The 461,373-nt window shown below is 67.7% G+C and carries 421 protein-coding genes, 5 tRNA genes and 3 riboswitches (2 of these 429 running past the window's edge); of the genes, 211 read left to right on the top strand and 215 right to left on the bottom strand.

Annotated features, from left to right (window positions below):
• Window positions 1–204, bottom strand: the 5' end (the start) of a protein-coding gene (locus tag OG474_RS20955; protein WP_405064034.1) for a DUF1992 domain-containing protein. 294 nt of this gene lie to the left of the window's left edge; only the first 204 of its 498 coding nucleotides appear in the window; it begins with the start codon at window positions 202–204; the stop codon falls past the left edge of the window.
• 108 nt (window positions 205–312) lie between these two features.
• Here OG474_RS20955 and OG474_RS20950 point away from each other — a divergent pair, with 108 nt between their 5' ends.
• From OG474_RS20950 to OG474_RS20940, 3 genes are all read left to right on the top strand, one after another.
• Window positions 313–885: a hypothetical protein gene (locus OG474_RS20950; protein ID WP_405064033.1), complete on the top strand. Its 573-nt coding sequence runs from the start codon at window positions 313–315 to the stop codon at window positions 883–885.
• Window positions 886–1,105: 220 nt separating this feature from the next.
• Window positions 1,106–2,647, top strand: coding sequence for an aldehyde dehydrogenase family protein (locus tag OG474_RS20945; RefSeq protein WP_405064032.1), 1,542 nt, complete (start codon window positions 1,106–1,108; stop codon window positions 2,645–2,647).
• Window positions 2,648–2,661: 14 nt separating this feature from the next.
• A complete protein-coding gene (locus tag OG474_RS20940; RefSeq protein WP_405064031.1) occupies window positions 2,662–3,819 on the top strand; it encodes an NAD(P)/FAD-dependent oxidoreductase in 1,158 nt (385 codons plus the stop codon).
• Between the two features lie 1,144 nt (window positions 3,820–4,963).
• On the opposite strand, the gene OG474_RS20935 is transcribed toward OG474_RS20940, so the two are convergent.
• A complete protein-coding gene (locus tag OG474_RS20935; RefSeq protein ID WP_405064030.1) occupies window positions 4,964–5,617 on the bottom strand; it encodes a hypothetical protein in 654 nt (217 codons plus the stop codon).
• Window positions 5,618–5,796: 179 nt separating this feature from the next.
• On the opposite strand from OG474_RS20935, the gene OG474_RS20930 reads away from it, so the two are divergent.
• On the top strand, window positions 5,797–6,840 hold the full coding sequence (locus OG474_RS20930) for an ABC transporter substrate-binding protein (protein ID WP_405064029.1): 1,044 nt from the start codon (window positions 5,797–5,799) through the stop codon (window positions 6,838–6,840).
• Here OG474_RS20930 and OG474_RS20925 read toward each other — a convergent pair.
• Together OG474_RS20925 and OG474_RS20920 are read right to left on the bottom strand one after the other, a co-directional pair.
• Window positions 6,831–8,195 carry an aromatic amino acid lyase gene (locus tag OG474_RS20925; RefSeq protein ID WP_405064028.1) on the bottom strand — a complete coding sequence of 455 codons (1,365 nt, stop codon included), beginning with the start codon at window positions 8,193–8,195 and terminating at the stop codon, window positions 6,831–6,833. The genes OG474_RS20930 and OG474_RS20925 overlap by 10 nt on opposite strands.
• Before the next feature lies 1 nt (window position 8,196).
• On the bottom strand, window positions 8,197–9,210 hold the full coding sequence (locus OG474_RS20920; protein ID WP_405064027.1) for an ornithine cyclodeaminase family protein: 1,014 nt from the start codon (window positions 9,208–9,210) through the stop codon (window positions 8,197–8,199).
• A 72-nt stretch (window positions 9,211–9,282) separates the two neighbouring features.
• Here OG474_RS20920 and OG474_RS20915 point away from each other — a divergent pair, with 72 nt between their 5' ends.
• Window positions 9,283–9,981, top strand: a complete 699-nt coding sequence (locus OG474_RS20915) for a hypothetical protein (RefSeq protein WP_405064026.1) — start codon at window positions 9,283–9,285, stop codon at window positions 9,979–9,981.
• A 1-nt stretch (window position 9,982) separates the two neighbouring features.
• Here the strand turns inward: OG474_RS20915 and OG474_RS20910 are convergent, their stop codons facing one another.
• Genes OG474_RS20910 through OG474_RS20900 form a run of 3 tightly spaced genes read right to left on the bottom strand, consistent with a single transcriptional unit; the run spans window position 9,983 to window position 11,509 of the window.
• Window positions 9,983–10,369 (bottom strand): pilus assembly protein CpaE, encoded by a 387-nt coding sequence (locus tag OG474_RS20910; protein ID WP_405064025.1) that lies wholly within the window; start codon window positions 10,367–10,369, stop codon window positions 9,983–9,985.
• A gap of 11 nt (window positions 10,370–10,380) precedes the next feature.
• Window positions 10,381–10,752: a hypothetical protein gene (locus OG474_RS20905; protein WP_405064024.1), complete on the bottom strand. Its 372-nt coding sequence runs from the start codon at window positions 10,750–10,752 to the stop codon at window positions 10,381–10,383.
• 31 nt (window positions 10,753–10,783) lie between these two features.
• Complete coding sequence (locus OG474_RS20900; protein WP_405064023.1) at window positions 10,784–11,509, bottom strand: D-alanyl-D-alanine carboxypeptidase family protein; 726 nt, start codon at window positions 11,507–11,509, stop codon at window positions 10,784–10,786.
• A 174-nt stretch (window positions 11,510–11,683) separates the two neighbouring features.
• Here OG474_RS20900 and OG474_RS20895 point away from each other — a divergent pair, with 174 nt between their 5' ends.
• Both OG474_RS20895 and OG474_RS20890 read left to right on the top strand, forming a co-directional pair.
• Complete coding sequence (locus tag OG474_RS20895; RefSeq protein ID WP_405064022.1) at window positions 11,684–13,033, top strand: sensor histidine kinase; 1,350 nt, start codon at window positions 11,684–11,686, stop codon at window positions 13,031–13,033.
• Window positions 13,030–13,767, top strand: coding sequence for a response regulator (locus OG474_RS20890; RefSeq protein WP_405064600.1), 738 nt, complete (start codon window positions 13,030–13,032; stop codon window positions 13,765–13,767). Before OG474_RS20895 ends, OG474_RS20890 begins: the two co-directional genes overlap by 4 nt.
• Window positions 13,768–13,946: 179 nt before the next feature.
• On the opposite strand, the gene OG474_RS20885 is transcribed toward OG474_RS20890, so the two are convergent.
• A complete protein-coding gene (locus tag OG474_RS20885; RefSeq protein ID WP_405064021.1) occupies window positions 13,947–16,706 on the bottom strand; it encodes a hypothetical protein in 2,760 nt (919 codons plus the stop codon).
• 74 nt (window positions 16,707–16,780) lie between these two features.
• Entirely contained in the window at window positions 16,781–17,125 is a 345-nt protein-coding gene (locus tag OG474_RS20880; protein WP_405064020.1) for an MmcQ/YjbR family DNA-binding protein, read from the bottom strand.
• Window positions 17,126–17,189: 64 nt separating this feature from the next.
• On the opposite strand from OG474_RS20880, the gene OG474_RS20875 reads away from it, so the two are divergent.
• Genes OG474_RS20875 through OG474_RS20860 form a run of 4 tightly spaced genes read left to right on the top strand, consistent with a single transcriptional unit; the run spans window position 17,190 to window position 21,428 of the window.
• Window positions 17,190–18,221 carry an alpha/beta hydrolase gene (locus OG474_RS20875; protein ID WP_405064019.1) on the top strand — a complete coding sequence of 344 codons (1,032 nt, stop codon included), beginning with the start codon at window positions 17,190–17,192 and terminating at the stop codon, window positions 18,219–18,221.
• Between the two features lie 10 nt (window positions 18,222–18,231).
• On the top strand, window positions 18,232–19,359 hold the full coding sequence (locus tag OG474_RS20870) for an MFS transporter (protein ID WP_405064018.1): 1,128 nt from the start codon (window positions 18,232–18,234) through the stop codon (window positions 19,357–19,359).
• A gap of 47 nt (window positions 19,360–19,406) precedes the next feature.
• The gene (locus OG474_RS20865; RefSeq protein WP_405064017.1) at window positions 19,407–20,153 is read left to right on the top strand and encodes an esterase family protein; all 747 of its coding nucleotides are present in this window, start codon (window positions 19,407–19,409) and stop codon (window positions 20,151–20,153) included.
• Window positions 20,154–20,189: 36 nt separating this feature from the next.
• Window positions 20,190–21,428 (top strand): RimK family alpha-L-glutamate ligase, encoded by a 1,239-nt coding sequence (locus OG474_RS20860; RefSeq protein ID WP_405064016.1) that lies wholly within the window; start codon window positions 20,190–20,192, stop codon window positions 21,426–21,428.
• A 99-nt stretch (window positions 21,429–21,527) separates the two neighbouring features.
• Here OG474_RS20860 and OG474_RS20855 read toward each other — a convergent pair whose 3' ends face one another.
• Window positions 21,528–22,031: an ArsR family transcriptional regulator gene (locus OG474_RS20855; protein WP_405064015.1), complete on the bottom strand. Its 504-nt coding sequence runs from the start codon at window positions 22,029–22,031 to the stop codon at window positions 21,528–21,530.
• A 58-nt stretch (window positions 22,032–22,089) separates the two neighbouring features.
• On the opposite strand from OG474_RS20855, the gene OG474_RS20850 reads away from it, so the two are divergent.
• From OG474_RS20850 to OG474_RS20835, 4 genes are all read left to right on the top strand, one after another.
• Window positions 22,090–22,956 (top strand): amidohydrolase family protein, encoded by an 867-nt coding sequence (locus tag OG474_RS20850; protein WP_405064014.1) that lies wholly within the window; start codon window positions 22,090–22,092, stop codon window positions 22,954–22,956.
• 87 nt (window positions 22,957–23,043) lie between these two features.
• Window positions 23,044–24,084 carry a glycosyl hydrolase gene (locus tag OG474_RS20845; RefSeq protein ID WP_405064013.1) on the top strand — a complete coding sequence of 347 codons (1,041 nt, stop codon included), beginning with the start codon at window positions 23,044–23,046 and terminating at the stop codon, window positions 24,082–24,084.
• Between the two features lie 31 nt (window positions 24,085–24,115).
• The gene (locus OG474_RS20840) at window positions 24,116–24,832 is read left to right on the top strand and encodes a class I SAM-dependent methyltransferase (protein ID WP_405064012.1); all 717 of its coding nucleotides are present in this window, start codon (window positions 24,116–24,118) and stop codon (window positions 24,830–24,832) included.
• A gap of 913 nt (window positions 24,833–25,745) precedes the next feature.
• The gene (locus OG474_RS20835; RefSeq protein WP_405064011.1) at window positions 25,746–27,557 is read left to right on the top strand and encodes a glycoside hydrolase family 2 protein; all 1,812 of its coding nucleotides are present in this window, start codon (window positions 25,746–25,748) and stop codon (window positions 27,555–27,557) included.
• Here the strand turns inward: OG474_RS20835 and OG474_RS20830 are convergent.
• The gene (locus tag OG474_RS20830; RefSeq protein WP_405064010.1) at window positions 27,539–28,564 is read right to left on the bottom strand and encodes a YeiH family protein; all 1,026 of its coding nucleotides are present in this window, start codon (window positions 28,562–28,564) and stop codon (window positions 27,539–27,541) included. The two genes, OG474_RS20835 and OG474_RS20830, sit on opposite strands and share 19 nt — an antisense overlap.
• A gap of 173 nt (window positions 28,565–28,737) precedes the next feature.
• Here OG474_RS20830 and OG474_RS20825 point away from each other — a divergent pair, with 173 nt between their 5' ends.
• Window positions 28,738–29,508, top strand: coding sequence for a GntR family transcriptional regulator (locus OG474_RS20825; protein WP_405064009.1), 771 nt, complete (start codon window positions 28,738–28,740; stop codon window positions 29,506–29,508).
• Here the strand turns inward: OG474_RS20825 and OG474_RS20820 are convergent.
• Both OG474_RS20820 and OG474_RS20815 read right to left on the bottom strand, forming a co-directional pair.
• Window positions 29,496–33,032 (bottom strand): glycoside hydrolase domain-containing protein, encoded by a 3,537-nt coding sequence (locus OG474_RS20820; protein WP_405064008.1) that lies wholly within the window; start codon window positions 33,030–33,032, stop codon window positions 29,496–29,498. The genes OG474_RS20825 and OG474_RS20820 overlap by 13 nt on opposite strands.
• A 100-nt stretch (window positions 33,033–33,132) precedes the next feature.
• Entirely contained in the window at window positions 33,133–34,062 is a 930-nt protein-coding gene (locus tag OG474_RS20815) for a LysR family transcriptional regulator (protein ID WP_405064007.1), read from the bottom strand.
• A gap of 109 nt (window positions 34,063–34,171) precedes the next feature.
• Here OG474_RS20815 and OG474_RS20810 point away from each other — a divergent pair, with 109 nt between their 5' ends.
• From OG474_RS20810 to OG474_RS20800, 3 genes are all read left to right on the top strand, one after another.
• Window positions 34,172–34,882, top strand: a complete 711-nt coding sequence (locus OG474_RS20810) for an SDR family NAD(P)-dependent oxidoreductase (RefSeq protein WP_405064006.1) — start codon at window positions 34,172–34,174, stop codon at window positions 34,880–34,882.
• A 1-nt stretch (window position 34,883) separates the two neighbouring features.
• The gene (locus OG474_RS20805; RefSeq protein ID WP_405064005.1) at window positions 34,884–35,210 is read left to right on the top strand and encodes an SgcJ/EcaC family oxidoreductase; all 327 of its coding nucleotides are present in this window, start codon (window positions 34,884–34,886) and stop codon (window positions 35,208–35,210) included.
• A 251-nt stretch (window positions 35,211–35,461) separates the two neighbouring features.
• Complete coding sequence (locus OG474_RS20800; RefSeq protein WP_405064004.1) at window positions 35,462–35,701, top strand: hypothetical protein; 240 nt, start codon at window positions 35,462–35,464, stop codon at window positions 35,699–35,701.
• A gap of 368 nt (window positions 35,702–36,069) precedes the next feature.
• Here OG474_RS20800 and OG474_RS20795 read toward each other — a convergent pair whose 3' ends face one another.
• The 4 genes from OG474_RS20795 to OG474_RS20780 all read right to left on the bottom strand — a co-directional run bounded on the left by OG474_RS20795 (window position 36,070) and on the right by OG474_RS20780 (window position 38,232).
• Complete coding sequence (locus tag OG474_RS20795; RefSeq protein WP_405064003.1) at window positions 36,070–36,732, bottom strand: anti-sigma factor family protein; 663 nt, start codon at window positions 36,730–36,732, stop codon at window positions 36,070–36,072.
• Window positions 36,729–37,262: a sigma-70 family RNA polymerase sigma factor gene (locus tag OG474_RS20790; RefSeq protein WP_405064002.1), complete on the bottom strand. Its 534-nt coding sequence runs from the start codon at window positions 37,260–37,262 to the stop codon at window positions 36,729–36,731. Before OG474_RS20790 ends, OG474_RS20795 begins: the two co-directional genes overlap by 4 nt.
• 11 nt (window positions 37,263–37,273) lie before the next feature.
• Window positions 37,274–37,690, bottom strand: a complete 417-nt coding sequence (locus OG474_RS20785; protein ID WP_405064001.1) for a DoxX family protein — start codon at window positions 37,688–37,690, stop codon at window positions 37,274–37,276.
• 131 nt (window positions 37,691–37,821) lie between these two features.
• Window positions 37,822–38,232 (bottom strand): MarR family winged helix-turn-helix transcriptional regulator, encoded by a 411-nt coding sequence (locus OG474_RS20780; protein ID WP_405064000.1) that lies wholly within the window; start codon window positions 38,230–38,232, stop codon window positions 37,822–37,824.
• A gap of 51 nt (window positions 38,233–38,283) precedes the next feature.
• Between OG474_RS20780 and OG474_RS20775 the strand changes: the two genes are divergently transcribed.
• Together OG474_RS20775 and OG474_RS20770 are read left to right on the top strand one after the other, a co-directional pair.
• A complete protein-coding gene (locus OG474_RS20775; RefSeq protein WP_405063999.1) occupies window positions 38,284–38,880 on the top strand; it encodes a TIGR03086 family metal-binding protein in 597 nt (198 codons plus the stop codon).
• Between the two features lie 67 nt (window positions 38,881–38,947).
• A complete protein-coding gene (locus OG474_RS20770) occupies window positions 38,948–39,973 on the top strand; it encodes a methyltransferase (protein WP_405063998.1) in 1,026 nt (341 codons plus the stop codon).
• Here the strand turns inward: OG474_RS20770 and OG474_RS20765 are convergent.
• The 3 genes from OG474_RS20765 to OG474_RS20755 all read right to left on the bottom strand — a co-directional run bounded on the left by OG474_RS20765 (window position 39,970) and on the right by OG474_RS20755 (window position 42,403).
• Window positions 39,970–40,509: a phosphonate degradation HD-domain oxygenase gene (locus OG474_RS20765; RefSeq protein WP_405063997.1), complete on the bottom strand. Its 540-nt coding sequence runs from the start codon at window positions 40,507–40,509 to the stop codon at window positions 39,970–39,972. The two genes, OG474_RS20770 and OG474_RS20765, sit on opposite strands and share 4 nt — an antisense overlap.
• Window positions 40,506–41,573, bottom strand: a complete 1,068-nt coding sequence (locus tag OG474_RS20760; RefSeq protein WP_405063996.1) for a TauD/TfdA family dioxygenase — start codon at window positions 41,571–41,573, stop codon at window positions 40,506–40,508. Before OG474_RS20760 ends, OG474_RS20765 begins: the two co-directional genes overlap by 4 nt.
• A 77-nt stretch (window positions 41,574–41,650) precedes the next feature.
• Complete coding sequence (locus tag OG474_RS20755; protein WP_405063995.1) at window positions 41,651–42,403, bottom strand: GntR family transcriptional regulator; 753 nt, start codon at window positions 42,401–42,403, stop codon at window positions 41,651–41,653.
• Window positions 42,404–42,558: 155 nt separating this feature from the next.
• Here OG474_RS20755 and OG474_RS20750 point away from each other — a divergent pair, with 155 nt between their 5' ends.
• From OG474_RS20750 to OG474_RS20730, 5 genes are all read left to right on the top strand, one after another.
• Window positions 42,559–43,692 (top strand): extracellular solute-binding protein, encoded by a 1,134-nt coding sequence (locus tag OG474_RS20750; RefSeq protein WP_405063994.1) that lies wholly within the window; start codon window positions 42,559–42,561, stop codon window positions 43,690–43,692.
• The gene (locus OG474_RS20745; protein WP_405063993.1) at window positions 43,685–44,536 is read left to right on the top strand and encodes an ABC transporter permease; all 852 of its coding nucleotides are present in this window, start codon (window positions 43,685–43,687) and stop codon (window positions 44,534–44,536) included. Before OG474_RS20750 ends, OG474_RS20745 begins: the two co-directional genes overlap by 8 nt.
• On the top strand, window positions 44,533–45,309 hold the full coding sequence (locus tag OG474_RS20740; protein ID WP_405063992.1) for an ABC transporter permease subunit: 777 nt from the start codon (window positions 44,533–44,535) through the stop codon (window positions 45,307–45,309). Before OG474_RS20745 ends, OG474_RS20740 begins: the two co-directional genes overlap by 4 nt.
• On the top strand, window positions 45,306–46,358 hold the full coding sequence (locus OG474_RS20735) for an ABC transporter ATP-binding protein (RefSeq protein ID WP_405063991.1): 1,053 nt from the start codon (window positions 45,306–45,308) through the stop codon (window positions 46,356–46,358). The genes OG474_RS20740 and OG474_RS20735 overlap by 4 nt, the downstream gene beginning before the upstream one ends.
• 313 nt (window positions 46,359–46,671) lie before the next feature.
• Complete coding sequence (locus tag OG474_RS20730) at window positions 46,672–49,092, top strand: hypothetical protein (RefSeq protein ID WP_405063990.1); 2,421 nt, start codon at window positions 46,672–46,674, stop codon at window positions 49,090–49,092.
• Between the two features lie 1,378 nt (window positions 49,093–50,470).
• Here the strand turns inward: OG474_RS20730 and OG474_RS20725 are convergent.
• The 5 genes from OG474_RS20725 to OG474_RS20705 form a co-directional block, all read right to left on the bottom strand.
• On the bottom strand, window positions 50,471–51,016 hold the full coding sequence (locus tag OG474_RS20725; RefSeq protein WP_405063989.1) for a hypothetical protein: 546 nt from the start codon (window positions 51,014–51,016) through the stop codon (window positions 50,471–50,473).
• A complete protein-coding gene (locus tag OG474_RS20720; RefSeq protein WP_405063988.1) occupies window positions 51,017–51,604 on the bottom strand; it encodes a hypothetical protein in 588 nt (195 codons plus the stop codon).
• 281 nt (window positions 51,605–51,885) lie between these two features.
• Complete coding sequence (locus OG474_RS20715) at window positions 51,886–52,746, bottom strand: proline dehydrogenase family protein (protein WP_405063987.1); 861 nt, start codon at window positions 52,744–52,746, stop codon at window positions 51,886–51,888.
• A gap of 138 nt (window positions 52,747–52,884) precedes the next feature.
• Window positions 52,885–54,378 (bottom strand): sensor histidine kinase, encoded by a 1,494-nt coding sequence (locus OG474_RS20710; protein WP_405063986.1) that lies wholly within the window; start codon window positions 54,376–54,378, stop codon window positions 52,885–52,887.
• Complete coding sequence (locus tag OG474_RS20705; RefSeq protein ID WP_405063985.1) at window positions 54,371–55,048, bottom strand: response regulator transcription factor; 678 nt, start codon at window positions 55,046–55,048, stop codon at window positions 54,371–54,373. Before OG474_RS20705 ends, OG474_RS20710 begins: the two co-directional genes overlap by 8 nt.
• A 92-nt stretch (window positions 55,049–55,140) precedes the next feature.
• Between OG474_RS20705 and OG474_RS20700 the strand changes: the two genes are divergently transcribed.
• Entirely contained in the window at window positions 55,141–56,505 is a 1,365-nt protein-coding gene (locus tag OG474_RS20700; RefSeq protein WP_405063984.1) for a DUF2079 domain-containing protein, read from the top strand.
• A gap of 91 nt (window positions 56,506–56,596) precedes the next feature.
• Complete coding sequence (locus OG474_RS20695; RefSeq protein ID WP_405063983.1) at window positions 56,597–58,054, top strand: glycoside hydrolase; 1,458 nt, start codon at window positions 56,597–56,599, stop codon at window positions 58,052–58,054.
• Window positions 58,055–58,297: 243 nt separating this feature from the next.
• Here the strand turns inward: OG474_RS20695 and OG474_RS20690 are convergent, their stop codons facing one another.
• Window positions 58,298–59,251, bottom strand: coding sequence for a CPBP family intramembrane glutamic endopeptidase (locus OG474_RS20690; RefSeq protein ID WP_405063982.1), 954 nt, complete (start codon window positions 59,249–59,251; stop codon window positions 58,298–58,300).
• 117 nt (window positions 59,252–59,368) lie between these two features.
• On the opposite strand from OG474_RS20690, the gene OG474_RS20685 reads away from it, so the two are divergent.
• Entirely contained in the window at window positions 59,369–61,324 is a 1,956-nt protein-coding gene (locus OG474_RS20685; RefSeq protein WP_405063981.1) for a histidine kinase, read from the top strand.
• Window positions 61,324–61,983, top strand: a complete 660-nt coding sequence (locus OG474_RS20680; protein WP_405063980.1) for a response regulator — start codon at window positions 61,324–61,326, stop codon at window positions 61,981–61,983. Before OG474_RS20685 ends, OG474_RS20680 begins: the two co-directional genes overlap by 1 nt.
• Here OG474_RS20680 and OG474_RS20675 read toward each other — a convergent pair.
• Window positions 61,940–62,863 carry a phosphotransferase family protein gene (locus OG474_RS20675; protein WP_405063979.1) on the bottom strand — a complete coding sequence of 308 codons (924 nt, stop codon included), beginning with the start codon at window positions 62,861–62,863 and terminating at the stop codon, window positions 61,940–61,942. The two genes, OG474_RS20680 and OG474_RS20675, sit on opposite strands and share 44 nt — an antisense overlap.
• 228 nt (window positions 62,864–63,091) lie before the next feature.
• Between OG474_RS20675 and OG474_RS20670 the strand changes: the two genes are divergently transcribed.
• Window positions 63,092–63,631, top strand: coding sequence for a GNAT family N-acetyltransferase (locus OG474_RS20670; protein ID WP_405063978.1), 540 nt, complete (start codon window positions 63,092–63,094; stop codon window positions 63,629–63,631).
• Between the two features lie 191 nt (window positions 63,632–63,822).
• Here OG474_RS20670 and OG474_RS20665 read toward each other — a convergent pair whose 3' ends face one another.
• Together OG474_RS20665 and OG474_RS20660 are read right to left on the bottom strand one after the other, a co-directional pair.
• Window positions 63,823–64,746, bottom strand: a complete 924-nt coding sequence (locus OG474_RS20665; RefSeq protein ID WP_405063977.1) for a hypothetical protein — start codon at window positions 64,744–64,746, stop codon at window positions 63,823–63,825.
• 224 nt (window positions 64,747–64,970) lie between these two features.
• Window positions 64,971–65,043 (bottom strand) — tRNA-Lys (locus OG474_RS20660).
• A 156-nt stretch (window positions 65,044–65,199) separates the two neighbouring features.
• Here OG474_RS20660 and OG474_RS20655 point away from each other — a divergent pair.
• The 6 genes from OG474_RS20655 to OG474_RS20630 all read left to right on the top strand — a co-directional run bounded on the left by OG474_RS20655 (window position 65,200) and on the right by OG474_RS20630 (window position 69,664).
• Window positions 65,200–65,862 carry a hypothetical protein gene (locus OG474_RS20655; protein WP_405063976.1) on the top strand — a complete coding sequence of 221 codons (663 nt, stop codon included), beginning with the start codon at window positions 65,200–65,202 and terminating at the stop codon, window positions 65,860–65,862.
• Between the two features lie 146 nt (window positions 65,863–66,008).
• A complete protein-coding gene (locus OG474_RS20650; RefSeq protein ID WP_405063975.1) occupies window positions 66,009–66,638 on the top strand; it encodes a G5 domain-containing protein in 630 nt (209 codons plus the stop codon).
• Window positions 66,639–66,673: 35 nt separating this feature from the next.
• The gene (locus tag OG474_RS20645) at window positions 66,674–67,609 is read left to right on the top strand and encodes a DUF5937 family protein (RefSeq protein ID WP_405063974.1); all 936 of its coding nucleotides are present in this window, start codon (window positions 66,674–66,676) and stop codon (window positions 67,607–67,609) included.
• A 171-nt stretch (window positions 67,610–67,780) separates the two neighbouring features.
• A riboswitch (TPP riboswitch) is annotated at window positions 67,781–67,896 on the top strand.
• Window positions 67,886–68,116 (top strand): sulfur carrier protein ThiS, encoded by a 231-nt coding sequence (gene thiS, locus OG474_RS20640; protein WP_405063973.1) that lies wholly within the window; start codon window positions 67,886–67,888, stop codon window positions 68,114–68,116. Its footprint overlaps the riboswitch before it by 11 nt.
• Window position 68,117: 1 nt before the next feature.
• On the top strand, window positions 68,118–68,894 hold the full coding sequence (locus OG474_RS20635; protein ID WP_405063972.1) for a thiazole synthase: 777 nt from the start codon (window positions 68,118–68,120) through the stop codon (window positions 68,892–68,894).
• Between the two features lie 2 nt (window positions 68,895–68,896).
• On the top strand, window positions 68,897–69,664 hold the full coding sequence (locus OG474_RS20630; RefSeq protein WP_405063971.1) for a GNAT family N-acetyltransferase: 768 nt from the start codon (window positions 68,897–68,899) through the stop codon (window positions 69,662–69,664).
• Here the strand turns inward: OG474_RS20630 and OG474_RS20625 are convergent.
• The gene (locus tag OG474_RS20625) at window positions 69,661–71,994 is read right to left on the bottom strand and encodes a hypothetical protein (protein WP_405063970.1); all 2,334 of its coding nucleotides are present in this window, start codon (window positions 71,992–71,994) and stop codon (window positions 69,661–69,663) included. The two genes, OG474_RS20630 and OG474_RS20625, sit on opposite strands and share 4 nt — an antisense overlap.
• A gap of 57 nt (window positions 71,995–72,051) precedes the next feature.
• Between OG474_RS20625 and OG474_RS20620 the strand changes: the two genes are divergently transcribed.
• On the top strand, window positions 72,052–72,441 hold the full coding sequence (locus OG474_RS20620; RefSeq protein WP_405063969.1) for a RidA family protein: 390 nt from the start codon (window positions 72,052–72,054) through the stop codon (window positions 72,439–72,441).
• On the opposite strand, the gene OG474_RS20615 is transcribed toward OG474_RS20620, so the two are convergent.
• Both OG474_RS20615 and OG474_RS20610 read right to left on the bottom strand, forming a co-directional pair.
• The gene (locus OG474_RS20615; protein WP_405063968.1) at window positions 72,434–73,306 is read right to left on the bottom strand and encodes a serine hydrolase; all 873 of its coding nucleotides are present in this window, start codon (window positions 73,304–73,306) and stop codon (window positions 72,434–72,436) included. The two genes, OG474_RS20620 and OG474_RS20615, sit on opposite strands and share 8 nt — an antisense overlap.
• Window positions 73,303–74,166 carry a LysR family transcriptional regulator gene (locus OG474_RS20610; protein WP_405063967.1) on the bottom strand — a complete coding sequence of 288 codons (864 nt, stop codon included), beginning with the start codon at window positions 74,164–74,166 and terminating at the stop codon, window positions 73,303–73,305. The genes OG474_RS20615 and OG474_RS20610 overlap by 4 nt, the downstream gene beginning before the upstream one ends.
• Before the next feature lie 118 nt (window positions 74,167–74,284).
• Between OG474_RS20610 and OG474_RS20605 the strand changes: the two genes are divergently transcribed.
• Entirely contained in the window at window positions 74,285–75,205 is a 921-nt protein-coding gene (locus OG474_RS20605; RefSeq protein ID WP_405063966.1) for an MBL fold metallo-hydrolase, read from the top strand.
• Here the strand turns inward: OG474_RS20605 and OG474_RS20600 are convergent.
• Window positions 75,195–75,938, bottom strand: coding sequence for a GNAT family N-acetyltransferase (locus tag OG474_RS20600; protein ID WP_405063965.1), 744 nt, complete (start codon window positions 75,936–75,938; stop codon window positions 75,195–75,197). The two genes, OG474_RS20605 and OG474_RS20600, sit on opposite strands and share 11 nt — an antisense overlap.
• 52 nt (window positions 75,939–75,990) lie before the next feature.
• Window positions 75,991–77,394, bottom strand: coding sequence for a PLP-dependent aminotransferase family protein (locus OG474_RS20595; RefSeq protein WP_405063964.1), 1,404 nt, complete (start codon window positions 77,392–77,394; stop codon window positions 75,991–75,993).
• Between the two features lie 46 nt (window positions 77,395–77,440).
• On the opposite strand from OG474_RS20595, the gene OG474_RS20590 reads away from it, so the two are divergent.
• Window positions 77,441–78,715 carry an FAD-binding oxidoreductase gene (locus tag OG474_RS20590; RefSeq protein WP_405063963.1) on the top strand — a complete coding sequence of 425 codons (1,275 nt, stop codon included), beginning with the start codon at window positions 77,441–77,443 and terminating at the stop codon, window positions 78,713–78,715.
• Window positions 78,712–79,212, top strand: a complete 501-nt coding sequence (locus OG474_RS20585) for a tetratricopeptide repeat protein (RefSeq protein ID WP_405063962.1) — start codon at window positions 78,712–78,714, stop codon at window positions 79,210–79,212. Before OG474_RS20590 ends, OG474_RS20585 begins: the two co-directional genes overlap by 4 nt.
• Here OG474_RS20585 and OG474_RS20580 read toward each other — a convergent pair.
• Complete coding sequence (locus OG474_RS20580) at window positions 79,209–79,640, bottom strand: rhodanese-like domain-containing protein (RefSeq protein WP_405063961.1); 432 nt, start codon at window positions 79,638–79,640, stop codon at window positions 79,209–79,211. The two genes, OG474_RS20585 and OG474_RS20580, sit on opposite strands and share 4 nt — an antisense overlap.
• Before the next feature lie 64 nt (window positions 79,641–79,704).
• A complete protein-coding gene (gene nhaA / locus OG474_RS20575) occupies window positions 79,705–81,588 on the bottom strand; it encodes a Na+/H+ antiporter NhaA (protein WP_405063960.1) in 1,884 nt (627 codons plus the stop codon).
• A gap of 104 nt (window positions 81,589–81,692) precedes the next feature.
• On the opposite strand from nhaA (OG474_RS20575), the gene OG474_RS20570 reads away from it, so the two are divergent.
• From OG474_RS20570 to OG474_RS20555, 4 genes are read left to right on the top strand one after another with little or no spacing between them, the layout of a single operon-like run.
• Entirely contained in the window at window positions 81,693–82,394 is a 702-nt protein-coding gene (locus OG474_RS20570) for a GAF and ANTAR domain-containing protein (protein WP_405063959.1), read from the top strand.
• The gene (locus tag OG474_RS20565; protein WP_405063958.1) at window positions 82,394–82,627 is read left to right on the top strand and encodes a hypothetical protein; all 234 of its coding nucleotides are present in this window, start codon (window positions 82,394–82,396) and stop codon (window positions 82,625–82,627) included. Before OG474_RS20570 ends, OG474_RS20565 begins: the two co-directional genes overlap by 1 nt.
• A 30-nt stretch (window positions 82,628–82,657) precedes the next feature.
• Window positions 82,658–83,794: an ROK family protein gene (locus OG474_RS20560; RefSeq protein WP_405063957.1), complete on the top strand. Its 1,137-nt coding sequence runs from the start codon at window positions 82,658–82,660 to the stop codon at window positions 83,792–83,794.
• A gap of 32 nt (window positions 83,795–83,826) precedes the next feature.
• Window positions 83,827–84,486, top strand: a complete 660-nt coding sequence (locus tag OG474_RS20555; RefSeq protein ID WP_405063956.1) for a GNAT family N-acetyltransferase — start codon at window positions 83,827–83,829, stop codon at window positions 84,484–84,486.
• Here OG474_RS20555 and OG474_RS20550 read toward each other — a convergent pair.
• Entirely contained in the window at window positions 84,430–84,972 is a 543-nt protein-coding gene (locus OG474_RS20550) for a CGNR zinc finger domain-containing protein (RefSeq protein ID WP_405063955.1), read from the bottom strand. The two genes, OG474_RS20555 and OG474_RS20550, sit on opposite strands and share 57 nt — an antisense overlap.
• Before the next feature lie 212 nt (window positions 84,973–85,184).
• Between OG474_RS20550 and alr the strand changes: the two genes are divergently transcribed.
• From alr to OG474_RS20525, 5 genes are all read left to right on the top strand, one after another.
• On the top strand, window positions 85,185–86,321 hold the full coding sequence (gene alr / locus OG474_RS20545) for an alanine racemase (RefSeq protein WP_405063954.1): 1,137 nt from the start codon (window positions 85,185–85,187) through the stop codon (window positions 86,319–86,321).
• Entirely contained in the window at window positions 86,318–87,286 is a 969-nt protein-coding gene (locus tag OG474_RS20540) for a D-alanine--D-alanine ligase (protein ID WP_405063953.1), read from the top strand. The genes alr and OG474_RS20540 overlap by 4 nt, the downstream gene beginning before the upstream one ends.
• Window positions 87,283–87,909: a M15 family metallopeptidase gene (locus OG474_RS20535; protein WP_405063952.1), complete on the top strand. Its 627-nt coding sequence runs from the start codon at window positions 87,283–87,285 to the stop codon at window positions 87,907–87,909. Before OG474_RS20540 ends, OG474_RS20535 begins: the two co-directional genes overlap by 4 nt.
• A 161-nt stretch (window positions 87,910–88,070) precedes the next feature.
• The gene (locus OG474_RS20530; protein WP_405063951.1) at window positions 88,071–88,217 is read left to right on the top strand and encodes a hypothetical protein; all 147 of its coding nucleotides are present in this window, start codon (window positions 88,071–88,073) and stop codon (window positions 88,215–88,217) included.
• Window positions 88,187–89,740 (top strand): N-acetylmuramoyl-L-alanine amidase, encoded by a 1,554-nt coding sequence (locus OG474_RS20525; RefSeq protein ID WP_405063950.1) that lies wholly within the window; start codon window positions 88,187–88,189, stop codon window positions 89,738–89,740. Before OG474_RS20530 ends, OG474_RS20525 begins: the two co-directional genes overlap by 31 nt.
• A gap of 897 nt (window positions 89,741–90,637) precedes the next feature.
• Here OG474_RS20525 and fdhD read toward each other — a convergent pair.
• The 6 genes from fdhD to OG474_RS20495 are packed head-to-tail and all read right to left on the bottom strand — an operon-like array spanning window position 90,638 to window position 97,682.
• Window positions 90,638–91,477 (bottom strand): formate dehydrogenase accessory sulfurtransferase FdhD, encoded by an 840-nt coding sequence (fdhD, locus tag OG474_RS20520; RefSeq protein WP_405063949.1) that lies wholly within the window; start codon window positions 91,475–91,477, stop codon window positions 90,638–90,640.
• Window positions 91,465–92,625 (bottom strand): molybdopterin molybdotransferase MoeA, encoded by a 1,161-nt coding sequence (locus tag OG474_RS20515; RefSeq protein WP_405063948.1) that lies wholly within the window; start codon window positions 92,623–92,625, stop codon window positions 91,465–91,467. Before OG474_RS20515 ends, fdhD begins: the two co-directional genes overlap by 13 nt.
• Before the next feature lie 32 nt (window positions 92,626–92,657).
• Window positions 92,658–92,870, bottom strand: a complete 213-nt coding sequence (locus OG474_RS20510; protein WP_405063947.1) for a formate dehydrogenase subunit delta — start codon at window positions 92,868–92,870, stop codon at window positions 92,658–92,660.
• Entirely contained in the window at window positions 92,867–95,683 is a 2,817-nt protein-coding gene (fdhF, locus tag OG474_RS20505) for a formate dehydrogenase subunit alpha (protein ID WP_405063946.1), read from the bottom strand. Before fdhF ends, OG474_RS20510 begins: the two co-directional genes overlap by 4 nt.
• The gene (locus OG474_RS20500) at window positions 95,680–97,191 is read right to left on the bottom strand and encodes a formate dehydrogenase beta subunit (RefSeq protein WP_405063945.1); all 1,512 of its coding nucleotides are present in this window, start codon (window positions 97,189–97,191) and stop codon (window positions 95,680–95,682) included. Before OG474_RS20500 ends, fdhF begins: the two co-directional genes overlap by 4 nt.
• Complete coding sequence (locus OG474_RS20495; RefSeq protein WP_405063944.1) at window positions 97,188–97,682, bottom strand: NAD(P)H-dependent oxidoreductase subunit E; 495 nt, start codon at window positions 97,680–97,682, stop codon at window positions 97,188–97,190. Before OG474_RS20495 ends, OG474_RS20500 begins: the two co-directional genes overlap by 4 nt.
• A gap of 146 nt (window positions 97,683–97,828) precedes the next feature.
• Here OG474_RS20495 and OG474_RS20490 point away from each other — a divergent pair, with 146 nt between their 5' ends.
• A complete protein-coding gene (locus tag OG474_RS20490; RefSeq protein WP_405063943.1) occupies window positions 97,829–99,109 on the top strand; it encodes an FAD-dependent oxidoreductase in 1,281 nt (426 codons plus the stop codon).
• Here OG474_RS20490 and OG474_RS20485 read toward each other — a convergent pair.
• Together OG474_RS20485 and OG474_RS20480 are read right to left on the bottom strand one after the other, a co-directional pair.
• Complete coding sequence (locus OG474_RS20485; protein ID WP_405063942.1) at window positions 99,106–99,507, bottom strand: MerR family transcriptional regulator; 402 nt, start codon at window positions 99,505–99,507, stop codon at window positions 99,106–99,108. The genes OG474_RS20490 and OG474_RS20485 overlap by 4 nt on opposite strands.
• Before the next feature lie 10 nt (window positions 99,508–99,517).
• Entirely contained in the window at window positions 99,518–100,549 is a 1,032-nt protein-coding gene (locus OG474_RS20480) for an aminotransferase class V-fold PLP-dependent enzyme (protein WP_405063941.1), read from the bottom strand.
• Between the two features lie 59 nt (window positions 100,550–100,608).
• Here OG474_RS20480 and OG474_RS20475 point away from each other — a divergent pair, with 59 nt between their 5' ends.
• Window positions 100,609–101,652, top strand: a complete 1,044-nt coding sequence (locus tag OG474_RS20475) for an aldo/keto reductase (protein WP_405063940.1) — start codon at window positions 100,609–100,611, stop codon at window positions 101,650–101,652.
• A gap of 793 nt (window positions 101,653–102,445) precedes the next feature.
• On the opposite strand, the gene OG474_RS20470 is transcribed toward OG474_RS20475, so the two are convergent.
• Window positions 102,446–103,570: a peptidoglycan-binding protein gene (locus OG474_RS20470; RefSeq protein WP_405063939.1), complete on the bottom strand. Its 1,125-nt coding sequence runs from the start codon at window positions 103,568–103,570 to the stop codon at window positions 102,446–102,448.
• A gap of 114 nt (window positions 103,571–103,684) precedes the next feature.
• Here OG474_RS20470 and OG474_RS20465 point away from each other — a divergent pair, with 114 nt between their 5' ends.
• The gene (locus OG474_RS20465; RefSeq protein WP_405063938.1) at window positions 103,685–104,089 is read left to right on the top strand and encodes a VOC family protein; all 405 of its coding nucleotides are present in this window, start codon (window positions 103,685–103,687) and stop codon (window positions 104,087–104,089) included.
• Between the two features lie 25 nt (window positions 104,090–104,114).
• Window positions 104,115–104,282, top strand: a complete 168-nt coding sequence (locus tag OG474_RS20460; RefSeq protein ID WP_405063937.1) for a hypothetical protein — start codon at window positions 104,115–104,117, stop codon at window positions 104,280–104,282.
• Here the strand turns inward: OG474_RS20460 and OG474_RS20455 are convergent.
• Complete coding sequence (locus tag OG474_RS20455; RefSeq protein ID WP_405063936.1) at window positions 104,279–104,725, bottom strand: GNAT family N-acetyltransferase; 447 nt, start codon at window positions 104,723–104,725, stop codon at window positions 104,279–104,281. The genes OG474_RS20460 and OG474_RS20455 overlap by 4 nt on opposite strands.
• A 15-nt stretch (window positions 104,726–104,740) precedes the next feature.
• Complete coding sequence (locus tag OG474_RS20450; protein WP_405063935.1) at window positions 104,741–105,454, bottom strand: siderophore-interacting protein; 714 nt, start codon at window positions 105,452–105,454, stop codon at window positions 104,741–104,743.
• A gap of 127 nt (window positions 105,455–105,581) precedes the next feature.
• On the opposite strand from OG474_RS20450, the gene OG474_RS20445 reads away from it, so the two are divergent.
• Window positions 105,582–107,624 (top strand): penicillin acylase family protein, encoded by a 2,043-nt coding sequence (locus OG474_RS20445; RefSeq protein WP_405063934.1) that lies wholly within the window; start codon window positions 105,582–105,584, stop codon window positions 107,622–107,624.
• Here the strand turns inward: OG474_RS20445 and OG474_RS20440 are convergent.
• From OG474_RS20440 to OG474_RS20420, 5 genes are all read right to left on the bottom strand, one after another.
• Window positions 107,569–108,252 carry a DUF4328 domain-containing protein gene (locus tag OG474_RS20440; protein WP_405063933.1) on the bottom strand — a complete coding sequence of 228 codons (684 nt, stop codon included), beginning with the start codon at window positions 108,250–108,252 and terminating at the stop codon, window positions 107,569–107,571. The genes OG474_RS20445 and OG474_RS20440 overlap by 56 nt on opposite strands.
• A gap of 84 nt (window positions 108,253–108,336) precedes the next feature.
• Window positions 108,337–108,846, bottom strand: a complete 510-nt coding sequence (locus OG474_RS20435; RefSeq protein ID WP_405063932.1) for a hypothetical protein — start codon at window positions 108,844–108,846, stop codon at window positions 108,337–108,339.
• Entirely contained in the window at window positions 108,843–123,584 is a 14,742-nt protein-coding gene (locus tag OG474_RS20430) for a hypothetical protein (protein WP_405063931.1), read from the bottom strand. Before OG474_RS20430 ends, OG474_RS20435 begins: the two co-directional genes overlap by 4 nt.
• A gap of 7 nt (window positions 123,585–123,591) precedes the next feature.
• Complete coding sequence (locus OG474_RS20425; protein WP_405063930.1) at window positions 123,592–123,930, bottom strand: hypothetical protein; 339 nt, start codon at window positions 123,928–123,930, stop codon at window positions 123,592–123,594.
• Entirely contained in the window at window positions 123,927–124,316 is a 390-nt protein-coding gene (locus tag OG474_RS20420; RefSeq protein WP_405063929.1) for a YbaB/EbfC family nucleoid-associated protein, read from the bottom strand. Before OG474_RS20420 ends, OG474_RS20425 begins: the two co-directional genes overlap by 4 nt.
• Before the next feature lie 120 nt (window positions 124,317–124,436).
• On the opposite strand from OG474_RS20420, the gene mycP reads away from it, so the two are divergent.
• Window positions 124,437–125,756: a type VII secretion-associated serine protease mycosin gene (gene mycP, locus OG474_RS20415; RefSeq protein ID WP_405063928.1), complete on the top strand. Its 1,320-nt coding sequence runs from the start codon at window positions 124,437–124,439 to the stop codon at window positions 125,754–125,756.
• 66 nt (window positions 125,757–125,822) lie between these two features.
• On the opposite strand, the gene OG474_RS20410 is transcribed toward mycP, so the two are convergent.
• The gene (locus OG474_RS20410; protein WP_405063927.1) at window positions 125,823–126,122 is read right to left on the bottom strand and encodes a hypothetical protein; all 300 of its coding nucleotides are present in this window, start codon (window positions 126,120–126,122) and stop codon (window positions 125,823–125,825) included.
• A 42-nt stretch (window positions 126,123–126,164) separates the two neighbouring features.
• Window positions 126,165–126,470 carry a hypothetical protein gene (locus OG474_RS20405; RefSeq protein WP_405063926.1) on the bottom strand — a complete coding sequence of 102 codons (306 nt, stop codon included), beginning with the start codon at window positions 126,468–126,470 and terminating at the stop codon, window positions 126,165–126,167.
• A gap of 153 nt (window positions 126,471–126,623) precedes the next feature.
• Here OG474_RS20405 and eccCa point away from each other — a divergent pair, with 153 nt between their 5' ends.
• From eccCa to OG474_RS20390, 3 genes are read left to right on the top strand one after another with little or no spacing between them, the layout of a single operon-like run.
• On the top strand, window positions 126,624–130,583 hold the full coding sequence (eccCa, locus tag OG474_RS20400) for a type VII secretion protein EccCa (RefSeq protein ID WP_405063925.1): 3,960 nt from the start codon (window positions 126,624–126,626) through the stop codon (window positions 130,581–130,583).
• 44 nt (window positions 130,584–130,627) lie between these two features.
• Window positions 130,628–130,975, top strand: a complete 348-nt coding sequence (locus OG474_RS20395; RefSeq protein ID WP_405063924.1) for a hypothetical protein — start codon at window positions 130,628–130,630, stop codon at window positions 130,973–130,975.
• Complete coding sequence (locus tag OG474_RS20390) at window positions 130,975–132,450, top strand: hypothetical protein (RefSeq protein WP_405063923.1); 1,476 nt, start codon at window positions 130,975–130,977, stop codon at window positions 132,448–132,450. The genes OG474_RS20395 and OG474_RS20390 overlap by 1 nt, the downstream gene beginning before the upstream one ends.
• Window positions 132,451–132,517: 67 nt before the next feature.
• Here OG474_RS20390 and eccB read toward each other — a convergent pair whose 3' ends face one another.
• Window positions 132,518–133,942, bottom strand: a complete 1,425-nt coding sequence (eccB, locus tag OG474_RS20385; RefSeq protein WP_405063922.1) for a type VII secretion protein EccB — start codon at window positions 133,940–133,942, stop codon at window positions 132,518–132,520.
• A gap of 1 nt (window position 133,943) precedes the next feature.
• Window positions 133,944–135,326, bottom strand: coding sequence for a type VII secretion integral membrane protein EccD (eccD, locus tag OG474_RS20380; RefSeq protein ID WP_405063921.1), 1,383 nt, complete (start codon window positions 135,324–135,326; stop codon window positions 133,944–133,946).
• Between the two features lie 156 nt (window positions 135,327–135,482).
• Between eccD and OG474_RS20375 the strand changes: the two genes are divergently transcribed.
• Genes OG474_RS20375 through OG474_RS20360 form a run of 4 tightly spaced genes read left to right on the top strand, consistent with a single transcriptional unit; the run spans window position 135,483 to window position 140,372 of the window.
• On the top strand, window positions 135,483–136,103 hold the full coding sequence (locus tag OG474_RS20375) for a hypothetical protein (RefSeq protein WP_405063920.1): 621 nt from the start codon (window positions 135,483–135,485) through the stop codon (window positions 136,101–136,103).
• On the top strand, window positions 136,100–136,687 hold the full coding sequence (locus OG474_RS20370; protein WP_405063919.1) for a hypothetical protein: 588 nt from the start codon (window positions 136,100–136,102) through the stop codon (window positions 136,685–136,687). Before OG474_RS20375 ends, OG474_RS20370 begins: the two co-directional genes overlap by 4 nt.
• A 21-nt stretch (window positions 136,688–136,708) precedes the next feature.
• Window positions 136,709–138,031, top strand: a complete 1,323-nt coding sequence (locus tag OG474_RS20365; protein WP_405063918.1) for a protein kinase domain-containing protein — start codon at window positions 136,709–136,711, stop codon at window positions 138,029–138,031.
• A 49-nt stretch (window positions 138,032–138,080) separates the two neighbouring features.
• A complete protein-coding gene (locus OG474_RS20360) occupies window positions 138,081–140,372 on the top strand; it encodes a fibronectin type III domain-containing protein (protein WP_405063917.1) in 2,292 nt (763 codons plus the stop codon).
• Here OG474_RS20360 and OG474_RS20355 read toward each other — a convergent pair.
• The 6 genes from OG474_RS20355 to OG474_RS20330 all read right to left on the bottom strand — a co-directional run bounded on the left by OG474_RS20355 (window position 140,369) and on the right by OG474_RS20330 (window position 147,458).
• Window positions 140,369–140,782, bottom strand: a complete 414-nt coding sequence (locus tag OG474_RS20355) for an SRPBCC family protein (RefSeq protein WP_405063916.1) — start codon at window positions 140,780–140,782, stop codon at window positions 140,369–140,371. The two genes, OG474_RS20360 and OG474_RS20355, sit on opposite strands and share 4 nt — an antisense overlap.
• 522 nt (window positions 140,783–141,304) lie before the next feature.
• Entirely contained in the window at window positions 141,305–142,108 is an 804-nt protein-coding gene (locus OG474_RS20350; protein WP_405063915.1) for an SAM-dependent methyltransferase, read from the bottom strand.
• Window positions 142,109–142,190: 82 nt separating this feature from the next.
• Entirely contained in the window at window positions 142,191–143,831 is a 1,641-nt protein-coding gene (locus OG474_RS20345) for an AAA family ATPase (RefSeq protein WP_405063914.1), read from the bottom strand.
• Complete coding sequence (locus OG474_RS20340) at window positions 143,831–144,478, bottom strand: LuxR C-terminal-related transcriptional regulator (protein ID WP_405063913.1); 648 nt, start codon at window positions 144,476–144,478, stop codon at window positions 143,831–143,833. Before OG474_RS20340 ends, OG474_RS20345 begins: the two co-directional genes overlap by 1 nt.
• A gap of 113 nt (window positions 144,479–144,591) precedes the next feature.
• Window positions 144,592–145,857 (bottom strand): hypothetical protein, encoded by a 1,266-nt coding sequence (locus OG474_RS20335; protein WP_405063912.1) that lies wholly within the window; start codon window positions 145,855–145,857, stop codon window positions 144,592–144,594.
• Window positions 145,854–147,458 carry a BTAD domain-containing putative transcriptional regulator gene (locus OG474_RS20330; RefSeq protein WP_405063911.1) on the bottom strand — a complete coding sequence of 535 codons (1,605 nt, stop codon included), beginning with the start codon at window positions 147,456–147,458 and terminating at the stop codon, window positions 145,854–145,856. Before OG474_RS20330 ends, OG474_RS20335 begins: the two co-directional genes overlap by 4 nt.
• A gap of 61 nt (window positions 147,459–147,519) precedes the next feature.
• On the opposite strand from OG474_RS20330, the gene OG474_RS20325 reads away from it, so the two are divergent.
• From OG474_RS20325 to OG474_RS20300, 6 genes are all read left to right on the top strand, one after another.
• Entirely contained in the window at window positions 147,520–148,185 is a 666-nt protein-coding gene (locus OG474_RS20325; protein WP_405063910.1) for a response regulator transcription factor, read from the top strand.
• Window positions 148,182–149,456, top strand: coding sequence for a sensor histidine kinase (locus OG474_RS20320; RefSeq protein ID WP_405063909.1), 1,275 nt, complete (start codon window positions 148,182–148,184; stop codon window positions 149,454–149,456). The genes OG474_RS20325 and OG474_RS20320 overlap by 4 nt, the downstream gene beginning before the upstream one ends.
• Window positions 149,457–149,535: 79 nt before the next feature.
• Complete coding sequence (locus OG474_RS20315) at window positions 149,536–150,498, top strand: AAA family ATPase (RefSeq protein ID WP_405063908.1); 963 nt, start codon at window positions 149,536–149,538, stop codon at window positions 150,496–150,498.
• Between the two features lie 51 nt (window positions 150,499–150,549).
• The gene (locus tag OG474_RS20310; RefSeq protein WP_405063907.1) at window positions 150,550–152,574 is read left to right on the top strand and encodes a fibronectin type III domain-containing protein; all 2,025 of its coding nucleotides are present in this window, start codon (window positions 150,550–150,552) and stop codon (window positions 152,572–152,574) included.
• Window positions 152,575–152,580: 6 nt separating this feature from the next.
• Entirely contained in the window at window positions 152,581–153,717 is a 1,137-nt protein-coding gene (locus tag OG474_RS20305) for a DUF58 domain-containing protein (RefSeq protein WP_405063906.1), read from the top strand.
• On the top strand, window positions 153,714–155,834 hold the full coding sequence (locus OG474_RS20300; protein WP_405063905.1) for a DUF3488 and DUF4129 domain-containing transglutaminase family protein: 2,121 nt from the start codon (window positions 153,714–153,716) through the stop codon (window positions 155,832–155,834). Before OG474_RS20305 ends, OG474_RS20300 begins: the two co-directional genes overlap by 4 nt.
• A gap of 52 nt (window positions 155,835–155,886) precedes the next feature.
• Here the strand turns inward: OG474_RS20300 and OG474_RS20295 are convergent, their stop codons facing one another.
• The 5 genes from OG474_RS20295 to OG474_RS20275 form a co-directional block, all read right to left on the bottom strand.
• A complete protein-coding gene (locus tag OG474_RS20295; protein WP_405063904.1) occupies window positions 155,887–156,063 on the bottom strand; it encodes a hypothetical protein in 177 nt (58 codons plus the stop codon).
• A 302-nt stretch (window positions 156,064–156,365) separates the two neighbouring features.
• The gene (gene treZ / locus OG474_RS20290; protein WP_405063903.1) at window positions 156,366–158,087 is read right to left on the bottom strand and encodes a malto-oligosyltrehalose trehalohydrolase; all 1,722 of its coding nucleotides are present in this window, start codon (window positions 158,085–158,087) and stop codon (window positions 156,366–156,368) included.
• 4 nt (window positions 158,088–158,091) lie between these two features.
• Window positions 158,092–160,497 (bottom strand): malto-oligosyltrehalose synthase, encoded by a 2,406-nt coding sequence (gene treY / locus OG474_RS20285; protein ID WP_405063902.1) that lies wholly within the window; start codon window positions 160,495–160,497, stop codon window positions 158,092–158,094.
• Window positions 160,494–162,611 carry a glycogen debranching protein GlgX gene (glgX, locus tag OG474_RS20280; protein ID WP_405063901.1) on the bottom strand — a complete coding sequence of 706 codons (2,118 nt, stop codon included), beginning with the start codon at window positions 162,609–162,611 and terminating at the stop codon, window positions 160,494–160,496. The genes treY and glgX overlap by 4 nt, the downstream gene beginning before the upstream one ends.
• 80 nt (window positions 162,612–162,691) lie before the next feature.
• Window positions 162,692–163,009 carry a hypothetical protein gene (locus OG474_RS20275; RefSeq protein WP_405063900.1) on the bottom strand — a complete coding sequence of 106 codons (318 nt, stop codon included), beginning with the start codon at window positions 163,007–163,009 and terminating at the stop codon, window positions 162,692–162,694.
• Between the two features lie 92 nt (window positions 163,010–163,101).
• Between OG474_RS20275 and OG474_RS20270 the strand changes: the two genes are divergently transcribed.
• From OG474_RS20270 to OG474_RS20255, 4 genes are all read left to right on the top strand, one after another.
• Window positions 163,102–163,872 (top strand): S1 family peptidase, encoded by a 771-nt coding sequence (locus OG474_RS20270; protein ID WP_405063899.1) that lies wholly within the window; start codon window positions 163,102–163,104, stop codon window positions 163,870–163,872.
• Window positions 163,873–163,984: 112 nt separating this feature from the next.
• The gene (locus OG474_RS20265; RefSeq protein ID WP_405063898.1) at window positions 163,985–165,568 is read left to right on the top strand and encodes a flavin monoamine oxidase family protein; all 1,584 of its coding nucleotides are present in this window, start codon (window positions 163,985–163,987) and stop codon (window positions 165,566–165,568) included.
• Complete coding sequence (locus OG474_RS20260) at window positions 165,565–166,221, top strand: Rid family hydrolase (RefSeq protein WP_405063897.1); 657 nt, start codon at window positions 165,565–165,567, stop codon at window positions 166,219–166,221. The genes OG474_RS20265 and OG474_RS20260 overlap by 4 nt, the downstream gene beginning before the upstream one ends.
• 10 nt (window positions 166,222–166,231) lie before the next feature.
• Window positions 166,232–166,603: a cupin domain-containing protein gene (locus OG474_RS20255; RefSeq protein WP_405063896.1), complete on the top strand. Its 372-nt coding sequence runs from the start codon at window positions 166,232–166,234 to the stop codon at window positions 166,601–166,603.
• Between the two features lie 321 nt (window positions 166,604–166,924).
• Here the strand turns inward: OG474_RS20255 and OG474_RS20250 are convergent, their stop codons facing one another.
• The 5 genes from OG474_RS20250 to OG474_RS20230 are packed head-to-tail and all read right to left on the bottom strand — an operon-like array spanning window position 166,925 to window position 170,306.
• On the bottom strand, window positions 166,925–167,047 hold the full coding sequence (locus tag OG474_RS20250; RefSeq protein ID WP_405063895.1) for a hypothetical protein: 123 nt from the start codon (window positions 167,045–167,047) through the stop codon (window positions 166,925–166,927).
• A complete protein-coding gene (locus OG474_RS20245; RefSeq protein ID WP_405063894.1) occupies window positions 167,044–167,223 on the bottom strand; it encodes a hypothetical protein in 180 nt (59 codons plus the stop codon). The genes OG474_RS20250 and OG474_RS20245 overlap by 4 nt, the downstream gene beginning before the upstream one ends.
• Before the next feature lie 54 nt (window positions 167,224–167,277).
• Window positions 167,278–168,843: a malate synthase A gene (aceB, locus tag OG474_RS20240; RefSeq protein ID WP_405063893.1), complete on the bottom strand. Its 1,566-nt coding sequence runs from the start codon at window positions 168,841–168,843 to the stop codon at window positions 167,278–167,280.
• A 54-nt stretch (window positions 168,844–168,897) separates the two neighbouring features.
• Window positions 168,898–169,755, bottom strand: a complete 858-nt coding sequence (locus OG474_RS20235; RefSeq protein WP_405063892.1) for an LLM class F420-dependent oxidoreductase — start codon at window positions 169,753–169,755, stop codon at window positions 168,898–168,900.
• Complete coding sequence (locus OG474_RS20230; RefSeq protein WP_405063891.1) at window positions 169,752–170,306, bottom strand: TetR/AcrR family transcriptional regulator; 555 nt, start codon at window positions 170,304–170,306, stop codon at window positions 169,752–169,754. The genes OG474_RS20235 and OG474_RS20230 overlap by 4 nt, the downstream gene beginning before the upstream one ends.
• Before the next feature lie 175 nt (window positions 170,307–170,481).
• Here OG474_RS20230 and OG474_RS20225 point away from each other — a divergent pair, with 175 nt between their 5' ends.
• From OG474_RS20225 to OG474_RS20210, 4 genes are all read left to right on the top strand, one after another.
• A complete protein-coding gene (locus tag OG474_RS20225) occupies window positions 170,482–171,534 on the top strand; it encodes a glycosyltransferase (RefSeq protein WP_405063890.1) in 1,053 nt (350 codons plus the stop codon).
• Window positions 171,518–172,681 (top strand): hypothetical protein, encoded by a 1,164-nt coding sequence (locus OG474_RS20220; protein WP_405064599.1) that lies wholly within the window; start codon window positions 171,518–171,520, stop codon window positions 172,679–172,681. The genes OG474_RS20225 and OG474_RS20220 overlap by 17 nt, the downstream gene beginning before the upstream one ends.
• A 748-nt stretch (window positions 172,682–173,429) precedes the next feature.
• Window positions 173,430–174,380: an aldo/keto reductase gene (locus OG474_RS20215; protein WP_405063889.1), complete on the top strand. Its 951-nt coding sequence runs from the start codon at window positions 173,430–173,432 to the stop codon at window positions 174,378–174,380.
• 10 nt (window positions 174,381–174,390) lie between these two features.
• On the top strand, window positions 174,391–174,735 hold the full coding sequence (locus OG474_RS20210; RefSeq protein WP_405063888.1) for a YciI family protein: 345 nt from the start codon (window positions 174,391–174,393) through the stop codon (window positions 174,733–174,735).
• Here the strand turns inward: OG474_RS20210 and OG474_RS20205 are convergent.
• Window positions 174,732–175,163 (bottom strand): GNAT family N-acetyltransferase, encoded by a 432-nt coding sequence (locus tag OG474_RS20205; protein ID WP_405063887.1) that lies wholly within the window; start codon window positions 175,161–175,163, stop codon window positions 174,732–174,734. The genes OG474_RS20210 and OG474_RS20205 overlap by 4 nt on opposite strands.
• A gap of 1,694 nt (window positions 175,164–176,857) precedes the next feature.
• Here OG474_RS20205 and OG474_RS20200 point away from each other — a divergent pair.
• From OG474_RS20200 to OG474_RS20190, 3 genes are all read left to right on the top strand, one after another.
• The gene (locus tag OG474_RS20200) at window positions 176,858–177,940 is read left to right on the top strand and encodes an IS110 family transposase (RefSeq protein WP_405061708.1); all 1,083 of its coding nucleotides are present in this window, start codon (window positions 176,858–176,860) and stop codon (window positions 177,938–177,940) included.
• A 371-nt stretch (window positions 177,941–178,311) separates the two neighbouring features.
• Window positions 178,312–178,632: a transposase gene (locus OG474_RS20195; protein ID WP_405056219.1), complete on the top strand. Its 321-nt coding sequence runs from the start codon at window positions 178,312–178,314 to the stop codon at window positions 178,630–178,632.
• A complete protein-coding gene (locus OG474_RS20190; protein ID WP_405056218.1) occupies window positions 178,629–179,513 on the top strand; it encodes an IS3 family transposase in 885 nt (294 codons plus the stop codon). Before OG474_RS20195 ends, OG474_RS20190 begins: the two co-directional genes overlap by 4 nt.
• A gap of 37 nt (window positions 179,514–179,550) precedes the next feature.
• Here the strand turns inward: OG474_RS20190 and OG474_RS20185 are convergent, their stop codons facing one another.
• Window positions 179,551–180,561 (bottom strand): LacI family DNA-binding transcriptional regulator, encoded by a 1,011-nt coding sequence (locus tag OG474_RS20185; RefSeq protein ID WP_405063886.1) that lies wholly within the window; start codon window positions 180,559–180,561, stop codon window positions 179,551–179,553.
• Between the two features lie 157 nt (window positions 180,562–180,718).
• Here OG474_RS20185 and OG474_RS20180 point away from each other — a divergent pair, with 157 nt between their 5' ends.
• The 3 genes from OG474_RS20180 (at window position 180,719) to OG474_RS20170 (ending at window position 183,721) form a co-directional block, all read left to right on the top strand.
• Complete coding sequence (locus OG474_RS20180; protein WP_405063885.1) at window positions 180,719–181,810, top strand: hypothetical protein; 1,092 nt, start codon at window positions 180,719–180,721, stop codon at window positions 181,808–181,810.
• 185 nt (window positions 181,811–181,995) lie between these two features.
• Complete coding sequence (locus OG474_RS20175) at window positions 181,996–182,940, top strand: D-2-hydroxyacid dehydrogenase (protein WP_405063884.1); 945 nt, start codon at window positions 181,996–181,998, stop codon at window positions 182,938–182,940.
• Window positions 182,941–182,968: 28 nt separating this feature from the next.
• Window positions 182,969–183,721, top strand: a complete 753-nt coding sequence (locus OG474_RS20170; protein ID WP_405063883.1) for a polysaccharide lyase family 7 protein — start codon at window positions 182,969–182,971, stop codon at window positions 183,719–183,721.
• A 22-nt stretch (window positions 183,722–183,743) separates the two neighbouring features.
• On the opposite strand, the gene OG474_RS20165 is transcribed toward OG474_RS20170, so the two are convergent.
• From OG474_RS20165 to OG474_RS20115, 11 genes are all read right to left on the bottom strand, one after another.
• Window positions 183,744–184,889, bottom strand: a complete 1,146-nt coding sequence (locus OG474_RS20165) for a VWA domain-containing protein (RefSeq protein WP_405063882.1) — start codon at window positions 184,887–184,889, stop codon at window positions 183,744–183,746.
• On the bottom strand, window positions 184,889–187,066 hold the full coding sequence (locus OG474_RS20160; protein WP_405063881.1) for a DUF5682 family protein: 2,178 nt from the start codon (window positions 187,064–187,066) through the stop codon (window positions 184,889–184,891). The genes OG474_RS20165 and OG474_RS20160 overlap by 1 nt, the downstream gene beginning before the upstream one ends.
• Window positions 187,063–188,142 (bottom strand): AAA family ATPase, encoded by a 1,080-nt coding sequence (locus tag OG474_RS20155; protein WP_405063880.1) that lies wholly within the window; start codon window positions 188,140–188,142, stop codon window positions 187,063–187,065. Before OG474_RS20155 ends, OG474_RS20160 begins: the two co-directional genes overlap by 4 nt.
• The gene (locus OG474_RS20150; protein WP_405063879.1) at window positions 188,139–189,521 is read right to left on the bottom strand and encodes a DUF5691 domain-containing protein; all 1,383 of its coding nucleotides are present in this window, start codon (window positions 189,519–189,521) and stop codon (window positions 188,139–188,141) included. Before OG474_RS20150 ends, OG474_RS20155 begins: the two co-directional genes overlap by 4 nt.
• A 17-nt stretch (window positions 189,522–189,538) precedes the next feature.
• Window positions 189,539–190,837 (bottom strand): SWIM zinc finger family protein, encoded by a 1,299-nt coding sequence (locus OG474_RS20145; protein WP_405063878.1) that lies wholly within the window; start codon window positions 190,835–190,837, stop codon window positions 189,539–189,541.
• A gap of 98 nt (window positions 190,838–190,935) precedes the next feature.
• Window positions 190,936–193,503 (bottom strand): MFS transporter, encoded by a 2,568-nt coding sequence (locus tag OG474_RS20140; RefSeq protein WP_405063877.1) that lies wholly within the window; start codon window positions 193,501–193,503, stop codon window positions 190,936–190,938.
• A 280-nt stretch (window positions 193,504–193,783) separates the two neighbouring features.
• Window positions 193,784–194,437, bottom strand: coding sequence for an amidohydrolase family protein (locus OG474_RS20135; protein ID WP_405063876.1), 654 nt, complete (start codon window positions 194,435–194,437; stop codon window positions 193,784–193,786).
• Window positions 194,434–195,306, bottom strand: a complete 873-nt coding sequence (locus tag OG474_RS20130; protein ID WP_405063875.1) for an SDR family oxidoreductase — start codon at window positions 195,304–195,306, stop codon at window positions 194,434–194,436. The genes OG474_RS20135 and OG474_RS20130 overlap by 4 nt, the downstream gene beginning before the upstream one ends.
• Window positions 195,303–196,040, bottom strand: a complete 738-nt coding sequence (locus OG474_RS20125; RefSeq protein WP_405063874.1) for an SDR family oxidoreductase — start codon at window positions 196,038–196,040, stop codon at window positions 195,303–195,305. The genes OG474_RS20130 and OG474_RS20125 overlap by 4 nt, the downstream gene beginning before the upstream one ends.
• Before the next feature lie 94 nt (window positions 196,041–196,134).
• A complete protein-coding gene (locus OG474_RS20120) occupies window positions 196,135–197,067 on the bottom strand; it encodes a LysR family transcriptional regulator (RefSeq protein ID WP_405063873.1) in 933 nt (310 codons plus the stop codon).
• A 12-nt stretch (window positions 197,068–197,079) separates the two neighbouring features.
• Complete coding sequence (locus OG474_RS20115) at window positions 197,080–197,262, bottom strand: hypothetical protein (protein ID WP_405063872.1); 183 nt, start codon at window positions 197,260–197,262, stop codon at window positions 197,080–197,082.
• Window positions 197,263–197,502: 240 nt separating this feature from the next.
• Here OG474_RS20115 and OG474_RS20110 point away from each other — a divergent pair, with 240 nt between their 5' ends.
• From OG474_RS20110 to OG474_RS20100, 3 genes are all read left to right on the top strand, one after another.
• Window positions 197,503–198,309 (top strand): SigB/SigF/SigG family RNA polymerase sigma factor, encoded by an 807-nt coding sequence (locus OG474_RS20110; RefSeq protein ID WP_405063871.1) that lies wholly within the window; start codon window positions 197,503–197,505, stop codon window positions 198,307–198,309.
• Window positions 198,306–198,761 (top strand): DNA polymerase ligase N-terminal domain-containing protein, encoded by a 456-nt coding sequence (locus tag OG474_RS20105; protein WP_405063870.1) that lies wholly within the window; start codon window positions 198,306–198,308, stop codon window positions 198,759–198,761. The genes OG474_RS20110 and OG474_RS20105 overlap by 4 nt, the downstream gene beginning before the upstream one ends.
• A gap of 75 nt (window positions 198,762–198,836) precedes the next feature.
• On the top strand, window positions 198,837–201,995 hold the full coding sequence (locus OG474_RS20100; RefSeq protein ID WP_405063869.1) for a glycoside hydrolase domain-containing protein: 3,159 nt from the start codon (window positions 198,837–198,839) through the stop codon (window positions 201,993–201,995).
• Here the strand turns inward: OG474_RS20100 and OG474_RS20095 are convergent.
• The 5 genes from OG474_RS20095 to OG474_RS20075 form a co-directional block, all read right to left on the bottom strand.
• Complete coding sequence (locus OG474_RS20095) at window positions 201,992–202,627, bottom strand: nitroreductase family protein (RefSeq protein WP_405063868.1); 636 nt, start codon at window positions 202,625–202,627, stop codon at window positions 201,992–201,994. The two genes, OG474_RS20100 and OG474_RS20095, sit on opposite strands and share 4 nt — an antisense overlap.
• A gap of 12 nt (window positions 202,628–202,639) precedes the next feature.
• Window positions 202,640–203,596 (bottom strand): penicillin-insensitive murein endopeptidase, encoded by a 957-nt coding sequence (locus OG474_RS20090; protein ID WP_405063867.1) that lies wholly within the window; start codon window positions 203,594–203,596, stop codon window positions 202,640–202,642.
• Between the two features lie 83 nt (window positions 203,597–203,679).
• On the bottom strand, window positions 203,680–204,297 hold the full coding sequence (locus OG474_RS20085) for an L-threonylcarbamoyladenylate synthase (protein WP_405063866.1): 618 nt from the start codon (window positions 204,295–204,297) through the stop codon (window positions 203,680–203,682).
• Between the two features lie 327 nt (window positions 204,298–204,624).
• On the bottom strand, window positions 204,625–205,197 hold the full coding sequence (locus OG474_RS20080) for a class F sortase (RefSeq protein WP_405063865.1): 573 nt from the start codon (window positions 205,195–205,197) through the stop codon (window positions 204,625–204,627).
• A 74-nt stretch (window positions 205,198–205,271) separates the two neighbouring features.
• Window positions 205,272–206,234 (bottom strand): DUF4397 domain-containing protein, encoded by a 963-nt coding sequence (locus tag OG474_RS20075; RefSeq protein ID WP_405063864.1) that lies wholly within the window; start codon window positions 206,232–206,234, stop codon window positions 205,272–205,274.
• Window positions 206,235–206,278: 44 nt separating this feature from the next.
• Here OG474_RS20075 and OG474_RS20070 point away from each other — a divergent pair, with 44 nt between their 5' ends.
• The 3 genes from OG474_RS20070 to OG474_RS20060 all read left to right on the top strand — a co-directional run bounded on the left by OG474_RS20070 (window position 206,279) and on the right by OG474_RS20060 (window position 209,401).
• Window positions 206,279–206,968 carry a hypothetical protein gene (locus OG474_RS20070; protein WP_405063863.1) on the top strand — a complete coding sequence of 230 codons (690 nt, stop codon included), beginning with the start codon at window positions 206,279–206,281 and terminating at the stop codon, window positions 206,966–206,968.
• A gap of 36 nt (window positions 206,969–207,004) precedes the next feature.
• Window positions 207,005–208,471, top strand: a complete 1,467-nt coding sequence (locus tag OG474_RS20065) for an MFS transporter (protein WP_405063862.1) — start codon at window positions 207,005–207,007, stop codon at window positions 208,469–208,471.
• A 96-nt stretch (window positions 208,472–208,567) separates the two neighbouring features.
• Entirely contained in the window at window positions 208,568–209,401 is an 834-nt protein-coding gene (locus tag OG474_RS20060) for a type II CAAX prenyl endopeptidase Rce1 family protein (RefSeq protein ID WP_405063861.1), read from the top strand.
• Here OG474_RS20060 and OG474_RS20055 read toward each other — a convergent pair.
• The 3 genes from OG474_RS20055 to OG474_RS20045 are packed head-to-tail and all read right to left on the bottom strand — an operon-like array spanning window position 209,332 to window position 211,703.
• A complete protein-coding gene (locus tag OG474_RS20055) occupies window positions 209,332–210,132 on the bottom strand; it encodes a M23 family metallopeptidase (protein ID WP_405063860.1) in 801 nt (266 codons plus the stop codon). The two genes, OG474_RS20060 and OG474_RS20055, sit on opposite strands and share 70 nt — an antisense overlap.
• 57 nt (window positions 210,133–210,189) lie before the next feature.
• Complete coding sequence (locus OG474_RS20050) at window positions 210,190–210,963, bottom strand: DNA alkylation repair protein (RefSeq protein WP_405063859.1); 774 nt, start codon at window positions 210,961–210,963, stop codon at window positions 210,190–210,192.
• Entirely contained in the window at window positions 210,960–211,703 is a 744-nt protein-coding gene (locus OG474_RS20045; protein WP_405063858.1) for an SDR family oxidoreductase, read from the bottom strand. Before OG474_RS20045 ends, OG474_RS20050 begins: the two co-directional genes overlap by 4 nt.
• A gap of 233 nt (window positions 211,704–211,936) precedes the next feature.
• Between OG474_RS20045 and OG474_RS20040 the strand changes: the two genes are divergently transcribed.
• Both OG474_RS20040 and OG474_RS20035 read left to right on the top strand, forming a co-directional pair.
• Window positions 211,937–212,320 (top strand): STAS domain-containing protein, encoded by a 384-nt coding sequence (locus OG474_RS20040; protein ID WP_405063857.1) that lies wholly within the window; start codon window positions 211,937–211,939, stop codon window positions 212,318–212,320.
• Window positions 212,321–212,438: 118 nt separating this feature from the next.
• Window positions 212,439–213,167 (top strand): polyprenol monophosphomannose synthase, encoded by a 729-nt coding sequence (locus OG474_RS20035; RefSeq protein WP_405063856.1) that lies wholly within the window; start codon window positions 212,439–212,441, stop codon window positions 213,165–213,167.
• A gap of 54 nt (window positions 213,168–213,221) precedes the next feature.
• Here the strand turns inward: OG474_RS20035 and OG474_RS20030 are convergent, their stop codons facing one another.
• Window positions 213,222–213,572 carry a metallopeptidase family protein gene (locus OG474_RS20030; protein ID WP_405063855.1) on the bottom strand — a complete coding sequence of 117 codons (351 nt, stop codon included), beginning with the start codon at window positions 213,570–213,572 and terminating at the stop codon, window positions 213,222–213,224.
• A 94-nt stretch (window positions 213,573–213,666) separates the two neighbouring features.
• On the opposite strand from OG474_RS20030, the gene OG474_RS20025 reads away from it, so the two are divergent.
• The 4 genes from OG474_RS20025 to OG474_RS20010 all read left to right on the top strand — a co-directional run bounded on the left by OG474_RS20025 (window position 213,667) and on the right by OG474_RS20010 (window position 215,355).
• Window positions 213,667–213,739, top strand: a tRNA-Glu gene (locus OG474_RS20025).
• Between the two features lie 59 nt (window positions 213,740–213,798).
• A tRNA-Asp gene (locus OG474_RS20020) sits at window positions 213,799–213,875 on the top strand.
• A 45-nt stretch (window positions 213,876–213,920) separates the two neighbouring features.
• A tRNA-Phe gene (locus OG474_RS20015) sits at window positions 213,921–213,993 on the top strand.
• Window positions 213,994–214,527: 534 nt separating this feature from the next.
• A complete protein-coding gene (locus OG474_RS20010) occupies window positions 214,528–215,355 on the top strand; it encodes a hypothetical protein (RefSeq protein WP_405063854.1) in 828 nt (275 codons plus the stop codon).
• A 337-nt stretch (window positions 215,356–215,692) separates the two neighbouring features.
• Here the strand turns inward: OG474_RS20010 and OG474_RS20005 are convergent, their stop codons facing one another.
• From OG474_RS20005 to OG474_RS19985, 5 genes are all read right to left on the bottom strand, one after another.
• Complete coding sequence (locus tag OG474_RS20005) at window positions 215,693–216,550, bottom strand: helix-turn-helix domain-containing protein (protein WP_405063853.1); 858 nt, start codon at window positions 216,548–216,550, stop codon at window positions 215,693–215,695.
• Complete coding sequence (locus OG474_RS20000) at window positions 216,531–217,049, bottom strand: DUF6879 family protein (protein ID WP_405063852.1); 519 nt, start codon at window positions 217,047–217,049, stop codon at window positions 216,531–216,533. The genes OG474_RS20005 and OG474_RS20000 overlap by 20 nt, the downstream gene beginning before the upstream one ends.
• A 13-nt stretch (window positions 217,050–217,062) precedes the next feature.
• Window positions 217,063–217,257, bottom strand: a complete 195-nt coding sequence (locus tag OG474_RS19995) for a hypothetical protein (RefSeq protein ID WP_405063851.1) — start codon at window positions 217,255–217,257, stop codon at window positions 217,063–217,065.
• 104 nt (window positions 217,258–217,361) lie between these two features.
• Window positions 217,362–217,985, bottom strand: coding sequence for a GNAT family N-acetyltransferase (locus OG474_RS19990; protein WP_405063850.1), 624 nt, complete (start codon window positions 217,983–217,985; stop codon window positions 217,362–217,364).
• Window positions 217,982–218,770, bottom strand: coding sequence for a GntR family transcriptional regulator (locus OG474_RS19985; RefSeq protein WP_405063849.1), 789 nt, complete (start codon window positions 218,768–218,770; stop codon window positions 217,982–217,984). Before OG474_RS19985 ends, OG474_RS19990 begins: the two co-directional genes overlap by 4 nt.
• Before the next feature lie 130 nt (window positions 218,771–218,900).
• Here OG474_RS19985 and OG474_RS19980 point away from each other — a divergent pair, with 130 nt between their 5' ends.
• Genes OG474_RS19980 through xerC form a run of 13 tightly spaced genes read left to right on the top strand, consistent with a single transcriptional unit; the run spans window position 218,901 to window position 226,362 of the window.
• Window positions 218,901–219,353 (top strand): plasmid replication, integration and excision activator, encoded by a 453-nt coding sequence (locus OG474_RS19980; RefSeq protein WP_405063848.1) that lies wholly within the window; start codon window positions 218,901–218,903, stop codon window positions 219,351–219,353.
• 2 nt (window positions 219,354–219,355) lie between these two features.
• Window positions 219,356–219,868 carry a hypothetical protein gene (locus tag OG474_RS19975; RefSeq protein ID WP_405063847.1) on the top strand — a complete coding sequence of 171 codons (513 nt, stop codon included), beginning with the start codon at window positions 219,356–219,358 and terminating at the stop codon, window positions 219,866–219,868.
• Window positions 219,868–220,119, top strand: a complete 252-nt coding sequence (locus OG474_RS19970; protein WP_405063846.1) for a hypothetical protein — start codon at window positions 219,868–219,870, stop codon at window positions 220,117–220,119. Before OG474_RS19975 ends, OG474_RS19970 begins: the two co-directional genes overlap by 1 nt.
• A gap of 1 nt (window position 220,120) precedes the next feature.
• The gene (locus OG474_RS19965) at window positions 220,121–220,387 is read left to right on the top strand and encodes a hypothetical protein (protein ID WP_405063845.1); all 267 of its coding nucleotides are present in this window, start codon (window positions 220,121–220,123) and stop codon (window positions 220,385–220,387) included.
• Entirely contained in the window at window positions 220,387–220,659 is a 273-nt protein-coding gene (locus OG474_RS19960; protein WP_405063844.1) for a hypothetical protein, read from the top strand. The genes OG474_RS19965 and OG474_RS19960 overlap by 1 nt, the downstream gene beginning before the upstream one ends.
• A 6-nt stretch (window positions 220,660–220,665) precedes the next feature.
• Window positions 220,666–220,941, top strand: a complete 276-nt coding sequence (locus OG474_RS19955) for a hypothetical protein (protein ID WP_405063843.1) — start codon at window positions 220,666–220,668, stop codon at window positions 220,939–220,941.
• Window positions 220,941–222,389: an FtsK/SpoIIIE domain-containing protein gene (locus OG474_RS19950; protein WP_405063842.1), complete on the top strand. Its 1,449-nt coding sequence runs from the start codon at window positions 220,941–220,943 to the stop codon at window positions 222,387–222,389. The genes OG474_RS19955 and OG474_RS19950 overlap by 1 nt, the downstream gene beginning before the upstream one ends.
• Entirely contained in the window at window positions 222,386–222,856 is a 471-nt protein-coding gene (locus OG474_RS19945) for a WhiB family transcriptional regulator (protein WP_405063841.1), read from the top strand. Before OG474_RS19950 ends, OG474_RS19945 begins: the two co-directional genes overlap by 4 nt.
• Window positions 222,853–223,110, top strand: a complete 258-nt coding sequence (locus OG474_RS19940; RefSeq protein ID WP_405063840.1) for a hypothetical protein — start codon at window positions 222,853–222,855, stop codon at window positions 223,108–223,110. Before OG474_RS19945 ends, OG474_RS19940 begins: the two co-directional genes overlap by 4 nt.
• Entirely contained in the window at window positions 223,107–223,307 is a 201-nt protein-coding gene (locus OG474_RS19935) for a hypothetical protein (RefSeq protein WP_405063839.1), read from the top strand. Before OG474_RS19940 ends, OG474_RS19935 begins: the two co-directional genes overlap by 4 nt.
• 14 nt (window positions 223,308–223,321) lie before the next feature.
• On the top strand, window positions 223,322–224,995 hold the full coding sequence (locus OG474_RS19930) for a replication initiator (protein WP_405063838.1): 1,674 nt from the start codon (window positions 223,322–223,324) through the stop codon (window positions 224,993–224,995).
• A gap of 15 nt (window positions 224,996–225,010) precedes the next feature.
• Window positions 225,011–225,220 carry an excisionase family DNA-binding protein gene (locus OG474_RS19925; RefSeq protein ID WP_405063837.1) on the top strand — a complete coding sequence of 70 codons (210 nt, stop codon included), beginning with the start codon at window positions 225,011–225,013 and terminating at the stop codon, window positions 225,218–225,220.
• Window positions 225,220–226,362 (top strand): tyrosine recombinase XerC, encoded by a 1,143-nt coding sequence (gene xerC, locus OG474_RS19920; protein ID WP_405063836.1) that lies wholly within the window; start codon window positions 225,220–225,222, stop codon window positions 226,360–226,362. Before OG474_RS19925 ends, xerC begins: the two co-directional genes overlap by 1 nt.
• 286 nt (window positions 226,363–226,648) lie before the next feature.
• On the opposite strand, the gene OG474_RS19915 is transcribed toward xerC, so the two are convergent.
• Complete coding sequence (locus tag OG474_RS19915; protein ID WP_405063835.1) at window positions 226,649–227,827, bottom strand: multiprotein-bridging factor 1 family protein; 1,179 nt, start codon at window positions 227,825–227,827, stop codon at window positions 226,649–226,651.
• 81 nt (window positions 227,828–227,908) lie between these two features.
• Between OG474_RS19915 and OG474_RS19910 the strand changes: the two genes are divergently transcribed.
• Window positions 227,909–228,070, top strand: a complete 162-nt coding sequence (locus OG474_RS19910; RefSeq protein WP_405063834.1) for a hypothetical protein — start codon at window positions 227,909–227,911, stop codon at window positions 228,068–228,070.
• 25 nt (window positions 228,071–228,095) lie between these two features.
• Here OG474_RS19910 and OG474_RS19905 read toward each other — a convergent pair whose 3' ends face one another.
• The 3 genes from OG474_RS19905 to OG474_RS19895 are packed head-to-tail and all read right to left on the bottom strand — an operon-like array spanning window position 228,096 to window position 230,135.
• The gene (locus OG474_RS19905; RefSeq protein ID WP_405063833.1) at window positions 228,096–228,443 is read right to left on the bottom strand and encodes a DoxX family protein; all 348 of its coding nucleotides are present in this window, start codon (window positions 228,441–228,443) and stop codon (window positions 228,096–228,098) included.
• A 29-nt stretch (window positions 228,444–228,472) separates the two neighbouring features.
• Window positions 228,473–229,210 carry an SDR family NAD(P)-dependent oxidoreductase gene (locus tag OG474_RS19900; RefSeq protein WP_405063832.1) on the bottom strand — a complete coding sequence of 246 codons (738 nt, stop codon included), beginning with the start codon at window positions 229,208–229,210 and terminating at the stop codon, window positions 228,473–228,475.
• A 1-nt stretch (window position 229,211) separates the two neighbouring features.
• A complete protein-coding gene (locus OG474_RS19895; RefSeq protein ID WP_405063831.1) occupies window positions 229,212–230,135 on the bottom strand; it encodes a TIGR03619 family F420-dependent LLM class oxidoreductase in 924 nt (307 codons plus the stop codon).
• A gap of 64 nt (window positions 230,136–230,199) precedes the next feature.
• Here OG474_RS19895 and OG474_RS19890 point away from each other — a divergent pair, with 64 nt between their 5' ends.
• Window positions 230,200–230,577, top strand: a complete 378-nt coding sequence (locus OG474_RS19890) for a winged helix-turn-helix transcriptional regulator (protein WP_405063830.1) — start codon at window positions 230,200–230,202, stop codon at window positions 230,575–230,577.
• 47 nt (window positions 230,578–230,624) lie between these two features.
• Here the strand turns inward: OG474_RS19890 and OG474_RS19885 are convergent, their stop codons facing one another.
• Complete coding sequence (locus tag OG474_RS19885; protein WP_405063829.1) at window positions 230,625–230,858, bottom strand: HAD family hydrolase; 234 nt, start codon at window positions 230,856–230,858, stop codon at window positions 230,625–230,627.
• Window positions 230,859–231,705: 847 nt separating this feature from the next.
• On the opposite strand from OG474_RS19885, the gene OG474_RS19880 reads away from it, so the two are divergent.
• From OG474_RS19880 to OG474_RS19855, 6 genes are all read left to right on the top strand, one after another.
• Entirely contained in the window at window positions 231,706–232,548 is an 843-nt protein-coding gene (locus OG474_RS19880) for an MBL fold metallo-hydrolase (protein WP_405063828.1), read from the top strand.
• Complete coding sequence (locus OG474_RS19875; RefSeq protein WP_405063827.1) at window positions 232,523–233,152, top strand: nucleotidyltransferase domain-containing protein; 630 nt, start codon at window positions 232,523–232,525, stop codon at window positions 233,150–233,152. The genes OG474_RS19880 and OG474_RS19875 overlap by 26 nt, the downstream gene beginning before the upstream one ends.
• A gap of 97 nt (window positions 233,153–233,249) precedes the next feature.
• Window positions 233,250–233,831: a dihydrofolate reductase family protein gene (locus OG474_RS19870; protein ID WP_405063826.1), complete on the top strand. Its 582-nt coding sequence runs from the start codon at window positions 233,250–233,252 to the stop codon at window positions 233,829–233,831.
• Between the two features lie 23 nt (window positions 233,832–233,854).
• Window positions 233,855–234,685 (top strand): phosphotransferase family protein, encoded by an 831-nt coding sequence (locus OG474_RS19865; protein WP_405063825.1) that lies wholly within the window; start codon window positions 233,855–233,857, stop codon window positions 234,683–234,685.
• A gap of 35 nt (window positions 234,686–234,720) precedes the next feature.
• Window positions 234,721–235,530 (top strand): LLM class flavin-dependent oxidoreductase, encoded by an 810-nt coding sequence (locus tag OG474_RS19860; RefSeq protein ID WP_405063824.1) that lies wholly within the window; start codon window positions 234,721–234,723, stop codon window positions 235,528–235,530.
• 132 nt (window positions 235,531–235,662) lie between these two features.
• Window positions 235,663–236,016 (top strand): hypothetical protein, encoded by a 354-nt coding sequence (locus OG474_RS19855; RefSeq protein ID WP_405063823.1) that lies wholly within the window; start codon window positions 235,663–235,665, stop codon window positions 236,014–236,016.
• A gap of 28 nt (window positions 236,017–236,044) precedes the next feature.
• Here OG474_RS19855 and OG474_RS19850 read toward each other — a convergent pair whose 3' ends face one another.
• A complete protein-coding gene (locus tag OG474_RS19850) occupies window positions 236,045–236,710 on the bottom strand; it encodes a Type 1 glutamine amidotransferase-like domain-containing protein (RefSeq protein ID WP_405063822.1) in 666 nt (221 codons plus the stop codon).
• 76 nt (window positions 236,711–236,786) lie between these two features.
• A complete protein-coding gene (locus OG474_RS19845) occupies window positions 236,787–237,146 on the bottom strand; it encodes a hypothetical protein (RefSeq protein ID WP_405063821.1) in 360 nt (119 codons plus the stop codon).
• 171 nt (window positions 237,147–237,317) lie between these two features.
• On the opposite strand from OG474_RS19845, the gene OG474_RS19840 reads away from it, so the two are divergent.
• Both OG474_RS19840 and OG474_RS19835 read left to right on the top strand, forming a co-directional pair.
• The gene (locus OG474_RS19840; protein WP_405063820.1) at window positions 237,318–238,061 is read left to right on the top strand and encodes an oxidoreductase; all 744 of its coding nucleotides are present in this window, start codon (window positions 237,318–237,320) and stop codon (window positions 238,059–238,061) included.
• A gap of 11 nt (window positions 238,062–238,072) precedes the next feature.
• Window positions 238,073–238,804: an SDR family NAD(P)-dependent oxidoreductase gene (locus tag OG474_RS19835; RefSeq protein ID WP_405063819.1), complete on the top strand. Its 732-nt coding sequence runs from the start codon at window positions 238,073–238,075 to the stop codon at window positions 238,802–238,804.
• On the opposite strand, the gene OG474_RS19830 is transcribed toward OG474_RS19835, so the two are convergent.
• Together OG474_RS19830 and OG474_RS19825 are read right to left on the bottom strand one after the other, a co-directional pair.
• A complete protein-coding gene (locus OG474_RS19830; protein ID WP_405063818.1) occupies window positions 238,733–239,671 on the bottom strand; it encodes a LysR family transcriptional regulator in 939 nt (312 codons plus the stop codon). The two genes, OG474_RS19835 and OG474_RS19830, sit on opposite strands and share 72 nt — an antisense overlap.
• 332 nt (window positions 239,672–240,003) lie before the next feature.
• Window positions 240,004–241,038, bottom strand: coding sequence for an amidohydrolase family protein (locus OG474_RS19825; protein ID WP_405063817.1), 1,035 nt, complete (start codon window positions 241,036–241,038; stop codon window positions 240,004–240,006).
• Window positions 241,039–241,533: 495 nt separating this feature from the next.
• Here OG474_RS19825 and OG474_RS19820 point away from each other — a divergent pair, with 495 nt between their 5' ends.
• Complete coding sequence (locus tag OG474_RS19820; protein ID WP_405063816.1) at window positions 241,534–242,019, top strand: SAM-dependent methyltransferase; 486 nt, start codon at window positions 241,534–241,536, stop codon at window positions 242,017–242,019.
• On the opposite strand, the gene OG474_RS19815 is transcribed toward OG474_RS19820, so the two are convergent.
• Window positions 241,988–242,470: a hypothetical protein gene (locus tag OG474_RS19815; protein WP_405063815.1), complete on the bottom strand. Its 483-nt coding sequence runs from the start codon at window positions 242,468–242,470 to the stop codon at window positions 241,988–241,990. The genes OG474_RS19820 and OG474_RS19815 overlap by 32 nt on opposite strands.
• Before the next feature lie 135 nt (window positions 242,471–242,605).
• Between OG474_RS19815 and OG474_RS19810 the strand changes: the two genes are divergently transcribed.
• Window positions 242,606–243,076 carry an NUDIX hydrolase gene (locus tag OG474_RS19810; protein WP_405063814.1) on the top strand — a complete coding sequence of 157 codons (471 nt, stop codon included), beginning with the start codon at window positions 242,606–242,608 and terminating at the stop codon, window positions 243,074–243,076.
• Here OG474_RS19810 and OG474_RS19805 read toward each other — a convergent pair.
• Both OG474_RS19805 and OG474_RS19800 read right to left on the bottom strand, forming a co-directional pair.
• A complete protein-coding gene (locus OG474_RS19805) occupies window positions 243,027–243,662 on the bottom strand; it encodes a tyrosine-protein phosphatase (RefSeq protein ID WP_405063813.1) in 636 nt (211 codons plus the stop codon). The two genes, OG474_RS19810 and OG474_RS19805, sit on opposite strands and share 50 nt — an antisense overlap.
• A gap of 60 nt (window positions 243,663–243,722) precedes the next feature.
• A complete protein-coding gene (locus OG474_RS19800) occupies window positions 243,723–245,147 on the bottom strand; it encodes a DHA2 family efflux MFS transporter permease subunit (protein WP_405063812.1) in 1,425 nt (474 codons plus the stop codon).
• A gap of 83 nt (window positions 245,148–245,230) precedes the next feature.
• Here OG474_RS19800 and OG474_RS19795 point away from each other — a divergent pair, with 83 nt between their 5' ends.
• From OG474_RS19795 to OG474_RS19785, 3 genes are read left to right on the top strand one after another with little or no spacing between them, the layout of a single operon-like run.
• Window positions 245,231–245,899: a TetR/AcrR family transcriptional regulator gene (locus OG474_RS19795; protein ID WP_405063811.1), complete on the top strand. Its 669-nt coding sequence runs from the start codon at window positions 245,231–245,233 to the stop codon at window positions 245,897–245,899.
• A gap of 5 nt (window positions 245,900–245,904) precedes the next feature.
• Window positions 245,905–246,498: a GNAT family N-acetyltransferase gene (locus tag OG474_RS19790; protein ID WP_405063810.1), complete on the top strand. Its 594-nt coding sequence runs from the start codon at window positions 245,905–245,907 to the stop codon at window positions 246,496–246,498.
• A gap of 55 nt (window positions 246,499–246,553) precedes the next feature.
• On the top strand, window positions 246,554–246,739 hold the full coding sequence (locus OG474_RS19785; protein ID WP_132171270.1) for a YegP family protein: 186 nt from the start codon (window positions 246,554–246,556) through the stop codon (window positions 246,737–246,739).
• Window positions 246,740–246,811: 72 nt separating this feature from the next.
• Here OG474_RS19785 and OG474_RS19780 read toward each other — a convergent pair whose 3' ends face one another.
• A complete protein-coding gene (locus OG474_RS19780; protein WP_405063809.1) occupies window positions 246,812–247,174 on the bottom strand; it encodes a YciI family protein in 363 nt (120 codons plus the stop codon).
• Between the two features lie 94 nt (window positions 247,175–247,268).
• Between OG474_RS19780 and OG474_RS19775 the strand changes: the two genes are divergently transcribed.
• Entirely contained in the window at window positions 247,269–248,231 is a 963-nt protein-coding gene (locus OG474_RS19775; protein ID WP_405063808.1) for a pyridoxal-phosphate dependent enzyme, read from the top strand.
• Window positions 248,232–248,501: 270 nt separating this feature from the next.
• A riboswitch (cyclic di-AMP (ydaO/yuaA leader) is annotated at window positions 248,502–248,692 on the top strand.
• The gene (locus tag OG474_RS19770) at window positions 248,692–249,534 is read left to right on the top strand and encodes a C40 family peptidase (RefSeq protein ID WP_405063807.1); all 843 of its coding nucleotides are present in this window, start codon (window positions 248,692–248,694) and stop codon (window positions 249,532–249,534) included. It overlaps the preceding riboswitch by 1 nt.
• Window positions 249,535–249,814: 280 nt before the next feature.
• Here OG474_RS19770 and OG474_RS19765 read toward each other — a convergent pair whose 3' ends face one another.
• Both OG474_RS19765 and OG474_RS19760 read right to left on the bottom strand, forming a co-directional pair.
• Complete coding sequence (locus OG474_RS19765; protein WP_405063806.1) at window positions 249,815–250,474, bottom strand: response regulator; 660 nt, start codon at window positions 250,472–250,474, stop codon at window positions 249,815–249,817.
• Complete coding sequence (locus OG474_RS19760) at window positions 250,471–251,664, bottom strand: sensor histidine kinase (RefSeq protein WP_405063805.1); 1,194 nt, start codon at window positions 251,662–251,664, stop codon at window positions 250,471–250,473. Before OG474_RS19760 ends, OG474_RS19765 begins: the two co-directional genes overlap by 4 nt.
• Before the next feature lie 143 nt (window positions 251,665–251,807).
• Here OG474_RS19760 and OG474_RS19755 point away from each other — a divergent pair, with 143 nt between their 5' ends.
• The 3 genes from OG474_RS19755 (at window position 251,808) to OG474_RS19745 (ending at window position 253,923) form a co-directional block, all read left to right on the top strand.
• The gene (locus tag OG474_RS19755; RefSeq protein WP_405063804.1) at window positions 251,808–252,692 is read left to right on the top strand and encodes an ABC transporter ATP-binding protein; all 885 of its coding nucleotides are present in this window, start codon (window positions 251,808–251,810) and stop codon (window positions 252,690–252,692) included.
• Between the two features lie 31 nt (window positions 252,693–252,723).
• Window positions 252,724–253,530 (top strand): ABC transporter permease, encoded by an 807-nt coding sequence (locus OG474_RS19750; RefSeq protein ID WP_405063803.1) that lies wholly within the window; start codon window positions 252,724–252,726, stop codon window positions 253,528–253,530.
• Window positions 253,531–253,734: 204 nt separating this feature from the next.
• Window positions 253,735–253,923, top strand: coding sequence for a DUF3073 domain-containing protein (locus OG474_RS19745; protein WP_391542551.1), 189 nt, complete (start codon window positions 253,735–253,737; stop codon window positions 253,921–253,923).
• A gap of 287 nt (window positions 253,924–254,210) precedes the next feature.
• On the opposite strand, the gene purM is transcribed toward OG474_RS19745, so the two are convergent.
• From purM to OG474_RS19730, 3 genes are all read right to left on the bottom strand, one after another.
• Window positions 254,211–255,284: a phosphoribosylformylglycinamidine cyclo-ligase gene (gene purM, locus OG474_RS19740; protein WP_405063802.1), complete on the bottom strand. Its 1,074-nt coding sequence runs from the start codon at window positions 255,282–255,284 to the stop codon at window positions 254,211–254,213.
• Between the two features lie 43 nt (window positions 255,285–255,327).
• Complete coding sequence (purF, locus tag OG474_RS19735; RefSeq protein WP_405063801.1) at window positions 255,328–256,890, bottom strand: amidophosphoribosyltransferase; 1,563 nt, start codon at window positions 256,888–256,890, stop codon at window positions 255,328–255,330.
• 81 nt (window positions 256,891–256,971) lie between these two features.
• Window positions 256,972–257,100 carry a hypothetical protein gene (locus tag OG474_RS19730; RefSeq protein WP_405063800.1) on the bottom strand — a complete coding sequence of 43 codons (129 nt, stop codon included), beginning with the start codon at window positions 257,098–257,100 and terminating at the stop codon, window positions 256,972–256,974.
• Between the two features lie 230 nt (window positions 257,101–257,330).
• Between OG474_RS19730 and OG474_RS19725 the strand changes: the two genes are divergently transcribed.
• Window positions 257,331–258,185, top strand: coding sequence for a LuxR C-terminal-related transcriptional regulator (locus tag OG474_RS19725; RefSeq protein ID WP_405063799.1), 855 nt, complete (start codon window positions 257,331–257,333; stop codon window positions 258,183–258,185).
• Window positions 258,186–259,169 (top strand): LuxR C-terminal-related transcriptional regulator, encoded by a 984-nt coding sequence (locus OG474_RS19720; protein ID WP_405063798.1) that lies wholly within the window; start codon window positions 258,186–258,188, stop codon window positions 259,167–259,169.
• A gap of 833 nt (window positions 259,170–260,002) precedes the next feature.
• On the opposite strand, the gene OG474_RS19715 is transcribed toward OG474_RS19720, so the two are convergent.
• The 5 genes from OG474_RS19715 to OG474_RS19695 all read right to left on the bottom strand — a co-directional run bounded on the left by OG474_RS19715 (window position 260,003) and on the right by OG474_RS19695 (window position 266,065).
• A complete protein-coding gene (locus tag OG474_RS19715) occupies window positions 260,003–261,373 on the bottom strand; it encodes an NAD(P)(+) transhydrogenase (Re/Si-specific) subunit beta (protein WP_405063797.1) in 1,371 nt (456 codons plus the stop codon).
• On the bottom strand, window positions 261,370–261,675 hold the full coding sequence (locus OG474_RS19710) for an NAD(P) transhydrogenase subunit alpha (protein WP_391542558.1): 306 nt from the start codon (window positions 261,673–261,675) through the stop codon (window positions 261,370–261,372). The genes OG474_RS19715 and OG474_RS19710 overlap by 4 nt, the downstream gene beginning before the upstream one ends.
• Window positions 261,672–262,796, bottom strand: a complete 1,125-nt coding sequence (locus OG474_RS19705; protein WP_405063796.1) for an NAD(P) transhydrogenase subunit alpha — start codon at window positions 262,794–262,796, stop codon at window positions 261,672–261,674. Before OG474_RS19705 ends, OG474_RS19710 begins: the two co-directional genes overlap by 4 nt.
• A gap of 81 nt (window positions 262,797–262,877) precedes the next feature.
• Entirely contained in the window at window positions 262,878–264,212 is a 1,335-nt protein-coding gene (locus OG474_RS19700) for a dipeptidase (protein WP_405063795.1), read from the bottom strand.
• 5 nt (window positions 264,213–264,217) lie between these two features.
• Window positions 264,218–266,065: a hypothetical protein gene (locus OG474_RS19695; protein ID WP_405063794.1), complete on the bottom strand. Its 1,848-nt coding sequence runs from the start codon at window positions 266,063–266,065 to the stop codon at window positions 264,218–264,220.
• 98 nt (window positions 266,066–266,163) lie between these two features.
• On the opposite strand from OG474_RS19695, the gene OG474_RS19690 reads away from it, so the two are divergent.
• Window positions 266,164–267,102 (top strand): hypothetical protein, encoded by a 939-nt coding sequence (locus OG474_RS19690; protein WP_405063793.1) that lies wholly within the window; start codon window positions 266,164–266,166, stop codon window positions 267,100–267,102.
• On the opposite strand, the gene OG474_RS19685 is transcribed toward OG474_RS19690, so the two are convergent.
• Window positions 267,099–268,520, bottom strand: coding sequence for a serine/threonine-protein kinase (locus OG474_RS19685; RefSeq protein WP_405063792.1), 1,422 nt, complete (start codon window positions 268,518–268,520; stop codon window positions 267,099–267,101). The two genes, OG474_RS19690 and OG474_RS19685, sit on opposite strands and share 4 nt — an antisense overlap.
• 87 nt (window positions 268,521–268,607) lie before the next feature.
• On the opposite strand from OG474_RS19685, the gene OG474_RS19680 reads away from it, so the two are divergent.
• The 9 genes from OG474_RS19680 (at window position 268,608) to OG474_RS19640 (ending at window position 277,728) form a co-directional block, all read left to right on the top strand.
• Entirely contained in the window at window positions 268,608–269,732 is a 1,125-nt protein-coding gene (locus tag OG474_RS19680; RefSeq protein WP_405063791.1) for a hypothetical protein, read from the top strand.
• A gap of 11 nt (window positions 269,733–269,743) precedes the next feature.
• A complete protein-coding gene (locus OG474_RS19675; protein ID WP_405063790.1) occupies window positions 269,744–270,904 on the top strand; it encodes a hypothetical protein in 1,161 nt (386 codons plus the stop codon).
• A gap of 24 nt (window positions 270,905–270,928) precedes the next feature.
• Window positions 270,929–271,666 (top strand): metallophosphoesterase family protein, encoded by a 738-nt coding sequence (locus tag OG474_RS19670; protein WP_405063789.1) that lies wholly within the window; start codon window positions 270,929–270,931, stop codon window positions 271,664–271,666.
• A 17-nt stretch (window positions 271,667–271,683) separates the two neighbouring features.
• A complete protein-coding gene (locus OG474_RS19665) occupies window positions 271,684–272,814 on the top strand; it encodes a histidine kinase (protein WP_405063788.1) in 1,131 nt (376 codons plus the stop codon).
• A gap of 9 nt (window positions 272,815–272,823) precedes the next feature.
• Window positions 272,824–273,567, top strand: coding sequence for a LytR/AlgR family response regulator transcription factor (locus tag OG474_RS19660; RefSeq protein WP_405063787.1), 744 nt, complete (start codon window positions 272,824–272,826; stop codon window positions 273,565–273,567).
• A gap of 39 nt (window positions 273,568–273,606) precedes the next feature.
• Entirely contained in the window at window positions 273,607–273,993 is a 387-nt protein-coding gene (locus OG474_RS19655) for a hypothetical protein (protein WP_405063786.1), read from the top strand.
• A gap of 12 nt (window positions 273,994–274,005) precedes the next feature.
• Window positions 274,006–275,544, top strand: coding sequence for a cation acetate symporter (locus OG474_RS19650; RefSeq protein WP_405063785.1), 1,539 nt, complete (start codon window positions 274,006–274,008; stop codon window positions 275,542–275,544).
• A 202-nt stretch (window positions 275,545–275,746) separates the two neighbouring features.
• Window positions 275,747–276,085, top strand: coding sequence for a DUF485 domain-containing protein (locus OG474_RS19645; protein ID WP_405063784.1), 339 nt, complete (start codon window positions 275,747–275,749; stop codon window positions 276,083–276,085).
• A 20-nt stretch (window positions 276,086–276,105) separates the two neighbouring features.
• The gene (locus OG474_RS19640; protein WP_405064598.1) at window positions 276,106–277,728 is read left to right on the top strand and encodes a cation acetate symporter; all 1,623 of its coding nucleotides are present in this window, start codon (window positions 276,106–276,108) and stop codon (window positions 277,726–277,728) included.
• Window positions 277,729–277,851: 123 nt separating this feature from the next.
• Here OG474_RS19640 and OG474_RS19635 read toward each other — a convergent pair whose 3' ends face one another.
• The 3 genes from OG474_RS19635 to OG474_RS19625 are packed head-to-tail and all read right to left on the bottom strand — an operon-like array spanning window position 277,852 to window position 280,285.
• Entirely contained in the window at window positions 277,852–279,333 is a 1,482-nt protein-coding gene (locus OG474_RS19635) for a CHAD domain-containing protein (protein WP_405063783.1), read from the bottom strand.
• 20 nt (window positions 279,334–279,353) lie between these two features.
• Window positions 279,354–279,497 carry a hypothetical protein gene (locus OG474_RS19630; protein WP_405063782.1) on the bottom strand — a complete coding sequence of 48 codons (144 nt, stop codon included), beginning with the start codon at window positions 279,495–279,497 and terminating at the stop codon, window positions 279,354–279,356.
• Window positions 279,494–280,285 (bottom strand): methyltransferase, encoded by a 792-nt coding sequence (locus OG474_RS19625; protein ID WP_405063781.1) that lies wholly within the window; start codon window positions 280,283–280,285, stop codon window positions 279,494–279,496. The genes OG474_RS19630 and OG474_RS19625 overlap by 4 nt, the downstream gene beginning before the upstream one ends.
• A 28-nt stretch (window positions 280,286–280,313) precedes the next feature.
• On the opposite strand from OG474_RS19625, the gene OG474_RS19620 reads away from it, so the two are divergent.
• Window positions 280,314–281,783: a PLP-dependent aminotransferase family protein gene (locus OG474_RS19620; RefSeq protein WP_405063780.1), complete on the top strand. Its 1,470-nt coding sequence runs from the start codon at window positions 280,314–280,316 to the stop codon at window positions 281,781–281,783.
• Window positions 281,784–283,157: 1,374 nt separating this feature from the next.
• On the opposite strand, the gene OG474_RS19615 is transcribed toward OG474_RS19620, so the two are convergent.
• The 6 genes from OG474_RS19615 to OG474_RS19590 form a co-directional block, all read right to left on the bottom strand.
• Window positions 283,158–283,952, bottom strand: coding sequence for an ABC transporter ATP-binding protein (locus OG474_RS19615; protein WP_405063779.1), 795 nt, complete (start codon window positions 283,950–283,952; stop codon window positions 283,158–283,160).
• A 1-nt stretch (window position 283,953) separates the two neighbouring features.
• Window positions 283,954–284,976 carry a FecCD family ABC transporter permease gene (locus OG474_RS19610; protein ID WP_405063778.1) on the bottom strand — a complete coding sequence of 341 codons (1,023 nt, stop codon included), beginning with the start codon at window positions 284,974–284,976 and terminating at the stop codon, window positions 283,954–283,956.
• A 24-nt stretch (window positions 284,977–285,000) separates the two neighbouring features.
• Window positions 285,001–285,993: a FecCD family ABC transporter permease gene (locus OG474_RS19605; RefSeq protein ID WP_405063777.1), complete on the bottom strand. Its 993-nt coding sequence runs from the start codon at window positions 285,991–285,993 to the stop codon at window positions 285,001–285,003.
• Between the two features lie 13 nt (window positions 285,994–286,006).
• Complete coding sequence (locus OG474_RS19600) at window positions 286,007–287,029, bottom strand: ABC transporter substrate-binding protein (protein ID WP_405063776.1); 1,023 nt, start codon at window positions 287,027–287,029, stop codon at window positions 286,007–286,009.
• A 24-nt stretch (window positions 287,030–287,053) separates the two neighbouring features.
• Window positions 287,054–287,247, bottom strand: a riboswitch (cobalamin riboswitch).
• The gene (locus OG474_RS19595) at window positions 287,238–288,209 is read right to left on the bottom strand and encodes a hypothetical protein (protein ID WP_405063775.1); all 972 of its coding nucleotides are present in this window, start codon (window positions 288,207–288,209) and stop codon (window positions 287,238–287,240) included. It overlaps the preceding riboswitch by 10 nt.
• A 13-nt stretch (window positions 288,210–288,222) precedes the next feature.
• On the bottom strand, window positions 288,223–289,524 hold the full coding sequence (locus OG474_RS19590; RefSeq protein ID WP_405063774.1) for an MFS transporter: 1,302 nt from the start codon (window positions 289,522–289,524) through the stop codon (window positions 288,223–288,225).
• A gap of 136 nt (window positions 289,525–289,660) precedes the next feature.
• Here OG474_RS19590 and OG474_RS19585 point away from each other — a divergent pair, with 136 nt between their 5' ends.
• Window positions 289,661–290,452: a hypothetical protein gene (locus OG474_RS19585; RefSeq protein ID WP_405063773.1), complete on the top strand. Its 792-nt coding sequence runs from the start codon at window positions 289,661–289,663 to the stop codon at window positions 290,450–290,452.
• A 126-nt stretch (window positions 290,453–290,578) separates the two neighbouring features.
• Here OG474_RS19585 and OG474_RS19580 read toward each other — a convergent pair whose 3' ends face one another.
• Window positions 290,579–290,920: a sterol carrier family protein gene (locus OG474_RS19580; RefSeq protein ID WP_405063772.1), complete on the bottom strand. Its 342-nt coding sequence runs from the start codon at window positions 290,918–290,920 to the stop codon at window positions 290,579–290,581.
• Window positions 290,921–291,027: 107 nt separating this feature from the next.
• On the opposite strand from OG474_RS19580, the gene OG474_RS19575 reads away from it, so the two are divergent.
• On the top strand, window positions 291,028–291,648 hold the full coding sequence (locus tag OG474_RS19575; protein WP_405063771.1) for a hypothetical protein: 621 nt from the start codon (window positions 291,028–291,030) through the stop codon (window positions 291,646–291,648).
• On the opposite strand, the gene OG474_RS19570 is transcribed toward OG474_RS19575, so the two are convergent.
• From OG474_RS19570 to OG474_RS19540, 7 genes are all read right to left on the bottom strand, one after another.
• Window positions 291,645–293,186: an alpha/beta hydrolase gene (locus OG474_RS19570; RefSeq protein ID WP_405063770.1), complete on the bottom strand. Its 1,542-nt coding sequence runs from the start codon at window positions 293,184–293,186 to the stop codon at window positions 291,645–291,647. The two genes, OG474_RS19575 and OG474_RS19570, sit on opposite strands and share 4 nt — an antisense overlap.
• Window positions 293,183–294,223: a stage 0 sporulation family protein gene (locus OG474_RS19565; RefSeq protein WP_405064597.1), complete on the bottom strand. Its 1,041-nt coding sequence runs from the start codon at window positions 294,221–294,223 to the stop codon at window positions 293,183–293,185. Before OG474_RS19565 ends, OG474_RS19570 begins: the two co-directional genes overlap by 4 nt.
• A 203-nt stretch (window positions 294,224–294,426) precedes the next feature.
• Window positions 294,427–295,536 (bottom strand): DUF4190 domain-containing protein, encoded by a 1,110-nt coding sequence (locus tag OG474_RS19560; protein ID WP_405063769.1) that lies wholly within the window; start codon window positions 295,534–295,536, stop codon window positions 294,427–294,429.
• Between the two features lie 33 nt (window positions 295,537–295,569).
• Complete coding sequence (locus OG474_RS19555; protein ID WP_405063768.1) at window positions 295,570–296,217, bottom strand: DUF4190 domain-containing protein; 648 nt, start codon at window positions 296,215–296,217, stop codon at window positions 295,570–295,572.
• Between the two features lie 145 nt (window positions 296,218–296,362).
• The gene (locus OG474_RS19550; protein WP_405063767.1) at window positions 296,363–297,532 is read right to left on the bottom strand and encodes a DNA polymerase III subunit delta'; all 1,170 of its coding nucleotides are present in this window, start codon (window positions 297,530–297,532) and stop codon (window positions 296,363–296,365) included.
• The gene (gene tmk, locus OG474_RS19545; RefSeq protein ID WP_405063766.1) at window positions 297,529–299,535 is read right to left on the bottom strand and encodes a dTMP kinase; all 2,007 of its coding nucleotides are present in this window, start codon (window positions 299,533–299,535) and stop codon (window positions 297,529–297,531) included. Before tmk ends, OG474_RS19550 begins: the two co-directional genes overlap by 4 nt.
• A gap of 10 nt (window positions 299,536–299,545) precedes the next feature.
• A complete protein-coding gene (locus OG474_RS19540) occupies window positions 299,546–300,655 on the bottom strand; it encodes a pyridoxal phosphate-dependent aminotransferase (RefSeq protein ID WP_405063765.1) in 1,110 nt (369 codons plus the stop codon).
• A gap of 64 nt (window positions 300,656–300,719) precedes the next feature.
• On the opposite strand from OG474_RS19540, the gene OG474_RS19535 reads away from it, so the two are divergent.
• Window positions 300,720–302,138, top strand: coding sequence for a PLP-dependent aminotransferase family protein (locus tag OG474_RS19535; protein ID WP_405063764.1), 1,419 nt, complete (start codon window positions 300,720–300,722; stop codon window positions 302,136–302,138).
• 2,372 nt (window positions 302,139–304,510) lie between these two features.
• On the opposite strand, the gene OG474_RS19530 is transcribed toward OG474_RS19535, so the two are convergent.
• From OG474_RS19530 to OG474_RS19505, 6 genes are all read right to left on the bottom strand, one after another.
• Window positions 304,511–307,258, bottom strand: a complete 2,748-nt coding sequence (locus OG474_RS19530; RefSeq protein ID WP_405063763.1) for a glycoside hydrolase family 2 TIM barrel-domain containing protein — start codon at window positions 307,256–307,258, stop codon at window positions 304,511–304,513.
• A gap of 67 nt (window positions 307,259–307,325) precedes the next feature.
• A complete protein-coding gene (locus OG474_RS19525; protein WP_405063762.1) occupies window positions 307,326–307,757 on the bottom strand; it encodes a Fur family transcriptional regulator in 432 nt (143 codons plus the stop codon).
• A 10-nt stretch (window positions 307,758–307,767) separates the two neighbouring features.
• Window positions 307,768–310,539 (bottom strand): type I DNA topoisomerase, encoded by a 2,772-nt coding sequence (topA, locus tag OG474_RS19520; RefSeq protein WP_405063761.1) that lies wholly within the window; start codon window positions 310,537–310,539, stop codon window positions 307,768–307,770.
• A 163-nt stretch (window positions 310,540–310,702) separates the two neighbouring features.
• A complete protein-coding gene (locus OG474_RS19515; protein ID WP_405063760.1) occupies window positions 310,703–311,752 on the bottom strand; it encodes a hypothetical protein in 1,050 nt (349 codons plus the stop codon).
• A gap of 78 nt (window positions 311,753–311,830) precedes the next feature.
• A complete protein-coding gene (locus tag OG474_RS19510; protein WP_405063759.1) occupies window positions 311,831–311,986 on the bottom strand; it encodes a hypothetical protein in 156 nt (51 codons plus the stop codon).
• 414 nt (window positions 311,987–312,400) lie between these two features.
• Complete coding sequence (locus tag OG474_RS19505; protein ID WP_405064596.1) at window positions 312,401–313,768, bottom strand: alpha/beta hydrolase family protein; 1,368 nt, start codon at window positions 313,766–313,768, stop codon at window positions 312,401–312,403.
• Between the two features lie 148 nt (window positions 313,769–313,916).
• Between OG474_RS19505 and OG474_RS19500 the strand changes: the two genes are divergently transcribed.
• Both OG474_RS19500 and OG474_RS19495 read left to right on the top strand, forming a co-directional pair.
• Window positions 313,917–317,570: an NPCBM/NEW2 domain-containing protein gene (locus OG474_RS19500; RefSeq protein ID WP_405063758.1), complete on the top strand. Its 3,654-nt coding sequence runs from the start codon at window positions 313,917–313,919 to the stop codon at window positions 317,568–317,570.
• Between the two features lie 366 nt (window positions 317,571–317,936).
• On the top strand, window positions 317,937–319,364 hold the full coding sequence (locus tag OG474_RS19495) for a methyltransferase (protein WP_405063757.1): 1,428 nt from the start codon (window positions 317,937–317,939) through the stop codon (window positions 319,362–319,364).
• Window positions 319,365–319,370: 6 nt separating this feature from the next.
• Here OG474_RS19495 and OG474_RS19490 read toward each other — a convergent pair whose 3' ends face one another.
• Together OG474_RS19490 and OG474_RS19485 are read right to left on the bottom strand one after the other, a co-directional pair.
• Window positions 319,371–320,933 carry a diguanylate cyclase gene (locus OG474_RS19490; RefSeq protein WP_405063756.1) on the bottom strand — a complete coding sequence of 521 codons (1,563 nt, stop codon included), beginning with the start codon at window positions 320,931–320,933 and terminating at the stop codon, window positions 319,371–319,373.
• Window positions 320,934–320,943: 10 nt separating this feature from the next.
• Window positions 320,944–322,518 (bottom strand): diguanylate cyclase domain-containing protein, encoded by a 1,575-nt coding sequence (locus OG474_RS19485; protein WP_405063755.1) that lies wholly within the window; start codon window positions 322,516–322,518, stop codon window positions 320,944–320,946.
• 181 nt (window positions 322,519–322,699) lie between these two features.
• On the opposite strand from OG474_RS19485, the gene OG474_RS19480 reads away from it, so the two are divergent.
• The gene (locus OG474_RS19480) at window positions 322,700–323,074 is read left to right on the top strand and encodes a hypothetical protein (protein ID WP_405063754.1); all 375 of its coding nucleotides are present in this window, start codon (window positions 322,700–322,702) and stop codon (window positions 323,072–323,074) included.
• 23 nt (window positions 323,075–323,097) lie between these two features.
• On the opposite strand, the gene OG474_RS19475 is transcribed toward OG474_RS19480, so the two are convergent.
• The 9 genes from OG474_RS19475 to OG474_RS19435 all read right to left on the bottom strand — a co-directional run bounded on the left by OG474_RS19475 (window position 323,098) and on the right by OG474_RS19435 (window position 333,315).
• Window positions 323,098–324,066: an ABC transporter substrate-binding protein gene (locus OG474_RS19475; protein ID WP_405063753.1), complete on the bottom strand. Its 969-nt coding sequence runs from the start codon at window positions 324,064–324,066 to the stop codon at window positions 323,098–323,100.
• Between the two features lie 160 nt (window positions 324,067–324,226).
• On the bottom strand, window positions 324,227–324,694 hold the full coding sequence (locus OG474_RS19470) for an NUDIX domain-containing protein (protein WP_405063752.1): 468 nt from the start codon (window positions 324,692–324,694) through the stop codon (window positions 324,227–324,229).
• On the bottom strand, window positions 324,691–325,995 hold the full coding sequence (locus OG474_RS19465) for a cytochrome P450 (protein ID WP_405064595.1): 1,305 nt from the start codon (window positions 325,993–325,995) through the stop codon (window positions 324,691–324,693). Before OG474_RS19465 ends, OG474_RS19470 begins: the two co-directional genes overlap by 4 nt.
• A 307-nt stretch (window positions 325,996–326,302) precedes the next feature.
• On the bottom strand, window positions 326,303–327,094 hold the full coding sequence (locus OG474_RS19460) for a DUF2785 domain-containing protein (protein ID WP_405063751.1): 792 nt from the start codon (window positions 327,092–327,094) through the stop codon (window positions 326,303–326,305).
• 106 nt (window positions 327,095–327,200) lie between these two features.
• Window positions 327,201–328,022 carry an ABC transporter permease subunit gene (locus OG474_RS19455; RefSeq protein ID WP_405063750.1) on the bottom strand — a complete coding sequence of 274 codons (822 nt, stop codon included), beginning with the start codon at window positions 328,020–328,022 and terminating at the stop codon, window positions 327,201–327,203.
• 1 nt (window position 328,023) lies between these two features.
• Window positions 328,024–329,001: an ABC transporter ATP-binding protein gene (locus OG474_RS19450; protein ID WP_405063749.1), complete on the bottom strand. Its 978-nt coding sequence runs from the start codon at window positions 328,999–329,001 to the stop codon at window positions 328,024–328,026.
• Between the two features lie 194 nt (window positions 329,002–329,195).
• Window positions 329,196–330,395: a DUF4142 domain-containing protein gene (locus tag OG474_RS19445; protein WP_405063748.1), complete on the bottom strand. Its 1,200-nt coding sequence runs from the start codon at window positions 330,393–330,395 to the stop codon at window positions 329,196–329,198.
• A 69-nt stretch (window positions 330,396–330,464) separates the two neighbouring features.
• Complete coding sequence (locus tag OG474_RS19440; protein ID WP_405063747.1) at window positions 330,465–332,768, bottom strand: sodium-translocating pyrophosphatase; 2,304 nt, start codon at window positions 332,766–332,768, stop codon at window positions 330,465–330,467.
• A gap of 217 nt (window positions 332,769–332,985) precedes the next feature.
• Window positions 332,986–333,315 (bottom strand): STAS domain-containing protein, encoded by a 330-nt coding sequence (locus OG474_RS19435; protein ID WP_405064594.1) that lies wholly within the window; start codon window positions 333,313–333,315, stop codon window positions 332,986–332,988.
• Window positions 333,316–333,528: 213 nt separating this feature from the next.
• Here OG474_RS19435 and OG474_RS19430 point away from each other — a divergent pair, with 213 nt between their 5' ends.
• The 9 genes from OG474_RS19430 (at window position 333,529) to OG474_RS19390 (ending at window position 345,807) form a co-directional block, all read left to right on the top strand.
• Complete coding sequence (locus OG474_RS19430; protein WP_405063746.1) at window positions 333,529–335,835, top strand: DEAD/DEAH box helicase; 2,307 nt, start codon at window positions 333,529–333,531, stop codon at window positions 335,833–335,835.
• Window positions 335,836–335,850: 15 nt separating this feature from the next.
• Complete coding sequence (locus OG474_RS19425) at window positions 335,851–336,261, top strand: hypothetical protein (RefSeq protein WP_405063745.1); 411 nt, start codon at window positions 335,851–335,853, stop codon at window positions 336,259–336,261.
• Between the two features lie 418 nt (window positions 336,262–336,679).
• Complete coding sequence (locus OG474_RS19420; RefSeq protein WP_405063744.1) at window positions 336,680–337,447, top strand: ricin-type beta-trefoil lectin domain protein; 768 nt, start codon at window positions 336,680–336,682, stop codon at window positions 337,445–337,447.
• A 600-nt stretch (window positions 337,448–338,047) separates the two neighbouring features.
• Complete coding sequence (locus OG474_RS19415; RefSeq protein ID WP_405063743.1) at window positions 338,048–339,466, top strand: extracellular solute-binding protein; 1,419 nt, start codon at window positions 338,048–338,050, stop codon at window positions 339,464–339,466.
• On the top strand, window positions 339,466–340,374 hold the full coding sequence (locus OG474_RS19410) for a carbohydrate ABC transporter permease (RefSeq protein ID WP_405063742.1): 909 nt from the start codon (window positions 339,466–339,468) through the stop codon (window positions 340,372–340,374). Before OG474_RS19415 ends, OG474_RS19410 begins: the two co-directional genes overlap by 1 nt.
• Complete coding sequence (locus OG474_RS19405) at window positions 340,371–341,192, top strand: carbohydrate ABC transporter permease (RefSeq protein ID WP_405063741.1); 822 nt, start codon at window positions 340,371–340,373, stop codon at window positions 341,190–341,192. Before OG474_RS19410 ends, OG474_RS19405 begins: the two co-directional genes overlap by 4 nt.
• A complete protein-coding gene (locus tag OG474_RS19400) occupies window positions 341,192–342,271 on the top strand; it encodes an ABC transporter ATP-binding protein (protein WP_405063740.1) in 1,080 nt (359 codons plus the stop codon). The genes OG474_RS19405 and OG474_RS19400 overlap by 1 nt, the downstream gene beginning before the upstream one ends.
• Window positions 342,271–343,515 (top strand): CehA/McbA family metallohydrolase, encoded by a 1,245-nt coding sequence (locus tag OG474_RS19395; protein ID WP_405063739.1) that lies wholly within the window; start codon window positions 342,271–342,273, stop codon window positions 343,513–343,515. Before OG474_RS19400 ends, OG474_RS19395 begins: the two co-directional genes overlap by 1 nt.
• 1,884 nt (window positions 343,516–345,399) lie before the next feature.
• Window positions 345,400–345,807, top strand: a complete 408-nt coding sequence (locus OG474_RS19390; protein ID WP_405063738.1) for a hypothetical protein — start codon at window positions 345,400–345,402, stop codon at window positions 345,805–345,807.
• A 164-nt stretch (window positions 345,808–345,971) separates the two neighbouring features.
• On the opposite strand, the gene OG474_RS19385 is transcribed toward OG474_RS19390, so the two are convergent.
• Entirely contained in the window at window positions 345,972–346,592 is a 621-nt protein-coding gene (locus tag OG474_RS19385) for a response regulator (RefSeq protein WP_405064593.1), read from the bottom strand.
• Window positions 346,593–346,919: 327 nt separating this feature from the next.
• On the opposite strand from OG474_RS19385, the gene OG474_RS19380 reads away from it, so the two are divergent.
• Complete coding sequence (locus OG474_RS19380) at window positions 346,920–347,792, top strand: SMP-30/gluconolactonase/LRE family protein (RefSeq protein WP_405063737.1); 873 nt, start codon at window positions 346,920–346,922, stop codon at window positions 347,790–347,792.
• A 14-nt stretch (window positions 347,793–347,806) separates the two neighbouring features.
• Window positions 347,807–348,706, top strand: coding sequence for a phosphotransferase family protein (locus tag OG474_RS19375; RefSeq protein ID WP_405063736.1), 900 nt, complete (start codon window positions 347,807–347,809; stop codon window positions 348,704–348,706).
• A gap of 24 nt (window positions 348,707–348,730) precedes the next feature.
• Here OG474_RS19375 and OG474_RS19370 read toward each other — a convergent pair whose 3' ends face one another.
• The 7 genes from OG474_RS19370 to ssd all read right to left on the bottom strand — a co-directional run bounded on the left by OG474_RS19370 (window position 348,731) and on the right by ssd (window position 353,648).
• Window positions 348,731–349,141 carry an Rv3654c family TadE-like protein gene (locus OG474_RS19370; protein ID WP_405063735.1) on the bottom strand — a complete coding sequence of 137 codons (411 nt, stop codon included), beginning with the start codon at window positions 349,139–349,141 and terminating at the stop codon, window positions 348,731–348,733.
• Window positions 349,138–349,509 carry a TadE family type IV pilus minor pilin gene (locus OG474_RS19365; RefSeq protein WP_405063734.1) on the bottom strand — a complete coding sequence of 124 codons (372 nt, stop codon included), beginning with the start codon at window positions 349,507–349,509 and terminating at the stop codon, window positions 349,138–349,140. Before OG474_RS19365 ends, OG474_RS19370 begins: the two co-directional genes overlap by 4 nt.
• Window positions 349,510–349,571: 62 nt before the next feature.
• A complete protein-coding gene (locus OG474_RS19360; protein ID WP_405063733.1) occupies window positions 349,572–349,805 on the bottom strand; it encodes a DUF4244 domain-containing protein in 234 nt (77 codons plus the stop codon).
• 105 nt (window positions 349,806–349,910) lie between these two features.
• Complete coding sequence (locus OG474_RS19355) at window positions 349,911–350,624, bottom strand: type II secretion system F family protein (RefSeq protein WP_405063732.1); 714 nt, start codon at window positions 350,622–350,624, stop codon at window positions 349,911–349,913.
• Entirely contained in the window at window positions 350,621–351,427 is an 807-nt protein-coding gene (locus tag OG474_RS19350; RefSeq protein ID WP_405063731.1) for a type II secretion system F family protein, read from the bottom strand. The genes OG474_RS19355 and OG474_RS19350 overlap by 4 nt, the downstream gene beginning before the upstream one ends.
• Complete coding sequence (locus OG474_RS19345) at window positions 351,424–352,584, bottom strand: TadA family conjugal transfer-associated ATPase (RefSeq protein WP_405063730.1); 1,161 nt, start codon at window positions 352,582–352,584, stop codon at window positions 351,424–351,426. Before OG474_RS19345 ends, OG474_RS19350 begins: the two co-directional genes overlap by 4 nt.
• On the bottom strand, window positions 352,581–353,648 hold the full coding sequence (gene ssd / locus OG474_RS19340) for a septum site-determining protein Ssd (protein WP_405063729.1): 1,068 nt from the start codon (window positions 353,646–353,648) through the stop codon (window positions 352,581–352,583). The genes OG474_RS19345 and ssd overlap by 4 nt, the downstream gene beginning before the upstream one ends.
• Window positions 353,649–353,854: 206 nt before the next feature.
• Here ssd and OG474_RS19335 point away from each other — a divergent pair, with 206 nt between their 5' ends.
• A complete protein-coding gene (locus tag OG474_RS19335; protein WP_405063728.1) occupies window positions 353,855–355,588 on the top strand; it encodes a glycosyl hydrolase family 18 protein in 1,734 nt (577 codons plus the stop codon).
• A gap of 28 nt (window positions 355,589–355,616) precedes the next feature.
• Window positions 355,617–357,158 (top strand): cellulose binding domain-containing protein, encoded by a 1,542-nt coding sequence (locus tag OG474_RS19330; RefSeq protein WP_405063727.1) that lies wholly within the window; start codon window positions 355,617–355,619, stop codon window positions 357,156–357,158.
• 45 nt (window positions 357,159–357,203) lie between these two features.
• Here the strand turns inward: OG474_RS19330 and OG474_RS19325 are convergent, their stop codons facing one another.
• Entirely contained in the window at window positions 357,204–358,091 is an 888-nt protein-coding gene (locus tag OG474_RS19325; RefSeq protein ID WP_405063726.1) for a LysR family transcriptional regulator, read from the bottom strand.
• Between the two features lie 71 nt (window positions 358,092–358,162).
• Between OG474_RS19325 and OG474_RS19320 the strand changes: the two genes are divergently transcribed.
• Together OG474_RS19320 and OG474_RS19315 are read left to right on the top strand one after the other, a co-directional pair.
• Window positions 358,163–359,368, top strand: coding sequence for an MFS transporter (locus tag OG474_RS19320; RefSeq protein WP_405063725.1), 1,206 nt, complete (start codon window positions 358,163–358,165; stop codon window positions 359,366–359,368).
• Entirely contained in the window at window positions 359,365–359,814 is a 450-nt protein-coding gene (locus OG474_RS19315) for an aminoacyl-tRNA deacylase (RefSeq protein WP_405063724.1), read from the top strand. The genes OG474_RS19320 and OG474_RS19315 overlap by 4 nt, the downstream gene beginning before the upstream one ends.
• 8 nt (window positions 359,815–359,822) lie before the next feature.
• Here the strand turns inward: OG474_RS19315 and OG474_RS19310 are convergent, their stop codons facing one another.
• Genes OG474_RS19310 through OG474_RS19300 form a run of 3 tightly spaced genes read right to left on the bottom strand, consistent with a single transcriptional unit; the run spans window position 359,823 to window position 362,810 of the window.
• Window positions 359,823–360,185: a DUF4345 family protein gene (locus OG474_RS19310; protein ID WP_405063723.1), complete on the bottom strand. Its 363-nt coding sequence runs from the start codon at window positions 360,183–360,185 to the stop codon at window positions 359,823–359,825.
• Window positions 360,186–360,204: 19 nt separating this feature from the next.
• Window positions 360,205–361,122: a helix-turn-helix domain-containing protein gene (locus OG474_RS19305; protein ID WP_405063722.1), complete on the bottom strand. Its 918-nt coding sequence runs from the start codon at window positions 361,120–361,122 to the stop codon at window positions 360,205–360,207.
• Window positions 361,122–362,810 carry a chitinase gene (locus tag OG474_RS19300; RefSeq protein ID WP_405063721.1) on the bottom strand — a complete coding sequence of 563 codons (1,689 nt, stop codon included), beginning with the start codon at window positions 362,808–362,810 and terminating at the stop codon, window positions 361,122–361,124. Before OG474_RS19300 ends, OG474_RS19305 begins: the two co-directional genes overlap by 1 nt.
• A 498-nt stretch (window positions 362,811–363,308) precedes the next feature.
• Between OG474_RS19300 and OG474_RS19295 the strand changes: the two genes are divergently transcribed.
• Complete coding sequence (locus OG474_RS19295) at window positions 363,309–364,133, top strand: HAD family hydrolase (protein WP_405063720.1); 825 nt, start codon at window positions 363,309–363,311, stop codon at window positions 364,131–364,133.
• A gap of 299 nt (window positions 364,134–364,432) precedes the next feature.
• On the opposite strand, the gene OG474_RS19290 is transcribed toward OG474_RS19295, so the two are convergent.
• Window positions 364,433–365,206 (bottom strand): cell filamentation protein Fic, encoded by a 774-nt coding sequence (locus OG474_RS19290; RefSeq protein WP_405063719.1) that lies wholly within the window; start codon window positions 365,204–365,206, stop codon window positions 364,433–364,435.
• A gap of 189 nt (window positions 365,207–365,395) precedes the next feature.
• Here OG474_RS19290 and OG474_RS19285 point away from each other — a divergent pair, with 189 nt between their 5' ends.
• The 4 genes from OG474_RS19285 to OG474_RS19270 all read left to right on the top strand — a co-directional run bounded on the left by OG474_RS19285 (window position 365,396) and on the right by OG474_RS19270 (window position 371,213).
• Window positions 365,396–367,432, top strand: coding sequence for a CDP-glycerol glycerophosphotransferase family protein (locus OG474_RS19285; protein ID WP_405063718.1), 2,037 nt, complete (start codon window positions 365,396–365,398; stop codon window positions 367,430–367,432).
• A gap of 81 nt (window positions 367,433–367,513) precedes the next feature.
• Window positions 367,514–369,199, top strand: coding sequence for an arginine--tRNA ligase (gene argS, locus OG474_RS19280; RefSeq protein WP_405063717.1), 1,686 nt, complete (start codon window positions 367,514–367,516; stop codon window positions 369,197–369,199).
• Window positions 369,200–369,219: 20 nt separating this feature from the next.
• The gene (locus tag OG474_RS19275; protein WP_405063716.1) at window positions 369,220–370,248 is read left to right on the top strand and encodes an alpha/beta hydrolase-fold protein; all 1,029 of its coding nucleotides are present in this window, start codon (window positions 369,220–369,222) and stop codon (window positions 370,246–370,248) included.
• The gene (locus OG474_RS19270) at window positions 370,245–371,213 is read left to right on the top strand and encodes a GNAT family N-acetyltransferase (RefSeq protein WP_405063715.1); all 969 of its coding nucleotides are present in this window, start codon (window positions 370,245–370,247) and stop codon (window positions 371,211–371,213) included. Before OG474_RS19275 ends, OG474_RS19270 begins: the two co-directional genes overlap by 4 nt.
• Here OG474_RS19270 and OG474_RS19265 read toward each other — a convergent pair.
• Entirely contained in the window at window positions 371,112–372,611 is a 1,500-nt protein-coding gene (locus tag OG474_RS19265; protein ID WP_405063714.1) for an MFS transporter, read from the bottom strand. The two genes, OG474_RS19270 and OG474_RS19265, sit on opposite strands and share 102 nt — an antisense overlap.
• Window positions 372,612–372,737: 126 nt before the next feature.
• Here OG474_RS19265 and OG474_RS19260 point away from each other — a divergent pair, with 126 nt between their 5' ends.
• On the top strand, window positions 372,738–373,319 hold the full coding sequence (locus OG474_RS19260; protein WP_405063713.1) for a TetR/AcrR family transcriptional regulator: 582 nt from the start codon (window positions 372,738–372,740) through the stop codon (window positions 373,317–373,319).
• On the opposite strand, the gene OG474_RS19255 is transcribed toward OG474_RS19260, so the two are convergent.
• Window positions 373,300–373,815 carry a dTDP-4-dehydrorhamnose 3,5-epimerase family protein gene (locus OG474_RS19255; protein WP_405063712.1) on the bottom strand — a complete coding sequence of 172 codons (516 nt, stop codon included), beginning with the start codon at window positions 373,813–373,815 and terminating at the stop codon, window positions 373,300–373,302. The genes OG474_RS19260 and OG474_RS19255 overlap by 20 nt on opposite strands.
• Entirely contained in the window at window positions 373,812–375,032 is a 1,221-nt protein-coding gene (locus tag OG474_RS19250; protein ID WP_405063711.1) for a DUF2786 domain-containing protein, read from the bottom strand. Before OG474_RS19250 ends, OG474_RS19255 begins: the two co-directional genes overlap by 4 nt.
• Window positions 375,033–375,197: 165 nt before the next feature.
• On the opposite strand from OG474_RS19250, the gene OG474_RS19245 reads away from it, so the two are divergent.
• Window positions 375,198–376,562 carry an FAD-binding oxidoreductase gene (locus tag OG474_RS19245; RefSeq protein ID WP_405063710.1) on the top strand — a complete coding sequence of 455 codons (1,365 nt, stop codon included), beginning with the start codon at window positions 375,198–375,200 and terminating at the stop codon, window positions 376,560–376,562.
• A gap of 21 nt (window positions 376,563–376,583) precedes the next feature.
• Here OG474_RS19245 and OG474_RS19240 read toward each other — a convergent pair whose 3' ends face one another.
• From OG474_RS19240 to OG474_RS19225, 4 genes are read right to left on the bottom strand one after another with little or no spacing between them, the layout of a single operon-like run.
• Window positions 376,584–377,324 (bottom strand): SDR family NAD(P)-dependent oxidoreductase, encoded by a 741-nt coding sequence (locus OG474_RS19240; RefSeq protein WP_405063709.1) that lies wholly within the window; start codon window positions 377,322–377,324, stop codon window positions 376,584–376,586.
• Complete coding sequence (locus OG474_RS19235; RefSeq protein ID WP_405063708.1) at window positions 377,317–378,558, bottom strand: AMP-binding protein; 1,242 nt, start codon at window positions 378,556–378,558, stop codon at window positions 377,317–377,319. Before OG474_RS19235 ends, OG474_RS19240 begins: the two co-directional genes overlap by 8 nt.
• Window positions 378,555–378,806 (bottom strand): acyl carrier protein, encoded by a 252-nt coding sequence (locus OG474_RS19230; protein WP_405063707.1) that lies wholly within the window; start codon window positions 378,804–378,806, stop codon window positions 378,555–378,557. The genes OG474_RS19235 and OG474_RS19230 overlap by 4 nt, the downstream gene beginning before the upstream one ends.
• A 42-nt stretch (window positions 378,807–378,848) precedes the next feature.
• Window positions 378,849–379,007 carry a hypothetical protein gene (locus OG474_RS19225; RefSeq protein WP_405063706.1) on the bottom strand — a complete coding sequence of 53 codons (159 nt, stop codon included), beginning with the start codon at window positions 379,005–379,007 and terminating at the stop codon, window positions 378,849–378,851.
• A gap of 104 nt (window positions 379,008–379,111) precedes the next feature.
• Here OG474_RS19225 and OG474_RS19220 point away from each other — a divergent pair, with 104 nt between their 5' ends.
• Window positions 379,112–381,760, top strand: coding sequence for a hypothetical protein (locus OG474_RS19220; protein WP_405063705.1), 2,649 nt, complete (start codon window positions 379,112–379,114; stop codon window positions 381,758–381,760).
• An 8-nt stretch (window positions 381,761–381,768) separates the two neighbouring features.
• Here the strand turns inward: OG474_RS19220 and OG474_RS19215 are convergent, their stop codons facing one another.
• Together OG474_RS19215 and OG474_RS19210 are read right to left on the bottom strand one after the other, a co-directional pair.
• Entirely contained in the window at window positions 381,769–383,043 is a 1,275-nt protein-coding gene (locus OG474_RS19215; protein WP_405063704.1) for an ATP-binding protein, read from the bottom strand.
• A gap of 92 nt (window positions 383,044–383,135) precedes the next feature.
• Window positions 383,136–384,701 (bottom strand): glycoside hydrolase family 10 protein, encoded by a 1,566-nt coding sequence (locus OG474_RS19210; RefSeq protein WP_405063703.1) that lies wholly within the window; start codon window positions 384,699–384,701, stop codon window positions 383,136–383,138.
• 83 nt (window positions 384,702–384,784) lie between these two features.
• Here OG474_RS19210 and OG474_RS19205 point away from each other — a divergent pair, with 83 nt between their 5' ends.
• Together OG474_RS19205 and pseI are read left to right on the top strand one after the other, a co-directional pair.
• The gene (locus OG474_RS19205; RefSeq protein ID WP_405063702.1) at window positions 384,785–385,303 is read left to right on the top strand and encodes a GNAT family N-acetyltransferase; all 519 of its coding nucleotides are present in this window, start codon (window positions 384,785–384,787) and stop codon (window positions 385,301–385,303) included.
• A complete protein-coding gene (pseI, locus tag OG474_RS19200) occupies window positions 385,300–386,352 on the top strand; it encodes a pseudaminic acid synthase (protein WP_405063701.1) in 1,053 nt (350 codons plus the stop codon). Before OG474_RS19205 ends, pseI begins: the two co-directional genes overlap by 4 nt.
• Here pseI and OG474_RS19195 read toward each other — a convergent pair.
• Together OG474_RS19195 and OG474_RS19190 are read right to left on the bottom strand one after the other, a co-directional pair.
• Window positions 386,349–387,104 (bottom strand): hypothetical protein, encoded by a 756-nt coding sequence (locus OG474_RS19195; protein WP_405063700.1) that lies wholly within the window; start codon window positions 387,102–387,104, stop codon window positions 386,349–386,351. The genes pseI and OG474_RS19195 overlap by 4 nt on opposite strands.
• Complete coding sequence (locus OG474_RS19190) at window positions 387,101–387,856, bottom strand: hypothetical protein (RefSeq protein ID WP_405063699.1); 756 nt, start codon at window positions 387,854–387,856, stop codon at window positions 387,101–387,103. The genes OG474_RS19195 and OG474_RS19190 overlap by 4 nt, the downstream gene beginning before the upstream one ends.
• 63 nt (window positions 387,857–387,919) lie before the next feature.
• Here OG474_RS19190 and OG474_RS19185 point away from each other — a divergent pair, with 63 nt between their 5' ends.
• The gene (locus OG474_RS19185) at window positions 387,920–389,413 is read left to right on the top strand and encodes a class I SAM-dependent methyltransferase (protein ID WP_405063698.1); all 1,494 of its coding nucleotides are present in this window, start codon (window positions 387,920–387,922) and stop codon (window positions 389,411–389,413) included.
• Window positions 389,414–389,585: 172 nt separating this feature from the next.
• Here OG474_RS19185 and OG474_RS19180 read toward each other — a convergent pair whose 3' ends face one another.
• Genes OG474_RS19180 through OG474_RS19165 form a run of 4 tightly spaced genes read right to left on the bottom strand, consistent with a single transcriptional unit; the run spans window position 389,586 to window position 395,246 of the window.
• Entirely contained in the window at window positions 389,586–391,337 is a 1,752-nt protein-coding gene (locus tag OG474_RS19180; protein ID WP_405063697.1) for a hypothetical protein, read from the bottom strand.
• Window positions 391,330–392,151, bottom strand: a complete 822-nt coding sequence (locus OG474_RS19175; protein ID WP_405063696.1) for a hypothetical protein — start codon at window positions 392,149–392,151, stop codon at window positions 391,330–391,332. The genes OG474_RS19180 and OG474_RS19175 overlap by 8 nt, the downstream gene beginning before the upstream one ends.
• Window positions 392,152–394,446, bottom strand: a complete 2,295-nt coding sequence (locus tag OG474_RS19170) for a glycosyltransferase family 2 protein (protein WP_405063695.1) — start codon at window positions 394,444–394,446, stop codon at window positions 392,152–392,154.
• 47 nt (window positions 394,447–394,493) lie between these two features.
• Window positions 394,494–395,246, bottom strand: coding sequence for an N-acetyltransferase (locus OG474_RS19165; RefSeq protein WP_405063694.1), 753 nt, complete (start codon window positions 395,244–395,246; stop codon window positions 394,494–394,496).
• 109 nt (window positions 395,247–395,355) lie between these two features.
• Here OG474_RS19165 and OG474_RS19160 point away from each other — a divergent pair, with 109 nt between their 5' ends.
• A complete protein-coding gene (locus OG474_RS19160) occupies window positions 395,356–397,581 on the top strand; it encodes a hypothetical protein (RefSeq protein WP_405063693.1) in 2,226 nt (741 codons plus the stop codon).
• On the opposite strand, the gene OG474_RS19155 is transcribed toward OG474_RS19160, so the two are convergent.
• The gene (locus tag OG474_RS19155; protein ID WP_405063692.1) at window positions 397,566–398,576 is read right to left on the bottom strand and encodes a PseG/SpsG family protein; all 1,011 of its coding nucleotides are present in this window, start codon (window positions 398,574–398,576) and stop codon (window positions 397,566–397,568) included. The two genes, OG474_RS19160 and OG474_RS19155, sit on opposite strands and share 16 nt — an antisense overlap.
• 99 nt (window positions 398,577–398,675) lie before the next feature.
• On the opposite strand from OG474_RS19155, the gene pseB reads away from it, so the two are divergent.
• From pseB to OG474_RS19110, 9 genes are all read left to right on the top strand, one after another.
• Entirely contained in the window at window positions 398,676–399,659 is a 984-nt protein-coding gene (gene pseB / locus OG474_RS19150; RefSeq protein ID WP_405063691.1) for a UDP-N-acetylglucosamine 4,6-dehydratase (inverting), read from the top strand.
• 10 nt (window positions 399,660–399,669) lie between these two features.
• Window positions 399,670–400,794: a DegT/DnrJ/EryC1/StrS family aminotransferase gene (locus OG474_RS19145; protein ID WP_405063690.1), complete on the top strand. Its 1,125-nt coding sequence runs from the start codon at window positions 399,670–399,672 to the stop codon at window positions 400,792–400,794.
• Between the two features lie 10 nt (window positions 400,795–400,804).
• Window positions 400,805–402,148: a hypothetical protein gene (locus OG474_RS19140; RefSeq protein WP_405063689.1), complete on the top strand. Its 1,344-nt coding sequence runs from the start codon at window positions 400,805–400,807 to the stop codon at window positions 402,146–402,148.
• On the top strand, window positions 402,148–402,963 hold the full coding sequence (locus OG474_RS19135; protein WP_405063688.1) for a hypothetical protein: 816 nt from the start codon (window positions 402,148–402,150) through the stop codon (window positions 402,961–402,963). Before OG474_RS19140 ends, OG474_RS19135 begins: the two co-directional genes overlap by 1 nt.
• Window positions 402,951–403,688, top strand: a complete 738-nt coding sequence (locus OG474_RS19130; protein WP_405063687.1) for a cytidylyltransferase domain-containing protein — start codon at window positions 402,951–402,953, stop codon at window positions 403,686–403,688. The genes OG474_RS19135 and OG474_RS19130 overlap by 13 nt, the downstream gene beginning before the upstream one ends.
• A 38-nt stretch (window positions 403,689–403,726) precedes the next feature.
• Window positions 403,727–404,542 carry a class I SAM-dependent methyltransferase gene (locus OG474_RS19125; RefSeq protein ID WP_405063686.1) on the top strand — a complete coding sequence of 272 codons (816 nt, stop codon included), beginning with the start codon at window positions 403,727–403,729 and terminating at the stop codon, window positions 404,540–404,542.
• Window positions 404,543–404,618: 76 nt separating this feature from the next.
• Window positions 404,619–404,960 (top strand): DUF485 domain-containing protein, encoded by a 342-nt coding sequence (locus tag OG474_RS19120; RefSeq protein WP_405063685.1) that lies wholly within the window; start codon window positions 404,619–404,621, stop codon window positions 404,958–404,960.
• A 14-nt stretch (window positions 404,961–404,974) separates the two neighbouring features.
• Window positions 404,975–406,633: a cation acetate symporter gene (locus OG474_RS19115; protein ID WP_405063684.1), complete on the top strand. Its 1,659-nt coding sequence runs from the start codon at window positions 404,975–404,977 to the stop codon at window positions 406,631–406,633.
• A gap of 203 nt (window positions 406,634–406,836) precedes the next feature.
• Complete coding sequence (locus tag OG474_RS19110; RefSeq protein ID WP_405063683.1) at window positions 406,837–410,427, top strand: discoidin domain-containing protein; 3,591 nt, start codon at window positions 406,837–406,839, stop codon at window positions 410,425–410,427.
• A gap of 54 nt (window positions 410,428–410,481) precedes the next feature.
• Here the strand turns inward: OG474_RS19110 and OG474_RS19105 are convergent, their stop codons facing one another.
• The 3 genes from OG474_RS19105 to OG474_RS19095 all read right to left on the bottom strand — a co-directional run bounded on the left by OG474_RS19105 (window position 410,482) and on the right by OG474_RS19095 (window position 412,793).
• On the bottom strand, window positions 410,482–411,450 hold the full coding sequence (locus OG474_RS19105) for an ArsR/SmtB family transcription factor (RefSeq protein ID WP_405063682.1): 969 nt from the start codon (window positions 411,448–411,450) through the stop codon (window positions 410,482–410,484).
• Window positions 411,451–411,863: 413 nt separating this feature from the next.
• Window positions 411,864–412,313, bottom strand: a complete 450-nt coding sequence (locus OG474_RS19100; protein WP_405063681.1) for a MarR family winged helix-turn-helix transcriptional regulator — start codon at window positions 412,311–412,313, stop codon at window positions 411,864–411,866.
• Window positions 412,314–412,349: 36 nt separating this feature from the next.
• Complete coding sequence (locus tag OG474_RS19095) at window positions 412,350–412,793, bottom strand: hypothetical protein (protein WP_405063680.1); 444 nt, start codon at window positions 412,791–412,793, stop codon at window positions 412,350–412,352.
• Between the two features lie 130 nt (window positions 412,794–412,923).
• On the opposite strand from OG474_RS19095, the gene OG474_RS19090 reads away from it, so the two are divergent.
• The gene (locus OG474_RS19090; protein ID WP_405063679.1) at window positions 412,924–413,262 is read left to right on the top strand and encodes a helix-turn-helix domain-containing protein; all 339 of its coding nucleotides are present in this window, start codon (window positions 412,924–412,926) and stop codon (window positions 413,260–413,262) included.
• Between the two features lie 93 nt (window positions 413,263–413,355).
• Here OG474_RS19090 and acs read toward each other — a convergent pair whose 3' ends face one another.
• On the bottom strand, window positions 413,356–415,290 hold the full coding sequence (gene acs / locus OG474_RS19085; RefSeq protein ID WP_405064592.1) for an acetate--CoA ligase: 1,935 nt from the start codon (window positions 415,288–415,290) through the stop codon (window positions 413,356–413,358).
• A gap of 231 nt (window positions 415,291–415,521) precedes the next feature.
• The gene (locus tag OG474_RS19080; protein WP_405063678.1) at window positions 415,522–415,866 is read right to left on the bottom strand and encodes a winged helix-turn-helix transcriptional regulator; all 345 of its coding nucleotides are present in this window, start codon (window positions 415,864–415,866) and stop codon (window positions 415,522–415,524) included.
• 51 nt (window positions 415,867–415,917) lie between these two features.
• On the opposite strand from OG474_RS19080, the gene OG474_RS19075 reads away from it, so the two are divergent.
• The 3 genes from OG474_RS19075 (at window position 415,918) to OG474_RS19065 (ending at window position 417,777) form a co-directional block, all read left to right on the top strand.
• A complete protein-coding gene (locus tag OG474_RS19075) occupies window positions 415,918–416,514 on the top strand; it encodes an NAD(P)-dependent oxidoreductase (RefSeq protein WP_405063677.1) in 597 nt (198 codons plus the stop codon).
• A 45-nt stretch (window positions 416,515–416,559) separates the two neighbouring features.
• Window positions 416,560–417,222, top strand: coding sequence for a sugar isomerase domain-containing protein (locus OG474_RS19070; RefSeq protein ID WP_405063676.1), 663 nt, complete (start codon window positions 416,560–416,562; stop codon window positions 417,220–417,222).
• 180 nt (window positions 417,223–417,402) lie between these two features.
• The gene (locus OG474_RS19065) at window positions 417,403–417,777 is read left to right on the top strand and encodes a MazG nucleotide pyrophosphohydrolase domain-containing protein (protein ID WP_405063675.1); all 375 of its coding nucleotides are present in this window, start codon (window positions 417,403–417,405) and stop codon (window positions 417,775–417,777) included.
• Here OG474_RS19065 and OG474_RS19060 read toward each other — a convergent pair.
• Window positions 417,774–418,313 carry an NUDIX domain-containing protein gene (locus OG474_RS19060; RefSeq protein ID WP_405063674.1) on the bottom strand — a complete coding sequence of 180 codons (540 nt, stop codon included), beginning with the start codon at window positions 418,311–418,313 and terminating at the stop codon, window positions 417,774–417,776. The genes OG474_RS19065 and OG474_RS19060 overlap by 4 nt on opposite strands.
• Window positions 418,314–418,637: 324 nt before the next feature.
• On the bottom strand, window positions 418,638–419,396 hold the full coding sequence (locus OG474_RS19055) for a GntR family transcriptional regulator (RefSeq protein ID WP_405063673.1): 759 nt from the start codon (window positions 419,394–419,396) through the stop codon (window positions 418,638–418,640).
• 189 nt (window positions 419,397–419,585) lie between these two features.
• Between OG474_RS19055 and OG474_RS19050 the strand changes: the two genes are divergently transcribed.
• The 4 genes from OG474_RS19050 to OG474_RS19035 all read left to right on the top strand — a co-directional run bounded on the left by OG474_RS19050 (window position 419,586) and on the right by OG474_RS19035 (window position 423,116).
• On the top strand, window positions 419,586–420,539 hold the full coding sequence (locus tag OG474_RS19050; protein WP_405063672.1) for a glutathione S-transferase family protein: 954 nt from the start codon (window positions 419,586–419,588) through the stop codon (window positions 420,537–420,539).
• A gap of 66 nt (window positions 420,540–420,605) precedes the next feature.
• Window positions 420,606–421,799 (top strand): Na+/H+ antiporter NhaA, encoded by a 1,194-nt coding sequence (nhaA, locus tag OG474_RS19045; protein WP_405063671.1) that lies wholly within the window; start codon window positions 420,606–420,608, stop codon window positions 421,797–421,799.
• Between the two features lie 31 nt (window positions 421,800–421,830).
• Window positions 421,831–422,223 carry a phage holin family protein gene (locus OG474_RS19040; protein WP_405063670.1) on the top strand — a complete coding sequence of 131 codons (393 nt, stop codon included), beginning with the start codon at window positions 421,831–421,833 and terminating at the stop codon, window positions 422,221–422,223.
• Between the two features lie 53 nt (window positions 422,224–422,276).
• A complete protein-coding gene (locus OG474_RS19035) occupies window positions 422,277–423,116 on the top strand; it encodes an alpha/beta fold hydrolase (protein ID WP_405063669.1) in 840 nt (279 codons plus the stop codon).
• Here OG474_RS19035 and OG474_RS19030 read toward each other — a convergent pair.
• The 7 genes from OG474_RS19030 to OG474_RS19000 all read right to left on the bottom strand — a co-directional run bounded on the left by OG474_RS19030 (window position 423,109) and on the right by OG474_RS19000 (window position 428,203).
• Window positions 423,109–423,759 (bottom strand): hypothetical protein, encoded by a 651-nt coding sequence (locus OG474_RS19030; RefSeq protein WP_405063668.1) that lies wholly within the window; start codon window positions 423,757–423,759, stop codon window positions 423,109–423,111. The two genes, OG474_RS19035 and OG474_RS19030, sit on opposite strands and share 8 nt — an antisense overlap.
• A gap of 1 nt (window position 423,760) precedes the next feature.
• The gene (locus OG474_RS19025) at window positions 423,761–424,252 is read right to left on the bottom strand and encodes a SigE family RNA polymerase sigma factor (protein WP_405063667.1); all 492 of its coding nucleotides are present in this window, start codon (window positions 424,250–424,252) and stop codon (window positions 423,761–423,763) included.
• Between the two features lie 50 nt (window positions 424,253–424,302).
• Entirely contained in the window at window positions 424,303–425,475 is a 1,173-nt protein-coding gene (locus OG474_RS19020) for a MarP family serine protease (protein WP_405063666.1), read from the bottom strand.
• A complete protein-coding gene (locus OG474_RS19015) occupies window positions 425,472–426,242 on the bottom strand; it encodes an NUDIX hydrolase (protein ID WP_405063665.1) in 771 nt (256 codons plus the stop codon). Before OG474_RS19015 ends, OG474_RS19020 begins: the two co-directional genes overlap by 4 nt.
• Entirely contained in the window at window positions 426,239–426,805 is a 567-nt protein-coding gene (locus tag OG474_RS19010) for a TlpA family protein disulfide reductase (protein WP_405063664.1), read from the bottom strand. Before OG474_RS19010 ends, OG474_RS19015 begins: the two co-directional genes overlap by 4 nt.
• Window positions 426,802–427,593, bottom strand: a complete 792-nt coding sequence (gene nth, locus OG474_RS19005) for an endonuclease III (protein WP_405063663.1) — start codon at window positions 427,591–427,593, stop codon at window positions 426,802–426,804. Before nth ends, OG474_RS19010 begins: the two co-directional genes overlap by 4 nt.
• A gap of 94 nt (window positions 427,594–427,687) precedes the next feature.
• Window positions 427,688–428,203 carry a PadR family transcriptional regulator gene (locus tag OG474_RS19000; RefSeq protein WP_405063662.1) on the bottom strand — a complete coding sequence of 172 codons (516 nt, stop codon included), beginning with the start codon at window positions 428,201–428,203 and terminating at the stop codon, window positions 427,688–427,690.
• Window positions 428,204–428,309: 106 nt separating this feature from the next.
• Between OG474_RS19000 and OG474_RS18995 the strand changes: the two genes are divergently transcribed.
• The 3 genes from OG474_RS18995 to OG474_RS18985 all read left to right on the top strand — a co-directional run bounded on the left by OG474_RS18995 (window position 428,310) and on the right by OG474_RS18985 (window position 431,103).
• Window positions 428,310–428,864: a hypothetical protein gene (locus tag OG474_RS18995; protein ID WP_405063661.1), complete on the top strand. Its 555-nt coding sequence runs from the start codon at window positions 428,310–428,312 to the stop codon at window positions 428,862–428,864.
• 22 nt (window positions 428,865–428,886) lie between these two features.
• Window positions 428,887–430,230, top strand: a complete 1,344-nt coding sequence (locus OG474_RS18990; protein WP_405063660.1) for a carotenoid oxygenase family protein — start codon at window positions 428,887–428,889, stop codon at window positions 430,228–430,230.
• Between the two features lie 195 nt (window positions 430,231–430,425).
• A complete protein-coding gene (locus tag OG474_RS18985; protein ID WP_355466031.1) occupies window positions 430,426–431,103 on the top strand; it encodes a Crp/Fnr family transcriptional regulator in 678 nt (225 codons plus the stop codon).
• On the opposite strand, the gene cynS is transcribed toward OG474_RS18985, so the two are convergent.
• The 6 genes from cynS to OG474_RS18955 all read right to left on the bottom strand — a co-directional run bounded on the left by cynS (window position 431,100) and on the right by OG474_RS18955 (window position 435,344).
• Window positions 431,100–431,549, bottom strand: a complete 450-nt coding sequence (gene cynS, locus OG474_RS18980) for a cyanase (RefSeq protein WP_405063659.1) — start codon at window positions 431,547–431,549, stop codon at window positions 431,100–431,102. The two genes, OG474_RS18985 and cynS, sit on opposite strands and share 4 nt — an antisense overlap.
• Window positions 431,550–431,749: 200 nt before the next feature.
• Window positions 431,750–432,682, bottom strand: a complete 933-nt coding sequence (locus tag OG474_RS18975) for a type IV toxin-antitoxin system AbiEi family antitoxin domain-containing protein (RefSeq protein WP_405063658.1) — start codon at window positions 432,680–432,682, stop codon at window positions 431,750–431,752.
• 302 nt (window positions 432,683–432,984) lie between these two features.
• Window positions 432,985–433,761, bottom strand: a complete 777-nt coding sequence (locus OG474_RS18970) for an MBL fold metallo-hydrolase (RefSeq protein WP_405063657.1) — start codon at window positions 433,759–433,761, stop codon at window positions 432,985–432,987.
• Window positions 433,758–434,588 (bottom strand): NUDIX hydrolase, encoded by an 831-nt coding sequence (locus OG474_RS18965; protein WP_405063656.1) that lies wholly within the window; start codon window positions 434,586–434,588, stop codon window positions 433,758–433,760. Before OG474_RS18965 ends, OG474_RS18970 begins: the two co-directional genes overlap by 4 nt.
• Window positions 434,589–434,727: 139 nt before the next feature.
• Window positions 434,728–435,186, bottom strand: a complete 459-nt coding sequence (locus OG474_RS18960) for a RidA family protein (protein WP_405063655.1) — start codon at window positions 435,184–435,186, stop codon at window positions 434,728–434,730.
• Window positions 435,183–435,344 carry a DUF4177 domain-containing protein gene (locus OG474_RS18955; RefSeq protein ID WP_132413438.1) on the bottom strand — a complete coding sequence of 54 codons (162 nt, stop codon included), beginning with the start codon at window positions 435,342–435,344 and terminating at the stop codon, window positions 435,183–435,185. Before OG474_RS18955 ends, OG474_RS18960 begins: the two co-directional genes overlap by 4 nt.
• Window positions 435,345–435,438: 94 nt before the next feature.
• Here OG474_RS18955 and OG474_RS18950 point away from each other — a divergent pair, with 94 nt between their 5' ends.
• The 4 genes from OG474_RS18950 to OG474_RS18935 all read left to right on the top strand — a co-directional run bounded on the left by OG474_RS18950 (window position 435,439) and on the right by OG474_RS18935 (window position 442,492).
• Window positions 435,439–436,389 carry an ArsA family ATPase gene (locus OG474_RS18950; RefSeq protein ID WP_405063654.1) on the top strand — a complete coding sequence of 317 codons (951 nt, stop codon included), beginning with the start codon at window positions 435,439–435,441 and terminating at the stop codon, window positions 436,387–436,389.
• Complete coding sequence (locus tag OG474_RS18945) at window positions 436,386–437,507, top strand: ArsA family ATPase (RefSeq protein WP_405063653.1); 1,122 nt, start codon at window positions 436,386–436,388, stop codon at window positions 437,505–437,507. The genes OG474_RS18950 and OG474_RS18945 overlap by 4 nt, the downstream gene beginning before the upstream one ends.
• A 112-nt stretch (window positions 437,508–437,619) precedes the next feature.
• Window positions 437,620–439,971 carry an endopeptidase La gene (gene lon / locus OG474_RS18940; protein WP_405063652.1) on the top strand — a complete coding sequence of 784 codons (2,352 nt, stop codon included), beginning with the start codon at window positions 437,620–437,622 and terminating at the stop codon, window positions 439,969–439,971.
• Window positions 439,972–440,104: 133 nt separating this feature from the next.
• The gene (locus tag OG474_RS18935) at window positions 440,105–442,492 is read left to right on the top strand and encodes a penicillin-binding protein (protein ID WP_405063651.1); all 2,388 of its coding nucleotides are present in this window, start codon (window positions 440,105–440,107) and stop codon (window positions 442,490–442,492) included.
• A gap of 46 nt (window positions 442,493–442,538) precedes the next feature.
• On the opposite strand, the gene OG474_RS18930 is transcribed toward OG474_RS18935, so the two are convergent.
• On the bottom strand, window positions 442,539–443,006 hold the full coding sequence (locus OG474_RS18930; protein ID WP_405063650.1) for a GatB/YqeY domain-containing protein: 468 nt from the start codon (window positions 443,004–443,006) through the stop codon (window positions 442,539–442,541).
• Between the two features lie 32 nt (window positions 443,007–443,038).
• On the opposite strand from OG474_RS18930, the gene OG474_RS18925 reads away from it, so the two are divergent.
• From OG474_RS18925 to OG474_RS18880, 10 genes are all read left to right on the top strand, one after another.
• On the top strand, window positions 443,039–444,004 hold the full coding sequence (locus OG474_RS18925; RefSeq protein ID WP_405064591.1) for a metallophosphoesterase: 966 nt from the start codon (window positions 443,039–443,041) through the stop codon (window positions 444,002–444,004).
• An 8-nt stretch (window positions 444,005–444,012) separates the two neighbouring features.
• Window positions 444,013–444,089 (top strand) — tRNA-Pro (locus OG474_RS18920).
• A gap of 89 nt (window positions 444,090–444,178) precedes the next feature.
• The gene (lipB, locus tag OG474_RS18915; protein WP_405063649.1) at window positions 444,179–444,808 is read left to right on the top strand and encodes a lipoyl(octanoyl) transferase LipB; all 630 of its coding nucleotides are present in this window, start codon (window positions 444,179–444,181) and stop codon (window positions 444,806–444,808) included.
• An 18-nt stretch (window positions 444,809–444,826) separates the two neighbouring features.
• Window positions 444,827–445,231, top strand: coding sequence for a hypothetical protein (locus OG474_RS18910; protein ID WP_405063648.1), 405 nt, complete (start codon window positions 444,827–444,829; stop codon window positions 445,229–445,231).
• A complete protein-coding gene (locus tag OG474_RS18905; RefSeq protein ID WP_405063647.1) occupies window positions 445,224–445,925 on the top strand; it encodes a carbohydrate-binding family 9-like protein in 702 nt (233 codons plus the stop codon). The genes OG474_RS18910 and OG474_RS18905 overlap by 8 nt, the downstream gene beginning before the upstream one ends.
• A 38-nt stretch (window positions 445,926–445,963) precedes the next feature.
• Complete coding sequence (locus OG474_RS18900) at window positions 445,964–446,875, top strand: hypothetical protein (protein ID WP_405063646.1); 912 nt, start codon at window positions 445,964–445,966, stop codon at window positions 446,873–446,875.
• Window positions 446,876–447,049: 174 nt separating this feature from the next.
• Window positions 447,050–447,811, top strand: a complete 762-nt coding sequence (locus OG474_RS18895; protein WP_405063645.1) for a CoA transferase subunit A — start codon at window positions 447,050–447,052, stop codon at window positions 447,809–447,811.
• A 1-nt stretch (window position 447,812) separates the two neighbouring features.
• Window positions 447,813–448,442 (top strand): CoA transferase subunit B, encoded by a 630-nt coding sequence (locus OG474_RS18890; protein WP_405063644.1) that lies wholly within the window; start codon window positions 447,813–447,815, stop codon window positions 448,440–448,442.
• An 85-nt stretch (window positions 448,443–448,527) separates the two neighbouring features.
• Complete coding sequence (locus OG474_RS18885) at window positions 448,528–448,707, top strand: hypothetical protein (RefSeq protein WP_405063643.1); 180 nt, start codon at window positions 448,528–448,530, stop codon at window positions 448,705–448,707.
• Between the two features lie 7 nt (window positions 448,708–448,714).
• Entirely contained in the window at window positions 448,715–449,608 is an 894-nt protein-coding gene (locus OG474_RS18880) for a carbohydrate kinase family protein (RefSeq protein ID WP_405063642.1), read from the top strand.
• Window positions 449,609–450,527: 919 nt separating this feature from the next.
• Here OG474_RS18880 and OG474_RS18875 read toward each other — a convergent pair.
• On the bottom strand, window positions 450,528–451,211 hold the full coding sequence (locus OG474_RS18875; protein ID WP_405063641.1) for an NUDIX hydrolase: 684 nt from the start codon (window positions 451,209–451,211) through the stop codon (window positions 450,528–450,530).
• 80 nt (window positions 451,212–451,291) lie between these two features.
• Between OG474_RS18875 and OG474_RS18870 the strand changes: the two genes are divergently transcribed.
• Both OG474_RS18870 and OG474_RS18865 read left to right on the top strand, forming a co-directional pair.
• A complete protein-coding gene (locus OG474_RS18870) occupies window positions 451,292–452,278 on the top strand; it encodes an SPFH domain-containing protein (protein ID WP_405063640.1) in 987 nt (328 codons plus the stop codon).
• 1 nt (window position 452,279) lies between these two features.
• Window positions 452,280–453,155, top strand: coding sequence for a hypothetical protein (locus OG474_RS18865; protein ID WP_405063639.1), 876 nt, complete (start codon window positions 452,280–452,282; stop codon window positions 453,153–453,155).
• Here the strand turns inward: OG474_RS18865 and OG474_RS18860 are convergent.
• Entirely contained in the window at window positions 453,144–453,530 is a 387-nt protein-coding gene (locus OG474_RS18860) for a VOC family protein (protein WP_405063638.1), read from the bottom strand. The two genes, OG474_RS18865 and OG474_RS18860, sit on opposite strands and share 12 nt — an antisense overlap.
• Before the next feature lie 175 nt (window positions 453,531–453,705).
• Between OG474_RS18860 and OG474_RS18855 the strand changes: the two genes are divergently transcribed.
• Window positions 453,706–455,658, top strand: a complete 1,953-nt coding sequence (locus OG474_RS18855; RefSeq protein ID WP_405063637.1) for a CocE/NonD family hydrolase — start codon at window positions 453,706–453,708, stop codon at window positions 455,656–455,658.
• 99 nt (window positions 455,659–455,757) lie between these two features.
• Here OG474_RS18855 and OG474_RS18850 read toward each other — a convergent pair whose 3' ends face one another.
• The 5 genes in view from OG474_RS18850 to wecB are tightly spaced (at most 25 nt apart) and all read right to left on the bottom strand, a layout consistent with a single transcriptional unit that may run on beyond the window.
• Window positions 455,758–456,921 carry a glycosyltransferase gene (locus tag OG474_RS18850; protein WP_405063636.1) on the bottom strand — a complete coding sequence of 388 codons (1,164 nt, stop codon included), beginning with the start codon at window positions 456,919–456,921 and terminating at the stop codon, window positions 455,758–455,760.
• Complete coding sequence (locus OG474_RS18845) at window positions 456,911–458,545, bottom strand: hypothetical protein (RefSeq protein ID WP_405063635.1); 1,635 nt, start codon at window positions 458,543–458,545, stop codon at window positions 456,911–456,913. Before OG474_RS18845 ends, OG474_RS18850 begins: the two co-directional genes overlap by 11 nt.
• A complete protein-coding gene (locus OG474_RS18840) occupies window positions 458,542–459,843 on the bottom strand; it encodes a nucleotide sugar dehydrogenase (RefSeq protein WP_405063634.1) in 1,302 nt (433 codons plus the stop codon). Before OG474_RS18840 ends, OG474_RS18845 begins: the two co-directional genes overlap by 4 nt.
• A gap of 25 nt (window positions 459,844–459,868) precedes the next feature.
• Entirely contained in the window at window positions 459,869–461,014 is a 1,146-nt protein-coding gene (locus OG474_RS18835; RefSeq protein ID WP_405063633.1) for an acyltransferase family protein, read from the bottom strand.
• A 10-nt stretch (window positions 461,015–461,024) separates the two neighbouring features.
• On the bottom strand, window positions 461,025–461,373 hold the 3' portion of the coding sequence (gene wecB / locus OG474_RS18830) for a non-hydrolyzing UDP-N-acetylglucosamine 2-epimerase (RefSeq protein WP_405063632.1). The gene runs 704 nt beyond the window's last position; the window shows 349 of its 1,053 coding nt (coding positions 705–1,053); its start codon lies off the right edge, out of view — the gene reads right to left on this strand; the stop codon is at window positions 461,025–461,027.

Genomic DNA, 461,373 nt, shown 5'->3' with positions numbered 1-461,373 from the left:
GGCCGGCGGCAGCAGGGCATCGGTGTCGATGTTCTCCCGGCGGATGAAGTCCTTCACCCACCAGTCGGGGTCATGCTTGTCCGCAAGCTTCAACGGCTTCCCCGCGCCGACCAGATTGTCGAACTCGCCGGCCTTCTCGGCCTCGCGCAGTTGCCAGTCGATCCACTCCTGCATCGACATACTCGGGGGCTTGCGGCTGGTCATCGTCGACACCTCCACGGTTGCTCCGGACGTCCATTCTAAGGGCTTGTGAATGCAATCACAAGAGGTGCTGGACGGCGGGCTGATACTGGCTGTGCCGATACTGGAGGGGTGACCCTGACCGACGACCAGATCGCCGCGCTGACCCCGGCGGAGCGGCGCGACCTACTGCTGCGGCTGGTGCCGCGCCCGGAGGGGTTGCCGTCGGTGCGCACGATCAACCGGATCCGCAAGTGGCGAACCGCGCTGATCCTGCTCTGCTCGCTGGCGCTCATCCCGTGGACGGTCTACCTGGCCGTCACCCTGCCCAACCACTACGTCGCGCGGAACTGGGTCGCCACCTGGGTCGGCTTCGACATCCTGCTACTCGCCACCCTCGCCCTGACCGCGATCGCCGGCTGGAAGCGCCGGGTGATGGTCTTCCCGACCGCGGTGATCTCCGGCGTACTGCTGCTCTGCGACGCCTGGTTCGACATCCTCACCAGCCAGCGCAGCGACCTCATGCAGGCGGTGCTCAGCGCCGTACTGCTGGAGATCCCGCTCGCCCTGATCCTCATCGGCGGCCCCCTCAAACTCATGCGCTACCTCGCCGTCCGCTACGGAATGGTCAACTCCCGAACCCACTTCTGGAGCCTCCCCATCCCCGTCCCCGACCTCTACCCCAACCGCAAAGTCCCCTCCTAGCCCCCGCCATCTCATGGGTTACCCCATCCGCTTGCGGGTTCTACACCCGGGCGAGTACAGAACCCACAACCTCATGGGTGGACCCACCAAACGCACCCCGCTCAGCCATCTCATGGGTTACCCCATCCGGTTGTGAGTGGACCCGGCAAATGCGGGTTGGGGTGGCGGGGCGCGGCGGGGTGGGTGAGGGTGGGGGGAACGACTAGGTGAGGGGTAGTGGATGGGCGTCGAGGTGCTGTCGGTTGTGGCGGGCGAGCGGATTGCGGAGACGGTACGGCGTACCGAGTCGACGAATCCGGCGCAGTTGAGCGATGTCGTCGGGACGGTGGGCAGCGCGGGCCCGGAGGTGTTCGTGCGGGCGGCCGAGGCGGCTCGGGCGGCGCAGGGCGCGTGGGCCGCGACACCGGCTCCCCAACGCGGTCAGGTGATCGCGAACGTCGGCCGGCTGATGACCGCCAACACGGAGCGGCTGGCCGCGCTCGTCACCCGGGAGATCGGCAAACCGATCGCCGAGGCGCGCGGCGAGGTGCAGGAGATCATCGACACCTGCGACTTCTTCATCGGCGAGGGGCGTCGCCTGTACGGGCAGACCGTTCCGTCGGAGATGCCGGACAAGCAACTGTTCACCTTCCGCCGCCCGATCGGGACGGTCGCGGTGATCACGGCCGGCAACTTCCCGGTCGCGGTCCCGTCCTGGTACATCGTCCCCGCCCTGCTCTGCGGCAACACAGTCGTCTGGAAGCCCGCGGAGTACTCGGCGGTGATGTCCGACGCGTTCTACGAGCTGTTCGCGCACGCCGGCGTACCGGCTGGGGTCTTCAACGTCGTGTACGCCGATGGCCCGGACACGTTCGCGGGGTTGGAGCAGTCGCTGCAGGCGGGCCTGATCGACAAGGTCGGGTTCACCGGGTCGAGCGCGGTCGGTACCCAGATCGGCGAGCTGTGCGGCCGGCACCTGCAGACGCCGTGCCTCGAACTCGGCGGCAAGAACCCGATGGTGATCAGCGCGAGCGCCGAGCTCGACCTAGCCGTCGAGGGCGCCTTGTTCTCCGGCTTCGGCACTGCAGGACAGCGCTGTACGTCGCTGGGCACGGTGATCGTGCATGAGTCCATTCACGATGAGTTCGTGGAGCGGTTCACCGTGGCGGTCGCGGGCGCGGCGATGGGCGATCCCACGCAGGACGTGCTGTTCGGGCCGTTGCTGGACGAGAAGTTCGCAGCCGGATTCGAGAAGACGCTGGGCTGGATCGCCCCGCACCACCAGGTGATCGGCGCAACCGGCCGGGTCGCTGCGGACAACCCGCGGGCCGGATTCGTCGGTGATCCCGCGGGCGGGCTGTTCTACCACCCGGTGGTCGTCGACGGAGTGCGCTCGGACGACGAGCTGTTCCTGAACGAGACCTTCGGTCCGATCGTCGGCATCACGACGTACTCGACCTTGCCCGAAGCGATTGCCTTGGGCAACAAGCCGGGGTACGGGTTGTCCAGCTCGATCTACACGACCGATCCGAACGAGGCGTTCCGGTTCGCGCAAGGCATCTCGGCGGGCATGGTCAGCGTGAACAACTCGACCTCGGGCGCCGAGGCGCACCTGCCGTTCGGCGGGAACGGCAAGTCCGGCAACGGTTCGCGGCAGAGCGGTATCTGGGTGCTCGACCAGTTCACCCGCTGGCAGTCGATGAACTGGGACTACTCGGGCAAGCTGCAGAAGGCCCAGATGGATACCGAGACGGTCGAAGCTGACCTGGCCTACTTAATTTGACACGGCTTGCTGCCATGAGCGGCGTACTACCGGAGGCCGCCGACGTGGTGATCGTCGGCGGCGGCGTGATGGGCACGAGTATCGCGTTCCACCTGGCCGAGGCCGGGGTCGAACGCGTGCTGCTGCTCGAGCGGAACGCACTCGGATCCGGCTCGACCTCGAAGGCGGCCGGCGGGATCCGGGCGAACTTCTCGGACGATCTGAACATCGCTCTCGGCGCGCGCAGCCTGGAGGCGTTCGGTCAGTTCGCCCAACGTCCGGGGCAGGAGATCGACCTGCACCAGGTCGGCTACCTGTTCCTACTGGAGAACGACGACCAGCTCGAACTCTTCCGCGAAAGCACGATCCGCCAACGCGCCGTCGGCCTACCGACTCGCATGGTCGGCGTCGACGAAACACTGTCGCTCGCACCGATCCTCGCCGCGGACGGCCTGGCGGGCGCTTGCTTCTCACCAGCGGACGGGCACTGTACGCCGGAGTCCGTCGTACTCGGCTATGCCACGGCCGCCCGCCGGCTGGGCGCCACGCTGCTCACCGGTTGCGACGTACTGAGCATTGATGTCATTGGCAACAACATCAGCACGGTGCGCACCAGCCTCGGCAGCGTTCGGACCAGCACGGTGATCTGCGCCGCCGGCGCCTGGTCGGCCGCACTCGCAGAGCCGCTCGGCCTCAACCTGCCCGTCACCCCGCTGCGCCGTCAGATCGTGGTGACCGAGGCGATTCCCGACCTGCCGCCGAACATGCCGATGACGATCGACTTCACCAGCACCTTCTACTTCCACGCCGAGGGACCCGGCCTCCTGATCGGCATGTCCGACCCCGACGAACTCCCCGGCTTCCACCTCGACCGCACCGACGCCTGGCTCCCCCGCCTCACCACCGCCATGGAACGCCGCGCCCCCTCGCTCCTCGACGTAGGCCTCACCACCGGCTGGGCCGGCCTCTACGAAGTCACCCCCGACCACGACGCCCTCATCGGAGAAGCCGACAACCTCTCCCGCTTCCTCTACGCCACCGGCTTCTCCGGCCACGGCTTCCTCCAAGGCCCCGCCGTAGGCGAGATCATCCGAGACCTCTACCTAGGCCAAACCCCGTTCGTAGACATCACCCCCATGAACGCCCGCCGCTTCGCCACCAACACCCCCCGAACCGAACAAAACGTCGTCTAACAGTGGACCTACTACCGCTGGGTGCTTGTTGCGGTATCGCGGCAGGTGATCGGTCGCGGTGGCTGAGGACTTCGGCTGGACAGGAACCCCTCCTCCCCGAAGGTGCTCGTCCCATCCGGCCGCTCGGATTCGGCCGGTGGCGTACGCGGTGGCTGGTCGCCGCTGCGGCCGGTATTACCTGAAGCGGTGTGGCTGGGGTGGTCTTCGGCTGGGCGGGATGGTGCGGTTGGTGACCGAGGTTCCCGTTGCCTGTGGCTGACGGGCTCTGGCTGAGCAGGCTGCTAAGGAGGCCTGTTCGCTGACCGGTCGCTGTGGTTGCTCCCGACGATCCGGAGGCCAATCAGCTGACCCGCCGCCGCGGTTGACCACTGCGGTTCGGGTCGCCTGCCAGCGTGCGGAATTTCACTGGATATCCGTTCAAATGGGCCCTTCTCTGCCCAAAATTTGAGGGGAGAACCAGCAACTTGCGGGGAGATCCCCTCATTTTCCGGGGCCGCAACCGAAGCCCAGAAGCTCAGATGACCGGCACGCGGTCACCGGCCTCGCCATCCCCCTCAACCCCAGACCACGCCCGCCTAGCGCTTCAGTAGATCGGCCGCCGCGGCGGCCAGCCACCGACCACGTGCCCGGCCTGTCCGGTGCGGCGCGAATCGGGGGCACACCGACCACCTTTGCGGGGACCTGCTGCCGCTGAGAGACAGCAGATCCCCGCAAAGGCCGGCTTCCGCTCGCCTGCGATGCGGCTGGCCGGGGTGGGCGCTGGCGACTCGCCACTGCGGCCGTTCGAACGACAGGATGGTTGGCCTGACCTGTAGTTGAGGTAGATGGCGAGGCGGTAACCGCGTGTTCGCCGTCTGAGCTTCAGGTGCCCTCGCCTCGGGCGGACGGGCTATGGCCGAGGCCAGTGCAGCGCCGTCGGCGACCGAGGTGGTGGCGTGGGTCACTGGACCTGGGGAGTTGTACTGGTCATTTTCGGGCGGTACGGCTCCCCCACCCGACAGAAAGCCACTGGCCCCACCTCAAACCGCCCGAACTGCGTCAGCAACCACCGCGACGGGTCAGGTGGCAGGCATCGTCGGCGCCGGGCGCAACCATAGCCCGTCAGCCGTAGGCGACGTGTACGTCGGAGTTGCCGGAGGTGGGGTCAGCGTTCGGCGGGGTCTTCTTCGGGGACGCACCATTCGGGGGGCCAGCCGCGGTCGGTGCAGTATTTGCGGAGGATCTCGTCCCGGGTGGGCGGGCGGGTGGTGGCGGGGCGGGTGGGCTTGATCGTCTGGGTCGTCGTTCGGGGGGTCGACGGCTTGACGGTCGGCTTCTTGGTGGTCTTGGTGGGCGTCGGCCGGCGGGTGGGCTCGGCGGTTGCTTTGATCGGCGTCGGGGTGGGCGTCGGCTTGAGGGCGGACGGCGTGACGGTCGGCAACTTCGACGGTACGACGGGGGTCCGGGAGGCGGACGGGGTTGTCGAGGCGTCGTCGCCCGCGAGGTGGGCCGCGCTGTCTCCGTCGCCACCGCCGAACAGGCCGACCGCGGACAACGCCCAGAAGAGGACGGCGAGCGCCAGAACACCCGCACCCGCCCTGGCGAACAGTGTGCGTTGCGAAGGGCCGGCGTACCGGCCGATGGGGCCGCGGACCGGCTGGCCCTTGCCGTCGACCCAGAACTGCCAGTCTTCGGGTGCCGGGGGCCACGAGGGATCGGGACGCCAGGTCTTCGGCGGGACCCAACTGCGACGTGGCGGCGACGGCCAGTCCGGTGGGACCACGAACCGCTTCAACGAGTTCCTCCAGATCGGCCGCACGCGCGAGAGGCTACTGGATACAACCAGTGGCCGGATACCCCCGCAGGGTTAGCTTTACGAAGAGAACGACACAACGGGGGCGCAGGCTACTTGCGACTCGGCCGCAACCAGCGTGTCGCGCTGGATTTTTCGTTCAACCCACACGGACGGTCACTGACAGGTCAGGTTAGGCTTCCCTTATGACCTGGTCCCGTGTCCGATCCACCGCGGCCGTCGTGCTCACCTTGCTCGGCCTCGGCGCCGGCCTCACCGCGTGCGGTCAGGACGAGACCCCGCAAACCACCGCCGGCGGCAGTTCGGCGGGCTTCCCGGTCACCATCACCCACCTGTTCGGATCCACGACGATCAAGGCGAAGCCGCAGCGGGTCGTCGCAATCGGTGGCGGTGACATGGAGGCCGCGATCTCGCTCGGCGTCGTCCCGGTCGCCGGGGCGGACTGGTTCGGCAACACCGAGACGCGCGGCTGGGTGAAGGCGGCGCTCGGCGACAAGCCGGCCCCGAAGCTGGTGAAGTCGTTCGAGCCGAAGTTCGAGGAGATCGCCGCGCTCAAGCCGGACCTGATCCTCTACGTGAACTCGATCAACGACAAGAAGGAGTTCGAGACCTTCAACGCGATCGCGCCGACGATCGCGGCCCCGGCCGGGACCAAGAACGTGTACGGCGTGAAGTGGCAGGACCAGGTCGCCGAGATCGCGAAGGCCACCGGGACCTCGACCGAGGGCAGCGAGGTGATCAAGCAGACCGAGGCGCTACTCACCGACGCCGCGAAGGCGAACCCGGAGTTCGCCGGCAAGACGATCACGGCCGGCGTCTACACGAACCAGGTGGTGAACGCCTGGCTGCCGTCCGACCCGCGGATGCACCTGCTGACCTCACTGGGCTTCACAACGAACCCGCAGGTCGACGCGATGGAGAACGGCGACTTCTACGTCGCGATCCCGGCCGAGCAGACGTCGAAGGCGCAGGCCGACGTGATCTACCTGGCCGCGCTCGACGCCGCCGGGAAGGTCGACGCCGGCCTCGAGAAGAACAAGCTGTACAACGCACTTCCGGCAGTCCAGGGCAAGCACGTCGCCTACTTCGGCGGCGCACCGGTGATCAACACCCCGTCGCCGAGCGGCGAGTTCTCCAGCGCCTTCTCGATCGGCGGCCCGCTCGGCATCAAGTTCATCCTGCCGGAGCTCGTCGCCCAACTGAAGAAGGCTGTCGCCGGTCAGGGCTGAAGCACGGTCTCCAGTAGCCGCGTCAGGTCTTCCCCGAAAGGCCGGTCTGCAACGATCGCCGGTACGACGTCCGCTACCGCCTGCAGGTTGGCAGGCAGCGGACGTTTCGCCAGCAGGAACGCCTGATACACGGCCAGCAGCTCGCAGGCGGTGACCTCGCGGGTCAGGCGAAGGGCCTCCGCGAGGTTGCCGACGGCCTCCCACGAGAAGCTCTGCACGTCCTCCTGACCGTTCGACGTCTCCGCCGTACCGATTGCCGTCGGCAACGTCAGCCGTCGCAGCTGATGCGTCGTCGCCACCGCCCGCTTGTGCACCGCGACCAACCCAGCCTGCGGCCCGGGCGTATGCGCCAACTGAGCCGGCAACCCCGTCACCCCCGCATCCAGCAGCCGATGCAATCGCGCCGCCGACACCTCGGCCGCATGCGCCAACGCCGCCACCAGGTGATCGCAGTACGCGGTCAGATCGATCCCGTGGAACCCAGCCGTCCCAACAAACTCCCCACCCAGGTACGCCGGAGAGTCCGTCACCCCGTCGAACGCCCGCCCCACGGCCGCATCCAGGTCAGCCACCGACCGCCGTACGTGTGCGATCACCTGCCCGGCAACCCGGAAGGACACCGGCGCCTGCAAACTCCGCGGCTCCGCCTCCGGCCCGGCCAGCTCGAGCAACCGAGCCAACTCCCCAGCCAGTACGGCGTCGCCCCGTCCTGCAAGCGGCTGGTACGGCGCCCGGTTAGCCCCGACGACTGCAATAGCCCCCGCAGCAACCGCGGTCAGCTGGTCAGCCAACCGCCCAGCCCGCGTAACGTGCAGAGCCGCCCGCCCGGTAGCCCCAGGAATCCCCGCCAGCAAGGCGATCCCCTCCTTCGGCCCGAGCTCGTACGGCGTCAACGCGCTCGGGCCGATTCCCACGAGCGGGCCGAAGGCATGTGCGAGCGGAATGATCTCGCCCGCCGACCCCGCACCTTCGGAAGGGATCCGCGGCAACGAACCACTGTTGATCAGGGCAACCAATTGCTGGATCAGCTCAGCCGAGACCCCGGCATCACCGTTCAGAAACGTGCGCAGGCGACCAAGCAACACCGCGCGCACCTCAGCGGGCGGAAGCCACGGAGGTCCACCGACCGCTCGCCCCAGCAACAGGTTGCGCTGGTGGATGCGCTGCTCGGCCTCGGTCAACCGGACCTTACTCATCGCACCCATGCCGGTATTGACGCCGTACACAGGATCCCCGGAAGTCAACGACCGCAGGACCTCAGCACGAATAGCTGCAAGCCGATCCAGAAGTGGTTGAGCGATCTCCACCGGCTCAGCACTCGACGGATCGACCTCGGACGCCTGGGTGATCAGCATGTCAGTGGAACCGCAGCATCGTGCCGACGTCGGCGGCTTCGGCCTTCTGCAAGATCAGATAGGCGATTGCCACATCGAGCAGCGACAACCCGCGATGCCAGAAAAGGTTGCGCTCGGCATCAGTCTCGCGCCCCGGCTTCCGCCCGGCCACGATCTGCCCCAATTCGGCGTACAGGGTCTCCGGCGACAGCCGCCCCGTATCCACGTGCTGCCGCAAGGCGCCGAACCGACCCGACTGCGCCTCGCGCCAGTCGTCCACCACGACCTTGTCCATCACATCCAGCAGATCCAGCTCGACCGCACTGACCGTCCCGTACGGCACCACAAAGGCGCCCGGCTTTACCGCAGCCGTCCGCAACAGCGGTTCCGGCTCCATCAACCGAGTCGCCTCCACGATCACATCCGCACCGTCGAACGCCTCCTCCGCGGAAGCGAACACCCGCACCGGCGTGGACAGCTCCTCCGACAGCTCAGCCGCGAACTTCTCCCGCGACTCCGGCCGCCGCGACGTCACCCGGATCTCGTCCAGGTCGAACAGATCGTCAAGCATCGTCACGTTCCACCACGCGGTCCCCCGCGCACCCGCATGCGCCAGCACCTTGCTGTCCCGCCGCGCCAGATGCCGCGCTCCGACCGTGGTCATCGCGCCGGTCCGGGCCGCGGTGATGAAGGTCGCGTCCAGCACCGCCATCGGTACGCCGGTGGTCGGATCGAAGAGCGTAGCCATCGCCAGCTCGCTCGGCAGCCCGAGCTGGTAGTTCGGCACGAAGTCGCCGACCACCTTCACGCCGCTGACCCCGCGCTCGCCCAGCCCGTCCAGGTGCCCGCGCAACACGTTGAAGTGACCGATCCCGCCGTTCGACGGCATCAGATGCACCCGCGGCTCGAAACTGGTCCGGCCGAGACCGTGCTCCCGGACCGCCGCCTCGACCGCGTCCACGATCTCGGTCCGGGTCAGTCCCAGCGAATCGATCTCGGGGCCGCCGATAAAGCGCAGCCAGATGCCCTCGGTCACAAGTCTCCTTCAGTCGGCCGTGCGTCAACACTTCGATACTAAAGTTCCCGGCCCGAACGCTAGTTTCGAAGCATGCAGAGCAAGACGGTGATCGGGCACTCGGTCACGGACAAAGTGGTGCTGTTCGGCGGTCTGCCGCTGGCCGGCCTGGTGCTCGGGTTCTTCCTACCGCGGATCGCCGACTGGGCCGCCCGGCAGAAGTGGGTCCCGTTCCAGGGACCGCTGGAGCTGGTGGCCGGCTGGGACGGCTGGTGGGTGGGAGTGATCTGCATCGTGGTCGGCCTGCTCGGCGGCGTCCTGCTGGCCGCGATGGCGCTCGACGACACCCTCAAGGTGACGATCACCAACGAGTCGGTGGAGTTCCTGAAGAACGAGAAGACCGTCGCCGTACCGCGGGGCAAGGTCGCGACCGCGTTCCTGGACGGTAAGGAGATCGTCCTGCTGGACGCGACCATGCGCGAACTGGCGCGGGAGAAGCACGACCAGCTGAAGACCGAGGCGAAACAGATCCCGCAGGCCTTCCGCACGCACGGCTATCCGTGGTCGGACAGTGGCGATCCGCACGCGGACCGGTTCCGGCGCTGGGTCGAGGACGAACCCGAGCTGCCTCCGGGGGCGAACGCCGTACTGAAGGCTCGTGCGAAGAGCTTCGGCGACGGGGACAAGGGCAAGGCCGACCTGCGCGAGCTCCGCGACGAGGTGGCCAAGCTCGGCTACACCGTGAAGGACAAGGACAAGAAGCAGTACTGGCGGCCGAACACGCCGCGGTGATTCACGCTGCGAGCAGATGCAGTACGGCGGCCGCGTACGCCTGCTCGGCGTCCTCGGCGGAATGCGTCGACCCGGTCAGCTCGACGGTGTAACCATCGGGGGCGGATTCCAGCCGGCGGAAGTGCGGACCGAGGAGCGCTCGCAACTGCTCTTCGCGAGGGAGCCAGATCACCTCGCGTTGCTCGATGCTGTCCAGGGCCCACTCGGTGGTCCCGTTGAAACCGATCACCTTGCTGCCCTGATAGTCGTGCACCTCGACGGTCATGTCGCTCACCACGAACACGTCGTCGTCCATCTCCCGGTCCGGGACCATGAACCGATCGCCGGCCGCGGGTGTCCACAGGACACCCGCCTTACGTAACCGTGCTGCCTGCTCCAGGGTGATCACACATTCCAGTGTTACCGACCGAGCGCTGTACGCAACTCCGCGGCGCGGTGGGCGATCCGGTCCCGGCACTCGGTGGTGAGCGGCAGGTCGAGCAGCGCGGTCGCCTGCAGCTGGGAAAGCCCCAGCTCCTGGCGCAACCGGCGTACGGCGGTCTCCCGGTCCCCCGCGGCCCCCAGTACCGCGGCGACCTCGTCCCGGCGCTCGAAAGCAGCCAGTACGCCGTCGTAGATCTCCAGCTGCGTGTACGCCGACCGGTCCGGCTCCGGCACGATCTTCTCCTTGGCGGTCTCACTCGAGCGGACCACCTGCCGCCACAGGGCGGGGACGGAGAGCCGGGCGCGGGTGTAGCGCGTGGGCATCGGCTGTGCGTAGGTCATCGTCATGATCGGCTCCCGAGTGTCTTGATCTGGTGGACTATTTCTTGGCCGTCGAGCTGGCTTCGCGCGGCGGGCACTTGGTCCCTGGTGAGGTCAGCGCCTCGAAGTGCCAGGGTTCGTTGTCGTAGCGGCGGCAGACGCCGAAGCGCCAGCCGTTCGTGTCCAGCCACTGCATGGCGGCGGCCGGCTTGATGTCGACGGCCTTGCCCTGCACGTGGGCCGACTTGTTCGGCGGCAGCACCCAGCGAGTCGCCTCGCGGTACGAGCCGTACTTCTTGATCGCCTCGTCCAGCAGCCGCTGCTGCTTGGCGGCACTACGCCGGCCGGAGTTGATCCGGATCGTGACGCCGTCGGCGCGGGCCGCGACGATCGCCTTCTTCAGCCGCGCGCGGAGGATCGGCGACAGGCCGTTGATGCTCTCCTCGCCGGACTCGGCCGTCGGCTTCTCCTTCGGCACCGGCTTCGGAGTCTTGGTCGGCTTCGCCTTCGGGCTCGTGGTGGCCTTCGGCTTCACCGGCTTGGAGGGCAGGGCGGTCGGGCTGTGGGTGGCCAGTTGCGTCGGCTTCGGCGGACCGGCGACGCCCGGCGCGTTCAGCCCCGAGATCACCGGCTCCTTGTCGGCCTCCGGCGACAGGAACTCGCCGAGCTGGGTGTGCCAGATCAGCAGCGAGCCGACCACGGTCACCAGCACGGCCGCACCGGTCACGGACAGCAACCTCGACCGCACGGTACGGCGCGGCCGCTGCGGTAGCTGTTCGGTCATGGGGTACAGCCTCTCGGATTGCCATGGATGCCGCATCGGTCCCAGGGACCGTCCTGTCGGGCCGTGAGTAGGCCCTGAGTATCAGTTCGGACGTCAGGACTCGTCCGAAAGTTGGAGACTTCCCGACCGCTGTGACGAAGCGTTACTCACAACCGAATGACTACGCTGGGCGACATGACCGCATGGCGACGCCTGTCGCAGCTCCAGCAGGACCTCCTGGTGGCCGCTGTCGTCGGCATCATCTGGTTCGTCGGGCTGGGCGTGATCGACGACAGCTGGCTGCGGCCGCGCAACCCGATGGTCTCCGCGGTGACCGGCGTCTTCCTGGTCGCCACCATCGCCTTCGGCCGCCGCCGCCCCCGCACGACCCTGATCGCCGTCGCGATCCTCTACCCCCTGGTGTACGCCGTGGTCGGCACCGGACTGGCCGCCCAGCTCGGGCTCACCCTCTTCGGCCAGCCCGAGATCGCCGACGCCGCACTGCAGTCCGAGATCCACCTCGTCCCGCTGCTGGTGGCCGGTTACATCGCCGCCTCGAACGGCGTCCGCCGCCTGGTCAGCGGCTTCTTCGCGATGGGCAGCCTGGCCGGACTGATGATCGGCCTGCCGACCGTGGTCGCGATCGTGCTGGGTCACTCGGACCGCGCCATCATGTACGGCAGGCGGTACGAGAACCTGCCGAGCGACCTGCAGAGCCTCTACAGCTACATCAACGTCTCACTGTTTGTTTTTGCGGAAGCCCTGATCTGCGGCATGGTCCTGCTCGGGGCCGACGCCCGCCGGCGCCGTAAGAGCGTGGCGGTGCTCGAGCAGCGCAACGCCGAGCTGGTCCGGCTGCGCGCGGTCGAGGCGGAGCGGGCCGCGGTCGCCGAGCGCACCCGGATCGCCCGTGACCTGCACGACGTCATCTCGCACCATGTGAGCGCGGTGGTGATCCGGGCCCAGGCGGCCGACCGGGTCGCCGACCAGCGACCTGAGGTACTGCGTGAGGCGATCCGCTGGATCATTGCCAGCGGCAAGGAAGCGCTGACCGCGATGCGCGAGACGGTCCGGGTCCTGAACGCCGGCCCCGGCACGCAGCCGACCGACTCCGGCGGCGGTACGGCGCCGGTCCCGGATCTGGCGGACGTGGCCCGGATGGGGGAACGCCTGAAGGCGGTCGGCATCGATGTCGCGATGTTCCTGCCACCCCGGCAGCAGCAGCTCACCACGGCCACCGACCTGACCGCCGTACGGATCATTCAGGAGGCATTGACCAACGTCATGGTGCACGCAAAGGCCACTGCGGCTCGGGTGACCTGGCAGAGTAGTGCGCAGGGCGAGCTCCTCACCATCGACGACAACGGCAGCGGTGGACCACCACCGGTGAACGTGCTGGAGACCGCCCGGCGGAGCGAGAGCGGCCGCGGGAACGGGCTGATCGGGATGCGCGAACGGGCCACAGCGGTCGGCGGCACACTCGCCGTCGCGGCGGGCCCCTTGGGTGGATGGAGAGTGCAGGCATGGCTGCCGCCGCAGAACTGACGGACCAGATCCGGATTCTCGTGGTCGACGACCAGGGCGTGATCCGGATGGGCCTGGCGATGATCCTCGATCACGAGCCCGACCTGACCACGGTCGCGCAGGCCGGTGACGGCGCCGAGGCATTGCGGATGATCGAGCAGTACGACCCCGACGTCGTACTGATGGACATCCGGATGCCGGTGATGGACGGACTGGTCGCCACCGAGCACATCACCACGGCGAACAAGGCCGCCGGCCGGTCGAAGCCCGCCGTACTGGTGCTGACGACGTTCGACGACGAGGCCTATGTGCTGAGCGCGGTGCGGGCCGGGGCATCCGGGTTCCTGCTCAAGGACACCGATCCAGATCTGCTGGTCGCCGCTGTCCGCGCAGTGCACCGCGGTGACTCGCTGGTCGATCCAGCCTCGACTCGCGTCTTGCTGGAGCGGTGCGTGGAGCTGGAGCGTCAAGTCGGCGGTACGACGGCCGCGGCGCCCGCGCAGGCCGACGCGCGCTGGGCCGGGATGCTCGGTCAGCTGAGCGAGCGTGAGCGGGAGATCCTGGTCTGGATGGCCCGCGGCCTGTCGAACCGCGACCTGGCCAGCAAGCTGTTCGTCAGTGAGACCACGGTGAAGACCCACGTCAGCAGCGTGCTGTCCAAGCTCGGCCTGTCCAGCCGCGTCCAGGCAGTGGTCGTCGCCTACGAGGCCGGAGTCGTCCGGCCCGGCGAGGCTGAAGTGCGCTGGGACTCCTAGAGGAACAGATAGGCCGCGAGGGCCGCCACAGCGAGCAGTAGTACAACGGTCAGTGTCTGGCTGATCACTGAAGCCTTACGGCGTTCAGGCAAGAAGTCCCCGGTCATACCTTCAAGGATGCTTGGCGAATCGCGTTCACCCATCGGCCGTCGGTATGGTCTTCGAGTCCTACTGAAGGACTAGCCGGTCGGGCACCACGCCGGGGAATCGGCCGGCGCCCCGCAGACGATCGTTGCCTTCGGCACCGGCTTGCCGCGCTGGAAGGTGACGATCGCGACCGGCTTGTTCACCGGCACCCGCCGGGACACACTGCCACCGAAGTCGATCCGCCCGGTCACCCCCTGGTAGCCGCGCTTGGCCCCGTCCGCGTCGGTGATCGACTGCAGTCCGGCCCAGACCGTGCCGCCGTTCACGGCGATGTTGTCGCGCCGCAGGAAGCTGGTCGCCAGCACGATGGCGTACGCCGAGTCGTAGCTCAGCGCGGCATGACCGTCCAGGCTGCGGCCCCGATCGGTCTTCTCGTACGGGAACAACTCCTCCAGCCGGCCGTAGAAATCGGCCGACTCCGAGGTTGCGTTCTCCAGCAGATCGGGCGCCAGCGAGAGCGCGAGGTACTGGAACGGGACCGACTGGTTCAGGCCGCTGACCCCGCGATCGGCGACGTACTTGGTCGTGTCGTCGCCACCGATGATGTACGGCGGCCTGGTCCGGCAGCGATCCTGGATACCACTGAGGAACGCCTGGAAGTCGACCTGGCCGCGACCGGCGAAGAACACGATCTCGCCCTGGTGGTCGCAGGCCTCGCGGCCCGCGGCGGCCGGATCCGTCCCCCCGCTCTGGGGGCCGAAGGAGGACGAGGTGCCGGAGATGCCCACGGCCGCGAACGCCTGCAGGACGTCCTTGGCCAGGTTCTGGCTGTAGGTATCGGCCGGATCGTCGGACTTGTACACGGTGACCTTGCGGGTCAGCGCGTGGCCGAACGGGTCCTTTCCGGTCGCGACCTGATTCCGGGCGTGTGCGGCGACGACGGCCGCTTCCCGCCGGTTCTGCGGGCTGATCTGCAGGTACATCCGGCTGACGTCGACCATCTGGTCGGCCGTCAGCGTGGCCGCGACGGTCGGCAGCCCGACCGCGGCCAGCTTGCGGATCATGTCCTGCGTCGACTGCCGGCTCTCGACCATGCCGACCACCGCCACGACCGACGGGTCCTTCGCGGCCAGGGCACCGAGCTGCGCCGCCACCCGATCGGCATGCCGATACCGCGGCCCTGCGTTCGCGATCAGCACCCGGAGGATCGGCTCGTAGCGCTGGGCCGGCTTCCCGAGCTGGACAGCCTGCGCGACCGCCAGCCCGGCCAACTGCTCGCGCTCCGCGGTGAAACCGCCCGGGCTCGACGATCCGTCGCTGGTCGAGGTGAGGGAGGCCAGCGTGATCACGGGCCGCTCCGGCTCCCGCTTGCTCAACTCGACGGCCTGCCGGTTCTGCTCGAGGATCTTGTCCCCCACCGGACCGAACGACTCACTCGGGTACAGCAGCGCGTTGGTCCCGTCGGTCAGCCCGACACAGTCCCCGTCCACTCGGGCCACCGAGGTATCCACGGCCTCGAAGAAGAGCCAGCGGAACCCGTCGCCACCACAGTGCCGCCGATCGTCCAGCACCCCGATCCCGGCGTACGTAGCAGCCAGTACGGCGAGCACGGTCCCGATGATCAACCACCCACCGGACCGCCGCCGCCACATCGGCCCGACTGCCCGGTGGAACCGCACCTCGCGCTCGTCCTCGGTCGGTCTGGAGACCGGCCGGTTCTTCAGGCTGAGCTTGCGTGTCGCAGCGACCTGGCTCGCCCCGATCGGGAAGACCAGCAGCCAGGCGCCGATCCAGCGTTGCAGGCTCTCCTGCAGATGCCGCGCACGCCAGGCGGCCACGCTCTCGTCGACCTTGGCTTCGCCGGGTTCGAGCGCCAGCGGCGGCACCTTGCGACCGATCGTGACGAGCAGCAGCGGGTCGAAGCGCATGGTGTCGTTGCGAACCTCCGCCACCATCCGCACCAGGAGATAGCCGCCGTTGCTCCGGCTGATCGGGCCGACCAGCAGGATCGGATGCGTGGCCCGGTGCCGGTGCACCCACTCGATCGGCCGGAATCCGGCCCGCAGATCCTCCAGGAACGCATTGACCAGCAGGCCGGCGAATCGTTCGGGGTCCTGTTCCGGTCGCTTCTCCCCGGTGACACGGCGGGCCAGCTCGAACAGGTTGTCGTCACCACGCGCGAGGTACGGCTGGTTCCGCAACCACCGGTAGGTCCCGGACAGCAGCGGCACCCGTCCGCTGTGGCGCAGCCAGAAGAGCGTGGGCAGCAGCCACAGTGTCAGAACCTGTAGCCAGCCCGGCAGTTGGAGCTGGATGCGCGCCCACAGTCCGTCGCTGTCACCGGCACCACCAACGGCGCGCCGGTACAGCGCACGTCGTACCTGCTTTGCTTCTCCGAAGGACTGCCCCATCAGCCAGCGCACCAGGTCGTAGCGGGGGAAGTCGTAGCCACCGGCGAGGTTGTCCTTCAGGCCGGTGGTCGCCCGGTCGAGCAGGTTGACCAGCTCGTCGACCTCCTCGACCGACACCGGCTGGAGCTCGGCATCCGGGCCGTCCTTGGGCGACTTGTCCTCGAGACCGACGACGAAATGCGGGACCTGCAGCTCGGGCGACTTCGCGCCCTCGGGACGCAGCCGGTCGGACAACATCCGCAGCACCCGCGGACGGGCCGGCTGTCCGGGCGGTGCCGGCCGCTCCAGCTCGAGCGGGTCCTGCACACAGGCGAAGATCGGGAGCGCCTCGTCCCGCTCGTGCCGCAGGCTGTGGTCGAACCGGTTGAGGCTGCGCCTCTGGTACACCTCAGCCAGGCACTCGGCCAGCTGGCTGAACCCCAACGGCACCTTCTCGGCCATGTTCTCCCCCAGAATTTCGCACGGTCGAGGGGACAACGTACCCATTCCACTGCGCTCCGTCACCGGGAGCGGTGTCAGAGATGTGCCAAGAACTCCGTGCGTACCTTCTTCGGGACGCACAGTGACCACGCGTCGATGACGAGCTCGCGGAGTTCGTCGTACTCGAGGGCCGCCAGCCGTACGACGATCCACTGGAAGCGCTCGTCGGACTTGCTCGGTGGGAGGAACTTGTCCGGCTCGGAGGCCAGTGCGGCGGCGCGTTCCTCGCGGGGGAAGCCGATGCCGATCGTCTCCTCGTCGGGCGCGACCGCGAGGTAGACGATGCGGCCGACGCGGAACTTGATCCGGTCCCGGACCAGTACCTCGTAGCTGCGCGGCAGGTCGGCTGTCGCTGCCCGAATGTCCGTGAGATCGACCACCTCCCCACGATAAGCCGGGATGACTGACAGGTGATGTCAGTCTTTGTGCCAGTACCGTGTGCGGATGCCCGATGTGGTGAGTGCCGTCGAAGGGGCCGAGGTGGTGTTCCGCCTCGGCGATCCGGCGCATGCCTTCCCGGGGGTGCGGCTGTGGCAGGAGCTGGGGCTCGCTGCCGACCTGCTCGAGTTCAAACCGGTGGAGTACGGCTGGGAGCTGCGGTTGGCGCGGCCGTCGGTGCACCGGATGGAGTACCTGTTCGACATCGCCGACCTGGGGATGCGGACCGACCCGACCAATCCGCGGGTGGTCGGGGGCGCCTTCGGTGAGCACTCCTGGCTGCCGCTGCCGGGTTACGTCGAGCCCGCCTGGATCGGCGTCGAGCCGGTGGCCTCCACGCTGACCCCGCTCACGGTGGACTCGCCGGTGGGGGCGATCGACGTACAGGTGTGGGCGCCGGAGGGGATCACCCCGGCGTTCGAGTTGCCGTTGCTGTTGTCGCATGACGGGCCTGAGTTCGCCATGTACGCCGGTCTGACGCACTACGCCGGCGCCATGGTCGCTTCCGCGGACCTCCCGCCGTACCGGCTCGCGCTGATCCGGCCGACCACGCGGAACCTCTGGTACGCCGCCAATCCGCAGTACGCCGAGGCTCTGACGCAGCTGGTGCTTCCGACGCTGACCACGGCGTATAAGAGCCGGCAGCCGGTGCTGATGGGTGCGAGCCTGGGCGCACTGGCCGCCCTGCACGCCGAGTGGCATCATCCGGGCACGTTCGACGGGCTGTTCCTGCAGTCCGGGTCGTTCTTCACACCGGACACCGACCCGCAGGAGTCCCGGTTCGAGTTCTACGCCCAGGTGACCGGCTTCGTCCGTGAGGTGCTGGCTGCCGGTGCCGCACCAAGCACACCGGCTGTCTCAATGACGGCGGGTGCCACTGAGGAGAACGTGCACAACAACCGAGTGATGGCCGCGCATCTGGCCGAGCTGGGGCTGGCAGTCGAGTTCGACGAGACACCGGACATGCACAACTTCACCGCCTGGCGAGACGTCCTCGATCCGGACCTGACGGAGTTGCTGAACCGCGTCTGGGCCTAGGGTCGAGCGGGTGGTTAAAACACTCGCTGGGTTCGGGGCCTTCGGTCTGTTCTGGGGTGCGTGGGGTGCCGCACTGCCTGCTGTGAAGGCCGAGGCGGGCGTCACCGATGCGCAACTGGGCGCTGCGCTCCTCATGGTCGGAGTGGGCGCGCTGTGCTCCATGCGGTTCACCGGCTACCTCATCGACCGCTTCGGTGGCGTAGTACTTCCAGTGACCGTCCTGCATTTCGCAGCGTGCGGTGTGCTGCCCGCACTGGCCGGATCGGCCGTCGCACTCGGCGGTGCGCTGTTTCTACTCGGCGCTACCTCAGGAGCCACCGATGTGGCCGTCAACGCGACCGGCTCCGCCGCCGAGGCCTCAAGCGGCAAGCCGCTGATGAACCTGGCACACGGACTGTTCTCCATCGCAGTGGTCGTCGCCAGCCTCGGTACGGCGGCGCTGCGCGCGGCCGGTGCCGGTGCGCTACCAGTACTCGGCGGAGTCGCCGTACTGATCGCCGTGCTGGTGTTTGTCGCTCTTGCTCCCGGCTCTACCCGCATCAAGCCGTTAGTGGCCGAGAAGGCGCCACGGAAGTTGGAGCCCGCGCTACTGGTCTTCGGCGGTCTCTGCGCACTCGCCTTCGTCGTCGAGAACGCGTGGCAGAGCTGGAGCGCCGTACACCTCGACACCACGCTCGGCGCTGCGCCTGCGCTCGCATCCAGCGCACCGGCCGTGTTCGCCGCCGCTGCGGCCACCGGTCGGATCAGCGGCAACGCCCTCCTCCGCCGCCTCAGGCCTGCCCAGCTTCTGGTCGCCGGTGGCATCATCGCCGCCCTCGGCAGCGCCCTGGCCGCCGTGGCCGGCAGCCCCTGGCTCGCACTGGTCGGCATAGCGATCGCTGGCCTCGGTACGTCGGTCTGCGCGCCAACCATCATCGGTATGGCCGGCGCCTGGGCCGGGCCGGAGCGCCGGGCGAGCGCGATCTCCACCGTCACCACCATCGCCTACCTGGGCTTCCTGCTAGGACCTGCGATGGTCGGTGCCGCGTCCAGCGTCTGGTCGTTGCCGACGGCACTCGGTGGGGTCGCAGTACTGGCTGTAGTCGTCGCAGCGCTCGGTCCGTTGGCAGGACGCGCTGAGACAAAGCATGCGAGGTAAAGACATGGCAAGGTGGCTGGCGGGACACTACTGCGGGGGTGAAGCGGATGGAGCGAGAGCAGGTCGAACTCGACGCGCCAGGACTTGACCGGCGCGGGACGCTGATCCGGTACGGGCACTACGGCCGTCCGGTGCTGGTGTTCCCGAGTGAGCAGGGTCGTGCCTGGGACTACGAGAACAACGGCATGGTGGACGCGGTCGCCGACCTGATCGAGGCCGGCCGGGTGAAGCTGTACTGCGTCGACTCGTTCGACGACATCAGCTGGTCCGACCGCAACATCCCGCTGGAAGAGCGAGCGCGGCGGCACGGCGGCTACGAGTCCTGGATCTTGGATCAGGTGGTCCCCGCCATCGGTGCGGACTCCCCGGGCACCTCCGACATCATCACCACCGGCTGCAGCCTGGGCGCCTTCCACGCACTGAACTTCGCCTTCAAACGCGCCGACCTGTTCCCGGTCGCGATCTGCCAGTCCGGCAACTACGACGCGGCCAGCTGGCACGCCTGGGGCGAGCGCGGCGAGGCGACGTACTTCAACAACCCGGCCGACTACCTGCCGAATCTCGAAGGTGACCACCTGGACTGGCTGCGCCGCCGGCTCTTCCTCGTGCTCACCGTCGGTCAGGGCGACTGGGAGACCCACCCGACCGGTTCGTTGCCGTCGGCCCGCGCGATCGACGCCGTACTGAATGCCAAGGGCATCCCGCACGAGCTCGACCAGTGGGGGTACGACGTCGCCCACGACTGGCCGTGGTGGCGCCAGCAGATCGCCCATCACCTGCCCCGATTCGTCTGACTCGATTCGTCTGACTCGTTCGTCTGAGGAGAAGCTGTGGCCGACAACTCTCGCCATCTGATCGGGTTGCTGCTAGGCGCCGAGGAGGACTGGCCGCAGGCCTTCGAAGCCCTGCTGCGCCGGGTCGGCCCGGTCAAGACCGCCTCCGGCACCCATGAGTTCGAGGCCGATCGGCTGACCATCGAGCCGTTCGACCTGAACGACCCGGTCAAGGTCGGCCTGGTGATCGACCGGCTCGCGTACTGGTACTACCACCCGCGCGAATGGCTGAAGAAGGCCGCGCTGATGAACGGCACCTACCTGCTCAACTCGCCGTTCACGTTCCAGTCGATGGAGAAGCACTCGGCGTACTGCGCGATGCTCCGGCTCGGACTGAAGATCCCGAAGACCGTGCTGGTGCCGTACAAGAACCCGGTCGACAACGTCCGCTGGGCCTACACGTCGGCGAAGTACAACAAGACCTTCGACCTGGACGCGATCGCCGAGGACCTCGGCTACCCGCTGTACATGAAGCCGTTCGACGGCGGCGGTTGGCGCGGCGTCTCCCGGATCAACAACAAGGTCGACCTGCACCACGCCTACGACCAGTCCGGCGAGATGCTGATGCACCTGCAGGCGACCATCGACTACGACAAGTTCGCCCGCGCGCTGTCGATCGGCGCCGAGACGATGGTGATGGACTTCCGTCCCGAAGAGCCGATGCACAACCGGTACGCCGTCTCACACGGATTCCTCTCGCAGTCCGCCGGCCACCAGGCGGTCGCGATCAGCCGGATCGTGAACGCCTTCTTCGGCTGGGAGTTCAACTCCTGCGAGATGCTGGTCCGCGGCGATTCCGTGCACCCGATCGACTACGCCAACGCGTGCCCGGACGTCGCGGTGACCTCCCTGCACTACTACTTCCCGTGGGCGATCAGCGCCCTGGTGAAGTGGTCGGTGTTCAGCCTGGCCACCGGCCGCCGCAGCTCGGTCGACCTGCAGACCGACAAGTACTTCGCGATCGCCGACGACGAGTCCCTCGACTACGACGCCAAGATCGAGGCCTACCTAGCCCTGGCCGATGCCCACTTCGACACCGTCCGCTACCACGAGTGGTGCGCCGAGCACCTCCCCGACTTCGACGCCCGCGTCCGCGACTGGTTCAGCGGATCCGAGTTCACCGACATCCTCCGCGAGACAGTCGTCGCAACCTACCCGGTCGACGAACAAGAAAAGTTCCAAGCCCACTTCCAAGGCCTGATCAACCTCTGGCTAGCCGACCAGTCCGAGTCATAACAGCAGCACGACCAGTACACCGAGATCGGTGCGGACGGATCAGCCAGCCGCCGATCGTGAGTACGACGGCGAGCAGGATTGCGACGACTTTCATGGGCGCTACCTCTCGAGGGCGACCAGGATGGCGAGCAGGGCAACCACTCTGGTCTGCGGTACGGCGAAGGTCCCGCGGCTCGGACTGTGCAACCAGCCCTCGGCGGTGAGTTGCCGTAGGTGGTGATAGACCTGCCCGCTCGTGCCGAGGCCCTCGACCTCACTGAGCGCGCTGACCGTGGCGCGACCGTGCAAGATCTCGCGCAGCAACGTGAGCCGGACCGGGTTCCCCAACGCAGCCAGCATCGAAGCGCGGGCGGCCCAGTCAGCATCCAGAACAACGTCGGTCGGGCGGCCGAACTGCCACTGGGTGGTCTGGCCGGTCGGCAGGGTGACGCTGCCGACGTACACGACCCCGCCCGGCTCGGTGACGCGCTCCTTCAACGCCCGCAGCAGGAACAGCGGGTCGTCGCCGAGCATCGGCTCCTCGGCTTGTGGGCCGGCGGCTTCCTCCAGAGCAGCGATCCGCCGCTCCAGCTCGGCCAGCCGGTTATCCACAGCCTTCTCCACATTGTGGATAATACGTACTTACGTAATTCTCGCAAAGTCTTCGTTCTAGGCTGGACTCATGCGAGACGACGACGTACCGGCGTGGTGGCGCGGGCTTGGTCTGGATGGGCTGGTTGATATCCACGTCCACTTCCTGCCCGACCAGGTGATGAACGCGGTTTGGGCGTACTTCGACCGGGCTTCGGAGCATTACGGCACCGAGTGGCCGATCACCTACCGGACGTCTGTTGAGGAGCGCCTGAAAACCCTGCAGGCATTGGGTGTTCAGGCCTTTCCGGCTCTCGTCTATCCGCACAAACCCGACATGGCTGCCTGGTTGAACACGTGGGCGCGCGACTTCGCCGCCAGCACGCCCGGCTGCGTCCCGAGCGGCACCTTCTACCCCGAGCCGACGGCATCGGCGTACGTCCGCGAAGCTCTCGATCTGGGCACGCGCGTCTTCAAGGTCCACCTGCAAGTCGGCGGCTACGACCCGCGCGACCCGGTGCTCGACGACGTCTGGGGACAACTGGCCGAAGCCGGTACGCCGGTAGTCGCGCACTGCGGTTCCGGCCCGATCCCCGGCCGCCACACCGGCCCCGGTCCGATCGGCGAGGTACTGCGTCAGCATCCCCAGCTCACCGTCGTCGTCGCCCACCTCGGCATGCCCGAATACGCCGAGCACCTGGACCTCACGTCGTACCCGAACGTCCACCTCGACACGACGATGGCCCTCACCCCGTTCACCGAGGCCCTGATGCCCTTCCCCCGCGACCTCATCCCGCGCCTCGGCGACCTCCAGGACCGGATCGTTCTGGGCAGCGACTTCCCCAACATCCCCTACTCCTACGCCACCCAGCTCCAAGCCCTCGCGGACCTAGACCTCGGCGACGCCTGGCTCCGCGCCGTCTGCTCGGTGAACGGCTCCCGCCTGCTGGGGCTCTGAGGTTTCTCGGCTGGTCGAAAGCTTTGAACACCGACCGGTCGTACGCGTTCACTGACCTGGACCGCCCCTCGGATCCAGGAGTCACTCATGCTGAGTCGCCGTACCGTCCTCAAGGCCGCCGCCTTCACCCCCGCGGCCGGCCTTCTCCGCCCAGCTGACCTCCCGCGCGAGCGCCTGCTGACCTGGCTACGTTCACTGCAGACCCGCTCGATCGATCGGCTGCTGATCGGGCAGGAGATCTCGGCCTGGAGCGCGGCGACGTACGGGGATTTCGTCGACGGCCTGGAACGGAAGACCGGTAAGCGACCCGCGATGGTGGGCGTCAGCCTGCTCGAGCCCGGCGACTACGACCGCCTGACGATCGACAAGCTCGTCGACCACAAGAACCGCGGCGGGCTCGTCACCATCAGCACGCACTGGACGCATCCGTGGGGCGACTACCCCAGCTCCGGCAAGTACTACGTCCGCGACTCCGAGGCCCGCAAGCCCGACCTGCGACAACTCCTCAGTACGGCGCCCGACTCGGCGCCGAAGCGTGCGTATTGGCGGCAGGTGGCGGACCTGGTCGCCGTACTGAACAGGTTCACCGACACCGTGGTGATCCTGCGACCGTTCCACGAGATGAACGGGCCGTGGTTCTGGTGGGGTCACGACGTCACCGTCGCGCGGACCGCCCTCGTCGACCTCTGGCGCGACCTGCACGCCTACCTGACCGCCCGCTTCGGCAACCTGCTCTGGCTCTACTCACCGGCCACCAGCTGGAACGCCGCAATCCGCCACTACTACCCCGGTACGGCGTACGTCGACCTGGCCGGCTTCGACCTGTACGACGACGAACTCCGCCCGTACCAACCAGGCCACCGCCCCGACGCCGACGACTGGACCGAGACCCGCAACCTCAACCACCCAGCCGGCCTCGCCGAATTCGGCCCCGGCGGCGACTCCTACCCCCGCGGCGCCCGCGCCCTCGTCGACCGCTCCCTCGACACCTACACCACCGCCGTCTTCGCCCACTCCTGGTACAGCTGGGCCGACAACCAAAGCCGAGCCCTGGTTGAACAACCAGACATCACCTGGGCCCTCAACCAACCCCAAATCCTGACGCTCGAAGGCGTCGATTGGGCCTAGTCTTCAACCCTCCCGCCGGTAAAATCGGGGAGTGTCAGACACCGCGCGCCTTCACACCGTCGACCAACTCCTCCAGGCCCTCGACCAAGTCGTCGAACGCAGCAGCCGCGGCGACCGATCATCGCACGCCGCCGCCGATTTCTGGACCGAGATCCTGACCCGCGAAGGTCACCCACTAGCCACGCAACTGCCCGACGAGCCCTTGCTGGACTGGCATTCCCGCGGTCTCCTGGGCTCGCTGGACGGCGCCCGCATCCTCGACATCGGCTGCGGCGGCGGCCGCAACACCCGCTGGTTCGCCAACCAGGGCGCCATTGTCCAGGGCGTAGACCTAGCCGCCGACCTCCTAGATCGCATCCGCCCGGACCTCCCACCCACAGCCACAGTCACCGCCCTCGACATCCTCCGAAACCCCCTCCCCGGCGACCGGTACGACGTCATCTACGACTCAGGCTGCTTCCACCACCTGGCCCCCCACCGCCGGCTGACCTACCTCGAACGAGTCCTCCCCGCCCTAGCCCCAACCGGCCGATTCGCCATCATCACCTTCGCCGCCGGCCAGGTAGACACCCCCACGGACCTACAAATCCTCACCACCGGCGACACCGCCGGCGGCATGTCCTTCTCCCTAGAAGACCTCACCAAAATCTTCAACCCCCTGACCCCCATCGAACTCCGCCCAGTCCGCGAAGGCATCCCCAACACCTTCGGCACCCCCTTCCTGAACGCCGCCCTCTTCAGCACGTGAGTTCATCGCCCCCGGCGCAGCTTCACGGATGATTACTGCCGGTATTTGGCAGTAGGTCTCCGTGAACCTGTGGCTGGGCGGGGTTTGCGCGTGTTTGCGGGGAGCCGCTGCCGCTGAGAGGCAGTAAATCCCCGCAAAGGTGGTCGGTGTGCCCCCGATTCGCGCCGCACCGGACAGGCCGGACACGTATGCGGTGGTTGGTCGCCGCGGCGGCCGATTTTACTGAAGCGCTAGGCGGGCGTGGTCTGGGGCTGAGGGGGATGGCGAGGTCGGTGACCACGGTTGCGGTTGCCTGAGGTTCCGGGCTATGGCTGGGCTAGGCGAGGTGACGGTAGTCGGTAAGTTTCGGTCGCTTTTGGGAACAAAGTGCCTTCCGCGAGTGAAGCCATCGTGCAATCAGCACTCGAGAACTCACACTCACACGGTGGCTTCACTCGCGGGGAGGCCCCGCCCTCGCCGATTGCCTGGCTAGCCAGTCTCGTTGGGGGTCATGCACTCAGAGTCAGAGTGCGTAACCCCCAAGCTCGGTACCTAGCCAGCGAAATCGGCAGAACGAAGCCATCAACCACCGCGACGGGCCAGCCGCCAAGCCTCCTGATCGTTGACGGAAGCACAGCCCGTCAGCCACAGGCGACGGGAACCGCGGTCACCGACCGAACCATCCCCCTCAGCCGAAGACCCCCTCAGCCACCCGTCTCAGTAAAACCGGCCGCAGCGGCGACCAACCACCGCCGACGCCACCGGCCGAATCCGAGCGCTCGGATGGGACGAGCACATTCGGGAAGGCGGGGTTCCTGGGTCGAACGGTGGATCAGCCCACCGCGACATCGCCACCGGCTCCACCCGTTGCCGACCCGATTCCAACGTTGTACTGTCTTCTGGACCCCGCCTTCTCATGCTTTCGGGAGCTTCTATGACACAGCCTCGTGCCGAGTACCCGCGTCCGCAGTTCGTGCGGTCGGAGTGGGTGAACCTCAACGGCGAGTGGCAGTTCGAGATCGATCGATCGGACAGCGGCCTGGAGCGGGGGGTGCGAGACCGGGAGCTGGAACGGCGGATCACCGTGCCATTCGCCCCGGAGAGCGAGCTGTCCGGCATCGAGGACGTCGACTTCATGGAAGCGGTCTGGTACCGGACGACCGTGACCATCCCCCACGAGTGGGCAGGCAAAGAAGCCGTCCTGCACTTCCAAGCCGTCGATCACGACGCGACGGTATGGGTGAACGGCACCGAGGTCGTCCGGCACCGCGGCGGCTTCACCCCGTTCAGCGCGAACCTGAGCAAGGTCGCCAAACCAGGCGAAGAAGCGACGATCGTCGTGCGTGCCCGCGATACCCACAAGGGTCCGCAAGCACGCGGCAAGCAGAGCCAGTTGTACTTCAACCACGCCTGCCTCTACACGCGCACCACAGGCATCTGGCAGACCGTCTGGCTTGAGGCGGTCCCCACCGTGCACCTCAGGCGCCCGCGGATCACCCCCGACGTGGCCGGCTCCAGCTTCCATCTCGCCGTACCGGTTTCGGCCAACAAGCCGGGCTACAAGATCCGCGCCACCCTCAAGGACGCGGACGGCGAGGTCACAACGGCCGAGGTACGCGCCGATCTCGACCTCGCACCCCGCCTTACCCTGCAGGTCCCCGCGGACCGCGTCCGGCTCTGGGACACCACCGACCCGCACCTGTACGACGTCGCCCTCGAACTGATCGATGCCGATGGCAACGTTGTTGACACCGCGGACAGCTACGCCGGACTGCGGTCGGTATCGATCAACGGTCAGGCGATCCTGATCAACGGCAAGCACGTGTTCCAGCGACTCGTGCTGGACCAGGGCTACTGGCCGGACGGTCTGATGACCGCGCCGACCGACCAAGCCCTGATCGCCGACATCGAGCTGAGTATCGCGGCCGGTTTCAACGGCGCCCGCCTGCACCAGAAGGTCTTCGAGGAGCGGTTCCTGTACCACGCGGACCGCCTCGGCTACCTGGTCTGGGGCGAGTTCGGCGACTGGGGTTCGGGCGTCGGCCACACCGGTGACGACAACCAGCAGCCGACGGCGTCGTACGTGGCGCAGTGGCTGGAGGCGGTCGAGCGTGACTACAGCCACCCGAGCATCATCGGCTGGTGCCCGCTGAACGAGACGCATCAGCTTCTGCATGACCGGATCACCCAGCTGGACGACGTAACCCGGGCGATGTTCCTGGCCACCAAGGCGGCCGACTCGACCCGACCGGTACTCGACTCCTCCGGCTACTCGCACCGCGTCCCGGAGACCGACGTCTGGGATTCGCACAACTACACGCAGGACCCGGCCGAGTTCGCCCAGGAATTGGCCGGCCTCAAGGACGGAACGCCGTACGGGAACCTCGGCGGTCCCGAGGGCCGGCCGATCTCCCAGCCGTACGCCGGTCAGCCGTACTTCTGCAGTGAGTTCGGCGGCATCTGGTGGAACGCAGAGAAGGCGGCCGCGGGTAAGACCGGCAACAGTGAGGACTCGTGGGGCTACGGCCAGCGGGTCGCCGACGAGGAGGACTTCTACGTCCGCTTCACCGGGCTGGTCGACGCGCTGCTCGATGACCCGCTGATGTTCGGCTACTGCTACACGCAGCTCACCGACGTCTTCCAGGAAGAGAACGGGATCTACAACTTCGATCGCAGCACCAAGCTCGACGTACCGCGGATCCAGGCGGCACAGACGCGCCTGGCCGCCTACGAGAAGAAGGACTGAAGGACCAGTGAACCGACCGCGACCAGGATCCAGAGAATCGCTCCGAGCAGGAGCGGCCTGGGTCCTGCGTCGCGCAGTTCACGCGGCCGCAGCGACAGACCGATCGCGGTCAGCGCCGCAGTGATCAAGCAGGTCCCCACGAGGCTCAAAGAAGGCAGCCAAGCATCCGGCACGGCGCCCGCCGTCCGCAGCCCGGCCGCGGCGATGAACCCGATCAGGAAGAGCGGCACCAGCTTCTTCCACGGCAACGGCCCCCGCGTGGACGCGGTCGACCCGTGATACGAAGCGCCTTGTACGTCGAGCGCCCGGGCCGCGCGGTTCTCCCGGCGCACCTTGAGCGCGACCAGGGTGAGCACGATCGGGATCAGGGTCAGTGAGCGGGTGAGCTTCACGACGATCGCCTGATCGCCGGCGCTCTGGCTGTACGCATACCCGGCCGCGACCACGGACGAGGTGTCGTTGATCGCCGTACCGGCCCAGAGCCCGAAGGCCTCCGGGCTCATCCCGAGCAGATGCCCGAGCGGCGGGAAGGTCAGCACCGCCACGATGTTGAAGGTGAAGATCGTCGCGAGGGCATAGGCCACCGAGGACCGCCGAGCCCCGATCGCCGCGGTGGCGGCCGCGATCGCCGAGCCACCACAGATCGCCGTACCGACGCCGATCAAAATCTGGGTGTCGTCCCGGACGCCGAGCAACCGGCCGAACAGCCAGGCCCCGCCCAGCGCGAGCGCCAACGTGCCCAGCATCACCGGCAACGACGACAGGCCGACGCGAGCCACCTGCTGCAGGGACAGCCCGGTCCCGAGCACGACGATCGAGAGCTGCAGCAGGTTCTTCGACGCGAAGTCGATCCCCGGCCGGAACAGCTCGGACCGCACCCGCGGGAACGCGAGCCCGGTCAGCACGCCGAACACGATCCCGAACACCGGCCCGCCGACCACCGGCACCAGCCGCCCGAGCGGAACGGCCACGGCGGCGAGAACCAGCACCACCAGAAGCCCGGGCACGGGCCCACGCCTCGGAAGCAGACGAGGACGGTGCAATCGCACAAAGGGAAGAGCCATGGCACGGCTTGGCCTAATCTCGACCTGCACCATCAGCCCGGCTCCTCTCCGCAGAAATGTGCGTACATTTAAGCTAAGAGATGACCGGACATTTGGCAAATCGGAGGCTGACCCGGATGACCGTGCTCGACCGCTCAGGCAGGGAGCCGTTGTGGAAACAACTGCAGACCGACCTGGTACGGCGCCTGCAGGCCGGCGATTTCGACGCCACCTTCCCCGGTGAGCTGGCGCTGGTCGAGGCCTACGCCGTCAGCCGTCATACCGTCCGCCAGGCCCTCGGCCAGCTGCGCGCCGACGGCCTGATCGTGGCCGAGCGCGGCCGCCAGCCCCGGGTCGCGGTCGTCCCCGAGATCCGCCAGCCGATGGGCGCCCTCTACAGCCTGTTCTCCTCCGTCGAGGCCTCCGGCCTGGCCCAGCACAGCGTGGTCCGCGCCCTCGACATCCGCGCCGACGGAGTCATCGCCGCCCGCCTGGAGCTCGAGGCATCCATCCCGCTGCTCTATCTGGAGCGCCTCCGGTACGCCGGTGACGAGCCGCTGGCGCTCGACCGAGTCTGGCTGCCCGCAACCCTGGCGGAGCCGCTCCTGGACGCCGACTTCACCCACACCAGCCTCTACAACGAGCTCTCCGAGCGCACCGGCCTCCGCCTGGACCACGGCCGCGAGGACATCCGCGCTGTCACGCCAACCTCGGCCGAGCGTGCACTGCTGCACTGCCCGGCCGAGGCCGCCGTCTTCTCGATCATCCGACAGGGCAACGCCCAGAACCGCCCGGTCGAGTGGCGCCACACTGTCGTCCGCGGTGACCGCTTCGCCCTGTCAGCCGAGTTCTCCGAGAACACCGGCTACCGGCTCACGCCCGCAACCGCCCAGGCTCACGGCTGGTAGCCCACGCTCCCGCCCCAGTCGTTCTGCCGCCATCCCTCCTGGGGTGACCACCACCAGTGGTACAGCGTGTTGTTCGCCGACTGCGCGAAGATCTGCTGCTGATCCGCGAACTGGTAGGCCACCGGATCGGAGTACGCCTGACCACCGCGGTCATCGAAGGCGACCTTGTTGGTGGCCTGCTTCCAGAACCACTTGTAGAGCGTGTTGTTGGGGCCTCTGGCAACGACATGCTGCTCGTCGCCGAAGGCGAACCCGGCCGGCGCACCGACGAATCGGCCAGGCGCACCGGTCCACTTGTTCAGCTGTAATCCGCTCCCGCTGTCCCACCACCAGTGCTGCAACTGCCCGTCCGCGGCCTGGGCGAACACATGCTGCTGGCCCTGCCAGGTGAACGTCGCCGGATCGGAGTAGGCCTCACCGCCCCAGTCGGCGAAGTGCGGCTCGGCTTCGTCGGCGATCCACCACCAGTGGTACAGGTGGTTGTCGGTGCTACGGGCAACGACATGGAGCTGGTCACGATAGGTGTACACCGACGGCCGTCCGACGATCGGGCCGGGCGCGCCGGACCACTTGTCCAGCCGTAGCGTCTGATCGGCCGGGTCCCACCACCAGTGCGACAACGCGCCGTCACCCGACCGGGCGAAGATGTGCTGCTGCCCACCCCAGACCGCACCGACCGGATCGGAGGCCGCGTCTCCGGCCCAGTTCGCGAAGGACGGCTGGGACTGGCCATCGGTCTGCCACCAGTGCAGCAACTTCCCGTCAGTACTGCGAGCGATCGCGTGCTGCTGGTCGTTCCAGGCATACCCGGACGGGCGGCCCGCGATCGGGCCCGCACCCCAGACAGCGGTCTTCGTCCCCACCCCGGAAGCCCAGTTCCAGCGCATCATCGACCCGGTGGTCGTCGGTGCGAACACCAACTCCTGGGCACCGTACTGGTACCCGGCCGACCCCGGCACTTCCTCGGTGGCAGCCGGCACCGAGCCCACGCCGTACACCTCGACATCGTCGAAGAAGACCGACGTCTTCGGCCCGGACCGCGTCTTGACGAAGGTGAAGCGCACGTACCGGGCGCGGGCCGGCGCGAAGTCGGCCTGGTACCACATCTTGTACATCCCCCGGTCCGCACCGGTCTGCGCGCGCTCGGTGAAGTTCACGCCGTCACCGCTGGTCGACACCTTGATCCGATCCGGTTGGTAACCGGGGAAGGCCTCGTACACATGGGCTCTCGCCCGGCCGACCGTCTGCACGTTGCCGAGGTCGACCGTCACGTCGTACGAATGCGCCACCGCGTCGTCCGGAACCTCGTAGCCGAAGCCACGACCGTCGCCCCAGTCGTGCGACAGCACGCCGTCAGTCGCCTCTTTGCCCGCGTCAGGGTGCCTGGGCGCCGTCCCGTCCGACCGGCCGTAGCTCTTGCCTCCGGCAAGGTTCTGCTGAAGCAGATACAGTCCGGAAACCTCCACCGAGGAAAGCCCTACGGCACCGGAGCCGGCCGGTACGACGATGCGCACGAAGCGCGCCTTTGCGTTGATCCCGGCGAATGCCGCCTTGGCACCACCACTCACTGCCCGCGCGTCCGACCAGTACGACCCGTCGTAGGAAACCTGCACCTTGTACGACGCCGGCGCCGTCGTCCACGCCAGATTCGCGCCGTTCAGCTGAACCTGCCGGCCGAGATCGACCTGCAACCACTGCTCACCCGTCCCGGCCGGTTGCCAGGCGGTCGACGCGTTCCCGTCGACAGCCTTCGCCGCGTCACCGGACAGGCTCGACGCAGTCGCCTTCTTGCCGACGGCCAGATCGGCCGCAACCACCGGCTGCCCGGCGGCCGCATCCAGAACCATCGCCCGGATCCGTTGCATATAAGAGATGTCCGCCTGAAAATTGTTGCTCTTCTCAACCAGGCTGCGGGACAGCTCGGTCGCCAGTGCGGGATTGGTCCTGCCCAGGAGGTTGAGCACCTCCCAGTCCTCGATGCCGTCGCGCAGCGACTCGTACCGGGTCGTCACCTCGAGCGTGTTGCGGGCGACATCCGGCTGCGTGATCCAGGCGTCCCCCTTCGGGTTCTGCTCGTCGATGCCACCATGCCAGTTGTTGTAGGCCCAGTGCAGGTAGCCGGTCGCGCCGCGTCCGTAGGCCAGCCACATCGTCAGGCGCTGGTTCCACTGCGCCTGGTCGATGAACCTGTTCAGGTGGTCGTAGACCGGGATGTTGCAGTTGTAGAACCACAGTTCCTTGCCCTTGGCCCGTTCCGCGTCGAACGGGTCCGGGTTACCGGTATACGTATGCAGGTTCGGGATGACGATGTCGGTGACCTTGGCCACGCCGAACGCCCCGGCGTTCACGAGCGCGTCGGCGATGGTGATGCCCGGCCACAACTGGCGGTACTTGTTGGCCACCTCGGTGTACTCCGCGACGTCCTGCTCCTCGTCGGAGATGTGCTGGAACCACATCTGCGACCAGCCCTTCGCGGCCACATGGTCACGCAGTGCCGGGATGTACTGGTTCATCCAGTTCTGGCCGGCCGCCGAATCCCAGTCGTAGTAGACCTGGAAGGCTCCGGGCGTGCTCGGCAGGGTTGCCACCTTGAACCGCGGCTTGTTGCCGATCAAGTCATTGCCTTCGAGACGTTTCACCGCACCACGTGCCTGGAAGTGCTCGACGACCTGATCGACCAGGCTCCAGTCGAACGTGTACTTCCCGGTCGCCGGGTTGATGACGCTGCCCGCGTCCTTGAGCAACTGGACGGTCTGGACCTGCATGCTGTTCCCGCGGTACCGCTTGGTGATCTCCGCCTGACGGTCGAGCAGCTCCCACCATTTGGGCGAGTACTTCTTGTACTTGTAGAAGTCCTCGATGGTGTCGGTCGCGTTCGGATCCGGCAGGATCGCCTGCATCGTGCTCTGCCACAGCACGTTGGTGAATCCACCGTCCTTGGCCGGCGGGATCGTCACTGCCCGCGCGTTCACGCGCAGCGCGACGGAGATGTCTCCCGCGGTCGTCCGCAGCGTCACCCGGCCGCTGTAGGTACCGCCGGCGGCCTCGGCCGGTACGTACACCCGGACCCAGACCGACTGCGTGGTGTTCGCCGGTACGGCGATCGTCGGATCGTTGACGAGGCGGTCGGGGAACAGGCCGGGCGCGTCCCGGATCGTGAGCCAGGCCGGCTGGACCCCGTCGAACGTCGAGTTCCGGTTCAGGTTCTGGTACCCGACGAAGTTGTACGAAAGGTTCGCAGCAGCGATCGCATCCGACGGCCCGACCAGGTCACTGAAGTCGACCCCGTTGATCGTGAACGCGGCGGGACCACGCAGCACCACCTGGCCGCCCTCGTAGTCGTTGCGCGCCGTGTCCAGCTTCAGTACGTCGGCCGCCTCCTCCGAGGGCCCGCTGTCCTTGAACACCGACGTGTACGCCGATTCCACCCAGTGCCCGGGGGGAGACACAGCTGCCGCCTTCTCCGGTGGTATCGCCACCACCCCCAGGCCGAGGATCAACCCCACACCGAGCAACGCCCGCATCCACCGCACCATGACCTCCTGCAAGTCGCCGATGCAGTGAGGGTGGGTTCCGGATCAGTCCAGTACAAGCTGTGAAACCAAAACCGAAATCGCTATCAACTCAGGGCTGATATGTCGCAGCCCCCGGCCGGAACGGATCATCCCCGGGCAGCCAGTACGGCGCGGGCCCGAACTCCACCGTGACATCCCGCGTCAACGCCTCCACCGCCGCGAGCACGGCCGGATCGGACTCGTCCCAGCGCGACACCAGCCCCCACGTCCACAGTGGCGCCGGATCGACCACCGGCCGCCGGGTGAAGCCGCTGGGCCACGGAGTGGCGTCCCGCTTCGGCGAACTCAACACCGGCCGCCGCAAGCGCCGTACATGATCGAAGAACGCCGAACCGGTGATCCCGTGGTCGTCGATGCGCTCGACCGACGCGCCGACCGAGCGGGCGAACTCGATCGCGTAGATGTTCCACGAGGACCAAGTCGCCGTATCCGCGTCGACGAGCACCACGACATCTTGAGCCCGGACGGGCGTCTCGTCGCCGAACGAGACGGCGTACAGCCGATCGACGCCAAGCAACCGACCGGTTAGTTGCTGCTCGGCCAGGTCGGTCGCCCGCACCCAGGTGATCGCCAGGTCGATGCTGCCGTCCGCGACGCGCGCCGCCTGCGTGTGCGACGGCATCACCCACGCATCCACGCGCAGCCGCGCAACCCCGGACACGCGCTTCTCGAGATCCGGCGGCCGCCAGCTCACGTAGCCCAGTCGCACCGGCTCACTCACCGCGAACCCACGCGCCGTACGGCGTAATTCGTCGGCCTGCTCCAGCAACGCCCGCGTCCGCGGCAGCAAGGTCTCGCCGAACGCGGTCAGCGTCACGGTCCGGCGATCGCGCTCGAACAGCTGGACGCCCAGATCCCGCTCGAGCGACTTGATCTGCTGGGACAGCGACGGCCCGGCGATGTGCAGCCGCGCCGCGGCGCGGCCGAAGTTCAACTCCTCGGCGACCGCCACGAAGTACCGCAACTGCCGAAGCTCCACCTTCGAAGAGTAATAGGCGCAGCCTCTCAGCTGGGAGAAGACCGGTCGTGGAAAACCTCACATGGTTCGACAACTGTCGAAGTACAACACCTCAAGAAGGCAGGAAAATATGAATACCCAGAAAGTCGCCGTCGTCACCGGGGCGTCGCAGGGCATCGGAGCCGGCCTGGTCGCGGCGTACCGCAAGCTCGGGTACGCCGTCGTCGCGAACTCGCGCTCGATCACCCGCTCGGACGACCCGCTGATCCTGGCCGTCCCCGGCGACATCGCCGAGAGCGGCGTCGGCACCCGGGTGATCGAGCAGGGCCTGGAGGCCTTCGGCCGGATCGACACCCTGGTCAACAACGCGGGCATCTTCGTCGCCAAGCCGTTCACCGAGTACACCGACGACGAGTTCGAGCGGATCGCCGGCATCAACCTGCGCGGCTTCTTCGAAACCACCCGCCGGGCGGTCACCGCGATGCTCGACCACGAGGACGGCGGGCACGTCGTCAACATCACCACCACCTTCGCCGAACACGCCCTGAGCGACGTCCCGGCCGCACTGGCCGCACTGACCAAGGGCGGGCTGAACTCGGCCACCCGCTCGCTCGCCATCGAGTACGCCGCGCGCAACGTCCGCTTCAACGCGGTCTCCCCCGGCGTGATCAAGACGCCGATGCACCCGGAGGAGACGCACGAGTTCCTCGCGGCCCTGCACCCGGTCGGCCGGCTCGGCGAGATCGACGAGATCGTCGACGCGGTGACCTACCTGGAGAGCGCGAAGTTCGTCACCGGCGAGATCCTGCACGTCGACGGCGGCCAGCAGGCCGGCCACTGACATGAAGGTTCTCGACGAATGGGCGGCCGGCATCGCCGCCCACGATCCGAAGGCGGTCGCTGCCCTCTTCACCGAGGACGCGATCTTCCAAGGCCTGCACCCGTACGGCGTCGGCCGCGATGCGGTCGCCGAGTACTACGACTCGCAACCCCTCGGCCTGACGGCGAAGTACGACGTACTGGAAACCCGCCAACTGGCCGACGGCGTCACGCTGGTCTATCTGACGGTGGACTTCAGCTTCACCGACCGTCCGACGATCACCGTCAATCTCAGTGTGGTGCTCCGGGACGGGCTGATCGCGCACTATCAAGTCTCCCGCTTGACTTAAAGAGGACTTGAGATGCTGAGGTAGGCGGCAGGTGGAACATCGAGGCTCTCGACCTGGCCGACGAGTGGCAAGAGTTCAACCCCACAAGGCCGGACCGCGCATGCACGGCCTGATGACCTGCCGGATGTCCTTGCGGGACTCGATGTTGTGCTCAGCGACGAAGAGATCGATCGCTTGAAACTTGTCTGAGAATGCTGTGAGAAGACACGCTCAAAGAGGCAGGACCGGCGAAAAGCGCTTATCCTACGGCCATGAGTGAGTTCGAACCGGGCGCCGACGTGGTGTCCCGACTCCCTTTGCCTGGTCACGTGGTCGTCCTCGCGGACGGCCAGTGGCGGCGCGGCTGGTTGATCGGCCGCGAGCACGAGGAGTCGGGATGGACCGGTCTGGTGCAGTACGAGGACGACGAGGGTCAGGAGCGGACGGAACGCCTGCCGGCGGAGCTGATCGCCCTGGCCGCGCCGCCAGCGCCGAGCGAGCAGGCCTCGTAAGAGGCCGCAGACGGCAACATTTGAAAGGATGCGAGAAAGCCCCCGGGATGCGAGTCAACCGGGGGCTTTCTGCTTGTAACGCCGGGCCGGGGCGCCTAGGCGGCGGACGAGAACCCCGTCCCAGGCCCTTCGGGCGGTTGACCTGGGACGGGATCCTCAGTGGCGTTACACACGGTGTATCGCTGGTGACGGCGGGAGTGTTACACGATTCAGGGAAATTTCTTCGGGGGTGCGACAGCACGCCGGGCAGAGGGCGGCCCCGGTGCACTCATCCCTGAACACCGGGGCCTGGGTCGTCGGCCTCGCGCGCGACCGGCGGCTCGTGGTCCTCAAGTGCCCCGGTTGTACGGCGTCATGCACAACTTCGATCAGAAATGCACGGCGAGCAGGATCCGCCCGCTCTCCGAACTGCGGATGTCCAGCGCGCGGATCTCGCTGCGCTGCAACTTCGTGGTCGCCGCCGGCTTCACCGTCGTACCCGGTGCGGCCGTCCACGTCGCGAGCAGTTGCGCCTTGCCCGAGTCGTCGGTCAGGTACAGCTCATAGCCGCGGGCGCGCTCGCTCGGGGTCGCGAGCTCGTCGTACCGGCAGCTGATCTCGATCGTCGTGCCCCAGCGCTCCGGCACCAGCCGGGCATCCGCGGACAGCTTGCTCTCCACCGTCTGCGCGAGCACCACGTAGTCGCCCTGCGGCTCGTCCTGAACCAGTGGGACCGCGAGCACCGCGCCGATCCCGATCGAAACCACCGCCACCGCAGCGACCAGACCGCCGACGCGCCAGCGCCGACGCTGCCGGTCCTCGTGCACCCTGCGGGCGAGACCAGGCAGCAGGTTGGGCGTAGTCGTGTTCACCGTGATCAATGCCTGATCGCTCGGCAACGCGGCCAGCGCGGCCGGCACCGAGGTCAGTGACGCCACTGCCGCCGAACACTCGGCGCAGGTCGCCAGATGCTCCTCGTACTCCCGCCGGTCCGTGGCCGGCAGCGCACCCACCAGATACGCCGCGTCCCACTCCCGGTACTTGTCTGTCACTGACTCGTCACCCCCTTCTCCTGCAGCGCGAGCTTCAGCGCCCGCAACCCGTAGTGCAGCCGCGACTTCACGGTGCCCGACGGGATATCCAGCTCCTCGGCGATGTCGGTGACCGTCCGGCGCCCGTAGTAGGCCCGGACGATCACCTGCCGATGCTCCTCCGACAGCAACGCCAGCGACTCGGCCACCAGCCAGGCATCCAGTACGGCGTTCGCGTGGTCCGTACTGGGTTTCTCCGGCAGGTCGCCGCTGGCCACCTCGCGGTTGACCCGGGCACTGCGCCGGTCGTCGATGACGAGATTACGCGCCACCGTGAACAACCAGGCCCGGGCACCCGCTTCGTCCTCGGTCAGGATCTGCGGCCGCCGCCACGCCCGGAGCAGGGTTTCCTGGACGACGTCCTCGGCCAGTCGGTCGTCGCCGGTCAGCCGCACCACGAACCGCCACAGCGCGGGAGCATGCACGTCGTGCAGCTCGCGCAGCATCGCGGCCCGGTCGTCGGCCATCGGGGCTCCTGCTCTGTCGGGCATGGGCTAAAGGCTCACTCGGTCGCCACGGCCGCGGTCTGCCGCTGCTGGACCGGCGCACTCCGCTCCAGCGCCCAGGCGCCATTACCGAGAACCGCGATCAGCAGGAAGGCGAAGCAGAACAGCGCCGCTTTCTCGCCACCATTCTGCACGGGCAGCAAAGCATCCACCTGGTGAACGGTGAAGTAGGCGAACGCCATCGACCCGGACGAGAGCAGCGCGGCGTACCGGGTGCCGAGCCCGATCGCGACCAGCGCACCGCCGACCATCTGGATCAGAGCGGCCCACCACGAGGGCCAGATGAACGCCTCGACCTGCTTGGAACCGAGAACACCGAAGATCGACGCGGCGCCGTGACACGCGAACAGGAATCCGACGACGATCCGGAAGACACCGATGACCTGTGACTGATAACGCTCCAGAACCTGCATGAGCCTCACTCCTCAAGGGGCGGTTTGGGGACTTGTCCTTCCGAACGGATCCCCGGCTCATCTGGTTCAACCGACGATGTCACCGAGAGGGACCTTTACGTCACAGCACGAATCGGTTGCACTGAAGCGGTCTATTGTTGTAGAGCGCGCAACGACTTCAGGAACACGTCCCGGTCGGCCGCCGGCAGCGCACCGAGCAGCTCGTTCTCGTAGGCCCGGATGCTCTTGCGGACCGTACGGCGGACGCGGCGTCCCTTGGCGGTGATCGACAGCAGGCGCACCCGGCGGTCGTCGGGATCCGGCATCCGCTCGATCAGCCCGGCCAGCTGCAGCTCGTCGAGGGTGCCGATGATCCGCGACTTGTCCGCGCCGATCGCCTCGGCCAGCGCGGCCTGGGTCCGGACCGGCGTCTCGTCAAGGGCGGTCAGCACCGAGTAGCCCCACATCGAGAGGTCCTGGGCGGCGAGGATCGGCGTCTCGGCCGCGATCAGCAGCCGCACCAGCGGATACAGCATCGCGGCGAGATCCGGGCGATCGTCCATGCCCGGAAGATAACACTGGCGCGATCATATGCGGGCGCTTACGATCTATGCATGCCTACCATTGATTTCGTCTCCCTGGACCGCCGCGCCGTCACCGCGAGCATCGAGCTGGCGACCGGCGTCACCGATGCCGATCTCGCCAAGCCGACGCCCTGCCGCGCGTGGACGCTCTACGGCCTGCTCGCCCACATGACCACCCAGCACTACGGTTTCGCCGCAGCATCCCGCGGCGACAGCAACCCGGAGGTTTGGAAGCTTCGCGATCTCGGCGACAACCCCGTCGACGCGTACGTCGAGTCCGCCGGGCACGTACTGGAGGTGTTCGCCGAGGAGGGCGTGACCGAGCGGATCTTCCCGTTGCCGGAGTTCGGCCCGGACGTCAAGGCGCCCGGACATCAGGCGATCAGCTTCCACTTCATCGACTACGTCGTCCACAGCTGGGATCTGGCCAAGGCGCTCGGCACGACTGTCGATTTCACCCAGGACGTCCTCGACCCCGCGTGGGCCGTGGCGCAGATCGTCCCGGTGGGCGAGGCCCGATTAATCCCCGGCGCCGCCTTCGGTCCGGACGTCGAGTGGTCCGGCAGCGGCCAGCTCGACCGCATCGTCGCGCTGCTCGGCCGCTCCCCGGCGTGGCCGGCGTCCTAGCCCAGCCCCCAGATTGAAGTTAGGGTTACCTAACTTGCTCGCTCCGAGCGCGATTCTGGGGAGGACCATGACCACCGCACCGCCAGGAACCCAGCTACGACAGCTCACCTTCGGATTCATGCCCGCGTACGTCGTGCGCGCGGCTGCCCAGCTCGGCATCGTGGACGCGTTCGCCGGCGTACCGCGACCGGCCAAGGAGGTCGCCGCCGAGCTCGGGCTGCCTGTCGACAGCACCCGCCGGCTGCTCCGCGCGCTGACCGCGCTCGGGTTGTTCGCCGAGCAGCAGGACGATCACTTCGAGGTGCTGCCGGAGGCCGATCTGCTGGGGCGCGAGCATCCGGCCTCGGTCCAGGCCATCGTCGCGATGTTCACCGACCCGCTGATGACGCGCGGCTGGGAGGAGTTGGCGACCGCCGTCCGGACCGGACACACGACGTTCGACGACATCTTCGGGCAGCCGTTCTTCGATCAGCTCGCCGAGGAGCCGGTGAAGTCCGCGCTGTTCAACGCGTCGATGAGCGAGGCGACCCGCGGTGTCGCGGCGACGGCGCCCTCGGCGTACGACTTCGGGCGGTTCACCTCGGTGCTCGACATCGGCGGCGGCGACGGCACCTTGCTGACCGCGATCCTGCAGGCGAACCCGAACCTGCGCGGAGCCGTCCTCGACTCGGCCGAAGGCGCCGCCCAGGCACCAGCCCGGTACGCCGAGGCCGGGCTGACCGACCGCGCCACGGTCGTGACCGGCGACTTCTTCGACGCCATCCCCGACGGCTACGACCTGCACCTGATCAAGAGCATCATCCACGACTGGTCCGACGACCGCTGCGAGCAGATCCTCCGGCTCAGCCGAGCCGCGATCCCCGCCGACGGCCGCCTGGTGATCGTCGAGCCGATCCTCCCCGACCGCGCCGAACCGGGGCTCCGGCCAGGTCTCTACCTGAGCGACCTCAACATGCTCGTCAACGTCGGCGGCCGCGAACGCACCCGCGCCGACTTCGACGCACTCCTCCAACGCTCCGGCTTCAGTCTCACCGCCATCCACGCACTCCCGCCCGAGGTCGGCTTCTGGTTGATCGAGGCCACGCCGGTCTAAAGGAGGCCTTCCAGCAGCGGACGGAAGTGATCGAAGCTGGGGGTCTGGATGGTCGGGTCCTTGGCTTCGTCGTCCCAGCGGCGGAGGGCGACAGCGTCAGTGCAGTAAGGCTCGGCTTCGAAGCGTTCGACCTGCTCCGGCGTCATCGGTCCGCCCTGCACCTGCAGGGTGTAGACCGACGCCTCCGACAACTTCGCGAAGTACTCCGGCTCGGCAGCGCACAGGTAGCGCTTGGCCGCGACATGCAGACGCACCGGCTCAGTCACCGCGGGCCCGAACCACTGGGCGAGCCACTCGGATCCGCTGTGGCTGTGGCGATTGTCGGTGCCCTGCATGAGGTCGTCGCCACTCAGCTCACCCTGGAAGTGCCCGATGTCGTGCAGCAACGCGGCAGCGACCAGAGCATCCGGCGCACCGGACTGCTGCGCGAGCAGACCGGCCTGACACATGTGCTCGGCCTGGGTGACCGCCTCGCCGAAGTAATCCTCAGCGCCCTGCCCGGCGAACAGCTCGGCAATCTGATCGATCGGGTTCACGACCGGGCCTCCAAGGTGGCCAGCGTGCTCAGCAGGCTGTCGAGATCGGCGTAACAGCCCTGGAGATGCCGCGAGCCCGACTCGGCGAACGCCGTCCGCGCGTGCAGCAGCCGCGTGTTGTCGAAGATCACGCAGTCGCCGGCCTCGAGCCGGAAGGTGAACAGCAACTCAGGCCGCAGAACGATCTCGGCGAAAGCCCGGTACGCCGTGTAGAACGCCTCGGACTGCGCAGCCGTCAATCGGAGCGCTTGCATCGACCGATTGTTGAAGCGGATCTCGCGAACCGCACCGGTGGCATCGACCTCGATCAACGGCCGGTCGGCGCGCAGGCTCGCAGTGTCGTCCGACCAGGCGAACGGCACCGGGATCGAGGTCAGGATCGCGAACGACTCCGGATCCTCGCGGCGCAGCAGATCGGCCGCCTGGAAGCCGTCGACCAGACCGGACTCACCACCGTCGACCGCATTGTCGAGACAGTGCAGCAGTTGCAGCGTCGGGACCGGATCGCGGTACGGGTTGTCGGTGTGCGGCGCGATCGCCAGGCCGGTGAAGGCGAGGTTGTTCGGCTTCGCTTCGACGCGGACGTCGAACAGCCGGCCGTAGTTCGTCTCGCGCGTGAACCCAAAGGTCTCCGCGATCCGCAACACGGTCTCCTCGACCACCGGTGTCCCGTGCAGCACGGCGAAACCGAGGTCCCGAACACCGCGCAGAACCCGGGCCCGTGTCGCCACCTCGTCGCCGTACGCCGCCCATTCCGCGACCGGCACGAGCTCAGCCACTTCAGTTGCCGACCACAACTGTTTGGCCCGCTCGGTGCGGCCGTCGCCGTGATCGGCGACGCGTTGCGCCTCGAGCCAGCTCCGGGAGAAGTCGGCCCGGTGACCATCCGGCGCGAAGGTCACCGACACGGATTCACCGGACTCAGTGACGTCGAGCAGCTCCAGCTCGGCCGGCAGATCGGTGATCCCGAACAGTTTCTGCCCGTTCCGCGGGTCGCGGCACTGTGGGCACGGACAGTTGTCCCGCAGCCAGATCGGCGGGAAGGGAGACAGGGCGGCGGACATGATCCATCCTCTCGTCAGCAACTTGGCTGTACAAGTTGTAACACGAGAAAATGAACAGCACCGCCGGTTCAGCTGAACTAACGCCCGGAATGCCAACGGGACAAGGAGTTTCGGTTCACCGAGTTCCGCACGGTGAACGCGACCTCCTGACCCAAGTAGCGGTCCTCCGACCACTCCAGGGGCGCTCCCGCCGGATCCGTCGTACGGCGGCGCTCGCGCAGCAGGGGCACCCGCGGGCGCACCGCGAGCAACCGCGCATCCTCCGCAGTCGCCGGTACGGCGTCGATGGTGTGCTCGGCATCGGCGAAGATCACGCCGAGCTCTTCCAGCCGCTCGGTGAGCGAACCTGCCGGATCCAGCCCCACCACCAACTCACCGACATGCTCGGGATACGCGGTGCGCTCGATCATCACCGGCCGGTCACCGAGCATCCGGACGCGCGTCAGGTGGTACACGTTCGCCTCATCCGTCAGCTCCAGCTGTTCGGCCTCCTCGGTGGTCGCGGCCCGATGTTCCAAGCGGGCAACGCGTCCGCCCGGCTTCTCACCGACCGACCGGGCCCAGCGCGAGAAGCTCAGCAGGTCCGCGAAGCTCTGCAGACGCGGGCCGCCCAGCACGGTCCGGCGCGCACCGCGTCGCGACGAGATCACCCCGTCCGCGGCCAGCGCCGCGAACGCTTGCCGGATCGTGCCCCGGGAGGCGTCGTACTCTGCTGCCAGCTCACTCTCCGAAGGCAGCCGCGCACCGGCCGGATACACTCCGGCTCGGATCGAGGCCTTCAGATCGGCGGCGATCGTGCGGTAGAGCGAGGCGCTGTCCGGGGCGGTCATACCGAGCAGGTTAGCGCCGGAGCGGCCGAACATGGCTGTACATCTTCTTGTACAGCCATGTTCAGCTTCGCGTCGCCGGCCCGCCCGCTTCGTTCCCGACTCTCCGGGAAGGCACACGGCGACCGGCCGGGCCGATCTCGTTCGGTGGAGGATCCATGCGTTCACGTCCGACCCTGCTCGTCGCAGGCGCACTCGCGCTTGCCCTGGGCGCCACGGCCTGCGGAGCGTCGGCCGATGCCGACGCGAAGAAGCCGTCCGCCGCGGCGAGCGCGACCTCGGCCGAGGCGGCCGGTGGGATGGACGCGCTGATCGCGGCCGCCAAGGCCGAGGGCCAGCTCAACGTCATCGCGCTGCCCCGCAACTGGGCCAACTACGGCGCCTCGATCGACAAGTTCAAGGCGAAGTACGGGCTCAAGGTCGTCGAGGCGAACCCGGAAGGCTCCAGCCAGGACGAGATCACCGCGGTCAAGCAGCTCAAGGGCCAGGACCGCGCCCCCGACGTACTGGACATCGGCGGGGCCTTCGCGATCCAGGCGGCCAAGGACGGCCTGCTCGCGCCGTACAAGGTGGCGACCTGGGCCGACATCCCGGACGGCCAGAAGGAGAGCGACGGCAAGTACGTCCAGGACTACGGCGGCCTGATCTCGATCGGGTACGACGCGGCCAAGGTGAGCCCGGCGCCGACGTCGTTCGCCGATCTGGCCAAGCCGGAGTACAAGGGCAAGGTCGCACTGAACGGTGACCCGAACAAGGCCGGCGCGGCCTTCGCCGGTGTCCAGGCCGCGTCGCTCGCGGCCGGCGGCAGCCTGGACGACATTGCCCCCGGCATCGAGTTCTTCGGCAAGCTGAAGAAGTCCGGCAACTTCCTGCCGGTCGCGGCCAGCCCGGCGACGATCCAGTCCGGCCAGACGCCGATCGTGATCGACTGGGACTACACGAACCTGTCGGCCGCGAACGAGCTCAAGGGCAAGGTCGACTGGAAGATCGCGCTGCCGTCGGACAGCAAGTACGCGACCTACTACAACCAGGCCGTCAACGCGAACGCCCCGCACCCCGCGGCCGCCCGGCTTTGGCAGGAGTGGCTGTTCTCCGACGAGGGCCAGAACCTCTTCCTGCAGGGCTCTGCCCGGCCGGTCCGGCTCGACGCGATGACCAAGGCCGGCACCATCGACAAGACCGCCGCGGCCGCGCTGCCGAAGGTCGAGGGCACCGTCGAGTTCCCGACCCAGGAGCAGGTCGACAAGGCCAAGACCACGCTGACCCAGACCTGGGCCAAGTCCGTTGGCTGATCGGCGCCGCTGGGCCGACCTGGCCGGGCTGTCGCCGTTCCTCCTGTACGTCGCTGTCTTCCTGGGCGCTCCGACCGTCGTGCTGGCGGTCGGGGCGTTCCGGGGTCCCGACGGCTGGACGCTGGAGAACCTGCATGCGGCGTTCACCGGCGTGTACGGGCAGGCCTTCGTGGTCAGCACCGAGCTCTCACTGATCAGTGCGGTCATCTCGGCAGTGGTCGGGCTCGCGGTGGCGTTCGTGATCAGCTCGGCCCCCGATGACGGTCCGCTGCGGCAGACGGTCTCGACGGCATCCGGCGTACTGGCGAACTTCGGTGGTGTGCCGCTGGCGTTCGCGTTCATCGCGGCGTTCGGTCCGGTCGGCATGGCTACGCGCTGGCTGGCCGGCAACGGGGTCGACATCAGCAGCTTCAGCCTGCATCTGTTCGACCTGAGTGGGCTGGTCGTCGTCTATCTGTACTTCCAGATTCCGCTGATGGTGCTGGTGATCCTTCCCGCGCTAGAGGGTCTGCGACCGCAGTGGGTCGAGGCCGCTCGGAGCTTGGGATCGAGCCGGTTCCAGTACTGGCGGCTCGTCGGTGGGCCGCTGCTCTTCCCGCCGTTCGCGGGTGCGCTCCTGTTGCTCTTCGCCAACAGCTTCGCGTCATACGCGACCGCCGCGGCGCTCACCAGCGGATCGATTCCGCTGGTCCCGATCCAGATCGGCCAAGTCATGTCCGGGAACGTCGCCGCAGGCCAGGAGAACGTCGGTAAGGCGCTCGGCCTCGGCGCGATCGTCCTGGTCGCCCTCGCGATGGCCGGCTACGGCTGGGCCCAGCGCAAAACCACGAGGTGGCTGCGATGACCGGGCGCAAAGTTGCCGGTGGCATCTTCCTGGCGCTGATCGGGCTGTACTTCCTGCTGCCGCTGGTCGCGGCTGTCGAGTTCAGCCTGCGCGGCACCGGGGACACGCACACGCTCGAGGTGTGGAAGACGCTGTTCCAGCAGGAGGGGTTCGTCACCAACCTGCTGACCTCGCTGAAGCTTGCCCTCGGCACCGTTGCGCTGACGCTGCTGATCATGGTGCCGACGACCACGTTGATCCATCTCCGGATGCCGCGCTTCCGCCGAACGATGGAGGCGATCTGCGTACTCCCGCTCGCGATCCCGGCCGTCGTCCTGGCCAACGGCGTCTTCGTCGCCTTCCAGGACGCGCCGCCCTGGCTGAACGGAACGCCGGTCATCCTCTGTTTCGAGTACGTCGTACTCAGCCTCCCGTTCACGTTCCGCGCGCTCGATGCGGGGTTGTCGGCGATCCCCGTGGTCGCGCTGGTCGAGGCGTCCCGGACTCTCGGTGGTGGCTGGGCGACCGCGCTGCTGCGGGTCGTCGTACCGAATCTGCGCACCGCGATCCTGAACGTGGCGATCCTGGCGGCCGCGCTCGCCCTCGGCGAGTTCACCCTCGCCAGCCTGCTCCTGCTGGACACCCTCCCGGTCTGGACGGTCTCGGCCGGACAGTCGAACGGTGCGGTCGCGACGGCCGCCTCGATGCTGATCCTGATCGTGTCCTGGGTGTTGCTCCTCGTGATGTCGGTGCTCAGCCGCCGTCGCGCCCGAACTCTGCGGAGGTCCCGATGACGGTGTTGTACAAAGAGAAGGCCGCTTCAATTAGCCTGGCCGGGATCACCCGCAGCTACGGTGCCGTCCGTGCCGTCGACGGGCTGGATCTCGAGATCGAGTCCGGCGAGCTGATCAGCCTGCTCGGACCGTCCGGCTGCGGGAAGACCACCGCCCTGCGGATCGTGGCCGGCCTGGAGCAGACCGACAGCGGCACGGTCGTTGTCGGCGGCAAGGACATCACCCGGACGCCGGCCAACAAACGCGACATGAGCATGGTGTTCCAGTCCTACAGCCTGTTCCCGCATCTCAGCGCTGCCGACAACGTCGCGTTCGGACTGCGCCTGCGCGGCGTCAAACCCGCCGTACGGCGTAGTCGCGCCGTCGAACTGCTCGAGCTCGTCTCACTGGATCATCATGCGGACCGCTACCCGTCCGAGCTGTCCGGCGGTCAGCAGCAACGAGTGGCGCTTGCCCGCGCACTGGCCGTCGAGCCCAAGGTGTTGCTGCTCGACGAGCCCCTGTCCGCCCTGGACGCGAAGGTGCGGATCCAGCTCCGCGACGAGATCCGCGCCCTCCAACGCAGGCTCGGCATCACCACCGTCTTCGTCACCCACGACCAGGAGGAGGCGCTGAGCATGTCCGACCGGATCGCAGTCATGAACGCTGGCCGCCTCGAACAATGCGGCTCCCCGGCCGAGATCTACTCGCGCCCGGCGACGCCGTTCGTGGCCGAGTTCATCGGCTCGATGAACCACGTCCCCGGCATCGCCAACGGCGCAACGGTCACCGTCACCGGCAGCCGCCTACCGCTCAGCGTCCACACCGACGGGCCAGTCACCGCCCTCATCCGCCCCGAAGCAGTCCGCCTCACCGAAGACCCCGACGGCAACACCACCATCACGACCATCAGCTTCCGCGGCCCGGTCACCCGAGTCACGGGGCGGCTCGACGACGGCACACCTATCACCGCAGACCTCCCCAGCGCCCAAGCCTCTCCCTTCACCGAAGGCAGCCGCGTCCGCCTCAGCTACGCCGAAGACCCAGTCCTCACCAAGCCCACCAACTGACATGTAGTGGCTTGCCGTCAATCGGCAGGATGCGGTGCCCGTCGCGAATGGGTTCCGCGGCGGACGCCTCGGCACAGTCAACGCACACGAGACCGAACCCGGTCGGGCGTGCACATCCAGCCCCTGCTCGATACCCACGAATCTGGTGAGCGAGACCCCGACCCGCCGCCACGACGGCGCCACCCCTACCGTCTGACGCGACTGCTTACACGGTTTCGTGATCGCTCCGGGCGCGATGTTTCCCCTTGTGGATAAGAGGTTGTGGCTGTCAGCTGATTTGCATTGACTCTCCGCGATGCATAGAATCGAACACATGTTCGACGAAGATCTGACGCTGCTTCCGACGGCCGACCTGCTGGAGTCGGCCGCCGACCACCGCGCGTTCGCCAACCGGGCGGACGCGCGAGGTCTCGAACACGCCCTGGTCTATGCCGATCGTTTCCACCCCGACGCCGGTGCCTCGCGTCCTGGCCGGCGTTCGTTCGAGGGTCGCGAACGTCCCGTGGTTCTTGGCGGTGAGGGCTGCCCGGAGATCATGGAGTTCGCGATCTCGGAGTATGCGGTCGTGCTCGGCGTCTCGCACGGGATCGGCGCCAAGATCATCGGTGACGCGCTAGCGTTGCGGCACCGGTTCCCCTTGACCTGGGCCCGGGTTCTGTCAGGTGACGCAACGCCGTGGAAGGCCTGCCGGATCGTCCGCGAGTGCGTCGACCTGTCCGAAGAAGCCGCCCGGTTCGTCGACAGCCGTGTCGCCGCACTGATCGACACCATCACTCCGTACCGCCTGGACAAGATCGTCAAGGCAGCCAAGATGCACGCCGACCCCGAAGCAGCCCACGCCGAGGCGGCCGCCAAGGTCCGCGAACGCGGCGTGTTCGTCGGCCGCTCCAACGAACACGGCACCAAGACCATCTACATCCGCACGTCGATTGGCGCGGCCGCCCGCTTCGACGCCGCCATCGACGCCCTCGGCGACGCACAGCAATCCATCGGCGATACCCGCTCCACCCAGCTCCGCCGCGCCGAAGCGGTAGGCATCATCGCCGACCCAGTCTTCGCCCAAGAACTCCTGAACCAAGCCCACCAACACCCCCACACCCCCAACCCAGACACCGCCCCAAACACCCCAGCCGAAACAGCCCCCACCACAGACGCGGACCCAAGCCCGTCAGCCGGAGCAGCATCCACCACGGATGCCGCAAACACACCAACTACAGCGGCTTCCACCCCAGGCGCCGACCCAAACACTCCAGCCCGAGCAACCTCCACCACGGATGCCGCAAACACACCAGCTGCTGCAGCCTCCACCACAGGCGCTGGCTCAAGCACGTCTGCCGGAGCAGTCTCCGGCATGGATGTCGCGAGCACGTCAGCTGCAGGAGCTTCCACCACCGGCGCCGGCCCAAGCGCTCCAGCTGCAGCGACGTCCACTACAGGGGCCGCTGCAGGCGCTGCGGCGACAGCAACCTCGGCTTCGACTGCCGGAACCTTGCCCGCTCCCACCTCAAACACTCCTGCCTCGCCCACCTCCGCAACCCCGACCTCTGCTCCGGGTGCCTACGCTCCCGAGGCACCGGCATCCGAGCCCGCCGGGCGCACTCCGACCACGAGCTCCTCGGTGCCAACTGCTCGGGATACCTCCGCTCCACAGGGCCCCGGCCCCCATGCCGTCACCTCACCCCCGAACGTCTCAACCGGCAACGTCTCACCCCCGAGCGCGTACCCCCCGTGCGCCGCCACCCCGGGTTCACTCACCCCGGCGGATGTTGACGACCCTGGTCCGGACGACGAAGCGGACCGGGACGCGCCGCACCCGAGCAGCAGCAACCTGCCCGACCCGATGGACCGTCCAGATCGCCCGCCCTACCGACTAATGGAACCGTTCGATCCTGCCTCGTGCCGCCTACCTGACGACGGCCAACCCATGGACGCCGCCGCACAACGCGCACTCGCGAGCCGGCTCGCACAAATCAAACACGATGCCTACGCCCGGCTCGCCTCCGCCGCGACCACCGACAACCCCGCGACTCCCGACGACCCCGCGACTCCCGACAACCCCGCGACTTCCGACGACCCCGCGATTCCCAAGGCTCCCGCGAGCCCAGGTGAGTCCGCGGCCCGAGGTAGTACCGCACGCTCGGGTAGCACCGCACGCCCGAGGAGTGCCGCACGTTCAAGTAGGGCTGAGGTCCGTCCAGGCAAAACCGTCATCTACGTGCACCTCACCGATAGCACCCTCGCAGCCGCCGCAGATGCCGCAGCCGCAGGTCAGGACTGTGACGGTGTTCTGCGGGTCGAAGGCAACGGTCCGCTCCTGGCCACGCAGCTCGGCGAGCTCATCGGCTACGGCCCCTACATCGTCAAGCCCGTCATCGACCTCAACGACGCCGTCTCAGTCAACTGCTACGAGGCCACCGCCCCGATCCGAGAACGCGTCAAACTCACCCACCCCGTCGAACTCTTCCCGTACGGCACCCGCGAAACCAGCGGCGCCCTCGACCTGGACCACCTCAAGCCCTACGACCCACTCGGACCGCCAGGCCAAACCAGCACCACCAACCTCATCCCGCTCAGCCGCCGCGCTCACCGACTGAAGACCCACGCACGCGGCTGGACGATCCACCGACTCAACGCCACCACCCTCGAATGGACCACACCCCACGGCTTCGTCTTCCACGTCGACCGCACCGGAACCCACCGCATCATCGAACCCGATGACCAGCCTTGCGGCTGAGCACCTCTCATCCGCGGGTCTGTAAACCGTTCGGTCTAACCCGCAACCACGGTTTCCGTGCGCTGCGATCCGGCCGGCTAGCTCGGCACGAGGCACTCACCACTGCAGCCGCTCTTACTGAAAGCAGTGGCTGGGCAGGACGGCGCGGTCGGCGACCGACGTTCCCCGTTGCCTGGGGCGGACGGTCTTGGGTTGAGGCGGATGGAGTTCCGTCGGCGACCGACGTTCCCCGTTGCCTGGGGCGGACGGTCTTGGGTTGAGGCGGATGGAGTTCCGTCGGCGACCGACGTTCCCCGTTGCCTGGGGCGGACGGTCTTGGGTTGAGGTGGATGGAGTTCCGTCGGCGACCGAGGTGGCACGTTGCCTGGGGCGGACGGTCTTGGGTTGAGGCGGGTGGAGTTCTGTCGGCGACCGAGGTCGCACGTTGCCTGCAGTTCCACGCTGTTGCTCAGCTTGGTGGAGTCCGATCGCTGGGTAGACGGTTGGTCTCGCGTCGCGGCTGGTGGCGTGAGACACCTTGCGGTTGCTGAAGACCTGTTGTCGTATCCCTCCGGCCCCCGCTCGTTGTCTCCGGCCGCCAGTGGTGGCGGGGCCGGCGGGACTGGGCCTGTTGCTCAGGTTGGTGAAAACCGATCGCTCGCTCAGGTTGGTGAAGTCCGGTCGCGGGGGAGGCGGTTGGTCTCGCGTCGCGGCTGGTGGCGTGAGACACCTTGCGGTTGCTGAAGACCTGTTGCCGTAGCCCTCCGGCCCCCGCTCGTTGTCTCCGGCCGCCAGTGGTGGCGGGGCCGGCGGGACTGGGCCTGTTGCTCAGGTTGGTGAAGTCCGATCGCTTGCTCAGCTTGGTGGAGTCCGATCGCTGGGTAGACGGTTGGTCTCGCGTCGCGGATGGTGGCGTGAGACACCTTGCGGTTGCTGGGGAACTGGTGCCATAGGTCTCCAGCCCCAGCTTCTTGTCTCCGGCCGCCAGTGGTGGCGCGGGGCCAGCGGGGCTGGGGAGTTCTACCTGTCGTTCCACATGTCGCTTTCGGGGGACACGGCTCCCCAGGCCCACCGCCCAGCCGCAGCACCTCAACCGGCTCGAACTGTGCCGGTAACCACCGCGACGGATCAGCTGGCAGGCCTCGTCATAGTCGGCCGCAACCACAGCCCGTCAGCCCAGGCAACGGGGAACCTCGGTCACCGACCGCACCATCCGGCCCAGCCACAAGCAACCCCCACCACCCTGCTCCAGTAAGACCGGCCGCAGCGGCGACCAGCCACCGCCGACCTCACCGGCCGGATCACAAACCAACCGTGACCGCAGACCACCCACTCGGGACCGCGAAACACCCTGACCAGGGCTCCCGCATGGTGTACGAGGTCGGCCAGTCAGGCCCCGTCATTCCGGAGGGATGGCTTCGTGGGTGATGGGGCTGGGGGTGCCGCGGCGGAAGGGGCGAGGGTAGTAGGTGGCCGGTTTGTCGGTGGGGAGGAGCGGCAGATCGAACGAGGTGGTGTTCGGGTCGAGGTAGGCGGCGACCTGGACCGGTTGCGCCGTACTGCGTCGCTCGAGGAGGTAGCCGTCCTCGTCGGAGCTTGTGTCGGTCCAGGTGAGCTGCACTTCGTCCTTGTGTGGCTGGGCTTTCGCGGGGTCGCCACTCGGGGCGGTGAGGGGCGTGACCCGGTAGAAGAACGTGGTACCCGGCATCAGATCGGGATGCTCGAAGGTGTGCTGATCCGGCGGCAGGAAGTCGAGGATCGTGTACGTTCCAGTCTCTTCCGTCGCGTACTCGACCATCAGGTACGCCGCGTCGGCGGGCGCGCCTGACCACTGCAGGGTCACGTCGTCCGTGACGAGGTTCGCAGTCAGCTCGAACCCCTTCTGGTGCTGGCCGCAGCCGGTCAGCACCAGAAGGACAGCCAGACCGAGGCCGGGAAGGCGCATCTATTTCCGCCAGAACTGGACACCGCTCCAGGTCGCCTGGATCGGGCCGGAGCCGCTGTCCGTTCGATACGTGCCGAACTTGTCGTAGAAGCTGCCGCCTGGGCTCGACATCGTGTGCTTGAGCGAGCCGTTGATGTAGGTGCGGTGCTGACTTCCGACCTGGTGCACGGTGTTGACGCGAACCGTCGTACCGACTGTCGCGCCGGTGGCGATCGTGTCGCCACCCACCCGGTACAGCCGGCCGCCACGCTCGACCGCGAGCATGAAGAACGGCCCGGCCGCGCTCTCGTTGAACGTCTGCTTCAGGCTGATCCGGGTGCCCGTCATCGACGTGATCCGGAACGATCCCTCGAACTGCCGGGTCCCGCTCGTGTACGTCGCGTACCGGCGCTCGGCCCGCTGATCACCACTTCCGGTGGAGCAGGTGAGCTGGAAGTTCAGTCCGCTGATCTGTCCACACCCTCGTTCCTGCTCGGTGAACGACGGCGAGTACGACGTCCATCCTCCAGGCTCCACCTGGGCATGAGCAGCCACCGGGCTGACCAGCGCCAGCAGGGCCGCGGCACACACAACGCGCAAAGTTCTCATCGCATTACCTCATCGGAGAGTCGGGGGCGGTAACTGTCCGCGTACGCGAGCTCACCGTAGGGCAACCGCTTACCCGTCAGCTAGTGCCAGGAGTGGGATTTTTTGGAACTAAGTTCCATACCAGTGAACCGCAGGTACGGCACCGAGAAGCTGGTAGGTTTCGGGCCTTTCCGGTACGACGGGAGACGGCGTGAGCGCTTGGGATGCCGTACTGCCAAGGCTAGCGGCCCGAACGGCGGGCCCTCACCTTCTCAGTCCAGCGCTGGCTCAAGACCTGAGCACTACGCGCCGCGGGACTCGGCGACGCGGCGCAGCCAGTAGCGGAACCAGGCCGGGCCGTAGGGGACGTAGACCCTGGTGGCGATGTCGCGCTCGCGAAGGTCCGCGAGCACGTCGGGGCGGATCCCGAGCAGCTGCTCGACCGGCACCTTGCCCAGGGCAAGCAGCACGGCCTCGCGGAGGCGCCCGTCGTGGGTCGCGAGTGACCAGTCGGCACCACGTTCGGCGAGCTGATGAGCCAATCGCAGATACGCGACATCCGTCGGTTCACCGTATGCATGCGCTCCGGAACGCTCGACGTACGCGCCCTTCACCAACCTGATCTGTACGCCGGCCTCGGCCAGCGCGTCGATGTCGTCGGGCGATCGTTCCAGGTTCGCCTGGACGGTCGCGCCGAGGCGGTCGCCGAGCCCACGACTCGCAACTTCGAGCACACACTCACGAATCCGGTCGGTCCGGCCGGTGTCCTCGGCCCCGATCTGCAGCCTCCGACCGGCAGGCAAGGCCAGCGCGATCCGCGCCACCCGGCCGGCCGCACCCATCGGATCCACGTCAACCGCCAGATGCGACAGATCCAGCGACAACCAAGCAGTCGTCAGCTTCGCCAGCTCCAGATACTCATCGACGACCCGATCCGCATCATCGGGATCCGTCGACAGCTCACCGAACAGGTCGATACTCGCCTCATGACCGAGCGCGAGCTGCGCCTCGACCACTTGCAACGCCTCGTCCCGAGTCCGGCCCGCGACGTACCGCGAAGCCGCCCGCCAGGCCTGCTCCTCCCCACCCGGCAGCCCCTTCACCACCTGCTCGAGTCGATCATTCGTGGCCAGCTTGAACAGCACCGCTCGATCCCAACGCATGACCCGAGTCTGCCAGCGCTCGTCGACAGTTCCAGCGCTCTTGTCCAGGAGTCTCATTTCCGCGCCCGTCCGGGCAGATTGTCCGTGCCCGCGGTTACAGCGGGTCGTCATCCGTCTCACGCCGGAGCGGATCCTCGATCACACCTGAGGCAGGACGAGCGTCAAACGTGCTCCACCGGTCGGCGTCTCCGATGCTGTCACAGTGCCGTCGTGGTGGAGCGCGATCTCGTGGGCGATCGCCAGCCCGAGGCCGGCTCCACCGGCGTCGCGGCTACGCGCCTCGTCCAGCCGGGTGAACCGCTCGAACACCCGCTCCCGATCCGGCTCCGGAATCCCGGTCCCGTCGTCATCCACCCGCAGTACGACGTTGCCGTCCTGCTGTTCGATGCTCACGGCAACCATGGTGCGCGTGTGCCGGATCGCGTTGTCGATCAAGTTGCGGACCAACCGGTCGAGCTGCGCGGCCTCCCCGGGCACCAGCACGGACTCAGCCGCATCGAACGCGAGCTCCGGCCCCTCATCCACGCGCCTCGCCAGTTGACGCCGTACCAGCTCGGCGAGGTCGACGGGCTCATGCTTCGTCATGGGCTCGGCGTCGAGCTTGGCCACCAGCAACAGGTCGTCGGCCAACTGCTGCAGGCGCCGGGTCTCTTCGATGGCGGTGTCGCTCACCCGCGGCCAGTCGGCCCGATCCGGATGCGCGTTCGCCACCTCGAGAATCGCGCGCAGACTGGCGATCGGGCTGCGCAGTTCGTGTGCCGCGTCGGCGACGAACCCGCGCTGCTGCTCGGCCGCCACCTCCAGCCGACCCAGCGTCTCATTCAACGTGGTGGCCAGCCGGGCCACCACGTCACCCGTCGGCGGCACCGGCACCCGCTCGTGCAGATTCCGCTGGCTGATCGCTGCCGCCTGCGCCCGCATCCGTTCCACGGGTCGGAGGGCGGTCCGGGTGCCGACGTACGCGCCCAGCATGATCAGCAGCACCGCCAGCGGCAGCGCCGGTTTCAGTACCCGGTCCACATCCGCGACAGCATCCTCAGCCTCGAACGGCAGCACGAACACCGTGATCGCCACGGCTCGAGGATCGGTCATATCCCTGGCCGGCTCGCCGCGCCATCTGAAGTCCTTCAGTAGCCACACCCGGCGGAAGATCTCAACGCGCTGACCGGTCATTCTCTTGATGAGAGCGCAACGGTCGGAGATGTGCGGGTCCTGACACAGCATTGACTCCTGCGCCTCGTGCTTGGCATCGGGCGAGCCGATGGTGACGTAATGCCCGCCGAGCCACTCCGACTCCTCCCCGGACAAGGGCACAGGTTGGAGCGGGCGAGTGTGCCCCTGGAACGGCCACAACTGGTTGCCCGAGTCCCAGAGTTCGCCCTTGTCGTCGACGATCTCGAACACGTCGTCGGTGGCCGGATGCTCGAGGGACATCGGGGTTCGGGAGGTGCCTTTGATCACTTCGGTCTCGCCCACGAGCATGTTCATCGTCAGCCGGGCCCGCTTCTGCAGAACCTCGTAGCGTGACGTGTAGACCTCGTGGCGGATCCAGAAGGCGAACCCACCCGCGAGCAGCGCGCTGACCAGGCCGGCCACGACGGTGACTCGGGCAGCGGTCGAGAACCTAGGCACGCGTGCTCCCCGTCAAGCGGTAGCCCATGCCGCGGATGGTCTCCAGCGTCCGGCGGCCGAACGGCTGGTCGATCTTGCGGCGCAATGCACTCACGTGAACCTCGACCACATTCACATCCCCGTCGTAGTGCGCATCCCAGACCTGGTCCAGGATCTCGCGTTTCGTCACGACCACGTCGCGCCGCCGGACCAAGCACTCCAGGATCGCGAACTCCCGCGCGGTCAGCTCGATCGTCGCCTCGCCCCGGCGACACGTCCGGGCGGCCGGGTCGATCACCAGGTCACCGACCTCCAACTCGGCCCGGACCGAGCCGCTGCGCCGCAACAACGCGCGGATCCGCGCGACCAGCACGACGTACGAGAAAGGCTTGGTCAGGTAGTCGTCCGCGCCGGTGTCCAGCCCTTCGGCCTGGTCGTACTCGCCGTCCTTGGCCGTCAGCATCATGATCGGAGTGGTGACGCCGGTACGGCGAAGGCTTTCGCAGACGCGGAATCCGTTCAGCCCGGGCAACATCACGTCGAGGATGATCGCGGCGTACTCGTTCTCCTCCGCGGCCCACAACGCGTCCGGCCCGGTGTGCACGACGTCGACGGTGAAGCCGTGGGACTCCAGTCCCCACTTCACCGCCGCCGCGAGCCGCCGCTCGTCCTCCACCACCAGTAACCGCACGGGTCAAGGTTCGCACGCTCCGCGGATCATCCTGAAGAACGCTTCAGCTTGCTTCAGGTTCTCTTGGGTACGTCGTTTGAATACTCCGGGGCATGATGCTGCTCCGAGCCGACCGATTCACCCGTTCCGCCGTACCGATCGCCGACTACCGTGCACGGGCGTGGCCTGCCGCCGTACTGGCAAGTGGGTTCGCCATCGTGAACACGTGGTTCGTACTGATGCAGCATCGGTCGTTCCGCACCGGCGCCTTCGATCTCGGCATCTTCGACCAGGCCGTTCACAGCTATGCCCACGGGCACCTACCGGTCTCGACGATCCGCGATCCGAACCTCGTTCTGCTCGGCGACCACTTCCACCCGATATTGATGCTCCTGGCACCTTTCCATCGGCTGTTTCCGACGGCCGAGACGTTGCTGGTTGCTCAGGCGTTGTTCTTCGCGGTCTCGGTCTTTCCGATCGCACGGTTGGCCAGTACGACGCTCGGCAACCGGATCGGCCTGGTCATCGGGGCCTGCTACGGCCTGTCCTGGGGATTGCTGAACGCGATCACCTTCGACTTCCACGAGGTCGCGTTTGCCGTTCCCCTGCTGGCTTTCGCGCTCACTGAATTCCTGCATGGCCATCCCGGTCGCGCGGTGGCGATCGCGGCCCCGCTGGTGCTGGTCAAGGAGGACCTCGGCCTGACGCTCGCCGTACTGGGCTTCCTGATCGCGCTGCGCCCCGAGACCCGTCGTCTCGGAGTTTGGACCGCGATCGGCGGCACCGCCGCTTCGTTGCTCAGCGTGTTCGTGATCATCCCGGCATTCAGTGCCTACGGCACCTATCGCTACCTCGGTACAAGCGGTCTGATGGCTGGCGACTTGTTCAGCTGGGACAAGCTCTGGCTGGTCGCATTGCTCTTGCTGCCAACGCTTTTCATAGCCCTCAGGTCGCCGATCGTTCTGCTGCTGTTGCCGACACTGGCCTGGCGGCTGGGTAGCACGTACGTCCTCTACTGGATCCCGACGTTCCACTACGACGCCGTACTGATGCCGATCGTCTTCTGCGCGCTCATCCACGGCCTCGCCCTCCTGCGTCCGCATCTGTTGGGACGCCGGCGGCGACTGCTCCGGCCGCTCATAGCGACCGGACTGGCAATCAGCTGTCTCAGCTTCTTCCTCCATTCCGCAGCCTCCAATGGACCGGGCCAACCCGCCGAGTTCGCCGCCGCGGCCAACCGGCTGATCGACCGGATCCCGGACAACAGCACGGTCAGCACGACCAGCACGATCGCGCCGCATCTGACCTCGAAGGCGGACGTCTACCTGCTCAAGTCCAACCTCTCGACGGAATGGACGCTCGCGCCGTACGACGATCCTGAACTCAGTTATCGACTCGCCGACCTGGTCATCCGCGACGACGCCCTGCTGCTGATGCACCATCCGGATTCGACGGTCCGGCCGCTGCACAGCCGCTGACGCCGATCCCGTTGCGGGGGTGGGCAACCACTTTTGGCGGGGCTAGGGTCGCTGGTAGCACCTACCGGACCGCCCCCTGGAGGCCATGCTCATGCGTCGTCGTACCGTGCTGGGCTCGATCGTCGCCGCGCCGCTGAGCGCCGCCGTACTGGGTCAGACCTCACCTGCCGCCGCCGCGGCCTCGACGATCGACCCGCGGGTGGACTGGGGTGCGTGGGAGGGGTGGGGTACGTCGCTGTGCTGGTGGGGGAAGGCGCACGGGAATCGCGACGACCTGGCGGACATCTTCTTCACCCGGAACAACGTCGACTATCAAGGTACGACGTTGCCCGGGCTCGGGCTGACGATCGCGCGTTACAACGCCGGCGCCTGCTCAACGAAGCCGATCAACGGGGAGTCGATGGTTCGCTCGCCGAAGATCGGTGACCCGCGGCAGGTGGACGGCTACTGGCTCGACTGGTTCAGCGCGGACCCGTCGTCGGCGAGCTGGAACTGGTACGTCGACAGCGCGCAGCGCAACCTGATGTGGAAGGCTCGCGACCGTGGGGTGAACCGGATCGAGCTCTTCTCGAACTCGCCGATGTGGTGGATGTGCCAGAACCACAACCCGTCCGGCGCGGCCAACGGCGGCGACAACCTGCAGACCTGGAACCACCAGCAGCACGCCGTCTACCTGGCGACAGTCGCCCGCTACGCGCACGACCACTGGGGTGTCGACTTCGCCTCGGTCGAACCGTTCAACGAACCCGACGGCACCTGGTGGCGGGCCGACGGTACCCAAGAGGGTTGCCACTTCGAGCCGGCCACGCAGCGCCCGGTCATCAACGCCCTCCGCGCCGAACTGAACGCCCGCGACCTCGGCTGGATGCCGATCGCCGGCTCCGACTGCAACAGCTACGACGCCGCCCTCTCCACCTGGAACAGCTTCGACAGCACCACCCGCGGCAACGTCGCCCGCATCAACGTCCACGGTTACCAAGGCAGCGGCGGCCGCCGCGACCTCCTGTACGCCGCCGCAAAGTCCGCCGGCCGCAAGATCTGGAACTCCGAGTACGGCGAAGGTGATGCCTCCGGACTGTCGCTGGCCAGCAACCTCAACCTCGACTTCCGCTGGCTGCACCCGACCGCCTGGGTCTACTGGCAAGTCGTCGACGGCGGCGGCTGGGGCCTCATCCAGGACAACGGCAACAACACCACCGGCGCCATCAACCCCAAGTACTACGTCCTCGCCCACTACACCCGTCATATCCGCCCCACCATGCGCATCCTCGACGGCGGCAACCCCAACACCATCGCCGCCTACGACCCCACCACCCGCAAACTCGTCATCGTCGCCCTCAACACCGGCCCCGCCGCCTACCTGGACTTCGACCTCTCCAAATTCACCAAACCCTCCACCGACGGCGCCCCCATCCCCCGCTGGTCCACCACCCCCGGCACCACCCACTACCAACCCGCCCAAGACACCACCATGCACGGCCCCCGCTTCTGGTCCTGGTTCCCCACCAACACCATCCAAACCTTCGAAGTCCCCGACGTAACCCTCTAAGCCGTACCAACGAACGGGTAGTAGTAGCCCCCAACAGCCCGATCTCCCCGCGCCGACGCCTGGGGATGCGAGTCGGCCGGGACCACTACCCGTCGGCCGGTACGCGATAGCCTGCGCCGGTGACTGACGACTCGCTGAGATTCGAGATCGAAGCCGATCTCGACGTACCGACCGGCGAACTCACTGTCAGCAGTCCCAGCCTCCACCCCGACGCCCCCGACCCTGGGCCATGTAGCCGCAGACCTATGAACTGCTGACCAGGTGTGTGGTGGGTTTGTAGCGTTTGGCGAGCTGGAGGATCAGGATGGCGAAGAGGATGGTCATGGTCATGTCGATCAGGGCGTAGTGCCAGGGGAGGTCGGCGGCGGTTTCTTCGGAACCGAGGCCGCCGGTGTAGGCGGCGGCGATGCCCATGGCAACCAGGTTGTTGGTTACGTGCAAGGCGATTGCGGCTTCTAGGCCGCCCGTTCGGATGGTGAGCCAGCCTAGGACGAGGCCGAAGACGGTGAGGTCGGCGAAGCCCCAGGGGGTGCCCCAGCCGTGGGCGGCGGCGAAGAGCAGGGCCTGCGGGATGATGATCAGGATGGGGCGACGGAGCAACGATCCGGCGGCTTGCAGGAACCAGCCGCGGCAGATGAACTCTTCGGCCGCTGCCTGCAGAGGGACGAGCACGACCAGCATGCCGATGCTGAGGGCGAACGTTCCCCAGCCCACCCAGGACCCCTCGGACGGTGCATCGGGATTGGTCAAGGCCTCCACGCCGGCCAGCGCACCCAGGCTGATACCGAAGACCACCGCGGCAACAGCGAAACACCGACCCAGCCACGGCAGCCGCAGTCGGCCGGTCACCGAGGTGATCGAGCTCCATTTGCGCCGCTGCACCCACCAGAGGGTCAGCGCCAGCGCGGGGAGCAGAATCGCCAGCGATGCAAGGGAGAGCGCCATCGTGACGATATCGCCGAAGACCCGCATCCCGTCCTTGTCGACCGGGAGATCCAGTGCCGCGCCGATCGCCTCGCTCGGGCCAATCAGCAGCATTATCCCGACCATGCCCAGGCCGAGCAGGACGAAGGTGCCGACGATCGGCCGCCACCAGTTGTGCCGGCCGGTCACCCGCGCGAGCTGGTCATAGCTGACAGGCTCAACGGTCTGCGGGACCTGGGCCGGGGCGGGTGCTGCCGAGTACGCGATTGTCATGTCCCCAGAATGGAGATGGGCGCTCGAATCCGCGTCGGCCATCAGCACGATCGCCGCCTCTATCGCTGGGTAGAGACGACCGGTCGCCGGGTAGAGACACCCTATGCTTTGGCTCTGATGGAACACGTCCGCAACTGGCTGCTGCCGATCGTCCTGGGCCTCGGATGGATCGCCGTGTCGTCCAACCTCTCAGCCTGGGCAGGCCAACCGCTCAGCAACGAGGAGTTCGTCGCCGGTGCCGCAGCCTCAGCGGTGGCGGCGATCGCGCTCGGCTTCCGCCGCCGCGCGCCGCTCCCGACGCTCGGCGTGGTGATCGCCGTACTGGCCGTCGGCCATCTCGCCACCCCACCGGACGCGCTGAACATCGTCCCGGCCGAAATAGTTGCCTTGTACTCCGTAGCCGTCCGCTGCGCGCCGATCGTCAGCTGGTACGCGACCGGCGTACTGGCCGTCGTCCAGACTCTGACGTCCCTGCTGGACTACGGCCCGGGCGAGGACTTCCTCGTCGAGGCCGCCACCAACCTCATCTTGTACGTCGCCATCCTGGGAACCGGGCAGAACCGCCACCGCCGACTCGCCACCCGCGACGACATGGCCCGGCAGATCACCGACGCCGAAGCCGGCCGGCAGGATGCGGCTGCGGCCGAACGCCGCCGGCTCGCCCGTGAGCTGCACGACGTCAGCGCCCACCACCTTACCTCGATCGTCGTCACCGGTACGGCGGCCGAGCGGCTGGCCGGCAGCCGCCCCGAACTCGCCACCGAGGCACTCACCTACGCCGCGAGCACCGGCCACGAAACCCTACGGTCGCTGCATCAGTTGGTAGCAATGCTGGAGACAGGCGAGCGTGACCAGTCCGAGCCGCTCAGTGCCCGGATCACCGGTCTGGCCGAGGCCTTCACGCGGCTGGGACAGCAGGTCGTGGTCGATGTCGCGCCCGACCTGTCCGGGCCGGTCGCCGAGGCGGTCTTCGGCATTGTCCGAGAGTCCCTGACCAATACGCTCCGGCATGCACCCGGCGCCGCCGTACGGGTGCTGGTCACTCGTGCTGGCGACCAGATCGACGTACTGGTGGAGAACGGTCAAGCGACCGGTACGGCGGCGTCCGGCCAAGGTGGTCAGCGTGGCGTCACTGGGATGAAGGACCGTGCCAAGGCGGCCGGTGGGACGCTCAGCGCAGGCCCTGGACCGGACGGCGGTTGGCAGGTACGCGCCAGCCTCCCGCCAGGGATCGCCAGCACCGCACCGCGCGAGGGCGTGCGGTGGCGAGACCGGTTGCTGTCGGAATCCGGCGTACTGCTCGCCGTCTCGCTAGCGGCCGTCGGCGGCACGATCGGGTTCCTCGCCGAGACCCGGCCGGCGCCCGATGCGGCGACGATCAGCCTCGCGATCCTGCTCGCCCTGGTCCCCGGCATGATCCTGCTCGGCCGCCAGGACCGACCCTGGATCACGCTCATCGGCGTAGTCGTCGCATCCTGGCTCTGGCCGCTCGCGATCGGCCTCAGCTGGCTACCCGACTCGCTCGCGCCATCGCTGGGGTTCTGCCTCCTGGCGCCCGCAGCCGCCGTCTATGCAGTCGCCGCGTACGGCGGTGATCCGGGGGTGAGCTGGACCTCGATCCTCATCGCCGGCGCCGGCTACGGCCAGGCGGCGGGCGCGCTCGTGGCCCTGGCACCAGCCGCGGACGACCCGTCCGACCCGGGCTTTCCGGCGTTCATGGGTTTGCTGGTCAGCGTCGTACTGGCGTTTCCGCTGTTGGCCTGCTGGTTTGCCGGAGCCCTGGTTCGGCGGCGGAGAATCGCCCGGCTGGACCATACGGGTGAGACCCTCGCTCAACTCGTGTATGCGACCGAGCTCGAGGTCCACACCGAACGTCAGCGGATCGCCGCCGGCCTGCACCACAGCGTCCTGACCCGTACCCATCAGATGATCGCTCTCGCCGAGGCCGGGGATCTGGAAGGCGTCACCGCCGAGGCGCGCTCGGCGTTGACCGCGATGCGCGAGCTACTCGCCACACTCGACGAGGCCGGCGCCCCCGCCCCTCGTTCGCCAGCTGAGAAGGAGCATTCCTGATGCCGGTCCGGGTCCTGATCGTCGACGACCAGACAGTCGTCCGCGCCGGCTTCGCCGCGATCGTGGACGCCGAACCCGATCTGACCGTCGTGGGCCAAGCGGGTGACGGCGCCGAGGCAGTCGCACTGGCGGCCGAGCTCGACCCTGACGTCGTACTGATGGATATCCGGATGCCCGGGCTCGACGGCCTCTCCGCAACCCGCTTGCTCACCGAGCGCGGCGAGCGGCCTCGGGTGCTCGTCCTCACCACCTTCGATCTCGACGAGTACGTCTACGAGGCGCTCCGCTCCGGCGCCTCCGGCTTCCTCCTCAAGGACGCCCAGGCCGACGACCTGCTCACCGCGATCCGGGTGGTGGCTGCTGGTGACGGCATGCTTGCCCCCGCCGTGACCGGCCGCCTGATCCAGGCCTTCGCCGCCGGCGCCCCGACCTCCAGCACTGCCGAGGCCCTCGCCACGCTGACTCCCCGCGAGCGCGAAGTGCTCACCCTGATCGCCGCCGGCCTCACCAACGCTGAGATCGCCGACCGGCTAGGCGTCACAGTCGGTACGACGAAGACTCACGTCAACGCGTTGCTCACCAAGCTCGGCGCCCGCGACCGCGTCCAGGCGACGATCATCGCGTACGACCTCGGTCTGGTCCGCCCACGAGCGCGGTGACGTAGGCGTCGAGTCGCTCAGCCACGACTCGCGTAGTCAGGTCCGTCCGCCCAGCGTCCCGCCACGGCTTTGAGACGGCGTCCAGTTCTTCCGAGAAAGACAGCGCGTCCCGAACCTGCCAATACAAATCTTTCAGCTTCCCGCCAGCCTCCTGATAGGCCTCGGCAAGCCGCAGCCCCCACTCCGGACCGTGCACCAGCGCCAGATTGGTCGCGCAGTGCGCGACATCGAGATCGGCCGGGCCCCAACACGGACCGGCCCAGTCGACGACGCCCGTGATCCGCGCGCCGTCGAACAACACGTTGCCTGGGTGAAAGTCCCGGTGCAGAAAACATCCCTCGTACGGCGGCGCCGGCTGCCGGAGCATGTCGATCGCGGTACCCCAGATCGCCGGGTCGGCGCCCTCGGGAATCACCACGGTGTCAGCGGTCGTCAGCGTCACAAACGTCGGCGGACGCTCGGCCGGTCGCAGCGCGTGGATCGCCACGAGCTGCCTCGCCAACAGTGGAACGCGCGTCTCGACTCCCTCGTCATCGAGCACCGTGCGCCCGGGCAGATACGTCATCAGGAGCGACGGGTACTCGCACTGCGCACCCGTCGGATCAACCGCAACCAGCTCAGGCGCAGTCACCCCGGTCTCCACGAGCAGGGTCAGAGCAGCCGCCTCCCGATTCAGCCAGTCCTCGGCATCCGGCTCGCTGACGACACTTCGCAGTACCAGCTCCCTGGTACTCCCATCCCTATTGCCGATAGTCAGCCGGCGCATCTCAGCCGTGATGCCCCCGTGCAACGCCACGGCCCCGACGAGCCGCTCGCCAACCTCCAACTGCCGCTCCACCCACTCCACGGTCAACGGCCGAACCCCATCACGTTCATCCACCCAGCCAGCACATCACCCGCACCCCGCCGTACGCGAATGTTTATCGGGCCCCTGGGGGTTCCCATAGTCCAGCGCTGCTCGAGGCGCCCTACTGCCGCCAGGAGGCCGTCGCACTGCTTGCCCTCAGCAACGAATCGGAGCTTCGCCGTCGCACACCCAGGCGGCTCCACCCCGCCCACCACTAGAAACCACGTGCGATCCACCCCGGTGGCTCCCTACCCTCCAACCATGGAGCTTCGCGAAGAACAGCCGACCGACAGAGCCGCCGTACGGGACCTTCACCTCGAGGCCTTCGGCGACCACGGCCCCCTGGTAGCCGACCTGACCGACGCCCTCCGCGACACCATCGACCCGCTCTCCCTGGTAGCCGTCCACGACGGCCAACTAGCCGGCCATGCCCTCTTCACCCGCAGCCTCCTGGACGCCCCCAAACGCCTAGTAGACGTCCAAGTCCTAAGCCCCCTGGCCGTCCTACCCGCCCTCCACAACCGCGGCATCGGCTCGTCCCTGGTCCGCCACGGCCTCGCGATCCTCGCCGACCGCGACGTCCCCGTCGTCTTCCTGGAAGGCGACCCCCGCTACTACTCCCGCCTAGGCTTCACCCCCGGCGCCGACCAAGCCTTCCGAAAGCCCTCCCTCCGCATCCCAGACGCCGCCTTCCAAGCCATCCGCCTCCCCGCCTACCAACCCTGGATGACCGGCACCCTCGTCTACGCACCCCCCTTCTGGCACCACGACGCAGTAGGCCTCCGAGACCCCAACGCCTAGGAGCTCTCTTGCTCCCGCGCCTCGCGCCGCCGGGCCCGAGTTGGAGCGGACCTGCGCCACTGACCAACCTGCTGCTGAGCTATCCGGGCAGCGCGTCCTGAGCGTGAACCAGCCAAGCCGACCAGACTTAGTCAGTGCTGGCGGTCCGCACGCACGCCCAACCACCTGTTGGCCGCCGAACTCGGGATGGGCTAGTTGGCTGGCCAGCGGGCGCGTAGGACGCCGTCGGGGTCGGGCAGCGCGCCTTCGAGCAGCGGGTTGTAGTCGCTCAGCATGTTCGGGATGACGAGTGCGGCGACCGCGTCGGTGGGGAAGTCCCCGGCCTCCGGGTCGTCGAGGTTGCGACTCTGAATGCGGCCGGCGGGATCCTCCCAGACATACTCGCAGTCGTCGGCCGTCGCGTTGACGGCCTCTACGTCGCGTGAGAGGTCGGGCCACACGGTCAGCATCGCCCGTGGTGCGAGTTGAAGATCTTCGATTGTTTCTGGCGTCAGGCGGTGCCATCGGAACAGGTTCCACGCCGGGCACTCCTGCAGCAGTAGGGTTCCCCGGCTAGCCATTAGGTCGGCAGCTTTCGCCCAGAACGCTGCATCGGCCGGCGGCCAGAAGTCTTCGTCCTCTTCGGCTTGCCTGTCCAGTAGGACCGGCAACAGTCCTAGATCGGTGACTGCGGCAACTGCTCGCTCGCAGGGGACGTGACTACCGACGTACATGTACTGGTCGAAGCCGAGGCTCACCTCGAACACACCGTCGACCTCGAGGTGACACGACGCGCCGTTGTCCCGCAGCATCGCGCGGACGAGCTCAACGCCGACCCCGATCGGCACAACCCGTCCGTCGTAGTAGTCGCTGAGATCCGGGGCGAACAGCCCCGCCAGCCCGTGCCCTTCGACCGGCGCCTCCAGCCCGAAATTCACAAAGCCAGTCACACCAGGCCGCCGAAGGCTGACCTCGGTGACGCCGCTCTCCTCAGCAAAGGCCAGCACCGCCGCGAGGTACGCCGCTTCCTTCGGCCCATGATCGCTCGCCTCGTCCTCAGGCCCGGCGTACAGCCCAGCCTCGTTCCAGTCGGCAGGGTCGTACTTCGTCACCTGATACACGTAGGGCAGCGCCACACCCCGAATGCTGCCAGCCGCCGAAGTGGCGTCGCCTCCCCTTTTCCGCGAGCGAGGTCGGCCTGAGCTGTCGCCAACGTGCTCCCAACGGCCGGTCCGCCGCCAAACTTCGTGTAGGGAGACCACGGTGGGCGCTCGCGCTGGAGGCGCCGAAGATGAGTCGCCGCCGGCGGCGGTGTCGTTTGGCTACTGGCCCCAGGTCAAGCTTCTGACCTGGGGTTTTGTAGGCCCCGTCGGACTCGAACCGACAACCCGCGGATTAAAAGTCCGCTGCTCTGCCAATTGAGCTAGAGGCCCCTGGTGGTGAGGGGTTGGGGAATAGTGTCGCAGGTTTGGGGGCGGGGTGGGGGTGGTGGGGTGGTTTGTGGGGTGTTCGGCGGGGGTGGTGAGGCGTACTGTCGGGGTCTGGGGAGTACTACTTCGCGCCGCGGGGGGCTGGGGCTAGGGGGCGTTATGGGGGTTGTGGAGCGGGCTGAGGTGGTGCGGGCCCATGCGGAGGTTGTGGGGGCCTGGCGGGAGATTGTCGAGCAGGCTTCGGATATGGGGCTGGCCGATCGGATCGCGATCGGGGTGACGTTGCGGGCTCGGGCCGAGGCGTTGGCCGGGTTCGAGGGGCTGGCTCGGGACGCGGGGGATCTGGCGACTGATGCGCGGGCGTTCGCGGCGGCGGTGCGGGCGCAGAATCCGTTGAGCGGGGTGATGGCGGGGGTCGGTCTCGCGGCGGGGGTGCTGGGGTTCTTCGGGTGGTGGTCGTTCCAGGCTTTGCGGACGGTGTTCGCGCCGGCGGCCGAGGTGGGGATGGCGCAGACGACCGCGGCGTTGATCGGGGTGGTGACGGTCGCGTCGGGGGCGGTGATCGTGTCGGTGGTTCGGGCCGCGCTGGAGGCTGCGCGGGCGGCGTTGGAGTCGCTGGAGAGTCTCGGTGCGCGGTCGCATCCTTCGGCGGTGTTGCTGCGGGAGGTTCGGCCGGCTGAGGAGCGGTTGTTCGCGGTGTTCCGGCAGCAGGTGCCGGAGCCACCGATCAGTGCTGGGCCGTTGATCGTGATCGGGACGGTCGGGGTGCTGGCGGGGGCCGTGTGCGCGGCGTTGGCCGGGGTCGGGGTAGCGGCCGGCTGAAAGTGCGCTGAGCTCTGGCCGAGGGGTCGATCGGAGTGCTATGCAGGTCTCTTCGCCTGGGTCGTCCAGGCGCTGACAATCCCGCCGCGGGGGGACCGACGGCGGGTTTGGGGGGAACCACTGTGGTGTGTATTCGTGCTGCGTTCATGGCTGTCGTGGTGCTCGGTTTCGGGGTCGGGTGCGGTACGGCGGAGTCCACCGAGCCGGCCGCGGTCGCCGGCAAACCAATCGCAAAGACCGTCACCACCCAACCGCCAACGGCTCAACCGGCAACCGCTCAACCCGCAACCGCTCAACCGGCGACCACGCCGACACCGGCCGTCACGACGACGGTGAAGCCGAAGCTCGTCGTACCGAAGACGACCACGAAATCGGTCGTCGAGCTCAAGGTGATCCCGTTCAAGAAGAAGACGGTCACCGACAGCGCCCTGCCGAAGGGCGAGCGCACGATCCGGACCCCGGGCGTCAACGGTTCCCGGAAGCTCACGTACGACGTCACCTATGTCGACGGGAAGCAGACGACGAAGAAGCTCGTCCGCCAGGAGGTCGCCAAGGAACCGCGAACCCAGGTGACGGCCGTCGGTACCAAGGTCGAAGCGGAGGAGACCGGCGGCGGCTGCGATCCGAACTACAGCGGCTGCGTCCCGATCGCGAGCGACGTCGACTGCTCCGGCGGCAGCGGGAACGGCCCTGAGTACGTCGATGGCCCAGTCACCGTCACCGGATCCGACATCTACCGCCTGGACGCCGACCACGACGGCATCGGCTGCGAGTAGGCACGGCATGCCGGGCCATGCGATGTAATGCGTGGGTGTTGACCTACGAGCTGACGTCCAGGGACCTGGAGGAGGTCCGGTTCGCGCTGTCGCCTGCGGCGGAGACTGTGCTGAGCCTGCGGGCGCTGCGGGACCCCGGTCGGTTTCCCCTGCAGCTTCCGTGGGTTCGTGCGGTGCAGCCGCTTCTGAGTGACCTGGACTGGACAGTCCTCGGCCAGCTCGTCAACGACACGATGGGCAGCCCGGACTTCCTCACGCCGCGGCCGACCTCGCCGCTCACCCAGTTCGCCGATGAGCTCGAGCTGATAGCCGCGGTCGATCAAGACACGTTCACCCGACAGCTCACGGCGGTGAACGGCGAGCTGGACCAAGACCTCACGCCGGCCCGGGTCGCCACGGCACTCAGCGACTACTGGCAGACGGTCATGGCGCCGTACTGGAATCGCATGCGGACGATCCTCTCCGCCGACATCACCTATCGCGGCCACATCCTCACCCAGCAAGGCACCGCCGCGATGCTCAACGAGCTAGGCCCCGCAATCTCTTACCACCAAGGGCTTCTGAAGGTCGACAAGGTCAGCGAACAAAGCCGCACCGAGAGCGTCGACGGCCGCGGCCTCGTCCTCCAGCCAACCCTCTTCGGCCCCCACGCTGTCATCCCGTACGACCCCGGCGCCGAACCGTTCCTCGGCTACCCGCCCCGCGGCCAGGCCAACCTGTGGACCGTCGTCGATCCGCCCACGCCACAGGACCTGGCCCAACTCATCGGTACGGCGCGCGCCCGCATCCTGCAGCTCCTCACGCATCCGCGCACCACCACCGACGTGGCCGCCGAGCTGCAGGTCACCCCGTCAGCGGTCAGCCAGCACCTCCAACTGCTCCGCCGTACCGGCCTGGTCGAAGCGCAACGAGCCGGCAAGCAGGTGCTCTACCGACCGACAGAGTTGGCCCAATTGCTGACAGGACACTAGTGTCCCGCAAACGATGTAGGTCGAGTGATATCGGTGTCCAGGTGCGTGCATCGTGGTGCTTGAGGCGCGTCCTCGATGCGGTGTTCATCGTGGGCGTGACTCAAGCGCCGCGAGGTGCGTGCCTGGGCGCCGATAGCGCCGAGCTACATTGTTTGCGGGACACGGAAGTCGAAACCAGACCGCGGGAGCTCGCACCGGAGTGGGCTGAGAGGGCGACAGAGCAGGCGTCGCCGACCGCTGAACCTGAATCGGGTAATTCCGACGGAGGGAGGACGCATGACGCAGTACGACGAGTCACCGGCCGAGCACGCCGTGTGGGTGAACGGTACGGCGACCACCAGCGGACCGGGGATGTCGGTCGCGGAGCTGGTCCGGGAGATGTCGGACCGGCAGACCGGGATCGCGGTCGCGGTGAACCAGAGTGTGCTGACCCGCGGCGAGTGGGCCGCCACGATCCTGACCGCGGGTGACCGGGTCGAGATCGTCGGCGCGGTCCAGGGAGGCTGAGATGGACGACCCCTTCGAGCTGGGCGGCCGCACGTACTCCTCGCGGCTCATCATGGGCACCGGCGGTTCGGCCAACCTGGAAGTGATGGAGGAGGCATTGATTGCCTCCGGCACCCAGTTGACCACGGTCGCGATGCGCCGGCTGGGCACCGGGCACGAGGGTTCGGTGCTCGATGTGCTGAAGCGGCACGGGATCGAGATCCTGCCGAACACGGCCGGCTGTCACACCGCCGCGGAGGCCGTGCTGACCGCGCGGCTGGCGCGCGAGGCGCTGGGGACCGATCTGATCAAGGTCGAGGTGGTTGCCGACGACCACCTGCTGCTGCCGGATCCGGTCGAGCTGCTCGACGCCGTCGACATCCTGGTCGCCGACGGCTTCACCGTGCTCCCCTACACGAACGACGACCCGATCCTGGCCCGCCGCCTGGAGCAGGCCGGCTGCGCGGCCGTGATGCCGCTGGCCGCACCGATCGGTTCCGCGCTCGGCATCCGCAACCCGCACAACATCTCCCTGATCGTCGAGGGCGCGAACGTCCCGGTCATCGTCGACGCCGGCCTCGGTACGGCGAGCGACGCGGCACTGGCGATGGAGCTCGGCTGCGCAGCCGTCATGCTGGCGACCCCGGTCACCCGCGCGGAGAAGCCGGCCCTGATGGCGGCCGCGATGCGCGACGCGGTCAGCGCCGGCCGGAACGCTTTGCTGGCAGGGCGAGTCCCCCGCCGCTGGCACTCCGCGCAGGCGTCCTCCCCCACAACCGGACTGCCGACTTCGGAGTAGCTATGGACTTGGCGACAGTAGCGGCGGCCAACGACGCGTGGATGGGTCCGGCGCCGGAAGGCTCGGAGATCGTGGAGACCGCGGAGTACCGGCTGGTCCGGCTCCCCGATCGCTTCCCCCATCCGCTGCAGGTGCAGTGGATCAAGTCCACGCGCCCGGCGGCCGCCGTACTGGATGACGCGGTTGCCAAAGCATCCACCTATGGCCTGCCCGAGGTGTCCGTCTACGTCAAGATCAGTTCGCCCGCGGGCCTCGACGAGGCGCTGCTGGAGCGTGGCGCCGAGTACGTCGACACTGCCGACGTACTGGCCCTAGCTCTGCCCGCTGAGGTCAAGGCACCGGAGCTCGAGGCTCGCTGGGTGACCGAGCTGGAGATCGCCCGCGATGCCAACGCGGTGGCGTCCACAGTCTTCGGTGGTTCCAGAGCCTCCGACGAGGATCTCGCGTCGCGCTTGGCCGCCTACCGCAGGCAGACCGAGGCGCAAGCCGGCGGCGTGCTGGTCGGCTATGTGGACGGCGTCCCGGCCGGAGCCGCCGGCATCGACCTGGTCGACGGTGTCGCGCGGATCTGGGGCGGCTCCGTCCTCGAGGAGTATCGGGGCCACGGCATCTATCGCGCGTTGACGGCCGTCCGGTTGGCCTACGCCGTTGAGCACGGCGCCACGATGGCGCTCACCCAGGGGCGAGTCGCCACGAGCTCCCCGATCCTCAAACGGCTCGGCTTCGTCTCCTACGGCCAGCAGCGTTCGTACCGGCTCCCGTTGAGCTAGTCGTTGTCGCGGATCGTTCCCGTCACCCGATAAGGCACCTTCAGTACGGCGCCGTCCGCCGCCGTGATCACGACCGTGAACGTCTCGGCCTTCTCACGGAGTTTGTCGTCCTTGATCGGTACGACGAACTGTCCGGTTGTCTGGCCTGGTTCGATCTGCGGGTAGAGGCCTTCCTGCGGGTTGACGAAGTCGACGCCGAGTTTCGCCGTACCGCTGCGAAGTTCGGCGGTCAGATTGACCGTGCGATCCGACGGGGCGGACAGCTTCATCGGAAAGACCACACCGCCACGCCCCTCGATCCCGACGCCCGGTCCGATGGTCACCGTTGGGGTCGGATCGTCGTCGCGCACAATCCCGTGGGCGAGCGACCGGCCGATCATCGCATCGGTCGATCCGGCGAGCACCATGATGAACTCCTCGTCCGTCCCGTCCCGCTTGTTCGGGCGCAGCGGAACCTTGATCGTGACCGAGCGACGCCCGGCGGGAATCGTCACCCGGCCGTGGAACGCGCCCACCACGTCACTGTTCAGATCCCCGGACAGCTCCGCCCAGAACGTCACCGGCCGCGGGCTGACCCGCGACATCCGCACCTGGAAGTCGGCCGTCCGCGGTCCGGAATCACCCTCGACCATGTCCACATCCGCGACCGACAGCACCGGCAGCATCCGCGGTCGCCACTGACTGAGCGCAGGAGTCGAGAACGACAGATCAGCCAGGTACGCCGTACCTCGGGCAACCCGATCGGTCCGGATCTCCACCGATCGCACGTCGCGGAGATCAACCGCAAGACCGGCCAGCGGGATCCGGACCGTCTGCATCAGCACCTTCGGCAGCAGATAAGCGATCTTGCCCGGCAGTGGCTGCAACGCCTTACTGACCGTGGATACCGGCACGCTGGCCACCCGACCGTGACCGTCGACCAACCGGACCGAAAGATCGGTCGACCGTTCAGTTGCCGCACGCAACGACAGCACGGAGTACTGCCGAACGTCGCGCCGTCCAGCCGGCAGATCGAAGCGCAGCCGTCCAGTTGTCCCGGTCCAGCTCAGCTCCGTCGCCCGCCCGGCGACAAGATTCTCCACCGGCGATTCGGCCACCCAATGCGGTGTTCGCGAGTAGCCGTCGCGCACGCAGTCCGCCGAGCAGACCCGGGTCCGAGCAGCCCCGGTCAGTACGCCGGCCGGCCCGTCCAGGCGGGCGACGTCGTACCGATGTGGCGACTGTGCCATCACGGAAACGACCGCGCGACCAGCTGAGCGAGCGGGCGTGTTGGATCCGTCGAGCAGCGGCAGCAGCGCCGTCTCCCGACCGAGCTCGAGCCGGAAGAACCCAGCCATATAAGCCCGTCCGACCGCCTCCTGCTCGACCGCGGTCAGCCGTTGCTTCGACTTCGAGCCGCAGGGTTCGGCCTTGGCGTCGGCGGTCCAGTCGTCCGTTGTCGGCGAGACCGAGCGGCCCGGCGTCCATTCGGTGTTGAAGAAGTTGTGGTTGGCACCCATCATCAGCACGGTCGACCGCGCCGCGGGATCGCCGGTCATCGAGTACCGGGTGTCGTCGTAGTAGCGCTGACCGGACAGGTCTGCCACGTCGCCGTCGCAGTACGGGAGGATCACGCTCATCGCGACCCCGGGCAGGTTCGGCCGCAGGTAGCCGCCGGGAGCGAGCAGCAGGACCGCGCGGATACCGAACGGTTCCCCGAGGTCCGCGTTCAACTGGACCGCGCGAGCGACGCCCTCACCACCGCGGGAATGACCCATCAGGCCGACGCGCCGAAGGTCGAGCTTGCCGAGGAACTTGCGGCCGAAGGGCCCGTCGGCGTGGGTGGACCAGCGTTGCCAGAGCTTGAGGTGGGCGATCACCAGCTGGGCGCGGGCCAGCGAGCCGGTCATCTGGGTGTCGAAGTCCGCGATGTTGATGGCGTTCGCGCTGATCGAGACCACCTGGTAGCCGTGACTGGCGAGTGCCTTCGCCGGAGCGTCGTATCCGGCGTAGCTCGGGATCGACTTCGTCCCCTTCGGGCACGGCCACTCCATCAGGTCACCCGGGTCGACGTCCTTGGCGTAGCAGGTCAGGTGGATGCCGTGCAGGAACAGCACCAGCGGCCGCCGCCCGGGTGCCCCGATCGGCGAATACGATCGCCCGGCCAGCTCGCTCTTGATCTTGAACGCCGGGATGTCGACCACCCGATCACCCAGGTTGTAGTCACCGACCTCGACCCGGTACTTCCCGGCCGTGCCTGGATCGACCGGCAGGAATGCCGCGGCGGATGCCGTTGCTACCAACGGTGTCGCCAGCACCACGAGCGCGATGAGCAGCCTGGAGATCTTCACGGTCGCGAGCCTAGGCTGCCAAGGGGTAACCGAAGATCACTGTTTGATGGAGGATGAATGGGTACGCTCGAATATCCGAAGCCTGAGGGTGTTGCGCCGGGCAACGGCTACAGCCATGTGGTGACCGGACCCGGCCAATGGGTCGCGATCGCCGGCCAGGTTGCCCTCGATGCGGACGGCAATCTCGTCGGCAAGGGCGATGCGGAGGCCCAGACCCGGCAGGTGTTCGCCAACCTGGAGGCCGCGTTGAAGGCTGCGGGAGCCACCTGGGCGAACGTGGTGAAGCTGAACTTCTACCTGACCGACATGGCCAACCTTCTGGCACTGCGCAAAGTCCGGGACGAGCACCTCGGTAGCGGCCCGCGGCCGGCGAGCACCGCCGTACAGGTGGTTGCGTTGTTCAGCCCTGAGGCACTGATCGAGATCGAGGCATACGCCGTTATCTGAGTTCGTTCACGGCCAGCTGCGCGGCGAGGCCGATGGTGGAATCGGCGCGCGGCTGGCGGGAGTCGACGCGGGCGGTGAGCGTGAAGACGGCGACCGCGTAGGCGTCACCGGCCGGAAGGGTGACGACACCGACCTCGTGCCGGAGGGCGCCGAAGGTTCCGGTCTTGCCTGCGACGCGAATGGCGTCGTGCGGGAAGCCGGAACCGAGGCGGTGCTGGAAGATCTGCCGGTGCATCGCCGCCTTCACGAAGTCGGTCTGAGCGGTGGAGAGCAGTTCGCCCGCCCAGAGCCGGCTGAGCAGCAACGTCATGTCGCGCGGGGTGCTGGCCGAGGCGTTGGCCGCTTCATACACCCCGTCGGGTGTGGTGCGGTTGTTGTCAGCCAGTACGGCGAGGGCCGCATCCGGATCGTCGAGTCCGGTACGGCGTTGCAGGTCGAGCAGGTTGGCCGCGGTCCCCCGCCGTACCGAGGTTCGTCGCAGGCCGAAGGATTCCAGCAGCTCGGCGAGACGCTCCAGCCCGATGACGGTGAGCAGCGCGTCGGCGGCGGCATTGTCGGAGACCGTCATCATCGACACGGCCAGATCGCGGAGCGACATCGTCACAGGGTCGGCGAGGATCGACAGGCCGGTCGGGCCGGGGGTCCGGGACGACGGCTCGAGCGTCAGCTGCGCGCGGGGATCCAGCTCGCCCTCGTCGACCAAGCGGCAGAAGCCAGCCAGCAAAGGGAGTTTGTAGACCGACGCCATCGGTACGACGGCGTCCGCGTCGAGGGAGACGGTCGACTCGGGGGAATCGAGCGCGACCGCATGCAGCCAGCCGCGTACGCCGGCGTCCTCGAAGACTGCTCGGATCCGGGCGTTCACGGCGTCACCAACGCCGTGGTCAGGTCAGCCGGGCTGGCGAACGGAGTCCGGTCGTGCGACCACACCAAGCGCAACCGGGTCGGCAGCGGATCGCCGGTCAACCGATGCCGCTCGACGCCGGGCGCGGCAAGCGATGGGTCGGCGGTCATCACGATCGCCTGCCCAGCCGCCGCCATCGCAAGCCCGGCCCGCTCATCGGTCACCACCACGGTTCCACCATCCGGCCGATGCATCGCGAGCGTGTCCAGGAACAGATCCCGAGCCGCCGGCGCCTCCGCCCGCGGCCGAACCGCCACCGGCAGACCGCGCAACATCTTCAACTCGACAACCGAGTCAGCAGCGAGACCAGCAGGCGCGAGTGCCCAGGTCGGCAGCAATTGGACCGGCCCAGCCGCTAGACCGTCCAGCACGGTTGGATGCAGTACGACGGCCAGCGTCAACCTGCCCGCTGAGACCTGGCCGACGAGTGAGCTGGTCGGCGCCGTCACGACCGTCACTCGACTTCCGGGGACTGCTGCCCCGCAGGCTGCGGCCACTGCGGCACCAGCACCCGGTGGGACCTCGGGAGCGAGACCGAGGCGAATCTCCGGACCCTCCGGATCGCGAGCGACCGCAGCCTGATGAAGCTCCTCGATCGAGGTCAGCGCTCGCCGCGCGAACGGCAGCAGCGCGGTCCCCGCGGGCGTCAGCTCGACCCCACCCGAACCGCGTTCGAACAGCTTCGCCCCGACCAGCGCCTCCAGCCGGCGCAGGCCCTGGGACAGCGGTGGCTGGGTGATCCCGACGACCCGCGCCGCGTCGCCGAAGTGCTGCTCCTCGGCGAGCGCGATAAAGATCTGCAGGTGCCGTTCAGTCAGCATGACCCTGCTGACCTGCGGTGATATCCCCAGACACTCGCTTCATGCCTGAAAGCATATTCGACACACCGCGATCCCCTCACCTTGACTGAAGCCTCCGGAACGGTGAGAGGAGAACGCAGTGAAGGTGACGCGACGAGGCATGCTCGCAGGCGCGGCGGCGGTCGGAGCAGCGGGCGTGATCGGCCGGCCCGCGAGTGCCGAAACACCTGGCAAGCCGAAGGAACGCCGTACGCCGGTGGAGTTCACCTGGTTCGGCACACACGCCTGGCAGATCCGCTGCGGTGAGCACGTCGTCCTCACCGACCCGTGGCTGACCCGCTTCCATACCGGCACCTTCACCCCGGAAGGCGCCGACCCGAAGACCAAGCTGGTCATCGACAAGACCGTCATCGACAAGCACCTCGGCAAGGCAGACGCGATCCTGGTCCATCACGGCCACTACGACCACCTGTCCGACGTCCCGTACGTCGCCGCGAAAACTCAGGCGACCGTGCTCGGCACCCAGACGCACGTCAACCTGCTGAAGGCGATGCGCACCCAGGCCGATCTGCTGTCCCCGGTCCGCGGCGGCGAGTACCTGGTGTTCGACGGCTTCACCGTCGAGGTCTACCCCTCGCTGCATTCGTGCGGCGGCAAACGCCATACCTACGCCTACCCCGGCTACCACCAGGACGCCGTACCGCCGCGTCCGCGCGTGATCGAGGACCTGGTCGAAGGCGGCACCCTCGCCTACGTCATCACGATCGGCGGCCTGCGCATCCTCAGCCTCAGTACGGCGAACTTCGACCCGCACGCGCTCCGCGACCTCCAGGTCGACGTCGTCCTGGTGGCCCCCGGCGGCGAACCGGGCGTCACCGACCGCCTCCTCGAAACCATCAAGCCGGTCCCCACCGCCTTGGCCACCCACTGGGACGACTTCGACAAACCCCTCGCCGAACCCGGCGTCCCCTGGACCGACCTGACCCCGCTCCGCACCTCCGTCGAGAAGACCGGCGCCCGGTTCGTACTCCTCGACCTGCTGCAGAAGATCAGTCTTTGATCCGGTAGTGGTAGCGGGAGACCGTGCTGAAAGCGAAGCGGTGGTAGAGGGTGCGGGCGGCGGTGTTGTCGGCGAGGACCGAAAGGAAGACCTGGCCGATGCCGCTGGTTGTTGCCTCCAGCAACAGGCCGTGGATGACAGCTTGGGCCAGGCCCTGGCGGCGGAAGGCTGGGTCGACGGCGATGCAGTAGAGGCCGGACCAGTCGTCGACGAGGGCCAGGCGGCCGATCGCGGCGATCTGGTCGCCGACCATGATGCGGGCATAGAGGGCCGAGCCGCGGTCGAGGATCTGGCGGGCGACGGCTCGTTCGGCGGAGCCGCCGCGGCCGTCGTGCTGCCACCAGAACTCCGTCCACGCATCGTCGGCGACCGAGGAAATATTCACCTCGCCCATCGGCACCGGCAGCGCGGCCAGGACGTCGGCGACGGCCGCGCACTGGACGAGCGTCGGATTCTTCACCTGATAACCGCGAGCCGCCAACTGGGCGTCGAGATCGGTCGGCTGGGCCGCCGGGCTGATCTGGAAGGACGGCGTGATGCCGTGCGCCTGGTACAGCGTTTCCACGTAGTCCAAGGCCCTACCGAGATCGTACGGCGCTCCGGCCGGGAGCACCGAGTTCGCCCGCAGGGTGACACCGGCCGCTCGTCGGACCAGCCAGCCGTCGAGCTCGGTGCTGTGCGCGGCAGGCCAGCCCCGGTTCATCAGGTGGTCGATTCCAGCTGCGGTGATCACCTCACCGAGAGTAGAACTCCTAGGATCGAATTGCAATGTATTGAATAGTTATTCACGATCGTCGAGCAGCCGCGATCGCCTCGGCCAGCAGATCGACCCCCTCGATCACCGAGCTCACGCTCAACCCGCCGTACCCGAAGACCAGCCCGGCCGGCCCCGGCGGCGTCACCCAGTACGGCGCCAACCCGTAGACGCCGAGCCCGCGGGAGAGAGCGGCCACCTGGATCGCGGACTCGGTCATCCCCTCGGGCAAGAACGCCATCACATGTAGCCCGGCCGAGATCCCGATCGGCTCCAGCTCGGGCACCCGTAGCGCGAGCCGCTCCATCAACGTGTCCCGCAGCAACCGGTACCGCGGTCGCATCCGGCGCAGGTGCCGATCGAACTCACCGTGCGCCACGAAGTCCGCGAAGGTCAGCTGATCGAGCACCGGCGACCCGCGATCGTCCATCAGCTTCGCCTGCGACATCACCTCGACCAAGCGCGGCGGCAGAATCATCCACCCCAGCCGCAGCCCCGGCGCCAAGGTCTTGCTCGCCGTCCCGATGTACGCGACCCGATCCGGAGCCAACCCCTGCACCGCACCGATCGGCTCCCGGTCATACCGGAACTCAGCGTCGTAGTCGTCCTCGATCACCAGCCCGTCCCGCCGCGCGGCCCACGCCACCAGCGCGGCCCGCGTCTCCGCCGACATCACCACCCCGGTCGGAAACTGGTGCGCCGAAGTCACCAGTACGACGTCCGCCCCCGACCGCTCGAGCGCCTCGACATCAACCCCACCGTCGAGAACCGGTACGCCGACCGCCGTCAACCCGGCCTCCGCGGCCGTCCGGCGCAGATCGTCGTCGGACGGATCCTCGACCGCGAGGCACCGATATCCCTGGGCAGCAAGGACCTTCAGCAGCAACCGCGACCCCTGCGCGAACCCGTTGCAGATCAGCATGTGCTCCGGCCGCGCCGCCGTACCGCGGACTCGGTTGAGGTAGTCCGCCAGCGCCGTCCGCAGCTCGACCGTCCCGAGCCCGTCCAAGTAGGCAAGACTCCGGTACGGCGTTTCGTTCAGCACCCGGCGCACCGACCGCAACCAGGCTGCTCGGGGAAACTGCGAGACATCCGGCCGGCTGTAGCGGAAGTCGATCCGCGCCTCGCCGTCCGGCACCAACCCCACGTCCGAAGCCGAGACCGCAGCAACCTCCGCGACCTCGGTGTACCCACCGCCCCGGCTGACCAGGTATCCCTCGGCCACCAACTGCTGGTACGCCTCGACCACCACGCCTCGGGACAACCCCAGATCCTCGGCGAACGACCGGGTCGACGGCATCACCGCACCCGCCCGCAACAGCCCCTCGCGGATCCGGGCGCGGATCCCGCTCTCCAGCTGCTGATGCAGCGGCGCACCACCTGAGCGCTGGAGCTCGATCAGTAGCTCACCGGAACTGGTCCTGATTCGGGTCACGAAACTGGACCTTATCGGAGTACCGCTGCGCTGTCAGGGTGGAGGCATGACGACCTTTCTGCACCCCGGAGATCACGGGTACGACGCGGCCCGCTCGATCTGGAACGCGATGATCGACCGCCGGCCGGACGTGATCGCGCGCTGTACGACGACCGCCGACGTGGTGGAGGCAGTCCGCCTCGCCCGCACGCAGAACCTCGAGCTCGCGGTTCGCTGCGGCGGTCACAACATCGCCGGCCTGGCCGTCCCGGACGGCGGGCTGATGATCGACCTGACCCCGATGAACACGGTCGAGATCGACCTCGAACGCCAGACCGCCTTCGTCCAGGGCGGCGCGCTGCTCGGCGAACTCGACCGTGCCGCCCAGCGCTACGGCCTGGCGACGACCGCGGGCAACGTCTCGCACACCGGAGTCGGCGGGCTCACGCTCGGCGGCGGGATGGGCTGGCTGGCCCGTCGATTCGGGCTGGCCTGCGACAACGTCACGGCGTACGAGGTGGTCACCGCGGCCGGCGACGTGGTTCGGGCGACCGCCGAGGAGAACGCCGACCTGTTCTGGGGACTGCGCGGTGGCGGCGGCAACTTCGGCGTCGTCACTTCGTTCGAGTTCCGGCTGCACGAGATCGGCACCCGCGCATTGGTTGCCGAGTTCACCTATCCGCTCGAGGCGGCGTACGACGCCTTGCGGGGTTGGCGTGAGCTCAACCGGACCGCGCCGCGGGAGGCGACCTTCACCGCCTCGATCACGCCGGACGGCGTCACCCTCGGCTACGTCTGGGTCGGCCCGCTCGGCAGCGAACTGCTGCCCCAGTTCCGGGCCCTTGGTCCCGTGCAGAAGGAGTACGTGGAAGCGATGCCCTACCTGACCCTGCAGACGCGGGACGACAGCATCCAAGGTCATCGCTTCCGCCGCTATTGGAAGGGCCACTACTTCAAGTCGCTGCCCGATGAAGCGATCAAGGCGCTCATCAACACCCCCGGCGTCTCCGGAAGCCTGCAGGCCTACGGCGGCGCGATCGCCGACACCCCCGACAGCGACGCGGCCTTCAGCCACCGGGACACCCTGTTCGAGTTCGTCACGTCCGCGCGCTGGGAGGACCCGGCCGACGACGAGGCCCGGATCAGCCAGGTCCGCCAGTACGCCGCCGCGCTCACGCCATACGCGCAAGGGGCTTATGTGAACACGCTCAACGGCGAGGCGATCCACCGCGCGTTCCCGCCGGAGAAGCTCGCCCGGCTGGCCGAGCTCAAGGCGAAATACGACCCGGCGAACCTGTTCCACCTGAATCAGAACATCACCCCGGCAATACTGGTGGGGTGACAACCGAACTGACGCCTGAGTTGGCGGCGACGATCGAGGCAGGCTTCTCCCGGCGCGACCGGGAGAACATGCAGCCCACGATCGACTTCTTCGAGGCACTGCTCGTCGAGCACCCGGACAACCCGTACGTGCTCTACGAGGTCGGCGGCTCCTACGACACCGCCGGCCAGGAGGAGAAGGCCGTCGGGTTCTACGAGCAGGCTCTGCCCGGGCTGAGCGGCGAGACCCGCCGGAAGTGCCTACTGCAGTACGGGAGCACGCTGCGCAACCTGGACCGGTTCGACGACTCGCTGGACGTGTTCAAGAAGGCGTGCGCCGAGTTCCCGGAGTCGGACTCGCTGCGGGTGTTCAAGGCTCTGACCTTGCACGCGGCCGACCGCAAGGACAAGGCGCTCGCCAGCCTGCTCCTGGTGATCGCCGACCGCCTGGAGACCCCGGAGATCAAGCGCTACGAGGCCGCCATCCGCGGCAACGCCGAGTACCTCGCCAATCTCTAGCAGGCGCAGGCGACACCGCGAGGTGCGGTGAGCGGGTCCGATAGCCGGCGGTTGATGCCGTCGGCGGTCTCGACCGGGAGGCCTTCGCGAGCCCAGTACTCGAAGCCGCCGATCATCTCCTTGACCGGATACCCCAGCTTCGCGAACTCCAGCGCCGCCCGGGTCGCGCCGTTGCACCCGGGCCCCCAGCAGTAGGTCACCACCCGAATCCCAGCCGGTACGACGGCGCTCGCACGCTCGGCGATCTCCCGGGTCGGCAGGTGGATCGCGCCCGGGACATGGCCCTGGTCCCAGCTCTCATGGCTGCGACTGTCGATCAGCACCCAACCCGTCGTACCGGCGCCGACGTCGGTCGCCACATCGGATACATCGGTCTCGTAGGCAAGGCGTCCGGCGAAGTGGGCCACGGCTGCGGTCTGTTCAGTCATGTCCTCAGCGTCAGCGATGCGGATCAGCGAGAACAGTGGCAGAAATGACCTAGTACAACAAGATTCAGCCAGGGCGATTGATCCGAGCGCGGGCCCGCGCCACCTTGATCGCGGTCTTCAGCGTCTCCACGTCGTACGCGCCGTAGTGCCGCTGTCCGTTGATGAAGAAGGTCGGTGTCCCGGACACACCACTGAGGTCGGCCGACTCCACATCCCGCGCCACCCGAGCCGCGGCGACATGCCGCTTCACCTCGTCGTGGATCCGCTGGTTGTCGAGGCCGAGCTGCTCGGCGTACGACATCAGGTCCTTGGGCTGCAGGTTCTCCTGGTTGGACAGCAGCAGGTCGTGCATCTCCCAGAACGCACCCTGCTCATGCGCGGCCTCGGCCACCTCGGCCGCGATCTGCGCCCGCGGATGCACGTCCGACAACGGCAGATGCCGCCACACGTACCGCAGGTCGTCGTCATGCAGAAGATCCCGTACGACGGGCTCCGCGATCCCGCAGTACGGGCACTCGAAGTCGCCGTACTCGACGAGCGTCACCGTGGCGGTCTCGGGACCACGGACGTGATCCAGCTCGGGGTCGATCGGGTCGACGAGGTCGACCAGCTCCTCGGCCCGGCCGAGCAGTGCGAGCGCCTTCTTCGCCGGACTCAACAGCTTCACGGCCCGGAACACCAGCCAGGTCAGCGCTGCCGACACCACCACGGCCGAGAGCAGCCCGATCTTGGCCTCGGCCAGGGCCGGGCCGTCGAACGCGATCGTTGCTATCAGCAAGGAGACGGTGAAGCCGATGCCGGCGATCGTGCCGCTGCCGACCACGGCCGCCCAGCCGACCTGCGGTCCGTACCGGCCGCCGGAGAAGCGGTCCAGCAGCCAGGAGACCACCGTGACCGCGACCGGCTTGCCGACCACGTACCCGACCACGATGCCGAGCGTGACCGGCGAGGTGAACGCCCGCCCGAGGAAGTCCGCGTCGATGGTCACTCCGGCATTGGCCAGGCCGAACAGCGGCACGATCAGGTAGCTCGTCCACGGGTGGTAGAGGAACTGCAGCCGCTCGTTCGGCGAGATCGTCGCGGTCAGGCCGACGGTCGCCGACCGGGCCAGCTCGGGTGTCGGCTGCTCCCGGAAGACCCGGAACAGCCCGCTCGCCTGCTCGAGCTCCTCCCGACCGGGCGAGTACGCCGGTGCGGTCAGGCCGATGGCCAGTCCGGCGACGACCGGGTCGACGCCACTCGTGAGCAGGGCGGCCCACGTGATCACGCCCAGAACGACGTACACCCAGGGTTTGCGGACGCGGAGCAGCGCGAGGGTGAGGACGACCCCGAAGGCCACGATCGCGATCATCAGCGGCATCAGGTCGATGTTCTCGCTGTAGATCACGGCGATCACGACCAGCGCCAGCAGATCGTCGACCACGAACACGGTCAGCAGGAAGACCCGGACCCGATCCGGAACCCCACGGCCGACCAGCGCGAGCAGACCGAGCGCGAGCGCGGTGTCGGTCGACATCGCGACGCCCCAGCCGTGCGCGGTGTCCGTGCCGAGGTTGAAGGCCAGGTAGATCAGCACCGGCGCGGCCATCCCGGAGACACCGGCAAGCACCGGCAGCACGAACCGGCTGCGGTCCCGCAGGTCGCCGAGGTCGAACTCGCGCCGCGCCTCCAGGCCGACCACCAGGAAGAACAGCGTCATCAGACCGCTGTTGATCCACTCCCGCAGATCCAGCCCGAACGCATGGTGACCGAGCTCGAAAGAGAGGTCGGTCCGCCAGAAACCGTCATACGAATCCGGGGCCAGGTTCGCCCAGAGCAGGGCCAGCACGATCGCCGCCGCGAGCACTCCGGAGCTACCGGCCTCGGTGCGCAGGAAGCTGCGCATCGGAGCCGCGAACTCCCGTCGCCAATTCGTCCGGCCGCTCAACAAGGCCGGGAAGTCCGCCATGTCGTCACCCTACTGCCGCAATCCAGGGTTGAGGCTGCATGATGTCTCCTGCGGACACCCCCTGCCCGGGTGTTCAGGCGCAGTTGAAACCATTGGGAGCCCCGTTGACCGAGCAGGAACTCACCGCTACCTCAGCGGATGCGTTCGCGCGGCTGGCCATCGAGCTGCACGACGCCCCTGGGGTCGAGGAGACGATCGATGCCGTCGTCCAGTTCGCGCTGCAGGCACTGAATTGCACGTACGCCGGAGTCGCGCTCTACACACGCGGCGGGAGCCCGGAGATCGCGGCGGTGACCGATCCGGTCGTTGCCAACGTCTACGACCTGCAGCTGCGCAGTGACGTCGGCCCGCTGGTGACCGCCCTGCGGGACCGGACCACGATCCTGATCCGCGACACCGAGACCGACGGCCGCTGGCCCGACTGGACCACCGAGGTCGCGGCACTCGGCGTCCGCAGCACCCTCGACGTACCGCTGACGACCGGTGACGCGGCCCGGCAGACCGTCGGCGTACTGGGTCTCTACAGTCCCGAGCCGGACGCGTTCAGCGAGGACGACGAGGCGATCGCGCACATCCTCGCCCGGCACGCCTCGGTCGCCGTGGCCTCGGCCCGGCACGAGGAGACGATGGCGCAGGCGGTCGACGCCCGCAAGCTCGTCGGCCAGGCGATGGGCATCCTGATGGAGCGCTTCGACGTCGACGGCGACCGCGCCTTCGCCATCCTCAAGCGCTACTCCCAGGACACCAACACCAAACTTCGCGACGTGGCCCAGCAACTGATCGACACCCGCAAACTCCCGCACTGATGACGGTCGAGCAGGTGTGGGAGGCGCGGCGGCTGCGGACGGACATCATCCGGCTGCGGATCGCTACCGGCCTCCTGCTCGTGGCCGGTGCGGTGCTGCTCTTCGCGATCTCGCACCCGATGCCCGGCCTCCTCGTGATGCTCGGCGCCGTCTTCACGCTCGCCGCAACAAGCAGCCGCAGCACCCGCCTCCGCCGCCTGCAACGCGATCTCGCCCGCGAGCAGGACGCCTAGCGGGGCGGGTGAGCGCCGTAGGCTGTCGGGATGGGGAGTTGGCAGCCGTTGATGGGGCCTTCCCGGCAGGTAGCTCTGGAAATCCTGCTGGACGGGCCGCTGTCGCGCGCCGAGCTGTCCCGGCGGGTGGGGCTCTCGCCAGGGAGTCTGACCCGGCTGACGAAGCCAATGGTCGAGTCGGGGCTGCTGGTCGAGGTCATCACCGAGATCACCGATGCTCGGGTCGGGCGGCCGTCACAGCCGCTCGATCTGGATCCGGCCGCCCATCACTTCGTCGGGATCAAACTGACCGGTGACCGGGCGATCGGCGTACTGACGACGTTGCGGGCCGAGGTCATTGCGAGTCTGGAGCGACCGCTCACCGACCACACGCCGTCCGCCGTGGTCGACCTGGTGCTGGAGCTGACCGACGACCTCGCCGAACGTTCTCCCGGCCCGATCACCGGGGTGGGCGTGACGCTGGGTGGACGGGTCGTGGACGGGAACGAGGTCCGCTGGGCGCCGTACCTGGACTGGGTCGACGTGCCGTTCGGCGACCTGCTCGCAGGCAGGACCGGTACGCCGATCGTGGTGGCGAACGATCTCAACGCGCTCACCGAGGCGACCCACTGGTTCGGGGCCGGCCGTGGGACCGACCGGTTCGTGCTGATCACCATCGGCGCCGGCGTCGGCTACGCGCTGGTCGTCCACAACCGGACGGTCGAGAGCCCGGACACCAGCATCGGCCTGATCGGGCACCACCCGCTCGTCCCGGACGGACCGCCGTGCGATCGCGGGCATCGCGGTTGTGCGATCAGCCTGCTGACGGTCGGCTCGATCACCGGCCGGGTCGGCTCCTTGCTCGGGCGGGAAGTCGATTATGAAGAGTGCCTGGACCTGGCGGCCAAGGGCGACCCGGCCGTGCAGCCGCTGATCAGCGAGGCCGGCCATGCCCTGGGCAGGCTGATCGCCGCGGCCGCGAACTTCACCATGCCCGAGCTCGTGGTCCTCGGCGGCGAAGGCGTCCGGCTCGCCGAGGTCGCCCGGACCGACCTGCTGGCCGGCCTGCACGCCGACCGGCACCCCTCCGGCGCCGAGCTGCCGATGGTGCTGCAGCCGGCCGACTTCACCGAGTGGGCCCGCGGCGGCGCGGTGATCGCGATCCAGACCTTCGTTCTTGGTAACTGACTAACTCAAGATAAGCAGTTACACTCACCTGCATGGACACCGTGAGGCGATGGATCAGCGGCTGGCGCCTGTGCCGCGGACTGCAACCACCGGTCGAGTACGACGGCGTCGTACTCGCGCAGCTCGACCTCCCCGGGCGTGAGCGCGAACTGTTCACCGACGATCCCTCACTGATCGAGCGCCTGGCCACAGTCGTGACCGAGACCACGTGGCTGACCGTCACCACCCAGTACGGCGATGCCGTGACCTCGCGGCTGAGTTCCGCCGGGCTGGAGCCGTTCGCCGAGCAGAAGGTGCTGATGTCGATCGCGCTGCGTGATCACCCGCACCCGGCGACGTCGTACCGGCTGGTCAGGCAAACCGAGGGACCACTGGATCACATGCAGCTCCTCGCCCCGGACGGCACGGTCGCTGCCCGCGGCATGATGGCGACGGTCGGCACGGACGCGGTCATGCACGACATCCACACCGATCCGGACCACCGGCGGCGCGGCCTCGGCAGCGTGGTGATGGGTGCGCTCAGCCAGCGGGCACTCGAGCGTGGCGCGGACAACGGTCTACTGATGGCCACCGCGGTCGGCGTCCACCTCTATCGCTCACTCGGCTGGCTGCCGGAGGCAACGATGGTGACGGCCTCAGGCGGTACGAGCGCGGTGCGCGGCGACCTTGGTGCGGTTCTGACAGGCCGTTGAGCAGAACCGCTGCGTGCGGTTGCGGGTCGAGTCCAGGAACAGCTCGTCACACCGCTCCGCCGTACAGCGTCGTAGTCGCTCGGCGTCGTGACTCCCGAGCAGCATCGCCACCGCGGTAGCGAACTCCGCGAGCCAACCGGTCGCTGCGGACGCTCCCGGCGCTGCGAAGTGCAGATGCCAGAGCTGCCCCGGCTCCCGGGTCAGCTGTGGAGCCGCCTGGGTTCGGCGCAGCAGGTCGTTGACCACCGCGACCGCTCTGTCGACGTCGGGCAGCAGACTCAGTGCGTCATACAACTGCCGTGCGCCCGTCTCGTACTCGTGGAGCTCGATCGGGATGGTTCGGTTCGTGGTGAGCCGCAGCACAGCGCGGACTGCCTCGTCGTCCGGCGGCGCGGCCGGGCGACCCTGCCGCGACGGAGCGCCGAAGAGGTTCGCCAACGCGATCGCGGCGGCGAGCGACGCCTTGAGGTGATCCGTGGGCTCCACGAGGCCCAGTATCCGGCAGCTGCAGGCGGTCACCCAACCTCACGGAGAGTAGCGAAGCTATGGTGAAACGTGCCCTCCGTGCAGCAATCCGGGCGGAAGGGTGAACCAATCATGGGGAGCAAGGCGTCCTACCTAGGTCGTACGTCAGATCTCCGCAACATCAGTCCCGGATCCGATGAATTTGATGGTTGCCAGCTACAACAATGAGGAACATGAACCTGGTCCACGTCCGGCAGCGGCCGGCGCCCGCGGGTATCGCCGGTCTCTCCGAGGCCGTCGTCGACCTGTCGGCGGTGCGTGACAACGTCAGCACCTTCCGGCGACTGGCCTCGCAGGACGTGATGGCCGTGGTCAAGGCCGACGCCTTCGGCCACGGCGCCGTACCGGTCGCCCGGGCCGCGCTGGAGGCCGGCGCCACCTGGCTCGGCGTCGCGCGCGCCGACGAGGCCCTGCAGCTGCGGGCCGCCGGGCTGACCGCCCCGCTCCTGACCTGGCTGTACGACGCCGCCGAGCTGATGCTGCTCGGCGACATGGACGTCGATGTCAGCGTCTCCACGGTCGCCGAGCTGCAGCAGGTCGCCTCGGTCCCGGCCGTCAAATACGTGCATCTGAAGCTCGACACCGGTCTGCACCGGGCCGGCAGCACCCCCGACCAGTGGATCGAACTGACCCGGGCCGCGGCGCACCACGAGGCGCTCGGGGCGCTCGTGGTCCGGGGAATCTGGTCGCATCTGTCGCACGGCGACGATCCTGACGCCGTCCAGAACCGGAAGCAGTTGCAGCTGTTCCGGACCGGGGTGGTGCTGGCCCGGCGCGCAGGACTGACACCGAGCACGATCCACCTGGCCAATTCGGCCGGTGCGATCACGCTCGACGCGCCGGACTGTGACGTGATCCGGATCGGCGCCGGGCTGTACGGGATCGACGAGACCGGGATCGGTCTGCGGCCCGCCATGAGGCTGATGAGCAAGGCGATCCAGGTACGGCGGATCGGCGTCGGCGAAGGCGTTTCGTACGGACATGACTTCACCGCCGACCGCGAGACCACGGTCCTGCTGGTGCCGGTCGGGTACGCCGACGGGATTCCGCGTGTCGCGGTCAAGCAGGCTAGTGTGCTGTGCCGCGGGGTCCGGATGCCGATTGTCGGCAGGATCGCGATGGACCAGTTCGTCGTCGATGCCGGTGATCTGGCGGTCGACCCGGGCGAGCCGGTGACGATCTTCGGTGACGGTTCGCAGGGCGAGCCAACCGCTCAGGACTGGGCTGAGTGGGCCGGAACCATCCCGCACGAAATCTACTGCGGCATCGGAACTCGGGTGCCGCGTCGCTACGAGGAGGCAACTCGATGAAGGTCGCGGTCGTGATGGGCGGCACCAGCCCCGAACACCACGTGTCCCTGGCCAGCGGCAAGGGGATCGCCGCGGCGGTCACCGAGCTCGGTCACACCGCGGTCCCGCTCGTCATCGACCAGCAGGGCGACTGGGCGGTCGGCCTGCACGAGGCGATCGACCTGCTGCGCTCCGTGGACGTCGTGCTGATCGGCTTGCACGGTGAGTACGGCGAGGACGGCCGCCTGCAGGGCTTCCTCGACCAGCTCAAGGTCAAGTACGTCGGCAGCGGCGTACTGGCCAGTGCCGTCGGCCTGGACAAGCACCTGACCAAGTCGGTGCTGCGCTCGCACGGCATCGCGGTCACCCCCGGCGTCCGGCTGTTCGGCGCGGAGACGACTGACACCGAGGCCGCCATCCAGAAGCTCAAGGCGGCCGACGTCGAGTTCCCGGTCTTCGTGAAGCCGGCCAACGGCGGCTCCAGCTTCGGCGTCGGCCGGGCCACCGACCTGGCCTCGCTGGCCGACGCGATCGCGGCCGCGGCCGAGCTCGACCCGCAGGTGCTGGTCGAGAAGGAGATGATCGGCCGCGAGATCGACCTCGCCGTGCTGCAGTTCCCCGACGGCCGGGTCGAGGTCGGCCCGTCGCTGGAGATCATCAGCGACCCGGCGCAGCCGTTCTTCAACGCCACCGCCAAGTACGACGCCGACAGCGCGACCCAGTTCCTGATCCCCGCGCCGGTCGACCCCGAGCTGGCCGAGCAACTGCGCCGTACGGCCCTCGAGGTCTTCGACGTCCTGGGCTGCACCGGGCTGGCCCGGGTCGACTTCTTCATCGAGGCGGACGGCAAGCCGGTCGTGAACGAGATCAACACGCTCCCCGGCTTCACCCCGGCCTCGCAGTTCCCGCGGATGTGGGCCGCGGCCGGCTACTCGTACGCCGATGTCGTCGGGGTGCTGATCGACACCGCGGTCGCCAAGCCGTGACGGTACTGCTCAGCGACGAGCGCATCACCAGCATCGAAGCGATCGAGAACGGCGAACCCCTGGTCGAGCTGGCCAGTCGTGGGATCCAGACGCCCGGCGTGGCCTACTCCCGTGAGGGCGTGGCGGACCGGCTGGTGATCGCGAACGCGTTCCTGCCGTCGGGGATCCAGCTGCACGTGGTCGAGGGGCTGCGGCCGCTCGAGTCGCAGCGCGAGATCTACGACGGCTACTGCGCCGAGCTCCGCACGCTGAACCCAGACATGGACGAGGCCGAGATCCGGGTGCTGGCGAGCCGCTTCGTCTCCCCGATCGAGGTCGCCCCGCACGTCGCGGGCGCCGCCGTCGACCTCACCCTGGTCGGCGCGAGTGGTCCACTCGATCTCGGTACGCCGATCGACGCCACGCCCGAGCAGAGTGACGGAGCGTGTTTCTTCGCCGCGACCAACATCAGCCGCGAAGCCCGCACCAACCGCGAACTCCTCGCCGACGTCCTCACCTCGGCCGGTCTGGTGAACTACCCCACCGAGTGGTGGCACTGGTCCTACGGCGACCGCTACTGGGCCTACACCGAACAACACCCCCACGCCCTCTACGGCCCCGTCCCGTGGCCCATCCCCGCCTGACCGCCGCCCCGCCTTGAGCACCCGTCAACCACTTCCCGCCCGCGGAAATGACTGAACCGTGCTCAAGGGTCGCCGAGCCATTCCATCTACATTGCATCGATTGCTGAGGGGTGAGCGGGCTGGTGCTATAGCTTCCATCGATCTTCATCGTTGGAGGAACTATGACCCCGCCCCGGTTGTCCCGTCGCAGAGTTCTGCTCAGCATCCCGGCGGTCGCCGTCGCCGCCCGGTTCGCGCTGCAGGCCGCTCCCGCCCAGGCACTCAAGAAGAAGCCTGAGTGCGTGGCCGACCTGATCGCGGCCGGCTGATGGCCAGCATCCCCTGGCTCGCCGACGTTCTGCGGGCAGCCGGCGTACAGGTCGTCGAGGAAGGTAACTGGAAGGCCCGCGGTGTCTCCGGGTCGTTCAACCCGATCGGCGTGCTCTGGCACCACACCGCCGCGCGCTCCAGCCCGACCAACCCGGCCCCGGCGCTGGGCATCTGCATCAACGGCCGCTCCGACCTGCAGGGCCCGCTGTGCCATGCGCTGGTCGACTACAACGGCGTGTTCCACGTCATCTCCGCCAACCGTGCGAACCACGCCGGCGCGGCCCGGGCCAGCGGTCCGATCCCGGCCGGTGACGGCAACACGATGCTGATCGGCTGGGAGATCGACTACGACGGCGTCAACCAGCACATGACACCGGCGCAGTACGACGCCTCGGTGAAGGCGACTGTCGCCGTACTGAAGCAGATCGGTCGCGACGCCAGCTACGTGCGCGGCCACCGGGAGACCAGTACGACGGGCAAGATCGACCCGTCGTTCATCGACCTGGACGCGTTGCGGGCGGAGATCGCCGCGCTGCTCGCCGGTGGTGGCGGCGCGGGCGGTCAGGCGTACCGGTACATGGACCAGCAGCACGTCGCGGCGGTCGGCACCGGCGGCACGCTGGTCAACCTGATGTGGTCGCCCAGCACCGACAAGCAGGTGCAGGACTGGGGATCGAGCAACCTGGCTGGGAAGCCGATCGGCTATGTACACAACGGGCAGCAGCATGTGTTTGCCCGCAGCAAGGACAACACCATGCGGCACTGGTGGCAGGCCGGGACGAGCGCTCCGGTCCCCGACACCTGGGGCACCGAGGGACGCGTACTGTCGAACCCTGCCGGGTTCGCGTACAAGAACCAGCAGCATCTGTTCTACCGCAACCCGGATGGGAACCTGGAGCACAAGTTCTGGGATCAGGGCACCGACCAGATCACCACGGGCGTCTGGGCCGGCGGACCGTTCGTCGGTAACCCGTTTGCCTTTGTACACAAGGACGAACAGCACATCTTCGGACGCGGGCCGAACGGCGAGCTGAAGCACTGGTACTGGGTCCCGGGCCAGAACCCGGCCAACGACAACTGGGGTGTCGCGTCCGGCGTCACCTCGGACGTGACCGGATTCAGCACCGGCGCCCAGGCCCACGTCTTCTTCCGGAACGCCGACGGCCAACTGCAGCACCGCTTCCTCAGCGGTACCCAGGTGCTCGGCGACATCTGGACCGGCGGCCCGTTCGTCGGCAACCCGTATGCCTTCGCACACAAGGACCAGCAGCATGTCGTTGCCCGCAAGGAGAACGGCGACCTGGTGCACTTCTACTGGTCCCCCACCATCGACCCGCCCCAGGCCGACAACTGGGGTGCCCTCGGCGTCGTCACCGACGACCCGGTAGGCCTCTCCACCTCCGACGCCCACCACGTCTTCTACCGCATCGCCAACGGCTCCCTGGAACACCGCTTCTTCATCGACGCCAACGCCCAGCAACTAACCGACAACTGGGGCGGCTCCCTGGCCCCCACCACCTAACGTCCGAAGCATCGCAGTACGTGGTCGGCGTTTCTTTCGGACGTTAGCCGCGACAACTGCGGATTTGCCCGGTCTGCGGGGATCTACTGCCGCTGAGCGACAGCAGATCCCCGCAAAGCGGTTCGTGTACCCCCGATTCGCGCCGCACCGGACAGGCCGGACACGTACACGGTGGCTGGTCACCGCGGCGGCCGATTTTACTGAAGCGCTAGGCGGGCGTGGTCTGTGGCTGAGGGGGATGGCGAGGCCGGCGACCACCGTTGCGGTTGCTTGAGCTTCCGGGCTTCGGTTGCGGTGCAGAAAAATGAGGGGATCTCCCCGCAAGTTGCTGGTTCTCCCCTCAAAATTTGAGCAGAGAAGGGCCCATTTGAACGGATATCCAGTGAAATTCCGCCCGCTGGCAGCCGACCCGAACCGTAGTGGTCAACCACGGTGGCGGGTCAGCTGACAGGCCTCCTGATCGTCGGGAGCAACCACCGCGACGGGTCAGCTGCAAAGCCTCCTGATCGTCGGCGGTAACCACAGCACATCAGCCACAGGCAACGGGGAACCGCGGTCGCCCAGCGAACCATCCGGCTCAGCCGTAGACCGCCTCAGCCACCCGTCTCAGTCAAACCGGCCGCAGCGGCGACTAGCCACCGCGTACGTCCTCGGCCGAATCCGCGCGGCGGGATGGGACGAGCACATTCAGGAAGGCGGGGTTCCTGGCCAGCCGAAGACCCCAACCACAGCGACCGATCACCTCTTGCGATCTCGCTCCCCGTACCGGTTGGGGGGACTGTGGCTGAGGTGGATGGTGCGGTCGGCGGGCTATGGCTGAGCTACCTGAAGGAGCGCGATGACCCCGCAGTACAACGTCCGAAAACACGCCGACCACGTACTGCGAACCTTCGGACGTTAGGGCCTGACAGCGCGCGTGGTGATGCGGTGGGGGTGGGTGTAGACGTTGAGGGAACCGTTGCGGATGAATCCGGCGAGGGTTAGGCCGGATTCGTCTGCTAGGTCGGCTGCTAGGGAGCTGGGGGCTGAGACGGCGCCTAGGACGGGGATACCGGCCATGACGGCTTTCTGGGCGAGCTCGAAGCTGGCTCGGCCGGAGACGATCAGGATCAGGCCGCGGGCGGGGATGCGGTTGGCCAGGAGGGCCCAGCCGATCACTTTGTCGACGGCGTTGTGTCGGCCGACGTCCTCGCGGACGACGAGCAGGTCGCCGGTGGGCGTGAAGAGGCCGGCCGCGTGGAGACCGCCGGTACGGTCGAACACCTGCTGCCGGGTGCGCAGTACGTCGGGCAGTTCCGCGAGTACGTCGTACCGGATCTGCACGTCGTCCTCGGCCGGCGAGTGTCTGGTTTTCAGGCGAACCGCGTCGAGGGAGGCCTTTCCGCAGACGCCGCAGGACGAGGTGGTGTAGAAGTTCCGTTCGACCCCGGTGACTGGCGGCGGTACGCCGGGAGCCAGTCCGAGATCGAGGACGTTGTAGGTGTTGCGCCCTTCGTCGTCTCGGGAATCGCAGTACCGGGCGTCGCGGATGTCGTCGGCGCTGCCGATCACGCCCTCGGTCTGCAGGAAGCCGTGCGCGAGCTCGACGTCGTGACCAGGGGTGCGCATCGTGACGGCGAGCGCCTTGCCGTCGACGCGGAGTTCGAGCGGTTCCTCGACCGCGAGCGAGTCGGGCCGGCTGCGTTCGCCGTCCGGCCCGATCCGAATCACCGGGCGCCGCGCGATCAGCCGCCCCACAACCGCGCTCCCGGATCCAGCGGCAACAACCGAGCCGCGATCGCCTCCGCCGGACCCGGCTCAACCACCGCCAACGCATCCGCGCCTGCCGCACCACGCAACATCGCCGACCCACCATGCCCCACCGGTACGACGCCTTGCTCGGTCACGCGCACCGGCACCAACCGCGTACTCCGCGGATGGCAATCCACCCCACCCGGAATCGACGCCACCGGCAAAGCAGGCAACGGCAACCCGCGAAGCCGGTAGATAGCCGCCATCCCCAGCGTCAGGAATGCGCTCAACGCCGCGAACGGATTACCCGGCAGCCCAATCACCAACCGCCCATCCCCCAACCGAGCCAACGCCTGCGGATGCCCCGGCCGGCAATCCACCCCATCCACAATCAACTCTGCCCCCAGCAACGCCAACACCGGCCGCAAATGATCAGCCGGCCCAGCCGCTGAAGACCCCGACACAAAGATCAGGTCAGCGCGAGCAACGTCGAGAGCTTCGAGGAGGGCTGTTCGGGTGTCGGGGAGGTGTAAGACGGGGCCTAGGTGGGCGCCGGCTTGGGTTATCAGGTGGGGGAGCATGGGGCCGATGGCGTCGCGGACTCGGCCGGGCGCGGAGGGGCCTTGGTGGACGAGTTCGTCTCCGGTGATCAGTACGGCGACTGTTGGCTGGGGGATGACGGTCAGGCGGTTGAGGCCGAGTGAGGCGGCCAGCCCGAGGACCGGACCGTCGACGACGACTCCGGCAGGCAGGACGACCTCACCGGCCCGGCACTCCTCGCCAGCTCGTCTGATGTGCCGCCCGGCCTCTCCCGGCCCGCTGACCCAATCACCATCCAGCTCGACGTCCTCGTCCCGCACCACACTCGTCGTACCAGCTGGCACTGCAGCTCCCGTGGTGATGCTGCACGCCTGCCCAACCGTCAGCTCGACCGAGGCAGCGCAGTTCACCCTGACATGCCCGATCACCCGCCACGGCCCAGCCCCGCTCACGGCGTACCCGTCCATCGCCGACCGGTCCACCGGCGGCACCGCACCCGGCGACACCAACGGACTGGCCAGCACACACCCAGCGGCCTCAGCCAGCACACGCGATACCGCAGCCTGCGGGCGACCGATCAGGTGCGCCACCCGCCGGGCTGAGTCCCACGACACGTGCTCAGGCCGTGGCAGGTCGTTCGGTTGAGTCACAGCTGTTGAGCGGCTAGGGCGGCGGCAGGATCGAGGTCGACGGCACCGGCTTGGGCATGAGCTTTCAGGGCACTCTTCATTCGCGGATCCCAGACCACCCTCATGTGGTTGGCGATAGCAGTCGCCGCATCAGCCGTCGGCCGATGCGCGAACTGCGCCGCGATCTCGTTCGCCAGTCGCACGTACGGCGGCATCGTGGCGCGGCTCATCGCGCGTCACCGACCACGGCCGGCTCCCGAGCCTCGGCAACGGACATCGGGAGCAGATCGACCTGAACCGCGGTGACCTTGTACTCCGGACAGTTCGTGGCCCAGTCGGAGTTGTCCGTGGTGATGACGTTGGCGCCGGTGATCGGATGGTGGAAGGTCGTGTAGCAAACCCCCACCGGCATCCGGTCGGAAAGCCTTGCATGCAAGGTAGTCCGGCCCACCCGACTCGACAGCGCGACGGTGTCCCCGTCCTCGATCCCACGAACCTCCGCATCGTGCGGGTGCAGCTCGAGAATGTCTTCCGGGTGCCAAGCGACATTCGCCGTACGGCGAGTCTGCGCGCCGACGTTGTACTGCGAAAGGATCCGTCCAGTCGTCAGGATCAACGGATATTTCCGCGTCGACCGCTCCGACGTCGGCACGTAGACGGTCTCCATGAACCGCCCCTTACCCCGGGTGAACTCCTCCTCATGCATGATCGGCGTACCGTCCGGGTGCTCGACATTGCACGGCCACTGGATCGAGCCGACGCTGTCCAGCCGCTCGAACGAGACACCCATGAACGTCGGCGTGGTCAGCGCGATCTCGGCCATGATCTCGGCCGCCGAGTTGTAGTGCATCGGGTAGCCCATCGCCTGGGAGATCTCACAGACGATCTCCCACTCCTGCTTACCGGTCTGCGGCGCCATCACCGGTCGGACCCGGTTGATCCGCCGTTCGGCGTTGGTGAACGTCCCGTCCTTCTCCAAGAACGATGTCCCAGGCAACAAAACGTGCGCGAACTTCGCCGTCTCGTTGACGAACAGGTCCTGCACCACCAGCAGATCCAGAGCACCGAGCGCGGCAAACACATGCTGCGTGTTCGGGTCGGACTGCGCGATGTCCTCACCCTGCACGAACAACGCCTTGAACGAGCCGTCGATCGCCGAGTCGAACATGTTGGGGATCCGCAGTCCGGGCTCGTTCAGCAACGGCGTACCCCAGAGCTTCTCGTACACCTCCCGTACGCCGTCGTCCGACACGTGCCGGTAGCCGGGCAGCTCGTGCGGGAACGAACCCATGTCGCACGAACCCTGCACGTTGTTCTGACCGCGCAGCGGATTCACGCCGACACCCCGACGACCGATGTTGCCGGTCGCCATCGCGAGGTTGGCCATCCCCATCACCATCGTCGAACCCTGGCTGTGCTCGGTGACGCCGAGACCGTAGTAGATCGCGCCGTTTCCACCGGTCGCATACAGCCGAGCCGCCGCCCGCACTTCAGAAGCCGGTACGCCGGTGATCTCGGCGACCGCCTCCGGGCTGTGTGCGGGATCCGCGATGAACGTCTCCCACGTCTCGAAGTCCTCGCACCGATCCGCCACGAACGACCGATCGACCAGCCCTTCCGTCACCACCACATGCGCGATCGCGTTGATCATCGCGACATTGGTGCCGGGGGCAAGCGAAAGATGATGGGCGGCCTCGATATGCGGCGACCGGACCAGGTCCGTCTTCCGCGGATCGATCACGATCAACCGAGCGCCCTGGCGGATCCGCTTCTTCATCCGCGAACCGAACACCGGGTGCGCGTCCGTCGGGTTCGCCCCGATCACCAGGATCACGTCGGCCTCGTCGACCGACTTGAAGTCCTGCGTACCGGCCGACTCGCCGAAGGTCTGCTTCAGCCCATACCCCGTTGGCGAGTGACAGACCCGCGCACACGTGTCCACGTTGTTGTTCCCGAACACCGCACGGACCATCTTCTGAACCGTGTACACCTCTTCGTTCGTGGTCCGCGACGAGGTGATCGCACCGATCGACCCCTGCCCGTACTGCGCCTGGATCTCCCGCAACCGCCTTGCAGTGAAGGAGATCGCCTCGTCCCACGAGACCTTCCGCCACTCCTCGGCGATCGTGTCCCGGATCATCGGCTCCAGCACCCGGTCCGGGTGACTCGCGTACCCGAACGCGAATCGTCCCTTCACACACGAGTGCCCCTCGTTGGCGCCGCCGTTCTTGTACGGCACCATCCGGACCAGCTCATCACCGCGCAGCTCGGCCTTGAACGAGCAGCCGACCCCGCAGTACGCGCAAGTGGTGATCACGGAACGCGTCGGCATGCCGAGCTCGATCACCGACTTCTCCTGCAGCGTCGCCGTCGGGCACGCCTGCACGCAAGCACCACAGGACACACAGTCGGATTCGAAGAACGATCCACCAGCGCCGGCCGCGACCTTCGAGTCGAAGCCACGACCCTCGATCGTCAACGCCAGCGTGCCCTGCACCTCGTCGCACGCCCGCACACACCGCGAACACGCAATACATTTCGACGCCTCGAAATCGAAGTACGGGTTGGAGAAATCGGTGGGCGCATCCATGTGGTTCGCGCCCGCGTCGACGCCGGATCCGTAGCGGACCTCGCGCAGACCGGTCACCCCAGCCATGTCCTGCAGTTCACAGTCACCATTGGCCGAGCAGGTGAGACAGTCCAGCGGATGGTCGGAGATGTAGAGCTCCATCACCCCACGCCGCAGCTTGCCGAGCTTCTCGTTCTGCGTCCGCACCACCATGCCCGGCGCGACCGGCGTCGTACAGGAGGCCGGCGTACCGCGCATGCCGTCGATCTCGACCACACACAACCGGCACGACCCAAACGCTTCCAGGTTGTCGGTCGCACACAGCTTCGGTACGTCGATGCCCGCTTCCTTGGCCGCCCGCATCACCGACGTACCCGGTGGCACCTGAACAGCAACCCCGTCCACCAGCAGCTCGACAGTCGCCGCTCCCGCGCGGGCCGGCGTACCGAAATCCGGTTCCTTCAAGAGACTCATGCGCCGAAATCCTTTCCGAAGTGGCGGACGGCGCTGCGCACCGGCAGCGGCGTGAGCCCACCCATCGCGCAGAGCGAGCCGTCGGTCATCAGGTCGCACAGATCGTCGAGCACGACGAGGTTCTTCTCCCGGTTGTCACCGGCAACGATCCGGTCGATCGTCTCGACGCCGCGGACCGCGCCGACCCGGCACGGCGTGCACTTCCCGCACGATTCGGCGGCGCAGAACTCGAAGGCGAACCGGGCCATCGCGGCCATGTCCACGGTCTCGTCGAACACCACGATCCCGCCGTGCCCGACCATCGCGCCGGCCGCCGCGAACGCCTCGTAGTCCATCGGCAAGTGGAACTGCTCGACCGGCAGATACGCACCCAACGGTCCACCGACCTGTACGGCGCGGATCGGGCGACCGGACGACGTACCGCCGCCGAACTCGTTCACCAGCTCGCCGAGCGTGATCCCGAACGCGGTCTCGACGATGCCGCCGCGAGCCACGTTCCCACCGAGCTGGAAGACGCTGGTACCGAGCGACCGACCGACGCCGTACGCCGCGTAGGTCGCCGCACCGTCCGCCAGAATCGTCGGGACCGTTGCCAACGACAACACGTTGTTGACCACGGTCGGCAGCCCGAAGAGTCCTTGCAGGGCTGGGATCGGCGGCTTCGCGCGAACCATTCCGCGCTTACCCTCGAGGCTCTCCAGCATCGAGGTTTCCTCACCGCAGATGTACGCACCTGCGCCCACCCGGACGTGCAGATCGAACTCGAACCCGGAGCCGAGGACATCGGCCCCCAGCCACCCCTCGGTCCGGGCGAGCTCGATCGCGGCCCTGAGCGTTGCGACCGCATCCGGGTATTCGGAGCGCAGGTAGACATAGCCTTCCGACGCCCCCACGGCGTACGCCGCGATCGTCATTCCCTCGATCAGGGTGAACGGGTCACCCTCGATCAGCATCCGGTCCGCGAAGGTGCCCGAGTCGCCCTCGTCCGCGTTGCAGCAGACGAACTTCAGGTCGGAGACAGCACCAAGGACCGTCCGCCACTTGATGCCGGTCGGGAAGCCGGCACCTCCGCGACCGCGGAGACCGGACTCGACCACGGTCTCCACGACCTCTGCCGGGGTCTGCGCCAACGCCTGACGCAGACCCCGCAGACCGCCGTGCGACGTGTAGTCGTCGACGGACAATGGATCCGTCACCCCGACCCGGGCGAACGTGAGCCGCTGCTGCCGCTTCATCCACGGCAACTCGTCGATCGGCCCGAGGCAAGGTCCGGTGCCGTCGAGCATCCCGGCGGCCACCAGTCCGTCGACGTCCTCCGGGGCGACCGGCCCGTACCCGATGCGTCCGTCCGGAGTCTCGACCTCGATCAGCGGCTCGAGCCAGAGCATCCCGCGCGACCCGTTCCGCACGACCTCGACTTCGGGTGCCAGTACGGCGATCCGCTCCGCGACCTCATCAGCCCCGACCGACCGGGCAGCCGAGTCGCGGGACACGTACACCCGCGTCATCGCGCATCTCCCAGCAACGCGTCGAGCCGCGCGGGCGTCACCCGGCCGTGCAGCCGTTCACCGACCTGGACCGCCGGGCCGAGCGCACAGTTCCCGAAGCAGAACACCTCGTCGAGCGTGACGCGTCCGTCGTACGTCGTCTCACCGAACCCGCAGCCGACGCTCCGCTTCGCATGCTCGGCCAGCGCCACCGCCCCGACCGATCGGCAGGCCTCGGCCTGGCAGATCGCCACGACAGTCCGACCAGCCGGCGTACGGCGGAAGTCCTTGTAGAACGTGACCACCCCGTGCACCTCGGCCACCGACAGATTCAGTACGTCGGCGATCACCGGCACGTCTGGTTGATCGACGTACCCCAGCTCCTCCTGGACAGCATGGAGTATCGGAATCAACGACCCTCGAAGCCCGCGCAGCTCAGTAGCTATCTCCCGCACGCGCTGAGCACGTCCAGGAGCCGGAACGGAGGAAGCGGCCACTACCTCACTCGTCATGTATACAACATCCCGTGTTGCGTGAGCGTGGTCAAAGCAATGCTGCCTATGACCTGATAGACGCCGCCTATCAACCCACGCGCCGGTGCCCCGAGGTCTGCCCGATGGCGCGGGGAATTCATCGGGTGCTGAAGGAGCCTGGGAGCATGGGTACGAGGGCTGTGGTCGCGGGCGGGAGCATGGCGGGGCTGCTGACGGCGAAGGTGCTGAGCCGGTGGTACGACGAGGTTGTCGTTCTGGACCGGGACGAGCTGCCGCTGGAGGCCGTCCATCGAAAGGGCGTTCCGCAGAGTCGGCACGCACACGGACTGCTCGCCCGCGGGCATCAGACGATCGAGCGGTTGGTGCCTGGGTTCCGCGACGAGCTGGTCCGGCGGGGCGCGGTGGCGAACGACCTGCACAACGACGTCCTCTGGTACAACGAAGGCCGCCTGCTCAAGCGTGCCCCGTCGAATCTGGCCGGTCTGCTCGCCGGTCGGCCGCTGATCGAGTCAGTACTGCGGGCGAAGGTGACCGAGGTGCCGAACATCGTCACCCGCCCCGGTACGACGGTCGACGGGCTGACCGCCGAGAACGGCCGAGTGACCGGCGTACGGATCGATGGTGAGCACCTCGACGCGGACCTCGTGGTCGACGCCACCGGCCGGAGCAACCGCGGTCCGACCTGGCTGCGTGAACTCGGGTACGACGCCGCGCCGCAGGACGAGGTCCGGGCCGGAATCGTCTACACGACGCGCGAGTACCGCCGAGTGCAGGGCGACGCGGACTTCACCGGCGTGATCTCGGGGCACTACCCGGACAATCCGGTCGGTTGCGGAGTCGGCGCGAACGACGGCGACCGCTGGCTCGTGACGCTGGTCGGGATGGAGGACAACCCACCGCCGGCCGAGCCGGGCGCCTTCGAGGACTTCGCGGCCCGGCTCGACGGGCCGGAACTGCACCGGCTGATCACTCGTGCCGAGCCGCTGACCGAGCCGGTTCGCTACCGGATCGGCCCGAGCGTACGGCGTCGCTACGAGAAGGCCGCGCGTCTTCCCGAGGGCTTCGTCGCGGCCGGCGATTCACTCGTCTGCTTCAATCCGGCGTACGGGCAAGGGATGACGATCGCGGCGCTGGCGGCCGAACATCTGGCCGAGACGCTCGAGGCCGGTTCCGACGAGGTGACTCGCCGCTACTTCACCGGAATGGCGAAGCTCGTCGACACCGCCTGGGTCATGTCCGTCTCCAACGACCTGCGCTTCGACACCACCACGGGCAAACAGCCGTTAGCGTCCCGCCTGCTCATCCGCTACCTGAGCCGACTGAACAAGGCGGCCCAGACGGACCCGGTCGTCGGCCGCCGCTTCCTGGAGGTGGCCAACCTGCTCGCGGGGCCGCCGTCCTTGCTCGCGCCGTCGACCCTCTTCCGCGTGCTTCGCGCGAGCTAATCCGGTGGGGCCACCCACTGGCAGGAGGCGGTCCCGGCGGCGACGTGCTCCTCGTAGATCGTCACCTTGTGCGTGATGACCCGCAGAGACTCCTGCAGGTCATCGATCTGCGCGGCGATGTGCTCCTGGTGACTGCGCAGCAGCTCCAGCCGAGCCTGCTCGTTGCCAGAGCCCTGCCGGACCAGCTCGGTGTACTGCCGGATGGTCTCCAGCGGCATCCCCGACGACCGGAACTTGACGCACATCGCCAGCCAGCCGATGTCGTCCTCCGAGTAGACCCGCCTGCCGTTGGACTCACGCCGTACCTGATCGGCGAGCAGCCCTTCGCGCTCGTAGAACCGCAGCGCGTGCACGCTCAGCCCGGTCCGCTCCGCTACCTGCCCAATGCTCAGCCCCATGCCTTTGAGCCTACGTCGCCTTGAGCGCAGCCAGCGCCTGGTGAACGTCGTCGCGGGTGGAGTAGATGTGGAACGACGCCCGCAACTTCCCGCCCCGAACCGCTGCCCGGATACCTGCCTCGGCGAACGCCGCCTCCGCGCCGGGCCGAGCGGTGCTGACGATCGCCGAGTTCGACGGCGGGAGGCCGAGGCCGTCGCGGAACTCGTTGGCCAGCTCGAGGTTGTGCTTGTTGATCGTCTCGACGCCGATCTGCTCGACCAGCTCGAGTGCCGGGGCGGCTCCGACGAAGCAGAACCACGAAGGCGACTGATCGAACCGGCGCGCACCTTCGGCCAGCTCCATCCGGTCGCCGTAGTAGGACGAGTGCACGTCAGCTCCGGCGTACCAGCCGGCCGCGGTTGGGCGGCAACGCTCCTGCAACCGGGGCGACAGATAGCCGAGCGTGGCGCCGCGCGGGGACATCAACCATTTGTAGGTGTGCACGACGAGCGCGTCGATACCGTCGACGGTGAGCGGCAACCAGCCCATCCCCTGGCTGGCGTCGATCACGACCAGCGCGTCAATCTCCTTGCTAGCGGCAACTACCGCGGCGAGATCCAGTACGGCGCCGGTCGCCGACTGCACCGCGCTGACCGCGACCACGTCGATCCCGGGCCGGATCGCGGCGACCAGCTCGGCACCCGGTACGGCGATCACCTCGACCCCGCGGTCCTCGTGCACCTTCCACGGGAACACGTTCGAGGTGAACTCGATGTCATCCGTGAGCACACGCGCACCGTCCGGCAACGCGGCGGCGATCGGCGCGATCGATCCGGAGACCGTGCTCCCGACGAACACGTCCTTGGCGTCGGCGCCGACCAGCCGGGCGAACGACTCCCGCGACCGGGTGGTCGACTCGTCCCACGGCTCCCAGCTGGTGGCGCCCACCTGCCAGTCGGCCAGAGCAGCCTGCAACGCCTCCCAGCCCGGCCGCGGCGGCAGGCCGTACGACGCGGTGTTCAGCCAGCCGGGCTCGGGTCTCCACAGATCTTTGTAGTCCACGCTTCCCACCTTACGGATGGCTTGACCTAGACAGCGCTCTAGCTTCTAGCCTCCGTGTCATGCGCTATCGAACCCTTGGCGGTACCGGAATCGAAGTCAGCACTCAGGCCCTGGGCACGATGATGCTCGGAGCGGTCGGCAACCCCGACCACGAGGACTGCGTCCGGATCGTCCACGCCGCCCTCGACCAGGGCATCAACTTCGTCGACACCGCGGACATGTACTCCTCGGGCGAGTCCGAGGAGATCGTCGGCAAGGCACTGAAGGGCCGCCGCGACGACGTCGTACTCGCGACCAAGGTGCACTTCCCGCTGGACGACGAGAACACCCGCAACCGGCGCGGCAACTCGCGCCGCTGGATCATCCAGGAGGTCGAGAACAGCCTGCGCCGCCTCGACACCGACTGGATCGACCTCTACCAGATCCACCGCCCCGACCACACGACCGAGATCGAGGAGACCCTCTGGGCGCTCACCGATCTGGTCAGCCAGGGCAAGATCCGCGCCTTCGGCACGTCGACGTTCCCTGCCGAGCAGATCGTCGAGGCGTACCACGTGTCCGAGCGTCGCGGGTACGGCAAGTTCCGGACCGAGCAACCGCCGTACTCGATGCTCAGCCGTGGGATCGAGCGGTCGCTGCTGCCGACCACCCGCCGGCTGAACATGGGCGTCCTGACCTGGAGCCCGCTCGCCTGGGGATTCCTGTCCGGCAAGTTCCGCAAGGATCAGCCGATCGACCTCACCACCGGCCGCGCCGGCCTGGCCCCGGACCGCTTCGACCCGTCGCTGCCGGCGAACGCCGCCAAGTACGACGCCGTCGAGCAGCTGGTCGAGGTCTCCGCGGACGCCGGCCTCTCCCTCCCCGAACTAGCCCTGGCCTTCGTCACCACCCATCCGGCGGTCACCTCGGTGATCAACGGCCCCCGCACGATGGAGCAGCTCGACGGCCTCCTCAAAGCCGCCGACCTCACCCTCGACGACGCCACCCTCGACCGCATCGACGAGATCGTCCCGCCCGGCACCGACATCTACCACTCCAACGGCGCCTGGCCCGACCCCTCCCTCACCCCGGAGGCCCGCCGCCGGCCGATCGCCGACCGCTGACCCACTCCGAAATCTCGACGGTTAACCGTCGAGATCGCTCCTTCTCCCCCTTCATGCGAGGGGGGAAGGGACAACTTGCGGGGTTATCCGTTCAAATGCACCGCCGGTTGGGGGCGGCCGTGCGGCGGGCTGGGGAGCCGTACCACCCGAAAACGACCGGTAGAACTCCCCACCGCCGCTGTCTCGCGCCACCACCGGCCGCATCCGATCGGAGCCGCCGGGGAAGGTTTGTGGGGATCTGCTGTCAACCAGTGCCTGTTGCGATTTGGTGGCGGCTCGGCGTCGCGCCGATTTGGGGAAGTTTTGGGACGGATTCGGGGGGTGAATCCTCCCCAGATCGCATTGCGGGAGGTTCGGAGTGTGAGTTCCTGGGCGTCGAGTGTGAGGAGTATGTCGTTGGAAATCGATATCCGGCGGCACGGTCCCCACACTCGAGTGCTGATTGCACGCTGGCGCCACTCGCAGGGGGCACTTCTTCGAGTTAGCGACCCCAGCCATAGCCCGGAAGCTCAAGCAACCGCAACCGTGGTCACCGGCCTCGCCATCCCCCTCAGCCACAGACCACGCCCCCCTAGCGCTTCAGTAAATCCGGCCGCCGCGGTGACCAATCACCGTGTACATGTCCGGCCTGTCCGGTGCGGCGCGAATCGGGGGCACACCGACCACCTCTGCGGGGGCCTACTGCCTCTCAGCGGCAGCAGATCCCCACAAAGCGACCGCGACCGGGCCCACCGCGAGCTAGCGTCCGAAAACACGCCGACCGTGCGCTCCGATGCTTCGGACGTTAGCGCTGCTACTTCCCCGCTTGGAGGGCGGTCCAGGTGACTGGACCGACCACTCCGTCGACAATCAGGGCTCTGGTTCGCTGGTAGTCCTCGGCGGCGGTTTCGGTGCTGGGGCCGAATTGGCCGTCGATGATGACTGTCCGAGCCAGGGCCGCGGTCAAGGACCGTTGCAGGCGTTGGACCGCCGTACCGGTGGAGCCGTTGCGGATGGTGGGTTGGTCGCCGGCGGACAGCAGGGCGGTCCAGGTCTTGGCGCCGATCAGGCCGTCGGCGGGCAGGCCTACCCGGGTCTGGAAGGCCTTGACCGCATCGGTCGTGGCGGTGTCGTAGGTTCCGCTGGGCTCACTGGTTCCGCCGAGCAGACACTGCGCAGCCCGTACGGCGCCGCCGGTGGAACCCGCTTGGAGCGCCGGGTACGCGGTGAAGTCGAGGTTGGTGGAGGCGCACGTCTGAGTGCTGTTCACGAAGGCCGTTGCGGCCGCCTCGCCCTTCGAGACAGCGTCGGTCTGGTTCTCGATCGGCACCGCGGACACCCCGGGGAACAGGATGTAGGTGACGACCGCACCGGACACTCCACCGGACGACGGGTTCGGGTTGATGCCGAGCTGCTGGGCCAGCTTGTACGACCCTTCGCCGATGATCCCGGTCGGGCCCTGATCACCGACAACGGCGTACGCGACCTTGTCCTGGTAGACGACCGCGGCGATGGTCGCACCGTTGATGCCGGCGTTCCGGAAGTTCCAGATCGAGCTCGACAGCGGTACGACGATGAACGGCAGACCGGCCGCGTTGAGTGGGCGACCGTCGGATTGGTTCCACGAGGTGTTCGGTTGGAACGACGGATCGGTGTTCTCGTTGCACTGCGTGGTGCGTTGACCGTCGCAGTCCACGTCGAAGTCGGCCGTCCAGTGCACCGCGTCACCGGACTTACAGACCGCGACCGTGCGCGATCCCCCGGAGTCCTGCGCGTACTTCCCGTTCGACAGCTGGGTCTCGCAGCCACCGGCGCGAGCTTTCAATTGGGCCGCGGTCGGACCCGCGAGCTCGTCGGCTCGCGATTCCGGGGCCGGGGCGAGCAGCGCCAGACCGGCGACTGCCAGGGCCAGGAAACCAACGACAACACGTCGGACCATCTCATCCTCCAGTGGGGCGGTACCGGTGATGAAGATTTTCACCGAAGACAATACAGACAACGGTTAGTTATTAACAGGGTGGACTTTCCCGACCGCCGACAGCAGGGTGGAGACATGGACGCGCTCTACCCCCGACTCCTGGTCAGCGACTTCGCGGCAGCGGTCGACTTCTACGAGACCGCACTGCGCGAGCTGTTCGGTGTCGAACCAGTGAAAGTGATCCACGAGGCGCAGTACGCGAACTGGGACTTCGACGGCCAGACCGGCCTCGTCCTGTTCGGTCGCGACCAGATCGCCGGGACCATCGGTACGACGGCGCTGCCGGCGCAGGCCGATGCGCAGGACAGCTCGATGCTGGTCTTGAAGGTGGACTCGGTCGACGATGCCACCGGGATCCTCGAGAAGCTCGGCGCGACCGTGTTGACCGCTCCGCAGGACCGGCCGCAGTGGGGTCCGAACCTCCGCACCGCGCATCTGCGCGCCCCGAACGGCACACTGCTCGAACTCCAGACATACTGAAATCCCCGAGCAACTGGAGAGCGCCATGAGTTTCGACAGGCCTGGTCTACCGCGTGCAGGTCGTGAGCTCGATGCGGAGGTCGAAGCCGCGCTGGCCGAAGAAGGGGTCGAGGTGACCGACCATGAGGTCGACCCGCCGGATCACCCCGGCGAGGTCTCGGAGGGCCCGCAGCCGAACCCGCCGCGCCGCTAACCGCGCTCGAAGGCAGTGATCTCGACGCCCGGAGCCACCTCGAGACGCGCCCGCACCTGATAGCCGCGGGATGCGTAGAGACTCACGGCCGGGGCGTTGAGACTGCCGGTGGAGACCCGGCTGACCGGACGCGGTTCGAGCGCATCCAGATGGTCGAGCAGAGCCCGGCCGTGGCCGCGTCGCGCGTGGGCCGGGTCGACGATCAGCCGACTGATCTCGACCACGCCGGGCTCGAGTTCATACGCAACCGCGCCGACCAGGGTTTCGCCGTCGTACCGGCCGAGCCACCGCTCCGTCGACGCCATCAGCCCGGCGAGATCCTCCTGCAACGGCGGGATCCCGTCGAACCCGATCAGCTCGGCCTCAACGGCGTACGCGGCATGCTGAATCGCCAGCACCCGCTCGGCCAGCGCGCGGTCGGTGAGGTCGAGTGGTGTGATCATTCGGCTCACGGTAGTTCAGGCTGCGCGCCAGTAGCCAAGGGCTTTTACCCGATGCCGGGGCACCTCGAGCTCCTTGACCACGTACGACGTGAGCGCGCGAGTCATCCGGGTATCGCAGGCGATCCACACGTACGCGCCGGCCGGATCGTCGATGAACTCGGGCAGCTCGCTCTTGACCGCCTCAACCAGCTCCTGGCTCGACAGATTGCGCACCTCATGCAGCCCGGGGTCGGTCCGGAACGGCAGCTCGCGATCACCCTCGTGCGTGGTCTCGAACCAGATCGTCGCGGGCAGCTTCGGCGCCACGGCGAGCAGCGAATTGATCGCCGGCAACGACGCCGGCGCACCGATCACCAGCATCCGGGCGGGCAACGGATCCGGGATCTCGAACCCGGTCCCCTGCAAGGTCGCGTCGATCGTGTCCCCGGGCTGCGCCTTCAGCGACCAGTCGCTCGCACAGCCCTCGTGCAGCGCGAACTCCATGCTGAACGTGCCGTTCTCGACATCCGGATCGACCAGCGTGTACGCGCGCTGATGCGGCTTGCCGAACTTGTCGAACCACAGCCGCACCCACATGGTCGGATGGACGCCGATCGCCGCCAGCAGCCCGCCGTCGGTGAAGTGCACCCGGCGGTACCGCTCGGTGACATCCTCGGCACCCGTCACGGTGAAGACGAAGTCCTTCCCGCGGAAGAGCTTGAGGACCGCGCCTTCCCAGCCGTGCCCCACGCCGTACCTCCTGGGAATTGTCGTTGCGGCCGGTCTCGTTCAGTCCATAGGTTGATCCGGACGAGTGAGCCAGGTTTTCTAAGTTAGATAGATAACTAAGGCTACCCTAACTGAAGCGAGGCACGGCGTGAATCCTCAGGTGACCCGCGACGCGTATGGCGTTCCCCACCTGCAGGCCGGTGATCCACTCGCTCTCGTCCACCTCCAGGGCGCGAACGCCGCGCACGACCGCGCGTGGCAGCTCGAGCTCGCCCGGCACCGGTTCAACGGAACGACCGCCGCCTTCCTCGGCCCGGACGCACTCCCGTGGGACACCTTCGCCCGGCAGGCCCGGCTCGCCGACACCGCCCGGCAGTGCTTCGACGCGCTCGACGACGACACCCGCGCCTGGGTCACGTCGTACGTCGATGGTGTGAACTCGGCCCTCCCATCGGCGGAAGCTCCCGAGTTCGCGCAGACCGGACTGACACCGGGCGAGTGGGAGCCGTGGACACCACTCGGCATCTGGCTCGCCGTACACATCCTGTTCGCGGGCTTCCCCGGCAAGTTGTGGCGCACCCATGTCGCGCAGCGGCTCGGCGAGGAATACCTGCAGCTGTTCACCTCCGAGGGCCCGAGCGCGTCCGGCAGCAACGGCTGGCTGATCCCCGGCTCGGCCACGACCACCGGCCAGGCGATCATCGCCGGCGACCCGCACCGGTACGTCGAGCACCCCGGCGTGTACCAGCAGATCCGCCTCGCCTGCCCCGAGTACGACGTACTGGGGCTGGCCGTTCCTGGCATCCCCGGGATCGCGCACTTCGGGCACGCCGGAAAGGTGGCCTGGGCGATCACCAACGCCACGGCCGACTACCAAGATGTGTACGCCGAACAGCTCCGCCGGACCGGATCCTCGGTCGAGGCGCTCGGCCCTGCAGGCTGGGAACCGGCTTCCCAGCACACCGAGGTCGTCGAGATCGCCGGCGCGGATCCCGTGACGATCGACGTCATCGAGACCGAGCGCGGCCCGATCATCGTCGACCAACCGGGGCAGACCCTCAGCCTGCGCTACCCACCGCGGGTCCTCAAGCGCCTCGGCTTCGAGGCGATGCCCAGGTTGCTTCAGGCAACCAGTGCTGCGGATATCGACGATATTCTGGAAGACTGGGTCGAGCCGGTGAACGTCGTCTTCGCCGCCGATGTCAACGGCGGGCTGCTGCACCGCGTCGCGGGCATGGTCCCGGAACGCCACGAGGCCAACGGATTGCGCGTCGTACCGGCCTGGGAAACAGCTTTCGCCTGGACGGGCTGGAAGCCGATGCCCAAGGCAACCGTCACCGGCCCCGAGGCGATGGCCAACGCGCGCGGGATCGCCACGCCACTCGGCGTCGAGTTCGCCGCACCGCACCGCGTGAACCGGATCCGCGAGCTCCTGCACGAGCGCTCCGACTGGTCGGTCGACGACATGCCGACCATCCACACCGACACCTACCTCAACTCCGCCGGCATGATCCTCGACCGGCTTCCCAGTACCGATCTTTCCTCAGAGGCTGTTGCCCTGCGCAACGATCTCCTCGACTGGGACCGTCGGATGAACGGCGACAGCACTATCGCGTCGACGTACGCCGCTGTCCGCAAGGCCGTCATCGCCCGTCTGGCCGACCGGTTCGGCATCCTCGAGAACGCCGACTGCCCACCGATCTTCGCGCCCTACCTGGACCCGCTCGCCCACGTCGCCATCGCCCTCGAGAACCTCCTCGAGTCCGCCGATCTCGACGTCACCACGATCATCCGGGCCGCCCTCGAAGACGTTGCCCATGGCAAGCCGCGCCCGCCCTGGAGCGAGACCCATCAGCTCACTCCCCTGCACCCACTCCGTACCCCGCTCTTCACACCCGACGAAGACCCGATCGACCTCGGCCTGTCCGGCGACCACCACTGCGTCTGGTCCACCTCGAGTATCCCCGGCCTGACCGACCTCTGCGTCCGCGCCTCCGCGGCCCGCTTCGCCTGGGATCTGGCCGACCGCTCCGCCAGTTCGTGGGTCGTCCCGTTAGGTGCCTCCGGCATCCAAGGTCACCCGCACCACCACGACCAGCTGCAGTTCTGGCTGCGCGGTGAGCTGATCCCCGTCATCACGCCGGCGCGTGCCACCACGGAACAGGATTCCGAGCGCTCTGCCGCCGGTTGATCATCCGAATCACCAACACCGCGAAGACCCCCGCCAGACCGCCGGTCACCGTACTGATCGTCAACAGGAGAAGCGCTCCCACCCCGAGAACGTCACCCGACCCGCCCGACACCCGGACGCTCAAGAAGTTCGCCACGAACGAGATGATCCAGAACCCCCACCAGACCGAAACCGTCGAGTCCTTGACGTTCTGGATCCAGGCGTCCCGCGCCCCGATCCGCGGATCACTCGCCGCCGCGACCTGCTGCACGAACCTCCCCGGCACCCACAACGCCGCGACCGGCACGAACCACCCGACCCCGCCCCACGCCCGCGCGTAAGAATGCTTGCCGTCACACAAGAACTCCGAGTTCTCCCGCGCCCGCAGCAACCAGACGATGAACAGCACCGCCGCCGCCAGCGACCCCAAAGCCCACATCACCACGGCCGCCAGCAGCACCACATCACCCGCCGACAACTCCGTCCCGGTCAGCACAGACTCCCCGGCCAGCGTGATCTGCCACGCCCCAACCGTCAGCCCCAACTCGGCCACCACCGTCACACAGATCGCCCAACAAGCCGCGATCCCCACCCCCCGAACATTCCGCAACCGTGGCTCCCGCATCAACAACCGCCTCGCAACCGTCATTTCGTCAACGCTCACGGCAACCCCTCTCGTCACCACAACGGTCGCAGCGGTGCGCCCACCCCGGACGCCCTCGGCATCAACCTGTCAAGGGCGATAGGTCGCGAGCACGACCTCGAGGCGGGGCCGCCGGAATCTGCCGGGCTGCTCGTCGCGGACGCTCCGACCGTCGGTGGTCCAGAACGCCCAGTCGGGTACGTCGTCCTCGCCCGCGGGCACGAACTTCAGCACCTCGTCGACCGCCGCGGCAGCCCAGCCCAGTCGCTCCGCCCTCGCGGCCGGCTCATCCTTCGGTACACGCGATGCCAGCTCGTCCGCCAGCGCCAGCCATTGCCCCGCGTCGATCAGCTCGGACGGCTCCGACCCACCGAAAGCGCCCAGCCCGGTCTCCCGTTCCGGAAGCCCGAAGTAGTACTCGCGGTCCGCGCCGCAGGACGAGCACTCGGTGTCATAGGCCAGCACCAGTTCGCCGGCGTCGTCCTGGGCAAGTCCGTGCTCCCAGGTGGTGCTCGTCGTCGCACATTCGGTACAGGGCACCCGCTCGAGCCAGAGCAGGGCCTCGTCGTGGGTTCTTGCTACCGGCAACTGACCGGTCATGGGTTCACTCCGATCTCATGGTCGTGTCCGGTCACGTAGACCTCTCCTGGGATCCAGGGCAGTCGCCGTGACCAGAGCGGGCGATCCGGCTGTTCCGGATTGAATCCCAGCACCTGGACCGGGATCAACGTCACTTCGTATCTCACCTTGAGCCGCGCGGTCACCATCGACTCGCCCTCGAAGCGGCTGCGCTCGAAGCGGACGCCACGGACGTCGGTGGTCTGGTCGGACAGTTGTTCCCCGACCGAGACAGTCGGCTTGGTGCCGATGCCCGGGAACGGGACGGTCGTCCGACCGGAGGCGGGCAGCAGCCGGCCCCTGGACGCCGTCGTACTGGTGGTGCTCTGGGTGCGGTTCACCACACCCAGCTCGCTGTTCGGAACGGCTTCGGTCAGCATCTCCGGGTCCGACGGTACGACGCGGATGACGATGTCCACCACCCGCGACGCCTGCCCCGGTGCGGGCACACCCGGAATGCGATACCCGTCCGCCGAGGCCATCTGGCTGAACTCGGCATGCAGAGCGGACGGCGACAGCAGGTTCTCCAGTTCGGCAGCTCGCATCCGCGCGCCGCCCGGACCCAGCAGTTCCGGATCCGCAAGGCCCGCCCGGATTGCTTCCAGCAACTGGGCGCCATCCTGCCACCCGATAGCCTCGACGAAGTACGTCTCGGGCATCTCGACCGGCGTCGTGTCGCCAGTCGGCCCAGCGGGCGTCACGCGCGGTTTCAGGTAGCCGCTCGGCACCAGCTGAATGAGCGAGCCGATCAGCACTGCCGTCTCCGTTCGCACAGCGCCGGGATCGGTTTCGGTGGGCTGGAAGGCCTGCCGGATGCGACCGCTCGTCGGAGCCGCCGTCGGGTTGTGCGTCACCTCGATGTGCAACCTCAGCCCACGTCGGAGTCTGGTCACACCATCGAAGGTCGCCATTCGCTCGAGTCGGGTCTGCTGCTGCCCGAAGCTGTGGCTCACCGATTCCGAACGATCGGTCTGCGCTGCGGGGTCGGCGCCGGTCGCGAGCGATCCCTCGACCCCGCCACCGAGCGACTGACCACGACCACGAGTCGCACTGCGATCGCCGTACAGATAGCGCTGGACGATGCTGATCGTCGTCTTGCTGTCTCCGAGCTGTACGCCGTGGTCGTCGAGCTCAGCGCGGATCCGGACGGTGACCCGCTCGGGAACCAGGCTGCCCGGACGCTGGACCGGGAAGCTCCGAGCGAACCCGTTAGGACCCAGCATGTCGTCGATCCGGCCCCACCACCGTTTGCCCGCCAGGTCACCGAAGAAGGCCTCCGCAATGGCGGGATCATTCGCGAACTGCACACCCAGCTTGCTCCGGAGCACGCCCTGCACGGCGTCGAGCACGGTCCCGTTCAGCTCGGTCGATTCGATCAGGGTGGATCCGAGGCTGTGCTTGTACTGCGCCGGCACCGGGATCAGCGGCAGATCCTTACCGTCGACGTCGAACTTGGCGAGGAGGTCAGCGAGCCGGGTTCGCGCTGGGAAGAGCGGATCGGTCACGGTCGCGCCGAGCTTGGCGAGCAGCCGGGCCGGTCCGTGCCGATTCCACAGCCGCGGCAGACCGGAATCCTTGGCGGGCTTGGGGCCGTTCGTCAACGCGGCCCGATAGGCACCGATCAGCGCGGTCGCAGCACGCCGGTCCAGCGTCAACGAGCCGTTGAGGTAGCGCTCCACCGCATCCGCGACCTGCTGCAGCGGCAACGCCAACTCACCCTTCGCGTAGAACGCCAGCGCATCACGCTCCGCGATCTGGAACACCAGCTTGCCCGTGTTCGTGTGGTCCGCCACCTGCCGGCCCGCGTCCGTCACGTTCAGCGAGAGGTCCGCATCGGCCGCGAAGACGTAGTGCCGGCCGACCTCGATCGTGAGCCGCTCCACGCCCCAGATGGTCTGGTCGACGGTGGACGCGGACGTCGTACTGCCGATCGATGCCGCCAGGCCGGCACCCTGGGGCGCTGCTTGGTTGTCCGGGTTGTCGTCGACAGCCGCGGATTCCGACACCGAGCTCGTCTGCGAGCTGGACCATCCGGTCACCGCGCCATAGTTGCCCATGGCAAGGTTGATGTCCCCGGACACACCGTCGGTCACCCCGATCAGAACCGCGTCACGCACGAATCCGGTAACGCCGAGTGTGTAGCGCTGCGACACCGGTCCGTGTCCCTGGACGATCACTCCGGTCCGGTACGGCGTATCCGTCCATTCCGGGTGTGCCATCAGGTTCCTGGGATTGAGGAACGCCGCCGCCAACTGCCGGGCAGCCGGGTCGCGCAGCAGCTGAGCAGGCAGCGCGGCGAGGAGATCCGGCGAGTGGAGCGCCAGCACGGTGGCCCGGTCGAGCAGCGCCTGCCGGACCCGGCCAGGCGTCGTACTCGCCTCGAACACCTCCTTGCTGTACGGGAGCAGGTCGCTGTCGAGGAGGACCCGGGCTGTCCCGGGCCCCTCATGAAGAACGGTCTCGGTGTCCTGCCCGACCTCGGTCACGACCAGCCGGTGCGTGAGCTCGAAGACGGCCAGGGGCGACGTGCTCTCCACCAGCGTGACCTGGTTGACCGTGCCGCCGCTGAGGAATCCGAGCGTCCGCCCGAACGCTGAGCGGCCCCACGAGAATCCCGCCTTCCCACCGGATCCGTCGTCGGCGGTCGGGTCGTTGACCCCCACCGGCTTCACCGAGAACGGCACCGCCTTCGACCGGCTCCCGAACCGGCCGGCGCTGTCCGAGCCGATGTTCAACGTCACCATCGCCTCGTCCGAGGTGATGCCGACCGCGCGAGCGCCATCGGCCTCCTGCACCAGGTTGATGCGCAACGTCACCGTCTCGGTCGCCATCTGGGTCCGCGGCCGGGTCAGCGTCAGTAGCAGGCCGCTCTGTACGGCAGCGTCGTACCCGGCCTCCAGGCGTTGGGTCGAGAGCTGGGCAACCAGCTCTTCGAGGTTCAGGATCTGGCCGTGCCGCTCGACCGGGTCCTTCGTCAGCCGCGCCATGTCGATCGTGCCGTCGGATCGCAACGGCGGCAGATAGCCGCGTTCGGTCAGGCCGCCGATGATCTGGGCCAGCGCCTCGTTTCCGCCGGTCACGTCCTGCACGAGCGCCGGCCCGACACCAGCGCCCGGCCGGGCCCAGGTCGGCAGCTCCAACTTGCGCCCGGGAATGAGCTCGGCGAGCTGCTCCGGAGTCCGGCTGTCCGGTCGGACATCACCGCGAACCACGGGCCGACCGTTGCTATCGACAACGACCTGTCCCTGGTCGTCGCGAACCAGCGCGGCCGCGTTGACCGGCAATCCGTGATGGAAGGCGTCGTTCAGCCGCAGCCTGACCAGGGCCTCGCTGTTTCCCGAGACCGCGCCGAATCGGCGGCCACCAAGAACCAGCACCACCTTGTGCTCCAGCACCATCCGGTATCCCTGGGTCGGCCCGGTATACCGGTGGACACCGACCTGGATCGCCGTACCGCCCACGCTTTGGGCTTCACCGCGCGAAGCGGCCTTGCCGATACTCGCTTCCCCGTTGAACTCGCTTCCGGATCCGTCGGGCGCAGGACCGAGCTCTAGCGTGCCCTTGCCATCGACATTCGTCCCGTAGCCCGCCTGCCCGGACACAGTGGTGAACCCGACCCGGACCCGCTCCTGCCAGTGCGTCGCGCTCTCGGCGCCGACGAGTTCGGTCTGTTCGTAGCGGACCGTCGTCGTGATCTCGACGTGCCCGATCGGTACGCCGTCGGCCAGCAGCGGCTGGATGATCACGCGCTCGGTCGACTCGGCCAGCCGCCCGACCAGATCGTGGGCGATCGCTTCCTGGATCTGCTGACGGACGTTGTCGGCCACCTTGCCCAGGCGTTGCAGGCGACCGCGGAAGACAGTGGTGACGGTGTCGGACAGCTCGTGCAGACCGGTGATCGAGCTGACCAGCGCATCGGGGAACCTGCCGTGCGGCTGGCGCCCTGAGGTCACAGTGTTCTTCGCGGCCGGAACCGTATAGACGTGGGAAACCCAGCCCTGGATCGCGCCGGGCCGGAGATCGGCGTCCACGGTGCGCCAGCGGACGGTCTCCGGGGTACGGACATCGATCCGCCAGCGACCCTCGCCCTTGTACAGCAGGGATTCCCCTCGGTTGTCCTCGACCGCGCCGTCCTGCGCGAACTCGGCCGCGGTGCCGGTGACCGCGAGACTCCGGCTGCCCGACGTTCCGACGCGCGCGGTGATGAATTCGCCGACTCCCGCGATCGTCGGGATCTGGGCGATGAGAAGTCTGGTCAGCTCACGCAGCGACTGGTCGATGCCGAGGCCGAACCGGCTGGTCGCTGCGGTTCCGAGGCGCCGGCCGCGCTGCGGCATGACGCCGGCCATCATCTCCGACGAGGTGACCGGCGGCCGCAGTACCTCCTGCAGTTCGCCGACGGACAGCGTGATCCGCAGCTCCGCCGTACCGAAGCGCAGCACGGCGCCCTCGGGGGTGACGAGCTGGCCGAACTCGGCACTTAGCCTGTTCTGCAGACTCTCCGCGCTGAACCGGTACTCGACACCGAGGCGAGCGAGCTCCGTGTTCACCTGCTCGGCGAGGCTGCTGATGTGCGGCAGCGCACCGGTCGGCATCATGTTCGGCAACGCGATCTGCGGCGGCGTCAGCGCAGCCATCGCCTGGTCGTACTCGGTCCGGAGTGCGGTCAACTCGGTCATCATCTGAGGCAGCTGATCGGGTGTCGCGACGAGCAGCCGCTCGTACATCGCCTGCAGCCGAGCCGCCTGGGTCTCCGCGTGCTGGTAGGCCTCGGCACGCTGCTGATGCCAACTCGCCAGATCGCTCTGCTTGACGGACTCGGCAAGCTTCTCCCGAACTCTCGCGAACCGACCTTGATCGCGGTACCGCCCAGCCGCCCGGGCCTGCCGCTCCGCCTTCCGCGCTGCCTTCTCGGCTTTGGTGGCAGAGCTCTCCTTGTCCGTGCGATGCGCATTCAGGTCTGTCACTTGATCGGCGAGCCGATTCGCTTCCTGCTGAAGATCGACGCCGGCCAACTCCGTCGGTCCGGCCCAGGGCGCCGACGGCGGCGTGTGTCCCAGACGCCCGATCGCCTTGGCCAGCCCTTCGATGTCCTTCCGAAGCAGGTCCTCCGCAGCACGATCCTCAGGCAGCCCGGTCCGATCCGCCTCCGTCTTCGCTGCACCCCACTGCCGGGCCAGGAACCGATGCTCGTTGATCTGCGCCTCGATACAGGCGTCCACCACGGCTCCGGTGATCCGGTTCAGCACTTGCCGTACCCGGCTGCCGACACCGTGGCCGTGCAGCGCATGGAGTGCGTGACTGATCTCGTGCACCCACACGCGGGCGAGCTGGTCGTTGGCCACGCCAGGCGCGATCCGCACGATGTGCGGATCGGCCGCCGTACCGGAATGCAAGTACGTCGCAGCCATCCGCCCGCGCCGCACCTTTCCGACCTCGACCCTGAAGTGCTGCGCATCGGCTTCGCCGGGTCGAGCGACCACGAGTTCGCCGACCCGCTTCGGCGCCGCCTCGAGCAGGCCGCCGAAGTCCTCCTTGTTCGTGCCGGACACCGCATCCAGTACGACGGAATCGTCGAGCACGCCTTCGCTCGCCGGACGGCCGTCCCTGACGTGGCGGGTGCCGCGCACCTCCCGGCCGTAGTGCGGTCCGCCGGGCGGCTTCGGTGCCGGGTTGAGGGCCTGCTGGATCGCGGTCCGCGTCGGAGTCAGCGTCGGCATCGGGAAGCCGTTCTGCTGTCCCTGCTCCTGCCACAGCTCGTCGACGGCACCGAGGCGCCCGTTGAGCTCCTGCTCGAGCAGCGCGATCGAGTCCGGCGTCCCGTGCTGCTGGTGGTACTCCAGCGCCTCGAGAGTGTCGAGCACCTGCTCCATCGCGACCAGCCGCTCGAACAGCTTGGGCTTGTTGTCGGGCCGGCCGGCCAACTCCCGGACCGCCTGGTTGATCGCGTACTTGATCTGATCGGCCCGAGTGGTGATCGCCGGCAGAATCACGGCGGGCGCGTCCTGGGTACGAGCCAGAAACACCTCCGCCCGGAGCGTCAGCTGTGTGACGAGGTAGCGAACCATCGCTCGCTGCTCCAGGAGCTTGCGCGGATCGGCCTCCTGCTTGGCGCGGGCAGCGGCCACCTCGTCCTTGCGATTCAGTTCGGCACGACGGAAACCGGACCTGGCGAACGGCGTACCGGCGATCGCTCCGACCGCACCCGCGATCGTGATCGCGACGCTGTTCCCGCTCAGGCCTAGCTGCCAATTGAGCAGCAGCGTGCCGCCGACCCCACCGATCGAGGCCAGGACCACCGGGATCGCGTAGATCCAGGGCGAACGCTGGCCGTACGGCCGAGCCCCGGCCGGCCCCTGCGGCGCCTGCGGGAAGCCCGCCCGATCTCCAGCCCGTACGCCGAGATCCGGGGCCAGACCGGCCATGGCTTCGAGGACGCGCACCCGCTGCTCGAGAATTTCGTGCCAGGGCCGGAGCTCGGCGACTGTCTTGGCACCCTGGGCCGCCTCACGCTCTTCGGCGTCGTAGTTCTTCTGCTTGTCGCTGGCCGCCTCTTCGAGGTTGAGGAACTTCATCTCGCCGAACGCACCCAGGACGCCGGTCGGGAGGATCGGAGCGAACGCACCGATCAGAGCCTCGATCTGACCACTGAGCGCGCGGGACAGCTCAGTCGGATCGCTCACGTCCTCGCCGGTCGCCAGGACAAGCCGGCGCGCGGCCGCGGACAGTCCGTCGACGCCTTGAACCACGGCATGCAACCAGAACGGCGGCATCTCGCGCTTCGCTTCGACGGGGCCCGGATTGGTCGACGCCGGCGCGCTCGGTTGCGGTTGTCCGGTGAGGATCTCCAACGCGCGCCCCACCCGGTCGTGGAGTTCGGTGAAGCTCCGCAGGACCTGGTTGTCCAGCGAGTTGGGATCGGTCATCCGCGCCTCGGTCGAGCGGTCGACCCGGCTCAGGCGGTAGTCCAGCTTCAAGGAGTCGACCAGCTTCTCGGTGAGCCACTTCCCCAGCGAGGAGGCGCCGATCACCACGAGCGATGCGAAGGCCGGGACACCGTGCCCTTCCAGTACGCCGATGACTGCCGCCGTACTGATCGACGAGGCGCCGTACCGGATCGTGTAGTTCCACATACTGGTGGCCCGCGGCAACTTCTTGTCCAGCCCGTTCCGGACGCCGAGTACGACGTCGTCGAGCAGCCCGCGCAGGCCCGGGTTCCGCTGGTCGCGGGCGGCCCGGTCGGCGTCGTACGCGGGTTGCCGGCCGACCTCCTTGCGCCCGTCCAGCCACCGCTCCATCACTGCGCCGACGAGCGCGTTGGTCAGCGCCGGCACGAAGATCCCGATGCCCATCAACGGGTTCCCCGTCACGATGGCGGTGGTGACAGCGATCACCGTGTTGGTCAGACCGGATCCGCGCAGCGCCTTCGCCTCGTAGGCCAGCACACTCGCCCGCTCGTCCTTCAGCGACTTGCCGGTGTCGAGCAGAGCAGCCAAGTCCCGCTCGCTCTGGTCGAGCAGAGTCCGGAGCAGTTCGGCCGAGCGTTGGTGGTCGCGCAATCCCATCTGGGTCAGCAGCTTCGTCCCGTCGATCCGCTGGAGCGCTGCCTTCAGGAACTCGATCCGGCGGAGCGTCTTCATTACCTCGCCACGGTGCCGCAGCTCGGCCCGGTCGCCGACGTCCTCGATGTTCTGGACAGCGTTCGTCCGTGGTTGCGTCGCCGGCCCGAAGACCTTAGGGCCCTCCGCAGGCGCTGTGGAGGCAAGCTCAGCCACCGTTTCGGCGATCACCCTGGCGAGCACCGGCGCGACATCACGCGGGGACATCTCATCGGACAGGACGAGGGCGAGCACAGGCCCCCTGGACTCGAACACCAGCGAGGCCTCCGCCCACAGCTCACTCGCCGTCTTGCCGACGCTGAGCGTCAGCCGGAACTCCTCCGTACCCGCGATCTTCACGCGGTAGTTGCCGCCGAAGTCCTGGATGGGGTTGGCGATCCGGGAGATAGCCTCGATCCCTGCCGCCACCCAGACGTCCCCGCGGAGCACCGCACGCTGGAGTTCGTCGGTCAGCACGAACCAACCGGGGTTGAACACCGCCTGCCCGGTGAACCATTGCGCGACCCGTCCGACAACGCCGGGACGGTTGGGCTGTGCCAGCACCGGAGCCTCGGACAGCGCGACCGGCGCCGCGATCTCGAACGGCAGCGAGGCGGCGAGCGTGTTGAGGTCGATCGCCGAATGCATCGTGACCGTGCCGTTCGGCGCAGTGAGCGCAACCGTGTAGCGGAACTTCTCGATCGTGCTGCTGGGGCTCGGAAGCTTGGTGAGTGCGAGTGTGGCGGTGTATCCCTTCGCGATCAATGCACCGAGGCGGGTTTCGAGCGTGTGGAAGGCGGCCGGGTCGAGCGTCACACCGAGCGCTGCGAGTCCCGTCGTACCGAAGAAGCTCCAGCCGACCGGGCGCTCGTTCACCAGCGGCACGCCGCCCAGTCCGGCCGCGGCGGCGATCGCGCGCATCATCGCCGGCACCGCGTCCGGGATCAGCTTGCGCAGCTCGGCGATGACGGACTCGCCTGTCGTCACCGGGCCGACGGGACGCGCCACGACGTTCTCCCCGAACGATCGCACCTGGCGCGTTCCCACGCTACCGCCGTCGATCTCCTGCCAGGCCGTCGTGTCCGACGTCTGCTGGCTCGGTCCGTGGATCCCTTGATTCTCCAGCGACTGCCGCAGCCCTTCGAGCTCCATCTCAAGTTTCTGCACGAACTGCTGGTCGGCCTTGCTCCCGGTCCGGGCAGCAACCACCCTGGCCACGCCCAGCAACCGCTGAAGGAACCGGTGCTCGTTGACCTGCGCCACCAGACACGCATCCTCGAACGGCCCGGTCTGTCCCTCCGCCCGCAGCTTCTGATTCGCCATCTCCTTCAACACATGGCTGATCTCGTGCACAACCGCCCGCGTCAGCTGGTCCGTGCGCAGACCACGCTCGATCGTCGTCTCGTTCGGACTGCCATCAGTACTCAGATCGGTGTGGGCAACGCTCTTCCCCGGGATGTCGCCGAGCCGCAGCCGGAACTGCCGCCGCCCAAGGTTCGGGGTGTCGACCACTACGACATCGCCGAACATCTGCACCGACCCGGTGATCAGACCACCGAAGTCGCTTTCCTCCGCCGCCTGTGCCGCCTGGTTCAGATCCTGCTGAGTAGCCGGAGCCTGACTCGCCGGCCGGCTGGTCCGGTCCATTCCCGGCTGACTGGGCGCGTTCACCCTCGTCGGCGGCGCGTCCGGCGGCCGCCCGAACCAGTCGGCACGTTCCCCGCCGATCCGATCGCGGAACGGCGCCGGACCTTGCGGCTCGCTCGAGTTGTACGGCGCAGGGCTCGCGGTGACCGTGAAGGTCAACTCCACATGCTGACCAGGGGTGCCGGGCCGACTGACCTCGACGGTCACCCCTTGCCCGGCCGCGATGTGGCCGATCCATTCCTGCTCCAGCCGGGCATACTCGGCCGGATCGATCGTCGTCCCCGCCGGCAACAACGCAGCAATCCCAGCCGGCCCGAACAGCCTGGATCCCGCGACCTTGCCATCCGGGCCGAGTGGGAGTCGTTCTCGAGCGGCCAGTACCTTCCCGACGGCCTGCTTGCTCAGCGGGAATCGCTTAGGGTCGACCTTGCGGAGAACGGCGACGACTTTGTCCACGATGCCGTCGGGGCCGACGGTTCGGGTGACCTCGTTCGCACCGAGGCGCGTCGTACCGGCGGTCTCCATTTCGTGCAGCGTCTGGGCTTCGAAGAAGCCGAAGAACATCTCTCCCGCGGGGTTGACGGTGATCCGGGTTCCCGCCGCGTTGACGGCGGTCCGGCCGCTCTGCCAGACGACCTTTTCCTGTCCGGTCGCGGGATCGATCACCCCGGGATCGACCACCGTGTAGGTGATCGTGACCTCATCGGGTCGCGTCCTGCCCGGGCTGGGAGTGATGATGACGTCGACCTCGTAGCCCAGCTTGGTCAACCTCGCCCACTCCTCCTCCATCCTTTCGAGCATCAGATCGTTGGATGTCAGGTTCTGTGCGAAGAGGTTGTAGAACTCGTCGTTGTGGAAGAACCGCCGCGCGAGGAAGTGACCGCCGCTGTCTCCCGGGATGCCGGCCTCCTCCGTCACGGCCTGACGGTTGCTGCTCCCCTGGCCGCCCCGCTTCCCGTCGTTGTAGTCCTCGCGGAGACGAGCCCTGGCCTCACGGACCCGGCCGTCCTCGCCAACGGCTATCCGGCCCTGGTTGCGCCCGAACCGCAAGATCTGCGATCTGTCGCGCCGCCCTTGCCCGTCAAACCCAGCAGGCTGGAACGATTCCGACGAATCGGACCAGGGCCTGCTCCGCACCTCGGCCTCATGCGCATCGATCCGCGCCTGCAGCCACTCGTCCAGCTGCGCCAGCTCCTGCTCCCGCTGCTCCGCCAGCGCGTGATCCTCGGGCAGTCCGCTCTGCTCCGCAGCCTCCCTGGCCTTCGCCGCCTGGTCCGCCACCAACCGCCGTACATCCTGCTCGGCCTCAATACACAGATCCTCCGTGTGCGCATGCTCCTGCTCACCGGCCCGAGCTCGCATCGCCTCCCGCACCGCATGCCCGATCTCATGCACCCAAGCCCGAGTCCACTGCTCACGCTTCACACCCGGATCAATCCGCGTCGTGAACGTCCCGTCCTCCGAGACCTGCGTCTGCGCCGCGTGCTTCCCCTCAACCGCCTCCACCTCAAGCGCGAACTCGTACGTGTTGCCATCGTTCGCCTGCACGACAACCCGATCGGGTGTCACCACCGGATCCGCCGTCAGCAACCCCCCGAAATGCTCCTGCTTGGCCCTCTTCGCAGCCTCCAACACCGCCGCCGGATTCGGCGCGGTCTCCACCGCCCCCCGAACAAACCCGGGCCCCTCCGGCGCATGAACAACCCGCCCCTGCCCGTCGGTCTCGGGCCCGCGCGGCTCAGCCGCGTTCTCCTCGCTGACCTGAGCTGCCTCCGCCGCCGGCTGGGCGCTCGCATCGACCCTGGTCGCGACCGGACCGAGCTTCAGGGCCGACATGTCGTACTCGGTGATCTCGATGCCCTTGGCAATGATCTTGCCGCCGGCGAACTCCACCTTCGCCTTGACCACCAGGTACTGCAGGTTCCCCTGCTCCGCCTGCTCCTGCATCGCGGCGATGAGGTCGGCCGCGGTGTGGATCGGCGTCGCCAGCTCCGCCCGGACCGGGCGCGACGAGTAGCGCGGCGGCCCGTCGTACTCGGCGTGTGAAGGAACCTCGACCTTCTCGACGGCAAACCCGTCCAGTACGGCGACCGGCTCCGCGGCGCGACCATCGACGTCCGCACGGATCTCGGACAGCAGGCTGTTCAGGTACTCCTCGTGGCCCTGGAGATAGCTCACCAGGTCCACCCCCTTGCGGGAGACCAGCCTGCCGAAGATGCCCTTGGCCTCGACCACGACGAACCCGCGGATCTCCCGGGTGGCCTTGTCCACACGGATGTAGAGCTGGTCCATCCGCCCGGCACCACCGTTGTTCTGGAAGAACACCCGGTAGACGTCCTGCGTCAGATGGTTCGGATCGCTCCGCAGCCAGCGCAGCATCGACTCCGCGAATGCCTCACCGACCCGCTCACCCCAGATGGACGACCGCTTCCCATCGGTCGACTTCACCATCGGCCGGTCCGCGAGAATCGCCTTCCGCTCGGCCTCGATCAGCCCCTGCCACACCCGATGATCATTGGGTGTCATCCACTGCTCGACCGGATCGGTATCGGTCGTGGTCGCACTCTCGTTCCACATCTCGGCAACGGACTGCATCGATTCCAGCTCCGCCGCGTTGAACCCGAACCGCTCGCTGCTGAAGAGTGCGAGGATCTTCTTGCCGAGCACCTTGCCCGGCACCACCCTGACATCCTTCAGAACAAAGTTGCCCTGTGCATCCATCGACACTTGCGGAACGGCGACCTGGACGACCGTGCCGTCCGACGTACGCACCGGGAAGGTCTCCCGCCCCGGCCTGGTCTGGAGACGAACCTGCCCAAGGTGCTTGCCCGTGCGCGGCCGATGGTAGTAGTGCTCGCGCATAACCTTGGCCAGCAAGGACAATTTGCCGTTCTCACTCCGGTCGTTGAGCAGTTGCAGCAACCCCACCTGCCCGTCGGTCGCCACCTCGTTCCGCCCAGCCGGTCTGTCGACCGGAACCTCCACCTGCGCGATGTCCTGCGTGCCGACAAGCTCCTGGTGCGCCTCGGTCCGCGCCGCGATCCATTCATCCAGCTGCGCAAGCTCCTGCTCCCGCTGCTCCGCCAGCGCCCGATCCTCAGGCAACCCACTCCGCTCAGCAGCCGCTCGAGCCTCTGCCGCCTGCTCCGCCACCAACCGCCGCACATCATGCTCGGCCTCAATACACAGATCCTCAGTGTGCTCGTGCGCCTGCTCGCCAGCCTCAGCCCGCATCGCCTCCCGCACCGCATGCCCGATCTCATGCACCCATGTCCGCGTCCACTGCCACGGCTTCACCTGCGGATCGATGCGCGTCTTCTGCGGCCCCCCGTCCTGCGCGACTGTCGTCTGCGCGGCGTGCTTTCCCTCGACCTTCTCCAACTCCAGCGCGAACCTGTACGTCTTCCCATCCTTCGCCTGAACCACAACGTGATCCCCAACCACTACAGGATCCGCCGTGAGCAGCCCGCCGAAATGCTCCTTCTTAGCCCCCTCTGCAGCCGCCAGCGCGTCCGCGTGCTCCGGCGCCGCCTCGACCTTTCCCTGCCCCCGTACATACCCGGGCCCCTCCGGCGCATGCACAACCAACTCCCGGACCGGCGGAGCGTTGATCGGTGCCAGATCTTGTGGCGTGAGCGGCCCATCCGGCGGACCATCGACCCGGAACAGGCCGTCGGCCGCTGGCTTGGATTCCTCAGACGTACCAGGCTTGCCGACCCGCTCCGAACCATTCCCGGTGGGGACCGCCCCCTGCTGGCCGTGCGTGGTTCCGTTGGTGTTGCCCGGTCCCACCTGACCGGCATTGCCCTGCCCGGTGGGCCCCGACCCCTGACTCCCCTGCACCGGACCTTGTCCCGTGGTCTGATTTCCCTGCCCGGCCGCAGGCTGTCCAGCCGGCTGGGCACCCTGCGCAGGCCCTTGTGCATTCGGCCCGTTACTCGCCTGCGCGCCCTGCCCCGTACTCGCCTGCGCGTTCGGCCCGGTACTCGCCTGCGCGCCCTGCCCCGTACTCGCTGGTGCGCCCTGACCGGCGTTGGGCTGGCCAGCATTCGTCTGGCCGTTCTGGCCGGTCGGTTGCGCCGCGCTGTGTCCTGCATCCGGCACTACCGGCTGCCCAGCTGGGCCTGGCCCGTTGCTAGCTGTACCGGGCGGACCCAGAACGCTATTGGTCGGGACGCTTGTAGCGGCAGGTTGCACAGGGGTGACAACCGACCCCGGAGGCACCGCGTTTGATCCCAGCTCCGCAACTGATGCCTGGGGCGCCAGCACGTCCTGCTGACTGGTACTGCTGTTCGTCCCAGCTGCGCCGCTGACCCTTCCGGCGCCAACCACGTCCGGCGCCGATTGGGCAGCGGGCGAGCTTCCGGAATCGGCCGCCGGAGCCGGAGCAGCTTGCTGGGCGGCGGCTGTCGCCTCCGCACCTGACGGTGACAGCACTGGCCCACCGCTGGGTGGCGGTCCGATCGGACCGATCGGACCGCCACCGTCGGGAGGACCCATGGGAGGCGTGCTCGGATCGGGCTTAGGAGCAAGCTTGCCCGCGGCCCAGTCTCCGACAACATGGCCGGCATCATGCGCGCCAACACGCATTCCGGCCAACCCACCGGCACCGAGCCCCTGCTCCATCAGTGCCTTGCGATAGTCCTCGAGCACGAACGGATTTTTGCCATCAGCAACGTTCTGGACGAACGTACTGGAGACCGGTGAGGTGAAGCCGTTGCTCAGGAAAGTCGTCGTGTAGTTCCCGACGTTCTTCCGCATCGAGGGCGGCGCGATCGCCTGCACCGGGCGAGAGACCCATCGCGCCACAGGCGTGACCGCCACGTTCAGCAAGGCGCCGGCCCCACCGGCAAGCGAGGTGATCCCGACCTGTCGCCAGTCGATGCTCTGCCGATGGTTGCCCACGATGTCCATGATCTGACCGGTGAGCTCGATCCCCGGCTCTTCCATCATCTCCACCACGATGGCCCGCAGGAGCGGCGGCTTGAACGCTCGCATCAGGTCCGCGCCGGCGCGGACGACCTGCGCGATCCGCGCCATCGCGGCGGCGATGATCTCGTTGCGGTACTGGACGCCCAGCGGACCCATCGCAAAGCTCGCCACGAAGGCAGCACCGTTCGCCGCCAGCTCCGCGTTGATCTGGTTCTTCACCTGCGCGATGCTGTCGCTGTACTGTTTGGCCATCAGCGAAAGCTCGCGCATGGCTTTCACCAGCTCGGTCGTCCCGATGCCAGGCGCGTTGAAGGTCCGGCTGACCTTGAGGAACACCTCTGCACCAGCCGAGTCCGGCCACGCCGCCGGCAGTCTCTCATTGATCGCGGTCGCCGCCTTGGTGGTCGCCTCCAGCCTGGCGGCAGCAGCGTTCCAACGCTCGCCCATCCGGGCAGCGGCGTTCTCGTCGATCCAGATCGGGAAGAAGGAGTCGATCGCCTTCCGCAGATCCAGCCACATGCTCGTCGTGGGCTCCGGGATCATGGCAAGGTCATCCCGGGGGTTGGAGTTTGGCGGTCGCGACGCCGTAGGTGGCCTGGTACGTCGCCAACCCGGCGCGCGCGACAGCCAGCGCCTCGTTCACCTTGGCACCGACGTCACCGGCTCGCTGGGTGAGCTCCGGCTCGGCCGCGTTGTACTTCTCCCGAAATGCCACGCTGATGTCGTCGAACCCCGTTTGGACCGCGCGCTCCTCAGCCCGAATCGCCGCGGACAGTCCTGTCCAGGCCGTCGTCCAGCCGTCGATCTCGAGCTGTACGCCGTTGACAACGTCACTGGTCGGGCCGAACTTCATGTGGGTCAGATCGCCACCACCGGGGGCCGCGTTCATCGGCTGCCCCGATCACGACCGGATTTGCTGCCCAGTACGCCGAGCACCGGCCCGAACGCCGGATCACCGTCGACGAGACCCGGTCCGTCGGGCCATGCCTTGCCGTAGGCCTCGACCGCGTTCTCCCGGGCCTGGTTCCACGCCCGGGTAGCGGCGTCGACAATCTCGTCCGCCAACTGCTCCGGGGAATATTCACGATAGACCCGGGCATCGAGGTAGAGCGCTTCCAGCCGCCCCTCGCCGGTCACCGTTGCCGTGATCAAATCGGCGCCGGCATCCGCCGTGCCACTGGCTTCCTGTGCTGCTCGCTGTGCGCGCAGCGCAGCGCGCTCCAGCTGCTCGATGTCCGCCAGGCGGGTTCCAACTGGCTGTGTTCGCGGATCCATCGCTGCCCTCCATCTGTTGTCGTGCCCCTCAAGCATCAGGCCGACGAACGGCAGGAAGGGCGCCTGACCTCTTCCTGCCAGGCCGGCGAGCGTCGGGCATCAGGCCGAAATCATCGAACCGTGGACACCGACAAGACATCGCGAACTCACCGCCGGGACCGGCATCTCGGCCTGCGACTTGCGGCCGCCTGCACCGCTGTCGCCCTCGGCCCGCTGCTCTGCTCACCGATGGCCGCAGCGGGTCCACCACCCCGGGCCTGCAACGACCCGGACCCCGCCCATCCGGTCGTCAGACAGTTGCCTTGGGCACAGGACTTACTCGGAGCCGAGCGCGTCTGGCCACAGACGAGAGGCGCCGGCGTCACCGTGGCGGTCATCGACTCAGGCGTCGATGCCGATCACCCACAACTCCGGCGCCCCGGCAAGGTCAAGGCCGGCAGAGACTGGTTTCTGGAGGGTCATCTCCCGGGCAACTATGACTGCATCTCCCATGGAACCGCAGTGGCCGGAATCATCGCCGCCGACCCCGCATCGGGTATCGGCTTCCACGGAATCGCACCAGACGCGACGATCCTCCCGGTCCGCGTGACCGACCGGGAGACGTCGGACGGTGAGAGCAGCCATCCGATAGACCCTGGTGTACTTGCCCGAGGCATTGTCTACGCCGTCGATCAGGGCGCCAAGGTGATCAACCTGTCCTTGGCCGGCAGCCGCGATCAGAAACCTGTCCGGCAGGCCATCGCGTACGCCGTGAGCAAGGACGTGGTCATCGTCGCCGCAGTCGGCAATCGGCAATCCGCGCAGGAGACCGCGCGCCCGTCGTACCCGGCGTCGTACCCAGGAGTCCTTGGCGTCGGCGGGATCGACATCTCCGGCAGCCGAGTCAGCGGTTCCCAGGAGGGTACGTACGTGGGCCTCGTCGCACCCGGGGCAGGCATTCTGGCACCGACCCGGCAAGCCGGGCACATGTATGTGGACGGAACCAGCTTCTCCGCCCCGTTCGTCGCGGCCTCGGCAGCTCTGGTCCGCGCAGCCTGGCCAAAGATGTCTGCTGCCGAAGTGATCCAGCGGCTCAAAGCGACCGCGACGCCGGCTCGAGGAGGATCCGGAAGTCTTGAGTACGGCGCCGGGATCGTCGACCCATATCGAGCGGTGACCGAAGGCATGGCAGCCGTCGAGACGGCCGTTCCCGCCGCCGCCCATCGGCCGGAGGATCCGCGATTCCTTGCCCAGCAGGCCTGGTGGCACAACAGCTCGGAGCAGGCCCGGAGACTTACCGTCCTGGCCATGGCGTCGGCCATCTCCATGGCTGTCCTGGGCTTGATCGTGACGGTCGGGCGTCGACGGCGCTGGTCCGCCGTCCGCACCACAACGCAGCCTTCGACCGGACCGGCCGCGGACGAACCGTTGCCCGAGCACCTTTTCGGCAAGTCCGACTGACTGACCCACATCGACGAGATGCCCGGCCAGAGATCTGGCCGGGCATCCGTGGTGTGAGACAGCAGATCAGCGAAGCGCCAGTGCCGCCTGGTACACGCGGTTCTGCGACTCCTGAACGTACTCATTGCTGTACTGGATATCGTTAGCGTACTGCTGCTGAGCCATGACGTTGTCCTGGATGTCACGGTCGGTGGACATCACCTGACCCAACGCCGTCTGTTGCTCGTAACTCGACCAGACACCGTCCATCGCAGCATAGTCATGCACATGCTGGGTGCTGGTGTCGCCCTTGTGCGTGAACTGTCCCGTCGTCTCCGCGTGCCATCGCTCGACCTCCGGGTAGTTCATGTAGAGCTCGTCGTTCATCGTCTCGTCCTTTCTCTTCGATGCCGTGTCGCAGCCTGGACGTCAGGCTGTTGCGCCGAGCCGTGCGGCAGGCGTCGCCACCGCATCCATGAAGGTGTTTCCGGCCAGGTAGCCGAAGTCCTCCTGGCCCTGGAGGTACTGGAGGTTGGGCCGGCTCATGTCGCTGAGGAACTGACTGCGATTGACGCCGGCCGTCATGATGCTCCCGCGTGTGGCGCTCGGGATGGCCTCTTGGGTCCGGAGTTCCTGCTGATAGACGTTCGTCAGCTCCTCCTTCACCATCCCGGCCTTGACGCCCGCCTGGCGATAGACCTCGTCGCCAAAGGCTTGGACCCACGGTGCAGACATCCGAGTCTCCTTTCCTTGTTGGTGTCCTACGCCACTCACGCTAAGAGCGCGGCACCGACCGAGTCGCCGCTGCGGCACGTTCCTGCCACACCGCGAGCAGCACGGTCCTGACGGGCGACGATCGGCTCACGCGGCAAGGAAGGATGAATGCAGATGGCGACGATGGTGGTACGTCGGCCCGACCGGCGGTCTGGTCCGGAGATTCCCGGCGGTGAACTGCTGCTCGCGGCACCGCCTGAGGTCCCCGAACCCGGCGGCCGGCAATGGGCACAACTGCTGATGATGCTCCCGATGGTCGCGATGATGGGCGCGATGATGCTGATGTTCAGCGGCAGCATGGGTGGGGGCCTGCGGTACGCCGTCTACGGCCTCTTCGGCGTCGCGATGCTCGGCATGATCGTTGCCGGTCTCTGGGGTCGCTCCGGTGGCGGCAAAGCGGAGATGGGGCAGGCCCGGCGACGTTACCTCAGAGAGCTTGCACAGCAACGCACTCGGCTCACCCGGTCGCTGGAGAAGCAGCGCGAGGCATTGCTCTATGTCCATCCCGCGCCGGACACGCTGTGGACACTTGCCGCGAGCCACCGGCTCTGGGAACGGCGACGCGACGACGCAGACTTCGGGGTGACCAGGATCGCCGTCGGTCCGCAAGTACCGGCGATCGCGATCGTCCCTCCGGACACGCAACCCTTGGAACGCCTGGAACCGCTGTCTGCAATGGCGTTGCGGCGATTCGTCACCACGTACGCGACAGTCCCGAACTTGCCGTTGGCGATCGCCATCACCGGCTTCTCGCGCATCTACTGCACCGGAGACACCGAACGGGTGGATGCGCTCGTCCGCGCGATGATCGGTCAACTGGTGACATTGCATGCCCCCGACAACCTTCGGATCGCGGTGGTCGTCGATCCGTCACGGGCTCCGGACTGGGAATGGGTCAAATGGTTGCCCCACGCAACGCACCCGGAACGCACGGATGCACTGGGGCCCGTTCGGCTGATCGGCCCGTCGATCACAGCCGTCGAGGCGATGCTCGACGACCTCCTCGCCGGCCGCCCACGGTTCGACCCCGAATCGGCGCACTCTTCCGGTGGGCCGCACGTGGTGGTCGTCATCGCCGGTGGGGACACCGGCGGATCGGACCATCTGCTCGCGGACCGGGGTCTGGACGGAGTCAGCGTTCTGGACCTGGCCACTGCGCCGCCACGTTCACTCGATGCGAGTTCCGTCGTTCTCGACATCGCTTCGGACGGCACGCTGAGCAGCGCGACGCTGGACAGTGAGAACGAATTGGGGCAAGCCGACAGCCTCTCGGTCACCGCCGCAACAGGCCTTGCTCGCCAACTCGCGCCGCTTCGTCTGACTGCAGGTGTGCACGGGGATCAGTCCTTGACCGCTGATCTCGGACTCGGAGAGCTGCTGGAGCTCGGGGATCCGTATGACTTCGATCCGGACGAAACCTGGGTGCAGCGCCCCAACCGGGATCGCCTGCGAGTGCGCTACGGCCTGCAGCCCGACGGCTCACCGGTCGAGTTGGATCTGAAGGAGTCCGCGCTGGAGGGCATGGGACCGCACGGTCTACTGATCGGCGCGACCGGATCAGGCAAGAGCGAACTCCTGCGCACACTCGTGCTGGCGTTAGCCATCACGCACCCACCACGGTCGTTGAACTTCGCGCTGATCGACTACAAAGGCGGCGCGACGTTCGCGACCCTGGACAAGCTGCCCCACACCAGCGCGGTGATCACCAACCTCGCCGACGAGCTCGACCTGGTCGACCGGATGACCGATGCCATCAACGGAGAGCTCATCCGTCGCCAGGAATTGCTCCGGGATGCCGGCAACTTCGCTTCGCTGCGCGACTACGAGAAGGCACGGATGGCGGGTGCGCCGCTGGCCGAGGTACCGACCCTTGTGGTGGTGTGTGACGAGTTCAGCGAACTGCTCAGTGACCGGCCGGACTTCATCGACATGTTCGTCCAGATCGGCCGGGTCGGCCGCTCGCTCGGCGTCCACCTACTGCTCGCCAGCCAGCGCCTCGACGAGGGCAGACTGCGTGGTCTGGATGCACACCTGTCGTACCGGATCGGTCTGCGGACATTCTCGGACATGGACAGCCGAACGGTCCTCGGCGTCAACGACGCCTTCTTACTGCCCAGGGCACCCGGCCACGGATTCCTCAAGGTCGGTACCGAGCAGATGGACCGCTTCCGCGCCGCCTATGTGTCCGGAGTCCATCGGCGCCAACTCCCCGGGCAGGTCTCCACGGCGACCGATCAGTCGCCGATCCTGCACGAGTTCGTCGGCGGGTACGTCGCCCCGGTCGCGGAGCCGGAAACCACGCCTGAGCGAACTCCGGCCGACGACGCGTTCGATCCCGGTATCGGGGAGACACTGCTCGACATCCTGGTCGAACGTATGAAGGGCCGCGGCGACTCGGCTCACCAGATCTGGCTGCCGCCGCTCAAGGAATCGCCCTGCCTCGACGAAGTACTCGGCGGCGTCTCGGTCGACGCTGCGCGCGGTCTGACCGCCGATGCGAGCTGGGCCGGTCGCCTGACCGCCGTCGCAGGCGTGGTCGACCGGCCGGTCGAGCAGCGACGCGACCCGTTGGCACTTGATCTTTCCGCGGGTGGTGGGCACCTCGCCATCACCGGCGGTCCGCACAGTGGCAAGAGCACAGCACTCACCTCGATGATCGTCTCCCTGGCTCTCACCCACACCCCCGAGGAGGTGCAGTTCTACTGCCTCGACTTCGGCGGTGGTGTGCTCTCCGCGGTGCGTGGACTGCCTCATGTCGGCGGTGTTGCAGGACGGCAGGACGCAAACGCCGTCCGCCGGACCGTGGCCGAGATGGCGAATCTGATCGTGAACCGCGAACGGGAGTTCGCTCGGCTCGGAATCGACAGCATGGCGACCTATCGGGCCCGGCGTCGGGCGGGCACGGTGCCGCCGTCGCCGTACGGCGATGTGTTCCTGGTGGTCGACGGATGGGGAACCATCCGCAACGACTTCGACGATCTGGAACAGATGCTCGCCGACATCGCGGTGCGCGGTCTCGCCTACGGCGTGCACCTGATGATCAGCGCCGCTCGGTGGTTCGAGGTACGCACCAACGTCCGCGATTTGTGCGTGACCAAGCTCGAACTGCGGATCGGAGACCCGATCGACTCGTTCCTCGACCGGAAGGCCGCCGTCCTCGTCCCCGAGAACTCACCGGGGCGCGGCATCCTCCCCAGCAGGCACCAGTTTCTGACGGCGCGCCCACAGCTCAGCAACGACGCGATCGACGGCACATCCGAGGGAATCTCGCGGCTTGTCGACCAGATCGCTGCGGCGTGGACAGGTGCCGGCGCGCCGCCGGTACTTCTGCTGCCGGGCGAGGTGCCGTCTGCGGAACTCGACGGTGAGAGCGACAAGGACCGCGGACTCGCCATCGGCGTGGCCGAGCGGGACCTGTCTCCTGTCCGGCTGTCCTTCGCCGAAGACCCCTGCTTCATCCTCCTGGGTGACACCGGCACGGGAAAGAGCGGGTTCCTGCGGACTGTGGCCAAACGCGTACAGGAGGTCTATACCCCGGAGGAGGCACGACTGGTGGTCGTCGACCACCGGAGGAGCCTGCTCAGCGGCATCGAGGGGCCTCATCTGCTCGGCTACGGGACGAACCACCAGGTCACCCAGAATCTGATCGCCGAGGTCTGCCAAGCCTTGACGGAGCGCCTCCCCGGCTCAGATGTCACCGCACAACAGCTCAGTGAGAGGTCCTGGTGGACGGGACCGGAGTTGTTCGTCCTGATCGACGACTACGACCTGGTGGCGACCGTGGAAGGGCATCCACTGATGCCGCTCATGCCGTTCATCCCCCAGGCCGCCGACATCGGCCTTCGCGTCATCGTTGCCCGCCGCACCGGCGGCGCCGGCCGCGGCCTGTTCGAGCCGGTGATCGGCCGGATGCGAGACATCGCCTCACCGGGAATCCTGCTGTCCGGCGCCCGTGAGGAAGGCCCCCTGCTCGGCGGCCTGCGCCCCCAGCAGCTACCACCAGGCCGCGGCCACCTGATCGGCCGCCAAGGCACGGCCAAGCTCATCCAACTGGCCATGCCACCCCAAGCCTGACGGCCCTGAGGCCGCCGGGAACCGTCAACACAGAAAGGCAGATGATGGCAGAAAAAGAAGACGTCACCGACGTCACCCTGTTCTATCCGGCCGCCTCGGATCTGAGCAAGCTCCAGACCGACCTCAAGACGGCAGGCGCGACGCTGAGCAAGCAAGAGACAGGGGCCAGCGGCAAGTTGGTCGGTGCCTCTGTCGTGGTCGGTTTGGCGCAGACCGCCCGACAGACCGGGGCGACGGCAACCGAGACGATGGCAACCGGCGTCGGCGTCTGGGCCACCAGCACCCAAGCCTTCGGAACTCTGTACATCGAGACGCGTGACCACGTCACAGCCACGATGATCGGCAAGACCTTCCAGACCGCCACTGAAGGCGCAGCGCAGGTGAACGGCTGATGGTGAACAGCGCAACTCCGGATGCGGGGGGCGGCAGCAACTACGAAGCCGTGGCCCAGGCAACTCCCGAGAACTACGAGCAGATCCCCGCGCTGATCATCAAGTTCGTAGGTGAGATGGCGGAGGAACCAAAGACGATCACCACCCTCAGGAACGAGGTGACAGCCTGGCGGGAATACCAGAACAGCCTGAAGGCGGTCGCCATCGGCTTCCGCGCACGCACCAACGGCCTGGCGAACGACTGGGGAGACACCCCGGAGGCCGTCGTGTATCGCGAGGCCAGCATCCCGAGCAGTGATTCACTCGATGCGAGCGTGACTGCCCTCCAGGTCGATGCGATCGACGCGGGCGTCACCGAGCTCAACACAGCGGTGACGACAATCATCGCTGACCTGGCGAAGCTGAATGGCCATTTAGGCTCGTGGACGGTGAGCGAAATGGCCGCGGCGAAGCAGCAATTGGTTGCCATCGGGCGCAACATGGACCAATTGAGCAGCAACTACGGGACGATGGGTGGAAACCTGAGCGCGGTCGCAGCAGGGCTGCGATGGGTCGGGGCGAAGAGTGATGCAGCCAATGGACCGAACACCGTGCCGTTGGGTGCCGGTCCGGCTGGGGCGCCGACGAGTACTGCACCAGGTACGGCGCCGACAGATCCCGGAACAGCTCCAGGCGATCAGCCTGGCGCCGACCCCGGTGCCGACCCGGGTAGCGCGCCCGGTGACACGGCCGGAGGCCCGACCGAAGGCGAAGGGCCGGAGCTGTCGAGCATGCCGCCAATAACGACACCACCGGTGACGCCGGTGACGCCGGTGACGCCGGTGACACCGCTGCCGCCGATCAAGCCGGTACCGATCACTCCCATGACACCGATCACCCCGATACCTCCGGTCACGCCAGTGGCTCCGATCGGCGGAATCGGCCGCGGCGCAGTGGGCGGCGGCCTCGCGATCGGCAATCCTGGAACCACAGGAGTAGGTGCCGTCGGCAAGGTCGGCGGTCTCAAGAGCATCGAGCAGACCGGGCAGATCGCTCCGGTAGCAAAGGTCTCACCGGATCGTGCGCTGGGTTCAGGCTTCGCACCGGGACTCGGGAACGGACTGGGTGGCTCGAGTGCGACCGCCGCCGGCGGCGCTGCGAGTTCGATGCCGCCACCCATGATGCCGCCGATGGCCGGCGGTGCCGGTGGAGTTGGTGGTGGTAAGTCGACCACCAATGGCGCCATCCGCCCGAACGGGCGTCAGCGCAAGCGCAGCGGAGGCCCGACGCCGGGCGTTCCGGATGGCTTGCGCGGGCGGTCGACGAAAAAGGCATCGTTCGCCGCGATGCCGACGGCCAAGGCAGCAACGCGACGGCAGCGCGAAGCCGAGGCCCCGGAGACGCTGCAAATTCTCGACGAGGAACTGTGGAAGGTCGACGCGACAGTCGAACCTCTGGCGACCGAACAGCGCCAGCCTCCGCGGCCTGCGAGCTGAGAAACGACCAGTACCAGCAAGATGCCCCCGGCCGAAATGGCCGGGGGCATCTTTGTTCGGTTCGGCGTCAGGCTGTGGGACGGACAGCGGTGGCGGGGTCAAGGCCGGAGCTTTCAGGGATTCGGGCAATGAGGTTGGCGGGGAGACGGACCGGGGGGACCCCTTCGTAGCCGAAGAGTTTGAGGAGGTCTGCCGCAGCAAGGGGGTAGGCGCGACCCATGTCGGTGATGATGAGGATGGTTCCCGCCGGAGCTCGGCTGGAGGGCATTGATTCGGCGATCGCGGCGGAGCCGGCGGGGACTACTATGCGGTCGGCCAGGAGGGTGCCTTCGGGGCCTTGTTTGGGGGTGACCATGGCTGGGTCGCGGGGTGGGAGGGTCGCGTCGACGAGGATTGTGGGGACGGTGGCGCCTGGTCGGTAGGCGGCGCAGATGGTGCTTTCGTCGGCGGGGCGGGCGAAGGTGGGGCGGGTTGCGGGGAGACGGCCGTCGGTGCCGGCGGGGACGGAGTCGGGAGGCGTCTCGACGCGTCCGAGCGAGGTGGGATTGAGCTCGAAGGGGTGCGGGGATTTTCCGGCGTAGGCGTTCTTCAAGGGAGCGTAGGTGAGTTGGATGGAGTACTGGAGGTCGGTGAGCAGGAGCAGGCGGTCCCGGGTCGCCATGTAGTACTGGCGGACCCCGCCGCTGCCGACCATGAAGAGTTCGCCGACCTTGGTCTTGCGTTTCGGGATGGCGCTGGACGGCTTGCCGATGCCCGCAGTCGCCAGCGGGGCAACGGGTTGGCCTTCGGGAAGTCCGTTGATGAAGGCCTTACCGACTGTCGCCCACCCTTCGCCGCCCAGGGCGAGGCCGGCCTGCAACGCGACTCCCCTGTCGAGCTTGTAGCGGTAGCCGTCGTTGATCATGTACTGGTCGCGGGTGCCCAGCACGTTGACGAGGAGCGCTGACGCGCCGAGCGACTGAGAGCTGACCGGCTGCGCGCCAACCAGAAGTACGGACTCGCTGGTTCGTTCTCCGGTTCCGTCGAGCATCGGTTCCGAGCACAAGCTCCAGGCACCAGGGAGCAGTTGCTTGGCAGGTGGGAGTGCATCGGGCGCATCGACGATGCCGATCCGCGGACCACGCGGAGCGTCGCGGAGCGAACGTTGCGAGACGCGGCGCGTCTCCGCTTTCTTGCCGATGGCAAGTAGTGCGGAGGCGTAGTTGGCGACGGGATGCAGACGGCCGCTCAGGTAGACATAGCGGGTACCGGTCTCCTTCTCGACGATGACCGCATCACCGGCTTGCCAGGCTTTGTTGCCGCCGGGAACCACCAGGCCGTACACCCCCATGACGGCAAGAGCGATGAAGGCGATGGCCACGCTCCAGATCGCCGAGACGAAGGGGCGGCGGAACGGCGGTTGTTCGGGGTCGGACTCTCTGGTGACCAGAGCGGAGACCATCCGCTGGCCGAGGAACTGGTGTGATTGCAGTTGGTCCTTGCGCGTTGCCATCTCAGCCGCCCCATCCACGCAGGAGGCCGTAGAGCCCAAGGACTCCACAGGCGACCGGCACCAAAGCCAGCACCACCATGATCTCGAGCATCTCCGCCGCGCGGCCGAAGTACGGGTTGGGCGGTCGATGGCTGTAGTGGAGACCGGCGGCAATCGCTCCGGTCGCGAAGAACAAAGTAATGGGTACGACGAGCGGCACGGGGTCGGGCCGGTCGGCACCGAGCACGCCGATCAGCAGACCGACGAGCCCGGCGGCGCCGGCCAGCAACCAGGTCATGCGTTGCTTGACGATCGGGTACAGGCGGGCCCGGATCAGTGCGGCCGCGACGATCAGTGCCGTCAGGATCGTCGTGGACCTCGTGTCGTTACGCACGAGAAGGACCTCGCAGATACAAACGACGATCGCAGTGGCGGTCAGCATCCCGGTCAGCAGGTCGTCGGCTCGCACGACGGCGCCGTACACCTGCCGGCGTGGAGGTTGTGGATCGTCGCGGACCAGATCGGCCGTCGTTCGCGGCAGGATCGGCATCGGGACTCGACCGAGGCGGATCGCGATGGAGCCGAACAGCGGTGACACGGCAACCAGCGCCGAAGCGGTGATCGCGGCGACATCCGCACCGCCCAACGAGTCCGCCGTACCGATCCAGCCGCTCAGAATGCCGACGATGCCCAAAGCGGCAGCCGTCACGAATAGCCCGGCACCGTCGACGACTCCGACGAGGCAGAGCACTGCGACGAGCAGGAGGGCTGCCCCGCCGGCGAGGATCTGCGGCGCCCCGATGGCCGGCCAGGAACCGTCGCCTGCGAACAGCAGGGCGCCGCCCAGTGCGGCCGCCGGTAGCGCGAACCCGCCGATCACCACCCCAGCGCCGGAATCTCCGACCACGCGCGCCAACACCACACCAGTTGCTGTAAGCAACAGTGCGATCAGCAGGAGGCGTACGGCGGGCAGGTCCCAGGTGTCTCCGGCCCTGACGATCGTGAACCCGGCCGCCAGCAACGCAATCGCCGCGGCGATCAGACCGGTGGCGCGGGTGTGCCAGGGGCTCCACGCCGCGCCGAGCCGTCGAGAACCGGAGGCGACCGCGTCCACGAGGTCGTCGTACTCGAGCTCTGGCCAATCGGTCTCGCGGGGCACCAGATAGAGGATCTCCCCGTCGCGGATCCGGTGCCCGCCGATCGATCGGCCCAGGTCCAGCTCGGTGCCGTCCACCCGGCGCAAGACCCAGCCACCGCCGGCCACACCTTCGTCCGCCAGTTCCTCGCCGGCTCTGACAAGCAGGCCCGGAAGGACCTCGGCGACGGAGGCTTGCTCTGGTAGCGCCAGGTCGAGCCGACGCCCTGGCGCATCAATTGTGACCCGGACCAATCCGGTGATGTTCATCGGCGTTCTCCCAATCCTCGCGCCGTTCTCTGCACTGGACTCAGTCTTGGTGCGGGTGTCGGCGGCGCGTGCGCTGCGGCAGGTTCATGCCGCCCGGGGCATCGGCGACGGATCGGTTCCTACGGTGTGGGGGACGAGACGACGAGGAGGTCAGCCGTGCCGCACGAAGCTTTGATCCTGCCGATCGGGCATGATCTCGGTGCCCGATCGGCGGCGCCCGATGTCCGGCTGCAGCAGGTCCGGGTGGGCACGGAAGTGATGGAGCTGACAGGTCCCGAGTACGTCGTCTGGTTGCTGGCCCACAGTTTGGACGAGAACGACCCGCTGACCCAGCGGTCGCTGACGGCAGCAGGAGAACGCTTCGGGATCGGCAACCGGGAGACCGGCGCGACGATCGAGCGCTTCCTCGGTGACGGTCTGCTGGCGGAGGTCGTGCCTGGCGAAGAAAGCGCGCTGTCGTTCGCACGTCGCCATCGGCTGGCTCCACTGATGCTCGGGCTCGGACCCGACCCGGACAACGTAGGAATGCTCTTGATCGGCTTGCTCGGTCAGCCGCTGGCACAGGTGTCCACTCCTTTGTACGACCTGTGGACCTGGGCACATCTCAGCCCGGAGTTGTGGCAGGCCTGCGAAGTCGCCGCGGACGTCGCCCGGCACCAGGGGGTCACGGATCCGCAGGAGCTCGATCCCGAGCTTGTCCTGGCCGGCGTGCTCGGCTCGTTGCACGGTCTGTTGCGGGTGCGAGCGGCGTACCTGGATCGGAGGACGGCCGAATGACCACTGTGATCTTCCCTGTCGGCCATTACACCGGTGTGCTGCCCGTGGCCATCGGCGCACCCAACCACGTCGTCCGCGTCGGCATGAAGCAGCACCGCCTGACCGACGTCGAGTTCGGAGCCTGGATGCTGACCCACGGCCCCGCTGAGGCGACAGCCGAGCCATGGACCCGGCGGCGGATGACCGCCGAGGCAACCCGCCTCGCAATCGACCTCCCACCGGACCTGCTGGACGATCTCGAGGCCCGCGGATTGGTGTTCTCCATCGATCCCGCCGATCCGGACGTGGCAGGAGTCGCGCGGGGGTATCGCCTGGAAGCGTTGATGATCGGCCTGGGTGACACCGCGGAGCAGCCTGGCCATCATCGGATCGGCGTCCCCGAGGCGGGAGTGGTCGCCGTACTCGATCCTGACAGCTATGAGCTGTGGCAGTGGGCGGCTACGACGCCGAGTCTGTGGGCGTACTGCGAGCTCAGGTCGACAGTCACCTCGAGTGACGATCCACGCAGCGCGGCCGATCGGGTCTTCCAGGACCTGCGGACGCTGGTCGCCCACGGGTGCGGCTATCTCGACGTGGTGCGCTGAGGGGATGCGAGGATGACTCTGATGGCTGAGATCGCTCCCGATTCGCTGATTCCGCGGGCTACCGGGCCGGTGGCGCGGGTTTTTCTGATGCCGCCGCACGACAGTGGGCCGCCGAGCATTGTGAAGGTTTATCCGCGGGGGCTGGATCGGCGGACTTTTAATGCGGTGGAGGTTGAGCAGGCGAAGCTGGCCGGGTTGCGGGTGGCTGGGTCGATGTTGCTGGCTGATGCGGTGGAGGAGTTGCCGGACGGGCGGACCGGGGTGCGGATGGAGTTTTGTCCGCAGTCGCTGGTGGAGCTGGCTGCTGGGCGTGGGCTGCCGATCGGGGATGTGGTGGTGCTGGGGCAGATCTTGGGATCTGTGCTGGCGGAGGCTCATGAGGGTGGGCTGGTGCATGGTGGGGTGACGCCTAGCAATGTGCTGGAGCGGCCTGATGGGCAGCCTGTGCTGGCGGATTTCGGGATGGCTTTGCGATTGCGGTTTCCGCGGGATCTGACCGCGGCGGCGGCGTATACGGCTCCGGAGGTGCTGCGGGACGGGGAGCTGTCCGAAGAGGCTGACGTTTACGGGTTGGGCGCTGTGTTGTATCTGGCGCTGACCGGGCAGTCACCGTTTCCGACGAAGCCGGGTGAGACGCCGGACGACGTCGTACTGCGGGTGTTGCGGGAGCCGGCGCCGGAGGTGTCGGGGCAGGATGTGCCGCCGGCGTTGACGGCGTTGTTGCGGCGGATGCTGGCCAAGGAGGCCGGGACGCGGCCGGATGCGGCGGCGGTGGTCCGCGAGTTCGAGACGATGCTCCGGGGTACGACGGATGCGGCGGACGAGCTGGATTTCGACGACTTCCGGGACGAGCTGGCAGCGGGGCGGAGTGTGCCGTTGGCAACCGCCTCGGCGAAGCCCAAGCCGGTACGGCGGCAGTGGAAGCTGCCGCGTAAAGAGGTGCTGATCGGGATCGTGGCGGCGGTCGCGCTGGTCGTGGTGGTGCCGATGTTGCTGCGGCCGGGCAACGAAAGTCCGGCGACAAGGCAACCGACCGTGCCGGTGGCACCGCCGGCCTCGCAGGTGCAGACGACCGAGACGCCGTTGATCCAGCTGGAGCCACCGCAGGACAAGGGCACCACGGTGGTGCTGAAGTGGTCGTTCTCGAAGCCGCTCGAGTACGCCGTGTTCGTGGCGGAGCAGGGTGCGAAGGCCCCGAAATCGACGTACCGCGGGAAGGGGACCACGCTGACCGTCCAGGTCAGTGCAGGATTGAAGTACTGCTTCGAGGTCCAGGGCACCGATGGCCGCGAGGTCTTCTACAGCACCCCGCGCAGCATCCGCGGAGCCACCTGCAAGAGCTAGTGGACGCTGTCTGGACCACTCCTGGACCACCCACACTTACCCTGTGAGAGTGAGGCAGACCAAAGTGAAGCTCACCAAGTTCTTGCGCCGCGCGGACCGGCCGGAGGGCCAGCGAGGCCGCGCGGGGCTGGCGGCTGTCGTGGCGGGGTGTGTCGCGCTGATGAGCGTGGTCGTGCTGACCGGCGCCGGCGACCCGAACTCGGGGTTCAAGTTCAGCCAGTCCGGTCACTGGGTCTACAACAGCGCGCTCGGGCGGGTCTTCCACCTGGACGGCGCGACCCGGCAGATCGATGCCCAGGTCCCGATGCCCAGCGGTAAGCCGGGCGCCCAGGTCGTGCAGACCGACACCGACGCGTACGTGCTGTCGAAGTCGCGGATCGACCAGTTCGGCAAGTCGGACCTGACGGTGGCGGAGCCGATCGAGGTGCCGGAGAACGAGCAGCCGATCGGGCTCGAGGCCGCTGGGACTGCCTTCGTGGTCTACCAGCAGTCCGGCCGGGTGATGCGCCTCGGCAAGCACGGAGCGACGGCGTTCCCGGGTGGAACGCTCGGGGATCCGGTGGTGACGTCCGAGGGCACCTTGTGGGTGCACCGGGTCGATCAGGGTGACCTGTGCCAACTGCCGTTGACGGCGGACCGGATGTCCTGCCCGGCGACGGTTCAGAAGGGGCACAAGGGCGCGCTGACCGCGATCGGCGCCAAGGCCGTGTTCGTCGATCTGACCTCCGACCGGGTCTACAACCTGACGCCGGACGGGTTCGGCTCACATGTTGACCTGAGCAACGACATCCCGGAGACGGCGCTGGTCGCCGGGAACGATGTCGACGGCCGGATCGCGTTCGTGGACCGCGAGCAGAGCGTCGTCAACCTGGTCGAACTGCCGGATCGCCCCGGTCAGAAGGCGGAGCCGCCGAAGACGACCAAGATCCGGAAGGGCAACTACGACAAGGTCGCCTCGTCCGGGCACGGGCTGGCGTTGCTGGACCGCAAGGGTTCGGACCTGGTCACCCTCGACCGTGACGGCACCGTCAGCTACGACAAGGTCCACAGCAACGAGAAGTCCGACGAGAAGAACAAGGTCGAGCCGAACCTCTTCCGTGGTGACGACTCCCAGGTGTACGTCGAGAGTGGCAAGGGCGACCGGGTTGTCGTGGTCGACGAGCAGGGGCGCGCGAAGCCGGTCGAGATCGGCAGCGACGACGACGGCATCATCCACAAGCCGACCAAGCCCACAACGCCGCCGGCAACGCCCAAGCCGGGCGACAAGCCCGTCGTGCCGACGCACCAGCCTTCGACGCCGGACAAACCAACGCCGAACAAGACGACGCCGCCGGAGAACCACAAGCCGAACGTGCCGGTGCAGCCCGAGAAGTCCGATCCGCCGCAGAAGCACGATCCGCCGGTGAAGAACGACCCGCCGAAGAAAGATCCGCCGGCGAAACCACCGGTGAAGCCGACCATCACAGCTGGTGTTCCGGGTGCGCCTACAGCAGTCAGCGCGAAGTACGGCACCGACGGTCCGAGCGTGTCCTGGAAGGCCGCGGCGCCGAACGGTGCCCCGATCACGTCGTACCAGCTGAGCTGGACGGGTGGGTCGAAGACGGTCAGCGGCAGCACGCGGTCGACGATGATCACCGAGCTCGCGGGCAAGACGACCGCGTACTACGTGACGGTCCGGGCGGTGAACCGCGTCGGCGCGGGTCCCGCCGTACGGTCGAACTCGGTCAAGAAGGCGTACGCCGAGGCCGAGTCGCCGCGCGAACTGGTGGTCCGCGGCGACGGTATATCGGGGCAGCTCACGCTGGAGTGGGATCCGCCTACGATGGGCGACGGGACGTTCGTGAAGTACACCGTCACGGTCGGATCGCCGACCGCCAAGGCGCGGGCCTCGTCGACAACCACCCAGGCGACGGTGACCGGGCTGAAGGACGGTACGAAGTACCTGTTCTACGTACGGGCGATCACCCGGGCCCCGAACGGCGACCAGCTGGTCGGCAAGTGGACGAGCCTGTCCGCGGCGTCGGTGGGCCAGGACGAGCGGACCAAGCGGATCGTCGCGTCGCGCGGCGCCGGGACGTCGTACGACGACTGCCAGCCGCCGGAGTGCGCCTTCATCCAGGTCCGGATCGAGAACCTGCAGCCGAACACCAACTACAAGATCGTGCCGTTCGTCGCCGGGAAGCAGTTCAACCCGGGCGCCACGCTCAAGACCAGCAGCGAAGGTCATCTCCTGGTCGACGACCGGTTCCCGTGCGGCATGGTCGGTAAGCAGGTGTACGTCACGGTGACCGGGCCGGGCGGACCGTACAAGTCCAACATCTTCACCTGGAAGTCGGGTTAAGGTCCCGAACGCTGCTCGGCGAGGAGTTTGAGGCGGTGCAGGGTCTCGGCATTACGGGCCCCTAGCAACAAATCGGCGACCTTGCCGGGCAGCAGCGTGACCGGACCGCGGACGGCCTGCTCGGTCATCACGACCCGGCAGCCCGCGGGCCCCTCGTCCACCTGGAACTGGACATCACCTTCACCGGCCGGCCAGGCGCGGACGCGCAGTCGGCGGCCGGCGTCGTACTCGACCGATTCGGTGGTGTCGTTGATGAGCAACGGCCAAGCGCCGACCGAGTGGTGGATCAGCCCGCCAGGCTCCGGCCAGGGCGCATCCACGTCACGCACCCGCGAAGCCCCCACCACCCAAGCCGCGTAGCGCCAGCCGTCGGTGAGGATCGCGAACACGTCCTCCGCCGGCGCCTCCACCAAACACTCGTTCTCGCTCCTCCCCCACCAGTACCCCGCCCCACTCCTGGGGCGGTGCGTCTAACCGTCGTGGCCGGAGTGGTGGCCGGAGACAGGCAACAGTTGCCGGAGACCCCACACCACAGGTCTCCGGCTCTGAGAACCTGTCTCCGCCGCCAGCCGTCGGGGGCGTCGACACCGCAGGGTGGGCTTGAACAAGTTATGACCTGTCCACCCCCACCAGTTCCTGTTCAAACCCCCGGCTGTCGGCTCGGTGATGCGGTGGTTGAGGAGGCGGTGGCGGTGGCCGGAGACAGGTAACGGTTGCCAGGGACCCCGCACCACAGGTCTCCAGCCCCGACTATGCGTCCCGGGCCATCACTGGTGGCCGGGGACAGGAAATGACGGGGAGAGACATGGAGTGGTGGCTGGGGACAGGGAGTGGTGGCTGGAGACCTCGAGCCATGGGTCTCCGGTCCCGCCTGCCTGTCTCCGGCCACAACTTGGGCATGTTGATGACGTGTTGAGCTTGAGAGACACGCTCTAGTCCTTGACGGCCAGTACGGCGGCGATCAGGCGCTGGTACTCGCGGAGGTCTTCGGGAGCCTTGGGGTTGCGCCATTCGGCGGCGGCGACGAGGCCGGGCTCCTGGACTGTGAAGCCTTCGCCGAAGAGGGCGAGGATCTCGTCGTCGGTGCGCCAGCGGCCGCGGCCGAGAGAGCCCTGGAGAACCTGTTCGAGCTCCTGGCTGCGCGGGTCGTTCTCGCTGCGGAAGTGGCTGATGAAGACGTGGCTGCCGGAGGCGATCCGGTCGGCCCAGAATCGGACCAGGCCGGCCGGGTCCTCGTCGTCGTTCACGTGATGCAGGGTCGCGCTGAAGATGATCGCGACCGGCTCCTCGAAGTCGATCAGGGCCCTGGTCGCCTCGGCCTCGAAGATGGACTTCGGTTCCCGCAGGTCGGCCTGGATGACGACGGTGTTCTCGTTCTCGGCGAGCATGGCGCGGCCGTGCGCGAGCACGATCGGGTCGTTGTCGACGTACACGATCTTGGCGTCGGGGTCGATCCGCTGCGCGACCTGGTGCACGTTGTCCGCGCTGGGCAGGCCGCTGCCGAGGTCGATGAACTGGCGCACAGGGGAGGTCGAGACGATCTCGCGGATCGCCCGGACCAGTACGCCGCGATTGTCGATCGGGATGTCCCGCGAGCCGGGCAGTTCCTTGATGAACTTGTCACCGAACGCGCGGTCGACCGCGAAGTTGTCCTTGCCGCCCAGCAAGTAGTCGTAGGTGCGGGCGATACTCGGCTTCGTGACGTCGAACCCGGGGAACGGCGGCTCGTCGGCCATCGCGGCGGTCCTTCCCATCAGATACTGACGGAAGTCACTCTATGCGATGCGAGCACTACCCCGCCGCCCCGGATCTCTTGACCTAACGCGCGCCGGCAGCTGCCAGTACGTCGTCGGCCAGCAGCGACCGGAGTTCGTCCGTGGTCGGCATCCGGCCGAGCAACCGCAGCCGCTGGGACTGCGCCTTGCGCATCCCCTCGACCAACCGGCGCGCTTCGCGGGCGTTGCCGAAGTTCGGTCCGTCGGCGATCCGGTCGAAGTACGACGTCAGCGGACCACCGGCGGCCGGGTCGAGCAGGTAGTCCCCGCCGGCGACCATCCGGTCGGTGATCAGCAGCAGTTCCTCGGCGCTGTAGTTCTCGAACTCGATCGTCTTGGAGAACCGCGAGCCCAGACCGGGGTTGGCGGCCAGGAAGTCCGTCATCTCCACGGTGTAGCCGGCGACGATGATCGCGATCTCGTCGCGATGGTCCTCCATCAGCTTCACCAGTACGTCGATCGCCTCCTGGCCGAAGTCGCCACCGCTCCCGGCCGAGCGCGACAGCGTGTACGCCTCGTCGATGAACAGCACCCCGCCGAGCGACTTCTCGAACACCTGGGAGGTCTTCTCCGCCGTGTGGCCGATGTACTGCCCGACCAGATCCCGCCGCGACACCTCGGTGAACCCACCGTCCGGCAGTACGCCGAGCGCCTTCAACAGCTTGCCGTAGAGCCGCGCAACGGTCGTCTTCCCGGTCCCGGGCGCTCCAGCGAAGATCAGGTGATGGCTGACCGCGCCGACCGACAGTCCCGCCGTACGACGCCACTCGTTGACCTGGATCTCGTCGACCAGCGCCCGTACTTCGCCCTTCACCCCGGGTAGCCCGACCATCGTGTCGAGGTCCCCGAGCAGCTCGTCGATCGGGCCGCTGGACGCGGCCGTGAGTGGACTCGCCTCGATCACCTCGACCGTGGCACCGGCCGCGATCTGCACTGCCGGTTCTACGGTGTTCGACGGCCGTAGTCCCTCGATCGTCCCGCCGCATCCGGGCCCGACCGTGACGGCCGGCCCACGAGTGTCGTGGACAGTCACTCGGCGCATCACCGGCGTACTGCCGTGGGCGACCCCGACTCCTTCGGCCCCGGTGTTCCCGATCTCGAGATCGAGCAGCGACGGCCGGCTGTACTGGTAGACGTACACGCCACGACCGCCGCAGCCGAGGACCGATCCACCGGTGACCACCGGGTCGGCGCCGAGCGCGAACACCATGCCGTCGCCGGACACATCCGTGACCGTGGTCTCGGTGATCTCACCGCCGACGCCCTCGACGATGATCCCGGTCGCCGCGCCGCTCACGGTGCACTGATCGATCCGCAGCCCTGGCCCCGCGTGCGCACTGACCGCAGGCCTCGAACCGCCGGAGATCTTGCACTGCACGAGGCTGAGCGCCGCCCGCTCGGTCGACACCGTCAGGTTGTCGGCCGAGCGGACGGTCAAACCGTGGAGTGACAGCGAACCGTCGACCGCGCGGATCGTCGGCCAGTCCGCGCCCGAACCGTCGATCACCACCTCCGCGCCGCCCTCGCCGCGCAGGGTGACCGTGCGTCCGGTCAGTTCCAGCGTCTCGGCGTACGTCCCGGCGGCGATCATGACCGTGGCTCCGTCGGGAGCATCCAGCAGGGCCGCGCCGATCGTCGGGTAGGCACCCGGCCGATCGGTCGCGACGGTGAGGATCCGCGACATCAGCTCGCCCGGTCCAGCAGCCAGCCACGGTCGGCGGCCTTCACGCCGGCCTGGAAGCGGCTGCGCGCGCCCAGCCGATGCATGATCTGCGCGACCATCCGCCGTACCGTCCGGACGGAGATCCCCAGCTGGGCGGCGGCCGCCTCGTCGGTGGCGCCGAGCCCGAGCAGCCGCAGCATCTCGCGCTCACGCATCGACAGATCGGTGTCGTCCGGCAGGTCGTCGGCGGCCAGCGGTACCGAGTCCGGCCAGACCCGCTCGAACAGCTCGAGGACGGTGATGACCACGCTCGACAGCCGCAGTACGGCGACGCTCCCGTTGGCCGCGTCGGCCGGCAGGACGGCGACCTGGCCGTCGATCACCAGCGCGTTCATCGGCACCAGCGGCATCGTGCGGACAGCCGCACCGGCCATCGACATCGCACCGAGGTGGCGGCACAGGTTCGGCGCCGTACGGGCGGTGTCCGGGTAGATCGCGCGGTAGCGGACGCCGTGCTTGACGTCGCGCGGACCGAAGGCCGGTCCGGCCGGCGTGAGGTTGCTGAGGGCGATGACCTCGTCCTTGGCACCGGCCAGCAGTTCGGCGATGGCGCCCTGGGCGGGGACGTGGTGAAAACCGGTGGGCCGGTTGATGAGCGTGACAGTCATGAGGTCCCCGTTCTGGACTGAGGAGTGGAGGGAGCGAAGCGACTGGAAGGACGAGGGAAGAACGGGAATCAGACCTCAGGACTCGCCGCCCCGGAGGGGTGGCATAGGCACAGTCATGAGATCTGGACCCCCAGTGGAAGCGTTGCGGCGGCACCGGACGCGTGCCGGCCGTTCAGGCGTTCCGGCTCGACCCCGAAGGAGCGCGCCAGTGTGATCAGGACCGAGGTCGCCGTGTCGAGCGTGGCGGGGTGCGCCGCGGCCAACCGCAGGACGACGTCGTGACGGGCGGAGGTGGTGTTGCCGGCCGCCGCGGTGACAGTGATCGCGATGGTCTGCGCGGCGCCGGTCCCGGTGCCGAGCAGGGTGCCGACAAGTGCCTCGAGTGTTGCCGTGGGCAGCGCGGCGGAGCCAACCAACCGGATGGTTAGTTGATGGACGGGCCCGCAGGCCCAGGTCGACCAGCGTTCCTGGAGCTGACCGCGGCCGGCGTTGGCGTGGGCAAGGGCACCGATCGAGGCGAGCAGGTCGGACTCGTCCAGGGCCAGGTACTCGACCTGCTCCCGGTCGAACCGCCGGACCAGCCGGCGAACGGTGTTGGCGACCACCTGACGCAACTGCTCGTCGGTGGCGATGTCCGGCGTCCGCTCGGCGGCGACGGCGATCCAGGTCCGCGGCTTCTGGCCCTGCTTGAGACCGGCGTGCAGGATCAGTTGCAGCCCGACGCCGACCGGCTGCTCGTCGGCCGCCTCGGCCAGCGAAGCGAGCTGCGGAAGCAGCCGGTACTGCGCATCCGGGCCGAGCCGCAGGGCGACACTGACCCCGGCCGGCCTGCTGAGTACGCCGTACGGCTGTTCCCGCACGGTCACCACATCGGTCGTGGTCCGGCCGAGGAACGCGCTGGTCAGGTTGAGCGCCACGCCCTCGCCGAGGTCGACCCGGCGCCGCCGCAGTGCGAACAGGACCAGTACGCCGATCCAGCGGTACAACCACAGTCCGCGAATCCGGACCGCCGTGAGCAGCACCAGCGACAGCGCCGCCACGGACGTGAGGATCAGCACCGTCCGCGAACCCGTGGTCGCCGCAGCGACCATGACCAACGCGAGCTGCCAGCACACGATCTGCCCGACCCGAATCGCTCGATCCGGCCGCTCGACCGCGTCGACAACGATCTCGGGCGCCGGCGGCTGGACGACGATCCCGTAGTGGGCGGCGGGTCCGATCGCGGGCACCGGAGCCGAAACCGATGCCGACGGCAACTTTACGGACGACCGAGCCAGCGGTACGCCGACCGCCGTGGCCTGCGGAATCCGAGCAGCAGCCGGGGTTGCGTCGATCTGACGATCGGCGGCCGGTGCGGCCGCCGTGGCCTGGGTCCTCATGCGACCAGCTCCGCCTTGGTCCGGCGCCCTTCAGTTGCCAGCAGCAACCGATAGGCGTGGTCGCGGGCGATCGGCAGCAGCTCGAACCGACCCGGTGCCGATTCGGCGACCAGGTTCAGATCCATCAGCTGATCGACCATCGCCTCGGCCTCGTCCGGCCGGACAACTGCGAGCCGCGCGGCCTGTGTGAGGTCGAAGCGGCCGACTGTGCTGATCCGCCGGTACAGCTGCTGTGCCGCAAGCATGGCCAGCCCGTCGTAGTCCCCATCAAAGCGGCTGAGCAGCTCGGCCAGCGCATAGCAGCGGCCCGCCTGGTCCTCGAGCTGACCAAGCATCCGGGCGGCCGTCCACGGCTGCCGGTTGCGGATCCGCTCGACGAGGTAGCTGATCGCGCCCGGGTGCCCACTGGCAGCCTGCAGGATCTGTGCGTTGTCGGTGAGCTCCGCGGCCTCGGCCGGCGCGAGCAGGTTCAGGGTGATCGCTCCGCTGCGGTCGAGCCCGGCCAGGCGGCGCCGGCTGATCACCAGCACCAGTGCGGTCGGGTCGTTCGGCAGCAGCGGCTGCACCTGGTCGGCGTGATCGACGTTGTCGAGGATCAGCAGCCCACCGGTCGGCGCAACCACATTGCCCGCCCGGAGATCGACGTACTGCTGGGTCTCGTGGCCGGACAGCGCCGCCGCCTCGAGGGCGAAGGCGGTCTTGCCGATGCCCGGCATCCCGTCGATCGTGACGACGCCGGTCGCGCCGCGGAGCGCCTCCAGCTCGGGCTCGCGGCCGATGAATCCGGCGACTCGCGGCGGCAGGTTCGAGCTGCTCGGCGCCTTCACCGGCCGACGGGAGTCCTCGCTGAGGATCTCCAGGTGCAGCGCGGTCAGCTCGGCGCCAGGCTCGATCCCGAGGTCGCGGACGAGCGCCGTCCGGGCTCGCTGGTACGCCGCCAGTGCGTCGTGCCGGCGTCCGACCAGGCGGTACGCCGCCATCAGCCGGGCCCAGGCGAGTTCGCGCAGCGGCTCCTCGTCGGTGAGTACCCGCAGTACGGCGATCGCCTCGGAGGGCCGGCCGAGTGCCAGATGCGCGTCGGCGAGGTCCTCGCGGAGGGTTCGGTGCAGTTCGGTGAGGCGGTCGACGGCCGAGGCCGCGTCGTCCGTGAGCCCGTCGTACGGACGGCCGCGCCACAGGTCGAGCGCGCGCTGGACGACGGTCACGGCCTCGGCGGCGGATCCGCGAGCGAGCAGCGCCCGGGCCTGGTCGCCGAGGGCGGAGGCGGCGTCGGCGTCGAGCTCGCCGGACAGGACCCGGACCCGGTACGCGCCGGGGCGGCTCTCGATCCGGTCGTCGGGGAGGGTCCGGCGGAGCTGCCAGACGTAGGTCTTCAGGTTGTTCTGCGCGGAGGCGGGCACATCCCGGCCCGACCAGACAGCTTCGATCAGCTGTTCGGTGCTGACCCAGGCGTTGCGGTGCAGCAGGAGCAGGGCCAGCACGGTGGCCGGTTTGCCCCCGCCGACGTCGATCTGGGTGCCGTCCGGGCCGTCCACCTCCAGCGGGCCCAGCACGCGGAAGGCCGGTGACAGGGCCGATGGGTGCGCTGAGTGACCGTTCATGACACATACGATCCGGGGTGACGATGACATTTCGATGACACACGATCTGTGAGGGGTCCCCGTGCGGGTATTGGTGGTCGAGGACGACCCGGAGCTGCAGGTCGCCGTACCGGCGGCACTGCGTTCCGCGGCGCTCGCGGTGGACCTGGCGGGCACGATCGCGGCGGCCGACGAGGCGCTGTTCGTCAACGCCTACGACTGCGTCGTGTTCGACCGGATGCTGCCGGACGGGGACTCGATCGGGTACGTTCGCAGCCGCCGGCAGGACGGCTTCGCGGTCCCGGTGCTGTTCCTGACCGCGATGGACCAGCTCGCCGACCGGGTCGACGGGTTCGAGCACGGCGGCGACGACTACCTGGTCAAGCCGTTCGCGGTCGAGGAGCTCATCGTCCGGGTGCTCAGCCTGAGCCGGCGCGGCCCGACCATCCGGCCGCCGATCCTGCGGTACGCCGATGTCGAGCTCGACACCGGACGCCGTGAGGTCCGGCGGGCCGGCGTCCTGGTCACCCTGCGAGCGAAGGAGTTCTCCGTGCTGGAGTTCCTGATGAGCCGGCCCGAGCAGACCGTCTCCCGGACCGACCTGATCGAACACTGCTGGGACGCCGCCGCGGACCCGATGTCGAACGTCGTCGATGTCACCATCACCCGGTTGCGTGCCCGTCTGCGCGGTGGTCCGGACCTCATCCAGGCCGTCCGCGGCCGCGGCTACCGCCTGATCGCCCCGTGAAGGGCCCGGCCGCCGATCGCCTGCGCCGCCTCCGCTGGTGGCTGACCGCGGTCTTCACCATCGCCAACACCGTCGGACTGCTGATCCTCGCCCCGGTGGTCATCCGCCAGGACGCCCAACGCGACCTGGCCGCCGTGAACGCCGAGCTGGGCGTGGTCACCGCACCGATCCTCCGGCTGGCAAGCGGAAGCGGCAGCGGGACCAGCGCCGACCCGATCAACACCTCCGCGGTCACCCAGGATCCGCTGTACGGGAGTTGCCCGGACTTCGCGATCCTGTCCGGCGGCGGTACGTCGTTCACCGCGCTCTACAACGACCCGCTCTGCACGGTCGTCGACAAGGCGATGCTCAACGAGATCGCCACCGCGGCGACCGCGTCGGGCGATGACTCCTATGCCGATGGGACAGCGGTCAACGGGCACTCGATCCGGCTGATGGCCAAACCGTTCAAGTTCGCCGACAGCAAGCGGAACGACGGCGCCGTCGTCGCCTGGGTCGACACGCAGGATCGAGCCGACAAGCATCAGCAACTGGTGTGGATCGTGCTGGCCTTGTGTGCTGGGTTGATCGGGGCCGCGGCGGCCGCTAGTTACTGGCTGTCGGGGCGAGCGATTCGGCCGGCAATGGCTGCCCTCGAACAGCAGGAGACCTTGCTGGCCGAGACCGCGCACGACCTGCGCACCCCTGTCGCGGCTCTGCGTGCACTGGCGGAGACCGCCGTACGGGATCCAAGTCAGCGGGCCGAGCTGCTCCCGCGGACCGTCCGGCTGGCCGGGAAGATGGGCGACATCATCGACGGGCTGCTCGTGCGGGCCCGACTTGCCGCCGGCGTGGAACAGCTCGCTGTGCAGCCGGTGTGGCTTGATCAACTCGTCGCCGGCGTCGTCGAGGACTTCCCCACCGAGGGCGCGCGGATCTCGCTGGTGACCGCACCGAGCATGGTGCGCGCCGATCCGACCCTCCTACAACGGGCCGTCGGCAACCTTCTGGACAACGCGCTCAGGCACGGCAGGCTCCCCGGCGCCGCCGAGGCGATCATCACCGTCACGGTCGCGGACGGCCGGATCACCGTGGCCGACCAGGGTCCGGGGATCGACCCGGAGATCGGTGAAGACCTCTTCGAGCGCTTCACCAGCGGTGGCGGATCCAGCGGGCTGGGGTTGTCGATCGTGCGCTGGGTAGCGCTCTCACACGGTGGGGATCTGCGGGTCTACAACGGCGACGAGGGCGGCGCGATCTTCGAGTTCCAGTTGCCGACGGCACCGCAGTAGCCGCTCGTCTGGACCGGTCCTGGACAGCGTCTGGACCGGAACCCGTTACTCTCGGCGAGATGCTGAGGGGAGTTCTTTCATGAGTGCCACCATCCCGCCGGGCGAGGCGTACCGCTTGGTAGCCGACAATCTGGGCAAGGTCATCCACGGGAAGCCGGAGGTGATCCGGCTGGCGCTGACGGCGCTGTTCGCCGAGGGCCACCTGCTGATCGAGGACGTGCCGGGCCTGGGTAAGACCACGCTGGCGCGCTGTATCGCCCGCAGCATCGACGCGACCTGGAACCGGATCCAGTTCACCCCGGACCTGCTCCCCGGTGACATCACCGGTGTCATGGTCTACCACCAGGGCAACGAGACCTTCGAATTCCATCCGGGTGGCATCTTCGCCAACGTGGTGGTCGCCGACGAGATCAATCGCGGTACGCCGAAGACGCAGTCCGCGCTGCTCGAGGTGATGGCCGAGCGCCGGGTGACGGTCGACTCGAACACCCGCGCGGTGCCGGATCCGTTCCTGGTGATCGGGACGCAGAACCCGATCGAGATGGAAGGCACGTACCGCCTTCCCGAGGCCCAGCTGGACCGGTTCCTGATGCGGATCGAGATCGGTTACCCCGATCACGACGCCGAGGTCCGGATCGTGCTCGGCGACACCGGCCGGATCGGCCCGGACTCCCTCAGCCCGGTGATCGACGTACCAGCGTTGCGTAACGCCATTTCAGCTGTCCGCTCGGTCCACGTCGACCCCGCCATCAGCTCGTACGCCGTCAAACTGGCCGCCGCCACCCGCGAACACACCGCGGTCCGGTACGGCGCCAGTCCGCGCGGAAGCATCGCGCTGGTGCGCGCGGCCCGGGCGTACGCGGCGACGGATGGGCGCGCGTTCACCACACCTGACGACGTCAAGCAGGTCGCACAACCAGTCCTCGCTCACCGTCTGGTCCTCACACCGGACGCCGAGCTGAGCCAGCGGCCGCCGGCCTCGGTGGTCGACGAGGTCCTCGCCGCGACGCCGGCGCCGACGGCGGGCGTCAACGCGGGCTGACGACCTGCGCAGACAAACTGGGCGCGTGCGAGCAACTGGGGAGGCCGGTTCATGCAGCTAGATCAGCTGAAAGCGATCATCCGCCGACGGACGGCGGTCCCGGAGGACGGCGAAACGGCCGCCCCGCCGTGGCGCTCGCGCGCCGCGCTGGCCGGAGTGGTCGCCCTCTGCGTCACTGCGACCACCCTCGCCGTCACGACCGCCGGTGCGGACTCGTCCGGCCAGAAGTTCTTGCAGTCCGGTCATCTGATCTACAACAGCACGATCGGTGCCGTCTTCCACATCGACGGCGGCAGTAAGCGCGCGGACGGCTCGGTCGCCGTACCGGGTGGGACGCCTGGGACCCAGGCTGTGCAGACCGACAGCCAGGGCTACGTCCTGGCGCGCGGCAGCATCACCAGCTTCGAGAAGTCGACGCTGCACGTCACCGACCCCCAGAAGGCGCCGTCGGACGAGGTGCCCGACGGCCTCGCTGCTGCCGGGGTCGCGTACGCCGTCTACCGCGACGCCGGATCGATCGTCCGCCTCGGCCCGACCAGCCTGACGCTGCCGAACAACAATGCTCTCGGTCGGCCGGTTGTGACGCCGGACGGGACGCTGTGGGTGCACCGGCTGCTCAGCGGTGAACTGTGCCAGCTCGCGGCCCAGGCGGGTCGGCTGACCTGTCCGGCCGAGTTGCAGCGCGGCAACATCGGTTCGCTCGCTGTGGTTGGCGATCGGGTCGTGTTCGTCGATACCACCGCCGGCCAGATCCGCACGGTCTCCTCCTCCGGGCTCGGCCGCGCACTGACGGTTCCCGGCCTGACCCTGTCGCCGCAGTCGATCATCGCGCCGAACGACGTGGACGGCCGGATCGCGATCGTCGACCCGGACAAGTCCAAGCTGCATCTGGTCGACACCGCGGCCATCACCGGCGGCACCGCGAAGGGACCGGCCAGCGTCGAACGGAACCTGCCGGCGGGCAAGTTCACCCAGATCGCCTCGTCCGGCCACAACCTCGCGCTGGTCGACGAGGCCGGTACCAAGCTCATCACTTTGGATGCCGATGGCAACCAAAAGGACAGCAAGGACATCCCGCAGCCGTCCGACAAGGTCAAGCCCGGCAAGAACGACCGGCCGCTGCTCGTCCGGGGCGCGGACCAGCGCCTGTACGTCGACAGTGTCGGCGGGGAGCAGGCCTTGGTCGTGGACCGGGACGGCTCGGTCTCCAAGCCGGTCGACGCGTCGGGACCGGTCCAGAAGCCCACCATTCCGGTGAAGCCGCCGGTCGTGCCGCCGACCACCACGAAGCCGCCGGTTCCGGATCCGAGTCTGCCGCCGCAGCACACCACCGATCCTGGCGGCGACAAGACCAACCAGCCGCCGCGACGGGTCGAGCCCACTCGCCGTCCGGTGCAACCCCGTCTGCCGGTGGATCCGCCGCAAACCACGCAACCACCACCGCCTCCAACCCGCAAACCCACAGTGAAGCCCAAGCCCACGCCGAAGCCGCCGCCACCGCTGGTCGCGACGCCGGCTGCAGCACCGCTGTCCTTGAAGGCGGTTGGCGGTGACGGCAGGGTGACCCTGAGCTGGAAGCGGCCGAACCTGAACGGCGGCGCCTTCGTCCGCTACAGCGTGATCCAGCGGAACGACAGCGACACCGACACGACGACTGCCACCAGCTATCGCTTCAGCGGTCTGTCGAACGGAACGCGGTACACCTTCCAGGTCCGCACGGTCACCCGGAACGCGAAGGGTGAGTACTTGATCGGCGCTCCCGCGACGGTGTCCGCGACGCCCAGCGGCGGCACCCCCTCGATCAAGATCACCAGGGGTCCGCTGTATACGGGCGACTTCGCGCCGTGTGACAACCCCAGCTACTGCTACTACATCCACATCGTCGCCACCGGCTTCAAGCCCAACACCAGCTATACCTTCGTCGGCCACACGCTGAACTACGGCATTCTGCACAGCGACAGCCTCAAGGTCGGACCGAACGGCAGCCTGACCATCAACAAGTTCTACAACGATGACCGCGGTGGCGATGTCTGGGTGACGGTCGGCGACTACACATCGAACCACGTGACCTGGTAGGCGGAGATGAGACTTACCGGGCGTGGAATCGCCGTACTGCTGGGCTCGATCGCGTTCTACGCGCTGGGCGAGTTCGCCGGGTATGCACTGTTCCGGGCATTGGCCGGAATCGGCATCGGCGCGCTGCTGGCGGCCGTCGTACTGACGCTGCGCCAGCCGCAGGTAACAGTCCAGCGGGTGTTGTCGCCGGATCGCGTCGAACGCGGTCGGCCGGCGCTGGCGACGTTGCGCGTGCGGAACGAGGGCACCCGGCGGCAGGCGTCGTTCTCGGCGCGGGACTCCGCAGGCGCGGCCTGGAAGGAGGTCCGGGTTCGCCAGTTGGGTCCCGGGATCGAGGCGACGTACCGGTATGAGCTTCCGACTTCGCGGCGCGGCCGGATCGCGGTCGGTCCGCTGAGCCTCGAGCGGCGCGACCCGCTCGGCCTGACCCGGAACAGCAAGGCGACCGGTGAGGTCGGGACGCTCTGGGTGCACCCGCGCCGGCACCCGACCAGGACCGTCGTCGCCGGACGGCCACGGCACCACCACGTCGGCCGTACGGCGGATGACTCGCTCCGCGGCTCGGCCGATCTGCGCGATGTCCGGCCGTACGTCGTCGGCGATGAGGTTCGGCACCTGCACTGGAAGGCGACCGCGCGGACCGGGCAGCTGATGGTCCGCGACTATGCCGACCCGGATCAGCCGCGACTGACCGTCCTGCTCGACACCCGGACCGAACCGTTGCCTGAAGCCACTTTCGAGGAGGCGGTCGAGGTGGCCGCGTCGATCCTGTTCGCGGCCTCGACAGCCGGGCACCGCTGCCGGTTCGTCACGACAGCCGGTGCCGACTTTGCCGCTCCAGGCGGCGCGGTGGCCTCGCGGCTGTTCCTGGACGAGCTGTGCATCGTGCAGCAGCGCGACGAGAAGTCCGCCCTGGTCCCGGCCGTGCTCACCACCGGTACGTCGGCGGGCGGGGCGATCGTCGTCGTCACCGGCGCGCGCGGTTCGGCGGCTGATCTCGCGCCGCTGCTGACCCGCTATTCATCCGTCACCGCGATCGGGCTCGGCCCGCTGCAAGGCGTGGCGCCGATCCTCGGCGCTCAGGTCGTGCTCGCCGGGACCGCCCGAGAGGCGCTGGCGCAGTGGACTGGAGTGCTGCGATGAACACCCGCCGAACAATCGCAAGCCTGGCTGGAATTCTGCTGGGTGGCTTGTGTTTCGCGCCTGTCTTCGGGGTTGGGCATCTCTGGTTTCCCGTTGGTCTGGTCTGCTTGGTCGCAGCGATCGTGGCGGAGGTCTGCCGCCGTCGACCTGCTCTGCTCAGCTGGCGGCCGTTGCTGGTGCTCGTGGCCGGAGTGCTGGCGATCGTCGAATCAGTGCTCCAGGCAACCACTTTGGTGGGACTGCCGACGCTGTCGTCGATGCGCGCGCTGGGCGACGGGCTCACCGCATGGCGACTGACGCTCGAGTCGACCTGGCCGGCGCGCCCCGAGCCTGAACTGCTGATCTTCGTTCCCCTGCTCGCGTTGATCGCCTGTGTGCTGACGATCGAGCTGCTCGACCGCGCACCGCCGCTGGTCGCGCTCCTGCCCGCGGTCGGCGTTGTCGGAGTCAGCCAGCTGTACGTCGCCGCCGAGGGGCTGACCGCGGTTCTGATCGCGATCGGCTTCGGGCTGCTGGTGATCGCCGTACTGATCCCTGATCACTTCGAGTACCGCCGACTCACTCCATGGGCGACGACCGCCGCGGTCACGTTGGTGGCGATCATCTGCGGGCTGGTCGTGAGCACGATCGATCCGCACGGGCGGACGCCGTACTCGCTCCAGCGGGTGCAGTCCGCGACTGCTCCGACGACCCGGCAGACCAGTCCGCTGGATGAGCTCGCGGGCCGGCTGAGTCGCGACGCCCGGGACAAGGTCGTGTTCAAGTACCAGACGTCGGAGCCGGTCGATCGTTGGCGACTGGTTGCCTTCGACAACTTCGACGGCGTGAACTGGACGAGCGACCACCCGCTGCTGCGGATGGGTACGCAGCTCGCCCACGGTCCGGAAGTGCGGGTGGACACCAAAACGCAGAGCGCGACCATCCGGCCCGACGACGCGCTGGACGGCCCCTGGTTGCCCGGGCAACTGTTGCCGGAGACGGTCGGCAACGCCGTCGATCCGCAGGTCGAGCCGATCGGCAGCACGCTCGTCGTACCGGAGCGTCCCGACTACTACAAGCTCACCTGGGCCGAGCCGACCATCGACGCGGCCTATCTCGGCAGCGCCGGGGTCGACAGCAACGCTCCCGGCGGGCTGGGCGACATGGGCCCGATCCCGCCGGAGATCGCGGACCTGAACCCGTTGGGCGGCAAGCGCGCCACGATGTCGACGGCGATCGCGCTGGAGAAGTGGTTCCGGAAGAACTACCGGCTGCCGAGCGATTCGAGCGCGGCGCCGACCGGGTACAGCTGGCCGCAGCTGAAGACGTTCCTGGGCAAGGAGCAGAACATCGGCAGCAGTGAGCAGTTTGCGGCCGCGTACGTCGCCTTGGCCCGGCAGAACTCGATTCCGGCCCGGCTCGTGGTCGGTTTCCGGGCGCCGGAGAAGCCTGACGCGGCCGGTTGGTACACGGTGACCAACCAGGACGCCTACGCGTGGCCGGAGGTCGCGGTCGCGGGGATCGGCTGGTGGCCGCTCGATCCTGCGGCCGGTGCGAAGACCGGCAGCACGAACCCGGCCGGCTCGGCGGCGTCCATCACCGATCAGGCTCGTGCGGGGGTCCCGGAGATCGACAAGATCAAGGACCCGGAGTCGCAGCCGCCGACCGGCGACGAGGCGGGTGATGACGACTCCAGCGGTCTGCACATCCCGCTGATCCCGGTCTTCGGAGTCTCCGCGGCGTTGCTGCTGCTGTGGCTGGGCGGCGTACCGCTGCTCAAGCAGTTCCGCGCACAGCGGCGCCGGCGGCGCGGCGGCAGCGCAGCGGTGGTCGGTGCCTGGGCCGAGGCCCGGGACCGAATCCGGGCGCACGGCATCCCGGTCACCGCCGGCATGACCGTGCGGGACCTCGCCGACGCGGCCCGCGACCTGCCGGACACGGGTCCAGGCCTCGCGAACGTCGCGCGGGCCGTCGACCAGGCGCTCTGGTCAGGCGGCCCGGCGACGCCGGACACGGTCGGGCAGGCCTGGACCGGAGTCCACGCCGTACGGCGGGCTCTGCGCTCCCGGCCGTGGCTGGATCGGCTCCAGGCCGCACTCGAACTGCGCACCCTGCTCCCAGGGTCGCGTCAGCGGTAGTCCTCAGGTCGGGGTGACCAGGTCTGGCGGGCCGTGCCACCCCTCGTGGGATTCAGCGTTTGGGTTTGTCGTGGGACGCGGGCCGGCGATCGTGCTTCGCCGCTACGGGATCGGTGGTGCGTGGAGCAGGGCAAACCGGACCGCGCGGAATCACTCCACCGCCGAGCCTCCGGCTCTTCCACTGCTTCTCTTCGTAGTCGTAGTAGGTGTCGACGCCTCCGACTGTCATCTGTGTCCTCCCGTCGCCCCCGCTCACGCTGCTGGCGATCCCACACTCCGTCACGCAGAGTCCGGACACAAGCGATTCCGCAAATCGACACCGAACAACAAGCTCGAACGCCGCCTTCTGTGCGTTTCAGCCCCAAATACGAAAGATTCCCCCGCCGAACGTCCTCAGCGGCAACTCTGGGGATCTCCCCTCAAGTTGACCCTTCTCCCCTCAATATTTGAGCAGAGAAGGGTCAACTTGAACGGATATCCAGTGAAATGACACAGCCCGGCGTACGTCGTCGGCCGCAGTGGGTGGCCGCCTCAACCGGCGAGGACTACGGCGACCGAGTGGGGTGGGAGGTGGACGGCATCTGCGCCCAGGGTCGGGGTGCCGAAGGCGAGGAGGATGTACGACGCTCGCTCGACCGGGACTGCCGCTGGTTCCGGGTGAAGGTTGACCACGATCCGGAGATTGCCGCGGCTCACGATCAGCCAGCCTGGGCCCTCGCTGACCCGGACCGCATCCAGGCGGTCGTCCCGCAGTTCGGGGGTTCGGGCTCGGAGGGCTAGGAGGTCGCGGTACCAGGTGAGTAGTTCGCGGTGCGGTGACTCGTCGACCTCGGACCAGTTCAGGACCGAGCTCCGCCAGGTTGCGGGGTCCTGGGGATCCGGGATCTCGTCGGCGCTCCAGCCGAAGGCGGCGAACTCCTGGCGCCGACCGGTCCGGACGGCGTCGGCCAGGGCCGGCTCGTCGTGGTCGGTGAAGTAGCGCCACGGCGTCGACGCGCCCCACTCCTCGCCCATGAAGAGCATCGGTGTGTACGGCGAAGTCAGCACCAGCGCGGCCCCGATCGCGTACTGCCCGGGCGTCAACGCAGGCCGATCACCCAGTGCACGGTTGCCGATCTGATCGTGATCCGACGTATAGGCCAGGAACTGTCCACCCCGATGCGTGGCCGGATCGACCGGGTGACCCCAGTCCTTCCCGCGGAACGTCGAGTAGGCACCGTCATGCAGGAACACATGCGTGAGCACCTTCGCGAACACCCCGGGCTCGGCGAAGTCCTCGTAGTACCCAGCTCGCTCGCCGGTCAGCATGGTGTGCAGCGCATGGTGGAAGTCGTCGTTCCACTGCGCAGTCATCCCCAGACCGCCCTCCGCAACCGGATCCACCATGCGAGGGTCGTTCAGATCAGACTCCGCAACCAGTCCAAGCGGACGCCCGAGCTCCTCGGACAGACTGGCGGTTTCGGTCGACAGTTGCGCCAGCAGGTGCACTGGACTCTCGTCGAGCAGCGCATGTACGGCGTCCAACCGCAGAGCGTCGATGTGGAACTCACGGAACCACCGGAGCGCGTTGTCGCAGATGAACCGGCGTACTTCGCTGCTCCCGGTGTCATCCAGGTTGACCGCCGGTCCCCACGGCGTGGTGTGGCGGTCGGTGAAGTACGGGCCGAACGAGTCCAGGTAGTTGCCGCTCGGTCCGAGGTGGTTGTAGACCACGTCCAGACAGACGCCCAGCCCAACCTCATGACACCGATTCACGAACGCCTGCAGAGCTGCCGGACCGCCGTACGGGTCATGGACGGCATACAGATCAACACCGTCATAACCCCAGCCATGCCGACCCGGGAATGCGGCCACCGGCATCAGCGAGACGATCTCGACGCCCAGCAGCACCAGGTAGTCCAGGTGATCCGCAGCCGCAGCCAGCGTGCCCTCGGGAGTGAAGGTGCCGATGTGCAGCTCGTAGAACACCGCACCGCGCACATCGCGCCCGGTCCACTCGCTGTCGGTCCACCGGAAGCGGTCCGCGTCAAAGACTCGGCTGAAGCCGTGCACACCATCAGGCTGCCAAGGGCTACGCGGATCCGGCAGCGGCTCACTGCCGTCGACCGTGAACGCGTAGTCGGTGCCGTGGCGCGCTTCGACCACGTCACGCACCCACCACCCGTCAGCGCCGGAATGCATCGGCAGTACGCCGTCCCGCAGGACCAGGTCGACCGTCGGCGCCTGAGGCGCCCAGACGCTGAAGGTGTGCAAGTAGTCAGCTCCTCACGAGCAGGGCCACCGGGAGGTCCTCCAGCAGCTCCTGAATCCGAGCCGCTCCACTACCCACGTCGCGGCCGGTCAACACGTTCTTCCACTCTCCAGCAGGCAGTACGACGGTGCTGTCGCCCCAGCCACCCAGCCGATGCAGTGCGGCCGGCAGCCGAGTGGCGATGGTGATCACCTCATCGCCCCGAGCGAACGCGACCGCGTGCCCGTTGGAGGTGGGCAGTGGGGTGTAACCACCGGCAAACGCCTCCGCGTACTGCCGACGCAACCGCAGCGCACGTGCCGTGACCAGCAGCTTCTCGTCGGACAGGTCATCCGGCCGCGCACCCTCGTCCAACCGGCGCAAGCGCTCGATCCGGTACTCGTAGTCGACCGCACGCCGGTTGTCCGGGTCCACCAACGACAGGTCCACCAGCTCACTGCCCTGATACACATCCGGTACGCCGGGCATCGTCAGCTGCACGAGCTTCTGCCCGAGCGTCGCCGCCCGAACGAACTCGGCCTGCCTGCCGACAAAGCGCCGTACCGAGTCGAGCACTGCTGAGTCCGCCAGGACCGCGGTCACGAAGGAGGCGACGGCCTGCTCGTACTCTTCGTCCGTCTCGGTCCAGGTGGTGTGACGCTTAGCCTCCCGGATCGCCTTCTGCAGATAGGCCTGCATCCGGTCGACCGCGATCGGACCGTCACCCCAGGTGCCGAACAGGGTCTGCCAGAACAGGTACTCCGTGCTCCCGTCGAGCAGCGGGCTCCGGTGGTCCTCAGACAGCCGCCGCCACTCACGCACAGCCTCAGCCCACGCAGCAGGCTGCTCGGACAGCACACCGAGCCGCGCACGTACGTCCTCGGAGCGCTTGGTGTCGTGAGTGGACAGTGTGGTCATGGTCCGCGGCCAGCGCCGGTTCAGCTGGGCTGAGAACGCATGGAACTCCTCCGGCGTCACACCGAAGTGCTCCGGGTCCCCACCGACCTCGTTGAGCGACGAGAGCCGGAACCACCGGTAGAACGCGGTGTCCTCGATCCCCTTGGCCATCACCGGCCCACAGGTCTGCTGGAACCGCACGATCAGCTCATGCCGCGCATGCTCATCGATCCGGCTCGCAGTGCCGACCTCACGGCCCATCAGGAGGTCCAGGACAACCTCCAGCGTCTCCTGCCGGTCCTCGTCGAGGTGCTCGCGGGCCCTGGTCGCTGCTCGCTCCAGCACCCGGACAGCAGAGTGCGCCGGCTGCTCCCCCGGTACGACGTACGCCCGGTAGACGTCGAATTGGACCAGAAGCTCCGCCACAACCTCGTGGAACGCCCGCCTGGTGTGGTCACGCAGTCTGACGTCGTCCTGGCAGATGCGAGCCAGCAACTCCACCAGCCGGTGCACTTCGGCGTACTGGCCGTGTTTGACGATCTCGCGCTTCGCCTCGATCACTACCGGGCTGAAGTCGGCCGGCTCACCAGTCAGCTCAGAGTGCAGTGCTGCAAGGGGTGCTGCGCCGGCGGGGTCGACGAACAGCCCACCTACCCGCAGCAGCGCGTCATAGCCCGTCGTACCGGCGCAGGGCCAGTCGTGTGGCAGCTCTTCGTCGCCCTCGAGGATCTTCTCGACCACTACCCACGCACCGCCGGTCCGCTCGGCCAGCCGACGCAGATAGCCGCGCGGGTCGGCCAGACCGTCCGGGTGGTCGATGCGGAAGCCGTTGAGCTTCCCCTCCTGCAGAAGCTCGAACAGCAACGCATGTGTGGCCTCGAAGACCTCCTGCGTCTCCACCCGGACCGCTGCGAGCGTGTCGACGTCGAAGAAGCGCCGGTAGTTCAGCTCCTCGTCAGCGACCCGCCAGTGCGCCAGGCGGTACCACTGCTCGGTCACCAGCTCCGCGATCGGCAGATCCGCCGTACCGGGTCGGAGCGGGTATTCGTGTTCGTAATAGCGCAGTACGTCGCCGTCGACCGCCAGCTCGCCCTCTGCGAGCACCTGGCCGATCCGCTGCCCCAGAACCGCCATCAGCAGTGGCTGGTTCCCCGAACCCCAGTCGACGTCGAACCATTCGGCGTACGGCGATCCTGGGCCGTCCCGGAGCACGGACCACAGCGCCTTGTTGAGCCGGGCAGGTGTCGGGACGGCCACGTGGTTCGGGACCACGTCCGCGACCGCACCCATCCGGTGCTCGCCCAGCCGGATCGAGAGCCGATCGAAGGCGGGACGACCACCCATCGGCTCCGACAACCGGCTGTGGTCGACCACGTCGTACCCATGGGTGGAACCGGGCGCGGCCTGCAGGATCGGGGAGAGGTACGCGTGCGAGATCCCGAGGCTGTTCAGGTACGGGACGATCGTCGCCGCATCGTCGAATCCGAACTCGGCGCGCAGTTGCAGCCGGTACGTCGCCTGCGGGATCGAGTTCATCCCGCAGTCCGGCGTGGTCGGGTCAGCACCAGCATGCCGTGATCCTCGATCCGGATCGTGCTGCCCGCCGCGTGCTCGCCGTCCTCGGCCCGGCCGGTCGGGCGGATGGTGTCCACCACAACCGACCAGGTCTCGCCGAACTCGCTCCCAGGCAGCAGGAACTCCTCAGGCTCGTAGTTGCTGTTCAGCAGGATCAGGAACGAGTCGTCGACCACCGGCTCACCGCGCTGATCCGGCTCGGAGATCGCATCACCGTTCAGGAACACGGCCACCGCGCGGGCGTCGTCGCGGCTCCAGTCGCCGTCCTGCATCTCCTTGCCGTCCGGGGTGAACCAGACCAGGTCGCCCAGCCCGTCGACCCCTTGGTCGCCGTGGAAGAAGCGGCGGCGCCGGAGGACCGGGTGCTCGTTGCGTAGCCGGACCAGGTCGCCGGTGAACTCCAGCAGGTCCTTCTGCTCCTCGTCGAGGTCCCAGTTGACCCAGGCGAGCTCGTTGTCCTGGCAGTAGACGTTGTTGTTACCCGACTGCGTCCGGCCCAGCTCGTCACCGTGCGCGAGCATCGGGACGCCCTGCGAAATCAGTAGCGTGGCAAGGAAGTTGCGCTGTTGCTTGGACCGCAGCTTGCGCACTGCGGCATCGTCGGTCGGACCCTCGACACCGCAGTTCCAGGAGCGGTTGTGGCTCTCGCCGTCGTTGCCACCCTCGCCGTTCGCCTCGTTGTGCTTCTCGTTGTAGGACACGAGATCGCGCAACGTGAAGCCGTCGTGCGCGGTGACGAAGTTGATGCTCGCCAGCGGCCGCCGGCTGTCGTCGCGGTACAGATCCGACGAACCGGTCAGCCGCGAGCCGAACTCGGCCAGCGTGTACTTCTCACCCCGCCAGAAGTCCCGGACCGTGTCGCGGTACTTACCGTTCCACTCGGTCCACAGCGGCGGGAAGTTGCCCACCTGGTAGCCGCCGTCACCCACGTCCCACGGCTCGGCGATCAGCTTGACCTGGCTGACGACCGGGTCCTGCTGGACCAGGTCGAAGAACGCCGACAGCCGGTCGACTTCGTGGAACTGACGGGCCAGCGTCGACGCAAGATCGAAGCGGAACCCGTCCACATGCATCTCGGTGACCCAGTAGCGCAGCGAGTCCATGATCAGCTGCAGTACGTGCGGGTGCCGCATCAGCAGGCTGTTGCCGGTGCCGGTCGTGTCGTAGTAGTGCGACTTGTCCGAGTCCACCAGCCGGTAGTAGGCCGCGTTGTCGATGCCCTTGAACGACAGCGTCGGGCCGAACTCGTTGCCCTCGGCGGTGTGGTTGTAGACGACGTCGAGGATGACCTCGATATCCGCCTCGTGCAGCGCCTGCACCATCGTCTTGAACTCGGTCACCTGCTGACCGCGGCTGCCCAGCGACGAGTAGGCGTTGTGCGGGGCGAAGAAGCCGATCGTGTTGTAACCCCAGTAGTTCGTGAGGTTCAGCTCCTGCAGATGACCGTCCTGGGCGAACTGGTGCACCGGCATCAGCTCGATCGCGGTCACCCCGAGCTCCTTCAGGTGCTCGATGATCGCCGGATGCCCGATCCCGGCGTACGTGCCGCGAATCTCCTCCGGGAGCCCCGGGTGTGTCTTGGTGAGGCCCTTCACGTGCGCCTCGTAGATCACGGTCTCGTGGTACGCGTGACCCGGCGGACGGTCGTTGCCCCAGTCGAAGAACGGGTTCGTGACGACCGAGAGCATCGTGTGCTCGCGGTTGTCCATCGTGTTCAGCTCACCGGGGTTGCCGAAGCGGTAGCTGAACAGCGACTCGTCACCGTCGACCTGCCCGTCGATCGCTTTCGCGTACGGGTCCAGCAGCAGCTTCGACGCGTTGCACCGATGCCCGTCGGCCGGGCTGTACGGCCCGTGCACCCGGAACCCGTACCGCTGCCCCGGCTGCACCGCCGGCAGGTACGCGTGGTGGACGAACCCGTCCACCTCGGTCAACTGCACCAACTGCTCGGTCCCGTCGTCACCGATCAGGGCGAGATCAACTCTCTCGGCCACCTCCGAGAACACCGCGAAGTTCGTCCCGGAACCGTCGTACGTGGCTCCGAGGGGATAAGGACGACCAGGCCATTTCTGCACCTGAAGACAGTAGCCACCTCCGCCCCCAGACCTTGCATACCGGGGTCGATTACTCCCGAGTGTTCACCCGATCGGGCCTGTCAGTCACCGACAAGGTGCAGCTCGGTGCCTGGTTCCGCGGCGCACCGCTCGGCGAGCTGCCGGATGCCGGTGAGCAGTTCCTGCGGCTCCCGGGCGTGCTCAGCCGCCAGTTCGGCCAGGAACTGCGGCATCTCGGAAGTGGTCAGGACCAGATCGCCGTACGGGTCGACGCGACCGAGCATCGGCAGGTCGCTCCGCGCGCACAGGCCGGCGAAGACATCGTCCGGATCCCCGAGTACGGCGAGCTGCACCAGGCGACGGCGCTTCGGGCTCGTCCCCGCTCGATCCACGCGCAACAGCAGGACGTCGACCCCCATGGGCTCGGGACTCTACCGTGCGGACTTTCTGCGTTCGGGCGACTACTTGGAGTAAGTTCTCCCGCATGGTGAAGCGGGCATTGGTGTTGGCGGTGGCGTTTTTGGTGGTGGGGGCTGGGTCGGTGGCGGCCGACCAGGGGAAGCCGATGGTGGTCGGGGGGACGCTGGCGAGCGTGGCTGAGGCGCCGTGGGCGGTGGTGCTGACCAACTCGGCGGCGGTGCGGGAGTCGAAGCGATGGTGTGGCGGGGTGCTGGTGGCTCCGGACAAGGTGCTGACCGCGGCACACTGCGCCCGCCAGCCGATCACGTCGTACGGCGTGGTCCAGGGGCGCGCGGATCTGAGCAACCGGGAGGTCGGCCGGTTCTCCGCGGTCAGCAAGGTGTGGGTGCATCCGGCGTACAGCACGACCACGAACCGCAACGACTTCGCCGTCCTGACTCTGAAGAAGCCGATGCCAGGAGTGCCGGTACTGCGCTTGGAGACGAGCCCGAAGGCGGATCGGCGGGGCGCGGTGCCGACTGTTTACGGGTGGGGCGACACCGACGGGACCGGGCCGGACGACACGCTGCAGAAGGTCGCCGTACCGGATCTCGGCGACGCGACCTGCACGGGGATCAAGGGCTACACCGAGAACGGTTACACCGCGGCGGCGAATGTGTGCGCCGGTTACCTGGATGGAACAGGCGATGCCTGCCAGGGCGACTCGGGTGGACCACTGGTGCTGAACGGCCGGCTGCTCGGGATCGTCTCGTGGGGCAACGGCTGCGCAAAAGAGGGCTATCCCGGGGTTTATGCGGAGGTCGCGCCAGTAGTTAAGACACTGCTTGCTCAGGTTCGTGCTGTGCCTTCACAGGTTCGTTAAGGCGAAACATACCTGTCAGTTCCGGCGCGAGGACGTCATCGCTCGGACACGGCGCCACAACACTTTGTCCTTACCTTTCTGGTCACAAGCCCGTGGCCCGTGAGGAGAAGGCATGGCGCAGACCAGACGTCACTTCCTGCAACAGGTCGGTATCACCGGCGGTGCCGGTGTGCTCTACTCCACGATGTCCGCCCTCGGCCTGACCGGATTGGCCGACACCCCCGCGTACGCCGCCCCGGCGCGGATCGATCTGCACGGCCGGCCGCGCAAGCACGTCGTGATCCTCGGCGCCGGGATCTCCGGACTGACCTCGGCGTACGAACTGCTGAAGGCCGGCTACCAGGTCACGCTGCTGGAGGCCCGGAAACGTCCCGGCGGCCGGAACTGGACCGTCCGCGGCGGGACCTCGGAGACCGACCTGACCGGCACCACCCAGCGGGCGCGGTTCTCGCCGGGGCAGTACATGAACGCCGGCCCCGGCCGGATCCCGCAGCACCACGTGACGCTCGACTACTGCCGCGAGCTCGGTGTCGCGATCGAGCCGTTCGTCAACCAGAACGCCGACGCCTACCTCTACCGCGAGGGCACGACAGCCCTGTCCAATCAACCGATCCGGCACCGCACCGCCAAGGCGGATGTCTACGGTTACGTCTCCGAACTACTCGCGAAGGCGACCGACCAAGGTGCCCTCGACAGCTATCTGACCAGCACCGACAAGCAGGCGCTGATCGGATTCCTGACCAGCTTCGGCTCGATCTCGGACAAGGCCGGCGGATTCAAGTACACCGGCACCGACGGCCGCCGCGGCTACACGGTCGAGCCCGGCGCCGGGACAGAGGGCGGTACGACGGCCGCGCCGTACGCGCTGAGTGATGTCTTCGCGAGCGGGGTCGGCAACTACTTCTCGTTCGAGTTCGGCTGGGACCAGGCGATGATGATGTTCCAGCCGGTCGGCGGGATGGATCGGATCCCGTACGCGTTCGAGCGCGCGATCGGCCGGGAGAAGATCCAGTACGGCGCCGAGGTCCTCGGACTGCGGAACACTCCGGATGGCGTCCAGGTCACCTACAGCACAGGCGGCCGGCCGCGAGTACTGGCGGCCGACTTCGCGATCTGTGCGCTGCCGCCGCACATCGCGGCCAAGATTCCGTCGAACCTGCCGACGCCGGTCGTCGACTCGCTCAAGTGGGCCCGGCCGACCAACGCCGGCAAGATCGGGATCGAGTACGGACGCCGTTGGTGGGAGGAGGACCTGCGGATCTACGGCGGGATCACCAACAGCAGCCTGGACACCGGCAACACCTGGTATCCGTCGACCGGCTTCCACGGCCCGCGCGGCACGGTGATCGGCTACTACAACACCGGCACCAACGCGAACACGTACGGCGCCCTCACGCCGGCCGCCCGGCTCCAGCGAGCCGTTGCCCAAGGCACCAAGATGCACGGCGACGTCTACGGTCGCGACATCGAGGCGTCGTTCTCGGTGAACTGGGCCGGGACGCGGTACTCGGAAGGCTCCTGGGTGGGCTGGCCGTCGCAGACCGACGCGACCTACGAACGACTGCTCGAACCCACCGGCAACGTCTACTTCGCCGGCGACCATCTGTCCCACGCGATCGCCTGGCAGCACGGCGCCATGACCTCGGCCCGCGCCACCGTGACCGCGCTACACCACCGGGTGGTGACGTCTCGATGAAGCGTCGTTTCTTGGCCGTCGGACTCGCGGCCGTAGTCGTCTCGTTCACCGCAGGCGCCAGTACGGCGGCCGGTTGGTGGGACAAGCCCCATCCACCTCGCCCCGGAACCGTCGTACCGGCTCTTCCCGCCGGTCAGGCCAACCCGATGATCGCGACGGGCGTCGGCATCGGCGCGAACACCGCGGTCTACAAGACCAGCGGCATCGGCCCGACCGCGCTGAACACAGGAGCACCGGCCGGGACAGAGTCGTCGTACATCGACACCGCGATCTTCCCCGGCGGCACGCTGCCCACCGGCGTCACCCTCACCGAGGCCCAAGGCATCAACGCTCTCCGCCGGATCGGCGAGAACCTCCAAGCCGCCGGCCTATCCTTCGCCGACGTCTACACGATGCGCGTCTTCCTCCAGAACCCCGCCGGAGCCCCCGCCGCCGACTTCGCCGGCTGGAACCGCGCCTACCGGCAGTACTTCGCCAACACCGACCTCACCACCGGCAAGTACGTCCCGGTCCCCCTGGGCACCGCCCCACCCACCAAGCCCTTCGTCGTCAACAAGTCCCGCCCCTCCCGCTTCGCCCTCGAGATCGAGAACCTCCCAGTAGCCGGCTGGCTCGTCGAAGTAGAGGTCGACGCCGCCTACCCCAAGCGCTGACACTGGAGGTATGACTGAGCCTGTTCGGGTCATCAAGGCAGGAGACCTGGTCGCGGCCGACCCCACCTCCGGCATGCTGCGGATGCGGGCCTTCGAACTCCCACTCCTGTGGGCCGGCCAGGTCACCACCGAACCGGGCGCGATCTCCGGCTGGCACCATCACGACAAGAACGAGAGCAGCCTCTACATCGTCTCCGGCGTGCTGCGCCTCGAGTTCGAAGGCACCGACGAGTACCTGGACGCCGTCGCCGGCGACTTCGTCCACGTCCCCGCCTTCACCGTCCACCGCGAGAGCAACCCCGCCAAGATCCCGTCCCTGGCGATCATCGCCCGCGCCGGCGGCGGGATCCCGACCGTCAACGTCGACCCACCCAAGCGCTGAGCCGGAATGTAGATCCGCCCGTCAGCGCGACAGCTCAGTGACGAGATCAACGCCGGGGCACCCGACGTACACAGCGTCATGCGCGATCAACGGCAACTCCCACCGAACCGCGGCGGCAGCGATCCACAAGTCAGCAAGGTGCTGCTTCTGGTGGAGTGGATGACCAACTCGGCGGCACTCGGCTCTCAGCCGCGCGTAGGCCCAGGTCGTCTCGTCGTCGCCCGGGAGCACTGCGCTCCGGTGGATCAGTCGCTCAAGGTTGTCCAGCCGCTTGTCACCCCAGCCTGCGACGACAGCGCCGTACCTGGCCTCTGCAACCGTCTACTGGGTGATCACGATACGACGCCCGAAGACGTGCTTTCCGTACATCGGGATCAGCGTCGATCGAGGCTTCAGCCAAGCCGTGAAGACGTTCGTGTCGAGCAGAACTGCTGCAGCAGTCACTCGTGGATCGCCTCGACGAACCGGTCCCACTCGTCGTCGGCGAGGTCCGGGATCTCAAAAGACTCATCCTCGCGGAGTGGCTCCGTCCCTCGCAGGACGTCCTCGAGATCACCCCGGCGCCAAAAGGCAGTGTCAGCATGGTCAAGAGCATCTGGTGCTGATGTCGGCTCCGACATGGTGATCACCTCCCATCCAGTCCAAGTCTACCGGAGCCCGGAGTCGTTCCACTTTTATGCGAAGCGGTCGTAGGCCGGGAGGGTGAGGAAGTCGACGTACTCGTCGGCGAGGGCTACTTCGAGGAAGAGGGCTCGGGCGGACTGGTAGCGCAGCGACTCCGGGAGGGCGTTGATCTCTTCGTCGGCGAGGCGTTCGACGAGGTCGGTGGTGATGGTGTCGCCGGTGTCGAGGACCACGCCGTTCTTGCGCCACTGCCAGATCTGGGAGCGGGAGATCTCGGCGGTGGCGGCGTCCTCCATCAGGTTGAAGATACCGACGGCGCCGGTGCCTTCGAGCCAGGCGGCGAGGTACTGGAGGGCGACGCTGATGTTGTTGCGCAGGCCGGCCTCGGTCACCTCGCCGGGCGTGGCGGCGACGTTCAGGAGCTGTTCGGCGGTGACCTCGACGTCCTCGCGGAGCTTGGTGACCTGGTTGGGGTTGTCCCCCAGTACGGCGTCGAAAACCGCGCGGCACGTCTCCACCATACCGGGGTGCGCGACCCAGGAGCCGTCGAAACCGTCGCCGGCCTCGCGGGTCTTGTCGGCCTGGACCTTCGCGAAGGCCTGCTCGTTCACGGCCGGGTCCTTGCTCGGGATGAACGCCGCCATCCCGCCGATCGCATGCGCACCGCGCTTGTGGCACGTCCGCACGAGCAGCTCGGTGTACGCGCGCATGAACGGCACCGTCATCGTCACGCTGTTGCGATCGGGCAGCTGGAACTCGGCCCCGCGGTCGCGGTGCGTCTTGATCACGCTGAACATGTAGTCCCAGCGGCCCGCGTTCAGACCGGCCGAGTGCTCGCGCAGCTCGTAGAGGATCTCCTCCATCTCGAACGCCGCCGGGTACGTCTCGATCAGCACGGTCGCGCGGATCGTCCCGCGCGGAATCCCGAGGGCCTCCTGCGCCGTGACGAACACGTCGTTCCACAGCCGCGCCTCGAGGTGCGACTCCATCTTCGGCAGGTAGAAGTACGGTCCCTGGCCGCGGTCCAGCTGCAGTTGTCCACAGGCCACGAAGTACAGCGCGAAGTCGACGAGCGATCCACTCACCGGTTGACCGTCGACCAGGATGTGCTTCTCGGGCAGGTGCCAACCACGCGGCCGTACGACGATGGTCGCGAGCTCCGCGTCGGGCTTCAGCGCGTACGACTTGGCGTCGGTGCTGAAGTCGATCTGCCGGGTGATCGCGTCGAGCAGGTTCAGCTGACCGCCGACGACGTTCTCCCAGGTCGGGGTGTTCGCGTCCTCCTGGTCGGCGAGCCAGACCTTCGCCCCGGAGTTGAGCGCGTTGATGGTCATCTTCCGGTCGGTCGGGCCGGTGATCTCCACCCGCCGATCGACCAGACCGGGCGCGGCCGGCGCGACCCGCCACTCCGGGTCCTCCCGGATGTCCTTCGTCTCCGGCAGGAACCCGAGCGACGCGCCACCGGAGATCGCGGCGATCCGCCCGGTACGGCGGTCCAGCAGCGCCTGCCGGCGGTCGTCGTACTCGCGGTGCAGTCGCTCGATCAGCCCGAGCGCACGCTCGGTCAGGATCTCGTCGTACCGGTCGCCCTTGGTTCCGATCACCTCGATGGCCATAACGCTCACCCTAGCCGGGGCGATCGGCGCCCTGTCATCTCCGAATGACGAGGATCACCCCAGAGCCGGGAGGACCTCGCGGAGGAGCTTGGCGTGGTCCTCGGGCCGCGCGAGCCCGAAGTTCATCGTGTTGACGCTGAGATGAGTCGCGCCGACGTCACGCCAGGCATCCGCGTAGACACGCCACTCCGCCTCCGGTACGGCGTTGAGCGACAGCCGAGCCTCGATACCGATCTCGGCCGGGTCGCGACCGGCCTCCTCCGCGGCCTCGCGGATGGTCTTGATCTGCGCGCGCATCGCGTCATCCGGAGCGCCCTGCGGCATCCAGCCGTCGCCGATCCGACCGGTTCTTTTCAGTACGGCGTCCGCTCCGCCGCCGAACCAGACGGGGATCCGACGACCCGGCAGCGGGTTGAGGCCGGCCTCGTCGACCCGGTCGAACCTGCCTTCGTGGGTGAGGACCGGATCGGCCCAGAGCTTGCGGAGCAGCTCGACCTGCTCGGTCAGCCGCGCTCCGCGCTGGGTGAACGGTACGCCGAGCGCGTCGTACTCGACCTGGTTCCAGCCGATGCCGACGCCGAGCCGCAGCCGCCCGCCCGAGAGGACGTCGACCTCGGCCGCCTGTTTGGCGACGAGTGCGGTCTGGCGTTGCGGCAGGACGAGAACGCCGGTGACGAGCTCGAGCGTGGTCGTGATCGCGGCCATGTAGCCGAACAGCACGAAAACCTCGTGGAACAAGGACTTGTCGGTGTATCCGGTCCAGCCGGGGCGGTTCGTCGGATCCGCACCGAGAACGTGGTCGTAGGCCAGCGCATGCGTGTAGCCGGCGGCCTCCACGGTCAGCGTCCAGTCCCGGACGACCGCCGGATCCGCACCGATCTCGAGCTGCGGGAACACTGCACCGATCTTCATGCCTCGATCAACTCCAGGAGTCCTTGAACGGCCTGCTCGAAAGGTTCCGGCGATCCGGCCGCGCGGGCGAGCACATACCCACCCTGCAGTACGGCGGCGATCGTCGTACCGAGTGTCCGCGGGTCGACCGTGGCCGGGAACTCCTGTGATTGCTTGCCTTCAGCAACCACCTCGGCCAGCCGGGTGCGCAACCAGGTGAACGTCTCGTCGAGCGGCGCCCGGAGCTCCGGGTCCGCGACCACCTCCGGATCGGCCGTCAGTCGCCCCATCCGGCAGCCCCGCAGCACTTCGCGCTCCCGTTTCAGATAGGCCGCGATCCGGGCTTTCGCCGTACCGGCGCCGCCGAGCTGCTCCTCGGCCGCGGCACGCATCTCGGCGGCCGATCGCTCGATCGCAGCCTTCGCCAACTCGGCCTTGCCACTGAAGTGGTGGTACATGCTCCCCTGCCCGGCGCCGGCCGCCGCCTGGATCGCCTTCGGGCTGGTCCCCACGTACCCCCGCTCCCACAACAGCTCCTGCGTACTCACGATCAACCGCTCCACGGTCTCCACCTCACCACTGTACCCATCGGTACAGCGTCGGTAACGACACGTAGTACTGACCGGCCCACGCTCACCGTCCACCTCGCCGCGCCGCCACGCCCCACCTCTACGTGTCCTTGCCGACAACCAGGCGACGTACGTCGGATGGCCGGAGCTGGTGCGGGACCGATAGTCTCGGGGGACTATGAGCACCAGCGTCGCCATTGCGGTAATCACGTTTAGGCGGCCTGGTCTGTTGCGGGGACTGTTGGCGAGTTTGCAGGCCCAGGAACTCCCGGCGGACTCGGATTACGCGGTCCGGATCGTGGTCGTGGACAACGATGCCGAGGGCACCGCGGCGCAGGTGGTCGCCGCCTTCGACGGAGATCGGTACCCGATCGAGTCGGTGGTCGAGCCGGAGCCGGGGATCCCGTTCGCCCGCGAACGCTCGGTGGAGCTGTGCTGGAACGACGACGCGCTGATCTTCGTGGACGACGACGAGGTCGCGCCTTCGGACTGGCTGGCGACCTTGCTGCAGGCGTGGGAGAAGTCCGGTGCCGACGTTGTCACCGGCCCGGTGAAGGGCAACCTCCCAGCGGGCGCACCACCGTGGAACCACTACAGCGACGTCCACGACTCGACCGGCCGGCACACCACCGGGCTCGAGATGCGCAAGGCATACACGAACAACACGCTGGTCAGCCGGCGGGTCTACCACACGGTTACGCCGGGATTCCATCCCGCGTTCCGGTACACCGGCTCCAGCGACCTGCACTTCTTCCTGCGGGTGCACAGGGCTGGTTTCCGGATCGTCTGGTGCGAGGAAGCATGTATCGCCGAAGAGGTGCCGGCCGCGCGGACGACGCTCAGTTGGCTGGTACGACGCGCCTTCCGCTCGGGCAGCGGGGACACGATCAGCCGGCTGCTGATCCGTCCGGGCGCGGTGAGCTACGTGCTGGTGCTGGCCTATGCTTCGGCCCGGGTGGTCTCGGCGATCGGTTACGCGCTCGCCGGGCTGCTGCTCGGCCGGAAGACGCACCTGCTGAAGGCAGTCCGCCGGTTCTTCTCCGGCGTCGGCAGCCTGGCAGGCATAGTAGGGATCAACCATGACGAGTACCGGGAACGGCACGGCGCCGAACACGACGGTGGCGAGCCTGTGCCGGGCGATCTGGCAGGTGGAGCAGGATCTGAGTCTGCTCGACTGGCAGATCCGGGGCGCGCACCCGTGGCCGATCATCCGGATGCGCGTCTTCCATGAGCTGACCCGCCGGAGCGGAATCCACGGCGTACCGCATCCTGTCCGCCGTTCGGCCGGTGACAAGGCCGGGCTGATCGGGCGGCACGTGGCCGGCCTGGTGACCCGCAATCCGTTCTTCGGCCGGTACTCCTCGATGGTCGTTCCGCATCCGCGGAAACCGGACGGTATCGAGATCTACACCTCCGAACTCCGCGCTGCGCTCGGTTCGTCCGCGTTGATCCTCGACTCGGGGATCAACGGCGTACCGCTCCGTGGCAGCCGCAACCTCGACTTCTTCACCTCCGCCGCCGGCGCGGTGCACTCCCGCTCCGCTGACGACCCGCTCGGCATTGCTTCCGCCTTGTCGGCGTTGACCGGGGTCTCCGTTCCGGTCGGCGCGCTGCTCGCCCGCGAGGTGCCCAAGCATCTGCGGCTGCGGGCGCTCTACCGCCGGTTGCTGAAGCGGCACGACATCAAGACCGTGTACGTCGTCGTCGCCTACTTCCACCAGCACATCGTCGGCGCGGCCCGCGACCTCGGGATCCGGGTCGTCGAGCTGCAGCACGGCGCGATCAGCCCGTTCCACCTCGGCTACAGCTACCCCGGCCGCCCGGTGGTCGCCGATCAGCCGGACGAGCTGTGGACCTTCGGCTCCTACTGGTCCTCAGTCGCGGACCTTCCCGCGGGCATGCAGACGTCCGTCGTCGGCTCGCCGTACCTGCCCGCTGCCGGCCCGAAGGATCCGTCGCTCGCGGTCTTCCTCTCGCAAGGCACAACCGGTGGCGACCTGCTGAACGTCGCCGAATCCGTCGCCAAGGCGAACCCATCGCTGCGGGTCCTCTTCCGGCTGCACCCGAGCGAACACGCAGCCGACTACAACCCCTCGGCCGGCGTGCAGCTCTCCACCTCGGGGAACACCCTCGACCTGCTCGCGAAGGCGACGTACCAGGTCGGCGTCTCCACCACGGCCCTCTTCGAAGGCATGGCCCTCGGCTGCCGCACCGCCGTCGCCAACCTCCCCGGCCACGAATACCTGGCCGGCCCCATCGCCGCAGGCCACGCCACCCTGCTCGCCGCCCCCGACCACCTAACCACCGCCCCCCTCTGCCCCACCCCCGACATCTACTACGCCCCCAACTCCCTCCCCCACCTAGTCCACCCCCTCTAGCGCCCCTTCCCCCAAAGGTGCGCCCGCTTCTCCTCGTGCGCGAACCCCATCTTTGGGAACCCACCAACCACTTTTCGGCACCGCCGATGGTCGGTGGGCGCCCAAAGATGGCCCTCGTGCACAAAGGTGGGCCAGCGTGTCTTTGAGAACCCACCAACCACTTCTCGGCACCGCCGATGGTTGGTGGGCGCCCAAAGTTGGACCTCGTGCACAAAGGTGGGCCGGCGTGTCTTTGGGAACCCACCAACCACTTCTCGGCACCGCCGGTGGTCGGTGGGCGCCCAAAGTTGGACCTCGCGCACAAAGGTGGGCCAGCGTGTCTTTGAGAACCCACCAACCACTTCTCGGCACCGCTGATGGTTGGTGAGCGCCCAAAGATCGACCTCGCGCACAAAGGTGGGCCAGCGTGTCTTTGAGAACCCACCAACCACTTCTCGGCACCGCCGGTGGTCGGTGAGCGCCCAAAGATCGACCTCGCGCACAAAGGTGGGCCAGCGTGTCTTTGAGAACCCACCAACCACTTCTCGGCACCGCCGATGGTCGGTGAGCGCCCAAAGATCGACCTCGCGCACAAAGGTGGGCCAGCGTGTCTTTGAGAACCCACCAACCACTTCTCGGCACCGCCGATGGTCGGTGGGCGCCCAAAGTTGGCCCTCGTGCACAAAGGTGGGCGGGCGTGTCTTTGGGCGGGCATCGATCGGTACGGCGGGGCGCGGGGAATGTCGGTGGGGGCTTCTAGGGTCGCGGCATGCGGAGTGTGGAGTTGGGGCGGACGGGGTTGCGGGTCAGCAAGTTGGGGTTGGGGCTGGCGTCGATCGGAGGGATGTTCGCCGCGGTGCCCGAGTCGCAGGCGATCGCGACGATCGACCGGGCGTGGGAGCTCGGGGTGCGACTGTTCGACACCGCTCCGGTCTATGGGTACGGCGTCTCCGAGCAGCGCGCCGGATTAGCCCTGCGCGGCCGCCCGCGGAACCGCTTCGTCCTCTCCACCAAGGTCGGCCGACTGATCGAGCCGGGCGGCCCGGACCTGCAACCGATCTGGGCCGAACCGCCCGCCGGGGTCGGGCCGCGGCTCGACTACTCGTACGGCGCGGTGATCCGCTCGTTCGAGGCGAGTCTGGAGCGGATGGGCATCGACCGGATCGACATCCTGCACATCCACGACCCCGACCTCGACTTCGCGACCGCCTCGACCGGCGCCCTCCGCGCACTGAACGAGCTGCGCGGCCGCGGCGCGATCCGGGCCATCTCCCTGGGTGTGAACCACGCCGACGTCGCCGCCCGCTTCCTCCGGGAGACCGGGGCCGCCGGTCCGGACTGCATCCTGCTGGCCGGCCGGTACACGCTGCTCGACCGGTCCGCGACCGACGAACTGCTGCCGCTCTGCTCGAAGCTCGGGGTCGCCGTGCTTGCAGCTGGCGTGTTCCAGGGCGGGGTCCTCGCCGATACCGCAGCAGGCGCTCCCCACGGGTATGCGCGAGTGCCGGCCGAGTTGCTCGCCCGGATCGACCGACTCCGCGAGCTGTGCCGCCGGTACGACGTACCGATGCTGGCTGCTGCGGTTCAGTTCCCGCTGCGGCATCCCGCCGTACCGGCCGTGGTGGTCGGCGCGCGCAGCCCGCAGGAGATCAGCGAGGTCGCCGGTTGGCTGGAACACGCCGTTCCCGAACCATTCTGGGGCGAGCTCGCCGCGCATTAGAGTCGGCGGCATGCGGTTCATGCTGCTCCACAAGACGAACGATTCACTCGAAGCGGGCAACCCGCCGTCCGCCGAGATCCTGGCGCGCGCGGACGCCGTACTCGAGGAGATGCGGCAGGCCGGCATCCTGCTGGTCGCCGAGGGCCTGATGCCGAGCTCCCACGGCGCCCGCATCTCGGTCGCGCAGCCCGGCCCCGCCCGCGTGGTCGACGGCCCGTTCGCCGAGACCAAGGAGCTCGTCGCCGGACTGTCGATCATCCGCGTCGACTCCAAGGACGACGCGATCCGGTGGGCGCTGCGCTTCGCCGAAGCCGACCCCTACACCGAGATCGACATCCTCGAGATCGCCGGCTAAAGCGTCATGTGCAAAATCGGGTAGGGCTTGTTCGTCGAGTCCCGCTCACTCCGGCCGACCAGCTTGAACCCGTAGTGCTCGTAGAAACCAACGGCCTGCGGGTTCTGCTCATTCACATCGACCTTCTCCGCCGCGAACTCCGCGCGAGCATGGTCGAGCAGTAGCGTCCCGCCGCCCTGCCCCCGATACGCCGGATCCAGGAACAACATCTCGACGTTCCCCTCCGCCACCCCGATGAACCCGATCAGCGTGCCATCGTCCGCCCGCAATCCAGCCAGGTGCGGAATCCCCCCGAACGCACTCCTCACCAGCGGCCGAAAAACCTCCAGATCCGCCTCGGTCACAAAGTCATGCGTGGCCCGAACCGACGCCTCCCACAACTCCGCCGCCCGCCGATACTCCTCCGCCCCCACATCCCCAATCTCCATCCCCCCAACGTAATTGCGCCCCATCCCCCCACGCCATCCCGTTTCCTCCCACCCCCACACTCGCGCCCCCTCGCGCAGAAACCCCAACTTTGTGCCCCCACCAACCATCCCCGACGCCAAGAACTGCCTGAGGCGTTCCCAAAGCTGCCCTTCGCGCACAAAGAGCAGCCCACCCACCTTCGCGCACGAAACGAGGCGGCCTCAACCTTGTGCACCCACCAACCTGACCCGCCCTGGCGAGGAATTCGGGCGACGGGTGAGCGTGGGGAGGTGGACGACGCGGAGGTTACTGGGTGATGGCGGTCCGCGGCGTGGGGCGAGCCGCTCCCGGTGCTCGCCCGGTGAACGGTTGGGCCGGCGGCTGAGCTGAACGGCGAGGGCGGACCTGCGCCACTGACCAACTCACCCCGGCGAGGAAATTCGCGCAGCGGTTGAGCGTGGAGAGGCGGGCGCGGCCGAGGTTGATCAGTGGGGGCGGTCCGCGAACGCGCGGGTCAGCGGGGCGCGGCGGCGTTCGTCTCGGGTGACCGGTGCGGGCTGAGGGGGCATCGCGTTAGCCGGTGGATTTTGGGTGCTCGGTGCCTGTTGCGATTTCGCCGCAGGTGATCGGTCGCGGTGGCTGAGGACTTTGGCCGGCCAGGAACTCCGCCTCCCCGAATGTGCCCGTCCCATCCGACCGCTCGCATCCGGCCGGCGATGTGCGCGGTGGCTGGTCGCCGCTGCGGCCGGTTTTACTGATGCGGGTGGCTGGTGCGGTCTTCGGCTGAGGGGGATGGTGCGGTCGGTGACCGCGGTTGGGGTTGCCCTGTGGCTGGCGGGCTGTGGCTTCCGCCGCCGATCAGGAGGCCTGTCAGGTGATTCGCCGCCGTGGTTGTCCACTGCGGTTCGGGTCGGCTGCCAGCGTGCGGAATTTCACTGGCTATCCGTTCAAATGGGCCCTTCTCTGCTCAAATATTGAGGGGAGAACCAGCAACTTGCGGGGAGATCCCCTCGTTTTTCCGGGACCGCAACCCAAGCCCGGAAGCTCAGGCGACGGACACGCGGTCACCGGCCTCGCCATCCCCCTCAGCCACAGGCGACGCCCGCCTAGCGCTTCAGTAAATCGGCCGCCGCGGCGACCAGCCACCGGCTACGTGTCCGGCCTGTCCGGTGCGGCGCGAATCGGGGGCACACCAACCACCTCTGCGGGGATCTGCTGCCACCCAGCGACAGCAGCTCCCCGCAAACACGCACAAACCCCGCCCAGCCACAGGTCCACGGAGACCTACTGCCAAATACCGGCAGCAATCATCCGTGAACCCGCACCAACCCCGCCCAGCCACCGGATTGCAGTCACCAACGCCACGCCGATTCTGCAACAGCCTCCCGGTGACGAAAATCCGCCGGTTAGACGGTATGGAGTGACTCTCGGGTTTGTAGGCGGTGGAGGCGTGGCACCGTTCCCGGCGGATGGATTGTGGAGCCGGCCGGTGGGCCGGTGTCAACGTCGTTCATGCTCGCTGCGCTGCGCGTGCTCCACGTTGACGCCGTCGCATCGGCCGGCTGGTTTGGCCGCCTGCCGGGCAACGGCGAGCTGTGGCCGATGGCCCTAGCACGGTGAGGGGTTGTGGGCCGGGGGCCTCACCGCACAGATTCGTGGGTTACCGAGCAGATTTCGGCTGCTCGGCCTATCCGACAATGTGGGGAGGCCCCCGGTGTTTACCGAGCGTACGAGTGTTGGGCTGGACGTGCACGCCCGATCGGTCGCGGCCGCTGCGATCGATGGAGTCACCGGCGAACTGGTGCAGGCCAGGCTGACCCCGGCCCATGACCACATCCGGTCCTGGATTCGGCAGTTACCGGGACCGGTCGCGGTGACGTATGAGGCCGGGCCGACCGGGTTCGGGCTGTATCGGGCGTTGATGTCTGCCGGGGTGCGGTGCGAGGTCGCGGCACCGTCGAAACTGCAACGCCCAACTGGTGACCGGGTGAAGACCGACGCCAAGGACGCGATCCATCTAGCGCGGCTGCTGCGACTCGACGAGATCACGCCGGTCGCGGTGCCGAGCATCGGGCAGGAGACAGCACGCGATCTGGTCCGGGCCCGGGAAGACTGCCGCGGTGACCTGATGCGCGCGCGGCACCGGTTGTCGAAACTGCTATTACGGCACGGGATCGTCTACTCCGGCGGTGCTGCCTGGACCGGCAAACATGACGCCTGGCTGCGCAGTCAACACTTCGAGATGCCGGCGTCACGGCTGACGTTCGATTCCTGCTACGACTGCGTCCTGACCACCAGCGCGCGCCGCGACCGCCTCGATGGCGCGATCACAGCGATGGCAGCCGATTCAGAGTTCACCGCCGTGACCCGCAGGCTGGGCTGCCTGCGCGGTGTCGCGACCTTGACCGGGTTCGCGCTCGCGGTCGAGATCGGTGACTGGACCCGGTTCACCGGCAACACCATCGGCTCGTTCGTCGGCCTCGTGCCCAGCGAACACTCATCAGGCGCATCACGCGTCCAGGGCCCGATCACCAAGACCGGGAACACCCACGCCCGCCGGCTCCTGGTCGAGGCCGCCTGGCACCACCGCACCCGCTACCGGCCAGGCAAAACCATCCACGACCGCTGGGCACTGGCCACCCCCGCAGCCCGAGCACGCGGCGACGCCGGCAACCGGCGCCTGCACGCCCGCTGGATCAAGTTCCTCGAACGGAACAAGAGATCCACCATCGCCGACGTCGCTATCGCCCGCGAACTCGCCGGCTGGTGCTGGTCACTGGCCATCATGGACGACTAGCCCCCACAAACCGGCTTCGTCGACCAAAGGCCAGTGGTGACAGCGCGTGGAGCAAACCCGCGACCGGCACTATGAGCAACCAGCACCCCTTCCGACAGGGAGAGGCGGTCACGCTCGATGTTAGACACGCGGACCCGCTCCAGCCGAACACCCCGTCCTGCGGTAACCAACCCGCGCATATCAGTCTGACCGCGCGTCGCCAACGACACGCTCACCACAACAGCCCACGCGCCAACGAAGCCACGAGGCGCCCGACCGGGCAACATCCCAGCCGGGCGCCTCACCCTGCCCCTTGACAGCAGGTCGCTCCTGAACCGTTCCCGCTTCGGTGGACACCGGGGGTAGCTGCCCGATTCGTCGGGAGTTTGTAGATGGGTTCGACTCGTCGTAGTTTCAGTGAGGAGTACAAGCGCGAGGCGGTGGGTTTCGTGCTTGCTGGTGGCCGGTCGGTTGCTGAGGTCGCGCGCAATATCGGTGTTCACGAGATGACGTTGGGTAGATGGGTGAAGAAAGCTAAAGACTCCGAGGAGCCGGCGGTGCCTGATGATGGCCCGTTGGGTGAGTCCGAGCGGCTGGAGCTGATCCGGTTGCGGGAACAGGCCAAGAATGACAAGGCCGCGATTGCCGAGCTGCAGATGCAGGTCGAGTTCGCGAAAAAAGTAGCGACCTGGTTCGCGAAAGGAAAGCAGTGATTTTCGCTGCTGTCGCGGATTGGGCTGATTCCGATGTTTATCCGGTGGCGTTCATGTGCGCCGAGCTGGGTGTCTCCAGGTCGGGCTACTACGCCTGGCGCAAAGCTGCCCCGTCGCAGCACCAGACCGACGACGAGGCGTTGATGGTGCTCCTGCGGCATCTGCATGCTCAGGCGCGCGGGAACCCTGGCGTGCGGCGGATGCGCGCGGAGCTGGCCGCTGCCGGGCACCGGGTCGGGCACAAGCGCGTCTACCGTCTGATGCGGCTGGCCGGGCTGCGTGGCCGGCATCCGAAGGCCTGGAAGCGAACCACGGTCCACGGCGACCATCCAGTCAACGCACCAGACCTGATCGACCGCTCGTTCACTGCTGACGAACTGAACCAGAAGTGGTGCGGAGACATCACCTACGTCAAGACCTGGACCGGCTGGGCCTACGTCGCGACCGTGATCGACCTGCATTCGCGCGCCATCATCGGCTACGCGATCGCCGACCACATGCGCACCAGCCTCGTCACCGACGCGCTCGACATGGCCATCGCGAACCGGAAACCATCGGCCGGTGTCATCTTCCATTCCGACCGCGGCACACAATACACATCCAGCGAATTCGACCGGTACTGCACAAAAGCCGGAATCCGCAGATCGCTCGGCCGGACCGGGATCTGTTACGACAATGCGGTATCCGAATCAACATTCGCGACTTACAAGAAAGAACTCATCCACACCCGGCCCTGGCCGGACCTTAAAACCCTCACGGCCGCAACAATCGACTGGGTAGATGACTACTTCAACACTATCCGCCGTCACTCCACTCTCGGATATTTGACACCCCGAGAATACGAGCTAGGGTTCAGAGAAATCAACCAACTGGCAGCCTAAACCGGCGTCCAAAAAAGCGGGAACACTCCACTCCATATCAGTGCGGTGGGGGTGGGGCGGTGGTTTGGTGGATCAGGAGGTTGGTGGGGAGGAGGCGGGGGTGGGTGTCGGGGGTGCCGGTCATGAGGTGTTCTAGGAGGTCGGCGGCTTGGCGGCCTAGGTTGTCCCGGGGCATGGAGACCGTGGTGAGGGTGGTTTGGCCGGACCAGTCGAGGGAGAGGTTGTCGAAGCCGACGACCGAGAGGTCGGTTGGTACGGCGATGCCCAGTTGGTGGAGTTTGGTGAGCGCACCTTGGGCGACCAGGTCGTTGTAGGTGACCACTGCGGTGGCTGAGGTCTCCAGGATCTGGTCCGCCGCCCGGTGGCCGTCGGCGGCGGTTGCTCCGCAGGGCAGGACCGTGACCCGGAGGCCGAAGGCGGCGGCTGCTTCGAGCGCGCGGATCCGTTCGCCGTTGGCCCAGGAGGCTTCCGGGCCGCTGAGGTAAGCCACCTCGCGGTGGCCGAGTTGGGCGAGATGGCCGCAGATGAGCGTCGTACCGCCGTAGAAGTCGACTGAGATCGACGGTACGGCGAGGCCGGGGACGATGCGGTTGACGAGCACCATCGGGTGCCCGCGATCGGCCAGGTCGACGAGCTGGTCGCGGCGCATCCGGGGTGAGCAGAGCAACAGGCCGTCGCAGCTGCGGAGGAGGTCTGCGACGAGCTCTGGCTCGACCGCCGGGTTTTCCTCGGACTCCATGATCATCACGCGGTGGCCGTTGGCGCGGGCGACGGCACTGACGGCTTTGAGGATCTCGGGGAAGTACGGGTTGGCGAGGTCCGGGACGAGTACGCCGATCGTGCCCCAGCGACCCTTCGCCAGTCCTTGCGCGGCCGCGTTCGGACGGTAGCCGAGGGTCCGGACGGCGGTCTGGACGCGGTCGGCGAGGGCGGCGTCGACCTTGGCCGTGCCGTTCAGAACCCGGGAGACGGTGGCCGGCGAGACCCCGGCGGCCGCGCCGACGTCGGTGATCGTCACCCGCTGGGTGTTGGCTCGCGACTGTCTCACCTCCTCTGAAATCCCTTTCTCAGAATTACTCATCCACAAGGTCGTGCACAACCTGTGGATATGAAACCGCTTTCTCAGCTCTTGCCGGAGCCGACCCGCCGGATCTACTCTGGGCGAACTCGATCCCGGCAAGCGTTTACCAACAGGAGTGAGGCTCGTGAGTCACGGCGTCTTCGCGTACACGTGGGACCTGGTCGGCGACCCCGATGCCGCCGCCCGGATCGCCGGGCTGGGCGCGGACACGGTGACGCTGCAGGCGGCGTACCACGCGGTCCGCGGCATCACCCCGTGGCACCCGGCCCACCGCGTCGTCCACGCCGAGCACGCCGCGGCCTACTTCCCGATCCGCGCCGACCGCTGGCCCGGCCTCCGTCCACTGGCCCCGAGCTGGGGTGTGGAAAACCCAGACCGATTCGGTACGGCGGCCGCCGGGCTCGCCGCCGCCGGGCTCTCGGTCGAGGCGTGGCTGGTGCTCACCCACTCCTCCGCGCTCGGCACCGCCCACCCGGAGCTGACCGTGCGGAACGCCTACGGTGAGCGCTACCCGTATGCGCTCTGCGCGTCGCACCAGGCGGTCCGCGAGTACGCGCTGACGATCGTGAGCGAGGTCTGCGCTCAGTACGACGTCAGCGCGCTGATGCTCGAAGCATGCGGCTGGCTGGGCTTCGACCACGGCAGCCATCACGAGAAGACCGAAGGCGCCGATCTCTCCCCTACCGCCCGCCGCCTACTCTCCCTCTGCTTCTGCACAGCCTGCCGTACGGCGCTCGGCCCGGACGCCGACCGTCTAGCCCGCGCAGTCCGCTCAGCCGTGGACGGCGAACTCCACGGATCAGGTACGGCGGAAGTCGACGCAACTGCCCTACTCGCACACCGAGCAACCGTGATCGGCGGACTGGTCCGCGACGCGAAGTCCCTGGCCGGCAACCGCCGAGTGTTGCTCATGGCAACAGACGACCCCTGGGTCACCGGGCCCGACGTGGGCGTCGACTTCCAATCCGTCACCCCCGACGCCTTCGTCCTCAAATGCTGGGGCGACCCCGGAACGGCAGCCCGCCAGCTCAAGGCAGCAGCCCAACGAACCGACGTTCCACTAGTCGCGAACGTGACAGCCCTCGACGATCGCTGGGACGGCGTAACGCAGCTACTGGAAGCAGGCGCCGCCGAAGTCAGGTACTACCACGTAGGCCTCGCCTCGAGAGCACGTCTCGACCGCATCCGCACCGCAATAGCCGAGGCGACCCGATGACGCCGAGCAAGGGCGTGAGCTCCGGGGCGCAGGCCGCGTCCCGGTCAGAAGCAGGCCCGGAGCCCACCTCAGCAGCGGAGCACGCCTTCCGGGTGGGGGCTCGATGGGGGGCGGAGCACGCCCCAGGTCCCGAGTCCGATCTCGGAGAAGCCGGTGGGCGGGGTGGGAGTGGCGTGGTGCTGGTGATGGTGCCGCCTCAGGATGCGGAGAACGCTGACTGGCCGGGCCGGTTGGAGGCTGCACTGCCGGGGGTGCGGGTCTTGCGGCCGGAGGGGGATGCGGGTGAGGTGATTGCTCAGGCAGATGCGGCGTACGGCGTACTGCCCGAGGAGCTGCTCGCACACGCGGCTCGGCTTCGGTGGTTGCAGGCGCCGCAGGCAGGGCCGGCGCCGGAGTTCTACTACCCGGCGCTGGTTGAGCATCCCGTGACTGTGACGAACATGCGGGACACGTACACCGATCACGTGGCTGCGCACACGTTGGCGTTGGTGCTGGCCATGGCTCGCGGATTGCCGCGATACCTCGAGGATCAGCAGACCGCTCAGTGGGCGCCCGACTGGGATCCGGGCTCGGTGTTGCCGCTTGGCGAGGCGTCCGCGCTGATCATCGGGGCCGGTGCGGTGGGGGCTGAGGTCGGCCGGTTGCTCGCTGAGTTCGGTACGACGGTTGTCGGCGTCGACGCCCGAATCACCCAGGCACCAAAGGGATTCAAGGCCGTCCACCCAGTCGAGGCGCTCGAGCAACTGCTCCCGGAAGCGGACATCGTCGTACTGACCGTGCCGCACACCCCCGCGACCGAGGGCCTGGTCGATGCCGCGCTCCTGCAGCACTTCAAACCGACAGCGCTGTTCGTGAACGTCGGTCGCGGGCCGACCGTCCGGCTCGACGACCTCACCGAAGCGCTCGAACAGGGACGGCTCAAAGGAGCCGCCCTCGACGTCTTCGAGACCGAGCCACTGCCACCGAACCACCCGCTGTGGGCACGGCCCGACGTACTGATCACGCCGCATGTGGCCGGTGCCGGTCCCCACGCGGCCGAACGACGATTCGCCGTACTGCTGGAGAACACCCGTCGGTTCCTCGCTGGGGACCCGTTGATCAACCAGGTCGACAAAGCCCAGCGGTTCTGATTGTCCTACCGCCCCGAAGGAGAACAGCATGTTCGTCCGAGCACTCGTCGCCGCCGCGCTGCTCAGCGCGACCGCAGCCGCAACACCCCTCGCAGTTGCCGCTCCCACCGCCTGTTCCACGCCTGCCGACGTGCTGAATCTGGCCAACTGGAAGGTGCAACTGCCCGTCGACAACCCGAACCAGTCCGGCACCCAGGTGCTCGAGGTCGGCCAACCGTCGCTCGATTCCTACGAACTGAGCCCGTGGTTCATCGACCAGCCGAACTGCAACGGCGTCCGCTTCCGCAACGCGGTGAACGGCGTCACCACCCCGAACACCACCTACGCCCGCTCGGAACTCCGCGAGATGCGCGGTACGGCGGCCGCGTCGTGGTCCTCGACCTCCGGCGTCCACACGATGATCATCGACCAGGCGATCACGCACCGCCCGAACACCAAGCCGCAGGTCGTCGCCGGCCAGATCCACAACGGCAACGACATGTCCACGTTCCGCCTGGACGGCACCAGCCTGTACGTCACGAACGAGAACGACACGCACTACAAGCTTGTCGACGGCAACTACACGCTGGGCAAGCGGTTCCAGGCCAAGTTCGTGGTCAGCAACGGCTCGATCAAGGCCTACTACAACAACGTGCTACAGGCAACGATCCTGAAGTCGTTCACCGGCGGCTACTTCAAGGCCGGCGTCTACACCCAGGCGAACTGCACGAACTCCTCGCCCTGCGACACCAGCAACTACGGCGAGAACGTCATCTACAGCGTCACCGTAACCCACAGCTGACGTTCACTGGGCCTCGATCCCTTCACGACAGGTTGGTCGAGGCCCAGCCGGCGATGTCGTCGCGACGGATCGCGGCCGCCATCAGGTCCGGAAAACGGTCGGGTGTGCAAGCAAAAGTCGGTACGCCGAGCTCCACGAGCGCGGCCGCGTTCTCCGCGTCGTACGAGGGTGTGCCGGAGTCGGCCAGTGCCAGCAGCGCGATCACCTGCACACCCGCTTCCACCAAACCACGGGCACGCCGCAACAATTCCTCGCGCACCCCACCCTCATAAAGGTCGGAGATCAGCACGAGAACAGTCTCGGAGGGTTTGGTGACCAACTGCTCGCAGTAGGCGAGCGCCCGGTTGATATCCGTCCCGCCCCCGAGCTGCGTCCCGAACAGTACGTCGACCGGATCGTCCAGCTGGTCGGTGAGATCGACGACCGCGGTGTCGAACACGACCAGGCTCGTCTTCAACGTCCGGATCGACCCGAGCACCGCCCCGAACAGCGCGGCGTACACGACCGACTCCGCCATCGAACCTGACTGATCGATCGCCAGTACAACGTCCCGCTGCACACTGTGATTGCGTCGCGCATAGCCGATCAGGCGGTCCGGGACGATCGTGCCGAGCGCCGGTGAGAAGTGCTTGAGGTTGGCCCGGATCGTGCGGTCCCAGTCGATATCGGAGTGCCGCGGCCGACCGGTCCGCCCGGCGCGATCAAGCGCACCGGTGACGGCCGCCTTGGTGCGCTCGGCCAACCGCGCCTCCAGCTCGGCGACCACCCGGCCGACCACCTCGCGCGCGGTCTGCTTCGTCTCCTCCGGCATCACCTCGTTGAGCGCCATCAGCGTGCTGACCAGATGCACGTCCGGTTCAACGGCGTTCAGCAGCTCCGGCTCCATCAGCATCCGGGTGATCCCGAGCCGATCGACCGCGTCGCGCTGCATCACCTGTACGACGGTGCTCGGAAAGTACTGCCGAATGTCACCCAGCCACCGCGCGACCCGCGGCGCCGACGACCCGAGCCCGGCGGCCCGTTGACCACCATGCTCGCCGGGCGACGCGTCGTACAGGGCGGCGAGGGCCTTGTCGATGGACTGGTCGGCGCTGGACAGCGTCGTACCGGCCTCGAGGTCGGCTTCGCTGCCCAGGACGAGTCGCCAGCGGCGTAGTCGCTCGTTCATCAGACCCCCAACAGCTGCGCGACCACCGGCAGCACGGAGGCGGCCAGCTCGGCGTCAAGATCGTTGTCATCAGCAACCACGACACTGCCGGGATCGGCCAGCACCTTGGCCCGGGCGCCGATCGTCCGGCGCTCGGGCGCGGCGAACGTGCCGAAGGTACGCCGCAGCAACGGCAGCACCTCGACGAACGCGTCATCCGGGATCCCACCCAGCCACGCGTCGACCAACGCCAGCAACCGCTCATCGTGCACGAGCAGCAGGCCACCACCCGCGAGGAAGCCCTCGACGAACCCGGCCGCATCGGCGGTCGGCGTACCGGGCGAGAGCGCACGACCCAGCCGGAGGGCGATCTCGGCGTCCGGGATTCTCGACGTATCGAGCATCAACCGCGTCAACCGCCCGCGGATCAACGGCGGCACGGACGGCCGATCACTCAACCCCTGCAGGGTTTCCAGCCACTCGTCCCGCACCTCTTCGGTCAGCAGCGCAGTCGCATCCTGCACCCCGTCGATCAATTCCTGTACGGCGGTCGCCGCGTCCGGATCGAGTCCGTGGACGGTGCGTCCGAGGCCGGCGCAGATCCGGGACACCATCCGACCGGCGACCGAGGCCAGGCCGGCGGTGTCGGTACCGCGGACGTCGCCGTACCGGGAGGATCGGGCCAGCGCGGGAAGCGCCGCCATCAGATGACCGACATCGGCATCGGCCGCAGCTCGGGTATCGACGCCTTGCAAGAGTGCCGGGAGGGCGTCTTCGAGTGCCGCCAGCAACGACTTCTCCAGCGCCGCGGTGACGTCAGCCAGCGTGTTCGCATCGTCGGCGGCCGCGAGCATGACGGTGGTCGCCGCGCCGACGACCGTCGTACCGTGGGCGCCGGCGGCAACGAGTTCGACCTCGAGGCCGGGATCCCAGGTCAGCTTCCACATCTCGCGGAAGGTGCCTTGTGCGCGCCGCTCGTCGGTCGCCGGGACGCCCCAATGAACGCCGAGAATCCGCAGGCGATGCAGGAGCCGCGACTTCTGCAGGTCGTTCGCCTTGCGGAGGTCGAGCTCGATCACCCGCTCGGTCGCATCCCTGCGCAGTCTGAGCCGCCGCGCTTGAGCCGCAAGATCGGCGGCCACCGGTGCTTGCGGTGTCTCGCCCGGCACCGATCCGAGCAGCTCCCCGACGACCGCTTCCCGGGTGACGAGGTTGAGGAGAACATCGTTCCCATTGCAGAGCACTGCTCTCGTTGCTTCGGTCACCTCGCTCAAACCAGCCAACGGACGCTCGCGCAACGCGGCCAACGTATCGGCGAGCCGGACCGCCTCGATCACGTGCGCACTCGACACCGGCAGGTCCTCGGCACGCAGGACCTGAGCGACCTTGGTCAGCCAGCGCGTGGTGATCTGATCCGGCGCGGTGAACAGGTGGTGGTACCAACCAGGGGAGGTGATACCGGCGCCGTACCCACTGGCCGCCGCGAGCCGACCGTGCGTCCACGGCACCCAGGTGCAGGCAACCTTCCGCTTCGGCAGACCCTTCAGGATGCGCGCGTCATGTGTTGCCGGAGGCAATGGCGCTTCCAACGCGGGCACATGCCACGCACCGCAGACCACGGCGATCCGTTCGAAACCCTCGCGGATCGCCTTCCGCAGTACGGTCCGCATGAAGGCCTCACGTTGCGCCTCCCGGCCACTCGCTTCTTCATCGTGACGCAGCTCGCGCATCGCGTCGGCGATCACGGTGAACGGCTCGGCACCATCCCGCCGCGACTCGATCACGTCGTCCCACCAGCGCTCGGGATCGTCGTACCCACCCGCGTTCGCGAGCGTCGCCAGGGGATCCATCGACACCCCGCGCCGACCCTCGCGACCGGACGAGGCGAACTGATGCGCGGCCGGCAGATCGCAGAACCGCACCGGCACCTCGGCCGCCAGCGCATACTTGATCGCCTGCCACTCCGGACTGAACACCGCAAACGGCCAGAACGCCGCCCGCGTCGAATCGTCCACCGCATAAGCTAGCAACGCGACCGGCGGCTCCATCTCCTCGGACGCCGCCAGCTCGACCACCTTGTCGGCCTCCGGCGGCCCTTCAATCAGTACGACGTCCGGCCGCAACTCGTTCAGCGCAGCCGCGACCGCCCGCGCCGACCCCGGCCCGTGGTGCCGAATCCCCAACAGGTGAACGGTCATCCGGAGATCTCTCGGGCCGCCCGGTAGAACGGCGCCCAGTCGTCCCGCTCACGAACCACGGTCTCCAGGTACTCCGACCAGACGACCCGATCGGCCGACGGATCCTTGACCACGGCGCCGAGGATGCCGCCGGCAACATCGGTCGGCCGCAGCACGCCGTCCCCGAAGTGCGCGGCGAGCGCGAGACCACCGGTGACCACGCTGATCGCCTCCGCGGTCGACAACGTGCCGGACGGCGACTTGACCGCCGTACGGCCGTCCTCAGTGCGTCCCGACCGCAGTTCGCGGAAGATCGTCACCACGCGACGGATCTCGTCGAGCGCGTCATCGGCCTGCGGCAGCTCGAGCGCCGCCCCGAGCTGCGCGACCCGGCGGGAGACGATCTCGACCTCGTCCTCCGCGTTGTCCGGCAGCGGCAGCACGACGGTGTTGAACCGGCGGCGCAGTGCGCTGGACAGCTCGTTGATGCCCTTGTCCCGATCGTTGGACGTCGCGATGACGTTGAATCCCTTACGGGCTTGGACTTCCGTCGCCAGCTCGGGGATCGGCAATGTCTTCTCGGACAGGATCGTGATCAGCGCATCCTGCACATCGGACGGCATCCGGGTCAGCTCTTCGATGCGCGCGATCTTCGCGTCGGCCATCGCCCGCTGCACCGGACTCGGTACCAACGCCGCCTCACTGGGGCCCTGGGCAATCAACTGCGCGTAGTTCCACCCATACCGAATCGCCTCTTCAGCCGTCCCCGCGGTCCCTTGCACCAGCAAGGTCGAGTCCCCGCTGATCGCCGCCGCGAGATGCTCGCTCACCCACGTCTTCGCCGTACCAGGCACTCCGAGCAGCAACAGCGCGCGGTCAGTCGCCAACGTCGCCACGGCAACCTCGATCAGCCGCCGCGGTCCGACGTACTTGGGCGTGATCTCGATATCTCCCGCCCGACCGCCCAGCAGATAGGTGACCACCGCCGCAGGCGACAACAACCACGCCGGCGGCCGTGCGCGATCGTCCGCCGCCGCCAACGCGGCCAGCTCCCCGGCGTACTCGGTCTCGGCATGCGGCCGCAGTACTTCGGTCATGTCAACTCCTCATAGAGCTCGCGGCGGAAGGTCAGGGTTTCGACGAGTCGGCGGCGCCAGGTGTCTTCTTCGCCGGTCGGTTCGCGGGTGATCGGGTGATCCAGTACGTCGGGAGGGGCGGCGCGGGCAGTGACGCTGGCCAGGCGGGCCCAGTCGCGGGCGGTGCCGACCTTGGCCAACTGGTCGAGCAGCATGGTGGCGAGGGAGGTCGGCCACGGGACGGGCAGGCCGCCGACGAGCTCGGTGATGTCGACGGTTTTGCGGAGGGCCTCGACGGCTCGGGCCCACTCGTCGGCGGGGAGGAGCCTCAGGAGCTCGGCCGGGCTGCGGGTGCCGGTGTTCGCGTTGGTGCGCAGCAGTTCGCGGGCCCAGTCGGCGGATCGCTCGCGGATAGCCGCTTCGGTCCAGCCGGCCTGCAGTACTTCGGGAGCGCAGCCCTCGACTGGGAGTTGCAGCCAGGCGAGGTCCATCGCGGTGAGCGGGGTGGCGGCGACGATTTGGCGGAACCAGTTGGCGCGCTTGCCGATTCCTTCGGTGAGCTGGGAGTCGAGGCCGTCGCGTTCCATGGACGCGTTGAGCTGTCGGGGGAGGTCTACTGCGATTACGCCTTGGCTGACCAGGAGATGCGAGTTGAGCCGCTCGATCATGCGTTGGCCGAGGCGGCTGCCCGGTAGTCGGGTGAGCAGGGTCGCCGCGACTCGCCGTACCTCTCGGGACCGATCGTCGAGTGCTGCTTCGAGGAACTCCTCGTCGGCTGCAGACAGCCCTTCGGTCAGCAGGCCAAGGAAGTCGGTCCGGGTCGCGGCGGATTCGGTCGGCCAGACCTCGCGGAGGGCCTCGAGTGCTGCGGCCGGATCGGTACGGCGCTGGTCGCGGAGCCAGCTGCGGCGCTGGATGGGGTCGCCGTGGGTCCAGAGTTCGGGGTTGTTGCTGTCGGCACTGGCCGCATGGAGGAATCGCCAGTCTGGGTTGAGTTCTGCCAGCCAATGCGCACGTCGTCCAGCAGCCGCGATCACGAGCGGTCGGTACTCCGCGCGGTTGCGGGCGTGATCGGCGAGGGCCGGCAGGTACTCCGGGGGGACACCCCAGCCGCGCTCATCCGCGGCTCGCAACCACTCACCGAGAGCCGTTGTCTGGAAGCCGCCGAGCATCGCGGCGAGTCGGCGGATCGCTACGGGACGCGGCAGGGGACGGTCCTCGCCAGGGGCGGTCGGCAACGGTTCGACCTCACGCAGCGGCTTGCGTCCGGCGCGTCGGTAGAGGGTTGCCAACGCGGCCGCGTCCAGCAGACCGCCCTCACCTAGGCGCTCCTGAATCGCTTCCGGCAGCTCCTCGAAGTGTGTCGGCCGCCGCTCGGTCCCGAGCAGCGCTGAACTCACCAACCCGTCCCAGCCCTTCACAGGATCACCGGCCGATCCTCGTGCCAGCAGGTCATCGGGCGGAATCCGGCACGGTTCCATTCGCCGGCGACGGTGATCGGGGCACCAGCCGAGACCGCGAGGAGCTTCCACGGATCCACGCCGGGCAGGAGTTCCAGGGCATCGCCGACGGCATCGACGAGCGCCCAACCTTCGCCGTACCGGGCTGGTCGGACGTCTTGGAGGACAAGCGGCCAGCGTTCGTTCCAAGGGTCGGCGGCGACGGATTCGACGTACGACGCGAGGGCTTGGTGGGCGGTGGATCCGGAGGGGCGCGGGGCGGGGAGGCGGGGTGCGGACTGGGTGAGCAGGGCGCGCATCGGCAGGGCTCCCGGATAGAAGGAGAGGACGCCGGGGACGTATTCGCCTGGGCGGGCGGGGAGCGGGTCCAGTTGGCGGCCGCCGGCGGCGAAGTTCAGGATCAGGCCGAGGCGGCCGGTTGTCGCTCCGCGCAACCAAACGCGGCGGACGGTGAGGTGGTCGTCGGGTTCGATGATGCGGCCGAGTACCAGCCAGTCGTCCTCGACCTTCTCACCCTCGGCCAGGACGCGCGCGGTTTCGACCGTCCAACCGATGCGCGATTGCACGGTGTCCGCGAGTGCTGGCGGCAGGTCGGCGAGGCGGGCGTGGGCGGCGACGACCAGGTGGATGAGCGACAACTCCTCGAGCAGCTCCCCCGGCCAGCCGTGACCACGCCCGACGACCGCGGCTGCTCGCCGTACCGCTCCAGCAACACCTGGCGCCTGTGCGTCGACCATGCGAGCGGCCAGCCGGCTCAGCTCGGTGTACGCTCGCTGGTCGAATCCGCCCAGCCCCTGCCGGACCTGATCCTCGAGCCAGCTCGACAGCTCCGCCATCCCCGCGGACACCCGATCAGCCCGGCGCGACGCCCGCTCCTGCGCGGCCAGTGGATCGGAGACCTCACCCGGCTTCCGCTCCGGCCGCTCGGCTCGCGTCGCACGTTGGCCGACCCACGCATCGACCCACTCCGGCTCGTCAGCCGGCTGGATCTCACCGCCGGCCCACAACAACAGCAGCCCGATCGCGTGCTTGCACGGAAACTTCCGGCTCGGACAAGAACACTTGTACGCCGGACCGCTCAGATCGACCGCGGTCTGGTACGGCTGCTTGCCACTCCCCTGGCACAACCCCCACACCGCGCGCTCCGAGCTCCCCGTCCCCGACCACTTCGCGCCCCGAGCCAACCCCTGCCCAGCCTTCGCAGACGCAGGATCAGAAGCAAGCGCAAGCACCCGCTCCGCATCCCACGTCTCCACCCCGAAAGCATCCCACCCACCCCCGACACCCCGAAGCTCAAACCCCATTTGGTGGTCGACGGCAAGCTCGTGGGTTCCCCCATCAGATGGGAGGTTGGTCAGCCGAAGGGTTGGCGGTGTTCTACGTCTGGGTGGGTGGGGGTGGCGTGGTCGGGGTAGCCGTTGCCGGTGTGGTGGGACGGGGGCAGGACGGCGTGCGGTGCTGGGATGGACGGCGCCGGTACGGCGGGCGCCGGGGCGTCCGCGTAGTTCGGAGTGCCGTTGGAGTGCGGTGGGGCGGCGGGCTCGCCGTTGGGGTGTGGCGGGGTGGCGGGGTCGGTTGAGCTTGCTGGGGGTGCGGGGGGTGGGGTGGGGGTGTTGGAGAGGCCGTCGCGGATCTTGCTGAGGAGGCGGGTTTCTACTGCTTCCAGTTCGGCGATGCGGGTGCGGATCTCTTGTTCTTCGGCGCGGGCTTCGGCGAGGAGCTGGTCGGCCTCGGACTTGGCGGTTTCGCGGAGGTGGTCGGCGGTGCGTTGGCTGGCGCTGAGGACGCTGAGTTCGTAGCGGCGGAGTTCGTCGGAGAGCTCGCCCGCTTGGCGTTGAGCATCGAGGATGGCGGCTGCCGGCTGCGGGATCGCGTCGGGGAGGGTGTCCTCGAGGGCGGCGATCTGCTGGTCGACGCGGGTGAAGAGGTCGGCCACGTCGGTACGCATCTGGCGGATCGTGGTCGCGGCGGCCTGGACGTGCTCGTTGGCCTCGCGTTCACGTTCACGCGCGATGCGTTCCGCCGAGGTGATCACATCAAGCGCAACCACCGCCGCACGTTCCGCCGGATCATCAACCGAATGCCCCACCACAACCAGCACGCCGTCCTCTCCCGGCTCGGCACCGTCGGCTCCTGACCCTTCAACACCTGCAACGACACCCGGCCCAGCGCCATTCACCCCGGCCGCGCTCCCCGCACCTGTCCCATCGGCTGTGGGGACTACTCCGGATCCGGCGGCTCCGGAGGCTGCTGCGGCGGATAGGTCGGTGGGGTCTTCGTCCGTCATGGCTACGGTTTGGCGGAGGGGGACTTCGCGGATGAAGAGGACGGCTAGGAGGCTGACTGCTGCGGCTGCGGCGGCGATGACGAAGATGTGGCCGGTGGCGTCGCCGTAGGCGTGGCGGACGATCTCGGCAACCGGGGCCGGGAGCGCGTTGACGTCCAGGACCGAGCCGCCGGATCCCCCCGGTGCGGCGCCGGCTGCTTCGGGGCCGAGGGCGCGGAGGTTGCGGGTGATCAGGTCGGTGACGCGGGTCGCGAGGACTGCGCCGAGGACGGAGACACCGACCGCACCACCGAGGCTGCGGAAGAACGTGACGGTCGCGCTCGATGCGCCGACCTGGCTGACGTCGACGGTGTTCTGTACGGCGAGCACCAGGTTCTGCATCATCATGCCCATGCCGATGCCCATCGCGAGCATCCCGACCCCGACGTACCAATAGGCGCTCTCGTGGTCGATCGTCCCGAGCACGCCGAGGCCGGCGGTGAGGAACAGTCCGCCGAGCACCAGGTACCGCTTCCATTTGCCGTACCGCGTGATCAGCTGCCCCGACCCGACCGATCCGAAGAACGAACCGAGCATCATCGGGATGGTCAGCAGCCCGGCCTCGGTCGGGCTGTAGCCGCGCGCGACCTGGAAGTACTGCCCCAGGAACACCGCGCTGCCGAACATCGCGATCCCCACGGCCAGGCTGGCCAGGATCGCGAGTGCGGTCGTCCGTTCGCGGACCACGGAGACCGGGACGAGCGGGTCACGCGCGTGGGTCTCGACGACGACGGCCAGGATCGCGAGCAACGCCGTACCGCCGAGGTAGGCGCCGGTCTCCCACGACCACCACGCGAAGTGCTGCCCGGCGAACGAGACCCAGATCAGCGGCAGGCTGGCCGCGCCCGCGATCAGTACGGCGCCGAGGTAGTCGAGCTTGATCTGTCGTTTGATCACCGGCAGGTGCAGGAAGCGTTGCAGGATGATCAGGCTGATGACCGCGAGCGGTACGCAGACGTAGAAGCACCAGCGCCAGCCGAGCCACGAGGTATCGACGATGACGCCACCGACCAGCGGACCGGACACGGTCGCGACCGCCATCACAGCACCCATGTAACCGGAGTACCGGCCGCGGTTGCGTGGTGGGATCGCGGCGCCGATGATCGCCTGCGCCAGCGCCATCAGGCCGCCCATCGCGAGCCCCTGCAGGACGCGGGCACCGATCAGGAACGGCACGTTCTGCGCCGCACCCGCGAGCGCGGAGCCGATCACGAACGTGATGATGGCGAGCTGCACCAGCAGCTTCTTGCTCATCAGGTCGGACAGCTTGCCCCACACCGGAGTCGACACGGTCATCGCCAGCAGGCTCGCGGTGACGACCCACGTGTACTGCGTCTGGGAACCCTCGAGGTCGGCGATGATCGTCGGCAGCGCGTTGCTGACGATCGTCGAGCTGAGCACCGCGGTGAAGAGCGCGGCCAGCAGACCGGCGAGGATCTCCAGGATCTGCCGATGCGTGAGCTCAGGATCGGCAGCCGAAGAAGACGCCGGTACGGCGGCCGCCGGCTCCTCGGAGCTGTACTGGGATCGGTAACGCGTGGGGGCTTCGAGCTGAGCCGTTGCCGAAGCGGTGGCCTCGGTCCGGGTGGCTGACATCGGGTTCCGTTCATCCGCGGGGTCGCTTCGGCCGAGGGCAGTGGATCAGCACTGTCCCTCGAGGCGGAAGCGGCCGGCGTCGTCCTCACCCAGCCAGGTATTTGGTTGCAACTACCAACGATAAGCCCGCCGCGTCAGGAACCCGTCATCGGCTGCCCACCTGCTCTCTTGCTGAGACGCCCCCTGCCCCAGAGAGCGTTTGCCACGTACGATCCGGTGCTTGTTGAGTCAACAACACAAGCCACCCCGGCGGAGCTGTCAGGGCCCGCCGGGGTACCCCTCATCGGCAGCAGTCGGTGTGGGTGAAGGTCTTCCAGTGGGAGGACTCTTCGATGCGGTCGGCCAGGCAGTCGAGTAGGTCGCCGTGGGAGATGGTGAAGTGGATTTCGGGGTGCCGGGTCAGGACGCCGGTGAGGGTCAGGTCGGTGACGGCTCGGGCTATGTCGAAGGGGAACTCGATGAGTTGCCGTGGGCGGTCGAGGGCGACCTGACGCCATTGGGGCGGGGACGTCGGGTGGAGCAGGACGTGGGCGGAGCGTTGGTCGAGGGCTCGCCAGAGTGGTTCCCACGAGGGCTCGCCTGGGTAGAGGCCGGTGACGTTGCTGAGCAGGATGACGCCGTCGGCGTGCAGGACGTCGTACGCGTAGTCGAGTTCGGCGAGGGCGGCGTCGACGTCGGGTAGCGGCAGGCTTGCCAGGAAAGTGCGACCGGGGTGGTCGCGGCAGAGCTCGGCGGCCAGCTCGTTCACGCGGCGGGAGAGGACCTGCGCGCGGAAGTCGTCGCCGAAGTGCACGCCCGGCGACGGGATCGACAGCACCGCATCGTCCGGCAGTTGGTACGTCGGCCAGCCGGGCAGCCCGTCAGGACGGAGATGCCCGGCTCGCTCGGCCGCCGCGACGTACTCCGGCGGCAGGAAGTGCGTGTACACAGTCATGCGACCGGGTGAAGAAGGTCTTCCAGGCCGATGCGGTGCAGGAGCTGGGCGCGGACTCGGTCGGCGACCGCGTTGACCACGATCGCGCCATCGTCCGACGGGTCGTAGCTCGCGCGGAAGGGGCGGGTGCCCTTCTCCATGTCGACCACGGACGCGATCAGCCGCGCGACCTCGCCGACGTCGGACCACTCGGGCTCGATCTCGGCCAGCCGCTGACCGACCTGCTCCATCAGACCGGCGTACTTCGTCTCGTACGCCGCAACCACGTCCGTGTCAGCCGGCGAACCGCTGTGCAGGAAGTGGTTGGTGCCGTGCGTGAAAGCACCCGGTACGACGATCGTCGTCTCGATCCCGAACCGCGCCAGCTCGAGCGCGTAGCTCTGCGCGAGCGCGTCCATCCCGGCCTTCGCCGCGAAATACGGCCCCAAGTACGGCGGGGTGCCGCCGCGCGTGCTCGAACTGCCGACCCAAACGACCAACCCGTCCTGCTGAGCACGCATCACCGGCAGGGCGGCCCGGTTGAGCCGCTGAGTCCCAACGACGTTGGTGTCGTAGAGATCGAGCACCTGCTCCGGAGTGAACGCCTCGGCCGGCCCGGTGACCATGTGACCGGCATTGTGAATCAGTACGTCGATGCGCCCCTGCTCGCCGACCACCGTGTCGACCGCCTGCTGCACCGAGGTCTCCGAGCTGACGTCCAGTTCGACCGGCCGCAACCTCTCGGAGTAAGCGGTAGCCTCGGCCGCCGCGGTCGCGTTCCGGCCGGCGAGGTCACGCATACCGGCGTACACGATGTGGCCGGCGTCGACGAGAGCGCGCGAGGTCAGAGCGCCGAAGCCGCTCGATGCACCACTGATCAGGACGATCATGCTGCCGAACCTCCGTTGGCGTAGATGACCTGGCCGTTGATCCAGCGTGCGGGGCCGGCCAGGAAGGCGATGATCTCGGCGATGTCGGACGGCTGCCCGAGGCGCTCGAGCGGCGGCTCGGCGGCGATCCGGTCGATCAGTTCCTGCGGCTTGCCGTCGAGGAACAGCGGGGTCGCGGTCGGGCCGGGGGCGACGGCGTTCACGGTGACGTCGCGGCCGCGCAGCTCGCGGGCCAGGATCAGCGTGATCGCCTCGACGCCACCCTTGCTCGCGGCGTACGCCGAGTAGCCGGGGCGGGCGAGCCGGGTCAGCGAGCTGGAGATGTTGACGATCGCGCCGCCGTTGCGGACCCGGCGGCTGGCCTGCTGGTTCACCACGAAGGTGCCGCGCAGGTTGGTCCGGATGATGTCGTCGAAGACCTGCAGGTCGAGCTCGGCCAGCGGCGCGAGCGGCATGATGCCGGCCGCGTTGATCACCACGTCGACCCCACCGAACTCCTGCTCGGCGGTGTCGAAGAGCGCGGTCACCGCGTTCTCGTCGGCGACATCGGCCTGGACGGCGATCGCCCGGCCGCCGTCGGCCTCGACCTCCTTGACCGCCAGGTCGGCGCGGTCCTTGTTGCCGGAGTACCCGATCACCACCGCGAAGCCGTCGCGGCCGAGCCGGGCCGCGGCCTCGCGACCGATCCCGCTCGATCCGCCGGTCACGATCGCAACCCTGGTGTTCTCGCTCATCGTCTTGTCCTTCGATCTGGATGCCGTTCTTACTGACATCTCGATCGTGCTCCGGACGATGGATCAAGTCCAACGACTCAAGTCGATGGCAGGTTCAATTCTGTTGATGCATCTGCTCGCCCAGCTCGGTCCCGGGCGGCTGCTTGAGATGCGTGCCGACCAACCCGAGCAGCGCCCGCAACGCCGCGGTCGGCTTCCGCTTCCGCAGGGTCGCCATGTAGAGCGACCACTGGAAGGTCTCGTCGACGATCGGTACGACGCGGATCGCGTCCAGCCCGGCGACGGCGTACTCGGGGAGGATGCCGAGGCCGACGCCCTGGGCCAGGAACTGGACACCGTTCTCGATTCCGAGCGCCTCGACCACGACCTGGCGCTCGATCCCGGCCGCCTCGAAGGTCTGGTCGATCAACGTCCGGGTCCCGAACCCCGGCGGGAAGTCGACGAACTCCTCGTCGGCCAGATCCGCCACCCGCACGGATCGTCGCCGGGCCAGCCGATGCCCGACCGGCACGGCCAGCACCTGCGGCACCTTCAGCAGCTCCCAGGTGGTGAGCTCACGCGGCACACTGCCATGCGGTACGCCGAGGAAGCCGATGTCGATATCGCCGTTACGCAACGCGACCATGATTCCGGCCGAACCTTCGGCGTTCACTCTGAGTTGCAGTTCGACGTTCGGATAGCGGCGTCGGAACTCGGCGGCAGCCGCCGGCAGATCGATCAGACCGAGGCCGGGCAGCAGCCCGACCCGCACCGATCCGCGCAGGCCGGCACCCAGCTCGTCGACGACATCGCGAGCCCCCTGCACGGCATCCATCACCGCGAGCGCCTCGGGCAGCAACGCCGTACCGGCCTCGGTGAGCACCACACGTTGGGCGCTGCGCTCGAAGAGCGTGACCTTCAAGTCCCGTTCAAGTGCCGCGATCGCAGCACTTACTGCGCTCTGGACTACGTGCAGACGACGGGCAGCCAGCGTGAAGCTGCGCTCATGCGCCACTGCTACGAAGTACTCCAGCTGCCGCAGTTCCACTCCGGCAGTGTGTCACTGCGCGGGACGGACCGCCCCGCGGTCCACCCAGACCAGGTGACCGTGGTGGCTGACCAGGACCTCGTCGGCGCGACGGCCGAGCTCGTGACCGGCGACCCAGCGACCGCCGACGCGGATCTGGACCTCACCGGAGGTAGTGGTGGACGAACCTTTGGCCGGGGAAGAGGCGAGAGGCATAGCGACCTGACTTCGTGACAGGGGCGGAGACTGGGGGTGGCAGCGACAAGACTACAACCGCATTGTGACGCGGCGTTAGCGATAACTCGAACTGATCACGAAGCACAACGAAGCTGAAGTACAACCGTTCGGGCCCGAGAAGATGCATAACAGGGTCCGAGTGGGGTAGGAATGAGGTGCAAGGTCCTGACCGTGGTCCAGACATGTGCCGCGCCGTGACTCACGTCGCGAGGTCAGAACATGAACAGCACCACTGTTGCCAGCCCCGCCCGGCATCGTGCCGACCAACGGGACAGCGAAGCCCGCGCTCTACTGAGCGAGCGGGCCGCCAGCATCGACGAAGCGCACCGGCAGGAGCTGCTCGATCAAGCGATCGAGCTGCATCTCGGTGTCGCCCACAGCATCGCGTCGCGGTTCCGCAACCGCGGCGTCGAGGCCGACGATCTCGATCAGGTCGCCTACCTGGGCCTGGTCAAGGCCGCCCGCAATTTCGATCCGTCGACGGACACGCCGTTCCTCGCGTACGCCGTACCGACCATCCGCGGCGAGGTGAAACGGTACTTCCGGGACTGCTCCTGGACGGTCCGGATCCCGCGCCGCCTGCAGGAGCTCCAGGGCTCGATCGCCTCGGTCCGGCCGCAACTGGTCCAGGACCTGCACCGCGAACCGACCCAGGCGGAGCTCGCCGCCGAAATAGGGGCCGAAGTCAACGAGATCGAGGACGCCATCGCGGCTGACGGCTGCTTCTCGGTGCTCTCGCTGGATCGCCCGCTGGACGGCGATTCCGCGGCCCGGCTCGGAGACACGATCGCCGATGACGACATGGCGTTCGAGCAGACCGAGGCGGTCGCCGTGCTGGCTCCGGCTCTGACGATGCTCAAGCCCCGGGAGCGCAGGATTCTGGAGCTGCGTTTCATCGAGGGCCAGACCCAGGCGGACATCGGCGCCGAGATCGGGGTGAGCCAGATGCAGGTCTCGCGTCTGCTCCGCGGCATCCTCGACCGGCTCCGCGACCGTCTCGAACCCCCTGCGGCAGCTGCCGCTTGAGCCACCGGCCGATCTTCGTCGTGCAGCTGCATGACGCGCGGCGTCTGCACTACGACGTTCGGCTGGAGGTGAACGGCGTACTGAAGTCGTGGGCGGTCCCGCGGGGGCCGTCCCTGGATCCGGTGGTGAAGCGGCTCGCCGTCTTCACCACCGATCACGACCTGGAGTATGCGTCGTACGAAAGCGGTTCGGTCATCGTCTGGGACGCCGGCGTCTACACCAATCTGACGCCGGGCAGTGCGGCCGAGGCGATCGATCGCGGTCACATCAAGGTGCAGTTCCACGGCATCAAGCTGACCGGCGCCTGGGCTTTCACCCGCACCAAGCAGGACTGGCTGCTGGTCAAGGTCCGTGACGAGGACGCCGATCCCGACGTGGATCTGACGGTGACCGAGCCACGATCTGTGCTGAGTGGTCTAACCATCGAAGAAGCGGCCGCCTCCCGGTCCTGAGCGTCAAGAGACCTGACCGGTTTTGGCCACCCGCCTTACCTTGACCGGCTACAGAGTGCGACTAAGACTGCCCGCATGCGCAAGTCTGCCGCCCTCCTGTCCGGTGTCCTCCTCGCCGCTCTCTTACCGCTGCCTGCCCAAGCCGCGCCGCCGCCGGTCTGGACGCACAACTCCGCCGACCGGCTCTTTCCGTATGCGACTCGACCGGCGAACGCGCCGACCTCGATCGACCTGTACGCCGCCCGCAACGAGACGGAGGCTGCCCAGATCGCGATCCGGCCGACCGCTTCGACGGACAACGTCTCCGTTGCCGTGAGTAACCTGACCGGTCCCGGTGGCGCGACGCTCTCGGACATCACGGTACGGCGTGAATACCTGCATCCGAAGGTCCTCCAGGCGCCGGACGCGGAGCGCGAGGGCACCGGCACGGCGTACTACGACGCGCTCGTCGAGAACACGCCGCGGACCTTGGCCGCCAACGTCACTCAGCCGTACCACTACAGCGTGCGCGTGCCCGCCGGCGCGACACCCGGCCTCTACACCGGTACGGCGACCGTCCAGAGCAGCGCCGGGAACACCGTCGTACCGGTCCGGGTGACTGTCGCCTCGGCCACGCTCCCGCCGACGAACCAGTCGACGTTCAAGCTGAACAACTGGACGACGTCGGCCGGCTGGGACTACACCGGCACGATCAACGCGATCCCCCTGCAGTACCCGGACGCCGCGATGTTCAGCCCGAACTGGTGGCGGGTGATCGAGTCGATGGCCCGTAACCACGCCAAGCACCGCAACAACGTGGTCTTCGCGGACTTCCAGGCGCTGCTGATCCCGAACACCACCATCGATGCGGCGGGCAACTACACCTTCGGCTGGGAGACCTTCGACCGGTTCATCAAGATCTACCAGGACGCCGGGGCGCTGCAGTGGATCCACACCCCGCACCTGCTGATCTCGAGCAACCCGGGAGCGGGCGTTCCCAACCAGCTGGAGATGCTCAAGCGCGCGAGCAACGGTACGACCCAGATGGTCCCGGTGAACTCGGGTTCGGCGGAGGGCACGGCGTACCTGAACAAGGTTTTCCCCGCACTGAAGCAGCACTTGGACGCCAAGGGGCTGACCGACCTCTTCTACATGAGCGCGAACGACGAGACGACGCGGACCGAGGACACCAACGCGGCCAACTGGATGTACGGGATCTACCGCAAGTACTTCCCCAACCCGAAGCTGAACGAGGCCGAACTGGCCGTCCTGAACCCGACCGCGAGCGTCACCGCGAACACACCGATCCTCGATCTGTACGAGAACAACGTCGGCGTCTTCCAGACCAAGCGGCTGGCCGGCAACGAGCTGTGGATCTACAACTGCATCGGCCCGCGCGGCCCGTACCTGAACCGCTTCCTGATGTCGCACCTGGCCAAGACCCGGCTGACGCCGCTGCTGGCCTGGAAGGCGAACGCGGTCGGCTACCTGCACTGGGGCTGGAACTACTGGTATCCGACGGGCGCCGACACGGACCCGGTCTTCAACACCTTCGACGGCCCGCAGAACGGCGACAACTTCATCGTCCGGCCGAACAAGCCGGCGTACGACCTCTACGACAGCATCCGGAGTGAGGCCCAGCTGGACGGGGTCGAGGACTACGAGTTGTTCACCCAGCTCGCCGCGACGAAGCCCGTGCTCGCTCGCGCGTTGGCGAACTCGCTGTTGATGAACTCCTACACGTTGGACAAGTCGGGGGTCGCAGCGGACGCCGTACACCGGCAGGTGCTCGACGCGTTGGCCTCCGGCGGACCCGACCAGATCTATCCGTACGCCGACGACTTCGGCGCTGGATCGCAGTCCTGGCAGCCCAACGCGGGTGACTGGTCGGTCTCGGGCGGCGCGCTCACCCAGACGAACACCGGCGGCTGGAACTACGTCGCCGGACTGGAGGGACGCGCGTACGGCGACGTGTCGGCGAGCGTCGATCTGCAGATCCGCGGCGTGAACTCCAATGGTGGCAACACGAACTGGGCCGGGCTGGTGGTTCGCAACCTGAACCCGACCGACTTCGAGAGCGGCTATCTCGTGGCCCAGCGCAACAATGGCGAGGTCTTCGTCTTCAAGTCCGGAGCCACTCTCGGCAAGGGGCAGGCTGTTGGTTATGCACCCGGTCAGGTCAACCGGTTGCGCGTGGTTGCACGCGGCAACAAGATCACCGTATACGCCGGAACTGGTAAGGATCCGGTCATCACGGTCACCGACTCGGCCTTCACCGCTGGTGGGGTCGGGCTGGCGAGCGGTGGCGTGAACGTGGCCTTCGACAACGTTCGACTCAACCCGGACGTGAACCCGGCCGAGGGCAGCACCCCGACCGTCTCCTCGTCGTACGACAGTGACGGCTGGCGTGCGATCGCGGCCGTCGACGGACGTCGTACGTCGGATGGCAGCTCGATGGGGTGGACGTCGGGAGCGGCGTCGAGTGCGACCGACCAGCAGACGCTCAAGGTGGATCTCGGTTCGGCGCGATCCCTTGGGCGGGTGGACCTCTACCCGCGGGCGGACGGGGCGAACGTGGGGGTCGGGTTCCCGGTCGACTACGACGTACAGGTGTCGGCGGACGGGGCTTCATGGACAACAGTCGCTGCGCGGACGAACCAGCCGCGGCCGACGGGTGTGCAGTCGGTGGACTTCGCGACGCAGAACGTGCGGTACGTGCAGGTGACCGGGAAGCGGCTGGCTCAGGATCCGTTCGGGACCTACCGGATGCAGCTGGCCGAGGTCGAGGTTGCCGGCGGCAACCTTGCGGCCGGGCGGCCGGTGAGCTCGTCCACTTCCTCGGAGTTCACCAACGAGGGCTGGCTGCGGTCGAACTTGACTGACGGCGCTCGCCAGTCGCGGCTGTGGAACTCGATGGGCTGGACCAGCGAGTCCGTCGCGGCGAACTCATCACAGTGGGTCCGCGTGGACCTGGGCGGGCCGTCGCGGATCGGGAAGGTCGATCTGTACGCGCGGTCCGACGGGTCCAGCACTGGTGCCGGATTCCCGGTCGACTACGTGGTCGAGACCTCGGTGGACGGGGTCAACTTCACTCAGGTTGCTAGTGGAACCGACGTACCGCAGCCTGGGTCCGGGGCGGTGACGCACACGTTTGCGACGACCACAGCTCGGTACGTCCAGGTGCGGGCGACCGAGCTGCGGGCGGACTCCGAAGGCGGCTACCGGATGCAGCTCGCCGAGCTGGAAGTGAGTTAGAAGGTGTCGACGTGGATGACCTCGTCGAGTGACTGCCGCGGGGCGGGCTTGAAGGTGTCACCCGTGTAGAACGCGGTCGGAAGGAGCACGGACTGCCGGATCTCCTCCGGCAGTCCGAGCAGCTCCTGGATCTCCTTCTCGTAGACCATGTGCAGCGTCGTCCACGCCGTACCGAGACCGCGGGCGCGCGCAGCCAGGCAGTAGCTCCAGGCGGCCGGCAGGATCGAGCCCCACGTGCCGGACTGGTTCCCCGCCGGCAGTTTGCTCACCGTCAGGCACGGGATGACCAGTACGGGGACCTGTCCCATCCGCTCCCCCAGGTAGGCGACGCTGTCGCCGACCCGGCGCTGGACGGGCGCACGGTCCGGGTCGTCGGAGTGCAGCTTGCCCGCCGCTCCCGGACCGGCCAGATACTGCTCCACCGCGAGCCGGTAGTACTCACCGATCGCGGCACGCTTCTCCGCGTCGGTGACGACCATCCAGTGCCACGTCTGCCGGTTACTCCCGGACGGCGCCTGCACCGCGACCTCGATGCACTCCTTCACCAGCTCCAAGGGCACCGGCCGCTCAAGATCCAGCCGCTTCCGCACGGTCCTGGTGGTGGTCAGCAACTCGTCAGGCGTCAGCGTCATGCCACCAGTGTGTCAGCAGGTGTAGGGGGAGTTGGGGTGGACCTTTTCGCAGAAGCGGACGTGGAGGTGGTTGTCGTGAGCCGGCCATTCGGTGGTGAGGCCCTCGTTGATCAGGGTGGGGTCGTTGAAGAAGATGATCCGCACGTGACCGGGGGCGGCAGCGTGGATCGCCTGGATGAGCTGGCGGGTGGCAGCGCGGTCGTAGGTGGCCGACTGCCAGGTGATCCGGCCGGCCGTGCACTGGTTGTTGTCGGTTCGGATCGGCCAGATGTCGATGTCCAGTCCGACCTCGTGACTACCGTGGCCGGGGATGTCGCCACCGTGCTCGAACCCGGCATCGCCGTACGGGACCTTGCCCTGGCTGGTGCCGGCGAAGGAGCGAGCGGCCTGCTCGAGCTGCGCGACCGCGGCTGAGGTGGCCCAGTTGGCCGCCGTACCGTTGCCGTCGGGGTCCTGGTCGCAGAGGTTCGCGGTGAAGTCCGGGTAGTCGTAGTGCCAGGCGAGGTTGCGCCAGGTGATCGGTCCGACGATGCCGTCCGACCCGATGCCCGCGTGCGTCTGGAAGGCGGCCACCGCGTCGCGGACCGCCGTACTGAAGACGCCGTCGACCGGGAGGCTGAGGCGGCGCTTGGCGTTCAGCTCGACCTGGAGGGCCTTGACGGCTGCGTTGTTGTCACCGGACCGGATGGTCGGCACGAGCGCGGCCCAGGTCTGCGGGCCGACGATCCCGTCCGAGCCGAGGCCCTTCGCCGTCTGGAACGCCTTGGCCGCGTCGACGGTCGAGGCGCCGAAGACGCCGTCGGCCGGGGCGGTCTGGCTGTTGTGCTGCAGCAGGTACTGGATCGCCAGTACGTCGGCGCCGCGGTTGCCGCTGCTCTGGGTCGGGAAGAACGCGTTGGCGTAGGCGTTCGCGGTGGTCGGGATGAGCGCGAGGGCCAGGGCGAGGAGTACGACCAGGAGACGTCGCATGGGAGATCCTCCGGGGGCGGTCGAAGAAACTAACTTACGGTCGTCCGCCACAATCCGGCATCAATTACCCTGAGCGCAAGGCCCTATTCAAAAGGTGTCGGGTCTCCCGCGCCGATACGGACCACCTCGGCGAAGTCCTCGGAGAAGTCGATCACGGTGGTCGGCTCGGTCCCGGTCTCACCGTCGATGACGGCGTCGACCTGGTTGTCGAGCTCCTCCTTGATCTCCCAGCCCTGCGTCATCGGCTCCTCGTGACCGGGCAGCAGCAGCGTGCTCGACAGCATCGGCTCGCCGAGCTCCTCGAGCAGCGCCTGGGTCACGACGTGATCGGGGATCCGGACGCCGACGGTCTTCTTCTTCGGGTGCAGCAGCCGCTTCGGGACTTCCTTGGTGGCCGGCAGGATGAACGTGTAGCTGCCCGGCGTCGCCGCCTTGATCGAGCGGAAGACGGCGTTGCTGATGTGCACGAACTGCCCGAGCTGGGCGAAGTCCTGGCACATCAGCGTGAAGTGGTGCTTGTCGTCCAGCTGCCGGATCGACTTGATCCGGTCGATCCCCTCCCGGTTCCCCAGCGCGCAGCCGAGGGCGAAACACGAGTCGGTCGGATAGGCGATCAGGCCGCCGTCACGGACCAGGTCGACGACCTGGCCGACCGCTCGCTTCTGGGGATTCTCCGGATGCACATCGAAATACCTGGCCACCTTCCGAGCCTACCGCTGCAGCTCGCGCGCGACGCGAACCACCGGTTCGTACGGCGCTCGGCCACCGCGTCCTCGTAGTGATCGACGAGCCGGCGGGCCACCTCTCGAGCGACGAGCGAGCTGCCGTACGGGCGGTCGGCGTCGTTCATCGCGGACGACGAGGTCGCGCCGCTGTAGTGGAACACTCGGCCAGAGCCTGCTGGCCGGAAAGCCAGTGCAGAAAGGAACTCTGGCCGACGTCCGAATGATTCTCGACCTGTACGAGAGGCGAAGCGATCTTCGTGATCGCGTTCTCCAGTCCGGATCGTCAGGTCGTCGGGGAATAGCCTATTTCGCGAGGCCGACCGCGGTGGCGGTGACGACCAGGTTGTCTTCGTAGCCGCCGTTGTCGGCGTCGTAGGCGCCAGTGCAGGTGATCAGGACGAGCCGATGACCGCCCGTCTGGTCGAACGCACCGCTCCGGGTTGCCAGTGCGTCCTTCGGCACGGAGACCTTCGAGCTGATCCGGTACGTCGCCGTGCGGCCGGGTGCACGCAGTACGACGTACTCGCCGGGCTCGGCCTTGCGCAGGCGCGCGAAGAAGCCGAGCCCCTCGGTCTTCGTGTCGACGTGACCGGCCAGGACGATCGAGCCGAACGGATCACCGGCCTCGGCGCCACCGTCCCACCAGCCGACGCGGCGCGGGCCGGACGGCACCTGCAGCTGGTCGTTGACCGTTCCGGCCGGTACGACGGGTGCGTGGTCGCCGCCGGGCAGCACCACCTCGGTCGGCACGAACCTGATCCGCTGACTGGGCGCCGGCGTACCGACTCGACCCGGTGAGACCTTGGCCGAGGGGGTGATCACCGAATCGAAGGGGGTGGACGACGGCGTCGCGTCGTCCACCCCGGTGCTCGGCACGGCTCCGTCCAGCTGCGCGGTGCACCCCTCCAGGCCCACGCAGCAACACAGCAGCAGTCCGAACAGCAGCCTCCTCAGCGGCGTGTCACCTTTCGGACGGTGATCGCTGAAGCCAGGAGAAGCAGCAGCGCGATACCGGCCAGCCCCGCGGTCTGGTCGGGACCGGCTCCCGTGTCGACAACCTTCGGCTTGGGCGACCCGGCCGGCCGGAGCTTGATCGTGCCGACCGCCACCGTCATCGTCTTCTGGCTCGGAGCGCCGACGGCGAAAACCCGGGTCAGATATCCGGCCTTCACCGGCAAAGCCAACGGACCGAGAACAACCGGCGACTTCGCGCCGGCCGGAACGATCTCGACGCTGTATGTCGCCGCCGGGACGACTACGTCGAGTGATTCTCCGTTCGCCACATTCGCGAACAGGACCTGACCGTTCACCCGAATATCGGCCGGCCCGACCGCGGCCGTGTGCGCGACCCGGACGGCTGCCTTGTCAGCCGGCACGGCGGTCAGTTTGTTGTTGTACGACGTGATCACCGGCGCGCCACCCGGTGAAGCCGGCTGGTGGATCACCACGTCCAGGCTGCCACCGGAACCGACCGTGACCTGGCGCTCGATGACCACTTTCCCGCCTTGTTTCGCGGTGATCGTGCGCTGGCCGGCGGAGACAGCGATCGGGCCGAGCAGCTTCGCGGCAGGCACCTTGGTCGCCACTTCGCGACCGTCGATGCTGATGTCGAGGCTCTGCCCGGGCAGGCCCTGGACGATGTAGACGTTCCCTCCGGCGGCCCCCTCGGCGGGCACCGCGAGCACCGCGGGAGCGGTCGCCACGGCCAGCGCCAGCAGCACCGGAACGGCCCTGCGATTTACCGGACCTCGAATTCTCGAATATACCGATCGAAGATGTTCGAACACACTGCGTTTCTGCATTTTCGCCCCCTGGCTGCCGATCCGGAAAATGACCTCACATTCTCCGAATTCAGCGAATTGCGGCGTATCGTAAGCGCAAACCGATCCGGCCGCCAGAGGCAGCGTGCCCAACCGGATCCCTTCTTTGCGACGACTCGGCTTGGGGGCGATGAGTGATGCCGCATCGCAGGCAGGTGGTGCTCGCGGCTGTGCTGATCCTGGCGCTCGGTGGATGTTCCGGCGGACCCGATCCGGTTGGTCCGAGTCCGGGGGCCGACGACACCATCGCCATTCCACCGCCCGGCCAGTCCAGCTCCGAGACGCCGGGGCCGGGCGTGACCACACCGGGGATCCGACTGGTCGCCGTACCGCGGGCGGATGGGTCGTTCGACGTGGTCGAGGATGTGGTGCTGCCGGAGCCGGCCGACACGCTGCAGATGCAGGTCCCGACCTCCGGGGAGTTGCTGCCGGGCTTGATGACGAAGACGGCACCGCGAGCGTCCGATCTGCAGTTGCTGGCGGACGATACTGTCGTGGCGCTGGATGCGAGCACGGTCGAGACCACGCGGGACATGCCGCTGACGACACCGGCCACGAAGCTTCGGTTGACCTATCGGCTGACGGGGACGACAGTTCGCCGTACGCCGCAAAGGCCGCAGCGGGCGGCGGCTGCGTTGCGACCGCTCATCGCGCCGGCTGAGGACACGTTGCCGACCACCGTTTCCGTCGCGTCCGGGCTGCTGAACGCGGTCTGTCCGCTGCTCACCGAGACCCGTTGCGCGGTGGGCGATCCGCCCAATCTGACGATCCGGCCGGACATCCCGGTCTCGCAGGCGCTGGTGGTGATCCAGTTCGACCTGCCCTGACGACGTTCTGTCCGTGGGGACGCTTACCGTTGGTCCATGGCGGAGGAACGGATCGCGTTGGGGACCGCGCGTGGGCGCTGGGTGCTGGCAGCCACGGCGCTCGGATCAGGGATGGCGTTCCTCGACGGCACGGTGGTGAATGTCGCACTGCCGAGGATGGGCGAGGATCTCGGCGCCGACATGGCCGGGCTGCAGTGGATCATCAACGGCTACATGCTGATGCTGGCGTCGCTGATTCTGCTCAGCGGTTCGCTCGGCGACCGGCTCGGCCGACGGCGGATGTATGTGATCGGCGTGAGCTGGTTCGCGGTCGCATCGATGATCTGCACGTTCGCACCGTCGCTTGAGGTGATGGTCGCGGGCCGCGTGCTGCAGGGCATCGGCGGCGCATTGCTCACGCCGGGCAGTCTGGCGATTTTGCAGACCACCTTCGCGCCGGGCGACCGGGGCAAGGCGGTCGGCACCTGGTCCGGGCTCACCTCGGTCGCGGCCGCGGTCGGGCCGTTCGTCGGTGGCACCTTGGTGGACAGTGGATCGTGGCGGTTGATCTTCCTGATCAACGCGCCGATCGCGCTTGTCACCGTCCTGGTGACACTGCGGCATGTGCCGGAGACCCGGGACGAGACCATGGCCGGCAAGCTCGACCTCAGCGGCGCGGCCCTGGCCACGATCGGCCTGGCCGGGTTCACGTTCGGGTTGATCCAGGCCGGCTCCGGCGGGTTCGGAAGTGCGTCAGTGCTGGCTAGCCTGGTGATCGGGCTGCTGGCGTTCGTGGCCTTCGTCTTTGTCGAACGACGCAGCTCGCATCCGATGCTGCCACCTGGCATCTTCGCGAACCGCCGCTTCACGGGTGCGAATCTGGTCACCGTGGTCGTCTACGGCGCCCTCGGGACGGCGACCTTCCTGGTCGTCGTCTACTTCCAAACAGCCCTTGGGTACGCCGCGGTGTGGGCCGGGGCGTCGTTGCTACCAATGACCGCGCTGATGTTCACCCTCTCCGGATATGCGGGTGGGCTGGCGGAGAAGATCGGGGCGCGAATACCGATGACGGTCGGGCCGTTGCTGATGGCGGGCGGGTTCCTGCTGATGCTGCGGATCTCGCCTGGCGCTCACTACGTCACCGCGGTGCTGCCGGCGGTCGTCGTACTGGGATTGGGTTTGGTGTCGACAGTGGCACCGCTGACGGCGACTGTGCTGTCGTCGGTTGAGGATCACCATGCTGGAATAGCGTCTGGGGTCAACAACACGGTGGCGCGATCGGCCCAGCTGATGGCGGTCGCCGCGATTCCGATGGCGGCGGGGATCACCGGGGAGTCGTACCGGAATCCCGTTGCCTTCAGCAATGGGTTTCACCGGGCGCTGCTCATCTCCGCGGTGCTTGCCGCGATGGGTGCGGTTGTTGCGTGGACCACGCTCGGAGATGGGACTCGTCGCCTGGTGCACCTTCCGCATCATCGGCATTGCGCGTTGGAGGCGCCGCCGTACACGCACGCACCGCGCTAGCACTCGCGCTGTCGCAGCGACATGTCGACAAAACTGTGTTTGTTTTGACACGGTCGTGCGATATAGTCGAGGCGAATCGACCTGGGGAGGTTCAAGGTGTTGGTGTGGTGGCGCGCGGCGTTCGGAGCCGTGGCGATGGGGTTCGCGCTGGGGTGCTCGATCACGGTGTCGGAGGCGGTGCACAACCGGTTCCTGCCGGCGATGGTGTGTTTTGTGGTCGCCGTCCTGCTCATCCGGCCGTTCCGGCGGAGCCAGGAGCTAGGCCTACGGAATGCGGCACGCGGCCTGCTCAGCGGGTTCGTCGTGACTGGCGGCAGCGCGGTTCTGGTGCTGGGCGCGGGCACGCTCGCCGGGTGGATCAGCTGGGGGAAGTTCGAGCCGCATCGCGTGCTGCTCTTCCTGCTGACGAATACGATCATCGCGCTGCTGCTTGAGGCATTGCCCGAGGAGCTGAGTCTGCGCGGTCATACCTGGACTGCGCTGCGATCGCGGTACCGCGGATTTCTCGCCGCTCTTGGGACCACGGTGCTGTTTCTGCTCGTGCCGGGGATCGCTTCCGCGGTGCAGTTGGTGCTCGGCACCATCTTCGAGCTGGACACCCAGGAGCTGAGTCTCGTGCCGCCTGGGCAGGATCCGGTGTCGTACGTGTTCCTGCTGACGATCTTCGGGTTCACGCTCGTCGCCGCCCGCGCGGCCACCGGTTCACTGTGGGCCAGTGTCGCGACGCACCTGACCTTCCTCACCGTGAACCGGTTGACCGTCGACGGAGCCGAACGGGACGCCGGCTGGTCAGCGAACCTGGTCAGCCAGGACGTGCTGCTGCTCGTCCCGGCGTACCTGGTGCTCGCTGCGGTCGGCTACTACGTGCAGTCCTTGATATCGCGGCCCGCGTTGTCCTTGGCCTCGTCGTTGCCCCAGCGCGACAGGTAGTAGGCCGAGACCCACTGGTTCTTCGGGCCGGAGTCGAGGTCGGTCTTCAGCCACCAATGGTTGAACGACGAGCCGACCCGGACCTCGGGACCCCACTGCCGGCAGAAGACGTAGCTCGTGCCCTTGTTCAAGGTGCCGGTGCTGGCGCCTTCGCCCGGGTTGGCGTACCCCGGAGCGTTGGCGAAGGTGTCGACCCAGAACTTGCCGTCGCCGGCGCCGCAGTTCGCGCTGGTCTCGAAGTGCTCGCCGTACGACCAGGTCAGCGGGACGGCGTGCCCGTTGAACGAGGCCTGCTGGACAACGTTGTTGAGCTTCTGCTCGAAGTGCAGGTGCGGTCCGCTGCTGTCGCCGGTGCTGCCGACGATGCCCAGCTGCGTGCCCTGGTCGACAGTGTTGCCGACGGCAACATCACGGCGATCCATGTGCAGGTAACGGGTCTGCCAGCCGTCGCCGTGGTCGATCACGACCATCTGACCGCCGGTCGACGAGTTCAGCGAGGCGCTGACCGTGCCGCCGGCGGACGCGAGGACCGGCGTACCGCGGGTGTTCCCACCGAGATCGACCATGTCGATCATCCACTGGCTCGCGTGGCCGCTGTGGCTGGCGGTGGTCCAGCGCAACCCGCAGGGGATCGGCATCTGGAAGGCAGGCGCGGCCATGGCCGTTGTCGGTACGGCGGCCAGTCCGGCGGCGACCAGAATCGCCAGCAAAGCAAGACGGATGAGCTTCATGGGCTCAGGGTAGGTTCGTCGTACCGGCGAAGCAGTCCTTTCGACCCTGGCTGAAGGTTAGCGCTGTGCGCGGTACTGCGCGCGGACGTCGGCCGGCAGCCGCTCGATCGCATAACGCAGCATCGTCCGCGGCATCGCCGGGGCATGCTCGTCGAGGAACTCCCGGAGCTCCTCCTCCGAGACCCGCTTGCCGGCCTCGCGCAGCATCCAGCCGGCCGCTTTGTGGATGAGGTCCTCGCGATCGTTGAAGACCTCGGGGGCGAGGTGGTAGATGTCCTCGGTCTGACCGCGCCTGATGAACCAGTGGGTCGCGACCAGGGCGATGCGGCGCTCCCACAGGGACTCCGAGCGGACCAGGGTCTCCAGGACGTCGCGCGGCTTGTCGAACAGGTAGCCGCCGACGATCTCCGGGGCGCTGCAGTCGACGAGGTCCCAGTTGTTGATGTACGCCGTACTGCGCAGATAGAGCTCGTAGATCTCGGCGCTCTCCTTCGCGGCCCGATCTGCAAGCAGGCAGAGGACTGCGAGGCGATGCTCGTGGATCGGGCTGGTCAGCGCTTGCTCGAGCTCTTCCAGGGGGACGGACGCTTTGCGGTACGGCTTGAGCAGGTCGCGGATGGTCGAGAGCTTGACGCCGACCATCTGATCGCCGTACCCGTAGCCGCCGGGTTGCAGCTGGAAGTAGCGCTCCAGGACCTCGGCGACCTGGGGATCGGCCACCGCGTCGATCTCGGCGAGCAGCGCGGCCGCGGTCAGGGTCGCGGCGGCCGGGGTTGCGGGGGTTGAGTTTGCGGGGGTTGAGTTTGCGGCGGTTGGGTTTGCGGCGGTCATACGATCAGGCCGCCGCCGACCCGCAGGTTCTGACCGGTGAGCCAGCGGCTGTCGGGGCCGGCCAGGAAGGCGACGACGTCCGCGATGTCCGCCGGTTGGCCCACCCGGGCCAGGGCCGTGAAGCTGATCAGCAGCTGCTGGATCTCGGGCGGGTTGTTGTCGTGGAACATCTCGGTCTCGGTCGCGCCCGGGGAGACCGAGTTGAAAGTGATCCCGCGGGCGCCGTACTCCCGGGCGGCGATCTTCATGAACTGCTCGAGCGCTGCCTTGCTCGCGGCGTACAGGGCGACGTTCGGCATCGGCATGGCGGTGTTGAGGGTCGAGAGCGCGATCACCCGGCCATGGTCCGGCAGGACCTCGGCGGCGCGCTGGATCGCGAAGAACGGACCACGCAGGTTGGTCGCGAACAACTCGTCGTACACACTCTCGGTGACATCGGCGATCGGCACGATCGTGGCCAGCGCCGCGTTGCAGACGAAGATGTCCAGCGTGCCGGTCGGCTCCGCGGCCCGCTCGAACAACTCGGGCACCGCCGACACATCGGCCTGGTCGGACTGCACGGCGATCGCCTGGCCGCCGGCCGCCTTCACCTCGGCAACCACGTCGGCCGCCTTCGATTCACTGTTCAAATAGGTGAACGTGACGACCGCGCCGTCCGCGGCCAGGCGCCGCACGATCGCCTTTCCGATGCCCCGCGACCCGCCGGTGACGAGAGCTGCCTTGCCGTCGAGTACGCCCATTGCCGTTCCTTCCGCCGGAGTCCTCTTTGTCTACCACCCGGCGCGGACAGTCCGCGTCGTCGCTGCAGAGCTTGACTTTCACCGGCAGCGCTGACATCGGGCAGGTCACGCTCCGAGGTCATCCCTTGAGCAAGCGTTGTGACGTTCAGGCGTCGGGGCATACGGTTGGGCCAGGGCAGTTCAACCCGTCAGGACGGACCGGCGGTGCGGGGCTACCCGGGGGAGAAATCGGCGTGACAAGCCAGCCTGAGCCGCGGGACGGCGACATGATCAGAACCACCTTCGACGCGGTGACCACAGAGCTGGAAGCAGGGGTCCTGCTCGTCCGGTTGTCCGGTGAGATCGACATCGCCACCACCGACTTCGCCTCCGAGTCGATCCGGGCCGCCGTCGCACCACCGGCCCGGCTGGTGCTGATCGACGTCTCCGCGGTCACCTTCCTCAGCTCCGCCGGCCTGGGCAACCTGGTCGAGGCCCGGACGCTGGCCGGACGGCACAACATCACCCTGGCACTGGTCGGCGTCGGCCGTCCGGTCGACCGGCCGCTGTCGGTCACCGGGCTGGGGGGACAGTTCCAGATCTTCGCCTCGACGACGGAGGCGCTCGCCGTACTGTGACTTCGCCCGCGTTCTTCTTCAGGTTGCCGTTGGGTTGCCGTTGGCAACTCGGCGTACCGGGTTCAGGGGGTCGCCCGTTGGATGCGGTAGCGTCCGGTATCCCCGAAGAAGGAATGTCATGGGTGACTTAGCCAAGATCGTGATCGTCGTACCGACCTACAACGAGCGGGAGAACCTGCCCGTCCTGGCCGGGCTGCTGTCCGACCTGAACCTGCCCGGACTGGAGCTTCTGGTCGTCGACGACAACTCCCCGGACGGTACGGGTGACGTCGCCGACGAGCTGGCGAAGGAGTCGCCGGAGAAGGTCGGCGTCCTGCACCGCACCACCAAGGACGGCCTCGGCCGCGCGTACATCGCCGGGATCACCCGCGCGCTGGACGAAGGCGCCGACATCGTCATCCAGATGGACGCGGACCTCTCGCACCCCGCCTCGGTCATCCCGCAGATGGTCGAGACCCTGCGCACCACCGACGCCGGCCTCGTGATCGGCTCCCGGTACGTCGAGGGCGGCTCCGCGGCCGCCGAGTGGGGCTGGCACCGCCGGGCACTCTCGGCCTGGGCCAACTTCTACGTGAACGCCCTGCTGCGGCTGCATGTGAAGGACGCCACCGCCGGCTTCAAGGCCTGGAAGGCCGACACCCTGCGCTGGATCGACGTCGCCTCGATCGAGAGCAACGGCTACTCGTTCCAGGTCGAGATGAACTACCGCACCGTGAAGCGCGGCCTGCGCATCGCCGAGGTCCCGATCCACTTCGAGGAGCGCACCGAGGGTGTCTCCAAGATGAGCTTCCGGGTCCAGCTCGAGTCCGCCCTGATGCCCTGGAAGCTGCTCTTCAGCCGCTCCTGATTGTCTTTCACCGCCGTACGGCCTGTTGCGCCGTACGGCGGTTCTGGCGTGCCCTCAGCCGTAGCCCAGCTCGTGCAACCGGGCGTCGTCGATCCCGAAGTGGTGCGCGATCTCGTGCACCACCGTGATGTTCACCTCATCCACCACGTCCTCCACCGTCTCGCACATCCGCAGCGTCGGATTCCGGTAGATCGTGATCCGGTCCGGCAGCACCCCGCCGTAGAAGTGCCCCCGCTCCGTCAACGGGATCCCCTCGTAGATCCCCAGCAGCTCCGGCTCCCCCGCGGGCGGCTCGTCCTCCACAAAAATCGCCACGTTGTCGATCAGTGCCGCCAACTCCCCCGGCACCTCGTCCAGCGCCTCGGCCACCAGCACCTCGAAGTCCGCGCGAGTCATCTCGATCACACCCCCAGCCTAGGCAGGTATCTCGTTTTGGCAGTCGGCGAACTGTCCTCTATGCTTACGGCTGTCCCTGGAGCTTCGGCTCCCGCGGGTCCCAGTCCCCATCGTCTAGTGGCCTAGGACGCTGCCCTTTCAAGGCGGTAACGCGGGTTCGAATCCCGTTGGGGATACGGTCGAAAGACCAGTGTCAGAACCACCTCGAGGATGCTGTAAGATCTTCGAGAAACCTGGCCCAGTAGCGCAGTTGGTTAGCGTGCCGCCCTGTCACGGCGGAGGTCGCGGGTTCGAGTCCCGTCTGGGTCGCCAGGAGAAGGCGGCGGTGAGAAATCACCGCCGCCAAATTTTCTCCCCGGTCAGGTAGCTCAGCTGGTAGAGCGTCCGCCTGAAAAGCGGAAGGTCGGCGGTTCGAGACCGCCCCTGACCACCTTCATTGAGCGTGAATCGGGCCTATCTGGCTCGACTGTGAGTCCCCGTGAAACCCCTTGAAAGACCATTCGTAGTTGCACGGATGTTGCACGCGGATCGCATGACCTACAACGGCCCATCCTCTTCACGAGGACGGGCCGTTTTGTCGTTCAGCTCACATCGCTGTCTTGCCGCAGGGCCCGCGCCTCTATCGACAGCGCAACGACATACGGCGGCCAACTTCTTCGGGGCGGCCCCGGAGCACATGCACACCGGCTGCGAGATTTCGGCCGGCCGCCGAGTGACGAGTCGATGGAAGACACGGCTTCGCGAAAGCCCGGATCGACTCCCCCGCTGACGGCCCGTAGTAACCCTTGGAATAGGCCGCCCGCTGCGCCGCCGGGACGGGACGTGGTTCGGCCGGAGGGCGCGGGCGCGGCCCGGTCCGGCGGCGCGCCCAGCGGGCGCGCCCTTGATCCATAAGAGGTCAATCCGGCAGTAGACAACTCGTCGGCTGGTATCAGGGGCGGAATTTGGGCCTATCGTTTGCGCTGTGGCATGGACACCCGGACAACGTAAAGCTGCGCGTGCACTTGAAGATCCATTTGTTGACGTACCCGACCACCTAACGCAACCGCTCTGGAACTGGATTGCGGGCAGTCTGGCTCTCCGAGGTGGCCGCGGATTGGTCGATGCGGATCGCATGGAGAAGTTGGCGGTTGACCTCCGAACCCACTTCGCAGGCGACACCGGCCCGCAGAAGCTGAGGTCTCTGATGGCCTGGTGCAGCGATCAGCCGACCCGCATGCTCGATGTGGTTGAGCAACTGCTTGAGCGCCACGGCTGGGACAACGGCAGCGGAGAAGATCTCGCCGACCTGTTGACCAGGGCCAACTCGGCATACGTCGTCAACCCGGATTGGGATGGCTTGCAGGAACGGCTGGCCCCTGGGGTCAAGGAAGTGGTCCAAGAGGCGGTGAACGCAGCGAGTGGGTCAGCGGGCGAGCATCTCGCCACTGCGTGGAACGAGGCCTATGGCAGGAACCCGGATCCAACCAAGGCGTACAGCGAGGCGGTCAAGGCCGTTGAGTCAGCGATGGCGTCTAGGGTGGCACCGCAGAATTCCGTACAAACACTTGGCACGATGATTCGAGACATCGCAGCGAAGCCGTCTAAGTGGAAGTTCGCGATTGCCGGCAAGAACGCGGACGGCGTGGAGACAGTGCTCTCGATGATGCGGATGCTGTGGGATGGCCAGACTTCGCGTCACGGCGGCGCAAACCCTACGCGTGTGGAGACGGCGGATGAGGCCCGCGCCGCGGTTCACCTTGCGGCCTCCCTTGTGCAGTTCGGCGTCAGTGGCGCATTCGATCTGGTCTGACGAGATGCGGCAGGACGGCGCGAATACAGGGGCCGCGCACCGATCCGCCTGCTAGGTGTGCTCACCAGGCGGACGGCTCGGCGCTACTCATCAAGCCACTCCGCGCCGAGGCCGTCGCGGTGGTAGCCCTTGTGGCAACCGTTGATGCATGGTCTCCCGGTCATGGGATTCTCGCCGTCGCAGCGTTCGGTTGGTCGGAGCGTTGGCCAACCGAGTCCGCTGGGCTTCGGCGGAGTCGGCTCGCCGCTCCACTCGACACCGAAGGTTTCTGCGAGTCGTGCTGAGGTCATGGTTCAACGCTAGGAAGGTCGCCCGGGCTGGGGATAGACAGTTGCGCTCAGTTGCTCTCGTCGATCTCGGATTGCACGCGGATGATGATTGCGCGCGCTTCACGCCCGTAGACCGCTGCTCGGCTCATCTGTTCGAACATCCGGGCGTAGAGGCCAATCTCCTGAGGCTGGGTTACCTCGATGCTGGCGGTTGGCGTTTCGAGAGCAACGCTGGTTTCGTCGAAGATCCAGAAGCCTGCGGAGCCCACCGCCTGACGTTCGATCATGGCTGGCAGGATGCCGAGCGAAACGTTGGGCAACGTCATGACCGACAGCAGCCGGTCGAGCTGGGCGAGCATCGTGTGACCGTTGCCGGACCATGTCCTCAGGGAGGCTTCCTCCAAGAGGACAGCGAAGGTTTTGGTGCCGTCGTAGATGACCGACTGCCTTGCCATCTTCGCGGCGACTGCGGCGTCAAGGTCGTCGTGCGCCTCTAGGAACTCGATCCACACGGCGAGCATCGCGCGAGCGTAGTCGGCGGTCTGAAACAAGCCGGGGATGACGTTTAGCTCGTAGATCCGGAAGCGCTTGGTGCGCTCGTACAGAGGTACGCCCGAGAGCATCAGCTGCTTCATGCCAGCACGCGTTCTGCGACGCCACTCCATGTACATCGAGGTGACGGCCCGGGACTGCACGATCAAGTCCGCGGTTTGATCCTCGGCACGGCAGGCAGCACACCACGTGCGTATGTCCTGATCGGTGGGCGTCTGCACACCGTGCTCAAGTTTGCTGATCCGGGTGAAATGCCAACCGGTCGCGGCTGCTAGCTCGCGACCGGTCAGCCCTGCATCCATGCGCAGGTCTCGCAGGCGTATCCCTAACGCCTCCTGCGCTTTCCTGGCTGAACTACTCGGGTTTGTAGTCACTGTGCGGAATTGCCAGAGCCCAGACACGCGCAAAGGCGTCTCGGCACATCGCCACTACGGCGGCATCGGTTGTGGTTGTGAAGGCAGTGTTCATGCCTGATCCTGCGTAGTGCAGAAACACCGCTCGCTCATCGTCAAAAAGGTAGAAGTCGTTGCCAGGGATGCAGACCTCCGAGACACGCCGCCTCGGAACCCAGCGAAGATCCTCGCCCGCATCAACCAGCGGCTGCGTAGTGCTGTATGCCCAGCGCTGATAGTCGCTGAGCGGTTCGGACACGATCATCGCCCGATGCACGATGCGACCGGCGGCCCTGTGGGCTCGGAGCCTCTCGCAGTAGCTCTTGAGCCATTCGAAGTCATCCGTCTCACCGGCCGCCCACCTAGCCATGTGCGGCAGCTCAATCTCTGTGCCGTAGGCGTCACGGGTCTCAAGATGCAGCGACGACCGGTTGAACGACCTCAACAGCTGTCCGAAGTCGTCTTCGCTGATCTCTTCCACTTGAGCCGCGCCTCTACTGGAAGAACTGGATCATGCGGTCCGGGATCTCCACGACGGTCTCTCCGGCCGGCACATTCAGCGCCGCGAGTGCTTCGGGGTCATCGACGACCCAACCCTGCACGACCCAGCTCCCCCGGTCGGTCTTGTACAGGGTCGGGCTGTTGTCCGGACGGGACTGCGGGTCTCCTGCTACGAGTGTGAGCTTCATACTGATCCCCTGCTTTCCGTGGTTGCTTGAACTTGCTCTGTCGAGTCTGCAGTTACTCGTCGTTGCGTGTCAGCGGAGTTGCGGGAAGTTGCGCGACGACTTCGTCAGATGGGCGCTTCTTGAAGTACAGGCCACAAGGCGCGCTCGAAGGGCTCGAATAGGCTCCGCTTCGTCGGTAGCGTCTCGGGCTGCTCGGCGAGTACCCGAGGAGTTTCACTGCGCCACTCGGTCGCTGGCCGCTGGAACAAAGCACCTGAGGGGTAGTCCGCGAGATCAAGAGTCCGGACGTGCTTGAAACCGCGGTTCTCGTAGTAGCGATGGAGGCCGACATTGTCAGTCCAAACATCGATGCGCACCCACCGATTGCCGAGCTTGCCCGCGCGATCGCATGCCCAGTCGATGACGTCGTCTCCGAGACCGGAGTACTTCCGGCGAACGATTAGCCGGTGGAGGTACATCGCTGGTTCGGCCTGCTCGTCGGGTGTCCAGAGCTGCGGGTCAGAGAACGAGTCGAGCGCAACCGTGGCGGCAGTGTCACCTGCGTCGGTTCGGACCATCCACGTCTCTCCTGCGCGAATGCTGCGGAGGATGCGCTCCGACTGAGCTTCCGGGTTCGGCCAGGCGACGGCCCACTGACTGATGCCTCGCTTGGCGAGCCATTCGCTGGCCTCGGTACGCATCGCGAGGATGCTTGGTAGGTCCGCGATCGTGGCCTGTTCGACGATCACGACTCAGCTCCGTTCTCGCGAGGTAGCGCCTTCAGATCACCGATCTCGTAGACCACACGATTGCGGTCTCCGGCAAAGATTGTGAGCGTCAGTCGCAGCGGTCTCGTATCGCTGTACGTCGTGCGGATGTAGACGAGAACCGGCGTACCCGTGTTCAGTCCGAGCTTGCGGGCTTCGTCCGGGCGGGGCATGCGGGTGGTCAGCTCGTCCACATACCCGATCTCGGTGTGCCCCTTCGCTGCCATCGCGCGGATGACACCGCCGGGCACGTCGTGCGGAGTGAGCAGACCGCACTCCTGAGCGATGTCCATCGGGTAGTAGCTGTCCTGGAGGCTGAACGGCTGCCCGTCGACGTAACGCGTGATCGCGCGCGAGACCAGCGCGTCACCCTCTTCGACCTGGAGGCGGGCGGCCAACTCGGGGCTAGCGGACTTCATGCGCATCTCGAAGTCGCGGTACTCGCCCTTGCGGCCTTGGTCCCGCATCTCGGCGTTGAAGGCGTCGGTCTGGTCACTGGCTAGCCGGTCGCGGCTCTCCGCCCAGGCTGCGTGATAGGTGAGCATCATCTGCTCACGGACGACAGTGCCTCTGCCCTGCGTGCTGCTGATCATGCCTTCGTTCTGGAGGACACCCAGGGCGAGCCGAACGGTGTTCCGCGATACGTCGTACTGGTCGCGGAGCTCCGCCTCAGTCGGGAGGCGTTCGCCGGCCTTTAACGCGCCGGTCCGGATCTGATCGCGGAGGTCGCTCGCGATGCGCTGGTAGAGGGGATCCGACTGGGCCATGCGGCGTCCTTCCAAGGTTGTTCCAACAAATGGTGCCATTCCTCTTGACCTCCTCCTAATGCGTGCCTATGGTTGGTGATGTTCCAAAGGTTGGTACAACACACATCGTAGTGGAGGAAGAACCATGGGTATGCCCCGCAGAGTGATGGTGCAGTTCGGCCTGGCCTTCCCGTACGGCCTGTACGCCGTCAGCCCGGTTGAGCCGGAACTCGACTTCGAGCGGTCATCCAAGGACCGCCCCGTGCAGGCTCGGGACAAGGAGACCGAGCAGCTCGTTTGGAAGGTCGAGGTCATGGACCCCGACCCGGACGCCAAGAAGGCGGACCGGACGATCGTGATCCGGCTGCTGGCCGACGTTCAGCCGGTGCTCCCGGAGTCGCTGCCGGGTCTGCCGTTCACCCCGATCGAGCTGGAAGGCATGACGGCCGCACCGTGGGTCGACACCCGCTCGTGCACCGGCCCGGAGAACGGCAGAGGCCACCGGTGCCGCGCTCGTCAAGGCTGGTCGTTCCGGGCAACGGGTGTGAAGGCACCGAAGTCGATGCCGGGTCAGCGTGTGGCGTCGAACGACAAGGCGGCCTGATCGTGGCGCGCAACTCGGCTGCGGCGGCGGTCACCATCCATGTCCACATGGATGAGCACACCGCCTTGAGGAAGAAGTTGTTCACCTCTCCCGGCGGGAGCCCGTGGATGACGCTCGACATCGGCGACGGCTTGGAGACCATCAGCCTCTTCGTCCGGGATCTCACGGTCCTGGATGGTCTGGGAGACATGGTCGAACAGGCTCGCAAGGAGCTCGCGGGTGAGCTGGGGCTCCTTCCCAACGGGGAGCCCTGCCGGTTCGTCGATGTGCTCGGATCCCTGGAGTGGAACGAGCACGATCACGACCAGTGCCTAGAGCAACTGATCGACGAGCCGGTTCCCTTCGTCCCCGTGGTCGTCTCCAGCCCGGGTACGGCCTGGGAGCGTCACGACGACCCCACCGTTGAAGACAACCCGCTGGATGACGACGACTACGGCGACGACCAGGAGGAAGACAACGTGCCGGCCGATTGCCGTCCGGGTAGTCGGGTTCTGTACGCCGAGGGCTGGTTGTAATGGCTCGGCGCGATCTGGATGCGTGGGCGGTCGCGCTGGGTGTCAGTGATGACGACGCGGCAATCCATCGGCTCGCTCAGCTGGAGCGGCTGACCAAGGAACTGCAAGACCAGTACGCCCAGATCTGCGACCGGCTGCGCGGCCTGGACGAGCGGGGATTGGCGGCTCGGGCTGCCGACCGGTTCGACGCCGCGAACGAGCGGTTGTTCTGGGTCAAGCGGGACTTCCTGCTACACGAGCGGGGGCTCTGAGATGTCGGGCCGCAAGGAGCTGGACCGGTGGGCGAAGGTCCTCGGCGCGACCAATGACCTCGCGGCTCTGTCCGAGCTGGTCCGGCTGCGGCAGCGGCTGGTCAATCTGGCGCTCGCGTCGCTGGATGTCGAACGGTCGCTTGTGAATGCGCCGGACCCGGATCTGACGGCGGCTTTGTCCGTCGGTCATGACATCGGCCTGGAGCTGTGGAGCCGAGTAAAGGCGATCGAGATGCGGTTCGTCTCGCATGAGAGGGGTGATGACTGATGGCGGGATTGTTTGCGACGCGTCGGGATCTGGACGCGTGGGCGGTGGCGCTGGGGGTGTCGAACGACTCGGACGCCTCGGGGGAGCTGCACAAGCTGATGGGCCGGTTGCTCGATGGGCAGGACCGGATCAGGACGGCGGCACGGTCGTTGTCGAAGGCCCCTAACGAGGACGTGCGCCGGTCGCTGGCTACGGCTCTGGGCCGGTTGGACCTGGCGGTGTTCGCCGTGGGTGAGGCGCTGCGCGGATTCGCAGTACACGAGAGGGGCTGATGAGTCATGGCGATTGCAGGTAGACGCCGGTTCCTGGACCAGTGGGCGCGAGCCCTCGACGTGACGAACGACCTGGAGGCGATGCACAAAATCCGTCTCCTGATGAACGAGCTGGACGACGCACGATCCCAGCTCGCCAAGACGACAAAGGTCCTGGCCTCGGTCCCGGATCCCGACGCCGCCACGGGCGCTACCGGCGCGATGACGGCACTCGAAAACGCCTCGGCAAACCTGCTGCAGGTTCAGCGGCGGTTCGCCAAGCACGAGAGAGGACGCAACTGATGGGCAGCAAGATCAAGGAAGGACGCAAGGCCACCGGCGATTTCCCGCATGGCCGGATGGCGGCCTCACTGCTTCGGCATCCGGGCGTGATGGTGCCGCTGCTCCTGGTCCCCACCGTGATGGTCTACGGGTTCACACGGGGTTGGGCTGGTCCGATCGGAGTTGCCGGCCTTTTGGTCGCAGTGCTCGCGGGGTGGGCAATGTGGTGGCGGATCTCGTTCCGCAATCAGATCGTGTACCGGGGCAAGGCTTGGTATCGGCGGTGGTTCTTCTACGCGCCGCGGTGGTGGTTCTGGATGGGCCGCCTGGGCATGTCGGTCACCAACGAGATGACGGGCTGGATCCTGCGGCCGCGGATCCTCAAGGTCCGCTCCACCGGCTGTGTGGACTCGGTCCTCCTGGATCTACCGCTCGGTGTCCGCACGACTCAGGTAGCCGACGCGGTGCCGGATCTGCGCCACGCCGCGAATGCCCGCCGGGTCGCAGTCCGCGAGGTCGCCCCGGGCCGCGTATGGGTGGACTTCTACACCGCTGACCCGCTGCGCAAGACGATCTCCCCGTTCCCGCACCCGACCCAGCTGCGGGTCAAGGACCTGGACGGCCTGATCCTCGGCTACTGCGAGGACGGTACGCCGTGGCGGCTCAAGGTCGTTGATCGGCACATCTTCGTCTGCGGTGTGTCCGGTGCTGGTAAGTCCTCGGTTCTGTGGTCGCTGCTGTGGGCACTCGCGCCGTACATCCGCGCCGGTCTCGTCGTGGTCCACGGACTCGACCCCAAGGGCGGCATGGAACTGGAGTTCGGCCGCGAGCTGTTCGACCGGTACGAAGCCGACGACTACTCCGCGATGGCCGAACTGCTCGAAGAGGACGCCGACTACCTCGATGAGCGAACGAAGCTGCTGCGAGGCAAGGCACGCAAGTTCACCGCGAGCCGGGAAACCCCGTTCGTCCTGGTCATCATCGACGAGCTGATGCAGCTCACCGTCCTGCTGCCGGGCACGCAAGGCCGCCAGCTGTCCGCACGCATCGATGTCGCGCTCGGTCGGCTGCTCGGCAAGGGCCGCGCCCCGGGATTCGCCGTCTTCGCTACCTCGCTGCTGGTGACCAAGGACGTGGTGACGTGGCGCGAGCTGTTCTCGGTCAAGATCGCGATGCGCCTCGACAACGAAGCTCAGGTTGAGATGGCACTCGGTGAAGGCGCTCATGACCTGGGCGCGGAGTGCGAACGCATCCCCGAATCCATGCCGGGCGTCGCGTACGTCGTACAGGAAGGCAAACGCGAGCCCGTTCGGGTCCGGTCCGCCTACATGACCGATGACGCAATCCGAGAGATGGCGGTCTCTTACAGCCCGCACGGCGCGATCGAAGCTTCCTCGCTCGACGGCGTGACCCTGTTCAACCCGAACACCGTCGACGGCGAAGTGATCGAGAGCGGTGAAGCCGCATGACCACCTCACTGCGACTCGTCAGCAACCCCAAGCCCCAATCCGCCGGCCAACTCGAACTGCCGATCATTCCGCGGCTGTCCCTGGCGATGCGAGTCGTGGTCAACCGCTGGATCACCCGCGACTGGCACGACCGTGCGGCCTGCAAGACCACCGAGGACCCAGCGTTCTACAGCGACAAGCCCGCCGAACAGAAGAAGGCCACACAGCGCGTGTGCGGCTCGTGTCCGGTACGGCGGGCCTGCCTCGCATCGGCACTGCTCAACGACGAGCAAGGCGTCTGGGGCGGCACCACCGAGTCCGAGCGTGAAGCCATCACCACCCGCTTGGCCGACCTTTCGCCGTACTGGGTCGAACGAACCCGTACCGCCCGACCGGCTGCCTGCTGCACCGAGTGGACACCCGGTCCCAAGGAGCTCGACCCAGTCAAGCTCTTCCCTGCCCGCCGCGACCAGAGGACGGCAGCATGACCACCTTCGGCTTCCGGATCACCGACGGCGTCCAGGTCGACGCCCACCACGAGTTCGTCATCGGAGATCCGGATGCCTACATCTGCACCCGGATGGCCGCGAGCATCGACGCCGCCGACTGCGACGGCCTGATCATCCCGGGTGAGCCACACATCGTGGTCACCATCAACGATCGGCCGTTGCTGCGGTGGTGCCAAGCCTGCGCGCACGGGATCGTCGGCCGCGCCTTCGCCGACTGGGCGACCCGGTCATGAACGTTCAGCTTCGTCTGTCCGGCGACCCTGAACAGATCGAGGTCATGGTCAAGGTCCTTGCCGTGGTGTTCCAGCTCGACGGCTCGGGTCAGCTCTTCACGAACCGCGGATCTCCGGGCGTCCGCTGCTACCTCACCGCCCGCATTCCCCACAGATACGACCGATCCGAGCAGACCGAGCCGGATCCAGACCGGTAAGGAGGTGGTCCAGAATGACCGGCACCACGACCCGTCACAAGATCACGCTGGACCGCTTCCCGCTCGACGTAGTGCAAGACCTCGCCATCACCAACGGCGTCTGTGTACGCCCGATCCTGAACCGCGTCATCGACACCGAGACTGGCACTGAGCGAATCGTCGGCGTCTCCTGCGGCTCGACGCTCACCACCAAATGCCCTCCCTGCGCACAGGCGAACCGCCGACTGCGGATGCAGCAGTGCCGCGAAGGCTGGCACCGAGACACCGAACTCGAGCCCACCGACGATCCCGAACTCCCCGACGACGAAGACGAGCCGGAAGAGACTCCGGACGAGACCGGCGATGACGAGTCCTCGCGCCGCGTCCGATCGACCCGCCGCCGGCAAGACGCACCCGACCTCCCGCGGCTTCCGATGGACAAGCGCACCATCGGTACGACGTTCCGGACCCCGGACGGCAAGACCTACCGGCCGTCGATGTTCCTCACGCTCACCCTCGACTCCTACGGCGCGACCCACCGCATGCCCTACCGGGTAAAAGGCGAGCTCAAGCCCTGCTCGTGCGGAGTCCACCACAGCTCGGATTCGCCGATCCTGTCGACGCCGGTCAACCCGTCGACCTACGACTACCGACGCGCCGCACTCGACGCGCTCCACTTCTCCAAGGGCGTCGACCGCTTCGTGCAGAACCTGCGCCGCTGCGCCGGATACAAAGCCCAGTACTTCGCCGTGGTCGAGCCACAGAAGCGCCTGGCCCCGCACCTGCACATGGCTGTCCGGGGAACCGTGCCGCGTGACCTCGTCCGCAAGGTCGTCGCCGCCACCTACCACCAAGTGTGGTGGCCGCAGCATGACGAACTCCTCTACGGCGGCGATACCGGCAACGAGTTGCCCGTGTGGGACGAGGACGCCGAACGGTTCATCGACCCCACCACTGGCGTTCTGCTGCCCACCTGGGACGACGCCTTGGACGACCTCGCCGCTGATCCCGCAGCACAACCCGCGCACGTTGTCCGGTTCGGTGAACAGGTCGACTACCAAGGCATCGTCGCCGACTCCGAGAACAAGGTCAGCCGCGCGATCGGCTACCTCACCAAGTACCTCGGCAAGGCCATCGGGGAGACCTACGGCGAAGACCCCGCCGAGCTGCACCCGGCCCAGTACGAACACCTCAACCGGCTCCACGATCACGTCAAGCACCTGCCTTGCTCGCCGACCTGCGGGAACTGGCTCCTGTACGGCATCACGCCCAAAGATGCTGACGGCAACCTCATGCCCGGCGAGTGCGACAGCAAGGCACACGACCGAGCACACCTCGGCCTCGGCGGCCGCCGCGTCCTGGTCTCGCGTCAGTGGACCGGCAAAACCCTGACCGACCACCGAGCCGACCGCGCCGAAGTCATCCGCCAAACCCTCGCCGCTGCCGGTGTCGACATGGACGACCAAACCGCCATGTCGGTCACCCAGACCACCAGCGACGACGACCAACCGCGGTTCATCTGGACACCAGTCCGGCCCGGCGACGAGGACGCACCAACTCAGAAAGAAGTCCTCGCCTACAGCATCACCAAACGCATCCGCTGGCGCGAGCAATACGAGCACGCCAAACAACGCGCCCGCGACGGCACGCCACCACCCGACAACACCACTTCGGCAACTGACCAGCTGACCGCCAGCTCGGCGGCATAGACGGGGAGCAAGGCAGTGAGAAAGCTACTGACGGTCGCCCAGGCCGCTGACGTACTGGGCACCACTCAACGGTTCCCGCGGCGCCTCATCGAGGAGCGTCGAATCCACTTCGTCCGTGTGGGTCGTCATGTGCGAATCCCCGAGGACGTGCTGACGGCATATATCGCAGAGCAGACGGTCGACCCGATCGAGGTTCGCTGGAGTGCCGGCCGGGCGGTGGCGTGATGGCTGAGGCGAAGAAGGGCAAGAAGCCTCGTCGCGACTTCGGCTCCATTCGAGAGTTGCCATCCGGCAAGTTTCAGGCGTCGTACATCGGCCGCACTGGCATCCGGCAGACAGCTCCCGCACCGTTCAAGACAGATCGTGATGCTGACCGCTGGTTGAACAAGGTTGAGGCTGACCTGAGCAGCGGAGCTTGGCAGGATGAGGCGCTGGGCAAGGTTCCCTTTCGGCAATACGCAGAGGACTACCTCGATGAGAACGAAGAGGTCGGGGAGCGCTGGGCAGAGACCTGCCGCCGCAACATGCGACTGCACATGGTCGACCTCCTAGACATGCCGCTGAAGACCATCACGCCGCCCATCGTGCGCAAGTGGTACTCGAAGGCTCGCAAAGGCAAGGGCGGTAAGACTTCGATCGCACAGTCATATCGGTTCCTGCGGGCGGTGATGAACGCTGCGGTTCGAGATGAGGCGATCGTCAAGAATCCGTGCCAGATCCCGGGGGCAGGTGCGGACAAGGCATCCGAGCGACCCATTGCGACACCGGATCAGGTCGCGAAGCTCATTGAAGCGATCACCCCGAGGTACCGCGCCGTAGTGGCGGTGGCCGCCTGGTGCACGTTGCGACGTGGCGAGGTGTGCGCGCTCCGTACGGCGGATATCGACACCGAGCACAAAGAGGTCTGGGTACGGAAGAATTGGGTCGAGCTGCTCGAATCGCCGAAGAAGTTCGAGAAGGACCCGAAGACTCAGGCTGGCAAGCGTGAGGTCTCTGTCCCTCCGCACGTCTGGCCGCTACTCATCGCGCACGCCGACGAGTTCGCCGGGCCTGAGTTCTTCTTCATCGGGAAGGACGGAAACCGGATGCGGGGCAATGCCATCTATCAGGCATTCGTTCGCGCCCGCGAGAAGGTCGGACTGACCCTGACGTTCCATGACCTGCGTCATACCGGTCAGAGTCTGGCCGCCGCGTCGGGAGCGAGCACCGTGGACCTGATGAAGCGCGCCGGCCACTCCACGGCCGTAGCTGCTCAGCGGTACATCCACGCCGTTGAGGGCCGAGACAAGGAGGTTGCCAAGGCGCTGAGCGAGATCGCGGAGAACGGCTCGGCGGCCCGGCTCCCCAAGACGATCAAGATCGACTGATGTTGCACACGGAGTGCACGCCTAACTCGAAAGTGGCCTCTGACCTGCGGTTATGTGCGCGCCTGAAAAGCGGAAGGTCGGCGGTTCGAGACCGCCCCTGACCACCTTCACCCTCTCCCTAACCGGTGAGGGTTTTTCTTTTGCCCTAGCCCGCTCGCGCCCGCTACCGCTCGCCGGGCGGCTCAGCTAGAAGGCGGGCCTCGTTGTCGGTACAGACGTGCGGAGGGGCGAACCGCACCGCAAGCCCGTCCACCGAGTGGGTGACAAGAACCCACGGTTCGATAGCTCAGAGGGTGCGGAGGGTCTCTTCGAACTCGACTACCAGGGTCTCGCCGGGGAAGCGGTGGCGTAGCTCCTGGTCCAGTTCCGCGGCGATCATCTGCAGGGGTGGCTTGCTCTGACGGCCTTCCTTGAGCCCGGACGTACCCAGCGCTACAGCCTGCTCAAGGTCGCCTTCGCGGCCCGCGACGACGCCGAGGGTGAGGCGGCACTCGGCGATTCGCATTGGGCTGAGTTCGATGCCGTCCGGGGTGATGTTGTCGTTGATCACGCCATGCGCGTACCTCGTGGCCAGCTCGTCGTCTCCGGCGATTCGGTGAACATCCATCGCGTAGTAGTCCCACTTGGCGGGATCCACCTTGAAGTGATTGTCCGGCCGATCGGGGTACGGCAGGTGATCAAGAACCTCTTTGCCGCGGTCAAGCACTGTTTGTAGTCCCGAGTCACCAAGGCGCGCTTTGGCCTTGGCCTCCTGGGCTATGAGTTGGACGTGCACAGTGCCTCGCGGCGCCGCGGCCTGCCCTCGCACCGAAGCGTCGACGGCCTGGCGGTACCGACCTTGTGTCAGTGCAAACCACGCAGTCATCTCGTGTCCCCAGCCGATAATCTCAGGATGACCGGCCTCGAGACCGAGTTGCATGGCCGCCCTGCGCGTGGACTCCGCCGCGGTTCGCATCCCAAGGTCGTACTCGACACAACCAGCCAGCAGAGCAAGCCATCCGCCGGCCACGAGCAGGTCCGCATGTGCCTTCAGACCGACTGGCCGATCTAGGAGGCCCGCGACATGATGGAGCCAGCCATGGGCCTCCTGGCGCAGCTCAAGCGCGTCGCGGTGGTTGTACTGGCAGCACAACTCCTCAACCGTTGACTGCAGGCTCTCGAGAGTGCTTGCCGTTGTGTCGCTGGCTTGCATCCGCTGGATGAGTTCAGCCGTCTGCCATGGCGTCCGATCGAGCTTGGAGACCTTGTCTCCCCTGGCGGCCGAGATCAACTCGCCCTTTGCCCGCAGCGCCTCGTCACAGGCCTGCGCCACATCCTCGGTGGGGACCTTTCTGCCGTTCTCCAGATTCGACAGGTACGACCGGCTGTAGTGCGTCGCCTTGTTGAGGTCGGCCAAAGACCAACCCCTGTATTCGCGATACTCCCTCAGCCGATCTCCGAAGGTCACCCCTCCAGTGTCACTCATGCCTTTGTATCCCTGCATCCTGAACCTGAGGGATACGCGGGAACCAGTGATCCCACGCCCGGTTACCGACAAGCTGACCCCATGAACGGCACACGTACGGGGCACGGACGAGACGGGGTCGACCGGTCAGGCACCGGACTCTGCGACGGCCTCCACCCGAACACAGGCATGCCGTGCATCCTCGGAAACCACAAGGGCTACCACCGAACCGCCGACGGCGCGGAGTGGCTGGACGAGGAATAACCTACGAGACCGGCGAGGCGGGGCCTCACTTTGTGATGTAGCGCAGGGCGAGGGTTCCGGCGGCTATGGCTAGCAGGACCGTGGGGGGTGCGATGTGCCAGTCGCGGATCCGGAGGTGGGAGGCGATGGCACCGAGGAAGTACAGGATGATGCCGAGGCCGGCTAGGACGCCTAGCGGTGGCCAGATCAGACCGACTAGTAGGCCGAGCGCTCCTGCGACCTCGGTGGTCGCGAGCAGCCATGCCAGATTGGGCGGGAAGCCCACCCGGCGCAGGGTGGCCAGTTGGCTTTCCTGGCCAGCGAGCTTTCCACCGGCCGACAGCAGCAAGGTGAGGGCCAGGAGGACAGACACGATCGGGAGTACGGCGTACATCGTTGTGCTCTTTTCTGAACCGGGTGATGTCAGAGTTGGGTGATGCCGCCGTCGACGGGCAGGTCGATGCCGGTGATGTAGCTGCTGTCGTGGGATGCGAGGAACAGAGCGGCTCCGGCGACCTCGGCCGGGGAGGCGACGCGGCCGAGCGGGACTTCCGCGGCCAATGCGCTTCGGAACGCGTCGAGGTTGTCGCCGCCGGCGCGGACGAAGGCGGCGGTCTCGGTGTGACCAGGACTCAGCGAGTTGACCCGAATGTTGCGAGCGGCAAGCTCCGCCGCCAGGCTTCGCGCCAGTGACCGCACCGCTGCCTTGGTGGCGGCGTACACCGACAGGCCGGCCACGCCGCCTCGATGCGCCATGGAGGACAACAACACGATGGACGCACCGTCGTTGAGTAACGGCAGCGCTCGCTGCACGGTGAAATAGAGGCCCTTGAAGTTGGTGTCGGAGATGCGATCGAAGAAGTCCTCGCCCGCTTGGTCGAGGTTGGCCAAGCCTGCGATGCCCGCGTTGGCGACCAGCACATCGATGCGGTCCCCGCGTGCGCGGACGGTGTCGTAGATGTGCTCGTTCTCCTCGATCACGGAGACGTCCGCACGGATCGCGATGACCTTCAGGCGACGGCTGATCCGGTCGAGCTTGGATTGATCCCGGCCGGTCACGTAGACCGTGGCACCCTCGGCGGTGAACCGGTCGGCGATGGCCTCGCCGATTCCTTCACTGCCTCCGGTGATGACAGCCGTACGGCCACGAAGTACCGCCATCTCAACGGACCGCGGTGAGAACGCCGGAGACCAGCTCCAACAATTGATCGATCTCGTCGGCCTGGTACAGCAGATCGACCAGCACATGCCGTACGTCGGTGGTCTCAGCCACCCGCTTGATCGTGTCCGCCACGTCGGTCACGACGGTCACGCTGCGTACGACGGGGTAGATCCGCAGGATCATGTCCAGCTCGCCCGGATCGCGACCAGCCTCGGATGCGAGCTGTCTGATCGTGGCCATCGGTTTGTTCACCGCTGTATCCAGGTCGGTAAGGACCGGCGGGGCGATAGCCGGTAACCAGCCGTCCGCGCGGGTGGCCACTCGCCGCATCGCGGCAGGCGCGAACCCGGCGAGATAGATCGGGGGTTTGCGGACCGGCTTGAGCGCGGAATGCGTGGCGTCGATCTGCCAGTGCTTTCCATGGTGCTCAACCGGGTCGGCGGTCCAGAACCGTTCCAGTACGTCGAGGATCTCGTCGAGCCGCTCGCCGCGTTCGCGCATCGGCACACCCACCGCACGGAATTCGTCTGGCGACCAACCGACGCCGAGCCCCGGAATCAAACGCCCTCCGCTGAGTTGATCGAGCGTGGTCAGCATGCGGGCGAGCAACGCAGGTGAGTACCAGGGCGTATTCAGGATGTTGGTTCCGATGGTCGCCCGTTCAGTTGCGCTCGCGGCTACCGCCAGCAGAGCGAACGGGTCGAGTACCGACTGGAACTGCACGGGGAACGTGTCGCTGCCGTTGTAACCGACCTCTGGCTGGACCGGCGCGAGCAGGCGGTCGATGACCCACAGGCTGTCTGCTCCCAGCTGCTCGGCCGTACCGGCGTACCGCGCGATCTGCGGTGCCTGCCACGCGACCGCGCCGGCCTGCGGGAGTGTGAAGCCGACTTGCATCCGGGTTCCTTCGCGAAGTGACGTCATGTCACGAGACTCGCGGCCCCGGCGAAGGTTGCCAATCCATAGATTAGCTACTTACTATTTGTAAGTGCCTTCGTCATCGTCAGACCCCTCCGCTGTCATGGCCGCCCAGCTCGCCGATCACGACGCGAACGCGAGCGACTGCGAGGCCATGCAGAAGATCCTGAGCATCGTCGGCCGGCGCTGGACCGGCGCAGTTCTGCTGGCCTGTACACGCGGCGCCCGCCGGTTCAGCGAATACCGGCGGCTGGTCGTCGGCATCTCGGACCGGCTCCTCTCCCAACGGCTCAGAGAGCTGGAGTCGCTCGGCTTACTCGAGCGGGAGGTGATCCCCACGACTCCGGTCCAGATCCTCTACCGTCCCTCGGTCCGCGGCGAAGAGCTGATCACCGCGCTCCAACCTCTCCTCGGCTGGGGATCGCGGCACCTCTCCCGCAGCGCCTGACCGGGCGGCTTATGAGGCGCAGCTGCCCTAGGTCCACGGCTAGCTAGTCAGTGGGTGCGGATTGCTTCGGTCAGTTCGGAGATGTGGCGGATGATGAGGTCGGCTCCGGCGGCCCTTAGGGCGTTGGGCTTTCCGGGTTTGTTGGCGTAGCCGATGCTGGCGGCTCCGCTGGCTTGGGCGGCTTGGATGTCGGTGATCTGGTCGCCGATGAGTGTGCAGGCTTTCGGTGATACTCCGAGGGCTTGGGCAGCTCGGTTGATCAGGTGGGGGTTCGGCTTCATGAGTGCTGGGTCTGATGGGTCTCGGGCTTCGATGTTTGGGCGTAGTCGGCGAGGCCGGATCGGGCGAGGTAGGCCTGTATCGCGGCAGCTGTGTTGTTGCTGACGATTGCGAGTTGACGTCCGGCTGTGTGGCAGGCGGCTAGGAACTCGTCTGCTCCCGGGGTTGGAGTGGCGCTCTCGGCGGCCTTCACTTCGGCGAGCTGGAGGGCTTCCTCGATGTATGCGGCCAGGTCGCGTGAGATGCCGGCCGATTTGGACAGGAGGTGTGGGGGCTCGACACAGCGTCCAGTACGGCGGGGAGCGAGCCGAACTGGTCTACGACGAGCGCGCGTAGTTCGCCGGCGATCTGCGATGCGGCGTACCCGGCGAAAAGCGAACACACGGGCCCGTCGAAGTCGAGCAGGATGACGGGGCTGCGACGCAGGAGGGCGGCTAGCAAGTGGACGGTCACAGGTCGTAGAACCGGCGGTCGCGCTCATCCATACCGATGAGATCCATCCCCTCATCATCCCGCGCGGAGGCGCGCGCCCCGGCAACGGCGTACCGGACGCTGCGTTCGCGTCGGAGGGCTTGGTTGGCGGCGGTTTGCGGTGATCTACTGCCGCTATTTGGCAGTAGGACTCCGCAGATCTTGGTCTCGTGCGGCTACAGCGGGATGGGTCTGGCGAGAACGGGCTGTCGCATGGGAAGACGATCGCGTCTGGCGAGTGGCTGTGAATCCCAGCTGAGGCTGCGGTTGGCGCTCGTGCGGTCCTTCGGTGTCTGGTATCAGTCCGATCCTCATATCCGGATAACGTCGTTGTTGCCATGATCGTGTCCGGGTGCCAGCCTGTCGGACGGAGGAACCATGCTGAGGCGAGTCGCGAACGGCGTACTGGTCCATCAGAGCGAGCTGCTCCGGAACAACGCTGTCGTCGTACAAGGTCGGGCCGGTGTGTTGCTTGTCGACCCTGGCTTGACGGAGGGCGAGATGGTTTGTCTCGCGACCGACCTTCGCGCGTTGGGCCAGCCGGTGGTGGCTGGCTTCGCGACGCATCCTGATTGGGATCACGTGCTCTGGCACGCCGAACTCGGTGCAGCGCCCCGCTACGGCACAGCCGAATGCGCGGCCGCCATGCGAGAACTGCGGTCGAACCCGGACTGGAAGACCCACGTGGGCGAGGGGCTACCGCCGGAAATCGCTGACGAGACACCGCTGGAGCTGTTCGGCCTCATCACCGGTCTGTCGGCGGGCACCACGCAGATTCCTTGGGACGGTCCTGCGATCCGGATCATCGAGCATCCGGCGCATGCCAAGGGTCATGCGGCGCTGGTGATCGAGGAGAGCCGGGTCCTCGTTGCCGGGGACATGCTTTCGGACGTGTTCGTCCCGATGCTCGACTTCGACGCCGACCCGATCGAGGACTACCTCATTGGGCTGCAGTTGCTGGAGAACGTCGCGGACGAGGTCGATGCCGTCGTACCGGGTCATGGGTCAGTCGGCGGAGCTGATCAGGTACGCACGCGGATCGAACAGGACCGCGCGTACGTGGATACCCTGCGTGACGGTCGTTCTCCGGAGGACCCGCGCCTCACCCATCCCCCGCAGGACTGGGAATGGGTGCGCGACATCCACACCGGGCAAGTCCGGCAGCTCGCCGATCAGCGGGCCTTACGATTGCCGCGTGCTGACAGAACCGGTCAGGCTTGATTGGGGTCCCGAGAGTTGGGACGCATGGCACCCACAGACGATCGCCGGTCTCCTTGCGGGGACGCCGGCGCGATGGTGCGTGGTCGGCGGCTGGGCTTTGGATCTGTTCCACGGCCACCAGACCCGTGAACACGAGGATCTGGAGATCGCCACGCCGATGTGGGACTTCGACCTGATTCGGGAGCGACTGTCGGCGTACGAATTCTTCGTTGCGGGCCGGGAGGGCTTCTGGCCTGTCGACGGCGCGGGTGCCGCGTTCTTCGAGTACCAGCAGACGATGGCGCGCGACCCGTCGACCGGCAGGTGGCGCGTCGACGTCATGCGCATCCCCGATGACGGCACGAACTGGATCTGCTCACTCGATCGCAACATCCATCGCCCGTACGCCGACGCGGTCGCCCGCACGGCGGACGGGATCCCGTATCTGTGCCCGGAGCTGGTTCTGCTGTTCAAGGGTCTGCAGACTCGGCCGAAAGATCAGTCGGATTTCGAGGCCGCCGTACCTCTCCTGAGCGCTGCGGCACGGAACTGGCTGGCACATGCGCTTGCGCAGACCAGGGGCGACGGGCATCCGTGGATCAGCGTTCTCGTTGCTGACCACTGAAGGAATTCTGGCCGAGGGTGTCGAATCGGGCATGGCTTGTTCGATGCAGTAGTGAGTGGCTGCCTGTCCGGGTTGCCGAAGTTGCGAGGAGAGCATGATGAGCGCGACCTACACCTTCGATGTCTACTCCAGCCTCGACGGGTTCGCGTCGTACGACGATGCCGACTGGGGACCGTACTGGGGTAAGCACGGGCCGGAGTTCCTGGATCGGCGGTTCGCCTTGTACGGCGAGGCGCAGCGGATGGTGTTCGGGGCCAACACGTTCCGGCTGATGGCGGAGATGGTCGGCGTGAGCAAGGTGCCGGACGAGGCGCTCGATCGGGAGAACGTACGGATGCGGAGGCTGCCGACCACGGTGGTGTCGTCAACGCTGGAAGGACCGTTCGACTGGCCGGATGCGACGGTCGTGAGTGGCGATGCCGTCGAGCTGATCACCCGCCTGAAGGAGGAGTCCGACGTACCGCTGCGTTCGCACGGGAGCCTGTCGCTGAACCGTGCACTGATGGCCGCCGGCCTGGTCGACCAGGTCCAGGTGACGGTCTTCCCGGTGATCGCCGGACGGAGTGGCGTGGAACCGATCTTCGGCGGTGCGGCTGACTTCGACCTCGAGCTCATCGAGACCCGTACCTTCGACGGCCACACCCAGGAACTCATCTACCGACCGACGCTGCACGCCTGAGCCCAACTACTAAAGTCGAGTGCATGCATGGCGAAGCACTGGGATGGGCAGAGGACGTTCTAGGTGCTCGGATCACCGACGTCGGCGAGCTCTCAGGAGGTCTGACCTCGACCATGCTCGCGCTGACAGATGCGGCCGGACGGCAGTCGGTTCTTCGGCTGATGACCAACGAGCCCTGGCGAAAACACGGGTTGGACCTCACCCGTCGCGAAGCGACCGCCCTGGAAGTGCTGGAAGCCACGGCGGTACCGGCCCCCACGACTTTGGGGCTGGACGGGGAGGGACGGCGTACAGGAGTTGCCGCCCATCTGATGTCACGCCTGCCGGGCGGCCCTGCGGCTGAGATCGACCTGACCGCGATGGCGACGCTCTTGGCAGCCATCCACGAGGTCAAGCCTGCGGAGCCCTTTCGCACGTACCAATCGTGGGCGTGGGAAGAGAAGCGGATCACGCCCGACTGGACGAAGTATCCAGGTTCCTGGCGGCGCGGATTCGATCTGCTCGCGGCTGATCCACCGCCGTACGAGCCGATATTCCTGCACCGGGATTACAGCCACCGGAATCTGCTGTGGAGTGCGGGCGAGATCACCGGAGTGGTGGACTGGGTTGAGACCTCGACCGGTCCTGCCTGGCTCGACGCCGGGCATGCGGCGACGAATCTGGCGCTGGCCTTCGGACCTGAGCCCGCCCACGCATTCCTAGAACGGTACGCCGCGCTGACCGGTCGCACGGTTGAGAAGTACTGGTTGGTGATGGATGCGGTCGGATTCCTGCCGCCGCCAGGCAGGGCGGCCATGTTCGGATCGGCGATCGAGGTGGAACGCCTCGACAACTGGGTGCACGACCTGAGCTGACGTTTTCTGTCGGTGGGGGTTGTTAGCTTCGGTTCATGCGATTCTCTGTGACGTTCGGGGCGGTAGGGCCGGGGCGCGATCCGCGTGGGCTGGCTGAGCTTGCGCGGATGGCCGAGGACTGCGGGTGGGACGGGGTGTTCCTCGAGGACTACCTGGCTTATCAGGGCGATACCTCGGAGCCGACGTACGATCCGTGGATCTGTCTGGCCGCGATGGCTTCGGTGACGTCGAGAATCACACTCGGTACGACGGTGACACCCGTTCCCCGGCGTCGTCCGTGGAAGCTCGCGGCCGAAGCGGTCGCGCTGGACCACTTGTCGAACGGTCGCCTCATCCTCGGCGTCGGAATCGGCGATCCCGGCGACCCGTTCCTGGCCGGCGTCGGTGAGCCCAGCGACCCGCGGGTGCTCGCCGAGATGCTCGACGAGTCGCTGGAAGTCATCACGGCCCTGTGGACCGGCGAACCTGTCCATCACCACGGCAAGCACTACCAACTAGACGGCGCTCAACTCACCGCCCGCCCCGTCCAGCACCCGCGGATCCCGATCTGGGTCGGCGGCAACCTGCTGGTCCCGTCGGTCCGCCGCCGCATCCTCCGCTGGGACGGATCCACCGCCTACAAAGGCCCCACCACCGCACCCCAGAAGCTGGTCCCCGAAGACATCCGCTCCCTCCAAGCCGAACGCCAAACCCCACTGGACATCAAGGTCCGCCTAGGCGACGGAGACCCAGCCGCCTACGCCGAAGCCGGCGCCACCTGGTGCGGCCGCTGGATCGCCCCCGGCCCCCGCCCCGAAGCAGAAGCAATCCTCCGCCAAGGCCCACCACAACTGTCCTCGACCTGAGGGCTGGCATCATCGGCGGATGATCACGAAGGCTGAGTACCTTGCCCGTGCGGAGGCCGAAGACGACTGGGCACTGACCTCTCGCGCTCCCAGAGCTTTTTCTGACCAACCGCGCTTGGCATCATCAGTGGTGTGAGCCGCGACATCTTTGTTCAGGACATCCCGCCGGGGATTCGCAGCGTTGCGGAGATCCCTGACGCGTGGAGGCCGTCGCCGTTGCCGTTCGGCCGGGCTGAGGTTGTGGCGACCGTTCGCGCGCTTGTCCCCTCCGCGGACTTCACGGCACCGACGTGGGGACAGGTTGTCCTTCCGGGCGCGCAGATCGAGATCAACGTGCCCGACGAGCCGCAGCTCGGTGGCGTCGTCCTGCATATCCGTGGCGGTGATCAGACCGCGGCCGACGAGTTCGTCGCGCAGTTGCTCAGGCGGCTCAATGTCCGGGCCTTCGACTCCGACAGTGAGACCGGCCTGTTCAGCGCTCTCTGAGAGCGAGGTGCGCCTCCTCCGCGCGCGGCTAGGCGGGGAAGGATTTCCAGTGGCCTTCGGAGATTAGGGCGGGCTTGCCGTCGACTACTTTGATGGCGGTTTGGTCGTCTATGGCGTAGGCGGGGGTTTCCAGGTCGGCGGCCCAGGTGGTTGCGTTGGCGAGGGTGTTGTTGGGCATGTGTTCGTGGTCGAGGTGGGGGTAGATCGAGAAGTCGACGAGACCCAGGGTCCGGTCGTCGGGGGCGGATGGCCAGTTGACGAAGTCCTTGCCTATGCGCGGAGTCAGGACCATGCTGCCGGCGCTCACTCCTACCCAGACGGTGTCGGGCAGGGAGGGGATCAGGTCTGCCAGGCCCGACTCGCGCATCCAGTGGTACAGGTAGGTGGCGTCGCCGCCGTCGACCAGCAGTACGTCGGCCTCTCGGACCCACGGCTCCCAGCGGTCCTGGCCGATGCTGGGCAGGGCGGTGAGCTCCAGAACGCCGACGGATGCCCAGCCCTGGCTGGGCATGTTCCACGGGGGCTCACCGGTGACGGAGCCACGCACGAAGGTTGGCCCGCACTTCGGGTGCCCCCACATCGCCGTCGGGACGACCAGCGCATGGGACTCGGAGATCGGTTTGCCCAGCAGGTCGACGAGCGCATCGCGGATACTCCCGTTCGTGATGCCGCCGGAGGTAAGTAAGAGCTTCACAACACCTGGCCCTTCGTCTCGGTCATACCTGTTCCACGAACGCTACGGACCAGATCCGACAGTTTGGCTAGCAAATCTACGGACGTCGGTCAGGTCGGCTCTGCTCTTGTTCGGCCAAGAACTCGTCGAGCAGCTCGAAGAAGACCTCCATGACACGGCGATCTTGGTCCGGAGTGAGCTCCCAGACTTCCCACCCTTCGGGAAGTGCGATGTGGCGGACCACACCGTTCCACGCGTGATTGCATTCGCGTCCCCTGCGGGCCACGAGCCAGTCGTACCAGCCGTCGAGCTCCGAGCCGCCGTGCCTGTAGGCGTGAGCGTCATACCCATTCAGGTACGCCGTCAGGCTCGTGAACGACGGGCGCGAAACGAACAGTCCGGGACGCCGGGACACCTCGGCCCAGAACTCGCGTTCACTGCTCCCGTTGAGATCCACGCAGGCATCATCTCTCAGGAGTCGTGGGTGAGGGTGATCGTCACGGGGGCGTCGTTCACTCCGACCACGATATAGGGATCTTCTATAGGGGCTGCTGTTATTTCGTCTTTGCCTGCCTTCTTTTCGCGGCTTACCGTGAAATAGAAGGTCAACGGAGACGAAGGGCTGGAAATGCAGGAATTTGCGGGGAAGCGGGCTGTTGTCACGGGTGGCACCCGGGGAATTGGGGCTGCTGTCGCACGGCAGTTGGCCGCGGGCGGAGCGCAGGTGCTGGTGACTGCTCGGTCAGCGGAGACTGCGACACCTGAGGGTGTGACGGTTGTGGCAGCTGACGTACGGAGCCGAGCGGGGGCCGAGGTGGTTGCGGCGGCTGTGGCGGAGACGTTCGGTGGGGCGGACATTGTGGTTCACAATGCGGGCGGTGCGCGGCCGTTTGTGGATAGCGCGGCTATTCCTGATGAAGAGTGGCAGGACGCGTTGGATTTGAATTACCTGGCGTCCGTGCGACTGGATTCGTTGCTGGCGCCAGGGATGCGGGAACGGCGATCCGGTGCGATCGTGCATGTTTCGTCGGCGGCTGTGTTTACCCCGGTCGGGCCGTTTCTGCATTACGTCGCGGCGAAGGCGGCGTTGGAGAGTTACAGCCGCGGGCTGTCGCTGGAGTTGGCGCCGTACGGCGTGCGGGTCAACACCGTGACGCCGGGTCGGGTCGCGACACCGGGCGGCGAGGCAACCCGGGTGCTGTGGGCGCAGATCGCCGGCTCATCGGATGACGCCGGTGCGGTGCCGCCATTGGGGCGGGACGGCCGGCCTGACGACCTTGCGAATGCGGTGCTGTTCCTGGCGTCCGAGCGAGCGGGCTGGGTGACCGGCAGCAATCTTGTCGTCGACGGCGGCGAATACCCGAGGCGTTGAAGGAGATCACCGTGGAATTGCAGGGTAGAACCGCATTGGTCACCGGCGGGACTTCGGGGATCGGGCTAGCGACTGCTCGTTTGCTGGCCCGCAGTGGTGCCGAGGTTGTTATCAGTGGGCGGGATGTACGGCGTGGTGAGGATGCTGCACGCTCGGCGCAGGAGGATGGGGCGGTCCGATTCGTCGCCGGCGACCTGGCCGACTTGGAGTCGGTCGCTGAGCTGGCTCGGGAAACTGGGGCGGTCGACATCCTCGTCAACAACGCGGGCGCCTTCCCGACAGCACTCACTGTCGAGCAGAGCGTCGCGGACTATCAACGGATCTTCGACACCAACGTACGCGGTGCCTATTTCCTGGTCGCGGCTCTCGTGCCGAACATGCTCGCGAAGAAGGCCGGCAGCATCGTCAACGTCACCACATTGGCTGCACACAAGGCGTTTGCCAGCACATCGGCGTACAGCGCTTCCAAGGCCGCGCTTGATGCGCTGACCCGGACGTGGGCGGTGGAGTTCGCGGACGGCGGCGTACGGGTCAACAGTGTTGCGCCCGGTCCGACCCGGACCGAGGGCGTGCTGGCCGAGTTGGGCCCGGACGGCAACGAGGGCTTTGCCAAGCAACTGGGGCTGATCCGAACGGCACAGCCCTCGGAGATTGCCGAGGCGATCGTCTTCCTAGCTTCGCCGCGCGCCAGCTACATCAACGGGGCCACGCTGCATGTCGATGCTGGAGGCAACGTCTTTTAGCGGCCAGGTCTCCGCACGCAGGAGTTCGAGCAGGGCCGTCTCGGCGGGGCCGGCGTCCTGACGCAGTACGGCGATGACCGGCTGGGTCACGACCGGGGAGACCGGTCGCACGAGGTGCTCGTGACCGTCGGGTACCGCTGAGGCCGGAACGAGCGTCACGCCCAAACCGTGCGCGGCCCAGCGCACGGCGGTCGACGTCTGGGAGACGCGGGCGGCGGTGGTCGGCGACAGGTCCTGGGCGCGCAGGACACTCAGTAGTACGCCGTCCAGCGCGCTGTCGCGGTCGAATCGCAGCCAGGGTTCGGCCTTCAGGTCGCGGAGCTCGACTCGGTCCTCGGCGAGCAGCTCGTGCTCGGGGCCCAGGACCACGACGAACTCCTCCTCGCCGAGCTGGTGGGCGTCTGACGGACTCCGGTGGCACGCCGCCATCAGGGCCAGGTCGAGCACGCCCCGGCTGCACAGCCGCTCCAGCTCAGCCGAGCTCTGCTCCTCGAAGACGGTGACCTCCAGCCGCGGGAAGCGGCGGCGCAGCGCACTTAGTGCACCCGGCAGCTGCCTGGTCCCAAAGCCCAGCTGTACGGCGACCACCAGCTCACCCACGAGCTCGTCGGCACCGGCCCGGGCGGTCGCCTGCGCCCGCCGCGACGCGTTCACCGCGACCTGCGCCTCTCGCAGGAACGCGCGCCCGACGACGGTCGGTACCAGGCCGGACGGCGTACGGGCGAAGAGTTTGACGCCCAGCTCACGCTCGAGCCCACGGATCTGCTGCGACATCGACGGCTGCGCGACATGCAACCGCTCAGCCGCCGCCGTCACCGAACCCTCCTCAGCAACAGCCAAGGCGTACTCGTACTGGCGCAGACTCATCGGCATCCTTCCCGGCTAGGCGTAACGATGTAATCACCAGTGTTACATCACGAGCCAACGGCCTGGGCGCGGGCGGTCAGGCGTCGAAGGGTTCGTCGCTCCAGCGCCACCAGGCGGCTTGGCCGTCGATGTGGAGGAGGAACTCGGGACGCGGACGCCGTCTCCGCGCCGCAGGCGCCAGACCGGGCCACGATCATCCACGGCCCCGACCATACCGTCGCTTGCTCGTGCTCTAACGACAGGACATATAGGTCTGCGACGGGCTTCGGACGTAGGGGTTTACGCGGGCGGCGCGGTGTACGTAGACGACTACCTCCTGTCGTTAGGACGGCTTAGCGGATGCGGTGGCCGCGTAGGACTACGGCGGTGGGAGTTGCCAGTACGGCGGGGTGCTCGCGGGGGTCGGCGTCGTACGTGACCAGGTTGTCGGTGGTGGTGAGGCCCAGGAAGTCGGCGGCCGACGTGCTGGCTGCTTCGAGGGCCTGGGTGACGGTCAGGCCGTGCTTGACGAGCTGGTCGACCTCACCGGCGACCGTGCCGACCATGTCGGAGCCGGCCAGCACGTGAACGCCGTACTGGCGGGCCAGCGGCAGCATCTCGGCGATGTGTTCGGTCCGGGCGCGGCGGCGTTCGGCCTGCTGCGGGGTGGCGTTGGGGTCGGGCGGGCCGTAGGCGGACAGTGTTGGCGTCCAGCCGCCGCCGCGCGCGCCGAGTACTTCGAGGTCTTTGGCGGTGATGACTTCACCGTGTTCGACGGAGTCGACGCCGGCTTGGACGAGTTCGCTGACCAAAGCAGTCTGGAGGTGCGCTGCGACCCGAGCACCGCGAGCGTGAGCCGTTGCGATGAGTTGCGCGACGGCGTCAGGTTCGTAGTTCGGCGTCATCGCGCTGCCGGGGATCGGGCCGTCCGGACCGACCGGTGGGAAGTCGGCGACGAGCTTGATCCACGTCGCGCCAGCATCGAGCTCGGCCTCGACCGCGGCCACGAGCTGGTCGGCGGGTACGGGCTCGTAGATGCCGTTGAAGTACGACGCTTCCGGCGCGAAGAACCGGCCCGCCGCAAGAACAAGCGGCCGCCCGTCCTCCGGATGAGCCGCCAGCTTGAGCGTGATCGACCGATCCCCACCAACATCCCGTACGGCGCGAACCCCCGCCTGCCCGAGCTCGTCGAGCATCGCCCGGGCGGCCCCTTCGTCGAGCGCCACCGGCGTATGGTCCTGGAGCCCGACCGTCAAATGACAGTGCGAATCGACCAATCCCGGCAGCACGAACCGCCCCGGCAACGGCTCGGCCGCACCACTCCCCACCTCAACCCGCACCCGCTCACCACTCGGCAACCCAACCCCGTCGAATACCCAACGCGTCATACCGGCATCCTCCTCCGCGACAGGTTCACGCCCCGGTCGGATCACAGCCGCTCGATTCGGCTGCCAGTAGTTCGGGCCGCCCCGAAGCCGTTGGCCTCCCCCGATCCTCCGAGCCCCACTTTGAGAACCCACCAACCACTTTCCCGGACCCCCGATGGTCGGTGGCGACCCAAAGACGCCGTACCCGCCCAAAGACGCCGCGCGCGCCCAAAGGTGGGTCGGCGGGTCTTTGGGCATCTGGGGGGACTTTGGGAGGCCACCGACCGTTTTTCGGGGCGCGGGATGGTTGGTGGGTTCCCAAAGATGCAGTTCGCGGCCAAAGACGGCGTTCGCGCACAAGGGTGGGTTGGCCCACCTTTGGGTGGATGCGGCGTCTTTGGGTATCCACCGATCATCGCGGGGGTGGGGTGGGGTACGGCGAGCTGATCAGGAGGTGATCGCAGACTCGCCTACTGTCGTTGTTGTGCGGGAGTGCCTTACGGATAAGGGGTTGTGATGAGTGGACCGTTGATTGAGGTGCAGGCGATTGCGCGGGTTGTGGGTGGGCGGGTTGAGCCTACGGATGATTATTGGGGTGGGACGGCGGCGATCATTCGGATCGACGAGACGTTGTTCGGGGCGGATGCGACGTACGGGCTTGAGGAGTTTTCGCATCTTGAGGTGGTGTTTCACTTTCACCTGATGGACAAGACGGATCTGCCCTCGGGGGTACGGCGGCCGCGGAACGACGCGCGCTGGCCGGAGCTGGGTGTTTTTGCGCATCGGAACATGCGGCGGCTGAACTGGCTGGCCGTGTCGAGGTGCCGGCTCGTGCGGGTCGACGGGCTGGATCTGCATGTGGAGGATCTGGACGCGATCGACGGTACGCCGGTGGTCGACATCAAGCCGTGGTTCAACGAGTTCGCGCCTCGCGGGGCGGTGCGCCAACCCAGCTGGCCAACCGAGATGCTCACCAACTACTACGCCCCAGCCAGTCGCTGATGGTCTTGTAGTCGGACTCGGCGAGACCCTGTGCTGGGTCGACGCGGTGGAGTAGCGCGTGACCTGGGTGGTGGGAGTCGACCCAGATTCGATCGGCGTCGGTGAGTTCGTCGTCCAGCCAGAGGAAGGGGCGGGCGGCGGCGTGGGCTACGAGGGTCGGGGTCTTCCAGTGGATGCCGAGGGGCTCGTCTCCGGTGGGGTCGGGCCAGTCGACTACCGGGAGGGCGGGGAGGCCGAGCCGTGGGGCGATGCAGTCGTTGGCGTCGTTCATCCAGGTGGTTGCCCAGACCAGGTCGCAGCCGAGGCCCACGAGCCGCGGGCCGTGCGCTGGATCGACGCGGTCGAGCAGCGGGTTCGTGTCGTCGTACGGCGGATAGGCCGGGTACGGCCGTGAGGCACCGAAGGGGATGAGCGGTCCGTCGACATCGAGAAACAGCAGCGGGCGGGGCACGAGGGGCACGGTAGCGGACCGCTGGCACTGACCAACTTGGCGCGGCCTGGGGAGTTCAGGCTCAGCGTCAGCTGCGGGAGTGGTCGCGCGGGAGGTTGGACAGTGGCGCAGATCCACCCGGGGTAGGTTCCGGGGATGAGTTTTCGGTTGGCGGCTTATGGGGTTTGTGTTCGGGATGGGCGAGTGTTGCTGGCTCGGTATGTTTCGCCGGTGGGGGCTGGGAGTTGGTGGACTTTGCCGGGCGGGAAGGTGGAGCACGGGGAGGACCCGTTTGATGCGGTGTTGAGGGAGCTTGGCGAGGAGACCGGGTTGACGGGGGTGGTGGAGGAGTTGCTGGGGGTGGACTCGCGGGTGATTCCGGCGAGTGAGGCCAGGTTGGGCGTGGTGCATCAGAACGTGGGGGTGTTCTACGGGGTGCGGGTTACTGGTGGGGTGGTGCGGCCGGAGGCCAACGGGGAGACGGCTGAGGCTGTTTGGACGCCGATTGGGGAGATCGCCGGTCTGGATCGATCGGCGGTGGTTGATGTCGGGGTCGGGTTGGCGACGCAGCGGCCGGCTAGTGGGCATCTGCCGCCGGTGGTGGTTGGTGGGCTGATTCGGCATTGAGCCGATTCTTCAAGGCAGCAAGGGCATCTGGTGACAGACCGGCTGCCTGCAGGTAGTCGAGCGGACTGCCGTACTTCGCGTCCACATGCGCCAACAGCGAGCGCATGGTGGCGGCCGAGGCTGGGAACTGCGCTGTGGCGGTCGCGTAGTCCGTGACGATGTCCTCAGCCGGTACGCCGATGGCTGCGAGGGTGAGCGCGATGACCAGGCCGGTGCGGTCGCGGCCGGCGTGGCAGGCGACGACGACTGGGCCTGGTGGTGCTTCGGCGATGGCGGTCAGGGCCCTGACGAAGCGGTGCGGGTAGTTGTCGATCAGGGCGAGGTACTGCACGAGCAGATCGTCGTCATCGATCGCGGGGTCGGCAGGGTCGTTCAAAGGAACGTTGAACCAGCGCGGGTCGGCCCCGAAGGGCGATGGGAACGTCTCGCACTCCCAGACGTCCCGGAGGTCGACGATGCGGGCCACCCCGGCAGCCTCGAAGGCGGCGAGACCTTCAGGAACCAGTTGGTCCAGGTTGTCGCTCCGGATCAGACCGCCCAGGTCTCGGACGTTGCGGCAGTTCGGCCAGGTCAGAGGCGTCGGCATGGAGTCGATCATCAACGAAAACGCCCCGGTGCACGAGGCACCGGGGCGTTGACACTCCAGTCAGGCAGCCGCAGTCGCTTCCACGAGCTGTTCGGAGGTGGGTTGGAGTTGCGGGCTAGCCAAGGTCAGAACCACGTTGGCCACCGAGAAGAGCGCGGCCACGAGCAGACCGCGCTCGAAGCCCGCCTCAAGTGCGTGCTGCTGAGTAGCGCCATGCACTAGCTCAGATGTGGTGTGGCTGATCGACAGAGTGGTGACGATGGCCAGTCCCAGCGCCCCACCGACCTGATACATCGCGCTCACAACACCGGACGCGGCACCTGCCTCAGCAGGCCGAACCTCAGAGACAGCGCTGATCTGACCGGGTACTCCGACTCCCAGGATGCCGAAACCGAAGAGAATCAGGCCCGGGAGCAGCTGGGTCGTGTAGCTGCCAGTCGCGTCGGCCTGCGAGAGCCAGAGCAGCGCACCGACGCTCAGAACGGCTCCACCAAGCTGGACAGTCCGAGTACCGACTCGCTGCACGAGCTGGGACGCCAGTACGGCGGCGACGATCGCCGCACCGCCCATCGGCAGGAAGTGCAAGCCCGCCTCAAGCGCACTGTCCCCACGGACCTGCTGCAGGTAGATAGCAGTCAGGAAGAACATGGAGAGAAACGCAGCACCGTTCAGCGACAGCGCCGCACCGGACACGCTCAGCGCCCGGGACCGGAAGAGCCGCATCGGCACGAGCGGAGCTGCGGACCGCCGCTCCACCAGAACGAACGCGACCATCAGTACCACTCCGGCAGCCAGTACGCCGATGACCTCGCCAGAACCCCAGCCACGCGGTTCCGACCGCACCACGCCGTACACGATGGCCATGAGGCCCGCCGTACCGAGCACTGCGCCCAAAGTGTCGAAAGTACGTGCACCCACGTGGTGACGGACGTCAGGGACGAACACCGGGATCAGCGCGACCAGTGCGAGCACGATCGGCACGTTGACGAAGAAGACCCACTGCCAGCTGAGTGAATCGACCAGTACGCCGCCCGCGACCACACCGAGCGTGCCACCGAGACCCGCCAGACCGCCCCAGACGCCCATGGCGATGTTGCGCTCGCGACCGTGCGCGAAGGTCATCGTCAGAATCGCCAGCGCAGCAGGTGACAGCAACGCACCACCAAGACCCTGTACGGCGCGTGCTCCGATCAGGAACTCGGGTGAGTTGGAGAGGCCGGCCACCAGCGAGGTGACGCCGAAGAGGAGCAGGCCGCCGACGAACACCCGGCGCGGGCCGAGCAGGTCGGCCGTCCGGCCGCCGAGGAGCAGGAAGCCGCCGAAGAGCAGCGTGTAGGCGTTGATCACCCACTGCAGGGAGTCGGTGGAGAAGTTCAGGTCCGCCTGGATGTGGGGCAGTGCGACGTTCACGATCGTCACGTCGAGCACCACGATGAATTGGGCGAGGGCCAGCACCGCCAGGGTGGCCCAGGGACTGCGTCGCATTCCGACCTCACTAAGTCTACGCCGTATGTATACGCTGTATGCGTACTTAGTAGACGTTAGGTCTACGGTGTAAACTTGTCAACGTGATCACCAAGGAGACGCCCCGCCGCCTGGATCCGCAGAAGGTCATCGACAGTGCGCTGGCGATCGCCGACGAGGAAGGTCCCGCGGCCGTCACGCTGCGGCGGCTGGCGCAGCTGCACGGCGTGACGCCGATGGCGCTGTACCGGCACTTCAAGGACAAGGACGACCTGCTGGCCGCCCTGGGCGACCGCCTGCTCGCGAGCGTCGTGCTCCCCGAGCCGACCGACGAGCCCTGGGACCAGCAGCTGCAGGCGCTACTGACGGCGTTCGTCGCCGCGCTGCGCACGCACCCGCGCCTGGCTGACCTGACGCTCTTCCGGATGCTGATTTCCGAGGACGGCCTGCGGATCGCCGAGCGCACCATGGAGCTGCTCACCCAGGGCGGGTTCAAGGTCGACGATGCGGCGGAGATCGGCCGGCAGTCGATCTGCTCGCTGATCACTCTGGTGACCACGGACCCCCTGACTCGCGAGACCAGTGACCCGGTCCAGCGCGAGGATTCGTTGCGGATGAAGCGTGCCGCGCTGTCCGCGCTACCGCCTCGGAAGTACCCCCTGGTCACCGCCGCAGCCGACACACTGGTCTGCCACAACTCCAGCAAGCGGTACTACGACCTGGGGATCGAGCTGGTCGTTGCCGGCATCTGCGGCGTACAGAACAAGGAGTAGCGGGTTTGGCCCTCAGCGTTGTGACCTATCTGGAACAGCACAGCCCGGACGAGCTTCTACCGGCGAAAGAGCAGCCAGTAGAGATCAGAGCGGTCGAGGAGGTCGCGCCGGAGTTCGCCCGCTACTTCTACACCGCGATCGGCGGCCACTGGCACTGGTTCGGCAAGCTCGGCTGGAACTGGGACCAGTGGGTGGAGTGGCTGAGCAGACCTGGTTTCGAAACGTATGTGCCGTGGGTCGGCGGAGTCCCCGCCGGGTACGTCACTCTGCTCGGATCGGGCAGTGAGGTCGAGATCGAGAACTTCGGCCTGCTCCGCGGCTTCATCGGGCGCGGTATCGGCGGGCACCTGCTGACGACCGGACTGCGCCAGGCCTGGACGCTGAACGAGCGCCACGAAGGCATCGCCCCGATCACCCGCGTCTGGGTCCACACCAACACCCTGGACGGGCCTGCCGCGCTGGCGAACTACCGAGCGCGCGGACTCACGCCGTACAAGACTCTGGAAGAAGAACGGCCGGACGCCGACGGTACGGCGCCTGGTCCGTGGCCCGGCTGGGACGGACCGCCCGGCGTGGTGCGGGAGGTACCGGCGGGCTGACGGCGCTACGCTCGCCAACGGAGTGAGTGATACCAATCCAGGTGGAGGTATACCGATGGCGGGGAAGTTCGAGCTCTACAAGGACAAGTCCGGCGAGTTCCGTTTCCGGCTGAAGGCCGGCAACGGCGAGGTGATCGCGACCAGCAGCGAGAGCTACGGCACCAAGGCCGCCGCGCTGAACGGGATCGAGTCGATCAAGAAGAACGCGGCCGACGCGAACCTCGACGACCAGACCGACTGAGACGGCAACAGAACAAGGGGGTTTCTCCACAGGCTGTGGAGAAACCCCCTGACTCTTTTGAGAGCTCGACGCTCAGAGACCGACCTCGTGGATGATCGGCCGGACCTCGACCCCGAGCCCCTCGATCGCGGCGTCCGGGATCAGCGCGGCCAGCTCCTGCGCGCGCTCCAGCGAGGCGACGTCGATCAGGTAGTAGCCGGCCAGGAACTCCTTGGCCTCCAGGAACGGCCCGTCCGTCACCGCCGGTACGCCGTCGCGGACCTTCACGACCGAGGTCTTGGCCGGCTCGGCCAGCGCGGCCGTGCTGTGGAACTCGCCGGACTCCTGGATCGCGGCCATGAACTTCTCGTGCCCGGAGAAGATGGCCTGCTGCTCGGTCTCGGACAGCGCGGACAGCACGTCGGGGTTGATGTTCAGGACCAGTAGGTACTTCACGGGTGTCTCCTTCAGCTGCGGACCCCGGCCGGGCCCTCTCGATGATGAGTACGGAGCCGATCGCACCACATTGACATCGCGATAGCGTCACCCCATGGCTGATCTGAGTCTCACAGATGTCCAGGCCGCCGCCGACCGGATCGCAGGCGTCGCACACCGTACGCCGGTCCTCACCTCCCGGACCCTGGACGAGTTGGTCGGGGCGGAGGTCTTCCTGAAGGCAGAGAACTTCCAGCGGATCGGGGCGTTCAAGTTCCGCGGCGCGTACAACGCGATCAGCCGGCTCTCTCCGGACGAGCTCGAGCGCGGCGTGGTGGCGTACTCCTCGGGCAACCACGCCCAGGCGGTAGCTCTGGCCGCCCGGCTCGCGGGCACCAAGGCGACCAACCTGATGCCGGCCGACGCACCGCCGACGAAGGTCGCGGCGACCAAGGGGTACGGCGCCGAGATCATCAGCTACGACCGCTATACGCAGGACCGGGCCGCGCTGGCGATGGAGCTGGTCGCCGACCGCGGGATGACGCTGATCCCGCCGTACGACCACTACGACGTGATGGCCGGGCAGGGGACGGTCGCGCTGGAGCTGATCAAGGAGGTCGGCCACCTCGGCGCACTGCTGGTTCCGGTCGGCGGCGGCGGGCTGATGGCCGGCTGCGCGACCGCGGCCACCATGCTGTCGCCGGGGATCCGGATGATCGGCGTCGAGCCGGCCGCAGGCGACGACCACGCCCGGTCGCTGGTGGCCGGGGAGCGGGTGGAGATCGACGTACCGCGGACGATCGCGGACGGCCAGGCGATCTCGACGCCGGGCGAGCTGACCTTCGCGATCAACCAGCAGTTGGTCGAGTCCTTCCAGCTGGTCACCGACGAGGAGATCCTCGCGGCGATGACGTTTGCGTTCGAACGACTCAAGATCGTCCTCGAGCCGAGCGGCGCCAGCGCGCTGGCCGCATTGCTGGCCGGACGGATCCAGGGGCTGCCCGAGCGCGTCGGAGTGGTGCTGAGCGGCGGGAACATCGGTCTGGAGCGCTTCCTCGACTTGCTCAACAAAGCCTGAATCCGCAAGGAACTGAGGCGGACCTGAGTACGCACTGTGCCCGTTGTCACAGAGAGCCACCGTCGACTGTGACCCAGCTCACACAAAAGCCCTCATTTGGCGTCTCCGGCACGCTCAGACGCGCTCAGGACACCAGATGTTCACCCTGACTCCCTGACCCGTCAGAGAGGCTCTCAGGGCCTTTTGGGAGGGTCCCTGTCGATCTGAGGGTTTGCGCCGTGATCATTCTGTTATACAGTCGTCGGCGGTTCGGTAAATAACACGAACTGCACGGATGTCACGCCGAGCTCTGCCAGGCATCTGCGCTCCCCTCGAACAACCATGGCAGAGGTGGGGGACCCAGGAGATTGGGTTTCGACTGTGAGTGGTCGGAACCCTGGGGTGAAGTCCGCGGGAGCGGACCGGGCAAGTTTTCCAGCCCGAACCCGACAGCTAACTCCGTAGGCGTCGGGAGACAACCATGCCCGTCACTGCCCGACGGACGTCGCTTTCGCGCGCCGTCAGCCATACCGAGTCCGCCGCCATTCGGACTGCCAAGCACCGCAAGCCTTCCCGGTCCGCAGCTCCGCGGGCCGCGGCCGCCGTACTGTCCGTGGGGCTCGCCGTCAGCGGTGGCGCCCTGGTCAGCATCGCTGCCGCACCGACCACCGCGTCGGCCAAGATTGCTCACACCCCGGCGCAGAATGCCGCGCTGGCTCGTGGCAAGGCGACGATCAAGAGCCGCCCGCTGCTGCGTCTGGGTGACTCCGGTCCGACCGTGAAGTGGGCCCAGAAGACCCTCCGCGTGGCCCAGGACGGTTACTACGGCAAGACCACCGTCGCGCAACTGAAGAAGTTCCAGGCTTCCTGGGGCATCAAGGCCACCGGCACCACCGACCACGCGACCTGGGGTCGCCTCACCTGGGCCGCCAGCCACAAGGTGCTGTTCGGCAACAAGGGCGGCGTCAAGGCGCAGCTCTTCCGGGAGAAGGTCCTCAAGGAAGCCGCGAAGCTCAAGGGCACGCCGTACCGCTACGGCGGCACGACGACCCGTGGCTTCGACTGCTCCGGCTACACCGGCTACGTGTACAAGAAGGCCGGCAAGAAGATGCCGCGTACGTCGCGTCAGCAGTACGCCGCGACCACGCACATCAGCGCCAAGGCCGCCAAGCCGGGCGACCTGATCTTCTTCAAGAACGGCAGCAGCGTCTACCACGTCGGCATCTACGCCGGTAAGGGTCTGCTGTGGCACTCCTCGAAGCCGGGGACGCCGATCCAGAAGGGCAAGATCTGGACCAAGAGCGTGGCCTTCGGCCGCGTCTGACCTGATAGGTGTCTCGTCGAGGAGCGTTGGTGCCTTTAGCGGTGGTCCAGTCGTTCTCTGGCAAGGCGGAGGAGGAGCGCGATGCGGAGCATCTCGCGACGACGACAACGCCGCCAGGGGGCGTCTGGGGCGCCGCTAAAGGTGCCGAACGCTCCTTGACGAGGCACTTGAGGTCTTTCCCCGTCAGCCGTCCGTCCCCCCGGACGCGCTGACCGAGACCGGCCGCGGGATCGTCGCCCCCCCCACCCCTCCGACGATCCCGCCGGCCGGCTCTTTTGTTTCAGTCGTCGGTGAGCAGCCCGGCCTCGTAGGCGATGATCGCGGCCTGCACCCGGTTGGTGGCGTCCAGCTTCACCAGCGTCCGGGAGACGTGCGCCTTCACCGTGGCCTCGCTCATGAACAGCTTCTTGCCGATATCGGCGTTCGGCAGACCGCTGCCGACCTCGACGAGAACCTCGCGCTCCCGCTCGGTGAGCTTGCTGATCCGTTCCTGCCCGACCCGGCGCCGATCGGCGCGGGAGTCCTTGGCGTAGTGCCCGATCAGCCGTCGCGTCACTGCCGGCGACAGCATCGCGTCCCCGGCCGCGACCACCTTGATCGCCTGCACGAGCTCGCGCGGCGGCGTGTCCTTCAACAGGAACCCACTGGCCCCTGCCTGCAGCGCCCGGAACACATAGTCATCCAGATCGAACGTCGTCAGTACGACGACCTTCGGCGGATCCGGCAGCGCCTGGACGGCCCGGGTCGCGGCGAGCCCGTCGAGCCGCGGCATCCGGATGTCCATCAGTACGACGTCCGGCCGGTGCCGGGTGACCATCGCGGCCGCGTCCGCGCCGTCGTCGGCCTCAGCCACCACCTCGAGCTCTTCGTCGGACTCCAGGATCATCTTCAGTCCGGCCCGGACCAGCGCCTCGTCGTCCACGATCAGCAGCCGCGTCATCGTTCCCCTTCTTCAACTGGTACCGATGGCACAGTCTCGCTCTCCCGGCCGGCCGGCCACGGCAGCCAGGCCTCGACCCGCCAGCCACCGGCCGGCGTCGGGCCGGTCGTCAGCCGGCCACCGACCAGTACGACGCGTTCGCGCAGACCGACCAGTCCGGCACCGGCGCCTGGGAGCAGTGAATCAGCAGCGACCGGCCGGACGTTCGTCACCCTCACCGTCAGACCGTCACCACGCCCGCCGAACACCAGCACCTCGGTCGAGGAACCGCGCGCGTGCTTGTGCACATTGGTCAGCGACTCCTGGACGATCCGGTAGATCGTCCGCCCGATCGACAGCGGTACGTCGGTCGGCAGCGCGATCTCGCTGCTCACGGTGACTCCGGCCGCGCGTGAATCGGCGACCAGCCGCTCGAGGTCGGCGGCCTGCGGAACCGGCGCCAGGTCGGCCCCGGCCACGCTGGTGTCGGACCGCAGCACCCCGAGCACCTCGCGCAGATCCTCCATCGCTTGCCGCGCGGTCTCCCGGATCAGCCGCGCCGAGCCCTCGATCTTCTCCGGGCCGACCGCCGGGTTCACCTCCAGGCCACCGGCGTGCAGCGCGATCAGCGACACCTTGTGGGCGAGGACGTCGTGCATCTCCTGGGCGATCCGGGCCCGTTCACCGAGCCGGGCCTGCTCGGCGCGCAGCTCACGTTCGGCCTCGGCTCGCTCGGCCCGGTCCTGCCAGGACGCGACAAGATCCCGGCGGGCACCGACGAAGGCGCCGATCGCGACCCAGGTCCCGATCAGGAACGGGCCGGTGAACACCGACACCCAGAACGCTTCGTCGAACAGCCCGCTGTTGAGCACGAGCGCGACGTACCCGAGGATCGTCAGGATCACGAGGACCACGTCGCGGCGGCGGATCGCGAGTGTCAGCAGGGCAAGGCCGAGGGGGACGAAGATGCCGCCCACGAGCATCCCGACGATGCCGATCATCGTGACCGTGACCGGGAAGCGGCGGCGCCAGAGCAGCGCGACCGAGGAGATGACGCCGGCGGCCAGCACGACCCAGCCCCGGAGATCCCATCCGTTGCCCATGCTTGCCTGCGCGACGACAGTCAGCAGGCTGAACGCGACGTACAGGAAATCGCGGATGCGCGGGGCATGCGTGCGCCACCAGGCGTACCACCGGCGCAGACGTCGCATTCACCCAGCGTAGTGGGGCGGCCTCCACCAGGCCCTCCCCCATGAGGTTAGGTTCCGGGCCCCCGATCGCAGACTTTCGTAGGGGGTGCTCGCAGCCGGACGTCCGATGTGCGGAAGGGGGTCCGGACGGTTGACTCGTTGTCATGATCACCGTCGAGAACCTGACCAAGCGCTACGGCAGCACCACGGCTGTCCAGGATGTGTCCTTCACCGTCCAGCCCGGGAGCATCACCGGCTTCCTCGGCCCGAACGGCGCGGGCAAGTCCACCACGCTCCGGATGCTGACCGGGCTCACCCCGCCGTCGTCCGGTACCGCGACCATCACTGGCAAGCGGTACGTCGAGCTGCCGAACCCGGGTCGGGTCGTCGGAGTCATGCTGGATGCCGCCGCGCAGCACGCCGGCCGCACCGGCCGGGAGACGCTGGCGCTGAACGCGAGCCTGCTGGGTGTCCCGAAGAGCCGTGCGGACGAGATGCTCGAGGCAGTCGGCCTCTCGCACGCCGCGAAGCGCCGCGTCGGCCAGTACTCGCTCGGCATGCGGCAGCGCCTCGGCATCGCGAACGCGCTGCTCGGCGACCCCGCCGTACTGATCCTCGACGAGCCCGCGAACGGCATGGACCCCGAAGGCATCCGCTGGATGCGCGGGCTGCTCCAGGACTTCGCCTCGCGCGGCGGCACCGTGATCCTGTCCAGCCACCTGCTCGGTGAGGTCCAGGCGACCGTCGACCGGCTGGTCGTCATCGGCGGCGGCCGGATCGTCGCCAACGGTTCGCTCGACGAACTGCTCGCCGGGACCGGCACGCTGGTCCGCGGCGTCGACCCGATCGGCCTGAACCAGGCACTGACCGCGGCCGGCCTGAGCCTCGAGCCGGGCCTCGACGGATCGCTGCGGGTCGACGCCACCGCCGAGCAGGTCGGACGCGCCGCCGCAGCGGCCGGTCAGATCCTGCTCGAACTCCGCCAGAGCGACGGTGCCGGCCTGGAAGACCTGTTCTTCCAGCTGACCGCCACCCCCGCGGCCGCCTGATCACCTCGACCTTTTCCTGGAGACGAACACCATGACCACTCTTACTGAAGCAGCGCCGGCAGCCCCGGCCAAGCACAAGGCCGAAGCCGGTACGGCGCTGCCGCCCGCGCGCGGCCAGTCGTTCCTGAAGCTCGTCACCGTCGAGCTGCGCAAGTCCCTGGACACCCGCAGCGGCCGGGTCCTGGTCGCCGCGATCCTGCTGATCGCGCTGGCCGCGATGACCTGGCAGATCACCCACCTGGGCGAGGGCACCGTCGGTTTCGACGCGTTCCTCGGCGCCGGAACGGTCGGCACCATGCTGATCCTGCCGGTCATCGGCGTGATGGCGATGACGTCGGAGTGGACCCAGCGGACCGCGCTCACCACCTTCACGCTGTCGCCGCGCCGGGTCCGGGTCCAGCTGGCGAAGTTCGTCTCCGCCGTCGCCCTGAGCGCGGTAGTGATGAGCGTCGTCGTCGCCTTCGGCTTCGTCTTCACCGCGCTCACGTCAGCGCTCACCGACCACGCCACCACGTACGCCGGACTGGGCGGACAGCTCGCCGGGGCCTACCTGACGATGGCGCTGAACGTGGTCATGGGTGCCGCCTTCGGTGCGGTGATCGCCCAGACCGCGGTCGCGATCCTGGTCTTCTTCATCGCTCCCACCGCCTGGTCGCTGGCCGGTCCGGCGCTGTTCAAGGACAACGCGAACTACCTGGACGTCTTCTCCGCCTTCGGCCGGATCGCCGAGCGCGACCTGCACGGGATGCTGCCCGAGACGCTCACCGCGATCGGGGTCTGGGTAGTCCTCCCGACCATCGTCGGACTGTGGCTTAGCTCACGCCGCGAGGTCAAATAACACCGAAAGACGCGGCGGGGCGGACCGGTTTGAGGGGACCGGGCCGCCCCGCCGGCACGGTGATCGGACCTCTTCGGCGTCCGCCAGGGGGCCGGTGCGTGTGTCGATCCCCAGCTCCGGGTATCCTTGAACCACGATTACTGACGACTGATCCGTGGACGCCACGCAGCGTACCCGGTTGACTTGTGCGAGGGGGTCGACGCTATGGGGCGCGGCCGTGCAAAGGCCAAGCAGACGAAGGTCGCACGCGACCTGAAGTACCGCACCTGGGACACCGACCTGGACCAGCTCAAACGAGAGCTGGCCGGCGGAGAACAGGGCGGGACCGCTTCTGCGAACGGTGACAACGACGGCGACGACAGCGACGCCGACGACTACCATCCCCGTCGGTAAGCAACATCAGCCCGGCTGAGCTGCTCAGCACCCCCGGTGGGGACTGAGCAGTTCTCCGTGCGTCCGACGTAGTTCCACCACACCAGCACCACGCGGTGACGTTGTGCTGCCGAAGCCGGCGGGCTGAAGCAGACCAACACACCACCTGGGGCTACCGCTTGGTGGATGTGTGCGCGCAAGCTCCGCCGCGCCTGGCTCGTCCAGGCGCGGCTCTTGTCGCGTCCGGTCAGCGTGACCTACTCCGCTCAGGTCGAGCCCGAGCGGAGTTTTCGTCGTGTCCGACCTGACTACTTGGCGTAGTCGCCTTCGAGGGTGACCGCGCCGCCCGGGGCGCCGAGGACCTCGCCACAGACCCAGGCGGGGATGTCGCGCGCGGCCAGCTCGGCGATCGCGGCGTCGGCGGCCGACTGATCCAGTACGGCGACCATGCCGGCGCCCATGTTCAGCGTCTTCTCGAGCTCGAGCAGCTCGACGGCACCGAGCTGCCCGACCAGGCCGAAGATCGGGGCCGGCGACCAGGTCGACCGGTCGATCCGAACCGACAGCTCCGACGGGATGACCCGCGCCAGGTTGGCCGCGAATCCACCGCCGGTGATGTGCGACATCGCGTGCAGCGGGGTCGCGCCGTCCTTGTTGAGCGCCCGGATCAGCTCCAGGCAGTGCTTGGCGTAGACCCGGGTCGGCGTCAGCAGCGTCTCACCGAGCGTGGTCCCGAGCTCCGGAACCTCCCGGTCGAGCGCCCACTTGGCCCGGTCGAAGAACACGTGCCGGACCAGGGAGTAGCCGTTCGAGTGCAGACCCGACGAGGCCATCGCGACAACCACGTCCCCGGCGCGCACCCGCTCCGCCCCGAGCAGCTCGTCCGCCTCGACCACACCGGTCGAGGCACCGGCGACGTCGTACTCATCAGGCTCGAGCAGGCCCGGGTGCTCCGCGGTCTCGCCGCCGACGAGCGCCGTACCGGCCTCGACACACGCCTCCGCGATCCCCTTCACGATCTGCGCGATCGTCTCCGGGACCACCTTGCCGGTGCAGATGTAGTCGGTCATGAACAGCGGCTCGGCGCCGCAGACCACCAGGTCGTCGACGACCATCCCGACCAGGTCGAACCCGATCGTGTCGTGCTTGTCCATCCGCTGCGCGATCTGGACCTTCGTCCCGATCCCGTCGGTCGAGGTCGCCAGCAGCGGCCGCCGGTACGCCGTCAGGGCGCTCGCGTCGAACAGTCCGGCGAACCCGCCCAGACCGCCGACGACCTCCGGCCGGGTCGCCTTCGACACCCATTCCTTCATCAGCTCGACGGCCCGGTCACCGGCCTCGATGTCGACTCCGGCGGCGGCGTAGCTGGCGCCTTCGCTCACGTTCTTCTCCTCGGTACGACGTCGATGCTTTGCCGACGCTTTGTTACGGACGACTGAGGGCGTCGGCTGCGCCGCCACCACCGACGACCGCGGCCAGGCCGTCCGCGTCGGTGCTCACCGGGACCTCGAGCAGGTGCTTGCCCAGATACTCCGGGTCCGGCAGCGCGACCGGGTAGACACCGTCGAAGCAGGCCCGGCACAGCTGGTCCTTCGGCACGTTGGTCGCCTCGACCAGCGTGTCCAGGTCGATGTACCCGAGCGAGTCGGCGCCGAGCGACCGGCAGATCTCGTCGGTGTTCAGGCCGTTCGCGATGAGCTCGGCGCGGCTGGCGAAGTCGATCCCGTAGAAACACGGCCACTTCACCGGCGGGGCGGTGATCCGGACGTGGATCTCCTTCGCCCCGGACTCGCGCAGCATCCGGATCACGGCGCGCTGGGTGTTGCCGCGAACGATCGTGTCGTCCACGACCACCAGGCGCTTACCCTCGATCACCTCGCGCAGCGGGTTCAGCTTCAGACGGATCCCGAGCTGGCGGATCGTCTGGCTCGGCTGGATGAACGTCCGGCCGACATAGGCGTTCTTGACCAGGCCGGCGCCGTACGGAATCCCCGACTCCTCGGCATACCCGATGGCACCCGGTACGCCGGACTCCGGCGTCGCGATGACCAGGTCGGCCTCGGCAGGGTGCTGACGGGCCAGGCGGCGGCCGATCTCCACGCGGGTGGAATGGATCCGCTGGCCGGAAATCTGGGTGTCCGGGCGCGCCAGGTAGACGAACTCGAACAGACAACCCTTGGGATCAGCCTCGGCGAACCGCTGCGAGCGGAGCCCGTCGGCGTCGATGGCGACCATCTCACCCGGCTCGATCTCCCGGACGAAGCTCGCGCCGACGATGTCGAGCGCCGCGGTCTCGCTGGCGATCACCCACCCGCGCTCCATCCGGCCCAGCACGAGCGGACGGATGCCCTGCGGGTCGCGAGCGCCGTACAGGGTGTTCTCGTCCATGAAGACGAGGCTGAACGCACCCTTCACCTTCGGCAGGATCTTCGCTGCCGCCTGCTCGATGGTGAGATCCGGGTAGCCGGCCAGCATCGAGGTGAGGACGTCGGTGTCGGAGGACGCGGTGTGCTTCGCGTTCGCCTTCGCGTGATCGGCGCCGGCGTCCAGACCGAGATCAAGGTCACCCCCGCCGTGCAGACTGGCGGCGAGCTCCCCGGTGTTCGTCAGGTTGCCGTTGTGCCCGAGCGCGATCGACCCGGTCGCCGTGGACCGGAACGTCGGCTGAGCATTCGCCCACACACTGGACCCAGTGGTGGAGTACCGGCAGTGCCCGATCGCGATATGCCCGCGCAGCGAGGCAAGAGTCGCCTCGTCGAACGCCTGGCTGACGAGACCCATGTCCTTGTAAACGAGAATCTGGCTCCCGTTACTGACTGCGATCCCCGCCGACTCCTGCCCCCGGTGTTGCAAGGCATAGAGCCCGAAATAGGTGAGTTTGGCAACCTCTTCCCCCGGCGCCCAAACCCCGAAGACGCCACAAGCGTCCTGCGGTCCCAGGTCCTGAGGGTCAAGGTCATGAGTGAGCCGACCATCGCCACGAGCCACACCAGCAGTCTACGCGACGAAGCGGCGTCTCCCTGACGAGGCGAATTTCAGAAGGCCGACCGGGCGGGGCCGACCCCGCGGTTACTTAGGCCATCCCCAGCAGGCCGAGGCCGGACTCGGCTCGCACGGCGGGCCGGCGTTCGCCGTACCTGCAGCAACGCCCATCAGCACGACAGTGAGGCCGATCACTGACAGCATCTTCTTGATCACAACTTGTCCCTTCGAAATAATCCCGGAACCGCGCATTGAGTGCCCTCTGTCGACGCTCTCTGTATATGGTCGGTTCCGACAGGTTCACAAGGAGGCTTTTCGTGCTCGATCCGCTAGGTGTGGATGAAGCCACCTTTGCGGTCTATCACGCCCTTCTCAGCCAGCCGGATAGTACGCCGGAGCAGATTGCCGCGCTAGTACATCAATCGGTTAATGATGTACATGGGCTGATGGACAGGCTACGGAAGCTCGACCTCCTGGTCCCGACCTGGGCAAATCCCGAGGGCGAACACGCCGTTCACCCTCGGGTCGGTCTCGCCAATCTCGCCGAGCGGCGCCGGGTTGAACTCAATGCAGAGTTAGGGCTCCTCCGCGAGGCCGAAGCGAGCGCCGAGGTCGTCGCCGAGCAGTACAACGAGCTCCTGACAGCCCGGAGCAGCGGTGATGTCGAGGTGATCAAGGGCAGGGCCAACGCGTCCCGCCGGATCGACGAACTGGCCCTCAAGGTCCGCCACTCCTTCTGGGCACTGACTCCCGCTCACGTCGACGACATGGTTCGCCCCATCGAGAGCTCACCGGACGCGCCGTTGCTGGAGCGCGGCATCAAGATGCGTGCCGTCTACCTGCAGAACATGATGGAATCCAAGGCCGCCACCGAGTACGCCGCAGCCATCCATCGCCTCGGTGGCGAGGTCCGGGCCACCCCGACCTTGCCCATGCGACTCCTGATCTTCGACCAGGAAATCGCCGTCATGCCGATGGACCCTGACAACCACGCCGCCGGCGCGGTCATCCACCGCAGCCCCGCTGTGGTCCACATAGCCACCGCCCTCTTCGACGCCTACTGGGCCCGATCATCAGAGCTGTTCGCCCCGGACGACCGCGACAACGAGTCACCACTCACCCCCCACGAGGCCGAAGTACTGCGGTTGCTCGCGGGTGGGGCGAAGGATGAGCAGGTGGCTCGGCTGCTTGGGATCTCGCTGCGGACCGCCCGTCGCATCACGGCCAACCTGTCCGAGCGCCTCGACGCAGCCAGCCGGTTCGAGCTCGGGGTGGCAGCCGCCAAACGCGGCTGGGTCTGAGTGTTCGAGTCACTGGGGCTGAGCGATCGGAACCTCGCGACCTACCGTGCGCTACTGAAGCAGCCGGAGCTCGTCCGCGTCGCGCGAGTCGGTGAGCTCGCCCAGGCTGTCGGCGTTTCCGAGGACGAGGCGGCCGAGCAGATCGCCGAGCTTCGCGAGCTGGGCCTGCTGGTGCCACGCTGGAATATCGAGGACGAGGACTACCCGCTGCATCCGGCAGATGGATTCGATTTGCTGACGAGGCGTCGAGAGCAGGAGATCAATCAGCTCGCAGCGGGCCTGGATTCAGATCGCGTGGCAGTGGCAGAATTTGTTGCCGGATACACCGAATTCCTGGCTCACAAAAGCATCGGCGGCGTCGAGATCCACGAGGGCGAGCGCGCATATCAGCGGATGCAGCATTTCCGTCCCAAGAAGTCGATGTGGGGCATGATCCCTGCGGACCCCAATCCGCGCCGGGATCCCGAAGAATCCACCGACGCCGCAATCCTGAAACGCGGAATCGACGTCCGCTATCTCAATGTCGAGGCACAACTGAAACTGCGGGGAACGCGCGAGTTCTACGACTTCGCACGGAAGTACGGAGCCGAGGCCCGACTGGTGCCGGCGGTTCCGTTGAAGATGGTGATCTTCGATGGTGAGGCCGTCGTGGTCGGAATCGATCCGGACGACACCTCGCCCGGAGCGATGGTCCACCACAGCAAGTCCGTCGTCCGCATCGCCATCGAACTGTACGAGTTCTACTGGCAGTCAGCCCGGCCCTACTACGAGCTCCCAGCAACTGATGTCGGCGAACTGACCAGCCAGGAGTCCGGGTTTCTGCGCCTTCTCGTGCAGGGGGCTACTGATGAGCAGGTGGCTCGGAAGTTGGGGGTGTCGATGCGGACGGTTCGGCGAATGGCGGCGAAACTTGCGGAGCAGGTGGGGGCTTCCGGGCGGTTTGAACTGGGGGTTCGGGCGGCTCAGCGGGGATGGGTGGATTAACCCCAGTCCCAGGCTCGGTGGGAATTGTTGGGTGGGCAGGGCAAAGCGCACTCCTGGAGTGTGGGGGCGGACGGCGGGGTGTTCACGCCGGGGCAGTGGGACTTCCTGCCAGGAGAAGTCAAACAGGTGCGGGGAATCGGCGGCAATGAATCCGAGTGGCCGGGGTGGGACGTTGGCCGGGAGCGGCCAACCACAGCAAGCAACTCCGGTCTGGACCAATTACTGCACGAATTCGTGCGCACAGGATGAACGGCTGCGCTAAAGGGCAACCGCTGGTCTACGCCCCGCTCGGTCCCAGGGGAAACGGCGAGCAGCCGCGCGGGGTGTCGTAACGCCCGAACGATCGGGGGGCGTGCCTGGTTTGGGGAGGGTAGTGAACCGGAATCGGTTGGTTGTGCTCTCCAAAACGGTTTAGGGAGCGTCCAGGTCGGACCCGATCGCTGTCCCTAAACCGGTTCGGGGAGTCCTGTTCCCCTGAATCGGGCGGTTTTGCTCCCCAGCACGCGCGACCGCGCCCAGCAGAGACCCCTACCCGTCCTACGCCTGGCCTCTTCTACCTGAGCGCACGGGCGGCCGCGCGTCGACCTGCTGTCACCGGTTGCCGGCTCAGGCGCTAACCCCAATGACCAAAGTCAGGACCGCCGCTACGTCCGGAGGTTCGCGGTACGTGGTCGGCGTGTTTTCGGACGTTGTGGCCTGGGGTGGGCACCACGCGGCCCCGCCCACCAACTCGCCGCGGGCTGCCGCGCGCGGCGGGCTGCCGCGCGCGGCGGCGCAGCGGGAAGCGAAACGGCTGCCGTGGAGGCGGCGGCCGTTGGCGAGGTGCGGGTGGGTCAGATGTTTTTCAGGGCGGCCAGGAGTTTGGTGAGGGAGTCCTTGGCGTCGCCGAACAGGAGCGTGGTTCGGGGGTCGTAGAGGAGTTCGTTCTCGATGCCGGCGAAGCCGGGGCGCATGGAGCGCTTGAGGAAGATGACTCGCTGGGCCTCGTCGGCGTTGAGGATCGGCATGCCGTAGATGGGGGCCGAGGGGGTGTTGCGAGCCGCCGGGTTGACCACGTCGTTGGCGCCGACGACCAGGACGACGTCGGTGGACTTGAAGTCGCTGTTGATGTCGTCCATCTCGCGGAGCTGGTCGTAGGGGACCTGGGCTTCGGCGAGCAGGACGTTCATGTGGCCGGGCATCCGGCCGGCGACCGGGTGGATGGCGTAGTCGACCTTGACCCCGCGGTCCTGCAGCTCTTCGACGACCTCACGCAGGGTGTGCTGGGCTTGGGCGACAGCCAGGCCGTAGCCCGGGACGATGATGACCTTGTTCGAGTAGCCGAGCAGGATCGCGACATCCTCGGCTCCACCGGAGATCACCGGCCGCTCGGACGCCGTACCGCCGCCGAGCGTCGAGCCGCCCTTCACCGCGCCGAAGAGGATGTTGAAGACCGAGCGACCCATCGCGTCGGCCATCATCTTGGTCAGCAACGATCCGGCCGCGCCGACCAGGGTGCCCGCGACCAGCAGCAGCGTGTTGCCGAGGACGTAGCCGCCGGCCGCGACCGTCAGGCCGGTGAAGGCGTTCAGGAGCGAGATGACGATCGGTACGTCGGCACCGCCGACCGGCAGCACGAGCATGACGCCGACCGCGAGGCCGACCAGGCAGAGCAGGATGCCGACCCAGACCCGCGGGTCGGAGATCAGGAACCCGGCCAGCACCAGGCTGCCGAGGATCGAGGCGATGAACAGGACCGGCAGCCCGGGGAAGGTCACCGGCCGGGTCGTCATCAGTTCCTGAAGCTTCGCGAACGTCACGATCGAGCCGGAGAAGCTGATCGCACCGACCAGGATCGTGAACGCCGTCGCGATCGCCGCGACGGTCGCACCCTCCGGGACCTCACCGAGCTCCATCAGCGCGACCAGCGCGGCAGCGCCACCGCCGACACCGTTGAACAGTGCGACGAGCTGCGGCATGTGGGTCATCTGGACGCGCCGCGAACCGGCCACACCACCGACGGTTCCGATCGCGAGCGCGATCAGGATCGGTGCCAGGTGGTCCGGCTTGTAGGCGACGAAGGTGATGATGACGGCCAGTACGGCGCCGGCCGCGCCGAGCGCGTTACCGGTCCGGGCCGACTTCGGGGACGACAGCGCCTTCAGCGCGACGATGAAGCAGACCGCGGCGATCAGGTACCCGATCTGGGCCCAGGTCGGGATCACTTGCCGAGCTCCTTCTTGCGGGCGGACGGAGGCTTGAACATCTCGAGCATCCGGTCGGTGACGACGAACCCGCCGACCATGTTCACGGTCGCCAGGACGACGGCCAGCAGGCCGACGATCACCACCAGGGTGGACTCGGCCTGGCCGGTGACGATGATGGCGCCGACCAGGATGACGCCGTGGATCGCGTTCGCGCCGGACATCAGCGGCGTGTGCAGGGTCGAGGAGACCTTGCTGATCACCTCGACGCCGACGAACGCGGCGAGGACGAAGATCGTCAGCAGCGCAATGGATTCGGTCATGCCGAAGGCCCTTCAAGGAGTTCGCGGGTCGGCTCGTGCAGGACGGTGCCGTCGTGGGTGACGCAGCAACCGCGGACGATCTCGTCGTCGAAGTCGGGGTCGAAGGCCGCGTTGCGGGTCATCAGCCGGATCAGGTTGGCGATGTTCTGCCCGTACAGGCGGCTGGCCGGTCCGGCCATCTGGCTGGGCACGTTCGCGCCGCCCCAGACGAGTGCGTTCCCGATCGTGAGCTCGGTCCCGGCGACCGAGCCTTCGACGTTGCCGCCCTGCTCGGAGGCGAGGTCGACGACGACGGAGCCGGGCTTCATCTGCTCGACCATTGCCCGTGACACCAGCATCGGTGCGGTCCGGCCCGGTACGGCGGCTGTCGTGATCAGCGCATCCGCGGCGGCGACGTACGGCGTCAGTAGCTCGCGCTGGAGCTGAGCCCGCTCGGCCGTCATCTCGCGGGCGTAACCACCCGGACCGTCGAGGGTGCCGAGCTCGAGCGTGATCGGCACCGCACCCATCGAGGCGATCTCTTCGGCAGCGGCCGTCCGGACGTCGTACGCCTTGACGACGCCGCCGAGGCGCTTCGCGGTCGCGATGGCCTGCAGGCCGGCGACACCGGCACCGAGGACGAGGACCTGGGCCGGCGGGACCGTGCCGGCCGCGGTCATGTTCAGCGGGAAGAACCGCGGGAGCCGTTCGGCGGCGACGATCGCGGCGCGGTAGCCGGCCACCAGGGCCTGCGAGGAGAGCGCGTCCATCGACTGGGCCCGGGAGATCCGCGGCACCAGCTCCATCGCGAACGCCGTCAGCTTGGCCCGGGTCGCCGTCCGGACGACGTCCGGCGGATTCGTCGGCAGGAACGACAGCAACGCCGTACCGGCGTGGAGCCGCTGCAGGCGTTCGCGCTCCAGCGGCTGCACCGACGCCACGATGGTGGCCGCGTGGTCGGCACCCCAGGCCACCTCGGCTCCGGCTTCGCGGTACTGGTCGTCGGAGAAGAGCGCCCGCTCACCGGCGGCCGGCTCGACCGCGACCTCGTACCCGAGCTCGATCAGTTTCGCGACTTGTTCCGGCACCAATGCGACCCGGCGCTCGGCCGGCCTGGTCTCCCGTACCACTGCGATCTTCACTCGCCGAAACCTATGCCAAACCGAGCGTTGTCGGAAACCCCGGTCCCGACCTCGTGGTCAGGTTGTGTCCTGCAAAGCTTTCTAGGCGTTGTCCGCCAGGTTCTGCAGGAGCAGGGCTTCGGCCAGGCAGACCTTGCGGAACTCCGCCAGATGCAGGCCTTCGTCGATGCCGTGCGCCCGGGTGTCCGGGTCCTCGACGCCGGTCACCAGGATCGCGGCAGCCGGGAAAACCCGCTGGAACTCGGCGATGAACGGGATCGATCCGCCCATCCCCATGTCGATCGGCTCGACACCCCAGGCGGTCTGGAACGCCGACCGGGCCGCTTCGTAGCCGGCGCCGCGTGCGTTGATGCTGCACGGCTGGCCAACCTCGCCCTCGGTGACGGTGACCTGTGCGCCCCACGGTGCGTTGCTCTCGAGGTGTGCCTTCAGCGCAGCGCTCGCCTTCACTGCGTCGTCGCCAGGGGCGACCCGCAGGCTGACCTTGGCCCGCGCGACCGGCACCAGCGTGTTGCTGGCCTCAGCCACCGAAGGTGCGTCAATACCCAGTACGGCGATCGCCGGGCGCGTCCACAGCCGGTCCACGAGCGAACCCGAGCCGGTGAGCCGCACCGACTCCAGCACGCTCGACTCGGAGCGCAGGCGGTCCTCCGGGTACACCACGTCGGCCGCACGGGATGCGTGCAGACCGTCAACCGCCACATCGCCCTTCTCGTCGTGCAGTGTGGCGAGCAGTCGGCACAGTGCAGACAGTGCGTCCGGAATCGGTCCACCGAACAGACCAGAGTGCACAGCGTGGTCGAGAGTCCGCACCTCGACGTACGACTCGACCAGACCGCGCAGTGAAACAGTCAGTGCGGGGTGGCCGACGTCCCAGTTACCGGAGTCCGCGATGACGATCGCATCCGCGGCCAGGTCGGCGGAGTACTGGTCCAGGAGCTGCAGCAGGGTCGGCGAACCGATCTCCTCCTCACCCTCGACGAACACCGTCACGCCCACCGGCAGGTCGTTGCCAAAGGCCCGTACGGCGGCCAGGTGCGCGGCGATACCGGCCTTGTCGTCGGCCGCACCACGACCGTAGAGGCGGTCGCCCCGCTCAGTCGGCTCGAACGGGTCCGAGGTCCACTGGTCGACCGCACCGGTCGGCTGCACGTCGTGGTGCGCGTACAGCAGCACGGTCGGCTTCCCGGCGGGGGCTGCCTTCTTCGCGATCACCGCGGGCGCACCCTCGCCGGCCCGGACGATCTGGACCGCGAAGCCTTCCGCCTCGAACAGCGCGGCGGTCGCCTCGGCTGATCGCTGGACGTCGCCCGCACGGGCTGCTTCGTAGCTGACCGAAGGGATCCGGATGAGGTCCTCGAGGTCGGCACGGACACTGGGCAGAACGCGGTCGATCGCCGCAGACAGGTCAGTCATGCCGCCTACGGTACGGCGTAGCCCATCAAGCCCTCACGCTGAGCACCCTCGACTCCGTCACACTGCTCGTCGCCGAGGAAATGGTCGTAGTCGTCCGGCTGGTAGCAGCGGTAGAGCGGTGCGGTCGCCTCGGCTGTCCTACTCGAGGAGATCCAGCCCTCGGTCCGCAGCTTCGTGAGCCCCTCACAGTTGGGGTCGCTGGAGATGAAGTGGTTGGTTCCGCTCGGCATCCCGTACGAACAGCCGTAGAGCGCGGTGGTGCCCGGCTGCTGGCTGCCCTCGATGAACCAGCGCTTCACCACGCCATAGCTCCCTGTCACGGCCCCACTGGTCACCCAGCGCTCAGAGGTGCTGTCGAACCGCGAGAACGCGACCTTCGTCGTACTGAGCGCGTAGCCGACCCGGAACTCGTTGACTGCGTTCGGGTTCTCGCATCCGGTTTCGGTCGACAGATAGTGATCGTCGAGACCAGCCACGGTGCAGCGGTACAGCGCGACGGACGGTGCGGCCGGCGGTGAGCTGTAGATCCAGCCCAGCGTCTGCAGGAAGCTGAAGCCGTCACAGCCCGCGCCCGGCGATACGAACTGATCGCGGGCTCCGTTGCGGCAGCTGAAAACCGGGACCGTGCCAGGCTTCTGGCCGGCCTCCAGCATCCAGGTGCGCGTCGGGTAGTAGCCGAAGTCGGTCACCGGCTCAGTGGTCACTCGATGCCGGTTGCCGTTGTCGTTGCGGACAAGCGCGACCGTACCCAGGTCCCGGCCCTCTGTGCAGCTGATGAGGCGCCGCATCATGTGGGCGTTGTTCCAGTCAGGCTGCTTGCTGTTCCACTGCAGGTAATAGATGTAGAACTCGTCGCCGACCACAGACGGGTCCGCACCGGTGCCGACCACGGTCGGGTAGATGTTGAACTTGTCCGGGTCGTTGAACAGCGGCACCGCGGCCGACCACGACAGCACGCCGTCCGCCGAGTCGGCCAGCACGAACTCGGTCGACGAAACGCCTTGCACCAGCAGTGAGCCGCCGCGCGTGGTCCGTACGACGTTCGGGTGCCAAGAGCCTCGTTCTCCCGGCCGCACCTCGGTCGACGCGCCACCGACCGCCGGAGAGTCCCACGCGCCATCCAGGTACTTGTGCCACGCCACGACCCGGCCCGCGCCGGCAGCACTCAGTACGTCGGCCAGGGGCGCTCGCGCGACGGAGAGCGCCGTACTGGCGAAGCCGCCACCGGAGTTCACGTAGTAATCGGGGAAGTGCACGTACAGATAGCCGTCGCGGACTGCGAAGGCCGGTGTCCCCATGTCGGCCGAGCCGCGCAGAGCGTCGATCTGGTCCTTGGTCGCCCGCGGACTGGCCAACGGCCCCAGGTAGGTCGTCCGCTTGCTCACCGGGTCATAGCGGCCCAGGTGCAAAGTGGAGTAGAAGCCGCCCGTCGTCGTGTTCTGCTCCAGGTGCACCATCTGGAGGACGACGCCGCTCTGCGGATCGCGATAGACCGGCCCACCACCGCCGTAGTTGTAGCCGGCCGGCAGTCCGATCAGTGGCTCGATCTTCTGGACACCGTCGGCCACCGGATCGTCGAGAGTCCCACGAGTGACCGCGATGCTCTGCCCACGAACCAGCGCAGCCACCGCCAGAAAGTCGTACTTGCCGTTCCCCGCCGGCAACACGCCGTACGCGGTGTCTGCCCAGCCTTCGAGCCCGAGTGCCTTCCGACGCTCGTTCGACACGACCTCCTCCGCCGGGCCGACCTTCACTCCCGCACACTGCGAGAGGGCCGGCGCGGCAGCCTGCGCCTGGCCCGGTACGGCGAGCAGTCCGGTCAGCAGGGTCATCGCGAGCAAGCGTTTGAGCACAGGCCGACCCTAGACACGCGAAGGGTTCATTGTGGGTGATTGTCCCCATAGGGTGGTCCCGAGGTAACTTTCCGCCCCATCGAGAACAGGACAACCGCATGTCCCGGCTCCGCCCCCTGATGACTGCTCTGCTCCTCTCCTCTACCGCTCTGACGGTCGCACTGCCCGCGCAGGCAGCGATCACCTGCGACACCGCCACGACCGGCGGCTCGACGTTCTACGACGGACCGTCCGCTTCCAAGAAGTACGACGCGCGCTTCAGCAACAGTGCGAGCATTCCGAACCTCAGCACGCACACACCGCAAGGCGCAGGCACTTGGTACAACTGGGACGGCAGCGGCAAGAACCTGCTGCTGGTCGGCTCGTACCGCGAAGGTGCGGACTCGCAGATCTACGGCATCGACCCAGCCACTGGTGCGACGGTCGGTGTGGTCGCAGTTGCCGAGTCACACATGGGCGGGATCGCCGTCAGCAACGGCTGGGCGTTCGTGTCGGGTGCTGGCACCAGCATCCGGAAGTACAGCCTGACTGCGCTGCGGGATGCCATGAAGGCCGCAGGCACGCCGTACCTGACACAGGTCGGTACGGCGCGGGACGTGGCCGCGGCGTCGTTCATCGGCACGTACGGCGACTCGCTGTTCGCCGGGTCCTTCAACGAGACCGGCCGTGGCGCCATGTACGAGTACAAGATCGCGGCCGACGGCACACTGACCACGCTGTCCGGCGCCTGGGAGATCCCCACCAAGACCCAGGGGCTGACCGTCACGGCCAACCACTTCATCTACAGCACGTCGTACGGGCGGACCAACCGCAGCAACCTGTACGTCGTGAAGCGCGGCCAGAAGGATCTGGACGCCGCAGCGCTCAGCTGCTTCCGAGCGCCGAGCATGACCGAGGGCATCACGGAGTACAACGGATCCGCGTACCTGGTCTACGAGTCGGGCTCACACCTGTACGGGTCGGACCCGAACACGCTCAACGTGATCCCGCGGATGCACAAGGCCACGATCTCGTCGCTGACCTCGCTGGTGCCTTAAGGAGCCTTGTAGGCAACGGAATCCAGCACGGTCTGCCGACCGACGGCATCGTCGTCGCGGACCTGGATCCGCAGCAGGGTCGTTGGATTCAGCTGCCGGTACTGCTCGATGACCGACGGGCCGCTACAGCTGAAGCGGAAGGTCGCCAACGCCTGGTCGCCGATTGTGCCGCCGTCCGGTGGCGGCGGTGCACTGCAGCCAGGCGGCGGCGCGACAGTCGTCGGCAGCTTGGTGGCCTGCTGGACCTCCAGGAAGGCACCTTCGACGCCAGAGTTCGTTTGCCAGGTCGCAGTGCTGCTAGCGACCAGCAGCCGGGGGCCCTGGGCGTTCTCCGCCTTCTGCGACCAGGCGCGTGGCACCTGCACCGACAGGCCGCCGTACTCCACCTTGACCGGACGGGACAGCACGAACTGGTAGCCGCCGTACCCACCACCGGCGGCTAGCAGTACGGCGAGCAGTCCAGCGAGCACGCGGCCACGGGCTGAGCGCTTGGGCGGTGCCTGGGTCAGCTGGTTCGCACTGGAGAGCGCAGTCTCCTGGTCGACGTCGCCTGGCGTCACCGGCGACACATCCGCGGCCGGAATCAGCCCTGCGGGGATCTTGCCGGTCGCATGCGCCTCACGGAGCGCATTGAGGAAGCTGTCCAGGTCCTGCCAGCGCAGCTCGCGGTCCGGCTCGAGAGCACGCCGTACGACGACGTCGACCGCATCCGAGATGTCTTTGCGCAGAGTGGTCATCGATGGCGGCGGCTTGTCGATCTGCATCACCGCACCCAGGCTGTTCACGCCATGCGGTGCCTGGCCGGTGAAAGCCGCGTACGCGACTGCTCCGAGCGAGTAGAGGTCAGCCCGGTGGTCCAGACGCTCACCCAGCACCTGCTCTGGCGCGACGTACGCCGGAGTGCCACCCGGCATAGTCAGCTGGGAGACGTCCTGGACCGCCTTGCCCAAACCGAGGTCGCCGAGCATGGCGCGGTCGCCGCCGGCGATGCTGCGGAACAGCACGTTGGCCGGCTTCACATCGCGGTGCAAAACACCGCGGCTGTGCAGGTGCTTGAGCCCCCGGCCGACCTCGGTGATGATCCGGACCGCGTCGCCGATCTCCAGCGGACCGGCCTTGATCTTGTCGGCCAGCGTCCCGAGGTCGGCGTAGGTGAGGACCAGGTAGGGGCGGCCGTCATCGGTCTCTCCGACGTCGTGGGCACCCACGACGTACAGCGAGTCGACGCGGCGCAGGAAGCGACCCTCGGCCAGGAAGCGGCGGCGGACGTCCTCGTCGTCGGTCCACAGGTCGGACAGGATCTTGACCGCCACCTCGGCGTCCAACTGCTCGTCCTTGGCCAGCCAAACGGTCGCGAAACCACCGGCACCGACCCGGCGGACCAGGGCGTACCGGCCGATCCGCTGGGGCTGGTCCATGCACGCATTATGCTCGATCGTTCCTGCGACTCGCTCGCCGGTGCGAACAAAACCGCGACTTCGTGCGTCTCAGCGAGGGTGGAGCAGGTGTCGAACAGGAACCGGTCGCTGGCGATCGCAGTGGCAGCGGTGGCCGTCGTAGCAGTCGCAGGCGGTGGAATGCTGGCCGCTGCCAGGGGTCCGCAGAACCAGTCCGGGGCGGCTGCCGCACCGCTCAGCCAGGCGCCGAGCATGCCGCCGTCGACCGCCCCGCCATCGACCACTCAGCCGCCGACCACCGTGAAGGTCGATGCGACCAAGCTCACGATGGGCCAGGGACCGCAGGTCGCCTACGTGCGCGGCCGGACGGTCATGGGCGGCATCGGCAAGCCGGTGAAGGTGCCCGGCAGCCGGGACATCGACGGTGCTGTCCGGCTCTGGGACGAGACGCTGACACTGCAGGTCGACTCCACCCCCAAGGGCACCCTGGTGGTCCAGGACTCCGATGGGAAGGTGCTGCGGGAGGTCGCTGACATCGACTCGCTCGTCGGCAGCGCCGACGGCGACGCCGTCGCGTACGGCTCCGGTGATCGCTTCGCGGCTGTCCGCCAGGGCGGGACGGTGTACTACGAGAAGCCGGGCGGTCCTGCGGAGAAGCTGGCGCAGCCCAAGTCCTGGGCTCTCGATGTGCTCTCCGTCGCCGACAAGACGGTCTTCTTCAGCAGCTCCGCCACTCCGGGCGGCGTGGCGAGCCTCTACCGCTGGACCGTCGGTCAGAAGACCGCCACCGTGGTTCCGAAGCTCACCTCGCCGCTGTCGGTCAGCGCGGACGGCACCCTCGGCGCGAGTCTGCCGGTCTACACCGACAGCGGGGTCTGCTCGGCCATCACCGACCTCGCAACCGGTCTGCAGCGCTGGAAGTCCTGCCAGTACCGCCTCGACCGCTTCAGTCCGGGCAATGCGTTCGTGATCGGCCTGCCACCAGACACCGGCGGCCCGGTCGGCGTCCAATCGCTCGCCGCCGTGAACCCGAAGACCGGCAAGCCGATCCGCACCTGGACGGCCTCCGTGATCAGCCGCCAACTGGCAGAGGACGACGACCACGTCCTGCTCCAGTGGTACGCGGCAGAAGACGTCCGGACCAGCTCCGCGATCGTCCGCTGCACCGTCAGCACCGGCGAGTGCGAGCTGGCCACACCCCTGTCCAAAGAACCCCTGCTCCTAGGCTCGTAAGGAGTCCACCGATGCGGAACAAGAACGGCCGCCTGATCGCCGTGGTGGCCTCCGTCGCCGTAGCCGCGGTCGCCATCGGCGCCGCCCTCGCCTACCGCCAAGGCCCGCAGTCCGGCCAGGCCAACGCCGCAGCCCCCCTCACCACCTCCCCCAGCCCCACCCCGACGACCACTCCGTCAACACCGTCCCCGAGTGCTACTCCGACCAAGACCCCGTCGGCACCCACCGAGACCAAGCTGACCATCAGCAAGCTCCCCCAGGGGCGCGAGCCCCAGGTCCCGTACCTGATCGGCCGCGAGGTCCGCACCTCTGGCTACACGGAGACGATCCCCGGCAAGGGTGGCGTGCTCTCGGTCGGCCGGGTCCAGTCGAGCGTCCTGGCTGTCGTCATGTACGAGCCCGACGGTGACGGCACCGAGCTGCTGAGGATCCAGGCCGGCACCGTGAACCGGCGTACCCCAGATGTGTCGTCCCTGGTGACGACGGTCGACCAGACCGCCGCCGCCTATGCTGCCGCGCGCATCAGCAACCTGGGTGTGGCCAACAAGGGTGCCACCGTCTATGCGGAGTCAGGCAACTCGCTGCAGTCGCTGAAGCTGCCCAACAGCTGGGAGGTCCAGGTCCTCGCCTACACCGGCGGCAAGGTGTACTACCGCGCGAGCGACAAGGAGACCGGCCCGTGGAAGCTGTACTCCTGGGTCCCTGGTGAGGCGCAGGGCCAGCTGATCAAAACGGTCGTCTCACCGACAGCTATCTCCGCCGACGGCCGCACCGCCGCCTCCATGGGGGTCCGGAACGATGACGGCACCTGCTCGACGATTGTCCAGGCCTCCAGCGGCACGCAGTTCTTCCGCACCTGTGAGTTCCAGATCAACGGCTTCACTCCCAACGGCGCCACCGCATACGGCGTCGAGGACAACGCCGAGGGCTTCTGTGCGGGTACGTCGGCAGCCATGGAGGCGAACTCCGGCAAGGTGCTGCACCAGTGGAAGGGCTGCTTCCAGAACATGAGCTCCGAGGACGACCAGCATGTGCTGGTCATGGCCTACGCGACTCCGGCCGGGCAGACCGAGAAGGTCAAGACGGCGATCATTCGCTGCACGATCACCACCGGCAGCTGCGAGCTCGCGACTCCGATCGGCACCGACACCCCACTCGTCATCGGCTCCTGACCGGTTCTGGACCACACTGGCGGTATGACTCGGCTTGCGGTGCTTGCGGATGTCCATGGTGTGATGCCGGCGTTGGAGGCGGTGCTGGCGGAGAAGGATGTGCGGGCGGCGCACACGGTGGTGGTGGCGGGGGATGTGGTGAGTGGGCCGCAGCCTCGGGAGGTGTTCGAACGGTTGAAGGCCATGGGGGACCGCGTGGTCTGGGTGCGCGGGAACGCGGACCGGGAAGCCGTGGCGATGGCTCGGGGGACGTTCACCGGGGTAGCGCCGGATCCGGTGAGCCCTTGGGCCGCGGGTGAGCTCACGGATGCGCAGGTGGAGTGGCTGGATGCCTTGCCGACGACTGTGACGTTCGGGGACGTGCTGATTTGTCATGCGACGCCTCGGGACGACGAGGAGGTCGTGTTGGTGGACAGCCCCATCAACAGGTGGGTTGAGGTGCTGGGCGGGGTGCCGGACAACATCCGGACTGTCGTCTGCGGACATACCCACATGCCGTTCGCCCGGCAGGTGGATCGGCGGACTGTGGTGAATGCGGGCAGTGTGGGGATGCCGTACGGCGCTCCGGGCCCCAGCTGGGCGATGATCACGCCCGAGGGCGTTCAGCTCCGGCGGTCGCCCCTGGACCGGGCGAGAGCGGCAGAGCAGATCGTGAACAACTCGAGGTACCCCGGCCGGCAGGAGTGGGTCGACGCGTACATGCTGACCAACTACTCCGACACGGAGGCGCTGGACGCGTTCAGGGCGCGTGCCGAGGGCTGAGCGGCTACCGTCAGGGGGTGTTCGCGCGGCGGCGGAAGCATTTCGGTACTCCGGCTGACAAGGCGACGTATGCGACTCTGCATACCGCCTCGTTGGCCAGTCCGCACCTGCGCGAGGGGCTGACGCCCGCTGCGGCCGGCAAGGCGAGCCGCCACCTCAGAGACCTGCTCGGTACGGCGGCCATCGCCATCTGCGACTCCTCCGGCGTACTGGCCTGGGACGGCGTCGGTGGCGCCTACGAGAGCAACCACCGGCGTGATGCTCGCTCCCTGGCCGCTCCGACGCTCCGCACCGGCCGGACCGCGGTGCTCGGCGTCCACGACGTCGCCTGCGGAGACCCTCAGTGCCCGATCCGTACGGCGGCCGTCGCCCCGATCGTCATTGAGGAGCGCGTGGTCGCCGTACTGGTCGCCTACAGCGAACGGTCATCCGCAGCGCTGGTCCGGGCGACCGAAGAGGTCGCCCGCTGGGTCTCCGGCCAGGTGGAGCTCGCGGAGCTCAATAAGGAACGCACGCGTGCCATGGAGGCTGAGCTGCGGGCCCTGCGCGCTCAGATCAGCCCGCACTTCATCTACAACGCACTGGCCGCCATAGCGTCGTTCGTGCGCACAGATCCCGAGCGAGCACGTGAGCTGCTCCTGGAGTTCGCCGACTTCTCCCGCTACGCACTGCGCCGCGGAGGCGAGTTCACCACGCTGGCCGACGAGCTGCGTAACGTTGAGCGCTATCTGGTCCTGGAGCAGGCCCGCTTCGGCGAGCGGCTGACGGTCTCCCTCCAAATCGCCCCAGAGGTGCTGCCCGTCGTCGTACCGTTCCTGGTCGTCCAACCGCTGGTGGAGAACGCGGTCCGGCACGGCCTGGAAGGCACCACCGGCGTCGGCCGGATCACCATCCGGGCGCGGGATCAGATCAGCGAGGCGGAGATCAGCGTCGAGGACGACGGCGCCGGCAGCGACCCCGAGGTCATCCGTGCGGTCCTGGCCGGTGAGTCCGCCAGCGACTCGATCGGCCTCGGCAACGTGGACGCCCGGCTCCGCCAGGTGTACGGCGACGCCTACGGCCTGGTCGTCGAGACGCAGGTCGACGCCGGAACCAAGGTGACCTTCCGGATCCCCAAATACTCCTCAGGAGTGCATGCCTCCCCCTAAGGTGACGTCATGGCCGACACACCACTGCGCGCGCTCGTCGCGGACGACGAGGAGCCGGCGCTCAACGAGCTGGTGTATCTGCTGCGGCGCGACGAGCGGATCGGGGAGATCCGGACGGCGTCCAACGGCCCGGAGGCGCTGAAGATCCTGCAGGCGGCCGACCTGGACGTGGTGTTCTGCGACATCAAGATGCCCGGGCTGGACGGGATCGACCTGGCCAAGGTGCTGGCGAAGTTCGTCAACCGGCCGCAGATCGTCTTCGTCACCGCGTACGACGAGCATGCGGTGCAGGCGTTCGAGCTGGAGGCCACCGACTACGTGATGAAGCCGGTCCGGGCCGAGCGACTGGCCGAAGCCGTTCGCCGCGTGGTCACTGCGGGCGCACCGGCCGCACCGCAGCCAGCCGATGAAGGCGACGAGGTGATTCCGGTCGAGCTCGCCGGGGTGACGCGGTTCGTCCAGCGCTCGACAGTCCGGTACGTCGAGGCCCAGGGCGACTATGCCCGGCTACACACCGGTCAGAACTCGCATCTGGTCCGCATCCCGCTCAGCACGCTCGAGGAGCGCTGGCGCGACGCAGGCTTCACCCGGATCCACCGCAGTACCCTCGTCGCCCTGGCCCATGTGGACGAGATGCGCGTCGAGAGCGGCCGCTGCGCCGTACGGGTCGGTGACGACTGGCTGCCGGTCAGCAGGCGGCACACCCGGGAGCTGCGCGACCTCCTGGTCCGTTCGACCTCCCTGCGCCCGTGAGCACCAGACTGTGAGCGCCAGCCCTGTGAGCACCAGACTGTGAGCGCCAGTACGCCGCCAGGCCCGCGCCGCGTCCGAGTGACGAGCCCCCGGACCAGTGCGGCCCGTCGACCCACCACTCCGACCGGTACGCGGGAGATCGACGAGCAGACGCGGCTCGGTGAGATCTACATGAGCTCACTGATCCAGTCCCAGCTCCGCCTCACGCTCGCAGTGATCGGCGGCACCGGTCTGATCCTCGGCAGCATCCCCTTGCTGTTCTGGCTCGTCCCACCGACCCGGACCTTCTCGGTCTTCGGTCTCCCGCTCCCCTGGGTGATCCTCGGCATCGTCGTCTACCCCGTCGTGTACGTCGCCGCCCGCATCTACGTCCGCAACGCCGAACGCATCGAGGCCGAGTTCACCGAGTTCGTGGGACGGCAGTAGATGTCTTCGGCAATGAGCCTCACAGGCATCGGATTGGTGATCGTGGCAACGATCGGGATCGGTCTGTTCGGCCTGCGGATCTCCCGGACCACCAGTGACTTCTACGTGGCCAGCCGGGCGATTACCCCACGCTGGAACGCCTCTGCGATCAGCGGCGAGTATCTGAGCGCCGCATCGTTCCTCGGTGTCGCCGGTCTGGTGTTGGTGAACGGCGCCGACATGCTGTGGTTCTCCGTCGGCTACACGGTCGGCTATCTGATGCTGCTAGTGCTTGTCGCGGCACCACTCCGGCGCTCCGGTGCCTACACCCTGCCGGACTTCGCCGAAACCCGCTTCGAGTCCGCCATGGTGCGGCGCATCTGTTCCGGCCTGGTTGTTGGCATCGGCACGCTCTATCTGCTCCCGCAACTCCGCGGAGCCGGGCTGACGTTCCAGACCGTCACTGGAGCACCGCCGGATGTCGGCGCACTGGTTGTCGCCGTCATCGTGGTGATCAATGTGGCCGCAGGCGGCATGCGCTCGATCACCTTCGTCCAGGCCTTCCAGTACTGGCTCAAACTCACCGCACTGGCCACACCGATCTTCATCATCCTGATCGCCTGGCGGTCCGGCGACCACCAGGTCGGAGTGCTCCAATCACTGCACGGTGCGGCCGCCGAGTGGGCCGAACCGCTCTCCACTGCCGGTGGTCGCGATCACCCGCTCTATGCGACCTATTCACTCTTACTGGCCTTGTGTTTCGGCACCATGGGCCTCCCGCACGTACTGGTCCGGTTCTACACAAACCCCGACGGACGCGCGGCCCGCCGTACGACGGTTGTCGTACTAGCGCTGCTCGGCCTCTTCTACCTCTTCCCACCCGTCTACGCGATCCTCGGCCGCTCGTTCGCTCCAGACCTGGTCGCCGGTGCAGCAGACACCGTCGTACTGGAGCTGCCCAGCCGCATCTTCCCCGGTACGGCGGGAGACCTGCTCGGAGCGCTCGTCGCGGCCGGCGCGTTCGCCGCCTTCCTGTCCACCTCCTCCGGACTGACCGTCGCGATCGCTGGAGTGATCGACCAGGACCTGCTGCGGACCCGACTGACCCGTCTGACCGGCGGTGACTACCTTGCGGTCAACAGCTTCCGCATCGCCGCCCTGCTGGCGATGTCCGTCCCGTACGTCGCCTTCCGCGTCACGGGCGCGCTGAGCCTGGCCGACACCGTGGGACTCGCGTTCGCGGTCGCGGCGTCGACCTTCTGCCCGATGCTGGTGCTGGGCATCTGGTGGCGCCGGATGTCGACCACCGGCGCCGCAGCAGGCCTGATCGTCGGCGGAGTCGCAGCCAGTGCGGCAGCTCTGGTCAACGTGCTCGGTGCCCCCAGCGCCGGCTGGCCGCGCGCCCTGGTCGTCCAACCGGCCGCCTGGACCATGCCACTGGCCTTCCTCACCGTCATCGTGGTCTCCAAGCTGACCCCGAACACGATCCCCGCCGGCACCGCCCGCAGCCTGGTCCGCCTGCACACCCCCGAAGCCGTCAACGTCGACCGCGACCCCACGCCGCACCCCTGAAGCACCCCTGACACAGCAGCCGTACCGCTCATCGCCACCGACCGACCGTTCGCCGCAGGACGCTGCCCCGTCGGTCGCCTGGGGTGGGCCGCTGAGCGCTCGATGCGTGTGGGTGCTGTCGGCCGGTCGTGAGCTGGACCACAGTACGGGCAGCACACCACGCCGGTTCCGCCCGGCCATTCCCTGTCTGGAGGTCCCGCGCATGAGTGATGTTCGCTCGGGTGATCCGGAGCTGACGACGTACCGAGAAGTCCAGGTGTCACCGGACTTCTCCGAACTGCGCCGCCGGTTCCGCCGCTTCGTGTTCCCGATGACCGGACTGTTCCTGGTCTGGTACTTCGTCTACGTCCTGCTCGCCGACTACGCGCACGGCTTCATGTCGACCAAGGTCTTCGGCAACATCACCGTCGCGCTGCTGTTCGGCCTCGGCCAGTTCGTCTCGACCTTCGCGATCACGATGATCTACGTGCGCTGGGCCGACCGTGAACTCGACCCGGACGCCGAGCGCCTCCGCGGCCAGATCGAAGGAGACGGCGAGTGAGCACCCCGCTGCTGTTGCCGATGGCAACCGATATCGGTGACCCCAAGATCAACATCGCGATCTTCGCGGCCTTCGTGGTGGCGACGCTGGCGATCGTGCTGCGGGCGTCGCGCAACAACAAGACCGCGGCCGACTTCTACACCGGCGGCCGCTCCTTCACCGGCCCGCAGAACGGCATCGCGATCGCCGGTGACTACCTGTCCGCCGCGTCGTTCCTCGGCATCGCCGGCGCGATCGCACTGAACGGGTACGACGGCTTCCTGTACTCGATCGGCTTCCTGGTGGCGTGGCTGGTCGCCCTGCTGCTGGTCGCGGAGCTCCTCCGCAACACCGGCCGCTTCACGATGGCCGACGTCCTGTCGTTCCGCCTCAAGCAGCGCCCGGTCCGGATGGCCGCGGCGATCTCGACGCTGGTCGTCTGCTTCTTCTACCTGCTGGCCCAGATGGCCGGTGCGGGTGGTCTGGTCGCGCTGCTGCTCGGCATCGACAAGCGCGCCGGGCAGAGCCTCGTGATCGCGATCGTCGGCATCATCATGATCACCTACGTGCTGGTCGGCGGGATGAAGGGCACCACCTGGGTGCAGATCATCAAGGCCGCCCTGCTGGTGATCGGCGCCGGGATCATGACGATCTGGGTGCTCGCGAAGTACACCTTCAACCTGTCCGGCTTGCTCGGTGCGGCCGTCGACAAGAGCCCGGCGGCAGGCGAGAAGCTGCTCGGCCCTGGTCTGCAGTACGGCGCAACGGGGATCAGCAAGCTGGACTTCATCTCGCTGGCGCTCGCGCTGGTTCTCGGTACGGCGGGCCTGCCGCACGTGCTGATGCGGTTCTACACGGTGCCGAACTCCAAGGAGGCCCGGCGCAGTGTCACCTGGGCGATCTGGATCATCGGCATCTTCTACCTGTTCACCCTGGTGCTCGGGTACGGCGCCGCCGCCATCGTCGGACCGGACCGGATTCGCGCCGCGCCCGGCAAGGCGAACTCGGCGGCACCACTGCTGGCCTTCGAGCTCGGTGGTGAGCTGCTGCTCGGCATCATCTCGGCGGTCGCCTTCGCCACCATCCTGGCGGTCGTGGCCGGCCTGACGATCACCGCGAGTACGTCGTTCGCCCACGACATCTACGGCCAGGTGATCAAGAAGGGCCAGATCAGCGGCGACGGCGAGGTCAAGGTCGCCCGGATCACGGCGCTGGTGATCGGTGCGGTCGCGATCGTCGGCGGCATCTTCGCCAACGGCCAGAACGTCGCCTTCCTGGTGGCACTCGCGTTCGCCGTCGCGGCGAGCGCGAACCTGCCGACGATCCTCTACTCGCTGTTCTGGCGCCGCTTCAACACCCGTGGCGCACTGTGGAGCATCTACGGCGGTCTGGGCGCCGCGATCATCCTGATCGCGTTCAGCCCGGTCGTTTCCGGCAAGGTCGATCCCAAGACCCACGCCAGCCTGTCGATGATCACCGACACCGGCATCGACTTCTCCTGGTTCCCGCTGGACAACCCCGGCATCGTCTCGATCCCGCTGGCCTTCCTGCTCGGCTGGATCGGAACCATCACCAGCAAGGAGCCGGTCGACGTCGACAAGTTCGCCGAGATGGAGGTCCGCTCCCTCACCGGCGCGGGCGCCGAGAAGGCGGTCGAACACTAACCGTCCCCCCTGAACCTGTCAGGTAGGTCCTGCGAAATCAGGCGGACCTGCCTGACAGCCCCAAAGTTCCGCCTCCAGAAGGTCCCGGTGCTCTCCCCTGAGCCGGGACCTTCTGTTGTGTCCTCAGAAGTCCAGCGACGGCCAGAGCTCGAAGAACGCGGCAGTGGAAGCCTTGCCGCGAGCTTCGGCCAGGGCGTGCAACCGCCCGAAGGTGAACGCGTTCCCACCGTCGAGATGCACCTGTACGGCGAGCTCCCGCAGCAGCTCGCGCGACACCACCGAGTCCTGGAAGTCGCCGAGAACCTCCTGCACCTCTTCGGCCCGCGTCGCCAACTCACTTCCGTCACTCAGGACCGGTACGACGGACTCCCCGGCGTACCGGAGTCGCTTCGCGCTCTTCCGCACCTCGTGGAGCTCGTGGTCCTGGTCCTCGGCCGTCAACGCGTTCTGCGCGCGGCGCACTGCCTTCCGCATCCGGCGCTTGTCGTGGTCGAGCAGCTCGGGCAGCTGCTTGGCGGCCTTCCGGTTGTCATCGGTCAGCGGCGGCTCGGCGATCAGCTGGTCGAGCGTGTCCAGCAACCGGAAGTACCGCTCGCTCTCCAACGCCGCCAGCGCACCCGCGCGCCCCTCCTTGTAGACGCCACGCAGATGGTCGTCGATCCGCCCGGCCACTCGGCCCAGCACCAGCTCGACCGGCTGCGCCGCGACCTCGGCGGCGAAGTGCTCGCGCTGCACCTCGGCATCGCGCGCGACGCCGAGCTCACCGGCCAGCCACTTCAGCTCGGCCCGGATCTCGTCACCGGCCGCACGATCGATCACCGGCCGGTACGTCGCCAGCGCGGATCGCAGCCGCCGCGTCGCGACCCGGAACTTGTGGATCCCCTCGGGCGCATCCCGACGTACCTCCGGGTCACGCTGGCGAATCGCCTGCACCTGCTCAGCGGCATAGGCGCGGAACACGTCGGCCGTCCGCGGCTTGGCCGGCAGCTCCCACTCGTCACCGGCCGGCACTCGATCGCCGAGCGCCCGCGCCAGCTTGCTCGGCCCGGCGGCCGGTTCGGCGCCGGCGGCACGCAGTACGGTCTCGGCGGCCTCCAGCAACTCGCGGTCGCCGCCGACCAGCTCGACCTCCCACTCGCGCCAGCTGTCCGGCTCGCCGTCCCCGGTCGTGGCGGTGACGTGGTCGTCGGCCAGCTCAGCCAGTACGTCGCCGTTCGCGTCGAGCAGGCGGTGCACCACACGCCGGGTTCGCAGCGTGACCACCGGCACCAGCTCGTTGTCGCGGACGTGCACGCGAACCGTACGGACGATCGCGATCGGCACCTTCCGCACCGCGCGGCCGAGCGGGAACTGCACCTCGAGCCGCGCGCCGGACGACTTCGGAAACTTCACATGCCAGCCGTCGTCCTCGCCGCCGGTCCGCCGCCGCAAGGTGACCTTGTTCGCCGCCAGGGCGAGCGCTTCGGTGTCGAAGTAGACCGCCTCGAGCTCGAGCTCGACCGGTTGCGCGACACTCGCCACGCCCGGTAACTCGTGCAGCGCCGGCAGATGGGTCATCTCGTCGACGTCGTACTTGGTCTCGATCTCGAGCTGCTCGGTCGGCATGCCTCTTGTTTACCAGCAGTTCATGAACTGGCCCGCAGATCAGCGACAAGTCTTTGCACATCTCGATCCGGAACGCCGTTGGCCGAGATGGTCCGGAGCTGCTTGCGCCGGTTGCGCTGCAGTCCCCAGCCCGTCAGTACGACGATCGCCACGAACCCGATCATGTCTGCCCCACCCCTCGGAAGAACGTGTAGTGGAAGGTGCCCCCGGGCTCGGCCGCACGCTCGAGATCCCGAATGCCTTCGGCCCATTCGGCCGGGGTGAGCAGTCCGGCCGCGAGAGCCTGGACGCGTACCGACTCGACCATCGCGATGAAGGTCTTCCGGGTGAAGCCGTCGACCAGGTGCGGCAGGGTTTCGTCGGCGTACACGGTCCTGGGCTCGGTGCGGACGTCTCGGAAGCCGGCTGCATGGAGGAGTGGCTGGACCCGGCGACCGATCAGCGAGTCGCCGCCGGCCTCGGCCTGCAGGTCGACCAGGCACTCGATCACGGCCTGCGCGGCGGCGCTGCGCGGATGGAAGAAGGCGGACTGGTGGTCGCCTTCGATGACGGTGATCGTGCCGCCCGGACGCAACAGCTTCCGCAGGCTGATCAGCGCAGCGGTCGGGTCCGGGAGGTGTTCGAGGACGAAGCAGACGAAGATGTGGTCGAACTGCTCACCGGCGAGCTCGCGAAGATCGGCGCAGCGCCACTCGACCCGCGCTTCGGGCCCGACCCGCGCCTTCGCTTGGGCCAGCGACTCCTCGGAGATGTCGACCGCCACGAGGTCGATCCCGGGATGCCGAGTGACCAGCTGGACCGTCTGGGCGCCGACACCGCAGCCGGCTTCGAGCACCCGCGCGCCCGGCGGGTAGCCGATGCCGCCGTGCAGGAGCTCTGCCAGCGTCTGCGCCTGATCGGTCAGCCGGCGCGTCTCGGCCGGGGTGTACCCATGCACGTAATCGGTTCTCATACCTCCACGGTGCGGTCACAATGGTCCGATGGACAGGTCCAATGACGGCGACTTCAGCAGGTCCAATGGCGCGGACTTCCTGCAGCTGAACGCCGCCGACGTACCAGCGGGCGGTCTGGCCGACTGGCTGACCGACCAGGTCCGGACCGCGATCTCCGACGGCCGCCTCCCGATCGGCAGCCGCCTCCCCGCGACACGTCAGTTGGCGACCGAACTGCGGATCTCCCGAGGTGTCGTCACCGAGGCCTATCAACGCCTGACCGAGGAAGGCCAGGTCAGCGGACGCGGCCGCGCCGGCACGATCGTGGTCGCCGCCCCGGCCGTCGCCCCCGCGGCCCGGGCCCGATCGTACGAACCGCCTCAGATGACCGCACCCGGACTCGACATCTTCGTCGAACTCCGGGCAGCGCCGGCTCACATCGACCTGACTCCCGGCGTACCGGACCTGGCCTCGTTCCCGCGCGCCGCCTGGCTGCGCTCCGAACGTGCCGTCCTCAACGACCTCGAACCCGCCGCCTTCGGGTACGGCGACCCGTCCGGTACGCCGGCGTTGCGTCGAGCCGTCTCGGCCTGGCTCGCCCGCTACCGCGGCATCACCGCGCACCCGGACGAGGTGATCATCGTGGCCGGGGTCTCGCAGGCGATCGCGTTGCTCGCCCAGTTCCTCACCGAGCGCGGCATCGGCGAGGTCGCCGTGGAGGATCCGGGGTCTCTGGGTTCACGGCAGCACCTACAGGAATGGCAGCTCCGGACCCCGCCGATCCCGGTCGACTCGGGTGGGCTGCAGGTCGACGTACTGCGGAAATCCGGTGCGCCGGTGGTGATGGTGACTCCGGCTCACCATTTCCCGACGGGCGTCGTACTGGAGGGTGAGCGGCGCCGCGACCTGCTGCAGTGGGCGGCCGAGGGTGGGTTGATCTTCGAGGACGACTACGACGCCGAGCACCGCTATGACCGGCCACCCGTCCCCGCCTTGCGCTCGATGCAGGCCGAGCAGGTGCTCTACGCGGGCAGCGTCTCCAAGCTGCTCGCCCCCGCGTTGCGGATCGGGTGGATCGTGCCGCCGGCCCAACACCGCGACGACTTCATCGCCCTCAAACGTCGCGCCGACCTAGGCAACGCATCGCTCCCCCAACTGACCCTCGCGCACCTGATGGAATCCGGCGAGCTGGAACGCCAACTCCGCTACGTCCACCGCCGCCACCGCACCCGCCGCGACGCCCTGGCCACCGCCGTCGCCACCTACTTGCCCACCGCAACAATCCACGGCGCCGCCGCCGGCCTCCACCTGACCATCACCTTCCCACCCGACATCGACGACAAAGCCCTAGCCGCAGCCGCCCTCTCCAAAGGCATCAAAGTCCACCCCCTCTCCTGGCACTGCCAACTCCCCCACGCCCCCGGCCTGGTCCTCGGCTACGCCGCCCGAACCCCCACCGCCCTAACCGAGGCCATCCAAACCATCGCCACCCTCCTCACACCGTCGCCAACAACATGAGGTAATCGATCCGGAAGCACCCCGTCCCGCCTAGCCCGCGCCCAAACCACCCGCTCCCGCCTCCCACCTCATGTCCTTACCGACGCGCACCGCTCAAATGCGGCCGCGGACGTACCCAGTGGCCCCTCGCCGCCGCGGCCGGCCGACACAGAACGGCTGGCGGGGTCGGCCTTGGGCTCAGCGGGATGGAGCGACCAAAGGCGGGCGAAGTCGCCGTTGTGGTAACGAATGTGCGGATAGCGGCCGCAATGTTCCACAAAGGCGAGACGGCGCTCGGCGGACGCAGATTTGCGGAGATCTACTGTCGCCCAGAGCCTGTTGCGATTTGGCGGCTGCTTTTCACCGAGCCGGTTTGGGGGAGCGGGATCGCGTCAGGTGTTCGGTCGTTGTGGCTGAGGGCTTTGTCTGGACAGGAACCCCGCCTTCCCGAAGGTGCTCGTCCCGTCCGTCCGCTCGGATTCGGCCGGTGGCGTACGCGGTGGCTGGTCGCCGCTGCGGCCGGATTGACTGAGACGGGTGGCTGGGCGGGTCTGTGGCTGGGCCGGATGGCGGGGCCGGTGACCGAGGTTCCCCGTCGCCTGTGGCTGACGGGCTGTGGTTGCTCCCGACGGCGAGGAGGCCTGTCAGCTGACCCGCCGCGGTGGTTGCTCCCGACGATCAGGAGGCCTGTCACCTGACTCACCGCCGCGGTTGACCACTGCGGTTCGAGTCGCCTGCCTCGCCAGCCTCGCCTGCCTCGCCAGCCTCGCCTGCCTGGCTGCCTGGCTGGCTGGCTGGCTGGCTGGCTGCGGAAATTTGGCTGGATATCCGTTCAAATGGGCCCTTCTCTGCTCAAATATTGAGGGGAGAACCAGCAACTTGCAGGGAGATCCCCTCGTTTTCCGGGACCGCAACCGAAGCCCGGAAGCTCAAACGACCGGCACGCGGTCACCGACCGCACCATCCCCCTCAACCACACGCGACGCCCGCCTAGCACTTCAGTAAATCGGCCGCCGCGGCGACCAGCCACCGGGTACGTGTCCGGCCTGTCCGGTACGGCGCGCAGTTGTCGCGGCTAACGTCCGAAGAACACGCCGACGTCGTACTGCGATCCTTCGGACGCTAGCGGGGGAGCGGGTGGCTCGGATGCCGGAGGCGGGCGGGATCGCCTTTGTGGTAAAGAATGTGCGTATAGCGGCCGCGATGTTCCACAAAGCGAGTGGGCGCGGGTTTGCGGGGAACCCGCGTTTGATCCGACACCGTCAGCCAATGGGACCCGATGCCTGCTGGCCCGGGGGGTTGCCCGCTCGTATTTTCAGGGGGCAACCCCCCAACCGCGGGGATATCCCTCCAGCTGGGGGGTGCCGAACGAAAAAGGGGTGGAGGGAGGGGCGGCTAGCTGTCGTTGGTGGGGCGGGGGACGGGGATTACCAGGGGGGTGTTGGTCAGGGGGTCGGGGATTACTTGGGCGGTTAGGTTGAAGACGGTGGCGACTGTGGCGGGGGTGATTACTTCGGTGGGGGTGCCGGTGGCGGCTATGCGGCCGTCTTTGAGGGCTATTAGGTGGTCGGCGTAGCGGGCGGCGAGGTTCAGGTCGTGGAGGACGAGGACGATCGTCTTGTGGTGCTTGCGGTTGAGGTCTTGGACGAGGTCGAGGATCTCGAGTTGGTGGGCCAGGTCCAGGAAGGTGGTTGGCTCGTCGAGGAGCATGGTGTCGGCGTCTTGGGCCAGGGCGAGGGCGATCCAGACGCGTTGGCGTTGGCCGCCGGAGAGCTCGTCCAGGGAACGGTCGGCCAGCTCGGCGACGCCGGTCGCGGCCAGGGCGGAGCTGACCACGCGCTCGTCCTCTGACGACCATTGGCGGAACCAGCGTTGATGCGGATGCCGGCCGCGACCGACGAGGTCCGCGACCGTGATGCCGTCCGGCGCGACTGGTTGTTGCGGGAGCATGCCTAGCTGGGTTGCCAGGCGGGCGGCGCTGACCTTCGACAGGTCTACGTCGTCCAGGTACACCGCTCCACCGCGCGGAGTGAGCAGTCGTGCGAGTCCGCGCAGGAGGGTGGACTTTCCGCTGGCGTTGGCGCCGACGATGACAGTGATCTGCTGCCGCGGGATCAGTACGGACAACTCGTGCACCACGGCGCGGCCGTCGTACGCGAGGGTTAGTTGGTCTGCCCGGAGTTCGGTCATGTCAGCCTCCCCGGCCGATGCGGTTGGCGCGAGCCATCAGGATGAGCAGGTACGGCGCCCCGAGGAACGCGGTCACGACGCCGACCGGCAGCTGGGTCGGCGCGAAGATCTCGCGGGCGATCAGGTCGGAAACCACTACCAGCAAGGCACCAAGCGCACCGGCCGTGCACAATCCGGCGACCCGCTCGGCCACCAACCGCCGCGCGAGCTGCGGCGCGACCAGGGCCACGAACGCGATCGGCCCCGCGGCCGCAGTCGCCAAGGCCGCTAGCGCAACGCCGACCAAGATCAACAACCCGCGCGAGAGCTCAACCCGACCGGCCAACGTCCGCGCCAGATCATCACCGAGCTCCAGCAACCGCAGCTGCCGCGACCCAGCGAGCGCGGCCGGCAGCAAGATCACCAACGCGGCCCCGATCAGTACGACGTGCGTCCAGGTCCGACCGGCCAGGCTCCCGGCCAGCCACTGCACCGCGCTCTTCGCGGTGTAGATATCGGCGAGCGTCAGCAGGTACGCCGTGATCGAGCCGATGATCGCGGTCACCCCGATCCCGACCAGCACCAGCCGGTACCCCGAGATGCCATCCCGATAGGCCAGCAGGTACACGACAATTGCCGACAGCAACGACCCGAGCAACGCCCCCGCCGGAATCCATCCGGACCCGAGCACAGTGATCATCAGTACGGCGGCCAGCGCGGCCCCTGCATTGACCCCGATCAGATCCGGACTCACCAGCGGATTGCGCGCCAGCCGCTGGAAGATCGCTCCCGACACAGCGAACGCCGTACCGACTCCCATCCCCACGAGCACCCGGGGCAGTCGTCCGTTCACCACAATGTCGTTGAGGATCAGCGTTCCGTGACCGCCGAGCGTATCGAGCACCACCGGCAACGGAATCCGGTAGTCGCCCAACGTCAACGACACCGCCCCAACCGCAAGCGTCAGAATCCAAGCAACAGTCGCCCAGACAACGCTCGAGCCATCGACCCGCGTCGAGACCGGCCCAACCCGGAGCGCCTTCACAATGACACCCTCACAATGACACCCTCACAATGCCGCCGTACGACGCCGTCGCACCAGCGCGATGAACAGCGGCGCACCGATCAACGCGGTAATGATTCCGACCTGCAGCTCATCCGGCCGAGCCACCAGCCGCCCAACCACATCCGCAAGCAGCAACACGGCAGGCGCCAACACCATCGACCACGGCAGGATCCACCGATAGTCCGCGCCCACCAACGTCCGTGCGACATGCGGTACGGCGAGCCCGAGGAACCCGATCGGCCCAGCGATCGCGGTCGCCGTACCAGCGAGCACGACGACCGCCAGCCCAGCCATGACCCGTACCAACGTGACCCGAGTACCGAGCGACCGCGCCAGCTCATCACCCAGCGCCAACTGATTGAGCGACCGCCCGAGCACCAAGGTCAGAACGATGCCCACGGCAATGAACGGAACCGCCTGGCCGATCACCGAACTGGTCGCCAGCGTGAGCGATCCGACCACCCAGAACCGGAACTCGTTCAGCGTTGACAGATCGAGCAGCGTGATGGCTGACGTCACTGACCCGAGCAGCGCGGAGATCGCCGCGCCGGCCAGCGCGAGCTTCACCGGCGTTGCGCCCCCTCGCCCGATCGCCCCGACCAGGTAGACGACCACAGTCGCCACCAATGCACCGCCCATCGCGAACCAGACATAGCCGGTCAGGCTGTGCACACCCAGTACGCCGATCGCCCCGACCACGGCCAGCGCCGCCCCGGCGTTCACGCCGAGAATTCCCGGGTCGGCCAACGGGTTGCGGGTCACGCCCTGCATCAACGCACCGGCCAGCCCGAGCGCCGCCCCGGCGAGCAGACCGGCAGCCGTACGAGGCAACCGCAGATACCGGATCACGCGGTCGTTGTCGCTACCGCTGAAGTCCGCCAGCGCCAGGTAGACGTCGTGTGCACCGAAGTGCTGGTTGCCGATACTCAACGACAGCAGGACGGAGACGGCGAGCACCGCGACGCACAGCAGCAGTCCGGCCGCGCGTCCCTTCACTTCAACAAGCACGTTATTTGAACAGATCGGGGTGAATCGTCTTGGCGATGTCCTCGGTCGTGTACGCACCGCGCACCCCGGCCGAGTGATTCGCGAACAGCCACGGTACGACGTGCTTGTTGCGGACGGCCTTGAGATTCTGGAACGCCGGGTTCGCGAGCAGCTTGTCCACGTCCGGCTTGGTCGCGGCCGGTGTCAGCGCCGCGTCGCAGCACCCGCTGATCAGGATGTAGTCGGGATTGCGCTTGATCAGCTCCTCGACGCCGATCTTCACGTTCCGCTTCGCGGTCAGGTCGGCGAACGCGTTCACGCCACCGGCCTGCTTGATCAGCACCGTGCCGAAGTCCGGACCACCCGAGACAGTCAGCCCGCCGCCTTCCAGCCCGGGCCGCAGGATCGCGACCGTCGGCTTCGGCGCGTTCTTCACCTTGGCCTCGACCGCGGCGATCCGCTTCTCCTGGTCCGCGATGACCTCCTCGGCCCGGTCCTCGACCCCGAACAGCTTGCCGAGGCCGCGCAGGTCGGCGTACACGTTGTCCATCGTGACGCTGGACGGATCGATCGCCTCGTCGCCCTTGCCGTCCGCGGTCGGGCAGAGCGGGCTGAAGATCCAGGTCTGGACGCCGAGCTCGGCCAGGCTCTTACGGCTGCCGAAGCTCTGGTCGCTGCCACCGCCGGCGCTGAACACGTCGTTGAACCCGGACAGCACGAAGTCCGGGTTCGCCGCGAGCAGCTCCTCCCGGCTGGGCAGGTTCTTGTAGTACTTCGCCTTGCCCTGCGCGCCGGCGTACTCCGGGAGCACCTCCGCGTCCAGGTACGCCGTACCGACCAGGCGGTCCGAGATCCCCAGCGCATGCGCCATCTCGATGGCCGGCTGGTACGCCGCGAACACCCGCTTCGGTGGACCCTGGACGGTGACGTCGATCCCGCAGTTCTTCACGGTGATCGTCGACCCCGGCGGATTCACCGCGGTGGTCGTGCCGCAACCGGTCACCAGACCGAGCATCAGGGCAAAAATGACGGACTTACGCAGCACAGGACCGCTCCTCCAGCACCTCGTGGACGGATCACATGCCGTGGCCGGTCTCCTGGCTGACGGGACTCAGTTCACCGGCCTGGTCTTCCCAGCCAACCGGCCAGTGACCTCCCTCACGAGGGACTGCCGGTGAACTCCCGATCACAGTGGCGAGGGCCGCGCCGGCATTGAACCGGCTTCCCGAGCACCACGGCGCCGCCACAGTACCTCAGCGGTACTGCGAGACCATCGCCAGCGCGAACTGCGTCATGACGTCCGGGTTGATCGCCCGGGCCGGTAGCGGCACGAAATCGATCAGCCGGTCGTCGCCGATCCGGATCGTCGTCCGCCCCGTCGCGGTGTCGACGTACCCCTCGTCACCCAGCGGGAGCGCCTGCGCGGTCGGCGTCGTCCGGATCGCGGTCATCAACGTCTTGGCCTGTGGCGTACGGCGTACTGACGTGGACAGCACGCTGTTCGCGGCGACCCAACCGCAGACCAGGTCGCCGGACTCCGTCGCACCGTCCCGACGGATGTACGCCGGCACGCCCATCACCTTGGCCGCGGCCGACGAACCACGTTCGCAGTCCGGCCGAATGATCAACGGCTGCGGCTCGGGCAGCCCGCCCACCTGCCGGTCCACCTCCTCCGCGAGCACGACGTACTTCGCGAGCGTGGCCTTCGGGCCGGCGACCTTGTAGAGCCGGCCGTCGCGGAGGAAGACCACGAAGCTGTCCGTTCCGAAGCCGGGGGCCTTGGTGCCGAAGCTGCTCGCACCGACGACCGCCGGCTTGGCGCCCTTGCTCGCCTTCTGAGCCGCGGCCAGGGTGGCCGTCGTCGCCGTTTCCACCGAGACCCCGACCCGCAGCACCGGCCCGGTCGGAGTCGCGCTCAGGCCGAGCTGGCAGATGTCATAAGTCGCCGGTACGCCGAAGTCCGCCGGAAAGTTCTGCGGCTGAATCTGCACGGCGGGAGCCGCAAGCGTGGTCTGCACCAGCTGCTGGTCCATCCGCACGCAGACCGTGTCGGCGACCTTCGAGGACGACGGGGTGCTCGACGGCGTTGCCGAGGGAGTCTCGGTAGGCGTCGTCGGAACCGAGACCAGCGGCGGCACGCTCGGAGCAGTCTCCTGCCCCGGTCCACCGCAACCGCTGAGCAGCACTGCGAGGACGGCGATCGGCACTACCGGACGGATACGCATGGTGTGCCAAAGCCTACGCTTCGTCGGCTTCGGCCTCAGCCCGCAGCTCGCGCTCCCGGACGGCGTGCTCGTCGGTGCGTGCGTCGTACCGCCAGAAGTCGCGCAGGGCGGCTCCGGTGGCCGCGACGCCGGCCACGCAGAGGATGCCGCCGCTGACGATCGACGTGCGGACACTCGTCAGGTCGGCGACCAGGCCGGACCGGGCCTGCCCACCGAGCGGGCCGAGCATGTAGGAGAGCATCTCGATCCCGGCCAGCCGGCCGCGCCTCTCGTCCGGGATCGTCTGGTTCCAGATCACCGAACGGAACATGCCGGACACCATGTCCGCGGCGCCGGCGAACGCGAGGAAGACGACCGCGAACCAGATATTCGGCGCCAGACCGGCGATTCCGATCGCGGCACCCCAGCAGGCCGCCGCCATCACGACGGCTCGGCCGTGGTGATGCACCCGGCTGGTCCAGCCGATGGTCAGCGTCGCGATCATCGCGCCGACAGCCTCGGCGCTGTAGAGGACGCCGAGCAGCTTCGGTTCCTTCAGCACCTCGGTCGCGAAGGCCGGGAACAGCACGATCGGCATCGCCATGAACATGCCGACCATGTCCACGACGTACGTGCCGAGCAGGTCCTTGCGGCGCGCGGCGTACACGATGCCTTCGCCGATGACGCGCAGGCTCGGTGGTTGCGAATGCTCGCCGACCCGGTACGGCTTCAGTCGCATGTACATCAGGGTCGCGATCGCGAGCCCGGCCAGCTCGATCCCGAAGGCCCAGCCGATTCCGGCCGTCCCGACCAGGACTCCGCCCAGCGCGGGACCGACCAGCTGACCGGTCTGCATGGTCAACGCGTTCAGTGCCACCGCGGCCGGCAGCTCCGAATGCTTCACCACCCGCGGGAACAGCGCGTCCCGGCTCGGTCGCTGCAGTGACGCGGCGATCGCGTTCAGTGCGCCACAGACGTAGATGATCCACACCTGCGGGTTGGACAGCAGCGTGTTGCTCAGCAGTACGGCGCAGACCGCGACCTGCGCGATCCCGGTGAAGATGAGCATCTTTCGCCGGTCCACGTGATCGGCCAGCGCACCGCCGTACAGGCCGAAGACGACCAGCGGGGCGATGTTGATCAGGCCCATCGCGCCGACCGCGAAGTTCGAGTGCGTCAGCGAGTACAGCTGGTACGGCAGGGCGACGTACCCGAACATGCTGCCGAGGAAGAAGATCGAGCCCGAGACCACCAGGATCCGGAAGTCTCGGGAACCACGCCACGGAGTCAGATCGACACGCAGCCGGGCGAGCCGCGCTCGGAAACTTGCTGCCACCGGCACATCCTGTCAGGACTCCGCCCAGGCGAAGAACCCTTTTCTCCCTACCGTGGAACCGATTGGTTGCCCTCGGCGTCAATCTCGGAGAACTTGAGAGACACGCCCTAACCCCAGGACAGACGGAGACAACCGGATGATCTCGACCAAGTCGGTACGCACCGAGGTGCTCGCCACCCTCGCCGCGGGGGCGATGGCCGCCACCGGCGCGCTGCTCGTGCCCGCCACCGCGCAGGCCACGACGACCGCCGCCACGAGCGCCACCAAGGTGTACGACGCACTGAAGCCCGGCCAGGTCCTGCGGGCCGGTCAGTTCATCCGCTCGACGAACGGCCAGTACACGTTCGTCATGCAGACCGACGGCAACGCGGTGCTCTACAAGGGCAAGAGTGCGCTGTGGTCGACGGCCACCAACCGCAAGGGCGCCGTCGTGGTGATGCAGAAGAACGGCAACCTCGAGGTCGTCGTCGGCCGGACCGCGATCTGGCAGAGCAACACCGGCACCAGCCCGAACGCCCGGCTCGTCGTCCAGAACGACAGCAACCTGGTGATCTACAACACCCGGAACAAGCCGAACTGGAGCCGCTACATGGTGGTCCAGGTCCTCGGCGCCGGCCGGCTCCTGCAGACTCCGCAGTACCTGACGTCGCTGAACCGCGTCTACCGCCTGCAGATGCAGACCGACGGCAACCTGGTGCTGGTGAAGAACGGCAAGACCCCGCTGTGGAGCACCAAGACGCAGAGCAAGGGCGCGTTCGCGGTCATGCAGACCGACGGCAACCTGGTCGTTTACAGCGCCGCGAAGGTGCCACTGTGGTCCAGCAAGACCACTCGCAAGGGCTCCGCCCTGGTCCTGCAGAACACCGGCGATGTCCAGATCATGGTCGGCCGCACTGTGGTCTGGCACACATCCACCGCCGGGCGCTGAGAAATTAATCGCTGATTTTCTTCAGCGAGCGAACTTTCCGGCGTCCCAACACGTCTATACCAGTAGCCGCGGCACCCGGGGCGGGGTGTCGCGGCCCCTTTATGCCCAATTCATATCTGCTAGTCATCAAGTGGTTACCAGGGGCAACAATTCGCTGAGGTCGGTGCGTTCACCACTCGCGCGAAGCTTCCCGGTACTCCGCGCCTCGGGCCAGGTGGTCCGGCCGAGGGCGAGCTCGATCCACAGCTCGGGCGGCAGCTCGACCACCGCGCCCGGAGTCCCGCGGGTGTGCCGGGGCCCCTCGATGCACTGCACAGCGCCGTACGGCGGGACGCGGACCTCGACGGCGTGGCCGGGCGCCTTCGCGACCAGGAGCTTCAGCAGCTCCTTGGTCAGCAGTTTCAGGTCGGGACGCTCGGCGGTGCCCGCGTCGTACCGCTCCAGGGCCTGATCAAAGGGCGTGCTCACGACGGGTTAGCGTACGCGCCGTCCATGGACAAAATTGTCGGGACGCCCCCTTCGTAGACGATAATCAAGCCTGAGAAACGGCTGCATCAATTGGCAGGGAGGTCGGGATGCTCACGCCCAGGCACCAGGCGCTGCTGATGACACTGGCGGGGATGACCGTCGGTGTCGCAGTCTTCGGCACCGTGCTGGCCATCAACGGCAACGGTGACGACGACAAGCGGGCGACCGATGTCGTGGTCACGCAAACCCCTTCGAGCCCGACACCCCGCGGCGACGGTCTGCAGAGCGACAGCCTGCAGTTCGCAGCCCAGACCTTCGGCACCGATCGGAGCCCGGTCTCGGCCGAGGTTCCGACGACGTGGCGAGCCAACCAGGACGGCGAGCGGCCACGGTTCCAGGACCCGAGCGGCGTCTGGCAGATCCGCTTCGACACCCGCGGGAGCAGCAAGGCCCCGGACCGTCAGGTGAGCGATCGCGAGCGCAGCATCAAGGAGACGCAGCTCAACGTGCTGAGCCGCGACAACGGCACGCTCGTCTACACGTATGTCGACGGCGCCCGCGGCCCGCGGATGGGCCTGTCCCGCTGGATCTCCGCCGACAACGGCAGCAGCACGGCCGTCGAGATCACCGTTGGTGGTCGCCCACAGGACGAGGCCGCTCTGCGCGCCGTACTGGAGCGCGCTACGTCATCGCTCCAGCTGCCGGACCCGAACAACCGCCCGAACTAGCAGCTGACGTCGGCGGTCGGCGCCTGTCCCGACAGCAGGTAGGTCTCCACGATGCCGTCGACGCAGGAGTTGCCGGCCTTGTAGCCGGTGTGACCGTCGCCGTCGCGGGAGACGAGCACGCCGCTGTCCAGCTGCTTGGCCAGCCCGACAGCCCAGTCGTACGGCGTCGCCGGGTCCCGCGTCGTACCGACCACGACGATCGGCTTCGCGCCGGCCGCCTTGATCGCGTGCGGCTTGTCCTCAGCCTTGACCGGCCAGTTCGCGCAGGCGAGCGAGCCCCAGAGCAGGAACGAGCCGAACCGCGGTGAGGCCGCCTTGTACTTCGGCTCCTCGGCCTTGGCCTGCGCGACCGAGGCGATGTCCGGCCGGTCCACGCAGTTCACCGCGTAGATGACCTCGTTCTGGTTGTTCGCGTAGCCGGAACTCTCGCGCTCGGTGTACTGATCGGCGAGCGCGAGCAGCCGCGCGCCCTTGCCGTCGAGACCGTCGAGCACCGCGTCCTCGAGCCGCGGCCACAGCTCCTGCGAGTAGAGCGGGTAGATCACCCCGAGTACGACGATCGCCTGGGTCACCTTGCGGTTCCCGGAACCGGGCAGCGGGTTCGCGTCGCTGTCGTTGATCAGCTTGTCGACCTTGCCGAGGATCTCGGTCTTGCTGTTGCCCAGCCGGCACTGCCGCTGAGCGCAGTCCTCGGCGAACGCGTCGAGCGCGGTGTCGAAGCCCTTCGCCTGGGCGATGTTGTTCTCCTCCGAGGTCTTCGACGGGTCGACCGCACCGTCGAGCACCAGCCGGCCGACGTTCTTCGGGAACAACTCGGCGTAGGTCGCGCCCAGGAAGGTGCCGTAGGACATGCCCAGGTAGTTCAGCTGGGTGTCGCCGACGATGCCGCGGAGTACGTCGATGTCGCGGGCGGCGTCCTTGGTCCCGACATGCGGGAGCAGCTCGCCGGAACGCTGCTGGCAACCGTCCGCCAGGATCTTGGCCTCGTCGTTCAGCTCGGTGATCTCGGCCTCGTCGTCCGGGCTGCCGTCCGCGGCGATGAACTTGTCCAGCTGCTCGGTGTCCAGGCACTTCACCGGCGTCGACTGGCCGACCCCGCGCGGATCCCAGCCGATCACGTCGAACTTGCGCAGCAGCGACGACCCGAGCACGAACCCGGCCGAGGCGGCGAACTCCACGCCCGATCCGCCCGGACCACCCGGGTTGATGAACAGCGTGCCGATCCGGCCGGCGCGATCGCGAGCGAGCACCTTGCGAGCGCTCAGCTCGATCGTCTTGCCGTTGGGCTTGGTGTAGTCCAGCGGCACCTTGATCGTGGCGCACTGCTGGTTGCTACCGCAGCGCTCCCACTCCGGCTGCTGGTTGTAGAACTGCTCGAGCCCCGCCGGAATCGGCCCGGCCGGCCCCTTCGACGGGCCCCCACCGGTGCTCGTCCCGGTCGGGCCGCCGTCGGCGTCCTGTGCCCGGCTCGCCACACCACATCCGCTGAGCAGTACCGCCAGAGCGGCCACGACTACGGTCGTCTTGCGGAATTTCACTGCTCGGGGTCTCCCTCTTCGTGGTTCAGACGGCGCCGGCGTCGGGGCTTGCGTTGCCGCCGTTCCTCGGTCGTCTCCGCTACTGGCTCGGTCGTTTCCGCTACGGCCTCGGTCGTTTCCGCTGCTGGCTCAGCCGGCGGTTCCACGACCTCTGGCTGGGGTTCGGGCTCCCGGCGTACAGAGAGCTCGACCGGTACGGCGTCCGGGGTCGTCGTACTGGAGGCTTCGTACTGCTGGCGCGGTGAGCACACGTCCGCGCGGCTGCAGGCGCAGCGCCGACCGGAAGCAGCCAGCCGAACCACGACGGTGTCGCTCGGGACGTTGTGCCCGACCACCACTCCATCACCCGCAGGGGTCTCCACGGCGGTGCCGACAGCAGGGGCCTTCGCGTTGTACTCCTGGTAGAGCGGGTGTTCGTACTTCAGGCAGCACATCAGCCGCCCACACGCGCCGGAGATCTTCAGCGGATTCAGCGGCAGGTCCTGGTCCTTCGCCATCCGCACGCTGACCGGCTCGAAGTCCTTCAGGAAGGTCGCGCAGCACAGATCCCGCCCGCACGGCCCGATCCCGCCCTGCAGCCGGGCCTCGTCGCGGGCACCGACCTGGCGGAGCTCGATCCGCGCCCGCAGACCGCGGGCCAGATCCCGGACGAGCTCCCGGAAATCCACCCGGTGCGGCGCGGAGAAGTACACGATCACCAACTGGTCGACCTCGGCCCGCCGGTCGACGAAGTCGATCCCGACCACCTTCATCGGCAGGTCGTGCTGCCGGATCAGCCGCTTGGCGATCACCCGGGCGTCGGCCCGGCGCTGCCGGTTCTGCTCGTCGCGATCGAGGTCCGCCGTACTGGCGATCCCGTCACACAGCGGCAGCCCACCGATCTCCTCGGTTACGAACTGCGGCGCCCAGACGCACTCGGCCACCTCGGGCCCGTCGTCGGTCGGGACCAGCACTTTGTCCCCGACCCGCGGTCGATGCGGGCCGGGATCCAGGTAATACAGCCGCCCGTAGCGCTCGAACGACACCGCCATCACCATGCCCACGCCGTCAGAGTACTTGCCCGAGAGGGTGCTTTGGAGCTCCAGGCCGTAGCGAGGAGGTGCTCGGTGCGGTGGCTCGGTGCGCGGGGCGAAGGGTTCGATGCGGAGCATCTAGCGCTTTGCACCCGTGCGGCGAGGTGCCGTGCCGAGTGCCCCGCAGTAGGTCTGGAGCTCCAAAGCACCCTCTCAGGTGCGGTTGATCAGCGTTTGAGCCCTCTGACCGATCCTGTGATGGGTCCGCCGGTGGCGGTGCAGACGACCAGCCGGTCGTGATCCTCGTCCCAGCTGTCCTCGGTCGGGGTGAACCAGCCGAGGTCGAACATCGACTTGTCCGCGCTGATGCCGACATAGGTGGCGAACTCGGCGGCGCAGCGATCCTTGCCGGCCAGGTCGATCTTGCGGTCCCCCGGATAGGGGCCTTCCGGGAGCGACACGTTGGAGATGACCTCGCCGTCATGGCCGAGCGAGCAGTCCTTCCGGGTCACCTCGCCGTCCTCGTTGCCGTCGTCGAAACACTCTCCGACGGCCAGGTCCTCGACGTACGTGCCCGAGCTCGACGAGCTGGCGGGGTCCTCCGACGAGCCGTAGTCGTCGCCCCCGTACGCGATCCCGAGGCCGATCAACGCGATCATCAACACACCGAAGAAGGTGACCAGGCCGCCGGTGATGATCCCGGCGATCGCCATCCCCTTGCCGTCCTGCGGCCGGCGCTTGAGCTGCACGAGCGCCGCGATCCCGAACCCGACGCCGAACGGCGCCGAGATCCCGATCACGAACCCGCCGACCCCACAGGCGAGCGAGGCGATCGCGAACGCGTTGGTGCTGCTGGCCTGCCCCGGATACCCGTACCCGTAGGCGACCGGATACCCCACCGGCGGCTGCCCGTACGGCGGCGGTCCGGGCGGCTGCCCATAACCAGGCTGCCCGTACGGCGCCTGCCCGTGGCTCGGTTGTCCGTGGCCTGGTTGCCCGTACGGCGGTTGAGCCGGTTGACTCGGTTGCCCGTACGGCGGTTGGGCCGGTTGACCGTAGGTCGGTTGACTCGGTTGCCCGTACGGCGGTTGGGCGGCCGGCGGCCCGTACTGCGATGGCCCGGGCGTGGCACCGGTCGACGGCTGACCCGGCGCGACCCATCCCGACTGCGTCGGCAGCGGCTGAGTCCGGGTAGGCAGCACCTGCGTCGGATCCGAGCTCGGAAGCGGCTGCGTGGCCTCGTCCGGCACGGTGTCGTCCGGGCGCGCGTAGTTCGGGAAGGACCTCGGAGTGTCCTGTGGGCGGCCCGGTTCCTGGCCGTACGGTGGTTGACTCACGACTTCCCCCAGATGATTCCCCCGCGCACCGTGCTACCGCTGCGATCCGCGCATGCTACCGCTCAGGCGGGTCCCCGGCAGCCCCACCAGGCACAACACGTTGCCGTCAGCAACAGCACGATCTTCCAGGACCACGTAGTACATGTCCAGCTCCGACTGCTCGTACGGTTTCCCGATGAACGTGCCGAACGCGCTCGTGCACTCCCGGGTCGCGATCGTCTGGGTCTCCTCCGGGGACCGTCCGGACAGCTCGGCCCGCACCTTCGCGTAGGCCTCGCCGCTGTGCGCGGTCCGGCAGTTCGCGATCCTCGCCATCCGCAGCGTGTCCGCCTCCAGCTCGGCGTCGAAACAGCGCCCGACATCGACCTGGGCGATCGGCACCGTCCGTCCGACCCCATCCCGCAACTGCCCGGCCAGTCCGAGCGCGACCGCGACCCCGGTGATGATCCCCCAACACACGCAGACCACCAGAGCGCCGTACGCGAACCGCTTGCCGCGGCCGCCGGTGCGCTTGATCCGCCGCAACGCGATCCCGGCCAGCACCAGCGCGACCGGCACCAGCCCGGGCAGTGCCGTCACGAGCGCCGCCACGGCGTACCGGTCCTGCCGCTGCTGCGCGGGCGTCGGCACGCCCGTCAGCCACGACTCGGCCGACGGCAATGACGGCCGCGCAGGCTGCATCGGTGAAGGCGGCTGGGTGACCATGGGCGTCCGTTCGGCGAAGCGGCCGAGCGGTCTGCTTTGCCCGGACACACGGACATCGCTCGGATCAGCGCCGGTGTTACACCGGCCGTCCAGCCATCGGACGGCCGTCTCAAGCGTTGGTCTAGCCTTCGAACAGGCCGATCGTCATCGCCTCGAGCGCGAGCAGCGGTGCCACGTTCGTCTCGATCGCCTCGCGGCAGGCGGTGATCGCGCCGAGTCGCCGTACCGTCGATTCCGGCGTGGTCCGCGCGCCCAGAGCCTCGATCTGCCGGGTCAGCTCGGCGTTGATCAGCTCGGTCCCGGCCTTGGTCTGGAGCACCAGCACATCGCGGTAGAGCGCCATCAGATCAACCAGTGACCGGTCCAGTACGTCGCGTTCCCAGCGCTTGGCGCGCGCCTTCTGCTGGTCCTCGAGCTCCTTCAGCGCGGCATTCGCCTCGCGCGGCTTCGCGCCTTTGGTGCCGACGCCGAGCGCCTGCTCCAGCGCGGCCCGCTCCTTCTCGTCGACCTTCTCCGCGCTCGCCTTCGACTCTTCCTTGGCCGCCTCGACCAGCTGCTGGGCAGCCTTCAGGCACGCCCCGAGATCACGCAGTGCGAACGGGACCTCGAGCACCCGCGATCGCCGCGCCCGGACCTCTTCGTCCCGCGCCAGCGCCCGAGCGCGTCCGATGTGCCCCTGCGCGGCCCGCGCCGCGAACCCGGCCAGCTCCGCGTCGATCTCGAGCGTCTTCACCAGCATCTGCGCCACCGCGTTCACCGGCGGGGTCCGCAGCACCAGCAGCCGGCACCGCGACCGGATCGTCGGCACGACGTCCTCGACGGTCGGTGCGCACAACACCCACACCGTGCGCGGTGCGGGCTCCTCAATGCTCTTCAGCAACGCGTCCGCGGCCTGCTCGGTGAGCCGGTCCGCGTCCTCGATCACCATCACCTGCCACCGGCCCTGCGTCGGGCTCATCGCAGCCCGGCGTACCAGCTCGCGAATCTCACTGACCCGGATCGACAGCAGCTCGGTCCGGATCAGCGACACATCCGGATGCGCTCCGGTGAGAACCGTCCGGCAGTCGTTGCACTCGCCACAGCCGTCCTGATGACACTGCAACGCCGCAGCAAACGCACGACCCGCATTCGACCGCCCTGACCCGGGCGGCCCGGTGATCAGCCACGCATGCGTCATCCCGACCACGGCAGCGCCGGACTCACCCCGCACCGCCGCCGCAGCGCCGCTCACGGCCTTCCGCAGTACGGCGACCGCCGGCTCCTGCCCGACCAAGTCGTCCCAAACCGTCATACCGTGGTCACCTTTGGCAGCAGGGGTTGGAGACGGCCGCGGATCTGTTTGGCGATGTCGTCGCGGTCCTGGGTGGCATCGATGACCAAGTAGTGCTGGGGTTCGGCGGCAGCCAGCTCAAGGAAGGCGTTCCGGACCCGCTCGTGGAAGTCGGCCGACTGCGCCTCGATCCGGTCCCGCTCGGCGAACCGGCCGAGCCCGTTCTTCGGCGGCAGGTCGAGCACGATGGTGAGGTTCGGGCGCAGGTCGTCGGTGGCCCAGCGGTTCACCCGCTCGACGTCCGCCACCTCCAGGTCGCGCCCGGAACCCTGATAGGCAAGGGCAGAATCGACGTACCGATCGGTGATCACGACGGCGCCCGACTTCAGCGCGGGCTTGATCACCGAGTCCACGTGCTCAGCCTTGTCGGCCGCGTAGATCAGCGCCTCGGCGCGATGCGAGATGTCGCCGGTCGCGGGGTCGAGGATGATCCGCCGCAGCTCCTGGCCGAGGTCGGTGGCACCGGGCTCGCGCGTCAGCACCACCTGCTGGCCCTGCTCCTGCAACCACTCGACGAGCAGGGCGGACTGCGTCGACTTCCCCGCGCCGTCCCCGCCCTCCATCGCGATGAACAGCCCGGTCGTCGGGTAGACGCCCGGCGTCTTGCCGAAGCTGCGCCGCAGGTCGCGCCAGAACGGTACGCCGGGTCTGTCGTCCATCTGGCGCCAGGCCAGCAGCCCGATCACGCCGGCGACGACCGCTGCGATCAGCATCGTTATCGAGGCGCCGTTGTAGCTCACCGAATGACCGGAGATCGAATAGGTGTGCCGCCCGATCGCACCGGCCACGAACGGCGCGATCGCCAGCGTGACCGCGAGCACCGTCCGGACGGCGGACTGCACGAACGCGAACGTCCGGCCGCGCACCGCATCCGGCACCTCGAGACCGAGCAGCGTGTATCCGGAGACCCAGGACGCACCTGCGTTGAAGCCGAGCAGGATCGCGATCATCGTGGCGATCTCGATCTGCTGGATCAGCGCCAGCCCGGCCAGGCAGATCCCCGATCCGACCAGACCGGCCGCGAACAGCCGCCGGCGGGACAGTCCGGAGAAGATCCGCGGGGCGAACCCCATCCCGAGCGCGAGACCGCCGAAGACCGCCCCGAACAGAACGCCGTACCCGGGGTCGCCGGCGTGCAGATCCTCGACATACGTGCGGCCGAGGCCGATCACCACCGCGCCGGCCGCGAACGCGCCGGAGATCCCGACCACGAGACCGCGGATGACCGGCGTACCGGTCACGTAGGACCAGCCCTCGACCATGGTCCGCCACAGCGTCGGGTGGTCCTCGTGGTCGTGGACGGCGCGGCCGATCTCCCGGATCGAGATGATCGCGAACCCGGAGACAGCGAAGGTCGCAGCATTGACGTAGACCGCGAGGTCGATCGCGAAAAGCGTGCTATTTGAGAGGGCACCCGCCCAGCGGCTGACCAGAGTGATCGCGGTGAAGATCGCGGCCGCCGGCAGCGCCGACCCGTACGTCGTGATCAGGCTGAGCTGGTTGGCCGCCTCGAGGCGGTGCCGGGGCACCAGGTTCGGCACGCTGGCGTCCTTGGCCGGACCCCAGATCAGGCTGACGATCTCGATCAGGACCGTTGCCACCAGCACCCAGGTCAGCGTGCCGACGATCGGGATGCTGACGAAGAACGCGGCCCGGATGAAGTCGCCGAGGATCATCGTCGCGCGCCGGTCGAGCCGGTCGGCGACCCAGCCGGCCACCGGCCCCATCACGAGCGCGGGCAGCACCCGGAGGAACAGCACGCCACCGATGGCGAAGTTCGCCGCCTGGTAGTCGTCACCGGCGAACGACTTCGCCATCGCGGTCAGCGCCAGCAGCCCGATCCAGTCGCCGAGGCTGGACAGCCCGAACGCGATCCACAGCCGCCGGAACGCCCGGATCCGCAACACCGCGCGCACGTCGTGCGCGGGTGCAGGATCGGTCAGCGGGTCATATACCTCCGGCACGCCGCCAAGACTAGTCGGCTGGTTGGACAGCTTTGTGCAGTGCGGTGGTCAGGACGTCGAGGCCGGCCTTCAGATCGACTGGCGGCGGGTAGCCGAAACCGAGCCGGAACACTCGCGGCTCGTCGGTGAACCATTCCCCGTCAGCGAGCCGCACGCTCAGCTCCGCGGCCGCCTCCCGGAATCGGTCGAGGTCGATCTGCGGGCGGAGCCGGACGCAGCACAGCGCTCCGGCGTCCGGGCGGACCCATTCGACGAGCTCGGCGTTCGCCTGCACCCACTGCTCGGTGGTCGCTAGCGCATCGGCCAGCCAAGGTCGCCGTACGGCGAGGATCTCGTCCTGCAGCTCGAAGACGCGAACCGCCAGCGCCTCGGTGATCGGTGAGCCGGTCACGACCGTGCTGAACTTCGCGGTCACCAGCCGCTCCATGAGGTCCGCGTCGGTGCTGATCGCCCAGCCGGTGCGCAGTCCGGCCGCGCCGTGGCATTTCGACAGGGATGCGACGGTCACCACCTTGTTGCCGAGCTGCAGGGTCGACTCTGCGATCGGGGCGTCGCCGTACGAGGCGGTGCGGTAGGTGTCGTCGACCAGTAGGTACGCATCTGGGCAGGTGGACGCCATGGCTGCGTAGATCTCTTGGAACACCCGGAGCGGTATGGCGACACCGGAGGGGTTCTGCGGACTCGCCAGGCTGACCAGCTTCGTGTCTGAGGTCAGCTGGGCGATCACATCTGCTGCCTGGAGTTGGTAGCCGGTGTCGAAGGTCAGCTCGACCACTCTGACCTCAGCACCGACCGCATGGCAGACGTTGCGAGCCATCGGGAACAGCGGAGCGGTCGTGACGACCTGACCGCCCTCTGCGACCAGGAACGCCAGCAGGAAGATCGCGTGCTGCCCGCCGATCGTGACGATGACCTGCTCGGGCTCGACGTCGTGCGCGGCGGCGATCGCGGCCCGCAGCTTCGGATCGCCCTGAGAGGTGCCGTAGCCGAGCTCCAGCTCGGCGATCTCGGGCGTCAGTAGGTCAGCGAGGCGCAGCTCCGGGCCGTAGCTCTCACCGAGGTCGTACCGCGGGTGGGTGTCGGACAGGGTCTGGATGGGGTTGCGCACGAAGTTCGCCATACCTCTGATGCTCCAAGGCGAGGGCTGGTCACCCCAGAGCCAATCCGGCAGAATTGGTTTGCCAATGAGACCAATCGAGCTGTGTGACCGTCTCGGCCGGTGGTCCTCCGGCCGAGGGCCTCTGTATGTCCTGCTCGCCGCCCGGATGCGGCAGCTGATCGACGACGGCGAACTACCCGGCGGCGCGCTGCTACCGCCCGACCGCACCCTGGCCGAGGCGCTCGCGGTCGGGCGCACCACAGTGGTCGCCGCCTACGACCTGCTGCGTTCTGAAGGCCGCATCACTCGACGCCAGGGCAGTGGGACGCGGGTCGCCGGCGCTCCGGTCGCGTCTGAGGATCTGCCGGCCGATCCGATCTTCCTGGGCGCACTCGAGACGCGGGACGACGGCGTACTGCTCGCTATCTGTGCAGCACCCGGCGAACCACCGCCCGAGCTGGCCGAGGCCTACCAGCGGATCATCCCGGAGCTCGCGGCAATCACTGGCGACATCGGGTACTACCCCTACGGCCATCTGTCCCTCCGTACGGCGATCGCCGCCCGCTACACGCAGTACGGCGTACCGACCGTGGCTGACCAGGTGCTCGTGACCAACGGCGGCCAGCAGGCACTGTCGTTGCTGGCCCACGCACTGGTGTCACCTGGGGATCAGGTGCTGGCTGAGGCGCCAACGTTCCCTGGTGCGCTGGAGGTGTTCCGGGAGCAGGGTGCGGTCCTCCGTGGTTTGCCGGTCGGGCTGGACGGCTTCGAGAGTGCGGTCCGGGAGCGGCGTCCGGCCTTGGCCTACGTGATTCCGACGTACCAGAACCCGACCGGCTCAGTGCTGCCCCGACTGGACCGGCAGCGCCTGGCGCGCGCCGCGGCCGCGGCCGACGTACCGCTGATCGAAGACGAGGTCCCCGCCGACCTAGGCTTCCCCGGCCAGGAACGGCCGACCGCGATGGCGGCGTACGGGCCTTCTGTCATCTCGATCGGCTCTCTCAGCAAGAGCATCTGGGGCGGCCTCCGCATCGGCTGGATCCGCGCCGCGGCCCCCTTCATCACCCGCCTAGCCCGCCTCCGCGCCGTCCACGACCTAGGCGGCAACGTCCCCGCCCAGTTGGCCGCCGCCCACCTGGTCCCGCAACTGGACGCCCTGAACGTAGGCGCCACCCTGGCCACCCGCCACACCCACCTCACCACCCTGCTCGCCGAACACCTCCCCACCTGGCGCTACCCAACCCTCACCGGCGGCCAAGTCCTCTGGATCCGCCTCCCCACCGGCGACGGCAACTCCTTCGCCCAAACCGCCCTCCGCCACGGCATAGCCGTCCTCCCCGGCGCCGGCCTGGACCTGACCGGCAACAGCACCACCCACATCCGCCTCCACTTCCACACCCCCGAACCCACCCTCACCGAATCCGTCAGCCGCCTGAGGTCCGCCTGGCACGCCTACCAAGCCCCCACGCGCCCCACCCCCACCCGCCCCCTAATAGCCATCTGATGGGTTCCCCAGTGAGCTTGTGGCTTCTGTACCCGCATGAGAGTCCAGAACCCACCACCCGCTGGGTGAACCCACCAGGTGTCACCGGCCGAGGCACACGCCCACGGCGGTTCTTTCGGACGTTGTACGGCGGGGCGCGCTGGGATGCGGCCGGTGAGGTCGGCGCGTGGTTGCTCACCGAGCGGCACCGTCCACCTCAGCCACGGACTCGCCGTACTGGGCGCTTCAGTGGCCGCCGCAGGTGGGCGCAACCGCCTTTGTGGAACCAAATAGGCGCCCAGCGGCAGTAGGACTCCACAAAGATGCAACGAGGCGGCTGGTCGCGGTTAGTGCATGTTCGCGGGGTGTTGGTGTGCCCCCGATTCGCGCCGCACCGGACAGGCCGGACACGTACACGGTGGCTGGTCGCCGCGGCGGCCGATCTACTGAAGCGCTAGGTGGGCGTGGTCTGTGGTTGAGGGGGATGGCGAGGCCGGTGACCACAGTTTCGGCTGCTTGAGCTTCCGGGCTTCGGTTGCGGTCCCGGAAAACGAGGGGATCTCCCCGCGAGTTGCTGGTTCTCCCCTCAATATTTGAGCAGAGAAGGGTCAACTTGAACGGATATCCAGCCAAATTTCCGCAGGCCAGGGCTGGCGAGGCAGGTGACCTGAACCGCAGTGGTCAACCGCGGCGGCGAGTCAGCTGACAGGCCTCCTGATCGTCGGGAGCAACCACCGCGACGGGCCAGCTAGCAGGCCTCCTGATCGTCGGGAGCAACCACCGCGACGGGCCAGCTAGCAGGCCTCCTGATCGGCGGGAGCAACCACCGCGGCGGGTCAGCTGACAGGCCTCCTCGCCGTCGGGAGCAACCACAGCCCGTCAGCCACAGGCGACGGGGAACCTCGGTCACCGGCCTCGCCATCCGGCCCAGCCACAGACCCGCCCAGCCACCCGTCCCTGTAAAACCGGCCGCAGCGGCGACCAGCCACCGCGAACGCCGCCGGCCGAATCCGAGCGGCGGGACGGGACGAGCACATCCGGGAAGGAGGGGTTCCTGCCCAGCCAAAGCCCCCAACCACCGCGACCGATCACCTGCCGCGATCCCGCTCCCCAAATCAGTTCGGGGAGAGTCTCCTCCCCCCGGACAGCGGACCGGGGAGCATTCACCCCCCGAATCGGTCCCAAATCCTCCCCAAACCAGTTTGGGGAGGACCCCGCCTGCCAAATCGCAACAGGCTCCCAGCGACAACGAGGGTCCACAAAGGCGAGCGGATGAGGGTTTGCGGGGATCTACTGGCTCTCACCGGCAGTAGAACCCCGCAGAGGCGTCCGTGGATTGGTGATCGGTTGCGGTGGTTGGGGGCTTTGGCTGGCCAGGAACCCCGCCTTCCCGAAGGCGCTCGTCCCGTCCGAGCGCTCGGATCCGGCCGACGACGTACGCAGTGGCTGGTCGCCGCTGCGGCCGGATCTACTGAAGCGGTGTGGCTTGGGCGGTCTGTGGCTGGGCCGGATGGCGAGGTCGGTGACCGCGGCTCCCCGTTTCCTGTGGCTGACGGGCTGTGGTTGCGGCCGGTCGCGAGGGCGCCTAGAAGCTGACCGTCACGGGTGGCTTGTCGCTGGCCTGCAGTAACGCCAACACCCGGCAACGGTCACTTGTTAACGCGGCCCTGTCAGGTAGCTCAGCCATAGCCCGTCAACCATCGGCAAGGTGGCTTCGATCGCCGACCGCACCATCCCCCTCAGCCACAGACCCGCCGTACAGGGCGCTTCGGTGGCCGCCGCAGGCGGGCGAAACCGCCTTTGTGGAACCAAATGTGCACCCAGCGCCAACGACGCTCCACAAAGACGAGCGAACCCGAGCTCTGCCCGCGATTCGGGGGTGTGCTCGGTGCTCTGGTGGGCGATTCACTCCGCGGATGCAGCTTCGCGTGGATCTACTGTCACCCAGCGGCAGTGGATCCCCGCAAACCCTGCAGTCGTCGCGGCTAACGTCCGAAGAACACGCAGGCCACGTACTCCGATCGTTCGGACGTTGGCCGGGTGAACCCACCGAACGCCATCGGCAGGCGGGAAGCCTCGCGGCAGCGGGCGGGCGGCGTACCGACGGACGGGTAGTGGTCGCCGGTGGGTAGCCAGCGAGCCGACCGGCCCGCGTGACCGAGCCCGGGCATCGCGATGTCGCGGCACCCACTACCCGTCGGTCCGTACGCCCCTCGCCCCGCCGACTGGGTTCCCCGGCCGTGGGCGAACCCCCCAGCTCGATGGGTATCCCTTCAGTTGGGGGGTTGCCCACTGGAGTTTCCGATGGGCAACCCCCCAACTCGATGGGCATCCCTTGGATTGGGGGGTTGCCGCATCCAGTGGGGGGTTGCCTGTTGAAGTGGGGGGTTGGGTTATTGGGTGAAGCGGAGGGTGAGGGTGGCTGGGGCGGTGTGGAGCTTGTCGCGGTCGGGGAGGGCTGGGCCGCAGGCGGCGGTGCCTACGCCGGTTTGGGCGAGGTCCAGGGTCACGTGGGTCTTGGCGCCGGGCTTCAGGTCTGCGGTGTGGGTGGCGGTTTCCAGGTCGGCTGTGGTCCAGTCGCGGACGGTGAGGCCGAAGAGGTTGCCGATGGCATCGATTCGGAGGGTGTCGAGCTGGACCCAGCGGGTGTCGATGCGGTGGCCGTTCTCCTGGGGGCGGACGTACGGCGTCTGCAGGTCGGCGACCGTGGACGCGTACTTGCCGACCGCGGCGGCTTCACGGGTGTCGATGTAGGCCTCGTTGGGGCCGGTGCCGAACCACTCGACGCGGTCGACCTTCGGTACCTCGAAGGTGATGCCCAGCCGCGGCAACACCTTCGGGAACTGCCCTTCCGGTACGACGTTCAGCTCGAGCTGCACGCCACCCTCGACGGCGGTCCAGCGCCACGTGCTGCGCAATCCCCACTGCAATGCGGGCGGCGCCGTACGGGTGATGACTTCCCAGGCTCCGTCGCGTTCGCCCGCCGAGACGATGCGGTGCTGCACTCGGTGCAGACCCTCCTCGCGCCAAGCATCGGCAACCCCAGGCTGTACGTCGTTGTCGATCGGCGCCCGCCACACCTCAATCCGAGCATTGGAGACCGTGCCAAAGCTGATGCCCTGTACGCCGGCGCTCACCTCTGCAGGCGAACCAGCAGCAGCAACCGCCACGGCCGGCTCGTCGAGCCGGACCTGGCCCCACGCGATGCGGTGGCCTGCATCTGCCCAGGAAGCGGCAGAAGAGAGCTCGGCCGAGACAGTCACCCACGTCTCCGGCTGCGAGCCGTCGTACGGAAGCGGAAGCGACACCGTCTCCCCCGGAGCGATCGGGGCGACCGTGAGCACCTCCGACGACACCTGCTCACCCTCGACCTCGACCACCGCACGGAAGGTCAGGTGCGACGTGTCGAGCACCTCGTAGTGGCTGGTGATCGTGACGCCCTTGCCATCGGCAACGATCCGCAGCGGCTCGATCACCTTGGCGAACTCGAGCATGCCGGGCGACGGCGTCCGGTCCGGGAACAGCAGGCCGTCGCAGACGAAGTTGCCGTCGTGGATCGTCTCGCCGAAGTCGCCGCCGTACGCGTAGACCTCGCGGCCGTCGATCGTCGTCCGCAGACCGTGGTCGATGAACTCCCAGATGAACCCGCCCTGGCAGCGGGGGTACTTCTCGAACACCTCGCGGTAGTCGAGCAGCCCGCCCGGCCCGTTCCCCATCGCGTGCCCGTACTCGCACAGGATGAACGGCAGCCCGCGGTACGACGCCGGGTCCGCCCCGATCTCCGCGCAGCCCGCCGGGTCGGTGTACATCCGCGAGTAGATGTCGACGAACTCGGCCTCGGTGTCACGCTCGTAGTGCACCGGCCGCGAGGGATCGATCGCCTTCGCCGCGTCGTACATCGCGCGCAGGTTCTCGCCCATCCCGCACTCGTTGCCGAGCGACCAGATCACGATCGACGGGTGGTTCTTGTCGCGCCCGATCATCCGCTGCATCCGGGTGACCAGGTCGTCGCGCCAGCGCGGGTCCATCACCGGGTTCGGCAGGTCCGGCGGCTGCGGCTCGTACCCGAACCCGTGGGTCTCCAGGTCACACTCGTCCACCACATACAGCCCGTACTCGTCGCACAGCGACAGGAAGTGCGGGTGCGGCGGGTAGTGACTCGTGCGGACGGCGTTGAGTCCCGCCCGCTTCATGATCAGTACGTCGTCCAGCATATCCTGCTCGGTCAGAGTGCGACCGCGGTCGGGGTGGAACTCGTGCCGGTTCACCCCGTTGAACAGCACCCGGTTCCCGTTCACCGTGAACACGCCGTCCACGATCGCGATCGTCCGGAACCCGATCCGCAGCCGGACCTCACCACCGTCGGTCCGCAGCACGCCGTCGTACAGGCGCGGGCTCTCCGCACTCCACGGCTCCACGAGAGCAGTCACCGAAGCACCAGTAGGAACCGAAAGACCAAGCTCCGGTATGTCGACAGTCCCGGCAACGTCGGCGTCCACGCGCAACGTGCCGACCCCATCGGCGTACGACGAGTGCACGAACACGTCGGTCGCAGCGCCCGGCCGCAACGCCAGCAGGTTGACCTCCCGGAAGATCCCGGACAGCCACCACATGTCCTGGTCCTCGAGGTACGAACCGGCCGACCACTGATGCACCCGGACCGCGATCTGCGCCTCGGACCCCGGCGTCACCAGCGAAGTCAGGTCGAACTCACTCGGCAACCGCGAACCCGACGACCAGCCGACGAACGAACCGTTCGCCCAGACCGCGAACCGCGAGTCCACGCCCTCGAACCGCAGCACGATCCGCGACCCGGCGAAGTCAGCCGGTACGGCGACGGTCCGCACGTAGTCGCCGGTCGGGTTCTCGGTCGGCACGTACGGCGGTTCCAGCGGGAACGGATACACGATGTTCGTGTACGCCGGAGCGCCGTACCCGCTCAGCTGCCAGTGCCCGGGCACCGCGAGGGTGTCCCAGCCGGAGGTGTCCGGATCCTTCAGATCGTCCGGGGCGTCGGCCACACTCGGCGACAGCCGGAAGCTCCAGTCCCCGCTCAGCGCGACACGCGCGGTGTCGTCATCCAGCCAAGCGCGGGCCGGCAACACATTCTGACCGGGGGCAAAGTCCTCGACGTAGCTCACAGCTCATGAGCCTAAGCCCACAGCTGCGCACAAATCCACACTCGTCAACAAATATGGACAGGGCGAATCAGGGTCGACACGTTTTGCACACGCCGACGAGGGCGACCTGCTCCGGGGCGAGGTGGAATCCGAGCTCGCGGAGGACCTTCTTCCGGGCGGACTCCAGGATGTCGCCGGGAGCGTCGTACACGGTCCCGCACTCCGAGCAGCGCAGGTGCAGGTGCCGCGGGGCGAGGTCACCGGCCAGGTGGTACGTCGTACCGGCGCGGCCGAGGTGGACGTGCGTGACGAGCCCGAACTCGCCGAGCGCGTCCAGCGCCCGGTAGACCGTGGCCCGGTGGATCCCGGGCCGCAGCGCCTCGGCCCGCTCACCGATCTGCTCGGCGCTCAGGTGCTCCTCGGTCCCGGCGAGCACCTCGACCACCGCGAGGCGGGCCGGGGTCACCCGCTCACCCCGATCCCGCAACCGCTGCGCGGACACTTCGACCGCACTCGTCATGAGCGCCCCCTCAGGACTTCTTCGCTGCCGTCTTCTTCGCCGGAGCCTTCTTGGCCGGAGCCTTCTTGGCAGCCGTCTTCTTCGCGGCGGTCTTCTTGGCTGCCGTGGTCTTCTTGGCGGCCGTCTTCTTGGCCGGGGCCTTCTTCGCGGGCGCCTTCTTCTTCACCGGGCCACGGGCCCGCTTGTCCGCCAGCAACTCGGCGGCCCGCAGCAGCGAGATCGTCTCGACGTCGTCGTCCTTGCGGAGCGTCGCGTTCGTCTCCCCGTCGGTGACGTACGGACCGAAGCGGCCCTCCTTCACCACGATCGGCTCACCCGACGCCGGGTCCGCGCCGAGCTCCTTCAGCGGCGGTGCGGCCGCGCGCCGGCCCCGCTGCTTCGGCTCGGAGTAGATCTTCAGCGCTTCCTCGAGGGTGATCTCGAACATCTGGTCCTCGGAGGTGAGCGACCGCGAGTCCGTGCCCTTCTTCAGGTACGGCCCGTAGCGCCCGTTCTGCGCGGTGATCTCGTCGCCGCTCTCCGGATCCTTGCCGACCACCCGCGGCAGCGACAGCAGCTTCATCGCGTCGTCGAGCCCGATGCTGTCCAGCTGCATCGACTTCAGCAGCGAACCCGTCCGCGGCTTGGCGCCCTTCGGCGCGTCCTCCGGCAGCACCTCGGTCACGTACGGACCGAAGCGGCCCGCCTTCGCGACCACCTTCAGGCCGGTGTCCGGCGCGTCGCCCAGCTCGATCTCGACCCCGGACGGCTGCTCCAGCAGCTCCTGGGCCTTCTCCATGGTCAGCTCGTCCGGCGGCAGGTCCTCCGGCACGTTGGCGCGCCGCTCGTCCTTGTCCTCGACGTACGGCCCGTAGCGCCCGACGCGAACGACCACACCGCTGTCGTCACCGCCGACCGGGAACGTCGACATCTCGCGGGCGTCGATGTCACCGAGATCGGTGACCATCGATTGCAGCCCCTCGGTGTCGCCGTCGCCGAAGTAGAAGTTACCGAGCACACCCTCGCGCTGAAGGTTGCCTGAAGCAACTTCATCGAGGATGTCCTCCATCGACGCGGTGAAGGCGTAGTCGACGAGCCGCGTGAAGTGCTGCTCGAGCAGCCGCACGACGGCGAACGCCAGCCAGGCCGGCACCAGCGCCGTGCCCTTCTTGTACACGTAACCGCGGGCCTGGATCGTCCCCAGGATCGACGCATACGTCGACGGCCGGCCGATCTCGCGGTCTTCCAGCTGGGCGATCAGCGTCGCCTCGGTGAAGCGCGACGGCGGCTTGGTCTCGTGACCCGACGCCAGTACTTCGGTCGCCGGCAGCACGTCGCCCTCGGAGACGTCCGGGATCTGGGTCTCACGGTCGTCGGTCTCGGCGGACGGGTCGTCCGCACCCTCGACGTACGCCTTCAGGAAGCCGTGGAAGGTGATCACCCGGCCGGACGAGGTGAACTCGCAGTTCTCCCCGGTCGAGGCCTTGGCGTCGATCTTGATCGAGACGCTGTTACCGGCCGCGTCCTTCATCTGCGACGCGATCGTCCGCATCCAGATCAGCTCGTACAGCCGGAACTCCGGACCCGACAGACCCGTCTGAGCCGGGGTCTGGAAGTGCTCCCCGGCCGGACGGATCGCCTCGTGGGCCTCCTGCGCGTTCTTCACCTTGGACGTGTAGACCCGCGGCTTGTCCGGCAGGTACGACGCGCCGTACAGCTCGCGGACCTGCGCCCGGGCCGCGGTGATCGCCGTCTCCGACAGCGTGACGCTGTCGGTACGCATATAGGTGATGTTTCCGTTCTCGTACAGCCGCTGCGCGATCTGCATCGTCTGCGAGGCGGACATGTTGAGCTTGCGCCCGGCCTCCTGCTGCAGCGTGGTGGTCCGGAACGGCGCGTACGGCTTACGGGTGTACGGCTTGGACTCGATCGAGCGGACCTTGAACGTGGAGTCCCGCAGCGCCGCGGCCAGCGCGGTGGCGGTCGACTCGTCCAAGTGGACCGTGGTGCCGGTCTTCAGCTCACCGGTCGACGCGAAGTCCCGGCCCTGGGCGACCCGGCGGCTGTCCACCGAGACCAGCCGGGACGGGAAGATCCGCGGCGTCTTGCCCTCGCCGGCGTCGAGCTTCGCGTCCAGGTCCCAGTAGGACGCGGAACGGAACGCGATCCGCTCCCGCTCCCGGTCGACCACCATCCGGATCGCGACCGACTGCACCCGGCCCGCCGAGAGCTTCGGCATGACCTTCTTCCACAGCACCGGCGAGACCTCGTAGCCGTACAGCCGGTCCAGGATGCGGCGTGCTTCCTGGGCGTCGACCAGCGACTCGTTGATGTCGCGGGCCGCGCCGACCGCGTCCTGGATCGCCTTCGGCGTGATCTCGTGGAAGACCATCCGCTTGACCGGGACCTTCGGCTTCAGCTCGTCGAGCAGATGCCACGCGATGGCCTCGCCCTCGCGGTCCTCATCGGTGGCGAGGAAGAGTTCGTCGGCGTCCTTGAGCAGATCCTTGAGCTTGCGGATCTGGGCCTTCTTGTCGGCCGGTACGACGTACAGCGGGTCGAAGTGGTCCTCGATGTTGACGCCGAGCCGGGCCCAGGGCAGTCCCTTGTACTTCGCCGGGATCTCGTCCGCGCCCTTCGGCAGGTCCCGGATGTGGCCGAAACTCGACTCGACCACGTATCCGGCGCCCAGGAAGCCCGCGATCATCCGCGCCTTCTTCGGCGACTCGACGATCACCAGCCGTCGTCCACCGCCCGACGACGATCCCGCCGCCGCGGCTTTCGTCCCTGTTGCCCCTGCCACCGTGCTCCTCTCGCACCGCCGTTCCTGCCGTCAACGTCCGTGACCGAACGTCTTGTTCCCCCGTGCCGGCCGGTCCATCCGAGGACAGAGTACGGCCGTCAGCAACGTATTTGCTCCAGCATTTGTCCACGCACCGTAACCGGTCCGCCGCCGGACACCCCTCTCAGGGTTTCAGAAAGTATCCGAAAACCCCTCTTACCGCGCGTCGCACCCGAGCCACCGCAACCGCCGGATCCACCGTTCCGAGCCCCGGTTCCAAGGCTCCCGAGGGTACGCCGTTCAACCGGGCAAGTGCGGGGAGTGTGAACTGATAGTCACCCAGCGACCCGTGCCCACCATCGGTCAGCAACTCTTCCCGTTTCCATCCGCGCTGAGCCTCCCAGAAGGATTTCCAGCTCGGATCGGTCGCCCGGGAATGATCACCCGCTCCGAACAAGAGGAACGGTCGGTCGAGTCCCTTGCGCGCCACTTCACTCGGCTCGTCACCGTCGTACATGCCACCGTCGAGATTGACGCCGACCCGGATCCGCCGGTCCACCAGCATCGCTGACGCGGCCGCCGCACCACCCATCGAGTACCCGAACATCCCGGCCCGAGTCACCCGCAGCCGATTCATGACGAATCGCACGTCGGAGACCCGCGTGTCTGTCGCCGTCCGTACGGCGACCGGGGCCTCCCAGGGTATACACGGCATCACCACCCGCCCACCGGGGAACTCGACCGGCGCCTCGCCGGTGTGGTCGACAGTGACGACCAGATAGCCGTGGCTGGCCAGCTCCTCGGCCTGGTTCGTCCCGATGACACGTGACGCACCTGACCCCGGTGAATAGAGCAGTGTCGGCGCAGTGCGGGCCACCGGCGCGTCCCGGCGCGCATGCGTCAGACTGCCGGCCAGATCGACGGTGTCGCCGCTCAACTGCAGGTACCCGGCCATCTCGGTCGCCAACGCGAGCGCGACCGCACTACCGGCGTACGGCGCTCTCGCACCGGGCAGGGGCAGCGTGGGGAACCAGAGGCTCACCATCAGCTCACGGGGACCGGACCGCCACGGGTCCGGGCGACTGTGGTCCACCAGATGCAACTCTCTGGTGCCGATGGCGTGCGGTCCGGTCGGTGCGGGCAGCTCCACCCGGTACGGCGTACTGGCCTTCTTAACGTGGTGTGGGAGCGCTACTGCGCCCATGGCTCCGATAAACAGACGTCGACTGATCATGCGCACCAGCCAACCGGTGATCGGCGATGCTCGAATCAGACTGCGGCCGGAACCGCGTTCACTCCACAGTCGTACGTTTCACCACCGGACGTGCACTTCCGGGAACTCCGGCGGGTTCTGGGTCAGCAGGCGGTTCGGACGTCGCCGCAGGGTGGTGTCGAAGTACGCCGCGACGTAATCGCGCTGCGCGCGCACGCTCCGGGTCGGGTCGACCTTGCCGACCAGCGCCGTCATCACCGAGGCCGTTAACGCTGGCGGCGCCTCCGCATCCTGAAGGCCACCACGCCCACCACGGCGAGGACAGCCACGGTCAGCCACACTGCGGTTGGCGCACCGGACGATAGGCCAATGGCAGCCAGTAGAGATCCGATCAACATGGGTGGTGCTCCTTCGATGGTCACTATTGCGACGGTATGTCCGTCGATGACGACGCTACGACCACCGCAACGGGGGTGGAGTCGGTCCGCGGTAGGAACCGAGGTGGAGATTTCCCAGTCAGGCATCAACCCCGATCTCCACCTCCAGTACGAGGACACCCTGCCCGGAAACCGGCTAGTGTCACCGCCGACCGCAGTTCTTGCGGGAAGGGTCGCTACCAGTTCTGCGCCTGGTGGTACCGGAGCCGCGTTCACTCCACGGTCGTAGGTTTCACCAGCGAACGTGCACTTCCGGGAAATCCGGTGAGCCCTGGCGCAGCAACTGGTTCGGACGCCGCCGCAGCGTGGTGTCGAAGTACGCCGCGATGAACTCGCGCTGGGCCCGCACGCTCTGGTCCGGCTTGACCTTGCCGACCAGGGCCGTCATCACCGAGGTGATGATCGGGTCGTCGCCGTAGATCTCCCGGAAGACCTGGTCGAAGACGAACTGGTAGTCGGTGAACGCCTTCTGTTTCGACCCGGACAGGTTCAGGTTGAGCTTGCCGCCCTTCTGCGCCGCCCAGAAGGTCGCCCAGGACATGTCGAAGTAGTCCTTCTTCGGGTCGGTGAACTGCGTCTCGTCCGAGCCGAACAGCAGCAGCGGCTGATCGAGGCCTTTCAGCGCGACCTCGGCCGGCGGGCCCTTGAGCCGATCGTCCTGCAGCGTTCCGTCCAGGTTGAGTCCGGCGGCGATCCGCTTGTCGACGCGCATCGTGGCCGCGGTCGCGTAGCCACCGAGACCGACCCCGAACATCCCGACCTGGCGCAGGTCCAGGCCGAGCCCGAAACCGGTCGGCAATTCGTTGCCCTCGGCACCTGGTCTGTGGCCGGCCGCGATCTTCGTGAGCTCGTCGAGGACGAACCGCGCGTCGGCCACCCGGGTGTCGACGTACTGGCGGGTGAAGAGCGGGTCCGACGGCTGCGTCGGCGGTACGCCGGGCAAAAACCGGCCGCCGGGGAATTCGGTCGGGGTCTCGTGCGTGTGGTCCATCGCGACCACGACGTACCCGCGGCTGGCGAGGTCCTCGGCCAGCGCGGTGTTCACGAACCGGCTGTACTGATAACCGGGCGAGAAGATCAGAACCGGATGCTTCATCTTCTGCATCGGCGCGTTCAGGCGGCTGTTGGTCACCGTGTTCGCGAAGTCGAAGGTCCCCGGCGGCAGGGCCAGGCCGTACTCACCGGTCCAGGTGTCGTCTACCTCGGTCGCGGTCCGCTTCGGCATGTACTTCGCCAGCGGCTTGTCGTCCATGAGCGTCGACGGGTACCAGATGGTGATCATCAGCTCGCGCTTGCCGCTGGGCATGGTCGGGTCCGGCCGCTTGGCGTCGATCAGATGGATCGACGTCGTACCGAGCAACTTCCGGCCGGTCGGCTCCGGGAGGCGGAACTTCACCGGATGGAAGTCAGGGTCGTCCTTGGTCCGGACGGCACCGTCCGGGGTCGCGCCCCGGAAGCGGTCCGGGTTGACCGGCCACGCAGACGCGGTGCCGGGGACCACGAGGCCCAGGCCGGCCGCGAGGCCGCCGACGAGCAGCCCACGCCGTCCGAGGCTGTGACGGATGTGACTGCTGTGACCGGAGTTCACCATGCGACTCATCGTCACCGCCTGTTTTCACCCTGTGATGGAGACCTCGTCTCAACTTCATGACGGCCGACGTGGTGACAAGACGAGCACGGTGAGCTTCAATGAGCGCATTCTGTTCATAGATGCGTGAAGTGAGGGTCTCGTGAGCATCTTTGTTCGCATGAAACGTTCAGTAGTCGCGATAGCGCTCCTTGCGGGCGCCCTCGTGAGCACGACCGCTCCGGCGCAGGCCGCCGGCACCACTCTCGGTGACGTGACCGGGTTCGTCGCTGACCGAGCGACGTACACGCTCAGTGCCGGGACTGCGAAGGTGCGGGTCGTGTTCCTGAAGGACGACGTGTTCCGGCTCTGGCTGGCACCGGACGGCACCTTCTCCGACCCCGCGAGTACGCCGCCGGAGAATCCGACCGACCCGGCGTCGACGATCGTCACCAAGACCGACTACGGCAGCCCACGGACGTCATGGCGCGACCGCGGGCAGTACTACTCGCTCACGACCGGCAAGATCGAGGTCCGGGCCCAGAAGAAGCCGCTGAAGTTCAGCGTCTACCGCGACAGCCGGCTGGTCTGGGCCGAGGCCGCACCGCTGTCCTGGACCGACACCTCCACCACCCAGTCGCTGACCCGGGGTGCGACCGAGCAGTTCTTCGGCGGCGGCATGCAGAACGGCCGCTTCTCGCACCGGGACGAGACCATCAAGATCTCCAAGGACTTCAACTGGGAGGACGGCGGCAACCCGAACGCATCGCCGTACTACATGAGCACAGCGGGGTACGGCGTACTCCGCAACACGTTCACTCCGGGCAGCTACAGCTTCGGCAGCCCTGTGACCGCTACGCACGACGAGAAGCGTTTCGACGCGTACTACTTCATCGGCGACCTCAAGACCTCGCTGGACCGCTACACCGAGCTGACCGGCCGGCCCTTCATGCCACCGATCTACGGACTCGAGTACGGCGACTCCGACTGCTACAACCGCGGTCACTATGCGAAGGACCCGGACCCGAGCAACGACTGGAAGGTGAACCCGGACAAGGTCACCACTCTGGACGCGGTGAAGGTCGCACAGAAGTTCCGCGACGAGGACATGCCGGGCGGCTGGATGCTCGTCAACGACGACTACGGCTGCGGCTACTCCGACAACACCGACTTCGAGCAGGTCGACGGGACGTACTGGGGCAAGCGGGAGATTCCTGCTCTGAAGCAGACCGGCGACGAGCTGCGCAAGCAGAACATCGAGATGGGCCTGTGGACGCAGTCCTCGCTGGACCGGCAGCCGGCCGAGGTCGGTGACGCCGGGGTGCGCGTGCGCAAGCTGGACGTCGCCTGGGTCGGTCCGGGCTACCGGTACGCGCTCAGCGCCTGTGACACCGCACATGACGGTATTGAGAAGTACAGCAACGCCCGTGGCTTCGCCTGGATGGTTGAGGGCTGGGCCGGTGCGCAGCGGTGCGCGGTGCAGTGGACCGGCGACCACGCCGGCTCCCTGGACGCGATCAAGTGGCAGATCCCGGCAATCACCGGCTCCGGCAACTCCGGTATCGCCTACAGCGCCGGTGACGTCGACGGTATCTTCGGTGGCTCGGCCACGTCGTACGTGCGGGACCTGCAGTGGAAGGTGTTCAACCCGGCGTTCATGACGATGTCCGGCTGGGCCACTCCGGCGATCAAGCAGCCGTGGGCGTACGGAGCGCCGTACACGGATATCAACCGCAAGTACCTGAAGCTGCGTGAGCGCCTGCTGCCGTACTTCTACACGTACGCCGCCGAGGCGCACCGGACCGGCGCTCCGCTGAACCGGTCGCTGGTGCTGGAGTACCCGAACGACCCGAAGACGTGGGACGACACCACGAAGTACGAGTTCCTTGCTGGTAAGGAGTTCCTGGTCGCACCGATGTGGGGTGCGGACGAGGTGAAGAACGGCATCTACCTGCCGGAGGGACGGTGGGTGGACTACTGGTCCGGCAAGGTCTACCAGGGGCCGACGACGGTCAACGGGTACCACGCCGGCCTCGACACGCTGCCGCTGTTCGTGAAGGCGGGCGCCGTCGTACCGATGTGGAAGCCGGGGATCAATGCGGCCGCAGAGCAGAAGTTCGGTGACCGCCTCACTGTGGACATCTACCCGCAGGGCAAGTCGTCGTTCACGCTGTTCGAGGACGACCGGGTCACTCGGGCCAAGCAGTCCGCCCAGCAGACCTTCGCTGTCGACGCACCCAAGGACGGTCGCGGCAACATCTCCGTCCGGATCGGCGCACTGAACGGCTCGTACGCCGGTAAGCCGGCTGCGCGACCGTATGAGCTGACACTGCACACCGGCTCGGCTCCGGCGGCAGTCACGATTGACGGCCGCGTGGTGAAGGACTGGGACTACAAGGACGGCGTAGTGCACGTGCGCACCGCGTCTGTCTCCACCTCTCGCGACGCTCTGGTGAAGCTGTACGGCACGTCGTCCGTCGGTGGTCCGAACGTTGCGAACACCTTCGGTACGCCGGAGCTCAGCGCACCCGCGCTGTGGAACGCCCCGGGCCAGGCCACTGAGGTGACTGCCAGCTTCCGCAACGACACCGGCTCCACCGTCCGCAACGTCAGCCTGGACCTGCAACTGCCGACCGGGTGGACGTCTGCTGGTTCGAAGGCGTTCGACTCGGTGCGCGCCGGCCAGACCGTGACCACGAAACTCCAGGTCACGCCGGGTGCCGACGTACAGCCGGCTAGCTTCACGCTGTCGCTCGCCGCGAGTTATGTTGCTCAAGGCAAGCGGTATTCCCAGACCGCTGTGGCGACTGCCCAATTGCCTTACGGGTCGCTGTCGCAGGCTGCGAATACCGTTGGGGTGACGGACGCGACGACGTACGCGCAGGGCAACTTCGATGGGTCGGGCAACAGTTTCAACGGTGAGGCTCTGGCTGCGGCCGGATACAAGCCGGGAGCGACCGTCACCGTGCAGGATGCGCAGTTCACCTGGCCGTCCGGAGCGCCTGGTACGCCGAACCTGGTGAAGAACCAGACGGCACCGATCCTGGTGTCCGGCACCGGTTCACACCTTGCACTGCTCGGGGCTGGGGCCAGTCTGAACGCTCGTGGCGCGGTGACGATCCTCTATACCGACGGCACGCAGTCCCAGGCGACGTTCCAGCTACCCAACTGGTGTTGCCAGGACGCGACCACCGGGGGCGCGAAGCTCGCGGTCTCCACCAAGGGTCGCTACACGCCGACCGGATTGGCCAACACCACAACGGACTACCGGGTCTTCTACACCGCCGTACCGCTCGATCCTGGCAAGACCGTGCAGGCGATCAAGCTGCCCGGTGGCGGACTCGGCTTCTTCGCAGCCACCATCGCGAACAAGCCGCTACCGCCAGCGCCCCGTGGCGAGCAGTGGGTGAGCGACCTGGAGTTCCTGGACTCCACGAATGGCTGGGGCCCGGTCGAACGCGACCACAGCAACGGCGAAGACGCCCCGGGTGACGGAGCCGCGCTCACCCTCGACGGAACGACGTACGCGAAGGGCATCGGCACTCACGCACCCTCACTCGTCAGCGTCCGCCTCGGCGGCAACTGCCAGACCTTCACCGCGAAGGTCGGTGTCGACGACGAAATGGAAGACCGAGGCAAAGTCTCCTTCAAGGTGCTGACCGACGGGGTCGCCAAGTACACCTCCGACCTCCTCACCGGCACCTCCCCCACCGCCTCGGTCTCGGTAGACGTAGCCGGCGCCCAAACCCTCACCCTCCAAGTCACCGACGGAGGCGACGGCGTAACCAGCGACCACGCCGACTGGGCCAACCCCAAACTCACCTGCACCCCCTAACCCCTTCGACCCCACCACCAGTGGGCAACCCCCCAACCCAGGGGATGACCCCCCAACCCAGTGGGCACCCCCCCAACCCAGTGGGCAACCCCCCAACCCAGGGGATGACCCCTCGTCCGGGGGGTTGCCCATCGAAAATCCCAGTGGGCAACCCCCCAATTCGGTGGATATCCACCCAGCTGGGGGGTTGCCCACCGAAGCAGGGGGTTGCCCACCCAAGCAGGGGGTTGCCCACTGAAGCGGGGGGTTGCCCATCCGAAATGCGAGGGGGCAACCCCCCAACGCGGTGGATATCCCCCCCAGCCGGGGGGGGTTGCCCCGGCTGGGGGCGGGGGTGGGGGTGGGGGTGGGTGGGAGGATGTGGGGGTGGAGCTGACGGGGAGTTTGGTGGAGGGGCTGCGGGGGGCGTTTGCGGCGGCCGACTACACCGTTGAAGGTGTGGCGCGGCGGCTTGGTGAGCAGGCGAACGGGGCGCTGGCGCGGAACGAGACGACGCTGGCGGTACGGCGTACTGCCGGTGGTGCCGCGCTCGACACGATGATCCGGCTGTTCCTGCTGCAGCGCGTCGTACCGAAAGAGCTTGTGGACAAGGCATTTCCGGGGATCGACCTGGTTGCGCTCGGCATCGTTGCGGACGACCGGGCGGTGCTCGACATCCGGCCGTTCGCGGAGGATGAGCAGCAGTGGTGGGTGGTTGCGGACCTCACCCCGGGGCTGGACGGGCACCGGGAGCCCATGCGCGACGACTACGTGCTCGGGATCGCGCCGGCCAGTCTGAGCCTGGTGCACCTGACCGTGCCGATCAAGGCCGAGCGGGCGCTCGACATCGGCACCGGCTGCGGTATTCAGTCGCTGCACCTGGCGAATCGCGTCAACCAGATCGTGGCGACCGATGTGAACCCGCGCGCGCTCGACCTGGCTCGCGCCACGGCCGCGCTCAACCGGATCGACCTCGACGTCCGGACCGGCAGTCTGTTCGAGCCGGTCGCCGGTGAACGCTTCGACCTGATCATCAGCAACCCGCCGTACGTGATCTCACCGCCGGACTCACAGCTCACGTACCGCGAGACGAACTTCGCCGGCGACAGTCTGGTGCAGCAGCTCGTCCAGCAGGCCCCACTGCACCTCACCGACGGCGGCTGGTGCCAGCTGCTCGCCAACTGGACCTGCGTGCGCGGACAGGACTGGCGCGATCGCCTAGCCAGCTGGACCGGCGACCGCTCCGCCTGGGCCGTGCAACGCGAGCAGCTCGACCCTTCCGAGTACGTCGAGCTCTGGCTGCGGGATGCGGGTCTGCACGGCACACCGGAGTACCAGAGCCGGTACGACGAGTGGCTGCGCTGGCTGGACGACCAGCAGGTCGAGGCGATCGGCATGGGTTGGATCAGCCTGCACAACGTGCCTGGAGTGCTCGAGGCCGAGGAATGGCCGTACGAGATCGAGCGTCCGATCGGACCGCACGTACTGCGGCGTTTCGAGCGGCTGGAGGGGCTTCCGGCCGATCTGACCGGACTGCACCTGGTTGTCGCGGACGACGTGATCCAGGAGACCACTGGACAACCAGGTGCCGAGGACCCGGCCACCATCGTGCTGCGGCGTCAGCGCGGGATGCGGCGGGCCGAGCAGGTGGACACCGTCCTGGCCGGCTTCGTTGGTGCGTGTGACGGCGAGCTGAGTGTCGGCCAGATCCTGTCTGCGTTGGCGGAGCTGCTGGAGCGGCAGCTGGTCGACGTACTGACCGAGTACCTGCCGCAGATCCGCCGTCTGCTGGTCGAAGGCTTCCTCGACTACTGAGCTGGACTACTGGGCTCGGCGCTGTCGCTTCTCGGCATACATGCGCTGGTCGGCCACGGTCAGCAGCTCGCTGACCGGCGTACCGTCCACGCTGGCGGCCTGCCCGATGCTGAGCCGCAGCATGGCGAACCAGGGCTCCACCTCCGCCGTAGCCACCCGCTCCGCGGCGGATCGGATTCGCTCGACCAGCTCCCGTGCGCCGCGCTCGTCCGGGTTCTCCAGGATGACGACGAACTCGTCACCACCGGCCCGCGCCACCACGTCCTCCGCGCGACTCTGCTCCCGCAGCAGATGCCCGACGCGTCGCAGCACCTCATCACCACACGCATGCCCGTAGCTGTCGTTGATGACCTTCAGGTTGTCCACGTCGATCGCGATCACCGCAATCGACCGGCCGGCGTCGTGCGCAACGGACATGCGCTCGTCCAAAGCACGCCGGTTGCCCACTCCGGTCAGTGGATCCTCCCGTGCGGCCCGCCACTCGGCGTCATGCCGGATCGAGAGCTCATGGTTGGCCAGTGCGCTCCGCACGGCGTACAGGCCGCGTAGCCGCTCCGCCCACCAGCCTCTGGAGATCGCCCGCGCGTACTGCAGCCCTGTCACCGCGCCCGCGTCACCTGCCTCCGCAGAGATCTGCACCGCCGTGTGACGGACCAGAGCCTCCACTGGCGGATCAGACGTCGGCGGTAGATCGCTCCCAGCGCGCTGTGCGGCCTCGATGGCATCGTCGGGTCGCCCGGCAGCGGCGTACGCGCGAGCAAGGTAGGTGCCTGCGATGGCAGCCAGCTCCAGATCGCCCAGCTTCGCTATCTGGTCCCGGCAGTCCTTGAGGATGACCGAAGCCGCAGCGGCATCCGTCGTGTCGTTGCTGGCGGCCAGCCACAGCCGCCCGGCAATCGGCCAGTAGCCAAGCAGGTCCGCGCCAACGATCACGTCGACGGCTTGTCCGGCCCAGTGGTGCGCAGCCTGCCGCCGCTCACGGATCTCCTCGTCGTACGACGTGTCGCCGAGCCGCTCGAGCTCGTGCGCCCAACGCAGGTTGGATTCCGCGAGGTTCAATCGATTGATCGCCGGCGCCTCGGCCAGCCCGAGCGGGACGTGATCGCCGTCCGCGGCCAGCTCGAAGTGCGGGATGCACAGCTCGTACAAGCGCAGCAGGTCATAGGCGTAGCCGAGCCCGGTGTGCGCCCAGCCGGCCAGCCCGAGATCGCGGGTCCGCGAGAGCGCGTTCTCCGCCGCGACCAGGTCGGCGACCGAGTCACCGCCCTCGCCGGTCCGGATCAGCGTGACGATCCGGATGGCGATCGCATTCGCTTCCCAGCCCGGCTCGTCGATCGCGCGCGCCACCCGGATGCAGCCGTCGACCGCGTCCAGCGCCTCGACCGCGTCGGTCGCGTGATGTGCGGCGACCGCTCGCACGTACTCCGCCGCGGCGCGCTCCGGACTCGGTTCGGTCCCGAGCTCGACGAGCAAGCGATTGATTTCCAGACCGGCCTCCGCCGGGTTCCCGGACTGTGCCCGGGTCATCGCCGCCGCGATCCGCGCCGTCACCCCCGACGTCTCGCGCACCGAATCTCCTTCACTGCCTCACTTGGTGCCGGCGTTTGTCGTCGTACAACCGCCGGTCCGCGGTGGCGACCAGGTGGTCCACACCGACGCCTTCCGCCGTCGCGGCATACCCGATGCTGAGTCCCAGGTGCCGCAACCAGGGCAGGTCCGTGGTGGCCGCGATCGCCGCGACCGCGGTCCGGATCCTCATCGCCAGCTGGGCGCCGCCTTTGGCATCCGGCTGATCCAGGACGACGAAGAACTCGTCGCCTCCTGATCGAATCACGGCATCGGTCGCTCGCGCCTGTTCTACCAGGAGATTGGCCACAACCTGCAGTAATTCGTCCCCGTAGGCGTGCCCGTGAGTGTCGTTGACGACCTTCAGGCCGTCCACATCGATGGCCAGCAACGTCACCGCGCGCCCCGAATCGCGGGCCGCGGTCAGTCGTTCCTCGAGTGCGCGCCGGTTCCCGACGCCGGTCAACGGGTCCTGCCGGGCCGCGTGCCACTCGGCATCGTGCCGCGCGGACAGGTCATGGCTGGTCAACGCATGCCGTACGGCGTTCAGCGCCCGCTGCCGTTCTTTCCACCAGCCCCGCGCCACCGACCGCGCATACTCCAACCCTGCAAGGGCTCCCGGCTCGTCACGCTCGGCCGCGATCTCCGACTGCGTCTGCAGCACCAGCAGATGCGTCGACGGATCCGCCAGCGGAAGCAGGTCGGCCGCGGCCCGATCGGCCGCGGCGCGCGCCTGGTCCAGCTCGCCCTTCGCCGCGAACGCCCGCGCCAGATAGGCCCCCGCGATCGCCAGCCGCTCCGTCTCACCGAGCTTGCCGATCTCGTCCCGGCACTCGGTCAGCTCCTCGACCGCCACCGCCGGATCCGTCTCCGCCGCCGCGGCCGCCACCCACAACCGGGCACTCAGCCGCCAGTACTCCTGGCTCTCGTCATCGACGATCACCCGCTCGGCCTCACGCGCCCAGTACGCCGCTGAGCCCTGCCGCTCGCGAATCTCCTGCCCGTACGACGGATCGCCCAGCCGCTCGAGCTCATGCGCCCAGCGCAGATACGTCTCGGCCAGATTCAGCCGGTCGATCGCCGTCGACTCGGCCAGGTCGAACACGTCGTCCTCCAGCTTGGCCGCCAGCTCGTAATGCGGAATGCACAGTTCGAAAAGGCGCAGGACGTCGTACGCATATCCCAACCCGGTGTGCGCCCACGCGATCAGCCCGGCATCCCGCGTCCGGCTCAGCGCATGCTCGGCCGCCACCAGATCATTGACCGTGTCGCCGCCCCGCCCACTCCGCGCCAGATTGATGATCCGGATCGGCAACGCGTTCGCTTCCCACCCCGGCTCATCGATCGCCTTGGCCACCTCGATCAACGCATCCACCGCCCGCAACGCCTCATCCGCGTCACTCGCATGATGTGCGGTCACCCCACGCACATACTCGACGGCAGCCAACTGATAACTGGGCACCGACCCCAACTCGGCCTTCAGGAGCTCAACCTCAGCCGCCGCAGTCGCATGCCCACCCGACTGAGCCGCAGTCATCGCGGCAGCGATCCGGGCGGTCAGCTCCCCACCCATCGCCTCCTCGCCCATAACGGCCCATTCTCACCACCCATCCCACCCCTGTCACGCCCTGAATCAGCCACCGACCACTTAGTGCCACAAATTCCGCACAACGCGTAATAACTCAGCAAAGTTTTCCCCCCAAACGTCTCAACCAGAACGCAGCACTTACGACACCGCGAGTGCCGGAAGAGTTCGTCAGACTGACCTCGTGGAACCTCGACGACTGATCGGCTACTGGCGCAACGACGAGCACCCCGAATACCCCGACCCCGCGGACTGGGTCGACGACTCGTGGGACGCCGACGAACGACACATGGTCTGGGCCTACCTCTCCTCCGGAACGATGGTTGTCGCCTACATGGGCCTGTCACCATGCCGGATCTGCGGCAAGAACAACGGCGCCCTGGAGTTCGCCGACGACGTGTACCAGTGGCCGGAAGGGCTCGCCCACTACGTCTACGACCACGCGATCAGGCTCCCCGAAGAGGTGGTGCGGCACGCGGTCGCACGACTCGACCTCTTGGAGGGCGTGCGCCCCAACCTCGACTGGTGGATCAACGCAACGCGTCAGCCCGACTTCTGAGCTGTGCACGCGGCTCGGATCGGTCAGGCTTGGTGGAGGGTGTGGAAGCCGGCGGGGGTTCGCTCGACTACTTGGATCGGGGACCAGGCCCATTGCCATACGCCGATGCCGGGCACTCGGGAGAAGGTGATCTCGCCGCGGGTTCCTTGCACCGCGACCTTTTGCCATTTTGCACCATGTATACGAAGAACTTCTGCCAGTACGGCGATCGCGTCGTAGCCCTCGAAGGCAACGAAGGAAGGTTCTCCGCCCAGCTGGGCCTTTACCTGGGCGCCGAGTGGGGTCAACTCGTCAGGCAGGTAACGCAGGAACGGTATCCCGAACAGGCCCGCCCACTCGGCGAACTCCGGCTGCCCGGCCGGTGCACCGATCAATACCTCCGCCAGCCGCGCATCCCGCCGTACCGCCTCAACGATCGGCACCCCGGGCTCCGGCGTACCGACCAGCAACACCAACGCCGTAGCCCCGCAGGCCGCCAGCTCGTCGCACACCACGGCGGGCTCGACCGAAGTCAGCTCAACAACATCCAGGTACTTCCGCAGCACCCCAACGCCAGCAGCCCAATACACACTCGTCTGCGCCGCGACAGCGACCCGCTCGTGCCCGACGCTCAGCAGGTACTCCGCAAAGATCCGCCACCCGCGAGACTGCACCGGCGCAATCCGAGCCACCCAGTCCGTCGGCTCCGTCACCAGCTCATCCAGCACCGCCGAAGAACACAGATACGGCTCACCCAATGCAGCCGCCCGCTCGGCCACCGCGCGAGCCACCACGCTGTGATACTCCCCGACCAACGCGTCGACCCCGAGCCCCACCAGCTCATCCACCGCCGCCACAGCCCGCGCGGGATCAGCCGCCGTATCCCGCACCACCAGCTCAACCGACCGCTCCCGAGCCGCCAGCTCAGCCCCCGCAACCAGTTGCCGCCCCGCCTCAACCCACCCCGGCCGACTCAACGGCGCTAGCACCCCGACCCGCATTTCGTTGCCCATGCCTGCCATTCCACCTCACCCCTATCCGCCCGGCACACCATTCCCAGGCGAATCCCAGCCACTGACCAACCTCACCCGCCAGCCAACCCGCACGCTTGGCAGGCCCGGCAGGCCGGCCTCCCAGAGCAGTTGATCAGTGCCGCAGGTCCGCACCCACAAATCAGGCGATCCGTACGCCGTGGTTGCAGAGGGCGGTGGTGTTCTCGGCGACTGCTTCCAAGGCTGCAGCGATGCGGGCGGTCATTTGGGGCCTCGTCCGCACAGCGACCTCGGGGAGAGTCAGGAAGTGGGCGGAGAGGATCTCGCCGTCGGGGAAGCTGGTCGGCGTGGTGTCGAGGCGGCCGGCGTCGAAGATGAAGTTGATGCCGTCGGGCCGATCGTCGTACGCGTGCACGTGGTCGACAACCAGCAGGCGACCGAGAGGCAGCTCGAGACCCAGCTCCTCCACGACCTCGCGGGTGGCCGCGTCCCAGGGGGACTCGTCGGCTTCGACGATGCCGCCCGGGAGCTCCCAGTTGGGCTTGTACGACGGTTCGAGCAGCAGCACGCGGTCCGCATCGTCCCGGATGAGGACCGCGGCTGCTAGGCGCTTGCGGGGCATCCGGGCGATGTAGTCCGGAACGGTCATCCGGCGGCTTGCTGGGTCTTGGCGGCGTGGAGCTGCACGGGCAGGGACTCCAGGCCGTAGACGATGGACAGCTCGCGGAAGCGAAGCTGCTCCTCGGGTACGGCGAGGGTCAGGTCAGGGAAGCGGTTCGCAAGCGCCAGGAAGGCCGCCCGCAGCTCCATCCGGGCGAGCTCAGCACCGACGCAGCGGTGCATGCCGTGGCCGAAGGCAAGGTGTGCGGCAGAGGACGCGCGGCGGGGGTAGAAGTCCTCGGCGTCGTCACCGAAGACCTCCTTGTCGCGGTCGGCGCCGGACAACGACACCGCGACCAGGTCGCCCTTCTTGACCTGCTTCCCGAACAGCTCCTGGTCGTGCCGGGCGAACCGCGGGAACGCGACCTGCACGACAGTCAGGTAGCGCAGCAGCTCCTCGACGATCTCGTCGACCGCTCCAGGCTCGTTACGGATCCGCTCGAAGTGTTCGGGGTTGCGCATCAGCACGAGCGTGCCGAGGGCAAGCATGCTGGCGGAGGTCTCGTAGCCGCCGAGGAACACCCCGTCGGCGAGCCCACCGAGCTCGACGTCGTCCAGGTCGTCGCCCTGGGCCCGGATGATCGATCCGATCAGGCCGTCGCCCGGGTTCTCCCGCTGCTTGCGGACGATCTCGAACAGGAAGTCGCGCGACTCGCTGGCCGACCCGAAGACCCCGATCCCACCGGCGGACAGGTCGAACCGGGCCGGGCCGAGGGCACGGAAGCGGTCGCGGTCCTGCTCCTCGACGCCGAGCAGGTCGGCGATCAGCAGGAACGGCACGTTGAAGGCGAAGTCGGAGACGATGTCGGCGACCGGACCCTTGGCCTCCATCAGGTCCAGCTGGTCGTTGACGATCTTCTCGATCGCCGGCTCCAGCCGGGCCAGCCGGCGCTTCGTGAACTCGGGGGTGAGCAGCTTGCGCAGCCGGGTGTGGTCCGGCGGATCGGTGAACCCGAGCCCGCCGATCCCCTCGGACGGCTTGTTCGGGTCGGAGCCGACCAGCGGCCGGACGTCGTTGCTGAAGTTCGTGGAGTCGGCCAGGACGGCCTTGGACTCGGCGTGCCCGGTCACCATCCAGACGGTGATCCCGAACACATGCGCCAACCGGTGCACCGGATCCGTTTCCCGTGCCTCGCCCAGGGCCGGCAGTGGGTCCAGCCCCTGCCGGCGCAGCGGCAACGTCACCTGCGCCGGGAACACCCGCATCTTCAACAGGTCCAGCCCACCCTTGCGGCTGGTCCTGTTCAGGATCCGGTTGCCGACCCATCTCTTCAGGTATGTCGCAACCATGACTTCCACGCGCCCTCTCTGCGAACCGCTGCCCCCGACTGTTTCCGTCAGCTAAAAGCTAACGTTGCCGGGGACCAGATCTGATGGTGTAGGCACTACTTCCGGTAGTGGCGTTGGCACCACCATGGGAGGGGACCACGGCCGATGCCTGCACAGACCTTGTCATGGACGCCGGTCGCGGCACGCCGTACCTCAGGGGCAGTTCAGGGAAAACACCGCCGAAAGTAGGGTGCGCGAACCACCCGACGGCTGATGTCCTGAAAGTCCCCCCGCACTTCATCCAGCAAGGGTATCCAGCCGCGTTCCCTCAGAAGTAGCTCCGGGTCACCAACCGCAGCACCTCGACCAGCTGTGCCTTGATCTCGGCGCGGTGCGGGATCTGCGTGGCCTCACTGGCATCCGGCAACCGCACACCGCGGTCCACGAACACATAGAGCGCCCGCAACGTCCGCGTGGTGTTCGTGTTGACCGGACTGATCGTGGCTGCCGGCGGAACGATCCCCGTGAAGGCTGGGACCAGCCACTCGGTCGCATCCTCCACTGTGAGCTCAGAACGCGTCAGAGTGGCCGCCAGCGCGTAGCCAAGCCGGTCGTCCTCCATCTCCCGCAGCACGTACTCAGTGGGCGTCAGAAGCCGTCCAATGCCCAGCCGCAGCATCTCCACCGGCTCCACGGCCGGATAGAGCCCCAGAGTCCCCAGCAGGTCGGCCCCATGCGCCACGGCATGCAGCCAGCCCAGCTTCGCGTCGTACCCGCGCAGGTCGGACTCAGCGACGTACCAACGTTCGAACGGCGGCACCCAGCTCGCCTCGTACACCCCGGCCGACACGATGCAGTCCAGGATCAGCGGCGCGAACGTCCGCGCCTGAAGCTCCGAGTCCCCGAACCGCCGAGCCATCTCATCGCCCAGCTCACGCAGCTGATCCCCGGACAGCACCCCACGCCCGATCCAGGTCGCCAACGTCGAGTACGCGATGCTGTCCCGCTCGATCGGATCCGGCGACCGCAACAGCCCCGAGAGCTCACTCACCAACTCAGCCAACGGCCGATCAGTCGGTACGGCGAAGTCGTCAGCGCGTACTTGCGCCCAATCGGTCATGGCCGGAGGTTAGACGAGTCACCAGGTCAGCACAAAGGAACGGCCCGTGGAACACGAAGTTCCACGGGCCGTAGCGACCAGGACCCCTCAGCCCGGCCGAGCTTCGTTACGCGTCGCGCCTGCTCGCGCTGATCAGCGCGATCGCCATCAGCCCCGCCGCCCAACCCGCGAAGTACAGCAGGGCCCACCAGGGACTCAGCGCGTAGTTGCTGGCGTCACCGACCGCGCCGGCGAAACCGCCGTCGTTGCCCTGGGTCAGGAAGGAGCTGGCGTTCTGGAACGGCGACCACTTCGACAGGTCGTCGCCGATCTTGGGAATCAGGTTGAACAGGTTCTCCACCAGCAGCGGCCACAGGATCAGGATCGCGATCGCGCCGGCACTCTGCCGGATCAGGATGCCGACCGCCACTGCGATCACGGCGGACAGGAAGAAGACGATGCCGCGCCCGGCCAGCAGCCGCCACTCGGCTCCGGTGTCGATCGCCAGGTCGGCGCTGCCGACGAACAGAGTGCCGACGAACCAGGCACCGAAGGCGGCGACCAGGCCGACGAGCCCGGCCAGCAGGCTGACTACGACAGTCTTGCCGAGCAACATCTGCGACCGCTGCGGTACGGCCTGGAAGCTGGTCCGGATGGTGCCGAACCGGTACTCGGTGGTGACCGCCAGCGCGGCCATCACCATCATCACCATCTGGCTGAACTGCGTGCCGCCCTGGGTGATGAAGATCGACGCCTGCTGTTCCTGGTCGCTCGGGATGAACCCGGTGAACAGCGACGCCAGACCTACGCTCAGCACCGCCGCGACGATCATGCACCACCACGGGGAGCGGGTGGTGAAGAGCTTGATCCGCTCGACATTGATGACGGCAATGCCGCCGTACGACGAGGTCTTGGCCGCGGCCGGAGCCGTTGCAGTGGATGCCGACATGTCAGTTGTCCTCCTTCGGCCCAGTGGCCACCTCGATGGCGGACGGGTCCGGAAGCTGTCCGTCCGTCGCGTGGTACTGAACCGAATCACCGGTCATCTGCATGAAGGCCGCCTCGAGCGAGCCGCGTTGGATGGCCAGCTCGTGCAGCACGATGCCGTGCGCCGCTGCCGTCTCACCGATCTGGTCGGTGGTCAGGTCCCCTTCGACGAACAAGACCTTGCCCTGGCCCTCGACGTCCTCGATCCGCGTGACGAGCTGCTGCTGGTGCAGCACCCCGGCCAGCTGGTCGAGCTGCGGGGTCCGCACCTTGACAGTGGTGCCGCCCGCGCGGTCGACGAACTCCTGGGTGGTGCTCTGCGAGATCAGCCGGCCGCGACCGATGACGACCAGGTCCTCGGCGGTCAGTGCCATCTCGGACAGCAGGTGGCTGGAGACCAGGACCGTGCGGCCCTCGTCGGCCAGCCGGTGCATGAAGGTCCGGATCCAGACGATGCCCTCCGGGTCGAGACCGTTGACCGGCTCGTCGAACAGCAGCACCTCCGGGTCGCCGAGCAGCGCACCGGCGATACCGAGTCGCTGGGACATACCCAGCGAGTAGGCACCGGCCCGCTTGCCTGCGACCTCGGTCAGGCCGACCATGTCGAGGGCGCGGTCGACGCTGGACTTCGGCAGCTTGTTGGACGCCGCCATCCAGGCCAGGTGCGCCCGGGCGGACCGGTTGGGGTGCACCCACTTCGCATCCAGCAGCGCGCCGACCTTCGTCAGCGGGCGGTGCAGGTCCCGGTACCGCGTCCCGTCGATGGTGACGGATCCGGCGGTCGGGGTGTCGAGGCCGAGGATCATCCGCATGGTGGTGGACTTACCGGCACCGTTGGGGCCGAGGAAGCCGGTCACCTTGCCGGGTTTCACCTCGAACGACAGGTTGTCTACGGCAACCGTGGCGCCGTATCGCTTGGTGAGGCCGTGTGCCTCGATCATCGCCGTACTCCTCGTTCGGTGGCGCGCCAATGGTGTGGGCGGGCTTGCCCCCTCAGTATCGAGGGCCGACCCGCCCAGATCATCGGACCCGGGGCGGACCCGGTGTGTCCACCCGTGGGTTGATTCTGCCGTCCACCGGTAGGGGACCGCATCGGTTGAATCCCTGAGCGGGCCCCGAGCACCCCCGAGAACCGTCAGTCGAGCGGGACGCCGTACAGGACGAGGTTGTCGCTGTACCGGTGGGCGGCGTGGTCGTAGGAGCCTGTGCACGTCACCAGCGCCAGCCGCGGTTTCTGCGAGCCGTTGAAGAGGTCCGGCGGCAGGTTGTTCTGCCGGTATGTGCGGCGCGCGACGATCCGGTACCAGTGCTGCTCGCCGGCGCCGTCCGTCACGCCCACCCGCGCGTCCATCGGGACCTCGGACAGCTTGGCGAAGACGCCTCGTCCACGAGCGGTGTCGACATGCCCGGCGAGGAGCACCGTCCCGCCCTGGGCACCGGGTGCCGCACCAGCGGCCCACCACCCCACGTCAGCGGTGGCCGGGACCTGCAACCGGCCGTCCCTACCGGCCGCGACCGGCTGCACCCGCACGCTCAGCAGGCCCGGCACCTTCAGCTCGACGGGTGGTACGGCGGCCTCCCGCTCCTGCGGGCCGGCGGCGGCCTTCGGTACCTGGCCGGCGTCGTGCGCCGCACCGCCGAACATCATCACCAGGCCTACGCCCAGTGCGCCGATGCCGAGCAACCGCCGACGGACGGGGACGGACTTACCCATCAGCAACAGCAACAGACCGAGGACGATCAGGCCCAGCGCGACCCGGGAGCGCGTCTGTCGGGCATCCGCGACCATGCCACCGGCGCCGGTGTCGACGGACGGCGTCTGCGTCGCGTCCTTGCACTGGCCGGTCACCATCCGCAGATCCATCTCGAGCACCGGCTTCGCGCCGTTGGCCACCGACTCGACCGCGGGGGACGCGAACTTCGGGACCTCGCCCGTGACCAGCTTCAGGTACTCCTGGTGCTGTTGCCGCTGGAACTGCAGCCAGGCGGCGTCGTACCCCTTCTTCCCGGCCTTCGCGGCCAGCGCGACCAGCTGCCGGCGCTGATCGGCCGCCACTGTCGTCGCCAGCTCGAGATCGAGCCGGCCGGCGACCGTGTTCTCCTGGGCGGCCAGTTTCCGGTGGTCGCGTTCCAGCCGGCCGGCGACCGTGCGGATGCAGGACGACGTACTTTGGCCGGACGCCGTGTGCGCGGCGGCGACGATCGTCAGATTGAGCGCGTGGGCCAGGCTCAGATACTCGGTATCGGGCTGCGTCGCCGCACCGGCGGGCTGGGCCGATCCCAGCACTCCGGCCGCGACGAGCAGCAGGAACGCCGGCACTCGCGCAAGTCTCACCAGTCAACCGTAAACGGAACGGCCCGCCGGGACACTATGTCCGGCGGGCCGTTCGGCTACAGCGACAGATCAGGCGGCGACGTTCGCCTCGGCGGGGGTGTCGGAGATGACCGACTCCCGGCGCTTGGAGACGATGACGGCGACAGCCAGTACGACGACCGCGGCCAGCGCGATGCCGATCCGCAGCGCGGTGTTGGTGTCGTCGCCGATGGCCGACAGGCCGACGACGGCCGGGGCGATCAGCACGGAGACCAGGTTCATCACCTTGATCAGCGGGTTGATGGCCGGGCCGGCGGTGTCCTTGAACGGGTCACCGACGGTGTCACCGATGATGGTGGCCTCGTGCGCGGGCGAACCCTTGCCGCCGTGGTTACCGTCCTCGACCAGCTTCTTGGCGTTGTCCCAGGCTCCACCGGAGTTGGCCAGGAAGACCGCCATCAGGGTGCCGGCGCCGATCGCGCCGGCCAGGTAGCCGGCCAGTGCCGCGGCGCCGAGGCCGAAGCCGACGGCGATCGGGGCACAGAGCGCGAGCAGACCCGGGGTCGCGAGCTCACGCAGCGAGTCCCTGGTGCAGATGTCGACGACCTTGCCGTACTCCGGCTTGCCGGTGCCCTCCATGATCCCGGGGATGTCCCGGAACTGCCGGCGGACCTCGTAGACGACCGCACCGGCGGCGCGGCCGACGGCGTTGATCGCGAGACCGGAGAACATGAACACGACGGCCGCACCGAGGATGATGCCGACCAGGGTGCCCGGGTTGAAGACCAGCGCGTCCGCCTCGAACTTGGCGTAGTTCTCGGCCAGCGACGTCCGGATCGAGTCCGTGTAGGAACCGAACAGAGCGGTCGCGGCCAGTACGGCGGTCGCGATCGCGATGCCCTTGGTGATGGCCTTCGTGGTGTTGCCGACGGCGTCCAGCTCGGTGAGGATCTGAGCCGCCTCGCCGTCGACGTCGCCCGACATCTCGGCGATGCCCTGCGCGTTGTCGGAGACCGGGCCGAAGGTGTCCATCGCGACGATGACGCCGACGGTGGTCAGCAGACCACAACCGGCCAGCGCGATCGCGAACAGCGCGACCACACCGGTACCGCCGACCAGGAAGGCGCCGTACACGGCCGCCGCGATCACGATCGCGGTGTAGACGGCGGACTCGAAGCCGACCGAGATACCGGACAGGATGACCGTGGCCGCACCGGTCAGCGACGTCTTGCCGACGTCCTGGACGGGCTTGTCCTCGGTGCCGGTGTAGTAGCCGGTGATGGCCAGGATGACCGCGGCCAGCACGATGCCGATGATCACCGAGACGGTGGCGATGACGCGGGGGTCACCGTCGAAGGCGGCGATCGTGTCGGTCGCGCCGGTCAGCTCCTTGAAGCTGCTCGGCAGGTACACGAAGGCTGCGATCGAACACAGGATTCCGGAGATCACCGCGGAGATGTAGAACGCCCGGTTGATCGTGCGCAGGCCGTTCTCGCCGGCCCGCGGGCGGGTCAGGAAGACACCGATGACCGCGGTGACGGCGCCGATGGCCGGCACGATCAGCGGGAAGATCAGGCCCTGCTCGCCGAAGGCGGCCTTGCCCAGGATCAGCGACGCCACCAGCATCACGGCGTACGACTCGAACAGGTCCGCGGCCATACCGGCGCAGTCGCCCACGTTGTCACCGACGTTGTCGGCGATCGTCGCGGCGTTGCGGGGGTCGTCCTCGGGGATGTTCTGCTCGACCTTGCCGACCAGGTCGGCGCCGACGTCGGCGGCCTTGGTGAAGATACCGCCGCCGACCCGCATGAACATGGCGAGCATGGCGGCACCGAAGCCGAAGCCCTCGAGCACGGTCGGGGCGTCACCCTTGAAGAGCAGCACCACGACCGAGGCGCCCAGCAGACCGAGGCCGACGGTGAACATACCGACGGTGCCACCGGTGCGGAACGCGACGCGCATCGCGGGCTCGCGACCCTCGTCGCGGGCAGCCGCGGCGACCCGGACGTTGGCGCGCGTGGCCAGCCACATGCCCACGTAGCCGATCAGCGCGGAGAAGCCCGCACCGACCAGGAAGAACACGGAGCGGAAGATCTTCAGCGTCGTCGCGTTGTCGCCGTCGGTGTGCGCAGGCAACAGGAAAAGCAGCAGGAACGCCACTCCCGCGAAGACCGACAGTGTCCGGAACTGCCGACTCAGGAAGGCTGCTGCACCCTCCTGAACCGCAGCGGCGATCTCTTTCATACTCTCGGTGCCATCGTTCGCGGCAAGCACCTGGCTCCGGAAAACCATCGCAATGGCAACCGCGAGAACCGCGATCACTGCAACGACGATTACCAGTGTGGTGTTGCTCGACGAAAGATCCACCGCTTGTGGTGCAAGCAGCGCGGACATCCGTCCTCCTTGTAGGCAACCCATCCAGGCTTGACGGCCCCCGTCTGCCGCAACCGAAGGGTTGGGGAAAATACCAAACAGCGCCAAGGACATGGCGCGGTGGGTCACTCTAACGGCTCTCCGACCAGACCTGACGACAGGGTGGTCTACGCCATACCGGGGCGGTCAGGCGGGAGTGTCACGCACAGTGCTGACAGGGACACCTTTTCTCTTGTCCCTAGACAGCGGAGGCGACATCCGGGTGGATGTCGAAGACCTTCGTCAGACCGGTGATCCGAAAGATCTTCAGCAGCCGTTCCTGGGTGCAGACCAGGGACAGCGATCCGTCGTGGGTGCGGACCCGTTTCAGTCCGCCGACCAGAACCCCGAGGCCGGTGGAATCCAGGAACTCAACGCGTTCCAGGTCCAGGACGAGGTCGTACCGACCGTCATCGACGAGCGCTGCGATCTTCTCGCGGAGCTTCGGTGCGGTGTAGACGTCGATCTCCCCCGCCACCTCGATGACGGTACGCCCGCCCTCGGCGCGCGCGGTCAGCGACAGATCCACTTCGGCCTCCGATCCCGTGAACTGCTGCATTCAACCATGTACGGACCGTGAGAAGGGCCGTTACGGAAAACTCTTTCATCTAGTCGCATCGAAAGTCGATCTCCCCCCACAAAAAGCCGCGTGCATCAGCACTTGCAGCCGAATGTGCACGAATCCGTGCACGCCCACTGGACCGGAATGGCTCTGTCCGTGGCGCCAACTAGGCTCATCGTCATGCGTGAAGGTGAGGCGACTGCTGTACTACGACGCCTCGCCGCCGGCCGGGCCGATCGGCTCACCCATGTGGAGACGGTTCCCGCTCGTCCGGGACGCACAGGTGAGTGGCCGCGCTGGGTTCCGCCCGAGGTCCTCGACCAGCTGGCCGACGCCGGGATCACGGCACCGTGGATCCATCAGGTCACCACGGCCGAGGCGGCGTACTCGGGTCGTCATGTCGTGGTCGCGACCGGGACCGCCTCCGGCAAATCACTTGGCTACTTACTACCTGCCTTCGCGACGCTGAGCATCGCGCAAGCCGCCTCACCACACCGGCGGACCGCCTCGGTGCTGTATCTCTCTCCTACCAAGGCGCTGGCCCACGACCAGCTCCGCGCAGTCTCGGCGTACACAGTGCCTGGGCTGCGCCCGACCACACTCGACGGCGACTCCGAGCGCACCGAGCGCGACTGGGCGCGCGACCACGCCACCTATGTATTGAGTAACCCGGACATGCTGCACCGGTCCGTCCTGCCGAACCATCAACGCTGGGCGCGCTTCCTCGGCTGCCTGCAGTACGTCGTCATCGACGAGTGCCATCACTACCGCGGTGTCTTCGGTGCGCACGTCGCCGGCGTGCTGCGCCGACTGCGCCGGGTCTGCGCGCAGTACGGCGCCAATCCGGTCTTCGTCTGCGCATCCGCGACCGTTGCCGAGCCAGCCGTGTCAGGTGAGCGACTGACCGGCCTCCCGATGGAGGAGGTGGTCGACGACGGTTCTCCGCGCGGCGGGATCGCCTTCGGCCTCTGGGAGCCGGCCCTCACCTCTTTACATGGAGAGAACGGCGCCCCGGTACGTCGCTCTGCCACGGCCGAGGTGGCCGACCTTCTGACCGACCTGGTCGTGTCGGGCGTGCGGACGGTCGCGTTCGTCCGGTCGAGGCGTGGAGCCGAGACCGTGGCCATGACCGCGCGCGAGAAGCTGGCCGAGGTCGATCCCGCGTTGATGGACCAAGTCTCGGCGTACCGGGCTGGTTATCTGCCGGAAGAGCGCAGACGGCTCGAGAGCATGCTGCAGACCGGCGAGCTCACCGGAGTCGCCGCGACGAATGCCCTGGAGCTGGGGATCGACATTGCCGGTCTGGATGCCGTGCTGCTGTCGGGCTGGCCAGGTACGCGCGCATCACTGTGGCAGCAGGCCGGTCGCGCCGGACGTGCCCGCGGGGAAGCTCTCGCATTGCTGGTGGCTCGGGATGATCCGCTGGACACCTATCTGGTTCGCCACCCGGCCGCGGTCTTCGGACGGCCAGTTGAAGCGACTGTTTTCAATCCAGAGAATCCGTATGTGCTCGGCCCGCAGCTATGCGCCGCCGCTCAAGAGCTACCGCTGACCACCGCGGACTACGACATCTTCGGCAGTACGACCGCTGGTGTCATCGCGCAGCTGGTGAAGCAAGGTGCGCTGCGCGAGCGGCCGCACGGCTGGTTCTGGACGCGTCGCGACCGCGCTGTGGACGCCATCGACATCCGCTCGGCCGGTGGTAAGACAGTGCAGATCGTGGAGGACCAGACCGGTCGTCTGCTCGGCACGGTCGACGGTGGCTCGGCACATGCCTCGGTCCACGAGGGTGCTGTCTACGTCCACGCCGGTGAGTCGTATCTGGTCCGGACACTCGACCTGGAGGGTCACGCCGCCATCGTCGAGCCGGCGGCGCCCGACTACACCACCTTCGCGCGCGACGTGACCGAGATCAGCATCCTGGCGACCGAGGAGACCCGCGGCTGGGGGACGGCCGAGCTGTCCCGCGGTTGGGTCCAGGTGACCAGTCAAGTGATCTCGTTCCAGCGCAAGCTGATCGCGACCGGTGATGTGCTCGACGAGCAGCCGCTCGATCTCCCCGAGCGGACGCTGCGGACCAAGGCGGTCTGGTGGACGATGCCCGACTCGGCGGTCGAGTCGCTGGCGCTGGGCGACGTACCGGGTGCTGCCCATGCCGCTGAGCATGCCTCGATCGGGCTGCTCCCGTTGTTCGCCACCTGCGACCGCTGGGACATCGGTGGCGTCTCCACCGCGCGGCATGCGGACACCGGCCGGCTCACCGTCTTCGTGTACGACGGCCACCCCGGAGGAGCAGGTTTCGCCGAACACGGGTACGCCGCAGCGCGTGAGTGGTTGACCGCGACACGTGAGGCCATTGCACACTGTGAGTGCACGGATGGCTGCCCATCCTGCGTACAGTCACCCAAGTGTGGGAACCAGAACAACCCACTCGACAAAGGCGGCGCGGTAGCGCTGCTCACCGCACTACTCAGTAGTGAGGCTTGAAAGGCAGCGTGCGCCATGTTCGTCCTCGGAATCGTTCTGATTGTCATCGCCGTCCTCTTCGGCCTGGGTGTCTCGGTCTCGTCGACCGACTCCACCAACCTGTCGGTGTTCGGAATCGACTTCGGCGTGGTCGTGCCGACGGTGTTCTTCCTCGGCGCCGCGGCCGGCGCCGCCTTGGTCGCCGGACTTTGGCTGACGAAGAAGGGACTTGCCCGCGGCTGGCGCCGGCACCGCGAGGTGCGCAACCTGCGCGCCCAGGTCGCGACCGCCCCGACCGCGACCGAGCCCGCGGTCACGGAACGCGACACGGCCCCGGTGCTCACCGAGGACCGCGACGCAGAGGTAGCTGACGAGACAACCGTCGAGCCGCTCGCGACCGGTAAGCACGTGGCCACCGACACCACGGACCACAAGCAGTCCCACTGACCACTCTGTTGCCCACGGCATCAATTAGCACAGTGGACCACCCCAGTATCGGTGCACTGCCGTAACATCTCGATCGAAACACAGCCGCGCTTCAGCGCCCGCACGGCCACCCCGCAGCCGGATTTCGATGCCCACCGCAACGACTTTTCACTGGCAGTTAGTTGCCATTGGCATCAAGTTCCGGGGTCGTGCCATAACCACCTCCGACCGAGCTGTGCATTACTGGTCGTGGCGTCAACGTCGCGTTGAGTCACTGTCGGCCTTCCGGGCCACACCGCCTCCTCACGGGGGATCGACCCGCAACCCGCCCACCGCGCAAGGGGTGGCGAAGCGGTTCCCGGAAACACGGACCGGCTCTCGTAACGGGGTCCCGACGACCTGACGCCAGTTGAGATAGGCACGACCTTCGGAGGTTGTCTTGATCACCCGTAAGCTCTTCAGCCGTACCGGCGTGGTAGTCCTCGCAGTCAGCGTCGCACTCGCCACCGCCATCCCGGCCCAGGCCGCTCAGCCGGCCACGGACCGTTCCGCGGCTCCGGGCGTGGAGATCGGCGTGGCGAAGCAGATCGCCACCCGCGCCGACACCCGCTACTGCCTGACCTTCGTCGCGGCCAACAAGGTCCCGATGGGCGTCATGATGGCCTGTGCTCCTGGCAAGGAAGGCAAGACCCAGGAGTGGATCTACACCGAGTCCGGCCAGCTGCAGGTCGCGATGAGCAAGAGCGTCGGTGGCGCCCTTGCCAAGACCGGAGCCTGTCTGGACAGCGGTGCCGACCTGGCCAAGGTTCCGGCCGCGGCCCCGCTCCTGGTCCTGCCGTGCCGTAGCGGCGACGGCCAGAAGTGGAACTACGACGAGAGCGCAGGCACGTTCGTCAACCAGGCGAGCGGTCTCGCACTCACCTCACTGCTTGGCAAGGGGAAGGCCAAGCAGGCACAACCGACCGGCAGCATGGGTGCTACCGGCACACCGGTCCAGGGCTGGAGCGCACTGCCGCTGCCTGGCCTGGACATCCTGGGTGCAGTCCTGGCTCTGGTGAACGCGCTGCTGGCATCGCTGGGCCTGGCCCTGCCGCTGCCGATCGCGAACGCCGCGGGCAGCCTGCTCGAACTGGTGAAGCCTCAGCTGCCGATCCCGGCCCAGATGTCGGTGCTGCCCAAGCAGATGATGCAGCTGGCGCAGAAGTAACCTTCGGCACCAACTGACAGCCGGCCCCGACATCGTCGGGGCCGGCTGTTTTCTCACTCCTTAGAGATCGACACTGCTTTCAGTTGTGAGACTGGTGATCCGTCGTCGGTCAGGTGGCGGTGCTCGGGGATCGGCGCGGGATTCCGCTGCTTGCGCGTCAGCGGGAGCCGTACGCCGTCGTCACCGTCCAGGCCTTCCCTTGTGAGCGGGAATCACCAGTCGGTACCCGTCACCACCAGCACCAGTGGCCGTGGTGGTGGTGATGCCCAAACAGCAGGTCGTCTACCAGGTGAAGAACTCCGTACAACATTCGCAGTCACCTCCGCTCCGATGAACCGAACGGGCATGACGCTACCTCGGGAGTTCACGGTCTGTATCTACTCCACTACGGGTTGCGACAGAACCTTGAGCGCACTTTAACGGACCCGCAATGCTCCCCGCCCGGATCCAACTTGACCCGGCTCGACGACTCCCGGTAACCGCGCCCGGAGTGGCGACTACGCGCCGTACACCGTTTGGGCAAATGTCTTCACAAACCTGCCGCGCGGTGCCAAGGTTTGACCGGCACCAGCAGTACCGACCCTCGCAAGGAGTCCCCTGATGCGATCACTCCGGCTGTCCAGCGCGCTCGCCCTCGGCGCCACGGCCACCCTGTTGCTCACCGGCTGCCTCGGCTCGTCCGGCAGCGGCGACCAGGACGCGAACCGCAACGCCGACGCCAAGAAGGTCGAGCTGACCATCGGCTCGAACGCGGTCAAGGGCGGCAAGAGCAGCGCCGGCGCGACCTTCATCGAAGACGTGCTGATCCCGAAGTTCGTCGCCGACCAGAAGGCCAAGGGCGTCGACGTCGCCGTCAAGTTCCAGGGCGACGGCTCCGACGACGAGGTCTACAAGCAGAAGCTGTCGCTGGACCTGTCGAACAAGTCCGGCCCGGACCTGATCCAGATCGACGGCATCTGGGTCGGCGAGTTCGCGCAGGCCGGGTACATCAAGCCGCTCACCGACACCGTCGGCGACGCGAGCAAGGTGGACAACTGGGACGGCTGGAAGCAGATCCCCGAGTCGGTGCAGCAGCTCGGCACCTTCGAGACCAAGCGGTACGGCGTTCCCGGTGGTACCGACGGCCGGGTGCTGTACTTCAACAAGAAGCTGTTCCAGCAGGCCGGTCTCCCCGCCGACTGGCAGCCGAAGTCATGGGACGAGATCACCCAGGCCGGTCAGAAGCTGAAGGCGCTGTCCGGCGTGACGCCGATCCAGATCAACGGCGGCACGGCGATGGGCGAAGCGACCACTATGCAGGGCGTGCTGCCGCTGCTGGTCGGCACCGGCGCTGCCATCAACACCGACGGCAAGTGGCTCGGCGACACCCCTCAGGTCCGTCAGGTGCTGGACTTCTATCACCAGATCTACAGCACGGGCCTTGGTGACCCGGTGCTGCAGCGCGAGGCCAAGGGCCGGGACAAGTCGTTCGCCGAGTTCGCCGCGAACAAGATCGGCATCCTGCTCGAGAGCGACTACTTCTGGCGCAGTGTGGTGGAGCCGAAGGCCGGTGTCGCGAAGATGGCCGACCGCGACACCGCTGTCGGTTACGCGCTGATCCCGGCGACCAAGCCCGGTGCCGGAGTGAAGGGCCAGGACTTCGTGTCGATGTCCGGCGGTGGCGCGACGGTGATCAACCCGAACACCAAGTTCCCCCAGCAGGCGTGGGAGTTGTTGCAGTTCATGAACTCCGCCGACATGGTCAAGGCGTCCCTGGCCGGCGCGGCCAAGATCACCCAGCGGACCGACGTCAACACCGAGATCCTGGCCAGTGACCCGATGCTCAGCTTCGTTGCCACCAAGGTGCTGCCGATCACGCAGTACCGGCCGGGCCTGGCGGAGTATCCGAAGATCTCGGCGGCACTGCAGCAGGCGACCGCGGACGTGGTCGGCGGCAAGACCACCGACGCCGCCGCGACGGCGTACGAGAAGTCGGTGGAGACCGCCGCCGGCGGCAAGGACAAGGTCACCACGAACTGATGGCGACCGCTACCGAATCTGTGCGGGGCAAGCGCCCCGCACAGGATGTGGCCGGGCTGGGCGTCGGTAGAGCGCTCGGCTTCGTGGCCCCCGCGATGCTGCTGATCGCCGCGTTCCTGGTGTTCCCGGCGGTCTGGACCATCTACATCGGCGTCACCAACTACCGGCTGACCGGCGTCGAGGCGATCTCGCCGTCGATCGTCGGGCTGTCGAACTACACCCGCGCGCTCAACGACGCCCTGTTCCACAACGCGTTGTGGCTGACGATGCTGTTCGTGCTCGGCTCGGCGATCATCGGCCAGAACATCCTCGGCTTCACGCTCGCCTGGATTCTCCGCCGCGCGCGCCCGGCAGTACGCCGTACCGTCGAGGCTTTGACGTTGCTGGCCTGGATCCTGCCGTCGACCGTGGTCGCGTACCTGTGGATCGCGTTCTTCGACCGGGACACCGGCACGCTGAACAGCATCCTCGGTACGACGGGGACCGCGTGGCTGATCGACTACCCGATGGTGTGCCTGGTGGTGTTCAACACCTGGCGCGGTACGGCGTTCTCGATGATGCTCTACTCGTCCGCCCTGCAAGCCGTTCCACCGTCGCAACTGGAGTCCGCCCGGATGGTCGGAGCCTCGGGCTGGCAGACGTTGCGCGACGTGGTGTTCCCGCACATCCGCGGCCACGTACTTACCAACACCCTGTTGATCTCCCTGTGGACAGCCAACGACTTCTCGCCGTTCCTGCTCACCAAGGGCGGACCGAACCACGAGTCCGAGACGGTCCCGGTCTACATCTACAACGTCGCGCTACAAGGCGGTGAGCTCGGCTACTCGTCGGCCATCTCCTTCCTGCTGCTGCTGGCGAACCTGCTCGTCTCGCTGATCTACCTTCGGCTGCTGAGGAGGCGCGCGTGACTCCGGCCTACGTCGTACGGCGGATCGGCTTCTACGTACTGATCTGCGCGGTCACGGTGTTCTTCGCCGTACCGATGTTGTGGATCGCGTCGTCGCCGTTCGACAAGAACCCCGGTCTCGGCGTCCACTGGCCGGACTGGACGCTCGACAACGTCCGCAAGACGCTCGACCATCCGTATGCACTGCATGCGATAGTGAACTCTCTGATCATCTGTGTCACGGTCGCTCTGGCGGTCACGGCATTCGCGGCGCTCGCCAGCTACGCCTTGTCGCGGGTGCGGATCCCGGGCCGGGACGCGTTGCTGTACGGGTTGTTGCTGCTGTCATCGGTTGTCACCGGCACGGCGGCGATGGTGCCGATCTTCGTGATGATCTACCAGCTCGGGCTGATCGACTCGCGGTTCGGGGTCGCGCTGGTGATGACCGGCGGGTTGTTGCCAGCGGCAATCTTCATCCTGAAGGACTTCGTCGACGCCGTGCCGAAGTCGTACGAGGAGTCGGCGCGGGTCTTCGGCGCGTCCACCCTGCAGATCCTGCGCGACGTCGTACTGCCGGTCGCCCGACCGGGCCTGGCCACGATCATGGTCTGGGCGTTCGTCAACTCCTGGGGCAACTTCCTGGTGCCCTTCCTGCTCATCCGGTCGACCACTCTGCAGCCGGCCGCCGTACTGATGCAGACGCTCACCGACGAGGGTGGCAGCGTGAACCTGCAGGTCCTGCCGGTCTTCTCGCTGCTCTTCTCGATTCCCGTTGTCGTGCTGTATCTGCTGGTGAACTCGCGCTACGGGTTCCGCTTCCATGGAGGGATCAAGTCCTGATGGCCGGTATCGACATCGAGGGTCTGGCGACCGTCTACCCGAACGGCGTACGCGCCGTCGACGGCCTCGACCTGCACGTCGCCGACGGTGAGTTCTTCGCGCTGCTCGGCCCGTCCGGCTGCGGCAAGACCACCTTGCTCCGCACCATCGCCGGCCTGGAGAATGCTTCGGAAGGCACCGTCCGCATCGACGCGGCGGACGTCACCCGCACCGAACCAGGCAAGCGCGGCGTCGCCATGGTCTTCCAGGACTACGCGTTGTTCCCGCACATGAGCGTCGCCGAGAACATCACCTACCCCTTGAAGGTACGGCGGGTCGCCGCCGCCACGCGGGCCGAGACCGCTGAACGCACAGCCGGCGAACTGTCCCTGACCGGCCTGCTCGAACGCCGCCCCGGCCAACTCTCCGGCGGTCAGCAGCAACGCGTCGCGCTCGCCCGCGCGATCGCCTCCCAGGGCAAGGTGTTGTTGCTGGACGAGCCTCTCTCCAACCTCGACGCGCGCCTCCGCCTCGAGGCCCGTACCTTCCTCAAGAAGCTCCAGCGCGACCTCGGCATCACCACCGTCTTCGTCACCCACGACCAAGCCGAAGCCCTGGCCCTCGCCGACCGCATCGCCGTCATGGAGTCCGGCAAGCTCCGCCAGCTCGGTACCCCGCGCGAGGTTTTCGCCCGCCCGGTGAACACGTTCGTCGCCAACTTCATTGGCTCGACGCCGATGAACCTGATCCCAGGTGTGGTCTCGGCGGCCGGCGTTTCGGTGGCCGGTGGCGCTTTGCCGGTGGAGGGGTTCACTCCTGAAGGTGCTGAGGTGACGGTCGGCATCCGGCCGGAGTACCTATCCCTGACGACCGGCGACGCCGTCGGCGTTGGGCTGCGGGGAACCGTTGTGGTGGCTGAGAACCTCGGCGTCCAGTCGCTGGTCTCGGTCGACTGCGACGGCACGCTCATCGGGGTGACCGTTCCGGAGGAAGAAGAGCCGGAGCCCGGCAAGCCCGTCTTTCTCACGGCTCCCGCCGCGCGCGTTCTCCTGTACGACCGAGAGTCCGGGGAACTGCTCGCCCGACAGCCGGTCGCCTGATGGCAGTCACGTCGTACCGACGCGTCTGGACGCTGGACGACCGGGCCGAATCCGTCTGGCATTCCCTGCCCGTCGACGTACCGGCCGACTGTCCAGGACTCCTGGTCACGTTGACGGTTCCGCCGATCGACGGGGTTGTCATCGACATCGGCTGTGAGGGCGCCGGCGGGTGGCGCGGCTGGTCCGGCGGCGCGCGGCGGACCTTCGCGATCACCCCGACCGCGGCGACCCCCGGATACGTCCCCGGCGAACTCGAGGCCGGCACCTGGTGGGTCGTCATCGGCCTCTACCGTCTCCCCGTCGAAGGCGCCGAGCTCATCGTCGAGGCCGTCACCGGACCGGTCGCCGAGATCCCCGGCCTGACCGCGTACGCCGAGGCGACGGCCGCGATCGCCGTACCGGAGCGCCCGCCCCGCCGTGTCCTCCCCGCCGCGCCCGGCCTCCGCTGGATCGCCGGTGACTTCCACGCCCACTCACTGCACTCCGACGGCGCGACCCCGATCGCCAACCTGGCCGCCATGGGCGTGGCCGCCGGCCTCGACGTCCTCGCGATCACCGACCACAACACCGTCGCCCACCATGCCGAACTCCCCGGTCTCAGCGACCGCTTCGGCATCGGCCTGATCCCCGGCCAGGAAGTCACCACCGACACCGGCCACGCGAACGCCTTCGGCCACCTCGGCCCCATCGACTTCCGCCGGCCCGCCGCCACCTGGGTCAGCGAGGTAGCCCGCCAAGGCGGCCTGCTCTCGATCAACCACCCACTCAGCGGCGACTGCGCCTGGCGTCACCCACTGACCGAACACCCACCGCTCGCCGAGATCTGGCACTCCTCCTGGCTCGACCACCACTGGGGCGGCCCCATCGCCTGGTGGCAGTCCTGGGGCCTCGACACCATCCCCATCGGCGGCAGCGACTGGCACAACCCCACCTCCCCGACCCCCATCGGCACCCCCACCACCTGGCTAGCAGTCGACGCGGCCGCCGAAACCCCCGCCGAGCTAGTCGAAGCCACCCTCCAAGCCCTATCCGCCGGCCGAACCGCCATCTCCACCACCTACAACGCCCCCGTCCTCCTCCGCCTGGAAGACACCCTCCTGGCCCTGGACGCCCCCAACACCCTCATCCTCTCCCCCGACGGCACCCCCCACCCCGTAACCTCCGCCACCCACCACCTCCCCGCCGCCCCCGGCCCCCACACCCTCGTAACCCACACCGGCCAGTTCCTCTCCACCTGCACCTAACGGCACTGACCCGGTCGTCACGCGCACCCTCGCACACCGCACCGACACGTCGGCCGCCTCGGCGATCTCCTCGACCGTGACGTTCTCCGGACCTTTCACACCCGGCGCAGCCCCGCGATTCCAGCCATCGGGGAGACACTCCGGTGGCCGGAGACACCATCCGGTGGCATGAGACACGGCACACCCTGTCCTCGCCCCCCACTTCCTGTCCCCACCCACCAGCCATAACTGCAGCACGCCCGCCGGCCCCGGCCCCGGCCCCGGCCAACGCGCCGATCGCCCAACGCGTCCCCCGGCCAACTCCATCTGATGGGCTGGTTCCGGTCGAGGCGGATTCACGGACGATTACTGCCTCTATGAGCCTGTTGCGATTTGGCCGGCGGCATCCTCCCCAAACCGGTTCGGGGAGGATTTGGGACCGATTCGGGGGGTGAACGCTCCCCGGTTCGCCTTCCGGGAGGACGAAACTCTCCCCGAACCGGTTTGGGGAGCGATAACGCAACAGGCTCTATTTGGCAGTAGGTCTCCGTGGATCTCCGCTGGGCTGGTCAAGAACTCCGCCTTCCCGGATGTGCTCGTCCCGTCCGGCCGCTCGGATTCGGCCGATGACGTACGCGGTGGCTGGTCGCCGCTGCGGCCGGTATTACTGAGGCGGGTGGCTCAGCAGTTCTACGGCTGAGGGGGATGGTTCGGTCGGCGACCGCGGTTCCCGTTGCTTGAGCTTCCGGGCTACGGCTGAGGTCGGCGGGTGACGGCAGTCAGTAAGTTCTGCGCAGTGGAGTCCGATCGCTGGGCAGGTGATCGGTCTCGCGCCACGACTGCTGGCGTGAGACACCTTGTGACGGCTGGAGACCTGTTGCCATAGGTCTCCGGCCCCCGCTTGCTGTCTCCAGCCCCCGCTCGGTGTCTCCAGCCCCCGCTCGGTGTCTCCAGCCCCCGCTCGGTGTCTCCAGCCCCCGCTCGGTGTCTCCGGCCGCCGGTGGTGGCGCGGGACCAGCGGGCCAGCGGGGTTTGGGGAGTTCTACTGGCCGGTTTCGGCAGGTCAGGCTCCCCAGTCCGACCATCACCGCCCCCGCGAGTGGCGCCACCGTGTGATCAGCACGCGAGTGTGGGGACCGTGCCGCCGGATATCGATTTTCGACGACCTATTCCTCACACTCGGCGCCCCGCTCCTCACACTCGCACGGTGGCCTTCCCTCGCCGACCGCACGGTGGCTTCACTCGCCGACCGCACGGTGGCTTCACTCGCGGGCAGCACAGAGGATTCACTCGCCGACGGCATCCCCCCGGCCGACTGTTTTTTGGCGGCAGCAACCAGCGCGGCGGGTCAGCTATCAAACCTCCTGATCGTCGGCGGAAACCACAGCCCGCCAGCCCAAAGCAACGGGAACCGCGGTCGCCGACCGAACCATCCCCCTCAGCCATAGAACTGCCGAGCCACCCGCTTCAGTAATACCGGCCGCAGCGACGACCAGCCACCGCGTACGTCATCGGCCGAATCCGAGCGGCCGGATGGGGCGAGCACATTCAGGGAGGCGGGGTAACTGGCCAGGCGAAGTGCCCAGCCACTGCGACCCTCCCCGAACCGGCTTGGGGAATAGCAGCCGCCAAATCGCAACAGGCAGCACGACTCCGTGACTCTGCAGGCGAACCCGCAGCACGCACCTTTGTGGTGATCTGCTGCCGCTGGGTGGCAGTAGATCACCACAAAGACGAGCTTCCAGGTGTTCGCAGTAGCCAGCCGTGCGGGCGACCAGCCACCCCCGTACGCCGTCGGCCGCGACCAACCGATCGGCACTTGGTGGGTTCGGCTCCGGCGCTCGGGGCCGGGGCTTGGCGTGGTTGGGGTCGGGGCTTGGGGTGCTTGGGGAGCAGACTGGGGGTATGGGTGGTGCGGAGGAGCGAGTTGTTGTGGTGGATGCTGCCAATGTGGTGGGCTCACGGCCCGATGGGTGGTGGCGTGATCGGGCGGGGGCTGCCCGTCGGTTGCTCGTGAAGCTCGCCGCGCTGCAGGGGCAACTGCCTGGGACCACCATCGCCGTGGTCCTCGAAGGTGCCGCTCGCAAAGCGCTCGACGGCGATCCGCTGGACCTCGGCGGCCTCCGAGTGGTCATGGCCCCCGCATCCGGCGACGACACCATCACCCAGGTCACCGTCGACTTCCTCGCGGCGGAGAACCCACCCGCGGTCACCGTGGTGACCGCTGACCGAGGGCTTCGCCAACGCGTCGAACCTCTGGGCGCCACCACCACCGGCCCCAGTTGGCTCCTCGACCAACTCGAAACTCTGTGACCCTGCTCCCCGGAGGCGGGATAGGTCTGGCCCGCCAGCCGTTGTGGACTGCCAACCAACGGGGGTTCGTCCCCTCACTGGGGGGTGTGAACAAGTAATAACCTGTGCACGCCCACCAGTTCCTGTTCAAACCCCCAGCAACTGTCGGTCGGGGGCGGTGCGGGTCAGTCGAGGAGCCAGCCGTGGTGTTCGGCGATGTGGATGGCGTCGGAGCGGGTTCGCGCGCCGGTTTTGCCGATGGCGGACCAGAGGCGGCGGCGGATTACGCGCTCGGAGACGTGCAGGGTGCGAGCCATCATCGCGACCGAACCGCCGTCGCGGGCCGCGCGGAGGGTGTCGGTCTCTTCGTCGTTCAAGGGCGTTTCGGAGTACTTGAGGGACTCGGCGGCGAGGTTCGCGTCCACGACGCGGAGGCCGAGGTGCACGCGGCGTACGGCATCGGCTAGTTGCGGGGCGGGGCAGCCCTTGAGGGCGAACCCTTTGGCGCCGGCCTCGAGTCCGCGGCGGAGGTGGATCGGGCGGCCATAAGTGGTGAGCATGACGACGCGGCACTCGGGGATCAGCGTGCGGAGCTCGGTGGTGACGGTGAGACTGGCGGTCCCGGGCCCGGCGGTGTCGAGGAGGGCGACGTTCGCCCGATGCCGTTTCGCGGCAGCCACGACATCGTCCGATCTGTTGATCTCGGCAACGATCCTGAAGTCGCGTTCGCGCTCCAGACCGTTTCTGAGGACGCCTCGGCTGAGGATCTGGTCGTCGACCAGCAACAGCCGGATGGGGTCGGGCAAACGAGCCTCCGGGGTCACCGTCCGGGCGCCGGGGAAGTGCGTCCGGGAGATTGGGCAGAACATCGGTTCTTGATCTATCGGTCCAGATCATCGAGGCAGCCGCCACACCTCGTCCACATCAACGCGGCATCTCTACCAGATTGCGACCAGATCGCGACCGCTTTCAGTACTGCCACCGCCACCCCCGTGCAGTTCCGCCAACTCCTGCACGAATCCGTGCAGGACAACCGCCTCGAGCACCGATGTCGATCCGGCCCGACGCCGTTCGTGTAGAGGGTGTCAGCGGCCTTCGAGAGGCCGACAGGTACGACGAGATGAGGTGGCGTCATGCCGGAGGTACAGGTTCTGCGCGACGGACTCGGGATCCCGGAGTCTCTGCGGTGGCACGACGGACGGCTGTGGTTCGCGAACTGGATCGGCCAGGAGATCGTGGCGGTCGACGCCGACGGTACGGCGGAGTTCACGCCCGCGCCGGTGGTGCCGTTGATGGGCTGGTCGATCGAATGGCAGCCCGATGGCCGGCTGCTGACGACGGGCGACAAGGTTCGACGGTTGGAGTCTGACGGGTCAGTGAGCGTCCTGTCGGAGCAAAGCTCGAACGAGATCGTGGCCGACCGCCGGGGCAACGTCTACCTCAACGGCACCGACTTCGACTTCGCCGGCGGCGAGGCCCCGAAGCCGGGCTATCTCATGCTGCTCACGCCGGACGGGGAGGTGCGCAAGGTAGCTCTCGACATCCAGTTCCCGAACGGCATGGTCATCACTCCCGACAATCGCACTCTCGTTGTGTCCGAGTCCTTCGCCGGCCGGCTGACCGCGTTCGACATCCAGATTGACGGTGGCCTGACGAATCGCCGGACCTTCGCCGAAGGTCTTGGCCCGGACGGCATCTGCCTCGACGCGGAGGGAGCGATCTGGGTATCCACCGGTGGCTCTTCGGTGGTGCGCGTCGCCGACGGAGGCGAGGTCCTCCAACGGGTCGAACTGCCGGAGCACCGAGCCCCCTTCGCACTGGCCCTCGGCGGATCTGACGGTACGACGCTCTATATCGGTACCGCCGAATGGCACTCGGACCAGCCGATCTCGGACAACCTCGACCGCCTGATCACCGGGCCACGCGGTGGTCAGATCCTCACCGTGCAGGTGAAGGTCCCGGCCCACCGTCCTTCCGAATACGGGTGCGCACCAGAGCCGCGTTGAGCCAGACTCGGAGGATGACGACGCCGCTCTCGACCATCGACGCTGTGGTGCGGTCAGTGTGCGGCCGCGGTATCGAGCGCCTCGTTCCCCTCACCGGTGGCGGGATGAACGAGACCTACCGCGCCGAGCTCGGTGGCGAGGTCACCGCGGTCGTTCGGATCGCGCACCAGCCGACACCCTGGTTCATCGACGAGGCACACCTGATGACGCAGGCACGTGACATCGGCGTACCGACAGCAGAGATACTCGGCCTCGAGCACCAAGAGCACAACGGCGAACTGTTGTCCTTCTCCGTCCAGCAGTTCCTGCCGGGCAACTCCCTTGCCGAGCTCATCGGCGTGCTGCCTGGCGCTGAACTCGAACGGTTGGTCACCGACGCCGGTGAGATCCTGGCGCGGGTGCACAGCCTGGTACCCGACGATGGCCGAGGCATCCGGCACGAACTGCGATTGCCCGAGGAGCACGAAGTCGACCGGGTCGCATCTCTTGTCGAGGAGCGGCTTGACCCAGCGGCACGCGCAGTCGTCGAGCGCGGCGCCGAATTCCTGCGCCAAGAACTGACGACGCGTGAGGCGCCTCCGGTCTCGCTTGTCCACGGCGACTTCTGCCCGAAGAACATCCTGATCCACGAGGGAACGGTCGCGGGCCTGATCGACTGGGAATTCTCCGGTCTCGCCTCCCCGGCCTACGACCTCGCCCAATGGGAGGTGGATGCCGGCGAGCCCTTGCAGGACCGACTGGACCTGGTCCGTCGCGGGTACGCGCGGATCGCCGATCCTCAAGCAGCCGATGCCGGATGGACACCGGCCTTCGCCATCGACTGGGCGCTGGAGAAGCTCGGCTGGAAGAACCCGGCCTCGCCGGCGCAGTTCCAACGCTGCGTCGACGTCATCGCCCACGCTGTCGCCCGCTGACCCCGTTGTCCCCGCGCTCCTCGGTCAGCTCGGTGCCTGCGACGAGTCGGGACCGGCCCGTGCCGAGGTCGAGAGTGTTCGGGTGGGGAGGAACGGAAGGGACAGCGGAACGGACACCTGGACCGTGACGTCCTCGGTTGTCGGGGTGCAGGCAGTGAGGGTGACGTCATTCGCGGCGGCAGTCCGCTCCGCTGCGACGCACGGGGTGGCTGCCAGCGAGAAGGCAGCGCTCAGCGCGGTCAGGTCGGCGGCCGCACCCAGCTTGTGGCGAGCCGTGGAGACCGCCGCCCACAGAACGGCCACCGCAAGCGCAGTCGAGAGCAGCAGGCACGCGGTCAACATATGGATCGTGCCACTTCCTCGCTCCGACCGTCGGCGACGGGTAGGCCCGCGCCTGAAGTGTTCGTCGCAAGGGTGGGCGTGGTGGCTAGTCATCGCGTTGTGCCTCCGATCAGGGCTGTCGGTTCGGGGTCGAGGGTGGCTACGGCGATCTGAGTGGGCGCTGGGAGGAAGGAGAAGAGGGCTCGGGGTGTGGCTTTGACGGTGACTTCGATGGTGGGGCTCGTCTGGAAGGTGACGGACGCGTTCGGCGGGGTGAGGTGGCGGATGAGGGACTGGACGTCATCGGGGGATTCGCCGCGGGCCAGGGCTCGGGCGATGTCTCGGGAGGCGTCGATGCATTGGAGGTGGGTGGTGATCAGTCCGAGGCACCAGACGCCGGCGAGGATGAGCGTGAGGAGGAACGGGAGGGCGATCGCGGTCTCGGTGGTGATGGACCCGCGCTGAGAGGCACTGCGAGACATAGGGGCTCCCAATGGTTTGACCGGGAGGCCGGCCGCCGGAGGGGTGGCGGCCGGCCCTGGGGTCAGAGCTCGAGACCTTCCACGCCGGCGAGCTTGAGGGCGTAGTTGATGAGGGCCTTCAAGGCGTTCATCATCACGTCGGACTTGAGGAGGGCGACGAGGATGCCGCCGAGGCCGCAGGCGGCGACGATCGTGACCGCATACTCGGCGGTGGCGGCGCCGCGCTCGGAGCGGGTGCGGAAGCGGCGGAGCCGACGCGGCCTGGTGCGGCGAACAAGGGTGCTGGGATGGGACATCGGGGTCCTCCTGGGTTGGTGTTCTTGCCAAGAAGATGCAGTCGACGAAGAGCGTTCTAACCAAGGACTTTTCAGCCTGTGGACAAGTCGTTGCCCTGGGCATCATTACGGCACAGTGAGGTACGGGATCAACGCACCGGCGATGGTGGGCACGATCGAGAGCAGCACAAAGGCAGGCAGGAAACAGAGGCCCAGCGGCAGGGCCGAGCGGGACTCGATCGTGCGGGCATGCTGATCTGCGGCGTGATGGCGGGACTGGCGGGTGTCGTCGGCCAGGCGTTCGAGAGTCCTGGACAACGGCGCGCCGGAGGTGAGGGAACGGTCGATGGCTCGCGCCACGGCGGCACACGGCGGCTCGGCGCGCAGGAGCGCCCAGGCATCTTGCGGATCGGCGCCGAGAGCAAGGCGGTGCGCGATCTCGGACAGGAGGTCACCCAACGGGCCGTGAACGGCAGAAGCGACCGTAGCAAAGGCTTGCTGGGGTGGACGGCCGGCCCGCAGGCAGGCGGCCAGGAGCTCGACCGTCAGCGGCAGGTCGTTGGCGATGGCGGCTCGGCGGCGTTTGGTGGCAGCCGGTTCGAGCCGGCTCAGTAGTCGCGGGATCCCGAAGTACGCAATAGCAGCCGGCACCAACCCCCAAGGCGGATCGATCAGAACAACGAGAGCAAAGGCCGCTCCGACAGCCACCAGCCGATGCGCCCTTGGCGACCGCCGACGGGTGGGCTTGGGAGGAGCCAGGCGACGGAGGTCAGTCGGCGTACGGACGAGCAGGCAGACAGTGACGGCGGCAGCAGTGGCCGCCAGAGAAATCGTTGTCATGGGCAATGGACTCCGGCGGCGAGACGAGTGGTCCATTGCAGGCCCAGGGCGGTGAGAGCGAGGCCGGCAGTGAGGCAGAGCCAGCCAGGTGGCGTACTGGTGAGGAAGGCCAACGGAGCAGCGCCCAGCGAGTAGCCGAGGGCGATGCCGAAGAGCGGCAGGGCAGCGAGGATCCGGGCGGAGGAACGGGCACCGGCCAAACCGGCCGCCGTTTGACGCTGGATGGCCTCGTCGGAGCGGAGCGAGTCGGCCAGTCTTTCGGTGAGGGCAGCAAAGGCAGCGCCCGATTCCTCGGCGACACGCCAGGTTGCCGCGAGCGCCCGGAGGCCTGCACTGCCTGGAGATTGGGCGGCCAGCTCCAGAGCCGTTGGAACATCGCCGCCGAGCTTGGCCACGGAGTGGGCCGACTGCAGATCGGGGGCGATGGTGGCGGCCCCTCCCAGCGCGTCGATGGGTGGTCGACCAGCGGCCAGGTCGGCGGCCAGAACATCCAAAGCCTCAATGACGTTGGCACGCCGGGCGGTTTCGGCTGCTTGTCGTCGATGTTGCGCTCGCTGCAGCAACACGAGGGTGACGATCACCGTGATAGCCCCGGCGGAGAAGAAGACTTGCGGACCGAGGGCAAGCAGGACGATCGCGACCGGTGGGACGAGTCGGAGTTTGCGGCGACCACCCGAGCGCACCCGAACGGAGGCCGACGCGCGAGGCGGCGCGGAGGCCAAGCGTCGCAACGGACGCAGGGGCAACGGGAACAGGAGCTGGAGCGCCAGCAGGACGCAGCCGGCGGCGAGCAACCGGCTCATGCGACGGCCCTGGGAGTTGGTCGAGCAAAGCGGGCGGCAGAGGGGTACAGCGTCGGCAGTCCCATCAGCGGGAAGTCGACCGCAGGCCGGGTGATGACCTCCCCGCTGGGGAGGCGGTCGAGGACATGAATTGAGGCAAGGCGGCGGAGGCCACTAGGTGTGCGGGTCAGGTGAAGGACGGCCTGCAGTGCCGAGGCAAGCTGACTGTGGATGGCCTCACGAGGCAGGCCGGCGAGCGCCCCCAGGGCTTCGATGCGGGCTGGTACGTCGGCGGGCGAGTTGGCGTGGATCGTGCCGCAGCCGCCTTCGTGGCCGGTGTTCAACGCGGTAAGGAGGTCGATGACTTCGGGACCGCGAACCTCGCCGATGATCAAACGGTCCGGACGCATCCGGAGGGCTTGCCGGACGAGGTCGCGCAGGGAGATCTCCCCGCTCCCCTCGACATTGGCCGGGCGAGCTTCGAGCCGAACCACGTGCGGATGGTCCGGACGAAGCTCGCTGGCATCTTCGACAACGAGCAGACGCTCATTGGGGTCAGTGGCGGAGAGGAGCGCACTCAACAGCGTCGTCTTGCCAGTCCCGGTGCCCCCGCTGATGAGGAACGCCAGCCGGGAATCCAGCAGATCACGAAGCAGCGCAGCCCCCTCAGGTGAAAGTGAGCCCGCCTCGACGAGGGTGTCAAGAGTGAAGACCTTGCCTGCGGGGACTCGGAGGGACAGACAGGTCCCGGGCGCGGCGATCGGCGCCAGGACGGCGTGGAAGCGGCTCCCGTCCTGAAGGCGGACATCGACGTACGGCGTCGCGTCGTCGAGGCGGCGGCCGGCGGCGGCCGCCAGTCGGGTGGCGAGGCGGCGGATCGCGGCATCGTCGCCGGTGGGGACGAAGACGCGCTCGAGGCCGGAGCCGCGGTCGATGTAGACCTCGTCGGGGCCGTTGACGAGGATGTCGGTGATGCCCGGCTCGGCGAGCAGGCTGTCGAGCGGTCCGGCACCCAGGGCCTCACGACGCAGGGCGGCAACGACCGCCAGCACCATGGAGTCGCCGTACACACCGCCGTCGGCACGCAACGCGGCGGCAACTCGCGCTGGAGTTGGCTCGCCGCCGCTGACTGCGAGCCTGCCGCGCACCTCGTTGAGGAGTTCGGCGGAGATGATCATGCGGCCGGGGCGAAGAGATCGAGGAGGGTAGTGGCGGCGTGCGCCAACGGGCCTCGTGGGTGCGGCGCGAAGCGGCCCTGATCCATCGCGGCGGGGAGGTCACGTTCATCGACGACTGTCGTTGCTAACGGCAAGGATAGGTGCGCGGCGACCTCGGCGGCCGGGATGGCGGCACGCCGGGTCTCGCGTGCGATGACGCGCAGGTCGCCGGCAACCTCGGCGAGCGGCCCGGCCAGTCGTTTGGCGGCAGCCAGCGAGCGGATGTCACACGGGACGACCAGCAGGGTCGCGGTGGCGCGGACGAAGGCTTCCTCGACGGCGGGATCCGGACGGCGCGGAAGGTCCAGGACGACCAGGTCGTTGCTGCACTGCGCCGCATTGAGGACCGAACGCATCGTCTCCGGAGGCAGGGCGGTGACATCGGAACGGTCCCACGACAGGACCGGAAGGCCATCGGCTGTCGGCAGGACGGAGCGAAGGGCAGCTGCGCTCACTCGACCGGCAGCGTTGAGGAGCTCCGGCCAGCGCTGCCCGGCATCGCGTTCGATGCCGAGGGCAAGCTCGATGCCGCCGCCCAATGGATCACCGTCGATCAGCATGGTCCGCAGGCCGCGACGGTTACCGAAGAGCGCGACGGCCGCGGCCGTTGTGGTGGCGCCCGCTCCCCCGCACCCACCGACGAAGGCGAGCATGACGGCGGAACGGGTGCCGCCGTCCAAGGTGTCGACGAACCGGCCTGCCAACGCGACCTCGTCGGCAGGCAATCGAAAGACCGCATCCGCACCGATGTCGAAGGCATGCCGATACAGCTCGTCGCCGCCAGGCCCGGCCCCGGCGAGCACGACGCCGGTACGTCGAAGTGGTGTGGTCCGGGCGAGTCCAGCGGCTAGGTCGTCGCCGACGATCACCAACGGGCAGGTGTGCCACCCGCGCCGCAGACCGTGCAGATCACGCTCGACGAGTGGGGTGATCGAAGCCGCGGCGGCCAGCCGGAGCAGGTCGTCAAGCAATCGTTCGTTGGTAGTTGCCATGAGCACCGAGGGGGAGAGCGCTGTGGGGTTCATGCCAAGAAGATGCATGCGTCGGAGGTGTTCCGGACCGGCCGGAACGGCCCTGTGGACAACGGATTGTCGGCTTTCCGCCAGCAGCGGGTATCCGCCACAGTGAGCCCGCGACCAACCCGGCCGAAACAGTTACCGTTCCTTTCGAAGTGTCTTTATCTAATTTTCACCGGACGCTTACCCCGCCCAAGTTCCGGAGGACCCCGCCCATGAGTCGATTGCGTTTTCTGACCGCTACGGCCGCAGTGGCCGCCACAGCCCTGGTCACCGCCGCCGGCGTCTCGCTCGCGAGCGCCGAACTGCCGTCCGCCGCCCCGGTGCCCCAGGCCGAGGTGATGGCCCCGGCCGCGAGCGGTGGCATCAAGACCGCCTACTTCACGCAGTGGGGGATCTACCAGAACGGGTTCTACCCGAAGAACCTGATCAGCACCGGTGCGGCCGCGAAGCTGGACTTCCTGAACTACGCGTTCGCGAACATCCACCCGACCAACCACACCTGCTTCATGGCCAACCAGGCCGCGTCGCAGGACGAGAACAACCCGAACGCGGGTGACGGCGCCGGTGACGCGTTCGCCGACTACGGCAAGTCCTACGGTGCGGACATCAGCGTCGACGGTGTCGGGGACGTCTGGAACCAGCCGATCCAGGGCAACTTCAACCAGCTGAAGAAGCTGAAGGCCAAGCAGCCGAACCTCAAGGTGCTGATCTCGATCGGCGGCTGGACCTACTCGAAGTACTTCTCCGACGCGGCCTCCAGCGACGCCAAGCGGAAGACCTTCGTCAGCTCCTGCCTGAACATGTTCATCAAGGGCGACCTGCCGGTGGTCGACGGCTTCGGTGGTCCGGGCAGCGCGGCGAACATCTTCGACGGTGTGGACATCGACTGGGAGTACCCCGGCTCGCCGAACGGCCATGTGGGCAACCACTACAGCGCCTCGGACAAGCAGAACTTCACTCTGCTGCTGGCCGAGTTCCGGTCGCAGCTCAACGCGCTCGGCAGCGCCAACGGCAAGCGGTACTACCTCACCGCCGCCACTCCGGCCGGCCAGGACAAGATCGCCACGATCGAGACCGACAAGATCGGGCAGTACCTCGACTACAACAACGTGATGACGTACGACATGCACGGTGGCTGGGACGCCACCGGGCCGACGAACTTCCAGGACCCGCTCTACCAGGCCCCGAACGACCCCAGTAACCCGATCCCACCGGGTACGGCGAAGTACTCCGTCGACGGTGCGGTCAAGGCGTGGACGACCGGCGACCCGGCGTACGGCATCCCTGGCGGGTTCCCCGCGAACAAGCTGACCATCGGCTACCCGTTCTACTACCGCGGCTGGAAGGGCGTGCCCAGCACGGCGAACGGCAAGTACCAGACCGCCACCGGACCGGCCGACGGACATGCGTTGAGCGGCAACGTCCCTGGCGTCTCCTTCTACAAGGAGCTGACCGGCTTCGTCGACAACCCCTCCTCGACCTTCTGGGACGACACCACCAAGTCGTCGTGGTTCTACCAGGGCGGCACGTTCTGGACCGGTGACAACCAGCAGTCCATCAAGGCGAAGGCCGACTACGCACACTGCAACGGTCTGGCCGGCGCGATGATGTATTCGATGGAGGCGCTCGACCCTGGCGTCACGCTCTTCAACCACGTCGTGAACGCGGTCAACGCGGACACCGCGGGCTGCAGCGGCCCCACGCCGACTCCGACGCCCACTCCGACCCCGACGCCGACGCCTACCCCCACGCCGACGCCTACCCCGACACCCACCCCGACTCCGACTCCGACGCCCCCGACGGCCACCCCGTGGGCGCCCAACACGTCGTACGCGACCGGTGCACTGGTGAGCTACAACGGCCTTACCTACAAGTGCATCCAGGGCCACACGTCCCTGACCGGTTGGGAGCCGCCGAACGTCCCCGCACTCTGGGGCAAGGTCTGATCACGTACCGCCCTCTGATCGGAGCAACATGAAACGCATCTCGATGGCGATCGCGGCCATCACCACAGTGGTACTCGCACTTCTCGTCGCACCGACCGCGAACGCGGCCGGAGTCACTGCGACCTTCACGAAGGTGTCTGACTGGGGCAGCGGCTTCGAGGGCAAAGTAACCATCCTGAACGACACCACGAGCTCACTGAGCACCTGGTCGGTCGCACTCGACTTCCCGTCGGGCTACACGATCTCCAGTTCGTGGGACGCGACGCGGAGCACCAGTGGTCAGACCCACACGTTCACTCCGCCTGGCTGGGCCGGACCGCTGGCACCTGGTGCCAGCGTGTCCTTCGGCTTCAACGGCAGCCCGGGCAACTTCCCCGGTCTGGCCGCCTGTCGCCTGAACGGCGGCTCCTGTGCGGGCGGTGGTCCGGTCACCCTTCCGGGCGCACCGAGCGGGCTGTCCGGTACGTCGACCGCCTCGACCGTGAGCCTGTCCTGGTCAGCGGCCAGTGGTGCAGCCAGCTACAACATCTACCGCAACGGCTCGAAGGTCGGTACGTCGACCGGTACGGCGTACACGGACTCCGGGCTCACCGCCAGCACGAGCTACAGCTACCAGGTGAGCGGTCAGAACAGTGCGGGCGAAGGCCCGAAGACCGGCTCGGTCTCCGTGACCACCAAGGCCGGTACCGACCCGGTCGGCAGCAGGCGGGCCGCGCCGTACCTGTACATGGGTTGGGGCGACCCGCCGAACCCGCAGACCGTCATGAACGCGACCGGGATCAAGTGGTTCACCATGGCGTTCATCCTGTCGTCCGGTGGCTGCAACCCGGCCTGGGACGGCGCACGACCGCTGCAGGGCAGTGCGGATGCCACCGCGATCGCACAGATCCGTGCGGCCGGAGGCGACATCGTGCCGTCGATCGGCGGCTGGAGCGGTAACAAGCTCGGCCCGAACTGCAGCACACCGGAGGCACTGGCCGGTGCGTACCAGCAGGTCATCAACGCCTATGGCCTGAAGGCGATCGACATCGACATCGAGAACTCCGACGAGTTCGAGAACGAGGCCGTCCAGGACCGGATCCTGAACGCCCTGAAGATCGTCAAGCAGAACAACCCGGGGATCCAGACGATCCTCACCTTCGGCACCTCGACCACCGGCCCGAACTACTACGGCAACCGGCTGATCGAGCGGTCGCAGGCACTGGGCGCCAACATCGACGTCTTCACGCTGATGCCGTTCGACTTCGGCAGCTCGAACATCTACAACGACACCGTCGGTGCATCGACGGGCCTGAACAACAAGCTGAAGTCGGTCTTCGGCTGGACCACCGCGCAGGCCTACGCCCACCAGGGCATCTCCGGCATGAACGGTCTGTCCGACCAGCAGGAGATGACGACGACGGCGACCTGGCAGAACATCACCAACTGGGCGAAGACGAACGGCCTGGCCCGGCTGGCGTTCTGGTCGGTGAACCGTGACCGCGGCTGCGCCGGTGGCGGCGTGGTCTCCAACTGCAGCGGCATCGCCCAGCCCGACTGGGAGTTCACCCGCATCACTGCAGGCTTCTGACAGCCGGTACGGCGGCGTGCGGGCAACCCTCGTACGCCGCCGTACTCATGTCGACGTCACTGCGCGGGCGCGGACGAACGCTCTGAACCGCTCGGCTACCGGACTGAGCTCCGCGCCGAGCCGCCACGTCATACCGATCTCACGACGGGCCTGAACGCCGGCCAGCGGCACTGGCACCGCTCCGCTCTCACTACCGCGCACTGCGCTGGACGGAAGCACAGCCACGCCCAGTCCGGCGCCAACCAGACCGTCGATCGTGGTCAGGTCGCTCGCCTCGAAGGCCAGCCGCGGAGTGAACCCGGCGGCCCGACAGAGGTCGTCACAGACCCGGCGGAAACCGAAGCCGGGCTGGAGACCGACAAACGGTTCGTTCGCCGCAGCGGACAACGCCACGCGGCGGCGGGTCGCCAACGGGTGGCCTGGTGGCACGTGTAGCGCGAGCCGTTGCTGTTCGAGCGGATGCCAGCCGAAGCGCTCCAGATCCGGCCGGGGCGCAGTAATACCGATCTCCGCGTCACCGCTCTCGAGATCCTGGGCGATCTCGTTCGAGTTCCCCTGCCGCAGCGCGAACTCGACAGTCGGTCCGACCACACGGAAAGCCTTCAGCAGGTCCGGCAGCAGGCTGGACGCGACCGAATGCAGGAACGCAAGCCGGACAGTCCCCGACTGCGGATCGAGCAGCGAGTCGATCCGGTGCTGCGCGGCATCGACCGCCGCAGCGCCGGCTCGGGCTGCCTCCAGAACGATCCGGCCGTACGGATTCAGCCGCAGACCACGATGCTCACGCTCGAACAACGCCGCCCCGAACGCGTCCTCGACCCGGCGCAGCGAGCGCGACAGATTGGGCTGGCTGGTCCCCAACGCCGTCGCTGCCTCCGTCAGGTGCTCAGCCTCCGCGAGCACGACAAACCAGCGCAGATCCTCAACATGCATACGGATATCGTATCGATTTCTGGTGAAATCGACATTTTACGTATCGCAGAGATCGTGGCACCGTCGAAGACATGCACCAATCCGTCGCTGTGGGCTACCGACCGGGAGACACCGAGTACCGGCGCATCTCCGTCGGACTGTTCGCTGCCGGGATGGCTACGTTCGCCCTGCTCTACAGCACGCAGCCCCTGCTACCCGAGCTGGCCGACGCCTTCCACGTCTCCCCCAGTCAGAGCGCGATCTCGATGTCGGTCGCGACGCTGGGCCTGGGGCTCGCACTGCTGATCGCCGGCAACATCTCCGAGCGCATCGGCCGGATCACTCTGATGCGCTGGTCAGTAGCGGCCTGCTCGGCAATCGCCTTGCTGTGCGCCTTCGCGCCCACCTGGAACACACTCCTCGTGCTGCGCGGCCTACAAGGCATCGCGATGGCCGGTCTTCCCGCAGTGGCCATGGCCTACCTTCGCGAGGAGGTGCACTCGGCCAGCCACGCCCGCGCCAGCGGCCTGTACGTCGCAGGCACCGGAGTAGGCAGCATGACCGGCCGACTGATCGCCGGTGCGCTTGAAGACCTCGGCGGATGGCGACTGGCGCTCGCCGGGGTCGCACTGCTTGGTGCCGCATGCGCGGTGGCGGTGTGGATGCTCCTCCCGGCCTCACGGAACTTCGTCCCCCGGTCCGCCCGGCCGCGTGCACAGTTCGGCAGCGTACTGCGGGACCCAGGTCTGCTCGCGCTGTACGCGATGGCAGCCACAGTGGTGGGCGGCTTCGTGGCGGTCTACAACGGCGCAGTGTTCCGGCTGACCGATTCGCCGTACAGCCTGAGCTCTGGGGCAACCGGGCTCGTGTTCACGGTCTATCTGCTCGGCTCGTTCAGCTCTGCCACCGCAGGACGACTGGCCGATCGCTTCGGCCGGCGTGCGGTGGTTCCAGTGGGAGGGGTGGTCGCGCTGGTTGGCGTTGCCGTCACACTGGCTGCCCCACTACCGCTCATCGTGCTCGGGCTCGCCTTGCTGACCGCAGGCTTCTTCGCAGTACACGGCGTTGGCAGCGGCTGGGTCCCGGCGCGAGCACACGCAGCAGGCGTCGGGACGGGTCAGGCGTCCAGCATGTACCTGTTCTCCTTCTACCTCGGCTCATCCGTCTTCGGCGGCCTAGCCGGTACGGCGTGGAGTCGCGCCGGCTGGAGTGGAGTCGCACTGGAGGCCGGGGTGCTGTTCGCGATCGCACTGGTGCTGTCGCTGGTCCTGAAGGCTGTTCCTAGACTGGACGGGTGACCAAGGCAACGGATGCGGCCGACCAGCTCGGGCTGAGCTACGAAATGACCCAGCACGGACCGGTGAACTCGCTAGAAGAGGCAGCGGCCGCTCGGGGGATCGAACCGGCCCGACTGATCAAGACGATCGTCGTACGGCTCTCCGATGACGACTACCGGTTCGTCCTGGTCCCGGGCGACCGTGAGATCGCCTGGCCGAAGCTGCGCACACTGCTCGGCGTGAAGCGGATGTCGATGCCGGACAAGGACACCGCCTTCGCCGTCACCGGCTACTTGCGCGGCACGATCACTCCGCTAGGCAGCACGCACGCCTGGCCGGTGATCGCCGACGAGCGCATCACCGGCACCATCTCGATCGGCGGCGGCGACTTCGGTACCGGCATCACCGTGGACGCCGGCGAGCTCGCAAAGGCCCTCGACGCCACAGTCGCCGACGTGACCGATTAGAACCACGCCTATCGGGCGATGAGCAGCAGCCCGGCGAGCCCGGCTTCCACCAGAAAGAAGAAGCCCGGCCATCCGAGCAGCGGCTTGAGCTCTACCAGCGCGCCAACGAGTCTCCCGGCGGCCATGCCGCCCAGGGCGACCGCCACCGAGACCAGTACGCCGTCGCGAAAGCCGGCCGTCGCCGAGTCGGCTGCGAACAGCAGCGCCGCGATGGCCAGGCCGAAACCGCCGTAGACGGCTCGAACCTCGTTGCGGGCCGCGGGTGTCGTGGGTGCCACCCCGAAGGGCTTCCAGATCAACGCGGGCTTCACCAGCGCGGCGAAGCCCATGCCTGCGAAGAAGATCGCCACGACGGCGACTGCGACGTTCATCCGCGCAGCCTAGCCACAACTAAGCGAGTAGACCTGCCTGTCCGGCACGGAGGCCTGCTTGGAAACGGGTGGTGGCGTCGAGAGCTTTGAGGATCCGCTGCATGCGACGCTCGACAGTTCGCTGGGCGACTCCGAGTCGGCGGGCGATCGCTTGGTCCGTCAGACCGGCAGCAGCCAGTGACAGCAACTGCTGGTCTTCGAAGCTCAACGGCCCGTCGGACGGCGTCGGTGACAGCGGGCTGCCCTGGTGCCAGAGGAGGTCGAAGAGGCGGAGGAGACCGTCCAGGAGGCTGGACGGTCCTACCTCGACGATCACGTCGTGACTCGTCGGCAACAGCGCCATCCGCCGGTCGATCACCAGCATCTTGAGCGGCACGTCGCGCAGCATCCGGCAGCCGACCGATCTCGCAGCCATCAGGTCGGACGGCTCGGACAGCGACGCCATGTCGAAGATCGTCCGGTAGGTGACGCCGTGCGCTCGACGGGCCTCCACCGGTACGACGACGTACGGCGGCCGATCCAGCACGAGCACTTCGTTCTGGGCGCACTGCTGAGCCTGATAGAAGCGCTGGGCGACCGCTTCGACGCCACGGATGATCGTGAACGCGTCATGCCGCGCCCTGAACTCCGCAGTCAGCACAGAGGCACCGACGCGAGCTTCGACGATGGCCGCCTGCTTCCGGAGCGCCAGTAGCTCGACCGCCGCCTCCGGAACCGCCGGAACGTACCGGGCCGGCCTCCCGGGCATGCGGGAGGCCAGACCGAGGGACTGCAGGGACCGGAGATGCCGGCCGACCCGAGTGGCGGGCCAGCCGGTGTCGTTGGACAGGTCTGTCGTTGTGGACTCCGGGCGGGCCAGAAGCGCCCGGTAGAGCTGCTCGTCCTCCGAGCAGACACCAAGCGCTTCCAGCACCGGAGCGGGGCGGTAGTTGTGCATCAGGGCAGGGCGTGGACGTGGGCGCCGACTTGGTTCGAGAACTGGTTGCCGTTCAGCGCATCCCAGTTGGTCGACCAGGTCATCGCACCGCGCAGCGTCGGCCAGGTGGTGGTCGGCTTGAAGCTGCCGCAGTTGGTGCCCTTGGCCAGACAGTCCAGTGCGTTGTTGACGATCGTCGGCGAGACGTAGCCGCTACCGGCACCCCGGGAGGAGGCCGGCAGGCCGAGACCGACCTGGTCCGGGCGGAGGCCGTTCTGCAGCATGATGCAGGCCTGCGCGGTGATGAAGTCGACCGAACCCTGTGAGTACACCTGTCCGTCACAGCCGTTCATCGCACCGGAGTTGTAGTACTGCACGTTGACGATGGTCAGGATGTCCTTGATCGCCAGCGCGAGTTTGAAGTACTCGAAGGTGGTCGCCTGCATGTCGATCGTCTGCGGAGCCATGGTGATGATCAGCCCGCTGCCGAACTGGCTCTGCAGGCTGCGCAGCGCCTGTCCCATGTACTGCGCGTTGACGCCGTTCTCGAGGTCGATGTCGATCCCGTCGAAGCCGTACTCCCGCAGCACCGAGAGCGCGGTCGACGCGAAGTTCGCCGCGGCCGTCGCGTTGGCGACCGAGACCGTGCCCCGCTCACCACCGACGGACAGGATGACCTTCTTGCCGGCCGCCTTCTTCGCCGCGATGTCGGACTTGAACTGTGCGACGGTGTACCCGTTCAGCCCCGCACTGTCGAGGTTGAAGGTGATGCCACCCGGCCGGGAAGCGTCCGCATCGGCGAAGGCGACCGCGATCAGGTCGTAGGCCGCGGGCACGTCGGAGATCTTCTGGACCGTCGCACCGTTGTTGAAGTTCTGCCAGTAGCCGGTCAGCACGTGCTTGGGCAGGCTTCCACCCGGCGGGTTCGTCGGCCCGGTGGTCGTCGTCCCCGAGACAGTGGCGCCGTACGGCGAGCAGTTGCCGCTCGGGTCACACGCCCGCACCTTGAAGCTGTACGTCGTGGTCGGGCTCAGCCCGGTCGCCGTCCAGCTCGTGACGTTGCCGACGCTCTGAGCGGCCTCAGAACCCCGTACGACGTCGTAGTGGTCAATGCCGTTCGCATCTGTCGCGGCCGACCAGTTGAGCTGCAGTGAGCTGGAGGTGGGACCACCGACAGTCAGTCCGCCCGGCGTGGAGGGCGGAGTGGTGTCCGGCGTACCGCCTGGGCCGTCCAGTACGACGTCGTCGACCCCGTACGCGGGAAGCCCATACCAACCGTGCGTGTAGATGGTCACCGACGTGGCCGAGGCGCTCGTGGTGAAGGGGACGGTCAGCTGGCTCCAGGAGCTACTGGTGGTCCAGGTCGACGCGCCCCCGTCCACACCGAGGTACACATTGGACCCGGTCACCCACGCCGACAGCGTGTACGCCGTACTGGGGCGGACCGAGATCGTCTGGCTGCAGCGGCCGATGTCGGAGCCGCTGGGCGCGGACTGCAGTCCGTAGGAACCGGAGTGGGCCGAGCTGGTCACACTGCCGGCCGCGCACTGCCAGCCGGAGAGTGTGCCGGACTCGAACGAGCCGTTGACGACGAGGTTGGTGGCGGCATGTCCGGTCGCGGGGACCAGGACCAGACCCGTGAGGGCGAGGACGAAAGCGATCAGGCTGGAGAGAACCACTGCCTGGGGGCGGCGTACAGGCGGTTTCATGATTAGAAACTGTGGCTACATAACTACATTGTCAAGACCCTGCATAAAGTGAACGCGCTCTCACGTCAGGGAAAGTGAAGAATGTACAGATTCTGCACAGTGGAACGCGAACCGGTCGAGACCACTGAGAGTGGAACTCCCGAAAGTTTCAGGGCGTTCAATCGTTCGTTGCAGGAACTACCTGCCCGGGGAAAGGCGACGGCCCCCGGCGGGGGGGTGACCGGGGGCCGTCTTCGGCCACGGGCTCGGGGGGAGGAGCCGGGGGCCGTTCAGGGAGGCGACAGTCTGCCACTGTCAGGGGGTATGTACCCCCCAAGTCCGGATCTCACACATCTCAGTTCTGTTGCAACCGAGTGCCTGTTTTCCCGGGCGTCGCGGCCGGTGAACCGACCTTGCGACCAGTACCACTGTCACACTGATCAACAGTCTAACGGGAGAGTCGCCAACACAAAAGCCCGGGTCGCCCGGCGTTTCTCATCGGTGCCTATCCTCGACCTCATGGAGCACGCCGGACAGCCCTCTGCCACCGCCCGATCGGCCGCCTTCTTCGATCTGGACAAGACCATTATCGCGCGCTCGAGCACGCTCGCCTTCTCCCGGCCGTTCTACGCCGGCGGACTGATCAACCGGCGGGCGGTGCTCCGCAGTGTGTACGCGCAGTTCGTCTACCTGCTCGGTGGCGCCGACCACGACCAGATGGAGCGGATGCGGGAGTACCTCTCGGCGATGTGCACCGGCTGGGACGTCGGCACCGTGAAGGCGATCGTCGCGGACACCCTGCACCACATCGTCACGCCGATGATCTTCGAGGAGGCCGTCGAGCTGATCGACCGGCACCACGCGGCCGGCCGCGACGTCGTCATCGTCTCGTCGTCCGGCGCCGAGGTGGTCGAGCCGATCGGCGCCATGCTCGGCGCCGACAAGGTGATCGCCACCCGGATGGTAGTTGCCGACGGCAAGTACACCGGCGTGATCGAGGAGTACGCCTACGGGCCGCACAAGGAGACCGCGATCCGGGCGCTGGCCGCGACCGAGGGTTACGACCTGCCGTCCAGCTACGCCTACTCGGACTCGATCACCGACGAGCCGATGCTGGCCGCGGTCGGGCACCCGTTCGCCGTCAACCCGGACAAGGCCTTGCGCCGCCTGGCCTCCGCCCGCGACTGGCCCGTGCTCGACTTCAACGAGCCGGTCGGCCTCACGGAGCGTTCCCGCCTCAAGGATGTACGGCGTCCCGCACTGGCCGCCGGCGTGGTCGCGGGAATCGCCGCCGGGGCCTTTCTGCTGGCATCAAGGCGGCGCGGCAGATCATCGGCGGAGTAACCCAAAGCTGAAGTTTGCTTCATTCTTCTCAACTCCATGAACACCGCGCATCCCCTTCACAGGAAGGGATTCGAGGAGTACAAAGGAAGCACAAAGGATCTTCGGATCCGGTAGAGATTGCACGGCAGTCAGGTACCCACGCGGCGACCAGCCCATCCCAACCGGGCAGCGCGACCCAGGCTAGTCCTGTGGCGGCAGACAGGTGCACGCATGGTAACCAGAATGACGTGCCAGCGACGGCGCTCTCCCCGTGAGAGCGCTGTTCGCATGCGCCCATATATCAGTAATACAAGGGCAAACTAACCTGCCAGCGGCGAGCGCTCGGCTCCCAGGGCAACGACTTCGCAGGACCGCAGCAACCAATCGCGGACGCCGACCAGTCCTCGCACTGTGTAGTCGGTGAGCGCGGAGGAATAGGTTGCCGACAACTCCCAGTGACCGAGCTCCGGGACCGTGACCGCGACCGGGTCGATGCCTCGGGCAACTAATATCGCGCGCTCGGCGGCCCGCGCCACCAATCCGTTGGCGGTCGGGAAAGGCCGCAGTACGGCGAGCTCGGCGTGCACGATCGCGGCGACCACCAGCGCGGGAGCCTTGGTCGGACGGCTCAGCGCCTTCCCGAGTGCGCTCAGTCGCTCCCACATCTCGTCCGCGGACGGTGCCGGCGGCAGTCCGGGGATGTCGTCGGGCACTGGCTCCCGAGCGGTCCGCAAGTGGCCCAGAGAGGGCTCCGGGCCCAGATCGGCGCCGGCCAGCTGGTGCAGCCTGGTCCACACCTGGACCGGCGCGATGTCCACCTGAGGCGCGAGCCGCATCAGCTCTCCGGTGATCCGGACCGCGCCGGTGACCAGCGGGTCGGCACTCCCCTGCCGTGCGTCGTCCAGCGTCGCAGTGCTGCCCGCGAGCGCCGCTGACGCGTGTGCACCCCGCAGCAGCGCCTCAGCGGTCATGTCCGCGCCCACCTTGCGCAGGCCCCGGTCCCGGAGCAGTACGTCGACCGCATCCCGCGCCGCCCGCGCCGCCGACCCGACCCCTTCCAGAGTGGCCAGGGGCTCGAACACATCCGTTGTCATACGTGCAGCCTAGTGCCGCGAGTTGAGTGGTCGGCGAGCGCTGGAGGTGTCCAGGTGCGTGCATCGCAAGGCGGAGGGGCGTCCTCGATGCGGGGTTCATCGTGGGCGTCCCTCCAACGCAGCGAGGTGCGTGCCTGGGCGCCTCCAGTGCCGTCGAACGCTCAACTCGCGGCACTAAGATGCGGTCGTATGGCGCTCGGCACCGTCCCCAAGTTCAGCATCGTGGTCCCCTGCCATGCCTCCCGGGCGTGGTTGCGACCCTGCCTGGACTCGGTGCTGAGCCAGTCGTTCACCGACTTCGAGGTGCTGGGCGTCGACGACGCCGATGCCGACGGCTCCGGCCGGATCCTGGACGAGTACGCCGCCGCTGACCCGCGGGTCCGGGTCCTGCACTTGGAGGAGAACGTCGGCCTCGGTCCGGCCCGGAACGCCGGGCTGAAGGAGTGCCGTGGCGAGTACGTGCTGTTCCTGGACGCCGACGACCTCTACCTGCCCGGCTCGCTGGAGGCGATCGCCCGCCGGATCGACGACACCGGGCAGCCGGACATCGTCCTGTTCGACTACGAGCGGATCTTCTGGGACGGCCGGCTGGTCGGCAACCAGCGGCACGACGCCTTCGCCCGGGAGGGCGCCGGCGTGTTCACCGCGGCGGAGCGGCCGATCTTCCTCACCTTCCTCGAGGTGGTCTGGAACAAGGCCTGCCGCCGCGACTTCCTCAGTCGGCACGGCTTCGCGTTCACCGCCGGCTTCTACGAGGACGCCCCCTGGACGTACTCGACCATGCTGACCGCGGAGCGGATCGCCACCCTGGACCGCGTGGTGGTGCACTACCGCCAGCACCGGACCGGCGGCAACATCCACGCCACCAGCGGCCGTCGGCAATGGGACATCTTCGACCAGTACGACCGGGTGCACGCCTTCATCCAGTCCGATCCGGAGCTGGCCGGCTGGCGGCGGTTCGCCTTCGACCGGTCCCTGGACCACATCCTCGCCGTACTGGCGAAGCCGGAGCGGATCGCTCCTGAGGACCGCGCCGACTTCTTCCACGCGGCCCATGCGTTCGCCAAGCGATGGAAGCCCGACGACTACACCATTGACCGCAGCAGGCGCGGCTTCCGGCGCTGGCAACTCATCTACGACGACTACGCGACCTACTCGACGCTCAAGGTGACCGGGAAGGTGCTGCAGTTCCCGAGTCCGCGCAACAGCGTCGGCAAACTGCTGCACCGCGCCAAACTCGACCCGAACCTCGCCGTGTACGCCGCCTGCCGGTGCACCCGGTATGCGTGCAACCCCCGGGCGATCTACGAGAAGGCGGCCGAGCTGGCGCCGCAGGTCCGCGGGGTGTGGGTGATCGACCCGGAGCACCTGGCGGACATCCCGGAGGGCGTCGAGTACGTCGTCGCGGGCTCACCGGCGTACCAGAAGCTGCTCGGACGGGCGACGTACTTCGTCAACAACGCGAACTGGTCGAGGGACGTGGGCAAACGGCCCGGTCAGGTCCAGCTGCAGACTCAGCACGGCACTCCGCTCAAGAAGCAGACCACTGGCCCCGATCTGGATCTGGTGGACCGCTGGGACTTCAACCTGTCCTCGAACCGGTACTCCTCGGAGATCTGGGAGCGCACCTTCCCGTCGTACTTCGAAGAGCTCGAGTACGGGTACCCCCGCAACGACCGGCTGCTGACTGCGACTCTGGCGGACGTCCGGGCGATCAGGGCGGCGCTCGGGTTCGACGACTCGCAGCTGGTGCTGCTGGACGCCCGTGAGGGGTCGCACTACGACCTGGGGCAGCTGACCGACGCTGCGGTGCTCGATGTGAACGCCGGTCCGCGCGTCGACGACCTGATGCTCGCGGCCGACGTCCTCATCACGGACTACTCGGCTCTGACCTTCGACTACGCGAACCTGGACCGTCCGATCGTGCTGCTGGTCGAGGGCAGCCCGGGTGAGACCTACTTCGACATCACCGAGTTCCCGCCGGGGCTGGTGGCGCAGTCCGCGGACGAGCTGCGTGCCGCGTTCCGCAGTGCTGCGTTCGCCGCGCCAGAGGCCGCGAAACACCGGCAGCTGTTCCGGGAGCGCTTCTGCGAGTACGACGACGGCCGGGCCGCCGAGCGCGTCGTACGGCGGGTGTTTCTCGGCGAGGACGACGTACCGGCGATCACTCCGCTGGCCCACCGGTCACCGGCACCCTCGGCGTACTGGAGCAACCTTCGTGCATAATGGCTGACATGCGACGACGACAGACTGCCTGAACACCTCAGCCTTCCCTGTTCACGTCTGTTGTCTCTAAAGGACTTTCTCATGTCCGCTGTTGCGTCTGCGCTTACTTCCAGACTGTCTGCTGCCTCCACTGCCGCTTTCGGCATCGATCTCGATCCGGAGCTGCGGTCGGCGACCAAGCCCGAGTTCGGCCACTACCAGAGCAATCTGGCGCTCCGACTCGCCAACCAACTCGGCCTGCCGCCGCGGGAGGTCGCCGCACGCCTGGTGGCCGCACTAGAGCTCGACGATCTGTGCGAGCCGCCCGCGATTGCCGGGCCTGGTTTCATCAACCTGACCGTGCGGTCCACCGTGCTGGCGGCCGCGATCAACGACCGGCCGGCCTTCGCGCCACGGGGCGAGCGGGTCGTCGTCGACTACTCGCAGCCGAATGTCGCGAAGCAGATGCACGTCGGTCACCTGCGGTCGACGGTGATCGGCGACTCGGTCTGCAACGTGTTGCAGTACGTCGGGTACCAGGTGATCCGGCAGAACCACGTCGGCGACTGGGGCACGCAGTACGGGATGATGATCGAGCAGCTGCTCGAAGAGGGTCTGGACGCGGACACCCTTGACCTGCAGGGATTGCAGGAGCTGTACGAGCGGAGCCGGCGGCACTTCGACAGTGACGGCGATTTCGCCGATCTGTCCCGGCTGCGGGTCGTCGCACTGCAGACCGGTGATCCGGCGACCCGGGCGAACTGGCAGCACATGGTGGACGTCAGTCTGGCCGACTTCGAGCAGGTCTACGCGCGGCTCGGCTCTGCGCTGACCAGGGACGACGTGGTTGGCGAGAGCGCCTACAACGACGACCTGCCGGTGATCGTGGCCGAGCTCGAACAGGACGGTCTGCTGACCGAGTCCGACGGCGCCTCGTGTGCGTTCCTGCCTGGATACGTCGGTCGCGACGGTCAGCCGCTGCCGGTCATCGTGCGGAAGTCCGACGGCGGCTTCGGCTATAGCGCGACCGACCTGGCCGCGATCCGGCACCGGGTGAAGAACCTGCACGCGCAACGGATCGTGTACGTCGTCGACCATCGGCAGGCGCTGCACTTCGACATGATCTTCACGCTGGCGCGGGCGGCCGGATGGTTGCCGCCGACAACGACCGCCGAACATGTCAGCTTCGGGACCGTGCTCGGCCCAGGCGGCAAGCCGTTCAAGACCAGAGCCGGCGGGACGGTCAAACTGACCACTCTGCTCGACGAGGCGGTTGAGCGGGCGGACGCGTTGCTGGACGACCGCACCGGTATCGACCGCGCCGCGACCGCCGTGGCTGTTGGCATCGGTGCGGTCAAGTACGCCGACCTGTCCAGCGACCGGGACAACGACTACGTGTTCGACCTGGACCGGATGGTCGCGATGACCGGCAACACCGGTCCGTACCTGCAGTACGCGCACGCGCGGCTGACTCGGCTGCTCTCCAACGCCGGCGAGACCCCCGGCGCGGTGACTCTGCTGGATCACCCGATCGAGCAGCGGCTGGCGCTACTACTGACGGGCTTCGACGACACCGTCGCCCAGGTGGCCGAGACTCTGCAGCCGCACCGGTTGTGTACGTACCTCTACGAGCTGGCTGCGGCACTGTCTGTGTTCTACGAACAGTGTCCGGTGCTGAAGAGCGAGGGCGAGACCAGAGCGAGCCGGATCGCCCTGTGCGCGGCGACCCGGCAGGTGCTGCAGGATGGGCTTGGTCTACTGGGCATCGCGGCACCTGACGCGATGTGACTCTCTGAAGGAGGCTGCCGATGCTGCCGTGGTCGATCGACTGGGCGGGAACACTGGAGCAGAAGACGTACGACAGTGCGTTGCTGCGAGGGAACCCGCTGGGCGACCCGCACGAGCGGCCGGTGCTCGTCTACCTGCCACCCGGGTACGACGAGTCCGACCAGCGCTACCCGGTTGTCTACGTGACCATGGGCTATACCGGTCACAACGGGATGTGGTTCAACCGCGTGCCCTTCCGGCAGCCCTACCCGGAGCTCCTGGACGCGATGTTCGCGGCCGGCGACGTACCGCCGGCGATCGTGGTCTTCGTCGACACCTGGACCAGGTACGGCGGCGGGCAGAGTCTCGACTCCCCCGGCACCGGCCAGTACCTGTCGTACGTGTGTGACGAGATCGTGCCGTGGGTGGACGCGACGTACCGGACCATCGCCGACCGCGACCACCGGGCGATGACGGGTAAGTCCAGTGGTGGCTACACCGCCATGGTGATGCCCCTGCTGCGGCCGGACGTGTTCGGCGCACTGGCGACGCACGCGGGTGATGCGAGCTTCGAGCTCTGCTACCGCGGCGAGTTCGCCGCGCATGCACGCACGCTGCGGGACAAGTACGACGGTGACATCCAGAACTTCTTCAAGGACGCCGCGGGGCGAGCCGGCCAGCTGCAGAACGAGGACATCCACCTCTACGAGATCTATGGCTACTCCTCGGCGTACTCCGCCGAGCCGGACGGGACGGTGCTGCTGCCGTTCGACGACCTCGGTGAAGTGATCCCGGAGGTCTGGGAGCGCTGGCTGGCCCTGGACCCGGTCGAAATGCTCAAGCAACCCCAGTACGCCGATGCTGCGCGCTCGATGCGGGCTATCTGGATCGACGCCGGCCGCAATGACGAGTACTACCTCGACCTCGGGGCGACTGCGTTCCACCGTGGCCTGCAGGCGATCGGCGTACCGGAGGAGAAGGTGCACTTCGAGCTGTTCGACGGCAAGCACGGTGGAATCGAGTACCGCTATCCCCTGGCCGTCCGCTGGCTCTGTGAGCAGTTCCAGTGACCTGGCCGGCGGGGATCACCGCACGGCCGATCAGCAACGACGATGCGCAGGCCTGGGCCGACCTGCTCGCTGTCCGCGAGCTGATCGACCACGGCGGCGAGAACTACGACGCGGCCGATCTCCTCGAGGAGCTAGCGGATCCACACCTCGACGTCGAGCGAGCCACCATCGGGCTGTGGTCCGGCGAGCAGATGGTCGGCTACGCCAAGCTCCACCCGTCCACGTCGGTCATCGACGTGGACCGGGTCGCGGTCGAGGGCACTGTGCACCCGGAGTGGCGACGGCGTGGTGTCGGCGGCGCCCTGATGCAGTGGACCATCCAGGCCGCCAGTGCGCAGCACACTGCGCAGTTTCCGGACTCCCCTGGTGAGGTCCGCGCCAGTGCGAGGAGCACGCACGACGGCACGATCGCCATGCTGCGCGGGCTCGGCTTCGAGGAGGCCCGCTACTTCTGCGACATGAAGCGTTCGCTCGAAGAGCCGGTCCAGGTCGTCGACCTGCCGGACGGCTTTCGGCTGGTGCCGTTCGACCAGTCCGTCGACGAACGACTCCGGGTGGCTCACAACGAGGCCTTCCGCGACCATTGGGCCGCTCTGCCTCGCGACCCCGAGTCCTGGAAGACCCACGTCACCGGCTCGCGCTCATTCCGGCCAGATGTGTCTTACGTCGTACTGGACGGGGACACCGTCGCGGCCTATGCGCTCGGGTACGAATGGGTCGCTGACACCGAGGCGACCGGCGTACGCGAGGTGTATGTCGGTCAGGTCGGCACCCGGCGTGAGTACCGCGGACGTGGGCTGGCCCGGGCCGCCCTGGCGAAGGTGCTCGCCGAAGGCGCCCGGACCGGCTATCAGCGGGCCTCGTTAGGAGTGGATGCCGACAACCCCACTGGTGCCCTCGGCCTCTACGAGAGCCTTGGCTTCGCTGTCCACAGCAAGTGGATCACCTTCCGCCTGGGACTCTGAGCGACGCAGCCACGTCCACGGCTTCACGCTGATCACGATCATCGTGAGGCTCAGGGCGGCGTACACGAGGGCGCCGATGAAGGCCGCGTGGACCCCATCGGTCAGTACGGCGCGGGGCGTCGTACCGGTGGAGTTGCGGCTGGCCGTGCCGAAGAGGGTGACCAGGATGCCCAACCCCAGTGCACCGCCGACCTGCTGGACGACATTGAGCAGGCCGGACGCGGCTCCGGAGTCCTCCGGTGCGACGTTGGCGATGGCCCGGCCGACCAGCGGGATGAAGAGCATGCCGGCGCCAAGTCCGAAGACCAGCAGCGGTCCGACCACGTTGGCGAGGTAGGTGCTGTTGGCGTCCAGCTGGGTCAGCCAGATCGTGCCGGTGGTGATGAGCAGCGCACCGGCCAGCATGAAGCGCGAGCCGTCGATGCGGTTGAGGAGCTTCGGGACGACCCGGGACGAGGCGAAGAGCAGACCGGTCATCGGCAGGAAGGCCAGGCCGGCCGCGAGCGGGCTGAACTCGAGCACACCCTGCAGGTACTGGGTGAGGAAGAAGAACATCCCGAACATGGTCCCGATCACCAGCAGCATCGTCACGTACGACGCCGAGCGGGACGCGGACCGGAAGAGCCGCAGCGGCACGATCGGGTGGCTGACCCGGCGCTCGATCAGCACGAACGCCACCAGCAGCAGCGCCCCGGCACCGAACGAGATCAGGGCCTCAGCCGCGGTCCAACCGACGTCGGCGACGCGGATGAAACCGTAGACGACCGACGTGATGCCGAGTGTCGAGGTGAGCGCACCGGCGATGTCGAACCGGCCGGTCTCCCGGGGAGTCTCGGTCAGCACCCGGCGGGCCGCGATGACCAGCCCGATCCCGATCGGGACGTTGATGAACAGGCCCCAGCGCCACGAGGCCCAGTCGGTCAGCATGCCGCCGAGGACCAGGCCGACGCTGCCGCCGCCGGACGAGACCAGGCTGTAGTAGCCCAGCGCCTTCATCCGCTCGGGGCCTTCGCGGTAGGTGAGCATCATCAGGGTCAGGGCCGCGGGCGCTGCGATGGCGCCACCGACGCCTTGCAGAACGCGAGCCGACAGCAGGAGTTCGGCGTTCGGAGCGAGTCCGCCGAGGAGGGAAGCAAGGGTGAAGATGCTGACGCCGGTGATGAAGACGCGGCGGCGACCGAGCAGGTCACCGGCGCGGGCGCCGAGCAGAAGCAGTCCGCCGAAGGCCAGGGCGTAGGCGTTCTGCACCCAGGAGAGGCTGGACGGGCTGAAATCGAGAGCTTGCTGGATCTTGGGCATGGCGATGTTCACCACGGTCCCATCCAGGATCACCATCAGCTGGGTGACCAGGATGACCGCGAGAACAAGCCCGGGTCGCCGGGTGGTCGTGCCTGACATAGTGCTCCTTACCCCGGAGGGGCTACAGTTGTGGGAGGAAGTGGAGACTTCCTCCGCTTCACAATACGGAGGCATCCTCCGCTTTGCAAGCGATATTGTCGGCCGTCTTATTCCAGGGAGGTCCGCATGGCGTCGACACCGTTGCCCACCACGCGGCCGACCCGCGCGGATGCGGCCCGGAACTACGACCTGCTGGTGACGGCCGCCCGGGAGACGTTCGCCGAGCACGGCACCGACACCTCACTGGAGGAGATCGCCCGTCGCGCCGGGGTCGGCATCGGCACCCTCTACCGCCGCTTCCCGAACCGGACGGCCCTGCTCGAAGCTGTGTACGTCGAGGAGATCCAGTCGGTGATCGATCGTGCCTACGACTTCGATCGGGAGCTGCCGCCGTTCGAGGCTCTGAGCGCCTGGCTGCGCAGCTTCGTCGGCTACGGCCTGTCCAAGAAGACGCTCGCGGTCGAGATGATGAACGCGCTCGGCCGGGACTCGGAGTTCTTCAAGACCTGCAAGACGAACATCCAGGAGGCCGGCGAGCTGTTGCTGGTCAAGGCCAAGGAGAGTGGCGACATCCGGCCCGAGATCGAGCTGGCCGACGTCATGCGGCTCGCCGGCGGGATCAGCCATCTGAGCCCTGCCGTGGCGCCGGATCAGGCGATGCGGATGCTCGAGATCGTCCTGTGCGGCCTCAGGCCAACTGCGCCCTGACCTCAGCCAGGGACGGGCTCGCCGCGTCGCGCTCGGTGTAGCTGGGCTCGGCGACCGGCCATTGGATCGCCAGCTCCGGATCGAACGGGTTCACCGCGATCCGCTCCGGCGACCACGGCTCGTTCACGAGGAAGTTGTAGACCGTGTGCGGCGCGATCGTGCAGAACGAGTTGCCGAGCCCCCGCGGCACGTAGAGCGCATCGCCGGGCCCGAGCTCGAACGTCTCCACCTGCCCGGAGTGCAGCTCGACGATCGCGACGAAGACCCGGCCGGCCGAGGGCGACAGGTACTTGTCCCAGGGCTCCGCGTGGATCCCGCGCAGGATCCCGGCTCGCTCGAAGTACGTGACGTTGTGCTGGACGACCTCGTACGGCGGGACTCCGGCGGCCGCGAGTTTGTCCCGATGGAAGCTCTCCTCGAACCAGCCGTCAGCATTCGGCTGGAGGGCGAGCTCGATCCGTAGCAGGCCGGCGATCGACGTCTCGCGCACCTTCATCGGCGGACCTGCTGGCGCGCCTCGAGCTGCGCCTGGTCGGCCGCGCTCAGCCCGGCCGCCCAGCCGGCGCCGTTGGTGATCCGGGTCCGGCGCATCTTCGTGTTCGGGAAGAGTTTGGTGAACAACGCCTCCACCTGCTCCTCGCGGCGCGTCAGCACCGGCAGCAGCCGACTGGCGTCCGCCACCGGCACGGCGGCTTGGGTCGCCTCGGTCGCGGCCTGCAGCCGCTCGCCGATCCGCTGTGCGTAGGCCATCAGGAACGACTGCCGGAACGACCTCGTCCGGGACTCGCCGTACCGGCCGATGTGCTTGCCGGAGGCAATCATCGCGCGATTCGCCTGCACCAGCAGGGAGGTGGCGAGGATCTCGGTGAGCTGCAGGTCGAGGTCGGCCCCGATGACGGTGACCACGGCGAGCTGCTCGATCATGACGGTGCGGCACCGGTTCGCCGTCGCGACCGCTCCGACCAGCTGCGCCTTGGCCGACACATACGGCGTGTCCAGCCAGATCCGCCGGGCGGCCGAATCGTCCGGGATCTCGACCGCCGGATCCGCCTCGACCAGCGCCCGGTCGAGCGCGAACTTGGCCATCAGCTCCTGGGCCTTGCCGGACAACGCCTCGGCCTCGTCCGGGAACTCGGTCGCCTCCGCCTTCGCGAGCAGGCCGCGGATCCGCGAGAGCATCTTCGCGTTCGCCGGAGCGGCCGGTCGCTCACCCGCGATCCGGCGTACGGTCGTGCCTGGCGGTGGGAACAGCTGGGCCAACGGCGGCAGAGACTGCAGGAATCCCGACAGCGCGAGCGTGTGCCGCAAGGTGAGGTAGCGGCTGACGCGCTCGGACTTGGCCCAGGCCGCGAAGTCGAGCTCGGCGAACGGCGGCTCGATGCCGAGGTCGAGCAGCTGATCGAGCCACCGCGGATCGACCATGTCCTCGCGGTAGTTGCGATGCTCGGCGGCGATCGCGGTCAGCAGCAGCGGCTCGACACCCGGGTCGAACTCGCGGCGGCCGTGCTGGAGGAGGTCGGCCGGCGTCCAGCCGCGCTCCCAACTCGTCCGCAACAGGCCGGTCAGGAAGCCGTGCAGGACGCGATCCACCTGGGCCTGGTCACGTTCGTCGAACCCACCCAGGCGGGCGAGCTCGCCGTCGGCCCGATCGTCGTGCAGGGCAACGATCGCGGCCGCCATCGGCAGCAGGCGCAGAATCTCGTCGTCACTCACGCGGTCGAGTCTGACACCGTCCGGAGCCGCACCCAAACGGGCAGCTCGCATCCTGTGGAAAACCTGGTGCAGCAAGCGATTCCGCGCGAAGATCTGCCCTAAAGGACACCGCCCCGACCGGTCCTCGGACTTAGCCTGACGGCACCACAATCGGGGAGGAATGTGATGACTGAGCTTGCAGGCTTCAGCGGAACCGTGCTGACGCCCGACCAGGACGGGTACGACGAGGCGCGGCGACTCTGGAACGCGCAGCATGTCCGGCAACCGGCGGTGATCGCCCAGGTGCAGAGCGCCGAGGACGTCGCTGTCGCGATCCGGTACGGAGTGGAGAACGGTCTGGAGATCGCAGTGCGCGGGGGAGCACACAGCGTCTCCGGAGCGTCGTCGGTCGACAACGGTCTGATGATCGACCTGAGTGCACTGAACAGCGTGTACGTCGACGCCGAGGCCCGACTGGCGCGCGTGGGCGGAGGCGCGTTGCTGCGCGACCTCGACGGCGCTACGCAGGAGCACGGCCTCGCTGTGCCGGCCGGCGTGATCAGCCACACCGGAGTGGGCGGTCTGACGCTCGGTGGCGGCATGGGCTGGCTGAGCCGCAAGTACGGCCTCAGCATCGACAACCTGGAGTCCGTGCAGCTCGTCACCGCGGACGGCAGCATTCTGCGCGCCGCTGAGGACGAGAACCCGGATCTGTTCTGGGGTGTTCGCGGTGGCGGCGGAAACTTCGGAGTGGTCACCGAGTTCGAGTTCCGGCTGCACGAGGCCGGGCCGATGGTCCAGTACGGCATGCAGTTCTGGACAGTCGACCAGGGCGCCGACGTACTGCGGCTCGCACGGGAGCTGTTCCCGACGCTGCCCGCGGACATCAACATCGTGATCGCCGCACTGAACGCTCCGCCGGCACCGTTCGTACCGGAGGCGCTGCACTTCGCCCCCGGCTACGCCTTCGTGACTGTCGGCTTCGGTCCGCCCGAGCAGCACGCCGAGGTGCTGGAGCGGATCCGTACCGCGTTGCCGCCGTCCTTCGAGTTCGGTACGCCGATGCCCTACGTCGCACTGCAGCAGTCGCTGGACGAGCCGAACGACTGGGGCCACCACTCGTACGAGAAGGGCTCCTACCTCAAGGAACTCAGCGACGGCGCGATCGAGGTCATCACGCAGGAGATCGCGAAGAAGGTCTCGCCGATGTCCGCGACCATGATCTATCGGCTCGACCAGGCCTACTCCGCGGTCGACGACGACGCCACCGCCTTCGGGGGTGAGCGGACCGACCAGTACGCCCTGTTCATCGTCGGCCACACTCTCGCGCCGGAGCTGCTCGAGGCCGAGAAGCAGTGGGTCCGGAGCTTCTGGGAAGCGCTGCAGCCGCACACGGCCGGAATCGGTAGCTACGTCAACGGGATGACGGAGGCCGAGGACGATCGGATCAAGGCGTCGTACGGGTCCAAGTACGAGCGGTTGCAGCAGATCAAGGCGAAGTACGACCCGGACAACGTGTTCCACCGCAACCAGAACATACTGCCTGCTTAGATTATTAGGCTGCCTAGGCTTTCAGATGGACGCAGCTCCGTCGATGACGAGCACCTGACCGTTGATGTTGGTGTTGTCCAGCAGCAGCATCCGGACCACGGGGACGACATCGTCCGGTTCGGTCAGGTGCCCGGTCGGGGTACGGCGGACGATCTGGTCCAGCTGGGTCTGTCCGAGCACGGCTGACATCTCGGAGGCGAAGAAGCCCGGCGCCACGGCGTTGGCGAGGACACGGCCACCCAGCTCACGTGCGAGCGAGCGGGTGGCCGCATCCATGCCGCCCTTGGTCGCCGAGTAGGCCACCAGGCCGGGGTAGCCGCGCTGGGCGCAGATCGAGGTGACGTTGACGATCCGGCCCTTCAGACCCTTTGCGAGCATCCGGCGCAGTACGAAGCGGGTGAGCACCAACGGCGCGGTCAGGTTGGTCTGGATGATGTCCTCGAGCCGCTCCGCGCTGGTGTGGACGTGCAGTGAGTCCTGACCGATCGCTGCGTTGTTCACCAGGCCGTCGACCGGGCCGAGGGTGGACTCCACGGTCTTCACAAACGCTTGTACGACTGGGGTGTCGTTGATGTCGACAGAACCGGCGTACAGGTGGTCGGGGTACTTCGACGTCAGTTCGGTGAGCTCTGGGGTCACAGTGCGCGCGAAGGCGGCCACCTTGATGCCGGCGGTGAGCAGGTCGGTGACAATCGCCAGACCGAGGCCGCGGGAACCACCCGAGACCAGCACGACCGACGCGGGCGGTACGGACTCAGACATCGCTTTTCAGCGTCTCCTTCTGCGGGATCTCGTCCAGGAACTTGATCCGCCGCGGTACGCCGTAGTCCGGCAGACGGCTCGAGCACCACTGCACCAGGTCCGCGTCGGTGATCGGACCGAGCGACTCGTTCGACACGACCTCGGCTGCGACCATGCGGCCGACCAGCGGGGCCTTGCGGGCGAACACGCGGGCCCAGGAGACACCTGGGTGTCCCATGAGCACATTGCGAACCACTCCGGCCGATACCTTCGATCCGCCGACGTTGATCTCGTCGGTGTCGAGTCGACCGGTGATGAGGACGCGGTCGCCGTCGTACTCGACCCGGTCGCCGGTGTGCACCGCACCGACCAGTCCGGCGCCGTGATGCGGCGAGCGGATCACCAGCTCGTCACTCTCCACCGACAGCATCGGGCGGTCCGGATCCGGGGCGCGCTTCAACCACTCGCGCGGGAAGCCGGCCTTGCCGTCGTGCACCACGATCGACGCACCGACCTCCGAGGACGCGTAGATCCAGGAGATCCGGGCCTTCGGGAAGAGGTCGCGGAGCTGGTCGAGAATCGCCTGGTCGACCGGCTCACCGCCGAGGGTGATCTGCTCCAGCGGTACGGCGGCCAGCGCTTCCGAGTCCCGGTAGATCGCCTGCCGCCAGAAGGTCGGCGTACCGGAGGCTGCGGTGACGCCGTGCCGGGCAGCGATCTGCGGCCAGTCCTCCAGCTCGTCCGGCTCGATCACGACGAGTCCCTGGTCCTGCTGGGTCAGGGAGATCATCACGACCTGCCACCAGGCGTACGTACCGGGCGAGTAGGGCAGCAGCCAGGTGCGTGGGGGCTGGTCGGCGGTCACTGTGGTGAGTGACTCGAGGGTGTGACCGATCCGCTTCGGACGGCCGGTCGAACCGGAGGTGAGCAGCCAAGCGCGGCCTGACTCCTCCACACGCTTCAGTCTGGCCGGTGTGACCTCCCCGTCCGGCAGGACGATCGAGAAGCCGGACTCGCCGAGCTCCTCGCGCATGTACTCGTCCACACGCGAGCTGGTGGCGACCAGCAGCTCGGTGCCGTGCACTGCGTGGTGTCTGAGTGCGGCCAGCGCATCAGCGCCGTTGTCGACCAGGACTGCGGCCGGGGACGGCAGTTGCGGGAGCTTGTGCAGCGTCCGCCAGGTCAGGCTCTTGCCGGCGACGACCACGGTGTTGTCGTCACCGATCAGTGCGGTGGTCCGGCGCCTCGTAGTCACGCCGTCTGGAGTTGTTCGATGAAGTCCAGTACGTCGCCGACGGTGGCGATCCGGCGCAGCCCGGGCGCATCGAAGTTCAACTCGTCGCCCAGCTCGTCCTCCACCCGGAGCGCGAGCTCGGAGAAGTCGAGCGAGCGGAAACCGATCGTGCGCAGATCGGCGCTGTCGTCGGCCGGTAACGACCTGCCCTGTGCGGTCATCACCTCACCCATCAACTCCCGGACCCTGTCCCGCGCCACCGAACTCATGACCACAGAGCCTAGCCTGCCGCGCCGGACCGGCGGCGGGCGTCATGTCGGATCCGCGGGGTCGCGACGGAGGGCCGCTCGGAGCCGCTTCATCCGGCTGGAGATCTCCCAGCCGATCAGTGCGATCAGTGGGCTGGCGGCCGCGATCGCGGCCAGCAGAACCTCCTCGACCGGCAGTCCGGCGATGTGGAGGACGACCATGGGACCTCCCCGATGCTGCGAGACCTGGGAGGTTACTGAGTGTAAAGGCGATCACGCCGGTGGTAAACGGCTCGGTGCTGCCTTCGCATGCCTAGACTCTCCGGGTGACCGCAGCTGGCGAGGGGGACCCGAAGACCGCATCTGAGGCGGTCACGCAGGAGCTACCGGCCGTTCCGGCCGAGGAGAAGAGCAAGCCGGCCGAGGAGAAAGGCACGGCGGACGCCCCAAAGGGCAAACCCGAGGGCAAAGCTGACGCGACGGCGGAGGAGAAGCCGAAGCGGCGGTTCTGGCGACGGCGGGGTGAGCGGCGGCTCAGCGGGCGTGGGATGCGTGCGGCTGGCCTGGTGAGTGTGCCGGTGCTGCCGTTGGCCTGGTTCGTGGGCTTGCAGGAGCATCCGGTCTGGATGCCGATCGTGTACCTGGCCTATTTCCTCGTGGTGATCGCCGTACCGGGGACGATGTTCTGGCGGCGGCTGACCGGCGGCACTGGCTGGTTCACCGTGGACGCAGTGCTCGGTACTGCGTTCGGCCTCGCGGTCGAGGCACTCGTGTACCCGATCGGGATGCTGTTCAGCATGCCGTTCGCTGGGTTGCTGATGCCCGCGCTCGCTCTCGGCATGGTCCGCGCCCTCCCCCGCGCCCCACGAGCACCGCGCCCGACGCCATGGTGGGCGACCGCCGGTGTAATGGTCGCAGTGGGCGCAGCAGCTGCGTGGTTCGTCCGCACCGGCTCACAGCTCATCCCACTCCAAGGCCCGGCTGCGCTCCGACCGAACTCCGATGCACCCCACAGCCTCGCCATCGCCGGCGAGCTGACCCATCACTTCCCACCGAGACTCCCGTACGCCGATGGTCGGTGGCTGACCGGCCACTGGGCGGCGTACGACCACATCGCGTCGTCGCACTGGATCACGACGATCCCCCTCGACGTCCTGACGCATCGGATGGTCCCGTTCGCGTGGATCCTGCTGACGGTTGTCGGTGCGGCCGCTGTCGGGGTCCTGCTCACCGGTCGCGCAGTAGCCGCACCGATCGCTGCTGGACTGACCGTGGCTGCCGGAGACCTCACTGCGTGGCCATGGGCCGTTTCGGATCGCGTCTTCTCGGACGGGCCGTTCTCACTCGGCCAACTGACCAATCCGGCGCAGGCGTTCTCGACAGTTCTCCTGCTGCCGCTCATCGCGGTCACTGCGCTCCTGCTGCGCCGCCAGCCCGGCCGCCCGTCGCGTGCTCACGTCTTCCGGTTGCTTGTGGTGGCCGCCGTACTGATCGCTGCACTGGCACTCACCAAAGCGACCACACTGCCCGTGTACGGCGCCGGTCTGGCCGCTGCGTGGGTCTATCTGACTGTCAGGAGAGGTCGACTCAACCTGCGCGGTCTGGTGCTCGGCATCGGTGTCGCTGCGGCCTTCGCGCTGACCTACTTCGTCGTACTGCGTGGCACGCCGTCCAGCCTCCTGTTCGACCCGGCACGCACCTTCGATCGGCTGGCCGACCGGATGGGCGGGGGCTCCGCGGTCGCAGTGATTGCTGCGGTGGTGGTTGTCGGTTGGGTGATGCCGGGTGTCGGCGCGTTGCTGATCAGGAGCCGCGTCAAGCGTGACCCGATGCCGGTCTTCCTGGTCGTCAGTCTGCTCGCCGCCGTCGTCGCAGCCTCCCTCCTGTACGACGAGGGCGACGTACAGCTCTTCTTCATCCGCACGGGCTTCCTGTACGGCGTACTGCTCGCCACCTGGGGTCTGAGCTCGCTGAAACGCAAGCAGTACTGGATTGCCGCAGTCGCACTGCTGATCGGGGTAGCGGCGATCTACTGGGGTCGCTACCGCTCACCCGGCTCCTGCACGACGACCAACTGCTTCGGCCAGGGACTGGCAGTCGCACTGGTGATCGCAGCGCTCGGCATCGGACTATTCGGGCTGATTCTGCGCGGCTCCCGCCGTACCTGGGCTGTCATCGCGGTTGCCGTCCTGCTCGGGACCACGGTGTCGCCGACGCTCGCATCGGTGCGGAAATTCGCCAGTCCGTCACTGACGGACTACGAGTCGATCGCACCGGGCGGTATCGAGGCCGCACGCTTCATCCGGCGCAACTCCGGCGCCAACGACCGGATCGCCACCAACGTGCACTGCCACAAACCCAGCAACACCCGCTGCCTGGCCGGCTCCTACTGGATCGCCGGCTACGCCGAACGCCGCGTCCTGGTCCAGGGCTGGGCCTTCCGCACCCGCGTGGACGACAGCTACCCCGGTAAGCCCCAGAGCAACTACTGGGACGAGGAGAAGCTCCGTGTCAACGACGAGGTCTTCGCCAACCCCACCCGCGAGCTCCTCGAGACCCTACGCACCAAGTACGGCGTCCAGTGGCTCCTGCTGGACGACCGGGTCACCCAGCCCCCGAAGAACCTCGACCGCCTCACCGACCTCCGCTTCGAACTGGGCAACGTCCGCGTCTACCAGCTCTACCCGCCCCCACCGGCGAACAGCCCGTTCCCGACGCCGACGCCCACTCCGACCTCGTCCTTCCCCACCGGAACCCCCAGCTTCCCGACCGGCACACCGGGCACCCCCGGCTTCCCGACCGGCACGCCAGGCTTCCCCACCACCACACCGAGCTTCCCGACGCAGAGCATCCCCTCGAACCCGATCCCGAGCGGGACGCTGCCGACAACCAGCGTCCCGACCCAGGGCCTCTTCACCCCGTCCCCCACCACCACGGACCTGACCAGCACCGGCCCAAGCTCACCAGCCAGCTAGCGCAGCCCTCACGGCCCAAGAAGTGCTGCCGGGACAACAGCGATCCCGTCAGCACGCCGATACGCCTCCCCGCCGGTAGTGATCACCACGGCGTCGAGAAGGTCATCACCGATCTGCGCCTTCAGCCAGCGCAGGTGGCGTACGTCGTCGTCGGTCACCACCGGCGAAAGCTTCACCTCGATCGCGACCACGCGATGATCGGCACGCTCGACGATCAGATCCACCTCGTGGTCGCCGTTTCGCGTCCGCAGGTGCCGAACCGTCGCCTCGGCAGCCTGCGCGTAGACCCGGACATCCAGCGTGACCAATGATTCGAACAGCTGTCCCAGCAGGACACCGTCGCGGATACGCGGACTGTCTCCGGTCACATCGTCGAGAAGTGCCGTCACACCGACGCCGAGCAGAGCGGCGGCCAAGGCAGGATCTGCCAGATGATGTTTCGGCGCCGACCCCAAGCGGGTGAGCCGATTGCGGGTCGGCAGCCAGGCCTCGACCGGCTCGAGCAACCACAACTGGCTGAGCACGTCGCGATAGGCCATCGTCGTTGTCTTGGCCGGTTTGTCGGTGTCACCCGCCGTCGCCGCGTCGAGAATCGCGGTGTACGCCGCGGTTGTCGCCGTCGCGGCCGCGTAGGCCGCCAGCCAGGCGCGGAGCGTGGCCGGGCGTTTGACCAGATGGCCTTGTTCGGGAAAGTCTCGTTCGACAATCCGGTCGAGATACCCGGCGAGCTGTGCTCGCCGGGCCCTGGCCGCCAACGGCCTGATACCGGGAAAGCCCGAGCCGACGATCTCCTCGGCGTACGCCGCCAACCGCACATTCGTCGAGCCGTCGATCGGCGCCCTCGAACCAGTCAGCAAGCCTCGCAGACTGACAGTCGGAGATTCGATACCACGCTCCGCCAGTGCCATCGGCCGCATCCGCAACCGCACGATGCGACCCGCACCCGAGTGCGTCGGCGACTCGACGGGGCTCGCACTGCCCGTCAACAAGAACCGTCCCGGCGCGGAGTCCCGGTCGACGCTTCGTCGCACGAGATCCCATACCGGGGGATGTAGTTGCCACTCGTCCAGCAGAACCGGCGGCTCCGCTCGGTCCAGGCGACCTGGATCAGCTTCCAGCAAGAGCCGCTGACCCGGGTCGTCCAACGTGTAGACGGTGCGCGCTCGACGCTGCGCGGTCGCTGTCTTGCCGACCCCCTTCGGTCCGTCGAGGGTGATCGCCGGCAAGCCTGACAGCAGCTCGTCGAGTTCTGCGTCCACGACGCGCGCAAGGTAGTTCGCCACCCGCCAACACTACCATTAGCAGGAGTCAAACCATACCGTTAGCAGGCGCCTAAGACTACCGTTAGCAGGATTCCTACACTCCCGTTAGCAGGTCAGCGGAGGGTGATGGTGGGGATGGGGATGCTTTGGTTCGACAGGCGGTCCAGGGCGGTTACGGAGTAGAGGTAGAGCTTGCCTGGAGTGGCTGTGGTGTCCAGGTAGCTGGTGGAGCGGGTGGTGGCTACCAGGTTGCGGGCGTCGTTGTCGGGGCAATGGTCACCGGCCAGGAGCTCTCGGCGGTAGACGGCGTAGGAGGTGGTGTCGGGAGACGTGCGGTGCCACTTGAGCTGGACGCCGGTGGTGGTGCGGGTGGCTTGAACGCCCAGGGGCGGGAGTGGGGCGCGGGAGTCCAGGGCCGGCATGGCGGGGATGAGGGCCGGGCGGGTGTACCAGGTGCTGTTGAGCAGACTGGTCGCACCTAGGCGGTCGGCGCGGACGTCCTTGGCGGAGAAGAAGATGTTCCCCTTCACCTCAGGGATCGCGCTGTCGAAGGCCATGTGCTCGCTCAGCTCGGCCGGGTCGGCCCAGTCCGGTGACTGCGTCGACGTACCGACCTTGTACGTCGCTTCGCCGATGTAGAGGTGGACGTGGGTGCCGCGGACCTGCTCGGCCCACCACGGGACGATCTTGTTGTAGTCGGCCGGTGCGAAGCCGCCGGCCCAGTAGACCTGCGGAACGATGTAGTCGATCCACTCCTCGCGCACCCAGCGACGGGTGTCGGCGGCCAGGTCGTCGTACGTCTGAACGCCCGCAGTGGTGTCGGTGCCTTCCGGATCGGTCGCCTTGTTGCGCCAGACGGCGAACGGCGAGATGCCGAACTTCACCCACGGCTTGGCGGCCTTGATCCGGTGCTGCAGCTCCTGGATCAGCAGGTTGATGTTGTTGCGCCGCCACTCGGCCAGAGTCGGGATGCCACCGCCGTACTGCGCGTAGGTCGCCGCGTCGTCGAAGACCTGACCGGCCACCGGGTAGGGGTAGAAGTAGTCGTCGAAGTGCACGCCGTCGATGTCGTAGTTCGACACCGCGTCCATGATCGCGTCCTCGACCAGCTTGCGGGCCGCGGGGATACCGGGGTTGTAGTAGAGCTTCCCGCCGTACGTGACGACCCAGTCCGGGTGCTGCCGGGCCGGGTGACTCGGGATCAGGGCGTTGATGTTCGTGCCCATCGACAGCCGGTACGGGTTGAACCACGCGTGCAGCTCGAGGTTGCGCTTGTGCGCCTCGGCCACTGCGAACTTCAGCGGGTCGTAGCCAGGGTCACCACCCTGCGCACCGGTCAGGTACTGCGACCAGGGCTCCACCTTGGACGGCCAGAACGCGTCAGCGGTCGGTCGCACCTGCAGTACCACGGCGTTGTGCTTCTGGCGGACCGCATCATCCAGCCAGCCGATCAGCTCGGTCTGCTGCTGTGCGGGCGTCAGACCGGTCTTCGAGGGCCAGTCGATGTTCACCACCGACGAGATCCACGTTGCGCGGAACTGCCGGAGCGGTGTGGTCGTGCTGGCCGCACAGCGCGCGTCGTCGGACGGCACCGGCGCGGCGGACGCCGTACCGGCCAATCCGCCCAGCAACAGACCTGCGGTGGCACCGAGAACGCCCATGGCACGCCAGACTCTCATGTCACTCTCCGACAATCGCTGCAGATGAAGTGGAAAGATGTTTACACATCGGGGCGCTGGTGAGAAGACGCTAGGTTAGAGGCATGTTGCGGGCCGCCACTGACGACGATGTCGACACGATCCGGCGGTTGCGGAACCAGCAGGCCAATCGGGATGTCAGCATCACCTCGCACGAGATCGCCGCGGCCGAGCACGCGACCTGGTGGGCGAAGACGTCGGTGGACCCGACGCGGCGGGTGCTGATCTACGTCCGCGACGGCGTCACCGCCGGCGTCGTGAACTTTTTCGACCTCGACGGCATCGTGGGGTCGTGGGGCTTCCTGCTGGACGCGGAGGGGCTGGCCGAGCGTGGCGAGACGCTGCCGGCGTGGATCGAGGTGATGCGTGAGGCGACGACGTACGCGTTCGACGAGCTCGGCCTCGACCTGCTCACCGGCGAGGTGCTCGAACACAACACCGTGGTCCGGCAGATGAACCGGCGATTCCGGTTCGTCGAGGGTCCGGCCGAGCAGCGGTACGCCGATGGGCGCGCGGTGACCGTGATCCCGATCAGTCTGCGCCGCCAGGACCGCAGACCGCGCCGTACGGAGGAGCAGGGATGAGAGACACCATCGAGATCGGCGGGGTGCCGATCGGGGCTGAGCACCAGCCGTTCGTCATCGCGGAGATGTCGGGGAACCACAACGGCGATCTGGAGCGGGCCCTGGACATCGTCCGGGCGGTCGCCGAGTCCGGCGCGCAGGCGCTGAAGCTGCAGACCTACACCGCAGACACGATGACCCTCAACCTCGACCTCCCCGCCTTCCGGCTCCCGGTCGAGCACGAACTGTGGAGCGAGGCCCGCCTCTACGACCTGTACGAAGAGGCGCACACCCCGTGGGCCTGGCACGAGCCGATCTTCGAGCTGGCCAGGTCGCTCGGGCTGGTCGCGTTCTCGTCCGCGTTCGACGAGACGGCGATCGACTTCCTCGAGAAGCTGGAGGTCCCGGCGTACAAGGTCGCGTCGAACGAGATCGGCGACCTGCCGCTGGTCCAGGAGATGGCCGCGACCGGCAAGCCGATCATCATCTCCACCGGCTCCGCGACCCTGGCCGACATCGACGCGGCGGTCCGCGCCGCCCGGGCGACCGGCAATGAGCAGATCATCGTGCTCTCCTGTACCGCGAGCTACCCGGCACCGCCGGAGCAGTCCAACCTGCGCGGCATCCCCGTCCTCCGCGATGCCCTCGACGTCCAGGTCGGCCTCTCCGACCACACGATGGGGATCGGCGCGGCCATCGCCGCGGTCGCCCTCGGCGCCACCGTGATCGAGAAGCACGTCACCCTCAAACGCGTCGACGGCGGCGTCGATGCGGCCTTCTCACTGCAGCCCGAGGAGCTCGAAGACCTCGTCGAGAACACCCGCGTCGCCCAACTCGCCCTCGGCCGCCCGGTGATCGGCCCGAAGGAGGCCGAGCAGAACGTCCTGCGCTTCCGCCGCTCCCTCTACGTCACCCAGGACGTCCACGCCGGCGACTCCATCACCCGCGAGAACGTCCGCTCCATCCGCCCCGCCGGCGGCCTCGCCCCCCATCTCTTCCCCGAGATCCAAGGCCGCTTCTTCCCCACCGATGTGAAGGCCGGTACGCCGTTCACCTGGGACCTGCTCTAGACGTTCGGCTTGAGCTTCGCGAGCCCGTCCCTCGTCTTCGCCGCGAAGGCGAGGAAGGTGGCCTCGGGGTTGTCGAACGAATCCTGGCGGATGACCACGACGTACTGGTCGGTGCGGTAGGTCAGCGTGCGCTCGGTATAAGTCTGATCGCCGAGCGGGAAGGTACGGACGATGTAGCGCGACCGCACGCCGTACCCGGGAAGAACGCGCTCGACCATCGCGGCACGGTCCGCGCCGTTGAGCAGGACGTGGGCGCACTCAGGCGGAGTCGGAATGCGCTGGTCGAGCAGTCGGTCACCGAGCGCGGGCGCCAACTCGACAACGACCGCGCTGACGAACGGACGCTCGTTGACGGCCAGTGGACCGATCTCGGCGACCGCCCCGGCCGAGGGCGTGGTCGGGTCGACGAAGTCGCCAGGCGAACCGGGGACTCCGCGATAACGGATGACGTTGCGGCAGATCTCGGGCGAGACACTCCACAGCACGAGCGGATCCGGCCGGGGTTTCGGGTCGGCGCCCGGATAGACGTCACGCGACTTCTTCAGTGGGAACGTACCGAATGCCGTCGGTAGCGCTGCCTCGAGCTTCTCGGCCGTGAAATGGAACTTGGCCGGCGGCTTCGGAGTCTCCGAGACCCGTGGCACGGTGGTGAAAACGGCGGGTTTCGGCGTCGGGGTCGCCGTTCGGTTCGCCGCCGTACATCCGGTGAGCACCAACGTCAGGCATCCAGCCGCCACCAGCCAGCGAGTCACTGCGGTCCCTCCCCTGGGATCATGTCTTGTCGATGCATCGTACGAGTGACCGTTGCCTCGAGCTGACGGGCGGCAGCGAGGCAGTCGGTCGTCGACCCGCTGGAGCACTCGACGCTGGCATAATAGGTCGCCGTACGGAACAAGACGGTCATCCAGGAGTAGTCCTTGCCGCTCCGGTGATAGCGGACAATGACGAAGCGTGACCGCACTCCGAGGCCCGGAACCGTCTGCTCGACAATCGATCCCGTGCCTTCGGGTCCGCTGTCGTGAATCCGAACATTCCTGCACTGTGGAGCGGATTGGACCACCCGCTGCAGGTACTTGTCGGCGTACGCCGGTGGCAGCGGAATCGCCCGGACGATCGGCGAGAGCAGGTCCGGATCGGAGGGGCGTGCCTCCACTTCCGGGAGGACCGGGAAGTCCGCGAAAGTGCTGGCCGTCCTGCCTCCGTTCAGCAGTTGGGCCTGGCAGGACTCGGGCTCAGTGGTCCACTTGGTGCCCGCCTCGCGCGCGATCCAGCCGGGCGGAGACGCGGATCGCGTCAGGGGCACCTTTCCGAGTCGCTCGGGGAGCGCGGCGGTCAACTGTTCCGCGGTGTAGGTGAACGAGATCTTGTACTGCGAGGCGGCCGAAGTCGGGATGGACGTAGGAGTCTGCTGGTTCCGCGCTTGCGGGGCCGAGGTCGAGCAGGCACACAAGGTGGCAGCGAGGAGGGCACCGACCAGTAGCTGTCGGCTGGTGGGGTGGCGCATTCGTTGGTCTCTCCTGCTGCGAGCATGTGATGTCGAGGCATGGTAGCGGGGAAGGGACGGTGGATGACCGAGTATCTGTTGTTTCCGGGGCGTCATCATGTGCTTACTCGGTTTCAGGGGGAGTTTCTGCGGGAGCGGGCGGGTGGGCGGACGGTGGTTTGGGCGGTGACGTCGGCCAATCATCGGACGACGAAGCGGAATCCGGTGGGGTTCGATCGGCGGGAGGCGGCGATCGAGCGGTTCAGTGTGGCGGAGGGGATTCGGTCGTTGGTGGTGGGTGTGGTGGATACGCCGCCGACGGATGAGTTCGCCGAGGTTACGGTGAAGGCTATTGAGGCCGGGACCGATGATCTCGTGCGGTTGACGCCGGAGAACACGGTGGTGGCTTGTTCCACGGACGAGGTGAGCAAGCTTTATGAGCGGCTCGGGTTCACTGTGATCGGGGTGGAGCCGGAGGGGGTGCTGCGGCCGTGGGACGTGTTGCTGATGGTTGCTGCGGGCAATGATGAATGGCGCGCGGTCGCTCATCCGGCGACGGTCGATGTTTTCGAGCGGTATGCGTTGGACGCTCAGGTACGACGCTGCGTGAATGATCCGGTGGTCGGGGACGACGGCGGGTTGACCACGACCCGGGACTACAAGACGTATGCCGATGCGTTCGAGACGGCCGCGGACCGGAAATGGCAGCAGATCAAGGAGTTCGTGCGGCCGGGACGCATTCTGGATATCGGGTGTGCGACCGGCGCGACGCTACAACTGGTCGATGCGGATCCGCGGTTCCACGAGTCGGACCTGATCGGGGTCGAGGTCGCGCGGCATTTGTTCGCCGAGTGCGAGCACAAGAAGGAGCAGGGTTTCTTCCGCAATCCCAACGTGTACTTCTACCAGCGGAACATGCTCGGCTCCGCGGTCTTCCCGGCGCGGTCGATCGACACGACCTTGACGCTGGCGTTGACGCACGAGATCTGGTCGTACGCCGATGGGTCGCGGCCCGAGACCGTTCAGCGCTTCGCGGATGCGCTGTACGCCCACACGGCGCCCGAGGGTGTCTGGATCAACTCCGATGTCTGCGGACCGGCCGAGCCCGACCGTTCCGTCGTACTGGAGCTGGACGACAGCGATGGCTCCAACCCGGCTCAGCCGGCCGAGCTCGAGTCGCTCGACGACCCGGCGGCGTACATCGGGAAGCTGTCGACGCGGGCGCGGTTCTTCCAGTTCGCGCAGGACTTCCGGCGGAATGCACGCGTGCCGTTCGAGTACGCCGTACAGGGTGATCGGCTGGTACTGCGGCTGGCCGACGCGATGGACTTCCTGACCCGCAAGGACTATGTGGACAACTGGTTGAGCGAAACGCACGAGCAGTTCTGCGGGCTCAACTTCGCCGGCTGGTCAGCGGTCGCCGAGCGGGCCGGCTTCCGCATCGACCCGTCCTCCAGGCCCTGGCGCAACGACTGGGTGATCGACAACCGGATCGCCCCGGTCGCCTCCATCACCACCCCCACCGGCGACCCCGTCGACTGGCCCGACACCCACCAACTCCTCATCGCCCGCCGCTAGGCCCTCTCCCCCACCCCGTCACGCCTCGTCCCGTCGCGCGGAAACTTCAGGGGATCTCCCCTCAAGTTGCTGGTTCTCCGGTCAAAAAATGAGGGGAGAAGGGGCAACTTGAACAGGTATCCGTTCAAATTGTGCGAGGGCGGGGCAGGGGCGCGGGGTGGAATTAGCGGGGTTAGCGGGGGCTGGTGAGGTGTTTGCGGAGGGTTCGTTTGAGTTTGGCGGTGAGTTTGCGGGGGTTGCGGAGCTGGGCGGCGCGGGCGACGGTGCGGGCCAGGGCGTAGGAGCGGGAACCGTGGATCTTGTTGCGCTCGACGGTGGCCTTCTGGACCTGGGTGCGGAGTTCGCGGATGCGATTCTCGCGGGTCTTCATGGCCTTGTTGCGGAAGCCGAGGGTGCGTTCCAGGCCGAAGACGTGACCCTGCAGCTCGATCAGCTCGAGGCGGGCCCGGTCGGCGTCGGCGAGGGTGCTGCGGAGGTCGGGCCGGGCGTGCTCGGGCGGATCCAGTACGGCGGCCAGCGCGGCGGCCAACTGTTTGCCCCAGGCAAGCTGTTCGGCGATCGCGGATTCGACGTGTGGGGCGGTCGCGGGGGTCGGGTCGACGGGCTCGAGGCCGGACATCGACATCCAGGTCGAGACCAGGTCGTCGCCGATCATCCACGGCGGCCAGGGGTGCCGGCGGTGGCCGTCGACCAGGCGCTTGTGGAAGCGCAGCCAGGCGGCCGCGAGCAGGTCGTCCTTGGCGACGCGTTCGGGGGCGACCCAGCCGGAGACGCCGAACGCGAAGGTGTCGCCGTCGACGATGATGTCGTCCCAGCGCAACAGGACTCGGGAGCCCCGAGCCCAGTCCCCCAACGAAGCCGCCAGCTTGCGGAACCCCGGCACGTCCTCGGCCGCAGCCAGCCGGAACAACACCGACTCAACAGTCACTCCACCTGGGATCTCCGCGGGGATGACGGTGGAGTCGAAGAGCAGCTCCGCCGGCCCGGCGATGCCCACGGCCTCGGATCCAGCCCCATGACGGGAGGTCGTGCGCCACCCGGTGGCGGTGGGGGTAGCGCGAAGAAGCGCGGGACCGACGTCGGTGTACATGGCGTAGGGGCTGTGGGTGTTGCAGACGGCCAACCAGGAGGTGGAGACAGCAGCCAGCAGGCCGGCGCGGGCTGCAAACTCCAGTGGCTCGGTCGGGGACGTGAGGAGCGGGGTGTCCACAGACTCCAGCGCCTGCTGGGCCAGCCGGGTAGGCAGGTGACCGGGGCGTGCGGAGGCGGCAGCTTCCACGCCTACGAGAGTCTGGGAGGAGAAGTCGGCGTACAGCTGGGCCGGCCAGGGCAGTGCGGCTTGGAACTGGTCGACCGAGACCGGACGGGTCGGGTCGTCGTGGAGGGGGACCCACTCGTCGTCGCCGTGGCGCAGGTGCGCGGGACGGCGGTCCAGGAGGTTCACCAGCGCGAACTCGTTGCGCAGACCCAGTACGACGACGGCGTCCGGCGCGGTGAGTGTCTCCAGCGCAGCAAGACGCTCGGTCCAGCTCAGGTGCTCACTGTCATAGCCGAGGACGCGGTCCAACCCATCTGCCGCGACGACTACCTCGAAAGGCGCAACCCCCTCGGTCGCCATCTCGAACAGCGTGGGCTGCACAGCTGCGACCGACCGGAGTCCGTCCAGCGCACCGGCGACCACATGGAGACAGGGGCCGAAGGTGGCGGTCAGCTGCTCGGCGTCGGAGACGGAGCGGACCAGGATCGTGACATCGGCCGAGTGCGCGAGCACCGACTCGATCAGCAGCGGGGAGTGCGGCCCAAGAATCAGCGTCCGGCGGTTGGCCGGGACCACGTCGGTCAGCAGCGCCGCGAGCACCGGCTGCCGCGTCGTGTGATCGGTCCACGGCTGCATCTCGCCAGGGACGACCAGGACCTCAGACACGTTCTCTCCAATCGAACAGGGTCCGCAGTTCCGCGGGCGGCATCATCCAGTCCTTGCCGAGCTCCAGGTCCGTGGTCGCTCGGGCCGCCTCCGGGTCGATCGACGGTCCGAGCATCTCCGGCCACAGTCGCTCGATCCGGCTCTGCCCACCGAACAGTGGGTTCTCGCCGTCCATCTCCATCGGATCGCCGTACACGGCCGGTTCGCAGCCGGCGGCGACGCCGTAGAAGATCGCGGTGGAGAGCCGGTTGGCCGCTACCCGCTTGTGTTTACGCAGCTCGGCCAGTTGCTTGTAGAGGAACTGCTTGTCGGTCCCCTCGTAGGAGAACCCACGCCGCCCGAACGACACCACCCGGAAGCCGGCGTCCTCGTAGTACTGGCGCACTTCGGGGCGCTCGTACTCCGTGTAGTAGAGGCTGAACGTCACCGGACCGGGCTCGGTCTCGCGAATCTCGTCGATCAGCCGCTGGTGGTCGCCATGGATCTTGCCGCCCTCCCAGCCGTGGAAGAGGAACCAGAGCGTCCCCTCACGCTCCTGCTCCGGGACAGGGGGCACCAGGTCGAGCAGATACAGGAAAGGCGCACCGATGCTGTGGTAGTTCCGCCGCCCGAGCGCATGGCCGCGCCGACGCGGCGCATCGCTCCAGGTGAAGCGCCAGGCGCCGTCATAGAACTCGTGCACCGGATTCCAGCCACAGCCGATGTTCCAGCCGTGCTGCAGGTAGCCACGCAGTCGCGGCGGCTGGTCGTACTCCAGGCCGGCATAGCGCGCCAGAATGTGCGCCTGCCCGTAGTAGTGGTTGTGGTGATGCATTCAGCGCACCTCTACGTGCAGAGTGCCCGCATGCGGCCGTACGGCGAGCGTGTGCCGACCGCTGCGCACCACCAGCGGCAGCCTGCTGCACAGGAAGGGCTCGCACTGTACGGCGTGGGCCGAGCCGTCCATGGCGACCGCGAACAGGATCCAGTCGGCCAGCGACGCAGTCGGGTCCACGGACACCCGATGCTCAGTCGTCCGGTCGACGGACGGGATCAGGGTGTCCAGCTCGACCACTGCGGACCAGCCGTCGTCGGAGAAGCTCCGCCGCGCCGGAATCTCCACATAGTCGTCGCTCCCCGGCAAGAAGCGCCGCCACGCGAACGACACCTCGCCCCAGTCCGGTCCACGCGCGACCAACATGTTGCCTGCAGCAACTACAGCGGCCGCCGCGAACCGGATCGGCGACTCGTGCAGATTGACGTAACCGCCGGTGGACCGCGTCATCGTGATCACCCGGCCGCGCTCGGCGTGCGACACCGCCCGGTCGCCGGCCGTCCACAGCAGCAGCTTCTCCTGCCCGCCCGGACCGCGCAGCCGGAAGGCCCGCGTCGTCCGCTGACTGAACGGATCGTCCGGGTTGGTCTCTTCCAGGATCGATCCGATCGGCAGCCAGGCGGTGAAGTCGCGCCCGTCCACCTTGATCGGCACCTGCTCCTCGCCACCCGACACCGGCCGCGTGACGAACAACGACGGCTCGTCGAACGACGAACGCCCGTGCAGAACCAGTGCGTCCGGCGTGTGCTCGATGGACGTCAACCGGCTGGGATCGGACAGCCGTCGTACGGCGAAGCAGCCGTCCGTACCCGCGCCCGGCTGAATCCAGTTGGTCTCGTCGATCCACGCACCAGGCGGCCAGCCCGGACTGCCGGCGGCCTGCCCACGCAGCAGCTCCCGCCGCCGCAACCGGCCCAGCTTCAGCTGTACGTCGAAATGCGCCGGACCGGCGGTGCATCGGGCCAGCAGGTCCTCATCGAGCACCACCTCGAACCCGACCCGACTGGTGTCTCCGTGCAGGTCAGTGGCGTCGTACCGGCGGACGTTCAACGGGTACTGCAGTCCGCCGATCACCAGGTCGATGCGGAGGCTGGACGACTCGCAGATCGGCAGGTGCTTGATCTCCGCGGTGCCCCTGACCGACAGCTTGCCGTCGACCCAGGTGACGGAGCGGACGCTGGTGGCCAGCGTCAGGTCCTCTTCGGCGACCCGATACAGCTCCGGTGCCACCGCACCGTCGTACACGCCCGGGTAGTTGTAGACGTACTGCTTGCGCTTCCGCGGCCGGGGCAGAACGCGGGCTCCGCCGCGCAGTCCGCCGTCTTCGCGGAAGATCGCGAGTCGCCGGAGCAGGTTGACGTCTCCGGCGCGCAGTGCGGCGTGCTGGATCCGGTCGTAGCGGTGTGCACGCTCCAGAGCCGCTGGGTCCAGCCGACCGAGCAGACTGCCGGCCAGGTCGACCAGATCCTGCTCTTCACCGGCGGGGACCGCACCGAACGCCATCATCAGCGTCAGGAGGTCGATCTGGGTGAAGTGTGCGTGCAGCTTGCTGCGGATCGCCGGGAGCGCCTGGTCGGCCAGATCCATCACCAGACCGGCTGAGGTGACCCGGTCCTGCAGATTGCCGAGCTGGAACTTCTGCTGCGTGATCGACTCCCCGGACTCCCGCTCGCGCCAGTAGTAGACCGGAGCGGCGATGGTGTCGACGGTGACGGCGTCCAGATGCGCCTGCAGGGTGACCGGGTAGTCCTCGTACCGGATCGCGGGGAACTCGTAGCCGTGCTCGTCCCAGAAGGACCGCCGGTAGACCTTGTTCCAGACCATCCGGTCCAGGACCAGATCGGTGACCTCGGAGACGTGGGTGGCGAAGCGGTCCCGCATGAACGGCTGGCGGTGCAGCCAGGACGGCCGGACGCCGGAGCTGTTGTTGAACCGCCGCGCGTTACCGCCGGCGAGGTCGGAGCCGGTCCGGTCGAGCGCGCCGACGAGCTTCTGGAAGCCGTGCCGGGTGACCAGGTCGTCGCTGTCGACGAACGTCAGGTACTCGCCCTGGGCGTGCCGGACCCCGGTGTTCCGGGCCGGTCCGAGACCGGCGTTGTCCTGCTGGACGATCCGGAACCGGGAGTCGCGGGTGCAGAAGTCCTTCGCGATCACCGCGCTGTCGTCGGGAGACCCGTCGTCGACCAGGATCGCTTCGAAGTCGGTCCAGGTCTGCCGGGCGATCGAGTCCAGACAGTCGCCGATGTACTCACCGACGTTGTAGAAGGGCACCACCACGCTCAGCCGAGGCGTCACTCCCGCAGTACTCCCCTCGCCCGAGGGGTGCGCCCTGGCCGCGCACCCTACGTAGCGGCAACGAGGTGAACTGTGAGGAGGTTATGCACGGGTTCGAACCCGTAACGTGCCCAGATGCGCTGAATTCCGGTCTGGTGCGCTTGCGTGGAGACGACCAGACGGCGGGTGGTGGCCGCGTCCTCGATCGCCGAGAGCAGGTGCCCGTAGCGGCCGCGGCCCTGCTCGGCCGGTACGACGCCGGCCAGCTGGATCTCGGTCCAGGAGCGCTGCTCGTCGATCGCGGCCAGCGCGAGCACCCGCCGGTCCGGACCGCGCAGTACGACCGCTCCGGCCGCCCGGATCCGCCGCCGGGCCCACTCCTGCCGCCCGGCGAGCGCGACCGACCGGTCGAACATCGGGTTCGCGCAGTAGTGGTTTCCGGAGTCGCCGAAGATGTCCGCGACCACGTCATCGACCAGTACGTCGTCCGCCGCCGGCTCGAGTTTGGCCGCGAAACCGGCCAGTGGTGCCGGCCGGCGGCCCTTCCCGGCCGGGAGCGACCAGTACACGACGGTGTCGGCCAGCAGCGCGTTCCGCGGCCCGGCCGACAGTGCGGCGAACCACGTGGTCTCCCGCGCCGGATAGCGCAGTACGACGACGTCGGCCGTCGACCGCTCCACCGCAGCGAGCACCTCGGCGAGTGGCGTCCCGGCCGAAGCGGACACCGACATGCGGTCGATCGAGACACCGAACCGCTTCGCCGCGTCCACCGAAGGGCGGATGCTCAACTCACCGGACTCGAGTGCTTCGTACCAACTCATACTGATCCCACCGGCATGAGTTCGCAGCTTAGTAGATGCCTCCGGGTGCTGTCGGCCACCGACTCGGATAACCCTGTGTAAACCAAGCGTTTCACTCTAGGGTGAGCGCATGCGCGCACGGGCACGGCGGCGGGGGCCGCGTACGGCGGGGCCGTCCCTGACAGGACTGTTGGCCGGCGTTGCTGTCGGCATCCTCGCGATCGTGTTGCTGCTGCAGCACGCCACCGTCTTCGAGGTCGGTCGGTTCGTGCTGTTCAGCGCATTCGGGGTGGCGCTGCCCGGGTTCGCGCTGTGGCGGCTGGTCGGCAGCTACAGCCGCAATCTGGTCGAGGACCTGGCCGGTGGCTTCGCAGTCGGGACTGCGGGACAGATCGTGGTCTATCTGGCCGCCGCGTCGATCGGACTGCAGGCCTGGTCCTGGGTGTGGGGACCGGTCGTGCTGGTGCTGTCGTTCATCGACCGCGATGTCCGAGCGCGGGTCTGGCGACGGGTTGCCGAACCACTCCGGCCGTTGCAGGCGTGGCTGTTCGCACTGTCGACCACAGTCGTCGTGCTGATCGTCTACCGGCGCGGTCCGGGGCAGTTCCTGCCTGCTTACACCGATCCGCTCCGCTCGTACCCCGATCTGGCCTTCCAGCAGGCCGTGGCCGCCAGCGCGAAGTACGACGTACCGATTGCGACGCTGTGGCTCGGTGGTGAGCCGATGAAGTACCACTCCTTCTACCACCAGGCGACCGCTGCGACTGCGTGGGCGACCCGGATCGACCTGACCGACCTCATCCACTCACTGACCTGGTTACCGCTGTTCCTGGCCGGGTGCGGGCTGATCTTCGCGCTGGCCAGCCGGTTCGCGCCGACAGCCGAGACCGGGGCTACCTGGGCCGGGCCGCTCGCCGTACTGATCGCTGGGCTGGGCGGTGCGATGCAGCCGCTCGCAGAGACTGGTTTCGGCGGGGTTTCGACCGCGGTCGCGGCCTATCTGAGTCCGACGCAGAATCTGGGCGTCATGATCGCTATGGCGCTCTGCGTCGTGGCCGTCGACCTCCTGCGCAACCAACCGCCGCGGAGTCGGTGGGTGTTGCTGATCTTGCTCGCACTGGTGGCAGCGGGGTCGAAGTCGACCATTTTGCCGTTGCTGGGCTTGGGATTCGCATTCGCCTTCGTCCACGCCGGTATGGCGCGGAAGAGCAACCGGACTGCATTGCTGGGCGGCCTGCTGGCCTTCGTGGTGTTCATCGCCGCGTTGCTGACGATCTTCGGCGGGAGCACCTGGGGGACGGAGATCAAGCCGTTCAAGACCTTCATCCAGCTGTCGCCGTACTCGCTGTTCTCTGGTGGTCCGCACGCGCAGCTACTGAATGGACTGGCGACCCTGCTGAGCTGGGGGCTTGCGGTCTGCGGGCTGTGGTTTCTCGGCCGGAAGTGGCGAGACGTCGGTACGGCGTTCCTGATGGGCTTCGCGGTGGCAGGGCTGGCCGGCACGCTGCTGACTGCACAGTCCGGGATCAGCCAGCTCTACTTCCTCCGTACGGCGTTTCCAGCGATCGCAGTGCTCGCTTGTATCGGACTGGCCAACCTGGTCGGTCAGCTGGGTGATCGGCGTGGTGTAGCGCTGGTGGGTGCAGCTGGTGCACTGAGTCTGGCCGGTCTCGCAGTTGCACGGTCCAAGGCCGCTGGCCTGGCTGGTGTCAAAGGTCCGGCGCTCTGGATGCTGGCCGTGGTTCTGGTCGTCGGAGTGGTTGTCGGGCTTGGTTGGAAGGTGTTCCGACGGCCAGGGAACGTCGGAGTGGCCATGGTGGCCGCGGCGGTGGCGGCGTGCATGATCGGCGCGGTGCTCGTGCCACTCCAGGCGTTTGTGTCGGACAGCGCATCCAATCTCGTCTACGCGAAGGTCTCCCGCGGCGGAGCGACGGCGGCCGAGGCAGGCGCTGCGCAGTGGCTGCGGCGGAACACCCAACCGGGCGAACTGATCGCCACGAACGCGCACTGCATCATTCAGCGCGACAACGTCTGCGACAGCCGGCACTTCTGGCTCGCTGCGCTCTCCGAACGCCCGGTGCTGGTCGAGGGCTGGTCCTACTCGAACCAGGCGAACCGGATCGCGCTCGAGACCGACTCCAACCCGAGCCTGATCCCGTACTGGGACAGCGGGAAGCTGGCCACCAACGACACCGCGTTCAGGTCGCCGTCGGCCGACATCATCCAGCGGCTGCGCAACGCCGGGGTGCGCTACCTGTTCGCCGACCGTCGGGCCGGAATGGTGTCACCGAAGCTCGGCGACTTCGTCAGCATCCGGCACGCGACTCTCGATGTGACGATCTACGAGATCAAGTGAAGGAGTGCGTCCGCCACCCGGACGCGTCCCTGACCGTCGACCAGCCGCCATCCCGCAGCCGCTAGCCGGGCTCGCTCGGTCGCGTCGGTCAACAGCCGCTTGAGCACTGCGGCCGCGGCAGTCGGGTCTGCGCTGAGCTCTGAGAGCACTCCGACCCCAGCCGCGGTTCCGGTGCCGATCGCGCGCTCGTAGCCCATCACCTGGTTGTCCACCACACACACCAAACCTGCGGTCGCGCCAAGACACAGCAGCTCCCAGGTCGACGTACCAGACGCACTGATGGTCACATCCGCCTCGCGAACTGCAGCAGCCAACTGATCGGTCGGACCGATCACCTTCACGCGCTCTGAAACCGCAGCGACCTGTGCGGCCAGTTCCGGAGTCGGAGCTACTACAGTCGCTTCGAAAGGCACGCCCGTCGCGACCAGTGCTCGTGTGACGGCCGGTCCGGCGCCAAACGCATCCGTCCCACCAAAGAACGCAAACACCTTCGGTACGGCGGCCTCCCGCAGCGCAGGTGGTTCCGACGGCCGCAGCGCGCGGATCTCGTCCCGAATCAGCACGTAGTCGAGTCCAGCGAGCCGCACGGTCCCCGGCGGCAGCACCGGCCGGTCCAACTCGGCTGCAAGGTTCTGGTCGACCAGCACGTCCGCCTCAGCGCCCCGGAAGTCCCCGTCCACAATCGCGAACGTCGGCACCCCAGTCCCCCGCACCGCCGGGTAGACCGCCGCCGCCAGGTCATACGAGTCGAACACCACCGCGTCGTACCGGCTGAGCACCGCAGCGTTCTCCGCAGGCGTCCACACCACGGGCCGCACCGCAATCCCCCGAGCCGCGATCTGCGCCGCCGCCCACGGCACGCTGTCCGCATCACACACGAACTCGACACCCAACCCGCGCCCCAGCAACTCCTCAGCCAGCGCCAGACACCGCATCACATGCCCAACGCCCCGCCGAGGCCCCACATCACACCGCACCCCAACAACCCGTCTCACGCAGAGACCGTACCCAAGCGGATTGAGGGGGTCGCTAACTGGGCAGCTATTGTTTCGGAGCGGCAACCGCTACCGTCCGTCAGAAGGAGCCTGCTCGACGTGTCTATTCTTACCGGCTCCGACATTCTCGTCACCGGGGGCACCGGGTCCTTCGGCCGGGCTTTCGTGCAGCACGCGCTCGACCGGCTGAATCCGCGCCGGATCATCGTGTTCAGCCGCGACGAGCTGAAGCAGTGGGAGGTCCGCCAGCTGTTCGGCGACGACTCGCGGCTGCGGTTCTTCCTCGGTGACGTCCGCGACCGGGCCCGGCTGTTGCGGGCCATGCACCGGGTCGACTACGTGGTGCACGCGGCCGCGCTCAAGCAGGTCGACAGCGGCGAGTACAACCCGTGGGAGTTCGTCCAGACGAACGTGATCGGCTCCCAGAACGTGATCGAGGCCTCGATCGACTCCGGGGTCAAGCGGGTGGTCGCACTGTCGACCGACAAGGCCTCCAGCCCGATCAACCTGTACGGCGCGACCAAGCTCACCGCGGACAAGCTGTTCGTCAACGGCAACCACTACGCGGCGGCGTACGACACGCGGTTCGCGGTGGTGCGCTACGGCAACGTGATGGGCAGCCGCGGCTCGATCATCCCGAAGTTCCGGGCGCTGCATGCGGCCGGGCAGTCGCTGCCGATCACCGACCTGCGGTGCACGCGGTTCCTGATCACGCTGCCGCAGGCGGTCGAGTTCGTGGTCGACTCGTTCGAGCAGATGTCCGGCGGCGAGCTGTACGTGCCGCGGATCCCTTCGATGAAGGTGACGGACCTGGCCGAAGCGATCGCTCCGGGCGCGGCGATGCACGACATCGGGCTGCGGCCGGGCGAGAAGCTGCACGAGGAGATGATCAGCCCCGAGGAAGGCCGGCGAGTGCTCGCGGTCGGCAACCGGTACGTGCTGCAGCCCGACCTCGCGACCTGGGGCTACATCGCGCCGGAAGGCGGCGTACAGCTGGACGAGGGCTTCCACTACTCGTCGAACACCAACGACCAGTGGTACACGATCGAGGAGATCCAGAAGATCCTCGAGGTCGAAGGCTGAGGAGGCATTGATGCTCCCGTACGGTCGGCAGTCGATCTCTGCCGCGGACATCGCGGCGGTGACGGCTGTCCTGCAGGGGGACTGGCTCACGACCGGGCCGGCGGTGAGCGCTTTCGAGGCTGCGATCTCGGAGCTGGCCGGCGGGCACCGGGCAGTCAGCTGTACGTCGGGGACCGCGGCGCTGCACATCGCGTACGCCGCGCTGGGAGTCGGGCCGGGCGACGAGGTGGTGACGACGCCGATGACGTTCGTCGCGACCGCCTCCTGCGCGGCGGTCCTCGGCGCGAAGGTGGTCTTCGCGGACGTCGATCCGGACACCGCACTGATCGATCCGGCCGCCGTCGAGGCGGTGACGACCGACCGGACGAAGGTGATCGCAGCCGTCGACTACGCCGGTCAGGCCGCGGACTACGCAGCCCTGCAGACCGTGGCCGACCGGGTCGGCGCCCGGACGCTGGCCGACGCGGCGCACTCGATCGGTGGGAGCGCCGATGGGCGGCCGGTCGGAGATCTTGCTGACGTGACGACGATGTCGTTCTTCCCGACCAAGAATCTGACCACCGGCGAGGGTGGGGCGGTGGTCTGCAAGGACCCTGCGGTCGGTCAGCGGGCGCACGAGTTCCACTTCATCGGCCTCGTGCGGGATCCGGATCGGTTCGAGCTCACCGACGAGGGGCCCTGGCACCAAGAGGTCCACGAGTACGGCGTGAACTACCGCCTGACCGACCTCGGCGCGGCTCTCGGGCTCTCCCAACTGTCCAGGCTCGCCGCCTTCAAACAGCGCCGGGCCGAGATCACCGCCCGCTACAACGCGGCGTTCCAAGGCGTCGACGGCCTCCGTACGCCGGTGCAGCGGGCCGGCGTGGACCCAGCCTGGCACCTGTACCCGATCCGGGTCCTCGACGGGCGCAGACGCGAGATCTTCGAGCGGATGCGGGCCGCCGGCATCGGTGTCCAGGTGAACTACATCCCCGTCTACTGGCATCCTGTCTTCGCACGGCAGGGATACTCCCGCGGCCTGTGCCCGAACGCAGAGACCTTCTATGCCGAGGAGCTCTCCCTGCCGCTCTACCCGGACCTCACCGACAACGACGTCGACCGGGTGATCGAGACCCTCACAGGAGTGGTTAGCTAACGTGACTGAAGTGACCCGATCGAATCTGGTCGGTGGGGAGATGCTCAACTGGTCGGATCTCCATCCGGCCGACAGCCGTCCCGCGGCCAGTGGATCCGCTGCCACCACCCTCCTGACCGCAGCGCTGAAGCCCGGCGACACCGTACTGATGGCCGGCCCACACAGCCACAGCCTGTACGCCGATGTCGCGGCGCAGGCCGAGTCGATCGACATCCTGGTCCGGTCCGCGCCCGATGCCGAGGAGCTCGCCGAGACCCTCACCCACGCCAAGACCCAGGTGTACTGCGGTTCGCTGGACCGGTTCGAGTCCGACGAGACCTACGACCTGATCGTCGCGCTGGACGGGCTGGAACGCCTGGTCGGCCCGGACACCGCAGCACTGCCGTGGTCCGATGCCTTGAGCAAGCTCACCGCGCGCCTCACGCCCAACGGCCGGTTGTTGCTCGGCGCAACCAATAGCTTCAGTGTCAACCGGATGATCCAGCCGGACATCACCGCTGCGCTCCCCCGGGACGAGGACTGGGGTCGCACGGTCGGCGACAGCGCACCCGCCGGATTGAAGGCACTGCGGGCAGAGGTTCGAGGACAGGTCTTCGGGGTGTACCCGTCGTTGATCGAGGCCGAGGTGCTAGTCGGCGACAGCGAGCAACTGACTGCCGCGGCGGCCGCTCGGGTTGTTGCTGTGCGCAACAGTGGGCCGACGCTGATGGATCCGTACCGAGTGGTGATGGATGCAGCCGCCGCGGGCCTGCTCGTCGAGCTGGCGCCTGCCTGGTACGTGGTTGTTGGCGATGTGGAGCTACCCGACGAGACCCCGACCGGGGAGCTGGTGGAGGAGCGGCTGCTGAACGCACTGCGGGTCGACGACCAGCTCGCGTTGCGCCGGGAGGTCGTGGCCTATGTCGAGTGGGCGCGGACCACGTCAACGTCGGGCGCTCCGGACAACGTGATCGTGGCGGGAACGTCGTACCGGCTGTTCGGTGCGGAGAGCGGCGGGACGGTCGAAGAACACCTTGCGCGGTTCGTTCGGCGGGCATTGGAGAGCGGGGCTCGGCAGCCGTGGCCTGCTGGCGGCGACCCCGAGGTCCTGACGGCGCGTTTGGCCTCGATGGCAGGCATCACGCTCAGCCCTTCCACCAGCCCGGAGGTGATCAGGCCGCTGGGTAGTGCTGAGCAGCTCGCCACGGTCGCTCGGCTGGCGGACGAGCTGGCGCATGCGAGCGCACGGGCGATCCTGTTCCAGGGAACGATCAACGGGATCCGGAAGTCGGTTCCCTATCGGCTCGGGCACGCGATGCTCAATCCGGCGCGAGTGGTCCGACGCCGGTTGAAGCGCGTGCTGCGGAGGCGTTGATGCATCACGCCAACCACTTCTACGGGCATGCCGACGTGATGGCGTCGTACGCCGGACTCCGCCGCACGCCCAAGATCTGGGGCTACCTCCAGCACGGCTGGAACATCCTGGACGGCTTCGCGCACGGCACGAACTTCGCGGCCGGGATGCCGAAGTACGTCTGGACGGACAGCGTCCGGCGGCGCGGGCAGTCGATGGGTATCCGGAACTACTCGGTGATCGGCTCGGTCTGGCTCTACCTGCTCAAGACCCACCCGAAGCTCGCGACCCCGGCGAAGAATGCCGAGGGCACCCTTTTCTATCCGTTCCACGGCTGGGAAGGGCAGAACGTGCTCGGCGACCACGGCCGGATCGTTGCCTCGATCAACGAGCACGAGACGGGCCCGGTGACGGTCTGCCTGTACTGGAACGAGTACCAGCAGCCCGCCATCCGTCAGGTCTACGAGGCCGCCGGCTTCCGCGTCATCACCCACGGCTACCGCGGGCTGCATTGGCGCAAGATCGACCCCGACTTCCTGGTCAAGCAGCTCCGCGAGCTCCGCGGCCACACCCGGGTCGCCTCCAACCGGCTCAGCTCGGCCGTCCTGTACGGCGCCTCGATCGGACTCCAGCCCGGGGTGTACGGCGACCCGATGGTGCTGGAGAACGAGCACCCGTCGTTCGGCGGGCAGGCGCGGATCAAACGCCTCTGGCCCGAGCTCGACCAGCCCTACGTGCCGGCGGCGATCGCCAAGGAGTTCACCGACACGGAGCTGGGCGTCGACCACGTCGTCTGTCCCGAGGAGATCCGGGAGCTGTTCCGATGGAACGACTGAACATCGGCATCGTCACCCAGGTCCGGGTGACGAGCTCGCGACTACCGGCCAAGGTGCTGCTCACCGCGGGCGGGCAGTCCTTCCTCGAGCACCACCTGAACCGGCTCCAGCAGACCGGTCTCCCGGTGATCGTCGCGACCACCACGAACTACCACGACGACGTGATCCTCGAGGTGGCCAAGCACGCGGGCGTCCCGGTCTTCCGGGGCTCGGAGGACGACGTACTGAGCCGGTTCGCCGGAGCCGCCCGGGAGCACAGGCTGGACGGCCTGGTCCGGGTCACGTCGGACTGCCCGCTGATCGACCCGGCGATCATCTCCGCCGCCGTCGACCGCTGGCGGTCCGAGAAGGACCTCGACCTCTATCTCTCGAATTGCCTAGAGCGCACCTACCCCCGCGGGATGGACTACGAGGTCTTCTCCGCGAAACGCCTGTACGACGCGGAGGCCCGCGCGACTCTGCAGGCCGACCGGGAGCACGTCACGCCGTATCTGCACCAGAACCGGTCCGGCGAGATGCGCCTGCTGAACCTGCCCTGGGCCGGCGGCGGAGCGTCGTACCGGCTCTGTCTGGACACCCCGGACGACTGGAAGTTGCTCGACGCCCTCTTCGAGGAACACGGCGCGACCGGGCTGAACTGTGCCGAACTGGTCGAGATTCTGGACACACATCCCGAGCTGGCCGCGCTCAACGCACACATCGAGCAGAAGAAGCTCGGCGAGTAACAACCCGCAAGCCTGTGGCTACGGCATGATTTACCGTGATGAGCACCGATGATCCAGCACCCGACCTCAGCGACAGGGCCCGCGCCGCGTCGTTCGGGGCCGTCGCGGCCGCGTACGACGCGGGCCGGCCGACCTTTCCGGTCGACGCGCTGACCTGGATCCTCGGTCCGGGGCGCGGGCTGCAGGTGCTCGACCTGGGCGCCGGGACCGGGAAGCTGGCCGCGGTCGCCGCCTCCCTCGGGCACGACGTGGTCGCGGTCGACCCGTCCGAGGAGATGCTGTCCATCTGCCGGACACGGCCCGGGATCGACACCATGGTCGGGGCGGCCGAGTCCATCCCGCTCGCGCACGGCTCGGTGGACGCGGTCATCGTCGGGCAGGCGTTCCACTGGTTCGACCATGCCCGCGCGCTCCCCGAGATCGCCCGGATCCTGCGACCGAACGGCGTACTGGGTCTGCTCTGGAACAACTACGACACGGTCGTTCCGTGGGTCCGCCGGGTGCACCGCGCGATCATGGGCGAGGACTACGGCGGCGGCGACAGTTTCGACCCGATGACGATCCTGCTCCAGTCGGACATGTTCGCCGCGATCGAGACGGCCAAGTTCAAGCACTGGCAGGACCTCGACCGCGGCGGTCTGCGCAAGCTGGCGCTGTCGCACAGCCGGGTTGCGGTGCTGACCGAATCGCGCCGCGAAGCGGTACTTGAGCAGGTCGACTCCGTTTACGACACCTCGGCCCGGCCGCCCGAGCCGTTGCGGATGCCGTACATCACCGGGTGCTACCGCGCTCGCCCCAGCGACCTCGCGAACTACCGGCGTACCCTCGACGCGCCCGTGGCGCCGCACCTCTAGGGGTGTCGCGGAAACATTTTGATTGCGGACACGCCCTATAAGTCACAAACCACCTACTTAGGGCTAACGTGCACGCATGGACGAGGATGTCGTGCGCGAGCGGGATGCCCGCGCCTACGAGGCCGTGCACGACGCGGCCGACTTCACCGAGCTGAAGCGCCGGTACAAGAACTTCGTGGTGCCGTGGACGATCGCCTTCATGGCGTGGTATCTGGCCTACGTGGCCTGTAACAACTGGGCTCGTGACTTCATGAAGCTCCAGGTGATCGGCCACGTCAACGTCGCGCTGGTCTTCGGTCTGCTGCAGTTCGTGTCGACCTTCGTGATCGCCGCGATCTACGGCCGGTTCGCGAACCGCAAGCTCGATCCCCTGGCCGCCGGCCTGAACGCCAAGTACAAGAGGGAGCGCCGCCGGTGAGTCCCATTCTTGCAATGACACCGCCCCTGCTGATCCCGCCGAGCCTGATTCCTTTGGCGGACGGCGACCCCGGTAACCGGGTGCTGACCATCTCGCTGTTCTCGGCGGTCGTTGCCGTGACGCTGTACATCACCTGGTGGGCGTCCCGGCAGAACAAGACGGCGGCCGACTACTACGCCGGCGGCCGCAACTTCAGCGGCGCCCAGAACGGCCTGGCCGTCGCCGGCGACTACATGTCGGCGGCATCCTTCCTCGGCATCTCCGGCCAGATCGCCCTCTACGGGTACGACGGCTTCCTGTACTCGATCGGATTCCTGGTCGCCTGGCTGGTGGCGCTGCTGCTGGTCGCGGAACTGCTGCGGAACTCCGGCCGGTTCACGATGGCCGACCAGCTGGCCTTCCGGATGAAGCAGAAGCCGGTCCGGACGGCGGCCGCGTCGTCGACGATCGTGGTGTCGATCTTCTACCTGCTGGCCCAGATGGTCGGCGCCGGTTCGCTGGTCACGCTGCTGCTCGGGGTGAAGAGCGAGGGCGTCAAGGCCGCGGTCATCATCCTGGTCGGCGCGCTGATGATCGTCTACGTGACGATCGGCGGCATGAAGGGCACCACCTGGGTGCAGATCGTGAAGGCCGTCCTGCTGATGATCGGCACGGTCCTGATCACCTTCCTGGTACTGCTGAAGTTCCACTTCAACATCTCCGACCTGCTCGGCGCGGCCGCGGCCAAGTCCGGGAAGGGCGAGGCGTTCCTGCAGCCGGGGCTGCTCTACGGCAAGGACCTCGTCGGCCAGATCGACTTCCTGTCGCTCGGCCTCGCCCTGGTCCTCGGTACGGCGGGTCTGCCGCACATCCTGATCCGCTTCTACACGGTGCCGGACTCGCGGTCCGCGCGGCGCTCGGTGCAGTGGGCGATCGGCCTGATCGGCGCCTTCTACCTGATGACGCTGGCCCTCGGTTTCGGCGCGGCGGCCCTGCTGAACACGGCCAAGGGTTCTCCCGTCGAGGCTTCCAAGGGCAACATCGCCTCGCCGAGACTGGCCGAGGCGGTCGGCGGTGGCGCCGGATCGGTCGGCGGTTCGATCCTGCTGGCGCTGATCGCGGCGGTCGCGTTCGCCACCATCCTCGCGGTGGTCGCGGGCCTGACGCTCACCTCGGCGTCGTCGTTCGCGCATGACCTGTACGCCAATGTCATCGCGAAGACGAAGCCCTCGGAGAAGAGCGAGCTGCGCGTGGCCCGGTTCGCGGCGATCGGCATCGGTGCGGTCGCGATCGCGCTGGCGATCCCGGCGCAGAAGCTGAACATCGCGTTCCTGGTCGCCCTGGCCTTCGCGGTGGCCGCCTCGGCGAACCTGCCGTCACTGCTGTTCAACCTGTTCTGGAAGCGGTTCAACACCTCCGGCGCGGTCTGGAGCATCTACGGCGGCCTGATCTCCGCGGTCGTGCTCGTGGTCTGCTCGCCGGTCGTGTCGGGCAAGCCGACGTCGATGATCACCGGCGCCGACTTCGCCTGGTTCCCGCTCTCGAACCCGGGCATCGTCTCGATCCCGCTCGGCTTCCTGTTCGGCGTCCTCGGCACGTACCTCGGCAAGGACCGGTCGTCCGAGCAGCGGTACGCCGAGCTCACCGTGCGCGCGCTCACCGGCGCCGGTGCGGAGACCGCCAGCAAGCACTGACACACACCCTCGAAGGGCCGGTCCGCGATCGCGGACCGGTCCTTTTCTTTTGATGAGCAGAGCGGTTTTTCTCGAACCGTTGACGCTTTCGTAGCGCTGCCGTAACAATGAGCCAGCGCCGCGCAAGAAATTGGCAAGCCAACGAAAGTTTCTAACTCTGCGTGGCACCCACCTGCGATCTCCACCGCCCATCAGGAGAGGCCATGCGAATCCGTCACTGGCGGCTACCCGTCGCCCTGCTCGCCGCGAGCCTGGCGTTGTCGGCCGGCCCGCTCATTCACTCCACCTCGGCCAGTACGGCGAGCGCCGCCGTACTGGCCGGTCCGAACCTCGCCGCCGGCAAGGCTTCGTCGGCCAGCACCGTCAACCAGAGCTACGTCGCGTCGAACGTGACCGACGGCAACCAGAACACCTACTGGGAGAGCGCCAACAACGCCTTCCCGCAGTGGGTCCAGGTCGACCTCGGCGCGTCGATCGCCACCAACCAGGTCGTGCTCAAGCTCCCGACCTCCGGCTGGGGCGCCCGCAACGAGACCATCGCGGTCCAGGGCAGTACCGACGGCCAGAACTTCAACGACCTGTCCGCGGCCGCCTCGCGCGCCTTCAACCCGCCGACCAACACGGTCACCGTCGACTACGGCAACGCGACCGTGCGGTACATCCGGATCCAGGTCACCGCGAACACCGGCTGGCCGGCCGGACAGCTGTCCGAACTCGAGGTCTACGGCCCGGCGACCGGTGACACCCAGGCTCCCACCGCCCCGGGGAGCCTGTCCTTCACCGAGCCCGGGGCCGGCCAGATCCGGCTCGCCTGGAGCGCGTCCACCGACAACGTCGGCGTGACCGGGTACGACGTCTACGCGAACGGCCAGCTCCGCACCAGCGTGGCCGGCAACGTCCTGACCTACTCGGACACCCAGCCGACCAGCTCGACGATCGCCTACTTCGTCCGGGCGAAAGATGCCGCAGGCAACCAGTCGCCGAACAGCAACACGGTGACCCGCAACGGCAGCCAGGGACCGGGCAGCGACCTGGCCGCGGGCAAGCCGATCAGCGCCTCCGGCTCGGTCTTCACCTTCGTCGCGACGAACGCGAACGACGGCAACGTGACGACGTACTGGGAGGGCAACGCCAACCCGGCGACGCTGACCACCGAGCTCGGTGCGAACGCCGACCTCAGCTCGATCGTGATCCGGCTCAACCCGGACTCGGCCTGGGGCGCGCGGACGCAGACCTTCTCGGTCCTCGGCCGCGAGCAGAGCTCGACGACGTTCAGCACGATCGCCGCGAGCGCGTCGTACAACTTCAACCCGTCGTCGGGGAACCTGGTGACCATCCCGGTCAGTGCCCGGGTGGCCGACGTCCGGCTGAACTTCACCGCGAACACCGGCGCTCCGGCCGGCCAGGTCGCCGAGTTCCAGGTGATGGGCGTTCCGGCGCCGAACCCGGACCTGACCCTGTCGAACGTGACGTGGACGCCGACCTCGCCGGTCGAGACCGACACGATCACGGTCCGCGCGACCGTCGGCAACACCGGCTCGGCGGCCTCCCCGGCGACCGACGTGAACTTCTACCTCGGCACCACCAAGGTCGGTACGGCGGCGGTCGGAGCGATCGCGGCCGGCGGCTCGACCACAGTCAGCGCCTCGATCGGTGCGCGGGACGCGGGCAGCTATGCGTTGAGCGCGAAGGTCGACGAGGCCAACACGGTCATCGAGCAGAACGACGCGAACAACTCGGCCGCGGCCGCGAGCGCGCTCGTGGTGACTCCGGTCGCCAGCTCGGACCTGATCGCCTCGGCGGTCAACTGGACGCCGAACAACCCGTCGGCGGGGAACCCGGTCGCGTTCTCGGTCGTGCTGAAGAACCAGGGCAGCATCGCCTCGGCCTCGGGAGCACACGGGATCACGCTGACCGTCCTGAACGGCAGCTCGACCGTCGCCACCCTCACGGGTTCGTACAGCGGTTCACTGGCGGCCGGCGCCTCCACCTCGGCCATTGCCCTGGGCAACTGGACGGCCGCGAACGGCCGGTACACCGTGCGCGTCGTACTGGCGGATGACGCGAACGAACTGCCGGTCAAGCGCACCAACAACACCAGCGAGCGGCCGTTCTTCGTGGGTCGCGGCGCGAACATGCCGTACGACCACCTGGAGGCCGAAGACGCCTCGGTCGGCGGCGGCGCGACGGTGATCGGCCCGAACCGGACCATCGGCGACCTCGCCGGTGAGGCCTCCGGCCGGCGCGCGGTCACGCTGAACGCGAACGGCTCGTACGTCGAGTTCACCACCCGGGCGTCGACGAACACCCTCGTCACCCGGTTCTCCATCCCGGACTCGGCCGGTGGTGGCGGGATCAGCTCCACCATCAACGTCTACGTGAACGGCACCTTCCACAAGGCGTTGCCGCTCACCTCGAAGTACTCCTGGCTGTACGGCGCGGAGGCCGGCCCGAGCAACTCGCCGGGCGCGGGACCGGCGCGGCACATCTACGACGAGGCGAGCATCATGCTCGACTCGACCGTCCCGGCCGGTGCCAAGATCCGGCTCCAGAAGGACCCTGCCAACAGCACGACGTACTCGATCGACTTCGTCGACACCGAGCAGGTCGCGCCGATCCCCAACCCTGGTGCGGGTTTCGTGACGCCGGCCGGGTTCAGCCAGCAGGACGTCCAGGCCGCACTCGACCGGGTGCGTCAGGACACCACCCTGCAGGGCGTCTACCTGCCGGCCGGTGAGTACCCGACCTCGTCGAAGTTCAACGTGTACGGCAAGGCGACCAAGGTGGTCGGGGCCGGACCGTGGTTCACCAAGTTCGTGTCGCCGCCGACGCAGGCCAACACCGACGTGGGCTTCGACTCCCAGTCGTCGGCGAACGGATCGACGTTCAGCGGCTTCTCGTACTTCGGCAACTACGACACCCGCAACGACGGTCCGGGCAAGGTGTTCAACTTCAACGGCACCGCGAACATGACCATCGACAACATCTGGGCCGAACACCAGATGTGCCTCTACTGGGGTGCCAACACCGACACCTCGACGATCAAGAACTCGCGGATCCGGAACTCGTTCGCCGACGGCATCAACATGACCAACGGCTCGGCCGGCAACACCGTCAGCAACAACGACGCCCGGTCCACCGGTGACGACAGTTTCGCCCTCTTCAACGCCATCGACGGTGGCGGCGGCGAGGTCCGGGACAACGTCTTCGAGAACCTGTCCGCGACCCTCACCTGGCGGGCCGCCGGCTTCGCCGTCTACGGCGGGACGAACAACATCTTCCGCAACCTGTACGCCGCGGACATGCTGACGTACCCCGGTGTCACGATCAGCTCGCTCGACTTCGGCATCCCGATGAACGGCTTCGGCGCCACCCCGCCGACGCAGTTCCAGAACGTGTCGATCGTCCGCTCCGGCGGGCACTTCTGGGGCAACCAGTCGTTCCCGGCGCTGTGGATCTTCTCGGCCTCCAAGGTCTACCAGGGGATCCGGGTGAGCGACCTGGACATCGTCGATCCGACGTACAGCGGGATCATGTTCCAGACCAACTACGTCGGCAGTCAGCCCCAGTTCCCGGTCGCCGACACGATCTTCACCAACACGACGATCTCCGGAGCACGTAAGTCTGGCGACGCCTTCGACGCCAAGTCCGGCTTCGGTCTCTGGGCCAACGAGCTGCCCGAGCCCGGCCAGGGCCCGGCCGTCGGCAGCGTCACCTTCAACGGGTTGACGTTGTCCAACAACGCGGTCGACATCCGCAACACCACTTCGACCTTCACCATCAACCGCAACTGATCTCCGGCTTGCGAGGGAGCCGTCGGCGTACGCGTCGGCGGCTCCTGCCGGATGTCAGCTGTTCTGCATGAGCAGGGTGTGGGCGGTCGGGGTGAGGGAGTGCAGCGAGGTGCCCTGGGAACGGCGGGTGGTGATGAGTGCGGCGGCCCGGAGGATGCGGGTGTGCTCGGAGGTGGAGGCCAGCGAGATATGGATCCGGCGGGCCAGTTGGGTGGTGCTCGCGGGAGTGACGAGCGAGCGCAGTACGGCGGCTCTGGTCCGGCCGAGGAGCGCGGCGAGAGTGTCGGCGTCGGGGTCATGCGGTTCGGTGTCGAGGCCGTCGGCGCAGGGGTAGACCAGGACCGGTTGGCGGCGCGGGTCGTCGTCGATGATGCACTCGGCGGTCAGCGGTGACGGGTAGAGCAGGAGACCTCGACCGCGGAGGTGGACGTCCAGGCTCTTGTTGGCGCGCACGGTCAAAGTCGGAGCAGACCACTTGACGTCGGTGTGCAGGTCGGTGAGCAGGGTTTCGATCCCACCGTGCATCAGGGTGTGCGCCCGCTGAGCGATATCAGCGGCGTACCGGCGGGAGATCTCGTCGGACGACTGCGCGAGGACGTTCTGATGGAAGTCCATCACGGCCGTGCCGAGGGCCTGGCGGGCGGCGGCATCACCGGAACGCAGGCTGTGCAGGAACGGGTCGGTATCGCGGGGGAAGCGCTCGTCGAGCTCGTCGCGGAAGACCTCTGTGGGAGTGTCCGAGAGCAGTTCGACCGCGGATTTCACCCCGGACGCGACGACCGTCGGGGTCAGGAAGTCGGGGAAACTGCCGGCTGGGATGATCAGCTTGAGCAGTGGTCTCATCGAGGGCGACACCAGCGGGGCCGCCACCTGCCGCCATCGGCGGGCGACCGGCGAGAGCGACTCGCCTGTCACGGAGGCGCTGAGCGCCCGGGCCGCCAGCGCGGCCTCCCACAACGGCGCCGGTTCCGCCGGGAAAACCACCCGCCCGAGATCTGCCGCGCTGAAGTGAATCCGGATCATTCCAGAAGTCTGCGCCTTCCCCGGGTTCACCCACGAGACCTTCACCCCTGCCCGAATCTCCCCTTCGGCCCCACCCGAATTCGTCTACTCCACCCAACCCGCCGTACCGCCCCCACTCCAACAGGCAACCCCCGCCCCAACAGGCAACCCCCGCATCTCCCCGCCAACCCCCCAACCCAAGGGACGCCCGCCCAAGTGGGGGGTTGCCCACTCGAAACCCCAGGGGGCAACCCCCCATCCCAACAGGCAACCCCCACATCCCCCCGCCAACTCCCCAACCCAAGGGACGCCCACCCAAATAGGGGGTTGCCCACTCGAAACGCCAGGGGGCAACCCCCCAAGCGTGGCGATATCCCCTGAGATGGGGGGTTCGCCGGTGGGGCGGGGGCGGGGCGGGGCGGGGCGGGGGCGGGCTAGAGGTCGCGGGCGATGCGGTCGAGGAGTTCGCCGGCTTGGAGGACCAGGGCGCGCTCTTCGGGGTCGAGGCGGTGCAGGAGCTTGCTGAGCTCGTCGGCTGCCTGGCGGCCGGAGTCGGCGACGGTGGTGGCGCCGGTCTCGGTCAGTACGACGGCGGTGGCGCGGCCGTCGACGGGGTCCGGCTCGCGGCGGACCAGGCCGGCCTCTTCCAGGGCCGCGACCGTGGTGGTGGCGGTGGGCTGGGAGCACGGAACGCGGGTGGCGATCTCGCCGATCCGGATCGGTTGCTCGTCGGCGATCAGCATCAGGGCGAGGAACTGGGTCGGGTGCAGGACGGCACTTCGGCTGCGGCGCAGGTACCGGACGATCCGGTGCATGCTCACCAGCAGTTGCAGGGTCTCCTGCTCCAACGCGATCACCTCCGACGAGAAGCTCGATCCTGGCACATCGAACGACGTTCGCCTACGGCCCAGTGGTGAACGTCATAACCGCGTCGCGACCACCCCGAGCGCGAACGCCAGCCCGGCCAGCCCGAGCATCGTGGTGGCGAGGACGATCAACCGCCGTTGCAGAACAGGCACCTCGGCCGCCGTCGCGAACACCCGGGCCGGCCAGTGCTTCCAGGACACGTACCAGAAGATCCCAGTTGCCCCCAGCAACAGCGCCCCCTTCACCGCATGGATCCACCAGCGCCCGCCACCCAGCACCAGCAACCCCACGCCACTCAGCGCGATCACCACGATCAACCCGACCACCTTCCACCGGTTGCCCGAGGCAATCACCGTCGTCAGCGCCTCCCGCCCCGCCGCGTCCGGACCGAAGTACCGCTTGAGCTTGGGCTGAACGACGAACAGCGAATACGCCATCCCGCCCACCCAGGCAGCAGCCAGCCCGGCATGAATGATGGCGAGAATCGCAGTCGGCACAACACGACCCTAGGGCCCCTCAGGTGCATCCCGTCAAGCCTCTCGACATCCGCAACCAGGGGACGCCCTTATGATTGGATAACTACTTATCCGATCATAAAGTGGTGAACCAGAGGTCATCGTGACCCTGATGGCCGAAGCGACCCTCACCGCCATCTCGAACGGCCGCCTCCTGGTGCGAGATCTCAACGGCGCCCGGGAACGTTGGTCCGAGCAGATCGCGGCCCGTCGGGATGCTGTCATCTGGCGGATCATGGACCTACTGCTCCGGCAACCTGTCGTCGACGCCGCTCTGGTCGAGCGAGAGCTGGACATCAGCCCGGCGAACGCCACCCGCGCCCTGCTGCAACTTGCCTCGGCAGGAGTGACCAAAGAGTTCAGCGACAAGAAGCGCAACCGGTTGTGGCAGGCACCGGAGGTTCTGTCGGCCCTGGACGAATTCGCCGCTCGAGCGGGTCGTCGAGGCTGAGCTCGCGACACGCAATCCGAACCCTGCTTGAACAAACACAGCAGACCCCGTACGCCGGCCTGCGGCGTACGGGGTCTGTTCTGGCAGCGCTACTCAGTCCTCGTCGGACTTGCCGGAGTCGAGGTTGGTCTTGATCAGGTCCATCACCGACGAGTCGGCGAGGGTGGTGACGTCGCCGACCTCGCGGTTCTCGGCGACGTCGCGGAGAAGCCGGCGCATGATCTTGCCGGAGCGGGTCTTGGGGAGCTCGGCCACAACCATGATCTGGCGGGGCTTGGCGATCGGGCCGATCTCCTTGGCGACGTGGTTGCGGAGCTCCTGGACGACGTCGGGTCCGCCGTCGCCGGCTTCGGAGCGCAGGATCACGAAGGCGGCGATGGCCTGGCCGGTGGTCGGGTCGGAGGCGCCGACGACCGCGGCTTCGGCGACCTTCGGGTGCGAGACCAGGGCGGATTCGATCTCGGTCGTGGACAGGCGGTGGCCGGACACGTTCATCACGTCGTCGACCCGGCCGAGCAGCCAGATGTCGCCGTCCTCGTCCTTCTTCGCGCCGTCACCGGCGAAGTAGACGCCCGGCCAGCGCGACCAGTAGGTCTCCTTGAAGCGCTCGTCGTCGCCCCACAGGGTGCGCAGCATCGCCGGCCACGGCTTGTCGATGATCAGGTAACCACCGGATCCGTTCGGCACCGACTTGCCGGCGTCGTCGACCACGTCGACGCTGACGCCCGGGATCGCCTTCATCGCGGCACCCGGCTTGCCGGCGGTGACGCCGGGCAGCGGGGAGATCATGTGCATACCGGTCTCGGTCTGCCACCAGGTGTCGACGACCGGGGTCTTGTTGCCGCCGATGTTCTCCCGGTACCAGATGTAGGCCTCGGGGTTGATCGGCTCGCCGACGGACCCGAGCACGCGCAGGGACGAGAGGTCGAACTTCTCCGGGATCTCCTTGCCCCACTTCATGAACGTGCGGATCGCGGTCGGAGCGCAGTACAGGATCGAGACCTTGTACTTCTGCACGATCTCCCACCAGCGGCCCTGGTGCGGGGTGTCCGGGGTGCCTTCGTACAGGACCGAGGTGGTCGCGTTCGCGAGGGCGCCGTACACGATGTAGCTGTGGCCGGTGACCCAGCCGATGTCGGCCGCGGTCCAGTAGACGTCGGTCTCCGGCTTGAGGTCGAAGACGCCCCACTGCGTGTACGACGTACCGACCAGGTAGCCGCCGGTCGTGTGCAGGATGCCCTTCGGCTTGCCGGTGCTGCCGGACGTGTACATCACGTACAGCGGGTGCTCGGCGTCGAAGGCCTCCGGCGTGTGCTCGGTCGACTGCTTCGCGACGAAGTCCTCCCACCACAGGTCCCGGCCGTCGACCATGGCGGTCTCCTGGCCGGTCCGGTTCACCACGAGCACGTTGCGGACATCCGGGCAGTCCACCAGCGCGGCGTCGACCGCGGGCTTCAGCGCCGCCGGGGCGCCGCGACGGTAGCCGCCGTCGGAGGTGATCACGACGCGCGCGTCGCAGTCGAGTATCCGGTCCTTCAGCGCCTCGGAGGAGAAGCCGCCGAAGATGACCGTGTGCGGGGCGCCGATCCGGGCGCAGGCGAGCATCGCCACGACCGTCTCGGGAATCATCGGCATGTAGATCGCGACGATGTCGCCGGCCTGGACGTTCAGCTCGACCAGCGCGTTGGCGGCCTTGCTGACCTCGTCCTTGAGCTGGGCGTAGGTGATCTCGCGGGTGTCACCGGGCTCACCCTCGAAGTAGTAGGCGACCTTGTCGCCGAGCCCGTTCTCGACATGCCGGTCGACACAGTTGTACGCCGCGTTCAGCTTGCCGTCGGCGTACCACTTGGCGAACGGCGCGTTGCTCCAGTCCAGCGTCTCGGTCGGCTCGACGGCCCACGTGATCCGCTTGGCCTGCTCGGCCCAGAACCCCTCGAAGTCGGCGTCGGCCCGCTCGTACGCGTCCGCCTTCAGGTTCGCGTTCGCCGCGAGCTCGGCCGGCGGCTCGAACCGACGTTCCTCGTGCATCAGGTTCGACAGGGCTTCGGACTGCGGTGAATCTTCGTTCGGCACGTCGACGACTCCTCCTCGTGGCTTCGGCGCGTCGCAGCGCCCGACCCCTTTCTACCAAGGCAAACCCGCGCGCGGAACCTTGGTATCGCCCAGCAGTACGCATGCTGCGCCGAACAGAACCCCCGCCGGGCCAGGCGGTCGAAAGGCCAGTACGCCGGGTGGTCTGGCCGCGAGGTCAGCCGCAGGTCAGGCTTCGCGGGCGTCCAGGAGCTCGTCCCAGTGGTCGGAGGTCCAGTCGCAGAGGATGTAGAGCTGCTTGAGCAGGCCGTGGCCGAGGTCGGTGAGCTCGTAGGTAACTCGGCGTGGTTGTTCGGTACGCCGGACGAAGCCGTCGCGCTCGAGGGCGCGCAGCGACTGGGTGAGCACCTTCGGGGTGACGCGGGCCAGCGGGACGCGGAGCTCGGAGAACCGGCGCGGGCCGTCCTCGAGGCAGCGGATCACCGCGGCCGACCACTTGTCGGGGCCGATCCGGAACGGGAGCAGGGTCGAGGGACAGATCTCCTCGAACATGTCCGCCCGCAACGCCTCCATGCCATTCACAGTATCCAATCGGGAACCAGGGCTCTTTCTACAGTCGCCGGCATGAGCAGAATCATGGTGATCGGCGCCCGTGGGCGCGCAGGTAAAGCAGCCGTCTCCGAGGCGGTACGGCGAGGTCATGAGGTGACCGCCGTGGCGCGTTCTGGCGGCGATGGGCTGGTCAGTGGTGATGTGACGGATGCTGCGCGGATCGCCGAGCTGGCGGCCGGGCAGGACGCGGTGATCGCTTCGGTGTACGACAGCGGGCCGACGTTCTTCCCGGAGGCCGCGGCGGCACTGGTCGAGGGATTGGGCGACTCGCGCTTGGTGTGGGTCGGGTTGGCGTCCATCTTGCCGACCGCGGACGGGACGCTGGTGATGGACACCGACGGCTATCCGAACGAGTACCGGTCGTTCTATCTGGCGCATCAGGCCGCGCTCGAGGTGTTCCGGGGATCTGCACTCGACTGGGTTTCGGTTGCGCCGACCGGCGACTTCAACCACGCGGCGCCGGCCCGAACCGGCAGCTACCGCGTCGCGCCCGGCTCCGCCAGTGAGCTGATCTCGTACGCCGATCTCGCGATCGCGCTCGTGGACGAGGTAGACCGCCCGCGGCACCATCGCGAGGCGATCGGGGTCGTCGCGGGGCAAGTGGTCTAGTTCGGATGCTCGCCGCTGCCCCCGATCGGCGGTAGGTTCGCGCGCATGACCGGGGCTTCGGAGTACCTGCAGCAGGCGTTGGTGATCGCACAGCGCGCGGCCGAAACCCAGGCCGGCGCGATCCAGGTGGCGGCCACTCTGGTGGTGGAGGCGATGAACACCGGCCACCGCTTCTGGGTCTTCGGCACCGGCCACAGCCACCTCATCGCCGAAGAACTCTACGGCCGGGCCGGCGGACTCGCCGACGTCCGGGCCGTCCTCGAGCCCGGCCTCATGCTGCACGAGGGCCTGACCAAGAGCTCGCTGCTCGAACGGCTCCCCGGGCTGGCCGACGTGCTGCTGCAGATCAACGACATCGAGGCGGGCGACGTCGTACTGATCGCGTCCAACTCCGGGCGGAACGCCGTACCGGTCGAGTTCGCGCTGGGCGTCCGGGCCCGGGGCGCCCACGTCATCGCCCTCACCTCCCTGGCCCACAGCAACTCGGTCACCTCCCGAGCCCCCGGCGGCCAGCGCCTCTTCGAAGCCGCCGACGTAGTCATCGACAACTGCGGGACCCCCGGCGACGCCCTGATCACAGTCACCACCACCCCCGAAAAGACCGGCGCCACCTCAACCATGGTCGGCGCCATGCTCGCCCAGGCCCTCACAGTAGAAATAGTCAGCCGCCTCGAAAAGCCCAACGTCCTCCACAGCCTGAACGCATAATCTTCCCCCCGCGTGCTCCGCGGGGCGTGGCTAAGGACACGTAGAGGTCAGGCGACGCCACACCCCGCACGCCTGCGAGCGGCGCCCGGACTGTCTGTCGAGGCACTAGTACGTGTTCTTCCCGACGCAGAGCGCGCGCCTCGTTAGAGTCCCCGCGTGACTAGATCTCCCTGGCACCTGGTGCGCGAGTTCCACGAAGCATTCGACCTGGAGCGTCCCAACCGGCCGACCCCGCCGACCAGCGAACTGGCTGAGATCCGCCAGCGCATCCTCGACGAAGAGGTCCGAGAAGTCGCCGAGGCGCAACAGGACGGCCGCATCGCCGAGATCGCCCACGAACTGGCCGACGTCGTCTATGCCGCTTACGGAACGGCCATCAGCTATGGGATCGACCTTGATGCGGTGCTCCGAGAGATCCACCAGGCGAACATGACAAAGCTCGGGTCCGACGGTCGACCGGTGCTGAGAAATGGGAAAGTGCAGAAGGGCGACCGCTACCAACCTCCAGATGTCGCCGGAGTTCTGGCTCGCCAAACAATCGGCCCTGGAGCCTAGACCTGCACGGTCGGACCGCGGCCGTACTCCGAATATTGCGGGAATCCTCGCCGCAGTGATTCCTCGGCCCGCGCAAGCCTCCGCACCATCGACGGCAACAGGCGATCGCTCGCCTCATCGAGTGTGAGGAAGTGATGGCGGCGGGCCTCTGACGCCTCAAGGACGATGCTGTCAGCCTGCTCGGAACTCATCACTCCACCATCAAAGATGAACATCACGCCGTCAAACCAGGGACCTCTGGCGGGAATCCAGTCCACCACCAAGACATCTCGGATATCAAGGTCGATGCCGATCTCCTCCCGTATCTCTCGTCGGCAGGCATCCAGGGGAGATTCGTCTAACTCGGCAACGCCCCCGGGAATCTCAAGCGTCGGCTTGTAGACCGTCTCAAGGAACAGGAGTCGACCGATGGAATCTCGAATGAGCGCTCCACCGGCGGTGGTCTTGCGCGGAAGCCTGCCCGCGATCCCAGGGTTGAACTCCTTCTCCGGCTCCCCGTCGGCAGCCAGATCTTCCTCGCGAATCACCTGCGTCACTGATATGAGCTTTCTGGATTGAGGCCACTCTGTTCAAACAGGAGTAGCAATGAACGGCCGAAAGCTTGGAAGCCAATCGGTTGATGTGCTCGTGAGCACGATGTGAATCGACGCTGCCTCGTAGCGCACGTCGCGGGCGGTCAATGGAGGCCGGCTCGACCAGGTCAAGGCCGCGGTCAACTCCCGGCATCGGCATTATTTTGCCGATACCGGCACAATAGTGCCGATTACATTAAGTGATCGGATCGGCGCCGATGAGGCGTCACACAGTCGGCCATCACCATGATTCGGCTACGGCCCCGCGCCGACCCCGGGATCGAGTCTTTAGGTGGCTCGGTAGGCGACTGTTATGTCGTAGCGGTCGGAGCGGTAGGTGCTGCGGCCGAATTCGATGACTTCGCCGGAGGCGGTGCGGGGGGCCGAGGTGATGATGAGGCAGGGGGTGGTGGGGGCGATCTCCAGGAGCTCGGCGTCGTCGCCTTCGGGTGGGGCGGCGACGATGGAGGCGGAGACCATGCCGAGGGCTACGCCGAAGCGCTCGGCGAGGACGCCGTACAGGGAGTTCTGGGCGAGGTCGACCTCGTCCAGGCCGGGGTAGCGGCGGAGGGACAGGGCCGTGCGCTCGATCGCCATCGGCTCGCCGTCGGCGGTGCGGAGGCGGACGAGGTGCAGGACCGGGGTGCCGAGGGGCTCTTCGAGCTCGCGGGCGAGTACGTCGTCGGCCGCGCCGACTCGGTGTTCCAGGACTCGGGCGCCGGGGGTGATGCCGCGGTTGACCATGTCCTGGCTGAACGACGAGGCGAGCATCCGGGAGGGGCGCGGCTCGGCGACGAAGGTGCCACCGCCGGGGCGGCGGGCGGCCAGGCCTTCGGCGACCACGCGGTCGACCTCTTGGCGCACCGTCATCCGCGCCACGCCGAAGCGCTCGGCGAGGACGCGCTCCGAGGGGAGCACTGTCCCGACCGTCAGCGAGCGGGTGAGGTTCTCCAGGATCTCGCGGATCTGGTCACCCTTGGGCCGGTCGGGCCGCAGCTCCGTGGGGAGGTCGGCGAGGTCGCCGGGGTTGTTCCGTGGGCGGGCCATGAGCTCAGTATCCCTGGAATTCTGGCCGGCAAACCGGTTGCCGGGGGCGCTGACCGCGAACGTCGTGCCGATCGATCGGGTGCTTGCTGGACGACCGCGACGGGCGTTGTCGCGACGGACCATGTCAGCCCGACTGTAACCGCTGCCACCGACTCACGGCCAGTGACGAGTCAGGGTAGTTTTAACGTTATGCGTCGCGCACAGTTCGTGAACGAAAGTGGATCGAACGGCGAGTGGAAGCGTCAGGGGAACCGGTTCACCGACCGGATCAGCCGGGCTTCCGACTCGTCCCCCGGCGAGGGGCCGGACGGCGAAGGCCGCTGGCCGGTCGAGCCCGGGCGGTACCGGCTGGTCGTCAGCCTGGCCTGCCCCTGGGCACACCGGTCGGTGATCGTCCGGCGGCTGCTCGGGCTCGAGGATGCGATCGGCCTGGCCGTCGTCGACCCGGTCCGGGACGAGAAGGGCTGGCGGTTCACCCTCGACCCCGACGACCGGGACCCGGTCCTCGGCATCCAGTACCTGTCCGAGGCCTACCTGCGCACAGACCCGTCGTACGACGGTCGCGTCACCGTGCCCGCGATTATCGACACCGTGACCGGGCTGGTCGTCACCAACGACTACCCGCAGATCACGCTGGACCTGTCGACCGAGTGGACCGACCACCACCGCTCGGACGCGCCGCAGCTGATCCCGGCGGACCGCGCCGAGATGGACCAGCTGATCGACGAGATCTACCGGGATGTGAACAACGGCGTCTACCGCTGCGGGTTCGCGACCGAGCAGGAGGCCTACGAGGCGGCGTACGACGCTCTGTTCACCAGACTCGACGTACTCGAGGAGCGGCTGCAGGGCCGTGACTACCTGCTCGGGGACACGCTGCGGGAGGTCGACGTCAGGCTGTTCACCACGCTGGTGCGCTTCGACGCGGTTTACCACGGTCACTTCAAGTGCAACCGCAACAAGCTGACCGAGTTCCCCAACCTCTGGGCCTACGCGCGCCGGCTCTACCAGCAGCCCGGCTTCGGTGAAACGGTCGACTTCGACCAGATCAAGCGGCACTACTACGTGACGCACACCACCATCAACCCGACCGGAATCGTGCCGAAAGGACCCGATCCGCAGGTCTGGAGCCAAGTAGACTGACTATCAGGAGTGCCGGGAAGTCTGGTCGGCGATGAGCCGACCGACCCCAAAAGCCGAAAGGCCCTCATGAGCACCCGGCGTGTCTTCCCCAACCTTCTCGGCCGCGAACGCGACTTCGTCGCGGATACCTTGCGCGCCGAAACGACCGGCGGCCTGCTGCTGCTCGGCGCCGCGGTGGTCGCGCTGATCTGGGCCAACTCTCCGTGGCAGGACGCCTACCACCACCTTCGCGATCTCCAGCTCGGCCCGCTGACGGTCGAGTCCTGGGCCTCCGACGGCGCGCTCACCCTGTTCTTCTACCTGGCCGGCGTCGAGCTCAAGCGTGAGCTGGTCGTCGGCTCGTTGTCGAAGCTCAGCGAAGCCGTCGTCCCGGTCGTCGCCGCCCTGAGCGGAATGGTGCTCCCAGCAACCATCTATCTCGTCGTGAACCTCACCGCACAGGACGGCAAGCCGCACGGCTGGGCGGTGCCGACGGCAACGGATATCGCGTTCGCCCTTGCGGTGCTGGCGATCGTCGGTTCGTCGCTGCCGAGCGCTCTGCGGGCCTTCCTGCTCACCCTCGCGGTCGTCGACGACTTCGGCGCGATCCTGGTCATCGCGGTCTTCTTCAGCCACGGATTCCGCCTGCTCCCGCTGCTGGCCGCGACCGCCCTGATCGCGGTCTGGTACGTCCTGCAGCGCTACCGGATCCGTACGCCGTTCCTCTACATCCCGATCGCGATCGCGGCCTGGTGGTTCATGCACGAGTCCGGGATCCACGCCACGATCGCCGGGGTCGCCCTCGGGTTCGTCACGCGGGTGGTCACGGATCCGGGTGAGGAACACGCCCCGGCCGAGCGGATCGAGCACCGGCTTCGGCCGTGGTCGGCGGGCGTCGCCGTACCGGTGTTCGCGTTGTTCGCGGCCGGGGTCACGCTGAGCGGGGACGCCGTCAAGCAGCTCGTGACCGACCCGGTCGCGATCGGTATCGCGGCCGGACTGCTGATCGGCAAGGCGATCGGGGTCTTCGGCGGATCCTGGCTGACCGCGCGCTTCACCAGAGCCGAGCTGAACTCCGACCTCGCCTGGCGGGATGTGGCCGCCGTCTCGGTGCTCGCCGGAATCGGCTTCACCGTGGCGCTGCTGATCGCGCAGCTCGCGTTCGCCGGTGACGTGGACCAGGTCGAGCGCGCGAAGGCGGCGGTCCTGATCGCCTCGGTGCTGGCGGCACTCGTCGCGTCGGTGTTACTCGTCCGTCGCAACCGGAAGTACGCACGGTAGTGTCGGAGCACGGACCCATGGAAGGAGCACCATGAACGGGGACGAGCCCACGGTCGGCCAACTGGTCGCCAAGGCCAGCAAGGACCTGTCCGACCTGGTCCGCAGCGAGGTCGAGCTGGCCAAGACCGAGCTCAAGAAGACCGCGGTCGCGGCCGGGACCGGCGCCGGGATGTTCGGTGGTGCGGCCTTCCTCGGCCTGCTCGCCATCATCCTGCTGTCCGTCGCCCTCGGCTACGCGTTCGTGGCGATCGGCCTGCACCCGGCGCTGGCGTTCGTGTGCGCCGCCGTGGTCTACCTGCTGATCGCGGCCGTGCTGGTGCTGCTCGGCAAGCGGGCGCTCGGCAAGGCGAAGGGCCCGGAGCGGGCGATCGAGACCTCGAAGGAGTCCGTCGAGGTCCTCAAGGCGATCGGCAAGGGCGACTGAGCCCCGCGGGTGTCGTCGACCTCCTGGTCGACGGGCCCTGGTCGCACTCGCTGGTGGCGGCGAACGGGGCACGGTTCCACGTCGCCGAGTGCGGAGCGGCCGATGATCCGCTCGTCCTCTTCCTGCACGGCTTCCCGGAGTTCTGGTGGGCCTGGCGTCATCAGCTTCCGGTCGTCGCGGCGGCCGGCTACCGCGCGGTCGCGATGGATCTGCGCGGGTACGGCGCCAGCGACAAGACGCCTCGTGGTTACGACCCTTACACCGCGGCCGCCGATGTCTCGGGCGTGATCCGCTCGCTCGGTGCGACCGATGCTGTGGTCGTCGGACACGGCTGGGGCGGATTCATCGGCTGGTCCGCCGCCGTGCTGGCACCACGACAGGTGCGGGCGTTGGCTGCGGTGTCGGCCCCACATCCGTTGCTGCTGGCGCGATCCGGGCAGACCAAGGCCTTAGCTCGTACGGCGTGGTTCCAACTGCCCGTGCTTCCGGAGCGACGGTTGCTCGCGCACGACGGCGTACACATCGAGGGGTTGCTTCGCGACTGGTCAGCACCGGGCGGATCGTTCCCGGACGCCGAGGCGTCCCGGCGCTATCGGGCCGCGCTGCAGGTTTGGCCGGCTCCGCATTGTGCGCTCGAGTACCACCGCTGGTTCGCCCGCTCACGCTTCCGCCCCGACGGCCGGAAGTACTCGGCCCGGATGCGGACGCCGATCGCCGTACCGGTGCTGCAGATCAACGGAGCGCAGGATCCGGCCGTCTCCCCCACCGCGACGACGCCGCCCGAACTGGTGACGGCGTCGCTGCGGCACGAGATGATCACCCCCGCCGGTCACTTTCCCCACGAGGAAACGCCGGAGCTGTTCAACACCCAACTCCTCGACTGGCTCAGCTGACGACGACCTTCTCGGTGTAGGTGGAAACCTGCCAGCGGGTGCCGACATACCCGGTGTGGATCAGCTTGACCTCTGCCACTCGATGCGCGGCCGTGCGCGTGACCGGATAGATCAGGATCTGCGCGCTGCTGGAGTCGAAGGCTCCGGACAGGTTCTGCAGGCCCTCCTTCCAGGTCACCGGGGCAACATCTCGCAGCGACCGCCCGATCGCCTCCTGCTCGGCCGGCCCCAAGGATGGAATGTGTCCCGGCGTCGGCGCGGGTGGCCGCTCCTTGCCCACCGGGATGCTCACCCCGGTGGAGACCATCTCGCCCCAGGACTTGTGAATCTCCAGGAGCTTCCAGCCGCCGGCCGGGGCATGATCCTCGGCGATTGCCCGAATCGCCTTGGCCCAGGCGGCCGCATCCGACGAGACCGGGAGACCGGCCGACGCTGATGGGGGCTGGTCGGTGGGAACGACCGAGTCGTTTCCGTGGACGGTGTAGACAGTGCCGCCAAGCACAGCCAGTACGGCGGCCGCCGTGGCCAGCACCGGGACGAGCGGCCGGCGCTTAGTTGCCTTGGGCAAAAGAGTGTCGGCCTCGTGATCGGCGAAGGTCTCGCGGAGGAGATCGCCGAGTTGGTTGTCAGTGAGCTTGGTCATGTCAGTCCTCCGCTGTGGACAGGTGATCGCGCAGGTTGGCCAGGGCGCGGGCGACGTTCGAGCGGACCGTGCCGACGGCGATCCCGAGGATCTCGGCGATCTCGGTGTCGGGCAGATCCTCGTAGTACCGGAGCACCAGGACGGCGCGTTGCTGGCGCGGCAGCATGGTCAGCAACTGCCAGGTGGCGTCCTTCATCGCCTGACGGGAGCCGATGTCCTCGTCGGACGGTTGGTCGATCGGTTCGGCGAGCGGCAGCTCACGGTTCTTGAGGATCCGCCGCCAGCTGAGGAACTCGTTGACCACCATCGTGCGCAGATACGCCTCGGGAAACTCCAGACCGCTGATCCGGTCCCACCGGCGATGTGCGCGGGCGAGGACGGCCTGCACGAGGTCTTCCGCGCTGTGCAGGTTGCCGGTCAGCATCAGGCCGAGCCGGACCAGCCGAGGCTGGGTCGCGCGTACCAGCTCGTCGTACTGCACTGATCCGTCCATGGTTGCCGTCACACCCCCTGAACGCGGCGACCGGGCGGATCTGCTGCGTCCTACGTACAGGTTTTTGTTGAGACCTCTTGCGTCGCCGAGGCGCCTTGGCGGGCGTCGTCGGCGACCTGCTCTGCGGTCAGCACGTAGCCGGTGCGGTTGTCCTCGACCGAGGCCGCGAAGACCACGCCGTACACGGTGCCCTTCGCGGACAGCAGCGGGCCGCCGGAGTTGCCGGGGCGGACCGAGGCCCAGATCGAGAACGCTTGCCGGGTGACTGTGCGGTCGCCGTAGATGTCCGGGCCGCGCAGGCGCTCCTCGGAGCGGATCCGGGCCGCCTCGGAGTCGAACGGGCCGTTCTCCGGGTAGCCGAGCACGACGGCCGGGTCGTCGGCCTTGGCGGTGAAGTCGAACTGCAGCGGCTTGATGTCGAGCTTCGGCACGTACAGGACGGCGATGTCGACCTCGGAGTCGAACAGTACGACGTTCGCCTCGTAGGACTTGCCGTTCACCTCGACCTGCGGCGAGCTGACGCCGGCGACGACATGCGCGTTCGTCATCACGCGTTGGGGCGCGTAGACGAAACCGCTGCCCTCCAGCCCGCGCGAGCAGTTGGCCACGCCGGTGACCTTGGCGATCCGGGAGTACGCCTGGCGAACCGCCGGCTGCCGGGCGATCGCGCTGTCCGGCGGCTGGGTGTCGCGGATCCGCTCCGGCACGAACGGGTCGAGGAAGCGCGGGAACAGGTCGGTGTTCACCACGTCGTTGAAGGCCTGCAGCGCGTTGTCCGCGCCGCTGGGCAGCACCTGGTCGACCTTGGCCAGCACGGCCGAGCCGCGGACCGCCGAGGTGACGCTGGGGATCCGCGCACCGCTCACCGCGACCCCGAGCACCCAGGAGACGATCAGCACCGAAGCCGCGGCCAGCACGGCGCCGCCGAGCGCGTCGACCGCCTTGACCGGGCGCCAGGAGATCTTGTTACGTATCTTCGACCCGATCACGGCCCCGACCGTCCGGCCGATCGAGGCCAGGATCACCACCAGGACCAGCGCGGCGAACGACACCGAGACGCTCGGCGAGAAGTTGTCCAGCACCCGCGGGACGCCCCAGACTCCGATCGCGGCACCGCCGAGCAGCCCGAGGGTGGCACACGCGCCCAGCACGAAGCCTTCGATGTACCCCGAGATCGCGACCAGCAGGGTCACGATCACCAGCGCCCAGTCGAGCTTGCTCACTCCACGTCCTCCGGATCGTTCCCGTCCGTCCGGCCAAGATCGTGCTCGATAGCGGTCATCCGCCGCACGTCCTCGGACCGGCGTCCCTCACTCCGCCAGGCCGCCTCCACCAGTCGGTCGGGTAAAGGTACGACGTTCGAGGGGTCCCAGTCGCGCGCCCAGCCGCCGAGCAGCAGCAATTTGTCGAGCAGCCCAGCGGTGAAGCCCCAGACGAACAGGTCGCCGACCAGGAACGCGGGCCCGGTGAAACCGGAGGGATGCAGGCAGTTGACCCGGTTGGCCGGGTCGGCGAGGACCTGCACCGGGACGGTGTGCACGGAGGCCACCTCGGCCGGATCGACGACCGCCACGGGCGACGGCGTACGCCACCAGGCGAGCACCGGCGACACGCCGAAGTTGCTGACCGGGACCCAGAGCGCCGGCCAGATCGCGAACGGTACGACGCCGTCCGGATCGAGGCCGGTCTCCTCCCAGGCCTCGCGGAGCGCCGTCCGGACCAGCCCGGACTCGCCGGTCCCGTCCTCGGGGTCGACTCCACCGCCCGGGAAGGCGATCTGACCGGCATGTTTGCGCAACATCCAGGACCGCTCGGTCAGCAGCACCTCGTGACCCTCGTTGCCTTCGGCAAGCAGGATCAGTACGGCGGAGTTGCGCACCGAGGGGTCGTCGGGCGGCAGGAAGCGGGACAGCACGTTCGGATCGACATCCGCGGAGGCTTTGGCCAACGGGTGCAGCCAGTCGGGGATCTCCACATCTTCGAAGGTCACAGCGACACCCCCAGTTTGTCCTTCACCAGCTGGTCGAGCTGCTTCTGCGAGGTGAACGCGCCTTGATGCAGAGTGAACTTGCCGTCCTTGTCGACGAACACCGTCACCGGCGGGCCGACGACCTTGAACGTCTTGCGCACCAGCTTCTCGGAGTCGACGACGTGCGGATAATCCAGCTGGCGATCGAGAGCGAACTTCACGGCCAGCTCGGCGCGCGGGTCCTCGTAGTCGATCCCCAGGATCTGCAGCTTGCCCGCCGCCTTCTTCTGCAAAGCAGCCAGGTACGGCGCTTCCGCGCGGCAGGGCGGGCACCATTGCGCCCACACGTTGATCAGCAGCGGCCCGCGCAGATCGGCGAGCCGGACGTCCGGGCCGTCACCGAGACACGGGAGGGTGATGTCGGGCAACCCGCCACTCACCGGCGGCCGGGACTGGGCCGGTGGGCAGGCGACCAGCTTGTCGGCACCGGGAGCCCCGGTCGACCCGGCAACCGGCGTACTGGGAGTTGGCCCGCAGCCCGCCAGCACCGTCGCGAGGACGGCCGCCGCCAGCACGCGCCTCACGCGGCCGGGACCTTCACCAGCTTCGCGGCGGACTCGTAGTCGGTCGGACCAGCACCGTACGACGGGCACCACTGGGCGACCGGGCAGGCGCCGCAGGCGGGCTTCTTGGCGTGGCAGCGGCGGCGGCCGTGGAAGATCAGCCGGTGCGAGAGCATCGTCCAGTCCTTCTTCGGGAAGAGCTCACCGATGATGTGCTCGACCTTGACCGGATCCTCCTCCTCGGTCCAGCCGAACCGCCGGACCAGCCGGCCGAAGTGGGTGTCGACGGTGATCCCAGGGACGTTGAAGGCGTTGCCGAGGACCACGTTGGCGGTCTTGCGGCCGGTGCCGGGGAGCTTCACCAGCTCCTCGAGCTTGCCGGGGACGACCCCGTCGTACTCGTCGACGAGGACCTGGCCGAGCTTCATCACGCTGTTCGTCTTCGCGCGGAAGAAGCCGGTCGGTTTGAGGATCGCCTCCATCTCCTCGCGGTCGGCCTCGGCCATCGCCTGGGCCGTCGGATACTTCGCGAAGAGCGTCGGGGTGACCTTGTTGACCATCACGTCGGTGGTCTGGGCGGACAGGATGGTGGCCACGAGCAACTCGAGCGGAGTCGTGAAATCGAGCTCACAGTGAGCGTCCGGATAGGTCTCGGTGAGCACTTTGTGCATCTTCCGGGCCCTGCGGACCAACTGACTGGACGTCTCGCCGGCGAACACCGGAGCCTTGCGGGGGAGCTTCAGCGTCACCGTCTCCAACGCCCCCGGGAGGGGGTGTTCGACAGCTTCCGCGACACGCTGGGATGGCATGCGGACCAGCCTACGTGCGCCCGCCTACAGAATTCCGCCGGCCGAGCTCGCCGGCTCCGGTCAGCCCCGTCAACGACTTCTGACCGCTGGGTCCTCAGCCAGGCTTGACCTGGGTGCGGGCCCATTCGGCCCACTCCTGTTGCATCGCCGCGAAACGCTGTCCGTACGCCAGCGCGATCCGGCCGTAGACAGAGAGGTCCGCGTCGTCCCAGTCGATCGTGTCGTCGAGCTTCTTCAGCTCGACCTGCAGTCCGGCCGCGTGGGCGGCCTGGCCGTCGAGGTAGTCGCGCGCCTGCTCGGGAGTGAGGACACCGAGGAAGAAGACCCGCAGCAGGACGTCACTGCGGGTGCGCTGCGGCTCGGTCTCGGTCAGCCAGCGCCGGAGCTCGATCAGGCCGGCCTCGGTCAGCGTGTACTCCTTGCGGCCGCGCGGACCCTGCTCGGAGACCACGATCAGGCCACTGTCGGCGAGTTTGCCCAGCTCGCCGTACAGCTGACTCTGGGTGGCCGGCCAGACGTTGGCGAGCGAGGTGTCGAAGGTCTTCAGCAGGTCGTAGCCACTGGCCGGTTGTTCGACCAGCAGTCCGAGCAGGGCGTGTCGCAGGCTCATGCGACCCATTCTACCTTCCACTCTTGACATGTCTAGTCGGGACCTTCTACTTTTGACCTGTCGAGATCGGAATCTCCGATCGGCCATCAGTTAGGGAGCAACCCTCATGTCGTACCTGCGGACCTTCGCCCCGTGGATCGTCTACGCGATCATTCCGTCGGCGCACTGGAACTGGGCGGCGTTGATCGCCCTGGCCCTCTCCCTCGGACTGATCGCTCTGCAGACCCGATCCGGCCGCTCGCTCGACGCCCAGATCATCGAGATCGGCTCGGCCGTGTTCTTCGCCGCCATCACCGTGATCGCGTTCACCACGCCGGACAGCGGACTGCACCCCTACACGGCGGCGCTGTCGTCGGCCACGCTCGCCCTGATCGCCGGCGTCTCGCTGGCTGTCCGCAAGCCGTTCACGCTGGGGATCGCCAAGCAGACCACGCCGCGCGAGGTCTGGGACCAGCCGCTGTTCGTCCGCATCAACGTCATCATCACCGCCGCCTGGACCGCGAGCTTCGCCGTCGGCGCCGTCGTTCTCGCCACTCTCGCGCACTCCGGCTCGACCACCCGGTCCATCGTTCAGATCGCGGCCTTCGTCGTACCGATGGTCTTCACGGTGCGCTACGTGGCCCACATCCGGGCCAAGGCCGCCCAGCTCCGGACCCGCTGAAACCCTTCTCGAGGAGCCACTCATGCAGACCGCACCCCATCTGGCCGGCAACTATGCGCCCGTCGACAAGGAACTCACCGCCTACGACCTGCCGGTGACCGGCCGGATCCCACCCGAGCTGACCGGCTGGTACCTGCGCAACGGCCCCAATCCGCACGACGCCGCCTCGGGCCACTGGTTCTTCGGCGACGGAATGATCCACGGCGTCCGGATCGACGGCGGCCGGGCGGTCTCCTACCGCAACCGCTGGGTCCGTACGTCGACCTTCACCGACGGCGCCAGGGTCAACGACAGCGAAGGAAACCTGGATCTGACGGCCGGAGTCGCGAACACCCACGTCGTGCGGCATGCCGGCCGCACGCTGGCCCTGGTCGAGTCGTCCTACCCCTACGAGCTCACCCGCGAGCTGGACACCGTGGGTTCGTACGACTTCGGTGGAAAGTTGCGCACGGCAATGACCGCGCACCCGAAGACCTGCCCGACGACCGGGGAGCTGCACTTCTTCGGCTACAGCCTGACCGCGCCGTACCTGACCTATCACCGGGCGGACGCGACCGGGGCGCTGGTGATCAGCCGGCCGATCGACGTTCCGGCCGCGACGATGAACCACGATTTCAGCCTCTCCGCCGGTCACGTCGTCTTCATGGACCTCCCGGTGGTCTTCGATCTGGAGATCGCCAGAACAGGTCGCGGGATGCCGTTCAGCTGGAGCGACGGGTACGGCGCTCGGCTCGGCGTACTGAGGCGCGACGACCCGTACGGCAAAGTCCGCTGGTTCGCGATCGATCCCTGCTACGTCTTCCACACCCTGAACGCCCATGACGAGACCGGGCCCGACGGCCAGGAACAGATCGTCCTGCACGTCATGCGCTATCCGGAGCTGTTCCGGAAGAACAGCACAGACTCTCAGCAGGCAACGCTGTGGCGCTGGATCATCGACCTGACGACAGGCACCGTCCGGGAGCAACAGCTCCACGACCGGGCTGCCGAGTTCCCCCGCATCGACGACCGGCTGGCCGGCCTGAACAGCCGCCACGGCCATGCCACTGTCACCCGGACGCCCCCTGGAGGCGCTCCTCGTGGTGCGGTGATCCGCTACGACCTGCGCGAGGGCGGGGTCACGTCGCACGAGTTCGGTCCGGGCCGCACCCCGGGCGAGGCCGCCTTCGTCCCGGCCGACAACCGACCCGGCGGCGACGGCTGGCTGATGACCTATGTTCACGACGCCGCGTCCGACACCAGCGATCTGGTGATCCTCGACGCCACCGATCTGACCGCAGCGCCGGTGGCGACGATTCAGCTCCCCGTCCGCGTCCCGTACGGGTTCCACGGCAACTGGCTGGCCGATCTCCCCGTGGAGTCCTGAGGCCGGCGAGACCTCCCGGCCGGGTACCAGAGACGGCCTCCGGAGGCGGCCGGGACTCGCCGGAAGTGGCCTACGTGGCGTGGCCGCCACCCGAGGGGCTACGGTTTTGGGGCGAGCGGGTGGATACGCTCATCTCGCCGGGTGGGGTGATCCCCTGTTCGTAGTCGTGGTCGAAGGTCCTAGGAGGCCCCAAAAGTGGATGCCACAGTAATTAAGCAGGCGCCGCTGTTCAGTCAACTCGACGACGAGGCGGCCGACGCGCTCGCCGCCTCGATGACCGAGAGCCGGCTGCGGCGTGGCCAGGTGCTGTTCCACGAAGGCGACTCCGGGGACCGGCTGTTCATCGTCGTCGAGGGCAAGGTCAAGCTCGGCCGCACCTCGGCCGACGGCCGGGAGAACCTGCTGGCCGTCCTCGGCCCGGGCCAGATGTTCGGCGAACTGTCGCTGTTCGACCCCGGACCGCGCTCGTCCACGGTCACCGCCGTCACCGACGCGTCGATGATGTCGCTCACCCACGACGAGCTCCTGCGCTGGCTGGCCGGCCGCCCCGAGGTGGCCCGCGGCCTGCTCCTGCAGCTCGCCTCCCGCCTGCGCAAGGTCTCCGACGTGGTCGCCGACCTGGTCTTCTCCGACGTCCCCGGCCGCGTCGCCAAGGCCCTCCTGGACCTCGCCAGCCGCTTCGGCCGCACCGCCGACGACGGCGTCCACGTCCACCACGACCTCACCCAGGAGGAGCTGGCCCAACTCGTCGGCGCCTCCCGCGAGACCGTGAACAAGGCCCTCGCCGACTTCGCCTCCCGCGGCTGGGTCCGCCTCGAGCCCCGCTCCGTCGTACTCCTCGACGTAGACCGCCTCCAACGCCGCGCCCGCTAGAACTCGCGGTACTGCAGGTATTTCCCGTTCAGTGTGATGACGACCCGGTCGCCTTTCGGATCGGCGACCCGGGTCAGCTCCATCTCGAAGTCGATCGCGCTCATGATCCCGTCCCCGAACTCCTCGCGGATGAGCTCGTTGATCGCGCTCCCGTAGACCTGCACGATCTCCTCCAGCCGGTAGACCGCGGGCTCACTGGTGTCCACGACACCCGCCCCACGCACCGGCGGCAGCTGCAACGCCTCGACCACCTCACCGTCGAGCCCCAGCAACTTCCCCACCCGCTCCGCCAGCTCAGCCGAAACCGGATGCTGCCCGAGCAGCGCGGCGGTCACCCAGACCTTCCCCCGCCCGACCTCCTCGGCGATCGCCGCCCAGGTGAGCCCCTTTCCGCGCTTCGCCCGCACAACCGCGCGCCCCGCGTCCAGCCGCCCCAACTCACCCATCAGCCACACCTCTCATCGTCCGTGCATACAGTATCCGCCACACCCCGGTCGCCGTCCAGCACCAGCTCCACCCGCCACTCCCGCCACTCCCGCCACTCCCGCCAGGCGAACCCCCATCCCAGTGGTTATCCCCTCTTCTGGGGGGTTGCCCATCGATAATTCGAGGGGGCAACCCCCTAGTTCAGTGGGCAAGCGGACTGTCAGGCGCGGGCGAACGCAGCGCGGATCCGGGCAACGACCTGGGCCGGGTCCGCGAGGTCGGCCCAGGTAATGCGTACGACCTGCAGGCCCAGAGCCCGTAGGCGGTCCTCCCGGAGCTTCTCCTGGATCACGCGCTCGCGCGTGTTGTGGTCGTACTTCTGAAACCCGTCGAACTCGACGACGGTCCGTTGGTCGGGGAAGTAGAAATCGACCCGGCCGACGAAACCGACGGCGTCGGTGAACTCTGCTTGGAGCGTCGGTATCGGAAGGCCGTGGGTGTACATCAGCACTCGTAGCCGCGACTCGCCGACCGACTCCGACAACGGATCGCTGAAGGCCAGCGCGGCCCGCGCCGTCGCACTCCCCGGCCAGAACTCGGTCACCCGCAGCAGACGGTCCAGCGGGTCCGGGTTGGGGTGGCCACGCCGGACGGCGTCGGCACTGACCACAGCCGCCTCGAAGGACGTCGTACAGGACATCTCGAACAGCGCCCTGGCCACGGTTGTCACAGGCAACCGCCCCACCAACGTCAGGTCCTCGGCCGTCAGCTTTCCCCGATGGTGACGTACGCCGGCAATCCGGCCGCCGCGGTGCCTGTCGAGCCGGGTGACCTGGACCTCACCGAGGTCGGGTCCCCACAGTGGTATGCCGTGCAGGGCGAGCGCCGACTGGTGGCTCACGGCAACTGCGTCCGCGCGCATGGAGTTCATCACCGCATGAACAAGCCGTCGATGCTTCGAGAGCGCCTGAGCCCACGAAGGCAGGTGGCTCAGATCCCGCGCCTCGGCGTACTGACCGCGGCGAATCCGTACCCACCGCCGATCCCGGATCCGATCGCGGATCTGGTCAGGCGTATAGCCGCAGTCCGCAGCCTGAGGACGGCTGAACACCCCGCCCTGCCCATCCGCGAGCAGCTTCAATTTCAGATTCACCCTCCAAGCATCAGCCGAGACCCCGTCCTCCCGCTGCCCCCCTTCCTCCAACCTGTGGATAACCCCACCGACCGCGTGAACCCTCCGATCCAGTGGATATCCCCTCAGATGGGGGGTTGCCTATCCGAATTTCCGCTGGGCAACCCCTCATCTCAGTGGGCATCCCTCGGGGTGGGGGGTTGCCCAGCGGGGTGGGGGGTTGCCCAGCGGGGTGAGGGGTTGCCCACCGGGGTGAGGGGTTGCCCAGTGGGGTGGGGGGTTGCCCAGTGGGGTGGGGGGTTGCCCAGCGGGCCGGGAGGGGGTTAGGGGGCTTGGAGGTAGTCGAGTTGGGCGCGGACGGAGAGGGTGGCGGCGGGCCAGAGGGTGGGGGCTATGTCGGCGTAGACGTGGGCTACTACGGCTTCGGGGGTGGTGTGGCCGGCGGCTACCGCCTGGCGGACCTGCTCCAGTCGTTCGCGGCGGTGCGTCAGGTACTGCGTGAGGACCTTGCCGGGGTCGGTGATGACGGGGCCGTGGCCGGGGAGGAGGCGTTCGAGGCCGGCGGCGGAGTTGGCGAAGGCTTGGAGCTTCTGGAGGGAGTCGAGGTAGGGGGCGAGGGCGCCGTCGGGGTGGGCTACTACGGAGGTGCCGCGGCCCAGGACGGTGTCGCCGGTGAGGAGGGAGCCGTCTTGGGGGAGCCAGAAGCAGACGGAGTCGAGGGTGTGGCCGGGGGTGGGGAGGACCTCGATGCGGAGGTCTTCGGCGGTGATGATGTCGCCTTCGGCGAGGCCGTGGGCGTGGTCGGTGGGGAGGCGGAAGGCGGGGTCGACGGCGCGGACTCCGCAGCCGGCCCGGTTGGCGAACCAGGCGGCGCCTTCGGTGTGGTCGGGGTGTTTGTGTGTCAGGAGAACGACAGCGACGTCACCGGCTGCCTCCAGTACGGCGCGGAGGTGGTCCTCGAGCTGCGGTCCCGGGTCGACCACCACGGACTGGGTGGCGCCCGGGGCGCGGAGGATCCAGGTGTTGGTGCCCTCGAGCGTCATCGGGCCGGGGTTCGCGGCCAGCACCCGGGTCGCGTAGTCGGTGACGCGCTCCATCATGTGTTCTCCAGGTAGGCGAGGTCGTTCTCGATGCGCAGGGTCGGCATGATCAGCGGGATCTTGCGGTCACCCGCCGCGGCCAGGGTGGCGGCGACGTCGTCGTACGCCGCGAGTTCGGCACAGCTCAGATAGGTGGGCGCGAGCATCAGCATCTCGCCGCTGTCGACGGCGGCCACCGCGGCGGCGGGGCTCAGCCACGCGACCTGGTCGGACTCGCTCGTCACGTCGCGGGTGATCTGGCCGGCCGGGAGGGCGGCGACGAAGAAGGCGGTGTCGTAGCGCTTCGGCTCGAACTCGGGGGTGATCCAGTGCGCCCAAGCGCCGAGTAGGTCGGCGCGCAGCACCAGGCCGCGGCGGTGCAGGAAGTCGGCGAACCCCAGTTCGCGGGATTCCAGGGCGACGCGATCGGCCTCCCAGTCGTCACCGCTCGTGTCCGCGACCACCGATGAGGCTGACGGGCCCGCGAGCAGTACGCCGGACTCCTCGAACGTCTCGCGGACGGCGGCGGCGACGTACGCCGAGGCTGTCTGGTCGGAGCACCCGAGTCGCTCGGCGAACCATGAGGGCGGCGGACCGGACCACGAGTCGGCGACCGTGGAGTCGGTGGGGTCGACGCGGCCGCCCGGGAAGACCGTCATACCGGCGGCGAACGCCATCGACTGCTGCCGCCGGAGCAGGTAGACCTCCGGGCCGGCGGTGGTGTCGCGAAGCAGGATCACGGTGGCGGCCGGGCGGGGCTCGGCGGGCGTCCGGGACTCCCGGACGTGCGCGAACGCCGCCTCGGCCATCCGGCCGGTCAGCGGCTCCGACCTCAGATCGCGGACCATGCAGTTCCTCCCGGCACCCGCCGTACCAGCGCGGTTGCCTGGTTAGCCAGCCAAATCGGGGGCTCTGCACCGTTGACCACGGTGGAGAACCCCCAAAACCCCTGCCTAGCCAGCCAAATGGCAGCAGGGGTGGCGGTGGTCAGACCTCGACGATGAGTTCTACCTCGACGGGGGCGTCGAGGGGCAGAACCGGTACGCCGACGGCGCTGCGGGCGTGCTGACCGATCTCACCGAAGACGGCGCCGAACAGCTCCGAGGCGCCGTTCGCGACCTGGGGCTGACCGGTGAACTCCGGCGTCGAGGCGATGAACGCGACGGCCTTGACGATCCGCTTGATGTTCGCCAGGTCGCCGATCTCGGCCTTGACCGCGGCCAGGGCGTTCAGCGCGCACTGCTGCGCACACTCGCTGGCGACCTCGGGCGTGACCGCGTCGCCGACCTTGCCGGTGGCGATCAGGGTGCCATCGCGCAGCGGCAGCTGACCGGACGTGTAGATCAGGTTGCCGGTCCGGACGGCCGGGACATAGGCGGCGACCGGCTTGGCCACCTCCGGCAGCTTCAGGCCGAGCTCGGCCAGCTTCTCCTCGGGGTGGCTCACTTGGACTCGATCTCCCGCTTGAAGTAGGCGACCAGGTTCTCCGGGTTCATGCCCGGGACGACCTGGACCAGCTCCCAGCCGTCCTGGCCGAAGTTGTCCAGGATCTCCTTGGTCGAGTGGACCAGCAGCGGCGCGGTGAAGTACTCGAACTTCTTCATGAGGTGGACTCTAACGGGCTGGGCTCTGCCAAATACCTTCCCCGCCCCACCGCCCCGGTCGGTGTGCCGTGGGCCACGTCCTACTCTGGTCCTTATGGCGCGACTCCATGTGGTCACCGGCAAAGGAGGCACCGGGAAGTCGACCGTTGCCGCCGCCATGGCGCTCGCGCTGGCCGGGCAGGGTCAACGGGTACTGCTGGTCGAGGTCGAGGGGCGCCAGGGCATCGCCCAGCTCTTCGACGTACCACCGCTCCCGTACGTCGAGCGCAAGATCGCGACCGGCGTCGGCGGGGGTGAGGTGTTCGCGCTCGCCGTCGATGCCGAGGCGGCCCTGCTCGAGTACCTCGACATGTACTACCACCTCGGTCGCGCCGGGAAGGCGCTCGACAAGGTGGGCGCGATCGACTTCGTCACCACGATCGCCCCGGGACTCCGCGACGTGCTGCTCACCGGCAAGGTCTACGAGGCGACGCGACGCAAGGCGCACGGACATCTCGCGTACGACGCGGTCGTGGTGGACGCACCCCCGACCGGCCGGATCGGCTCGTTCCTGAACGTCAACCACGAGGTCGCCAACCTGGCCAAGGTCGGACCGATCCGGAACCAGGCGGACGCGATCATGGGGATGCTGCGGTCGGACGTGACGCGGATCCACCTGGTCACACTGCTGGAGGAGATGCCGGTCCAGGAGACCCTGGATGCGGTCGAGCAGCTCGAGGCGCTGGATCTGCGGATCGGGTCGATCGTGGTGAACATGGTGCGGCACAGTCCGCTCGACGACGACGCGATCGCCCTTGCAGCAAAGGAGAAACTCTCCGCCACCGAGCTGACCAAGGGCCTCCGAGCAGCCGGTGTTGCCGTCAGCAAGGAATTGGTCTCGGCACTCGCCGACGAGGCGCGCGACCATGCGGTGCGGGTCGGACTGGAACGGGAGAACCGCGACCGGATCGATGCCCTGGGCAAGCAGGTCACCGAGCTGATGTTGCAACCCGAGGGAATCGACCACGGGACACTGATCGACATCGCCGAGGAGTTCCGCCCGTGACCACCCTGGACCTGGATGCGCTCATCGACGACCCCACGACCCGGATCGTGGTGACCTGCGGGTCGGGCGGGGTCGGCAAGACGACTACCGCGGCGGCGCTCGGTCTGCGGGCGGCCGAGCGGGGGCGGAAGGTCGTCGTACTGACGATTGATCCCGCGCGGCGGTTGGCGCAGTCGTTGGGGCTGACCGAGCTGGACAACACGCCGCGGGCGGTGGCCGGTGTCGACGGCACCGCCGGTGGGACGTTGGACGCGATGATGCTGGACATGAAGCGGACCTTCGACGAGGTCGTGCTCGCGCATGCGACGCCGGAGAAGGCCGAGCAGATCCTGGCCAATCCGTTCTATCTGGCGCTGTCCTCGTCGTTCGCGGGGACGCAGGAATACATGGCGATGGAGAAGCTCGGCCAGCTGCACAAGCAGGCCGAGGCGTCTGGCGATTGGGACCTGATCATCGTGGACACGCCGCCGTCGCGGTCCGCGCTGGACTTCCTGGATGCGCCGGAACGGTTGGCCTCACTGTTGGAGGGCCGGTTCCTGCGGCTCTTGCTGGTGCCGGCTCGCGGGCCGTTCAAGTTGATGTCGGCCGGGGTGAACATGGCCATGTCGGTCATGAACAAGGTGCTCGGCGCGCAGGTGCTGACCGACGTACAGACGTTTGTAGCGGCGTTCGACACGCTGTTCGGTGGTTTCCGGAAGCGGGCCGAGAAGACGGTTGCCCTGTTGCGGGAGCCGCAGACTGCCTTCCTCGTGGTGGCGGCTCCGCAGAACGACGCGTTGCGGGAGGCGTCGTACTTCACCGAGCGGTTGCGGGAAGAGAACATGCCGCTGGCCGGCGTCGTACTGAATCGGGTCACGGGGTCGCAGGCCATCGACCTGTCGGCGGAGCGGTCGCTTGCGGCGGCGGAGAAGCTGGAGGAGGCGGACAAGTCGCCGCTGACCGCCGCGCTGCTCCGGCTGCACGCGGACAAGATGCAGCAGGTGGTCGCCGACCACAAGCGCGCCGACCGGTTCAAGCGCGGTCACCGGTCGATCCCGACCATCGAGGTCCCGGCCCTCGCGGACGACGTCCATGACCTGGCCGGCCTCCGCCAGATCGGTGATCTGCTCACCGCCTAGGCGGAGCCACCCTCCATTTCACCCTGAGCGAACGCCGGGAACACCGGGAATGACCTGGTGGGGGCATTGGTTGAGCCTGTCAGACTCAATCTTTGGATAAGGGTGTGACAGCGTGACCGATACGTTGAATCTTCCGGTTCTGCCGCTGGACGACATCGTCGTTCTGCCGGGAATGGTCGTGCCGGTCCGCCTCGCCGACAGCGAGGCGCGAGCGGCCATCGACGCCGCGCAGGCCTCGGGTGCCGACCAGGTGCTGCTGGTACCGCGACTGGACGGGAAATATGCGAAGGCCGGAGTGCTCGGTGAGATCGAGCAGATCGGCCGGCTGCCGGGCGGAGCCCAGGCAGCAGTGATCCGCGGTACCGCGCGGGTCCTGATCGGCGCCGGGACCACTGGTCCGGGTGCTGCCCTCTGGGTCGGAGCGACCCAGCTGCACGAGATCACCGACTCGCGGTCGGCCGAGCTGGCCCGCGACTACAAGTCCCTCACCACGACCGTGCTGGAGCGCCGTGGCGCCTGGCAGGTCATCGACTCCGTGAAGCAGGTCAACGACCCGGCGGAGCTGTCCGACCTGGCCGGCTACGCGTCGTACCTGAGCAACGAGCAGAAGTCCGAGCTGCTGGAGAACGCCAACGTCTCCGAGCGGCTGGAGAAGCTGATCGGCTGGGTGAAGGATCACCTCGCCGAGCTCGAGGTCTCCGAGACGATCCAGAAGGACGTCCAGGAGGGCATGGAGAAGCAGCAGCGGGAGTTCCTGCTGCGCCAGCAGATGGCCGCCATCCGCAAGGAGCTGGCCGAGCTGGACGGGAAGGCCGAGTCCGAAGAAGAGGACTACCGGGCCCGCGTCGAGGCCGCTGATCTGCCGGAGCACGTGAAGAAGGCAGCGCTCAGCGAGGTCGACAAGCTCGAGCGGACGTCGGAGCAGTCTCCTGAGGTCGGCTGGATCCGCACCTGGCTGGACGCGGTGCTGGAGCTGCCGTGGAACGAGCGGACCGAGGACAACTACGACATCCGTGAGGCGCGGGCCGTGCTGGACGCGGACCACGCCGGTCTGGACGACGTCAAGGAACGCATCACCGAGTACCTGGCTGTACGGCGTCGCCGTGCGGACCGTGGACTGGGCGTGGTCGGCGGTCGCCGCAGTGGCGCCGTACTGGCTCTCGTCGGTCCTCCTGGTGTGGGTAAGACCTCGCTGGGTGAGTCGGTGGCGCGAGCGATGGGCCGCAAGTTCGTCCGGGTGGCGCTGGGTGGCGTCCGGGACGAGGCCGAGATCCGCGGGCACCGGCGTACCTACGTCGGCGCATTGCCGGGCCGGATCGTCCGGGCCATCACCGAGGCCGGTTCGATGAACCCCGTCGTACTGCTGGACGAGATCGACAAGGTGGGTTCGGACTACCGGGGCGACCCGACCGCCGCCCTGCTGGAGGTCCTCGACCCGGCGCAGAACCACACCTTCCGGGACCACTACCTGGAGGTCGAGCTGGACTTGTCCGACGTGGTCTTCCTGGCCACGGCGAACGTGCTGGACTCGATCCCCGGTCCGCTGCTGGACCGGATGGAGCTGGTGCAGCTGGACGGGTACACCGAAGAGGAGAAGGTCACCATCGCCCGTGACCACCTGCTTCCGCGACAGCTGGAGCGGGCGGGCCTGACGGCGGACGAGGTGACGGTCGACGAATCGGCGCTGCGGTTGCTGGCCGGCGAGTACACCCGAGAGGCCGGCGTACGGCAGCTCGAGCGGTCGATCGCTCGGGTCCTGCGGAAGGTGACGGCTCGGATCGCTCTGGGCGAGGACGTCGGCAAGGTCACTGTGGACGCCGGTGAGCTGAAGGGCTTCCTGGGGTCGCCACGGTTCACACCGGAGTCTGCGGAGCGTACGGCGCTCCCGGGCGTCGCGACTGGGCTAGCGGTGACCGGTGCGGGTGGTGACGTGCTCTTCATCGAGGCGTCGCTGGCCGACAAGGAGACCGGCCCGACCGGAGTCACGTTGACCGGGCAGTTGGGTGACGTGATGAAGGAGTCGGCGCAGATCGCCCTGTCGTACCTGCGCTCGCACGGTGCGGAGCTGGGGCTGCCGGTCGGCGATCTGGCCGAGCGGAACACCCACATCCACGTACCGGCCGGTGCCGTCCCGAAGGATGGACCTTCGGCCGGTGTGACGATGACAACGGCGCTCGCGTCGCTGCTGTCCGGACGGCCGGTACGGTCGGAGGTCGCGATGACCGGTGAGGTGTCTCTGACCGGACGGGTCCTCCCGATCGGCGGGGTGAAGCAGAAGCTGCTCGCCGCACACCGGGCCGGACTGACCACGATCCTGATCCCGAAGCGCAACGAGCCCGACCTGGACGACGTACCGGAGTCGGTGCTGGCGGAGCTGACCGTTCACCCGGTGAGCGACGTACGGGAAGTGCTGGAGCTGGCACTCGAACCAGCACAGGTCGAGGCGCGGCAGTACGCCGCCTGAGACCGTCGTACCGATGAGGGCCCGAGCGTCTGCTCGGGCCCTCATTCTTTTGGATGAACTTTGTCCAGCGACAGTGACGCAAATCACATCGTGAGCGGTAACCCAAATAGCCGGTCACGTAGTCTCTATAACCATGCGCGTCAGGGAGAAGGGCGACCGCGGAGTCGTCCAGTCGGTGGTTCTGTTCCTCGGAGTGAGTGTGCTGTCGGGCGCGCTGGCAGCAGGTCTGGCAATGCCGTTGGCCGGGTTGGCCGGGTTCACGACGGAGAAGACGTCGGAGACCCTGCAGGACCTGCCGCAGCAGTTCGACGAGGTGCCGCTCAAGCAGAAGAGCACCATCCGGGCCGCCGACGGATCCGTGATCGCGACCCTGGCGGACAAGAACCGGGTCCCGGTGACGCTCGACAAGGTCGCCCCGATCATGCAGAAGGCGATCGTCGCGATCGAGGACGACCGGTACTTCGAGCACGGCGCGCTCGACCTCAAGGGGACGCTGCGCGCGCTCGCGGTGAACCAGACCGAGGGCGCGGTCCAGCAGGGCGGTTCGAGCATCACCCAGCAGTTCATCAAGCTGAGCCTGATCGAGAAGGCGAACACCCCCGCCGAGGTCGAGGCCGCCACCGCCGCGACCACCCAGCGCAAGGTCGCCGAGCTGCGCTTCGCGATCGCCGCCGAGAAGGAGTTCTCGAAGAACGAGATCCTCGAGAAGTACCTGAACCTGGCGAACTTCGGCGACGGCGCCTGGGGCATCCAGTCCGCCGCGCAGCACTACTTCCGCGTCGACGCGAAGGACCTCAACCTGGCCCAGGCCGCGATGCTGGCCGGCATGGTGAAGAGCCCCACCGCGTACGACCCGACGAACAACATGAAGCGGTCCAAGGACCGTCGCGACGTCGTCATCCGGCGAATGCTCGAGCTCAAGGTGATCTCGGTCAAGCAGGCCACCCAGGCGCTGCGGCAGCCGGTCATCGACCCGACGAAGGTCCGGAAGAACCAGATCGGCTGCGGCAACTCGCCGTACCCGTTCTACTGCGACTACATCGTCGCGCAGCTCAAGGACAACCCGGCCTTCGGCAAGACCCCGAAGGACCGCGCCACCTACCTGAAGACCGCCGGTCTGACGATCCGGACGTCGCTCGACCCGAAGATCCAGGCCGCCGCGCAGAAGTCGATCGACGAGCACACCAAGCCGAACGACCAGGCGATCGCGGCGATCACGATCGTCGAGCCCGGCACCGGGCTGGTGAAGGCGATGGTGCAGAGCAAGAAGTACGGCGCGAAGAAGGACCAGACGTCGTACAACTACAACGTCGAGAAGACGCCGTCGTCCCCCGGTGGTTTCGGCGGCTTCCAGAACGGTTCGACGATGAAGGCCTTCACGATCGCCGCGGCGATCCAGAAGGGCTACTCGATCAACTACAAGATCCCGTCGCCGAGCCCGCTGCACTTCGAGGGGACGAAGTTCAGCACCTGCAACGGGAACGTGACGGTGCCGAAGGACTACGCGCCGACGAACTCGACGCAGAACGTGGCCGAGCCGACCATGATCGAGGCGGCGCAGAAGTCGACCAACACCTACTTCCTGCAGCTGTCCCAGAAGGTCGGCCTGTGCCCGATCGCGAAGCTCGCCGCGAGCTTGGGGATGAACAACGCCCAGACCGGTGAGCCGCTCGAGCAGGTTCCGTCGATGACGCTCGGCGTCGACCTGGTGACGCCGCTGCAGCTCTCGGCCGCGTATGCCGCCTTCGCGGCCCGCGGCAAGTACTGCAAGCCGTTGCTGGTCACCTCGGTCCGCGACCCGCAGGGCAAGGCCGTGAACATCCCGGGCTCGGACTGCAAGCAGGTTCTGCCCGAGGCGGCTGCCGACGGCGTCAACGCGGTGCTGCACCAGGTCATGGAGCCGGGCGGTACCGGTAACCGGCTGAAGTTCGGCAACAGCGACCTGGCCGGCAAGACCGGAACCATCCAGGAGGCCAAGGCGGTGTGGTACGCCGGGTACTCCAGCAAGCTCGCGAGCGCGGCCGTGGTGGCCGACGCGAGCCCGCCGACCAAGCGCCTGTCCGGTCAGACCCTGGACGGCCGCCAGATCAACGACGCCTCCGGTTCGCAGACGGCGGGTCCGCTGTGGATGACCGCGATGCAGAACGCCTTGCAGGGCTACCCGACCACGCACTTCACCGCGCCGGACGAGAAGACCGCGAACGGGAACAACGAAGAGCTCCCGTCCGTCAACGGCATGAACCCCGACGACGCGGCCAACAAGCTCCGCCAGGCCGGCTTCGAGGCGCAGATCAGCCCCACCCAGGTCAACTCCGAGGAATCCGCCGGCACGGTCGCCTACACCGACCCCCGCCGCCGCGACGGAGCCCCCGCCGGTTCCACCGTCACCATCTACGTCTCCAACGGCAACCGCGGTAACAACACCCAAGGCAACAACGAGAACGGCGACAACAACCAGCCCAACAGCGGCGGCGCCACCCCAGGCTGCCAACCCTGGGAACGCAACTACCCCAACTGCTGACAAAACAAGGGCCCCCGTCCACTGCGGACGGGGGCCCTTTCGTTTGTCAGGCGCCTAGTTGGCGTTTTACTTCGGCGGAGACGGCGCCGCCGTCGGCCTTGCCCTTGACCTTGGGCTGGAGAGCGCCCATGACCTTGCCGATGCCGCGGGGGCCGAGCTCGGCGGCGCCGGTGGCGGCGATGGTTTCGGTGACCAGGGCGGCGATCTCTTCGGCCGTGAGCTGCTCGGGCAGGTACTCGGCGAGGATGTCGGCCTCGGCCTGCTCCTTCTCGGCGAGCTCGGCGCGGCCGGCGTCGCGGTAGGCGATGACGGACTCGCGGCGCTTCTTGTTCTCGGAGCCGAGGACTTCGAGGATCTCGGCGTCGGAGAGCTCGCGGGCCTCCTTACCGGCGACCTCGGCCTTGGTGACCGCGGTGAGCGCCATCCGCAGCGTGGACTTGCGGATCTCGTCGCGCGCCTTGAGCGCGGCGGTCATGTCGTCGTGCAGGCGCTGTTTCATTCCGGAGTTGGACATAGCAGAGATTGTGGCAGGCTGGGTAAATGAGTTTGCGCGGGATTGCCGGTACGACGCTGAAGGCCACGGCCGCCGTGGGTGCGGTGGGAGCCGCTTGCGTGGCGTATGCGGCGCTGGTCGAGGTGCGGTGGTTCACGCTGCGCAAGGTGACGGTTCCGGTGCTCGACGAGGGTGCCGCGCCGCTGAAGGTGCTGCATCTGTCTGATCTGCATCTGATGCCGACGCAGGCGAAGAAGATCGGCTGGGTGAACGATCTGGCCGCGCTCGAGCCGGACCTGATCGTCAACACCGGCGACAACCTGTCCCACCAGGACTCGGTGCCGCCGCTGCTGCGGGCGCTCGGCGATCTGCTCGATCTTCCCGGCGTGTTCGTGTTCGGCTCGAACGACTACTGGAAGCCGCACTTCAAGAACCCGGCCAAGTACCTCCTCCCGGCGAACAAGCAGCGCCACAAGCCACACGGGCCGGATCTGCCGTTCGAGGAGATGCGGCGCGCCTTCACCGACGCGGGCTGGGCCGACCTCAACAACGCCAAGACCAGCCTCAAGGTGAACGGCCTGCGCCTGGACTTCGCCGGCACCGACGACCCCCACATCAAGCGCGACCGGTACGGCGTGATCGCGGGCGAGGTGGACCCGTCGGCCGACCTTTCGATCGGAGTCACACACGCGCCGTACCAGCGGGTCCTGAACGCCTTCGTCGACGACGGCTATCCCCTGGTGCTCGCCGGTCACACCCACGGCGGCCAGCTCGCGGTGCCGTTCTACGGCGCCCTGGTGACCAACTGCGACCTCGACGCCTCGCGTGTCAAAGGCCTCTCCACCTGGGGCAGCAGCGGCCGCCAAGCAGCGCTCCACGTCTCCGCCGGCCTCGGCACCTCGCCGTACGCGCCGGTCCGTTTCGCCTGCCGTCCGGAAGCGACATTGCTCACGTTGGTCCCCCGCGTCAGTGCACTCTCTTGGCCGATTTCGTCCCACGCCCCGGCGCATGTAAGCTAACGGCGATTCGGGCTGTGGCGCAGCTTGGTAGCGCGCTTCGTTCGGGACGAAGAGGTCGCAGGTTCAAATCCTGTCAGCCCGACCAAGAGACTCAGGGTCAGTCACTCCGGTGACTGGCCCTGATTCGTTGTTGGGGCTGATTCGTTGTTGGTGCTGCCGATCTACGCTGGCAAGGTGCAGCGAGTTGATCTGGGTGAGATCGAGTACGACGTCGCCGGCAAGCAGATGCAGGAGTGGGTTGCCGAGCGCCTCGCGGGGACGGCGGAGGACCGCCTCTTCCTGCTGAGCCATCCCCCGGTGATCACCTACGGATCCCGTACGGCGGCCGGCGATCTGCCGGCCGAGACCGCGGGGATCCCGGCGGTGGCGGTGGACCGCGGCGGGTTCGCGACGTACCACGGGCCGGGGCAGCTGGTGGGCTACCTGGTGATGGATCTGAAGCGGCGTGGGGTCGTGGACGTGGTGCGCTGGGTGGAGGACGGCTTGATCGAGGCGCTCGGGTCGCTCGGGTTTCCGCTGGTACGGCGGGAGACGCCGAAGGGTGCGAGCAGTCTGGTCGGGGTGTGGACGGCCGACGGGCGCAAGCTGTGCTCGATCGGGATGCGGATCCGCAAGGGTGTGACCAGCCACGGGTTCTCGGTGAACGTCGCCCCGGACATGTCCGTCTTCCACACGTTCACGACCTGCGGACTGCACGACGTCACGATGGTCTCGCTGGCCGAGCTGGCGACCGAGGCCGGACGGCCGGTTCCGGACGACGCCGCCGTACGGGATGCGATCGCGGTCTCCCTCGGGGCGGCCTGATCCGGATACTGTGCGGCCATGACTGAGCAGGAGGACGCCAAACCGCCGCTGCCGCCGCTGTTGATCCTGGCGCTCGTCGGGCTGCTGTGCGGCTTCGCCACGATCGGACTGGTGTGGGGCAGTGAGCAGGGCTGCGAGCGCGTCCGCGACACCACCAGCTGCGGGTCGCTCGGTCTCCCGCTGCTGTTGCTGATCGTGGTGGTGACGATGGTGCTCGGCGGGCTCGCGTTGAGCCGGCTCGCGATGCCGCATCCGCGGCTGGTCGCGTTCCTCGGCGTCGCGTTCATGCTCGCCGTCGTGCTCGCCTTCCTGACCGGCAACTTGTCCTCGCCGTGGACCCTGGCTGTGGTCCCGGTGCTGACCGCGATCACCTTCCTGCTCGCCGACCTCGTCGCCCGACTCCTGGAGCGTGCTGATGCCTGACCTGCCCGTCTACGACTGCCCGCGGACGCCGATCGCTCCGAAGCTCGACGGCACGCTGACCGATCCCGCCTGGGACGTCGCACCGTGGACGACCGACTTCGTCCAGATCCTCGGCGAAGGCCCGGGGCCGCGGTTCCGGACCCAGGCGAAGCTGATGTACGACGACGACTTCCTGTACGTCGGCGGCAAGCTCGAGGAACCGCACGTCTGGTCGACGATGACCGAGCACAACAGCCGGCTGTACTTCGAGAACAACTTCGAGGTCTTCCTCGACCCCGACGGTGACGGCGCGAACTACTACGAGTTCGAGATCAACCCGCTCGGCACGATCTGGGAGCTGACGCTCACCAAGCCGTACGACGAGGGCGGCGAAGCGATCGACCCGACGAACCTGCCCGGTCTGCGGACCGCGATCCACGTCGACGGCACGGTCAACGACCCCTCGGACACCGACACCGGGTGGACAGCCGAGATCGCCATCCCGTGGGCCGACCTCGCCGTACCGACCAAGGGCCGGCCGACCGCGCCCGTCAAGGGTGACGAGTGGCGGATGAACCTGATGCGCTGCCAGTGGCCGCACGAGGTCACCGACGGCAGCTATGTGAAAGGCGCCGAGAGCGAGTTCTGGGTCTGGTCGCCGCAGTACGTCGCGAACATGCACTACCCGCCGCGCTGGGGCGTACTGCGTTTCTGACACACCCACCTGAGCGCCAGTTGGGTGCAGCGGTAACAATGAGCTACGTGGAGTTCGGGGGCGGAGTCGTCAGCGCGGTCGAGCGCGCCTGCGAGACCGATCTGAGAACCGCACTCCGCTTGGTCGCCCGCTACTCGGCGTACTGGTGGTCCCGCGGTCTGGAGGACGAGGCGGCCGCGGCGGCCGAGCGAGTCCTCAGCATGCTGGGCCGCACGATCCCCGTCGGGCTGGACGAGGAGTACCTGCTCGCAGTACTGCACGGAGCCAGCTCGGCGGAGCAGGAGCAGATCGAGCTGGCGCAGCAGATCGTCGACGCCACGAACGGACCCTTCCGGTACTCCGCAACCGTGCTGCTGTGGTGTCTCGTCTTCGGCCCGTTCGAGCCGGCCGAGGTGGTCGAGGACGTGCTCAAGCGCAATGAGCACGGCGACGCGTGGACGCGCGCAGCGGTCGAGCTGTGCCGCGGCTACCCCGGACTGACCGGTGCGACCCCAGAAGAGGCCGCACAGGCCCTCCGTACGGCGCTGGGCCGGTTCCGGATGCTGGAGGACGCCTGGGGCACGTTCCTGGCGCTCAGTGCGCTCCAGCAGTCAGTCGGTGCGCCACTGGAGCTGACCACCGAGGCACTCGGTCTGGCGGAGCAACTCGGGCTGGACGAACAGGTCGGCGTACTGCTGTGTCGGCGTGGTGACCTGTACCGAGTGCAAGGGAAGCTGGACGCCGCCCGCCACGACTACAGCATGGCGCTGGTGCTGGGCGAGCGCACCGACCTACCGGAGACAGTGGCGGTCGCCCACCTCGGACTGGCCCGAGCCGCCAGGTGCTGTGGGCACGTGCAAACCGCCCAGGCCCACCTCAGCGCCGTACTGGAGTTGCCCGACCTGGAGGACGCCCACTATGAGGCGCATCACGAGCTGGCGGCACTAGAGAGGGTGTCGGCGACAGCTTAGTGGAGCCTCGTGGTTAAAGCTCGAGTGCTGGCGGTGTCCAGGTGGGTGCATCGCAAGGCGGAGGGGAAGCCTCGATGTTTTTCTATCGTGGCTTTCCCTCCAACGCCGCGAGGTGCGTGCCTGGGCGCCGCCAGTGCCGAGATTTAGCCGCGAGGCTCCACTAGAGTCGTCGCCATGGACAAGACCTACGAGTCGCCGCAGGCCGCGGTCGCCGACATCGAGGACGGCGCGAGCCTGGCGGTCGGCGGTTTCGGACTGTGTGGCAACCCCATGCATCTGATCAGCGCCCTGCATGACAAGGGGGTGAGCGGGCTCAGCGTGGTGTCGAACAACTGCGGTGTCGACGACTGGGGCCTGGGCATCCTGCTCGCGGACAAGCGGATCGCGAAGATGACCTCGTCGTACGTCGGGGAGAACAAGGAGTTCGCCCGGCAGTTCCTGTCCGGCGAGCTGGAGGTCGAGCTGACCCCCCAGGGCACGCTGGCCGAGAAGCTGCGCGCCGGCGGCTGCGGGATCGCGGCGTTCTTCACCCTCGCCGGTGTCGGCACCCAGGTCGCGGACGGCGGGCTGCCGCAGAAGTACAACACCGACGGCACGGTCGCGAAGGCCTCGGAGCCGAAGGAGACCCGCGAGATCAACGGTACGACGTACGTGCTCGAGGACTCGATCACCACCGACTTCGGGCTGGTGCACGCCCTGCGCGGCGACACGCACGGGAACCTGGTCTTCGACCGGAGTGCGCGGAACTTCAATCCGCTGGCCGCGATGGCCGGGCGGGTGACGATCGCGACCGTCGAGGAGCTGGTCCAGCCTGGTGAGCTGGATCCGGACTCGATCCACCTGCCGGGGGTCTACGTGCAGCGAGTGGTTGCTGTCGGCAAGGACATTGAGAAGCGCATCGAGAAGCGCACCGTGCAGCCTGCGAAGGAGGCCTGAGATGCCGTTGACACGTGAGCAGATGGCGGCGCGGGCCGCGTCCGAGCTCGAGGACGGCTCGTACGTGAACCTCGGGATCGGGCTGCCGACCCTGGTGCCGAACTACATCCCGGACGGCGTCACCGTCGTACTGCAGTCGGAGAACGGCATCCTCGGCGTCGGGCCGTACCCGCTCGACGGCGACGAGGACCCGGACCTGATCAACGCCGGCAAGGAGACCGTCACCACGCTTCCCGGGGCGAGCTTCTTCGACTCGTCGCTGTCGTTCGGGATGATCCGCGGCGGCGCGATCGACGCCGCGATCCTGGGCGCGATGCAGGTGTCGGCCACCGGCGACCTGTCGAACTGGATGATCCCCGGCAAGATGGTCAAGGGGATGGGCGGCGCGATGGACCTGGTGCACGGCGCCAAGAAGGTGATCGTGCTGATGGAGCACGTCGCCAAGGACGGTTCGCACAAGATCCTGACCGAGTGCGACCTGCCCTACACCGGGCGCGGAGTGGTCGACCGGATCATCACGGACCTCGCCGTACTGGACATCACCGACGACGGGCTGAAGCTCGTCGAGCTGGCCGACGGCGTGTCATTCGAAGAGCTGCAGAGCAAGACCGGCGCCCCGATCACCCGGTAGTGGATGTCATTAGATCTAGGGACGCGATCGGATAGTCGACACGGCGAACCTTGAACTCGTCAGCGAGTTCAAGGGAGGCCGGATCATGAAATACCTGGATCGAGCTCTGTGCAGCATGCGGCACCTGGATGTGCAGTGCTCCGTGCTGCCGACCGACGGCCCGTACGCCGAGTCGAAGGAGTACTGCCTCGGCACCCGGCCGGACGTCAACCGCGACGCCGAGTGGCGGAACGCACCTGTTGGACTTGACGAAAGTCGGGTATGACGGGTGGGTGGAGCTGGATGTGTTGGTGGTGGGCGGTGCTGGGGTCGACACGATCGTGCGGGTGCCCGCGTTGGCGCCGGGTGACCGGGAGACGGTGTGGGTCGAACCGATCGAGACGTACGTCGGTCATACCGGGCACGGGGTAGCGCTCGGGTGTCATCTGCTCGGCGTACAGGCCGGGCTGGCGGATGTGATCGGGGAGGACGACGAGGCGTTCCGGATCCGGCAGCTGTACTGGGATCTGCAGATGCCGCTGTACTTCGTGTCACACCCGAGCGGGACACGGCGGTCGGTCAACCTGGTCACGCCGGACGGGGAGCGGCGGACGTTCTACGACGGGCGGCATCCGGCGGGTTTGCGGGTGGATCCGGAGCTGTGGCGGCCGGGGTTGGCGCACGCTCGGCACGTCCACGTGTCGATCATGGACTTCGCCCGGCACGCACTGCCCGATGCGTTGGCCGCGGACTGCACGATCTCGACCGATCTGCACGACTGGGACGGGCGGGACGACTACCACCGGGACTTCGCCACGTCGGCCGACCTCGTGTTCGTATCGGCCAGCGCTCTGCCGGATGATGCGGTCAGTTGGATCTTTGGGCATGGACGGGCGCAGGCGGTCGTCGTACTGGCTGGAGCGGATGGGAGTTATCTGCATCTGCCCGGCAAGCCACCGAAGCACATCCCGGCGATTGAGTTGCCCGATCATCCGGTCGTCGACACGAACGGCGCCGGTGACGCCTACGTCGCGGCCTTCCTCGCCCGCTGGCTCGACGGCGTCGGCTGGTACGACGCCGCCCAGGCCGGCGCCATCGCCGGCGCCTGGGCCTGCGCCTCCCCCGGCACCCACACCAACCTCATCACCGCCGAAGAGCTAGCCGCCCGCAGCGCAGCCTTGGATTGATCGGTCACGCGCCGCTGAACCCGCCCAAAGAGCAGCCGCCGCACCCTTGTGCACGCTGCGCATCTTTGTGCACCCACCAACCATTTCGACGCGCTCGGAGTGGTCGGTGGGCTCCCAAAGTCGGTGATCGCGCCCAAAGTCGGCCCTTGTGCACAAAGAGCAGCCCACCCACCCTTGGGCACCCCGCTCACCTTTGGGCACCCCGCTCATCTTTGGGCACCCCGCTCACCTTTGGGCACCCCGCTCACCTTTGGGCACCCCGCTCACCTTTGGGCGCCCACCAACCATTTCGACCCGCTCGAAGTGGTCGGTGGGCTCCCAAAGTCGGTGATCGCGCCCAAAGCTGGCCCTCGTGCACAAAGAGCAGCCCACCCACCCTTGGGCACCCCGCTCACCTTTGGGCACCCCGCTCACCTTTGGGCAGCCCGCTCATCTTTGTGCACCCACCAACCATTTCGACCCGCTCGAAGTGGTCGGTGGGCTCCCAAAGTCGGTGATCGCGCCCAAAGTCGGCCCTTGTGCACAAAGAGCAGCCCACCCACCCTTGGGCACCCCGCTCACCTTTGGGCAGCCCGCTCACCTTTGGGCGCCCCGCTCACCTTTGGGCAGCCCGCTCACCTTTGGGCAGCCCGCTCACCTTTGGGCACCCCGCTCATCTTTGGGCACCCACCAACCATTTCGACCCGCTCGAAGTGGTCGGTGGGCTCCCAAAGTCGGTGATCGCGCCCAAAGCTGGCCCTCGTGCACAAAGAGCAGCCCACCCACCTTTGGGCGCGAAACGCGACCTTGTGTACCCACCAACCATTCGCGGGGCGCAGAAACGGTTGATGGGTTCCCAAAGTGGGCCCTCGTGCACAAAGAGCAGCCGGCCCACCTTTGGCGCGGAGGAGGAGGCGGGGGCGACGGGTTGGGGTGGGGGTTAGGCGCGGGTCATGGGGGGGTGGAGGGTGGTGGCGGTGCCTCGGTGGAAGAGTTGGGCGGGGCGGCCGCCGTCTCGGGTGGTGGTGGTTCCGGCGGGCTCTACGAAGCCCAGGGCCTTGGTGACTTTGCGGTGGAAGTTTCGGGGGTCGAGCGGGGTACCCCAGACGGCTTCGTAGATGATCCGGAGCTCGGAGATGGTGAAGTCGGGTGGGCAGAAGGCCGCTGCCAGCGGGGAGTACTCGAGTTTGGCTCGGGCTCGCTCGACCGCGTCGGTGAGGATGCGGTGGTGGTCGAAGGCCAGCCGGGCGGGGTCGGCCAGGAGGTCGGTGGTGGGGACCCAGCGGGCGGATTCGGCGTCGGTGCCGGCGACCGGGGCCGGGAGGTCGGGGACCAGCGCCAGGTAGGCCACGCTGACCACGCGACCGCGGGGGTCGCGGGCCGGAGCACCGTACGTCGCGACTTGTTCGAGGTGGATGCGGTCGGAAGCGAGGCCGGTCTCCTCGGTCAGCTCGCGGCGGGCCGTGGTCTCGAGGTCCTCGTCCTCGCGGACGAAGCCGCCGGGAAGCGCCCAGCGACCCCGGTACGGCGCGATGCCGCGACGGATGAGCAGCACCTGCAGGGCGCTGTCGCGGACGGTCAGGATGACCAGGTCGGTGGCCAGGCCCAGCGGCACGAAGTCCATGGTCGACCAGTCTAATCGTCACCTTGACGAGAAGTCACTCCTCCCCTTATCGTCAGAGTGACGACAAGGGAGAACGAACCATGGCAGATATCACCCGCTTCCGCTTCATCAGCCACCTGCGGGCCAACCCGACCACCCACGTCCGGCACCTGCGGAACGGGAAGCTCGCGCACGACGGCGCCGGGCAGGCGTTCTGGTTCCGGGCGCTGAACTCCTCGCTGAGCGAGATCCCGGTCGACGACCGCGAGCAGCCGCTGCTGTTCCACGGGCGGACGCAGGACTTCCAGGACGTGGCGGTCCAGGCGACGGTCACCTACCGGGTGGTCGACCCGGGGCTGGCCGCGACCCGGCTGGACTTCGGGATCGACCCCGACACGGGGATGTGGCGGTCCACGCCGCTCGAGCAGCTTGGCGGGTTGCTGACCGAGCTCGCGCAGCAGACCGCGCTCGACCTGCTCGCCCGGATGAGCCTGACCGAGGCGCTGTCCGAGGGCATGACCGAGCTGCGCCGGGCCTGCGGGACCGGCCTGCGCGAGGATCAGCGGCTGACCGGGCTCGGGATCGGCGTCGAGGATGTCCGGGTGGTCGCCGTGCGGGCGGAGCGCGATGTCGAGAAGGCGCTGCAGACGCCCACTCGCGAGATGGTCCAGCAGGCTGCGGACAAGGCGACGTACGAACGGCGTGCGATGGCGGTCGAGCGAGAGCGTTCAATCGCGGAGAACGAGCTGCAGAACCAGATCGAGCTCGCTCGGCGCGAGGAGCAGCTGGTCAACCAGCGCGGTCAGAACGAGCGCATGCGCGCGACCGAGGCGGCGGCCGCCGGTCAGATCGAGACGCAGGCGGCCGCGGGTCGGCAGCGGGCGATGGCCGAGGCCGAGGCGGATGCCAAGCGCGTGATCGGCTCGGCTGAGGCGGCGGCGGAGAAGGCGATGCTCGACGCGTACGCCGAGCTGGACCAGGGCACGATCCTGGCGATGGCGGTCAAGCAGGGAGCGCTGCCGGAGATCGGCACCCTCAACCTGACGCCGGACCTGCTCACCCCGCTGCTCACCAAGCTGACGGCCTGACATGCCACTCCCACCCCGGGCGGTGATCGTGCATCGGGCGACCGAGCTCAGTGAGCTGATCGCCCGGCACGGAACCCGGCAGCAGGCTGGCTTCTTCCTGGCCGGCCGCGGCCGGGACCTGGCCGAGCTGGATGCCCGGCACCAGGCCCAGACCGACGCACTGGCCACGATTTCCGCCGCCATTCCGCTGGACTGGCGCCGTACTGTTGCCGAGCGCAACGATCTCGACCGGTTCGTGTTCGGGCCGGAGGACGTGGTGATCGCGGTTGGTCAGGACGGGCTGGTCGCCAACGTCGCCAAGTATCTGGACAGTCAGCCGGTCATCGGCATCAACCCCGAGCCCGACCGCAACCCCGGCATCCTGGTCCCCCACGAGCCCGCCGCGATCACGGAACTTCTCGCCCAAAGGGAGATAACAGAGCGGCAGATCACGGAGCGCACGATGGTCGCCGCGACCACCGATGACGGGCAGCAGCTGATCGCCCTCAACGAGGTGTACGTCGGCCACCGCAGCCACCAGTCCGCGCGGTACCGGCTGGGCGCGGAGCGGCAGTCGTCCTCCGGCATCCTGGTCGGCACCGGGACCGGTTCGACCGGCTGGTGTCGCTCGGCCTGGCAGGAACGGCACAGCCCGCTCGCCCTCCCCGGCCCGATCGACCCGGTCCTGAGCTGGTTCGTCCGAGAGGCCTGGCCGTCACCCGCAACCGGCACCGACAACACCGAGGGCCTACTCAAGGCGCCCGACACCCTGACGATCACCGCCGAGTCCGACCTGGTCGTCTTCGGCGACGGCATGGAAACCGACACCCTCACCCTCACCTGGGGCCAACGCCTGGAAATCGGCATCGCCCCGGTGAAACTGCACCTAGTCAGCTGACCAGACGGTTGCCTGCTGCTCGAAGACCGCCAAATCGCTGTGCACCGGGATCACACACAGCAGATGTCCGCCGGGAGCGCGGAGGGTGTGGCAGCCCTGCCAGCTCGACACCTCCACCGCCCCGAGCCCGGTCAGCCGAGCGACCTCGGCCGGTACGTCGTCGGTCTCGATGTCCAGGTGGTAGCGCGACTCGTCCTCGATGGACTGGATGGCGGTCACATACCCCGGGACGGCGTCGTGCAGGCTGATGAACTGCGGCTCGCCCTCCGGTGACGACGTTTGGACACCCAGGGCCTTGGACCAGAACGTCGCCGCGGCGTCCACCTCGCTCCGCCGGACGTCGATCAGGAACGTGGACACACGGCTGCGATGCATGCGATTCACCGTAGCGCGCCCGAAGTTTTACCCGTGATCTCTACCCGCGGTGATCGACTGAGACGGAATCTGTACTGACAACGATGGTCATTCGTGCGTAGGGTGCGATCACCACGGCCCCGTCGAGGGAGGGCCGTCGTGCATCTACCCACCCGCCCACAGGGGAGAGACACGCATGCGCAGAACTCCGTTCCGGACCGGAACGATCCTGCTCGCTGCGGCCGCTTTGATTCCGGCCGCGACATTGTCAGCGGCCGCCCGGCCGTCCACCGACGCCGCGAAGCCACCGGCCAAGCCGTTCGTCCAGGGGACGCAGACGGTCGCGGCGTACGACTACGACAACGCGATCCACGAGCGGATCGCGGTCGACGTCCCGAAGACGGACAACGACCAGAACGGCAAGACCGACCAGATCACCGTGGACATCATCCGCCCGGGTGAGGCCGCGCAGGCCGGCATCGACGTACCGGTCATCATCCAGGCGTCGCCGTACTACGCCGGGGACCCGGCCAGCTACTTCGACGCCAACGGCGTCCGGCAGGTCTACGGCAGCTGGCTGGACAACTACTTCGTGCCGCGCGGGTACGCCGTCGCGTTCGTCGACATGCCGGGGACGAACCGGTCCACCGGCTGTACCGACGTCGGCGGCGACTTCGAGGTGCTCGGCACCAAGGCCGTCATCGACTGGCTGAACAACCGGGTGCCCGGTTACAACCCGGACGGCAGCAAGGCGAAGGCCGACTGGTCGACCGGCAAAGCCGGCATGATCGGTACGTCGTGGAACGGAACGATCGCGAACTCCGTGGCCAGCACCGGCGTCCGTGGCCTCGAGACGATCGTCCCGATCGCCGCGATCTCCAGCTGGTACGACTACACCCGCAGCAACGGGGTGCCGTTCTACGACGCGTACATGGAGTTCCTGTACGACTACGTCAGCAACGACAAGACCCCGCGCTGTGTCGCGCTGACCGACGAGGTCGAGCAGGACTCCGACACCCGGACCGGCAGCTACAGCAAGTTCTGGGACCCGCGGAACTACCGCCTGGACGCGAGCAAGGTGCACGCGTCCGTCTTCGCGATCCACGGTCTCGACGACGAGAACGTGAAGACCCGGCAGTTCGGCGAGTGGTGGGACGAGATCGCCAAGCGCAACGTGCCGCGGAAGATCTTCCTGCACCAGGGCGTGCACCTGGACGGGTTCAGCTTCCGGGACGCGTACGTCGACCAGCTGCACCCGTGGTTCGACTACTGGCTGCAGGGCCTGCAGAACGGCATCATGAAGCAGCCGCAGGCGACCATCATGCGTGAGGACGGCAGCTACACGACCGAGGCCAAGTGGCCGGCGGCCGGTGCCAAGCAGACCAAGCTGAACCTCGGCAAGGCGTCCAACGGCCGCGCCGGCGGGCTGTCGATCGCGGCCGCCTCGGGAGACCCGATCAGCTTCACCGGTACGGCGGACGAGTCGCAGGACACCGTCGTACTGGACCCGACAACGCCGAAGCCCGACCGCGCCGTGTTCCTCAGCGACGCGCTGGACAAGGCGGTCCGGATCAGCGGTACCGGCAAGGTCACCGTCCGGGTGAAGTCGAACAAGGTCGCGGCCGGCATCAAGGCCCGGATCGTCGACTACGGTACGGCGACCCGCTACACCAACGTGACGACGGTGCCGAACACCAGCGTCTGCTGGGGTGACGGCAACAAGCTCGACACCGGTTGCTACGGCAAGACCCAGATCAACACCGCGGTCTCGGACGCCGCCGTCGTCGTGCGCACGCTGGCCGACGTCGGGCACTACAAGTCGCTGAACCGCAAGGAGTCACTCAAGTCCGGCAAGTGGTACGACCTGACGTTCGAACTGAACGCCGACGACATCGTCTTCGCCGCCGGTCACCGCCTCGGGCTCGTCCTGACGGTCGAGCCCGACAACCCCTCGGTCCCGTTCACGGGTGCGACCCTCACCCTGGACCCGACCCACTCGTCCCTGACCCTCCCGCTCACCGGCTACACCCAGTCGCTGGCCACCGCGGGAGCACCCCAGGCACGGGTCCAGGCCAACGACCTGGCCCAGCCGGAGCCTGAGAAGGACCCGGTGAAGCTCATGCAGCAGATGGTGGAAGCTTCCCGCTGACACCGGTGGGGCCCCAGCTTCGGCTGTGGCCCCGCCTTGTTCTTCATAACGTCCGAAGAAACGCCGACGACGTTCGGCGAGTCTTCGGACGTTAGGTTTTTACAGCTCGGAGTAGGCCTTCACGAGCGACTCGGCGTCGTGTTCCCAGTTGAGCTCGTCGGCGGCTTCGCGGATGCCGGCGGTGTAGACGGGATAGGTCTCGATGAGCGCCCGTACGGCGGCCGTCAGCGACACCGGGTCACCTGGCGTATAGAGCGTGCCGAGGTTGTGCGCCGTCACCACCGAGCGGAGCTCCGGAAGGTCGGCAGCGACGACCGGTACGCCGGCCCGAACGGCGTGGAAGAGTTTGTTGGGCAGCGCCAGGCGATGGTTCTCGCAGGTGTTGGTGAGCGTGACGAGCGAGATGCCGTAGGAACGCAGGGTCTCGTCGACCTCGTCGATCGAGCGCTCGGCCACCACCTCGACCGGGCCCAGATCCAAGCGGTAGTTGGGATCCACCGACCCCATCAACACGGTCCGGAACGGCGCGAGCTGACGAGCTGCACCGACCACCGTCGGCAGGTCGCGACCCGCGCCCACGCGACCGGCGTACAGGAGTCCTTCGGGGCGCTCGAGTGGCGGCGGGACGAAATGCGCGCGGGGGAAGGTGTTCCGGATGACGCGGACGTCGGCGAGACCGCGGTCGCGCAGCCGGACGGCGATGCCGTCGGAGACGGTGAAGACGACCCGCGCCTTCGCGGCCAGCTCGGCCTCGAACTTGCGGCCACGCGCACGCCAGAGCGGCGTCGGCCGGCCCGGCAGCGCCCGGTCGAACCACAGCTCGTGGCTGTCGTAGACCAGCTTCGCCTGCCAGCGCTCGGCAAACTCGGCGGCCAGCTCCAGGGTGTTGAAGTCATGGGCGTGTACGACGTCGAACGGCCCGGACTCGGCCACTCGCGGTGCCGCTGCGAGCCGCCACTGCTTCTCGGTGCGCAGCCGGTGCTCAGGCAGCAGCAGCCAGCGTCCGAAGCGCTTGGCCAGCACCTTCGGCCCCCGCCGACCGTGCCCGACCGCCAGCCCGCCGCCACCGGTCCGCAGCCCGGAGGAGCGCGAGACCGACTCGACCGTGATGCCCGGACCGATCTCGAAGGCCTCGGGGACGTCCCGCCCGATGATGTGAATCGTGTGCCCAGCATCCGCCAGCGCGGTTGCCTCGCGAAGGATCCGCGAGTCCCCGGCGATCGGAGACTGCGCAATCATCAATACCCGCATCTCACCTGCCACCGAGGAAAGGTAGCAGCGCTTCGACCGCTCTGCGGCCATCGTGCAGTTCCCGCACGTAGGCAACCCCGCCGTCGGCGAGCTTCCGCGCCGTCTCCCGCTCGCTGATCAGGCGCTCGATCACCTGGCGCAGATCAGCCGGAGTTGCCTCCGCGATCGGCAGCTCGGCCGGCAGCAACGCCCGCACACGCTCCGCGACATGTCCCACGGTGACGCGACCGGCCGCCATCGATTCACACGCCAGTACGCCGTACGAGCCCAGGACCAGCTGGTCGACCACGATGTCCGCGTCCTGCACCAGCGCAGCCAGCTCGGCATGCCGGACACCCTCGACCCGTCGGTACTCGATCAGTCCGCGCGCTTCCAGCTCGGTCAGCACCGGGTCGACGTACGCCGAACCCTTCAGCGCGCCACTGGACGGCGCATGCAGCACCACTGGACGCTCTCGCTCCAGCACGGGCCGATCAGACGCGAACGCATCCACATCAACCGTCAGTGGCAGCCACGTGCCGTTGTCGACGAACTCGAGCAGGTCCGGCGTAGTCACGAACACAGGACCCTCGTACGTCGCCAGATGCCGCCGCAGCACGTCATTCGCCGCCTGCAACCGCTTCGTGAAGTCGTCATCGGCGTTCTGGAACGGCGAGTGCTCGAAAAGCTCCCGATGCCTGGCCGGATCGCGGATCTCCGAGCCATGGAAGACCAGTCCGTGCCGAATACCCGCCTTGTCCAGCGCCGGTACGTCGCTCGTCCACATCTGCCCGGGCAGCTGGCCGAACATCGGCCGACCGGCTTCGAACAGCACATGGGTCACTTCTGCCAACGCCCACGCCATCAGGTCGTACTGCCAGCGCAGATCGGTCTTGTACTGCTCAGATGTCGCAGTGCGGTGCGCAGCGAACTGATACGTCGCACCGGCGGTGTTGAGCGCCTCTGCGGCCAGCCCGGGGACCTCACGCTCCAGTGCGGTCGCCCACAACCACGCCTGGCCCGCACTGTTCACCGGACCGATCAACAGCCGGCGCTCGTGCGTCCTGCTGCGAGCCGGCACCGGACTCCGCCCGTACGCGGCGAGCACGTCAGCGCCAGGCTGAATGACCACATCCGCCCGGCCGAGGTACTTCTTCTGGACCTTGTCAGTGGTGCCTTGGTAGACGACCCTCAGCGGCCGCTTCTGCGCCTTCGCCCGACCAGCAGCGCGGGTGGCGACGGCGAGCGTCTGAACACCCTGCGCGTGCACGACATCCGGCTGCAGGCGATCGATCAGCCCACCGAAGGTGAGCTCCAGGTCCTGACCCTCCGACGAGGCCAGCCGCTCCGGCACCCCGGACTTCAGCAGCCGCAGCCAGACCCGCCGTACCAACGCTTCGACGCGGCCCAGCTGCCCGTGGCCGCTGTCGGCCTTGAACTCGATCATGGCCGCCTTGCGCGCGTCACCGGCCTGCGGCTCACGCATCGGGACGCGCACGACCAGGGCGCCGTCGACAAGCCCCCTTGACGACTCCCTGGTGGCCGAAGGCCGGAGCACAGTCACCTGTGCCCCGGCCCCGGCGAGTACTGCTGCCCCCTCGTGAGCGGTGCTGTCGTCAGCGACGAGCACCACCACCCGCAGGTCGGGCTGGGTCACTGCCGGACGGACCTTCCGATCACAATGCGACGGACGCCGGCCCACTTGGCGGCGTCGGTCTTGTCGCGACCGTCCACCAGCACCGTGACACCAGGCAGATCGGCCGGCGACAGCTCGGCGTACTCGGCGTGGTCGGCCTGCAGCACGGCCGCGTCCACCGGCGTGCCCAGCGCGTACGGCGTGAAGCCGAGGCCCTGGAGCTCCTCGTCGGTGTACATCGGGTCGTGCACGAAGACCTCGGCGCCGCGGCCCTTGAGCCCGTCGACGGCCGGGAAGACACCGGAGAACGCGGTCTCCTTGACGCCACCGCGGTACGACGCACCGAGCACGACGACCTTGGCACCCTTGAGGTCGCCGAACGCGCCCTCGAGCAGGCCGATCGTGTAGTCCGGCATGCCGGCGTTCGCCTCACGGGCGGCGCGGACGACGGTCGCGTCCGGGTCGGTGTACAGGTACAGCCGCGGGTAGACCGGGATGCAGTGCCCGCCGACGGCGATGCCGGGACGGTGGATGTGGCTGTAGGGCTGGGAGTTCGACGCGTCGATCACCTGGGTGACGTCGATGCCGTTCTGGCCGGCGAACCGGGCGAACTGGTTCGCCAGGCCGATGTTGACGTCGCGGTAGGTGGTCTCGGCCAGCTTCGCCAGCTCGGCGGCCTCGGCGGAACCGAGGTCCCAGACGCCGTTGCCACGCTCGAGATCCGGACGCTCGTCGAAGTCCAGGACGGCCTCGTAGAACTCGGTGGCGCGCTTGGCGCCCTCGTCGGACAGACCGCCGACCAGCTTCGGGTACTTGCGCAGGTCCGCGAAGACGCGGCCGGTGAGGACGCGCTCCGGCGAGAACACCAGGTGGAAGTCGGTGCCCTCGGTCAGGCCGGAGATCTCCTCCAGCATCGGCTTCCACCGGTTGCGGGTGGTGCCGACCGGCAGCGTGGTCTCGTAGGAGACCAGGGTGCCCGGGGTGAGGTGCTCGGCCAGCGAACGGGTCGCGTTCTCCATCCAGCCGAACTCCGGCTCGCCGGTCTTGTCGTCGACGAACAGCGGCACCACGATGACGACGGCGTCGCTGTTCGGGATGGCGTCGGCGTAGTCGGTGGTCGCCCGCAGGCGGCCGTCGGCCACGGTCTCGGCGAGCAGCTCCTGCAGGTGGTCCTCACCCGGGAACGGCTCCTGGCCGGCGTTCACCAGCTCGACGAACTTCTCGTTGATGTCGACACCGATGACCTGGTGCCCCTTCGAAGCGAACTGGACCGCCAACGGCAGACCGATCTTGCCCAAGGCAATTACACTGACGCGCACTCTGACTCCACTAGATAGTGATTCTTCAACGGGAGCCTCGTAGCTTGAGTTCCAGCGGGTGCTCGACGAACTTGTAGAGCAGCCACGAGGCGAGGATCGATACGGCGCCGACACCGGCGTACCAGGTCAGGTTGAACCAGGACGCAGGTTCGCTGTGTCCGTGGAACTCCCTGACCGCGTACAGCACGGTGGCATGCACCAGATAGAAGGAGTACGACCACTGGCCGAGTGCGACCAGTGGCTTGCTCCTGAGTAGGGACCGGCCACCACGCAGGTCCCTGGCGGCGACAACCAGGATCAGGAAGCCGTAGAGGAGGGTGAGAATCTCCTTCTGCAGCACGCTGATCTCGGTTCCGAACGGCACCTTGCCCGGGTGCCGGAACGTGTAGGTGAGGACGACCAGCCCGACGCCGATCGCCAGATAGCCGAGCCACGGTGGCAGCCGCGTGGTCCAGCCGGACCGCAACGCGATCGCGATCGCGATACCGATCAGGAACGCGAGCGCGTGCAGCAACGGCGGCGGCAGCGTCGGCAGATCGACCCAGTTGTACTGCGTGAGCCGGTATCCGCAGGCGATGACGATCGCGGCCGCCGCGAAGACGAGCGCTCCGACGAGCTTCAGCTTGGCCGTCGCCCGCTGCAGGAACGGGAAGAACGCATAGAAGAACACCTCGATCGACAACGTCCAGGACGCCGGGTTGCCGCCGTACAGGATGGCCGGGTTGTTCGACCAGCCGTTCAGCAGGAACAGCGACAGCACGATCGCGGTCATCGAGACCGGCTTGATCCAGAACATGTTGTCCGGCGGATCGAACCGGTAGAACACGAAGATCGCCGGGATCAGCGCGACCACGTGGGCCGGGACGATCCGGGCGAACCGGCGGCGGTAGAACGTACCGGCCGCCGTCCCGGGCCGGGTCGACCAGGTGAGGACGAAACCCGAGAGCACGAAGAAGAACGTCACCCCGGAGGTGCCGAGCTTCAGGAACTCGCGGATCGGCAGCGGGGCCAGGTTGCTCATGTGGTGGGTGAAGACGAAGAACGCCGCCCACCAGCGCAGCCCGGTCAGCGACTCGATCCGCCGCGGAACGACCGTAGCTGCCGTGGCCGGGCCCGCCGCCGGCCCAGAGACATCCTGGGCGGGCGGCTGCACCCGGTCATCGGCAGCCATCGTCATCGGGCTACTCGGCGAGCGTGGCGACCACGCGACCGGCCGCGTGACCGTCGCCGTACGGCATCGGGCGCTCGCCGGTCGGCGCCGTCCGAGCGGCCAGCTCGGGCAGCTTGCTCACGTCGGAGGTCAGCACGTTCCAGCCGGACTCCACGGTCTCGACCCATTCGGTCTCGGGGCGCAGCGTGGTGCAGACGCGGCCGAGCAGAAAAGCCTCCTTCTGCAGACCACCGGAGTCGGTGACGACACCGGCCGAACCGATGACGGCCTGAACCATCTCCGGGTAGGCAAGCGGCTCGCGGACGTGCAGCGAACCGTCCGGACGTTCCAGCTTGATGCCGTGCTCCGCGCACTTCGCG

It is taken from the genome of Kribbella sp. NBC_01505, assembly GCF_045040285.1.
GTDB lineage: Bacteria > Actinomycetota > Actinomycetes > Propionibacteriales > Kribbellaceae > Kribbella.
The sequence above is the reverse complement of the archived record's forward strand: the minus strand, read 5'-3'. Positions and strand labels throughout refer to the sequence as shown.

Coding starts and splice junctions, on each gene's coding strand:
- OG474_RS20945 (WP_405064032.1), top strand. CDS start 1,106: ATGGGCGTCGAGGTGCTGTCGGTTGTGGCGGGCGAGCGGATTGCGGAG.
- OG474_RS20940 (WP_405064031.1), top strand. CDS start 2,662: ATGAGCGGCGTACTACCGGAGGCCGCCGACGTGGTGATCGTCGGCGGC.
- OG474_RS20930 (WP_405064029.1), top strand. CDS start 5,797: ATGACCTGGTCCCGTGTCCGATCCACCGCGGCCGTCGTGCTCACCTTG.
- OG474_RS20925 (WP_405064028.1), bottom strand. CDS start 8,195: ATGCTGATCACCCAGGCGTCCGAGGTCGATCCGTCGAGTGCTGAGCCG.
- OG474_RS20915 (WP_405064026.1), top strand. CDS start 9,283: ATGCAGAGCAAGACGGTGATCGGGCACTCGGTCACGGACAAAGTGGTG.
- OG474_RS20905 (WP_405064024.1), bottom strand. CDS start 10,752: ATGACGATGACCTACGCACAGCCGATGCCCACGCGCTACACCCGCGCC.
- OG474_RS20900 (WP_405064023.1), bottom strand. CDS start 11,509: ATGACCGAACAGCTACCGCAGCGGCCGCGCCGTACCGTGCGGTCGAGG.
- OG474_RS20895 (WP_405064022.1), top strand. CDS start 11,684: ATGACCGCATGGCGACGCCTGTCGCAGCTCCAGCAGGACCTCCTGGTG.
- OG474_RS20885 (WP_405064021.1), bottom strand. CDS start 16,706: ATGGCCGAGAAGGTGCCGTTGGGGTTCAGCCAGCTGGCCGAGTGCCTG.
- OG474_RS20875 (WP_405064019.1), top strand. CDS start 17,190: ATGCCCGATGTGGTGAGTGCCGTCGAAGGGGCCGAGGTGGTGTTCCGC.
- OG474_RS20865 (WP_405064017.1), top strand. CDS start 19,407: ATGGAGCGAGAGCAGGTCGAACTCGACGCGCCAGGACTTGACCGGCGC.
- OG474_RS20850 (WP_405064014.1), top strand. CDS start 22,090: ATGCGAGACGACGACGTACCGGCGTGGTGGCGCGGGCTTGGTCTGGAT.
- OG474_RS20845 (WP_405064013.1), top strand. CDS start 23,044: ATGCTGAGTCGCCGTACCGTCCTCAAGGCCGCCGCCTTCACCCCCGCG.
- OG474_RS20835 (WP_405064011.1), top strand. CDS start 25,746: ATGACACAGCCTCGTGCCGAGTACCCGCGTCCGCAGTTCGTGCGGTCG.
- OG474_RS20825 (WP_405064009.1), top strand. CDS start 28,738: ATGACCGTGCTCGACCGCTCAGGCAGGGAGCCGTTGTGGAAACAACTG.
- OG474_RS20820 (WP_405064008.1), bottom strand. CDS start 33,032: ATGCGGGCGTTGCTCGGTGTGGGGTTGATCCTCGGCCTGGGGGTGGTG.
- OG474_RS20810 (WP_405064006.1), top strand. CDS start 34,172: ATGAATACCCAGAAAGTCGCCGTCGTCACCGGGGCGTCGCAGGGCATC.
- OG474_RS20805 (WP_405064005.1), top strand. CDS start 34,884: ATGAAGGTTCTCGACGAATGGGCGGCCGGCATCGCCGCCCACGATCCG.
- OG474_RS20800 (WP_405064004.1), top strand. CDS start 35,462: ATGAGTGAGTTCGAACCGGGCGCCGACGTGGTGTCCCGACTCCCTTTG.
- OG474_RS20790 (WP_405064002.1), bottom strand. CDS start 37,262: ATGCCCGACAGAGCAGGAGCCCCGATGGCCGACGACCGGGCCGCGATG.
- OG474_RS20785 (WP_405064001.1), bottom strand. CDS start 37,690: ATGCAGGTTCTGGAGCGTTATCAGTCACAGGTCATCGGTGTCTTCCGG.
- OG474_RS20780 (WP_405064000.1), bottom strand. CDS start 38,232: ATGGACGATCGCCCGGATCTCGCCGCGATGCTGTATCCGCTGGTGCGG.
- OG474_RS20775 (WP_405063999.1), top strand. CDS start 38,284: ATGCCTACCATTGATTTCGTCTCCCTGGACCGCCGCGCCGTCACCGCG.
- OG474_RS20770 (WP_405063998.1), top strand. CDS start 38,948: ATGACCACCGCACCGCCAGGAACCCAGCTACGACAGCTCACCTTCGGA.
- OG474_RS20760 (WP_405063996.1), bottom strand. CDS start 41,573: ATGTCCGCCGCCCTGTCTCCCTTCCCGCCGATCTGGCTGCGGGACAAC.
- OG474_RS20755 (WP_405063995.1), bottom strand. CDS start 42,403: ATGACCGCCCCGGACAGCGCCTCGCTCTACCGCACGATCGCCGCCGAT.
- OG474_RS20750 (WP_405063994.1), top strand. CDS start 42,559: ATGCGTTCACGTCCGACCCTGCTCGTCGCAGGCGCACTCGCGCTTGCC.
- OG474_RS20740 (WP_405063992.1), top strand. CDS start 44,533: ATGACCGGGCGCAAAGTTGCCGGTGGCATCTTCCTGGCGCTGATCGGG.
- OG474_RS20735 (WP_405063991.1), top strand. CDS start 45,306: ATGACGGTGTTGTACAAAGAGAAGGCCGCTTCAATTAGCCTGGCCGGG.
- OG474_RS20730 (WP_405063990.1), top strand. CDS start 46,672: ATGTTCGACGAAGATCTGACGCTGCTTCCGACGGCCGACCTGCTGGAG.
- OG474_RS20725 (WP_405063989.1), bottom strand. CDS start 51,016: ATGCGCCTTCCCGGCCTCGGTCTGGCTGTCCTTCTGGTGCTGACCGGC.
- OG474_RS20720 (WP_405063988.1), bottom strand. CDS start 51,604: ATGAGAACTTTGCGCGTTGTGTGTGCCGCGGCCCTGCTGGCGCTGGTC.
- OG474_RS20715 (WP_405063987.1), bottom strand. CDS start 52,746: ATGCGTTGGGATCGAGCGGTGCTGTTCAAGCTGGCCACGAATGATCGA.
- OG474_RS20700 (WP_405063984.1), top strand. CDS start 55,141: ATGATGCTGCTCCGAGCCGACCGATTCACCCGTTCCGCCGTACCGATC.
- OG474_RS20695 (WP_405063983.1), top strand. CDS start 56,597: ATGCGTCGTCGTACCGTGCTGGGCTCGATCGTCGCCGCGCCGCTGAGC.
- OG474_RS20690 (WP_405063982.1), bottom strand. CDS start 59,251: ATGACAATCGCGTACTCGGCAGCACCCGCCCCGGCCCAGGTCCCGCAG.
- OG474_RS20685 (WP_405063981.1), top strand. CDS start 59,369: ATGGAACACGTCCGCAACTGGCTGCTGCCGATCGTCCTGGGCCTCGGA.
- OG474_RS20680 (WP_405063980.1), top strand. CDS start 61,324: ATGCCGGTCCGGGTCCTGATCGTCGACGACCAGACAGTCGTCCGCGCC.
- OG474_RS20670 (WP_405063978.1), top strand. CDS start 63,092: ATGGAGCTTCGCGAAGAACAGCCGACCGACAGAGCCGCCGTACGGGAC.
- OG474_RS20655 (WP_405063976.1), top strand. CDS start 65,200: ATGGGGGTTGTGGAGCGGGCTGAGGTGGTGCGGGCCCATGCGGAGGTT.
- OG474_RS20650 (WP_405063975.1), top strand. CDS start 66,009: ATGGCTGTCGTGGTGCTCGGTTTCGGGGTCGGGTGCGGTACGGCGGAG.
- thiS (WP_405063973.1), top strand. CDS start 67,886: ATGACGCAGTACGACGAGTCACCGGCCGAGCACGCCGTGTGGGTGAAC.
- OG474_RS20635 (WP_405063972.1), top strand. CDS start 68,118: ATGGACGACCCCTTCGAGCTGGGCGGCCGCACGTACTCCTCGCGGCTC.
- OG474_RS20630 (WP_405063971.1), top strand. CDS start 68,897: ATGGACTTGGCGACAGTAGCGGCGGCCAACGACGCGTGGATGGGTCCG.
- OG474_RS20620 (WP_405063969.1), top strand. CDS start 72,052: ATGGGTACGCTCGAATATCCGAAGCCTGAGGGTGTTGCGCCGGGCAAC.
- OG474_RS20610 (WP_405063967.1), bottom strand. CDS start 74,166: ATGCTGACTGAACGGCACCTGCAGATCTTTATCGCGCTCGCCGAGGAG.
- OG474_RS20590 (WP_405063963.1), top strand. CDS start 77,441: ATGACGACCTTTCTGCACCCCGGAGATCACGGGTACGACGCGGCCCGC.
- OG474_RS20580 (WP_405063961.1), bottom strand. CDS start 79,640: ATGACTGAACAGACCGCAGCCGTGGCCCACTTCGCCGGACGCCTTGCC.
- nhaA (WP_405063960.1), bottom strand. CDS start 81,588: ATGGCGGACTTCCCGGCCTTGTTGAGCGGCCGGACGAATTGGCGACGG.
- OG474_RS20565 (WP_405063958.1), top strand. CDS start 82,394: ATGACGGTCGAGCAGGTGTGGGAGGCGCGGCGGCTGCGGACGGACATC.
- OG474_RS20560 (WP_405063957.1), top strand. CDS start 82,658: ATGGGGAGTTGGCAGCCGTTGATGGGGCCTTCCCGGCAGGTAGCTCTG.
- OG474_RS20555 (WP_405063956.1), top strand. CDS start 83,827: ATGGACACCGTGAGGCGATGGATCAGCGGCTGGCGCCTGTGCCGCGGA.
- alr (WP_405063954.1), top strand. CDS start 85,185: ATGAACCTGGTCCACGTCCGGCAGCGGCCGGCGCCCGCGGGTATCGCC.
- OG474_RS20540 (WP_405063953.1), top strand. CDS start 86,318: ATGAAGGTCGCGGTCGTGATGGGCGGCACCAGCCCCGAACACCACGTG.
- OG474_RS20530 (WP_405063951.1), top strand. CDS start 88,071: ATGACCCCGCCCCGGTTGTCCCGTCGCAGAGTTCTGCTCAGCATCCCG.
- OG474_RS20510 (WP_405063947.1), bottom strand. CDS start 92,870: ATGAGCCGCGCCACGATGCCGCCGTACGTGCGACTGGCGAACGAGATC.
- fdhF (WP_405063946.1), bottom strand. CDS start 95,683: ATGAGTCTCTTGAAGGAACCGGATTTCGGTACGCCGGCCCGCGCGGGA.
- OG474_RS20500 (WP_405063945.1), bottom strand. CDS start 97,191: ATGACGCGGGTGTACGTGTCCCGCGACTCGGCTGCCCGGTCGGTCGGG.
- OG474_RS20495 (WP_405063944.1), bottom strand. CDS start 97,682: ATGACGAGTGAGGTAGTGGCCGCTTCCTCCGTTCCGGCTCCTGGACGT.
- OG474_RS20490 (WP_405063943.1), top strand. CDS start 97,829: ATGGGTACGAGGGCTGTGGTCGCGGGCGGGAGCATGGCGGGGCTGCTG.
- OG474_RS20485 (WP_405063942.1), bottom strand. CDS start 99,507: ATGGGGCTGAGCATTGGGCAGGTAGCGGAGCGGACCGGGCTGAGCGTG.
- OG474_RS20475 (WP_405063940.1), top strand. CDS start 100,609: ATGCGCTATCGAACCCTTGGCGGTACCGGAATCGAAGTCAGCACTCAG.
- OG474_RS20470 (WP_405063939.1), bottom strand. CDS start 103,570: ATGGTCCGACGTGTTGTCGTTGGTTTCCTGGCCCTGGCAGTCGCCGGT.
- OG474_RS20465 (WP_405063938.1), top strand. CDS start 103,685: ATGGACGCGCTCTACCCCCGACTCCTGGTCAGCGACTTCGCGGCAGCG.
- OG474_RS20460 (WP_405063937.1), top strand. CDS start 104,115: ATGAGTTTCGACAGGCCTGGTCTACCGCGTGCAGGTCGTGAGCTCGAT.
- OG474_RS20455 (WP_405063936.1), bottom strand. CDS start 104,725: ATGATCACACCACTCGACCTCACCGACCGCGCGCTGGCCGAGCGGGTG.
- OG474_RS20440 (WP_405063933.1), bottom strand. CDS start 108,252: ATGACGGTTGCGAGGCGGTTGTTGATGCGGGAGCCACGGTTGCGGAAT.
- OG474_RS20435 (WP_405063932.1), bottom strand. CDS start 108,846: ATGACCGGTCAGTTGCCGGTAGCAAGAACCCACGACGAGGCCCTGCTC.
- OG474_RS20430 (WP_405063931.1), bottom strand. CDS start 123,584: ATGATCCCGGAGCCCACGACGAGCATGTGGCTGGATCTGCGGAAGGCG.
- OG474_RS20425 (WP_405063930.1), bottom strand. CDS start 123,930: ATGAACGCGGCCCCCGGTGGTGGCGATCTGACCCACATGAAGTTCGGC.
- OG474_RS20420 (WP_405063929.1), bottom strand. CDS start 124,316: ATGGATCCGCGAACACAGCCAGTTGGAACCCGCCTGGCGGACATCGAG.
- OG474_RS20410 (WP_405063927.1), bottom strand. CDS start 126,122: ATGAACGACGAGCTCTACATGAACTACCCGGAGGTCGAGCGATGGCAC.
- OG474_RS20405 (WP_405063926.1), bottom strand. CDS start 126,470: ATGTCTGCACCGTGGGTCCAAGCCTTTGGCGACGAGGTCTATCGCCAG.
- eccCa (WP_405063925.1), top strand. CDS start 126,624: ATGGCGACGATGGTGGTACGTCGGCCCGACCGGCGGTCTGGTCCGGAG.
- OG474_RS20395 (WP_405063924.1), top strand. CDS start 130,628: ATGGCAGAAAAAGAAGACGTCACCGACGTCACCCTGTTCTATCCGGCC.
- OG474_RS20390 (WP_405063923.1), top strand. CDS start 130,975: ATGGTGAACAGCGCAACTCCGGATGCGGGGGGCGGCAGCAACTACGAA.
- eccB (WP_405063922.1), bottom strand. CDS start 133,942: ATGGCAACGCGCAAGGACCAACTGCAATCACACCAGTTCCTCGGCCAG.
- eccD (WP_405063921.1), bottom strand. CDS start 135,326: ATGAACATCACCGGATTGGTCCGGGTCACAATTGATGCGCCAGGGCGT.
- OG474_RS20370 (WP_405063919.1), top strand. CDS start 136,100: ATGACCACTGTGATCTTCCCTGTCGGCCATTACACCGGTGTGCTGCCC.
- OG474_RS20365 (WP_405063918.1), top strand. CDS start 136,709: ATGGCTGAGATCGCTCCCGATTCGCTGATTCCGCGGGCTACCGGGCCG.
- OG474_RS20350 (WP_405063915.1), bottom strand. CDS start 142,108: ATGGCCGACGAGCCGCCGTTCCCCGGGTTCGACGTCACGAAGCCGAGT.
- OG474_RS20345 (WP_405063914.1), bottom strand. CDS start 143,831: ATGTCGCGGATCCTCACCGTCGCGACCGATCGGCCGGGTGCCTACCCG.
- OG474_RS20340 (WP_405063913.1), bottom strand. CDS start 144,478: ATGACTGTCACGCTCATCAACCGGCCCACCGGTTTTCACCACGTCCCC.
- OG474_RS20335 (WP_405063912.1), bottom strand. CDS start 145,857: ATGAGGACCCAGGCCACGGCGGCCGCACCGGCCGCCGATCGTCAGATC.
- OG474_RS20330 (WP_405063911.1), bottom strand. CDS start 147,458: ATGAACGGTCACTCAGCGCACCCATCGGCCCTGTCACCGGCCTTCCGC.
- OG474_RS20315 (WP_405063908.1), top strand. CDS start 149,536: ATGAGTGCCACCATCCCGCCGGGCGAGGCGTACCGCTTGGTAGCCGAC.
- OG474_RS20310 (WP_405063907.1), top strand. CDS start 150,550: ATGCAGCTAGATCAGCTGAAAGCGATCATCCGCCGACGGACGGCGGTC.
- OG474_RS20305 (WP_405063906.1), top strand. CDS start 152,581: ATGAGACTTACCGGGCGTGGAATCGCCGTACTGCTGGGCTCGATCGCG.
- OG474_RS20300 (WP_405063905.1), top strand. CDS start 153,714: ATGAACACCCGCCGAACAATCGCAAGCCTGGCTGGAATTCTGCTGGGT.
- OG474_RS20295 (WP_405063904.1), bottom strand. CDS start 156,063: ATGACAGTCGGAGGCGTCGACACCTACTACGACTACGAAGAGAAGCAG.
- treY (WP_405063902.1), bottom strand. CDS start 160,497: ATGAACTCGATCCCGCAGGCGACGTACCGGCTGCAACTGCGCGCCGAG.
- OG474_RS20275 (WP_405063900.1), bottom strand. CDS start 163,009: ATGGGGGTCGACGTCCTGCTGTTGCGCGTGGATCGAGCGGGGACGAGC.
- OG474_RS20265 (WP_405063898.1), top strand. CDS start 163,985: ATGGCGCAGACCAGACGTCACTTCCTGCAACAGGTCGGTATCACCGGC.
- OG474_RS20260 (WP_405063897.1), top strand. CDS start 165,565: ATGAAGCGTCGTTTCTTGGCCGTCGGACTCGCGGCCGTAGTCGTCTCG.
- OG474_RS20255 (WP_405063896.1), top strand. CDS start 166,232: ATGACTGAGCCTGTTCGGGTCATCAAGGCAGGAGACCTGGTCGCGGCC.
- OG474_RS20245 (WP_405063894.1), bottom strand. CDS start 167,223: ATGTCGGAGCCGACATCAGCACCAGATGCTCTTGACCATGCTGACACT.
- aceB (WP_405063893.1), bottom strand. CDS start 168,843: ATGGCCATCGAGGTGATCGGAACCAAGGGCGACCGGTACGACGAGATC.
- OG474_RS20235 (WP_405063892.1), bottom strand. CDS start 169,755: ATGAAGATCGGTGCAGTGTTCCCGCAGCTCGAGATCGGTGCGGATCCG.
- OG474_RS20225 (WP_405063890.1), top strand. CDS start 170,482: ATGAGCACCAGCGTCGCCATTGCGGTAATCACGTTTAGGCGGCCTGGT.
- OG474_RS20220 (WP_405064599.1), top strand. CDS start 171,518: ATGCGCGTCTTCCATGAGCTGACCCGCCGGAGCGGAATCCACGGCGTA.
- OG474_RS20215 (WP_405063889.1), top strand. CDS start 173,430: ATGCGGAGTGTGGAGTTGGGGCGGACGGGGTTGCGGGTCAGCAAGTTG.
- OG474_RS20210 (WP_405063888.1), top strand. CDS start 174,391: ATGCGGTTCATGCTGCTCCACAAGACGAACGATTCACTCGAAGCGGGC.
- OG474_RS20205 (WP_405063887.1), bottom strand. CDS start 175,163: ATGGAGATTGGGGATGTGGGGGCGGAGGAGTATCGGCGGGCGGCGGAG.
- OG474_RS20195 (WP_405056219.1), top strand. CDS start 178,312: ATGGGTTCGACTCGTCGTAGTTTCAGTGAGGAGTACAAGCGCGAGGCG.
- OG474_RS20175 (WP_405063884.1), top strand. CDS start 181,996: ATGGTGCCGCCTCAGGATGCGGAGAACGCTGACTGGCCGGGCCGGTTG.
- OG474_RS20170 (WP_405063883.1), top strand. CDS start 182,969: ATGTTCGTCCGAGCACTCGTCGCCGCCGCGCTGCTCAGCGCGACCGCA.
- OG474_RS20165 (WP_405063882.1), bottom strand. CDS start 184,889: ATGAACGAGCGACTACGCCGCTGGCGACTCGTCCTGGGCAGCGAAGCC.
- OG474_RS20160 (WP_405063881.1), bottom strand. CDS start 187,066: ATGACCGTTCACCTGTTGGGGATTCGGCACCACGGGCCGGGGTCGGCG.
- OG474_RS20155 (WP_405063880.1), bottom strand. CDS start 188,142: ATGACCGAAGTACTGCGGCCGCATGCCGAGACCGAGTACGCCGGGGAG.
- OG474_RS20140 (WP_405063877.1), bottom strand. CDS start 193,503: ATGTCAGCCACCCGGACCGAGGCCACCGCTTCGGCAACGGCTCAGCTC.
- OG474_RS20135 (WP_405063876.1), bottom strand. CDS start 194,437: ATGACTGTGTACACGCACTTCCTGCCGCCGGAGTACGTCGCGGCGGCC.
- OG474_RS20130 (WP_405063875.1), bottom strand. CDS start 195,306: ATGATCGTCCTGATCAGTGGTGCATCGAGCGGCTTCGGCGCTCTGACC.
- OG474_RS20125 (WP_405063874.1), bottom strand. CDS start 196,040: ATGAGCGAGAACACCAGGGTTGCGATCGTGACCGGCGGATCGAGCGGG.
- OG474_RS20115 (WP_405063872.1), bottom strand. CDS start 197,262: ATGCCTCTCGCCTCTTCCCCGGCCAAAGGTTCGTCCACCACTACCTCC.
- OG474_RS20110 (WP_405063871.1), top strand. CDS start 197,503: ATGAACAGCACCACTGTTGCCAGCCCCGCCCGGCATCGTGCCGACCAA.
- OG474_RS20100 (WP_405063869.1), top strand. CDS start 198,837: ATGCGCAAGTCTGCCGCCCTCCTGTCCGGTGTCCTCCTCGCCGCTCTC.
- OG474_RS20095 (WP_405063868.1), bottom strand. CDS start 202,627: ATGACGCTGACGCCTGACGAGTTGCTGACCACCACCAGGACCGTGCGG.
- OG474_RS20090 (WP_405063867.1), bottom strand. CDS start 203,596: ATGCGACGTCTCCTGGTCGTACTCCTCGCCCTGGCCCTCGCGCTCATC.
- OG474_RS20070 (WP_405063863.1), top strand. CDS start 206,279: ATGCCGCATCGCAGGCAGGTGGTGCTCGCGGCTGTGCTGATCCTGGCG.
- OG474_RS20065 (WP_405063862.1), top strand. CDS start 207,005: ATGGCGGAGGAACGGATCGCGTTGGGGACCGCGCGTGGGCGCTGGGTG.
- OG474_RS20055 (WP_405063860.1), bottom strand. CDS start 210,132: ATGAAGCTCATCCGTCTTGCTTTGCTGGCGATTCTGGTCGCCGCCGGA.
- OG474_RS20050 (WP_405063859.1), bottom strand. CDS start 210,963: ATGACCGCCGCAAACCCAACCGCCGCAAACTCAACCCCCGCAAACTCA.
- OG474_RS20045 (WP_405063858.1), bottom strand. CDS start 211,703: ATGGGCGTACTCGACGGCAAGGCAGCTCTCGTCACCGGCGGGTCGCGG.
- OG474_RS20035 (WP_405063856.1), top strand. CDS start 212,439: ATGGGTGACTTAGCCAAGATCGTGATCGTCGTACCGACCTACAACGAG.
- OG474_RS19995 (WP_405063851.1), bottom strand. CDS start 217,257: ATGAAGCTCACACTCGTAGCAGGAGACCCGCAGTCCCGTCCGGACAAC.
- OG474_RS19985 (WP_405063849.1), bottom strand. CDS start 218,770: ATGGCCCAGTCGGATCCCCTCTACCAGCGCATCGCGAGCGACCTCCGC.
- OG474_RS19980 (WP_405063848.1), top strand. CDS start 218,901: ATGCCCCGCAGAGTGATGGTGCAGTTCGGCCTGGCCTTCCCGTACGGC.
- OG474_RS19970 (WP_405063846.1), top strand. CDS start 219,868: ATGGCTCGGCGCGATCTGGATGCGTGGGCGGTCGCGCTGGGTGTCAGT.
- OG474_RS19965 (WP_405063845.1), top strand. CDS start 220,121: ATGTCGGGCCGCAAGGAGCTGGACCGGTGGGCGAAGGTCCTCGGCGCG.
- OG474_RS19960 (WP_405063844.1), top strand. CDS start 220,387: ATGGCGGGATTGTTTGCGACGCGTCGGGATCTGGACGCGTGGGCGGTG.
- OG474_RS19955 (WP_405063843.1), top strand. CDS start 220,666: ATGGCGATTGCAGGTAGACGCCGGTTCCTGGACCAGTGGGCGCGAGCC.
- OG474_RS19950 (WP_405063842.1), top strand. CDS start 220,941: ATGGGCAGCAAGATCAAGGAAGGACGCAAGGCCACCGGCGATTTCCCG.
- OG474_RS19945 (WP_405063841.1), top strand. CDS start 222,386: ATGACCACCTCACTGCGACTCGTCAGCAACCCCAAGCCCCAATCCGCC.
- OG474_RS19940 (WP_405063840.1), top strand. CDS start 222,853: ATGACCACCTTCGGCTTCCGGATCACCGACGGCGTCCAGGTCGACGCC.
- OG474_RS19935 (WP_405063839.1), top strand. CDS start 223,107: ATGAACGTTCAGCTTCGTCTGTCCGGCGACCCTGAACAGATCGAGGTC.
- OG474_RS19930 (WP_405063838.1), top strand. CDS start 223,322: ATGACCGGCACCACGACCCGTCACAAGATCACGCTGGACCGCTTCCCG.
- xerC (WP_405063836.1), top strand. CDS start 225,220: ATGGCTGAGGCGAAGAAGGGCAAGAAGCCTCGTCGCGACTTCGGCTCC.
- OG474_RS19915 (WP_405063835.1), bottom strand. CDS start 227,827: ATGAGTGACACTGGAGGGGTGACCTTCGGAGATCGGCTGAGGGAGTAT.
- OG474_RS19910 (WP_405063834.1), top strand. CDS start 227,909: ATGAACGGCACACGTACGGGGCACGGACGAGACGGGGTCGACCGGTCA.
- OG474_RS19905 (WP_405063833.1), bottom strand. CDS start 228,443: ATGTACGCCGTACTCCCGATCGTGTCTGTCCTCCTGGCCCTCACCTTG.
- OG474_RS19900 (WP_405063832.1), bottom strand. CDS start 229,210: ATGGCGGTACTTCGTGGCCGTACGGCTGTCATCACCGGAGGCAGTGAA.
- OG474_RS19895 (WP_405063831.1), bottom strand. CDS start 230,135: ATGACGTCACTTCGCGAAGGAACCCGGATGCAAGTCGGCTTCACACTC.
- OG474_RS19885 (WP_405063829.1), bottom strand. CDS start 230,858: ATGAAGCCGAACCCCCACCTGATCAACCGAGCTGCCCAAGCCCTCGGA.
- OG474_RS19880 (WP_405063828.1), top strand. CDS start 231,706: ATGCTGAGGCGAGTCGCGAACGGCGTACTGGTCCATCAGAGCGAGCTG.
- OG474_RS19870 (WP_405063826.1), top strand. CDS start 233,250: ATGAGCGCGACCTACACCTTCGATGTCTACTCCAGCCTCGACGGGTTC.
- OG474_RS19865 (WP_405063825.1), top strand. CDS start 233,855: ATGCATGGCGAAGCACTGGGATGGGCAGAGGACGTTCTAGGTGCTCGG.
- OG474_RS19860 (WP_405063824.1), top strand. CDS start 234,721: ATGCGATTCTCTGTGACGTTCGGGGCGGTAGGGCCGGGGCGCGATCCG.
- OG474_RS19840 (WP_405063820.1), top strand. CDS start 237,318: ATGCAGGAATTTGCGGGGAAGCGGGCTGTTGTCACGGGTGGCACCCGG.
- OG474_RS19830 (WP_405063818.1), bottom strand. CDS start 239,671: ATGAGTCTGCGCCAGTACGAGTACGCCTTGGCTGTTGCTGAGGAGGGT.
- OG474_RS19825 (WP_405063817.1), bottom strand. CDS start 241,038: ATGACGCGTTGGGTATTCGACGGGGTTGGGTTGCCGAGTGGTGAGCGG.
- OG474_RS19820 (WP_405063816.1), top strand. CDS start 241,534: ATGAGTGGACCGTTGATTGAGGTGCAGGCGATTGCGCGGGTTGTGGGT.
- OG474_RS19810 (WP_405063814.1), top strand. CDS start 242,606: ATGAGTTTTCGGTTGGCGGCTTATGGGGTTTGTGTTCGGGATGGGCGA.
- OG474_RS19805 (WP_405063813.1), bottom strand. CDS start 243,662: ATGCCGACGCCTCTGACCTGGCCGAACTGCCGCAACGTCCGAGACCTG.
- OG474_RS19800 (WP_405063812.1), bottom strand. CDS start 245,147: ATGCGACGCAGTCCCTGGGCCACCCTGGCGGTGCTGGCCCTCGCCCAA.
- OG474_RS19785 (WP_132171270.1), top strand. CDS start 246,554: ATGGCGGGGAAGTTCGAGCTCTACAAGGACAAGTCCGGCGAGTTCCGT.
- OG474_RS19775 (WP_405063808.1), top strand. CDS start 247,269: ATGGCTGATCTGAGTCTCACAGATGTCCAGGCCGCCGCCGACCGGATC.
- OG474_RS19770 (WP_405063807.1), top strand. CDS start 248,692: ATGCCCGTCACTGCCCGACGGACGTCGCTTTCGCGCGCCGTCAGCCAT.
- OG474_RS19765 (WP_405063806.1), bottom strand. CDS start 250,474: ATGACGCGGCTGCTGATCGTGGACGACGAGGCGCTGGTCCGGGCCGGA.
- OG474_RS19760 (WP_405063805.1), bottom strand. CDS start 251,664: ATGCGACGTCTGCGCCGGTGGTACGCCTGGTGGCGCACGCATGCCCCG.
- OG474_RS19755 (WP_405063804.1), top strand. CDS start 251,808: ATGATCACCGTCGAGAACCTGACCAAGCGCTACGGCAGCACCACGGCT.
- OG474_RS19750 (WP_405063803.1), top strand. CDS start 252,724: ATGACCACTCTTACTGAAGCAGCGCCGGCAGCCCCGGCCAAGCACAAG.
- OG474_RS19745 (WP_391542551.1), top strand. CDS start 253,735: ATGGGGCGCGGCCGTGCAAAGGCCAAGCAGACGAAGGTCGCACGCGAC.
- OG474_RS19725 (WP_405063799.1), top strand. CDS start 257,331: ATGGACAGGCTACGGAAGCTCGACCTCCTGGTCCCGACCTGGGCAAAT.
- OG474_RS19710 (WP_391542558.1), bottom strand. CDS start 261,675: ATGACCGAATCCATTGCGCTGCTGACGATCTTCGTCCTCGCCGCGTTC.
- OG474_RS19700 (WP_405063795.1), bottom strand. CDS start 264,212: ATGACTGACCTGTCTGCGGCGATCGACCGCGTTCTGCCCAGTGTCCGT.
- OG474_RS19690 (WP_405063793.1), top strand. CDS start 266,164: ATGTCCCGGCTCCGCCCCCTGATGACTGCTCTGCTCCTCTCCTCTACC.
- OG474_RS19685 (WP_405063792.1), bottom strand. CDS start 268,520: ATGGACCAGCCCCAGCGGATCGGCCGGTACGCCCTGGTCCGCCGGGTC.
- OG474_RS19675 (WP_405063790.1), top strand. CDS start 269,744: ATGCGGAACAAGAACGGCCGCCTGATCGCCGTGGTGGCCTCCGTCGCC.
- OG474_RS19670 (WP_405063789.1), top strand. CDS start 270,929: ATGACTCGGCTTGCGGTGCTTGCGGATGTCCATGGTGTGATGCCGGCG.
- OG474_RS19660 (WP_405063787.1), top strand. CDS start 272,824: ATGGCCGACACACCACTGCGCGCGCTCGTCGCGGACGACGAGGAGCCG.
- OG474_RS19650 (WP_405063785.1), top strand. CDS start 274,006: ATGAGCCTCACAGGCATCGGATTGGTGATCGTGGCAACGATCGGGATC.
- OG474_RS19645 (WP_405063784.1), top strand. CDS start 275,747: ATGAGTGATGTTCGCTCGGGTGATCCGGAGCTGACGACGTACCGAGAA.
- OG474_RS19640 (WP_405064598.1), top strand. CDS start 276,106: ATGGCAACCGATATCGGTGACCCCAAGATCAACATCGCGATCTTCGCG.
- OG474_RS19635 (WP_405063783.1), bottom strand. CDS start 279,333: ATGCCGACCGAGCAGCTCGAGATCGAGACCAAGTACGACGTCGACGAG.
- OG474_RS19630 (WP_405063782.1), bottom strand. CDS start 279,497: ATGATCGGGTTCGTGGCGATCGTCGTACTGACGGGCTGGGGACTGCAG.
- OG474_RS19625 (WP_405063781.1), bottom strand. CDS start 280,285: ATGAGAACCGATTACGTGCATGGGTACACCCCGGCCGAGACGCGCCGG.
- OG474_RS19620 (WP_405063780.1), top strand. CDS start 280,314: ATGGACAGGTCCAATGACGGCGACTTCAGCAGGTCCAATGGCGCGGAC.
- OG474_RS19615 (WP_405063779.1), bottom strand. CDS start 283,952: ATGACCGAACTCCGGGCAGACCAACTAACCCTCGCGTACGACGGCCGC.
- OG474_RS19595 (WP_405063775.1), bottom strand. CDS start 288,209: ATGCGTATCCGTCCGGTAGTGCCGATCGCCGTCCTCGCAGTGCTGCTC.
- OG474_RS19585 (WP_405063773.1), top strand. CDS start 289,661: ATGATCTCGACCAAGTCGGTACGCACCGAGGTGCTCGCCACCCTCGCC.
- OG474_RS19575 (WP_405063771.1), top strand. CDS start 291,028: ATGCTCACGCCCAGGCACCAGGCGCTGCTGATGACACTGGCGGGGATG.
- OG474_RS19565 (WP_405064597.1), bottom strand. CDS start 294,223: ATGGTGATGGCGGTGTCGTTCGAGCGCTACGGGCGGCTGTATTACCTG.
- OG474_RS19555 (WP_405063768.1), bottom strand. CDS start 296,217: ATGCAGCCTGCGCGGCCGTCATTGCCGTCGGCCGAGTCGTGGCTGACG.
- OG474_RS19550 (WP_405063767.1), bottom strand. CDS start 297,532: ATGACGGTTTGGGACGACTTGGTCGGGCAGGAGCCGGCGGTCGCCGTA.
- OG474_RS19540 (WP_405063765.1), bottom strand. CDS start 300,655: ATGGCGAACTTCGTGCGCAACCCCATCCAGACCCTGTCCGACACCCAC.
- OG474_RS19535 (WP_405063764.1), top strand. CDS start 300,720: ATGAGACCAATCGAGCTGTGTGACCGTCTCGGCCGGTGGTCCTCCGGC.
- OG474_RS19525 (WP_405063762.1), bottom strand. CDS start 307,757: ATGACGAGTGCGGTCGAAGTGTCCGCGCAGCGGTTGCGGGATCGGGGT.
- OG474_RS19515 (WP_405063760.1), bottom strand. CDS start 311,752: ATGATCAGTCGACGTCTGTTTATCGGAGCCATGGGCGCAGTAGCGCTC.
- OG474_RS19510 (WP_405063759.1), bottom strand. CDS start 311,986: ATGACGGCGCTGGTCGGCAAGGTCGACCCGACCCGGAGCGTGCGCGCG.
- OG474_RS19505 (WP_405064596.1), bottom strand. CDS start 313,768: ATGAGTCGCATGGTGAACTCCGGTCACAGCAGTCACATCCGTCACAGC.
- OG474_RS19500 (WP_405063758.1), top strand. CDS start 313,917: ATGAAACGTTCAGTAGTCGCGATAGCGCTCCTTGCGGGCGCCCTCGTG.
- OG474_RS19485 (WP_405063755.1), bottom strand. CDS start 322,518: ATGGGCGAGGAGGCGATGGGTGGGGAGCTGACCGCCCGGATCGCTGCC.
- OG474_RS19475 (WP_405063753.1), bottom strand. CDS start 324,066: ATGGGCAACGAAATGCGGGTCGGGGTGCTAGCGCCGTTGAGTCGGCCG.
- OG474_RS19470 (WP_405063752.1), bottom strand. CDS start 324,694: ATGACCGTTCCGGACTACATCGCCCGGATGCCCCGCAAGCGCCTAGCA.
- OG474_RS19465 (WP_405064595.1), bottom strand. CDS start 325,995: ATGGTTGCGACATACCTGAAGAGATGGGTCGGCAACCGGATCCTGAAC.
- OG474_RS19460 (WP_405063751.1), bottom strand. CDS start 327,094: ATGACCGATTGGGCGCAAGTACGCGCTGACGACTTCGCCGTACCGACT.
- OG474_RS19455 (WP_405063750.1), bottom strand. CDS start 328,022: ATGTCGGCATCCACTGCAACGGCTCCGGCCGCGGCCAAGACCTCGTCG.
- OG474_RS19450 (WP_405063749.1), bottom strand. CDS start 329,001: ATGATCGAGGCACACGGCCTCACCAAGCGATACGGCGCCACGGTTGCC.
- OG474_RS19440 (WP_405063747.1), bottom strand. CDS start 332,768: ATGTCCGCGCTGCTTGCACCACAAGCGGTGGATCTTTCGTCGAGCAAC.
- OG474_RS19430 (WP_405063746.1), top strand. CDS start 333,529: ATGCGTGAAGGTGAGGCGACTGCTGTACTACGACGCCTCGCCGCCGGC.
- OG474_RS19425 (WP_405063745.1), top strand. CDS start 335,851: ATGTTCGTCCTCGGAATCGTTCTGATTGTCATCGCCGTCCTCTTCGGC.
- OG474_RS19415 (WP_405063743.1), top strand. CDS start 338,048: ATGCGATCACTCCGGCTGTCCAGCGCGCTCGCCCTCGGCGCCACGGCC.
- OG474_RS19410 (WP_405063742.1), top strand. CDS start 339,466: ATGGCGACCGCTACCGAATCTGTGCGGGGCAAGCGCCCCGCACAGGAT.
- OG474_RS19400 (WP_405063740.1), top strand. CDS start 341,192: ATGGCCGGTATCGACATCGAGGGTCTGGCGACCGTCTACCCGAACGGC.
- OG474_RS19395 (WP_405063739.1), top strand. CDS start 342,271: ATGGCAGTCACGTCGTACCGACGCGTCTGGACGCTGGACGACCGGGCC.
- OG474_RS19390 (WP_405063738.1), top strand. CDS start 345,400: ATGGGTGGTGCGGAGGAGCGAGTTGTTGTGGTGGATGCTGCCAATGTG.
- OG474_RS19380 (WP_405063737.1), top strand. CDS start 346,920: ATGCCGGAGGTACAGGTTCTGCGCGACGGACTCGGGATCCCGGAGTCT.
- OG474_RS19375 (WP_405063736.1), top strand. CDS start 347,807: ATGACGACGCCGCTCTCGACCATCGACGCTGTGGTGCGGTCAGTGTGC.
- OG474_RS19370 (WP_405063735.1), bottom strand. CDS start 349,141: ATGACTAGCCACCACGCCCACCCTTGCGACGAACACTTCAGGCGCGGG.
- OG474_RS19365 (WP_405063734.1), bottom strand. CDS start 349,509: ATGTCTCGCAGTGCCTCTCAGCGCGGGTCCATCACCACCGAGACCGCG.
- OG474_RS19360 (WP_405063733.1), bottom strand. CDS start 349,805: ATGTCCCATCCCAGCACCCTTGTTCGCCGCACCAGGCCGCGTCGGCTC.
- OG474_RS19355 (WP_405063732.1), bottom strand. CDS start 350,624: ATGACAACGATTTCTCTGGCGGCCACTGCTGCCGCCGTCACTGTCTGC.
- OG474_RS19350 (WP_405063731.1), bottom strand. CDS start 351,427: ATGAGCCGGTTGCTCGCCGCCGGCTGCGTCCTGCTGGCGCTCCAGCTC.
- OG474_RS19345 (WP_405063730.1), bottom strand. CDS start 352,584: ATGATCATCTCCGCCGAACTCCTCAACGAGGTGCGCGGCAGGCTCGCA.
- ssd (WP_405063729.1), bottom strand. CDS start 353,648: ATGAACCCCACAGCGCTCTCCCCCTCGGTGCTCATGGCAACTACCAAC.
- OG474_RS19335 (WP_405063728.1), top strand. CDS start 353,855: ATGAGTCGATTGCGTTTTCTGACCGCTACGGCCGCAGTGGCCGCCACA.
- OG474_RS19330 (WP_405063727.1), top strand. CDS start 355,617: ATGAAACGCATCTCGATGGCGATCGCGGCCATCACCACAGTGGTACTC.
- OG474_RS19325 (WP_405063726.1), bottom strand. CDS start 358,091: ATGCATGTTGAGGATCTGCGCTGGTTTGTCGTGCTCGCGGAGGCTGAG.
- OG474_RS19320 (WP_405063725.1), top strand. CDS start 358,163: ATGCACCAATCCGTCGCTGTGGGCTACCGACCGGGAGACACCGAGTAC.
- OG474_RS19310 (WP_405063723.1), bottom strand. CDS start 360,185: ATGAACGTCGCAGTCGCCGTCGTGGCGATCTTCTTCGCAGGCATGGGC.
- OG474_RS19305 (WP_405063722.1), bottom strand. CDS start 361,122: ATGCACAACTACCGCCCCGCTCCGGTGCTGGAAGCGCTTGGTGTCTGC.
- OG474_RS19300 (WP_405063721.1), bottom strand. CDS start 362,810: ATGAAACCGCCTGTACGCCGCCCCCAGGCAGTGGTTCTCTCCAGCCTG.
- OG474_RS19295 (WP_405063720.1), top strand. CDS start 363,309: ATGGAGCACGCCGGACAGCCCTCTGCCACCGCCCGATCGGCCGCCTTC.
- OG474_RS19290 (WP_405063719.1), bottom strand. CDS start 365,206: ATGACAACGGATGTGTTCGAGCCCCTGGCCACTCTGGAAGGGGTCGGG.
- OG474_RS19285 (WP_405063718.1), top strand. CDS start 365,396: ATGGCGCTCGGCACCGTCCCCAAGTTCAGCATCGTGGTCCCCTGCCAT.
- argS (WP_405063717.1), top strand. CDS start 367,514: ATGTCCGCTGTTGCGTCTGCGCTTACTTCCAGACTGTCTGCTGCCTCC.
- OG474_RS19275 (WP_405063716.1), top strand. CDS start 369,220: ATGCTGCCGTGGTCGATCGACTGGGCGGGAACACTGGAGCAGAAGACG.
- OG474_RS19265 (WP_405063714.1), bottom strand. CDS start 372,611: ATGTCAGGCACGACCACCCGGCGACCCGGGCTTGTTCTCGCGGTCATC.
- OG474_RS19260 (WP_405063713.1), top strand. CDS start 372,738: ATGGCGTCGACACCGTTGCCCACCACGCGGCCGACCCGCGCGGATGCG.
- OG474_RS19255 (WP_405063712.1), bottom strand. CDS start 373,815: ATGAAGGTGCGCGAGACGTCGATCGCCGGCCTGCTACGGATCGAGCTC.
- OG474_RS19245 (WP_405063710.1), top strand. CDS start 375,198: ATGACTGAGCTTGCAGGCTTCAGCGGAACCGTGCTGACGCCCGACCAG.
- OG474_RS19240 (WP_405063709.1), bottom strand. CDS start 377,324: ATGTCTGAGTCCGTACCGCCCGCGTCGGTCGTGCTGGTCTCGGGTGGT.
- OG474_RS19230 (WP_405063707.1), bottom strand. CDS start 378,806: ATGAGTTCGGTGGCGCGGGACAGGGTCCGGGAGTTGATGGGTGAGGTG.
- OG474_RS19225 (WP_405063706.1), bottom strand. CDS start 379,007: ATGGTCGTCCTCCACATCGCCGGACTGCCGGTCGAGGAGGTTCTGCTG.
- OG474_RS19210 (WP_405063703.1), bottom strand. CDS start 384,701: ATGAGAGTCTGGCGTGCCATGGGCGTTCTCGGTGCCACCGCAGGTCTG.
- OG474_RS19205 (WP_405063702.1), top strand. CDS start 384,785: ATGTTGCGGGCCGCCACTGACGACGATGTCGACACGATCCGGCGGTTG.
- pseI (WP_405063701.1), top strand. CDS start 385,300: ATGAGAGACACCATCGAGATCGGCGGGGTGCCGATCGGGGCTGAGCAC.
- OG474_RS19190 (WP_405063699.1), bottom strand. CDS start 387,856: ATGCGCCACCCCACCAGCCGACAGCTACTGGTCGGTGCCCTCCTCGCT.
- OG474_RS19185 (WP_405063698.1), top strand. CDS start 387,920: ATGACCGAGTATCTGTTGTTTCCGGGGCGTCATCATGTGCTTACTCGG.
- OG474_RS19175 (WP_405063696.1), bottom strand. CDS start 392,151: ATGCATCACCACAACCACTACTACGGGCAGGCGCACATTCTGGCGCGC.
- OG474_RS19165 (WP_405063694.1), bottom strand. CDS start 395,246: ATGAGTTGGTACGAAGCACTCGAGTCCGGTGAGTTGAGCATCCGCCCT.
- OG474_RS19160 (WP_405063693.1), top strand. CDS start 395,356: ATGCGCGCACGGGCACGGCGGCGGGGGCCGCGTACGGCGGGGCCGTCC.
- OG474_RS19145 (WP_405063690.1), top strand. CDS start 399,670: ATGCTCCCGTACGGTCGGCAGTCGATCTCTGCCGCGGACATCGCGGCG.
- OG474_RS19135 (WP_405063688.1), top strand. CDS start 402,148: ATGCATCACGCCAACCACTTCTACGGGCATGCCGACGTGATGGCGTCG.
- OG474_RS19130 (WP_405063687.1), top strand. CDS start 402,951: ATGGAACGACTGAACATCGGCATCGTCACCCAGGTCCGGGTGACGAGC.
- OG474_RS19125 (WP_405063686.1), top strand. CDS start 403,727: ATGAGCACCGATGATCCAGCACCCGACCTCAGCGACAGGGCCCGCGCC.
- OG474_RS19120 (WP_405063685.1), top strand. CDS start 404,619: ATGGACGAGGATGTCGTGCGCGAGCGGGATGCCCGCGCCTACGAGGCC.
- OG474_RS19115 (WP_405063684.1), top strand. CDS start 404,975: ATGACACCGCCCCTGCTGATCCCGCCGAGCCTGATTCCTTTGGCGGAC.
- OG474_RS19110 (WP_405063683.1), top strand. CDS start 406,837: ATGCGAATCCGTCACTGGCGGCTACCCGTCGCCCTGCTCGCCGCGAGC.
- OG474_RS19105 (WP_405063682.1), bottom strand. CDS start 411,450: ATGATCCGGATTCACTTCAGCGCGGCAGATCTCGGGCGGGTGGTTTTC.
- OG474_RS19090 (WP_405063679.1), top strand. CDS start 412,924: ATGGCCGAAGCGACCCTCACCGCCATCTCGAACGGCCGCCTCCTGGTG.
- acs (WP_405064592.1), bottom strand. CDS start 415,290: ATGCACGAGGAACGTCGGTTCGAGCCGCCGGCCGAGCTCGCGGCGAAC.
- OG474_RS19080 (WP_405063678.1), bottom strand. CDS start 415,866: ATGGAGGCGTTGCGGGCGGACATGTTCGAGGAGATCTGTCCCTCGACC.
- OG474_RS19075 (WP_405063677.1), top strand. CDS start 415,918: ATGAGCAGAATCATGGTGATCGGCGCCCGTGGGCGCGCAGGTAAAGCA.
- OG474_RS19070 (WP_405063676.1), top strand. CDS start 416,560: ATGACCGGGGCTTCGGAGTACCTGCAGCAGGCGTTGGTGATCGCACAG.
- OG474_RS19055 (WP_405063673.1), bottom strand. CDS start 419,396: ATGGCCCGCCCACGGAACAACCCCGGCGACCTCGCCGACCTCCCCACG.
- OG474_RS19050 (WP_405063672.1), top strand. CDS start 419,586: ATGCGTCGCGCACAGTTCGTGAACGAAAGTGGATCGAACGGCGAGTGG.
- nhaA (WP_405063671.1), top strand. CDS start 420,606: ATGAGCACCCGGCGTGTCTTCCCCAACCTTCTCGGCCGCGAACGCGAC.
- OG474_RS19040 (WP_405063670.1), top strand. CDS start 421,831: ATGAACGGGGACGAGCCCACGGTCGGCCAACTGGTCGCCAAGGCCAGC.
- OG474_RS19030 (WP_405063668.1), bottom strand. CDS start 423,759: ATGACCAAGCTCACTGACAACCAACTCGGCGATCTCCTCCGCGAGACC.
- OG474_RS19025 (WP_405063667.1), bottom strand. CDS start 424,252: ATGGACGGATCAGTGCAGTACGACGAGCTGGTACGCGCGACCCAGCCT.
- nth (WP_405063663.1), bottom strand. CDS start 427,593: ATGCCATCCCAGCGTGTCGCGGAAGCTGTCGAACACCCCCTCCCGGGG.
- OG474_RS19000 (WP_405063662.1), bottom strand. CDS start 428,203: ATGAGCCTGCGACACGCCCTGCTCGGACTGCTGGTCGAACAACCGGCC.
- OG474_RS18995 (WP_405063661.1), top strand. CDS start 428,310: ATGTCGTACCTGCGGACCTTCGCCCCGTGGATCGTCTACGCGATCATT.
- OG474_RS18990 (WP_405063660.1), top strand. CDS start 428,887: ATGCAGACCGCACCCCATCTGGCCGGCAACTATGCGCCCGTCGACAAG.
- cynS (WP_405063659.1), bottom strand. CDS start 431,549: ATGGGTGAGTTGGGGCGGCTGGACGCGGGGCGCGCGGTTGTGCGGGCG.
- OG474_RS18970 (WP_405063657.1), bottom strand. CDS start 433,761: ATGATGGAGCGCGTCACCGACTACGCGACCCGGGTGCTGGCCGCGAAC.
- OG474_RS18965 (WP_405063656.1), bottom strand. CDS start 434,588: ATGGTCCGCGATCTGAGGTCGGAGCCGCTGACCGGCCGGATGGCCGAG.
- OG474_RS18955 (WP_132413438.1), bottom strand. CDS start 435,344: ATGAAGAAGTTCGAGTACTTCACCGCGCCGCTGCTGGTCCACTCGACC.
- OG474_RS18950 (WP_405063654.1), top strand. CDS start 435,439: ATGGCGCGACTCCATGTGGTCACCGGCAAAGGAGGCACCGGGAAGTCG.
- OG474_RS18935 (WP_405063651.1), top strand. CDS start 440,105: ATGCGCGTCAGGGAGAAGGGCGACCGCGGAGTCGTCCAGTCGGTGGTT.
- OG474_RS18930 (WP_405063650.1), bottom strand. CDS start 443,006: ATGTCCAACTCCGGAATGAAACAGCGCCTGCACGACGACATGACCGCC.
- OG474_RS18910 (WP_405063648.1), top strand. CDS start 444,827: ATGACTGAGCAGGAGGACGCCAAACCGCCGCTGCCGCCGCTGTTGATC.
- OG474_RS18905 (WP_405063647.1), top strand. CDS start 445,224: ATGCCTGACCTGCCCGTCTACGACTGCCCGCGGACGCCGATCGCTCCG.
- OG474_RS18900 (WP_405063646.1), top strand. CDS start 445,964: ATGAGCTACGTGGAGTTCGGGGGCGGAGTCGTCAGCGCGGTCGAGCGC.
- OG474_RS18895 (WP_405063645.1), top strand. CDS start 447,050: ATGGACAAGACCTACGAGTCGCCGCAGGCCGCGGTCGCCGACATCGAG.
- OG474_RS18890 (WP_405063644.1), top strand. CDS start 447,813: ATGCCGTTGACACGTGAGCAGATGGCGGCGCGGGCCGCGTCCGAGCTC.
- OG474_RS18885 (WP_405063643.1), top strand. CDS start 448,528: ATGAAATACCTGGATCGAGCTCTGTGCAGCATGCGGCACCTGGATGTG.
- OG474_RS18875 (WP_405063641.1), bottom strand. CDS start 451,211: ATGGACTTCGTGCCGCTGGGCCTGGCCACCGACCTGGTCATCCTGACC.
- OG474_RS18870 (WP_405063640.1), top strand. CDS start 451,292: ATGGCAGATATCACCCGCTTCCGCTTCATCAGCCACCTGCGGGCCAAC.
- OG474_RS18865 (WP_405063639.1), top strand. CDS start 452,280: ATGCCACTCCCACCCCGGGCGGTGATCGTGCATCGGGCGACCGAGCTC.
- OG474_RS18860 (WP_405063638.1), bottom strand. CDS start 453,530: ATGCATCGCAGCCGTGTGTCCACGTTCCTGATCGACGTCCGGCGGAGC.
- OG474_RS18855 (WP_405063637.1), top strand. CDS start 453,706: ATGCGCAGAACTCCGTTCCGGACCGGAACGATCCTGCTCGCTGCGGCC.
- OG474_RS18835 (WP_405063633.1), bottom strand. CDS start 461,014: ATGGCTGCCGATGACCGGGTGCAGCCGCCCGCCCAGGATGTCTCTGGG.